The following is a 461,373-nucleotide window of genomic DNA, read 5'->3' on the forward strand; positions in this document are numbered from 1 at the left end:
CAATAGAATCCTTTACCTAAATCTTTGTTTTCGTTGTACAACAAAAATGCAAGCAGAATTCCATAGACAGGCTCAAGATTGTAAGTAAGGTTTGCTGTAAACGGCGAAATCTTTTTTAATGCATTCACTGATAATTGAAAAGCAAGGACAGTGCAGAACAACGCAAGCATCAGCAACCAGAACCAATCATTGAAGGAAGGAACAAATTTTTCTGCAGGAGAAAATTGCAGATACAACGGCAACAACAAACTCAACATCAACCATCCTCCACCCAACTCATATAATGTTAAGTTTGCAGCAGGAATATGTTGAATCAACCGTTTATTAAAAATGGGAAACAAAGCCGATAAAAATGCTGCAGCAACACCAAGCAAAATGCCTGTTTTATACTCTGTATCAAAATGAAAAATGAGATAGATACCGAACAATACTAATAAGCCCAGCAATACTTCAACAAGATCCAATTTTCGTTTATGCAAAAGCGGTTCGAGAAAAGCAGTGAATGATCCGGTGGCTGCAAAGCAGACCAAAGCAATGGATACGTTTGCATACTTCACACTGCCATAGAAGAAGACCCAATGCAAGGCGATGAGTGCACCAATACCAACACATTGCAGTACATACTTCCGTTCAATACGGATCGATTGTTTGCGGATGAAAAAAATAAGCAGTAACACTAAAGATGAAAGCAACATCCTGTACCAAACAAGCCAGCCTTCGTTCAACTCGATCAAACGGCCAAGTACGCCTGTAAAACCGGCTAAGAAAACAGCAGCATGTAATTGCAGAAAGGATTTGGTGGTGGAATGCATTTATGGAAGATCACAATTTGCTTTGCGCTATTACGTCATCCGATGAAAATTTAGACGCCGCTTCGCCTTTGCTTTTCATTCTTGCATGATAATCTTTGAATAAACTTTGCCAACGTAGTTTTAATACGCCGAGTATACCTTCTTTCACAATCCCTTTATTCATTTTACTTGCACCAAACTTGCGATCAACAAAGGTGATAGGAACTTCTTTTATCTTAAACTTCAGTTTCCAGGCAGCAAATTTCATTTCGATCTGGAACGCATAACCTACAAAATTAATTCCGTCTAAGTTTAATGCTTCGAGTGTTTCACGTTTGTAACAAACAAAACCAGCAGTAGGATCCATCACCGGCATCCAGGTGATCATGCGTGTATATAAAGATGCGCCTTTTGAAAGGAAGATGCGGTTTTGCGGCCAGTTAGCAACAGCACCACCTTTTACATAACGGCTACCAATTGCAAGATCAGCACCACCTGTTTTGCAGGCATCAACCAAACGTGAAAGATCAGCCGGGTTATGACTGAAATCGGCATCCATTTCGCAAATGAACTGGTATCCTTTTTCAATGGCCCATTTAAAACCGTGAATATATGCGGTACCCAATCCAAGCTTGCCTTTTCGTTCTTCAATAAATAATTGACCGGGTAAAGAAAGTTGTAGTTGTTTTACAATTTGTGCCGTACCATCGGGAGAACCATCATCGATCACCAGCACATGAAAACCTTCATGTAATGTAAAAACGGCACGGATAATATTTTCAATATTTTCCTTTTCGTTGTAAGTGGGTATGATGACGAGCTTTTCCAATCTGAATGTTTGCGTTGCAATTTAGTTGATTTCGAAAACCTTAAACAAATCTTCTTATGCTGCAAGAACGTTTAGTTCTTTTTTAACAGGGTGCGGTTTAATATTTCTGTGAGTTTTTGTTTGGTATGCAGAGGGAAATCTCCCTTCATCATCCAATCATAATATTGCGGTTCCTGTTTTAATACCAATGTTACAGGCTTGCCTTTATGTTTCCCAAAGTTGAACACTTCAATACCGTTTTCCATGACAAACCTGCGGGCAAAATCAACGATCTGATCTTCGCCGGTAAACTTTACAATTGCATCAACACTTGCACCCATTTGCGGATAACGCTTTACCTGCGCTTCCAATACTTCCCAGGTTGCTAATGCATCCACCTCGGCACTATGAGCACCATCTAATACTTTATCACAATAAAACTTATAAGCTGCACTAAGTGTGCGTTGCTCCATCATGTGAAACACACGTTGCACATCCAGCAAAGAGCGATCGTTCAATTCAATATCCAAACCGGCACGCAGAAATTCTTCAACCAGTAACGGTATATCAAAACGGTTGGAATTATAGCCTGCCAGATCGCAATTAGCCATGAACATTTTAATTTCATTAGCGGCCTGCTTAAATGTTGGCGCATCTTTCACCATTTCATTGCTGATGCCGTGTACTTCTGTTGCAGAAGGCGGAATGGGCATTTCAGGGTTAATGAGCTTCCGCTTTACCTGGCGGCTGCCATCGGGCATAATTTTTACGATGGCAATTTCAACGATCCTGTCGCTGCTGATATTTATACCGGTGGTCTCAAGATCTATAACGGCTAGCGGTCGGTTCAGTTGTAAACTCATATTATTGTTACCGGATTGGTTATTGGCGTCGAAACCCATCGAAATCTGTTGGCTCATGAGCAAAAATAACTAAAACAAAGGCACCATCAGATACTGAAATACACTTACTGAACGTTTAAATCAGGTAATTTCGATGAAATTCTCAAAAACATGGCTATTTTTGCGGAACCAAAATCCGTTTTATTTATGAAAAAAGTAATGATTTCCCTTCTAGTAGTTGCAATTGCAGCATTTGTTTTCACTTCTTGCGCCAGCAGTAAGCGTGGCATGGGTTGCCCCACAAGTTCAAGCAATAAACCTTTCAGAGCTTAAGCTGTTATTACAAGAAACTAGTTTACATGAATTGGATCCCTCTACGTTCCTTGGAAGACCTGGAACAGGTTATTCATTTGTCGCAAGAAAAGCCACAGGTTATTTTCAAACACAGCACCCGTTGTAATATCAGTTCGGTTGCCAAGAACCGTTTGGAAAGAGCCGGAGAAGGTGAACTTCAGTTTCATTATCTCGATCTGATCTCCTACCGTCCTTTATCAAATTCTGTTGCCGAACGATTTGCTGTTGAACATGAATCGCCACAAATTCTGGTGATCAAAAATGGCAAATGTGTTTACAACGAAAGCCACATGGGTATTGATATGGGTGAAATAAAAGATCAGCTTCAATTCAATTAATAAAGAAGGCCACCAATACGGTGGCCTTTTTCTTTAGGGTCATAATCAAACAAATGGTTTTACATAGCCATTATTTTCGGGGGAACTCTAATGCAGCATGTGCAGCCGCCAAACGGGCAATCGGCACACGGAACGGAGAACAACTCACATAGTTCATTCCAATTTTGTGACAGAAGACTACGCTTTCAGGATCACCGCCATGTTCACCACAAATACCAATTTTGAGATTTGGTTTGGTGATGCGACCTCTTTCAACGCCAATTTTAATAAGTTCACCTACTCCACTCTGATCAATGGTTTGGAATGGATCTGATTGAAGTAATTTCAGATCAAGATATTTGGGCAAGAAACCACCAATATCATCACGACTGAAACCAAAACTCATTTGCGTAAGATCATTGGTACCAAAGCTGAAGAAATCGGCTTCCATTGCAAGACTGTTTGCCTTTAATGCAGCACGGGGAATTTCAATCATTGAGCCATAGAGATAAGGAATCTTCTTCACTTTCATTTTTTCACAAGTCTGCTTGTACACCTCGTTCACTATTTCCCGTTGGTGACGCAATTCATGTTTACCACAAACTACGGGGATCATAATTTCCGGCATGGCTCTTTTGCCTTTGCGGATGAGCTCAACAGTTGCTTCAAAGATGGCTCGTATCTGCATCTCGGTAATTTCAGGATAACTGATTCCTAAACGTACACCACGGTGCCCCAGCATTGGGTTATTTTCATGCAACGCCAATACCCTTCTTTTCAATACACTCATTCGAATTCCCAGTTCTTTACTCAACTCCTGGAGTTTTTCTGCATCATGCGGAACAAATTCATGTAATGGCGGATCAAGCAAGCGAATGGTTACGGGGTGTCCATTCATGACAGCCAACGTGTCCTTAATATCTTTCTTCACAAACACGAACAATGCATTCAATGCTTCACGGCGTTCTTTTTCTGTTTTACTCACGATCATTTTACGTAACAGAAACAAAGGTTCTTCACTGCCTTCACCATAAAACATGTGTTCCGTGCGGAATAAACCAATACCTTCTGCACCAAATTTAAATGCAGTTGATGCATCTTCAGGTGTTTCAGCATTTGCACGCACGCCAATCTGTTTGGTTTTGTCAACCAGCTTCATCAGTTCTTTGTATGATTGATTTTTTTCGATGTCGATATCAACCAAAGCCATACTGCCTTCATATACCAACCCTTTTGTGCCGTTCAAACTGATCCAATCACCCTCTTTAATGATCACATCATTTTTGGCATGAAAGACTTTTGTGTTAGCATGAATTTCAATATCACCACAACCAACAATACAGCATTTACCCCATCCACGTGCAACAAGTGCAGCGTGCGATGTCATACCACCTTTTGTTGTAAGGATAGCTTGTGCTTTATGCATACCATCCACATCTTCCGGTGATGTTTCTTCACGAACCAAAATCACTTTCTCACCACGTGAAGCCCATTCAACTGCATCTTCAGATGTAAATACCACACGGCCTTTTGCGCCACCGGGGCCGGCTGGCAAACCTTTTGCAATAACAGGTTGTATCTGTTCCACTTTTGGATCCAGCATAGGCAATAACAACTCCACAAGTTGATTAGGACTTACACGAAGAATAGCTGTTCTTGCATCAATAAGTTTTGATTTATACATTTCCATTGCCATACGAACTGCAGCAATACCATTGCGTTTACCAACACGACACTGCAACATGTAAAGCTTACCGTTTTCAATTGTAAACTCAATATCCTGCATGTCTTTATAATGTTTCTCTAGTCGTTTTTGATAACCGTCTAATTCTTTATAAATAGAAGGCATCAGTTTTTCAAGTGTGGTAAAATGTTCGCTTTGTGCGTTTTTTGAATATTCATTAACAGGCGCTGGCGTTCTGATACCGGCAACCACGTCTTCACCTTGCGCATTCACTAAATATTCACCATAAAATTTGTCCTCACCATTACCGGGGTTGCGGGTAAATGCAACACCTGTTGCACTAGATTCGCCCATATTACCAAACACCATTGCCTGCACGTTTACAGCAGTACCCCATTCATCAGGAATTTTTTCAATTCGGCGATATTCAATGGCACGTTTGCCCATCCAGCTGCTGAACACAGCACCAACACTACCCCATAATTGTTCATATGGATCTTCAGGGAAAGGTTTACCTAATACTTTTACAACAGTGGCTTTAAAGTCTTTCACCAGTTTTTTTAGTTCATCTACTGTAAGATCAGTATCGAACTTATATCCTTTTGTATGTTTTACTGTCTCTAATTTTTCATCTAGTACTTTACGGATTCCTTTACCACCTTTTGGTTCAACAGCACCAGCTTTTTCCATCACCACATCTGCATACATCATAATTAAACGTCGGTAGGCATCATATGCAAAACGTGCATCGCCATTTTGCTCAATAATTCCTTTGATGGTGTCCTCATTCAACCCAACATTCAATACCGTTTCCATCATACCCGGCATACTACGGCGTGCACCGGAACGAACCGAAACAAGTAATGGATTTTTAATATCGCCAAATTTCTTATCGGTGAGTTTTTCCATTTTACTCAATGCTTCCTGCACCTGTTGCTCCAAAACTTTCGGATATGTTTTTTTATTACCATAATAGTAAGTACATACTTCTGTTGTTACAGTAAAACCCGGAGGCACCGGTAAACGAAGATTTGGATGCCCGGCCATTTCAGCCAGGTTTGCCCCTTTACCACCTAACAGATTTTTCATTGATTCATTACCATCGGCCTTACCACCACCGAAGAAATAAACATACTTGATTGGTTTTTTTACAGTTGCCATGATTGAAGATTTTTGAATGACAGGAAGAATAGCGGAAGAAACTTGCTTTGCTCCTTATTTTATTTGCTTTATTTCGGAGGTAAAAGTAGAAGGGTGCAATTGGTGAAAGAATGACTGTTCGCAAGAAAAAAACTTACCACCGTCAGTTGCGGGGTAACAAATTGTTACTATAAACTGACTTCGGGCAGCCAGCTTTTTTTGCAGTTTTTGCAATCGAACAGTAATTGCAGGTTGTAAGCAATTAAAAACAACATCCTGCTTATTGACAATTCCATTTTAATTGCCTAGCTTTCACTTACTTTAAATTAATTGCTTTTTTGCTACGCAGTACTTCGGCAAAAACAAGATCATCTTAAGAGAATACCTAATTCAATCATTTTTGTAATTAATTCTTATTCTTCCGCACAGTGTGAAAGCAAATTTTAGTCTTCCCCTTTCCTTTTTTCACATCTAAAACCAGAACAAACATGAAAAGATTTCTTGTTGGAATGCTATCATTCCTTTTGCTTGCAGGCTGCAACAATCCTAAACCGGAAGAAGCTGCTGAAACTACTCCTGCTACAACCGAAACCAAAGCCCAACCTGCGGAATTTGCTGATGCCAAGTTTACCGAGATCGGTAAAAGCGGATTAGCCAGCCTGTCATCAGGCGATATTGACGCTTGGTCTTCCAATTGGGCCGATAATATTGTATGGCAATGGAACAATGGTGATAGTGTAGTTGGAAAAGCTGCGGTAGTAAACTATTGGAAAGACAGAAGAACAAACGCCATTGATTCCATCAGCTTCATGGACCAAATATGGCTACCAGTTAAAGTAAATCAACCACAGGCTAACGAAGAAGCAGGCATCTGGCTGTTAGGCTGGTATGGTGTTAATGCAAAATACAAAACAGGCAAACGCATGATTCAATACATTCATACTGTTCAACACTTTGATGCAAATGACAAGATCGATCGTGTTGTTCAATACCTCGACCGTGCGCCCATTAATGCAGCGATGGCTAAATAAGTTTTCTCATGCTTGATAGTTAGAGTCCGGAGGCTTGCTTCCGGGCTTTTTATTTTGCCCCTGTTAAAAAATGACAAGCGGAAACCGTTCTGTTTAATTAGTTGCTTTCTTTGGGCCACAAAAACAATCATCAACATGCATAAGGTTTTTCTTATAGGCACTTTATTGTTTACAACCGCTTCAACTGCCCAGCAAAAAATTGATTTCGAAACTTACAATCCACCTTCTACCCTGGTGGTGCCCCAGCACCCAATAACAAAATCGAAATTCCCTTTTATTGATGTTCACAATCACCAGTTTCAGATGACAACAATGGATCTGAACAAACTCACTGTTGAAATGGATAAACTCAACATGCGTGTGATGGTGAACCTGAGTGGTGGTAGTGGCGATAATATTACAAAAGCAGTTGAAAATGCAAAGACCAATAAACCCGGCCGCTTTATTGTATTTGCTAATGTTGATTTTAAAGGCGTGGGCGAACCCGGCTGGGGAGAAAAAGCTGCAAAGCAATTAGAAGAAGATGTAAAGAATGGTGCAAATGGATTGAAGATCTATAAAAGTCTTGGATTTAGTGTAAAAGATATTAATGGCAATCGTGTTACTGTTGATGATGCAAGACTTGATGCTGTTTGGAAAAAGGCAGGCGAATTAAAAATTCCGGTAATCATTCATACGGCCGATCCAAAATCGTTTTGGGACCCGCTAGATAATACCAATGAACGCTGGCTTGAGTTGATCATTAACCCAAACAGAAAACGTGGAGCAGATAATCCTGTGCCGTTTGAAACTTTGATTTCAGAACAACATAACCTTTTCAAAAAACATAAAAATACCACTTTCATCGCCGCACATTTTGGCTGGTACCCCAATGATCTCCAAAAGCTGAGTGGCATTCTTGATGCAATGCCGAATGTTGTTGTTGAATTTGGTGCAGTGATTGCTGAAATCGGGCGGCAACCAAAAATGGCGAAAGCATTCTTCACCAAATACCAGGATCGAATTCTGTTTGGCAAAGACAGTTGGGTTCCTTCTGAATATGCAACTTATTTCCGTGTGCTAGAAACGGAAGATGAATATTTCCCTTACCATAAAAAATATCATGCTTTTTGGCCAATGTATGGCATGGGTTTACCGGATGCTATTTTAAAGAAAGTGTATTATAAAAATGCACTCCGCATAATTCCGAATATTGATAAAAGTGGGTGGCCGGAGTAAGCGTTGAAGAGTTGCAAGATAAATTCAATAAGCAACCATCAATTTAATGAAAACAACTAAGAAAAATTTCGTTTTAGAAATTGATTATTGCCTTATGGTTAAAAAGACCTCTATTAGATTATTAAAGAATTATTGTTTAATATTTCAATCACGCCAATGTCATTTGTTTGACGACATTGGTGTTCTATGCAGCATTAGTTAAACACTAAGTGTCTAAACTTTTACCGTTCATCCAATCTTGTTTTCTAAATAAAGCAAAGCGAATATATTGCAACAACTGCTTTCCATTTACTTAAGGACCTTATTGAATTCCACCTACTAATTATTAATTTTTTTAAACCAAAACAAGCATGAGAAAATTTGTACTGCTTATTTCTTTGCTATTATGTTCATTACACATGATGGCACAGGAAAAAACTGTTACCGGAAAAGTAACGGATGAGAAAGATGGAAGCACTCTTTCAGGTGTTTCAGTTATTGTAAAAGGCACATCCGTTGGTACAACAACAGGTGCCGACGGTACCTTTAAATTAAATGTGCCGACAAGCGCAAAAACATTGGTGATAACGCTTCTCGATTATGAGAATCTTGAAGTCGCCATTGGCAACCGCTCCACATTTAATCTAGCACTTACTTCAACTTCAAAATCTTTGTCTGAAGTAGTGGTAGTTGCGTATGGTACCACAAAGAAGGAAGCTTTTACTGGTTCAGTTGGTTCAATTAAAGCGGCAGATATTGAAAAGAGGCCTTTAGGCAACGTTGTCAAATCAATTGAAGGTGCAATTCCTGGAGTAGTAACAACGTCAGGATCAGGACAACCGGGTAACTCAAATGCTATTCGCATAAGAGGTTTCGGGTCAATCTCTGCAACACAGGATCCACTTTTTGTGATTGACGGTGTGCCATATGTTGGTGGTAGTTCAAACATCAATCCTGATGATGTAGAAAACATTACCGTTTTAAAGGATGCATCTGCAACCGCATTATATGGTTCCAGAGCAGGTAACGGAGTTGTTATGATAACAACAAAAAAAGGTAAAAAAGGCAAAAACAGTATTTCTGTGAAGATCGCACAAGGATTTTCACAACGTGGTTTGCAGGAATATGACAGGGTTGGGCCAAATGAATATTATCCTGTAATGTGGGAAGCATACCGTAATTCGCTTGTTTACCGTGCCAGTGGCGCAATTTCTTTAGACTCAGCAAACAGAGTTGCATCTGGCCTTACAAGCAGAAACGGGATATCAGATTTATTGGCTTACAATCCATTTAATGTTGCACGAAATCAGATAGTAGGTGTTGATGGTAAATTAAATGCTAATGCCCAGCTATTATATGCTGATGATTTGGATTGGACAAAAGAATTAATGCGTAACGGTGTGCGAAAAGATTACGGTATCAATTTTAGCGGTGGTACAGATAAAGCGGATTATTTTCTTTCTATGGGGTATTTAAAGGAAGATGGTTATACAATTCAAACAGATTTTGAAAGATATTCTATAAGATTAAACACAAACGTAAGACCATTAGAATGGTTAAAAACAGGTTTAAATGTTACGAGCAACTACTCAAAATTTAATACTTCTTCTGATGGTGGCGGTATAGTTAACCCGTTTACGTTTACAAGAAATCTTGGCCCTATTTATCCTTATTATGCTCACAACATGACCACTGGTCAGTATGTTTTAGATGCTGGTGGGAACAGAATATGGGACTTGGGGAATTTTCAGAATGAAGCCATTGGTATTCAAAATGGAATCCGAAACAGACCAGGTACAACATCCGGACGCCACGCACCTGCTGAATTAATCCTGAACGATTATTTATCTACACGGTGGGTTATTGGAGCAAGATCAAACACAGAAATTACTTTGTTTCGTGACTTCAAATTCACAAATAATGTAGCTGTGGATTTTCAAACAGACAACGATGGCACGTTTGAAAATACACTTGTTGGTGATGGTGCACCGGCTGGAAGACTTCAAAAAAGTTCAGGATCAACAGTTGGATTAACAGCAAATCAATTGCTTGGTTATGGCAGAAAGTTTGGTAACCACCGAGTAGATGCACTTGTTGGGCATGAAACTTTCAATCAATTCAGCACAGGCCTAAACGGTTTCAGACAAGGTCAATCACTTACCGGCATAAATGAATTTGGAAACTTTACAACGATCAATTCTTTAGGTTCTTCAACAGACAGGTACAGAATTGAAAGTTACTTTTCAAGAATTAATTATGATTTCGATGGCAGATATCTGTTAACGGCTAGTTTGCGCAGAGATGGGAACTCCCGTTTTGCAAGTGAATCACGTTGGGGTACTTTCTGGGCACTTGGCGGTGGCTGGAATGTAAGCAGGGAAAGTTTCATGTCAGGTATAAAATGGATTGATAATCTTAAGTTACGGGGTTCATACGGTCTTGTTGGCGTAGCAGATGGTATTGGTTTGTATGCATGGCAGGGTTTGTACGGTTTTGCAAATAATGCGAATGAATCAGGCATCGTTCAAAGTCAAACGCAAGTTGAAAACAGGGATCTTACCTGGGAGATCAATACGCAGGCAGACATTGGAGTAGAATTTTCACTCTTCAAGTCTAGGCTGAGCGGTACAATTGAATATTATGATCGCAGATCAAGTGATTTATTATTTGCGGTACCTACTCCATTGTCAAGCGGATTGTTATCTGCAACAAAAAATACAGCCACTATGTATAATAAAGGGCTTGAATTACAATTGAATGGTGATATTATCAGAACAAAAGATTTTACGTGGAGTCTTGGCGTTAATTTAACTACTGTAAAAAACAGGATTACAAAAATGCCGGAAAGTGTTAAGGAATTTGTTAGTGGCACAAAAAAATATCAAGTTGGAGCTTCACTGTTTGACTATTGGTTACGTTCGTACTATGGCGTTGACCCCTCTGATGGGTCAGTACTTTATTGGGCAGGCAATACAACAGCATCGAGCGGCATTCGCTTGATTGATAATAAAGACGGGGGAAAAGATACTGTTACAACTTTAGTTGCAAACGGAAAATTCGCTTATCATGAAGGTGTGATACCTGATCTATATGGAAGTTTTGCACCTGCATTCAGATATAAGGGCTTTACTTTACAAGCATTATTTACATTCCAGGTCGGTGGTAAAACTTACGATGCCAATTACCAAACACTTATGTCATCAGGTACATACGGAAGTGCCGTACATGTTGATATTTTAAAAAGATGGCAAAAACCCGGCGATATTACAAATGTACCTCGCATGGACAATGGCCAAACAGCAGATTTTAACGCAACTTCATCACGCTGGTTGATTGACGCTTCTTATTTAAATATCAGGACCTTGAACCTGTCTTACCAGTTCCCAAATGAACTTTTAAGCAGGGCGAAAATTTCAGGTGCACAGTGTTATATAAGCCTTGAAAATGTAGCGTTCTTTTCTAAACGTGTAGGTATGAATAATCAAAATGCGTTTTCTGGTATAACTGGTGGTGAATACCCTCCTGCAAGAATAATTACCGCAGGCATAACCTTTACACTTAACTAATAAATTCAGTAGCAATGAAATTAAAAATATTATCCCTCCTACTACTATCTTCAATAATCTTTTCTTCTTGTAAGAAGAGTTTTTTAGATACTTTCTCAACCACTGCTGTTGCCGCTGCTGACGCATTATCCAGTACAAAAAACGCATGGGCTGCTCTTAATGGCATTCATCGTATTATGTACACGCAATATGATGCACAACCACAAGGGGGAACATCTGCGATAATGGTTATAAGAGATTTAATGGGCGAAGATGTACTTTACACTTTGGCAAATGGCAGGCAAGATTTTGGCAACCATCTAAAATGGCTCAATCATCGAAATGTAAATTCCGGAGATACTCGATTTGTTTATCGCCTTTACTATCGAATTATTTCAAATGCTAATGTTCTAATTAACGGAATAGATGGAGTACCAGGTCCTCAAGCAGACAAGAATTATATAAAAGGCCAAGCGCTTGTTTATCGAGCTTGGGCACACTTTGAACTGGTTCAGTTTTGGGGTGAGCGCTTTGTTGCAGGAAATCCTAACAACGGATTAGGGGTGCCGCTTTTAACTACAAATACACTTGAAGGACAAAAGCGGGCAACTGTAGCCGAAGTTTATACACAAATTAATAAAGATCTAGATGAAGCTATTTCACTGCTTGATGGTTACGTTAGAACAGGCTCCGCTGCAAAATCGAATTTTAATAAAAATGTAGCTCAAGGAATTAAAGCACGTGTAGCGCTCACTCAGCAAAACTGGGATGTTGCGGCTACCATGGCAATTGCTGCAAGAAGTGGTTTTGCTTTAATGAGCAACGCAGACTATACGGCGGGGTTTAATAATACTGGTATTTCTGAATGGATGTGGGGTAGTGATCAAATAGCTGATCATAATACATTCTTTTGGTCATTTTTTGCTAACATGGGTTGCAACTTTAACGGCACAAATACAAGAACTCAACCCAAAGCAATCAATTCAGCCTTGTGGAATACATTACCTGCAACAGATATAAGAAAAAGTGTTTTTGACTTAACCGGTGCAGGCGTTCCTATTCCTCCGGGTGGTGCCAGAATACCTTACCAAAGCAAAAAATTTCTTGCATTTGATAATGCAACAAGTATTGGCGATGTGCCATACATGCGTGCTGCAGAAATGTATCTTATTGAAGCAGAAGCAAGAGCTCGTCAAGGTGGACGTGATGCTGATGCACAACAAGCGTTATTCACGTTAATTAAAAACAGAAATCCCAATTACGTGTTATCAACAAACACAGGAGTTGCACTTTTAGACGAAATTCTATTTCACAGGAGAGTTGAGCTTTGGGGTGAAGGATTTAGATGGTTTGATCTTAAGCGAATGAACGTTCCTCTTGACAGAACTGTTGTCCCGAACACTAATGCCACTATCTCTTTAACATTAAATGTTCCTGCCAACGACAAATTATGGCAATGGCTTTTCCCACAAGATGAGATGAATGCCAATCCTAATTTGGAACAAAACCCGTTATAAATAAATTATAACAGACAAAAAAGGTTGACTGAAATTCAGTCAACCTTTTTTTGGTCCATGTATTTTCTTGAATTTACCCATAGAACAATAATATATGAAGCTTTGACTGAGACACAACACAAGAAGCATTAACCATCCTTACAAAAAAAACCAGACTTGCCGTAAGGTATTAATTCCTTTAAACAAAATCATCTAACCGTGCCACATCTGATGGCATTAGGAAAAATTTTCTCATTAGGATAACCATACAACTTAGAGGAATAAAAGTTCGTTTACAGACTGGTCTGACGGGCCATTCTATTGATGGCTTTGGCTCTCCTCGAGCCCAGATTATTCTTATGGTTAAGCCCGGTTACCCGATGACAACCGATGGCGTCCATGATTGATCTGTAGATTTCATGAATACCTCCTTTTCTTTGATGAACATTAAATTTATGAAATTACATTGACGACAAAACAATTGTTTAAGGCTTTTATTTGAGCCTTCTTTTATCAAAATAAGAACAGACACATATTCATTGGATGTTCGACCGGCAACAACGTTCTTACAGAGGCAACAGCTTCTGAGCATATTGATAGGAAAAATCAAATATCCTTTACTGAGATTCTTATTTTTACAACATGCAACAACAACCCGGATTTATTGAAGACAAACAGTTTGAATGGCAAACGGCAGGCGAAGGTATCCGTCGCAAGATCATGGCATATGATCCATCAATCATGCTGGTAAAAGTAGATTTTGAGCAGGCTGCTGTTGGTATTTTACACAAACATGTGCATGTGCAAATAACACATATTGAAAGCGGGGTGTTTGAAGTAGAGATTGCCGGTGAAAAAAAAGTGCTTGATCCTGGCGATGCCTTTCATATACCATCTAATGTTGAGCATGGAGTTGTTTGTTTAGAAAAAGGTGTGCTCATTGATGTGTTTAGTCCTATGCGGGAAGACTTTGTGTAATAACGAATCAGTTGGGAAGAGTAAAATAAAAAAAGCAGAAATGGAAGGAACCATCCGCTCAAATATTAAACCCGGCATGCAGGTACTGATCATCTTAAAAAAAGATCAACGAACCGGTGTACTTACCGAAGGCATTGTAAAAGACCTGCTCACAAGCGCTCCCAAACATCATCGTGGTATTAAAGTTCGTTTGCAGGATGGACAAATTGGGCGAGTGCAGAAAATCATTGATGAAGAAGATGATTGAAAACAAGCATAAGCAATCATTTTTTTGGAGAACAACAAAAAAGCCACCAAATAAATTTGATGGCTTTGGCTCTCCTCGAGCCCAGATTATCTTTATGGAGAAGCCCGGTTACCCGATAATAACCGATGGCGTCCATGATTGATCTGTAGATTTCATGAATACCTCCTTTTCTTTGGTGAAGATTAAATTTAAGAAATTGTATTGAACAAAAACAAACTGTTCATATAATAATCACCAAAGATTCAGCAATAAAAAGAACACAGGCTTTACAAAATACAATACCTGTGTTCTTCTAAGTTTGTGATTTACTTTGTTTGTTATTGCAACACCAATTTCCCCCTAATCTCTCCTGATGGATATGCGGCCGATTGTACATTAATATAATAGGCTCCTGCTTTTAATTCAGCTGCTGCTGATGCATTCATTTGAATGCTGAATGAAAATGGAGAACCTACCACCGCACCAAGCGATGCAACAATTTCACCATTGGCAGATGCTGTTCCTTTTTGAACATACCATCCTGTTGGTGTAATACCGGTGTAAGTAAGCGTACCGGAAAATGTTCCTGTACTTGAATTATACTTACCAACAAAAGTTGCAGTAGCAGTAGATGAATTTGGAGGAGCTTGATTTGCACCTGTACAATTAGCCTTGTACTGTTCTTCGGTTGTGTTTGTTGATTCCTTTTTACAACTTATAAAACCCGCCGTTAATAAAAATACGGCAGCAACTGCTGCGAGCTTACTTACAATTTTCATAATGTAATGATTTAGATGAATAATACCCTGCATTTCCAATTACTGTGCCATTGTGCCGTGTATTATTTTCACCAAGCCGCTATTAGGTGAATATCAGGAGAAGAGGAATATTAACCTGGAATGTTAAAATTTAATTACCATAATACGTTTAGTATTTGATAGAGAAAAACAGACGCCTGCATTACCTAAGCTACTGGATCAGCGTAAAGTAATAAACAGATAACCTTTAACCGATTGTTTGAAACTGAATATACATACCGGATTGCTCTGCGTTACGAATTTCAACGATGCTTCCTCCATTGTACTCTACCCTGCACTCTATTGCTTTATATTCTTTTGTATCCGTTGAAAACTTTACAAGGTTTGTTGAAAGCAAACGGATCCCCACTTCGTGCTGCTGAAAAGTAAGGTCAATATAAACAGATACTTCCTGCTTATTGTTAATACTCATTTTAATAAAATTCTGTACGATCCTGAATATGGCGAGTTTTTGATCCGGCCCAATTTGTTCAATTGTTTTATCATAACAGATAAATTCAATTGTAAGCGGATAATGCAACGAAAAATTTTCACAAGTAAGTTCAATTGTTTTTTCAATACCAAATATATCCAGTTCAGAAGGCGTTAGTTCTTCACACAGAGAATTGATCTCATCAATAATATCGGTCATCAGTTTATTCACTGTTCTTTCAGATTCACTCAGGTTCTCTTTCTTTTCATCTAATAATATTTTGCAGGCGGCCAGCCGTTGATTAATATTCTCCCGAAGAATACTTGCAAGGCTGCGGCTTTCGTTTTCTTCTGTATCAATAATGTTTCGCAGAATTTCACGTTTCGATTGCATTAACTGCTGCTCGAGTTTCTTCACATATGTTATATCGGCCACGTGTACAAAAAAACCAATCACTTCTCCTGCTTTAATATCAGGTATATAAGTTGCAAGGGAATGACGGGTGCCTGTACCATTGGGAATGGGTATTTCCCTTTCGAACACTTGCTTTTCGCCAGTTAATACGGCTTTAATATAGGGCAAATTTTTTTCGTATAAAGGGCCCAACAATTCGCTGATGTGCATTTTATTGATCATTTCCTCCCTCGTTCGGCCAAACCATTCACGATAGGCATTATTGGCAAACCTACTGATGAGGTCTTTATCCCAATATGCAAGCATTGCAGTTACCTGATCTGAAACCAAAAGGCCAAGCTCATCTAATTTCCGCAGAGAAAAATCTTCTGAGTTCATGTTTAAATTTTGTAGACTTTGGATAACGAGTGTATTTATTTGGCGCTACCTCTTAAAATACGATACCCGTCAGGGCAAAATAACTGAAAATTAAAACGCTAAAAAAGATAATTGTTATTGTCATTTATCAAGGTAAATACTTGCAAAATTTGCGGTCTGAGTTATCGAGAATTCGAAAGAAGTATCATATTAATATCCTTGAGTGTTAGCAGACTTGCGAGATATACTGTAAAAAAAGATCTGGCGTAAACATGGTTCACGCCAGATCTCAAGAATCAACTGTAAAGCTTAGATTATCGCTTCTTCAACGCCTTGATCATTTCAGGTGTTGCTTCTTCAAAACTGATGGCATATCCCCCGCCCGGAGCAACCCATTGTTTCAATTTTGTTTTATTGGTAACCAGCATTTTCTTAATGGTATAAGCCTGTGGTTTTGTTTTGTAATGTGCATCAGGTGCATCGGCATACACAGTAGCAATATATTGTTTGCCATTTTCTAAAAAGTCAAATGCAATGTTTGAGGTACGGGCATCTTCACCTCCTACACTTCCTAAAAACCACTTCCCTGTTTTCTTTGCTTTACGTGCAACGGTTAAATATGCGCCTGGTTCTGCTTCGAGGTATTTACTATCGTCCCAATCAACTGCAACATCTTTGATGAATTGAAATGCATCAGGGAAACGCATATAGTTCTCTGGTAAGTCTGCAGCCATTTGCAACGGACTATACATGGTTACATACAATGCGAGTTGATTGGTAAGTGTACTGTTTACATGTGAGCTGTTGCCAGGATTTAGTTTACTGATGTCCATTTCAAACACACCGGGTGTGTAATCCATTGGCCCACCAATCAAACGTGTAAACGGCAACACAGCCACATGATTTGGTTTGGAACCACCAAATGCCTGGAACTCCGTACCACGTGCAGCTTCATTACCAATTAAGTTGGGCCATGTGCGTGCAATACCTGTTGGACGAACTGCTTCATGTGCATTCACCATGATCTGGTATTGTGCTGCTTTCTCAATAGCATATTGATAGTGATTAATGATCCACTGACTGTAGTGATGTTCACCTCTTGGTAAGATATTCCCTACATAACCACTCTTGACAGCATCGTATCCATTTGCTTTCATGAATTTGTAAGCTGTATCAATATGTCGTTCATAGTTACGAACCGATGAAGATGTTTCATGATGCATGATCATCTTCACTCCTTTTGATTTTGCATATTCACGAATACCCACTACATCAAAATCAGGATAAGGCGTTACAAAATCAAATACATAATCTTTTGACTGACCAAACCAATCTTCCCAACCAACATTCCAGCCTTCTACCAATACGCCATCAAAACCATGTTGTGCAGCAAAATCTATATATTCCTTTACATGTGCTGTGTTGGCACCATGTTTACCATGTGGTTTTGCTTTACTGAAATCGCTTACGCCTAACTGCACAGCAGGAAAATCATCGGTGTACGACCATGCACTTTTACCTGTGATCATTTCCCACCAAACACCCACATACTTCACCGGTTTAATCCACGATGTTTCTTTGATCTTACTTGGTTCATTTAAATTGTAGGTGATCTTCGATGCCAAAATATCTCTTGCATCATCACTTACAATCACGGTGCGCCAAGGCGATGTAGATGGTGTTTGCATGTAACCTTTATCACCCACTGCATCAGGTGTAAGCCAGCTTTCAAATACATTGGTCTTATCATCAAGATTGAGATGCATGCAGGAGTAGTTGATGAGTGCTGCTTCGTGCAGGTTAATGTACAATCCATCATCACTCTTCATCATCAACGCTGTTTGCACACCTGTTGGTGAAAACGGAGTTTGTGATGCATTACTGGTGATAGCTCCTTTCATCAAACCACGTATCTCCGATAAACGTGAACGGGTGTAATCGTATTCTTGTGTATCATAATCACCGGCGATCCACCAGGCAGTGTGATTGCCTGCCATTGCAAACTGGCTATGCTCTTCCTTTATTACGAAGTAGTTGAAATTCTTCTGCGAAGGAAACTCGTAACGGAAACCCAATCCATCATTAAACAAACGAAAACGAATAATGAGTTGGCGATTGGTTTCTTTTTGTTGTAACGTAACAGCAAGTTCATTATAGTTGTTTCGGATATTACTTACTTCGCCCCACACTGGTTGCCATGTTTCATCGACTGTATTTGTTTGGGTTGTTGTAATGGTGAAATCATTGAGTAATGATTTCTTATCGTTTTTTAATTCAAGTCCAAGTGTGCTGGGAAGAATAACTGTCTTTTCTTTGTAAACAAGTTGATACGTAGGTACGCCGCCAGCTACACTAAACATTAAGATTAAATTTTTATCTGGCGAACGAAGACTTTGCGCCTCTAAGCATAGGCAGAAAAGCAAAAAAATAACAATAGATAAAATCGTTTGTTTCATAATCAATAGTTGTTTAGAGTCGGCGGTAAAGTTAATTGTTTGCAGCTTTACCAAACAACAGAAACGACTGACAGCGGTAAAGTTTTGTGCTTCAGCAACTGATTCTCATCATAGAAAACGTTTGCGGTGTTTAGAAAAAAATGTAGGTATTATTATTGATTGCTTTTTCATCAGAACTGTGCAAGATATATTTCAGTTTCCATGATGGCGGCAAATCGGTTTTGCCAGACATCGCCTTTGAAGTAAGAAAGGTCGAGCCCAACTTGTATAAAACCCAATGTTGGCAGTAGTTGTTATTCCACAATATGCTTAAAGTCCACCAAATGTTTACTCAAAAAAGCTAGGTCGGGAAACCTTTCTGCATTTTTACTTTTTTCAATTCTAATTGACAATTCCTCCAAATCTTCCCACGAACCAAAACGTGTCCCAAAAAATTTTCCACTAAAGAAGTCTGTCAAAACTGGCTTGTGTGGCTCGTAAAAATCAATTACTGTGAGGTCGTAATACTTGTTGAATTTGTTTGAAGTTAAAACTCCCAAATATTTCCCATTGTTACATTCAATACTTAAACAGTCGCCTTGTCTATACTTAACAAGCTTGCCTTTTATTTTGTCTGATGAAGTCTGTTTGATTTTATTCATAAGGAGTCACACATTTATTTACTTAGAACCGCAAAGCTCGTTTACAATTCCTGCCAACGGACGAGGCTTTGTGCAGTTGGGGACTTGACCAACTGTCCGCTGGAACTTAACCTAAACTTATAAATAAAATCCAAGGTTAGAACTACTGCCCTGCAGAATTACGTTCTCCGAAACCAAAGCTTGGAAATGCACAACCGATCATTGATTCAACGTCCAGCCCAAATTGCACAAAGCCTGATGTTGTAGGTAGTTTTTATTTTTCGTATGTTATTAGAAAATATTTATTCCCACTTTTAAATGGGTTTGGTCTAAATAAAGAAATTTTATTTTTATCCGCTTTAAATTTGAAGCCTCCTTTTTTTGTCTGTAGAATACTTTCGTAAACTTCTTTATTCTTACCTTTTATCAGTTCAATTTGATAATTAAAATTATTATCAATTTTCAATCCAATTGTAATGTAACCATTCCTCGCAATCGTTATAGAGTCAATTTTGTCAGCTTCAAATTGCTTTATCAACGTTTTTTGGTTTAGTAGAATTTGTCGTCCAAATATTACATTTTTATTCTTGTCGTATAAAATTAATGATGCCAAATCTTTTGATGTATCGAAGGCATTTACTAGAAAGAATATTGCGTCCTCTTTTTTTCTTTCACTTGTAGAAAACCTGATGCTATGTATTTCAATATCCGGTTCAATAATGATTTTATTCCGTTTTATTTTATAAGTCCCACTTGCTTCGTATTCATCATAAAGACCTCCACAACAGAGTAGTCGAAAATAAACACTATCATTTTCAAAGCGTAAATACTCGTCTTTGTTTTTATATGTCCCAATAAAGGATTGTCCTATTGAGTGCAAAGAGATAATAATAAATACTAAGAAAAGGGAAATTGAGAGAAAAGCAAATTGGTGTATTTGGAATTTCTTGAGGCTCATTATTTTTAAGAATAGTGTCAGAAAGAAGTAATGTCAATTTGAACGGTCAGCAAATTACGCACAACACCTAAATATACGCACCTTCTTGTTTAAATAATCATCACCTTTGAATCAAATTTTCACCAAACGTATCAATCAAAAAATCGGGCATAAACTTTCGTTCATGCCCGACTCATTATTCATTTCTAATCATTCATCACTTCTTCCCCTTCACGTATTTCTCCAGCCACATATGTTCTTCCCACAACAGGTGAAGAATGTTTTCTTTACCACGGTAACCATGTGCTTCGTAAGGTAAGCTTACATAACGCACATTACCACCATTACCTTTCAATGCCTGGAACATACGCTCACTTTGAATGGGATAAGTTCCTGTATTATCATCTGTATCACCATGCACCAATAAGATCGGTGTTTTGATCTTTTGTGCATAGCTGAACGGACTCATATCAAAATATAATTGCGGAGCCTGCCAATACGTACGGTCTTCATTCTGGAAACTGAACGGCGTAAGTGTACGGTTATATGCACCGCTGCGTGCAATACCGCCTTTGAACCAATTGGTATGCGACAATAAATGCGCTGTCATAAACGCACCATAACTATGACCACCAACGCCCACACGTGTGCTATCGCCCACACCCATTGCCGCTAATTTATCAATAGCTGCTCTTGCATTTAATTTCAACTGATCAATAAAATCATCGTTTGGTTTTTTCTCCGGGTTTGTACTCACGATCGGCATCTCTGCAGCATCTAATACAGCATAACCTTGCGTTACCCAAAAGATTGGGCTTCCCCAACTGATTCTTGTAAATGTATTTTTTGAACCACGCACCTGCGCTGCATCACGTGCATTGGTGAACTCACGTGGATAAGCCCACATCAACACTGGCAAAGGACCATCTTTCTTTACATCATATCCTTTCGGTAAATAAAGATTACCGGTAAGATCAACACCATCGGCACGCTTGTAAGAGATCTTTTGCACACTCACACCTTCAAGTTGCGGATATGGATTTTTAAAATCGGTGATCTGCTTTCCACCTCCAGGTACAATTCCCTTTAATGTTTTCATGTGATAGTTAGGAACAACAGTTTGTGTTTCCTTACGTGTAAGAACAGTGAGACTGTTACGATCAAGCACTTCCATCACCATTTCATATTCATCTTCTTTGCAACGCCAGATGATCTCATTCTTTTTTGTTGCCAGATCGAAATAAGCAAGGAATGGAAGATCACCTTTTGGTGATGCACCTGTTGTATTATTCATCAAGAGCTTACCGTCCTTCGGGATCACCACATCACGACCATAACTGTTTTTTTCTGTTACAGGTGAACCGGGATTATTGTAGAGGTCAGTCATACTGCGTTCCATCAGCAATTCCATTTCACCTGTTGAAGGATTCCAACGACTCATACGACCGATCACTTTGCTGCGAAGCATTTCCTGTACAATAGCAAATGTGCTGTTGCCCCATGTAACACCACCGTAACGCATTTTTGTTTTAAACAATTCTTTTGGCTGTGCAGTAAATGGAGCTGCTAATGCATACACAGCATCACGAAACTCTGCTGTGTTTTTTATTAAACCACCATCCAGTGCTTTACACCAAACAATTGTTGCTGCTTCATCATCACGCCACTCAATACTGCGGGGAACATCAGCCACATTATCATTACCACCGGGTGCTGTTTCCGAGGAAGGAATCTTCGCCAGTTCTTTAATTAACTTACCGGCTGCATCATGAATAGTTACTGTTGTATTAAATCCATTTGCAGGAACTACATAAGAGAATGGTTTGTTGATGGTGCGAACCAATAAATATTTTTTATCGGGAGAAGCACTGATAAAACTATAGATCGCAGGTTGATTGATCTTTGTTTCAACGCCGTTTACATTCTTCACCAATTGTGAGGTAGCAAAGAATTCAAACAGCTGTTCATCATAAGGCGATTTGATCATATCCTGAAAAGTAGGTCGTGGTGATGCGCTGCCATAACTTTCTTGTACTGTAGGACCTTTTGGTGTAATGGGACGTTTCGGCATTGCAGCCGGAGATTTTGTTGCTGTTTTGTACAACAGTGTGTTATCATCTAACCAACTGAATGCAGCACCTAACACCACATTCAAAGCTGTCTTGTTTACTTTGGTTGCCTTTTGCGTTGCAATATCTACAACATACAAATCAACAATTGATCCAGTACTGTTGGTAAATGCAAACTTCTTTTCATTTGGACTCCACGATACCGAATTTGCCAACAGGTTGGCAGGTAAGCCCGCAATTTTGTATTCTTTACCCGAAGCAATATTCTTCAGTGTAAAGTTGTTGATGTAATTCTGGCGGCTTTGTGAAAAATTAGCCGGGTTAATACGTAAACCGGCAACTCTTACTTCAGGCTGGCCAAGTTCATCAACCAGTGGATACATATTTCGTTCGATCAACAACATCCATTGGCCTTTGCTATCAACACTCACCGTGGGTGTTGGTTTTGCCAACGCAAGGTCCATAATGTCTTTTGGAGGAAGTTGATAATTGACCGCATCCTGCGCAAACAGGTTAAACGAAATGAAAAATGCGAACAAAAGGGATAATTTTCTCATGCGTACAAGTATTTAGTGATTTACGTATTACAGTCACCTGTTTGGGTAGAAACATGATACAAATGACTGTTTGTTCAGGAGTGTCGAATGTACTGATAGCACATCATTCTGAGCAACCGTTCAACAAATTGTTTGTACTGTCAAGTGTTCTGTTGAACTACATGGAGGCACAATGCTAACACTCGTGAACAATAAGCATTTCAATAAAATATTTGTGCTTTCAGTTTCAGCCCTTATTTTTGCGCCATGATTTTAAACGCACATACACATCATCACCATACTTGCCCAAACAGGTAAGCCAGATGATGCGTTGTGTATAACGATAGTAGAGGGCTTACGGAAGTAGGCCTTTTTTTATTGCCTGAACTGAAACAAACGAACTAAAGTAAATATGATGCAGGAAAAAAAATACACCCCGCTCAGCGAAATAAGCGGAGGTAATGCAGAAAAACCATCGAAGCTCAAAATTGCGATTCAGAAGAGTGGACGATTGTATGATGATTCCGTAAAACTGTTGAACGAATGCGGTATTGAACTACGCAATGTAAAAGACCGTTTGAAAACAGAAAGCGATACATTCCCGATGGAAGTATTCTTTTTACGTGATGATGATATACCGCAATATGTAGAAGATGGTGTTGCTGATATTGGCATTGTGGGTGAAAATGTATTGTTTGAAAAAAACAAAAAAGCTGAGATCGTTGAGAAGCTTGGCTTTGGTAAATGCCGTTTGAGTCTGGCTATACCACGCAGCGAAACTTATCAAGGTGTGCAAAGTCTCGATGGCAAACGTATTGCCACCAGTTATCCTTTTTTGGTGAATGAGTTTTTAAAGAAGAACAATATCAGTGGTGAAGTACATGAGATCAGTGGCAGTGTGGAAATTGCACCGGGTATTGGCTTGGCTGATGTGGTGGTTGATCTGGTAAGCAGTGGTTCTACCCTTTTCATGAATGGGTTGAAAGAAGTAGAAACAATTTTACAATCGCAATCAGTGTTGATCAAAAACAACAAACTGAATAAAGAACAGGAAATCTTACTGGATAAATTATTGTTCCGCATTAAAGCTGTTAAGAAAGCGAAGCGTAACAAATATGTGTTGATGAATGCACCAAACGAAAAGTTGAATGAGATCATTGCGCTGCTTCCGGGTATGCGTAGCCCGACAGTATTGCCATTGGCAGAAGGCGGCTGGAGCAGCGTACACAGTGTATTGAGCGAAGATGAGTTCTGGGAAAAAATCGAACAATTGAAAGCGGCAGGTGCTGAAGGTATATTGGTGGTGCCGATTGAGAAGATGGTGATGTAAGGCAATTTGAAAATTTGATGATTGTGAAATTTGAAAATGAAAAAAGAGAATGCAGATCATAAAACATCCAAAGAAAAGTGAGTGGAGCAGGTTGCTCAAACGTCCGGCAATTGAATCGTTGTCGCTGGAAGCAAGCGTAACAAATATCCTTCACCAGGTAAAAGCAAGTGGTGATGAAGCATTGAAACGTTTCGCCACTATTTATGATAAAGTCTCAGTGACTGAATTATTGGTTTCAAAAGAAGAGATCGATGCAGCTGCTGCAACTATCAGTAATGAGTTGAAAGATGCTATTGCTCTTGCAAAAAAGAATATTGAAACGTTTCATGCGAAACAGGTAAGTGCTGTTGAGAAAGTGGAAACCATGCTCGGTGTTGTTTGCTGGCGTAAATCAGTAGCTATTGAAAAAGTGGGCTTGTATATTCCCGGTGGTACCGCTCCCCTGTTCTCTACAATTTTAATGTTAAGCATCCCTGCAAAAATTGCAGGATGCAAAGAAATTATTTTGTGTACACCTCCAGGTAAAGATGGAAAGATCAATGCTGCCATTTTATATACAGCGAAACTGGTTGGTATCACAAAAATATTCAAGACAGGTGGTGCACAGGCAATTGCTGCCATGGCTTATGGTACAGAATCCGTTCCACAGGTATATAAAATTTTCGGCCCGGGTAATCAATATGTAACCTGTGCCAAACAGTTAGTACAAAAAGATGGTGTTGCCATTGATATGCCTGCCGGACCAAGCGAAGTATGTGTGATGGCTGATGATACAGCCAATGCATCTTTTGTTGCTGCTGATCTGTTGTCGCAGGCAGAACATGGTGTTGATTCGCAGGTGTTGCTGGTGAGCACTTCAGAAGCAATGATCAACGAAGTATTGATCGAGACTGCAAAACAACTGGAACAATTACCACGTAAAGAATTTGCTGCAAAAGCATTGGAGAACAGTAAAGCAATCCTTCTACACAGCACAACAGAAATGATCGAATTAGTGAATGAATATGCTGCGGAACATCTCATCATCAGTTGTAAAGACGACGAAGCAATAGCAGAACAGATCATCAATGCAGGTTCTATCTTCCTTGGCAATTATTCACCTGAAAGTGTAGGTGATTATGCCAGCGGCACCAATCATACGTTGCCTACCAACGGATATGCAAAAGCATACAGCGGTGTAAGCGTTGACAGCTTTGTGAAGAAGATCACTTACCAAAAATTAAGCAAAGAAGGTTTACAGAATATTGGCAAGGCAGTTGAACTGATGGCGGAAGCGGAAGGATTAGAGGCGCATGCGAATGCAGTGAGAAAGAGAAGCCAATAGTTGATAGCCGATAGTTCATAGTGAATACAAAACACGCAACATTCACCATTGACCATTCACAATCCACCATAACATGTCATTCGATTTAAACAATTTACTCCGCTCCAACATCAAAGCCCTTGTTCCCTACTCTTCTGCACGTGATGAATTTCACGGCGAAGCGAAAGTGTATTTGGATGCAAATGAAAACAGTATTGGTTCACCATTAGTGAAATGGTACAACCGTTACCCCGATCCTCAGCAGCAAAAGATCAAACAAAAATTATCTGCGATAAAAGGCGTTTCACCCAAACAGATTTTTATTGGTAATGGCAGCGATGAATGTATTGATCTGCTATACCGTGCTTTCTGTAATCCAGGTGTTGATAATGTGATCATTTGTCCGCCAACCTATGGTATGTATGAAGTAAGTGCCAACATCAACGATGTGGAATTACGTAAAGCTCCATTGCTGGATGATTTCCAACTGAACCTTGCACACATGGAAACATTGGTGGATGAGCGCACCAAACTCATCTGGATCTGTTCACCCAACAATCCAACGGGTAACAGCATCAACCTTGCTGATATTGAAATGGTGCTGAATAATTTTGACGGTATTGTGGTGGTTGATGAAGCATACATCAACTTCTCCCGTCAGCGTTCATTGGTAACATTGCTGGCCGATTACCCGAACCTTGTGGTAATGCAAACACTCAGCAAAGCATGGGGATTGGCTGGTTTACGTTTAGGTATGGCATTTGCAAGTGAAGAGATCATCAACGTTTATAATAAGATCAAACCTCCTTATAACATCAGCGAAGCCGTGCAGGAACTGGTAGTGAAGGCACTCGACAATGTAGAAGATGTGAACGAAATGATAAAAGAACTTGTGAAAGAGCGCAAACGACTGGAAGCAGAATTACCAAAGCTCGCAGTAGTAGAAAAGGTTTATCCAAGTGATGCCAATTTCCTGTTGGTGAAAGTTGTAGATGCAAGAGGCATCTATGAATATTTGCTCGCCAACCAGATCGTTGTACGTGACCGAAGTAAAGTTCTTTTATGCGAAGGATCGCTACGTATTACCGTAGGAACTGCAAAGGAGAATGATGAATTACTGAATGCTTTGCAGAAGTTTATTGTTTAACGTTAACTTTAAAGCCGAAATAAATTATTCATGAAGAAGATTTCAATTGCATTGCTCATCGCCGTTTCTGCATTTGCGTTCACTACGCAGCAACCTGATCTGAAAGCATCAGTGCTGCGTGGGAAAAAAGTATATGAAAATAATTGCCTGTCCTGTCATCAACCCGATGGTAAAGGAATGCAGGGGATGAATCCTCCACTTACAAAAACAAAGCAGGTGCTGGGTAATAAAACACAACTCATCAATATTATATTGGTCGGGCTTGACGAAGAAATGGTGATCAACGGCGTAACCTATTTGAACCCCATGCCTTCGCAACCACACCTGAAAGACCAGGAAATTGCAGATGTGTTAACGTATGTGCGCAATAGTTTTGGCAACAAAGCAAGTTTGGTTACAACAGCAGAAGTAAAAGCAGCAAGAGCTAAAATGAAATAATAAAATGAAGCGAGTTCTATTTATCGACAGAGACGGCACACTTATTAATGAAGCCCCTCCTACTTATCAACTCGATTCGTTCGATAAGCTTACATTTTATCCTGATGTATTCTTTTATCTGCGCAAGATCGCTGCTGAACTTGATTATGAATTGGTGATGCCAACAAATCAAGATGGAATGGGCACTGATGCGTTTCCTGAAGACACGTTCTGGCCTGTACACAATTTTGTGGTAAAGAGTTTAGCGAATGAAGGTATTGTATTCAGTGAGGTACTGATCGACCGCACATTCCCGCATGAAAATGCTCCTACACGTAAGCCGGGCACTGGTATGTTTACCAAATACCTCAACAACCCCGATTATGATCTTGCCAATTCATTCGTCATTGGTGATCGTATTACCGATGTACAATTAGCAAAGAACCTTGGTTGCAAAGCCATCTGGATGAATATCGATGCCAATCTTGGTGCTGCTGAAATCCAGGATAAAGTAACGGAGCTGCGTCAATCAACCATTGTATTAGAAACACCAAACTGGAAAGATATCTATGAATTTCTCAAACTCGGTTTGCGTACGGTTACGCATGAACGTAATACCAACGAAACAAAGATCAGCGTTGAACTGAATGTTGATGGCAGCGGCAAAGCAAACATCCACACCGGTCTTGGATTCTTTGATCATATGCTTGACCAGATTGCACGACACGGCAAAATGGATCTCAACATCACCACGAATGGTGATCTGCATATTGATGAACATCATACCATTGAAGACACAGGTATTGCGTTAGGTGAAGCATTTGGTAAAGCCCTTGCTGATAAGCGTGGCATGGAGCGTTATGGTTTTGCCTTACCAATGGATGAAGCCGATGCAAAAGTGCTGATTGATTTCGGCGGTCGTAACTGGATCGTTTGGAATGCAACATTCAAGCGTGAGAAGATCGGCGAAATGCCAACGGAAATGTTCTTCCATTTCTTCAAATCGTTCAGCGATGCAGCAAAATGTAATCTCAACATCGAATGTCATGGCGACAATGAACATCATAAAATTGAAGCCATCTTCAAAGCATTTGCCAAAGCCATCCGCATGGCGGTAAAACGTGATCCATTGAGCAATTATTTACCTTCTACCAAAGGAGTATTGTAGAAAGAAGTCTAAACCATGATTTGGGGAGATTTATCTGATTAGGCAGGTGTTAATACATCTTTTCCCTTTTCACCGCAGAAAACATGAGATAAGGAGTTGAGCGCAGAGATAACTCTGCGAAAAACTCTGTGGCCTCCTTTCTCTGAGGCTAAACAGGCTGCATACATTTTTTTTCAGCCAGCTGAAATTCATCTCAAATTAAACATCCAACAATATGTATCAGTTGTTGTGATGACCTGCAGTTCAAGAGCGCCTGATACAGGTCATAGCAGGATCAAAAAAATCAAAATACATTTATGGTATAAAACACGGTTTATGAAAACGATCCTTGTTCCCATAGATTTCTCCTCTACCTCACTTAACGCTGCTTCATATGCTTTACAATATGCGAAACAGGTAGGCGGAAAGCTCATACTTATTCATGCATATCAACAGCCCTTACTTTATCCTTTATACCAAGGCGTTGAGGTTTCGCCTGAAGGAATGCGGGAGATCAAGAAAAAAGAACTGCAGTTAGTGGCTAATCAGCTTGCAGAATTACAACCGTTGATCAAAGTGGAACATATGATGTTTGATGGCGAAGTGGTTGATGTACTTACATCACTCACCGATGCAATGCAGGTGTCATTTATTGTGATGGGTATTACCGGCGCAGGTAAGCTGAAAGAAAAATACATTGGCAGTAATACACTGGCCGTAGCAAAAAGTTGCAAAGTTCCCGTGTTGATCGTTCCTGAAAATGCAGTGTTTAGCCGAATCAATGATATTGGTTTAACCACCGATTTCAGGGATGTGATTAATACAATACCTGATCACATTGTCAGTGAACTCATCAAATCAACCGGTGCAAGATTACATGTGCTGAATGTAGATTTTAAAAACAGGCAATGGACCAACGATACTCCTTTCCAAAGTGGATTAGTGGAAACTATGTTCCAGCAATATCATCCGCAATACCACTTTATTGACAAGCAAGATATGGTGGAAGGCTTGAATGAATATGCGAACAAATTCAGTATTGAAATATTATTGGTGATACCGCAAAAACATAATCTAATCGAAAAAATATTCTCAGGCAGCCATACAAAAGAATTGATCTTTCACAGCGATGTGCCTGTGATGGTGATGCATGAGTAAATTCTTAAACAGCGACATATGGAATGAGCAAAGGAAAAGGTAAATCTGGCGGGTCGGGCTAAATTAGCCGGATCCGTTTTTTATTATCGTAAAACTATTTCCAGAACTGCAGTTCCGGCTTTGTTTCCTTCAGCTTTTGTTTGGTTTGGGTGTATCCTCTTTCGATAAGTTGTTTCCAGTTGTTCCAATCTAAAAACTTAAACTCTTTCAGATCAAGATCGAGAAACACAGATACATTGGTTTTGCTGCTCTCCTGCCTGTGCCTGCTGTTAATGGTTATGCTGTTAACAAGTATAGATGAGATGCCCGGCAGTTGATGTGTTGTTGAGTTGGTGATCTTACTCCAGAACAATTCCCATGAGGTAGGTATTTCGTGCAAATCAAACATCGCTGTTTCTTCAGCCGATAATGAAACAGCAACAATATGGCGCACAGGTTTTTTATACATGGCTTCAACCGGAAGGTTATCAATTACTCCTCCGTCAATATGCAGATGTTTATTAATGATCACCGGAGGAAATACACCTGGTATGGCCATGCTTGCTGCTACCTGCAATTGTGTTAATCCTCTGTCATGCACTTTTAATGACGCACTTGAAAAATTGGTGGATACACAATAGGTGTACACCCAAAGATCTTCCAGGTGCGAATCACCAAACATGGTATCTAAAAACTTCCGGATCTTTTTGCCGGACATCAGTGATACAATTGGCAACGTCAGATCATTCGAGGTTAATTTACTATCAGCCGCAAGCTTACACATAACATCTGCCTTGTCAAAATCAAAATCAAGAAATGATAATCCGGCACCGTACACTGCCCCTGCACTGGTTCCACCAATAAAATCAAATTCAACACCAGCTTCAAGTAATGCTTTTGCTGCACCTACGTGCGCAAATCCTCTTGCACCTCCGCCACCCAATACCAAGCCCGTTGCCTGGTGTGTAACAATGCGGCAAAACCTGCGTGTATCAGCTGCCTTATTTTTTCGCATGTGTAAATGCATATCCACTTTTCGTTCGTGAAACCATCGTCTTGTGTTAGAAGGCAACGCAGCATTCTCTTCATGCAACAAGAGCAGGTAGATCTTTTTATTCATCACATTGTCTGAATACAGATGCAATACTTTTTCAATCTCGTATATATGACAGTCGGCATGAAAATCTGTTGCAATGATCACCAGATCACAATAGGCAATACATTGCCTGGCCCATTCTGGATTTTCCATATCGCACACAAGGAAATTAAGACCAGGTTGCTTCTCCATATCATCAAATGTGCTATGATCATCTTCGCCTTTATGCGAAGCATAATCATAAATACTGATACCAAAACCCATCTTGCCTAATTCTTCCTGAATAGCACCAGTATAAGCACTCACATCATTAGCCGCCTGAAGATTTACAACCGCAATATTTTTTGGCGCTGCATCCATTTTTGTTTGATGGTTGTTGCGACGCATGCGCTCAATGATAAATTTTGTAATGGCATTGGCGAAGGAAGGAAATTGCTGTACCAGTGTTTTATAATCATCATCTTCCAATTGGAGAATGAGCGATCTGCGTAAAGCAACTACTGATGCACTATGTGGCTCCTTTGTAAAAAGAGAAAATTCGCCAATGGGTTCACCGGTTGAAATATCACCTAGAATAAAGATATCGCTGTCGGTATGTTGTATGGCTCTGAAACGGCCTGATAAAACGATGTAGAACGAATGTCCTTTCTCACCTTGCTGGAAAAGGTATTCACCCGCTTCAAACGCAAGTATGTTGGTAAGGTTTAAAATATTCTCTACCTGCTCATCATTCATTTCTCCAAATAAACGCACCAATGACTGGTGTAATAGCAACTTGTGGTCGGCTGTTTGATTCATTGACTGGATCTGATACTCGTTAACAATATGGCTGGGTTATTTCAACGGGACGGAGATAGAACGTTCTTAATACAGAAAGATAGTTAAAAATTACAGTACCTCAATTTACTGTAATAATCACATTCCCCGTTTTCTGCCCGGTTTCAACATACCTGTATGCTTCAACAATTTCATCGAGTTTATAATGCCTGTCGATGACTGGTTTGAATTTACCTGTTTCAACCAATTCTTTTAGAAATAGAACATCAGCTTTACTGATGGTTGGTAAAGGGAATAAAACTTTTTTACCGCCAGTTAATGATGTGGTAAGTGCAAGAAAAACATTGGCGCTGTTCTTTCCTAATTCGGTAGAAATATAAATTCCTTTTTCATGCAGCAGCGGTTTGCATTTTGCAAAAGAACTTTTACCAACAGCATCAAATACAAAATGAAAACGATCATCAATCTTGGTAAAATCCTGTTGCGTATAATCAATGACCACATCAGCACCCAACGACTTTACCAGTTCTACATTTTTGGTATTGCAAACAGCAGTAACCTTTGCGCCGAAATATTTGAGCAGCTGCACCGCAGCAGAACCAATAGCACCTGTAGCACCATTCACCAATATGTTTTGTCCGGCCTGCACTTTTGCTGCACGTATGTCGCACAACGCATAATGACCGCCTTCTGTAATTGCCGCCGCTTCATTAAAGTCAACATTTTGCGGCATAGTTGCAATTGCTGCATCTTCTGCAATACAGATGTATTGTGCATGTGCGCCAAATGATGTGTCATTATAACCAAACACTTTGTCGCCAGTTGAAAATGATCGCACGTTTTTACCAACTGCTTCCACAACACCTGCAAACTCATTACCCAGTATTTTGAATTTTGGTTTGAACAAGCCACTGAAAAAACGGGAGATAAAATATTGTGCACTGCGAAAACCACAATCGGTTCTGTTTACTGTTGTTGCATTAACTTTAATCAGCACTTCGTTATCTTTTTGTACAGGTTTTTCTACCTCTATTACGTGTACAACTTCAGGTGGGCCGTAGATTGTGTGGATAGCTGCTTTCATTATTTGATAAGGTTTTGTATTTACCAGAGTTACCAACCCTGCGTACTAATTAAATCATCATTTCCCCACCTTCAATAACAATGCTACCAATGCTTCCACTGCAGACCATTGCGGATTATGATCTGCTTCCATTTGCATCACAGGCCAACCTTTCTTTTTTGCTCGATCTGCCTGCAATGCAAAATCATCGGTTGAAGCATCAACGCCTTTTGCAACGGTAAGAATATAAGTAACGGGTAAGCTTAACCGTTTTGTATTTGTAAGCGATATTGTATCAGTAAATGTTTTCAAAGGATGAGGCACATCTTTTGGCGGCTCTTGCCCCGGTTTTACCCAGGCAGGTATCAAGTAGCCATTGCTTGCCATTTTCATCACCCAATCGGCACGAGCACCTTGCATGCTTACCACACTCTCACCATGATCAGGTACAAATGCATCGAGGTAAATTAATTTGCCGATACGTTCGGGTACACGATCGGCAACACCGGTTATGACCATACCACCATAACTATGACCAACGAGAATTACATTATGCAAGTCTTCATACAAGATCATGTTCACCACATCGTTGATATGTGTATTCAATCCAACTTCAAGAGATGCAAGATGAACCCGTTCCCCTTGACCTGTTAATGAAGGACGATATACAATTGCACCTGTTGCCGTCATCAACGAATCAGCTTTCTTAAATGCCCAGCTACCACCCCATGCGCCATGCACAATTACATACACTGGTTTTGCTGGTGCTTGAGCAAGGATCAACTGCTGCACACTAAGTGCGATGAACATAAATAATAATATGACAGACCTCATCTGAATGTATTTTTAATCAAAGTAAGTTAATGTGATATTTGTCTTAATGATTATTTTTTCTTTTTTTCGAACTTCAACAGCTTAGCTCCCCTGATATCACCTACGTAAATATTTCCGTTCTTGTCTACTGCAATATCATGATACCAGGAAGCAGTTCGTTTGTTTTCTCCTGTGCTGCCAAATTGAAAAACAACATTTCCTGCTGTGTCGTATTGAAAAACCTTCGAACCCTTGTTACCAATATCAGTCGTAATGGTATAATCAAAATCGATGGCGTAAAGATGTTGTGCGCTGTCGATTGTTACAGATGGCAATTGAGGTACGGAATCTTTGTTCTTTAACACACGTAGAAATTTGCCATTTTTATCAAACACCTGGATGCGGTTATTTTGCCTGTCAGCCACATAAACATGTTCGTTTTTATCAAGCGTTATACCATGCGGTATATCAAATTCACCTTCATCGCTTCCTTTTGTACCCCATTGCAATAAATACTTTCCATCAGCGGAAAACTTCACCACCCTGCTGTTACCATAGCCATCACTCACATAAAATGAACCGTCATTTGCAACAATAACATCGGTGGGTAAATTAAAATGCGAAGAATCGTTGCCGGGAGTTTTTGCAATACCCAGCTTCATCAATAACTGTCCATTGTGACTGAACTTTAGTATTTGATGAAGCCCCACATCTGTTACCCAAACATTATCATTCTTATCAACCGTTAAACCATGCGGCATGATGAATTGATTGGCGCCCCATTCATTGATGATGGTTCCTGTTTCAGCATCAAGCTCAAGTATGGTGTTTTTATCAATAAATGATTCCGGAAAAGGATCGGTCCATTTTCTACCCGCCCTGTGAAAAACAAAGATGTGCTGCTTGCTGTCGATGCCGATACCGGTTGGCTGACCAAATGAATAACCTGCAGGCAACTGAGGCCATGCCTCATCCAACGCATAGTTTATTGGTTGATCATTCTTATTATTGTTTGGATTATCAGCACACCCAAACAAAACAACTATTGCAAGTAAAAGGAAGTTCTTTATTGTATACATGTTGTTTATGAAAATTAATATTTCATCCTTTGATCATGGTTTTCAAAAACGTTTGCACCGCTTCTGATTTTCCGATTGGTTCAAGCAAAAGAATGAACAGGTTTACCCCGAGCGCCAGGTAAGTAGCAGCATGTTTAAGCTTATCATATTTCCATGCAGCAAGCAACAACATGGTAATAATGATGGCCTGTGTAGGATACATCGGCGCCATAATATCAATATTTGGCCAATGCTTACTATTCATGCCTATGTAAACATTCTGTACACCCCTTCCAAGCGCAGGCATCATGATCAAAAATACGGTGGTAATAAGCCACCATGCATGTTGCTCAATTTGCTTACGATGAATAATACTTTTAATAACAGCAAAACCAAAAGCCGTCATCATTACAATTTCAACAGCTGCAACACCAAAAAAGAACCAGGGTTTAAACGGACCAAACCTTGTGGGATCCTTTGCGATGAGTTCTGTTGTTGCAATATCCCTGTGCATCATACCCAAAGCCGTTAAACAAACGCCCCCGGCCAAAAACATTCCTATGATACCGTTGGTGCGATGTAAGCTCAATTTGCCATGTGTTGCCCAATATGGTTGCAGAATAAGATAGAGATACCAGACAGTACCCGTCCAGTAATGAATATGAACCGACCACGCATTGTCAGTAAAATCACCCCAATAATCTCTGAAAATTCCAATTTGCATAAAGAACATGGGAATAAACATCCACTTGTACAAACTCTTGTAACGTTGCATGGGTAAACAGTTTTACAGTTTTGGTGATTGATAGAAAACTCATCGTACGATGAAAGATGAATCGTACGTTGGTATGGAAGAAAGATAAACTGTTCTTTTGAGTAATACAAGAAAGCATATCGGTCAACTATCCACACTGATGTTCTGCTGATGAACAGTTTAGTAATTTATCTCAACTATTTTTTTATTCTGCAGTTTCTGCATTTGCACGGGTACAATATTCAATATTTCTTCCTTGATTGTATTAATGAGCTTAGTTTTAATATGATCACGGTGTGTAACAAGACTCACTTCACGTGCAGGGCTTGGCCGCTTTAATTGCTTCACCAATTTCAGTTGCGATTTACTAAACTCCATGACAGCAAGCTCAGGTAAAATGGTAATGCCATCACTTTTATCAACCATGCGTTTGAGCGTTTCAATATTTCCTGTCTCGTATTTGAAATTAAAGTCGCTGCTTTTGCGGAGTTCGCATAAGTTTAATATCTGCGAACGAAAACAATGTCCTTCTTCCAATAACCAAAGTTGATTAGGATCCAGTTCACTGGCCAACACATATTTTTTATCACTCAAGACATTTTTGGCTGATACATACACAAACAGTTCTTCATAGAACAATACATATTCTTTTATCGATGGGTCTTTTAATGGAGTAACCACAATGCAACAATCGAGACGGTTGTTCTTCAATTCATGAATCACATCTTCTGTAATCGATTCCTTAATCACCAAATTCAACTGCGGATACTTCTCTCTTACAGCTTTGTAAAGCGAAGGCAACAGGTAAGGAGCAAGCGTTGGAATAATACCAATCCGCAGTTCACCGGAGAGTGTGTCTTTCTGATCGTTAATGATTTGTTTGATCATATTCGATTCACGCAGGGTAACACGTGCCTGCGTAATAATTTCAGTGCCCACTTCAGTAGGTATAACCGGTTGCTTTGTACGGTCGAATATCTTAACCCCGAGTTCTTCTTCCAGCTTTTGTATCTGCATACTAAGCGTTGGTTGCGTAACAAAACATTTCTCTGCCGCCACTGCAAAATGCCGGTGTGTATCTAATGCAACAATGTATTCGAGCTGAGTTAAGGTCATAGACAAATACTATATGATCATAAAAATAATCAATTTGTGTTATTACCTGCCCTGCCTTAGTTTTGGAGCCCAAAGAAAAACTTACTGTTCATCATCATTTATAACAAGTTCGCTTAATCATTAAAACATGGATAATAACACATCTCAAGCCAAGTGTCCTTTCTCTGGCGGAGCTTTGAAGCAAGCCGCCGGCGGTGGCACAAGAAACCGTGACTGGTGGCCAAACCAGTTAAGATTGAACATCCTTCGTCAGCACTCTACCCTTTCTAATCCTATGGGTGAGTCGTTTAATTATGCAGAGGAATTCAAGAGCCTCGATCTCGCTGCCGTTAAGAAAGATATTTTCGATGTCATGACCACCTCGCAAGATTGGTGGCCGGCAGATTATGGTCATTATGGTCCGTTTTTCATCCGTATGGCATGGCATAGTGCAGGAACTTACCGCATCAGCGATGGTCGTGGTGGCGGTGGCGCAGGTCAGCAACGTTTTGCACCACTTAACAGCTGGCCCGATAACGTAAACCTTGATAAAGCACGTTTGTTGCTTTGGCCGGTGAAGAAAAAATACGGCAAGAAACTTTCATGGGCCGATCTGATGATTCTTGCTGGTAACTGTGCCCTTGAATCAATGGGGTTCAAAACATTTGGTTTTGCAGGTGGTCGTGAAGATGTGTGGGAACCACAGGAAGATGTTTATTGGGGAAGTGAAAAAAAGTGGCTGGGTGGTGATATCCGTTATGCGGAAGGATCTCCAGGTGTACCAAAAGATGACGCTGTTCTTGTATCTGATGATAAAGCCGATGGAAAGATCCATACACGTAACCTCGAAAATCCGTTGGGAGCTGTGCAAATGGGATTGATCTATGTTAACCCTGAAGGACCAGATGGAAATCCTGATCCGCTTGCTGCAGCAAAAGATATTCGTGAAACATTTGGCCGCATGGCAATGAATGATGAAGAGACTGTTGCATTAATTGCAGGTGGTCATAGCTTTGGTAAAACACATGGAGCTGCACCATCAGATCATGTTGGTAAAGAACCTGAAGCGGCAAGTATTGAAGAGCAAGGTCTTGGTTGGAAAAACAGTTATGGTACAGGTAAAGGTGCACATACTATTACAAGTGGTCTTGAAGGTACATGGACAACCACGCCTACAAAGTGGAGCAATAACTTTTTTGAAAACCTTTTTGGTTACGAGTGGGAATTAACAAAAAGTCCAGCAGGCGCACATCAGTGGAAGCCAAAAGGCGATGCCGGTGCAGGTTTAGTACCCGATGCACATGATGCTTCAAAACGTCATGCACCATTTATGTTAACAACAGATCTTTCATTAAGAATAGATCCGGAGTATGAAAAAATCTCCAGACGTTTCCTGGAAAATCCTGATCAGTTTGCAGATGCGTTTGCACGTGCATGGTTTAAACTCACTCACCGTGATATGGGACCAAAAGCACGTTACCTTGGTCCTGAAGTACCTGGTGAAGAATTGATCTGGCAAGATCCTGTTCCTGCACTAGATCATAAACTCATCGATGAAAAAGATATTGCGGAATTGAAAGCAAAGGTGCTTGCATCTGGTCTTACCATTTCACAGCTTGTATCAACAGCATGGGCATCAGCATCAACTTTCCGTGGAAGCGACAAACGTGGTGGTGCAAATGGTGCACGCATTCGTTTGGCACCGCAAAAAGATTGGGCAGTAAACAACCCTGCACAACTTGCTGTTGTATTATCAAAACTTGAAAGCATACAGAAAGAATTCAATGATGCACAAAGCGGCGGTAAAAAAGTTTCGCTTGCAGATCTTATTGTGCTTGCAGGATGTGTGGCTGTTGCACAGGCAGCAAAGAATGCAGGTTATGAAGTGAAAGTTCCATTTACACCCGGACGAACAGATGCAACACAGGAGCAAACAGATATTGAATCATTTGCTGTGCTTGAACCTGCTGCAGATGGTTTCCGCAATTACCTGAATGTGAAACGCTGTTTTGCAACATCAGAAGAAATGCTGATCGATAAAGCACAACTGTTAACCTTAACTGCACCTGAACTAACGGTGTTGGTTGGTGGCATGCGTGTGCTCGATACCAATTACGATGGTTCGAGACATGGTGTGTTTACAAAAACTCCGGGTACACTTACCAATGATTTCTTTGCAAACCTCATTGATTTTAGTATTACCTGGAAAGCTGCCGATCCTGTGCAACAAGGTTTCTTTGGAACCGACCGTGTAACGGGTGATTTAAAATGGACAGCAACTCGTGCAGATCTTGTATTTGGTAGTAACTCCGAGCTTCGTGCACTTGCAGAAGTGTATGCTTGTGAAGATGCGAAAGAGAAATTTGTAAACGACTTTGTTGCAGCCTGGAACAAAGTGATGAACCTCGATCGTTTTGATTTAGCGTAATCGTAACTAAGCATAAGAATCAACGTGTAAAGCTGGCCTGGTAACAGGCCGGCTTTTTTATGCTTTTGTAATTACAGTAACTATTCTCCAGATAAAAAAATCGCAGACCTATAAAGCAGTTGTTCAAATTAAGTAACAGTTAACTTCATCTTATTTAACCCGGGCCTCAGGCAAATAAATATGAAACGTTGACCCGCTTTTGCCATCGCTTTCAGCCTTAATAAAACCCCGGTGATTTTGTACAATCTTTTTACAGATAGCAAGACCTATGCCTGTACCCGAATACTTTGTATTATCCTGCAACCTGGTGAACAAATCAAATATCCTTTCTGCAAATTGAGGATCAAAACCGATACCATTATCAGCGACACTTATTTTTAAATAATTCCCCGCAAGTACAGTATTGTCATTTCCCATCTCGTTGTGTTTAACTATAGAATAGCCAATCCAGATATCAGGTACAACTCCCTCTCGTCTGTATTTGATTGCATTGCCAATAAGATTTGTAAATACCTGCATGAATTGAAATGGCACAACCTGTATCACCGGCAATTTGGTATGCGTTATTCTTGCTCCCGTTTCCTCAATCAGGTGCATCAATGAATGTTTCACTTCCACAATTAAATTCACCAGGTCAACATCCTCCGCTAATTCATCGGTTGTTGTTGTTTGTGTGAACATCAGCAAATCTTTTATTAAAGTTTGCATGCGTTCAGATGACGAAATAATTTTTTCTACATATCCCTGAGACTTTGGAGACAATTTCAACTCATCAGTGTATAAACGTTTTGCAAAAATCTGGATCTTGCGTAATGGTTCCTGTAAATCGTGGCTTGCAGCATAATTAAAAGATTCCAATTCTTCATTCGTATGCTTTAGCTGTTGATTCTTTTGTTCCAGCAACATGGTTTTATTTTGCAGTTCGATCCACGTTTGCTTTTGTTCAGTAATGTCCCGTAAAAAAGCAATAAAAGACCGTTTGCCATCCTGGATAGTTTCGGAAATAGTTAAGGATATAAATAATTCTTCATTTCTTTTATTCATTGCAATTACTTCGGTGGAACGGTTGATGACACTACCCTCGCCCGTAGCAATATAATGTGTCAAACCACGGTTGTGCGCATCCCTGTAACGGACCGGAATAATAATATCAGTGAGATTTCTACCGATAACCTCTTCCGCTTTCCAACCAAAAATGCTTTCTGTTTTGGGGTTCCAGATATGAATGATATTTTGTTCATCAATAACAATGATTGCATCCGGCGCATTGTTAATAAGCAAAGCCAGGTATCGTTCCTTGTCAGTAAGGTTTTGGTTGAGCCGGTATTCTTTTGTAATATCCTCGCAGGTGCCATCCAGTCTTAAAGGCTTTCTATTCTTATCTAACAATAACTCGCCTCTGCCTTTTAAGATTTTTTCCTCGCCCGCAGGCGTAACAATTTTTAAAATATAGTCTTCTGCTTTGCCTGTTTCAAGTGAAAGTTGTATCTCCTGCATTCTTGCCTCACGGTGGTCGGGATGTACCAAAGACATAAAGCGTTCAAATGTTATTTGCTCCGACTGTGGCTCCAGTCCATAGATCCTGTACATTTCATCAGACCAGATAATTTCATTGGTTATAATATTCCACGACCAGTTACCAATATGTGTAAGCGCCTGCGCCTGCTTATGAAGCGTTTCACTTTCCTGTAATTTTTGTAACAGCTCACTTTGTGCCGTAATATCCATGATGGTACCCTTCATTCCAACGGGCTTACCATTTTCATATTGTACAATACCTTTTGATGAAATCCATTTATTCTTATTATTCCGCAAATACCGGTATTCACAATCATAAATGCCATTGTTGTGCACTGCATTGGCTATAGCATCTTTTAGTTTTTCCCTGTCATCAGGATGCACATCCTGCATAAAATCATCGAGGTTACTGGTTTTCTCCATTTCAAATATCTTGAAAACCATAGGCGTATAAACCGACCTTCCCTTGCCTTCAAGGTCCCAGTAAAAACTGCCCATTTGTGCAAGCTGTTGAGCTTCCAGCAATTCATTATGCTGCGCATTCAATTGCTGATTCATCGCATGTATCTTTTGCTGATGAATTTGAATGTAAGCGTTAAAAGCGGCAATATCAGTGGCCATTGTAAACCGATCGGCTTCTTCCATAACGTTCCGGAATACAACAGTATCGCTTGTATAATGATCAAGCATCAAACGAAACACCTGTCGTCTTACGAAAGATATCTGTGAAATGTCTTCAGCCACCACGTCATCCCGGTCAATTGTTGCCATCCTGTTGGCAACCCATTCCCCAATCGTAATTTCAATATGCTTTCTTGCTTTGTTCTGTGCCAGCCTGTTTAACAATTCAGCTCCGGAAACTTTACCCATCTCAATTAATTGTTCATCGCTGAAATGTCTCACCACTTTTAAAAGAGGAACATTTTCTGATTTAGATAGCTTCAGCATCAGCCGGGAAAACTCTTCCAGCATATTCTCCACTATCCATCCGGCAAAGGCGGGCAGATGGTTGAATTCCAGATCATCGGAAATAGCAGTAATTCTATTTTCCTTTTTTATATCTTTCATACGGCAGAGGTAAGGGTTAACACAAAATCCTTTTGCGATAAAGGCTGCATATGTTCCCAATCATAAGTGAACGTTTTCCTGATCATCCTGATCAATTCAGAAAAAGATGATGGCTTAAGCATGTATAGATTAGCACCTCCCTTATATGTATCATTAATATCGTTCCTGTTTGCTGATGTGGAATAGATCACCACAGGTATTTTTTTCCAGCGCTCATGTTCACGTATATCGGCAAGACATTCCTTACCGGTTTTACCCGGCATATTCAGGTCCAGAAAAATAATCTCAGGCAGGCTGCCATCTTTCATCTTTTCAACTAACTCCATGCCGTTTCTTGCCTGGTCAACTTGAATAAGCGGTTCGATTTTGAAGATAGCTTCTTCAAATAACATCCGGTCGTCTTCGTCATCATCCACAATCAATACGTTGAGCGTTCCGGACGCTGTTTCCTTGGCTGATGCATCAGTAAACTGTTTTATTTTTTCCAACATATCAGCAAAAAAAAGGATAAACTTTTTTTTACAACAATTCGATTTGTTGGTTCCGGGTATGAATTGATCTGTCGGTAATAAGGGAAAAGCTGTATTAACGTTCATCATGTTTAATTTTGCAATCCTCTCATCAATTTTACGTACAAATCTTTGAAGATACAATAAGTTATTTTTCTTCAACAGCACTCACTAAAATAATGATTGGCGCCACCAGTCGGGAAATTTTTTCTCATAAATGTCTTCCGAAAGCCACATTGCGTTTTGATCAATTCCTGTCTATTTTCTATTCCAAGCCGCATCATACTATCAACGAAGAAAACAATCTAAATAAATTCAACAGTAATATTAATCTCCTCTTCTCTTAATGCCTGAAAAGAGATAAATGGATTGATATACGGCTTAATGGTTTCAGCAGGTATAACAAGCACATTCCCTGTTGTATCATCCGGAACCTCTGATTGAAAAGTTCCGTGAAACCGGGTGCTTATTCTTATTGTGAAATAAGGTTTGTCATAAATAATCTTAATTGACTTTCCATATGGGAAAGAAATTTCATCAGACCACTTATTAGTAATTGTAAGTTTCATTTCAACAGGTTTATTTTCTCCATTAAGTTATTCAATGCTTTGCTAAAAGACACCTTAATCTGGCGGTTCTGAAAACCTGCTGTGATTTCTTTAACTGACAGCACGTCATTCATCTGCAAACCTCCTGTTAAGATATTTCAGTAAGAGCATCAGAAGAATCAAAAGGCACGGATTCTGATTATATAACATCATGAAAAACCTTTTACTATACCTCTTATTAATCATCGCTCCTGTTCTTGCAAAAGCACAGTACCGCAGCGAAATAACAAACGACTTCGCCACAGTTGAAGAAGCAGCAAAAATTGCGCAGCAAATCGTTAAAGCATCTGGCATGAAAATTAATTTTATGATTGCAGAAGGTCGTGTGCCCAATGCAGCAGCTGTGTTGGTGCGTGGTCAGCGTTTTATCCTTTACAATCCGGCATTTATGGATGCACTTAACAGGAAAGCGGGCACCGATTGGGCTGCAGTAAGTGTATTGGCACATGAAATTGGTCATCATTTATACGGAACAGGAACAGCAATGGCTTCAGAAACAAAAGCCGATGAATTTTCCGGTTTTGTATTGGAGAAAATGGGTGCATCGCTGGCAGAAGCACAGGCGGCATTGAGAGTATTGCCTGCCGGTGCAAGCAGTGTTTCACATCCCGAACCTTCCGATCGACTTGCTTTTGTAGCAGATGGATGGAACAAATCAGCAGGCAATGAACTGATGGCTAAAGACGAGCCAACGCACATGACAAAAGGTGAACTGATCCGTTCAGACAGCCGCAGTTTTCCCTACATCTGGAAAGGCAGCGATGGTAATTTATTATACGTTCATCTGTCGGGTACACTGGTAGATGAAAACGGCAAGGTTGTCGGGAAGCTCAAACGGAATCAATGATAAATTAAACCTCTTAGTGACGATTGCATTAGTGTTGCTTTCCTAAACATATTACTGCGTGCCCGGGGATTTGCAAACAAACCTTCACCTCAATCTTTCCCCGGCTTTATTATTCTTTAAGTTCGTTCGTACTTGCACGATACGGTGTTTTCTACCATTTTATAGGTATTGCTGTTCTGAAAACTTGCTATTAGTTTTATAGTCAACCTCTGATTTCCTCACGCTCGTGCCCAAGGCATTTTTATTCTTTAACCATTAATTTATTTTTTATGAAAAGAAAAGCCAATGCTTTAGCAGTCGTTGTATTAGTTCTTCTCATGATCGCTTCGTCCTGCAAAAAAGAAGTTCTTCCTTTGACTTCGGAAGATACTCTTTTGGATAAATCGATAGCAAAAGCAAAGTCAATGCAACCGGGAGCGCCAGCGTTGCTGGTTAGTGGCCTGATGGAGTTGCAGGGAAGTACCGTTGGACCAGACGGAGCGTTATATGTTACCGCACCGCTTGCCGGTTCTGTCTGGCGAATTAACCCGAAGACCGGCGCAAAGACGCTCTTCACTACCGGATTGCCTGAGCGCAACCCTGATCCGTTCTTCCAGGGTGCCGGCGTGATTGATGTGGCCTTCCACAACGGTATTGCATATGCATTGGTTACCGGCGTTGGGTCGGATCTTGGGGGTGAAGATATTGTAGGCATCTATCGGGTAGATGGCCCGGATAGCCATAGCATCATCGCCGATCTCGGTGCTTGGTCCATTGCCCATCCGCCTGTGCCCGATTTCTTTGTGCCTACGGGTTTCCAATACTCGTTCGAACCTTATCGTGACGGTTTCATTGTGAATGATGGACACCATAACCGCATACTTTATATTACCCTCGATGGCAATATCACAGAAATGATCGCCTTCGGAAATGTTGTGCCCACAGGGCTGGCACAGCGAGGCAATACCATCTATTTCACGTTGGCTGGTCCTATTCCTCACCTGCCTGAGGAATCCAAACTAATGGCCCTTTCCCAAAAGCCACTCACCGCAACCGAAATTGCTTCAGCAGCCGGGTTGAATGTTGGGTTGTTTGTTGATGTGGAATTTGGCAGCGGAAACACACTCTATACTTTAGCACAAGGAATTTGGGATGGACCTTATGAAGGAGCACCCGCCCTGCCAAACACCGGCGCACTACTGAAGCTCAAATCAGATGGCAGCTTCAGCGTTATTGCAAACGGACTGAACCAGCCAACCTCGTTGGAGTTTATCGGCAACAATGCCTACGTGGTTAGTCTTACCGGTGAGGTTTGGAAGATCGAAAATATTACGCCTGCTAATGTTCATTAACTGTGCATGATCAGAGTTTATTTCTCTCACTGTTTCATAACTATGTGCATTGCCGATATATTTGATCTGTGCATGGCTGTTACTTTTTCAGTAACAGTTTCCAGTGTGAATAAAGTGACAGTGGCAAATAACCCATAAACAAAACGGCGAGTCTCCAGAGAGAGACCCGCCGTTTTTTTACTTATTCAATGCAGTATTAATTTCCTTCTTTCTTTTGCCTGTTCTTTCCCATTTCTTCATAGTAAGTTTTTACCGCTTTTATTTGCTCCGGTGTTAACACCTCACTATACTTTTTTTCTTTCGCAGCTTTTATTTCTGCAAGCTTCTTTGTGCGGTCAGCTTCGTTAAGATCTTTTAGATCACGGGCAGCCTGCATGCGGGTTTCATAATTAATTTCAATGATCTTCTCCGCCTGCGCTTCGGTAAGGCCTGCCTTCTCCATCAACCCCGGTTTTTGTTGCTCTTTCATTTGCTGCAACACAGATGGTGGATCACCTGCCGGTTGCGCATTTGTTGTTGCAGAGAATAGTGCAGCTAAGATTAACGTCATAAATAAATACTTCTTCATAATAGAAAATTTAATTGTTGAAGTAAAAGTTAGATCATTTATTTATTTCGTTCAAGCAGCAATCGATAAGCGGCATTTACAGAATAAAAAACATGGCAGAAAATTACCTCTCACCCGCCTGCGAATAAAGCACGAAAAATATTGTGTGAAAATCCCACGGCTTCAAGCAATGGCTGCAACAGATTGTTCTTTGTCAGCAATTGATGGTTACTAGCTGCAACAGCAAAAAAAAGCTGCTATCATTATGCGATAGCAGCTTTTTGAATAATATTAAAACATTCTAATTGGTAGCTTTTAATGCTATGCCCAAATGTACTTCGTTACGTATAAGATCATCTGGTTTACCTGGATATACAATATTCCAGTCCTGGCGGTTGATGTTGAATTTTGCCACGGCATTTGCTGAATTGCCTGATATGGTTAGCTGCGCCGGAAACGTAATGTTTTTTGTAACTCCTTTTAATGTGAGGTTGCCACTAACCGTGTGTGTGGGATTAGTTACTTTGTATTTGCTGATGCTTTCCTGCCGTGGATCGGCGCTGTCTTTTGCAGTGCCTGAAAAAGGCGTTACCAATGTAATGGTAAACGTGGCATCAGGATTTGCTGATACATCAAAAAAATCAGCCGATTTTAAATGACCCAATAATTTTTCATTGGCTTTGGCATCGGAACCCGGAGGACCCGAAACAACAATGCTTGTCATATCAAGTACAAAGTTGCCACCTGTAACATTGCCATCCTGTACAATTAATTCCCCACTCTTTACATTTAGCGTGCCTGTATGGTAGGCAGTTACTTTTGTAGCTACCCATTCAACTTTGCTTGCTGCGGCATCTACCTTAAAACTTGTACCCGCAGTTGTAGTTACTTCCTGCGCCTCCGTTGTCTCCGCTTTATCCGATTTCGGTGCATCGGCGCAGGCTGTAAACAAAAACAGGACTGCTGCCGGTAAATAGGAAATTTTCATATGTTTTTATATATACAATATCAAACAACATACCCTTTTCCACTTTCATAGAAATTTCATGTAAATAATCAGCCGTTTGGTGGTCTATTGCGGATTGTGATTGTTTTTAATCTCTATTTCCACTTTATCATTTGGACAACAGGTTTTTAAAACAATGATTGTTGTACGTCCGTTGCTGTGATGCTGGTACTGCGTTGTTTCACCTCGTTGCAGGTTCGGGAAGTTTTCTTCCGATTGCTTCCAGCCCGGAAACAGGTTTTTCAAAATGGTGGCCCACTGCATGTAAACTCTGTATGAATTTGCTTGTGCGGAGGAATGAATGATCTCGGCATGGTAGGTATAATTGTCTACATTCTTCACCGAGTTATTTTTTTGTACCTGGTTGAAATTATTCTTTTGAATGTAAGCGTTCTTAAATCCAAGCTGCAGCAATGGGGCATAATATTCACTTTTGCTGCTTCCTAAATTATCATACATTGGTTTATTGTATGGTGTTATCAGCTTCCCTTTTATATCATAAAAACTTTCGTTGGCTCTAGCTACAAGTTTTAATAACAGCGGATTGATTTTTTGCGGATCGGTTGAAGGTTCCTGTGTTCCAAATGATCTTATGCGCATCATTGCGGCATTGTAGTAATCACGGGTATCCTGCCTGCTGTTGATTTTGCCATACCATCGTGTGGCTTCATCCAGATCTTGCTGAACACCGTTTGTCCCTTTTTCATACATATCGCCCAGTTCAAATTGTGCTGCTGCAAAACCTCCATTTGCAGATTTTTCAAGGTAATGCAATGAGCTGGTAAAATTTCCTTTTCCCCGTTCAAGCATGGCCAGGTAATAACTGGCTTCCCTGTTGCCCTTATCAATTGCCTTCAGGTATAATTCTTTTGCCTTTTGTTCATCTTTGGGCACTACCTTACCGTATTGGTGATAGTATCCCATGGCGAGCATGGCCGCAGCATCACCAAAGTCTGATGCTTTTTTTGTCCATGCAATTTGCTGAATGGAATCTTTTTTTACACCCAACCCTGTTTCAAAACAATAAGCAATGGTGCGCATGGCTTCTGTATTACCACGCTCTGCTGCTTTGTTCAGCCACTCTATTCCTTTCGCATAACTTTCAGCACTTCGTGCGGGATCAGAAAGATAACAGATTGCCAGGTTCAACTGTTGTTGCGGAGTAAGCTGATTACTATACTTCAAATAAATGCTTTTCGCTTCTTCATATTTTTTGCCATACTGGTATTTTGTATCTGCATCACGCAATTCTTTTAGTACAGATTCAGATTGGGAAAAACCACATTGAAAAGAAATAAAGAACAATAAACACAAGGTTAAGTGTTGCAAACCTTTTTTCATGAAACGAATAATTGAAACGTTATACAATTGGTTGATTGTTGTTGCCGAACTTTTGCAGCAGCTCCAGAGCTTTTGGCTTATGCTCACCTAAATCTGAAATGCGTATGAACAGATCAACATCATACATTTTTTTGTTCAAACGCAGCAGCGGACGTAACCAGCTGTTTGAATAAAACCTGTATTGCTCAGGGTTTTTCAGTTTTATGCCAATGGCTGTTTCTAACACAGGCCCGGGCAAATTACCCTGCGTTGTTTTTACTTCAACCGCCTTTATTTGTTCCACATTATCCCAACTGATAAAACCACTCGGCACACCGCCGGGATTGTAGGCAAACCCTTTTTCATTCATATCAAGAACATAGGGCTGCGTAATTAAAATACGTGCAATAAAAAACAGGACAATGGAGCCGATTCCCATTATAAAGGCTGTAATAATATAAGCCGGAAGATCAGGTTCCGGAGCCTCATCACGCAGATACAAAGCCCAGCAGCAAACGTACATGAGCAGCAATACCACAGCAGCAATAATTACATGTACAATTAATTTATGTTTTATACGAAGCTCATTCATGTCGGGTAATTTAAGTTGAGTAAAGTGCGGTTCACTTACCTGCTGTGATCGTTATTTAATTTCATATTGAAAACTGAACGGAACACGTATCTCTTTTCCAATAGAAGAATAAAATATAAATTCTCCCAGGGCGTTAACCACACCTTTTTTCCCGGCATCACGGAAGCTGAAGGAAATGGGTTTCATAAAAACAAAACTGATTGCCTGAAAAAATAAAAATATGCGGGCAATTTAAAATCCATAACATAAACAGCCAATACCCACAAAGGAGTATTTTTTCAGGTACAGGAATCTGCATGTATGCTTTTTTCAACCGGCAGAAAGTTTGCTAAGTTTAGCGCCTTTTGCTTTCAGCAACCGAAGCTTTTTCTGATTGCTTTTGTGCATGTGCCGTTGGTGAAAACACACAACGACGGCGGACTGTGATGATGCACTCAACTTTGTGCAACTGTCAACGATTTGCAACAGCAACAAGGGCAAGAGCCCCCACTATTCCCACTACGATGTTAGCGGTTCGGGTATTTGCTTTATTGGTCTGCTCATTCATCATTTAGTTGTCTTGTCAGCACTAACATATGTTTTGCCTGAATACTATTTTCATAAATCGGTTCAGCATAGTTGTTTGTAAAAAAGTGTCTTTTTATACCAGTTATTTCAAAGCCAAGTTTCTGATATAAATAAAGTTGTCCAACACTTGAATTTGCTGTCCCTATACAAATACTTCTTTGTTTGTTAAGCAAAGCAACCTGAACAGCATTTTCTATTAATAAACTACCAATTCCTTGTCCTTGAAATTCCGGTTTTACAGCAACGTTTTTGATTTCAACTGTTTCGGTTGTCAATGGGAGCAATACAATAACACCAATAGTCTCATCATTTTTTCTTGCGGTATAAATTTCTGACCGTTTCAGGTATTCATTAATTAAGTCCTTTGATGGGTCTGCAAGCAACAAAAGCTCGTAAGGTACTTGGTCGTCCTTGCCAAGTTTTTCAAAAGTTATCCGCTGGTCTTTATATTTCATTCTTTTTTTTGCGTTGATGTCGTTCGTTGCCTTACCGCTAACGGTTTGGGCTTGGCGAAGCAGGTATTAGAAATACAAATGTTTATATCAGAAAAAATGTACAATAGAATTGCAGATGCTCAATTTATTCCGTCAGCCATGCTTTTGCCAAATCCTTATTATGTCTTCGTTGTTCTTTCATTCTGTCGGCAAATAAAGTTTCATTGTTCCTTTTTTAAACAACACTTCGTCCAAATGTCCCATTTTTTGCAGGTCAGTTGTCATTAAGTGCATATGTAAAAAAGTGTCGTGATGCGTAAAAATTGCTTTATGTTCGGTTGAGAAGAAACCAATTATTTCTGTTTGCTCGTTTTTGAGTTTGTAATTTTTTTGTACTTGATGTACTTCGTCTGGCGAACTTACTTTTGAACCTTTCGGTAAATTCAAAATGTGTATTGTTGCTTGTTCAACTGCCCCAATGAGTTTGAACATAAAAGGTCGGGGTGAATTTTTAGTCGCTTTGTCGAGGTAGGTTTCAAGTTGTTGAATAGTCTGAATACTGTCAGGTAAAATTTGCTCAGTCCAATTTGAAATGTTTGCGTAACCGAAAAATGGAGCTTTAATGTTATAGGTTTCTTCAACTTTCATTGTCGAGTCAGACGTAACAGTTGATTTATAAGATTTGCCATCTATAATTAAAATTTCTCCCGCTAAATATTCAACGGGGCCAAGTCCGTACAGATTTGCCTTGTTGGAAATTGTGTCAAGGTTTATGTTCCCATAAAGTTTTCCTTTCCACATTACGTTTTTCATCTCTCCAACAATTTTCACTTCGTTAGTTGGCTGTTGTGCTTTGGTGGTGCAATTCATGAAGATCAAAATTGTCAGTCCTAGAAGTGTTGTTTTGAAATTCGCTTTTATCATTTATTTTCTGTTGTTTCGGTGTTGCTCTACAATGAGGCATAACGGGCAGGGCTTTGTGCAGGTTGGGAATTCGTATTTCGTCTGCCGATAACCGCTGTCATTGAAAACATGAAATTGAATGTAAGAACTAGTATTGAGATTAATCCTTTACGCCCGGGGTCTCACGCAGGGAACATTGGGACTTATATATTTTGAATTCCGGGGTCGGTTGCACCAGGCCCCGCCGGGCCAACGAAAGCCGTCGCAGGCCTTTTAGGTATTATTCCTGTAGATATCAATAAAAGCAACAGAACAATGAAACTCACAAAAAAAGTAACAGGTTGGTTAAGTGACCCTATAAATTCAGTTAGAGGTTGAATCAGGCCGTTCTTAATCAGGATCGAGTTAATAAAGTCGTTGATAATAAAAAACGAACTACATAACAATGTCGGCCATCCATATTTTCTGTCTTTCAGGAAAAAAAGAACGCCAACAAAGAATGTGATATACATTCCATACCCAAGTAGATGGGGAGCTACTGCCAGCAGCAAAAAGAAAATACTAATACCCAGCATTAATACAACGGTACTTATAAGAAACGCAGCATGTATTTTTCTTCTTTTTTTAAGGATAAATGCCATTAAAATGATTAGCGCTAATTCTATTGGTGCTAACACATTTTGTACAATCATAAAGTCACCTTCACCCGAAACCAGACCTCTGTGAGCCGAATGAATGGCTAATATTGCTACCTGGGCAACTAATAAAGGACCAAAAAATAAAATGGAGAGTCCAACACGTTTGTGTATTGCAGGTTGTTTATTCCCGATAAGGCTGAGCTGGTAAAGCATCAAAAACAACCAACTGAAATTAACTATTACGTGAAATGTTTGGTGGCCATTAGGTTTTGCTTCAGCCCCAAAAAAGATATTCCAAAAACCTGAAACCGTTAATAAGATGGTTGTTATTATAAGCAGATATTCGAAAACATATTTTTTAAAATTTTTCATTTCAGGCGATAAATCATTGGTTGGAAATGTGAGGTGAACTCTAAATTATACGCCACTTTTCATAAAACCAAATTTCCGTTGCCTTTGTTCGTGCCTTCACACACCATTCGTTTGCCCGGGAATTTCACACAATGGACCTCGGGATCTATATAGTTTCACTTCCGGGGTCGGTTACACCAGACCCCGGGCCGACAAAATTCTAACTGGGGGTCGATTTTTGCAAGTGCCGTTACAGGTAATCGCTAAAATGTTTGTTGAGCAGATCGTGAAGCATTTGTTTCGTAAGTGGTTTTGTTTCAAAGCCGGTTACTTCTTCAATTTCTTTTGCCTTTTTTATATGATCGGGATTGGCAGAGGTGGTTAATATCACCAGCACCACTCTGGCTTTCTGCTCTTTGTTGAGCTGTTTGTAATGTTCCAGGAACTCCCAGCCGTTCATCTTTGGCATGTTCAGATCAAGAAAAATAATTTCCGGCACCTCCAGGTTTTCATTCTTCAGGTAGGCCAATGCTTCCAAACCATTTAAGGCAATATCAATACGGTGGGCGATGTTCATTTCATCTAATATCACCTGGTGATACAAGTTATCATCATGGTCGTCATCAACCAGTAATATACAATTGAGTTTTTTCTTCATAAGAGGTCCGTTATGTGGTGGGTTATGTGGTTGGTAAACTAAAGTAAAACGTACTTCCTTTGCCCGGCTCCGATTCAATCCAGATTTTACCGCCGTGAAGTTCAACAATTTTTCTGCATTGAGCAAGCCCTATGCCGGTGCCGGGAAATTCTCTCCTGCTGTGTAAACGTTGAAAAATAATAAAGATGCGTTCTTGGTATTCCTGTTCTATACCAATACCATTATCGCTTATTGAAAAAAGCCAGTGGCTCCCTTTCTGCACTGCTGAAATGTTTACCACTGGAGTGGTGCCGGGCTTCTGAAATTTGATTGCATTGCTGATGAGATTTTGAAAAAGCGATTGTAAATAACCAAAGCCATTTACAACGGGCAATGCAGCAACATGTATTTGTGCCCCGCTCTCTTTTATTCTTGCCTGCAGTGATATGAGTACTTCATTCACCAATTGATTGCAATCGATCCTCTTTTTTTCAAGATCGTTCCCAAGGCGTGAATATTCAAGCAGATCAAAAATAAGTTGCGACATGCGCTGCACTCCGCCCATTACCAAACCCATATAATCGTGCACCTTTTGATCTGGATGCGTTTCAAGTTTGCGTTGAAGCAATGAGGTAAAATTGCTGATACTCCTCAGCGGCTCCTGCAAATCGTGCGAAGAAACATAGGCAAACTGTTCAATCTCTTTGTTCTTGCGCTCGAGTTCAATGGTATAGTCAAGTATCTTTTTCTCTGCCTTTTTTTGTTTGCTCACATCAAGGTAAGAAGTGATGGTATAGGGTTTGCCATCGATTTCTATGAGATCGTAATACAGTACGGCGTCAAATGTATTCCCGTCCTTTTTTGTGTATAGCACTTCAAGGCCGTTATTGCCCATGGCCGTTTTTAATTTGATCAGCAGTTTCACATTCTCCTCGGGCGGTAATGTCTGCAACTCCTCCACCGAACGGGTTTCGTTAAGATAAGATAGTAAAATAGGATATACTCTTGCCTGCTCCTGCGGCGAGAGTAATTTTAATTCATCTGATGTATGGCCAATTACTTCTTCTTTACTGTAGCCGAATAATTTCTGGAAAAGATCGTTTACAAATACAATTTTATTTGTGCCGATCTCCGAGAGGGTTGTGGCAATGGGATTCTCGTTAAAGATCTTAAAAAAGCGTTCGCTTGATACTTTCAGTTCCTGTTCAATCTTTTTGCGACGTTGAAATTCTTTTGCAATAATAATGGCCAAGATCAATGTAATGAGCAACGATAAAATTCCTTCAAATAGAAAAACAGTTCTTGCCCGTTCAATACTTTCGGCTGTACTTACCGTTCTGCCTTGAAAGCGGTTTAACTCTTCCTCCTGCATTCGCCTGTTCACCGTCCGTATATCATCCATGATATGTTTGCCTTCGTTCGAGCGCATTACGTTGGCAATTTCTTTTTCATTACCCCGGTTCTTTAAGGAGATGAGTTTTTCAATGTAAGCAAGTTTCAGAGTAATGAACTTTTCAAGCGCAGTAAGATTGGTTTGCTGCACCAGGTGGGCGCTTAACAGTGTGCGCAGCTGGTTGGTATTTGAATCAATTCGTTTAACCGTTTCATAATAAGGTTCCAGGTAACTTGAGTCGGCCGTAATGATGTAGCCACGTTCAGCCGTTTCTGCATCGAGCAGTAGCGAAAAATTATCTTTTAATGCAATTACAGCCGTGCGGGTTTGCACCTGTACTTCAAGATTGCTTTTTACTTTTTTAATGGTGGAGATTGACAGCAGCATGGTGCCAGCCAGCAGCAGCACAATTAAGACAATAATCAGCGTTATTCTTGTTTTAATGGAGGGTTCTCTCATGACCTGCCGGTTTTACAAAATGATCATCGTTGCTGGCTACTTGCTTACTGTTGCACCTGTGGCTGCATACAGGGAATGCAACAACACAAATGCGCTGCGATTATACGTAACAAGTTTCATACCGCAAAGCCTGTGTACCAGGATGGGAATGCGGAAGGTATTATTTTGCCGGTTCGTGTAGGTGTACAAGTTACCATTATGTACGTCCGGGTCTCACGCAGTGGACCTCGGGAGTTAAATATTCTAACTCCCGGGGTCTGTTACACCAGACCCCGGGCCGACGGAATTTAAAAGTTGTTAGGTGCAGCACATCTTTTCCAATATTCCATAATAACCGAAATTGTTTTTTCTAACTCTGCTATTGATGTTTGTTTTACAAAAAAGCCTTGAACAGACAAACTGTAAGCATCTATTACAGCTTTCTGGTTTAAAGCAGTTGAAAAAAACAAATAAGGAATACACTTGAGTGCCAATGCAGCATCAGTTTTTAATTTATCTCTTAAGGCAAAACCGTCCAGTTTAGGCATATTAATGTCAGACAGTATTAAAAATGGTAATCTGTCAGATTTGTTTAAAAAATCAAGAGCCGAAACACCATCGCTAAAGAAAATAAGTTCGTTTGTATAATTCAGGTTTTGAAAAACTTCCATAAATAACTCCTGATCATCGGCATCATCTTCAATTATTATAACAGGGCCATTCTTATTCATAATGTTGTTTTTTTAAGATTAATTATATTTTATTGCTCAGGTGGGTCTCCTCAAAGGAGCTCGCCCTGTATTATTCATTTGTTCCATTACGGAGATCTAACTATCCAATTTCTTCACGACTTCTTTCAATGCATGTAGTCACTCATTTGTATGCCCGGGGCTCACGCAGTGACACCGGGCCGTGTTTTATCTGAGAGTAATCTATTAAAGTTAGCTTCTTAACCGCATTCCTGTTGCCTTGGTTCCAGTCTTCACGAACTATTGAACAACTTTATTCCTGTGCGTGAAGACACGAACCGGGGCGTTAGAAATTGCAGCAAACCACGGGCCAACGGAGTGGCATCCTTTCGCACTTAATGAACTCGGAATTCATTCCACGTTAATCGCTGTTTCTTTATCAATTGTAGGTTTTTATCTAAAACGATGGTCTTTCTATTGAGTTGATAATTGATTTTCAGTTTAACTGTCACTTCTTTTTCATTGTCTAAGTTGTAAACTGTGCGAAGAAATACATACTTGTCTTCACTTGATGTGTCTGATTTCAATATAGTATAGTTTTCAATCGTCAGGTTATTTTCTTTACTTCCATCGTCCCAAAATAAATAACTATTTTCTCTTGTTAGTGGTTTGCCTTCATCGGATTGCATTTCAAATGAAAAGTTGTTAATGGTCAAATTATTACTGCTGTCTGATGACGTGAACCATGTGTCAATACATTGGTCGTTTTGAGGAAAGTAATCCGGGATTTCTACTTTTATAATTGCATTATTTATTTGTTGCAGAGTTATCCCATTTGAAAGTCTTTCATTAGTTCCTTTAACGTAATAGTTTGTCTCAATCCAGGGAATAATTGGCAGTCCTGCAAATAGTCCTACGATATAGATTACGATAAAAATAAATAGTGATAGAATTATCCACCTAAAATAGTTACGAGATTTTATCATGCCATTGCTGCTAACGGGCAGGGCTTTATGCAGTTTGGGAATTCGTATTCCGTCTGCCGATAACCGCTGCTGATTGAAAATATACTATTGAATGTAAGAACTAAAGTTGAGATTAATCCTGTACGTCAGGCGTCTCACGGAGTGGACCTCGGGCTTTATATTTCTTGAAATGGTTTCTGGCTTTGCGTTCGGGTGGGTCTCGGAGCACAAGTTTCAATTTATTCTTAAAATTCATTAGTAGCACTCAGCTCCACGTTTGCACGTCAGTCCGCCTGACATAAACCCGTGTTAAATACAGGCCTTAAGTCATTTGAATGCTTTCCTCGAAATTAGTTTTTAATCCATCCAATTCAAATTCCCCAACCATTTGAAATAACTGCTCAATATATTTGAATGTCATAGTTGTAAAATGATCGATTGTTGCATCACTTAGTATATTTATTGTATTAATATTCGGTGCGAAGGATGTATTTAGTAGATTTTTTTCTAATAAATATTTTAAAACACTATCATACTTATCTTGTCCTTCTACTACAATATTCCCATTTGCTTCAAAATAATTAATGTCAATTTCTACCCCATGAGTTAGCAAATTTCTAAAAGTAAATAAATACGAAATCGCCTTTAATATATCGCCATTAATCAAATCACTTGATTTTTTATTCGTAATCATTTCAAGTAATGAAACAGTTTCTCTCCATGAAGACTTAAGTACTTTTTCATCTAGATATCTTGTAATATTGTCGAGATACTGTTTATTCTTTTCGTCTTTAAAATCTCTTACCCAAATTATTTCGAGAATCATTTCAGAAACAATACCCTCGACGTAACTTGTCAAATCCGTCAATATTGAAGCGTTAATTGTATTGGTTAAATATGCTTTATCCTCAATTTTATTTCGCTCGGTCTTTTTCCAATTAATCATACAAGGTGTGTAATACCAAGTAGGAAAGGGATCATTTATTATATATTTCTTCATTCTAGGCTTGCATATAACGACCGAGTATTGCCGAAGGCGGGATATTTGTTGCTGTGTCCGCCTGGAACTACGGCCGAATAATGATTTAAAAAGTTGAAGTTAACAACTAATTGGTGATCAGAATTCCGTCACGCCTGGATGATGTACAATAGCGATTTGCTGATGATTGATATTCCGTCTGCCCCGCTTTTGGCAATACTTTTGTTAGGCGCAGTTTTGATTTATTGGGGAGTATATTTTCTGATAAACAAATTCACACCTTCAAGCATCAATTTAATTTTCTGTCTATCATTTACCTCGTCAAAATGTCCGTGTGCCGCATCATTTCGAGTTCCTCCCCATGCTGTGATGTCTTTGTAGTCCTGTTTGTTAATTAAATCTTTCTTTTTAAGTTCCTGTGCATATGAGTCTAAAGAATTTTTAATAGTAGTTAAGTCAACGCCTTCCTGCTCTAGCCAAGTTCTTAAGAATTCTTCTAACGAAGCTCCAATAAGTACAGCTGGTGCAGATGCATGTATTTTTGAATCTGATAAGAGTGAATTTGCTTGATCAAGAAAGTCGGAAACAGTTTCTATTTGTATTTCTCTTTCATAAGACAAATTACTCATTAGCCCATTTTCAGTGAACCTAACAAATGAAGCCATTACATTTTTTGCTCTTCTTTCAAACTCATTCCAATCTGTAATTGGATTGTTTAAAATTTTGTAGAAATCACTAGATTCTCCCACGAATCTTCGTATAAATTCTCTTGATTCAATTCTGAGACTAGATCTATCACCTAATGCTCCAATTCTTTTAGCTTCCTTTATCAGTTGTTCTTTTTCCATTTGAATTAGATTGCGCCTAACACTAATATTTATGCCATTATATGCAACAGCTTAAACATAAATGCAATTGATGATTAATATTTTAGTGTTATACTTTTTGTATTGTTGTTAGTACAATCCGTTTTTCCCTTATCCGTGTCCAAACGTTTATACACAACTGTTATATAAAAAAGACTTAAAAAAATCGTTGGAGTATCCCGGTGCATCGTTCTGTCTCTTCTCCAGTGCAGCAATCAAGATTTGTCCCGGGGGGAGCGTAGCGTATGCAGTTGTTCGCTCTGGCTGTGCCGGTGTTTTTCGGTTACACGTGCTGCATTGCTAAAATAAGGCAAATAAAATGAAAGGCTATCAACAGTAATCCACAAACGATATCAGGCAGGGCCATGCCTTGCATTATCTTATTCTCACCAGGCTGTATATGACCATACACTGCCCTTTTCCCCGGAGGAACTTTGCTTTTGCATATAATACGATCATCATTTCCTCAGAGGAAATTGCCTTTTGAATACAATACTGTCATCATTTCCCCCGAGGAAATTGCCTTTTGTATACAATACTATCTTCATTTCTTCCGGGGAATTTGCTTTTGCGTATAATACTGTGGTCATTTCCCCGGAGGAAATTGCCTTTTGCATACCATGAGGTGATAATTTCCCCTTGGGAAATGGGCGTTGGTTGATCATGAAACGGGCATTATTCCTGAAAAAAACTTTGTTTTCCCGTAAAAACAGGTAAACAAGCACAAGGGAGTTTTTCTCTTTTTCATTGTAGAAAACCACATTTTGTAAAAAAAGCGTGGTTTAAAAACCTGTTGTCTTCATTGTACTATAATTTTTCCTGAGATTTTCTATACCCGCTATGTAGTATAGCAAGGCAGGCGATTGATTTTTTGTTTTGTGGGGTTAAACCGTGAAAGACAGCTATACCGCTTTCCCGGAATTCATCTATTTAAATTCAATTTTTATGACCAGAACAATTCTGAGTTTCTCAAAGTTTACCGATGGTACACTGGAGAGCAAAACACACAGCATTATCAGCAGCATGACTGCCAATGCAAACTTCCCCACTCCTGTTCCTGCCATTGTTGATGTGCAGGCTGCTGCCACTGCTTTTTCGGCCGCTCTTGTAAAAGCGGGTACGGGTAACCGTGTGGATGTGGCCGACAAAAATGCAAAACGTGAAACGCTTACCGGTTTGCTGCGCACACTTGGTACGTATGTAAACCTTGTGGCCAATGGCGACCGTACACAATTGCTCAGTTCAGGGTTCGACATCAGTAAAGATCCTCAACCATTGGTGATCAGCAAACCTGAAAACCTGAAGGTTGAAAATGGTTTAAGCAGCGGCCAGTTGTTTGTTACTGTAAAAGCTGTGAAAGGTGCTTATGCTTATTTGCATGAATACACTACTGATGCATCACTTGCGCCGGGCAGCTGGGTAACTACCAACTCTACTGCCAGCCGTTATACATTTAATAATCTGCAACCGGGTACTGTTTATTACTGCCGTGTGGGTGCAATAGGCAGCAACAATCAATTGCTGTACAGCGATGCGGTGAGCCGCATGGTAATTTAAGTTGTTGAAGCATTCGATATAAATTTTAGTTGAAAAGAAACCATCTGAAAGGATGGTTTTTTTTACACCTGGAATTTTTCCCACAACCATCCTCTCCTGGCTTCGGCCACTTAATTAAATACTGACATGAATTAATTGCACCAATGCCCGGCATCATTGCCTGGCAGTTGTTCAGTTACCACATTTGTTGTCCTGATAATTGAACAACATCTTGAACAACTCAATTAATAAACTCGGTTATTGGTGCGGGTTGCTGGCCTTTGCTTCCACAGCAACTTATGTTATTGTGCAGCTACTGCAGCTGGCGGGTGTTTTTCATTTTCCTGTCGATGAAATTTTGATCTATGCAAGCTCTCTTTGCATTGTACTCCCTTTTATTCTTGAAATGCTTGCATTGCATTATGTAACGCCCGAACCAAAAAAAATCTGGACGCATGCGGCACTTCTCTTTACCGTTCTGTACGCCGTGTTTGTTACGGCAAACTATGTTGTTCAGTTGGCAACAGTTATCCCTGAGAAGTTAAAAGGTGCTGCCAACAAAATCAGCATACTTGAACAAACACCCCATTCTATGTTTTGGGATTTTGATGCGCTGGGCTATATTTTTATGGGCCTTGCTATGTTTACAGCGCTTCCTGCATTTGAAAAACATGGATTTCAAAAATGGGTGAGGTTATCTTTTTTAGCCAACGCCATAGTTACACCGCTCATTACATTCGTGTATTTCTATCCAACCTATTCAGAGAAGTTATTAGTTCTTGGTTTTCCCTGGGGCATTACAGCGCCAACAGCAATGCTGATGCTCGCACTCCTCTTCAAAAAAAATAAACAATAAAACAGATCATGCCTGCACATCTGAAAAGATGTTTTTTTATTTGCAGCACCCTCCCCGGCCTGCATGGCAAATAATGCAATCGTATAACGATGAATGAACGGGCAGAATGATTTTCTGCAAATAAAAGGCGGCTGTATAGAAGAAATCGATTTCCATAACCCTATACCCACAGTGTAGCTTTGTAGTATCAATTGCTGATCAATAAAACCTTAACACATGAAAAAGAGTACAACTGCTTTGCTGCTGCTGCTTTTGTTCACTGCCTGTAAAATAAAAAAAGAAGAGATGCAGCCTGTGCAAAAACCAGTGATCAATGGTCAGCTGTTTTCGTATGGCACAAATACGCCGGTTGCAGGTGCGGCCATACATTCAAAAAAATGCACGAAAGCCGACTTTGTAGCTTGTACTGATTGGGATCAGAAAACGACTACCTCTGCCGCCGACGGGAGTTTTACTGTGCAAAGGGATTATCTTGATAATATACGGATTCATGCACCCGGGTATTGGAGTTATGTTGATGAAGTTGATAATGGCTATGTATGGTTTGATGGTTCCGCTACACCCAGGGGCAGCATGCAATACATCGTTAACAACGGATCGCTTGAAAAAGTAATTATTAACCTGGTGCAGGAAGCAAAAGTGAATGTGCATATTAAGAACACCTCTTTTATCAACGATTCTATACCCCCTATACCTTTTTACCTTGTTGCCGAAGGGAACATTGGCTCACACAACATAATGAGCAACTACTTTCCTTTGCGCAAAGGAATTGATACAACGTTTGAATACACAGCTTTTGCAAACATGAACAACCGCCTTTCAATAAAAAGGGGCTATGGCTTTATTGTTTCATCAGATTCAACGTTTACTTCAAAAGAGGTTTTTCTGACAGCAGGAAATAACGCTTCGCTTGCGATTAACTTTTAAACACATTGCCTTGTATCGATTACTCATGCGATTTAATGCAGTATTTCCTGGGGTTGTTTACAACTCACCCGGGGAACACGGTGCTGCGGAGAGCTGTTATCACTCAACACTCCCCTTTCTTAATATGCAAAAACAGGTTGATGCCTTCGGGTTCTTTACCCACAGTTATTTGTTGTGGATGTGCACCGGCGGCAATGGCCAGTTCAGTAAGATGTTGGGCACTGCGATGGTTTAATATCCAATCGCCCACCATTTCCATATAAATTTGGCTGGGGTTTTCATCGCTGAAATTGCCGATGATGATTTCACCATTGTCTGTTGCACATTCAATGAGCTTTTTTAATACTGCTGTAAAACTGCGGTCGCAGAAATAATCGAACAAACCTGCCGACCATACAATATCGAACCGTTCTTCTGTTCGAAACTTAAAAATGTTTTGGTTGATGAATTTTATTTCACCACCATGCGAAGCATTGATGCTTGTTGCATGTTCAATGGCACGGCTGTCCATTTCAACACAGGTAACGTTCATACGCTGCGGCTGAATGATTTCGAACAGTTCTTTGAGATCTCTTGCCGGGCCGCTTGCCACATCAAGCAAACGTAATGGAGCTTGTGACTGTTCAATACGATTGGTCATTGTGTTTTTAAAATAATCTTTACGGTTACGCACTGCTTTAGCCGCCACATGTTCTAAAGAATACTGATCCCAATAGTAATGATTGGTTGAGGGTTGTGCCTCGTTCAAATAAATCCGCTCGATGATCATAAAATCACCTGCATAACCATAAGGTTTGTTACGGATATGCCCCATAATTGAATCACTTGTTTGTAAGAACTTACATTGCTTCAATAAGTTGCTGCCAACTTCTGCAGGCAGTTCACCTGTTTTTAATTTTTTACCGATTTCTTCAAACAGGTAATCGGCATAAGCATATTGATGTTGCCGTGGGCCGCCCTGTTCAATAAGCGTTTCAATTTCTGCTACAATAAAATCCTGTTGTGCAATTTGGGTTGAGATAGGTGTTGTGTTCTGCATTTTCTGTTTTGTTTGATCAATGAAAGGTTAATATACATGCGCATGAAGCATCAACTTCAATTACATATTGACCACACAAAATTGTATGCAGAAATATAATGCAACAATTAATAACAACTGAACTGTAGAATAATTGATTTGAACAGTTGATTAATTGATTTGAGCAAGTGGGAACCGGTTACTGAAACCTTATTTCTTTGTACGGAATTATTTTACTTTCCTGCAATCGAAAACCTGCCGAGTTCTTTCAACCTTTGAATATGCGAAGAAAAAGCTTGCCACAAACTTGGTTTTAAATTGTAAACAAAGCCAAACTCTTTGGCAGTGCGCTCTACTATGGGCGCTATTTTCCTGTAATGTATATGGCAGATATTAGGAAACAAATGATGTTCAATCTGGAAATTCAAACCACCAATATAATACTCAAGGAAAAGATTGTTTCTTGCAAAGTCTGAAGTTGTACGCAATTGATGAACCGCCCATTCTTCGCTTATTTCTCCTTTCTCATCGGGTAGCAATTGCTCGGCACCATCAACCACATGCGCCAACTGAAATACAGTGCTCATAATAAACCCTGCCATCCAATGCATAACAAAAAAACCAAGTAATACCTGCCACCAGGTAAATGAAGTAAACAAAAGAGGAAGACCAATAAAAACAAAAAGATAAACAAGTTTTACAATGGTCATTTTTGTATACTCAAATGCAGGGCTTATGTGGTACTTACCGGTAATTCCCGCTTTATTGAAATGGTTCAGTTGACTGTAATCTTTAATAAGCTTAGCAATAGTCATTAAACCATAAAAGAAGAACGCATGAATGTATTGATAGCGGTGAATTTTTTTCAACGGGCCATACTGCGAAAAACGAATGGGGCCTTTAGAGTTGATGTCATGGTCGTAACTGTCAATATTAGTGTAAGAATGATGGAGGTAATTGTGTTGTATTTTCCAGTTAAACACATTGCTGCCTAGCAAATACATGGTGCTGCCGAGCATTTTGTTGATCCATTCTCTGTTGGAGTAAGAGCCATGAACAGCATCATGCATTACACACATGCCAACGCCCGCCATTCCTGCACCCGACAGAGCCGCCAAAAGCAATGCAACCCAGCCGTTCATTGGAATGATAAACAGGAGTACAAATGGGAAAATATAAGCGGCCAGCATAACCATGGTTTGAATGGCCATTCGCAGATTACCTTTTATCGAGATATTATTGTCTCTGAAATAATCGTTTACGTTTTTTCGAACTGCCAATCCAAATTGTTTTTGGTTGGCATCATTACTAACAAATTTTATTGTTTTCATAATTCCAACATTGATCAATTAAAAATTAGCAAGAAACCGGAAATCATGAAATGATATAAGGCGGGATAAGTATGATAGTTATCAGTACTATAACCTTAAGCAACAACTGTATACACTACCGGAATTTGTAAACTTTATGGGATATATTCTGAGTACCTGTAATTATTACAGCAAACGCCGAGCCGAATAAATAGTTAAACCGTTTTCTTTGGAGGCAGATCAAATGCTATTGCATCATGTTCAAAATGACCCTTATGTGAACTATCGCAGAATGGTTTATTTTTCGACAACCCGCAACGGCATAGTGAAACAATTTCCCTACCCTGTAGATTATACACCCCTCCGTTCTTATCCACTATTTCAAAATCGCCTTCTATTTTCAATGATCCGTTGTTGTTAACCGTAATTTTTGTTTTTGACATTCTATGTTTATTTATTTAAAAGTACATACTAAATGAAAACGATCGTAAAATGAAATGCATCTTCATCTGTGTTCCTTTGTCTTTATCCCCTCCGGAATGAAATTAGTTCAGACTATCATCCTTTTAACCAACCCGTTATACTCATCCTTGGTTTATTGCTGAGTAATACTTCGTGTTCCAGTTCACTGCTTTTAAAGAAAACAGTTTTGCCGCTTGTGGGTGTTATGTTTTCAATATGATCGTGATGATGAATACACAATTCTCCCCCATCACCTTCTGTCCATTCACTGTTGAGATACATGATCATGGAATATTTGCGGCTGTCATCGTTCTTAAATTGATCGAGATGCTTTTTGTAGAAACTTCCCTGTTCGTACAAGGCATAATGAAATTCGTAACCTGTAATTCCGGTGTAGCAGGTTTCATTCAAAAAAAGAATGAACGAATCCATGAGATCGAAGAAGGTATTTTCATGCGCATTGTTATGCGTTCGGTCGAGCCAATAGATGATATCGCTCCGGAATAACTGATCGTAGTGAACGTTGCTGTTTCCACCCGTACCGGCCGATTGCATTTGCTGAGAAGTATAAAGCGTTTGCAAATTTGCTTTCAACTGTAATGAAAGCGTTTTACTTAAAAAGTTTTCTGCAATTCCTACTTTGTTATTGATGAAGCTGTTGACGAGTGTATTAAAAATCTTTTCCAATAAATGGTTTGAAGCGGTGAACTGCGGTGAAGGTAGCCTAATTAACCCCAACCAGCTATAAAGAACAACAGCCGCACGGTTGCTTCATAAAAAAGTGTGTTCTTTGCAGTAAGATCAAACACTGCACATGCAACAATCGAACGATCCCCTGCACGGTAAAACATTAGAAATGATTGTAACGGCTCTTGTTGACCATTTTGGCTGGAAAGAGTTGGGACAGATCATCCGCATCAATTGCTTTAACAGCAACCCCAGTATTAAATCGAGCCTTACGTTTTTACGCAAAACACCGTGGGCACGGAAGAAGGTGGAAGATTTGTATTTGAGTATTCTGAAAAACTAAACTCATTACACTCTAAGCGAACCACGGAAGCCCCTTGCTGCATAATAAGATTCCGCACCGTTGTGATACACAAATACTGTGTTGTAGCGACGATCACAAAACAATGCACCATTAAGTTTACGGATGGCGGCAGGTGTTACGATCCAGCTCGATGTTTTTAAATCGAACTCGCCCAGTTGCTGCAGCTCACGGTATTGTTCTTCTGTTAACAATTCAATGTCCATATCTTTTGCCATTTCAACAGCACTGTTTTCCGGTTTATGTTCCTTGCGTTTCTCCAGCGCTTCATGATCATAACAAACACTGCGTCGGCCTTTGGGGCTTTCAGCTGAGCAATCATAAAAAATATATTCACCACTCTTTTTATCAAATCCAACTACATCGGGTTCGCCATCCGTTATTTCCATTTCATTGAGTGACCAAAGTTTTGCAGGGCTTGCTTCCAGCTTCTTCTGCACATCAGTCCACTCAATACCTTTATGGCGTTTCACGTTTTTTTCGAAACGTGTTTTTAATATGCTGATCAGTTCATCACTCTGTGAAGCTGATAGTTTCTTCTTTGTGTTACTCATTGATGTTATTATTAATAATGTTACCTGTCTATTAACCAACATTAATCATCCAATCCTTTTCCATCGAGAATCTTCTGCAAATACTTTTCAACTCTTGCTTCTCTTGTTTTGGATTGTTTGGCCGAAGAAAAATGCAGCAAGTATCCTCTTTGTCGTCCCGGTGTTAATTTTTCAAACGCAGCTTTCAGTGTTTTACTTTTAGCTAGTTTCTTTTGAAACTCTTCCGGCATAGTGTATTCGGCAACTTTTTTTAATTTCACTTTCAACCCTGCTTTCTCCACTTCAATGGCTTCATAAATATAAGCCTTCAGTATTTTTTCCAACTTCACGATTTCCTTACTGTTGGTGAAGCGTACCTGTCTTGCAGACTGTACATTCTCTGACTGCTGAATAAGAATACCATGATCGTCTTTTAGCAAGGCGCCTTTGAAAAACAAAACAGCACAGTATTCTTTAAACACATGTATCAGCACAATGTTACGACCTTCGTGCAGGTAACAGGGACTGCCCCATTTCAATTCCTCTGTTAATCCACAATCGAGAATGATCTTTCTTAATTTGGTGATCTCTTTCTCCCATTGTTCGTTTTTACTGAAATACCAATCAACTTCAGGATTCATCTTGCTAAGCTTTATATTATTTGAATGATTAATTACTGATCAAAGATTTCAAAAGGAGCACAACTACTCCTGGTAAGCTTTATGTTTTGCTGCAGCAGCAATCATTTTATCCAACACTTTTACATCAACATCTTCCAGTTTGTTGATATAAAGACAACCCAGGCCGGTTTTGTGTTTGCCTAATTTTGCTAATGCATCTGCATGTAGTTTGAGATCGATCAGGTGTAAAGAGAAATTAGCTTTACGTGGAGAGAAGCCGATTTTAAACCAATCTACTTCTCTTCCCGTAGCTGCACTTTTGTAGCGCACTTTTCCAAACCCGATCATAGAACTGCCCCACATTTTAGGTTCTTCTTTTGTTGCTTTTTCCATCATCTTCAGTATAACCCGGCAATCGTTACGCTTTTGCTCATCGGCTATAGCATTAATAAAATCATCTACGCTGGAAGAATTTTGCTTCGTTTTAATTTCAGCTAACTTACCCATGGGAGATCTTTTGGAGTTGACAATAAGTATTCCAAATGTAGAAAACCTCCTGCAGATAAGTAACGATTTTTAATAGGAGAATTGCTCCGGTATGCTGTTGCCGGTATTTGAACCTATGAAGATAAAAGCACTGCTGCCTCTTTCTATTTCAGGAATAACCGGAAAACATCGCAATCAGTATCGGAGATATCGTTGCCGCCGGGAGTAAATTCAAAATTCCAGGTGTAGGAAGTGACGCTTGTTTTGGCCGTGGCATAAAACTTTCGTTTAGCATTTGATGGAAAACATACAGTGAACGTACCATCTTCATAACATTTGGGCGTATAGGTTGACGACACAATATATTTTTCCAGTTTACCAACGTAGTGATTGTCGACGTATATATCAATAACCACCTGGTCGTGCGTGTAAAAACTTTTTGCATAAAATTCTGTGGCCAGTAGCTCATCAAACATATCTTCGTCTGCAGCCGTCATTTGATAGGCCCCGCTTACATTTACATTCTTAAAGGTGAAGTTGTAGGTTTCGGTGCCTGTGCCACTTCCTTCCAGTATATCAATTACTTTAACGGAACGTGGCAGACGTGGAAAATCTATACGCAGAAACGTTGGTCCTCCCAAATTGTAAACAAAAAACTTACCATCGGCTTTTGTCGGTAGTCCCCATGTATTGCTGGCAGTATATGTCTTGCCGGTTGCCTTATCAACAATGCGGAGGTTATTAAGATACAAACCCGAAAAAGCAGTTGCTTTATTAGCACAGGTATAAGCAACGTACAAGGTTGTATTACTGTACGATTGCCTGATGTACGCAAGCTTTAATGTTCTATCGTAATTTAATTGATTGGGGGCAACATTATAATATTCAAGATCATCAGGGCTTGCCTGCTGTGATGCAGCACAGAACGAATGAATAACTAAAGTAAATACGAAAACAGTTTTCAGAAGAATTGAAGGATTGGGTACTGCTGGCATCAGGGTATCATTTTATCGGTCAAATTTAGCAAATCTGAATTAGCCACCAATACCCCCAAAGGAGTAGTCTTCAGCCCTTTTTCCTTATCCAAAACAAACGCTACTCTTCTGCCCTTGCTGACACAATAAGTGTTGACGGAATGCTTTGCAGCCAACGGCTTTTGTTCTCCACCATTTTCTTCCAGCTTTCAAAACTGATGAGTATGAGATCCTGCTGCTTCAGGAATTCTTTTTCAACGCCTGTTTGCGTAATGAGTAAGATATGATTCGGCGACACCTGTTGTGCTTCTCTTATTTTTTCCCGGATGTGGGGATTGTTTTTGATATGCCCTTCCGTATCGAGAATAACCACCTGTGTACCGTTGTTCTGAATAAACTTCTGTGCATAGCTGATGAGGAAAACATCTTTCTCATCATAAAACGGAATACAGATGTGATCTGTCTTTTCAAAATTCTTATCAATAAAAACACCCACAGGAATGGTAGATTTCGATAAGATCAATTTTGTGCCCTCGTCGAAAGTAGAATTGCCGAATAAATTTTCTTTACCTGTTACTGTATTCAATAATTTTTCAGGATTGATGATGCGTGTGGTAAAGCCAAGGAGCTTACCCAAAAAACTTCCTTCATAGATGGACTCTTCCAGTTCAATCAACAGCAGATCATAATCACCTTTGTTTGCCAGACTGGTTATTTCACTGTCAACATCAGCCGATGCTTTAAACAAAGTGCTGATTGGTTGATCGATCTTTACCGACTCTGCAACAACCGGTTCAAATATCTCTTTCTCGTATTCATCGATATCAAACTGGTGCAGTTCGCTTGTGGGCGAAATATGCATGGCCGTTAGTGCGGCGTTTTGCTTTCCCCTTTTTGTTAAGCTGTTGGCCAGCTTCAACAATGCTTTGCCCGATTCAGGTTTACCGAATGAAAAAAGTATTTTGAATTGCCGCATCACTTTTGTTTCAGTTACCGCTTCCTCTTCCGGTTTTGATTTAAACAACCAGTTAATGAGATTCAGTGCAGGCCCGGTCATAAATGTTGTTACCAATGCCATGATCACCATCATGGCAAATATTTCAGGTGTAAGCACACCAAGATCATAACCGATGTTCAATACAACTAACTCCATCAATCCCCTGGTGTTCATTAATGCACCAATGGTTAAACTGTCTTTCCAGCTTTGCCCTGTGTATTTTGCCGCCAATGCACTGCCTGCAAATTTTCCTACCACCGCAACAAGAATAATAAGCCCGGTTACTTTCCATAAATAAGGATCGTTCAACAACCCTATCTGCGTACGCAAACCTGTGAATACAAAAAACAACGGCAGCAACAACACCACAGCGATGTCTTCAATCTTTTCGATAAAGAGATTTCTGAATTTGATATTCTCCGGCATAATAGCACCTGCCATGAATGCACCAAACAATGCATGTATGCCGATCACCTCTGTTGCATACGATGAGACAATAAGGGTAAGAAAAAAGATAGCAACAATTGATTTACTTAAACTTTCTTTTGATGTATGGAGATCACCTACACGTTTTAAAAACGGTCGCACCACCTTTATCATCAGCAGTACATAAGTAACAGCAAGCAGTATTGTATAGAATGAGCTCACAATAGAACCTGCTTTTACAATGGCAATTACAGCAGCCAGGATGCACCATGCTGTTATATCATCAGCCGCAGCGCAGGTGATCACGATAGTACCGAGCCTGGTTTTATGAATGCCACGCTCCTGCACAATTCTTGCAAGTACAGGAAAAGCTGTAATGCTCATGGCAATGCCCATGAACAATCCGAATGAAATGAATTGGATACCCTCAGGCGCAAATGATTGGTAAATAAAATACGCTAACCAAAGCCCCAACGCAAATGGAAAAACAATACTTGCATGACTGATGACCACTGCATCTTTTGCTTTTGTTTGCAGCACTTTAAGATCAAGTTCCATCCCAATCACAAACATGAAAAGGATAAGACCTATCTGGCTAAGGAATTGCAGATTGCCTAGTGATTGAGGAGGAAACAATGTAGCGGAGAATTCGGGAAACACAGTACCAATCAATGACGGCCCTAAAACAATACCGGCAATAATTTCTCCGATGACAGTTGGTTGTCCGATCTTTTTGAATACCCAGCCAAAGAAACGTGCGGCAAAAATGATGGTCACAATTTGTGCCAGCAGAATGGCCAATGGATGCTGCAGATTATGAAGAAGAGAATCTGTAAAATCGTCCCACTTGGTTTTTTCAGAAACAGCTGCTTTGATTGCTCTGCCCTTCTCCAGTTTAATGCCCATGAGAATGATCCAGTACATTAAAACAGAAAAAGCTCCTATTGTTATAATATAAAAAAAGCCGTTCTTGAATTTTTTCATTATGCCGTTTTAATTAAAATGTTAGCTACAATGCAAAAACGGGACTACTTAATGGAGAAAAGCGAATTTACGGTTTCCTGCAATTAATTTCCCTGTGTGAAGGAGATTTTGCAGGAATGAAGGATGAAGAAATTGTTAGGAAAGACTGGAATGTTTTGACTGACAGATCTCTCCTTCGTCGGGATGACAGAGGGCGGAGCATCTGCATAACTGTTCATAATCACTTGTCATTTCGAAGAACGAGAAAACTGATGGGAATATTTATCATCATCTCATTTTCGTTTTCGAAACTGCTCATAAATATAATCATGAACATACAGCTGTTTGTAATGTCTCATTTTATATCTAATAACAATTCCATGGTCGAAGGTTTCAACAGTATTAAAATTATATTCTTTTCCATTATCCATGACAACTGTTACATCAAAAAATCCTTTATTAATTTTTAGTTCAAAGGTTCCGGCAAATGTTCTGTCATTTATCAATGCACAAAATTTATTCGTAGACTCTTTGTCGACTAAAATGATTGAACGGGGAATTGTGCGATCTCCTAATCGATTAACAATTTCGATTCGATCAATATGAGAGCAAGCAATCTGCTCAACATCATATGAAATGCATGCATAGGAAAAATAAGAAGAAAAGAGGATGAGCAGTATATTTTTTAACATCTCAAGCAAGGTGATTTTTTTTAATACGGTTCTGAAGTGGTAATAACATAACACTGTATATTCGGATACGAAGCCGGGCTTTGGTACATCGTACATCTTTACTTCGTACTTCACATCACTCAAACCTCAACGCCTTCACCGGGCTCATCTTTCTCACCAGCAACGAAGGAATAAACAGAATTAAAAAGCTCACCACAAAGGTTACCACATTGATCAACAGCACCTGCCACCACAACACACGAATAGGCGCAGTGGCAACATAGTAAGCGCTTTCATCCAATTTAATAAAACCGGTTGTTTGTTGCAGCCAGCAAATACCAAGACCAAGCAATGTGCCCAGTGTGAGCCCAACTACTGCAATAATTAAAGCCTGGTTCCAGAAGATCACCTGCACCTGGTTGTTAGTGGCGCCGGTAGCTTTGAGTAAGCCGATCATACGGGAGCGTTCAAGTACTAGAATGATCAAACAGGAAATTAAATTGATGACTGCCACAATGCACATGATAATCAAGATCACCGTTTTGTTGGTGCTTTGCAATGCCAGCCAATCGAAGATGTTGGGATAAATTTCACGCAACGGCGTACTGAACCAAACAACAGGCAACTGGTCGAGCAACTGGTTATTGGTTTTATAATCAGTACGATAATCTTTTAAGGTTACTTCATAGCCACCGATCTGTGTATGGGTCCATCCATTTAACCGGCGGATAAGATTCATGTCGATAATGGCAAATGTTTTATCGTATTCTTCAATCCCTGTTTTATAAATACCACACACCGTAACAGGCCGCACACGTGGAGCCGTGCTGTTGTTGTCAATAAAATAAATGAGAATACGGTCGCCCACTTTTGCATTGATCTGTTTAGCAGTATAAGTTGAAATAACGATCTGGTTATTCTGAACACTGTCATCAAACTCCAGCCACTTGCCTTGCTGCATAAATGGTTGCAACCGTTCTTTGGAGAATTGCTTGTCCACTCCTTTCAGTAAAACGCCTTCAATGGTTTCACTGGTTTTAAGCATGGCGGATTTAGTGGCGAATGCATCTACCAGTTTTACATTGGGGTGCGCTTTCAGTGTGTTATACACCGTATCATTTTTTTCGACAGGAAGTTCTTCTGCCAAACCTGAAACAGATGATTGCTGCTGCTGCACCCGCAGGTGTCCCCAAAAGCTGAACACTTTACTGCTGACTGTGTATTGAAAGCCTTCAACAAATGCAAATGCAAGAATCATCACCGCAACGCTGATGGCTGTGGCAGCCGCCGACAATCGGATGATGAACCGTGAAAAAGATTGGTTTCGTTGAAAAACCAACCGCCGTGCTATAAACGATGCAATGTTCAAATCTTTATCTTTGAAAGGTTGTAAAACTAATGGTTTCTGTTAATAAAGGTTACCAACCTTGTATGGGGGTGTAGATTTTTTCAGCATTTTACAATAAGGTTGGCAACCTTGCAACAAACGAAGCAACTATTTCCACCTGTTTTTAATCTCTGTAACAGCAGGTTTTAAATTAACGCATCATGCAACAGATAAAACGCCTTTTTGCTTTTCTTGTTTTGGGTTTGTTTTTCAGCAATACTGTGATGGCACAGGAAGCTGATAAAATTTACAAGAGCAATATCCGTTCGGTAAAGTTTCATGTAAAAGGCGATCAGCTCAGTTACCCGATTATACGTCTTAACAGTGGCGACCAGCTTGAACTGCATTTTGATGATATGGATGCTGATGTGAAATACTATTCTTACACCTTCACCCTTTGCAATGCCGATTGGACACAGGCCATGCTGAGCCAGTTCGATTATATGAAAGGCTTTTCAAATGTGCGTATCAATACTTACCGTAACTCTTCGCTTGTACTTACCCGTTACACACATTATACTGCCAACCTGCCCGACCGCAATACTACTCCAACACGTAGCGGCAATTATGTGTTGAAAGTATTTACCAATGGCGATACATCGCAGCTGGCTTTCACCAAACGTTTCCTGGTGATCGATCCAAAAGTTACTGCAGGTGCAAGCGTGGTGCAGCCATTTAATTCAACCGTGTTTAAAACACATCAGAAAACACAATTCAGTGTAAACGTGCAAAACATCAAACCCACAAATATTTTTCAACAGATAAAAGTGGTGATATTGCAGAACTACCGTTGGGACAACAGCATAAGCAATCTGCAGCCAACTTTTATCCGTCAGAATATTCTTGAATATAACACTGAAGCACAGGCATTGTTTCCAGCACAGAAAGAATGGCGCTGGGTTGATCTTACAAGTTTCCGTTTGCAAACCGATCGTGTAGAGAAAGGTGATTATACCAATACCAGTCAAACACTTTATATAAAACCTGAAGGCGAACGGAAAGATCTGCGTTACATGTATTACCGTGATTTCAATGGGTTTTACCAATTGATGAATATTGAGCAGAACAATCCTTACTGGCAGGGCGATTATGCAACGGTGTATTTCCGCTATTCAACTCCTGATCGTAAAGAAATACCCAACAAAGATCTATACTTGTTTGGTGAGCTTACCAATTACGAATTGACTAATGCCAACCGTTTACAATTTAATGCGGAGACAGGCATGTATGAAACCAAGCAGTTTTTGAAGCAGGCCCTGTACGATTATATTTACGTAACAAAAGATAAAACCACCAAACAGATCAGCACTGAAGTTACAGAAGGCAACTGGTGGGAAGCAGAAAATACTTACACGATCCTTGTTTATTACAAACCATTAGGCGGTCGTGCAGATGAATTGGTTGGCATGACCCAGGTGAACTCTTTAGCGAACCGACCAAACTTCAATAATAACCGGATATTGTAAAAATTGAATCGTTTTACATTATCAACCGCCGTCAGGTTTTACACTGTTGACGGAGTTTTGAACAAACTTTAAACTTTCAACTTTTCAACCTTCAACTTTTCTTTCATTCCCTTATCTTTGCGCCGGCAGGTCTTGCACGACCAGCTCCTGCTGAACTCCCCCAGGGTGGGAACGCAGCAAGGGTAAGCGGTTGTAGCGGTGCGATGTAAGTAACCTGCCATTTTTTTCTTTTCCTGTTTGAAGATGCCCCTAACAAACGAATATTTTTTCATCTTCAAAACAACCAAACTTTACGCATGAAATTTTTCATTGACACAGCAGACCTTTCACAAATTAAGGAAGCGAACGAATTAGGTATTCTTGATGGTGTTACTACCAACCCATCGTTAATGGCTAAAGTGGGCATTAAAGGAACCGATGCAATTACGCAACACTACAAAACCATTTGCGAAATGGTTGATGGTGATATCAGCGCAGAAGTGATCAGTACCGATTTTGCAGGCATAGTAGAAGAAGGGAAAAAACTGGCTGCTATTCACCCGAACATTGTGGTGAAAGTGCCAATGATCAAAGATGGTATCAAAGCCCTGAAATATTTTAGCGATAACGGTATTAAAACCAACTGTACGTTAGTATTCAGCGCAGGCCAGGCAATTCTTGCTGCTAAAGCAGGAGCTACTTATGTATCTCCGTTTATTGGTCGTATTGATGATGGCGGTTGGGATGGTATGGCATTGATTGGCCAGATCGCTAACATTTATTCATTACAAGGTTTTGAAACAGAAATTCTTGCTGCATCTATCCGCACACCGTTGCACATTATCCAGGCAGCTGAATTAGGTGCAAATGTTTGTACCTGTCCGTTAAGTTCAATACTGGGTTTGTTAAAACACCCGTTAACTGATATTGGCTTGGCGCAATTTTTAGAAGATGCAAAAAAGTTTCAATAAGTAAACTCATTATAAACAAAAAGCTCCTGTTACCGGGAGCTTTTTTTATGCATTTATATGAACGAATGAATACTACGCTGAAAGTTTTTCTACATCCAGCAATTCGTTATCCTTGTTTTCAATAAACTGTTTTCTGTAACGGGCAACCTGTGTCCAATAAATAATCCAACAGATCAACGCTCCCAACCCGAAGAAGAAACCAATCACGGGCATCAGGCTTGCAATAGCTAAGAGCGCATAAATATTACCGATATCTTTTGTTGGTGTTTGTTGACTATATGAAATATTTAACCTGTCGCACTCTTGCCTGATTGAATTGGCTAATTTATTAATGACCACAAACATCCAAATCAAATTAAAAAGAGGAATAAGTAATAACCAAACCTGTGCCGGTACTAACCGCCTGTTTTCAATTGAGATTTGTTCTGCAGTTCGATAAAGAGTCACTAGAAAGAAAATGTACGGGACAAGAAATGCCAGCAAAAAGGCCAACTGAATAAGACCACCCATCATAGTTTAATTTTAAAGGAAAGATAATAATCGTTCCCGTAATTCCCTCACTCCTTCTGTTGCCGGTTTTTCGATTGCCGTAATATTCTGCACCGCCGATGTGTAAGGAATCTTTTTATCAACAATGAATTTTGGAATTGCATCTGCTGCCACCGTAATTAACCCAGCTGCCGGGTAAACAACCAATGATGTGCCAACCACTGCAAAAAAATCGGCTTGCTGAACAACAGGAATAGCTTCTTCAATCATCGGCACTGCTTCTTCAAACCAAACAATATGCGGACGTAGTTGTGCGCCATCCTCCGCCTTATCGCCCACCATTATATCACCTTTAATATCATAGATCAAATGCTCATCACGTTCGCTACGCATTTTTAATATCTGTCCATGCAGGTGAAGAATATTGGTGGAGCCGCCACGCTCGTGCAGGTCATCGATGTTTTGGGTGATGATGGTTACATCAAAATCATTTTCCAATTCAGCTAAACCAATATGTGCTGCATTCGGTTGAGCATTCAAAACATCCTTTCTTCTGTAATTATAAAAATCAAGAACCAGTTGCGGATTCTTTCGCCATGCACGTGGTGTGGCTACATCTTCTATCTTGTAGCCTTTCCATAAACCATCACTGTCACGAAATGTACGTAAACCACTTTCGGCACTGATGCCTGCACCAGTGAGTACAACCAATTTCTTTTTCTGCATACTTCAAAAATAAAGAAAGAGTTTAATCGATGCGGGTGAGTTCTTTGCCGGGTTTTGCATAACTGTACCTTGCCAGCTTCTCCGTTGCATAATAACCATCAATGCCGAGTGAGGTGATGATGTTGGCTTTTTCTAAGTCGAGAAAGCCATCGGATGCCAAAATCTGATCATCAATGAACACTCCTGTAACAGCACCGATCACAAAAAATGTATTGTTGAATTTGATGGGAATGATCTCTTTTAATTCCATGGCATACTTCACCGGACTTTCAAACACAAATGGCGCTTTGCTGTGTTCCGTTAATTCTTCTGTTAAACCAACAGCGTTAAATTCACTCTCTGCATACTTTGCACTTGTTTGATGAGCCTTCTCAACCAGATTTGCAGGAATAAGATTGATGGTATACTGTCCTGTTGCTTCTATATTACTGAGTGTGTGCGGAGCAGCTTCTTTTGGCCGGTTGACAAAACCAATTAATGCAGGATCGGCACCGATATGTACAACATTGCTGAAGATGGCGAGATTACTTTTACCCTCTTTACTAACTGTGGCAATTAAACTGGCACTTTTAAAACCGCTTAGACTGTTAATGAAATTACCTCTGTAAAAACGTTCCCAACTCTGAATAGTTGAAAGACTGTAAAAAGCCATTGTTCTTTTTGAATGCTAAACATTCTGCATTGAAAATTGTTGTGTTTTTCTATGAGTTCTGTTTCGTTGATTTTTCCTCACCAATTGTTCAAGGCGCATCCTGCGCTGGAGAAAAACCGTCCAGTGTATCTGGCAGAAGAATGGTTGTTTTTCCGTCAATACAAATTTCATAAGCAGAAGCTGGTGCTGCACCGTGCATCGATGCAGTTTTATGCACAATGGTTGAAGGATAATGGATACGAGGTGAATTATATTGAAACAACACAGGCTGAAAATGATGTTCGTAAGCTGATCACTTCATTGGTCAAACAAAAGATCACTGAAATTCATATTGCTGATGTCTCTGACAACTGGTTGTTGAAACGCATCAAAGAAACATGTCTGCAGTACAAGATCAAACTCATCATTCATGCAACACCGGGCTTTTTGAATACAATGGATGAAGTAGCTGATTACTTCAGCAAAAAGAAAACTTATTTCCAAACCGATTTTTATACGCATCAACGCAAGCTGCGAAAGATATTATTAGAGAAAGATGGCAAACCACTCGGCGGCAAATGGACCTACGATGCAGAGAACCGGGAAAAATATCCGAAGAAACAAACGCCACCGGCTGTCAATTTTCCAAAACCAAACAAGTATATCAACGAAGCAACGGCCTATGTAGAAAAGCATTTTACTGATAACTATGGTTCTGTTGATGGGCCACATTTTTTTGTTTGCAGTTTTGAAGAAGCGGAGCAATGGCTCGATGACTTTATTGAACAACGTTTTAGGCAATTCGGCATTTATGAAGATGCGATTGTAACGAAAGAGTATATCCTGCATCACTCGGTATTAACGCCCATGCTTAACGTGGGCTTGCTAACACCACAACAGGTATTGGATAAAGTGTTGAACGAAGCAACGAAGCATAATATCCCACTCAACTCACTGGAAGGATTTGTACGACAGATCATGGGCTGGCGTGAGTTCATACGAATTGTGTACGAACGTGAAGGAACAAAACAACGCACTACCAACTACTGGCAGTTCAAACGAAAAATACCCGAGAGTTTCTGGAACGGCACTACGGGTAAATTACCCATAGATGAAACAATTAAGAAAGTATTGAAGACGGGTTACTGTCACCACATTGAACGTTTGATGGTGTTGGGCAATTTTATGTTGCTCTGCGAATTTGATCCCGATGAAGTGTATCGCTGGTTCATGGAACTGTTTATTGATGCCTATGATTGGGTGATGGTGCCGAATGTGTATGGCATGACGCAGTTTGCAGATGGCGGATTGATGACCACAAAACCTTACATCAGCGGCAGTAATTATTTAATGAAGATGAGTGATTATGAAAAAGGTGATTGGCAAGAGGTTTGGGATGGTTTGTTCTGGCGGTTTATGCATGTACACCGGGATTTCTTTTTACAGAACCCAAGATTAGGTATGTTGATCAAAACATTTGATAAGATGCCGGTTGAAAAACAGCAAACACATTTAAGAAACGCCGAAAAGTTTTTACAACAACTCGACCAATGAATTTTACAATAGAAGACAAAGACCGCATTATTGAAATGGCCTGGGAAGACCGCACTCCTTTTGAAGCCATTGAACTACAGTTTGGGTTAAAGGAAAAAGATGTCATTGCTTTTATGCGGGCCAACAGCAAACCATCGAGCTTTCGTATGTGGCGGAAACGCATGGCAGGTCGGTCTACAAAACACATAGCTTTACGGAGCGATGATGTGAACCGTTTTAAATGCAACCGTCAACGCAGCATCAGCATGAACAAAATCAGTAAAAGGTAAACTATGAATATCCTCCTTACAGGTGCCAATGGTTACATCGGCCAGCGACTCATCCAGTTGCTGTTGCAGGAGGATCACATCATCTATTGCTGTGTACGTAACAAAGAACGGTTTGATGCAGAGTATCGTCACCCGAAAATCCGCATTATCGAAATTGATTTTCTCAATCCGGGAGCAGTACAACTACCGGTCGAACTGGATGTAGCATTTTATCTCATTCATTCTTTAACATCAGCAGCCGGAACATTTGAAGCTGAAGAACAAACCTGTGCAGAAAACTTTAATCGACTTATCAAGCAAACCAATACGCAACAGATTATTTATCTCGGCGGTATTGTTAATGCCAAACATCTGTCCCAACATCTCTCCTCTCGTTTGCATGTAGAGAGTATTTTAAAAGCAACCAATATACCGTTAACTATTTTACGTGCAGGTATCATTGTGGGTTCGGGCAGTGCATCGTTTGAAATCATCCGTGATCTTACAGAGAAACTACCGGTCATGATCACCCCACAATGGCTCAATACAAAATGCCAGCCCATTGCAGTGCGGAATGTATTGCAGTACTTAATGGGTGTGATGTTGAAAGAATCTACTTATAATCATGATTTCGATATTGGAGGACGTGAAGTGCTTTCCTATAAACAAATGATCCTGCAGTTTGCTGAAGTTCGTGGATTGAAGCGATACATCTATACCTTACCCGTCATGACGCCACGCATTTCGTCTTATTGGTTGTACTTTCTTACGTCCACTTCTTATCCGCTTGCCGTGAACCTGGTAAACAGCATGAAAGTAGATGTGATTTGCAGACCGAATGATCTGGAAAAAGAACTCAACATAAAACCATTTACGTATAAAGAAGCGGTTTCACTTGCGTTTGAAAAAATTGAACAGAACATGGTGGTGAGCAGCTGGAAGGATGCATTCAGCAGCAGCAAAACATCCTTGCAGTTAATGCAATACATGCGGGTGCCTGAGTTTGGTTGTTACAGAGATGTAAAACAACGGGAGATCAAACCAGAGCAGGTTGATGCGGTACTGAATAAGATCTGGAGCATTGGTGGACAAACCGGTTGGTATTACGGTAATCATCTCTGGCTGCTACGTGGTTTTCTTGATAAGTTATTTGGAGGTGTTGGTCTTCGTCGTGGTCGTACCAATACAAACAAAATTGAAGCCGGTGATGCATTGGATTTCTGGCGGGTACTTGTTGCGGATAAAACACAAAAACGTTTGCTGTTGTATGCTGAAATGAAATTGCCCGGTGAAGCGTGGCTGGAGTTCCGCATTATGAAGTTGAAAAATAAACTACAGTTAAGGCAGGTTGCAACCTTTCGTCCAAAAGGGATCTGGGGTCGATTATATTGGTACAGCGTAGTACCGTTTCATTATTTTATTTTCAATGGAATGATCAATCAAATTGTAAAGGAAGAGCGTCAAAAAGTATGAGAACATATTTACCTAAAATCGCTGTTAATCTATTAGGCATTTTCTTTGTTCTCGGCGGCATCAATCATTTCATCAATCCTGATTTTTATTTGCCGTTGATACCCGATTACATTCCTTATCATGCACTGCTCAACTATGCAAGTGGCGCTGGTGAAGTTTTAGCAGGCATTGCTGTATTGATTCCATCAACAAGAAAACTTGGCTGCAATGCCATCCTGTTTTTACTGATCGCCTTTTTACCGTCACATATTTACTTTATTCAGAAAGGCGGATGCTTGAGCGATTCCTTGTGCGTACCTGCATGGGTAGCATGGGTTCGTTTGCTTGTTATACATCCTGTTTTAATCTATTGGGCGTACAAATGCCGTACAATTAAATAAGTTGAAGATGATTTCGTTTGCTACAGACTACTCCTCTATTCTCGAACGTATTGAAATCGTTGACCCCATCCGTTACGGAAAAACGAGAAATTTTATTGATGGTGATGTTACGTATCTGTCGCCCTACATTTCACGTGGTGTGATCAGTGTAAAGCAGGTGAAAGAGATAGTACTGCAGAAAGGTTACAAGCATTACCAGGTAGAAAAATTTCTGCAGGAACTTGCCTGGCGTGAATATTTTCAACGGGTATGGCAGGCAAAAGGAACAGCTGCAATTAACACCGCATTGAAACAAGAACAGCTTGATGTAAAGCATACACAAATGATCGGTGCTGTTGCAAACGCATCAACAGGTATTGAAGCGATTGATCAACCGATCAGTAAACTGTATGAAACAGGTTACATGCACAATCATGCACGTATGTACACAGCATCCGTTGTATGTAATGTTGGCAAAGCACATTGGCATCAACCCAGTAAATGGATGTATTATCATTTACTAGATGGCGATCTGGCAAGTAATAACTGCAGCTGGCAGTGGGTTGCAGCAGCCTTCTCTTCCAAAAAATATTATTGCAACCAGGAAAACATCAACAAGTATTGCAACAGTAATCAACGAAAAACATTTTTGGATAAGAGTTATGATGCATTACCGGAGATGGATATCCCGGATGCGTTGCAGCAAACAGTTGATTTATCATTAAACACTGAGTTACCAAACGCAACTGCGATCAACATCGATCCATCAAAACCTGTATTGGTCTACAACTCCTATAACCTCGATCCCAATTGGCGAAAAGAAGAAGATGTCAACAGAATACTATTGTTAGAGCCATCGCATTTTGTTAACTACCCGGTGAGTGAAAAGGTGCTGCAGTTCATCCTTGATCTGTCGAAAAATATTGAGCACATCCAGCTTTTCGTGGGCGAGTTTGATGAACTGATGCAGTTAACTGGCGATGCGGTCATCATCTCCAAAGAACATCCGGCCTTTGAACATTATACGGGAACTAAAGACAGGCGTGACTGGATGTTTCCGCAGGTAACAGGTTTCTTCAATTCATTTTTCAGCTATTGGAAAAAATGTGAACGTTATTTATAAACATCGCTCAACCAAAGCATTTCTTTTTTGTTGAAGCATAAACTCATTTCATGGAATCGGTAAAAAATAAAAACGTATTGATCGTTGGTGCAACAGGCGGTATTGGCAGCAGAGTGGCAAAATTATTGGCAGGCAGCGGAGCCAATTTATTTCTGGCAGGTCGTAACATCGAAAAACTGGCAGCGTTGGCACAGGAGTTAAATCCTCCTTCATCCAAAACATTGGCGCTCGACATCAGTAAACCATCTGAAGTTGCAGTGTTGAAAGAACAGTTCTTTGCAAACTACCCGACCATTGATGTATTGGTAAATGCAGCAGGGCTGGGTATTATCAAATCATCTGATACATTAACCGAAGAAGAGTTCATGCAGACGATTCATACAAACTTGTATGCACCTTTCCTATTGGTGAAAGCATTTCTACCTCACATGAAAGAAACAAAGAAAGGATTGATCATTAATATCCCCGGTATTCTTGGTAAAGTACCCATGTTGGGTGCAGCTGCTTACAGTGCATCGAAGTATGGACTGAACGGCATGATGCAAAGCATTCGTGAAGAAGTGAAGCGTACTGAAATACGTATTACCAATTTATTTCTTGGTGGCGTTGATACGCCATTCTGGGATACTATTGATCTGCGTGTACAACGTGATAAAATGGTGATGGCCGAAGAAGCAGCAAAAGCCATTTGGTTTTTATGCCAGCAACCAACCAGTGCAGTGGTAAGTGAAATGGTGGTGCAACCATTCAATCATCAGGCAATATAAACAAGAACGGCTGCCAATTGGCAGCCGTTCTTGTTTTATAGAAACGGTTTTTCGTTTATGCTGCTTTATGAAATTCCACACTGTTCGTTTGTGCTGTTGGCCATTTACCAAACATTTCTTCTACAACTTTGATCCTGTATTGAAAAATTTTCTTCAGCTGTGCTTTCACAAATAATGTATTAGCGATGTTGCCTAAAAAGCCAAGTGGGTTGCGGTAATGTACAATATCCGTCATCTCCACACCACCATCAATGATTTTAAAATGATGTTGATGATGCCACAGCTGGTAGGGACCAAAACGTTGTTCATCTACAAAAAACTCCATGTCCTTTACATGAGTGATCTCTGTCATCCAGTAAACAGGAATTCCAAGTACAGGCTTCACTTTGTATTCGATGATCTGTCCCGGATACATTTTTGCACCGTGATGTTTCGAAAGAATTTTGAAACCAAGATCATTTGGTGTGATCTTTTGCAGATTTGCCGGATTGGAAAAGAATTCCCAGGCCGTTTCTATATCAACAGGAATCTGTTGTACAGTTTTTAACGAGAACGTTGCCATTGATTAGTTGTAAAGATTATTTGCGATAACGATTTCGGGATATTCATTCGTTTCACTTGCCCATTGATACAGCAATTCGCTGCCGATAGGTTCATAAATATCTCTCTTTAACGGATCAGTAGGTAGTTCTTTCATTGGTACGAGTACGAGAAAATGTGGTTCCACATAATCGTAATGTTTATCTACCGTTAACCCTTTTACCTGAACAAACTTGTACCCTTTGCTTTGCAACTGATCCAATGCTTTTTTGTTGAATTCGATCGTGGCACTTCGGGCTTCTGCAATTCCTTTTCGCATGGTGATTGAATTATATAATGAATAATAAACGGGAGGCGAAATTGTTCGCTCAGCATGGGAGATTTAACGAATGTTGATCGAACGATCGGCTTTCAAAGTTACGAATTCAACAAACTATAACTTTCATAAAGTTGAACGAATGACGGGAACGATTGCGTAACCGGCAAAAAGATATTAGATGAAATCTACTTTTGAGTTTGTATTCGCTAAACCAAATGAACAAGCGTAGAAAAGTGAAAACAGGTGTGTAAAAGTAAGCCCGTCCTACGAGGGCGTTTGACGGGCAATAAAAAACCCGCCTTCAGTTGAAGTGCGGGTAAAAAAAATTGTGCGCACGAAAGGAATCCCCGCCTGACCGAGTCATTCGGGCAGGGAACCTTTACATCCTTGCGAATGGAAATAATTCGTCAACCAACGTTTACCTGCTGCTGATTTCAAGTACTTTTCCCTTAATCTCGCAGAAGCCCAATCAGGATGTGTTTCGATGTAAATAATTTTCCAGGGGCGATGTCCTTTTGTAAATCTGTTTTTCCCGGCATTGTGCTCAACTAATCTATGTTCAACATCTTTTGCCATGCCGGTATACCATGTATTATCAGTTAAACTTTCTATTACGTATACAACAATCATGTTGTAAAAATAAAAAACCCGCCTTCAAACGAAGAGCGGGTAAAAAAAATTGTGCCCACGAAAGGAATCGAACCTTCACATCCTTGCGAATGGCAGATTTTGAGTCTGCTGCGTCTACCAATTCCGCCACATGGGCATGTAATAACTATTTTTTAAGAACTCACCCGTCCGGCTCAAGCATTTTTGCCGTGGCGGCAAAAGGCTTTCCTTCGGGGCTGCAATATTACAGAATCTTTGCTTTCGTATGAAATTTTTTATGCGTACTACTTTTTCTTAAATCTTATATTGCAAGCCCTTAAACGATTGAAATGCTTACGATAGGACTTATCAGAGAAGGAAAAACACCAGCCGATAACCGTGTGGCTCTCACCCCTGCCCAATGCAAGTGGGTTCATAAAAATACAAGCGATGTAAAGATCGTGGTGCAATCATCGCCCCAACGCTGTTTTACCGACAAAGAATACCGCTCAGCCGGTGTTGAAATAACCGAAGACATGACCCATTGTGATGTATTATTCGGTATTAAGGAAGTGCCCGTGGAAGAACTGATTCCCAACAAAACCTATCTCTTCTTTTCTCATACCAAAAAAGCACAGTTACATAACCAAAAACTGATGCGTGCCATGGTTGAAAAAAAAATCACTCTCATCGATTACGAATGTTTAACGCATGATGACGGACAACGCATCATCGGCTTTGGTTTTTTTGCAGGTATAGTGGGAGCTCACAATGGCATGATGGCTTTTGGCAAACGTACAGGAGCCTTTAAGTTGGGTCGTGTAGGTGATGTGCGAGATTACCGTCAACTCATTCATACTTATTTTGGATTGAAGCTTCCGAAGATAAAAATTGCTATAACCGGCAGCGGTCGAGTGGCACATGGCTTACTGGAAATTATGAACCTGTTGGGTGTAAATGAAGTGGAACCGTTCGATTATTTACATCGCCAATATGAATACCCGGTGTATGTACATTTGAAGGGTCGTGATCTGTACGAACGAAAAGATGATGGCACTTACAACCGTGATAACTTTCACGAACATCCCGAAGAATATAAATGCAGCTTTTCTCCTTTTGTTAAGCAAACAGATATACTGTTGAACGGTGTTTATTGGGATAAAAGTATTCCTTCTTTGTTTTCACTGGATGAGTTTCGTAATGCGTCGTTCAAGATTCAGACCATTGCTGATATAACTAATGACACTGGTGGTTCTATTCCCATCAATATCGGAGATTCAACGATTGCTGATCCTGTTTACGGAGTTGATAAAATTACGCTGCAGAAAACAGCACCATACTTACCCACTTCTGTTGATGTGATGGCTGTTGGCAATTTGCCCAATGAATTACCAAGAGATGCTTCCCGTTATTTTGGCGAACAACTCATTAAGTATGTATTGGAAGATCTGGTAAAAGGCGGCTCTACAATATTAAATCGTGCAACGATGTTGAAAGCAGGTGTATTAACAGATGAGTATGATTACCTGAAAGAATATGCGGGTGTGAAATAATGTACGATGTAAGATGTACGAAATACGCTACCACGTCAACAGTTGCAAACCCTGACGGCGGTTAAACGAATTTATAAATACAAATAGTAATCTTTCAACAAGTTTACAAATCCATTTGTATATTGATTGTTTTCATCTTTGATCGCAAGTTCTTCGACAGTCGGTTCTGTTTTCGTTCTGCTGAACCATAACATCGAACGAAAATAACCGTGCTTTACAGATTGCTTTACCTTCACATGAGTTTGAAGATGAAGATTGGTTGCTTTCGCTAAATCTATCATTCTTTCTGAACGTCCATAAGGAAGTAAAACTGCGAAGCTTCCATCGTCGGCTAAATTCAAATCAACTACTTGCACTAATTCATCCAGTTTCAATCCCTCATCGTGCATGGCGACGTTACGATTTGCAGCACCTGATTTTAAATCGCCTTCATAAAAAGGCGGATTGGAAATAATAAGATCATACTTCTTCGTAAAACTGAATTGTTTTACATCTGCATGAAACAACTGCAATCGTTCTTTCCAGGGTGAAACTTCAATATTTTCTTTCGCCTGATCGTACGATGGTTCATCAATTTCAATTCCATCGATCAATACATCAGACTTTTGTACAATCATCAACATCAGTAATCCTGTTCCTGCACCAATGTCTAACGCACTTTTCACTTTCAACTTTTCACTTTCAACTTTGCTTGCTACCCACGCTCCAAACAAACAACTATCAGTACTTACTTTCAACGCAGCCTTTTCCTGCTGAACAATAAATTGTTTGAATTGAAAATAATTATTAGGCATGAAGAAAGAGTGATGAGTAATGAACGATGAGTTAAGACTACCTGCTAAACACTTACAAACTACCACTCCGCTCTTGCACTCGGCTGCACACTTAGTGAAGCAAAATCATTTGCCAGGAATTTATGATAAGCTGTAATAGCAATCATACCTGCATTATCAGTGCAATATTCAATCGAAGGGATAAACGTTTTCCAATGATACTTCTCGCCCATTTCTGTAAATGCTTTTCGTAGACCACTGTTGGCACTAACGCCACCAGCTAAACAAATTTGTGTAATGCCTGTTTGCTTGGATGCTTTCTTCAGTTTGTTGAGCAAGATCGAAACAATGCGTTGCTGAACTGATGCACAAATGTCATTCAGGTTATCAGCAATGAATTGTTTTTGCTCGGCTTCGCTTTTCAAAAACTCTTCTTTATAAACAAGGCTTGCTCCTGCATTACGAAGGAAATAGAGAATAGAAGTTTTCAATCCACTGAAACTGAAGTTGAGTTCAGGTATTTGCGGTTCAGGAAATTTAAACCGATCAGGATTACCAAGCTGTGCATATTTATCGATCAATGGGCCGCCCGGATAAGGAAGTCCCAGTAACTTTGCTGTTTTATCAAATGCTTCGCCCGCTGCATCATCAATTGTTTCGCCAAGCACTTTCATTTTCGTAGCGCTTTCGCATAACACAATTTGAGTATGCCCGCCACTTACTGTTAAACATAGAAAGGGAAAAGAAGGTTTTTCTTTGGGAATTAAGTTCGCCAACACATGCGCCTGCATATGATGCACTGCAATCAACGGAATATCCAATGCAAGTGATAACGATTTTGCAAACTGTGCGCCAACTAATAAAGAACCGATCAATCCCGGTGCTTGTGTAAATGCAACAGCATTCAGTTCTGTTTTCTCTATTCCTGCTTTCTTCAACGCCTCATCAACAACGGGTACAATGTTCTGCATATGTGCCCGGCTAGCAAGCTCTGGCACCACTCCACCATATTGTTCATGTACAACCTGCGTAGCAATTATATTGGAAAGGATAACCCCGTCACGGCAAACAGAAGCCGATGTTTCGTCGCAGGAAGATTCGATAGCGAGAATATTGATCAAAACAGGAATGAAGAATTAGGAATTAAAAATCAGAAATGCAAAAGTACAGCAACTGCCCTTTGTCATTTCTCATTATTCATTTTTTATTTACTACGTATCGCTACTACAGGATCCATTTTTGCAGCAATAAATGCAGGAATAATCCCTGCCAGTATCCCTGTAAGAATACAAACTGCGACAGCACCCAGAAATAAACCAATAGAGATAAATACTTTGAATTTAAATACAGCTGAAAGAAGAAATGTCAATCCGAATACCAGCGCTAACCCAATGATACCGCCCAGCACACAAAGGAACGCACTCTCCATCAGGAACTCTGCAAGAATAGTTCTGCGTTTGGCGCCAATAGCTTTCTTCAAACCAATAATGCTGGTACGTTCACGAACAGTTACGAACATGATATTGGCTACACCAAAAATTCCGACAATAAACGAAAGGATCGTAATCGCAATACCGCCAATTGTCATCCCGTTAAATATAGAAGTGATTTGGGTAGCACCGCTGCTCACATCATTCAACGCAAAATTATCTTCCTGTTTGGGATTGAGTTTCCGTACGCTGCGCATTACACCACGCAATTCATTCTTCATATCTTCAGTCGGCACATTTTCTCTTCCTTTCACAATCATAAAACCATCGCTGCGGCTTTCATTACCAATCTGGCTTGCAAAGCGGTAAGGAATTATGATCACGTTATCAAAATCCCAACCGCCCAAGAGGTTTTGACCTTGCTTTTTTAAAATACCCACCACATTTACTTTCCTGCCTTTGATATCTACATTCTTTCCCAAAGCATATTCTGCTTTATCAAACAATTTTTCAGCAACATTATATCCCATCACCACACTTGCCGTACCGTATTCAAATTCATTGGAAGAAAGATAACGTCCCCATCCTATTTCAACCGGTTGTATGATGCTGAATTCATCGGTTACTCCGTACCAACTCACAGTGGGGAGCGATACATCTTTATAATCAATAGAAGAGGAGTTAAAATAAGTATAGGCCACATTAGACGCCAGGGACATCCGCTGTTTTACAGGGGCCATTTCTTTGAACTTTGCATTAGGCCGGTTTACATATTTCCACCAGGGATATTCACCACCACCGCCCCATGGCCATTTCTGTACATAAATGGTGTTATTACCAAACGACTTGAATTCGCTTTTAATACTGCTTTCAAGACTGCCCACCGTTGCCATTACACTGATGATGCAAAAAATACCAAACGTAATACCCAACAGGCTTAAAAAAGTCCGCAGTTTGTTCTTCCGTAACTCCTGAGTGGCAAACAGGAGGCTGTTCCAGAAAATTTCGAAGGTTTTACGCATACCCAAATTTATACTGATTTGTCGATGCACAAAGAAAATTGTTACAAATGGAAGCGCTTGGCGGCTTACCTTTGCGGGCTTAAAAAGGCCGATAGTTCATAGTTAATAGTCTTAAACGACCCTATTACCCATGAACTATGAACCATGAACTTCGACATGAAATTTACAAACGAAATCAATCGCCGCCGCACATTCGCCATCATCTCTCACCCGGATGCCGGTAAAACAACGCTTACAGAGAAGTTGCTCTTGTTTGGTGGCGCTATCCAGGTGGCGGGTGCCGTAAAAAGCAATAAGATTAAGAAACACGCAACGAGTGATTTTATGGAAATCGAACGGCAGCGTGGTATCTCAGTGGCTACATCGGTAATGACCTTTGAATACAACGGCATTCTCATTAATCTCTTAGATACTCCCGGTCACAAGGACTTTGCAGAAGATACTTATCGTACGCTTACAGCTGTTGACAGTGTTATTCTTGTGATCGATAGTGTGAATGGTGTGGAAGATCAAACCCGTCGTTTGATGGAAGTGTGTCGCATGCGTGATACTCCGGTGATCGTATTTATCAACAAAATGGATCGTGATGGAAAGAACCGTTTTGATCTGCTGGAAGAAGTGGAGAAAGAACTGAATCTTCATCTTCACCCCATGACATGGCCAATCAACAGCGGTAAAGAATTTAAGGGCGTGTACGATCTCGATAAAAAATCATTGGTTCTTTTTACGCCCAACACAAAAGCAAGTGATGAAGATGTGGTAGAGATCAAAGATCTGTCTGCAACTATACTTGATGAAAAAGTGGGCGAGATCGATGCGAAGACATTACGGGAAGATGTGGAGCTGGTAGATGGCGTATATGGTGACCTTGATACAGCACAATACCTGAAAGGAAAGGTAGCACCTGTTTTCTTTGGTAGTGCTGTAAACAACTTTGGTGTGAAGGAAATGCTTGATACGTTCATCCGTATTGCTCCATTACCACAAAGCCGTGAAACTTCTACACGTCATTTAGATGTGCAGGAAGATAAATTCAGCGGATTTATATTTAAGATCCACGCCAACCTTGATCCGAAACACAGAGATCGCATTGCATTTCTCCGTGTATGCAGTGGCAAATTTGAGCGTAACAAATATTTTCATCATGTACGGATGGATAAGGATGTGCGTTTCAGCAATCCTTATTCGTTCATGGCAAGGCAGAAAGATGTCATTGAAGAAGCTTTTCCGGGCGATGTAGTTGGTTTATTTGATACGGGTAACTTTAAAATTGGTGATACCCTAACTGAAGGAGAAAATTTTTACTTCACTGGTATTCCTTCGTTCTCTCCGGAATTATTTAAAGAAGTAGTGAATAAAGATCCGATGAAGACAAAGCAGCTGGAGAAAGGTTTGATGCAGTTGACAGATGAAGGTGTTGCACAGTTATTCACACAGTTTGGCGGCAATAAAAAGATCATTGGTTGTGTGGGCGAACTTCAGTTTGAAGTAATTCAATATCGTTTGCTGCAGGAATATGGTGCCAGTGCTGAGTTCAGGGCAATGCCTTACTACAAAGCCTGCTGGATCACCAGCAAGGATCAAAAAAAGCTGGATGATTTCACCCGTTTTAAAACAAACAATATTGCAGCGGATAAAGACGGGCATTTAGTATACCTGGCGCAGAGTGAATGGTTCTTAAATACAGAGCGGCAGAATAATCCAGATATTGAGTTTCACTTTACGAGTGAGATACATAAAGAGAATTAAGTTGGTCGGTACTGTTGAAAACCGTCAGACCATTTAAGTATAACTGATTTTCATTTTACGTCTGACAGCCTCATGGCCGTGCCGACGAAATAAAATACGATGATCCTCTTCGAATCAGAACGTTTATACGTGCAACCTTATACAAAGGATGATGCGGATATTTTCTTTGTATTGAATGGCGATGCGGAGATCATGCAGTATATCCGTGAGCCAAAAACGAAAGAACAAAGTGATGCGTTTCTCGAAGAGAACCTGAAATTTTATAACGATCATCCCGGGCTTGGACGATTTGCTGTGTTTACAAAAGATGATAACAGTTTTGCCGGCTCCTTCTCACTCCTGTCAATCGACAACAGCGAAAATATTCATCTTGGTTATGCATTGCTGAAACCTTTTCATGGACAAGGATTAGCAACAGAGTTGGTAAAGGCTTCGTTTGATTATGTATTCAGCACAATTCCAAATGGTAAAGTGCAGGCATTGACAGTTGCTGAAAATATCGGTTCACAAAAAGTATTGTTGAAATGCGGGTTTACGTTTATGACCACAATGGATCACGAGGGTGATGAAGTAATGGTGTATGAGTTGGCAAGAAACAAGGCACAAGATTCAAGTAACAAGGCTTAGAACTCACCGTTAAAGGAAATCCTAAATCAGCTATCTAAAATCAACCCTGCGGTTAAACCTTCCCTATCTTCTCCATCATCTTCTCCACTAACTTATAAGTAGCAGGGCAATACTCTACATTTTGTTTGTACACATGCACCCACTCTGTAAAATTCTTTTTGGTGTGATGAGGAAACGTAGCACAATCAACAGGACGTATCTCGTAAATAGAGCACTTGTTATCGGTTAAGTTGAGGAACTGGCAAGGTTGTTTTTTATTCATCATATCACCTGTGCTGCGTTCTTTGTACAACCACTTTGCAGTAAACTCTTCCGGTGTTTGATCGAAGTGAGCAGAGATGCGTTTAATATCCTGCTTGGTAAAAGTAGGCGTCATGGTTTTGCAGCAATTTGCACATGAAAGGCAATCTGTTTCAGCCCACACTTCCTTATCCATTTCCTTTGCTATTTTATCAACGCCTTTTGGCTTTACTGTTTCCAAACGGGTAAGAAAATAACGGAAACGGCGACGGTTAGTATTCATTAAACGTTTGAAGAAAGGAAGATGCATGGGTTTCGACGATTGCATACCAGAATTGATTAGTAAGCAGCGAATATAATGAGCAATTGGCAATTGACAATAAGCAAAGGAGGAATAGGCAATTGCCACAAGTTAATTGGCAATCGAAAATCTAAAATCAAAAACTTCTTACCTTCCAAACTTCAATCGTGTTAGTATTATGTGGGATCCGTATAAGAAAGGATTTAAAGCTTACCTGCAACTTGAACGTTCGCTGAGTGAAAACTCGGTGGAAGCTTACCTGCATGATGTGGAGATGCTTACGCAGTACCTGCAATCAACAAGTGATCTAAAGAACCCATCTGAACTTTTGTTGAAAGATCTGCAGCAGTTCATTAAATGGATCGCTGAGTTGGGTATGAGTCCGGGCAGCCAGGCAAGGATCATCTCCGGACTTCGGCAATTCTATAAATACTGTTTGCTGGAACAGATCAGCACAACCGACCCCACAGCTTTACTTGAAGCACCGAAGCTGAAACGAAGTTTACCCGATACATTGAGTTATGAAGAGATCGAAAGCATGATCAACAAGATCGATCTCAGCAAACCTGAAGGTGGCCGCAACAAAGCCATTCTTGAAACCATGTACAGTTGTGGTTTACGTGTAAGTGAAGTAGTGAATCTGAAACTTTCCAATCTTCATCTTGATGTAGGTTTCATTCGTGTGATTGGTAAAGGTGATAAAGAACGCCTGGTGCCGATTGGCAGCAGCGCTATTAAGTACATAACCATCTATGTAAATAATATACGTGTACACGTGCAGCCGAAAAAAGGAAAAGACGATTTTGTTTTTCTCAACAGGTATGGCAGTGAGTTAACTAGAGTCATGATCTTCCTCATCATAAAACAACTGGCAGCTCAGGCAGGTATTACAAAAAACATTTCACCACATACCTTCCGTCATTCATTTGCCACACACCTTGTAGAAGGCGGTGCCGATCTGCGTGCAGTGCAGGAAATGCTGGGACACGAAAGTATTACCACCACTGAAATTTATACTCATCTCGACAGGGAATATCTTCGCAAAACGTTGGAGAAATATCATCCAGGATTTGGCAAAAAATAATCAACCGTTCAAATCTGTTTCTTTGGATTCCTGATGTGTTGTAATTATATTTAGCAATATGATACAACGTATTTGCAGAATACTCATGCTACTCTCAATGTCTATCACAATTTGTGTTGCACAAAATCAACGTGCTGCAAATATGGAAGTGATTGCCTATTACTCAGGAGGTAGCGATGCCATCGACAAATACAAAGTTGAAGAACTCACACAGATCATTTTTTCATTCGGACATTTGAAAGGAAACCGTTTGCATATCAGCAATGCAAGAGACACAGGCAGAATTCAAAAACTGGTATCGTTGAAACAACGCAACCCAAAACTAAAAGTACTTTTATCACTTGGTGGCTGGGGAGGTTGTGCACCTTGTTCTGATGTTTTTTCAACTGTTGAAGGAAGAAACGAATTTGCATTATCCGTAAAACAATTATTAGAGTTTTTTAAAGCTGATGGAATTGATCTTGATTGGGAATACCCTGCTATTGAAGGTCATCCCGGTCATGCTTATAAAAAAGAAGATAAAGCCAATTTCACTTCGCTGGTGCAGGCACTACGAAATACACTAGGCAAAAAAGCAATTATCAGTTTTGCAGCGGGCGGTTTTGATAAATTTTTAGAGGAATCGATCGACTGGAAAGAAGTAATGCCCGTGATCAATTATGTAAACCTGATGAGTTACGATCTTGTAAGTGGTTTCAGTACAGTCACCGGTCATCATACGCCACTCTATTCAAATAACACACAGAAGCAATCAGCTGATAATGCCGTCAGGTATTTTGAATCTATCAATGTACCCTTGCAAAAAATAATTGTCGGTGCTGCATTTTATGCACGCACCTGGGAAAATGTGAAAGATGTAAACAATGGTTTGTATCAACACGGAAATTTTAAACATTTCATTTCATTCAGCCAGTTTAATCAACGTTTAAATAAAGACAGTGGCTTTGTGTATTACAGGGATAGCATTGCGAATGCTCCGTATGCTTACAATAAACGCACAAATACATTTGCAACATTTGACGATGAAGAATCTGTTGCGGGAAAAGTGAAGTATGTAAAACAAAAGAAGCTGGGCGGAATCATGTTCTGGGAGCTATCGCTTGACAAACCCGTAAACGGCTTGCTTAGTATTATCAATAAAGAGAAAAACAAGTAATACCAACCGTTAAACCGGGAAGAACATCATTAAACTTTTCACCTGCTGCCTTAAACGTTCAACAGCTGTTGAGCGATGCTTAAATTCAATACCGTGTATTTCAGTCATTAATTTTTCAAACTTTGTTGCAGAACTATACAAATGCTTCATAGAATAAAGCTTACTGTTTTGTAAGGTGAACGGAATAGATATATCCAACCTGTTAGCATAGTAACGGCTTCCCAGTTGAAACTGCATCCTGTAACTGTTGGCGATAGTTCCCGGTTCAAAGATGAGGATCATATCATGCAACCTGTCGAAGCGCCATTGCCTTTCGTAAAAAAGAAAATTAAATACTTGTAATTGAGAGGAAGGATGAATAAAAATGGCATCTCTGCCTGCTGCCTGCAGGGATGCCAAACTGATCACTTCTTCTCCTAACTTGTCTTGCAGCGCTTTTGAAATTTCAGCGGTATTGAATAACAACATATTTATCATTAAGGGATATCAGAAAATCTTACCGGTACTGCATTTCGCCTTCGCCATTTACTATGGCGGCTTCTGCTGTAGCATGATTGAAATGACCGAATCTTGTTTCAATGTCTTTCATGGCCAGGATCATTTCTTTCGACAGCTGTTCACGTTCATCAAGTTTGTGTTGTAATAATTCAATTTGTAAAGAGAGTTCATCTCTTTCCCGAATGAATTCAGCGATTGTCTGTTCTTTTTCGTGTACTTGCTTATCTAATAGCCTAAGCGATGATTCAAACGCCTGTGATCTTTCTTTCCATTCTGTTTCCTTTTGCTCAAGTGAAGAGTGTACCGACCGGAATTGTTCTTCCAGGTCCTGCTTCTCCTTTGCTATTTGTTGTAGTTCTAAAATATCTTCTTCAACCATTCTCTTTTCCTGTTGCAGCCTGGTAATATTTTCATTTAACCGTTCATTGCTTGCAAGCAATTGTTCATACGAATAGGTATCACGAAGAATAGCAGTTAAATGATCTCTGAATTCCTCTACTTTTTCGGCTACCTGTGTTGCATGTATGCGGGTGGCAGTAATACCAGCCTTTTGCACAAGAATATCTTCACTTATATTTTTTGTTCCTTCAACGGCATTTAACTGTTGTTTCAAGCGTTCTATTTCATCTTCCAATGACTTTTCCCGTTCGGTTGTTTTAGCAAGCAACACCTGTTGCTGTAATTGTTCAACCTGCAATCTTGCTTCCGACAGTTCAATACCAAACTGCTTTTTTAGTTTTTCAGCTTCAGCCAGTTGTTCCTGCAGTTGTTCTTCAAACTTTATTTTATCGTGGTTAAACTGCTCCACCATCAACTCCTTTGAGCTGTGGTTCTCCCTTAATTGCTCGTAAGCTTCGTTTACATGAAGTTTTTCCTGCTCGGTATTACGTAATTGTTGTTCAAGTTCAAGTAAGCTACGCTCCTGCCTTGCAATTTTATCCTGAAGATTTTGTAATATTTGTTGGCCTGCTTCTGTTTCAACATCGTCTCCTTCAACGACATTGCCTTGCCGAAGCTGCTCAATATGAGTTAACGCTTTTGCGTACTGCACCTGCAGTTCCATATGTCTTTTTTCTGCTGCTTTCAATTCATCCTGCAACATCAATTCTGCCTCTTCTTTGCGTAATATTTCTGAACTAAATTTATTCTGCAATGTTTCTAATTCAAGCTGCAACTCCTCTGTTTCGTTTGAACCTGACTTTAAACTGTATTTATCGAACAATAGTTTCGACACATAACCAGTTGCCAATGCCAGAAGGATTGTTAAAAATAATTCAGGTGTGTTTAAGGAATAGATTGTTCCGGGTATCACATAAAAATTCATAATAAATTCTCCTTTATGTAAGTTTCATTGCTACAGATCATTTCAGGGGTAAACCGTTCAACAAAAAGGATTTGCGGGAATTATTCTCTAAAAAGCAAATATCAAACCAAACTTATTTTTTGTGGAAAAGAAAAAAGGCCGCTAAAGCGGCCCGTTTTATAAGTGTTCTTTCGTTGCTGTTTATTGAATTACAATTTTACTGCTATGAAGAAGTTTCTTTTGTTCATCTGTCACCTGAACAATGTATATACCCGGCAGAGTTCTGCCGTTTAAATGTATTTGCTCTGTTTCACCTCTTCCGCTGATCTGTTTTTGAAAACTGTAAAACAGTTGACCCGTAGCACTCAACAATCGTAGTTGATAAAGACCAGGTTTTACATTGGGGAATGAAACATTGATGGTACCTGATGCGGCAACAGGATTTGGATAAATTTTTACTTTAGAAGGAAGCAAGTTGTCAAGAATAGAGAATTTGCTACGTGTTATTATTGACATCATACCGGTCATCCCACCCATTCTTCTGGTTTGATATCCAACAACGATCACATCACCTAACAAACCTGTTGCACCTGGTTTCATTTTCACAACAACATCATTCGTCCTATTCAACGCACTGCCTTTTATTTCTTTCATTTCATAACCAATGCTGCTGTATTGCAACACCGCTTTTTTGGAAGGGAGATGAATTGTATAATTTCCATTTGCATCTGTAACAACTCCCTGGTTTGTTCCTCTGATCATGATAGAAACACCTGCCAGCGGTTCCTTTGTTATTTCATCAACTACACTTCCTCGTACAAATAAACTTTTTTGCTGCCATGATGGGCTATACCCCCCAAGTACAATAACCTGATCGCTCCCTATCACAGAAGTTGGTTTACAAATTTGGTTTGTGCTTTGTTTTGAAACCTGTTTTTGTAAATGTTCTTTAAACTGCCCCTTAGCTTTTGTTGCTAACAAAAATGCAGGCAACAACAAACCCGCTGCGTATTTCAAAAAAGCGGAAGCTGGTTTTAATTCTATTTGTTGGATTTGTCTGCCTAATTGATCATCTGTAAAACGACCACAAGCACTTCCGTTGTAGTTGTTAAAGAAGGAAATGATCTCTTCATCTGTTTGCGTTGTAAAATCCACCACATTCTTTTGACAGGAAGAACAGAACCGTCCCTGTTCAACCGGCGTCATCCTGTTCCAATCTTCATGACAGGGACCGGCAATGCTTAGGTATAATTTTTCGCTCATAGCAGTTTAGTTTGAAGTTGAAGAATTGGTTTATTGTTAGGGTCGGGCCGCTCAAAGCGGCCTGACCCGGTGATGCATTTAATCGATCACTACACTTTCATCACGCTTGGTATGTTTCTTTACCAGTGATTGTACATTCTGTACAAGCTTGATAAACTCAGTACGGTAGCCTTCTTTATCAGTACCAATTGCAGCATTTGCCTGGCGGATCACTTTATCATAGGTTGCATTGCCTTTAAATTCAGAGTTGCGCAGCAGCATACCAAACTGCGCAACAGCAGTGGCAAACCGGAAGTTTTCTGATGTTTTTTCAAATGGTATTTTTTCATCGAGCAAAGGATGAACGATGAGTTTACTTTCATTTCCATCAGGTTCTTTATAGCGGAACTTAATGGTCATGATCTCATTCTTCAAACCACTCTTTTTATTCTTTAAAGGTTGTTGGTATTTCAATTCATCCACATCTTCAATAAAATCACTTTCAACACCAACCGGAATAATTTCATACAAAGCCGTAACAGTATGACCACTTCCTAATTCACCTGCATCTTTTTTATCGTTGTTGAAATCTTCTTTGTTGAGTAAACGGTTTTCGTAACCAACCAAGCGATATGCCTGCACCAATGCCGGATTAAATTCAACCTGCAGTTTTACATCTTTTGCAATGGTGAACATGGTGCCGCCAAATTCATTCACCAATACTTTCTTTGCTTCATTCATTCCATCGATGTAAGCATGATTGCCATTGCCTTTATTGGCCAGCTTCTGCATTTTATTGTCTTTGTAATTACCCATGCCATAACCAAGCACCGTTAAAAACACACCGCTCTTTCGTTCTTCTTCAATCAAGCGTTCCATGGCATCATCGCTGCTCATACCCACATTAAAATCGCCATCGGTGCAAAGGATCACACGGTTGTTGCCGCCTTTTTTGATTTGTTCTTTCGCCACATTGTAAGCAAGTTTAATACCTGCGCCACCTGCAGTAGAACCACCAGCTTCCAATTTATCAATGGCAGCCATAATTTTTTCTTTATTCATTCCGCTTGTTGATGGCAATACCAAACCTGCAGCACCTGCATACACTACTATTGCCACATGATCCTGTTCACGCAACTGATCGACCAATAATTTCAACGAAGCTTTTACAAGTGGCAACCTGTTTTCACCACTCATTGATCCGCTTACATCAATCAGAAAAACAAGATTTGATGGAGGAAGATTTGTTGTAGCAATTTCTTTTCCCTGCAAACCAACCATCACCAGTTTATGATCTTTGTTCCATGGGCATACACTCATTTCAGTATTGATACTGAAGGGATCGTTACCTGTTGGCTGCGGATATTTATACTTGAAATAATTGATGAACTCTTCAACACGCACCGCACCTTCAACAGGCATTTGTCCGTAATTGATCATTCGACGAACATTGCTGTATGAAGCACCATCCACATCAATAGAGAAAGTAGAAAGCGGCTCATCTGTTACCTTACGAAAACGGTTTTCCGTAATGCCATCATAGTCTTCTGTATTGAAAGCTTCATCGCTATGAACAGATACCCCGGCTACTCTTCCCTGGATCGCATTGGAAGGGAGACTATAACCATATATTGCTGAAGGTGCATTCTGAGTTACCATCTTTTTCTTTTGTGTTCCATAACCAATCACCACCACTTCTTCCAGTTTTTGTATTGATGGTTTTAATTTAACACTTACAGTCTGCTGGTTATTCAATTTCACTTCCTCTGTTTCGTAGCCAACATACTGAAACAAGAGTGTGCTTTTTGCCGATGCCACTTTTATACTGAAACTTCCGTTGGCATCAGTAGCGGTTCCATTCTTTTGTCCTTTCTCTGTAACTGCAACACCAGCTAATGCAGCACCGGTGTCGTCTGTTACTTTACCGGTAACAAGTACAGGTTCATAAAATGCAGTGCTGAACATAGCAGCAATAAAAACGAGTGTGGTGAATATGTAACGCATAAGTTAAGATTTGGAAATAGGATGCAACCATTTTTAGAATTACACAACAACTCCAAAAAATATTTTTACCTAACTTCCCGCCTCAACCTGTTTGGCTTGGCATTTATAAAGGCAAAAGATGAAACCACATTAACTGACGCAGAGCTGGTACAACTGTACCGGACGAATGCTGATTTGAATGTGCTCAGTAATCTCTACCAGCGATATATGGACCTGATCTATGGTATTTGCCTCAAGTATCTGAAAGACCCGGAAGCGGCCAAAGATGCAGTGATCAACATATATGAAGAGCTGATTGCCAAACTGAAGCAGCATGAAGTGAGTAATTTTAAAAGCTGGTTATACACGCTCAGCCGCAACCATTGCCTCATGCAACTGCGCAAAGAAAAAGGTCATCACACGGTAGAAATTCCTGAAACGTTTATGCAAAGCGGCGAATTAATGCATCCAGAAGCCGTAGAGCAAAAGGAAGAACAGCTCACCAGCATGGAAAAATGCCTTGAGCAACTGCCGGCAGAACAAAAAACCTGTGTTTCTTTGTTTTACCTGCAAGGGAAATGTTATAACGAGATAACCGAGCAAACCGGCATTGAATGGAATAAAGTGAGAAGTTATATACAGAATGGGCGAAGAAATTTGAAACTTTGTATGGAGAAAAATGCAGCCGATACTATTTAATCAGCAGTAAAAAGTAAAAGATCAACTACAACGCACACGATATTGAACGCTACCTCAACAGGCAAATGAATGCTGCAGAAATGCACGCCTTTGAACGGGCCATGATGGATGATCCTATGCTGGCAGATGCAGTGGATGGTTATCAACCTGTACTTGGCAAAAGGGATATTGATGCTGATATTGCTGAGTTAAAAACAAAACTCAATCCTAAAAAAGAAAACGGGAAAGTGATCACCGGTTTCTTCCGTCCGTGGATGAGCGTGGCTGCAGGTGTTGTTATTGTGTTGACAACTGTATTGTTTTATCGAAATCAAAATCAAGCCCCAACTTCTGAAACAGTTGCTATAAAAGAACAAAAAACGGAAGACACCGTACCTGTGATAAAAGAAACGGTTGTTGATTCAACTACAGTTGCAATCAATGAATCCAAACCTATACAAGAAATTGCCACTACTCCAAAAGTTTTACCACTGAAGAAAAGAACGTCAACAAAAGACAATGTTGCTTTAGCAGAAGAACGAAGTGATGTTGCAATAACAGAGCCCGCAGCCGCTCCGCCGGTTTTAAGTGAAGTTGTTATTGCGCCAAGTTCTCCGAAACCTGCAGCTGCGCTTGAAAAAAAACAGCAGACTTTTGATTATGCAACCAATGAAACGAAAGCAAAAACAAAATTACCAACGCTCAATAAGTTTACCGGTGTAGTAGTTGATGAAAATAACAATCCCCTGCCCTTTGCAAATATTACAGAAGTAAAAAGCCGTGTTGGAACCTATGCTGATGCAAAGGGTAATTTCACTATGATAGCTGCCGATTCTGTTATATCCATTGAAACAAGATCGGTAGGTTACAGTAATGCAAATGTGTTGCTGCGCAATAACCAGCAACAAAAAATTGTATTGAAAGATGAAGCAGTTACAGCAGGCGCTCCTACCCGTGATCAATTGTTTGAACGCAGTCGCAACCGCAATTCGATCATGAAAGAAGAAGTAACAGAGATGGAAAGTGAACCAGCTGATGGATGGGACAAATATTCAACCTATGTACTCAATAATCTCCGCACGCCCGATATCAATGATAAGCGCAGGTTCAGCGAAACCCAATTACAAAAGGAAGTGGAGCTGTCATTTGATGTAAATCCTGATGGCAGTATTGCCAATGTAAAAGTGGAACGTTCCAACTGCAGCACCTGCAACACCGAGGCCATCCGCCTTATCAAAGAAGGGCCGAAATGGAAATCAAAAACAGGTAAGAAAGAACGGGCACGGTTTACCGTTCAATTTTGATTTTCGGCAATTTATCAATACTTCTTCCGGCTTTCGTGCAACTCCCTACCTTTGCGTCCTAAATATTATTGTTATATGAAATGAGCCATATATTTTTTTAATGAATAAATCTCATGGCGAATAACATGTGACCAAAACACAATAAAAAATTACACATGAAAAAGTTACTTCTCGTTGCCTTTTGTATGGGCGCACTTGTAATGGCAGAAGCACAGCAATTAAGAACACCACAACCTTCCACAACACAAACAGTTAAACAGGAACTCGGTTTGGGAACAGTTGAGCTATCCTATAGCCGTCCGAACATGAAAGGACGTAAAATTTTCGGCGATCTTGTTCCTTTTGATAAAGTATGGCGCACAGGGGCCAATAATGCCACAACCCTAACCTTTACTGATGAAGTAATCATTGGCGGCACAAAAGTTCCTGCCGGCAAATACGGTTTATTATCGATCCCTTCTGCAAACGAATGGACCATCATCATCACAAAACAAACTGATGTTACTTCACCGTCTGCTTACAAGCAGGATATGGATGTAGTGCGAGTAAAAGCGAAACCAATGCAACTCCCATGGAGCTTTGAAACATTTGGTATTTCGTTTGAAAACATCAAAGACAATGGTTGCGAATTAATGATGGCATGGGATAAAACATTAGTGTCTTTCCCAATCACAACTGATGTTGATGGCAAAGTAATGAAACAGATCGAAACCATTATGAAATCGGATAGTCGCCCATATTTTGCTGCCGCTTCTTATTATGCAAACAATGGCAAAGACCTGAACCAGGCAATTGTTTGGTTCGATAAAGCGATTGAGCAAAATCCAAAAGCATTCTGGGTTTATTACCAAAAAGCAAGCACATTAGCTAAGCTTGGTAAAAAAGCTGAAGCGATTGCTGTTTCAAACAAGTCGATTGAATTGGCGAAAGAAGCAAAGAATGATGATTATGTAGCTTTGAATGAAAAGCTTCAAAAAGATATGAAATAAGGTTTCTTCTTCTAAACAAAAAAACCTCACAGCATTCTGTGAGGTTTTTTTATGAGATAACATTTTTTATTTCACAATCGGGTAACTGTTCTGTGGTAACGCCAACGGAGGAGTAAGATCAGCTGCATTGAATTTGTTAAGCGAAAAATAACTCTTATCGCAACACTCAGTTTGTCTTGTATTATAACCAAAAAGAAGTGAATCGGTAATAGTATTGTTCAAAGAAAGGTAATAGATTGAAAAATCTTTATTCACAGAAAAACCGGTGATATAATTGGTATCAGCAATCACCTGGAATGAACGTTTGATGTTTTCAACTGCACCACTGCTTGTTCGCTTGGCAAGGATCTTTACATTGGCTGAATCATAACGTTTTTTCACACCACCAATAAGATCATTACCTGTACTTCCAACCAAACGGAAGGAGAATAAAGGCAGAATAGGATTTCCACAATCTGTTCTTGCACAATCTGCCCCACCACAGCGGCTGCCTAAAATTGAAAAAAAGAAAACCGATGCAACGATCAAAAACTTATTCTTCATGGCGCAAAAATAATGTCATTTAAGTAATCAGGCCTTTTCTCTACCTGTTAAAGTTTGAATGATAATCGACAGCAGCACAACAGCCACTGCACCAATTACATTCAGCCACAGGAAAGAAATAATATCGAGATAATACACACTTATAACAATCACTTCAGAGATAATTGCTGCAATGAATACCGCATTACCCTTTACCTGCTTCAGATAAAAAGCCACGAGGAAGATACCAAGTATCGTACCATAGAACCAACTGCCAAGAATATTTACAGCTTCAATTAAACTGTTGCCGAGGTTGTAAGCAAAAAAAGCGATGATCATGCAGAAGATTCCCCAGAGCAAAGTATAGATCTTACCCCAGCGATATTCTTCTCTTTCTGTTAATGGCTTCTTTGAAAACTTCTGGTGAAAATCGCACATGGTGCACGATGCAAGAGAATTCAACGCAGCTGCAATACTACCCCATGCTGCAAGAAAAATAATAGCAATGATCAGGCCCACTAATCCGGTTGGCAACACATCGCCAACAAAACGCAGAAAAATATAATTGGTATCGTTCGTATCGGCATTGGGATCAGCTCTTTTGATCAGGGTTTTCATTTCTGTCCTGATGACTTTCCCCTTTGTTTCAATTTCCTGTAGCTCCGTTCTTGCTAATTCAACTTCTGCCTCCTGGTTGGCCTTTCTTGCATTGGTCAACGCAATTGCAACTGTTTTTTTCTGTTCCTGCAACTGATCATAATAATTGCTGGCTTCTTTATATTCGTTGGCATAACTGCTTTTCAGCACCACCGCTTCCTGTGTTTTATTAAAAAAGGCAGGTGCTTTAAAAAATGAATAATATGCAAAGAGTAAACATCCGATGATCAATATCAAAAATTGCAACGGCACTTTTACGAAGCCATTCATCAACAATCCCAAACGGCTTTCACGTGTATCCTTTGCCGTTAAGTAACGACCAACCTGGCTTTGATCTGTTCCAAAATAACTCAACGCTAAAAAGAAACCTCCAATTACACCACTCCAGATATTGTAACGGTCTTTCCAATCGAAACCATCTTCGGTAACACCTGTTGTTATTACGTTGAGTTTACCTCCTTTGCCAGCCACATGCAATGCATCTGTAAATCCTAATCCTTCAGGTAATGAGGTGATAGCATAGTAACCTGCAATGAACATTGCTGCATATATAATAATGAACTGCACCTGCTGTGTGTAGGCCACAGCTTTAGCGCCGCCTGTTACCGTATAAACAATCAACAACCCGCCTGTTACAATATTAGTGACATAAATATCCCAGCCCAACATGCTGCTCAATACAAGTGATGGTGCAAATATGCTGATGCCGGTACTTAATCCTCTTGACAATAAAAAGAGAAATGAAGTGAAGGTTCTTGTTTTGAGATCAAATCTTTTTTCCAGGTACTCGTATGCAGTAAACAATTTGAGTTTATGGAATACGGGGACGAACACAATACACACCACGATCATGGCCAACGGCAAACCAAAATAATACTGCACAAAACGCATTCCATCAGTATAAGCCTGTCCCGGTGCAGTTAAGAAAGTAACAGCACTTGCCTGCGTGCCCATGATGCTCAGTAAGATCAACCACCACGGCATTTGCCTGTTGCTGAGAAAATAGCCCTCAAGTGTTTTAGAATGGCGGCTACGGTAAACGCCATATACGATGACACCCAAAAGAGTTACAATAAGAACGATCCAATCAGTGAGTTGAAAATTCATGCAAACTTTTGGGTGAAGAGATAAAAGAGAATGATCAATACAACGAGTACAACTGCTACTGCAATGTACCAGCTGTTCCAGCCCGATTCGTTTTTATTTGACAAGTTGTTCATTTATTCCTTTTCATCATTGCGTGGACGTAAATAATACATCATAAACAATGCAATACCAATACCCAGCAACAGACCATAAGCGATTCGTTTGCTGATGAAACCGATCAGCAAACCAAGCCCTAATCCTACTAATAATGTACGTTCGATTCCTGCTTGTTTCTTTGTACTCATTTATTTTACTTATCTACCTAATAATTGTTTTTAATTCTTTGGCTTCGCCAGCAAGTTAGCGATTAACCTGTATGAACCTGTCACGCCTGCGGGAAGTTGGCGAAAGAACGCCAATGCCGAATACACAAATCTTCCTTTGCCATAATCAGCAACGATCAAACTTCCGCTACGCTGTGGCTCATCCGCATCGTTCATGCCAAAAAGAGATGTAAACTTAGCATCAATATTATCTGCTTCGTACACGCTACGCTCCTGGACCCACCCATCAAAATCTTTTTCTGTGATCTTGTTTGGATAATTCATTACAACATGATTTGGCGCAAGGAAATTCACTTTTGCATTTTCCTCCGTTACACGATTCCTCGAAATAACAAACGGATACGGAGATATTTTCGAACGCAACTGCCCCAACTGATTGCTCGTGTTATACTGCACCATCAATACTCCACCTTCTTTCACATATTGCATCAAATCATCGTATGCATTACTTAACCATTCATGAATATTATATGCTCGGATACCTGTTACAACAGCATCGTATTGCTTCAGGTTGGCATACGTTACTTTATCTTCTGAAAGAATATCAACGGTGTAGCCTAATTGCTGCAAACTATATGGAAGAAAATCACCGGCTCCATTAATATAACCGATCTTCTTGCCTACTATCTTCACATCAGCTGTCACCACTTTTGTCACCGCATCGGGGAAATAAGTGATCACCGGAATATGATCGTATTGAATTTTACGTACACGTTGCTTGTTAATGAATGAAACACCTGATGAATAGTTTGGCTGCACAAATCCTGATAAGCCATTGCTGAATTTTTCTGGTCGTACTTTAATATTCAAAAGATAATCATTCCCTTTAACGAATTCAAACTTCCCATTGTCGGGATTTACTTTCCATCCATTACCACTGTTAATGGAAACAGTTCCTTTAGTGTTGATAGTTGCCTGTGGTATAAATGAAAAGCTGATTTGTTTTGATGCTGTGTCTTTAAATAACAGAAGTGAATTACCTGCCTTGATCAATGCAGGTGGATACACTATTAGTTTTTCATACAACTCGCCTTTTACAGGATCGGTATGTTTATACATCACCGGTTTGACAAAGGAAAAATCTTTGCCATAAACTGAAATATGAAATACAGCTGAATAGGATGAGGAGTTTTCTGCCAATCCAATGTTTCGTTGATCATCTACCGTAAAACTTCCGGTGCTCATGGGTTTTTCGATCCAGTATGGTTCGGTCACTTGTCGTTTCACCAGGATGCGTCGTGCAAAGTTTATATTTTGATTTGGCGTGAGTTGTTTGTCAAATGTTGAATCGACAAAGTAAGCTTGCTCAGTCATTTCCTTTTTTAATGCTTCATCATACCAACTCACTTTTGATTTCAAACTATCACGGCTGGCTAATAATAAACTACTATCGAGCTTAACACGCTTTAACAACACAGGAATATTTGTGCGATTGATCACATTAAAATTTACACGCAAACTATCGCCTGTTACAATATGCTCCTGGCTGGTACTTGCTTCCATCCATAAACCTGCACATGCTTCAATCAATGCTTTTACTTCGTTGAGTTTTTTTACTTTCCAGTCGCCATCATTAATTTTTTCAATGGCGTTGTACAATTCAACCAACGATTTAACAGATGCTGACGGATTCTGATATGAATAGTTCGCTACCATCTGATCGATCATTGTATTGATGGCTGCGCCGCCTTCAAACCTGCTCCAGTCGTTAATAATTCCTTCTGCAAGATCTTGTTGCACCGGTTCACCTGCACTGAGTGTAAAGAATTCTGTTGATGAACCACGCTGACTCGGCACTCCAAATCCCTGGCTCTTATGCATGCTCCTGCTTTCACTGGCAATTTCGCCATAGCCTTTACCCAGCAATGGATTAAAAGCGCCTACATCTAATTTCAATTGATCATTTGACGTAGTGTTGTTTCCGCCAAAATTGAATGTGTTCCAGAAAATGTGTTTTGTTTTCCATGGCTTCACACCATATTTGAATTGTTCAGGAAACCGGTTGGGATCAGCTGCTGCATCAAAGGCCTCACGGGCAAGTACAGCCGAAGCGGAATGATGACCATGTCCTGCCCTGTTATCAGGTGGGAAACGTGTAATGATCACATCGGGTTGAAACTTGCGTATCACCCACACCACATCACTTAATATTTTTTCTTTGTCCCAAATACTTAATGCTTCTTCTGTCGTTTTCGAAAAACCAAAATCGTAAGCACGAGTAAAAAATTGTTCAGCGCCATCAATACGTCGTGCAGCCAATAGTTCCTGCGTGCGGATAAGTCCAAGTTCAATTCCCTGCTCATCACCAATGAGGTTTTGCCCGCCATCACCTCTTGTCATACTTAAATAACCGGTGCGGTATAAACGTTCTTTGCTGAAATAAGCCAGGAGTCTTGTATTCTCATCGTCGGGGTGAGCGGCTACGTAGAGTACACTGCCAATGACTTTTAGCTTTTTAAGTGAAAGCAAAATTTCCGCACTGTTCATTGGTTGCGGAGTTTGTGCCTTAGCCGAAAACAGTATAACTAAAGAAAGAATAAAAACGATTCCTTTTCTCATGGAAGACAATTGTTGGCTGCGAAGATAAAGTTTGCACTTATCCGCTTTTTGCCGGTGGTGTAAAAGCTCAAGGATTAACATTTTTGCTGCAAACACAATACAAATCCTGTTTTGTTTCTTTTTATAATGATGATCCGAAAAATAAATAAGCCAGCAAGATAGATGTAATGATGCCCACAAGATCCGCCAGTAACATGGCTCCAACGGCATAACGTGTGTTCTTGATGGCAACTGAGCCAAAGTAAACAGCAATCACATAGAATGTTGTATCAGATGAACCTTGCAGAATACATGCAAGCCTTCCGGCAAATGAATCGGCTCCAAAGGTCTTCATCGTATCAATCATCATTCCTCTTGCTCCGCTTCCGCTCATTGGTTTAATTAAAGCAGTTGGTAGCCCATCAACAAACCGTGTATCGGAACCTAACGCTGCAAACAATGATTTCATTCCATTAATAATTACATCAAACGTTCCGCTGGTACGCAGCATGCTGATTGCCACAAGCATTCCAACGATATATGGAATAATGCGTACGCCTGTTTCAAAGCCGCCTTTTGCGCCATCAACAAACGCATCAAATACGTCAATCTTTTTATACAATGCTCCTACTACAATAGCTACAAAAAGAACAAGTATGATCCCATTGCTGAGTTTGCCCGAAAAAAGTTGAGCTGTCTTTGCATCTAAACTGGTAACATACAACACCAGTAATGCAATAACAGCCGATATGCCTACAATCCATGCAACAATCACCGGTTGAAATACATTGATCTTTTGTTTAAATGAAACGATAAACAAAGCAGCCATTGTTGCTGCAAACGTTGCAATCATGCAGGGAATAAAAATATCGGTAGGATTCTGTGCCCCCAGACCCGACCTGAATGCAATAATAGTTACAGGTATAAGCGTGAGGCCGGATGCATGCAAAGCCAAAAACATGATCTGAGAATTAGAAGCCACTGCTTTATTAGGGTTCAGTTCCTGCAAGCTCTCCATTGCTTTTAAACCAAAAGGCGTGGCTGCATTATCGAGATTAAGAAGGTTGGCTGAAAAGTTCATCATCATATGCCCCGTTGCCGGATGGCCTTTCGGTACTTCAGGGAATATTCTTGAAAAAAATGGCCAGATTATCCGTGATAACACCTGAATTCCGCCTGCTTTTTCAGCAATACTCAGGAACCCCATAAACAAGGCGAGAATACCAATAAGAGGAATGATTATGTCTACCACAGCATTCTTTGCTGTTTCAATAATGCCGTCAACTTTTCGCTGCAATTGCTTTTGAACTGATAAGTAAGTAAAAAGCTTTAATGATGGATTTACTGCTTTGATCGAGGTTGCTGAATCAGCCTGAAGGTTATCAGTAAGCAATACAGAAGCCTTCTGAACAGAATCAACTTTGAAATAGCCATACTCTTTTAAAAATCCGGCATATTCTGCCGAAAGCCTTTGATTAACAGGAGAACCGATAGCGAAATAAAAAACACTATCATATTTGTCAGATGATTTTCCAACTACCATCCTGTTAAAGATCTTTTCATCGCCTCCAACCATTTTTACGCCTGCAACAAGAAACGCTACAAGTATAAATGCACTCCAGATTCTGCTTAAAGCCATAAGTGATTCTGATTTAAAATTGAAGATTGCAGATTTTTACGAAACAGCCAAAACCATCTTTTCACAGGTTTCGCTGCTAAGTTGCGAAGGCTTATCTTTGCGCCTCGAAAAAAAGCAGATTAGAATTGTTGTTGTTGAAGTGTGCGACGCAAGGAACGGTGAATTGAAATAACAGCCGACAACAAGATCTGTAATCTAACTTCTAAAATCGTATATCGAATCATGGGTTTAAAAGCAGGTATTGTGGGTTTGCCAAACGTTGGAAAGTCGACCTTGTTCAACGCCGTAAGTAACAGCGCCAAGGCGCAGGCGAGTAATTATCGTTTTTGTACCATTGAACCCAATGTTGGTTTGGTGGATGTGCCGGATGTTCGTATCGATAAACTGGCGGAACTGGTTGTGCCCGATCGTACAGTGCCTACTCAGATCGAGATCGTTGATATTGCCGGATTGGTGAAAGGCGCAAGTAAAGGCGAAGGCTTGGGCAATAAATTCCTTGCAAACATCCGTGAAGTAGATGCCATTATTCATGTGATCCGTTGTTTTGAAGATGAGAATGTATTGCGTGAAGAAGGCGCCATTAACCCTGTGAGCGATAAAGAAATTATTGATACTGAATTACAGTTAAAAGATCTTGATACGGTTGAAAAGAAGATTCAGCGTATTGAAAAGCAGGCCCGTGTTGGTGATGCAAAGGCAAAAGCTGAACTGGAAGTATTATTAGCTTGCAAAGCACATTTGGAACAAGGTAAAAGCATTCGTGGTCTGGATCTTAATAGTGCTGAGCTTGATCTCATCCAGGACTCATTCTTCCTAACGCAGAAAAAAGTATTGTATGTAGCGAATGTGGATGAGGCCAGCATGCATACAGGAAATAAATATTCAGAGGCATTGATGACAGCTGTGAAAGATGAAGGTGCTGAGGTAATTGTGATGAATAACAGTATTGAAGCTCAGATCAGCGAAATGGAAGATCCGGACGACAAGCAATTGTTCATGGATGAATACAAGATGACGGAGCCTGCGTTGAATCGTTTGATACGCACTACTTACCACCTTCTGGACCTGCAGACTTATTTTACTGCCGGTGTACAGGAAGTTCGTGCATGGACCTTCCACAAAGGCTGGAAAGCGCCACAATGTGCAGGCGTTATTCATACAGATTTTGAAAAAGGTTTCATTAAAGCTGAGGTAATAGGCTATGATGATTATGTTACCTACAAAACAGAAGCTGCGGCACGTGAAGCAGGTAAATTAAGAATTGAAGGAAAGGAATACCTGGTGAAGGATGGCGATGTGATGCACTTCAGGTTCAATGTATAACACGACGTGAAATAGTATTACAAAAGCGGCTTAAAAGAGCCGCTTTTTATTTGCACATACTGGCTGGTAAAGGCATAAAAAAATCCCCCGGAAAACCGAGGGATAATTTATTTACTGAATGGCTCTTAAAGAAACTGTTCAGCTTATGCTTTCTTAGCGTATTTTTTCTTGAATTTATCGATACGACCAGCTGTATCCACGAGGATGTTCTGACCGGTAAAGAATGGGTGGCTCATGCTGGAAATCTCCAGTTTAATGAGGGGGTATTCATTACCATCTTCCCACTTAACTACTTCTTTTGAAGGAGCGGTAGAACGGGTTAAAAATGAATAGCCGTTACTCATGTCTTTAAACACTACAAAACGGTAATTAGCGGGATGAAGTTCTTTTTTCATAATTCCTGGGAGTTTTCAGCACGGATTTGGCCGTGCATTTTTTTTTAAACGAAAGCGCAAAAGTAAAGATTCTGTCTTACTGAGCCAAATGAAATTTTAGAGAAATAACGCCTCTCCAAAAATATTCTATGGGCTGAGTTTGATGAAGGAGGCTTTTCTTTTTGCACAAAGACCACACAAACTTAAATTGATTAGCCAATGAAATACCTGTTTAAAGCTGAAATTTATACTGAAGTGCGATTCACTACTAACCTCGTTCTTAAAAAATTATGGCCAAGTAACTATCTTCTAAATTTCGAAATAAACGCTATGAAAAGCATTTTTTTTATTGTTACTTTGTCCTCCCTGTGAAACCTTTGCAAGGTTCAATATCCAGCTTATTACATCTATAAACGAACATTATGTTGACTCACCTGCTGGTAATCGGAACGATCATTTTCTTATTTGTAAGCATTCAATGGCTCTCACGCCGCAGAAATATAAAACTCCGCCACGCCCCTCAACGAAATTTTCACCAAAAACAGGAAGTTGCAGCCTGATTTTATCGTAATTCCTATCCCCTATTTTCCTTGACTTAGAGGCATAAAAAAAGCACCGAATTGTTCTTTATAATTGCTTGCGCTTTTATACTTACTAACCCAGTGCTTCCGGAATCAGCAATTATCTTTTAACGGACTTTTGCTGCTCCACCACTTTCACTTTTATTGCTAAAATTTCCAGCGGCTTTGTATGTTAAAAGTAGTCTTTGATTACTATTTGTTCCAACTTTCAGAGTGCTTTGATATGCACCAGTTAACCACCTGTTTATCCACCGGAAACAGTCCAAAAACAGGAGTTCTGCACAGTTTATGAACGCATATTCTCGAATTGTAAAGGGATTCCGAGATCCCAGCCCTTTGATGCCTGAATCACTTCCTGCAGATCATCAATTTTTTTGCCCGTAACCCTAACAATATCGTCGTTTATGGATGCCTGCACTTTCAACCCGGAATCCTTTATATGCTTTACGATCTTTTTAGCATCTTCCTGTTTTAAGCCGTTCCGCACCAATACTTCCTTCTTCACGAGTTTACCGCTCTGGAACGATTCCTTGCTTTGATCAAATGCCTCGGGAGCTATCCCCTGCTTGTGTGCACGGCTGATGAGCACATCAATCAACTGCCCCATTTTCATTTCATCTTCCACCTCAATATTGATCTTAAACTCTTTCTTGTTCAGATCGATCTTCACATGACTCGCTTTAAAATCAAAACGATTGGTAATCTCTTTAGTGGTAACATTCACTGCATTGTCCAGCGCCTGTGTATCAACTTTACTTACAATATCAAAAGATGGCATATCAAAAAATTTGACGTGAGAAGTACAAAATACGAAGTGTTTCAATGCAAAAATAAATGTTGCGAAATAAATTACGGGTAAAAAAGAAACCCCGGTAGAAACCGGGGTCGTCAATCAACATGAGAAAATATATAGAGAGAATTAAAACTTACTCACTTGCTTTTACACGATTTTGTTCATCAGCTGCGCCGCTTGCTTTACGACGGGTATTACCATTGATTTTTCCTTTGCTGAAACGATAAGTAAACGTCATACCCACTGTTCTTGAATCTCTTCTTTGCTGAAAGTTTGCGTGAACCAAACCATACTTTATCTCGCCCTGACCTCTCTGTGTCCAGAGAATATCTCTTACACTTAAACGGAGTGTTCCTTTGCCTTTCAACACTGGCTTGCTTACGCCAAAGTTTAATTCACCTAACGGTCTGATATAAAACACGCCTTCATAACCTGCTGTTCTGTAAAAGCCACTGATCTCAGTTGTCCAGTCTTTTCCAAATTTGTAAGAATTCGAAGCACTTAAAACCATCGTAGTTCTACCCAATGTAACAAAGTCTCCATTCACCAATCCTTCAAACTTGTTATTATAAACATTCACATAAATATTACCGTTCCACTTTTTAATTTGTTTGAATGCACTAACTGCAATACCAAATTGTTGTTGCTTGGCAATGTTTGCACGTTTGACGTATGACTCATTCCTTTCTTCATTTTGTTCCAATACCTCCTGAATAATATTATTCGTGTTGGTATAATTCAACGTAGTCGTTAAGAAACCTTTATACGTATGTGAAAACTCGATATTATGGCTGAACTGAGGTCTTAAGTTTGGATTACCCTGTTCGTAGGTATAACGGTCAATAAATTCAACAAAAGGATTTAAACTTTCGTAATCAGGTCTGCGTATTCTTCTGCCATAGTTCATGCCCAATGAATGCTTTTCATTAACGGCATACTGAATGTATACAGTTGGAAACAGTTGTGTATAGTTTAAATTGAAAGTTGTATCAAAGTCAGAGAATTTTTCTTTGTCCTTGTCAAAAGCATAGCCTTTTGAATAGCCTTTTGCTGATGTGTTCTCTAAACGTAATCCAACTTGTGCACTTATTTTTTTGTTGAGTTGCTTACTGAAATTGATATAGCCTGCATTGATATTTTCTTTGTACACAAAATCATTACGGCGGGCAGAATCAAGCTGCATAGTATTGTTGATCAAACTATCATAACGTGCCACGTTATCAGTTTCAACAAAACTTGTTTTAATACCGGCTTCAAACTTCAATCCTTTTTTAAATGGTTGAACATAATCAACCTTTGCTGTGTAGATATAAATATTCTGTGGAAGATTGCCGTATAATGTATCAGGCGCTTTCGCTTGACTGCCATTTTCATATTTGTTAAACAGACTCTGTGTGTTAGTTGCACTATATCTTAAGTAATCCACATCTGCAGAAATCTCCTTTCCTGTTGTATCAAATACATGTCTGAAATTCAGGTTTGAACCAAAATGTCTCCAGGTTGATGAATTGTCTGCTTTACCCATTGTTTTGCTCAGCAATATATGATCCGGATTAAAAATATTAATGTCGCTTGTGCTGAGGAATTGACCCGGGCTGTAGAATCCATTTGCGGTAACACCTAACGTGGTTTTCTTACTTGCAAAAAAGTCCATCCCCACTTTACCGTTCAAACTTCTGTTCTTATGAATCATCCTTGTTTCCTGTTCGAATAAAGAAACCACTTCTTTAGTTACAGAATTTGAAAAACTACGTTGAATATCTAATTCCTGGAAAGAGTTTCTTGCATTGAAATTTCCGTTAGCAAAAAGATTCACTTTGTTCTTTCTGTAATTGAAAGTAAAGCTGTTTGTGTAACGTTGGTATCGTCCCTGTGTGTAGCCGGTTGTTACGCTTCCGTTATAACCAAATTGCAGTGTGCGTTTGGTTTTGATGTTGATAATACCACTGTTACCTGCTGCATCATATTTTGCAGGAGGGTTGGTCATGATCTCAATCTGATCAAGTTGCGGGCCTTGCAGATTACGCAAATAATTGGCGAGATCAGCCCCAGATAAATAAGCTGGTTTGCCATCAATAAACACCTGCACACCTGCTTTACCTTTCAGGCTGATGTTACCGTCTTTATCAACCGTAATACCAGGTGACTTTTCTAATACTTCCAGAGCGTTAGCTCCGGCATTTGTAGGAGACGCATCCACATTTACAACCAGCTTATCGGCCTTTTGCTCAAACATGGGCCTCTTTGCTGTTACGGTTACTTCTTTCAAACCTTTTGCCTCAGGTAACAAACTAAACGATGGAACAGTGATCTCCGCTCCCTCTTTTACTTCAATTAAGTTGCTGATCTTTTTCTGGTAACCCACACTGGTAATCCCAAGCAGGTAAGAACCATTTTTTACAGATTCAAATGAATAAGCACCGCTTTTATCGGTGATAGCCGCTTTTACAAGCGAACTGTCTTTGCCACGGAGCAACGACACGGTAACGCCGGAAACCGGCTTTTGGCTTTCGTCTTTTACATCGCCTTTTACACGTGAAGCATTTTGAGCAAAGGAGGAGAAGGTGCAGGTTAGCAAGGCCGCAGTTAGGAATGCAGAAATCTTTTTCATGATGATGATAAGTTTGATGACTCGGTTTAAAATGATAAGGCTTAACAGTTGACAGTACCTGTTCTTTTCTATTACATGTCAAAAGTAGGTTCTATGTTTTGCATAGTACATTGTTTTATGTCAAATGGCATTTTTAACTGATATTCGGCAAAACAACGACATACATGTGACGGCCAACCCTTAAACATGTTACAGAAAACCGTCACATTAGGGACGAGCGGAAGAATTTAAATATAGCTGGAAAAAAGAAAAGGCTTCCGGTTGGAAGCACTTAAAAAATATTAACTCGAAAATTATTTAGATTGTTGGGCCTTACGTTTTGCTACAAAATAGAGAACAATGCCTAAGATCACCAGGCTCAATGAAATCAATTCGGCTTGGGTTGGCTGAAACGGAAGATCTTCATACTTGGTGTTTACCCTGATTTTTTCAATAAAGAAACGCTCCAATCCATTCAAGACAAGGTAAAGACAGAACAGTCCTCCGGCCAGCTTTATCCGATCACGGACAAACATGAGAATACCAAAAAGCAGCAGACACATGACTGTTTCATAAAACGGGGTCGGGAAAACCGGCAAAGGAAGATAATTGCAATGCTCAGGCTGATCACATCCGGGAAGTTTTACTCCCATGCTGTTTACATTATGTGGATAGGTATAAGCCACCATCCAAACCGGAAGGAATGATGGCGCTTTGAAACTCGCCGATGGTACTTTTTCTACTTTAAAATCACGACCAAACTCCTGGTGGATATAAGCTGTATTATTTTGAACCGCCGTTTGAAATTCTCCCGGCTTGGCCAATTGAACGGTAGCCGTTGAATCAGTTACATAGGCAGCATTAGGCACACCCCAATCTCCATCACCGGCAACCTGGCAACCAATTCGGCCAATAGCATATGCCAACATTAATGTTGGCCCCATGGTATCTGCTAAATGACGGATGGATATCCCTTTTCTTTTTGCATATACAATAATGGCAATAGCTGCGCAGATCAAACCGCCATAAAACGTTAATCCGCTGAATGATACTAATGAACCAATAGGGTCGGCTACAAATTCATCCCAATTCTCAAGATTGTGAAATACTTTGGCACCGGCAAACCCGAAAATGGCGGCCATGACCGTGATATCTCCCACCCGCTCATGCGGCCAAACACGTACTTTTCTTTCTTCGGGCTTTGCAGCTTTTTGTTTATTCTTTTCGTACCACTTTAACCAGGCAAAAAGCAAAGCCAGAGCAATACCTGCACCCCAGCTGCCTTCTGAAGAAAAAATATAATCCTGTGGATTTACTCCTTCTCCAGCATTCATAAATGCACCAATGATCTTGTAGCCCATTAAAAAACCCAGCAAAGCATTCAACAGCAATTCAGTTGTTGTGGCGGGTTGACCGAACATGCGCTTTTCTTCCTTTGGAAATAAAAAGCCTTGTTTCTCTTTTCGTTGAAGACCTTTTGTTAAAACAATAGCACCAGCTATAAAAGCAAGTGCAACAAAGAAGCCAAATGAATTGAGAAACCTCGCCCCTTCCCATTCAACACCAAATACGTCTTTTAAGAAATAATATAGATTAGGATACATGCTGAATATTTGAGTTGCAATGATACTTGAAAAAATTGGATTGATCTTTACAGCCGGTTTTACCGGACTCAGCTACTGATTTGTTTATCAATACTGAAAATAAATTTCTGTTGCACCATACCCATACAACGGATGGTATTGGTTAACGAATGATTTTACTTCTGATTTAAGGCGAAGGATATCATGAATTTCATCTCTTAGCTTTCCTTCGCCCACACCATGTATTATGATGAGCGTTGGTTGCATGTGCAAGACAGCCAGCTCATAATATTTTTCGAATTCACGTAACTGTGCCGTAAGAATTTCAAAATTGCTGAGATGTTTCCAATCGCTACTGATCTTTTCAATATGCAGATCAACAACTGAACGTGAAGGCGGAATGTGTTGCCTGGCCTGGCCTGCATCATATACTTTAAAACCTGCCGCCGATAGTTTATGCAGATCTACTTTATCAGTATGCACTTTATCCGGATAGGTTTCCATCAGCAGGTAGCTGAAACTCGCTTCCTGTTTTTGCAGCATTTCTTCAATGCGTTGGAACAATTGTTTTGCTTTGACCTTAAGTGAAGCTTCAAAATGATCGGCTTTCTTTTTATCTGGTACAGCTAAAGAAAATTCAAAATCAAACCTGGGTGCATCGTTCAGTTTTTCAAACTCAACATCATGAATGTAAAAATCATTGAATGGAAGAATTTCATTCCGTAGATTAAATTCACTTTCACCGGTATAACGTAAATGATAATCGAACTTAAAGTGCGTATCAGTATTATTTACGAGATAAATACGGAAATATTCTACCACATCATCATCAAAAATATCTTTGTCAAACACCGGCAGAAAAGATATCCATACACCTTCAGCAACGTTATAACCTTTAATGGCACTAACCTTTTCTTTCTTTACATCATCAACATATTTCTTTTGTTTCGGTGGCGGAGCTTTCTTTTCAGTAAACCGTTTGAAATAGGGAAAATCGATCTGATCGATATACACGGGAAACTGTACACCTCCAACATCAACCGTCACCATTTTTTTATCGATAATGTCAACCACCTCTCCTTCTTCATTTGAATGCAGCAACAACACCTTATCTCCAATCTGAAATTTCATAAACTACTTTTAATTTGATCGTGTACACGAAGTAAACCCGAATGTTCGTATAAAGCTGCAAAAATAACCCCGATCAACAAATCCTGTTCAAACAATCGTTGTTAGAATTTATTGTCGGGGTAATCACACCACACTGGAACCATCAGCCCCACTTATGTCTGTGAGGCTTCTCATCAGGATTTTTCCGCATCCACTCATCAACACTCAGCTTTCCACTGCCTTCTACCACAAAAAACACCAGCAGAATGAGGATGAGCACAGATAACCATAACTCAGAATGTGGTTGAAAAATACCGCCCGATATGTTTACGAAAATAATAGCGCCTAATAGAACCGGTATCTGCACCAAACAAGCAAACCTAGTAAGTAAACCAAAGGCTACCATAAGGCCGCCCAGTAAATGAGCAAACACTACATAGTGTGCAAGAAGCCCTGCAGATAAAGATCCAAGAAAACCACTATCAGCTATCAGATCAACGAGTGGTTGCATGTTGTTGATGAACTGCACACCTTTTAAGGTAAGGATGATTCCCAAAACAATACGGATGAAATCGATCCATTTGGGGTGATGTGTATCGCCCCATTTCTCCATGCGTTGTACGAAATTCATAATGGCAAATTTTAAATGTGAAAGAAGCTATGCAAAAGTTACAACGGTTTTCCCGCTTTTGCAAGCCAAATTCTGCACATAAAACAGCTCTTTTACTTAATCTTACGCTTGAGATATTGACTATAATCTTCCAGCTGGATAGTATAATCATCGAGGATGAGAGGTGATGTAAAAATGAAATCGGCTGTGGCACGGTCGCAGGCCGTTGGAATATTCCAGGTAACTGCTAAACGAAGCAATGCCTTTACATCAGGATCATGTGGTTGAGCTTCCATTGGATCCCAAAAGAAAATGAGTACATCAATTTTACCTTCAGCAATCAGGGCGCCAATCTGTTGATCGCCACCCAACGGACCACTAAGAAGTTTTGTTACCGGCTGGTCGAGTTTTTCCTCCAGCAATTTGCCGGTGGTGCCAGTTGCGTACAGGTCGTGTTTTGATAATGCGGAACGATTGAAATAAGCCCAATCGATTAAATCGGTTTTCTTATAATCATGTGCCACTAACGCAATGCGTTTGCGGACTTTCATTTTTCTTGTTGGCATACTAAACTTGTTCGGCTGCTAATTTACTTTTTCGATAACCATAAATAAAATAGATCACTAACCCAATTCCCATCCACACAAAAAACCAAAACCAGCTGTTCACCGGAATTTCAATCATCAGGTATAAACAACTTAATGCACCTAATACAGGTATGAGCGAATATTTTCGAATAAAAGTAAATACAGATAATACAACAGCAATAATGATGAAGAGCAGGAATAATACTTCCTGGTGATCTTCATTGAACAGATTGGTAACTGAAGCAGCTACTCGTTCACGGAAAAGGAAAATAAATCCAGCAACGATCAACGGAAGAATAAACTGTGCATTGATATAAGGCAACTTAAATTTACCTGAACCTTCTGCACGAAGTTTAGGCAATAACAAAACGCCTAAACATACCAACACAAACGCAAACAAGGTTCCAATACTTGTAAGATCCGTCATGATTGATGAAGGAAGGAACAATGCAGGAATACCCACTAAAAAACCTGTAACAATTGTTGCGAATGCAGGCGTTTTATATTTCTTATGTACGTTTGAAAAACGTTTTGGTAATAACCCATCACGACTCATGGTCATCCAGATGCGTGGCTGGCCTAATTGAAATACCAGCAACACACTGGTGGTAGCTACTACCGCACTGATGCTGATGATATAACCAATCCATTTCAAACCCAACTTATCAAATACATAAGCAAGAGGATCATCAACTTTCAGTTCACTGTAATTCACCATACCGGTTAACACCAATGCAATGAGAATATAAAGCACCGTACAAATGAGTAATGCATACATCATACCTCTTGGAAGATCCCGTTGTGGGTTTTCACATTCTTCTGCCGTTGTACTGATGGCATCAAAACCAATATAGGCATAGAACACAGCACTCACACCCTGCAATACGCCTGTAAATCCGTTGGGCATAAACGGATTCCAGTTTGCTGTATCAACATAAAAGAACCCGATGATAATAACGAAAATGATTACGATGATTTTGAAGACCACCATTGCATTGGCGCTCTTTTTACTTTCTTTCATACCAATATATGCAAGAGCGGTAATTAGCGCCACGATCAAAAATGCAGGAAGATTCAGAAACAATTTTGTTCCACCTAAATCAGGTGCACTGTTAAATCCATTGATGATGGTTTGCATTTCAGTGGTTGCTGCAACACCTGTTGCTAATTGTGCGTTAACAGCAGCTAATGCTTCTTTTGCGGTTGTAAGATTGGTTGTTAACCAAAAAGGCAAATGAATATTTAATCCCTGCAAAAGATTATTAAAATAACTGCTCCAGCTGATGGCTACCACAATATTACCAATGGCATATTCAAGTATCAACGCCCAGCCAATGATCCATGCCACCAATTCACCAAAACTTACATAGGCATACGTATAAGCACTACCGCTAACGGGTACCCGACTTGCAAACTCAGCATAACACAACGCAGAAAATCCACAGGTAATGGCGGTAATCACAAACAATAAAGTAACACCGGGGCCGCCATGGAAAGCTGCTGAACCAATAGTAGAAAAGATGCCGGCACCAATCACCGCTGCAATACCAAAAAAAGTAAGATCACGCACATTCAATATCCGGTGCAGCTTACTTTCGTTCCCATGTATCTCACCCGTGTCGTCCGGAAGTATTGCATTGATCTTTTTTTTACGAAATAACTGGTTGGCCATATGAGTTGGTTTTGCAGCGTTCAAAATAGGGAAAAATGAGGAAACGACAAGAATACATGCACTTTAAGACCTGAAAAAAACACAACATTTATTTTGCTGAAAGATTATATATCTCTACCGCTCTCATAAAACGTTTTTTCTTAAATTCTTTTAAGGCTTTTGGATTATTAGCCACAAGCAGCTCAATTTTTTGTTCATTAAAAGGTTGAATTGAACCAAAATTCATCTGCATACCAAATATTTTAAGATTGGGATCACTCATTTGCGGCGAAAAGGCATACAATGTGATTGTTCCTCTTACAACTGGAAATAACCAACAACTATCCGTAACGATCCCCATAGCCGGAACTTTTAATCCAGCATTTTCAAAGGCAGTTACTCTTGCAGTTTCATCAACATAAATTTTTTGAACTCTGTTTGAATCTTTCTTAGAAAGCTTTCTATCAACTTTTTCAACATATGCCTTTCTCAATATTGTATCATAATAGAAAAAAGAATTAAAATTATGTCTTCTACCATCTTTCAATTCAACTGTTAAATTAAAATCTGTAGATTGATTTTTGTACATGGAGCTATTCATCCTCATCTGATTCTGCATAAAATTTGTCTGATTTTGTGACAACACCTTATTTACATCTGCCCGGTACTGAGCAGGCACTTGTGCACATACATTAAGACTAAAGAAAATCAATGCAGCAAAAATAGAATAGAACTTCATTTGTAACATTTTAAAAGAAATTAATGAACCACATTATCGGATAATTGTAACACTGCCGCTTCGTACAAAGCTCTCGCCTGTAGCATCGCAAGTGAGTTGTATGGAGTATGTAAAGCTGCCGATTGGTGCGGGATATCCTTTGTAATTTCCATCCCATTTCGCTTTGGGATCATCTACAGACAAATTAGAACGATCAAACACTTTGTTGCCCCAACGATCGTAGATCACAAATAATTTAATGAGCGATGCACCATTACCCAGCACAGAGAAGTAATCATTCTTTCCATCACCGTTTGGTGTAAACGAATTAGGGATGAAGATCTGGCTGCCGTTGCAAAGTATTTCGACAGTTACCGAATCAGAAGCGGAACAGTTTTTATCTGTCTTTGCTTCAACAATGTAAGTGATTGTTCTATTAGTTGAACTTACGGGTGATGGACATTGCACGCAACTCAAGAAATCGGGTGGCCGCCACATCCATGTACTGATGTTACTACTTCCTGTAGCATTTAACTGCACGGTGTTGCCGGGCAGCGACTGCACATCGGGCCCTGCATTTACAGTTGGTTTTGGATGAACCACAACATCTATATCGAGTGTATCAGTAAAACAATTCTCCGCATCATAGCCCACAACTGTATATGTTATTGTTGCAGTGGGTGACGCTGTTGTTGAAGCAGATGATATTGAACCAAGCCCTTGTGTATTGTTGATCCATTTATACGATGAAGCTCCTGAAACTGTTAACTGTGCTGACTGTCCCTCGCATATGGAATAATTTGTATTTCCTGTAATACTGATTGGCTGTACAACTCTTACCGTAACTGAATCTGCTTTCTTACAACCATATTGATCGGTGACAAGCACACGATAGTTGGTAGACACAGATGGTGATGCGAATGGAGATGCAGATGACGGATCTGAAAGTCCGGCAGAAGGCGACCATTGATAGGCTGTTCCTCCGGTTGCAGAAAGCTGAATACTATTACCCACGCAAACTTTTGGTTGTGCAGGTGATAGTTGAACAACAGGCAATGCATTCACAGTCAAGATATGGGTGGCTGTATCTAAACAACCTTTATTGTTAACCACGAGTGTAACGGGATAACTACCTGCAGTAGTATAAATTTGTGCTGCTGGATTTTGTATCGATGCTGTCTGTCCATTTTTAAAATCCCAGCTCCATTGTACGCCATTGGTATTTGTTGCATCAGAAGTGAATGTTGCAGTTTCACCTGCGCATATAGCAGCGGGTGCCGTAATTGTTCCTTTGGATGATTCTTTTACAACAACTATTTCTGATACATCTTTTACACAACCTGAACGTGCAGTAACACGTAAAGTAACGGTATAGCTTCCCGGCGAGTTATATTGAAAAACAGGATTCGCTGTATTTGCTGTATCGGCTGCATTACCGGTACCGAAATTCCATTTATAGGAAAGGAAGTTTTGATTCTGCGATGCACCAACACTATACACTTCAGCATTAAAATTGATCTTTACCTGGTTACATGCCTGTAATGGAATGCCTTTGATCTTAGCTGATAAACTATCAATGGTAATTTTTTCAGTTGATGGTGCCGCAACAGTGCAACCATCAGTGTTAGTAATCAAAAGAGATGGTTTGTAAACACCCGGCCCACGGTATGAATGCACAGCAGTGCTGTCCGTTGATGAAAACAATTGTCCATCACCAAAATCCCAAACATAATTTGTAACACCTGTTGCAGATGCATTAAAGTTAACCGGTTGTGAAGAACAGGTTTCTTTCGGATCGAATTTAATCGCAGCATCCAGACCTTTTACTTTTACCGAATCTTTATACGTGCCTGTTAACCCATTGTAACCATATACATACAAGGTAACAATGTAAGTGCCGGGTTTTGTATAAATATGCGATGGATAATTTACATTGTCTGCAGTGTTACCATCACCAAAATCCCATTTCACTCTAACGGCTCCTGCAGAGGTATTATTAAACCTTGCCATTACCGGGGGACAACTTGCATTACCTACAAATGATGTATTGAAATTAAATGCCGAATTAAAATCTCTTACTACAACAACTTGTGTTGCCTCCGAAGTGCAACCAGTCAATGGATCTTTTGCTATGAGTTTTACATTGTACGTACCGGCAATTGTAAATGTATAAGAAGGAGAATATTGCGTGCTTGTTACACCATTACCAAAATCCCAACTGTATTGCGTGTTATATGCATTGTAGTTGTTCGTGTTATTGTAGAAATACACATTTGTATTCAAAGGAACGTTGGAACCTGATGGATAAAAAGACGCTTTAGGACCCTTTACAGTTACATAGCCATCGTAATAAGCGCTCGTGGTTGTGCAACCTGCAGCGTCCCTTACTCTGAGTGTGACGTTATAGCTTCCAGGGTTAGAATAAATGTGTGTGACATCAGCGCCGGTAGTCTTTGTAATTATAGTGCCATCACCAAAGTTCCATTCCCATGATGTGATGGAATTATTTCCGGTAACACTTGATTTATCTTTAAACGTTACCGGCAATTGGTAGCATTGATTGCCTCCTTCAATAACAAAAGAAGGTTTTGCTCCCTTTACGGAATAGCTGATATAGTTCGTGGTATCGAAACAACCGGAAATTGAATTGTAAAGAATAAACCGCAGTTTATCCTGCAGTGGATCAACCGATCCCAAAGAGCCGGAAAATGGATTTGAATTGATGTAATAGTAACTATTGTAACCATTAAACGGAGAACCATCGCCATATTCAATGCGGTAAAATGAATAATTGTATCCACCTGCTGGCGACGCCTGCAATCCGGAAACACCATAGCCAAGATTTTCATTAGAACAAAGACTTGGATTGTTTACTGCCAGTTGAGGTTTTTGCCTTAACATCACGGTAACCATAACAGAATCACGAACAGTGCACGAGCCATTTGATGCGCTCAACCGAACTTTGTAAATTCCTGATGCGCTGTATTGGTGTGTAATATTTGGTTGATACGAAGTGTAAGTTGCCGTTTGCCCATCACCAAATTCCCATAACCAACCTGTTGCTTCTGTTGTCGCATCCGCAAATGTTACTTGCCCTCCACTTCCTTCACAGCCTTTTTGATATCCGTTTATTTTAACAAACGGTGGCTTTATTGTGATGTAGTCTACTTTAGTCATCGTATCATGACAAATACCATTTGTTGCAACAAACCTGATTGTGTACTTCCCTGCATTGGTGAACCTGTAATACAAATCAGTGCTGCTTAGATCAAAGGATTCTCCGTAGGTCCATGTTCCATTCACATACCAACTGCCACGAAACAATTCACCAGTCGACAGGTTATCAAAATGAACCAACGTATTGCCACAAATATCTGTGCCTTTTGTTGACACAAAATTTGCAACAGGTTTTGGATACAGGTTGATATTGCTGTAAACCGCAGTTGCGTTACAACCGGAAGCAGTTGTATAATTCAATGTTACCGAATGAGTGCCGGTTGTTGAAAAAGTAAATTCAGGAGTTGCATCTGTTGATGTGATACCGCCAGGAAAATTCCATTTGTAAGAAGTAATTGTTTCCTGTGTTTGTGCTTTGAACTTGACTGTAAACGGTGTGCATGAGTTGGTTCCGCCTGCTGTTGATGACGTGTACTCGATCGCAACATAAGGACGTGTAACTGTAACATATTTTGTTGTTACGGCACTACAGCCTTCAGCATTGGTAACTTTTAAACGTACATTGTAGGTAATGTTTGCAGGATAAGTAAATACCGGCTCCTGTACGGTTGAATTAACTATCGGGTTATAAAAATCATACATGAACGACCACTCCCAACCAACAGCACCCGCAGTAGTATCTTTGAATTTTATGCGTGCCGGTGCACCACATTTGTCGAGTAACGTATCAAGAAAACCACTTACAACCGGCGTAGGTTTTACTTTAACCGTTTTTGTAATCGAATCTTTACATGTACCAAAGCTGTTAACCAGTTTAATTGTATAGTCTCCTTTGTTGTAGTAGTAATAACTGAAATTATAACTGTAATAAGTTGTGCTACCATCACCCATTTGCCAGGTTGTTTGTGATGGCGATGGCGTGCTGAGCGTGGTGATCTGCGCCGACGTTCCTAAACATATTTCAGGACTCGCCAAACTAAAATCGGCTTTGTAGGATGCAACGTTTACATGATTGGAAAGTGTTTTTGTAACAACACAACCATCAGAACTTGTAGCGGTAAGTTTGATGGTGTAAATTCCTTTTTGTGTAAAGATGTGTTTGGGATCTTTTTCAGTTGAAGTAGTACCATCACCAAAATCCCATAAGTAACTTAATGTTCCCGGCCCGGCACTCTTGTTGGTAAATTTCACTTCATCACTGATCTTGCAAAGAATTGTTTGATCAACAGAAAAATCTGCAACAAGCGGATCAAGCACATCAATAATATCATTCTTCACAACGGTATTGTAGCAACCGTATTGATTTACGACCGTCAGACTTACCGATGCTTTTTGTTTGATCTGGTAGGTATGCGTAGTTGTGGGTGAGTATGTTTGTTGCGTTGAGCCATCACCAAAATCCCAGAAGTAAGAATTGATGACGCCATCACCTGCAGCTGATGTGCTGTTGAATGTAACTGTTAATGGAGAACACCCTTTTACACTTGAAAATGTAAAATCAGCTTGCGGCTTTTTATACACTTTCACTTCCCTTGTTTTGGTTGAAACCTGGTTACCTTCTTTAACCGTTAACGTAACCGTGTAAGAACCTTCAGTTAAATAAACTGCTGACGGATCTTTTAATGAAGACAGATTCCCATTTCCAAAATCCCAGCTATAAACTGTATTTGCAGAAACGCCTGTTGAAAGATTAGTGAAGGAAGATTTTAAAGGAACACAACCTTGCCCGTTTGCAATAGAGAATTCTGCATTCAGCTGTGCTTTTAATGTCAGCGAAATGAAAAGGAGAAAAGAAGTAAGGATGGTTCTGGTTACAAATACGGTCATGGTTAACGGGCGTAGCAATGTTAAGTCAAAATGCAGTGGTGGCGAAGTTTTGCCACACCTTTTTTACATTTTTAAGCGTATTCTTTAACCAGTTTCTATTGAGAGTTTCAGCCAATTATAATTCGATAAAAGTCGATACACAAATAAGTGCAACCTTTTCGCCAATGAGTGTGTCGTTTCGGCTTGTCAACGCAAATTTTATGACATCTAATAATCCCGCTGTACTAAAAACTGCGCTAACTGCTTTAATGGCTCTTTGCGTTTATTCAGCACCGCTATATCTTCTAAATGCTGCATCGCTTTTTCGAGGTACTGATTCTTTAGCTGCATTGCCCATTCATCAACTCCTGCTGATTTGAAAATAGCTACAACTTGTTCTACTTTATCAGCCGGATTATTTTGCATCAGTTCTTTCAACTGTTGCTGTTGTGCAGCTGATGCTGTTTCTAATGCATGGATCATCAGGAAGGTTTTCTTATTGGCTTTAATATCACCACCTACCTGTTTGCCAAACTTTGCCGGATCGCCAAAGCAATCAAGATAATCGTCCTGCACCTGGAAAGCAATACCAAGGTTTCGACCGAATTGATAAATATGATCTGTATTACCGATACTTGCCCCACCGATCATTGCACCAAGTTTTAAACTTGCCGCCAGGAGTACTGATGTTTTTAATTCAATCATTCGCACATACTCATCAAGATGAACGCTTTCCCGTTTTTCAAAATCCATATCCATCTGCTGACCTTCCGATACTTCCAACGCAGTTTTATTGAACAAAGCAAGAATCTGTTTCACATCGCCCTCAACCCTGCCGAGATAATCATAAGACATGGTTAATGCAACATCCCCTGCGAGTATTGCTGTGTTAACACCATGAATTGCATGTACTGTCTGCTTTCCTCTGCGCAAAGGTGCTTCATCCATTATATCGTCATGGATCAATGAAAAATTATGAAAGAGTTCAATAGCTGTTGCTACCTGCCAGGCATCGGGTTTAATATCATCAAACAACTCGTTACCCATTAACACGGCAACAGGACGCACCCGTTTACCACCTATGCTGAGGATATGTTGCGCTGCATCATACAACGATGCCGGTTCGTTGGGAAAATGACGCTTATTAAAATATTCTTCGAACTGTTTTAGTAATTGCTCAAACGACTGCATAACTTTTTGATGTATGATTTCTGATGGTGGATTTAGGATTTGTCAAAGAGGTCGCAAAATATTGAAGTATGATCAGAATTTTTGATGATAGTAAATCAAACATCCTAAATCCTACATCAGATATCATTGCTTTATTTCTTCCGCTTTTTTCTTTTCTCTTCACCAAATGATCGTGGACCTGATTTAAATGACTTGTCTGAAGCCGTTTCTGAACCAAGCAACTTTCCCTCCGTTGAATCAATATGCCCCAGCACCAATTCATAATCAAGCTGACGTTTTTCCAAATTCGCTGCCACTACTTTAATGGTTACTTTATCACCCATTCTGAAGCTTCTTCCGCTGCGTTTACCCACCAGGCAATAATCTTCTTCATTATGTCTGAAATCATCAAAATCGCTCAGCGAAAATAAACTAACAAGTCCTTCACATTTATGTTCAACAGTTTCTACCCAAAACCCGAACGACGCAACACCACTCACCACTCCTTCAAACTCTTCGCCAAGGAACTGGCTCATGTATTCCACCTGCTTGTATTTGTTGGCAGCCCGTTCACTTTCCATGGCCGAACGTTCACGCTCACTGCAATGTTTGCACTTGGCTTCCATCTTTTTATCGATCTGCGGTTCTTTGTCGAGACATTGCTGCAGTACTCGATGCACCAACACATCGGGGTAACGACGGATGGGCGAGGTGAAATGACAATAATGTTCAAAACCTAAACCATAGTGACCGATATTCTCAGCGGTATAGACTGCCTTTGCCATGGTGCGGATACCCAGTGCTTCCAATACATGCTGTTCCGGTTTACCATGAGCATCTTTCAGCATCTGGTTAAATGATTCAGCAATTCGTTTTGGTGATGACACATCAAACGTATGTCCATATTTTTTAGCAAACACCATGAACGGACCAAGCTTGGCTTCATCAGGCGTATCATGCACACGATACGGGAATGGAATTGGTTTATCTTTTATACTGATTTTGCCAATAAACTCCGCTACATGTTTATTCGCCAGCAACATAAACTCTTCAATGAGTTGATGCGCTTCTTTACTTTCTTTAATGGTAATACCGATGGGTTTTCGGTTTTCATCTAAAACAAAACGTACTTCCTGTGAAGAGAAATTGATGGCCCCTTTCTTGAAACGATCTCTACGCATTTTTTGTGCAAGCGTATTCAGCAGAATAATTTCATCGCCATACAAACCTTCACCACCTGCTTCAATTATTTCCTGCACTTCTTCATAACTAAAACGATGATTGGAATGAATAACCGTTCTACCTAACCATACGTTTTTGATCTCGCACTTCTCGGTCATTTGAAAAACGGCAGAAAAAGTATATTTATCTTCTTTTGGTCGAAGTGAACATAATTCATTGGAAATACGTTCGGGCAACATTGGCAATACACGATCAGGTAAGTAAACAGAGGTTGCTCGTGCATAAGCTTCATCATCTAATGCAGTGCCAGGCTCTACATAATAACTTACATCGGCAATGTGCACACCAATTTCGTACAGCCCATTTTCGAGTTTCTGAATAGAAAGCGCATCGTCAAAATCTTTTGCATCAACGGGATCGATGGTGAATGTCAGCACATCACGAAAATCCCTTCGGTTCTTTGCTTCTGCATCACTCACCCCATCGGGGAAACGCTCCGCTTGCTCCATCACTTCATCATCAAAGCTTAAATTGAAACCGGCAGCAAGCAATATCTGCTTCATGGCAATATCATTCTCCGCTTCCTGCTTCACGAGTTCAAGCACTTCTCCTTCAGGTATACGCTTGGCCTTATCCCATGCCGTTAGTTTCACCACAACTTTATCATTGTTTGTTGCGCCATTCAATTTATCTGTAGGGATGAACAGATCGGGCATTGGCCGGTCTGTTTCCGGAACAAAAAAACTGTAGTGCTTTTGTATGCTGATGCGGCCAATGAATTGCGTTTGCTTCCGTTCTATGATACGGGTGATCTCTCCTTCCACTCTTCCGCCACCACCACCACTCTTGGTGATCTGTACTTCAACCGTATCGCCATGCAGTGCTGTATTGAAATGCTGCGGACGAACAATAACATCACGCTCCATATCAACAATCGTTACATAGCCCATGCCGCTCCTGGTAATATCAATTACACCTTTATGACTCGCACCCGGATGTTTATGTTTACCTCCGGCAACTTTACCTGATTTATGTTTTGCAGCAGAACCTTTAGATTCTTTCTGTTTCGGCTCTTTATTAATTTTCTTTTTCTTCATAGTGTTTTGTTTTTTGCCACTGAATCACAACTTGTCTGTTAGTGTTTCTGTGACGTCTCTGTCTTATCAATTTTTATCGAGAACTGCTGAATAAACTCAATCACAGATTTTTTCAACTGTTCTTCCCGGTTAAACAAGATACGATGACGAATGGGTAAAACGAATATTGGAAGATCTTCCAGTTCTTCTTTAAATTTCACCAATCGTACTGCATCTTTCTCTGTTGTGATAATAATTTTTGTGTCATGATCCATTTTACTAAAACGCTTACGCACCTCTTTCAGATCATCGATACTAAAAATATGGTGATCACTAAATGTTATTCTTTCATACGTGTATGAATTGGAAAGAATATGATCTTTCAATGGCTCAATATTAGCAATACCTGTCAACAACAACACTTCCAGCTTTTTGTGCAGATGGTACTCCTGTTGTGGATGCATAATATGATAAGGCACGCCGTATTCAATAGTTGAAAAGAACAGTTGTTGATGCGGCAATGGATTGATCTCTTCCTCAATTTCTTTTCGCTCCTCTTCCGTTAATGCAGCCGGACATTTGGTTACAACAATGATCTCTGCACGTTTGTAACTGTTACGTTCATCACGCAGATCACCGGTGGGCAAAAAGAAATCACGGGTAAATAAATTGCTATAATCCGTTAAAAGGATATTCAATCCTGCCTTAATGGCTCTGTGCTGAAAACCATCATCCAGGATAATAGCCTGCGTTTTTGGCCGGTCGTGCAAAAGTTGAGGTATTGCTTCCAGTCTCGATTCACCCACAGCCACCACTACGTCAGGAAACTTTAAATGAAACTGCATGGGTTCATCACCAATTTCCAACGCATTGGTTGTTTCGCCGGCTAACACATACCCCTTTGTTTTGCGTTTATATCCTCTGCTGAGTGTTGCGATATTCACTTCATCTTTTAATAATCGTAGCAAATATTCTACCATTGGCGATTTACCTGTACCTCCCACACTCAGGTTCCCCACACAAATGATTGGCAAGTTCACTGATGTGGATTTTAATACCCCGTTATCGTATAATCTATTGCGCAGCCATACAACAGCACCGTACAGCAAAGCAAACGGCACCAATAAAAAACGGATGGATTGAAATGTGAGATTAGCCAAATTCATATATGCGCTGTGGCGTAATGCAATAGTTTAAAGGTATATCAAATTGTGCACGGTCGGTGATGGTATCAATAGCTTCAAAATAACTCAAACCTACTTTCAATACATCGGGTCTGCATTTGGCAAGGAACTTATCGTAAAAACCTTTGCCGTAACCAACACGGTAACCGTCGCTATCAAACGCTAAAAGTGGCACAAACACCAGGTCGATCTGTTCTTCATCAATGAGGTTTCCGTTCACCGGTTCATGAATGCCCCACTGGTTTTTCATCACATCCACCATTTCATCGTATTCAATATGCAGCAGTTCATTTTTTTCGTGATCCATTCGGGGAATCACAATCTTTAATTCCGGGTTGCGGAATTCGAGGTAATGCAGTAAATGATCGGTCTCTATTTCCTGTTGTTCTTTAATAGCGAGGTAGGTGTGAACGTAGAAAAGATCGGGTAAAGGCAGTTGCTGAAAATGGATGAGGATAAGATCATCGAACCGGTTCCTGTCTCCCACGGTGAGGCTTAACCGCTTTTCTTTAAATACTTTCCTTGCCTCTTTTTTCGTCATTCTTCTTTGGGTTTGTTCACGAAGATAGAAAAGATGGTGGTGCCATAGTTACGCTCCGCCCGGTAATACGGAAACTGTGTATAACTGTTGCGGGGGGTATGTTCTAATACAAACCAACCGCCTTCATTCAATAGTTCATGTTTAAAGATCATCTTAGGCAGCTCATCAATGGTGCCCAATGCATATGGCGGACCTGCAAAAATAAAATCAAATTTTTCGTTGCACTGCTCAATGTATTTGAATACATCCATCTTCACCACTTTCAGATTTGTACCGAGTTTGTTGTTGGTCTGCTGTATGAACGCAGCCATATTGGTATCTTTTTCTACAATGGTTTGATCGGTTGCCCCACGGCTTGCCAGTTCGTAACTGATGCTGCCTGTTCCGCCAAACAGATCCAATGTTTTGAGACTTTCAATATCGAGATTGTTTTCAATTACATTGAACAAACCGCCTTTTGCAAGATCGGTAGTCGGTCTTGTATAAGGCATTTTAGCCGGTGGCTGAAATGTTCTTCCGCCGAATTTTCCACTTATGATACGCATGATAAAACCTGGTCGAGTGAAGCTGATAAATGTACAGGGTGTTCTTCTGTTGTTTCAGGGAAACTAAACTGCAGTTCATCTTTCAACTGCAAATTTAAAATGTAGAGATGCAACACATCATACAACGCCGAATGCTGATCGATCATACCCTGCAAATAAACAGTGGTTTCTTCCTGTGTAAGATCAAGTTGTTGCATAGCGTTAAGTATATAATACAACACATCTTCCGGTGTGTGATAATTATACGATTGCAATAATAACCAATTACCGTTTTTCTCAACCGTTAATTGCACTTCATTAAAACGAATGGTTGCCGTTACCCTTGCTTCTCCCGCTGCTGTTTTTGTTAACAGCAACGATTGCACATGCCACCACTCTCCTTTCGGGAAACGTTTATTTAATAAGGATGCAAGATCTGCATCAACAGCATAATGATTCACGATGCTTTGCTGCAACACAATATCCTTCACCAACACACGGTTTGATTGCGGGCCATGAACAAGCTGTAATAATTGTTCTTTGCCGGCCTCGCTGTTTAGTACGGCAGGCACCAATACATTTAAGGGAGCGTATTGCAATAAGATCACTTTCTGATAATTGGTATGCACCCAAGGATAAGCCGCTGCAATGGCACTTAACTTTTCTTCTAATTGTGTAGCGTTGATGTGTTGATCAAGCTCAAACACTACCCAGCTGTTCACTTTCTTTTCTGTGGGCTGAAACGATGCAAAACCAATAAACCCTGTACCCGATTGCACCAGAAGGTTAGCACCTGCGGTATCAACATGTTTTGCTTCGTTCGATTCAATAAATACAGATGGGTGTAACACAGTTTTCATTGTTCAATTGCTGCAATAATATGAATAATACGGCTGATGCTGAAGAATCGTGCCAGATTTCAGGACAGAGTCACAGATAACACAGATCATTGCTGCTAAGTACGGATTTTGTTTCCCGTCAGTTCCAACTATTCCATCCGTCCCAATCCATGCTATCCGTGACTCTATCTTGCTTATTTTCGCCAAAAACGACACTGCTTGGAAACAGCTTTACCGAAGAATAACCTGCAACTGGAAATTACCAACCGACAAATTCTTTCCATTTCATTACCCATCAGTTTATCACTGCTGGTACCCTTTCTTAATTTCACGGCTAATAATTTTTTCCTGAGTGGACTGGGCGAGGCTGCCCTTGGCACAGCAGGTATAACAGGAGTATATTTCCTGGTGGTGGCGGTTGTGGGGAATGGGTTGAACAATGCCATTCAATCGCTCATTGCACGCAGGGCCGGTGAAAACAGGTTAGAAGAGATCGGGAAGATATTTTCACAGGGTGTGCGTATTGCTTTCATTTTTGCAGCCATTGGTATTGCACTCACCTACTTGTTTGCACCCATGATCTTCGATTATGCATTACGTTCACAAAATGTGGATGCCAGTGCAGTGAACTTTTTAAAGATCCGTGTGTGGGGACTTCCCTTTCTATATCTCTTCCAGATGGGAAATGCATTTTTGGTTGGGACGAACAACAGCCGATACCTCATGATCGGTACGCTGTTTGAAGCAGGTGCAAATATTTTTTTCGATTACGGGTTTATTTATGGTCATTTTGGTTTGCCAGAGCTTGGTTTTAATGGTGCTGCTTATGCATCGGTGTTAGCAGAGTTTATTGGTATGATCGTTGTTTTCGTGCTCATTTTTATAAAGCGATTGCACATACGTTTTCATTTATTCAATTACCTGCGTTACAGTAAAGAACTAACTAAACTGATCCTGAATATTTCCGCACCTCTCATCGGACAGTTTTCTATCAGTCTCATCAGTTGGTTGATCTTTTATATTTTGATTGAACATCATGGAGAACGGGCCCTCGCTATTTCAAACGTAATGCGCAATATTTTTTCACTTGCCGGTATATTCATCTGGGCATTTGCTTCCACCACCAATGCAATGGTGAGTAATATCATTGGTCAGGGTCGAAGTCATGATGTACACAAACTCATCAACCGTATAATGAAGCTGAGTTTTATTGCCGCCTTCTTCATGTTCATCCTGTTCAATGTATTTGCACATGAGTTGTTGTCGGTGTTTCAATTATCCAAAGAGTTTGTTGATGCAGCCGTACCGGTGTTGCGTATTGTAACAACGGGTATGTTGTTTATGTCTATCTCAGTTGTGTGGCTAAATGCTGTAACTGGCACAGGCAATACACGAATGAACCTGATTATTGAAGCCGTTACTATTGTTGCTTATCTCATTTACGTGTACCTGGTCTTAGAAGTGTACAAACTAAGCCTGCTTTGGGCATGGGCATCTGAATTGATTTACTGGAGCGTGATTTTTGTAATGGCCTTCAATTATTTGAAGAGTGGGAAGTGGAAGGGAAAGGTGATTTGACATTTGTTAGTGATATTAATTTAATTCAAATTATACTTCAAATCTTAGCAGCAAAGACCAATGAACATTTTATTTACTTAACAGAATCTGCAAAATGAGTAATTAAGAAAATCCCGGATAGTTGTCCGGGATTTTCTTAATCAGGTTGCTTATTGAGAGCTAAGATCTTTCCTCAATTTCATAAGATAAACTTCAGTTTTTATAACAGCACCTTCAAAGGTTTTTACCCTGGCATCCCAGGCATCGTATCCGTATTCTTTCGTATAACGATCCCGGAAGGTTAGAGTTCCTGCTGCTGGTGGCGTAGGCCTGCCATAAAATCCTGGTTCCAAAGCTTTAAATCCGTCTTTGAGGTTTCTGATGCTAACAACCACCTGATCGCTGCCATCCCATAGTTGTTCGAAATACGACCAGCTAAAATTCATCATCATAGGGTTTGCCATTTGCTTTTGTATTTTATAATTTCTGGCAACCTCCCTTCTATAATCTCCCTGATTAATACCTTGCTTTAAATGATCCACCGCCACAGAAAAACTTTCAGCTACAACATCTGCATTCCAGCTGCAGCTATCAATAAACCGGTAGGTGGCATTCGTAGTTTCTTCCAGGTAAGGGAAAAAATTCTTGTCAAGATCAACGCTGTGGGCAGTTTTATCTGATCTTTCAGTATCAAAATCTTCATAAGCCTTTGCACCGCTTACGATATGATAAGAACCGGCATTAGGTCCGGTTATTATCTCATAAACAGTTGTTTTATCAACCTTATGAAATTTTGCAACGTGAGTTTTGTACGCAGCTTCAAAAGCCATCTTTTGCCCCTTTTTAGGGGTTACTGAATTTACAGTGTACAAATTTTTAACAGGTGTTGTTGGTTGTCCATAAATGGTCAGGGTTGTTACAGTGAACAACAAGAGAATAATCTTCTTCATGTTTGTAGATTTTGGTTATAAAATAATGATCAATGCTGCAGCTTAAAAAAAACGGCATTTACACAGTTAATCAATAATCAAAACATCACAAATCAGGAATAGCTTGATAGAATTAAAAGGGGAGAATTAATTGAAAAGAAATGTAATTAAAATAATTCCAAATCAAAATGATTAACCATTTATTTTTTTTGATCATTTTAAAGCACAAGAAAACGCAAAATCAGGGAAGAAATGATTGCTTCTATTATTCTGTTTCTGTGCAACATTTGCCGGGTAGAATGACATGAGAGATGTGCGGCGTGCCTTAGGTATGCGTGGGCTATGTTAATGCAAGCCCCGGTTTTGTGAAAAGATTTATCTTACAGTCTAATCACCACTCAGCTCCGTTTGTATGAAACGAAACCTTAACATCTGGCAAAAATTATTCATTGCCGTACTCTGCTTCGGCATTGCCATCGTTGGTTTTATGCTCAAGCTTCCTGCAATGTTCCGTGGTATGGATAAAGAAATGCATGCCGCATTTTATTTCCTTGCTGCTGCATTCCTAAACATCCTGTTTGCTAAACGCAATTTCATCATTCACGCATTCATCTTTGGTTTCCTTTTTATGTTTGGTTATGCCATTGAACTGGCGCAGGAATATTCAAACAAATTCTTTAACAAACGTATTCATGGCCGCTTCGATCCGGAAGATGTTGCATCGAACCTGCAGGGCCTGATCTACTTTTCTGCAATTTGGGTTGTGTATGCTGCCATTAGCCTTCTTGTGAGGAAACCATCTGTTGTAACAGAACAACAGGCTAATGCAGAATAAGAAAAATTGTTGGCTTCTGATTTTTTCCTGCCGAATTCTTAATTTCATTGCATGCAACGAAGACTCTTTCTACAGAAGGTTGGTTTACTAAGTTCATCGCTCATGGCAGCGCCCTATCTCAGCTTTGGAGAAACAAAAAACTCAGCAACTCCAGGACTTAAGTTTATTACCGCATCGGATGGACATTGGGGCCAGCCCAATACCAATTTTGAAACATCGCATCGTAACCTCATCGAAGCAATAGGCAAAGAAGAACATGTTGACTTTGTAGTTTTCAATGGTGATCTCATTCATGATAGGCCCGAGCTAATGCCTGATGTAAAGAAAGTGTACGATACATTGAAAGTGCCTTATTATGTAGCAAGGGGTAACCACGACAGAGTAACTCCGGAAACCTGGCTGCAATTATGGAAACAGCCCGAAGATTTTGCTTTCGTTTCAAAAGATAAACATGGTATCATCTTACTCAACTGTTCCAATGAAGCCGGCAAATATCTTTGTGCAAATGTTGAGTACGCAAAATCAAAGCTGGAAGAATTTAAGAATTTACCACAGGTATTTCTCTTTGTTCATATCTCTCAAAATACCTGGACACAACATGGTGTTTCCTGTTCTGAATTGCTGAATACCATTGCTGCATATCCTAATGTAAAAGCTACTTTTCATGGACATGATCATGATGTAGATGGCATTATGCTTTACAAGAAAAAACCATTCTTATGGTCGGGGCATTTCGGTGGAAACTGGGGCAACCCCTTCCCTTCGTACCGAGTATGTGAAGTTGCTGAAGATGGCAAAACAGTTACCTTTCTCAAAACAGTTAAAGACGGCACTGTTTTAAACAAGCATAGTCTATAATTGAATGATTAACATCATTTCATTTCTTAACCACCTAACAGTGTTGGCTTTGCAGCTTTCAATTTCTTCAATCGTTCTTCTGTTGTTTTGATCCTGTTCTTATTAAAACACAACCGTGCTTTCCCAACAGGAGAAACGGCATTGATCCCTGCAAGTCCCTGCACCATCCATTTCCCATTCTGCCGGTCACGTGCATGCCAATTGTCTTTCTGAATTTTCCCGGCAGGAAAAATATATTGATCGGCTGATTTGATCAGATGATAACTATGTGGGTAAGCAGTTACAGCTGCTGCCCAATCGTAAAGTGTTTGTAATTGTTTGGAGGTTGCAGGATCGATCACATAAAAAGTTATTCTGTCGTTTTCTTTCACCTGCAGCAAGGCAGCCACATGATAATTCCACAACTGGTTTAACCCACCAATATGATTACGCAGAAAATAACCACTGAACACCCAGCCTTTGTAGTTGGGAACCGCCCACGCATCTAACAACACACAAACCGCATCAGCTCTTGCTTCGCAATTGTTATGCACATCATGCCATTTAAAGAGAGGATGGTGTTGAAAAAATGTAAACAGTTTCTCGGCTTCTTCTTTTGTTACGTATGCATCTGGATTTGTAGTATCAGATAAGAGATAATCAAAAAGTGTAGGAACTAAAACTTCATCCATTCCTATGAAGGTACGAATTTGAGTTAGGATAACGATTTAGTACTTATTGCTTTTGTAATCTGAACTCGATATTCACAGACCCCTGCATCTGCAATTCAACAGTTGAGCCTGTGAATTTGGTGACCTTAAACTTGCTCTTTGTTTCACCATTATAAGCATTTACAGAATTGATAAACTCTACACTGATCATTTGAGTGGCTTCATCAAAACTCCATGTGCCACTCCTTGTATAATCTCTTGTGGCTTCAGGTATGTATTGAATAGAAGAGCATTGCTGATTAATTACGTTGAGATACTTCGAATGGCGATAAGCTTCTTTCCAATCGAATGCAGCTTCTTTCAACTCCAGGCCATAGTCAATCAACTGATTCCATACGGTGTCACGCATAAAAATAGTTCGGGCACAATCGCCGCTTACAACACCCACTATTGAACCGGGTGATTCATAATAAGCACAGTTCACCTGCGACAGAAATGATTTACCCAAACTGCTGTTGTTGACGCAGTAAATTTCATTGATGGTAGTATACTTTGTATAATCTATACTTGTCCACAAGCCTTGGGCATTCGTAGAATCAGGACCAGCCTTTGTAGCTGTGATCTTCCATTTACCTTTAAGATCAGTAATGGTGGCAGGTGGCTGGTCCGGGTTGTCGCCGTTTTTCTGACATCCCAAAAAAAGGGCAACGAGCAAAAGCAATAAGAGATTATTTTTCATGAACGATGTATGGATTATCTACTAAAATACAAATTAAAATGATTTGCTAAAGACAGGTCAGCCACACAGTCTAGAGCTTTAACAATCCTGCCTTATACAATGTACTCACCGGTTTATTATCCCAGAACAGTTCAAAATCTTCAAGCCCCTGCTGTTCATAATCGTCTTTTATTTCCTGCATGCTAAGCAGTTTATCTTGTTGCACAGAAAGTTTTGGCAGGAGTTGCAGCAACCACTCTCCTTTTACGGTATCAGTATTGATGGTAATGTTTTCTTTTTTTGTTGCGAAGGTTATCTGTAACACTTCCCAACTGTTTCCTTTTTTTGATTTAGTGATCACCTCCGATTGAAGCACCGTTCCCTGGAATAAAGCTTTGGCAGCAGGTTTAAACAATGGAATTTCATCGTCGAGCAGCACATTCACAATATGATCAGCAGCAACAGTTGTCTTTGGCACTTTCACATCGAACCATTTTTGCAAAGGATCATCTAAACACAGACCCTGCATATAGTTGAACAATGATTTCTTCAAACCAAAACTGAAACTTTCATGATCGGCGCCTGTTTCATCAATATGCTCCACATCATTATCAGCAAATAAAATGGCCACTTCTTTTGCTTTCTTTACTTTGAAGTGTTCTGGGTTCATACCAACCGGACTATGAGCCGTCATTGCAAACTGGTGCCAGAAAGCAGATTGTAACACGCCTGTTTTAAACATTTGCCGCACCATCTCCAATGAATCAATGGTTTCCTGCGCTGTTTGCGTGGGGAAACCATACATAAGATAAGCATGAACCATAATACCAGCTTCGGTAAAATGCTTGTTCACTTTTGCTACCTGCGCAACAGTTACACCTTTATTGATAAGTGCAAGTAAGCGGTCACTTGCTACTTCCAGCCCGCCGCTTACTGCGATACATCCGCTTGCTTTTAACAGCAGACAAAGATCACGGGTGAAACTTTTTTCGAAACGCACATTCGTCCACCAGCTCACAACTAGTTTTCGTTTAATGATCTCTAAGGCAAGTGAACGCATCAATGCAGGAGGTGCTGCTTCATCAACAAAATGGAAACCATTATTGCCAGTTTGTGCAATGATCTCCTCCATGCGGTCGCATAAAAGTTTTGCAGCAATGGGTTCGTAGAGTTTAATATAATCGAGAGAAATATCGCAGAAAGTACATTTCCCCCAATAGCAGCCATGCGCCATGGTTAATTTATTCCAACGACCATCGCTCCACAAACTATGCATGGGGTTCACCACTTCAATAACTGAAATGTAATCGTGCAGTAACAGATCGGTATAATCAGGTGTGCCGACTTCAGTTTGTTTATAGTCTTTACAGGAACTATTGTTGATATAAGTAACTGATCCATCATGTAATAAAAATGTTCGTTTCAATTGTGTTGCATCAATTTCACCTGCAATGAATTTCAACAGTTGTTCGATGGGTGCTTCACCATCATCAAGTGTAATAAAATCGAAGAACTCAAATACACGTGCATCTTTTAGTGAACGCAGTTCTGTATTTGGGAACCCACCACCCATCGTTACCTTGATGTGCGAATGATTCGCTTTGATCCATTGTGCGCTTCTGAACGCTGCATACAAATTGCCGGGAAAAGGAACAGATATGGCAACGAATTTCGGTTGTACATTTTCGATATAATGTTGCAGTCGATCAATTAATAGCTCATCAACAAGCGTTAAAGGTTTGTGCAGCTCTGCATACAATTCGTCAAAGCTATTGGCACTTCGTCCCAAGCGTTCTGCATAGCGACTGAAACCAAAATGTTCATCCACACATTCTTTAATAAGATCGGCAAGGTCTTCGAGATAAAGAGTAGCAACATGTTTGGCTTTATCCTGCAAACCCATCGCACCAAAAGCCCAATGAAAATCAGTAAGCTCAGCAAACCTTCCTGCTTCAGGCAATAAGTTTCGTGAAGCAATCAGGTGCGCAATAGTTGGATTTTTTCCCTGCAGAAACAAAACTACATCATCAATACTTTTTATATACTCTTCTTTCAAAGCCAGCATACGTTTGGCGTTGGCAGAACAGTTTTGCACATCAGGAATGGATGCAAATATTTTTGATAACCCTTTCTTTGAAAACAGTTGCAGCGTCACTTCAATACCAAGATCACATTGAAAAGAAGATATACCTTTTGTATTGAGAAAACCTTTCAGGTAGGCCGTTGCAGGATACGGCGTATTTAGTTGTGTAAAAGGAGGCGTAAATAAAAAAACCGTTGCGTTCAAATGTGGCGATTAATCTGCAAACGTACAGGAAATTTTTCTTCCATAAACCCCGGATGCTTAGGCTTTCCAGGTAGAGAGCAATTGTTTTGCTTCTGATTTAATGGTTGGATCGTCTGCAGCAGTGTTGGGCAAACGCAACAGATGATTGAGCGTTTCAATGGCTTTTGCTTTTTTGTTGTTACGGTGATAAGCTTTTGCCAGTTCAAGATAGTTCAACACAAATTCGGGGCTCAACGCTTTTACTTTTTCGTAATAATATACTGCTGAGTCGAGTGAGTTTTTTTGCAATCCACCAAAGAATACTTTTACAGCAGCCTTCTCCATCCCGTTCAAATTACTTACTTCGTAATGCCAGCGGGCTATCACAAACAGTGCTTTAAAATTTTGTGGATTATAAGTAAGTGCCCTGTCTGCATAATTCTTGATCTCACGAACGTATTCTACTTTTTCCTTCCCGTTTTTGAGTAACGACATTCGTGCATAAGCGAACGACATGGCTACATTGGCATCACTGTCTTTTGGATTCACCCGCAATGCACGTTCAGCATAGATCTTTGCGGCCTTATAAAAATCCATTTGCTTTTCTTTCGTTGACTGACGACGGCCAATGCGACTGGCCAATTCGCTGCAACGTGTTAATCCATGCAAATGGGTTGGTTGTTGTTTGATCACTTCTTTAAACTTCTGGTAGGCTTCTTCTTCTTTTAATTGCCGCTCGAGCATATCGCCTTGCCTCACAAGTTCTTCAACCGACTGTGCAAATGAAACACCCATAAATATGAGCGCAGTAAAAAAAACAAAAATGACTTTCTTCATGTGATCCGGTTAAAATGTTTTGTGCAAGGTTATGCCGGTTTTACCCTGAAAGTTTTCAATGGGTGGCGAACACTTATCAATTTCCACCTTTATTTCCATAATAACGGGAAAACGGGTCTTAATCGTATCACAAATATCCTGCGCCACTGTTTCTATCAGACTGCTTTTCTGCATCATTCGTTGCTTTACTATCTCAAACAGAGCCACATAGTTAATGGTTTGCTCAAGCGAAATTATTTTTCCTTCGGGCTCATAATACACAGAAAGATTTACTTCAAAGGGCCCACCGGTTCTATCTTCTCCTGCATATAAACCATGATGTGCATGAAATTTCAACTCTTTTAAATGAACAGCTATCATATACCGAAAATAAAAAAGTCCCGCTGTATCAGCAGGACTATCTTTTAACAACAATAAAATTAAACAACTCCTTTTGCTGATAAATAACGTTCAGCATCCAACGCAGCCATACAACCACTACCTGCAGCAGTTACCGCCTGCCGATAAATTTTATCCTGCACATCACCACCGGCAAACACACCTTCAACATTTGTTTTAGATGTACCGGGAATCGTTTTGATATAACCGGCTTCATCCATATCAATAAATTCTTTGAAAATGGCTGAGTTAGGCTCGTGACCAATGGCCACAAAGAAACCTTGAACAGGTATTACCGATTCTTCATTGGTTTTATTGTTCAACACCTTCATGCCATCTACTTTATTATCACCAAGTATTTCAAGTGTTTCAGTGTTCCAGTAAACTTTAATGTTCGGCGTGTTCATTACACGATCCTGCATTACTTTACTTGCACGCATCGCATCTTTGCGAATCAGCATATGCACAGTAGAACAAAGTTTACTGAGGTATAATGCTTCTTCTGCTGCAGTATCACCAGCACCAACAATGGCTACTTCTTTTCCACGGAAAAAGAAACCATCACAAACAGCACATGCACTTACACCATAACCGTTGAGACGTTGTTCACTTTCAAGTCCCAACCATTTAGCACTTGCACCTGTGCAAATAATCACGCTGTCTGCTTCAATCAGTTTTTCATCATCAATCCAAACTTTATGTGGTGTGGAACTGAAATCAACTTTTGTTGCCAATCCGTAACGGATATCGGCACCCATTCGGGCTGCCTGCTTTTCAAAATCAACCATCATTTCAGGGCCTTGTACGCCTTCTGCATAACCCGGATAGTTTTCCACTTCTGTTGTAATAGTCAACTGTCCGCCGGGTTGAATTCCCTGGTATAAAACAGGCTTCAGGTTCGCCCTTGATGCATAAATAGCGGCTGTATAACCTGCAGGACCTGATCCAATAATCAAACAATGTACTTTTTCTGCTGCTTCCATATTCGTCTTCAAATTTTTAAGTCGACAAAAATAGTCCTATCCATCCAATTGAAATGTAACCGTGGTTACATGCGCAGCTGGTGTGGATAATTAACGGGGAATAATAACCGTAGTAAACTGGTTGGCATACCCGCCAAAATAACCCAATGCTCCATTACTGATATTGCCCAATATTTTGGTGGGAGAAGAAAAAGGATTGCCGATACTCTGGTAACTGAATTCTACAGTTCGCCAGAAATCGAATGTGGCTTTATCAATATTGCTGAATTTTACCGTAACTGTATCACCTTTTTTGAAAAATCCATACTCATCAAAATCAAGATCGGCATTACGATCGATGCCACGGTCAACATCAACCATGTAAGTTGTACCATTCACAAACGCATCATCAAATACTGAGTTAAATCCGGGCAAAAAAGGCTCGCTGTTTACTTTTGTGAAATAGCGTGCATAGTCGCCGAAAGGCTGCGGGTCTTTTACTTTTGCCCTTACCACTATCTTTTTACTTGTATCAGGCGTATTAGGCGCTTTCACCCACCATAATGAATCAATTGTTTTTCTTATCTGGGGAATATTGGTTGTTGCATTGTATTCTTTTTGTTGCCAGATAATACGAAGCTGGTACTGCTTGCCCAATTCTCCTTTTATGACCGTTAAAGGATTGGCAGGATCGCTGCTGTAAAAACTGAAGGGAATCGTAGTGCCAGGCACAACGCCATCGTACCTGCGGAGTTGATGGGTTGTACTGCCACAGGATATATATACCTCAGCATCTTTCACCAAAGAATTACTGATCACATCGGCTGAAACTTTTGAAAAATAGTTCAGGCTTTTCGTAAGGATCACAACCGGATCCCGCCCGTTTTCAATAGATGCGTCAACAGTGAGTAACTGAGCGGCGTCTTTCAGGTCAAAATCTACTTTCTTTTCACAACCCAGCAATAAAAGGAACAAACTGCTGAGCAATACAAGTCGTTGCATAATCAAATTTACGAGAGGATAAGATGTGATGCGCATGAAGGATATGCTAAATATACCTCAACTCCCTTCCGGCTTAAACAAAAACCCCGACACTAAGGCCGGGGTTTGATACTTAATACCCATTATAGTTAATTTCCGAGATAGCTCTTCAGCGCATTGCTGTAGCGGGCTTTCTGTAAACGTTTGATCGCTCTTTCTTTGATCTGGCGGATGCGTTCTTTGGTGAGATCGTATTTCTGACCGATCTGCTCAATGGTTACACCATTTTCGCCATCTAATCCAAAATAAGCATTTACGATCTCAGCTTCACGTGGGCTGAGTGACTTCAACACACGACGAATCTCGTTACGCAAAGAATCCTTCATTACATCCTCATCAGTATCATCGCTGCCTTCAAGCAAATCGCCCATTGCTACGTCTTCTGCTTCGTGTACAGGTGCATCTAAAGACGTATGACGGGTATTGCTTTGGAAGATATTGTTGATTTCTGTTTCGCTCATTTCAAGAATATCAGCCAGCTCTTCAGTTGAAGGCTCACGCTCATGTTCCTGTTCAAACGCCATATAGGCCTTGTTTGCTTTGTTGTAAGTACCGATCTTATTTTGTGGCAAACGCACCAAACGACCCTGCTCAGCCAATGCCTGCAGAATTGATTGACGAATCCACCAAACAGCGTAAGAAATGAATTTAAACCCTTTGGTTTCATCGAAACGTTGAGCGGCTTTGATCAAACCGAGGTTCCCCTCATTGATCAGATCACTTAACGATAAGCCCTGATGTTGATATTGCTTGGCAACTGATACCACGAAACGAAGATTCGATTGTACCAATTTATCCAAAGCTCGCTGATCACCCATTTTAATTCGCTGCGCAAGAGTTGTTTCCTCCTCGGGCGTAATCATGGGGATCTTTGATATTTCCTGTAAATACTTCTCAACCGCTTGTGAATCACGGTTGGTAATCTGAGTTGCAATTTTGAGCTGCCGCATATTAAATTCCTCTTAATTGTTTGAAACGTTACTAAGACAGGGAAAATCGACCGGGAGTTGGGAAAATCTCGTTAAGAATCCACTGTAACCGTCTGCAAAGTTAATCATCAATCGCCGTTTTTCATAGCCCATGTGCATAATTGCGGCTCATGTAGGCATCCTTGTATCGTTTGCGGCGGAAACTTAACATTGATAAACAACAATTTAAAGGCTCAGAAAGTTTATTTTCAGACAATAATTTTACATAAACGGTTAACTTGCAAATGCAATAATTAATTGATATGGAATGGATTGATTTAAGAAGTGATACAGTAACAAAACCCACAAGGCAGATGAAAGACGCCATGTGGCAAGCCGAGCTTGGCGATGATGTGTTTGGTGAGGATAGCACTGTTAATAAGTTGGAAGAAACGGCTGCAAAACTGTTTGGAATGGAGGCCGGATTGTTCTGTCCATCAGGCACAATGACCAACCAAATTGCCATAAAAATGCACACCCAGCCCGGCGATGAAGTGATCTGTGATGAACTGAGCCATGTTTATCAATACGAGGGCGGCGGAATAGCTTTCAACTCCGGGGCTTCCGTGCGTTTATTACAAGGCGATCGTGGGCGAATAAAAGCGAATCATGTTTTGGATGCTATAAATAACCGTGATGATGTGCATAAAGCCATTTCAAGCTTGGTGGTCCTGGAAAATACCAGCAATCGTGGCGGCGGCAGCTGTTATGAGCTTAATGATATCAAAGCTATAAAAGATGTGTGCAAGGCTAATAACCTTATTCTTCATCTTGATGGCGCCCGCCTTTTCAATGCTTTGGTGGCAAAACAACAATCGGCCAACGATTACGGCCAGCTGTTTGATTCAATTTCGATTTGTTTGAGTAAAGGACTTGGCTCGCCTGTTGGCAGTGTATTGCTGGGCACAAAAGAAAAGATCAAAAAAGCAAGACGTATCCGTAAAGTGTTTGGCGGTGGTATGAGACAGGCAGGGATCGTTGCTGCAGCTGGGTTATATGCTTTAGAACATCATGTGGATAGACTGGCAAAAGATCATCACCATGCAAAACTGATTGAAGAAACATTACTAAACAATTCCATTGTTGAAACGGTAATGCCGGTCGAAACCAATATTGTTATTTTCCGTGTAAAACAACATGTGAATGCCGATGAGCTCGTGGTAAAGCTGAAAGAAAAAGGCATTCTATGTTTTACAATGGGTAAACAGCAAATACGTTTTGTGTTACATCTTGAAGTAACAGAAAGCATGGTTCAACACACGATTGAATTACTTCAAAAAATTTAAAACCCCGGCGTGTGCCGGGGTTCACAATTTCGATCAATTTAAAATTATCATTTACCATCAGTACGGGCAGCTTGTTTATTCTGCGCAATAAAGTACTGCTGAATCATGTCGTTCATAATATTCACCGTTTCACCAAGGTGAATATCGTTTTTAAGCCTGTTGATAAACGCTTTATTACGTTCTTCTTTAGTAGTAACACCTTTAATAGCTGCAAGATCAGCCTCCAGGTTAGATACCTCTAGTGGCGCACTGAGTTTAATTAATGAATCTATTGTTTGAATAGTACTGCCAAGCGTTTTCTTTTCCTGGCGGAACTTATCGATCTTCAAAGAGAAATGCTTGTCATCATATTTCGATAACCAATCGCTTTTTTCTCCAATCAGTTTAAATGAAGGGCTTTGACTGACACGTTGTTTGCTTTGCTGAACAATGTAATTAAAATCAAAATCAGATTTCCATACTTTGTATTGCGCACTACCGATCTCATCCCATGTTAAAGCAAATGGCTCATCTTTTTCACGAAGCTTGAGATATTCGTACTGATCAGGAAGGACAATATCAGGCACTACACCTTTCAATTGTGTGCTTGCACCTGTAACACGATAGAATTTTTGAAGTGTCAATTTGATATTACCGAGTTCAGATGGGTTATTACTTGTCCAGCTTGCACGATCCAATTCAATGTTACGCTGCACTGTTCCTTTACCGTAAGTAGACGTGCTGCCTACAACCAATCCACGTTTGTAATCCTGGATTGCTCCGGCAAAAATTTCAGAAGCTGATGCACTGAATTCGTTTACCATTACTGTAAGCGGGCCATCCCACAACACATTCTTATTTCTGTCACGAAGAATGGTTGGTGATTCATCTCTGCTCTTTACTTGCACTACCGGACCTTCTTCAATAAACAAACCAACCATTTCAACAGTTTCCATTAACGATCCTCCACCGTTTGTACGAAGATCAATGATCAAACCGTTTACTCCTTCAGCTTTTAATTTAATGATTTCCTTCGCCACATCCTGCGCACAACGGTTGCCGTTTGCATCCTGGAAATCGGCATAGAACGCAGGAAGAAAAATATAACCGATCTTATGATTATCTGGCCCCTTGATGATCGTACTCTTTGCACGATTCTCTTCAAGATCGATTTTTTCACGGATCATAGTTACTACCTTAATAGCACCACTTGGTTTTTTGATCGTCAGTCTTACTTCAGTTCCTTTTTTACCACGGATCAAACGCACAGCATCAGGAACTTCAAAACCGGTAAGGTCTTGTGGCTCGGCAGCGCCTTGCGCAACTTTCAATACAATATCACCTACTTGTATTTCACCCGATTTTGCTGCTGCACCTGCGGGCACAATGGTTGTGATTTTGATATGACCATCTTCTTCTAACAAAGAAGCACCAATACCGAAGAATTCGCCACCGCTCATTTGCTCATCAAAAGCAATTTTTTCCAATGGTGGTAAATAGCTTGTGTGAGGATCCATCGTTTCGGTAATACTGTTTACAAGATAGTTGAAACGATCTTCATCTTTAAAACGGTTACGGAACCGATCGAACATACGATCGAAAGTTTTTAATACTTTTTCACGTGCTTCTTTTTCCATCTGCACATTTGTCTTTGCGACAAAACCTTCTTTGCCTTTATTTTTTTCTTGTTGTTCGATAAGATCAACATAACGGTCGAGTGTATAATATTTTAATTTCAGCCGCCATGCTTCTTTGCGCTCTGCTTCTGTTTTTGCGTAAGTACGTTTATCATCATCGTCCATGTACTTTTCTTCAACAGCAAAGTCGAATGGCTTTTGCAAGATCTCCTTGTAGAGCAACGCAACTTCTTCCATCCGTTTTTTGTACACTGCATTTACAGCATAAAAAGATTCAAGACGGGCACCATGTATTTCATCATCAACCTTGGTTTCGTATTTCTTGAATTCTTCAATATCTGATTTCAGGAAATATGTTTTGTCTCCATCAAGATCCTTCAGGAACTTGGTAAACACCGTTTTTGAAAATGTATCATCGATCTTCTTAGGGTTGTAGTGCCCTTCTTCCAGAAACTCACCGATCAACTGCAGGATACGTTCAAAACGATTGGTTGGTTCATTTCGGGTAGAGGATGATTGAACGGCATAAAAAATACTGCCCCCCAGCATGAGGACCAGTATGATCAGCAAACTCTTTTTAGTAAACATATATTGGATAAAATTTGACATAAAACAATTATCGTAAAAATAACGAGAAAAGACGAGCCATTCTTGGCCGTTTATACAATTACAAGCTTTTAACAAGCTATTTGGTCAAAAGTTGTGCCCGAAAATGTTATGATTCAGGCTTACAGCGTACGTACGCTTATGATTACATGTATGATAACAGGTTGATTGCTGATAATGTCCTTTTAATTAAGGAGAAATACTGAAGTTGCTATTTGGTAAAGATGAGTAACGACTTTCCCAAAAAATAAACAGAAGTCGGGATGACTGGATTCGAACCAGCGACCTCTTCGTCCCGAACGAAGCACGCTACCGGGCTGCGCTACATCCCGAATGGGATATAAAATTATTTATTTTTTGCTTGAATGATAAACACTCCGGGCACAGGTCGCTGCCCTTCTTTATCACTTGGCTTTATGGTCTCTTTACCGTTTACCAGCATGCAACTACTACCGCCACCATCGAGGTTTAATGCTTCCATGCAACCAAGATCGAGTAAGAGTTTTGCGAGCTTTGGTAACGATGCTCCTTCTGCAATACCGGGCATACGACCCTGTACAACAAGTATGATGAGTTTACCATCTGCAGTATACCCCATAGCTGTCCGTGGATGTTTATCATCTATGGCTTTGCCTGTGAACATCCTTTCTTCGTTGTTGCTTATAAAAATCTTTCCATTTTGAATTAGCGCCGGACCACCTGCAATCGCTGTTTGCATTTTCCATTTATGGAATCTTCGTTGGGATTTGTTAGTATGTAGCTGATACGTGTATTGAAAGGACTTGATTGGGTATGAAAAAAAAGGAAAAGAGTCTTTGATTGAAGTGAGTGGTTGCTGTGATGCGTATGAATACTTCGCAATACTATCGGTATACAACCATGCCACATCAGCTTTTCTTTTTTTATTGATGCCAATGGCTGAACGAAATGTATGCACGTACATCAACGTGTCCCTTCCCTTCAATGCTGCTGTGTGTACATTATACGAAACAAGTTTTCCATCTTTGATCACTGCATTCAAATTCCTGTTGCTCGCAAAATCAAAAAAAGTTCCGTTCACCACCAGCAATGGCTGTTTGTTCTTTTCATAAAACTGTTGTGGTGTAAAGCGTCGTTTGTAGGTTGTGTCAGTAGTAAAATTCAGTTTCCTGTCTTTCAAATCAGCAATTAGATAGTAAGCAATATTGGGCTTCCCTTCAATTGTATCATTTGTGGTATATACATGAACTGATGAAGGCAATGATCCAAAAAGAGAATCAACATTCTTCCAGTGAACCTGTGCCAAACAAAAAGGAGCAGTGATGATGTACAACACTGCTCCAAGGAATAATTTCTTCATAAAAGATCTATGCAATAAAGTTTGCTTTCTCTTCTTCCCATTTGGCTTTACCATAACCCGGAATCACATGCTTTTCGCTGTGATAGCTTGACCGTACCAACGGGCCACTTTCCACATAATCCAAACCAATGCTGTAACCAATTTCACGGTACTCTGCAAATTCATCGGGATGCACAAAACGTTGCACAGCCAAATGCTTTTTGGTTGGTTGCAGGTACTGACCGATCGTTACCACATCAACTCCGTTATTCTTAAGATCATTTAATGTCTGGATCACTTCTTCTTTTGTTTCACCCAAGCCTAGCATGATACCACTCTTCACCCGCATGCCATTTTCTTTCAGGTACCGCAATACATCCATACTTCTCCAGTATTTTGCCTGGATACGCACCTGCCGTGTTAATCGTTCAACTGTTTCAATGTTATGTGATACTACTTCGGGATGTGCTTCAACAATGCGTTGCACATTTTCCATCTGTCCTTTAAAATCAGGTATCAGAGTCTCCAATGTTGTATCCGGGTTCAATGTTTTTACAGCTCTGATGGTATTGTACCAGATTATACTGCCACCATCTTTAATCTCGTCACGGTCAACAGAAGTAATCACCGCATGTTTCACCTTCATTAAATGAATGGCTTCAGCTACCCTTTGCGGTTCATCCCAATCAACCGGATCGGGACGACCTGTTGCAACGGCACAAAAACCACAGCTGCGGGTACAGGTATTACCCAATATCATAAACGTGGCTGTACCTTCTCCCCAGCACTCGCCCATGTTTGGACAATTACCACTTTCGCAAATAGTATGAAGTTTGTTCTTATCAACAAGATTACGAACGTGGCGGTAACTTTCACCAATGGGTAAGCGTACTCTCAGCCAATCGGGCTTCTTTAATTTCTGCTCTGCGGCAGCATCATTCACTACAATTTCCTGCATAAGTTCGTCTAAATGAGGGGCAAAGTTAGGCTACTTTCGTTTACCAAACATGAGGGCTATGTACCCGTTAAAAAACACCTGCTTATCCGGGTTTAGGAGCATGATCTGCACTTTTCGGGAATATGCTTCGAGGTTCAAACCTATTTCAATCGCAGTCACTACTTCATTGAATCGTCCGTAATCAAAACGGAGGGCTGCTTTTGCATGAACACCTGGTACAAACTTCAATTCATTCCAGCCATAACGCAAACCGGTACCCATCACAATAGTTGGAGCGGGCGCAAGAAAAAGGCTGCTATCTGCAGATGTATACTTTATATTTCGTGTACCCTCGGGGCTATTATCCTGAACCCGTACATAATACGGACGTTCAAAACCAGCTGAAATACCACCGGCATAAATAGCATGTACTGCAACACCGTTTTTATTTGTTTTACCACCCAACATGCGTTGCTGGCCATAAGACAATTTTAATTGGTAAAAGCTATTACGTTTGCCATAAACAAAGGGATTGCCGATTTGAAGAAAGCCATTATTATCTAAAATCCGATTGATCTTTTGTTCTTTGGGATGTTTTTTTTCGTTAAGTTCAAGTGCAAAAAGATTGGTGATCTTTACAGTTTTCAAATAACCTTTTTCATAAACCAATCCCCAACCATCGGTATTAAGTCGTAACCCAAACACATTTTGTTTATTGAAGACAAGCGCACCTTCTTCCTGTTGACGGATTAGATTATCAATTTTCTCTCTGCGTGCTTCTTTCTTTGCATCACGCTCTGTTCGGCGGCTGTTTTTTTCCTGCGCCACAGTTGAACTAACTATCAGAAGAAGTACAAAGCTTAGGTAAATTATTTTCACAAGCCTGAAATTAATGTTTGAATGTAAATTTACAGATTAAAACGATAGATGCGGCATTGTGGTATATTGCCGCCCAATTCCTGAACCATAAATTTAACAACATGACCTCTGCAATTGTTTACAAAGGCGAATTAAGGACCGAAGCAGAACACCTCTACAGCCATAACATTATTGAAACTGATGCCCCGCTCGACAACCAGGGTAAAGCTGAGCGCTTCTCACCAAGCGACCTTGTGGCAACCGCTTTGGGTAGTTGCATGCTTACCATTATGGGTATTAAAGCAAGAGATATGCAAGTAAATCTTGAAGGAGTAAAAATTGACATTCAAAAGCACATGAAATCGGAGCCACGCCGAATTGGTGCTGTTGATGTAACATTTCATTTTCCGTCCGATCTTCAGCTGGATGACAAACAGAAAACTATTTTACAAAATGCGGCACTTACATGCCCCGTTGCCAAAAGTATTCACCCTGAAATTGAACAGAACGTGGTGTTTAACTGGTAATTTTCATTTTTAGAATACTGTTACCAACAGCACATTGCAGACAACGCTTTGCAGCGCAGTAATTCTTTTTGAGGTAAAGTAATGCCTGCGAATCGAATGCTGATTGATGAGTTGCGCCTGCACCCTCCCATTGCTGTGTAACACTGTTTTTTTCTTTGGGCATTTGTTGCAACCATTGTATAACTTTTTCTTTTGTGCGCTCATTATGTTGCTCATCGGCATACACAAACAACAAAGGAATAACAGTATTGATGAGCAGGTTATCGATCATTGTTCTACCCAACTGCTTTTTACGAAAAGTACTTTGTTCATTTAACAGATAATGATAATGCCAGTAATCATTTGCAGTTACTGAAAACATTTTTCTGATATCATCAAGGCTCTTTGCTTCCAACACTTTTGAAAACAAATGATTTGATTGATGGATAAGCATCGCCAGCTGTGCTAACCTGATGGTTGGAAAATTAGATGGACGCATCCGCAAAAAATGAATGGGATGAGAAACAACCTTTAACTGATGTTTCTGTTGCAAAAATTTATATTCCTTCTGCAGCATGATAGGATAATCTTCGGCAAATTTTCCAGTTAGCAATCCAGCTTGCCCTAGCAGCAATGCTTCAATTTGATGTATCTGGTTTTTGTGTTTGGCTAACAATGTAACCGGCAAACTTTGAGCAATTGCTTCAAATGCTTCAGCGTTCAATGGGCTGCCGAAATTCCTTGCAAGCAGTTGCCAAAAAGCTTCTTCCCAGTGACGATTGGTTTGTTGAAGGATGTTTTGAATATGTTCATTTTTCTGCTGCAACCGCTCGGCCACCATTCTTTCCTTCCAGCTATCCCACACAATACCGTTTACCTGCTGCAACTGGTTTTCACAGGCTACAAAACTGTTTTGCTCCATCAGTTGGCCATAGTGTTGTAAAAGTGAAGATGAAATACGATTCTTTAATTCAAGAACAGGAATTGCGCTTGCAGCATTTTCGTCTTGTTCATACACCACATGCAGGATCACATTGTTGTAATGCTCATCATTCGTGTGTCCATGTTTGTGCCAATCACTTGTTTTTAGATGAAGTTCAATTGTCCCCACCCATGTAACATTATTGATGAGCAATTTTGCATGGAGAAAATCAGGACCTTGGTTTGTATTAAGTAATCCTTGTGAAATGATTTGTACAGGCTCTTGCTGAACAGTAGAAAGTTGATCACGGTTAAAGTATAGGTGCTGCCAGATGAATTGCAGCAGGTGTTCGTTCATAAGCAGCAAATTGAAAAATTGACGATTGGTTAAGTTGAAAATTAAACAAAGTCTTTTGAATTATCAATACTGCTGATAATAAGATGAGCAACTGAATATTCAGTACCCCACTTTCAAATTCACGAATTTTCAAATTCCATAATCGCCTTCATCACCCTGCTCACGGGCAATCCCATCACGTTATAGAAATCTCCTTTTACACGTTTAATACCAACCACACCGATCCATTCCTGGATGGCATAAGCGCCGGCTTTATCGTAAGGCTTGTATTTGTTAACATAAAATTCGATCTGCTGTTGACTGAGCCTGTGAAATTCAACTTCTGTAATATCAGCAAAAGCCATTTCAGTATCATCACGCATCAACACCACACCCGTGATCACCTGGTGAACCTGGCCAGATAGTTCAGTTAATATCTGTATTGCATTTTCTTTGCTTGTAGGCTTACCGATCACTTTTCCATTCAATACCACAATGGTATCAGCAGCAAGGATCAAACGGTCGTGACTCAACTCTTCTTTTACCGCCAGTGCTTTGTTGCGTGCAATGTACACTGGCACTTTTTCAATACCTAATGAAGCCGGATACATTTCGTCAGTATCCTTCACCATTACATCAAAAGGAATTTCTGCCCATTCGAGCAACTGTTTTCGCCTTGGCGATTTTGAAGCAAGTATGATCCGTTCCATCAGGCAAAAAATTTAAACAACACCATGGAGACTATTCCGGTGAAGATCACAGCTTTTATCCATTTGCTTAATGCAGCAAAATCTTTTGTTTGTTTTGCATTAAACAACAGGTACAAACAATAGGCAGCAGGCAATATGATCAATACGAGATTGTATGCCGCTGCAATCCACATTTTAAATTGCAGTACGTAGAAAAAAACAATGAGTAACAACGTGAGCAAGATCACCAGCCAAATGCTGGTAAATACTTTCGAGAACGATACACCCCACACAATGGGCATGGTTTTACAACCGTATTTCGCATCACCGTCCATATCTTCAATATCCTTCACCACTTCACGTATAAGTGTAATAACAAATGCAAAACTTGAATACATAATAGCAAGCCTCAATAATTTTTGATGTGATCCCGGTTGTACAGGATGCATCAGGTGAAAACTTTGCTGCACCGTTAATAGATACACTACAAACACCACCCAGGCTGTAAGCAATGAAATAAGAATATTCCCGGTCAATAATTTCTTTTTAAACGTCGTGCTGTAAAACCAAAGTACAAATACACAACCCATATTGGCAAAACCAATGATCCAGTTGCCATTTTGCAAACCGATGTAAAAACCCATCAACACACCCGCAAAAGAAAAGAAGAGATGAAAGAAAATTGCCCAGCGCCTGCTGATGCTTCGATCAACCACCATACGACCGGGTTTATTTACCAGGTCAATGTTGAGATCAAAATAATCGTTGATAACATAACCGGCAGCTGCAATAAATACAGAAGATAGACAAAGGATCAAAAACAATTGATCATACTCCCTTGTCATGTAGAGGTTCCCAAAAAGTACAGGCTGTGCCACGCAATAGAAAAACAACAGCTGTGTTAACGCAATAAAAAGGAGATTGGGCCAGCGAATCAGTTTAAAAAAATCGGCGAGGGTCTGCATCAGTTAATTTGTACGGTGAAGATAAGTTGGAATTGGGGAATAAGTTAAGAGTTACAGGTTATGAGTGAAATGCAAGGCCACCAGTAACACATAACCCACACCTAATTTTACTATAGTGAACTTAATCCTGCTGCATCAACCGCCCATGCATCATTTAGCTTTAATACTTTTTCAATTACTTCACGCACACAACCTTTGCCGCCGTTGATGGTTGAAATAAATGTTGATACTGCTTTTATTTCCGGCACTGCATCAGCGGGGCAAGCCGAAAGCCCCACCAGCTTCATCACTTCCAGGTCAGGAATATCATCGCCCATAAACAGGGTTTCTTCCCATTTCAAATGATTCGATAATAGAAACTGCGCCAACACTTCTTCTTTATCCTTTACTTTCATAAACACATTGCGTACGCCGAGGTATTCCAGGCGCTCTGCGCAGGGCTTACTGACGCTGCCCGAGATCACTACAACGTTATAACCTTTCTTCACAGCTAACTGTAAGGCATAACCGTCTTTAATATTCATGGTGCGTACATATTCATTCCCTGGCAGGATCATCAATGATCCATCGGTGAGCACACCATCCATGTCAAATACAAAAGTTTTAATACTGGAAAAACGTTCGAGCAGGTTCATACGTAGTTGTTGCGGCCGAAGTTCTTACTTTTTTCGATACAGCCTTCTTATGCTTTCCGAAAGTTCGTGGTAAAGATCCTGAAGATGCTCATCGATCTCCAACAGCAACAAATGCTTTTTAATGGTTTCCTCATCGCCCCTGCGTGCCGGACCTGTTTGCATATCCACTGCACGACCCTGGGTTAAGCGGCAGGCAACTTCAATAATAAGTGGATGCAGCAATTTAAAATCAAGATGACGGTCTTTGCAATAATCCTCAGTCAAAGCATATAAATGATTGGTGAAGTTGCTCACCATCACTGCTGCCAGGTGCATCTTTAATCTTGTGTCATCATCGGCGGGTTGTACGTTATCGGAAAAGGAAGCAGCAAAATCGGCCAGTAACACATTTACTTCATCAGAATTTCCATCAACCAGAAAAGGAACAGGCGGTATAACGATCATTTCTTTACGCAGACTTTGCAAAGGATACAGCACGCCATAATTAGGGGAACTGTTTCGCAACACGTCTTTGTTTACACTGCCGGCAGTATGCACCAATATCTTCCGTTTCAAATGCAACTGTTTTGCCAGCTCAGGAATTGCAGTATCAGTTACCGCCATGATACAGATGTCTGCTTCTGCAGTAATATCTTCTAACGAACTAATGGCTTTTGCATTTACTTTGGCAGCAAGCACTTCAGCATGTGCAGCATTTCTACTCCACACCTGCGCAATTGTGTGATCTGCTTTTTTGATCATTTTAGCAAGCACAGTGGCGGTATTGCCCGAACCAAGAAGAACAATGTTCATACAATGCAACAGTTAATGAAACGGAAGAAGTAATTTGCAACAAAGTAAAACAGTATTACCGAAATATGAAACTCGCCCAGAAATTAGTGATCGGTTATTACAAGGCAAAGCTGAAACTGTTCGCCAAACTATCAAAACGCAAAGCAGCTGAAAAAGCATTCGAACTATTCTGCACACCTTATATATCGAATAAAAAGAAGGCCCCGGCGGTTTTTGATAAAGCAGAGAAACTGCATTTGAAATTTGAGAACTACCAGTTAGTGGGTTATCGTTGGAATCATCCGCAACCTAAAAAAGCTCTCATTCTGCATGGCTTCTCTTCTACTGTAAAAAAGTTCGATCACTTTGTAATGCCTTTGGTGAAGAAAGGTTATGAAGTAATTGCGTTTGATGCTCCGGCACATGGCGACAGCAGCGGCAAAACCATCAACGGTTTCCAGTACAGGGATTCGATTAAAGCTGTGTATGAAAAATTCGGCCCTATTCATTCATTTATTGCACATTCTTTCGGCGGATTGGCCCTTTCACTCTTTATGGAAGAACTGGAATACCAGGAAAATAAAAAGCTGGTATTGATTGCGCCTGCAACAGAAACCGAAAGTGCCATCAACAGCTTTGCTTCATTCTTAAAAATAGATGATGATGTAAAAGAAGAAATGCGGAGGATCATTTTTGAAAAAAGCGGAAGAACGACTGACAAAATATCCATTTTTCATGCGGCTAAAAATATCAAAGCAGAAGTGTTATGGATACATGATGAAGAAGATGATGTTACTCCTTGGACGGATGCTGAAAAAATTCAATTGGACAATCATCCCAACTTTCAATTCATGCTTACCAAAGGTTTGGGGCACCGACGAATCTATAGAGACAATAAAGTGAAGAGGGCGATTATGGAGTTTTTGTAAGTTGTCACTACTACTTTTACTTAAGCCAATGATGTTCGGTCACCCTTCAGTTGAGTGGACATCTTACTTGATTTTCAATCATTCATCACTCATCATTCAGCCCTCATTCTCCACTCTTTTCTTGCATTTATCAATCATTTTATAATATTGTGCTGCCGATGTCCTCAAAAAAACCGGCTAGTGGAACCAATTTATGGCTAAGAATTTACTGATAGTAGAGAGCCCTGCCAAAGCAAAAACGATTGAAAAGATCCTTGGAAAAGATTTCGAGGTGAAGAGTTGCTACGGCCATATCCGTGACCTGGAGAAAGATGAAATGGGTATTGATGTCAACAATAATTTCGAACCCCGTTACATCGTCCCCGATGAAAAAGAAAAGGTAGTAAAAGACCTGAGGGCACTGGCGAAAAAAAGCGACGAAGTATGGCTGGCAACGGATGAGGACCGTGAAGGAGAAGCCATCAGCTGGCATTTGTGTGAAGTATTGGGTCTCGATCCCTATAAGACAAAGCGTATCGTTTTCCACGAGATCACCAAACCTGCTATTCAAAAAGCAGTGCAGAATCCCCGCACCGTAAATATGGACCTTGTGTATGCTCAGCAGGCACGCCGAATCCTCGATCGCATTGTAGGTTTTGAACTCAGCCCCGTTCTCTGGCGCAAGATGAGTATGCGGAACAATCTCAGTGCAGGTCGTGTGCAGAGTGTGGCCGTTCGTTTAATTGCTGAGCGTGAACGTGAGATAAACGCATTCGCTCCCACTTCTTCCTTTAAAATAGAAGCACTGTTTACCGCCAAAGATCTGGGCGATCGCAATGTGACTTTTAAAGCCGAAGCGAAAAAGCAAAATGCAGCAGAGGATGCAGAGAAATTTTTGAACAGTTGCAAAGGCGCTACTTATAAAGTAAAAGATATCCAGGTGCGTCCCGGAAAAAAATCACCGGCACCTCCATTCACCACTTCAACCTTACAACAGGAAGCAAGCAGAAAGCTTGGTTATTCCGTAAGCCGCACTATGCAGCTTGCACAAAAATTGTATGAAAGCGGTAAGATCACATACATGCGTACCGACAGTGTGAGTTTGAGTGATACTGCTCTCGGCGATCTTACACGTACTATAAAAGGTATGTATGGCGATAAGTATCACCAGTTCCGCAAATTCAAAAACAAAAATGAAAGTGCACAGGAAGCGCACGAAGCCATCCGTCCCACTTACATGGAAAATACAACGGTTGAAGACCAGGATCTGAAACGCTTGTATGAACTCATTTGGAAACGTACCATGGCCAGTCAAATGGCCGATGCTGAACTGGAACGTACAACAGCCAATATTTCTATTTCAACCAACAATGAAGAATTAAAAGCCGAAGGTGAAGTGTTGAAGTTTGATGGCTTTTTAAAAGTATATCGTGAAGATCGAGATGATGATGATGTGAATGAAGATGAATTGCAGGAAGGCATGTTACCACCATTAGCAGTTGGGCAGCAATTACCATTTATTGAAATGAACGCCACAGAGCGTTTTACCCGTCCTGCACCAAGATATACCGAAGCATCGTTGGTAAAAAAACTCGAGGAGTTGGGTATTGGCCGTCCGTCGACTTATGCACCAACTATTTCAACTGTATTGAAAAGAGGTTATGTTGAGAAACGTGATAAAGAAGGTGTGCGCAGGGATTTCCGTGTATTGCAGTTGAAGAATGATGCTGTAAGTAAAAGCATGGAACAGGAAAACACCGGTGCAGAAAAATCGAAACTCTTCCCTACTGATCTTGGTTTGGTAGTAACCGATTTTTTGAAACAGCATTTCGAAAGCATCATGGATTATGGCTTCACCGCACATATTGAAGGTGAGTTTGATGATGTTGCTGAAGGAAAGTTGAAATGGAATGCCATGCTGGAAGAATTCTACAGTCCGTTTAAACGTGATGTAGATAACACCATCGAAAATGCTGAACGTATTAAAGGTGAACGTGAATTAGGGATAGATGCGGAAAGCGGTAAAAAGATCGTTGCACGTATGGGACGCTTTGGACCAATGGTGCAGATTGGCGATGTGAGTGATGAAGAAAAACCACGTTTTGCGGCCTTGCGTAAAAATCAAAGTATTGAAACCATCTCCTACGAAGAAGCAATGGATCTGTTCAAACTTCCATTGACGTTGGGTGAATATGAAGGTGAAGAAGTGAGTGTGAATGTTGGTCGCTTTGGACCGTATGTAAAATTTGGTGAGCAGTTTATTTCTATTCCACGTGGCGAAGAACCATTGGAAGTAACAATGGACAGAGCCATAGAACTCATTAAAGAAAAACAAACTGCCGATGCACCTGTTGCCATGTTTGAAAACAAACCGGTTACAAAAGGCAAAGGACGCTTTGGTCCATTTATTAAATGGGATGGTTTGTTTATTAATGTACCCAAGCGATATGATTTCGAAAATCTTTCTGCGAACGATATCAATGAATTGATCGAAGCAAAGGTTGAGAAAGAAGCGAATCGTTTTATTGTTCGTTGGCCCGATGAAAATATTGCTGTTGAGAACGGACGTTGGGGACCTTTCATCCGCTTTGGTAAAAAAATGCTGAAGATCGACAAGAAGAAAGATGGTGAGAAATATACCCCAGAAGAAGTAGCACAAATGCCGGTGGAAGACATTAAGAAAATGATCGAAGCACAGATGCCGGGAGCTTTCTCGAAACAAATTAAAGCAGCTGCAAAAAAAGCAGCAACGAAAAAGAAAGCGGCCACGAAGAAGGCCGCAACTAAGAAAGCAGCGAAGAAAAAATAAAAAAAGAATTACAACTTAAAGCCTGTTCAATAACCGAACAGGCTTTTTTATTCTCATTATTTTTAATTGTGATTATTACATTAAAAAAATCAAACGGTTGCGCAAACTACCATTTACAATAACACTCATTCATTAGCATTTTTCATTGACAAAAATCAGCCGTTTACACTTATACTACCTATATCTTTGCGACGATTATAAACTTAAAACGAATGAAACTGCTAAATCTCTCACTCACGAGTATTGCCCTCATGAGTCTCTTCAACAGTAATGCACAGGAACAGGAAAAAGAAAAAGAAATTGAGTTAGATCCTATTACTGTTACAGCTTCTTTAACGCCGGTAAGTGCTTCAAAGACCGGAAGAAATATTTTAATTATTAAAGGTGATGCACTGCAAAAACTTCCTGTACAGTCGATTGATGAATTGCTGCGTTATGTTCCAGGTGTGGAAGTACAAAGCCGTGGACCAATGGGTGCACAAGCTGATTTCACTATCCGTGGTGGTACATTTCAACAGGTGTTGGTGATACTTGATGGCATCCGTTTAAATGATCCGTTAACCGGTCACTTCAGTTCTTATATTCCCATCTCACCTGCTGAGATCGATCGTATTGAAGTATTGAAAGGAGCATCATCTGCAATTTATGGAACAGAAGCTGTGGGTGGTGTAATTCATATCATCAGCAAAACATTTGCTAATAGAAAACAACCCAATGGTCATAAGATCAATGTACAATTAACTGCCGGTGATTTTGGTTTATTCAATGCACAAGCCGGTGCATTTATTCATCAGAAGAATACAACGGCATCTGTTGGCGTAATTACCAACAATACAAAAGGACAGCAACTGCGTGGTACAAAAGGTTTTTTCAACCTTACGACTATTTCCGGTTCTGTTAAACAAAAGCTTGGTGAAAATACAAGTGTTGCCTATCGTTTTGGTTACGATGACCGTGATTTCAATGCACAGAATTTCTATACAACTTTCTTAAGTGACACAGCAACGGAATCTGTCATCAGCCGCTGGCATCATCTCAAATTCGTGCACAAAAAAAATAAACATAGCTTTTCTTTTGATGCAGGTTATAAGGAAGCAAATGATGTATATCGTTTTCGCAAAGCTGTTAGTGCAAACGTGAACAACTCTTCTTTGTTCCAGGCATTGGCATTGCACGATTATGCAATCAATGACAAATCAACAATTACCTCTGGCGTGCAATTCATCAGCCGAAAAATTGTTTCTAACGACAGAGGCAACCACGAAGTATCAAATGCCGGTGCTTTTGTTGTATTGAATCAAAAGATCGGCAAAGCATTGCAATTGAATCCTGCGCTTCGTGTTGATTGGAATGAACGTGCCGGTTGGGAATTGATACCACAATTGAATGCATCTTATCGTTACGAAGCATTTTTATTCCGTGGAAGTGTTGGTCGCACAACCAGAGATGCCGATTTCACTGAGCGTTTTAACAACTATCAGCGTAACCCTGTTCCATCAGGTCAACGTATCGGTAATCCAGACCTAATGTCAGAAGCATCCTTGAGTTATGAGGTGGGCGCTGATTATTATCTCAACTCTTCATTAAAAATTTCTACCACCTGGTTCGAACGCTTTCAGCAAAATCTGATCGATTACATCTTCACTCCTTATGCAAATATGCCTCGCCAGGTGAATCTTGTACCTGGCGGTAATTATTATCTGGCAAATAATATCAGCAAAGTAAACACTACTGGTGTTGAAACTGATGTACAGTACACACATCAGTTTAGTGATAAACATTCACTATCGGGTGGGCTTGGTTTTGTTTGGATGCGTAGCCGCAGCAGCGATACTATTCCTTCGCTGTATGTTTCTAACCATGCAAGAGAACTGATCAACTTTAATGTAATGTACCGCTACCAAAAGATTGCTGTAAGCACAAATGGTTTGTTCAAAGCAAGAAGACCACAACCAATTGCAGCGCCATTTGTTCCTATCAGTGCAGATTATTTTATTTTGAATACACGTGTAGATTTATTTCTATTGAAAGATAAACTGGGTGTGTTTGTACAGGCCGATAATATTTTCAACCGTCGCTACAGCGATCTGCTCGGCAGTATTATGCCCACACGTTGGGTAATGGGTGGTGTAAAAATCAACTTATAACAATTATACTGTTCATCCCCTCCCGGGAGGGGTTTCAGTGTGTTTCACACAAAAATGTTTGAAAGGGGTGGGTCAAAACTCACCCCTTCTTTTATACAAACTAATTTCTTGATATTTGCAGTCCATAAAAACGATTGATCGTATGCATGATTTTATTCAACAACTCGGCATCAAAAAACAGAACAATGGAGTTTCAACTGGCGTGAACTGGTTAACATCAACCGGTGAACTGATCAGTTCCTCCTCTCCTGTTGATGGAAAAGAAATTGCTTCTGTTACTTCAGCCGATAAAGCAACTTATGAAACAGTGATTGCAAAAGCACAGGAAGCATTTGCTGAATGGCGCACATGGCCTGCACCTAAACGTGGTGAAATTGTTCGCCAGATCGGCGAAGCATTACGTGCAAAGAAAGAACCGCTCGGTCGATTGGTTTCATATGAAATGGGCAAAAGTTTACAGGAAGGTTATGGTGAAGTACAGGAAATGATCGACATCTGCGATTTTGCTGTTGGCCTCTCCCGTCAATTGCATGGATTGACCATGCATAGCGAACGTCCATTGCATCGCATGTATGAGCAGTGGCATCCATTAGGTATCGTTGGCATTATATCAGCATTCAATTTTCCTGTTGCCGTTTGGAGCTGGAATACCATGCTTGCATGGATCTGTGGTGATGTGTGTATCTGGAAGCCATCAGAAAAAACACCGTTGTGCGGTATTGCCTGTCAACACATCGTTGCGGAGGTGTTTGCTAAAAACAATGTACCCGAAGGTGTGAGTTGTTTAATACAAGGTGGCAGAGAAATTGGTGAATGGATGAGTAACGATACACGTGTACCATTGGTTTCTGCAACAGGAAGTACTAGAATGGGTAAAGCAGTTGGTGCAGCAGTTGGTCAACGTTTAGGAAGAAGTTTATTGGAACTTGGTGGTAACAATGCCATTATCATCAGTGAACATGCCGATCTTAATATTGCCATACGTGGCGCAGTGTTTGGTGCCGTTGGTACAGCAGGACAACGTTGCACTACAACACGACGCTTGATTATTCATGAAACAATTTACGATACGGTAAAAGAAAAATTAGTTGCTGCATATAAACAGTTGAGCATTGGTGATCCATTGAATGAAAGCAATCATGTGGGTCCATTGATCGATACAGATGCCGTAAAAAATTATATGCATGCCATTGAACAATGCAAAGCTGAAGGTGGACATTTCATTGTTGAAGGTGGCGTATTATCAGGAGCCGGTTATGAAAGTGGCTGTTATGTAAAACCATGCATAGCTGAAGCAAAACCAACTTTCAAAATTGTGGAGCACGAAACCTTTGCTCCCATTCTCTATCTCTTGAAATACAAAACCATTGATGAAGCCATCGCCATTCAAAATGGCGTGCCGCAAGGTTTATCATCTTCCATCATGACGGTGAACATGCGTGAAGCCGAGCAGTTTTTATCTGTTGCCGGCAGCGATTGCGGTATTGCCAATGTAAATATCGGAACAAGCGGTGCTGAGATAGGCGGCGCCTTTGGTGGCGAAAAAGAAACCGGTGGCGGCCGTGAAAGTGGCAGCGATGCGTGGAAAAATTATATGCGCCGGCAAACCAACACCATCAATTACTCAACAAATCTGCCTCTGGCTCAGGGAATTAAGTTTGATATTTAAGCATCCGTTAACAGCCTTGACCAAGAGATTTAACGACTTATCTAACAGACGCCTTAAAAGCAATGAGGGCGGCTGTTTCAGTCAAAAAAATCTGCAAAATGTGGGTAAACGGTATAGTTATTTGCCCAACATGCTGCAACTTTACAGATCGTTTAAAAATAAGAAAGACATATGCAGTTAAACAAATTGTTGCTTGTAACATCCGTATTCGCCCTCTCTTCAATCTGTGCCTTCTCCCAGGCTTCTGTAAAAGAAGATCAGTTTAAAGGCTGGCATCTTAAAAACAAATCATCAGATGGGTTTTACGGCATCAGCCTGGACCAGGCATTTGAGTTTGTGAAAAACAGGAAAAGTACAACCGTAATCGTTGCGGTGATCGATAGTGGTATTGATACTTTGCACGAAGATCTGAAACCGGTATTGTGGCGAAACCCAAAAGAAATTCCGAACAATGGAATTGACGAAGATAAGAATGGCTATGTAGATGATTACTTTGGCTGGAATTTTCTTGGAGGCAAAGATGGCAAGAATGTAAAAGAAGATTCTTATGAAGCTGCCCGCCTTTATCATGCATTGAAACCAAAATATGGTGGAACAGTAGATGAAAGCAAATTATCTGCAATAGAAAAAGAAGAATACCGCATTTTCAAAAAAGCACAGGGCGACATTGAACATGGTTCAACTGAAGCACAAACCCAGGTGGTCTTCCTGCGTGGTTTATATAACAAATCCACTCTTGCTGATAGTTTATTGAAACTGAAATTTAAACCTGAATATACCGGTAATGATCTCGCATCATTTAAACCAGCTAATTCAAAAGAAGCTGATGCAAAATCAACCATGTTTGCGTTGTTCAAAGGTTTTGAGTTGATGGATGCCAACAACGAATTCATCATCAAAGAATTTACAAGTTATTATAAAGGACAGGAGAAAAAAGCAGAAGCTCCAACTATTGCACCGAAAGATTACCGTGGTGAAATTGTAAAAGATAACTACTACGATTTCAACGATCGTTTTTATGGCAACCCTGATGTAATGGCCAACACTCCTTTCCACGGTACGCATGTGGCTGGAATTATTGCAGCTGCTCGTAACAATGGCATTGGTGTTGATGGTGTGGCAAACGATGTACGCATCATGAGCATCCGTGCAGTACCTGATGGAGATGAGCACGATAAAGATATTGCACTCGCTATCCGTTATGCAGTTGATAATGGTGCGAAGGTGATCAACATGAGTTTTGGTAAAAGCTTTTCACCGCAAAAGAAATGGGTTGATGATGCAGTACGCTATGCACAAAGCAAAGGCGTATTGTTAGTTCATGCTGCAGGTAACGATGGAAAGAATGTTGACAGTTCTGAAAACTATCCTAACCCAAACATAGTTGAAACAAAAATGAAAGCTCCCAACTTTATTACCGTTGGTGCAAGTGGCGATCCTAAAACAGGTGGTCTTGCTGCTGATTTCAGCAATTATGGAAAAAAGGAAGTGGATGTATTTGCTCCGGGTGTAAAGATCTATTCAACCATTCCTGGTGGAAATACATATGGTTTTGCACAGGGTACCAGTATGGCAAGCCCCGTTGTAGCAGGTTTGGCTGCATTCATTCTCTCCTACTACCCTGATCTTACACCGGAGCAGGTAAAATATTGTATTGAGAAAGGTGCACAAAATCCAAACATGCAGGTTACAAAACCCGGCAGTGAGGAGAAGGAAGATTTTGCAAACTTCAGTCGCACAGGTGGGTTGTTGAACGCATACGAAGCAGTGAAAATTGCTGCTACTTTAAAAGGTGAACGTAAAGAAACAGTACAACCTTCGCCTAAGCCGCAACCAAAACCAAAAGTTAAGAAATCGAAAAAAGGATAACACTTTGAATATAAAACCCGCTTTTCGGCGGGTTTTCTTTTTATGTTTACAATATCTACGACAGTTTGCTGTTATGCATATTCCAAAACCTGATTATCATGTCACGACCAACCACTAACGACTACGCTCCTTTTTATCACAACTATGTAATGAATGTACAGGAAGATGATGTGAAGAAAGCTTTCGAAAATCAATTTGCAGTACTCGATTCTTTTCTTGCATCAATACCGGATTCAAAAGCCGATCATGCTTATGCAGAAGGTAAATGGACGGTGAAACAATTACTGCAACATATGATCGATGCAGAACGCATTTTCACACACCGTGCATTATGGTTTGCCCGCCAGAGTGCAGCTCCATTAAGCGGTTTCGATGAAAATGAATATGCCGCCATTGCTGATGTAAGCAAACGCACGATACAATCATTGGCCGATGAGTTCAGAGCCGTTCGTAAGAGCAGCGAGTTTCTGTTCAATAGTTTCTCCTGGAAAGAATTAAATACCAGTGGCATGGCCAATAACAACTCCATTACAGTGAATGCAATGGGGTTCGTAACACTGGGTCACTTCCTCCATCATAAACGGATATTAGAAGAACGATACTTATAAAAAAGGTCAGGCTTCCGTTGTAACGGAAGCCTGATGTTTTAAAATACTGTAAACCTGTAAGCCGGATTTTGTCGTGAGCTATCATTTATCTGTCCAACAACTTACGCTGAAGGATCAATCTGCCTACCCTCCGTCATCGAACGAGCCGTTCTCAAGCGACGGTATATGTGGCATTTCAGCACGTAAGGTTTACCCTGCTGTAACATTGCTGTTATAACCCGTAGGCTCTTACTCTACGTTTTCACCTTTTCCACACAAGTGTGGTAGTTATTTTCTGTGGCACTTTCTGTTGCTTCTTTCGAAACACCCGGCTCTTCACCGGTACGTTGCTCTGTGCTGTCCGGACTTTCCTATCCCGCCGAAACGGGAACGATAGCTTAGTTTACAGTAAAAGCAAAAATACAAAAGCTTAACCAGGTATGGCATACATAACACCAGAAAAAATCCCCCAACCGAAGTTGAGGGACAACACAATAAAAACTAAATAAGTTTATCAATTGCAATGCTCTTCGAATGCACTGATGAGGTTTTGTGCGATCATTTGAGCGGGACGTCCTTCAATGTTGTGACGTTCAATAAAATGAACCAACTGACCATCTTTGAACAAAGCAATTGCGGGTGAACTTGGAGGATATGGCAACAAATGTTCACGGATCTTTTTCACTGCATCAATATCAAAGCCAGCAAAACTGGTTAACAAATGATCAGGACGTTTTGTGCTGTTATTGACAGCCATCAACACACCTGGTCTTGCACTACCTGCTGCACAACCGCATACTGAATTAATAAAAACGAGACTCGTTCCTTTCTGCGTTAAGGCACTGTCAACCGACTCTGCTGATAACAATTCATCAAAACCACCTTCGGTCATTTCCCCTTTCATGGGTAATACTATTTCTGCTGGATACATAGTTGTAATTGTTTAAAATTTATGCAAAGCTACAGGAATTGAAAATTCAATCAGCAAAAAAAGAAATTTTGACAGAAAGCTTGCAGTTAAACAGACTTATTGTCGCTAACAATTGTTCTAAAACTGCTATGAAGTCTTAAAAAACCTGCTGGAACATCCTTTGATGATTCCATACCATTATTAAAAACAAATAAAACTTTAATACTATGACAATGGTAAAATTGCACAGCCCCGTTCAGAAAAACCTCAACAACTTCTTTGATGAGTTTTTCAATGAGTTACCTGCTTTTGGTAAAACAGTGAACAATCTTTTTTCACCTGCAGTAAACATCGTTGAAACTCCTGATGCTTATCATCTTGAGTTGAACGCACCTGGCCGCAACAAAGAAGACTTCCAGATCTCTGTAGACAAAGGTTTACTAACTATCAGCTACGAGAAAAAAGAAGAAGCAAAGAATGAAGATGTAAAAGTAGTTCGTCGTGAGTTTAGCTACCAAAGCTTTAAACGCAGCTTTACTGTTGATGAAAAGATCAATGCAGAAGCAATCCAGGCGAAATACGAAAATGGTTTGTTGAAATTGTTATTGCCTAAAAAAGCAGAACAGCAACAACCAGTGAAAAAAATCACTATTCAGTAATAGATTTCATATAGCTTGTTTTAGAGCAGTTGGTTTTGGTTACCCCGTTGTTTTTACAGCGGGGTTTTTGTTTCTCTTAACATGTGTTTCGGCAGACATGATTATCTTCGCTTCAATCGACATGAAAGCTCTATTAACCCTTCTTACCGGCTTGTTTATCCTGTTGAGCACAAAGGCACAGGATATTCCCGATACAGCTCATTCAATTCCGCTTCCAGTGGATACATCGTTGCGTATACGCAACCTGAACCCTTACTTTACGTTGCATGTAGATAGTTCGCTCAGTTATAAACTGGAGATCAATAAAGAAATCACGAACTATTATTGGTATTTAAAGAACTCACCTGTTGGTTTGCGCATTAATAAAGACAATGGCTTGCTGACATTCAAAGCAGACAAAGCTTATTTTCTTTCAGGAAGATTAAAGTATGATGTTGAATACAAAGTACAGCTGGGTGTTCAGAATTTAAATAACCCGGTGGAAAAAGCAGATACGGTGTTTACAATTGTATTCTTTAATACCGAGATCATTCAATCGAAAATAAGACCATCGGTTTCATCAACTGTTACTGTAGATGAAGGCGATACTGCACGTTTTGTGTTGAATTGTGAGAACGGAAACTTCCCGATCGAATACATCAATTTCGAAAGCAGCATTCCCATAAAACCGGAATACACGATCACCAAATGTAAAGATGAATTTGTTTGGTGGATTCCTTATGATTTTGTGAAAGATAATGATGCAGGAAAAGTAAAAGATTTTCGCCTTTTGTTTATTGGTGCTGATAAATTCAGGAATAAGGATACAGCTGTTGTACGCATTATTGTAAGGGATGCAATTAACTACCCACTAAAAAAACAGGAATACGATAAACTTGTTAGTGATTACAACAGGTATATTCAGCAACTGAAATTCACCTTCCGCACACTCGATAAAAAAATTAAACATACACGCAATAAAAGAGTGGCGTTTGATATGACATCTTCATCCTCCGCTTTAGCAGGCACCATCCTGAGTACATCTAAAAATGAAGATCAAAAGAACGTGGGACGTGTATTGCCGGCTGTTGGTGTAACACTGGTACCTGTAAAGGAAGCTGTTGCACCTAATAAAGTAAATGATCAGAATTCTGTTTCGTTGGTGCGAACAAGCATCAGGCGGTTGGAATATATTCTTCAGGAGAATGGACTGGTGAGCGAAAAAGATCCCGACATCATAACAAAAACAACAAAGCTGAAAACAGATCTTAAACAAATTCAGTTGCAGCTTATCGATGTACCGCTTGAAGAGATCAACTTTGAAGATCCGAAGAATGTTAACAAATACTTCGATGATCCGAAAGTGAACAGAAAGTATCGCAACAAAAAGAAATCATAAAAGAAGCCGGTGAATATTCACCGGCTTCTTTTATAATAATGATACTGCTGTTATTTACAATCTGTCTTTCTTCTTGTATCAATCAGGTATTGAATTTTCCAAACTCCATTTATCCGCACAAGCTGAAATGAGTTTACTCCACAATGACTGAAGGTTCCTTTTAAATAAAACTCATACGGTGTCCATACACTTGCTAAAGCTCCATCAATATGCACTGCACCAAAACTTATACGTTCATCTGCATCACCTTTATTTGATTTTCCAACAAAAGACGCAAATTGATTGATGTTATCTGTTCGTATCATTGTTGCCCCTTCCTTTGTACGGCTGATGGTTTGCAATACAGCCCACTCAGAGAACACATTTTTCAATGCAACTGAATCTGCGTTTTTCATTGCTGCAAATAAATTGTTAACAACCGCCTTCACAGAATCTTCTGTGCTTTGTGCAGAAGCGTTAACACCGATCAATATTGTTAAATAAAGCGTAAGAACGTGTTTCATACCTGTAGTTTTTGGCATTTGGCAAATAGTTTGAATTACAAGTATAAAACATACCGACTATGGCAAACTTAAAATTCTACAAATGGTCAATAGCCCTGATGATGGTAGTAGCAGCTAATTCAGCATCGGCACAGATATTTCCGAGAGGAGGAGATATTTTCGGCAACCGTACAAACCGCCCGGTTGTAAGACAGGATGGTAGCCGCCAATGGCCCGACGGAACAATTCAGTATCCCGATGGTACAACTCGTTACCCCGATGGCGCTGTTCGTTATCCTGATGGCCGTATGAGCTATCCACGTAACCAACGTAATGGAAGCTACAGCAATAATAATTGCAATCATGGCAACTTGCCTCCAGGTCAAGCCAAGAAGATTTATGGTGGTCATGCCAAGGATTATGCAAAAGGAAAGGGCAAAGGAAATAAAAAAGGCAATTGTAATCATCACCACGATGACGACAGGGATTGGGACGACAGAAATGTAAGAACATATCCTCAGCAATATCCGCAGTATCCGAGTTATCCGCAACAACGATACCCAAACAACACACCGCAAAACGGTGGCAAAAGACCAAGCCGTACCAGCAATCCTAACTTATAATTTGTAAGTAGTAGAAGTAGAAATAAAAAAAGCCTCCCGATCTATCGGGAGGCTTTTACTTTATATGTGCTGAGATTAATATCCCAGTATCTTCAGCATGCTCTGCGCTGTTTGTTCCTTGGCATAAACCCAATCGATGAGCTTGCCGTTCTTATCGTGCCCGACAATGATGTGTTTAGGTGAAGGTATCATACAGTGCTTAATACCACCGTAACCGCTGATCTGATCCTGGTAAGCACCTGTATGGAAGAAGCCAACATACAAAGGCTCTGTGCTGTCTCCGTTTAATTTTGGAAGGAACACTTCATTGATATGCTCTTCTGAATCATAATAATCATGACTGTCGCAGGTAATGCCACCGAGCACCACACGCTGATAATCGTTATCCCATTTGTTGATAGGTAACATCAGGAATTTTTCACCAATGCCCCATGTGTCTGGTAAGGTAGTGATGAATGATGAATCGATCATGTACCAATTCTCCCGGTCATTCTGTGTTTTTTGTGCAAGCACAGAATAAATATGCGCCATACTTTCACCTACTGTAAAACTTCCAAACTCTGTATAGATATTTGGCATTGGTACACCTGCTTTCTTACAGGTTTTTTTGATGGTCGCTACAATTTCATTGATCATGAACTGGTAGTCGTATTCAAACCCAAGTGAATGTTTTATTGGGAATCCCCCGCCGATATTGATTGAATCTAATTCAGGACATATCTTCTTCAACTGGCAATACAGGTTCACTACTTTGTTCAGCTCACTCCAGTAATAGATATCATCTTTAATTCCCTTGTTCAAAAAGATATGCAGCATCTTCAACTGGAAACGATCTTCGTTTCCCTCGATCTTGTCAACATAAAACTCAAGAATATCTCTTGCACGAATTCCAAGACGGGATGTATAGAATGGGAAATTCGGTTCTTCTTCTGCAGCCACACGAATACCTACTTTGAAAGGTACCTTTACGGTTTTTTTATATTGCTGTAATTCCTCTTTGTTATCAAGAATGGGTGTTACATTTTTGAAACCTGTATTCAACAATTTAGCGATACGTGTGATGTAGCTCTTTTGTTTATAACCGTTACAAATGATCTGTATATCCTTATTGATCTTTTTCTTTTGGTAAAGCTTGTTGATAATTTCAATATCGTAAGCAAAAGACGTTTCAAGATGAACTTCATTCTTCAATGTTTCTTCCACCACAAAAGAGAAGTGACTGCTCTTGGTGCAATAGCAATAAAAATATTTGCCTTCATACCTGTGCTTTTTAAAAGCAGTATCAAACATCTTCTTCGCCTTCTTGATCTGCATGCCGATCTTTGGCAGATAGGTCAGCTTCATCGGCGTACCATACTTATCGATCAGGGCCTTCAGGTCAAGTCCATTAAACTGCAGGTAATTATTGTGTAAATGAAAATCTTCTTGCGGGAAGTTGAATGTTTGATGCACCAGGTCGGTGTACGTTTGGTTGGTCAGTGTATAACTACGTGGGTCGTTTGTCACCTTTAAAATTTTGCACAAACTTATTGTAAAAACAAATGCAGGGGCATGAAGTTTTTTTGAGGGACGCAAAGACCGGAGAAGAAGCCGCTCTCCATCAGCCGATAGTAGTAAGTAAAACAAAAAAAGCCCCAACATATTTCTGTTGGGGCTTTGTATAAATCAGTTGATGATTATTTTACTGATGCAACCAGTTGCTTGAAGCTTTCTGGTTCGTTCATCGCTAAGTCTGCAAGGATCTTACGGTCAAGATCAATGTTTTTTGCTTTCAGCTTGTTGATGAATACAGAGTATGTTAATCCTTCTTCCCTTACTGCTGCGTTGATACGAGCGATCCAAAGCGCACGGTATTCACGCTTTTTCAGTTTACGACCAACATAACTGTAGGTCATACCTTTTTCAACTACGTTTTTGGCAACGGTATATACGTTTTTTCGTTTGCCATAAAAACCTTTGGCTTGTTTGAGAATTCTTTTGCGGCGTTGCTTCGATGCAACTGCGTTTACTGAACGTGGCATATCTTAATGTTTTTAAATTATAAATTTGGTTTACAGCTGCATCTTATTTAAGACGCAATAAACGTTTTACAAAGTGTACATGAGATTGTGCTACTTCTCCGTCCAGACGCATGTTACGCTTACGTTTTTTTGATTTCTTTGTGAGGATGTGACGTTTGAAACTCTTCTGATGCATGATCTTACCAGTGCCGGTTACTTTAAACCTTTTTTTGGCACTTGAGTTCGTTTTTACCTTTGGCATTTGAATGCTCTTTAAGAATGATACCCTGCTGGCGGCTCTGCACAGGCAGAACACTTAGGGGGCCGTTTGGGCAATACCGGCTGTTTTCAGCCTCCCGATTTGGGAGCGCAAATGTAGGCAATAACCACGAAAATACAGGGATCGAAGACAGATTTTTTATGAGCCCGTCCCCTCGTCTCATGAAATATCTCGTTCCCCGACACGACAAAAACCAATCAAACTAAAAAAACCGCCTCTTTCAAAGGCGGTTTCTGCTATTATTCAGCGTTTTCTTTCTTCTTTTTCGCCGTTCTTGGCGCAATAATCATCAACATCCGCTTTCCTTCCAATTTAGGAAATCCTTCAACCTGGCCGGAATCTTTCAGACGCTCCGCAAATTTCAGCAACACGAGTTCTCCCCTTTCTTTAAACTGGATGGCACGACCTTTAAACTGTACGTAAGCCTTCACTTTATTCCCTTCTTTCAGGAAGTTCTCAGCATGTTTTGCTTTGAAATCGAAGTCATGATCATCTGTATTCGGTGTAAAACGGATCTCTTTCAGTTCGGCCGATTTACTTTTCGACTTCATTTCCTTTTCCTTCTTCTTCTTCTCGTAAAGGAATTTATTGTAGTCAATTGCTTTACAAACAGGTGGAACCGCTTGTGGAGAGATCTCCACCAGGTCTAAACCGAGTTCCTGTGCAATTTGTAAGGCTTTTTGTGTAGGATAAACTCCCACCTCTACGTTATCACCAACCAGGCGTACTTCCGGTACACGGATCATGTGGTTGATGCGATGTTCTGGCTCTTTACGGGGAATAAAACGTCCCCTCGGAGGTCTTTGTGGAAATGCCATATTAATTCTGCTTCCATACCCCTTTCAGGAAGCAACTGTTCATTTGTGTTTATAATTCTCTTCAGGGGCAGAAGAGAAATTAATTATTCTGATTTTCTTTCTTTGATCTCAAGTGCTGCGGCAGCTATGAATTCATCTGCATCAAATACACCCGCATCACCTTTACCTTGTTTACGAACCGCTACTTTTCCTTCGTTCACTTCTTTCTCACCCACAACCAGCATATAAGGAACTCTTGCAAGCTCTGTATCCCTGATCTTCTTACCTATTTTTTCGCTGCGATCGTCAATCTCAGCACGAATATCTGCTTTTTTCAGTTTATTCAACAGGGTTTTTGCATAATCCATGAACTTATCACTTATGGGCAGAATTTTCACCTGCAAAGGTGCCAGCCATAACGGGAATTTGCCTGCATAATGCTCTAACAAGAAACCGATGAACCGTTCATGGGTACCCAGCGGTGCACGGTGAATGATCAACGGCACTTCCGGTTGGTTATTCTGATTCGTAAACGACAGTTTGAACTTGTTACCGCTGTTGAAATCAACCTGGTTGGTTGCAAGAGTAAACTCACGGCCAATAATACTCCATATCTGTACATCAATCTTCGGGCCGTAGAATGCCGCTTCATCCTGCACTTCAATGAATGGGATATTTGATTCGATGAGTACCCTGCGTACCATGGCTTCTGTTTCCTGCCACAGTTCCGGTTCGTTCACATATTTCTGACCAAGCTTGGCAGGATCATGCAAACTCAAACGCATCACATATTTATCAACACCGAATATTTTGAAATACTTCAGGTACATATCATTCACAGCACGGAATTCATCAGCAAACTGATCACGGTTGCAATAGATATGTGCATCGTTCATGTGCAGGCAACGTACACGCATCAAACCAAACAACTCCCCACTCTGCTCATAACGGTAACAGGTACCATATTCTGCAATACGATATGGAAGATCTTTATAGCTCTTTGGTTCAGCATCAAATATTTTATGATGATGCGGACAGTTCATCGCTTTGAGATAATATTTTTCTCCATCCATTTCCATTGGAGGAAACATACTATCTGCATAATACGGCAAGTGACCACTGGTGAGGTACATGCTTTCTTTTGCTATATGCGGAGTCACCACACGCTTGTATCCTGCTTCGCCTTCAGTTTCCTTTGCCAGCTTTTCAAGCTCTTCAATAATGATGGTACCGTTCGGCATCCATAAAGGCAAACCTTGACCAACATCATCATCCATTGTATAAATACCTAACTCTTTACCCAACTTCCGGTGATCTCTTTTCTTTGCCTCTTCCAGCATCGCCAGGTATTCATCCAACTCTTTTTGTGAAGGGAAGGTCACTCCATATACACGTGTCAGTTGTTTATTCTTTTCATCACCTTTCCAATAAGCACCGGCAATAGAAGTTAATTTAATTGCTTTGATAAAACCAGTATGCGGAATATGTGGCCCACGACAGAGATCAGTAAACTCACCTTGTGAATACAACGTAATGCCGCCATCTTCCAGGTTCTGTAACAGATCAAGTTTGTATTCATCACCTTTTTCTGAGAAATAAGCAACTGCATCCTGCTTGGATATTTCTTTGCGTTGGAAAGGATTGTTCTTTTTAGCCAATTCGTTCATCTTCTTTTCCAGTATCGCCAAATCTTCTTCACTCATTTTGCGATCGCCAAGATCCATATCGTAATAAAAGCCTTTCTCCAACGCCGGACCTACCCAGAATTTTACACCCGGGAATAAAGATTCCACAGCCTCTGCCATAAGATGAGCACTGCTATGCCAGAACGTGTTCTTTCCTTCAGCATCATCCCACGTCAACAGTTTCAAAGAAGAATCGTCGTTAATAGGGCGAGTGAGATCCCACACTTGTCCGTTAACATTTGCGGCCAACACTTTTCTTGCTAATCCTTCGCTGATTGATTTGGCGATGTCGAGGGCTGATGCTCCTTGCTCATACTCTCTTACTGCGCCATCGGGAAAACTGATCTTCATGAACTTCGTTTGATTTTTTAGGTGGACAAAGGTAACGAATCATTGCTGATGGAAAATTAACAAAGCCTTTCGCCAACCCTTTTTTTTCAAATGTGTAATTTGCAGGAGTATTGAACAGAACTTACATCATGAAGAAGACTCTTTTACTGGCTTTCCTTTTTTGTTCGTCCATAACCTTTGCCCAAAAGTATAGCGGACAATGGAGCGGCAGCTTTGATGCCAAAGGCGATCCCGGTGGCTCACGCACCGAATATTTCCTTGAGCTTGAAGTAAACGGCAACAAAGTGGAAGGCACTTCTACCACCTACTTTATAATTGAAGGCAAACGTTTTTATACCATCTGTGCCATTGAAGGCAACCTCGATCCACGCAGCAAAACCATTGTTGCCAAAGAAACCAAACGGGTGAAGGCGAATACACCCCAATGGTTCAAAGATTGTTTCCAGGTACATACGCTCACGTATTTTAAGAAAGGCGATACCGAAGAACTGGAAGGAAGCTGGAAAGGTGCACGTGAGGAAGATAAATGCGGCATGGGTACAACTGTTCTTTCACGCAAGCAGTTGGTAAAAAATATCATCACTACTCCACCGCCGCAAAATAATAATACCGTGCGTACCAATCCGAAGCCGGCTCCAACCCAACAAAAACCAACAACAAAACCAACCACTCCACCAAAAGAAAAACCGGATGTTGTAAAAACACAACCAAAGAAAGAAACGCCTGTAACAACAGGTCCGGCAATTACAAAAGTGGATAATCAAAATGAAACAAAAACAAACTCAGAAGTAAAAGCAAACATCCCTGCACCTAAACTGCCGAATGGTTTAGAAAAACGTGAAAGCAAAGTCTTTGAAACAATTCCTATTGAAGAAGAAGATATCACGGTGAATTTATATGATAATGCAGAGATCGATGGTGATATTATTACAGTGTTATTCAACGGCGAGGTAGTTGTTTCACAAAAAACACTGAGCGATAAACCGATTGTGGTAAAACTGAAAGCAATACGTGGAAGAGATAACACACTTACCATGTATGCAGAGAACCAGGGTCGAATACCACCCAACACAGCCATCATGCGTGTGCAGAACGGCGAACAATACCACAAAGTATTTTTAAGTGCTGATGATAAGAAGAATGGAAGTGTGGTGTTTCGGTTTAAGAGTTGATAGATGTCTGTTCTCCTGAAAGGTACTGCATCTCTTTATTGAGAAACAACGATATTATAATTAGAGAGCCTCTGCGAATGCAGAGGCTCTCTAATTATTCACACGCTTCTCAAGATTTGAAGAGAAGTAAAAAATTAGCTATTACTCCTCCTCCTTCACAAGAGGAACAGTTGAAGACTGTTCACTAAAATGCTCCCTCACCCTCATAATCATTTGCGGCTCGGTCATTTGTTCAGAACTGTCGATGGAAAATTCTTTCTGTTTAAACTGTGCATCGTCTTTCAGATGATTTTGAAATTGCTCCTGTGCATTGCCGGGTCCAAAAATGTAAATCTCTTCGTAGGCCATTAAGAGCGCCGCAACTGTTTTGTAATATTTCAAAAGATCCGTTTGCTTCGCCTGATTTCTGGAATCCTTATCACCGGATCGGTCGTGAATCTCTGCTTCTAATTTGTCCTGGATTATGTAATCGCCTTCTTCATAGTCCGGTGCCGGACGTATCACTACTGCTTTGGTACTGTCGAGATAAACTCCGGCCACTCTTTTTTGTTGCTGCTTCATGTAGTTATTTATTTTAAAATACTATCGTTAAGAATTGTGATAGCACATTGCGCCCTTGATGGAAAAAAAATCTACTTAATACTCTCCTCATTCTCAGGAAACGTTTCCTTTTGATTAACGCTGTGAGAAGTCAGGAAATCAAGTAAATGCTGATTGAATTCATCGGGTTGTTCAAGATTTGAAACATGACCTGCATTGTCGATTACATGCATTGTTGATCCTGCAATCATTTGATGCATAAAATCAGATTGAGCAAGTGGTGTTACTGTATCTTCCCTTCCGCAAATGATCATGGTTGGAATACCGATGGCGCCTAATGTAGAACAGGTTTCATTACGTTCAGCAAGAGCAATTAGTCCGGCTGTAATAATGTGCTGAGAATTTGCAAACACAACTATGCGAAGTTCTTCAACCAATTCCTTTTTATTGTTCAAGCTGTCTTTATGAAAAACATTTTCAATAAATCCAGCATTAAACTTCTTCGCACCGTTCGCAGAAATATCATCAATCGTTTTATAGCGCTTCTCTTTTACCGCATCCGTATCAGCAATACATTGTGTGTCGCACAGGATCAATGCTTCAAAGCGTTCAGGAAAACGTTTATTTGCATTGAGTGCAATGTAACCTCCCATCGATAACCCACAAACAATTGCTTTTTCAATTTTCAAACTGTCCATGAACTGCAACAGATCATTTGTGAACAGATCAATGCTGAGGACTGACGATTCATCTTTTGAATCGCCAAATCCACGAATATCACAAGCAATTACACGATTGGTTGCTTGCAGAAATTCGAGCTGCTTTTTCCACATCGCTTTACTGAATGGATAACCATGTAAGAAGATGACCGGTGTGGCACTTTCGCCCAGATCATCATACGATACATTAAAGTTGCTGACAGGAATACTCAGATCGTATCCCTTCATTTCTGTATGCATGGCTTACGTTTTAAACTATTTGGTATTACTTTCTGCTTGTCGCAAACAAAAGCGTATTCTTTTTATCGCTTTAAGCTTACCACCTGTAAACCTACCGATTGACAGCCCCTGATCTCTTACATGTTTAGTAGAAAGAGTTGTAGAATTCACACGTTGCCGGGATAATGGCTAATATTTCTTTTTGGCAGAGATGAATAATTTTTTGAATCACCAGATATAATATTGCCAGCGCTATGAGCCAGATAAACAGCAGAATCATAAACGAAACCATATTGTTCCGTTTATCCTTCATACTCTTCCACACGCTTTAGCCGAAGATTACTTACAGGCGCAACAATTAACGGAAACTTTTCAACCGTTACATTACTGGGGTCTAACCCAAACCCTCTTTCTTCTGAAAGCGAAATTTCTTTTAACCAGAAATGAAACTTCATAAGAATCCTTTCCCAGAAAGGCAATTCGTTATCCTGGCTCAAATATTTTTCCATAACGATGAATTGAAAATCACCGGCAATGTGATTGCGTTCAAGACTCACGTAACGGCTGGTTACATTCACCTCACGGTTGTTGACAAGATCTTTCACCACTTTGCGGAACATGCTGTCAATACGAGTCTGCACCCTGAAACCTAAACGGAACTCAATTCTGATAATATCGTTAGGAATGATATGCGTAACACTGTATTCCGTTGTATAAGGATCATCAACAGTATCAACATGAATAAACCAGTAGATGTCGGCCCGTTTCGGCTTTCTGTTCATAATGGAATAAATGATCTTATGTTCTATTTCCTTCGGGTTATCCGCACTTGTAAGGTAAATAAGATGCGTTGCATACTTCGGCACAGTAACATCGTTACTTAACTCCTGCAGTTTTGGTATATAATGCTCCAGACGAACAAATTCAATATACCGGTTCTTGATTTTTCTTGCCCTGAACCAATCGTACATTACAAAGAACAACAGGCCTCCCACCAACAATGTAACATAACCACCATGAGGAAATTTCTCAAGATTGGCATAGAAGAAACTGAATTCAATGGCAAAATAAACAGCCAGGTATAAATAGATGAATGCGGGTTTAGTTCGTCTGGTAACAAGATAATTTGCAAACAGTACCGATGTTGCGATCATGGTAACTGTAATAGCAAGACCATATGCCGCTTCCATATTCGAAGCTTTTTTAAAGTATAGTACAATACCAATACAACCTGTGAACAACAACAGATTCACAGCCGGTATATACAATTGACCTTTCGCCTCTGTAGGGTAATTAATTTTAAACTTCGGGAAAAGATTAAGCCGCATAGCTTCACTCACAAGTGTAAACGATCCGGATATCAATGCCTGGCTGGCGATGATGGTAGCAGCTGTGGCAATGGCAATACCGAAGTAAATAAACCAATGCGGCATAATACCGTAAAACGGATTAAACCCGTCTTCGATAAGGGATGAACTGATCACCTCACCGCTATGATTCAATAACAGCCATGCACCCTGCCCCAGGTAATTAATGATCAAACAGGTTTTTACAAAAATCCAGGAATAACGGATGTTCCATTTACCGCAATGTCCCAAGTCGGAATACAAAGCTTCTGCACCTGTGGTACATAAAAACACTCCACCTAAAATGTAAAACCCTTTCGGGTAAGCAAGCAACAGTTCAATACCATAATAAGGATTAAATGCTTTTAGTATCGAGAGGTCTTGCACTAACTGGGCCAACCCAAGAACTGCTAGCATAACAAACCACACTGCCATAACGGGCCCGAATGACCGACCAATAAACGCTGATCCAAACTGTTGCAAAAAGAAAAGTATTGAAAGGATACAAATGACGATAATGATCACCGTCCATTGGCTGATATCATGAAAAGCAGGAATTTGTTTCAAACCTTCAATGGCCGATGTTACAGATATGGGTGGTGTGATCATACCATCCGCAAGCAAGGCAGCCCCCCCAATCATGGCTGGTATCACCAACCATTTTCTTCTGCGGCGAACAAGCGCAAACAATGAAAATATACCTCCTTCTCCTTTGTTATCTGCACGCAACGTAAGAATAACATACTTCACCGTTGTTTGCAGCGTAAGTGTCCAGATGATCAATGAAAGTGCGCCGATGATCAATTCTTCTGTAATGGTCTTTCCACTTGTAATGGCGTTTAAAACATAAAGCGGAGAAGTACCGATATCACCAAAAATAATTCCCAATGCAATCAAAAGACCTGCAACACTAACACGATTATGCGAAGACATTTATCATTTAATTTTGAAGATCAAAAGTAGGTTGGGTAATCAGCGAAAAAGAAAACCGGCCGAAATCCTTATAAAATCTTTATACCGTTTAAATGCATTTTATCCTCAATAGAATAAACTGCATGTTACATTTGCTCCTAATCTGTTTAACATGAATAAGCTGCTCTTCAATACAATCACAAAAACGAAGCAATACCTGTTAAGCATTGCTGCTATTATTATTGTAGCAGCCATTTGTTTTTTGTTTTCTGATTTTATGGGTTACAGGGTGGCAGCATTGGTGTTGCTGGTCACAGTATCGTTGTTAGCCATGATCTTCGATGTGCTGCCTGTTTTATTCTCAGCGGCATTAAGTGCCCTCATCTGGGATTTCTTTTTTATACCACCACGCTTTACCATACATGTAAATACAACCGAGGACAGTATTCTGCTTGTAATGTATTTTGTGATAGCGTTGATCAACGCAGTGCTTACTTATAAAATAAGACAGATCGAAAAAGATGCACGGTTGAAAGAAGAAAAAGCAAACAGTGTGAAACTTTACAACACCATTCTCAACTCCTTATCGCATGAATTGAGAACGCCCATTGCTGCTATCATTGGCGCTACTGATAATTTGCAAACCAACCCCTACCTCAGTAAAGAAAACCATGAACAATTGATTGCCGAGATCGCAAAGGGAGCTTTCCGGTTAAATCAACAGGTAGAAAATTTATTGAACATTTCCCGTTTGGAATCGGGTCATATACAACCCAAATACGATTGGTGCGATGTGGAAGAATTAATTTACCAGGTTGTTCAATCAGTGGAAGAAAATAATAAGAAAAGAAAAATAGGCATCAGTATAAAACCCGGTCTCCCTTTTTGCAGTATTGATAAAGGTATGCTTGAGCAGATACTTTATAATCTCTTAAATAATGCAGCTATTCACACTCCTTCCAATTGCATCATTAATGTATCAGCCGTTTGCCATGCTGATATTTTACAACTGATAATTGAAGACAGTGGCAATACCTTTATTGATACGGAAGCAAAAGACATCCTCAACAAGTTTGATCGGAACAATAAAAGCAAAACGGCCGGCTCAGGTCTTGGCCTTTCAATTGTAAAAGGTTTTACGGAAGCACTTGCAGGAAATGTTGAATTAGAAAAATCGCCGTTGGGTGGTGCGAAATTTATTGTTTCATTACCGGTACGATCAAATCGCTTTGAAACCATTACAACATGAACAAATCAGAAATATTAATTATCGACGATGAACCTCAGATGAGGAAGCTGCTTGAAATTACGTTGCAGAGCAATGGTTATTTATCAAAAACTGCTGCTTCAGCAAAAGAAGGTTTGATCATGGCTGGAAACCATCCGCCGGAATTAATAGTACTCGATCTTGGTTTACCAGATGACAGCGGCCACAACGTATTGCAAAAACTCAGGCAATGGTACACCAACCCCATCATTATTCTTTCAGTGCAAAAAAACGAAGCAGATATTATCAAAGCATTGGATAATGGGGCAAATGATTATTTATCAAAACCCTTTCGCACTGGTGAATTGCTTGCCCGTATACGTTCTGCTTTGCGCAGCATCAATACCGATGAAGGAGAAACAACACTATCATTTGGCGATCTGAATGTTGATCTTTCAACAAGATCTGTATGGAAAAACAATCAATTGCTGAAACTCACTGCAACAGAATACAACCTGTTGGCACTCCTTATCCGCAACGAAGGCAAAGTGCTCACACATCAATACCTGCTGCGTGCTATCTGGGGGCCGGGTTATATCAATCAATCACAATACCTGCGTGTGTTTATTGCACAGATACGCAAGAAGATCGAAGATGATCCAAACAGGCCTCTGTATTTGTTGACCGAAGCAGGAGTAGGTTATCGATTTGTGAGCAGTATTAGTTGACCCCATCGAATTTTAGATAAAGCAATCTTTTCACTGGAATTTGCAGCAGGCATAGGAAATCAGGGCCGCAAATTTCGTTACATACTCCTTAAATCAATCACCGAAAAAATGGCGTTTTACCTGACATTTTTTAACCGGGAAAAGACAAATTTTCGTTTTCCAGGTTTGAAATTGCCCATGGCATACAGGTTGATGACTTCTTGACGAAATTTATTTTATAACCATTAAAAAGGAGGTACGTATGACACTCGTAAAAAGAAATGGGAATTTATTAAATCCATTTCCCATGCTTTTTGATGATTTCTTTAACCGGGATTTGTTTAATTGGAACAGCTCCAATTTTTCAAACACCAATACCACAATTCCGGCAGTAAACATTAAAGAAACGGCCGAAAATTATGAAGTTGAAGTGGCTGCACCCGGAATGGCTAAAACAGATTTCAAGGTTGAGCTTGATGGAAATGCATTGACCATTAGTTCGCAAAAAAGCAATCAAAACGAGGAAAGAGAAGAAGGAAAATATTTCCGTCGTGAATTTAGTTATCAATCTTTTCAACGGACGTTTACTTTACAGAAAGATGTAGTGGATATCGATAAGATTGAAGCGAAATATGAAAATGGTTTGCTGCATCTTTTAATCCCTAAAAAAGAAGAAGCAAAACAAAAGCCACCAAGGTTGATTCAAATCTCCTGATAGTTTGTTTTGCATTTACTGAAATGAATGCTGCCTCTAAAGTAAGAGGCAGCATTTTATATTCTGAAATATGATCCGAATTTTTCTTTATAGAAGTACCCGGCATTAACCATCACCCGGTTTTAAATTAATACTTGCAGAACTCAAATAAACTGACACCTTACTGTCAGTTTAAGGTGCTGGTATTAACCGACAAGGGACGTTGATCGTCTCTATGTTGAAGAAAACATTCTACAACCCAGCCTCCCTTGCTGCCGATGAGCGTGCCGATTGCAACTAAAACTGCTCATCAGCTACTTCCTGAGAACACCCAGTTTTAAAGCATTGTATTTTTCCATGCGTTTGATCAACCAAATAAAAATGATCAATGACAGTGTGCCAAAACAAAAACCTGCCAGCACATCACTTAAATAATGTACACGCAGGTATACCCTGCTTAAGCCCACCAGGATAATGGTGCAAAGCAGTAGAAAAATGAGCAACCATTTTTTCCAGGTTGTCTTTACTTCACGATAAACAATGCTGATCAATAAACCATAATAGATCGTTCCCATAAAAGCATGGCCACTTGGGAAACTTAAGCCGGGAATTTCATTTAATAATGGGATCAATGGTCGTGGTCGGTTAAAGAAAAATTTCAACCCCACCATTAAACCAAAATTACTCAGCGCAATGATAAATATATTGATGAATCGCCGCTTGTTCTTTCTCACAAATAGAAAATAGCCCATTAGAACAAACCAGGCGGTAACCATAAATAAATATGACCCCAAAAAAGTAATGACCAATGCAATGTGCGTATTGGTATCAGTTACCAATGAAGCAAATAAATCAAATGCGTTTTCATCAAAGTCAGTTGTTTTAACAATAAAAATCCGCCTGATGATCACAATCAACGTACTGATAGATACCAGTGAAGCAATGATCAAAAAAATAACCTCTGCTGTTATCAATGCAACAGCGCCTGGTATTTCTTTTATTTCTGTTGTTTCATTTTTTTTCATGACTTAATTCTTGCATAGGTTTACATTATATTTTGATCGAGAACAATTCAATACCCTCTGCTTTTCCTTTGAGATCAATAATGCCGAGACTTTCACCTTGCCAATCCGTTAAATCACTGTTCTCCATAAAATTTTTCGACATAATAAACTTCTGATTCAGTTCGGTGCAGGCGCTGCGTATGCGTGCAGTAGTGTTCATCGTATCGCCACTCATGGCCAGATCTTTTTTAATCACACCAATTTGCCCAACCGTTACTTCCCCCATATGCAATCCTACTCTGAATTCAGGTATGATATTGTATCGGCGGCGAAAATGCTCGCCGTTCTTCTGAAGATTTTTACGGGCATCAATGATCGAGTTCAGACATTTCTGTGCATTCCGTTTTGAAAAAAGCCAGGACACTACAATTTCATCTCCCACATATTGGTAAATTCTTCCATCATGTTCTATCAATGCCATTGACACATCAAATATAAAATCACGAATGAATTTGAAATTTTCAACATGCCCCAGTTTTTCAGCAATAGGTGTTGAATCTTTCAGATCCATGAACATGACGATACGCTTTTCAATTTTCGGCTGCATGTACTTTCCCCGGATAATATCAATAAAAACACCCGGCGAATATTTTTCATTGATCTCCATATACAATTGAGTGATGACCAATAGTACAACCCAATAGAGAATTCTCCGGAATAAAAGTTTTGGCTCCAACATATCATTGATCGAAAGCTGCATCGCTTCTGATGCCTCCTTGCCACGAAGGATAATACTATCGAGAACAGGAACAAGAAAACTAATAAGAAATGCGGCCAGTATAAGACTGAAACTTTTCAGGACAAAATTTAAAAAGGGCGATTGTTTGGGAAATGCGTTCCTGAGCGCAAATACAAACAAATAACCCATGAAACAGCTAATGATAAAAACTGCTGATTCCCTCACAACAAAAAAGCGAAATGTTATGTGAGCTTCGTCTCGCATTAAGAGAATAACAATGCTGTCAATTATTGTCCATGCAAGAGCAATGTAGAGAACATTACGCAGCTTATATTTTACAAAACCGGAAAATAAGGAATAAGATGATGCCCGGTTTTTCATGTGATGTTTTGCAGGTATTGATAGATGCTTTGTTGCGCATTGATGCTGGTTCCATTTTGCCCGTTGACAGGAATAGTTTGTTGATCTGGCAAGAATTGAACGGCTTTATCATTATCAGACCACTGGATATCAAAATAATCAAGGATCTGTTTTCGGCAACCCGCATCTTTTACCGGAACACAAACTTCTACCCGGTGATACAGGTTTCTAGTCATAAGGTCTGCAGATCCTATATACACCGTTGCATTTTCATCTGAACCAAAAATAAATAATCGTGTATGCTCGAGAAACCTGTCAACAATCCGCCGCACTGTAATATGCTCACTTATGTCGGCAATTCCGGGAGCAACACAACAAACGCTTCGCACAATCAGATCCACTTTTACTCCGGCCTTACTTGCTTTATACAACAACTTAATGATGCCCGGCTCTTCAAGGTTGTTTACTTTTATCCTGATGTGTGCCGGTTCCCCTTTCTTAGCTTTTTTTATTTCAAGCCCAACACGTTTTTCCAACTCGTCTACCATATTAAATTGTGATACAAGCAGATCATTAAACTTCAATCTTGTATCCCCTATTTCGTTACGTCCCTTTTCAAGGAATTTAAATAGTGAAACTAATTCCTTAATAATTGACATATCAGAAGTCATCAACACATGATCGGTATAAAAACGGGCTGTTGATTCATTAAAATTTCCTGTACTGAGAACGGCATACGATAATTCATGGCCATCCACTTTTTTCTTCACCAGAGCAATTTTTGAATGTACTTTTATCTGTGGCAGACTGTACACCAGTTTAATCCCTGCTGCCTGCATGATCCGGCTCCATTCAATATTATTTGCTTCGTCAAAACGTGCTTTCAATTCTATAAACACCACAACATTCTTTCCATTTTTTGCTGCCCCTATTAAGGCATTAACAATATGTGAATCGGATGCCAGCCTGTAAAGTGTAATATAAATATCCGTTACATCTGCATCAACTGCAGCCTGGTTAAAAAACGCCAACACGGGATTATATGATTGGTAAGGCAAATGCAATAACACATCCCGCTGTTCAAGTACATGAAAAATATCAGCACAATCGGTTATGCCCGTTGCTGTAAGTGGTTTTGCTTTTTCGAAATAAAGATTTTTCTGAAAAGATGGGAAAGCCGAAAGATCACTGAGGTGGTGATACCTGCCGCCCATAAACATATCCTCATACTTTACTTCAAAAGCTGCCATCAAAAACAATTGCAGGTTGCGTGGCATACCTTCCTCATACAAAAAACGGGAAGGCAACCCAATTTCCCTTTTCTTCAATTGTTTTTCAATTTTATTCAACAAATTGCCACTGTATTCATCTTTGAGATTAAGTTCAGCATCCCTGTTAAACTTTATACTATACACACTAAGTATCGTAAGTTTCGGAAACAGCAAACCCAGATTCTCCCGAATGATATCATCCAGGAAAATAACATATTCATCTCCTTCCAACGGAGTTAAAGAAAAAAAACGTTTTACTTTATCTGAAGGAATATTTACAATGGCCTGTTTTAATAAGCCGTGGCTCGGCTCTGTCAATGTTACCACAAAATAAAGTTGGTTGTTCTCCGGTAAAAATGACTGAAGACTTGATTCCAGAAATATGGGCTGAATAAATGCCAATACATCCGATAGGAAAATCTCTTTGATCTCTTTTTTGTGTTCTGCTCTTATTTCTGAGTTGTAATAAAAAACAATACCGTTGGTCTTTAATTCGGGAATGATTTCCTGGGTAAGAACATGGCCGAAATGCATCAGCTGACGGTTGATCTCATTCTTAATTTTTTCCGCTGTATCATCGGCCATTACAACGCTTGCTTTATTTCTTGTCTTCTCATTTATTTTAGAAAACGCAAAGACAGACGGATATCTTACTCTGAAAAACTCATCTAGGTTACTGGAGAAGATGGACAGGAATTTCATCCGTTCATACAGCGGAACGGTTTTGTCGGATGCTTCCTGCAATACTCTGAAGTTAAATCCTAACCAACTCATGTCTCTGTTATGTAACATACTTTAATATTAAAATGGCGAAACAGATTGAGGTGTTATATTACTACTCGCTGTTGAGTTGTTAATAAAGATCGCCAGACCAAAGGCCAGCACAGAAACTACAATGCCAATCATAAAAACATTATAAGCCAGCCTTACCAGTTTGTACTTTCTTCCCAACACTGTTCCTAATGTATAAATATCTTTGATGAGCGAACCATACAGGTAATCTGTATCTTTCATCATTTCACGCATCGCAACATTGTAATCCTCAAAAGAAGTTTTATAGAAATTTCCAAAGAACAGAAGATTTGTTTTTTTCTCAGCAACATCCTGGCTCGTAAACTTACCCTCTGTTACTTTGGGGCGTGTAGCGATAATGGAGATCACAATAGTTGCTACGGAAACCATTAAAAAAATAATTGTAGGTATTGTCAGATAAGGTGTTTCTTCAAGCCTGCGTAACAATACACTTAAAATAACAGATATAATGATCGCATTCACTGATATAAGAATATGCGCTTTACTATCGGCCATATCACTCAGGTGAAAATGATTGGTTGATGTAAGGCGAAGCATGGTTTGAATACCTTTTGACATTAACCCTCCATTATCTTTTTCTATCTTCGCAAGACTGAGTTCAGCTTCTGTTTTATCTGACGCTGCTTTCTCTGCTGCGGCTTTCTCTGCCGTTGTTTCGTCCGATTTTTTATGTAGCTTCTTCATATTTTTATTTTTTCGTTCGTCCAAAAGATCTTTACAATATTTCGTATAAAACTCATGCTTGGTTAGTAGGTTTATTGATTTAGCGATCCACTCGTGTTCAGTAAGATCTGGATTTTTCACTTTATACTCTTCCCATACAAGTTGATTGGTATTTTTGAAATCCTTGGTACCCAAGTGGTACGTATCTGCATCACAAATGATCTGAAACAATAAACTACTGTGGTTACGTGGAGGGCGGGTAGCCAGGATACATTGTTTTATTTTTTCAATCAACTGTTCATCGTTGGCATATTCTTTCATATATGCCTCCATGAGCTCTACGCTTTTTTCTTCATGATGTTCGGGTTCTGTAAAGAGGTAACCGGTATCATGAAACCATGCAGCAACATATACAGCCAGCATATCATTTTCGCTGAGATAATAGTGGCCCGCAATTTCCTTGGTGCGGTCAACCACATGAATGGTATGCGCCAGGTTATGGAAATGCAGATCAGGCATGGGATGTTCCTGGAACATTGTGGTTACATATTGTTCCGTTTTTTTATAAAAATCTGTTGAAATCATCGTCGTCATTAAAACACAAGTTTAAATTTTGAAGCAAGTGAAAAGTTGAACAGTTTATCCTCAGGCGAAAAACCCGCAGTTAACGAAAGCATTGTTATTCCATATGGAACAAAATATAAACCTCCTCCATATGCCCCATGCCATTTACGTGAACTTTCGCCTTTATACCAAACTCTTCCGATGTCGTAAAAACCCATGAGTCCCACATCACCTGGCAGAATATGTGTTTGCGATTTAAATAATTTCACTCTTAACTCTGTACTTGCATATAACGTTGATGATCCGGCAAACCTGTTTTTTCTATAACCTCTGAGAAAGTTGTGTGAGCCGAGACTCAATGCCTGGAAATAATCGAAGTTCTTTGTGAATATATGCCCGCCACCCAAACGAAAGATGGCACCAACTCTTGCATCATCTTTTAAACTGGCATAAATGCTTATGTCAGAAGTAAACCTCGTGAGATTACTTGCATATTTTTTCAGGCCATACATTGAAGCGAGTTCGGTATACCACGTCATTCCACGTGTAGGGAAAACGTCATTGTTCACATAATTAATATCGAATCTTGCTTTGGCGCCGAGGTATTGTTTGGTTCCGTAAACATCTGTAGAGTCGGTACCAATGTTTGCCGGTTCACCCAGTATGCGTTTGCTGTTATCTTTATACTTGCTCCAATATTGCGAGTAACTAGGCCCAATAGCCATTTGTATCATACTGCCCGATCTCTTTCGCATGAGAGCATCAATTTCAAAGAAGCTATAGCGTACCCTGTAAAAATCGGCTGACTTGTTTTTATCATAAACCGATCTGTTACCAAAGCCAAAGAAATTATTGATGGTTGGGTTCACAAATTCCGAGCGAACGACCAGGTCATTTCTAAAAAGCACTTTGTTAAATGTGCCGTTATAATTTATACGATAGGCATCTTTCATTGGCGCATATAATACAGACAGCCGTTGATCAGTTGAATAGGGATCTTTTCTGAAACCATAAGTTCTTAGTCCGATCCCTGCGCCAACTAAAAGAGCATCTTCCGTATTATGACCAAGCTCAAAGAAAGGCCGCAGGCGGTTATACCTGTAGTCGGTCATTCGATAAGCATTTACAGAAGGATCAGGTGAGAATTCTGTTTTACTTTTTACATGATTGATACTTGCATTGTTTTCATGCGAAATATCGTACACTTTGTTTTTTATATTTCCTTTCAGGTTAAAAGTATCATTGCCTTTACCCCCAATGATGCGCAACAGTATGTTTGATGTAACATCCGCATCTATTTCAAACTTATCGTTTCCATTCAATCCATATAAACGTATTTCTTTTGTTGTATTTTCATTGAACACCCTTGTATACATAACCGAAGCTGAATCGGTCGTATTCACTTTTTTATAAGCTGTTACCTGCAATCCGTCGGGATGTTTTTTTACATGAAAATATTCTGACTTGTTGCTGCCCGTTACGGTAACCACTTTCGAAATAAATTTATAATAGGTCATTGCTTCTTTGAGCAGCTGATCCCTGCGGCTCTTCAATTTATCAGCAACCGTTTTTCCATCAATTGCATAAATGGGTTGCGGAAATTTCTTCACTGCATTTTCAATAACAGAATCCACCATCCTGCTCTGAAACTCTTTGGTGATGGTTTCCCATGCTTTTTCATCAAGATGATTCATAAAAAACCTGTCGAAATCTCTTGCCTGGTAATTGAACTTGTTGATCTGTTCTACTTTAGATTCAAACCCTTGCAAAAAAGGCATTATTCGTTTTGATACTTTGTCGATCAAAAAGCCATCAGGGTTGGCAAATGCCTGGTTCCTGTCTCGTGGTATTGGAAAATATAATTTACCTACACCGGTATCAGTAGTTCCCCATTCCCATTGACCAGCATGCCTGTCCCAATCGCCAATGAGCATATCAAGTAATCGTGCGGTGAGCACTTTCTCCTGGTCAACATGATGCTCATTATCTTCCAGCATTGTATTAATGATATTACCCGTGCTTTTTGCATTTTCCCAACCTGCTCCGGGAGCCCGCATTTCAAGAAGTACAACAGTATTGGCAAAAGTTTTTCGGTATAAGCCCAATGCAGGATCATCTGGTACGTAAAAGAATTCAGGTACAGCAGCAGGCACTCCAGCCGCGGTTGCTAAACCCGGTACTACTAAAGGCGCATGTGGATGACTTGCTGAAACCATATCCTGCACCATCTCTTTTGATAAGGAGTTTCTTAATTCAGGAGGAACAATTTTCTCAACGTCTTTCTCAACTGACCTGATGGTCCATTCTTTCCCATTTTTATCTACCAGCTGCAACGACTTTGATTGTTTACCTCCACTTAAACCTTTAATTGTAAATCCACCTTTTTCCTTGCGGATATTAAATTCCTGCATTCTGATTGGTGTACTCCATTGTTGCCGATAATTCTGGCCCAGAAAAAATTTCTGAAACCCCGAGTTGGGCTTATATTTTTCACTGGCGGAAATAACCACGCTGTCTCTGAATTTATAAGCTACCTCCCTTGTATTTTCAGCAGGTTTCGCAGGAAGTTTTGAAAAATCAAGAATATGATTTGAATAATCCATTCGTGTAGAATCGTTTTCAACAACATACACGTTGGCCTGCACTTTTTTATTTTTTGAAATATCCAATGTTATATACCCCGCTAGCGGTGACGCATACAGGGTGTTTTTTCCTTTTGATACTCTTGAATTTTTAGCAGCACTACCGCTGGTGATATAATTATACCCGCTGTCCTGAATGATCTGCAAAGAATGATCGTGACCCGCAACAAAAATTACATTGTCGTGTCCTTTCACCACGCTTTCAATTTCAGACACCATTGCCTGGTAAGGAGGACTTTTTAAATCCTGCTCAACTCCAAACACGGCTCTTGTTAAAGGATAAATAGAACCTACAACCGGTAACGGGATGTATAGGTAGTCCCGCATATCAGTAAAAGGAAAAATATGTTGCTTCCATGTAAAATATCCTCCGTGCGGACTATAAGTTCTGAAGGTGTGATGAAATGCGATCAACACCAGCTTACCTGAATTTCGTGTAAGTATATCTTCTAACTGAACCAGCACTTCATCCTTTGTCTTATATGGACAGTCTGATTCAACGCCGGGTTTATCACCTAAATGCAGCCACCATTGCGTATCCATCATCACCAGTGAAACATCATTTGTAATTTTTGCTTCAACAGGACCGGGGCATCCATCCCGTGGAAACATTTTTACATTTTCATTTCCTAAATAATCAATATAAGATTGCTCTCTTAAGATAGATTCCCATCCATTCGAACTACCAACAGCCCAATCATGATTACCGGGAACAAAATAGACTTTTGCTTTGCTCTTGCCTGCAATATTGATCTGCGAATCAAGTGGCGCTTTTGCAATTTCAAAAGTTGGCAATGAATTATCAGGCAACCCAGTTTTATAAAGATTATCACCAAGATAGACGATCGTTGTTTTCTCATTCAGCGGAATGTTCTTTTTAACTGAATTTACTACCGGATGTTTTCCATTGGTCAACTGCCCAGCATCACCAATTAAAATGATCCTTGCCTGCAAGGTGTCCTGTGCATGAACAACGGTATGCAATAAAAAAAGAATACAGAAGCATAAACTGCTGATGATAATTTTTTGTCTGCTGTTTCGGTCTGTTTTCATATAATTAAAACACGAGTTTAAGTTTAGAGCCAAGCGAGAAATTAAACAAGCTTTCTTCAGGTGAAAAACCAACAGTAAATGACATCATAACCACACCATAGGGAACAAAATAAAATCCACCACCGTAAGCAGGATGCCATTTATTTGACTCTTCACCTTTGTGCCATACTCTACCCACCTCATAAAATCCCATTAACCCCACATCACCAGGAAGCACATATGATTTTGACTTAAATAACTTTAATCTCAATTCTGAACTTGCATAAGCAGTTGATGATCCTGAAAATCTGTTTTTCCTGTAACCTCTCAGGAAATTATGAGCGCCAATATTGAGTGCCTGAAAATATTCATAGTCCTTGCTGAAAATATGACCACCGCCTAACCGAAAGATTGCGCCTAATCTTCCCGGATCTCTAAAACTTGCATAGATGGTAACATCAGAGGTTAGCTTACTGAGGTTATGCGTGCCTTTTCTGAATCCATACATCGATGTAAATTCAGAAAACCACGTAATACCACGGGTAGGGAAAATTTCACTATTCACAAAATCGATATCGAACCTGGCTTTTGCCCCGAGATATTCTTTTACTCCATATATACTTGCAGAGTCCGTGCCAATTACATCGGGAGTTGCTAGTATTCGTTTGCTGTTATCTCTGAACTTGCTCCAGTATTGATAATAACTTGGACCAACAGAAATTGATACTATTTCATTGAATCTTTTACGAAGCAGCAGATCTGCTTCAAAATATCTGTAGCGTACCCTGTAAAATTCAATTGTCTTACTCTTCTCAAAAACAGTTTCATTACCAAGTCCAAAAAAGTTACTGATTGATGGGTTCACCAATTCGGCACGTATCAACAAATCATTTTTAAACAACACTTTATTAAACGTACCAACATATCTCAGTCGATACGCTCCCCTTGCTGGAGAAAAAAGCGTTGTGAGCTTTTGATCAGTTGCATAGGGATCTTTTCTGAAACCAAAAGTTCTTAATGCAAATCCTGCGCCAAGCAAAAGGCCATCTTCAGGATTAAAACCAATATCAATTTGAGGAAACCGTCTCCGGTTATACTGGAATTCAGTACCTCTGTATAAATTAATGGATGGGTCTGATGAAAACTCTCTGTTTGTTCTTTTTAAATTTATTGTGTGATTATCTTCTGTTTTAAGATCATATACAATGTTCTTTATGTTGCCTTTCAGATCAAATGTATCATTGCCCTTACCACCTATGATACGTAATTTAATTTTTGAGGAAACATCAGCATCTATTTCAAATTTGTCATCACCGTTCAACCCAAACAATCTTATTTCTTTTGTTACATCTTCTTTAAATATCCTGGTGAACATCACAGAAGCAGAATCGTTACCATCTTTTTTCTTATAGGCCGTAACCTGTAAACCTTCCGGATGATTTTTTACATGAAAAAATTCTGATTTACCACTGCCGGTTACAGTAACAACTTTTGAAATAAACCTGTAGTAAGTGATGGCATCATTAACAAGATGATCTCTTCGACTCTTTAATTTATCTGCAATGATCTTTCCATCCATTGCATAAATGGGTTCGGGAAAATTTTTAAGCGAATTGTCAATTACCTCATCTGTCATCTTTTGAGTGAAGTTTTCGCTGATCCTTCTCCAGGCCTTTTCGTCGAGGTTATTCATTAAAGTGCGGTCGAAATCTTTTGCCTGTGAATTAAACCCATTCACATTTTTGATAGTGCTTTTAAAACCTTGCAAAGCGGGGATCAACCTTTTTGATAATTTCCATAGCAGTACTCCATCCGAATTAAAAAAAGCCTGGTCTCTGTCTCTCGGAATAGGAAAGTACAGTTTGCCTTTGCCTGTATCAGAAGTACCAAATCTCCATTGGCGGCCATGCCTGTCAAAATCACCAATGAAAATGTCGAATAATCTAGCGTTCAATACTTTTTCCTGATCAACATGATGATCATTATCTTCCAGCATTTTATTGATCACTTTTGCGGTTGTCTTTACATCTTGTAACCCTGCGCCCGGGTTTCTGTTCTCAAGCATTACAACTGTATTAGCAAATAATTTTCTGTATCGTCCCAGTGCAGGATCATCGGGCACGTACAAAAATTCATATTCAGATGTAAGTACATCAACCGCTTTTCCCAGACCAGGCAACACCACCGGTCCATGAGGGTGACTTGCAGAAAGAACATCCTGTGCAATGAATTGGGCCAATGAATTTCTAAAATTGAAAGGCACTCCTTTTGTAAGATCTTTTTCTATTGATCTTATTACCCAGTTTGTTCCGTTTTTGTCTGTCATTTGAAGCGACCTGCTTTGGTTGCCTCCCCCTATGCCCTCTATCTTGAGTCCACCCTTTTCTTTTTGGATGTTAAATTCTCTCATCTTAATAGGCGTGTTCCATTCTTTACGATAGTTGTTACCCATGAACCATTTTCGGAAACCAGATGTTGTTTCGTATCGCTCACTCGCAGAAACCACCACGCTATCTTTATACTTATAATCAACCTCTCTGGTAATACTAGCTTCAAGTACAATTTTTTTGGAGAAATCAAGAATATGTTTTGAAAAATCAATCCTGGCAACATCATCTTCAACTACATACACATTTGCCTGCACATTCTTTTTATTTGAAACATCAAGCGTAATAAAACCCGGTTCTGAAGAGGCATATAAACTGTTACTTCCTTTTGATACCCGTGCATACTTATTACCACTTCCGCTGGTGATATAGTTATAACCGCTATCCTGTATGATCTGTAACGAAGGATCATGACCGCCTACATAAATTACATATGGATATGATTTTACAATTCGTTCGATCGATGTGATCATTGACTGATAAAGTGGATGGCGCAGATCTTGTTTTACACTAAGCACAGACTTTGTTATGGGATATAATGAACCTACAACCGGTAATGGGATGTACAAATTGGGCCGCACATCAGTTAAGGGAAACACATGTTGCTTCAATCTGAAATAAGCAGCTTTGGCACTTTTACTCCTGAACGTGTGATGTAATGCAAGCAGCACAACTTTGTTGCTATTGTCAGCAAGAATTTCATCCAGTTCAAGTAACACTTCAAATTGTGTTTTATAAGGGCAATCAGATTCAAGACCCGGTTTATCTTCATCATGCAACCACCATTGGCTATCCATAATTACCAATGTAACATCATCAGATACTTTTACTTCAACTGGTCCCGGGCAACCTTCACCGGGCAGCATTTTTATATTTTCATTTCCTGCTTTATCAATAACAGACTGCATTCTTAATACAGACTCGTAGCCTTCGGCGCCACCAAGCGACCATTCATTGTTACCGGGAATAAAAATAACTTTTGCTTTACTGTTTGCTGCGATCTGTATTTGTGAGTCAAGCGTTGCTTTAATACTTTCATAACCGGGTGAAGCATCATCTGGCAATCCGCCTTTTAAAAGATTATTCCCGAGATAAATGATGGTTGTTTTATCGTTGAACGGAATATTTTTTTTAACGGCATTGATCAATTGCCCGGCATTACCAATTAAAACGATCCTCGACTGTACACTATCCTGGGCTATAGCTGTTAACTGAAAAGCCAACGCACTTAAAAAAGCAAAGCTGATCTTTTTCATAACTTTCTCTTTTTATTCTTGATAACTAAAATGTTTGCACGGCCGTTGTCAACCAATTCGTTCGTAATGATCAGATCACCCCACGGTGTAAATGCAATACCTTCAGGTTGTGGATAAAGATCAGAGTCGAGTTCGTGTGTGGAAATAAGTTTTCCTTTCCTGTCGGCAACCAGTAATAACTTATTTATTGAAGCCAGAATATATAACTCATTTGTAACCGGATTAATGGCTGCCGCAGAAGGTCGTAACTTAATTTCCTTATCTGTATTTTCTGAAAAAGGCGGTATTAAATCAATTACTGAGTCCATCGGACTATATACGTTCGTGACAATATCATAGCCCCATATTGTTATCGGTTCATTAGCCTCTTTGTTACAGTCTTTGCACAACAGGATCAGCAGCTTCAAACTATCGTCATAATACATCGCCTCAAATTCGTTCTTCATTCCTTCGGGAAATGTTGAAACAGTTGTAAGGATAGAATCACTTGCTCCAAATTGAATGGTTTCAATATCTCCATTGCTGATCAACACATAAAATATACTGTCGTGTAAAACAAGATCTTCGTAATCCTTTTTCTTATCAAAACGCCAATCGGTGATCACATTTTTCTTATTAAGGAAAATTTTATAGAGTATCCCGGCTTCATCTTTAATTGCAAAAAGGGAACTGTCTTTTGGATAGAATACAATTCCCGAAACTTCGGCCAACGCATCCGGTAATTTTATTGTAACAGGATTTTCAAGATCGTAACGGGAGGAATCGGCTAAAGGCTTTTTATTTTTTTTTTTACCGGATTCGCAAGAGAATATTACAGGGGAAAAAATAAATGCAGCAATAAAAAGCCTGATTATTGACATATATAATAGTTGAAGCTGAATAGCAACCCAATCCTCCGGGAAAAATCCGAAAGAACAGGTTGCTAAAAGACTACTGCCAAAAAACGGGCCGTAGCTTACACAGAACCGTGAGTATGAAAAAAATCATCCCGATAATTCAATTTTCAACTCATTATGTGTGAGTGACATAACAGAGTTATTGCGAGGGAGACAACGTATGTGTGTCAGAAGCTAATATGAAGTTAACTGATTGTCGGTGATTTACCGCCGGCCGAACAATACAGCAAGTGGTTGGGCAATATTTTCCCCACTATATCTCTTTTAAAAAATAGCTGACGTTAAAATGCAATGAACAACAAAGGGCGTGGTATTTGCATTTCTAATTGTCTATTCTCAAACTTATGGTTCAAACAGCAAAAAAAAGTTTCAGGAAATCCCGGGCTGCCAGGATAATCCTGAAGTCAGTTCTATTTCTATTGCTGTTGATAGTGGCCGTGTTTCTGTTAATACTTACCCCACCGGCGCAACGACTTCTTACCACGAAAGTGGAGAACTATCTCGAGAAAAAATTGCTGACCACTGTTAAGATCGACAGAATATCATTTGACCTGGCAGGAAATATTTCGCTCAGAGATGTTTACCTGGAAGATCGCAGAAAAGATACATTGCTGAGTGGCGGAATGATAAAAGCTAAATTAAACTACGTGAAATTGTTCTCTAATGAGGTGAGAGTAAACAGCATTACCCTATCCGATGTTAACGGATCTTTTTACCGTGATGCAAAAGATTCAGCTTTCAATTTCCAATTCATCCTTAATGCATTTACATCAAAATCAAAATCAACCGATACAACGGCCGCACTTGTTGCTGATCTGGATATGATCCGTCTGTCGAACGTAAAGATCAATTACCGGGATGTTGTGGCCGGCAGTGCTATGTACATCAATGCAGGCGATTTGGAAACAGGGCTACATTCAAGAGATCTGTATAAGAATGATTTTGACATTCCCTTTGTTACCGGAAAAAACATTACTGTAGTTATTAAACAGATAAAAACCCTTGTTACACCAGAGCCATTAGGAAAAGATATTGCCGAAGCAGCTAAGACCATTCCAATGCACCTGCAAATTGGAAATGTTGATTTGCAAAATGTCAATTTCCGGTATGATAACGATGTGTCGGCTCTTCATTCCAATGTGGTTGTAGGAAAACTTCAGGCAAAACCTGAATTGATCGATCTGCAGCAACGCAAGATCTTTTTATCGGCATTTAATTTTGCTAATTCATCGGTGATTATTCGGTTGGATAAGAAAGAGCAGGCTGCTGTGCTGGTGCAGGAACTTGAACAGGAACTTGTAGCACAACAAAAGGCAGGCTGGAACATCCGTGCAGGCAAGATTGATCTGGATGAAAATAGTTTCCAGTTTGATAATAATACACAGGTTCGACAGGGTTATGGAATTGATTTTGCACACATGTTGAGCAAAGACCTGGTGCTAGGTATCAACGATTTTGTTTTCAACAACGATTCAATTGGCGGCACAATAACAAAAGGATCATTTTCCGATCAAAGCGGATTTGTACTGGATGAATTACATGGAACCATACTTTATGCACATAATGAGGCTTATGTAAATGGGCTGCTGATTAAAACACCCGGCAGCGAAATAAAACAGGGTGCTTCATTAAAATATACATCAAGAGATGAATTGGTTGATCATTTTAACCACACAGAAATGATTGCTGATATCGACAATAGCTATATTAAAGTAAAAGACATCTTATATTTTGCCCCGGCATTGCGAAAGGAAAAAGCTTTTGCTAACCCTGATGATACTTGGAGCATTCACCTGAAAGGCAAAGGAACACTCAACCGGATGATCGTAGATAATTTTCGTTTCAAGGGACTTTCAAATACACAGATCGATGCGAACGGAATACTAACAGGGCTAACCAGTCCAAAAATTTCCGGCGGAAATTTTACGATACGAAAACTTCACACGAATCAAACCGACATCAGCCTGTTCACCGGCAAACGTTTATCAACTGCAGAAATAAATATTCCGGAAGAATTTGATCTTAATGGAACGTTGTGGGGCAACGCAGGCGCTATACAAACAAATCTCAACATCAACAGTTCTGCAGGCGCTGCAAATGTAAATGGCCGGTTCACCAATATTGCAGATCCTGATCGTATGAGTTATAATGCACGGATACGAGCTACTGCATTAAATCTCGGATACATCTTGAAACAGCCGGAACAGTTAGGAACAATTACCGGCAATTTCAACGTTAAAGGACAAGGCACGAAAAAAGAAAATGCCAATGCTCAATTCTCAGCAATTATTAATTCGGCAGATTATAACAGATACCGGTACCGCAATGTACATCTCAATGGTACAATCGCAAATGCCGCATTTAATCTTCGTGCTGATATTGATGACCCAAATGCTGACCTTGATATTACAGTGAAAGGAAATATTTCCGGCAATTCATCTTATGAAATAACTGGAATGATTGACAGTGTGAAGACCCAGGCACTGCATCTCACACAAGGGCCGTTGATTGCCCGTGGTAAAATTGAAGGAACAATTTCGAATATAACATCGAATAATATTGATGCCGATCTGCTCATCAGTAAAGGATTATTTGTATCGGGCCCCCATCGTTTACCGCTTGATACAATACAAATTAAAAGTGGAAGTACTGATTCAGTAAACTACATATCCTTACGCAGCGATATTGCCAATGCCGATATTAGTGGTAAGTACCGGTTAAATGAATTGGGAGCTATCATAGAAAACAGCATTCACCCCTACTTCCGGATAGGCAATTCATCGAATGCAATGGCAACATCAGGGACGCATAATTTCAAATTTAATCTTGCGGTAAACTATTCGCCTGTATTTAATTCATTTATCCCGGGGCTTGAATCATTTAATAGTATAACCGCAGAAGGGAATTTTGTTGCAGGATCGGGGTTGAACGCTACCGCACAAATTCCTTTGTTGGTTTACCAGGGAAATGAATTTAATCAACTATACATCAAAGCCGCTTCTGTTGATACGGGTTTACAGATCAATGCCAACGCCGCCAGTATTAAAAACAAAACAGGGATGGCATTATACAATACACGTGTTGATGCAATTGCTTTGAATAATAATCTTCGCTTTATTGCTGCAACAGATGATCCTCTTGGCAAACCCAAATACCGTTTTGCCGGTGTAGTTACCTCCGCTCCTGGTGGTAATTACAGCATCAGTCTTAACCAGGATAATCTCTTGTTGAATTATGAAGTGTGGTCGGTTGCAGCGGGAAACCGAATAACGATCGGCCCCGATGTTATTACAGCAAATAATTTTGTATTGCGGAAAGATAACCAGCAATTAAGCATCAACAGTGCAGATATTAAAGCAGGTGCGCTTGATGTAAAATTTTCTCAATTCCGTTTATCTACCATTACCGCTTTTCTAAAAACAGATTCTTTACTTGCAGATGGTTTATTGAACGGAGACCTTGTTATAAGCAATCTCCTGCAAGTGCCTTCATTTACAGGTCGCTTAAAAGTTGAAAATTTCAGTATGCAAAAAGATACAATTGGAAATATCGATTTGCAAGTGACAACCGGGACAAATAACCGTCATAACACAAACGCCACCATCAGTGGTCGTGGAAATGATATAACCGTAACAGGATATTTCACACCTCGCAAAACCGATATCACAACAGATCTTACAGTGAACATCCGGCAACTGCAACTATCTACAATGGAAGGTGCGATGGCAAAAATTTTGGCAGACGCATCAGGGTCCGTTAATGGTACCGTGCAGATAAGAGGCAACCTCTATGATCCGGACATCACGGGAGATGTTGCATTTAACAACGCAAGTTTTATTCCCACATTACTTGGCACACGTTTTAAAATTAGTGATCAGAAATTAACGCTGGAAGGTGATGGCTTTGTGTTCGACAATTTCCTGATCCAGGATTCTTCCGGCAGCAGCCTGGTATTAAATGGAAAAGCACTCACCAATAACTTTATAAATTATGAACTTGACCTGCATGTAGCATCCACAAATTTCCAGGTACTGAATACAGTGAAAGGACCTGACAAACTTTACTACGGTAAATTAAATGTAACAACCGATATCCGCATTCTTGGTACTGAAGCCAAACCAAGAGCAGACGGACGAATAACAGTAAATGATGGCACAGCATTAAGTTTTGTAATACCACAGGTAGACCAGGGAACTGCACAACGAAACGGCATCGTTGAATTTGTTGATATGGATGCACCGGAAAATGATTCGCTTTTTCTTGCCTCGTATGATTCTCTCAATTACAGCAGTATTTTAGGATTTGATGTAACAACCACCATCGAAATAAAAAAAGAAGCCGTCTTCAATGTGATCATTGACGAAGCAAATGGTGATTTGTTGAATGTGCAGGGTGAAGCCCAGTTAAGTGCAGGAATTGATCCGAGTGGTAAAATAACATTGGCTGGCAACTATGTACTCGATAAAGGTTCGTACCAATTGGCATTTAATTTTTTGCGCCGTCGTTTTGATATTCAAAAGGGAAGCAATATTATATGGACGGGTGAACCAACAACAGCGCAACTTGACATCAATGCCATTTATGTTGCCAATACGGCTCCTCTTGATCTCGTTTCATCGCAACTAACATCAGAGGTAAACCGAAACATCTATTTGCAGAAATTGCCATTTGAGGTAAAACTTACGCTTACCGGTGAACTATTGAAACCTGTTATTGATTTTGATATTGATCTTCCGGAAAAAAACTACGGTGTATCCAACGATATTGTAACTGCTGTGCAGTCACGGCTTCGGATCATCCGCCAGGATGAGGGAGAAATCAACAAACAGGTTTTTTCTCTATTGCTATTAAACCGCTTTGTTGGTGAAAATCCTTTTGAATCAGAAAGTGATGCCTTCAGCTTTAATACCTATGCCCGGCAAAGTGTAAGCAAGTTACTTACCGAACAATTGAACCGGTTAGCAGCAGGATTGGTGGGTGGAGTTGATATCAACTTCGATGTTGTATCCACTGATGATTACACAACAGGCGCCCGCCAGGGACGAACAGATCTAAATATTGGATTGAGTAAACGACTCTTGAGTAACAGGCTTAAAATAACTGTTGGCAGCAACTTCCAGCTAGAAGGTCCACAAAACAGTAATCAGCAGAGCACTAATATAGCAGGTAATGTAGCAGCCGATTACCAGATCAGCCAGGATGGCCGTTATGCTTTACGTTTCTACCGGCAGAATGAATACCAGGGCATCGTTGACGGATATATTATTGAAACCGGCTTGAGTTTTATTTTTTCAGTGGATTATGAACGCTTCATGCAAATTCTACGCAGGAAAAAAAACCGGCAGGTTACGAATCCTCAAAATGCCAATAGATTATGATAAAACGGTCTTACTTATTTCTGGTTATATTTTGCTCCATCATTTTTTTAGTTGGATGCCGGGGCACCCGTCACCTACCCGATAATGATAAACTATATATTGGTGCAGATGTAACAGTGAATGGTCCATCATTAACTTCCCGACAAAAAAAATCATTGAAGAAAAGTTTAGAAGGTTTATCACGCCCCAAACCAAACAGTTCAATTTTAGGGCTGCGTCCAAAACTCAGCATCTATAACATGTTCCGCAATGCTAAAAAAGGAATATTTAAAAATATTCGTGAGAAACATGGTGAACCTCCTGTATTAGCAAGCGGATTAGATCTTTCTTCCAATATCAGATCACTGGAAAATTATATGGTGAATAAAGGTTGGTTTCATGGCAAAGTAACCGCCGATACCGTTGTAAGAAGAAAGACGATGAAAGCAATTTACAAAGCGGAAACCGGCGTGCAATACAAGATCAACCAGGTTGAGTTTCCTTCTGACAGTAGTAACGTTTCACAAGCAATTCGATTAACCGTACCAAACACATTATTACAACCAGGCCAACCATTTGATATTGATGTGATCAAAGCCGAGCGTCAACGTATTGATGCCTCTCTGAAAGAAAAGGGATTTTATTTTTTTAACGCTGACCATTTATTGATTCGTACAGACAGTACCATCGGCAATCATTTAGTGAATATGTATGTGGTTGTAAAAAGAGAAACTCCTGCTGCAGCACGTGATATCTACCGCATCAACAAAGTATATATCTACACTGGCTTCCGACTTGATGCCGATCGCCTTGATACATTGAAAACAATGGGTGAGTATTATAAGGGATATTATATAGTGGACCGTCGTAAAAAGTACCGGCCGTTTCTGTTTGAAGAAACAATGCAGTTTCAGCCCGGCGAAATTTACAGCCGCAGCGATCACAACCAAACATTGAACAGGCTTATCAATCTTAACCTTTTCAAATTTGTAAAGAACAGGTTTGAACCGGTACCGGGTATAGATTCACCAAAGCTTGATGCGTATTATTATCTTACCCCGCAACCTAAACAATCGTTGCGGGCTGAAGTTGCATTGATCAGCCGATCAAATAACCTTAATGGTTCGCAGATCAACCTCAGTTACTTTAACCGAAACATCAGAGGTAACGGCTCTCAGTTGCAAATCACCGGTTATATTGGATCGGATGTTCAGTTCAGTGGTACCTTCAGAGGTTACAACACATATCGTGTAGGTGGTGAAATTGCTTACGTTGTACCTCGTTTTTCTATTCCATTCATAAAGATCAAACATAGTGGACCATATGCACCACGTACCAATTTTAAATTAGGGTATGATATCCTTAACAGGCAAAAATTATACACACTCAATTCATATCGTGCCGAGTATGGCTTTACCTGGAAAAAAGATCTGCAACGTGTGCATGAGTTCTTCCCTATTTCCATTGCTTATGCAGAACCTTTAAATGTAACAGATGAGTACAAAGTATTGCAGGCAAGTATTCCGGGACTCGAAAGAGCAATTGAACCGCAATTCATTTTAGGAAGCCGTTATCAATTTATTTATAATCAACTTGCAAATAATGTGCAGCCAAAATCTGCCTGGTACTTTAGTGGTATAGCCGATCTTTCAGGAAACATAGCAGGACTTATTACTGGCGCAAATATTAAGAAAGGCGACACCGTGAGATTTGGAACAGTTCCTTTTTCGCAATATGTTCAGGTTGGTGCTGATGTGCGACATTACCTGCGTGTTGGATTAAAATCAACATGGGTGAATCGTGTTGATATTGGTATTGGCATACCTTACGGCAACTCCGTTCAGGTGCCATATGTAAAACAATTTTTCGTTGGAGGTAATAATAGCTTACGTGGTTTTAGAAGTCGTTCAGTAGGACCCGGTACTTATTTTCCTGTGAATGCAAATCAGGTTATTCCTGATCAGACAGGCGATATAAAACTCGAATTGAATTCAGAGTTTCGTCCACATATTGCCGGGCCTTTATATGGGGCGATATTTATTGATGCCGGAAATATCTGGCTTGTAAATGATTCAACACATACCGATAAACCTGGTTCGCAATTCAGCGGCAAATTCTTAAGTCAAATGGCTGTTGATGTGGGCTTAGGGTTGCGATTGGATATTACGTTGTTTGTAATAAGATTAGATGCAGGTTTCCCCATCCGGAAGCCATGGTTTATACCGCCTTCAGTAATAAACCAGGTGAATTTAACAAGCAGGGATTGGCGCAGGCAGAATCTGGTATTTAACCTGGCTATCGGGTATCCATTTTAAAACACAATCATTTTTTCATTCCGTTTCTCACATATGAAACTCACCTCCCTAACGGGGAGCAGTACCCTGCATTTCTTTTCGTTTACCTTTGTAACGTCATTTAATGTTTACTTGTAAACACATCCCAAAAGATGAGCACTGAACTATTCAGATCGCATTTAGAAAAATTTATTGAACTGAACGAAGCCGAATTCGTCGGCATTTCATCGTTTTTCAAAGTTGCCAATTTTAAAAAGAAAGAGAACCTGCTTGTTGAGGGGCAAATCTGCAAATCGCATTATTTTGTCTTGAAAGGTTGCCTGCGAAAATTTTTTATCAATGAAAAAGGTGTTGAACAAACAACTGAGTTTGCAATAGAAAACTGGTGGATGACCGATAACATGGCCTATGAACACAAACGGCCTACTGAATTTTATATACAGGCAGTAGAACATTCAGAAGTTCTGATGATCGATAGTTCTTCACAGGAAAAAATGTTAGCAGAGTATCCAAAAATGGAACGCTATTTCCGCTTTATCTACCAACGGGCTTTCGCCGCATCGCAAATGAGATTTAAATATCAGCATGAATTTTCAAAAGAAAATTCCTACCTGCATTTTTGCAAGGCCCACCCCCAATTTGTGCAACGTATCCCGCAATATTTGGTCGCTTCTTTCCTTGGCTTTACGCCTGAATATTTAAGTGAGCTTAGACATAAATTCCGTTCTTAAACCAGTTTAAGTTTTATCCGTTTTCTGTTTTGCAACTTTGTTTTCTAATTTAAAACAGAGACAAATGGAAAAAAGGGTAAACATTCATGAAGCAGAACCGCAGGCATACAAGGCTATGTTTGCACTGGAGGGTTATTTGGCATCAAGTCAACTTTCTAAAACACATAAGGAATTGATTAAGATCAGAGCTTCGCAGATCAATGGCTGTGCTTATTGTATCGACATGCACACAAAAGATGCACTGAAGAACGGTGAAACTATTCAACGTATTTTTTTATTGAGTACATGGCGTGAAACAAATTTGTTCACAGAAGAAGAAAAAGCTGTGTTGGCCATTACAGAAGAGGTTACATTGATCCACAATCAGGGCTTATCTGATAAAACCTATCAACAAGCCATAGCAGTTCTGGATAAAAACTACATTGCCCAAACGATTGTGGCAGTGGCAACCATTAATGCGTGGAACAGGATCGCCATCAGCACACAAATGGAACCGGGAAAATAAAATGATTTCATAATTCCGTTGTAGCAGTAAATTCATTCGTACAATCCAGCAAATAGAAAGAGCCAACAGTATTGGCTCTTTCTATCACAAATTTCTTCCGTACACTCCTTATTTACTTGTAAGCGAATTTTTATTCGCATGAACAATACTCGCCAGCAACCTACCCTGTGGCGCTTCCTTTGAACTGTAATAAAGATAGATGGTGCCATTGCCCAATTTTTCCTGTGAATCAAGTATTTCTTTTACGGCCACGGTAATGGCAAAGTTTTTTCCTTCGCTGTTATCAAACTCCCAACGCTTTACAGTTTTTTGATCTGAATTTTTCAGTTCGAGTATGCGGCTTTTACCCGCCATACCGCAATGATAATATTTCACTTTCAATTCGCTTTTGCTGTGGGCGGCTGTGAGCTGGATATTCTTCAACTGTTTCATCTCCTGGTTGAACTGCTGCAATACCAGTTTATTATCAATATAAATTTCGAACCCCTCCCCGCCCATTGGTGTTACGAACGAGTAAATAAAAGAGCTGGCTGCAACCAGGAATACCATTACAAATAACTGTTTCGCTTTCATAACTATTAATTTAAAAAATGATATAGATAAATGAACAGTGTAAAGTTGTGAAAGCTTTAATCGCTCTGCTAATTCGTTTGACCAATGGGCTGTGTTGCTTGATGTAATGCAGAACCTGACTTTTTTGGATGAATTACTTCGATCAAGTAGCTTTATCTAAATTCAACATTTGTTTCTCATGAATTGGTACAATATAAAAAATATCGATACGATTGATTCGCCTGCCTTGCTTCTGTACAAAGAACGTATTCAACAAAACATCGACCATGCAATTAACATGATCAAAGATGTTGAACTTCTTCGTCCGCATGTAAAGACAAATAAAACTTCTGAAGTATGTGCGATGATGATGGCGGCAGGTATTACAAAATTCAAATGCGCCACCATTGCCGAAGCAGAAATGCTGGCCATGCTGAATGCAAAAGATGTGCTGCTGGCTTATCAACCCGTTGGACCAAAAGCAAAACGGCTATTATCATTGGTGCAGCAATATCCGCAATCCATATTCGGTTGTGTTGTTGATAATATTGATACAACAAAGGCTTTATCAGACCTGTTTACTGCCAACAACATAACCATTAACATATTTATTGATCTCAACACAGGCATGAACAGAAGCGGCGTTAAACCGTCAAACGCTTTTGGGTTAGCTGAACAATTGATTTCATTATCCGGTATTCAGTTCAGAGGCCTGCATGCATACGATGGTCACTTGAGAGATACTGATCTTGAACTACGTCAACAAAAAAGCAATACAGCATTTGATGAAGTGCTTACACTGGCAACACAAATTGAAAAACTCACCAACAAGCCAACAACGATTATTGCGGGTGGCTCTCCTACTTTCCCAACTCACATTAAACGAAATATTGAGTGCAGCCCGGGCACATTTGTTTATTGGGACTGGGGTTACAAACACCAGGTGCCTGATGAGCCGTTTGATTATGCCGCACTTGTTTTAACAAGAGTAATTTCTATTATTGATGAGCAAACCATCACTACAGATCTTGGACATAAATCAGTTGCAGCAGAAAATCCATTACCAAGAGTTCATTTTTTGAATGCGCCTAATGCTATACCCTACTCGCAAAGCGAAGAACATTTGGTATTGAAGGTTGCAGATAGTAACACATTCAAAGTGGGCGATGTTTTGTACGGCGTGCCCGTTCATATATGTCCAACGGTTGCGTTGTATGACAAAGCGGTTGTTGTTGAAAACAATGAAGCCATAACAACATGGAAGGTTGTAGCAAGAGACCGTGCAATAAATGTATAGCAATTACATCAACTCGTTTACTGATTTGCAGACGATAGCAGTTTCTTATACTTACCTGAAACTACAAACAGGATAATGAGCAAAAGCAATGCTGTAAAAAAGATAACACTCAACATTACATTGTAATAAACGATCGCAACCAAACAAACTGTTGACAATATCAAAGCCATGATGGGAAAATAAGGATAAAGCGGTGCTTTAAATGGCCGTTCAAGCATTGGCTCTTTCTTCCGCAATACAAATAAACTTATCATGCTGGTGATATACATCACAATTGCACCAAGCACAGAAAAAATGATCAGCTCATTTGTCTTACCTGAAACAATAGCAATAATACCAATGATGGCACCAACAATCAATGCCCTGTGTGGTGTTTGAAAACGTGAATTCAGTTTTGCCAAACCTGAAGGCAGATAATTTTCTCTTGCCAATGAAAACAACTGTCTTGAATAAGTAAGAATGATGCTGTGAAACGAAGCGATCAATCCAAACAAACCAATACCGGCAAACAGTTTTGTGAGCTGGTTCTCCTTTCCCAATGCAATGCTAACTGATTCAGGCAACACATAATCGATGGTTGTTAATTTTTCCCAATCTGTAAGTCCACCAGTAAGGATCATTACACCCAATGCCAGCACTACCAGAGTTGCAATACCAGCCATATATCCTTTAGGAATCGTTCGTTTGGGATCTTTGGTTTCTTCAGCCACCATCGATACACCTTCAATAGCGAGATATAACCACATAGCAAAGGGCAATGCCGCAAATACACCTGCCCAACCAAATGGCATACTGTTGTGCATAAAATTTTTCAGTTGAAAATGCGGCGCAACAATACCCATAAAAAACAGTAATTCGATCACTGCCAACAAGGTTACCAGCAATGTAAACAAAGCCGATTCTTTTATACCCAGCATATTGATGGCAGTAAACAACACATAACAGCCAATGGCCGTGTACATCACATTCATCGATGGATATAAGAAATGGATATAACTACCCAGTGCATAAGCAATAGCAGGTGTTGCAAATAAAAACTCAATGAGTGTAGCATAACCGGCAATCAATCCGCCCAATGGACCAAGTGCTTTATAAGCATATGTAAACGGACCGCCTGCATTAGGAATAGCTGTAGTAAGTTCAGTAAAGCTGAAAATAAAGGTGACGTACAGCACCGTTACAGCAATTGTTGCAATGAGCATACCTACTGTTCCACCGGCTGCCCACCCGTAATTCCAGCCGAAATATTCACCGGAAATAACCAGGCCTACAGCAATAGCCCATAAATGAATTGCTGTAAGTGCTTTTTTTAACACGGGTTGTTTTGTTGCCATAGTTGTGTCATGGGTGTTTTCAAAAATAACTTTTCTTATCATTCATTGCAGGATAGTAACGAAGAACAATTTATTGAGTGAGCATAATCAGTGATGAACATAAGTTCTGATCGTATCTTTTGCCCGTGTATCTGTAACAACTTTTTTAATGCACTATAAAAAAAACTTATCGCAAAAGCTGGTAAGATTCTGGAAAAAGATCGGCCCAGGTTTAGTGACTGGCGCCAGCGACGATGATCCTTCGGGCATTGCAACCTATTCGCAGGCGGGCGCTGCTTATGGTTTGTCAACTTTGTGGACTTCCATTGTTGCATTTCCTCTCATGGCCATTATTCAGCAAATGTGTGCACGAATTGGTTTAGTTACCTCGAAGGGATTAACAGGAACCTTAAAGAAACATTACCCCAAACCTGTTTTGTACATAATGCTGTTGTTCAGCTTTCCCGCAATTGTTATGAACATTGGTGCCGATATTGCAGGTATGGGTGCAGTAGGCAACCTGTTATTCCCTTCAGTTGATGCAACGTATTTCAGCGTTTTGTTTACCGTGATCCTGCTGGGACTTATCATTTACCTGCCCTATCAAAAAATTGCCGCTGTTTTAAAATATCTGTGCATCGTAATGCTTGTATACTTCATTGTTCCTTTTTTATGCAAACAGGACTTTGCACTAATTCTAAAATCTACATTCATTCCTACCATCAAATTCAATAAAGATTTTATTGCCATACTTGTAGGTATACTCGGCACCACCATTTCACCTTATTTGTTTTTTTGGCAGGCTTCTGTAGAAGTAGAAGAAATGAAACACAAGAAAAAACGTTTGGTTGTTGATAAAAAACTGGTACATACTATGAATAAAGATGTAGACCTTGGTATGACCTTCTCCGGGCTTGTGATGTACTTTATTATACTTACCACAGGTACTGTTTTGTTTAAAGAAGGTATTCACCAGATAGATACAGTTGAACAGGCTGCCAGTGCATTAAAACCTTTGGCCGGAGATTTAGCCTACCTGCTTTTCTCGATTGGTGTTATTGGTACGGGGCTGATTGCTATTCCGGTGTTGAGTGGTTCTATCTCTTACATCATTACCGAAACATTTGGATGGGAAGAAGGACTCGATAAAAAATTTCACGAAGCGAAGGCTTTTTATATCATCATAGCTATTTCACTTATTCTTGGTTTATCGCTCAACTATGTTGGCATATCTCCCATCAAAGCGTTGATCTACACCGCCATTCTTTACGGCATTACGTCGCCGGTGCTTATTGCAATTATTCTGCACATTTCCAATAACAAAGAAATTATGGGCGATAATGTTAACAACCGCACAGAAAATATAGTTGGTTTTATTGCTTTGGCTATCATGACCATCAGTGCCGGCGTTTTATTATACCTGCAATTTGCCTGAAACTGAGTGCAGGCGCTGCTTTTCAGCCAACATGTTTCAAACCAATATTTGTTTTTCTTTTTTTTCAACATAACGTGAATAACAACTTCCGTTCATTCAGCCGATTGGGGTTTATTTTACAGTCCGTCTCGGTTGACAATACGCTTCAGCGCATTGCATTAAAAGGGAATCAGGTGTAAATCCTGAACTATCCCCGTAGCTGTTATCCCGTCGCCAATTGGCGAACTTTTGAACAACTACATCCACTGTCCCTCGATAAGAGGAATGGGAAGGACGTTCAAAAGGCGGGAAAGTCAGAAGACCTGCCGGTAGGAAAATTTAGTCACAACGCTTTCGGGAAGAAAAGCATTTGTACTGATTGTTTTCGCCACCTCTAAAGTGGCTCATGCTTTCAGCACTATACTTGTCCCCGGTAGCCAAAGTAAAAGAAGAAAATATGAAGCAAGAAGAAGAACTCCTGTTGAAGGAAAACAAAGACCGTTTTGTTATTCTACCCATCAACTATCCTGAAATATGGAAACATTATAAGCAGCACGAAGCCAGCTTTTGGACAGCTGAAGAAATTGATTTGAGCGGTGACCTGAAAGATTGGGAAAACCTCAACAGTGGCGAACGTCATTTTATTTCGCATGTACTCGCCTTTTTTGCAGCAAGCGATGGAATCGTGAACGAGAACCTGGCTGTGAATTTTATGAGCGAAGTGCAATTGCCGGAAGCAAGATGTTTTTATGGTTTCCAGATCATGATGGAAAACATTCACAGCGAAACATATGCCCTCCTCATCGATACCTATATTAAAGATCCGCAGGAAAAACATAAACTCTTTCACGCCATCGATACTGTTCCTGCTGTAAAGAAAAAAGCAGAATGGGCTTTACGTTGGATCGAGAACGGAAGTTTTGCTGAACGTCTCGTTGCATTTGCAGCAGTTGAAGGTATTTTCTTCAGCGGTAGTTTCTGCTCTATTTTCTGGATGAAGAAACGTGGTTTGATGCCGGGCTTAACATTCAGCAATGAGTTGATCAGTCGTGATGAAGGTTTGCATTGCGAATTTGCCTGCTTACTCTACAGCATGTTGCAAAACAAACTGAGCGAAGCAGAAGTAAGAGCCATCATTACCGATGCAGTAGAAATTGAAAAAGAATTTATCACTGAAGCATTGCCTGTTGCATTGATTGGTATGAATGCAAAACTGATGCAGCAATACATTGAGTTTGTTGCTGACCGTTGGTTGGCAGAATTAGGTTGTGCAAAAGTGTACAACGCCACCAACCCATTCGACTTTATGGAAATGATCTCCCTGCAAGGCAAAACAAACTTCTTTGAGAAGCGTGTAGGCGATTATCAGAAAGCCGGTGTGATGGGTAATAAAGAATCGCAGATGTTTTCAACAGAAGAAGACTTTTAAGATGTCGGATTTGTGATGTAGGATTTATGGTATGTCGCAAGTCCGAGCAAACAATTAAAGAACAGCACTATGACAAAGGAAGAGTTGAAAATCAGAACCAAAAAATTTCACATTGAAATAATAAAGGTCTGCGAACAACTCCCTAAAACTACAGCAGGTTTTGAATTAGCAAAGCAGCTCATCCGTTCAGGAGGTTCTGTAGGTGCAAATTATCGGGCTGCATGCAGAGCAAAGTCAACCGCTGATTTTATTTATAAACTGGAAATAGTAATAGAAGAAGCTGATGAGAGCATGTATTGGTTAGAAGTAATAACAGAAGCGAAATTAATTGCATCAAACATTACAGAGCCATTACTCAAAGAAGGAAACGAACTGGTGAGCATTTTTGTTGCTACGGTAAAGACAGTAAAGACGAACAATAACAAATCATAATTCATACATCACAAATCATACATCCCATTATGTTTGTAGTTAAACGGAACGGAAAAACAGAATCGGTAAAATTCGATAAGGTAACCGCAAGGATTGAGAAGCTGAGTTACAGCCTCAGTCCGATGGTGAACCCTATTGATGTTGCCAAGAAAACAATTGAAGGTATTTACGAAGGCGTTGCAACAACTGACCTCGATAACCTCGCAGCCGAAACGGCTGCATCATTAACAATCACACATCCTGATTATGCAATTCTTGCTTCACGCATTGCCGTGAGCAACCTGCATAAGAACACCATCAAGAGTTTTTCGCAGACAATGCGAAATCTTTACAACTATGTTGATAAAGCAACCGGTAAAAAATTACCGTTGATCGCTGATGATGTAATGAAGATCATTGAAGACAATGCGGAGTTGTTAGACAGCACCATCATTTACGATCGTGATTTCGCTTTTGATTATTTCGGTTTTAAAACGCTGGAAAAATCATATCTCTTAAAGATCGATGGAAAAATTGCTGAACGTCCGCAACACATGTACATGCGTGTGGCCGTTGGTATTCATAAAGAAGATATTGACAGCATCATCAAGACTTATCACTTAATGAGTGAACGTTGGATGACGCATGCCACTCCTACTCTCTTTAACGCAGGTACACCAAAACCACAAATGAGTTCATGTTTTCTTTTAACCATGAAGGAAGACAGCATTGATGGTATTTATGATACGCTGAAACAAACGGCGAAGATTTCGCAGAGCGCAGGTGGTATTGGTTTGGCTATTCATAATATCCGTGCAACAGGTAGTTATATCGGTGGCACCAATGGTACCAGCAACGGTATCATTCCAATGCTGAAAGTATTTAACGATACTGCACGCTATGTTGATCAAGGTGGTGGTAAACGTAAAGGTGCGTTTGCTATTTATCTCGAACCATGGCATGCAGATGTATTTGAATTCCTTGATCTGCGTAAGAACCATGGTAAAGAAGAAATGCGTGCAAGAGATCTCTTCTTTGCATTGTGGATCTGCGATCTGTTTATGAAACGTGTGGAAGCAAATGGTGAATGGAGTTTGTTCTGTCCAAATGAAGCACCGGGCTTAAGTGATTGCTGGGGCGAAGAATTTGAACAGCTTTATACGAAATACGAAGCAGAAGGAAGAGCAAGAAAAACAATCAAGGCACAAGACCTTTGGTTTGCTATTCTGCAATCGCAGATCGAAACAGGTACACCGTATATGTTGTATAAAGATGCTGCCAACAGCAAATCAAATCAACAGAACCTCGGTACCATCAAAAGTTCAAACCTGTGTACAGAGATCATGGAATACACAAGTCCTGATGAAGTAGCGGTTTGTAACCTTGCATCATTGGCGCTCCCCCGTTTTGTAATTGATGGAAAATTCGATCACCAGAAATTATATGATGTTACTTACCAGGTAACCAAAAATCTCAACAAAATCATTGACAACAATTATTATCCTGTTGAAGAAGCAAGAACATCGAACATGAAACACCGTCCTGTTGGATTAGGTGTACAGGGCTTGGCCGATGTATTCATCTTATTGCGTTTGCCGTTTGAAAGCGAGCTCGCAAAAATGCTGAACAAAAACATTTTTGAAACCATCTATTTTGCTGCAATGACTGCAAGTAAAGATTTGGCGAAAGAACAAGGTGCGTATGAAACCTTTGCTGGTTCACCTGTATCAAAAGGAATTTTCCAGTTCGATATGTGGGGCACTACACCAACCGACCGCTGGGATTGGGCAACACTGAAAGAAGAAGTAAAACAATACGGCGTGCGTAACTCTTTATTGGTTGCACCAATGCCTACTGCTTCCACTTCACAGATCTTTGGTAACAACGAATGTTTTGAACCATACACTTCCAACATTTACACACGTCGTGTATTAAGTGGTGAGTTTATTATTGTCAACAAGCATTTGCTGAAAGACTTGGTGAATCTTGGTTTGTGGAACAACAGCATGAAGAACAAGATCATTGCAGCCAATGGTTCTATCCAGAACATTGATGAGATACCTGCTGATGTGAAAGAACTGTACAAAACGGTTTGGGAGATCAAGCAACGGAACATCATTGATATGGCTGCTGATCGTGGAGCGTATATCTGTCAATCGCAATCGTTGAATTTGTTTGTGGATAATCCAACTGCATCTAAACTCACCTCTATGCATTTCCACGCATGGAAGAAAGGTTTGAAAACAGGGATGTATTACCTGCGTACACAAGCTGCAACACAAGCAGTGCAGTTTACCGTAGAGAAACAGGCGAGTGCAGATATCAGCCCGGTGATTCCTTCAACTGAAAAAACAAACAACGCAAAAACAACAACCGACATTGAGCCTACGCAAGTAGATGGCCCGACCTGCAGCATGGAAGATGGCTGTATCAGTTGCGGTTCGTAAAATGATAAAAAAGTAAAAATGGAATCCCCTTGTTGATGAAGCAAGGGGATTTTTTTGTGATATTGTATTATAGCATACATTAGTATGTTCCTTACTTTTTTAAAGAACACCAAAAAGATGAAGATTTTTGCACACATAATAATACTCTTTTCCATTTTCTCTGCTTGCGTTACATCGAATGAGAAGCCCAACCACGATGCTACTATAAAGAATACTGAAACTAAAACTGCGAAAGAATTCTTTGAATACGATCAAATAGACCATTATTTCATTGACTTTAATGACAAAGACTTACTGGAGTTAATTGAAAAGAAACCTTTGTCGCCGTTAGACTCACTAAAAAATATCACAATAATTGGAGAAGCTCCTCAGAACATTAAGGATACATTTTTTGTAGATAAACTTAAAAAAATCGGTTACACTAAAAGGACGCTAAGCAAAGTAAAACACTCAGAAGTTGATAATATCTTTAGGGAAAAACAGGTTAACGAAATCATCGCAACATCATGTGTATATATTTACCGTGACATCCTCATTTTTAAAAGAAATAACAAAAATGTAGGAATAGCAAAAATTTGCTTTGATTGTATGGCGAACAAAATAGTTGGGACAAATGCCAACACAGAATCCTTTGGGCAAAACGGCGACTACGAAAAATTAAAACAACTCCTGCAAAATTAACTTCGTTCGCAGGCGAGTCTGGTGAAACCGACTCGCCGTATAATGACGAAGAAATGTACTAATCACGGCCGTTCCTTGCAGGAGACTCGCCTACAAAAAAAGAAGAGTTAAGCAACACGATGCAAACAATCAAACAATACGACGTTTTTATTCTTAACAAAGACATTAATTCTGCAATAATCAGAGGTATGAAAGGTGTTATTCTTGAAATCCTGGATAAAGATTGCTATGAAGTTGAGTTTGTAAAACAGGATGGAATAAATTACGAATTTGAGGGACAATCGACGTTTACTGTTGACAAAAGTTATATAGGTGAGATAGTTTGGACAGGTTCTAATTAAATGTATAGCTTTCGTTCGCAGGCGAGTATGACAAAACCGACTCGCTGTATAATGGAAAAGAAATGTAGTAATCACGGCGAGTTTCTTTAAGGAGAGTCACCTGCAAGAAAGCAGATAAATTTGTATGTAATGAACAGTCTCAAAAATTATATAGTGTTACTTCCTTTTTTAATGCTTTGTTGCAATACAAAAAGTGATGAGAATTCAAACAATACTGCAGAAACACAAAAAAATAGTAATGAAAATGCAGAAAATCCGTTATTGACACTACTACCTATTTAAGAGTTTTTGTTGATCAAAATGAAGTAATAAAACTAAACGGAAACTTGATAAGCATAAAAGATCTGGATCTCCGTCTACAAAATTTAAAAGTAAAGGTGGCATTGTATTTTACTCTTCTTTTGGAATTACAGAAGACACTCCTAATGAAGGCCAAGTAATTGACTTAATAAAAAAATATCAGTTGGGCATTAAAACGTTTACTGATAGTACTTTTCCAAAATCATTTTTTTGACGGCTGATACGCTTAATTTTTTTTCTTTTCGGTTGGTGTCCCGAGGCTGACTAACAACACATGCACAACAGCAAAATCATTTCACCAATCGTACCTACAGCACGAACATTACTCAACAACATCATTCTAACCGGCAATTGTTCCTATGGAACAAAGAAAACGATAGCAGGCTTTGGTTTTACGCATTCAACCATGTAGTTTGTCCCGATCACACCCTGAAATTATTGAGGATGAGAATTAGGTTTGTACATATAAACACATCACATGGCAACATTATCAAGCTTTACTTTTCTTTCTCTTGATGGTTATTACAAAGGATTGAATGATGATATCAGCTGGCACCTCCACGGCGAAGAAGAAGGACAATTTTCTGCTGATAGTTTACAATCGGAAAACATTCTTTTGTTTGGACGGAAAACATTTGAGATAATGGCTTCGTTCTGGCCTACTGAAATGGCAGCACAACAATTTCCTGATGTGGCGAAGGGAATGAATAAAGCTAAAAAACTTGTGGTATCGAATACGGTTCAAAAAGTTGATTGGAGCAATACCGAGATCATCAGCGGCGATTTTATTGCACAACTAAAACAATTGAAGCAAAACTCAACAAAGGATATAACTATACTTGGAAGTGGACAGTTGTTAACAGCATTAGCAGCGGAAAATCTCGTTGATGAATACGGAATCATGATCGACCCCGTAGCTATTGGTGCAGGTAGTTCTTTGTTCAAAGGATTAACTACTCCCCTGCAATTACAACTTACTGACACACGAACATTTAAGAGTGGTGTGGTATTGCATAACTATAAATCAATGTGATCCTGTCCTGAAAATATTGATTTCCTCCTTGCTTTTTATTCTGAATAGCAGCAGTGATTATAATATAAGCAGAAAGCATCCCATATTATTGTGTAACTTCTCCCTGCATATTCAAATCACCATCATGCATAAACTCAGGCTTCTCTTATTATTTCTTTTCTTGTCTCAATTTTCTATTGCACAGAAAATAGAAACTATTTACCTAAATACGAAAGACAGCACATCGAACCTGTATATTGTTGTTCACCCACCTAAACTTCCCTATAAAGGATATGCTTTTTTAATTCCCGGGATGTTCCAAAAAGCAAATGATGTGTTGCTGCAAACAGAATTACCAAGGTATGCTGCACAGCAAGGAATTTTAGTCATCATTCCAACATTTAAGACAGGCATTTCTTCTTTTGGTTTTGATTCAGCAACGCAGGCTTCGTTTCTTGAATTATTAGGGCATGTAACAACTACTTATAAACTAAGTGGACTCAACTTTTATCTTGGCGGCTTTTCCATTGGAGGCACATGTGCCATAAAATATGCAGAGCTTGCATTCGCTAATAACTATTCTGTGAGACCCTCTGCAGTTTTTGCTATTGATGCACCGTTGGATTTTGAGAGAGTGTATAATGGCATCCTACGTGAAACCAAGCTTCCAAATAGTACTGAAGATGGGTTGGCAGAAAGTAATTATATTCTAAAACGTCTCATGAAAGAATTTGGTGGCAGTCCATCCGATAATTTATCCGAGTATCACCGGAAATCGCCTTATTCATTTAATGATACAACACAGCATGCTATTAAGCCTCTTGTTAATTTGCCTATTCGTTTATACACGGAACCGGATATTTTATGGTGGCTAAGTGAAGGAGTTGACTATTCTATCATGAATGCTTTTGATTTTGCAGCAATGACCAATGAATTAAAAAGACTTGGGAACAAGAAGATTGAATTGATGATCAGCAGAAATAAAGGGTATCGAAAACCTGATAATGCAAGACATCCTCATTCATGGAGTATTGTTGAGCCAAAGGACCTTGTACAATGGATGCTCGATCAAAAGTAAAACCCGTCTTCAATAAAGAACCAAAGCTAACACTGTTTAGTTATTCATTTAATTGCCCATAACAGCGTAAATTTGAGCCTTACAACAATTTAATCGAACAGTCTTCAACTAATGGGCTCTTTAAAAGAAAAGATAGAAAATAGAGAAAACGGGTTACTGCTTTACAGCTTTGCTCCTCCAAAGATCACCACTGAAAAAGAAAAACTACAGATCATTGCTAACAAGCAGATCGATCGTATCAATAATCTTGCTATTGATGGTTTGATCTTGTATGATATCCAGGATGAAAGTCACCGTACAAACGAACAACGCACATTTCCTTTTATTCAAACAGTTCCGCCGGAAGAATACTACCGGAATTATTTGAGCAGTATAAAAACGTCGAGCATTATTTACAAGAGTATTGCCAACCAAACAAGGGATACTTTTAATGAATGGCTGAATAATAACAGCGATCTTGAAAACTTTGTTTTTGTTGGAGCATCATCGAGCCAGCAAATTGCTGAAACAAATTTTGCTTTGACTGATGCCTATGATCTGAGAAGAGAGCAGCACAATCATCTGTTGCTTGGTGGTATTACTATCCCGGAACGTCATTCAAAAAAAGGCGATGAAAACAAACGCATCTTTGATAAAACACAAAAAGGATGCAGCTTCTTTGTATCGCAATGTGTGTACAATGTGTATGAATCGAAGAACCTCCTCTCCGACTATTACTACGATTCAATTGATAACAACTACGATCTGCAACCTATCTTTTTTACACTTAGTCCTTGCGGCTCCATCAAAACCTTAGAGTTTATGAAGTGGCTGGGTATTGAAGTGCCGAAGTGGTTGTACAATGATCTGAGAAATGCAAAAGACATTTTAGATACGTCCATTAAAACATCCATCCTCATCGCTGATGAGCTTATGGAGTTTGCTGCATTAAAACAAATACCCATTGGCTTTAATGTTGAAAGCATTTCGAACAAGAAAGATGAGATCGATGCAGCAACTGAAATACTGACTGCAATTTCAGATCGATTGAAGAACGTTCGGAAAAAAGATGATGTAGAAAGTATTGTGGCGGTTGGATAGAGCCGCAGATAACACTTATGAGCCGGATGAGGACAGATCAAATCCGTTTTGATCCATTTAAATCAGTGCCATCTGTGTTTCTATAACTTAAAATTCAACGTCACACTTGGTATAATAGGAAACAACGATACCTGTCTCGCTTCCACTTCCAATGTGCCCTGCAAAGGATTTCCTTTTTGATCGTAGTAAATAAAGTATGGATTTTGACGGCTGTATGCATTGTACACACTAAACACCCACTCCATTTTCAACTTGCGCACTTTCTTTGGCTGTGGTGTAAACGTTGCCGACATATCTAAGCGATGATAAGAAGGCAAACGATATTGATTGATGCGGCTGTACTGCTGCGTTAGTACACCATCAACTAAAAAGAAGCGTTCAGGCAACGTAAATGCATTACCGGTGCCGAATACAAACACTGCTGAGTATTTCCATTTTTTGTTTTGCTGATAGTTGGTAACAACGCTCAAATCATGACGGCGATCGTAACGGCCGGGATACTTATCACCATCATTTAATTGAGGGAAACGTCGCCATGTCCATGAAAGTGTATAACCTATCCAACCCGTAAACTTTCCTCTTGCTTTGTTTACATAAAACTCAGCACCGTAACTCCATCCTTTGCCAAATACAAAACTTTCTTCAGGATCACCAATGCCGGGCGTATATCCTTCTTTGTATTCGATCTGGTTCTGCATGGTTTTGTAATACACTTCAACCGATGTCTCCCACATGTTGTCTTTAAAATTCTTAAAAAAACCCGCAGCATATTGCCAGCCGATTTGTGGTTTTACTCTGTAAGTACTCGGCACCCAAATATCGGTAGGCAATGTTGTACCGGAGTTGCTAACCAAATGAATAAACTGCAGGTTACGTGTTACTGCACCCTTCAACGATGTTTCGTCATCTAACGCATAGCGAAACGTAACACGTGGTTCAAACCCACCGTAGGTTTTTATTTTATCGTTACTGTCATAAACTGTACTGTCGAGCTTATTACCATCTGCATCTTTTACAAACAGTTTGTACGGACCCACCTGTTGAAAACTGGTGTAACGGATACCGTAATTAATTTGCAAGGCATCATTCACTTCCCAATCGTCCATGATATACGCTGCCATTTCATGCGCAAACTTATTGTTCACGGTTTGTGGTTCAAATGTTACATCTCCACTTTTACCATTGGCTGTTTGTGGATTGAATTTGTGATAGGTATAGTTAATTCCGTATTTCAACTGGTGGCCACTGACAGGGTAATAATCAAAATCGATCTTGGCACTTACATCACGTATTGCTGAGTTGAGATTGATCTCGAAATTACTTTGCGTCCCACCGAATGCAAACTGGTAATCGTTCCACACTAATGATGTATTTGCAAAGAGTTTACTGTTGAATACATGGTTCCAACGAACTGTTCCTGTTGAATTACCCCAGGGAATGCGTGCACCAAAGCTTCGTTCTTTATTGTTGAACGTAAACACATCTCTACCGAAATAGCCACTTGCATACAAGCGGTCTTTCTCCGAAAATTTATAATTGAACTTTGTATTGAGATCGTAGAAATAATAACCGCTGCCGTAGAACGCACTTTCTTTTTTAATGAAGGGCTTCGCCAAAATATCTACATAAGTACGTCTTGCTGATACAATGAAAGATGCTTTTTCTTTTACAACTGGCCCCTGTATTGATACCCGTGAAGAGATCGTTCCGATTCCGCCTTCCACCTGGAACTTTTTATTGTTCCCTTCTTTCATGGCAATATCAACCACACTGCTGATACGTCCACCATAGTTAGCAGGCATACCACCTTTGATCAAGCTAACATTCTTCAACGCATCACTATTAAAAACAGAAAAGAAACCAAACAAGTGACCGGGATTGTACACCACTGCATCGTCCAGTAAAATTAAATTCTGATCAGGACCACCACCACGCACATACAAACCGCTGTTGCCTTCTCCGGCATTACGTACACCGGGTAATAACTGCAGCACTTTAATCGGATCAACTTCACCTGCCAAAGCCGGTACAGAGCGGATCTGGTTCATGCTCAATTCAAACTTACCCATCTGGGCAGCCTTTACATTCAGATCACGTTTTTTGGAATAGATAATTACTTCCTGTGCAATGGCAATACGTGGGGCAAGATCGAAGTTAAGTTGTGTATTACTGTTGAGATCGAGTTCAATTTCTTTCGCTACAAAACCAACATGCGATACTGTTAGCGTATGCACACCTTTCTCCAGTGTAATGGAATAAAAACCGTATTGATTGGAGCTGATGCCTTTGGTGCGACCCTTTACACTGATGGTGGCGCCAATAATGGTTTCATTACTGGTGCTGTCTTTTACATATCCGCTGATGGTGAATTTCTCCTGTGCGTTCAACGATTGAAGTAGCAAGAAACAGATCAGCAACCCGGCTACATGTTTTAAATAGTGCATGCGGAAATATCCCGTTTTAAAAGTCTCCTCTATTACAAGCGATCGGCAGCAATTGTTGTCGGAAATCGTGAATCGTCAGTCGTGAATAAAAACAGCTTGTAGGTTTCCACTCACGACTAACGATTTACCACTCACGTTTCTTAGAATTTCAACGTTTCCTTTACTTCGCCACAAGTCAACATTTTCTTCCCGAAGTAAGGATTCATAATGCTGTCAGCATTGCTGAGCCAATAAGCACCTTTATTATCGAAGGCCATCGGGCAGTATTGGTAATAGATCGTTGCACCTGTAGGTTTAATTACACGTACCATATCATAAAATGCGTTCGATACCATTTCAAACGATTCACGTTTTTTCGCCAGTTCTTTTTCACCTAACATACCACTGAGTTCTGCAGCAACATCACCCGCACGACCGTTGATGCTTGAGAATCCAAGCGTATCAAATTTCTGCACTTCATCCAGCTTTAAACTGTCGAGCAAGGTTTTTAATGCGGCACCGGCTGTATTCACTTTTACTGTATCACTCGCTACAAACGCATCTTTTAGGTTGTAATATGCATTCAATACATTGTTCATCGATTGATTGAATGTTTCACTGTACGCATAACCCGCCGCAGCTTTCGGTTCAGGAGTCGTGGTTGTTTCTTCTGTTTTATCTTCTTTGTTTTTGCAGGCTACTGCCGATAAGATAACGGAGAGGATAAGCAAAGTCTTTTTCATAAAAAAAATTTTGGCAAAGATAAGACCTGTGAGGTTTGCAGCACTTCCAAACCCCGTCAGCGGTTGTAAACCCATACGCTGGTTCCGGTTCGTACCTCATTACCTCGTACTTCTTACCTCTCACCCCGCACTTAAACCTTATCTTTGCGGCTCATTTTTAAGTAAGAATTATGTTAGCTGGTTTTCAGAATGTAACGTTTGAGTTTGGTGCAAGAGCTATTATTGAGGATTCTACCTGGCATATCCATCCCAATGAGCGCATTGGTTTGATTGGGTACAATGGTACGGGCAAGTCTACCCTCCTGAAATTGCTGGTGGGCGAATACCAACCATCCAAGGGTGAAGTGATCCGCAGCCGCAATACCAGTATTGGTTACCTGCACCAGGATCTGTTGAGTTTCGATACCAGTGAATCGATTTTACAAGTGGCGCTGGGTGCGTTTGAAAAAATATTGTTGCTCGAAAAAGAGATTGAAGAACTGGGTATTCAGCTGGAAAAGAATCATGAAGATGAAGCACTGCTTCACCTCTACAGCGATAAGCTCCACGAAATGGATACGCTGGATGGTTATAACATCCATCATAAAACAGAAGAAATTCTGCAGGGACTTGGTTTTGCCAATGCCGATCTGCAACGTCCGTATAAAGAATTCAGTGGCGGCTGGCGCATGCGTGTACTGCTGGCAAAAATGATCCTGCAACAGCCCGATCTGTTGTTATTGGATGAACCGACGAATCACCTGGATCTTCCCAGTATTGAATGGTTAGAAAAATATCTGTTGCATTATCAAGGTTCGGTTGTAATTGTATCGCATGACCGTTGGTTCCTTGATCGTATGGTCACCAAGATCGTAGAAGTGTTTCAGCAAGGTTTACATATTTACGGCGGCAACTATTCTTTTTACCAGCAAGAGAAAGAGATACGGATGGAGTTGCAGATGAAGGCCTTTGAAAATCAGCAGGATTTTATCCGTCAGCAGGAACGTTTTATTGAACGTTTCCGTGCCAAAGCAAGTAAAGCTGCTGCTGCACAAACGGCTATTAAGAAATTAGAAAAGCTGGATGTGATTGAAGCACCAACCAATGACCGTCCGAATATCCGCATCAACTTTGCGGTTGATAAAATGCCGGGTAAAGTATTGTGCGAATTAAAACATGTGAGCAAACATTACGGCGCTAATAAAATCGTCACGAATGCAAGTGCAGAAATTGAACGGGGCGATAAAATTGCGTTGATCGGTGCAAATGGTAAAGGTAAATCGACCTTACTGCGTATTATTGCCGGTGTTGAATCATTTGAAGGTGAACGGAAGTGGGGACATAATGTTGATGAAAGTTTTTATGCACAGCACCAGTTAGAATCGTTAGGTCTCAATCATACACTCCTTGACGAATTGAAGACCTGCAGCACGCAGAAAACTGACCAGGAATTACGCACCCTGCTTGGTTGCTTTTTATTTGGTGGCGATGATATCGATAAAAAGATCAAAGTATTAAGTGGTGGTGAAAAAGCAAGAATTGCGTTGGCAAAAACAATCATCAGCAAGGCCAACTTCCTGATGCTCGATGAACCGACGAACCATCTTGACATGCATTCGGTTGAATTGCTGATCGAAGCATTGAACAAATACCAGGGCAGCATTATTTTGGTGAGTCATGATCGTTTCTTTGTTTCGCAAACAGCCAATAAGATCTGGGAAATTGTAGATGAAGAGATCAAAGAATTTAAAGGCACCTACAACGAATACTTAGAGTGGAAGGAACGTATGGCAAAGAAAGCTGCCGATAATAAAGAGCTTGTTGCCAGTGAAAAAAAAACGGAAGTAAAAAAAATAGTTGAGGAAAAACCGGTAGTACAACAACAGTCACCTGTTGCAGATACCAAGCAGGTGATCAATAAAGAACTGAAGAAAGAGTTGCAGAAGCAACAACGCATGTTGCAGCAGTTGGAAGAAAAAATCAACACAACTACCATTGAAAAAAATAAAATGGAAGCCCAACTCTCCGACCCTTCTACTTATTCTGATAAAGATAAATTCAAGCAAACGGAGACTTCTTATCAAAAGCTGAGCAACGATCTTAAACAGTTGAATGCAGAATACGAAGCTGCCTTTGAAAAAGTTATGGAGCTGGAGAGTAAGGCGGGGTGATTTGTGAGTGGGTAATAGTGGATAGGTAATAATCAAACGTTGTTACTTTTTTAACAATCAAAGCAATATCTGCAATACATATCCGATATGCGTTTTCTGATAATATTACTTCTCTCTTTTTTTGTCAGTTGTAAATTTAAAATTGATACAAATGACGTTTTAGGTTCCTGGACAATAGAGCAGGATGAATTAAAATACCCAAAGACTGGATTTAGTGATAAAGCTACCTTTTTCCCCAACGATTCTCTTAGAGTAGAAATGTTTCGTGATGGGAAATTAGATCAATTTTTCGTTGGTACATACAAAATGGATAATGAAAGAAATACGATCACTACAAAACTTGATACATTAGAAGTTGAATTTGAAATAGTAACGCTTTCTGAGAAAAAACTTGTTTTAAAAGATCGTAAAAGAAAGACAATCACTAATTATAAACGACTTTAATTATGTTGGCAGTGAATGCGTCTCGTTCCTGTTCAACGAACTCTTCATTTAATTACGATATCGTCTAATAGGCAATATCCCATTAAAGTCATTATAGCAACGAATAATCTTTGCATCATAAATATTACCAAGAGACATTCGGATCTGGTAGTAACATGTGAATTTTTCCAAGGTCCGGTATCGATCCAGCTCCTTGATACTGTCATTCCTTTCATTACTACTGGTATAAACAACATCAATGAACGAGTAGTTCTCTTTGTGATTCATCATATTCATTGCCTTCCTTGCTTCTGTGATCGCATTCGTAATTACGATGCTTGTATCCCATGTGCAGATGCTTGCCCCGGGACCATACTTAAAAGAAACGGTGTACACACCATTTTTTGAATGATACCTAATCGCCTTTTTATCGTGCCAGATCGTAGCAGAAGACCGATGCATATATTTTATCTCAGACTCATTGCGGTAAGCAGATTTACCGCTGTTACATCCGAAAGAAACAATAACAGCTATTAGAAAAAATTGAACATGCAAATAGAGAATATTTCTAAAATCTCGCTGTAAAATATTCAGAGTTTTATAAGTAGCAGGCATTGGGATGGCTTAGGTCAACTAAAAATAATATTCCAATGATACTTATAGTTATTGTCCTACAGCTGTAACAACAATTTAACTCTATCGGTTGAAAATAAAAAAGCCATCCTTAAGAATAAGGACGGCGTATTTACCTATAAGAGAACCAACAGTTCGTTGAATATATTTAGAATGATTGCTCGCTTACAATTCTGTAAGTGCCATCATTGTTCATTTGTTTAATGCGGTAGAATGTTTTTGCAGTGGTAGACTTTTTTGCTTTGTACTTGTATGTGTAGTGTTGATCGTTAGCGAAGCCACCTAATACAATAGCAGAAGTTTTAAATTCTTTGCCATCAGCACTTGTTTCGATCTCGTAATAAATGTCTTTGGGTTCGTTATCTGCTTTCCATTGAAGTACAACAGATAAACCTTGCTGTTCAAACTGAACATCATAAACTTTCGGCCAAACTTGTTTGGAAAAAGTAGTTCCGGAGGTGGCTGTGTTTACACACAACAAGATCATGAAGGCAGCAATTACAGGTACAAATTTCGTTTTCATATACAAATTGATTATAAGACAACCTTGGGTATAGGACTGGAATCAATTTGGTTAATAGAGGAATCTTGGAAGGGGCTTCCGGATATGAGATATTAAAAAGGGAATTAAATCGGTGGAGAAAATTTGTTAGGGCCGGATCTAATTCTGACCGTAAAATTACTGTCTTCTTTTACATATGCAAGTTTTTCGAAGAATATTTTCTTTCTTTTTTATATGGCGGGTGAGCTCATCTTCTGAAACTCAATACAGGCAAGGCTTTGCTTTACTTATAATTAAATTTCATACCCACACAGGCAAAGAAATAATTAGGGATATAGTTTACTGAATAGTAAAAATTTCCTTTTTTGAATCGCTTTGTATTGTATTCGATACCTCCTATCCAGGAATTTGTGTTGAGTGATTTGTGGCTGTTCGATACTTGTTTGCGTACATATCCGCCATACATCCGAACCGCTTTTGATAATTTATAACCCACCTGAACATTCATTAATAACGGCTGTGCATTATCGATCAGAGCAAAATAACCAACACCGATTGTTGTCTTTTTCTTTAATGAATAACCTACCTGCAGATCGGCACCGGCATTACCATTTGTCGTCACACCTCCTCCGGCTTGTAAATAAACCTGTGAACGGACTGCTGTAAAACATAGCATAAAGAAGCAAAGACCTAAAACCTTTTTCATTCGTTTTCTCTTTTTATATAAGCAATTGGGATTACGGCCTTTCAAAGGTTTGTTTACGGATCTTCAGGAGAATTGGATATTCGTGTAATACATTATTACAACTAAATGAAAAGGTTGTTCGGTGAGACACCGGGTAGCGGATGTTTGTCGGAGGAAATTGGTACGGAGGGGTCTTAAGAAGTTAGCCAGCAATCGTTCAGGTATAAATATAGAGGTTAATTTAAGAAAGTGGTTGTAGAATTTTGTCGACAAGAAAAAAGCCTCATCAATGAGGCTTTTGTGATCCGGATTGATTCGCACAATACCCTCCCGATTGGAAATCGGGATGCTCTATCCAGCTGAGTTTATGAGCGATTCAATATACTTTCGGCTCATCTTCTTTTTAATTTCCAACTCCCTTCTTCTGGCCATAGCCAGTTCTTCAAAAGGTTCAGCATATACCAATTCCCACGGGATACCTGTACTGCTAAATTTCTCTTTACCTCTGTTGTGATCGTCCAAACGTCTTTCAAGATCGGATGTAGAACCAACATAGTATTTGTTAAGCTTTACACTAAAAAGTATGTAACAGTGTGACAGCATAAAAAAATCCCGTCGTTTAACGGGATTTGATGTTTTTTGTGATCCGGATTGGATTCGAACCAATGACCCTCAGCTTAGAAGGCTGATGCTCTATCCAGCTGAGCTACCGGACCAGCTGTTTACTTAATATGTAGTAGCGTCTTTGAACCTTTGACCCTCCCGATTTAGAAATCGGGATGCTCTATCCAGCTGAGCTACCGGACCAGCTTTTGATTAAGAGGCAGCAAAGGTAATTTTTTGTACCATTGCATCCAAACGTATTGTGCATGGATGTTCAGATAGAAGATAGTTGGAAAGAGGAACTGAAACAGGAGTTTAGCAAAGCCTATTTTCAGCAGATCGTGACCTTCCTTAAAACTGAAAAGATACAGGGCAAGACGATTTACCCACCCGGCTCCCTCATTTTTAATGCTTTTACACAGACACCCTTCAATAATGTAAAGGTGGTGATCATTGGTCAGGACCCCTACCATGGGCCTGGTCAGGCACACGGCCTTTGCTTTTCAGTACAGGATGGAATTAACCCTCCGCCCTCACTTATAAATATCTATAAGGAAATAGAAAAAGACATGGGCGTGGGTATGTCGGCAAAGCATGGTAATCTCATTAAATGGGCACAACAGGGTGTTTTGCTGCTCAATGCTTTTCTAACGGTTAGAGCAAATGAACCTGCCAGTCATTCAAAAATTGGCTGGGAGAATTTTACGAATGCAGTGATCAAAACTATTTCAGATCATAAACAAGGAGTTGTGTTTTTGCTTTGGGGAAAATTTGCGCAAGAAAAACAAAGCCTGATCGATGAAACCAAACATCATGTGTTGAAAGCGGCTCACCCCTCTCCTTTCAGCGCCGATAAAGGTTTTTTTGGTTGCAAACATTTTTCAAAGACAAACGAGTTGTTATTGCAAGAAGGACTTGAACCTATTGATTGGAAACTACCATGAACGTTTTAAAAAACATACTGGGACGAATCTTTGCAGCCTGGGCATTACTTACGTTTATTGCTACCATGCTTATTATCTTACTACCAACATGGGCAATGGGTCTTTTCCCTGAACCAAAACGTACACGCCTGTTTATTTCAATGTCGAGATTGTGGATGGGTGTTTGGTTGCCACTGGCGGGCATTCGATTAGTAATAAAGGGAAAAGAAAAATTTAAACAGGGTGAGAATTATGTAGTGGTGTGTAATCATAATTCCTTTATGGATGTACCTGTTACATCACCCGGTATCCCTGGCGCTAATAAAACAATTGCCAAAATTGAAATGGCGAAAATCCCGTTGTTTGGTATCATCTATCGCAGAGGAAGCGTGCTGGTTGATCGTAAGAGTGAAGAAAGCAGGTTGAAGAGTTATAGTTATATGAAGCGTGTACTTGACATGGGTTTGCATATGTGCATTTATCCGGAAGGAACACGAAACAAAACCAATCAGCCATTAAAAGAATTTAAAGATGGTGCGTTCCGTTTAGCCATTGAAACGAATAAAGCAATTGTTCCTGCTGTGTTATTCAACACAAAAAAAGTGTTACCACAAAACAAAGGCTTCTACTTCTGGCCCTCAAAAATTGAAATGCATTTTCTTGATCCTATTCCAACCAGTGATCTTGGAAAAGATGATGTAAAACAACTTCGTGAACATGTGTACGAGTTGATGTGGAATTATATTGAATCAAGAAAATAAAAACTACTGCGGTAAATTATAGAAGAACTTCGATCGGTTGATACGCAGATCACGCAACAAACCTGATTTTGGATTAATGCTGATGCTGAATGAACGATAAATACCAACCGGTGTAACGTTGATAGCAAGCTGCCAGCAATGCAAATCTCTCGAAATAGAAGTCGTTAAATACTGTAATGTTTTTGTTTGAATATCAAACGTACCATTTGCCTGCACTTTCCATTTCTCTGTTAAATTAAAGTCACCGTTGAAGTTCACTGATTGTGTGATCAGTGTTTCAAAGCCGGAGTAGTCCAGTTTTAATTGACGGTTAAGATTCAATGAATAGCTAAGGCTTAAACTCCACGGAATATTAAAATCAGCAAACTCACTGGGGTTGCGTTGTATTGCATTCAATTCACGGCTTTGCTCATCGTAGTCACCATTATTTCGCCTGTTGCGTTCTGTCTCTTGCTTTTCCTTTTCTTTCTTCTCGTCTTTTGGTTTGCTTTTGAATTGTGTACTTACTGACACAAACCCACTGGTGAAACGACCCAAAGAAAATTTATCGGCCTGCCATGCATATTCCCGTTTACGGAAACCTGTTTTAGGATCAACCTGGTAAGGGGAAACATTTGCACCCGCAGTTAAACTGATCTTTTCAAACAAATTACTACGCAGATAAAAATTAAAATCACTTAACGCAAACGAATCGGCAAGCATATTATAACTGGTGCTCACACCAAACCCATCGATCAATCGTATCTTTTTATCTGCTGCTTCTGAAGTATCTTTTTTATCACGCACTTTCATCTCCAGGTTATTATCGATCGAGAGATTGATAGATCCCGAACGGCCATCAGGAATATTAGCGGCCTGTGAGCCATTAAATTTATCGAACCACAATTCTCTTCCTGTTGAATCAACCTGTGCACGGTACCATTTACTTTTATTCATATCTGGCCTGTATCCTAATCCAAATGTTGGACGAATCACATGACGCAACGCTTTTACGTTTCCCTTTTTAAAATCAAGCTTACCAAACACAGCGGTGCTAAAGTTCAAACCAAAACTCATTTGACGTTCCTGGTAAAAACCTTTTTCACTTACTGTTTCAACTGATTTGGTTGCAGGGTTCCAACGACGCACAAAAGTGCGTGAGTGCCAGGTTTCATCGTAACTGATAGCAGGACCAACCTGCAATGGGCCCAATGCAGGCAAAGAAAGCTGAATTGGAATACTATGCCTTGCACTCCAGGTTGCAGTATCGAGTAAATGTTTGAGTGTAAATGTTGAATCAGTAAATGAGAACTGGTTACGGAACGTACCGTTATATGACACGCCTAATTTTTCGTACCACTTAGGTGTACCCACAAATTCTTTTTTCTGGAACGGGTAAAGTGTGTTTACCGTAAAACCAATGTCAGGCAAACTGATATTGTATTGCTTCTGGTTGGTATTTTGATTATGATTTGCAGTTACTGATAAATTAAAAGGTTTCCCCGCCCATGTGCGCTGATAAGCTATTGAAGATTGCAACGTGTTATTAAAGTTCTGCGATGCATTGTTGGGGAAATAGCGGTTAAACAAACTCGTTGCAACGTTTACACTTGCACTGAAAGTTTGTCCCGGTCTTGCCTTTCCATCAAGACTATGATTCCACTGAACAGAAAAGTTCCGGTTAGGTGGCACATAATCAGGATCGCCTTTGAAACCAATTTTTGTATTGAGGTAACTGATGTTGAATCCACCACTGTAGCGGTAACGCTTGCGATAAGTTGGTGAAAGAAATAAACTGTACGACCCGTAAGAATAAATGTTGGCCCTTATTGTGGCGTCCCAATATTCACCAACCGTTTTATAGTAACCCAATCCTTCCAAACCAAAACCTAACTGATCATTCGCTACCGGTTGCGGTGGCAACAATCCTGTTCTCCTTCCTTGTTTCATGGGGAATAAACCAAACGGCAAACCAAGAGGGATGGGAACATTTTCAAATTCCGGTCGAACTAAACCTGTAACGGCCACTTTATTGCTGATGAATTTTACTTTACGTGCTTTAAACGCAAAGTGCGGTGTATCATAATTACAGGAAGTAAATCTCGCTTTCTCTGCAAAGAAAACGGTTGGGCTGATACGCTTTACCTTCTCCCCGTAAATAAACATCTCCCCTTCCTGCGTATATGTGCCGATAGTTAAACCACGCTGAGTTTTAAAATTATAGCGAATGGTATCTGATGTAAATGCACTTTCTGCCTGTTTAAAGGCGGGTACACCTATTGGTTTTCCTGTACTGTCTTTTATAGAAAAAGCAGTGAGTATCTGGGTTGGCTGGTCAAGGCGTATAACAGCGGCATCGAGTGCTACATCTTTAAACTTAACCGATGCCTTATTATATAGGAAGATCTGTTTGCCCGGTATATCGATCACCATTGAATCTTCTGCTTCAAAGTCAACCGGCGCATCAATAGAATCTTTTGACAGTTTAAAATCAAACGTATCGATCTTTTGTACCAACGAATCCTTGCGTTGTAAAGAATCGACAAGATTGACTGTATCTTTTTTAGGCACCGTATCAATTAACATTCTGTTTTGCTGCGCTGCCGAACCTTCCCTCGTCTGTAATGCAGGTTTCTTGATTGCCTGTTTTGTTGGTTTAACCGGTGTTGTATCAATTACGGAAAATGTTAAAGCTTGCAGAAAATCTGATGTAGAATGAAATGCAGATCGACCACTTACCGTTAGGCCATAGAGCAGCAATGCTGCAACAGCGGTGATGAAAACAGATTTATGATTAACTTTACGGCGTTGGAACATATACGGTGGCGACAAAAATAGCCACAATTGCATTAACGAACTGTGAATGTTGCTTTTGAATTACTAACTCAAAACGAAATTCGAACTATGAACAAGAACTGGTTTCCCGGAATTGCCTGTTTGCTGATGGTGGGTGTGGTGGCTATCTCCTTCACCAGTAAGAAAAATAATACTGCAGCAGCAGGAAAGATCAGGACCATTGTTATTGATGCCGGCCATGGTTTTAAAGGAACAATTGGTGCACGTCATGGCTCATTTGGTACAGAAGTATCAGAAGATCAAATCTCATATGAGGTTGCCAAACGATTGGTAACTATCCTTCAGAAAGAAATGCCTGAAGTAAAAATTCTTGAATCGAGACCTACAGTTTACTTTGTAGAAAACAAGGCACGTGCTGAATTCGCCAATAATAATAAAGGCGATCTGTTTGTATCGATCCACTGCAACTATGTACCTAAGCTGAGAGAAGTAGTAAGGGAAGGTTCCCGCAAAGAAACCTACTATGTTACAACCGGAAAAGGCAAAAACAAAAAACGTGTAAAGAAAACAAGAACAGTTCCTGTATATAAAACATATTACCACGCCAATCCTGCACATGGCACAGAAACGTATGTGTTTGCCGCTCACAAGCAGGACGATAAAGAAGAATTCATTCTGGAAGACGGTAATATTTTCAGCAATGAGGAAGATGATGGCACTATTAACGCCAATATTAACGACCCCATCGTTAAACAACAGGTAGCACTCTGGACCAAACAGTTTTTTGGCAACAGTGTAAAGCTGGCTTCTATTGTTGAGGAAGAATTTGTAGGTATCGGCCGCTTTAGCCGTGGGGTAAAACAACGCCAGAAAGGTATTTGGGTATTGCAGGCCACTGCCATGCCAAGTATTTTGATCGAGCTGGGCTTTTTATCGCACAGGCCCGAGGAGGAATACCTGATCAGCGAAGAAGGCCAGCAACAAATGGTTGAAAGCATTGCCCGTTCCATCAAGCGCTACAAAGACCTGGTGGAAAAACCAGCGGTGCAAAATGCGGCTAATAATTCCCGTAAGTAATTAGTTTACACTTTTTAACAGCTGTTTCTGCCCTTCTAGATTGCGGCGGGTAAACATTTCTTATTTTTGACCCGAGCGAAGCAACAAAATGCTTTTCTTTCACCAACTCATGAAATGAGCCTCAACATTTTCGAGCTGCAATATTTACCGGCAACGAAGATTAAATGGCACATAACATGTGTGTAAAAGCAATCAACATAACACATGAAAGTTTCCAACGAAACCAAGGTAGGCGCCTTAACCGTAATAGCTGTTACCCTTTTGATCCTGGGTTTTAATTTTCTGAAAGGCAAAACCCTTCTCAAAAAATCAAATGTGCTCTATGCACGTTTCCCCGATGTAGGTGCACTCGAGCCGGCCAACCAGGTAAAAATTAAAGGTTACCGTATTGGTAATGTATATAAGATCGATAAACTTGATAAAGATGTAAGTGAAGTGGTTGTCACCATTAACCTGCTCGATGAAATTAACATCCCCAGCAATTCAGTTGCTGTCATTAACAGCAGCCTTACCGGCAATTCATCCATCAGCGTTTTACCGGGCAATTCAAAAACATTTCTTGCAAAAGGCGATACATTGTTAAGTGCCAGCAACCCTGATATCCTTTCAAAAATTACTACAAGCATAGACCCGGTAATGGCCAATGTAAAGCAGGCTGTTGATTCGCTGAAACTTTTATTGAGTAATGTCAACAGCATGTTTGATGAAAAGACAAAAGCCAACCTGAGACATACTATTGCGAATTTAAAGAGCACATCTGATGAATTAAACGTTATGCTCAATAGCAAGAATGGAGCACTTTCGAAGACATTGAACAATGTTGAAGCCTTTACCACCAACCTCAATACCAACAACGAGAAACTGAATACAACCATTGAGAACTTTAAGACAACTTCGCAAAAGTTATCAGAACTACAATTAAAGGAAACAGTTACCAATCTTAACAACAGCATCACACAATTACAGGGAATTTTGCAGAAAGCCAATAGTAAAGATGGTTCACTTGGTTTGTTGATTCATGATCCGAAACTTTATAATAATCTGCAGAACACAACCCGCAGTTTAAATATTTTGCTGGATGATTTTAAACTGCATCCTAAACGATATATAAATGTTTCTGTCTTTGGGGGCAAAAAAGATAAATCTGAACCATTGAAAGCACCATTGGCCGATAGCATTTATAACAATCAAAAATAATTGAACGTGTTTGTTCGCATTGGTTTACTGTGCTGTTTGCTTTTTTGTGTGAGTGTATTATCTGCCCAACAAAAAACACTTCCTCCCCGCCCCTCACAATCAAGTGATACGGTAAGGATCGTTGAGATCCTGAAGACCAATCGTTTTGATTTCAGAACAATTGATTCGGCTACTCAATTGCAGATTCTTGTTGGCAATGTACACATACGCCAGGGAAGAACGTTGTTTTGGGCTGACAGTGTTGTGTACAATGAAAAAACAAATTTCATGCAGGCTTATGGCAATGTACACATCAATGATGCGGATTCTGTCAACATCTATTCCCAGTACATGCAATACGACGGTACTAAGAAACTAGCCACCTTTCGTGATAAAGTAAAACTCAGCGATGGCAACAGTACATTGTACACCGATGAGATGGATTACGATATGAATGGCAAGGTTGGTACTTATCGTAATGGTGGCCGTATCGAAAGTAAACAAACAACACTTTATAGTAAGGAAGGGTTTTATTACGCCGATATAAAAGACATATATTTTGTAGGTAACGTAAAAATGAGTGATCCTGAAGTGGCGTTGGCAAGTGATTCCTTATTATATAATACCAGCAGCCAGGTTGCAACGTTTATTGCCCCAACAACTATCAAGAGCGGACAATCAATCATTAATACAAGAGAAGGTTATTATGATCTGAAATTGAAGAAAGCAAAGTTCGGCAGCCGTTCACGTATGCAGGATAGTACCTCCACCATGATTGCTGATGATTTTGCTTTTGATGATAAAACAGGTTTTGGTGAAGCAAAAGGAAATGTACAATACAAAGACACTTCGCAAGGTGCACTGCTTTTTGCCAACCGTGTTTTCTTTAATAAAGAGAAGAAGAATTTTCTTGCAACGGAAAAACCGGTGATGGTTGTGGTGCAGAATAAAGATTCCGTATTTATTGCTGCCGATACTATTTACTCAGGATTAATGAGAGACCTGGCCGGAATGAAGAATGGTTATATCAGTGCATTTGATACATTAAAAGGAAAGCAGATCATCCAGATTGATTCCATTTTAAAGAATGATTCAAGCAGCATCAGCAAAGATTCTTCTTTGGTTCTTGCTGACAGCATTGAGGTTAAAACAAAAGATACAATTGCAGTGGTGGTTGAAAAACCAATTGTGATTGCTCAAAAAGATTCCATCAGCAACAAACCTCCCCCACTTAAAGTAAAACCGGTATTGGTATTAGGTGATTCAACCAAACTACCAACGGCAGATAGCAATGCTGTTGCAATCGTTGATTCATCCACGATTAAAAAAATACGACCCAAAGAAGAAACAGATACACTACGTTTTATTACTGCTTTCAGGCATGTACGCATCTTTAATGATTCATTGCAGGCAGTAGCTGACAGTCTATTTTATTCAGGTGTAGATAGTGTATTTCAGCTTTTTCACGATCCTGTTGCTTGGAGCAAAGGCAGCCAGGTTAGCGGCGATACCATCTATATCTTCACCGAAAACAAGAAACCAAAACGCCTTTACGTATTTGAAAATGGCTTACTTGTGCAAAGCGTAAAAGAAAGTTCAAGTTTCTTCAACCAGATCAAGGGACGCACCATCAACGGATATTTCATCAATGGTGAACTTGATTTTGTAAAAGCAAAAGGTACTGCTGAAAGCATTTACTATGCACAGGACGATGATAGTGCTTTTGTGGGCATGAACCGGACTACTGCTGATATGATCGATATGTACTTCAAGGAACGTAGCCCGCAGAAAGTAAAATTCACCAGTTCGGTAAAAGGCACCACCTTCCCTATTCGCCAATTACCGGAAGACCAAAAGAAGTTACAAAACTTTCAATGGCTCGAAAACAAACGGCCTAAGAACAAACTGGAGTTGTTCCTTTAATAAAATAACAGGAAATTCAAAACAACAGTTTCTCTGTTTGTCATTCTCCATCTTGTAGTTATCTTCATGCATGCCGTTGAGTTTCCTTAAGCGTACATTTATTTCACCTTTACTGGAGTTTATTCAAGACAGTCGTGCCGTTGGCGTTACATTACTTGTCTGTACGGTTCTTTCATTGATCATCAGCAATAGTGGCTGGGGTAATAGCTATCTTTCGTTTTGGAATACGGAAGTTCATTTATCACATTACCTTCCTCATACAATCATTCATTGGATCAATGATGGATTGATGGCCATCTTCTTTTTCCAGGTGGGCATGGAAATTAAACGTGAATTAGTTGATGGTGAATTATCATCTTTAAAACAATCCATCCTGCCTGTTGCTGGTGCATTTGGCGGAATGCTCGTTCCTGCGCTCATCTTCACACTATTTAACAGTGGAACAGTTTATGCAAATGGTTGGGGCGTGCCCATGGCAACGGATATTGCTTTTTCACTCGGCATTGCATCCTTATTAGGAAATCGTGTACCAATTGCGCTGAAAATATTTTTAACAGCATTAGCCATCATTGATGATCTTGGCGCTATTGTGGCCATTGCTGTTTTTTATACCAGCACGATTCACCTGTTGTATTTGTTTATCGGAATATTAGTTTTTGCTGTTCTTCTTTTATGGACTAAGTTGAAACTACCTTTTGGCTTCTGGAATTTCCTGTTGGGTGCAGCAATGTGGTTCTGCTTTTTCAATTCAGGTGTGCATGCTACCATTGCCGGTGTGTTATTTGCATTCACCATCCCGGTGAAACGATTGACGGAAATAGAACATTCACTTCATAATTACGTTAACTTTCTCATCATACCCATTTTTGCATTGGCCAACACTGCTATTCATATTCCTGCAGGTTTCATACAGCATATCAGCAATTCATTAAGCCTCGGAATAATATTTGGGTTACTTGTTGGTAAGCCGGTTGGCATCGTCTTCTTTTGCTGGTTATTGGTGAAACTAAAACTCGGCCAATTAGCAGAAGGCATCAGCTGGAAACATATGATCGGTCTTGGTTTGCTTGCTGCAATTGGTTTTACAATGAGTATTTTCATTTCCATGCTCGCATTTAAGGATTCTTTCACACAGGATATTAGCAAGATGGCCGTTATGGTAGCGTCAGTCATCGCAATCATTCTTGGATATGCCTGGTTTAAATTTTTCATAAAAGAAAAACAATAAGATCATTGGCATTATTTTCGGTGATTGACTTCAATCTGAAAAATATGATGCCACTTCGTTTACTTACATTCATTGTCCTTCTTTTATTTATTGGTTTGTCTGCGTCTGCACAATACCGTCATCAAGCCGGTGTTCGTTTAGGCAGTGCCGACCAAGTTGTATCAACCGGTTTTACGTATCGGTATCATTTCAACAATGGCAAAGCAGTAGAGGCAATTTTAAATCTCAGGGATCCAATTTCATTAGGTGCATTGTATGAGATATTCAAACCGATCAATGCTGTTCCTAACCTGCAATGGTTTTATGGGGCCGGTGCGTATGTTGGCTTTAGCGGCTTCGATAATTTTGGCATAATGGGCATTGCTGGTGTCGATTACCAATTCAGCGAAGTTCCTATCAACCTTACACTTGACTGGAAGCCTGAATTGAATTTGATTGAAGGTGTTCAGTTTCGTGCATCAACGGTTGCTGTATCAGTTCGCTTCTCATTTCTTAAAAAATAATTTGGTTCTCTTGGTTTCTGAAAAAGGTCTGATCTTCATCAGGCCTTTTCTTTTTCATCTTTGCTATTGTAACTTTAGTATATGAAGATCTTCACTTCCGAACAGGTAAGAGCATGGGATGCTTACACCATAGCGCAAGAACCGGTGGCTTCCATTGATTTAATGGAACGTGCTGCTATTGCATGTACCAACTGGATATTGAAACATCAGTTCTCAAAAAAGAAGCTGCATATTTTCTGCGGCAAAGGAAATAATGGTGGTGATGGTCTTGCCATTGCACGACTGTTGTTACAGGAAGCTGTTACTGTAAAGGTTTATATTTTTGAAACCGGTGCTAAAGGCACCGATGATTTCCAACATAACCTTGAGCAGCTGCACAAAATCACCAAAGAAATTCATTTTATTCAATCAGCAGAATTCTTTCCTGTATTAACTGCTGATGATGTAGCCATTGATGCCTTACTTGGTACCGGCTTAAATAAACCAATCGAAGGTTTAATGCTGCAATTGGTGGAGCATATCAGCAACTCTCCCGCTGCAGTTATTTCCATTGATATTCCGACAGGCATGTTTGCCGATACAAGTTGTAAAGAACACACCTGCACAAGAGCTGATCATACATTGAGTTTCCAGGCGCATAAACTTTGTTTTATGATGCAGGAAAATGCTGAGTGTTTTGGTGAAATACACCTTCTCGATATTGGCTTGCATCAGGCTTACTATCACGAAACAATTGCTTATCATCAACTCATCGACCGGGAGATCATTCGTTCGATTTACAAAAAACGAAAAGCATTTTCACACAAAGGCGTGTTTGGTCATGCATTGATGATGGCGGGCAGTTATGGAAAAAACGGAGCAGCTGTTTTATCTGCAAAATCTGCATTGCGCAGCGGTGCAGGTTTGTTAACTGTGCATACACCTAAATGTGGCTATACTGTATTACAAACAACTGTACCGGAAGCGATGCTTGAAACAGATGTTGAAGAAAGGCATCTTTCTACGCTTCCAACAGATATGTCGAGATATACTGCAATTGGTATTGGACCGGGAATTGGTTTGCACGAACACACTGCAGAACTTTTAATGAACCTGCTGCATACAGCACATCAACCCGTTGTACTTGATGCAGATGCTTTAAACCTGTTATCGATCAAAAAAGATCTCACAAAACTTTTGCATGAAGAATGTATACTTACTCCTCACCCAAAAGAATTTGAACGTTTATTCGGTAAAACAAATAATGATTTCGAACGCAAAGAACTGGCGCTGCAAAAAGCGGAAGAGTTGAATTGTGTAATTGTACTGAAAGGTCATCATACATTTATTGCAAGTCCGAATGGTGATGCGTGGTTTAACAATACAGGGAATGCAGGCATGGCAACAGCCGGTAGCGGTGATGTATTGACAGGTATTTTAACGGGCTTGCTTGCACAAGGTTATAATGCAGAAGAAGCAGCTATACTTGGCGTTTATATTCATGGTGCAGCAGGTGATCTTGCTGCGCAACAGTTATCACAGGAAGCAATGATGTCTGGTGATATCAATCAATACATCGGCAATGTATTTCTTCAACTGTAACAAACTAAATGCATGCAGTTGAAGATCTTTCTGAAATCGTTTAGTTCTATCCTGCTGCACATATTTGTTTTGATCGAAGTTGCAGCACAAACAAATAATGATTCATCTGTCAACAAAAGTCATTTAATTGCTTTACCGGTTATTTCCCGATCCATTGAAACTGATTGGTCGTTTGGTGCAGGTGGCACTTATACATTTTATACAACAAGAAAAAAAGATTCTACTACCCGAACATCCTCTATTCGTTTTCTTGGAACTTATTCACTGCGAAAACAATTTTTGTTTACAGTAAATGGACCGGTATTTTTCCCTGGTGAAAAATATATTCTCAACAGTCATTTCTCCTTCAGCTCTTTTCCTGATCGCTTTTGGGGAGTGGGAAATCATACACCCAACAGCAATGAAGAAGAATATAATTTCAAACAATTCTACGTTCACCTGCATGGTGAACGTTTGCTGGGTCAAAAATTATTCGCAGGACTTATTTATGATTTTCAACGAGTGATCAATATTAATACTGAACCTGGAGGTTTGTTTGATCAGCAGAATGTTGCAGGTAAAAATCCTTACCAGGTATCAGGTTTGGGATTAAGTTTTTCGTGGGACACACGTAACAATACCTTCTGGCCAAACAAAGGACATTTATTTTCGTTGCAGGCCACACATTACACATCGCTGTTGTTTTCCGATCATCAGTTCAACAATATTGTAGCGGATGCAAGATGGTTCAGGCAGATCACACGTAAGCAGATACTTGCGTTGCAGGGATACGCTTTTTTAAATACGGGTGCCGATATACCTATCAGAAGCATTGCCTCACTTGGTGGTGCCGACAGGATGCGTGGTTTTTACAGTGGCCGTTACAGGGATGATCATTTGCTGAGTCTGCAAACAGAATATCGTATTCATTTGTATAAACGCATCAGCGCTGTTGGCTTTGCAGGTATGGGCGATGTAGCAGGACGTTTCAGTACACTTTCATTACAGCGTTTGAAATATTCGTATGGCGGTGGACTTCGGTTTGCTGTAAACAAAAATGAAAAACTGCATATCCGTTTCGATTATGGTTTTGGAAATGGCAAAGGCAACAATGGTTTTTACCTTCAGTTTGGAGAAGCATTTTAAAAATAAAAAAGGCAGTCCGTATAAACGGACCGCCTTTGAACTTAACCAAAAACCAACCTAACTAATCTTTATCTCCTGTTGTTTGGATTGCGCACCTGCAATAACAGGCAAGCTCACCTGCAACACACCATCTTCATACTTTGCTGTAATAGCAGAAGCATCAATGGTTTCATCTAACGTGAACGTACGTGCAAAACCACCACGACTGTATTCACGTAATACCCAATCGAATTTTGGAAAGCCTTCCGGTGGTGTGTAGGAAACAGTTAACTCGTTCCCTTTTACATTCACCGCAAAATGCTCCTTGATTCGTCCGGGTGCAAATACCAGCATTTCAAAACTGGTTTCGGTTTTGTAAATATTAACTGCGGCTCGTTGCATTGAACGGTAAAGCAGGTGCCGTTTGCTGCTTCCGTAGTGATCGCCTTTTGCGGCGTGTGACTGATGATACATAGTCATTTCTTTTTTGTTAGAAAAAATGTTTACTCTAAAACAGACGGACAATTAAAAAAAATACTTTAACCCTTTTTGTTAACTATACTGCACAAAAAACCCGGGCAATGCCCGGGTTAAAAATGATTGAATCCTTTATGTATAGTGCGTAATTTATTCAGCACCCTGTTTGTTCTCAACAGTTGTGGTTGTTACTTTTTCTTCCGGGTAACGACCGCAACGTTTCCACCACTCCTGTTTAAAACGGGCTTTCTCTTCATCGGTCATTGTGCTCCAGTTTTGTTTCCAGCCGGGGCCACCTCTGTGTTTTCCTTTTCCGCCAAAACCACTGAACAATATCTTACTCAATAAAAGTATTCCTATCGCTTGCCAGAAACTGATGGCATTCAAATTTGTTGCCGGCACCAATGCCGTGTTCCACAAAAACATCACCAGCCATCCAAACCCAAACACCGCTGCAATAATCAGCACGGGTATTAAGGCCATCCATTTTTTATTCCTGTTCCTCATCATCGTTAAAAATATTAATTGTTTAGAAAATCGTTGTACAATGTTTCAAGTCTTGTACGCAGGTGTAACACTGCATACCGCTTGCGTGAGATAATGGTTTTAATATTTTCATTTTCACGGTCGGCAATTTCCTGGAGCGTCATATCTTCCAGTTCATTCCACACAAATACGTTTCGTTGTTTTTCCGGAAGTTCCTGCAGGGCATCCATCAATTCATCCCAAAACAAACGTTGCATACTTTGTGTTTCGGCATTTTCATCGTCACTCCGGAGTATAGATGAAAAGAAACTTACACCATCATCATCTTCATAGGAATAATCATCCAGCAAGGCATCTTTCTTCTTTCTCGATTTATCAATAATACGGTTACGGGCTACCCGGAATAACCATCCGCCTATATTATTAATATCGTCCACAGCCGGTAAGTTGCTGAACTGGTACCACACATCCTGCAGAATGTCTTCGGCATCTTCGTTGGTCTTCACACGGCTACGTATAAAGCCAAACAACTGCCTGCTGTAGTTGCTTATGGTTGATATGATTGTTTGCTGTCGGGCCATTGCCTCCATGCCATCGTACATTTGTTTAAGAAAGAACGAAGGCTGATTGATTTTACTTTAAAGATGCAGAAAAAGGAACAAGGAGCAAGAAACAGGGCACAAGGAAGAAAAACCAAATTCCAAAAAACAAAAGCAAATACGGGACAGCACAAGGAGCAAGGAACAAGGGAAAACTCCAAAAAACAAGGTTCAATATCCAAAGGGCGTAAGCCGGGAAGTGGGGCAAACTTTGAACTCAAGAACGATAGAACTCCTAACCCGTAACCATGGCCAAAAATTCATCACTAAATAACTCGTTTTTCCCGCTTTTCCACAACCCTTAACGCCTTATACTATTTTACACCCATTCCCCTATCTTTGCCGCCCTTGATCACGCTGGCTTTTACGGGTGATCTTAATAAAAATCAACAACATAGAATTATTGTTTATGGAGAATTTGATTTATCTCGTTCCCGCTATGGCAGTCGTTGGCTTGCTGTACATGTTTGTGAAGTATAACTGGGTTTCAAAGCAGGAAGCCGGTAATGCACGGATGCAGGAAATCAGTAATTACATTGCTGAAGGTGCAATGGCCTTCTTAAAAGCTGAGTGGAAAGTGCTCGGTTATTTCGTAGTAATCGTTGCTATTCTTTTGGGCGTAATGTCAATGGCGAACCCCAACAGCCACTGGAGCATTGCCCTCGCTTTCATTGTGGGTGCAGTTTTTAGTGCAACTGCCGGTTATATTGGTATGAAGATCGCAACCAAAAGCAACGTACGTACGGCACAAGCCGCACGTACAAGTTTAAGCAAGGCATTGAATGTGTCGTTCACCGGTGGTTCTGTAATGGGACTTGGTGTAGCAGGTTTGGCTGTGCTTGGTTTGGGTGGTTTATTTATTATACTCAAAGCCATCTTTGTTCCTGCCGGTGCCGATGTCAATGGCGCAGAAATGCTCACGGCTATTGAAGTGCTTACGGGCTTTTCATTAGGTGCTGAGTCAATTGCCCTGTTTGCACGTGTAGGTGGTGGTATTTATACAAAAGCTGCCGACGTTGGTGCTGATCTGGTTGGTAAGGTAGAAGCAGGTATTCCTGAAGATGATCCACGTAACCCTGCAACTATTGCCGATAACGTAGGTGATAATGTAGGTGATGTGGCTGGTATGGGTGCCGATCTGTTCGGTTCTTATGTTGCAACAGTATTGGCAACAATGGTACTTGGCCAGGAAACCAAATCAATCGATGCATTTGGTGGTATGGCTCCTATCCTTTTACCAATGATGATCGCCGGTATTGGTATTCTCTTTTCTATTGTTGGTACCTGGATGGTTCGTGTGAGCGACAGTGCAGGCATCAGTACAGATAATGTGCAGAAAGCCTTGAACATGGGTAACTGGGGATCGATCGTTCTCACAGCTATTGCCTGTGTGGGTTTAGTTTATTTTATTCTTCCTGAAACAATGGTACTGCGTGGTGCTGAATTCACCAAATGGGGTGTATTGGGAGCTATCGCAGTTGGTTTGGTAGTGGGTGCCTTAATGAGCATCATTACTGAATACTATACGGCCATGGGCAAACGCCCTGTGCTGAGCATCATCCGCCAGTCTTCTACCGGTCATGCAACTAACGTAATTGGTGGTTTGGCTGTAGGTATGGAATCTACATTCTTACCAATTCTTGTATTGGCTGCCGGTATTTATGGTTCATTCTTGTGTGCAGGTTTATATGGTGTAGCCATTGCAGCTGCAGGTATGATGTCGACCACTGCTATGCAGTTGGCGATTGATGCCTTTGGACCTATTGCCGATAACGCCGGTGGTATTGCTGAAATGAGTGAATTACCAAAAGAGGTTCGTGAAAAAACAGACGTGTTGGATGCCGTTGGTAACACCACTGCAGCAACAGGTAAAGGTTTTGCCATTGCTTCTGCTGCCTTAACAGCGTTGGCTTTATTTGCTGCGTTCGTTGGTGTTGCCGGTATCAGTGGCATTGATATTTATAAAGCTGATGTATTGGCCTGTTTATTTGTTGGTGCGATGATCCCGTTCATCTTCTCTTCACTGGCGATTCGTGCAGTAGGTGAAGCAGCGATGGCAATGGTGGAAGAAGTGCGCAGGCAGTTCCGTACCATTCCTGGTATCATGGAAGGTACAGGCAAACCTGAGTACGATAAGTGTGTGGCGATTTCAACAGAAGCTTCTATTAAGAAAATGATGTTGCCGGGTGCTATCACTATTGCTTCGCCATTGATCATAGGTTTTGCAATGGGACCTGAAGCATTAGGTGGTTTCCTCGCAGGTGCTACTGTAAGCGGTGTGTTGATGGGAATGTTCCAGAACAATGCAGGTGGTGCATGGGATAATGCAAAGAAGAGTTTTGAAAAAGGCGTTGAGATCAACGGTGAAACGTTCTATAAAAAATCTGAGCCACATAAAGCATCTGTTACTGGTGATACTGTTGGTGATCCATTTAAAGATACTTCTGGTCCATCAATGAACATCCTTATTAAATTAATGTCGATCGTTTCATTGGTAATTGCTCCTACCCTTGCACAGATGTATGGCACAGGTGGTCATGCAAATAATGAGCAAAAAGTTGAAGTAAATATTAAACAAACTACTGCAACTACGGATACAAAATTTGAAAATCCTTTTGTAGCAGCGATTGTTGCCGATGGCTTGGTTGATGCAAAGAAATTCAGTATTGAATTGAAAGACGATCAACTTAGCATTAACGGTGCTGTACAGCCGAAAGAAGTATTGGAGAAATATCAATCTCTTTTAAATGGCAAAACAGAATTGAAGATCGATGTGAATTAATGATTCATATGATATATTTTAATGAATTGACCCCGGAATTTTTCCGGGGTTTTTCATATACCAACTAAAAAAAATCACCCTAAACTGTCTTTTTATTAAATCTGGAATGATGTTTGGATAGTATGCATCACGAATTGGATTCTTAATTAATAAAATTTACTTTATGAAACTGAAATTCAGTACAATTCTTTCCGGAATTGCGATCATGACTACAATGTTGCTGGCTGTTAGTTGCCAGAAGAACAAGAGCAACGGCGATAAGCCCCGTTTACAAGTTCGATTAACGGATGCACCGGATCCTAACGTAAAGGAAGTTTGGGTTGACATTAAAGGCATTGCCATTAAAATGGGCGACAGTGCCGAAATCACTCTTGCCAATTCTTATCCCGGTCTTTACAATCTGCTCAACTTTACCAATGGTAAGGATACCATTCTTGCAGATGCAGAAATTCCTGTAGGTCGTATTTCACAGATCCGGCTTTTACTCGGCGACAATAATTACATCATCACTAAAAGTGGTGAAAAAATCGCTCTCACAACACCAAGTGCACAACAGTCTGGTTTGAAAGTACAGATCCAGCAGGATGTTACTGGTGGTATACTGTATCGTCTTATCCTGGATTTTGACGCAGGTAAATCAATTGTAAAGGCAGGTAACAGCGGAAAATATATCCTGAAACCCGTTCTCCGCATTCTTTCGTTTGTTCCGTCTGGCGGTAGCGTAAAAGGTGTAGTTGCGCCTGATTCAATTGTAACAGCAATTTATGCAATCAAAGGACCTGACACCATCGCATCAACCTTTACACAAGTTGGTAACGGTAATTATATGATCAGGGATATCCCTGCAGGTAGCTACAGTTTGTCTTATGTACCTAACGATACTATTCATAAAACAGCAACTCGCACAGTGCCAGTAACACTCGGTCAAATCACCATTGTTGATACAGTGAAACTGGAGAAAAAATAATTGTTTCCTTTGATGTCCGTTTAAACCGCCCTTTCCGGGCGGTTTTTTTGTGCACACTGCTTTTGTTAACCATTTCTGAATTTTATGAACGGATTTGGTTTTTACGAACGAGGTCGTATATTTGATACGAAACAAGTCGTAAATAATGAGTATTAAGCAAATGAAACCTACGGAAAGTGAATTGGAGATCCTTCGTGTTTTATGGGAGCGTGGCGAAGCAACCGTAAGAGACGTACACGAAGAACTAAGCAAAACAAAGGATGCCGGTTATACCACTACCCTTAAGTTGATGCAGATCATGCATGAAAAAGGAATGGTGAAACGTGATGAGAGCAGCAAAACTCATAAATACACCCCTTTGATTTCCCGTGAAAAAACACAGAAGCAATTTGTAGGTAAGATGATCGATACTTTGTTCCAGGGTTCTTCTTCACAATTGGTGATGCAGGCCTTGGGCAATCACAAAGCTTCGAAAGAAGAGCTGGATGAAATTCAAAAACTAATTGATAACCTGAAACAGCAGTAACCGCATGCAGGATCTATTCCAATCTGCATTTTTACAGGCTTTGGGAAAAGCAATTGCCGACAGTATCTGGCAAATGGGTTTGTTGTTTTTGCTTTTTCAACTGCTTGTATTTTTATTCCGCATAAAACAGGCTACCGTTAAAAACTTCATCAGTACTGTTTTTGCGTTAGGCGGATTTGCATGGTTCATTGCAGGTATTGCCCTACGCTGGCAACAACAACTTCAACAGAAAACAGCACTCATCATTAGCGAAGGCAATTTGAATAATTCGCTGCTTAGCAGTTTTACAAAAGATAATCGCTGGGAATTATTCTTCAATTGGCTCGATTATAAAATACAGTTTGTTCTCCCCTATCTCTCCATTGCATACTTGTTTGTATTGCTTTGGTTTGGGGTGAAACTGGTTGTACAATTACAAGCTGCAAACTCATTACGCTATAAAGGTTTAAGTAACGTTAGTGATGATATGCATGAGTTCTTTGCATACTTGGTTGAAACAATGGGATTGCAACGTCCCGTTCAGCTTTTCATCAGCAAACAAATTGATATACCTGCTACACTTGGTTTCTTAAAACCAATTGTGTTATTACCTGCTACAGCCGTTACTCATTTAACAGCCGCCCAGTTAGAAGCAGTGTTACTGCACGAGCTCGCTCATATTAAACGCAATGATTATTTCTGGAACCTGTTGCTTTCTGTTTCAGAAACCATGTTATTCTTCAATCCCTTTGCATTATTGCTGATCGGTATTGCAAGAAGGGAAAGGGAAAACAGTTGCGATGATCATGTAATGAACTTTCAGCAGAATGCAGCCGTGTATGCTGAAGCATTATTGAATGTGGAGAAAGCAAGAATTCAAAACCCGCAACTGGTAATGGCGCTTGGTGATAACAAACATCACCTGATGGATCGTGTAAAACGTATCCTGAATATGCCTGCGGAGAAAAACAAGATCAGTACTCGATTACTGGCATTGCTCCTCTTCACGATTGTGTTTGCTTTGATGGGTTGGCTGATAAAAGAACGTAAGCCTCCAAAAGAAGAAATGAAACAGGCTGTTCTGAAAGAACAACCATTAAACGAAAAAATAAAGACCGTTTATTTTACAACTGATGCTGTTGTGAAACAGAAGGATGATGCTGTGCTGTTACGTGATGACAAACAAAAAATAAGACTCGAACTGAAGGATAAAATAAATGAAGAAGACATCCTTGTATGGAATGAAAGCGAAGAAAAAGAGATCAAATTTGATAAAGTGATCTTTGATGATATGCCTGCTGAGTGGTTTGAGCAATTGGTAAAACCAGGCGTGCGTGTTCGCTTGCCTGATGTAAAGCAAAGACCGGGCTTAATGTTACATCATGGCCCCGACTCTACTCTTATTACTGAAAGGGAAAGAGAAATGGAATTGTATGTTGAAAATATTGATCGTTTAAAACAATGGCGTGAACGTTTCTCTCAGCCCAAGATGCGCAACAAAGGTGGCACAACAATGATGCAGTACCCCAATGGCGCAAACTTTGATTCTCTCATGCATAAAATAAATGGCCAGTTTAATTTCACTTTTGAAGGAAATTACCCCGCTCCTGACGTTATGTTCCGTGAACATTTTAATACAGAAGGTTTTTATAATCACTCCAAAGGAACTTCACAACAACAGGCCGCAGATGCTGACAAGAAAGAACGCATCAAAACAAAATTCACGTTTAACCGTAAGCCAAGAAAAGATACGACTGACAATGCACAACTAAAAAGCAGGCTACGGAGCGCTGCACCTGTAATTGCATATTTATATGACGGGCAGGGATTACGTGAAGACATGCAACTGGCGCAACAACATGTGCAAATTATTTTAGAAGATAATCATCTACGGATGATGAATCAACCACCTTGTGGCTGCCCTGATTCATTGCTGGTAGAAGGACAAAGACCTCCACAAACTCAACCTAAGCCAAAAAGAGTTATCAGAAGATTAGAAGTAATTAAACTGTGACCATCACCAAACACGGCGTGGGCAAAGATCACCATACTTATTTCCCAACAAAAAGCCGATCACAATTTCATGTGTGCCTCTTTGTGCGTATTGCAACAGATATTTTGAATTATTTACATCGTATGAGTAGCCAACATTTACTACGTTTGAAATATTGAAGCCAGCCATTGCAGCAAAACCTTCTTTAATACGATAGTTCCCTCCTATCCAGAAACGATCCTGGTATTGTGCCTTTATATTTACATCAACATACAATGGCATGCTTGGAATATAACGCAACATCACTGATGGCATCACATTCACATCTTCGCCTGCAAGTACACGATAACCGGTAGTAACAAATACGTGTGGAACCAATGTTGACTTATACAAATTATCATCCACCAGGTTTATTTTCTGCGGAATGATCTGTTGCACCGATGCGCCAGCAAAAAACTTATCAGAATAAAGCCAAACACCTGCATTAAGTTCCGGTTTTATTTTTCGCAGTTCACTTGTAAAACCACCAATAGCCGGATCAACAGGATTTGCTAATTGTATTTTTGAAGCATCCACATTAACGCCTGAAATACCTGCTGCAAAACCTGCCGATAAATTAAGTTTTGGTGTTAGCCCTAAATGATACGCATACGATGCAGTTGCATAAAACCGATTGATGTAACCTGTTTTATAATTCACCACACTTGCCCCTACTCCATGATGTGCTTCAGCTGCGGTGTATTCTTCCCAATATTGCTTACCTCTTGGATTTTCGCCCGGCACTCCAAATGAAGTAGCACTTGTTCTGTAATCTTCTTTACCTATTGGTGTATGAATAGTTGCATACACTGTTTGTGGTGCTCCCGGAAAACCAACCCATTGATTGCGGTAACTCAGTTTGATATCCGTATAATTTTCTATTCCTGTTAATGCAGGGTTAAGTACATAAGGATTTAAAATGTATTGGGTATAATGCGGACGTTGCTGTGCGGCAGCCACTACTCCAATCATCACCATCAATCCAACAACTAATAATTTCTTTCTCATCATTAACATCGCTGCTTCATTATCGTAAAATAGTTACATAACCTGTTATCCGTTTGCGGCCATTCTTTGGATCGAGCACATAGTAATAAGTACCGGCCGGCAAGGGCGATCCTTTGTACTTACCATCCCACGGTGTAGAATAACCGACAGATCGATACATCATTGATCCTGCTGTATTGTACACTTCAATAACAGCACCCGGATAATCGTTCAGGAATTTAATTTCCCAGAAATCATTGATGCCATCACCGTTCGGTGTAAACGTATTTGGCGGTGTTGGCGATTTGAGAATTTTCACAAAGAGATCATCAGTTGCCTTACAGCCAAACCCATTTGTAACAGTGAGTAAATAAGTAATATCATCTTTTGGTTGCAGAATAGTTGGTGATTGCAAAGTAACGTTATCAAGATAAGTTGATGGCGACCATAAGAATTGTAAACCTGTGCCACTCGCCGTAACATTTGTGATCTTGCGTACACCATCTTCCAATACGGTAAGATCAGAACCTGCATTTACAATTGGTACAGGCCATACTTCAATTGTTTGATCGCTTGTTGCAACACAACCATTGCTCGCAGTAAATGTATAACGGATTGTATGCACACCTACTCCTGCACCTGAAGGATTAAAGAAACCTGTTGCATTTAGTCCAGGCCCGGTGTAAACACCTGTACCACTTAAACCACCCATTTCAGTTGCCTGACCTAAAGAGAATGGCACATCATTTAAACAAACAGCAACAAGTGCATTGAATTGTGTAAGCGGGCTTGCATTAACAGTTATCGTCTTTATTTCTTCATCTACACAAAGTATTCCTGAATAAGATTTATAACGAACCTGGTATGTTTTGGTGAGTGGCGATTGAAATGCAGGGTAAAGATGCTTATAAACTTTTCCTGCCGCAGGTTGATCATCAGTTTCAACAACTGTGGGTGCGTTTATATTATCCCAATAGATTTCTACTTTGGTTACAGTACCAAAATCTACAGTTGATCTGTCTTCTAATTCAATATCCTGGTTACTGCAAAGTGCATTTGCTGAACGTATTAAGAAGTCTGCTTTTGGAATAGAACCATTCACCGTAAACGGAATGGCAACAACAGAATCTTTACAACCATCTTTTGATGTTACCTCAAGCGACAGTAAATAATTATCTGCTTTATTAAACTTCACCGATGGGGTTTTGGATGTACTTGTTACAGGCGTTGGACCAGGAACAATTGCAGGAGTACCGGTATTAAACTTCCACAAATAAGTCAACTGTGATGCACTGTTATCAGAAATCGAAGAAGTATCGGTAAAGATGGCTTGCGCATCACTCAAACAAACTTCAGGTAATACAAAGCCAACTTTGGGTAAGGGATTAATGCGCATAGTGCGCACAAGCGTATCGCTGATACAACCTTTTGAATTCTCCGTTACAAAACGAATGGTATAATCGCCCCAGTTTGAATACACATAATTTGCTGAAGAAATATTTGTATTCGTGATTGTATTGCCATCGCCAAACTGCCAATGGCTTTTTACAATTGATCCTGTGTTTGCAGTTGAGGTATTTGTAAATGAGATGACGTTCTTTTCACAAACCAATGCGCTTGTGGTAAAGTTTGCTGTTGGCCATGGATTCACTATAACCGTTTTTACAACAGTGTCGCTCACACAATTCTGATCGGTATAAACCCAAAGTGTTGCCGTGTATGTGCCGGGGTTCGCAAAATTCTTTACCGGATCTTTTTGCGTTGAAGAAGTACCATCACTGAAACGCCACTCCCATTTTGTAACAGGGTGCGTAAATCCATTTGATGCATTGGTAAACGTTATTGGTGTTTGCCAGCATACTTCAACAGGTGCAGTAAAGTCGGCTTTAGGCTGCGGATAAATTTTATCTACAGCTTTCGTAATTGAATCAGCGCAACCGTAAGCAGTCGTTATTTTTAGCTTCGCATTAAACGGCCCAACTGATGGATATTGATGTGATGGATTTTGAATGATTGCATTATTCAATGCCCCACTTGCAGCATCACCAAAATTCCAGAGATAGTTAAATGCGCTTTGCGATCCATCAGCAATAGTTGATGTGCTGTTGAAATTGATTACAGGATTTGGCATACAACCATATGAAACAGTAAAATCAACCACAGGATTTGGCCTGATGGTAAACGGCAATGAATAAGCGGGGCTTACGCAACCAGTATTTGTTTTCAGTTGCAATGTTGCAGTATAATTTCCTGTTGCAGCAAAAGTTGAAATAACATTTGCTGCGGTTGTATTATTAACCGGCGAACCTGTGCCGGTATTCCATGTCCAGTTTGTGATTGAACCAAAACCTCCGGGTAACGATGATGAATCTTTGAACGTAAGCGTTTTGCCAACACACAAAGGATCAAGAATACCAAACTTAGCAACGGGTGTCTTTGTTAACTCAATTATTTTCTCAACTGTATCGCTCAAACATCCAACATCTGTCATTGCCATATATCTCACTTTAAACTGACCGGCATTCCCAAATGCTTTTTGAGGATTTAGTGAATTGCCAAATGTGCCATCGCCAAAATCCCAGAAATGTTTGATAATTGGTCTTCCGCTACTGGTACTAATACCTGTGAATGTGATCAATGAGTCTGCGCAACCAATTCCTGCAGTTGTGGATGCTAAGGTGAATGTGGCTGTAGGTGGATCCAAAACTTCCAAATCGAAGTTGATGATCTGTTCACCCAAACAACCATCAGGGGTTGGGTTGTTCACCGTAACCACCACAGGATATTTGCCAGATGTATTGTAGATGTAGTTGCCCGGCAGTTTAAATACATACAATGTTTTGCCATTCAGTACAAAGGTTGAATCGGCAACCGGCGCATTATCAATTACATCAGGATAACCTGTGAAATCCCACTTCATGCTGATGGGCAGATAAGGAAGTGTCAACGATAAAAAGAAGGGAGAACTTTTGCAGGTAACCGGACTTTTAATAACCGCATTGGCATTCTGTGTTGTAACGTATTGATACAGGTCGATCACATTCGTTCCGGCATTGTAACCATACGATTCAGCGTTACCAAATCCATAAGCAATGGCATTAAAACCGGAATCAGATTGAATGGTATATACACCGGAAGTTGGTAAACTTTGTTTGAGGTAAGAATAATTTGCATCGCCGGGGTGAACCGTGAATGCTCCTGTTGGCAATGTATTGCCACTTGCATCTTTTAATCTGAATGAGCTGATACCGGTTCCTTTATTCGGTATTACCACATTAATATAATGCTGAGTGATGGCAAAATTGGACGTGGCATTCCAGATAACTTTATTAATGTTTTGCTCAACCGGACTTAGATAGATCACTTCAGGGTCACCAGGCGAAGTGTTCCCACATGCTCCCTGCGAGGTGAAATATTGCGCAACAGTAATCGGGTTATCTGCCTCGATTAACATCGGTTGATTCGTCAATGGCAAATCATAGTAGAATCCACCAACTAACGAACCAGATGGAAGTGCAACACCGTTTACTTTTACGACTGTTGAAGAGCTAGACACACAAATTCTGTACAGGTTAAATGCCTGCGGACTTGAGGCTGTTGCGGTTAAATACTTTTTACCCCAGGCATTTTTTGGAAACGCCTGTGCCATATAGTTATCGGATGAGGAGGAAGTGCTGTTCGTTGGGCAAGTAATGCTGATACGACCGCTTCCGGAAAACACAGCTATTTTTTTACAACCACTACCGGTGTTGATTGAACGAATAAACGTTCCTGTAAGATCTACACCTGAATGGTTACCACCCGATGCAGCATTGGTAAACTGCCCCATAATATTGTATACCTGTCCCTGGGTCAGTTTTACCGTAAATGGGACGCCGGCTGGCCTGCCTAATGTTGGCTGACTCGGTATTATTTCGACACTTGTGGTACCTGTATCAGCAGCAATTACGTAAGCCCATGAATTTGCATTTACAGTATTCGATCTATTCTGAAAATTGATAGAATAATATTCACGCCCTAACGTGGTGGTTGGAAAAAGAATGGTAGCACCTGAAACGCTTTGGTTATAAATATGAGCATAAGCCACAATGGGTTGATCACTTGTAATATGAATTCCTTTGTTTTCGGGAGCCGAACTTTCATTCATTAAACGGGCATCTTGCGCACCTGATTTTGGTAACGGGCTGGAAGTATAAACGGTATTAGCCGGAACCGAATAAGTAGCTGAATAGCCTAAACCTGGAATAGTAACCGTTACATTGGTAGCTGTTTCGGTTGCAAAATACAGTACCATGTCCTGGCTGTTGCCTCCCGTCATCACCTGGTGGTAACCGTAAGCAACCCAAAAGTCTCTTCCTTTATTGGAGAAATCCTGGGCGAAGGAGTACAGATTAGTCAGCAGCATACAGGCTGACATCAACATCAATTTTCTCATTATGCAAGCATGTGGATGTGGACGTACAAGTTAAGTGTTTTCTCGTATAAGACACAATGCTGTTAAACCAAGTTCAAGAAATTTTTATCCTGCGGAGATATTCGGTGGCAAGTGGTCCTTCACAAAAAAGTAAATCCAGAATTCCGAGATTCGGTACAAACCCATGTCGCTCTGAAAATACCTGCTGGTAAACAGGGAAAATTTCAGCTGGAATTGGTTCAGCTTTTTTAGGTCGTTGTGGCGTCAAGTCCATCACCTCTTCTTCTCTATAAGCCAAAATGTCAACTTTCAGTTTCAACCGTTGAAGACAGTAATCCATGCTTTTCAGATTCAGATCCAGCAGATACTTTTCCTTCCGCAAAAACAGTTGCTCCAGTCCGGGAGCATAGTCTTCAAACCAGGGAGCCTTCCGGTAATTGTCGTGGATGCCTCGCCAATGGATCCGCTGCCAAGGTTCGGCATAGTTGATCTGCACATCCTTCCATTTTACTTTTTGATCACGACCACCTTCCAGCGGAACGGAAAGCGGGAGAGGTCCATTTGCACCCATCAGCTTCATCCGGTTCAAATGAAGCGCACGGAAGTAGTTTTCATATGCGGAAAAATACGCATTTGTTTGATTGATAAACTTTAAATAAGAGTTAATATCCCCAAAATAATGTAAATCAATAGTTTGATTGATTTTACTTTTCTGAACATTTAACTCTGAATCATTTTTCATTTTAGACAGCTTATTTCAATTTTCTAACCCTTATTAAGCAGATTATTAATAACAGAAAAAACCACTTAACTTATTTTAAAACAAATTTTTAAGATTAAATTTTGCAGCTACATTTTTGGGTTTTGATTTTCAACCTGCTGTAAACAAGAACCGGCTAACTATTTTAGCGCAAATTTAAGGCTTCTTTAAAAGCAAGCCGAAGAAATGTGAACGGCTTGGCTTAATTTGCAGCAAAACAATTTGAACGTGCACAGGCTTCCTTCCCTCCTTTTTCTGATCGCCTTTTTTACTGTTTCCTGCAACAGTTTTAAGATTCCTGAATACAAGGAATTTCAAAACCTGCGGCTTGAGTCGATCGGTCTGAACGAGACCACCGTGTACATGGAACTGGTTTACAACAACCCTAACCGGATCGGTTTTCGGGTGAGTCATACCGAATGCGATGTGTATGTGGATGATGTTTATTTGGGGAGGGCACTTAGCGATACCTTGATCAAGGTTGCCAGAAAGTCAGATTTTATTATTCCCCTCCGGATCAAAACTGATATGAAGAATGTGTTCAAAAATGCCTGGTCGGCATTGTCGAGTCGGGAGGTAACGGTGCGGGCTTCAGGTATAATTACAGCCGGGGTTGGAGGACTTTACAAAACCATTCCCTTGGCCTATGAAGGCAAACATGAGGTGGGGTTGTTTGAACCGAGGCCATAAAATTTTGTGTGTTTAACCGAATTCACAACTACAAAAGAGATAATCATTTCTTCGGAGTTTGTTCGCACCTTCTTCGGACCTTGCTCGTGTTTTGTTCGCATTTATCCGAAGAAACTCCGAAGAAGGTACGAAGCAAACACGGCAAAGACCCGAACGAATGCAGGCAAAAGTTCGGATAGAGATGAAGATAGAAGCATTACATTTCAACAAAAAAGAGTGCATAAAAAATCCCGGCAGAAACTGCCGGGATTTTTTATGCCTGAATTTATTAATTCTTCTTCGGTGGCCCTCCGCCATCTTCAACTCTCTTACAACAAATCGGCAAACGTTTATAAACTTCTTCATTTGCTTTTTCATCATCAGCATCGAAGCCAAGATTATTCATTGCTGCCCGGATATTTTCAATATTGGTGCGGTCGCTTAGGTAAGTAATGGTTGTTATTTTCTTGCGGATATCCACCACCACTTTTGCTACGCCTTCTTCCACTTTCATAAACTTTTCGATCTTGTCTTTACACTCGGCACATTGCGCTTGCGGTGTTTTGATTTGTACAACTATTGGTTTTTTGTACTGTGCCGAAAGGCTCACTGTTACGGATAGAAATAATACAGTTAAGAACGTCTTCATCGGTTTCTATTTTCACCCAATTTATTTAATTCCTGTCCAATTTGCTGGGTCGGCACTCCATTTTAACAAAACTTCCTGTTCGCTTGCCTCAACAATGTTCTTTTCAATGGCTAGTTTAATGAGCGTTGGGTAATTTGTGAGGGAGCGGTAGCCCAGATCATACTTTTCAAAAGCCTGTTTAGCTGCATCAAAACCATAATTGAAGATCGACACCATGCCGATAACTTCCACTCCCGCAGCTTTCAATACATCCACCACCTGCAGACTGCTTTTTCCCGTTGAAATAAGGTCTTCAATCACCACCACTTTTTGTCCGGGTTCGTATGAACCTTCTATCTGATTGCCCAGCCCATGTTCTTTAGGTTTTGGCCGAACATAGATGTACGGCAGCTTCAACTGATCTGCAGCCATGGCTCCCCATGCAATACCTGCTGTGGCAACACCTGCCAGCAACTCTGCTTCAGGAAAGTCCTCGAAAATAACATTGCACATCTCACTTTTTATGAATTCCCGCACATGTGGAAAGGATAATACCTTGCGATTGTCGCAATAGATGGGGCTTTTCCAACCGCTGGCCCAGGTAAAGGGCTCTTTCACATTTAACCGAATGGCCTTAACTTGTAATAGTTTCTCAGCAACAGCTTGTTCATTTGTCATGCGGCAAAATTAAGGGACAAGGAACAAGGGGAAAAACCAAAATCCAAATGACAATAACCACGGAACAAGGCACAAGGTACAAGAACTCATAACTTGCAACTCATAACCCCAACCTGATGTATATAAAAATTTACTTTGGAGATAAGCCTGTTTTTCTTTGCGATGAAATTGATGAAATGATCCATGAATACATGCATCATCCCGATGCTGTATTTATTGATGAGATATCAGGTCCCGCTATCAAATCACTACTCCACGAAATTGTGAAAGAAGAATTCCATGCAGGTATTTTATGGAATGAAGACTTGGAGAAATTGAAGAAAGCTTTCTTTAAACATTTCACCATTGTAACAGCTGCGGGCGGCCTGGTTGAAAATGAAAAAGGAGAATATTTATTGATTCATCGCAGAGGTAAATGGGATCTGCCAAAGGGAAAGTTAGATAAAGGTGAAACTATTGAACAATGTGCCGTGCGTGAAGTGGAAGAAGAAACCGGTTTGCAAAAACCTGAACTAAAAAAACCAATCACCATTACTTATCATACTTATGATGAGTTTGGTAAACATATCCTGAAAGACTCACATTGGTATAAGATGAAAGTGAAAGGTCCGCAATCCATCAAACCACAAACAGAAGAAGATATCAACGACATTAAGTGGGTGAAGAAAAAAGATCTTTCAACTTATATGCAAAATACATTTCCATCAATTAAAGATGTGTTGGCGTTGGTTTGATAATAATTTGCCAACCCTTTGGTTATCGCCTTTGTGTGAAAGGCACTACTACCCCTCAAGGATGGTATAATAATTCTGCTATTTCAAATTAGGTTCAATTAAATCCCAGAGATTACCATACAGATCTTCAAACACTGCAACTGTTCCATATTCTTCTTTTGAAGGGGGGCGAACAAACTTTATTCCTTTAGAAACATAGTATTCATAATCACGTTTAAAGTCATCCGTATATAAAAACAGGAACACTCTGCCACCTGTTTGATTTCCTACCCTGCTCAATTGTTCCTCATTCGCCGCTTTTGCCAGCAAAAGATAAGTGCTGCTGTTGCCCGGAGGTGCCATCACAACCCATCGTTTTGTTTCACTCATCGTGGTATCTTCCACTAATCTGAATTTTAATTTGTCCCTGTAAAATGCAATGGCTTCATCATAATCTTTGACAACCAATGCTAATTGTGCTATTCTTTGCTGCATAAGATCAAATAAGTGTTAAATATAAAGACGCCTTTGGAATCAAGTTAAAACGGGCTTGCGGGTGAAAATAAATCGACTGATGCGGTCAATAAAGCTTACCTTTACACGTCATTTGAGTAACTTCTGTAAGCGAATTATCATTTCCTCCTCGTATTTTTCTTTTACACCAGTATTCTGCTCAAGTTTTTAATATTTAAATTCTCCTTGGTATGAATATTTATGTTTCCAATTTAGGTTTTAACGTGCAGGATGCCGAATTAAAACAACTTTTCAATTCGTATGGCGAAGTTACTTCTGCCAAAGTGATCATGGATAAGTTCACTAACCAAAGCCGTGGTTTTGGTTTTGTGGAAATGCCTGATGATGCTGCTGCACAAAAAGCAATTGATGAGCTTAACGGTACGTCAACCGATGGCCGCTCATTGAAAGTTACTGAAGCAAGACCACGTGAGGAAAAACCACGTACCAACAGATGGTAATTGTTAATACCGTACAACTTATTTTATCACTTTAATCAGAATACAGTATGACGAATGATATGATTGAAAAGTTTATTGAAACGAAAAATCGTGAAAATTCTCAAGTAAACATTCACTTTAAGCAGAGAGATACTGTGAAAGGTGTTTTTATCCGCAACAATGATTATGATGAGCTGAAAAGCAAAAACTTCTGGCGCATTGTTTCAGAATCAAAACTGGAAGAATGGAAAAAAACAAAAGATAATACGCTTGCCCGCATTTTCAACGGTGCAGAATTCACACGTTTAAGCGAAATAAACTAAACTGATATCGGTATCAATAAAAACTCTGAATATGTTTACACAAACCTGGAAAAAATATTTACCAGTCATTTTAATCCTGATGAAAAAAGCTTCACAGGAAGATCAGGTATTAAAAGTGAACCAAACCGATTTTGAACGTGCTGCAGGCGGTCGTAAAATTAAATTCAGCTTTAGTAATGTAGAGTTGAAAAAAGCGAAATTAAATTCGCAAGCCAAGCATTCCCCTTTTGCAAAAGATTTTGCTACTGTCATGCAGGAAGATGATCTTACAAGAGGTTTTCTTTTACAACGCTGGTTTGAATTTTCAATGAGTACCGATTTTCAACTAACGATCAAAAATCATCCACTGGAAGCAGAACCATCACAGGATACTGCTGAACTTGAAAATAATGAAGTAGCATTAGCTGAATAAAGAATTGCAAAACACATTCAGCTGTCCTTAAACTAACAGCCTATACCGCTGTCTGCAACAATTGCAGACAGCTTTTTTCATTAAAGGATTATTTTATGCAACGTTCCGTAATTACAGGTACAGGCTCATACATACCTCCCGTTATTCAAACAAATACAGATTTTGCCAAGCACTTATTTTATTCAGAAGATCATGAACCACTACCTACGCCACCCGGCGAAGTTGTAGAAAAATTTAAACAGATCACCGGTATTGAAGAGCGCAGGTATACCTCTGATGACCTGAGTACTGCAGATATTGGCGCTGTTGCAGCAAAAAAAGCATTGGACGATAGCGGTGTTGATCCTGAAACCATCGATCAATTAATTGTTGCACATAATTTCGGCAATGTATTAAAACACACCATTCAAACAGATGCAGTGCCTTCGCTGGCCGCAAGCATCAAACATAAACTGGGTATTAAAAATCCTAACTGCGTTGCATATGATGTGCTGTTTGGTTGTCCAGGCTGGCTGCAGGGAGTAATACAAGCCGATGCTTTTTTTAAAGCTGGTATTGCTAATAAAGCCTTGATCGTTGGTGCCGAAACACTATCAAGAGTGATTGATGTGTATGATCGTGACAGCATGATCTTCAGCGATGGCGCAGGTGCAGCTGTATTGGAATATAAAGAAACGACTGAAGACGGTGCTGGCATTCTCAGCGCATCTGTGCAAACACATTCAATGGAAGAAGTTGATTATATCAACATGGGGCCATCCTTTTACCCGGACAGTGATCCACATGTACGTTACATTAAAATGAAGGGAAGAAAAGTGTATGAATATGCCATGAAGCATGTGCCTGCTGCCATGAAAGACTGTTTAGACAAAAGTGGTGTCGCTATTTCGGATCTTAAAAAAGTTTTCATTCACCAGGCCAATGAAAAAATGGATGAAGGCATCATCAGCCGCCTGTATAAACTATACAATATACCAACGCCTGCTGAACATGTAATGCCGATGAGTATTCATTGGCTGGGCAATAGTTCAGTTGCAACTATTCCAACATTGCTTGATCTTGTTCGCAAGGAAGAAATAAAAAATCACCGGCTTTCGACCGGTGATGTAATTATGTTTGCCTCTGTTGGGGCAGGCATGAATATTAATGCTGTCTGCTACCGTTACTGATTTTTATGCTCAACGTTGTGAAAACGTTTTTCCATAACGGCGACCACCACCCGCACTTCTGATAGTACTCACAGGTGCTGAACCGGTTGATGCTGCCACAGGTGAGTTATGCATAAAGCTGATATCAAACGGATGATCTTTTACAACATCAATTTGCTTCTTGATCAGTTTCTGAATATCGGTAAGGAATGTTTTCTCACTCCAATCACAAAACGAAATGGCAACGCCACTTGCTCCTGCCCTTCCTGTACGACCAATACGGTGTACATAAGTTTCAGGTACGTTTGGTAACTCGAAGTTGAATACATGCGTTAACTCATCAATATCAATACCACGTGCAGCAATATCTGTTGCAACAAGCACACGTGTTTTACGCTTCTTGAAATTGCTTAATGCATTTTGTCTTGCATTCTGCGATTTGTTTCCATGAATAGCTTCGGTACGAATACCTGCATTATTCAGGTTCTTCGCTAACTTATCAGCAGCATGTTTCATTTGCGTAAACACTAATACTGATTCAATTTTTTCATCTTTCAGCAATTGCACCATCAAGGGAAGTTTATTCTGCTTCTCAACATAATAAACCGATTGCTGAATGATTTCTACAGTAGACGACACCGGTGTTACTTCCACCTTTACAGGATTTGTAAGCAACATAGATGCTAACTGTTGAATTTCCGGAGGCATGGTTGCCGAGAAAAATAATGTTTGACGCTTTGCAGGTAATTTGGCAATGATGCGTTTTACATCATGCACAAAACCCATATCGAGCATACGATCAGCTTCATCCAATACAAAGTATTTGATGTTGTTTAGATTGATATGACCTTGCTGCATCAGATCGAGTAAACGACCTGGTGTAGCTACGATAATATCAACACCACGTCTGATATTCTGCACCTGGCTGTATTGCGGCACACCGCCAAAGATCACCTGGTGTTTAATGTTGAGAAAATGACCATATGCATGTACACTCTCACCGATCTGGATGGCCAGTTCTCTTGTGGGTGTAAGAACAAGCGTTTGCAATTGCGGTTGCTTTTTACCAGATTGCTGTTGCTCAAGATGCATGAGCTGTAAAACAGGAATGGTAAATGCGGCTGTTTTTCCGGTACCGGTTTGCGCACATCCCAACAAATCTCGTTGTTGTAAAATGGCGGGGATGGCTTTTTCCTGGATTGGTGTTGGGCTGCTGTAGCCTTCTTTGCTCAATGCCTGTAATACAGGCTCAATGAGCTGTAATTCGTTAAATAACACGTAAAAATTTTTTAGTTTAAAAATGTGATAAGGCTATCAAAAAAGGATTTGATACATTATCTGCCTTAGGTTAACATATCACATATTTGAGGAGGGTAACTACTACACAAACAGGGAGAGATAACAATAAGAAATGCAAATCTACCCTTTTTTTGGCCAACGTAGGCATTTATTTTAAAAGTGCTCAATCGCAGACTTTTTCCACAATTAGCATAAGTGAATGATGCAACACATAGTTTTCGCTGATTGATCGGCAGTAAAATCGTACCTTTAACCAGTCTTCAGAAATTACAATCCCTTTTTCTCAGAACTTTTTGGCAATTCCGGCAACGGGGATTCTTTTATTATTAAATCATTTACACGTATGGCTGATACTTGGAACAAAAAAGAAAGAGAAAAGAAAAAACAACAAACAAAAAAGGAAAAAGAAGAACGCAAACAAGAGCGTAAAGAAAATTCAAAAACAAAAACGCTTGATGATATGCTTGCGTATGTAGATGAGAATGGGAACATCTCAGCTACCCCTCCTGACTTAAGCCGTGTTAAAAAAGTAAAGCTTGAAGATATAGAGATTGGTGTGCCAAAGCAAGCTCCCGTTGATCCGGCAGATCTAATCAGAACAGGTATTGTTACCTTCTTTAATGAATCAAAAGGATATGGTTTTATTAAAGATCTTCAAACACAGGAAAGTGTATTTGTGCATGTGAATGGTTTGAAAGAAGCGATCAAAGAAAATAACAAAGTGAGTTTTGAAGTGGAGATGACACATAAAGGTGCAAGTGCAATCAATGTGAAACAGGTAGTATAATAAACTCCTTTATTAAAATATAAAAGGTATCGCATATGCGATACCTTTTTTGTTAGAAACAGTTCATAATATCAACTCAAATTAACCAACGATCCTGCAGATTGATATTAAAACTCAACACCTCTCCCCGTTGTGGTAAACGGTCGGTACTTAAAATAAAAAACTGTTGCTGTTGCAAACTTATTTGCAGTAACTGGTATGCTCCACGATAATGCACTGCTTCTACCGTTCCGCTAAATGAGCCAATTCCATTCTTACTAACTTGTAGCTGATGTGGACGCAGAAATAATTTTTGTTGTGTTGATGCATTGCTGATATGAAGCACAGAAGTATCAACCAAACTATAATCGCCTAATAAACCTGCCGCATATTCATTCACCGGTTGCAGATATACTTGTTGTGGATTACCCTGCTGAATGATCTTTCCATCTTTCATTAACAATAACGCATCGGCCCATGAAAGCAGATCAGCAGGTTCATGACTAACCATAATGCAACTAATACCAAGTTCATCCCCAAGATCATGAATCACTTCTTTCATGGTTTGTTTATGCAGAAAATCGAGATTGGAGAACGGTTCATCCAATATCAAAAGTTTTGGTGAACCGGTAAGTAGTCTTGCCAGTGCAATGCGTTGCTTTTCGCCACCTGAAAGTTGATGTGTTCTTCTCCTAAGTAAATGCTCAACCTGGCAAACAGTATAGATCTGCATGGCTTGCTCCGGCGTGAGCTTATTGGCCATCTCTAAAAAATCGCCCACCCAGTAATTATTCCGGAGTTCAAAATGTTGAGATAAATAACCAATGCCTTTGTGACCAGGAATAAGTTGCTCCCATGGGCCTAACACTTTTTCATCATTAAAATAAACTTCACCTGCATCGGGTTGAGCCAACCCTGCAATCATTTTCAGCAGTGTTGTTTTGCCCGATCCTGTTTCGCCCGCAATACCAATTTTTTGAAAAGCGGTTTGTGTAAAACTGATGCCATTCACTGCATCCGTATCTCCCTCCTTTTTATACAAAGCATTTACCTCCAGAAAAGCCATGCCCGAAAATAGAACATAAGCTTAATACAGCAAACTGTTTGAACGATCCTTACTGACTGTAACGTTGAGCCAGTGAATGTGAGATCACTTTAAATTCCTGTTCCTTCATTGCTAGTTGATAGCTGTTATCAATGGCTTTTATGTTGGGATTGGAAAGATGTCGCTCATTATAAGGCCTTATGAGATCTATTTCACGAACTACCTTGCCATTTTCATCAATGGTTTTTGCAAACACCCTGTATTGAAAATGCCATGGGTTCAATTGATCATCAACACCGTTAGAATTATAGGTATCGTTAAACCCTTCAAAGATCAGCTCGCTGCTGTATTCAGGATGTTCGTGCAGGAGATCAGTGATGTTGATGAATTGGTTGATCTCAGGATCACCATGCACAATACCACTGTCCCAAACCGTTTCGCCGTTCAGGAATATAACCAGCCTGTTATCAACGTGTTTTACGTTGATCCAATACTCTTTTTTCATATTACTTACATTAAATCGTTTAAGAATTGTGTGTTGAATAACAGGTATAAAAGTCCAAAATCTGAAATAGGCAGGTAATGACGAATGTTATTTTTTCAACTGATTAACATCCATTTTTAGCATTTGGAAAAGAGTACACTGGTTATACTTCGAAATAGAGGTGATTATGATTGCTGCACTTGGGGTTGAAGCTTGTACTGCAATCAGGGCATTGATAATTGCTGTGTTGATATTGGTTGATGGTCATTTCCTGCTGGCATACTCCGCAAAGAATAGCCTTGGTATCAAATTCATTTTTGTTCCATACTTCAGCTTTATGTCCGGCGGTTTCTTCATGGCAATAAAAGCAGGGATAGTAAGTATTACAGCATTTAAACTTAATGGCAATAACATCAAGCGGGGAATGATAATGTGTGCAGCGTGTTTGCCCATCAATTGTTTTTCCTTTTACTACAATCATTGCGTATCGTTTAACTTGCCACTAATTGTTGAAGGAGTTTCTCCACTGTTTTTTCTGCATCAATGCAGATACCGGGATGCACTGCCGATGTTTGCACAACAGTACTTCGCTTTGCTGTGAGCCAACGAAATCTTGCTGCATGATCGAGCAAGGCAATAGGGCCGGCGTCCTTATTTCCTTTGCTGATCTGCTCAAATGCCTGCAGGTGCTGACGTACATCTTCAAGATCAATTTTTGGATACAGTGCCAGTATCCTCTTTTCATCCAACACATATTTCATTTCAAGAAAGGCAGGTCGTTTGCAGAATACAATAACACCCACATTCAGGAATTCCTCCCGTTCCACACGTGGCACCACACGTATGATAGCATACTCAAATGTGAACTTTTCCTGCATTGATCGCTTCGTTTACAAAATTGGATGAATGTGCAATTCTTGTTGTTAGAAATTGATAATAAACATTTCTTATCTCATCAGCAGAAAGTTTTCCTTCTTCGTCCCTCAACCATGTGTCGGGCAATACGGAAACGATTGCCTGTATACGTTCAGGAACCAATATCTTTTTAAATAATGAATCTGTTTCTTCAATATTCGTTGCCTGTGGCAATAACACATGATCTTTGATCTGTACAAAAGGTCGTAATGCCTGTTCTTCCCAGTTAAAGCCTGAATGATGAAAATACAGTGAAGCACCATGATCGATCATCCACAATTCATTTCGCCAGGTAAGCATGTTTGTATTGCGTGCTGTACGATCAACATTGGTAAGCAATGCATCGAGCCAAACAATTTTTGATGCAGTGGCTGCATCAATTTTTGCAACAGCAGGATCATATGTAATAGCGCCTGATAAATAATGCAGACCAAGATTCAACCCTTCACTTGCACGTAAGAGATCTTGAATCTCTTCATCGGGTTCCATGCGGCCAAAGGCTTCATCCAGTTCAGCAAAAACCAGCTCAGGAACTTTCAAACCAATTGCCCTTGCAATTTCAGCACCAATCACATCAGCGATCAAAGCTTTTGTTCCCTGCCCTGCGCCACGAAATTTCAAGACATACAAAAATCCATCATCAGCTTCGGCAATGGCAGGCAATGAACCACCTTCTCGCAAGGGCGTAACATAGCGTGTTACCTGCACTGTTCTGATATCGGGTGGTTGAATGCTCATTATTGTATTGCTGATGGAATAAACGCTAAGCTAAACCAAGATTCCATCAAAACAAAAAGAGGATAAAGAAGTATTACTGAACGTGCTTCTATTGCATGTATTTCATGCTGAGCAATGGAAACGGTCTGCCCAACCCATCTGTTTCTTTTCGTTCAATAACGGTGAAACCCATGTGCTGATAAAATCCAACAGCTTGTTCATTTTGTTCATTCACATCCAACTCGTATGCACCGAGGATATACATAGAATAGTGCAACAGAATTTTACCAATGCCCTTTCCTCTTGCTTCGGGACGAAGAAAGAGCATTTCAATTTTACCATCAGCAACACCTGTAAACCCAAGAAGCTGTTTTGCATCATCTTCATAAACGTAGACAGGAACTGCTGGAAAGATTGCAGGCAGCATGAGTTTTATTTCCTGCAAATAATCTTCTGGCAAAAAATGATGCGTGGCTCTAACCGACTGTTCCCACAAATCAACTAAATGCGGGTAATCTTTTTCTGTAGCAACTCTGATCATCTTTCATTTGTTTTACAGAATTTACGAATAATACCTGCCAACACAGCAATGTTTACTTTTTCAATTGGATGGGCTGTTTGTTCGAGCAGTTGAAAATGACTGTTGGGTATTGCTTTTTGTACAGCTTCGGTTTCTTCTCTGGTCACCATTTTATCATTATCACCAAGTAATAAAAGTACTGGCTGTTCAATAGTTGTATAATCGTTTAATTGAAGTGGGTTTTCTTTTCCCATTTGCAGCAGCATAGCTTTTGTTTGTTCCAACACAAGTTTCCAATCGTTAGGTGCATGTCGTTGTTGTAACTGCTCAGCAAATACCGGTACTTTTTCTAGAATGATTTCTGTGTTCAACATACCAGCTTCTTTTGCGGCTACTGTTTCATCCCACTGAAATTTTGTAGCAAGTGTTACAATTTCACTGAGTAGTTGTGGCTGTTGCTTAGCAAGATACAAAGCTACATAACCGCCCATGCTGTAACCAAATACAGATGCCTGTTGTATTTTATGCGTTGAAAGATATTCTCCTACTTCATTTGCAAATGCTTCTATTGAAAAAGGTTCTTGAGCAAAGGGTTTGCTGCCATGTCCACTGAAGTTGAAAAGATGAACACTAAAATCATTCTTCAATAAATCAGCCAATGGTAGCAGTTGATCTTTCGAGCCGATAGCGCCATGCAATAACAGGAGATGTTTCATTCTATAAATAAACTCATTTTTCAGTAATACAACAACGGGTATTGATTTTTTTACGGAATTGAAAAATCCATTTACTTTACCATATGAACCGCATGGATCGCCTTTTAGGAATTGTTACACTGCTGCAATCGAAAAAATATGTTGCGGCAGAAAAGATAGCTGACAAATACAACATCAGCGTACGTACTGTTTACCGTGATGTAAAAGCATTGGTGGAGTTGGGCATACCGGTGAGCTTTGAACCGAACCGTGGTTACTTTGTGGTGCAGGGTTATTTTCTACCACCTGTTGCTTTCAGCAGTGAAGAAGCAAATGCATTGTTACTGACAGAATCGCTGGTATATGGTTTTGCAGATAAATCAATACAGAAGTACTACTCGTCTGCATTGAATAAAGTAAAGGCTGTTCTCCGATCCACACAAAAAGAAAAACTGGATTTTCTCGATAACAGCATTCGCATGCAAATGCACCCGAACCTTCAAATGAACTTTGAATACCTTTCGCAATTGCAGGCGGCCATCACCAATAAAACAATCATTCATCTCGATTATACAAATGCCAAAGAAGAGAGCAGTAAACGGAAGCTAGAACCCATTGGTCTCATTTATTATGCATTCAGTTGGCATCTGATCGGCTGGTGCTATTTAAGAAAAGATTACCGTGATTTTAAGTTGATGCGCATCAAAAGTCTGCAAGTATCTGACCAGCCTTTTCAGAAAAAAGACCATATCAGCATTTCTGAATTCATGAAGCAACTACCGGTGAATTATTAATTTTTTTGAGACCAGAAAACACACTGCCATAGGGTTGTCAGCGGGCGATTGTTGTTTTGTGTATCAAAATCAAAACATCATGACATTTACCGAATCATTTCTCAATGAATTGAAACAAGAAGCAGTAACAACCCGTAAAATGCTGGAGCGTGTACCAGCCGATCTTTTCCATTGGCAGCCGCACCAAAAAAGCATGACGTTGAAACAACTGGCCACACACGTAGCGGAGTTACCATCATGGGTGAATCTTGTATTAAACACAAAAGAATTGGATTTTGCAGTTAATCCTTACCAACCTGTAGCACTTACAAATGAACAGGATCTGATGGGCTATTTTCAACAATCGCTGACAGAAGGTGAAAACGCATTGGCACAAGCAACTGACGAACAGTTAACAGACCGTTGGGTATTACGCAGCGGCGAAACAATTTACAGCGACGAACTAAAACGTGATTTTTTGCGCCAGTGTTTTTGCCAGGTAGTACACCATCGTGCACAGCTGGGCGTATATCTCCGGCTACTTGACATCCCAATTCCCGGAAGCTATGGCCCGAGTGCTGATGAACAAAATTTTAATTAGTGCCAATTAACCGGGGCTTGCAAAAGCTCCGGTTATGTTATAATGTAAGTGCCCACTTCTTTACCTGCATCATCAAGCATTTGAACATTCAATTGTTGCTGATTGGCATTGATCTTCATTAATGTTCTTGTACCAGGCTTTGGCCCACCACCAATAATAATGGGGTAATCATGCTCACCTTTCACCGGTGGATGTACACCATGCACATGTGTGTGGCCGCAAACAACAAGATCAACTTTGTATTTATCAAAGAGTGGAGAAAATAATTTCCGGCTATGCATGCTTCCATGCGCATCGTTTGAGTAAAACGGCGGAATATGCATGAACACAACTTTATAACGTGCATTTCTGTAAGCTTCTGATTGCATTAACTTTTCCATCCACACTGCTTGCTTTTCCCTGAAAGCATCAAAGGCTGCAAGCCCTGCATATACTGGTTTATCATCTTCTTTATCTTCTCCCGTATCAAGTGCAATGGCGAATACAGGTCCGCATTGAAAATGAAAATAATATCCCTGCGGATAAGAAAAATAATCTTTCAGTTGATGTGCAAAGGGACCACGCACTTCATGGTTACCTCTTACAAATAACAATGGCTTCTGTATAGCAAACCCGTTTGTACAAGGCGTGATAAGATGATTGATGATCTGTGCTTCTCCTGTTTGATAGTTGAACATATCGCCATTGAGAAAAACAAGATCATAAGGATTGTTACCGTTCAGTTTTAGCAAATGCGGAAATGATGACGGTGTATCGTGCAGATCATTTAACACAAGAAGATTCACTTCACTTGCATCATCAGTAATTGTTTTGAAGCTGTATGTTTTACTAAAGATGGTTTCGCCAAACACCGCAATATCTTCATCCCAGCGCCTGATCTCTTTTGAAGCAACACGGTAGTTATAGGTTTTACCCGGAACAAGGTTTTCCAAAACAATTTCATGCACACGGTTATTTGAATTCACCAATCCATCTGCTACGGCATGAACTTTTTTATCAAGTGTAGCTGTTTCACCATACTCCACCCAACTGTAACAGTTGCGATTGCTGATCCAGCGGATATACATCTGCTTATTATTCAGCGTATGTAAATAAGGCTGAGTAAGAAATTCGTGTTGAATAATTGGAGGAGGAACAACTACCGCTTTATCATCGGTATTACAACCCCTGATGTAGATATAACCTGCAGCACCAACGCCTGCAATTTTTGCGGCATTGGTTAAAAATTTACGGCGGTTAAAGGATGGTTTTTGGTTTTCCATTTTAAGGATGGGCTTTTTTCATTTGCAGTGATCGAACAAGTCTATCTGCTGCAGCCCAATATTACAACCAACAGCCTGATTTTACAAATTGGGTTTAGCTGTTGGCTTTATAATATTCACAAACCTTTGTCATCAAACATTTCTCACAATTCGGTTTTGGCCGGCAGATTTCCCGTCCTAAAAAAGACATCGCCATACCTGCATCCCAATCTTTCTGCGGCAACACTTCCATGATCTGTTTTTCAATTTTCTTAGGATCGGTGCCGGTTGCAATAACAAGTCTTGGAGCAACACGCACCACATGCAGATCAACAATAACACCTTCAGCAGGTTTACCACTTTCACGGAGAATAACGCAGGCAGATTTACGGCCAATACCAGGCAACTCAACCAACTCATCAATCGTTTCAGGAATATTAGTGTTCTTTTTTATTTTACTTGCAATTCCAGTGAGCCATTTTGCTTTGTTGCCAAAATTCCGAACCTTGCTTATGAAAGGAAATAAGGTTTCTTCTGTTGCTTTTGTCAAAGCCTGCATGTTGGGATATGCTTCAAAGAGTTTTGGTGCAAGACTATTAATATTCCTGTCAGAATCCTGTGCAGATAGTACTACCATCACGACTAACTGGTAAGTATTTTTATACTCCAGCGGATGTTGTTTGCCTTTGTATTTCTTCAATAAAGGTTTAATGGCTTCTGGCCAATTGGTTTTTCTTGGCATGATGAATGGTTTTATAGCAATAAATCTACATGATTTAAAAACACGGTTAACTCAATTTTACTTGAGTGCCATGTAATGTGTTTTTTGTTTTTTACTCATTTTCTCAATTGAATTACGTAACATTACACGTGGCATAATGGACGCATGTTTATCAAGAAAACTGAGCAACCTTTTTTTGTCTTTATCCCCTGCAAATCGCAACATCCATCCTGCTGCTTTATGCACGAGGTCTTCTTTGTCTTTCAACAATTCTTCCGCAAGTTTGTAGGTATCATCAAGATCATTTTGCCTGATGAAATAACAGGTGCTTAAAATAGCTGTGCGTCGTTCCCACATATTTTTTGAACGAACCAATTTGTAAAGGATCTTTCTTGGCTTATCAAAAAGATAACTGCCCGTCATGTACAAGCAACCAAGATCAACCAGGTCCCAATTATTCACACGGTCGTGTTTGCCGATATAGAGTTCAAAAAAAGATTTCAAACGTTCGGGTGTTATTTTTTTACTGCGTGATTCTTTATCCATAATGCTGATCGCCCCTGCCCTTACTTCATGAATGGGACTATCAAGTAACTTTTCAATTTCAGTAATGGGCAAACCTGCAAATGAAATGGCGAGCTTAAAAAGATCACCCATCTTTACTCCTATAAACTGATCACCATAACCATAATCGCCTTCAGCACTTTTGAAATAGCGTTGTATCTTTTTCAACTCTACATCAGACTGCATTGCTTTTAATCGCTCTATAAACAGTTTTGCAGTAAATTTTTCTTCCTTTACAGGTGATGATTTTTTAACAGCCGCTTTTGCCATAATTATTTCTGTGATTATGCATTTTCCAGATCAGCAATAATGATCTTCTTCATCTGCATCATGGCCTGCATAACACGGCCCGCTTTCTCCCGATCAGGATCGCCTAGTAATTTACCAAGAATTGGTGGAACGATCTGCCAGCTTAAACCAAATTTATCTTTCAGCCAGCCGCACATGCTTTCTTCTCCACCATCGGCTGTAAGTTTTTCCCAATAATAATCTATCTCCTCTTGTGTATCCGACTTCACAAAAAACGAAACAGCTTCGTTGAACTTAAACATTGGCCCTGCATTCAATCCATGGAATTCCAATCCTTCCAGTTCAAATGTAACTCCCATTACAGAACCGCCAGGACCAGGCATGGTTGAAATTTTCTTTGAATTCTTGAAGACAGAAAAATAGAAATCCATGGCCTCTTCAGCATTACCATCGAACCATAAAAACGGAGTGATCTTTTGCATGATGATGTAGTTTTATTGATTTGCTTAACCACATCAAACATAAAGCCATTCTGCAATGAATAAAAGGTGGAATAACGACAATCTGCGGGGTTAATTACGCCATCCTCAAATAAGAAAAGGCAGGAATAAATCCTGCCCCGAATTAACCAGAAACCAGCAAAATTTTATTTATCACTTCCTGATTTACGACAGGTGAGTGTTGCCTGTTTTATATGACCTGATGTGGAAGAGCCCATTGTAAAACTCAGCAATAGAAAAGCCATTCCGTTTCTTGAAGAACGTCGTGCTTCTGATACATCAACATCTACAAAACCTCTTTGTACTCCTCCCTCTAAAAGAATACGGGGAGTTAAGCGGTAACCTGCAGTTAACAATGCACCTGCATCATAGTTTTTATATTTTTCAAAATTCAAACTCATCTGTTCAGTACTGTGTGATAGTAATGCTGCAATATATCCGCCGCCTCCTGCAAACAAACGTTTTGAGCGGCCGATATAAAAATGATATTGCACAGGAATATTCAGATAGCGTAGCATGAGAAGCCCGTCTTCAACACCCTTTGTTGTAACCTTTAAACCTCCCTCTTGATATTGTGCACTAACAATCAAGCGGCCAACACGAAAATCATCAGCTATAAATGAAACGCCGGCACGAAATGACAACTTAGGGCTGAGAGTTGTTCGTTCCGACACATCAGAGATCGACATGCTTGAAAAAGCTTCACCTGCTTCCACCTTCCAGCCATATTCAACATTTCCTTTACTCTTTCCTTTCCCGGAAGTGTCTGGTTGTATAGTGTGCGCCTGCATTTGTATTGTAACCAGCAAGCAAAAAACTGATCCATAAATTGCTTTCATTGTAAATAGTTTTAGTTTTTGGTTGAACTGAAATAAATACACTTTCGTACTTTGTTTCTTTATCTATGTAAAACTATTACGCTGGTAAATCTATATCAGCACCCAACTTAGTTACTGGCTATTGCTGTTGAGTTAACGGTTATTCCGTTTTAACAGATAGCGGCTTATTGCATTTGATCGAGTTCTTATCTTTGCCGAATGCAACATTTACGTTTACGTGTTTTTAGTTTACTGTTTCTTTTTATTGCCACGAACACCGCAGCCCAACAGTTGAACAATATTGTTCCGAAGCCTGTAAAGACAGAAGCATTCGCTTCAGGCACTGTGGCATTAAAAACAAATGCTACGATTGAATTTGATAGCAGATTTAAAGACCAGGCAAATTACCTGCAGCAGCAGTTATTGCAACAATGTGGATTGCAAACAAACCTTCAGCTATCTAAAACAGGTAAAACCAAAGCTTCTATAGTTTTGCAATACGATGCATCTGTTATTACAAAAGAAGAAATGTATGAACTGACGATTCAACAACAACAGGTAGTGATCAAAGCAATATCTGTTCGTGGTGTGATGAATGGCATGCAGACCTTGTTTCAATTATTACCACTGCAAAAAACAGCCGAAGTAAGTTTACCTGCCGGTCGCATTATTGACTATCCTCGTTTTGCTTATCGTGGCATGCACCTCGATGTAGTGCGTCATATGTTTCCGTTGGATTACATTAAGAAATATATTGACTATCTCACCTTTCACAAGTTCAATACATTTCATTGGCATTTAACAGATGACCAGGGCTGGCGCATTGAAATACTTTCTTATCCTAAACTGAACAGCGTTGGTTCATGGAGAGATTCTACACTCATTGGTCATTTTAAAGATACACCTGCACGTTACGAACATAAACGTTATGGTGGTTATTATACGAGAGCCGAAGTGAAAGAGATCATTGCTTATGCAACTGTGCGTGGCATTACCATCATACCTGAAATTGATATACCAGGACATAGTCGTGCAACTATCACTGCCTATCCCGAATTCAGTACAGATCCTAATAATAAATGGGGCGTTGCAGCAACATGGGGTATGTACAACCGGGTAAACAATGTGCTTGCACCTAACCCGGCAACATTTACTTTTTTACGTACTGTGTTTCATGAAATAGCTGATCTGTTTCCATCGCCCTATATTCATGTTGGCGGAGATGAGTGCAGTAAAATGTGGTGGAAGCAAAGTGCAGCCACACAACAATTCATCAAAGACAATAAGCTGAAAGATGAAGTAGCACTACAAACTTATTTTATTGAACAGGTGAGTAAATACCTGAAAGAAAAAAAGAAAAAGGTAATTGGCTGGCACGAGATCATGGAAGGAAAACTTGATACATCAACCATTGTGATGAATTGGGCGAACGATGCAAAAGCAATTGAAGCAGCAGGCAAAGGTTTCAATGTGATCATGACACCCGGCAAACCTTATTACTTCGATCATTTTCAAAGCAAAGATCCTAAAGACAGTTTAGCGATCCATGGTTACAATCCGTTACAGGCGGTGTATAATTATGATCTTGTTCCTGCATCCATCAAACAAAAGGGATTGGCGCATAAAATTCTTGGTGGACAAGCAAACGTTTGGACCGAGTATATGGAATGGAGTACAAAAGTTGATTATATGATATTCCCTCGTATGACCGCAGTAAGTGAAAGCTTATGGAGCCAACCGGCGCAAAAAAACTATACTGATTTTGTGCGTCGCTTAAAAGCTAACATCATTCCCCGTTATAAATACTGGAATAGTAGTTGGTTCAAAGGTTTTGAAACATGGACAGCGGACAAATAATCTGAAAGAAACTATGCATCCGCAAATAGCAACATTTTTAAAGTGTATTGATCTCGAAGAGAACGAGCAGGCAAACCGTTACCAGCTTGATCAAGTGCATACATTAAAACAACTGAAAGCCGAAGGCCTTGCCTTACATCCCATTATTGTTACACGCAGAAGCTTTGGCTATGCAGATTATCCTGAAATAAGTTTCAAATTAAGTTTCCCACCTGAAGCAAATATGTTCAGGGATGGAGCAGCAATTGAATGTTTTATTTCGGGTGAAGAACCGGTGAAAGGAGTTTTATTAAATCTTGAGGGAAAGAATGGCGAGTTCCGTTTGTTTGCTCCTGACTTTCCTGATTGGATTGAAGACAATGGTGTAGGTATCAAACTCGCTCCTGATACACGCACAACGAGTATCATGAAAAAAACATTGCAGGGTTTGGAGAATAATAAACCGCTCTATAGTTTATTTGAACAGCTGCATAACACTTCAACTGCTACCCATTCAACAATTCAACAACATACCGCTAACATTCAATTCAGGAATAAGAAGCTGAATGAAAGTCAGCAGCAGGCAATTGCAAACATTATTGCCAATGAACAGCTTTGTATTGTGCATGGCCCTCCCGGTACCGGCAAAACAACCACACTTATTGAAGCTATTGTACAATTGGTGCAGCAAGGTGAAAAAGTTTTGGTATCGGCACCAAGCAATACTGCTGTTGATCATTTAGCAAAAGGATTATTGCAGCAAGGCATTAACCTGTTACGAGTAGGCAATACAAGTAAAGTGGATGAGCTGATCTATAAACATACGCCTGAAGGCAAACTCAATAACAGCAGCGCATTAAAAGAGATCAAGCAACTAAAAATCCGTGCCGAAGAATTCAGGAAGATGGCACTGAAATACAAACGGAGTTTTGGAAAGTCTGAACGTGAACAACGAAGCCTGTTATTTAAAGAAGTAAAAAATATACGAACTGAAATAAAAAAACTGCAGCATTATAACGAAGAAAAATTATTTGCAGAAGCACAAGTGATTGCAGGAACGCCTATTGGATTGTATGATGCTGATCTGAAACAATCATTTCACACGCTGGTAATCGATGAAGCAGGGCAATGTATTGAGCCATTGGCCTGGTGCATTTTCCCAATGGCCGAAAAGATCGTATTGGCGGGTGATCATTGGCAGTTACCTCCTACTGTGTTGAGTAATGAAGCAGCAGTGCTTGGCTTCAATCGATCAGTTTTAGAAGCAGCTATTGAAAAGACAGCAGCAGTTTCGTTGCTGAATATTCAATACCGTATGCGCAAAGCCATTGCAGGTTTCAGCAGCAGTTATTTTTATAAGGACCTTTTGCATACTGCTGAGCATTTGCAAAACACCGGAGTACATTTAACATTCATTGATACCGCAGGTTCAGGTTATAATGAAACACATGGACCGGATGGTGTGAGTTTACAAAATGAAGGCGAGCTAAACATTGTTCGTCAATTATTGGAACAGGAACAGTTCGATCCCGTTCATACTGCTTTTATTTCACCTTATTCGGGTCAAGTGTTGGCTGCAAAAGAACAATTGCCAAATGGCATGCGCATCAGCACTATTGACAGCTTCCAGGGGCAGGAAAAAGAAAACATTATTGTATCATTAGTACGAAGTAATGAAGATGGCGTTATTGGCTTCTTAAAAGATTACCGTCGTATGAATGTGGCAATGACAAGAGCCAAGGAAAAACTCTTTGTGATTGGTGATAGTGCAACCATAGGTGCAGATACATTTTACGGAGCATTCTTAACTTATGTGGAGCAACACGGCACTTACAGAACAGTGTGGGAATTTGAAATACAGATCTGATCAGTTCCCCTCAAGCTTTTTCACTGCTTTTATATAATCGTATTGCAGATCTTCATGCATTGATGCAATGGCTTTATTGATCTTCTTCAATTGCGCTTTGTATATATTGCTGATGATAGTATTGCTGTTAATTGCAGTACCAAGCTCATTTATTCTGGTGCATAAATGAATCAGCACTTCGGCTTCTACTGTTTCATTGCCGCTGTAACGAATATATTTGGCAGCAGTCCTTGCGATTTTTCGTAGCGTCTTCTTTACAAAATACACGTTGCTTTTATTGATCTCTTCAAACATCTCATCTACTTCTTCATTCACATGTTTGATGTATAAAGCAGTATCATCAGCTTCAAATAAAAGATAAGTAAGTAATTCTTTGTTCTCTTTTTTGAAACGTGCCAGCCGCAAACAAAGCTCTGTTACTTTTGCTTGCGGCAGATTTACTAACTCCTGTTTAATTTCCTGTACTGTTGCTGCTTTCATAACTATAACTGCGGTTTTACGTCAACCACTTCAACTTCAAACACTAGCGGGCTATTGGGTGGAATTTTTGCAGCTCTTGTGCGAATGGAATATGCAAGACCTGATGGTATCACTATTTTGATCTTTCCCCCCACTTTGCAGTAAGGTACAGCCAGCTGCCAGCCACGGATCAAGCGGCTTAGAGGGAACGTTGCAGTCTTATCTTTTGTTTGATCGAATACTGAACCATCTTCAAGTAAATAACCTTTGTAGTAAACCACCACTGTGTCTGTCACTAAAACGTTACGCCCTGTGCCTTCTTTCATGATTGTGTAATAAACATCATTCCCCTTGAGTTTTGCATCTGTCTTACCTGATGTGATGGCCTGTTGAATAAGCTGTTCATCAATTGCTGCCTGCTGCACACTGTCAATACTGGAGAATGGTGCTAGTACTGGTGCTTTAGCAGCTGTTGCAGATAATTCAACGAATGAGCCATTGCCCCGTTGTACCCAAACCTGCGGAATACTCAAAGCTGTTGGTTGTTTTTTAGTATTTGAAATAAAAGTTAAGGCTGATTTTAAAGCACCCCATGTGCCATTTATTTTACAGGTACCGATCAGCTTCCATTTATTTTGTTTGGAATAATAAACATACCCTGAGTACAGTGTGAAGTTTGCAGCAGAGTCACTTGCCGTAGCAAGATATAGTTGTACAACTTCGTTTACCGGAAGATCATATTCCCATTCCAGTTCATCTTTATCGTCTTCTTCCACGTTAATTCCTTTTGCAACAACAATTGCGGTTTCAGGAAAACTCAATACGATCTCTTTTTCCTTCTTATTTGCTTCAATAAATAATTTCACATCACCACTCTGTACACCTGCTTTTACTTCTTTTCGTGTGTTGATCTGTTGTGCGTTCACTTGTACAAGCAAACCATTTGCCCTTAAACTATCAGCCAATGGAAATGTTTTATCCGCATTATTTTGCGCAGATACATTTGCGTTGAGAAAAATACTGATCGCAATAAATAAGAAGTATTTCATCTGTGCTTTGTTATTTTTTATTGTACCGATAGCTGTAACTCCAATAAATGAAATAATGCTTCAAACATACTAAAGCATCATCAATAAGAATAAAAAGAGATTGGCTGTGTGAAGAAATATCAACGGATGATGGTGAGCATACCTTTACGGTTATAAATTTTCCCATCAATACCTATACCGCTGAACTGCCATACATATGCCCCGGGATTCTGTGGAATGCCTTTATACGTTCCATCCCAGCCAAGACTACCAACAGGCCAGTCGAACAGTTCCATGCCCCAACGATTAAATACTTTAAACGAGTAGATCGTTTTGATACCGTCCGTTACGGGATAAAAACGATCGTTTAAATTATCATTATTAGGCGTAAACACATTGGGTACGTACACCGTTACTTCTTTAATTGTTTTCACAAGCTGAGTATCTATAGTAACGCATCCTACTCTTGTGATCATTCGTATTTGATATAACTGATCGCCAATGTTATCCCGCTCAAAAACCGGAGAGCTTGTGTCAGCATTATTCAGATAAATCGGCGGCAGCCATGCTACTTCTATACCAATCGGCCTCGATTGCAATGGAAGTGCTGTATTTTGAAACGTATATTGTATTGGATAGGTTTGCCCGGGCACGGGATCTTCAATTGTTACAGAAACACTCCGTGTATTTAATGCACATCCATCAGCATTTTTTACAACAGCATAATAGCTGCCCGATTTTGTTAAGCGCAATCGGTTTTGATTTGCACCTGATAATATAATACCATCTCTGAACCACTGCACATTCACATCCGGCGAAACAATCAATACTGCACTATCAGATGCCGACGTACTGCAAAACATTGTTGAACCGAGGAATTGCAAAGTGGTATCAGGCGAGGTAGAAGTAACAAAAACAGTATCCCTTTTAAAACATCCGCCACCTCCACTAAACACGGTAACTACATATTGCGTGGAAAATGCCGGCGTTGCAAATGGGTTGGCAATGTTTGGATTGGATAAACCCGTTGCCGGCGACCAACGGTAAGTCAAACCCGGTTTTGGATTTTCCCCTATAAGTATAGGGACAGAACCACAGTAAACCGTATCGGACCCTGCATTGGCTTTTAATGTAAGCGTATCAACCAATCTCGCATATAAAGTATCCTTACAGCCATATCCATTAAATGGTGTTACTTCAACAGCAAGTAATGAACCTGTCGGGAATGGCGGACGTAATACTAAATACTGGCTGCTACCTAACAATTGTGAAAAGTTACTGTTGAACCACTTGTAATCCTGGAAACCGAATGGCGCAACTACATTCACGAGTGTATCATTAGGGCAGTATGTAGCTCCTGTAAACTCGCCGGTACATTCTGTATTAACATCAATGTATGCATAACCAAAATGACGAACAAAAGTACAATCAGCTGTTTTGAAAAATAAGCGAATGGTTTTACCAGCCTGCCCATTTAAGTTGATGGTTACAGCCGTCCAGTCTTTAACCCAAACTGGTGTGTTTTCATTTGCTCTTACAGGTGCTTCAAAAAAACCTGGAAGTCCACTACCAAATGGAATAAATTCAAACGATGAACATTCGATCACTTTATTGTCCGATACATTCAAGACTTCAATTTCAAGACGTGGCTGTTCTTCTATGCGATGATTTGGTCCTTCAAATACTACTGCATAATGATAGGTAATTGAATAATTGTTCATGTTGGCAGGAATCGTAAACTCATAGGCGAGTCCTTCTGCCTGTGCGCCCCCCATTGTATTTCCTAATTTAACAGAGTAGCCGCTACCGTTAGGACATACAACCGGAAATCCTCCAAACATATCTCGATCTGTTGCATTAAGAGATCTGCTGAACATTTCATGCTGTCCACCACCCGGAAATCCGTTAGGCGATAATGTGATCGTATTGGTGCCACTTCCTGCAGATACTGAGCCAGTGTACGCAGTCCAGTTAGCAAAATCACCTCGTTCAAAATCTATATTCGGGGGACAAATTTGTGCGTTGGAAGATAAACATAGAAACAAGCCGGTAAGCACTGTTACCATATGTGTACGAATAGTTCCATGTTGATGAATCTTCATAATGTAAACCCAGGCAAACAACACTAACCCCGGCTTACTAATTTACCAAAAAAACAAACCCATAGTATATGAATTTTAAAATGTTGAATGTTTGGACAATGATTTTAACGAAAAAACCGACAAGACAAACAAAAGCCGGTCAATTAATATTGACCGCCTTTCAATTCTATGACAATTGTATGCTTATTTGCCGGGATCGCCACGCTCAATTTCACGGTTCATTTCTTCCATATCTACCGGCTGCGAATCATCGCCTAACAAGTAACGGCAGAAATAATCGCACATTTTCCAGAAGAAATATTCAGTCATTGTTCCATAACCATGACGCTGACCAGGCAATACAACAAGTTCGAAACGTTTATTCGCTTTGATCAATGCATTTGCCATGCGGATAGTATTAGCAGGGTGTACGTTATTATCAATATCACCATGACTCAACATCAAACGTCCTTTCAGGTTCTTCGCTAATTCGGGATTACGCTCAATTGAATAAACAAAGCTGGTATCACCTTTATCACTCACCTGTTCTTTTACACCGTGATGTTTCTCACTCCACCAACGGTTGTAAATATTATTCTCATGGTTACCTGCGCTGCTTACTGCCACCTTAAAGAAATCAGGATATACCAACATCGCTGCAGTACTCATAAAACCACCACCACTATGCCCATGAATACCCACTTTACTTGCATCAATAAATTTATGACGATAGCTTAGTTGTTCGATCGCTGCTTTTTTATCAGCCAAACCATAATCACGCAGGTTGCCATAGCCATAGTTATGATACCATTTACTGCGTGATGGATGACCACCACGATTACCAACTGTGATCACCACAAAACCTAATTGCGCCAGACGATCAACACGATCCATACCACGACCAAAGGCTTTGTTAACCGCTTCTGTTTGAGGACCCGGATAAACATATTCGATGATGGGATATGTTTTTGTGCTATCGAAATCAAATGGCTTGTACATGACACCATACAGATCAGTAATACCATCTGCTGCTTTCACTTTAAATGGTTCCGGGAATTTATATCCAGCTTCAAGCAAACCGCTCATATCTGTTTTTTCCAGTTCCATAATAGTTCGGCCGTTATTATCCTGCAACAACGAAACCGGCACAGTGTTCACACGTGAATAAGTATTTACAAAGTAGCGGATGTTGTCATCCATACTTGCATTGTTATCATAACCGGCACGTGTAAGTAATTTCAAACCTGTACCATCGAAATTGATACGATACAGATGCAGATAGTATGGATCTTCATTTGGTTCACGACCATTGGCCGTGAAATACAATACACGATTCTTTTCATCAATACTTTCGATATCCTCGCAATGGAAAGCACCACTGGTAATCTGGTTTTTGAGTTTGCCATTTTCATCATACAAATAAAAATGTGCCCAGCCATCACGCTCACTCCATTCAATTAATTCTTTACCCGCATTTATCAACCCAAGTCTGCGATTTTCAACATAAGTGTTCATGCGCTCTTCGATCAACGGAGTAACAGACCCGCTGCTTACATTTACAGCACATGCGTCAATACGTTTCAGATCACGACTTGTACGTGACATGTAAAACTTCTCGTTGGTGCCATGCCAGATAGTAGCACGGTTTTCTTCATCACGTTGACTTTGCTTTAAAGGAGAAGACCATACAGCGATCTCCTGGTCTTTAAATGCAGCCGCATTAATTTTCTTTGATGTTTTACTTTCAAAATTGAAAATATAAAGCTCACGTATAGGCGCTTCTTTTTCGCCGGGCATCTGGTACTTGTAGGTTTCAAGTGTAGGACGTGGTTCTGCAATGTTGTTGATTACCCAGAGATCTTTTACTTTTCGATTATCAGTACGTGTAAGTACAAAATGTTTACCATCCGGACTCCACATCACAAACACTGATTTGCGCTTATCCTTATTTTTTTCCTTGTCTACATTGGTTTCATTACCGAAACCACCACCATAACCGTAATCTTCAACACCATCAGTTGTTAACTGGTACTCAACAATGGTACTGTCTTCTTCTTTGATCTGTGCTTTACGGTAGTTTGCACTATCCATATAATACAGGTTATGTTTTTTAGAGAAGAGAACATATTTTTTATCGGGCGAGAACGAGGCCCACATTAATCGGTCTTTCGGTTTTTGATAATCCTTCAGTTCAGTTAATACCGCTGTGTTGAGATTGTATTCAAAATAGAATATTTTTTTCTCTGTTGCTGCAGGTGCTCCCGGACGGGCTCCACCTCTTCCACCTGTACGTGCTGCAGCAGTATCTTTCTTTACTTCATCAATGGTACTCTTGATTTCAAACGTAATACTGTTTTCATCTTTTGTGAATTTCAGTTTTTCAATTGGCAAGTGTTGTGCATCAAATGGATCTTTTACAATCTTCGTGATCTCTGCTGCAAGCTTTGCATGATCGAACATGGCACGTTTGCTACCCTTTGTTGCATCAACAATGTACCAGGTCTTTCCTTCACGTGTTTCGTACACATACCAGAAACGATCAGTGAGTTTCAGCCAATGCGGATCAACCGACGTGCTGAATAACATTTTATTAATTTTCTCTGGTGAAAAACGGGCAGCTAAAGCGTAATTGCCTTTTTTAGCAGCCGGCTGCTGTGCAAACAATGCAACAGACAGAAACATCATAATGATGCTGACAAAAATTCTCATGCGTGGATGGTTTGTATTGAATTGGTATGAAGGACATGAAGCCCGGAAAGCTTTAAAGATAAGGGGCGTCATTAAACCAAAGCATTTCGGAAATATTAATTACATGAACGGTTGAGAAAAGCTACCAGCTGCTGTATACGCAACTATGTAGTGAGAATCGGGATGATTCCATTGACTAATGACTCACAACTATCGGCTAACGGCTTTCTTTACAATCCTCGTGTCCAGATCTCATGAATGGGTTCACCACGGGAACTGAGGCCTGAGTGATGCCAGTTGTTACCTTCTACCTTTCCATCAAAACTTAACGACGCACCTACCCTTGTGCTGTCTCTTGAAAAGAATTCAATGTTCTCGGTATACTTGCCATTGACAAATGTGTAAGTGCCGCCGCCTGTTCCGAAGAATTCTTTGGTTTCTATATTAATGGCGATCCATTGAAAGCGTGTACCGGTCAGCAATTTAATTGTTCGTCTGGCCCCGGGTGTAATGGTTTGCATGTTACCATTGTTCATACGACCTGTAATGAGCCAATGGCCTGCTAATTGACTTTTACTGTCATCGACTCGTTTATAAGTTTCGGTTGCCCCATTAACAATAAGCCCCAATGTTTTTTGACTGACCGACATACTCATCGTTTCACTTGTACCTACAACATCTTTCTCTGCTGTATGAAAAAGGTATTTGATCGAAAGCTGGTTGCCCGCAACTGTATAGGAACCACCTTTTGTAAAACTGAAAACTTTGTGTGCTACATCATACTTTGTATAAGAATAATATCCATCCTGGAACAAGAGTGTAATTGTTGATAATCCATCCTGTCTGCTCCATGCACCTGTAATATTTGATTGTGCAGACATGCTAAAACTGTTCAGTAATGACAGTAGCAAAAGAAAAGCAATCGTTTTTATCTGTTTCATAACCTTCAATTAAATGAGTGAATGACTATGGATATAGCAAGTATTTCTTGCGCATTGTTTTATACTTCGATAAGCCCGGCTCCCATGATGCATAAATTTCAGCAGCTGATTTCCCTGCGATGATCTGTTCTTTAAATTCTGCATTACCCACAAGCTTATTAATATCACCCATCTGGTTACTCTGTGACCGATCAAAGAATTTTGGTTTATCAGGAAAGGCAGCGTACAATTCTTTCATCCATTGTACATTAATTCGTTTTGTTTTACGCAGTTGATTGATATCATACTTACGCAGATCAAGCCCAAAACATTCTTTGTTCATATGCAATGGTGTTTCTGCCATTCCCTTTATTCCAACAGGTGTAAAAGAGAATTCATATTTCCCTTTCAACAACGGACTACCCAATAATGTAAATGGAAAATAAGTACCACGACCATGATTGAGCGCCACACCTTCAAACAAACAAGTAGAAGGATATAGCATGATTGCCTGCTGCGTATTTAAGTTGGGCGATGGAGCAACAGGCAATGTATACTCCATATCGTGATTGTAATTCGCCACTTTTATGATCTTGAGTTTGCATTTCATTTTGTTGGGCAACCAACCTTCCCCATTGATCATTTGTGCAAATTCAGCAATGGTCATGCCATGCGCAATAGGTATAGGGAACATGCCAATGCCTGATTTATATTTCATGTCAAGAATTGGCCCATCAACCAAATATCCATTAGGATTTGGACGATCAAGTATCAACAACTCTTTGTTATTTTCAGCACATGCTTCCATGATATGGCTGAGTACATTAATGTATGTATAAAACCTGCAACCAACATCCTGTATGTCGAAGATCATCAGATCTACATTCGCCATATCCTCTTTTGATGGTTTACGTTTTGGACCGTATAAAGAAATAACAGGGACGCCTGTTGCAGGATCTTTTTCATCTTTCACTTTCACACCGGCACTCGCTTTGCCTCTGAACCCATGTTCGGGGCCAAATACTTTTACAATATTTACACCTAATGAAACAAGACTATCAACCAAATGACGTTGGCCGATGATAGTGGTAGGATTCGCCAACACCGCAATACGTTTTCCTTTTAAGTAAGGAAGATATTTTTCAGTTTGATCTGCACCCGTGATTAATTGTTTTTGTTGGACTGGCTTTGCTTTTTTACTGTTTACACTTTGCAATAAAACCAGGCAAATAAAACCGGCGATCAAAAAATAAAATGACTTTGTTCTCATGATCAATTTCATATTGCTAAACTATAGCATTTGTTCAAAGACACATTACCACTTAAAAAAGAAAACTCAGCTTTTTTTTGTAATTTAACACTAACCATAGCTAATGTTTAATGCTACGGAGATATGTGTTAATTTTTATGTAATGCATAAGTTATGAAGAATTGCCTCATAGTTATTTGCTTAATACTCATTTGTTCCTGTAAGAAGAACAGGACCGAACGCAAAATTTTCAATGAAAAAGAATCAGATTTCTTAAGCTACTCGCAAGGACAACAGATTAAATTGATTGATAGTAACAATACTGTCCACTCACTTAATCAAACACAATACTTACGGGATTTCGTTCCAATTCCCAGTATTTTTGGTAATAGCACTAAATTTTATGAAAAGTATGAGGTTACTTTTAATTCATCAATATCTCCTTCATTAATTGTTGTTGACATTCGATTGTATGGAAAATACGAACCATACTATCCCGGAACCATACTGATTAATGCCTGTAATTATGTTACTTATACCAGCGTAGATTCATTGAAACCAATTAATAGCTTGCTGGTAAATGGAAAAAATTATTCGAAAGTTTATCCTATAAAATGCAGTAAAAACGGAGTATTCAACAGTAATGATACGGCGATGATATTTTGGAATAAGGAATTTGGATTTATACAACTACTGTTTCCAACAGGAAAAGCTATTATTAGAACAGAATAGTTGTTTACTTTATATTAGGTTCACAGGGTTTACCTCTTCTGATTTTTTCATTACCGTCCTATTAATAAGGGCTAAAGCCAATTGGAAACAGCATTAGAAATTAACTCCGGTTTTAAACTCGGGGTTATGAAAGCTGCACCACCAAAAGCTTTAGCCCTGATTGCTTATTTTTCTAATTCTATTTACAGCTGCTCTGTATAGTTTTTAAAATTATCGAGTATTGCCTGCCAGCCCGCTTGTTGCATTTCAATTGAGTTTTCACTTTCAGCTTCAAAGCTCTCAACAACTTTTGTACCGTTACCCTCAGCAGTAAAATAAATGTTTACTTTTCGTCCATCGCCCATTGTGTAGGCAATATGTTCATTGGTTGTAACCACATCATAAACGCCGCCAAATTCAAAACCAAAACTTCCATCTTTCGCTTCCATGCGGGAAGAGAAATTACCTCCCACACGAAGATCGTTCTTCGCCCAGGGTGTATGCCAATCAGGTGAGGCAAAAGCCCACTTCGTGATATGCTCGGGGTTATTCCAGCTTTCCCATACTGTTGCAATTGGTGCGTTTACTGTTGTTTGTACAGTGATAACTGTTGCTGCTTGTGTTTCCATACAATTTGTTTTTATACTGATGATGATTGTTTAACAGTACAAACTTCCGAACTATTTTTTAAATTAACACTGGGCGAAAACGAAATAATAACGGGCTAAATGCGACATGTTTTCATCAGCTTGAAAAATGCAGCAATAACAGAAAACTGTATTTTTAGAAAAAGAATTTTATATGAAACAATACCTCCCTGTTTTATTCATCACTGCTCTTAGTTGCAATCAACCTGCAGAAAAACAAACGCTCTCCCAATTTCTTTCAAAAGGAAAATGGATAGACCTGAGCTACGATTTTTCCAGTGAAACGATCTACTGGCCAAATAACCCTGTTGGCTTTAAACTCGATACACAATTCAATGGCAAAACTGCCGGCGGATATTATTATTCTTCCAACGCATTCTTTTCGCCTGAACATGGCGGCACACACCTTGATGCACCAGTGCATTTTGCCGAAGGCAAATGGAGTGCAGACCAGATTCCATTGGAGCAACTGTTAGGAGAAGCAGTGGTAATTGATGTAACTGCAAAAACAATCAACAATGCCGACTACCAGATAACAGTGGAGGATGTTACTGCATGGGAAAAAGAAAACGGTTCGATACCCGATGGAGCAATAGTTTTATTCCGCACTGGCTGGGGAAAGTTTTATCCTGATGCCGCAAAATATTTAGGCACTGCTGAAAAGGGCGAAGCAGCCACAGCAAAACTGCATTTCCCTTCCATACATCCGGAGTTGGCTGCATGGCTCATCAAAAACAGGAAGATCAAAGCCGTTGGTGTTGATACAGCAAGCATTGATTACGGACAGTCGAAAGATTTCAGAACACATCAATTATTGTATGCAGAAAATATTCCCGGTTTTGAAAATGTTGCAAATTTAGATGCTCTTCCAATAAAAGGTGCTTACGTTTTTGCATTACCTATGAAGATAAAAGGTGGAAGTGGCGGACCCTTGCGCATGATCGCCTGGGTGGAGCAACCTTGATGTTTCTTTTTACGGATCAACGTAATGCAACAAATGAATACAACATTTTTAAAGATGTAGATGAAGTGTATCGATAATCCAAAAAACTCTAATCTCCCTTCTTTCTCTCAGAATTGGCAGGCACTTCAATCACTGTTTTAGCTTCCGGTTGTTGTTCTATAGATTTCTCAGACTCCACTTCTATTTCCTGTACCCACACTGCATATTTGTTCGGGTATATTTTTGAGCCTCTGTGTGCAGTATAAACATGTGTAAAGACAGCACCCAAATACAAGATCATAGCTGAATAGTAAACCCACAACAACAATACAATTGCCGACCCCGCTGTACCATAGGTTGTTGATAGTTGGCTTTGCCCCAAATAAAAACCGATCAGGAATTTACCTCCCATGAAAAGCAGGGCTGTTGTAATTGCACCTGCACGCACATGTTTCCATTCTATCCGTGCATCGGGCAACACTTTAAAGATCATTCCAAATAATAAAGAGGTAATCAAAAAGGTAACAATGAGATTAAACACATAAATCACCACCACTGTCATTTCAGGAAACAGCAAGGTTAACCTGTTACTAAGCAGATCCATCAATCCATTTATAACTAACGATACCAGCAAAATAAAACCAAGTGCTATCACAATTGAAAATGACAGCAACCTGTTGACAATTAAACGCAGGTAACTCTTTCCTTTGTACGGTTTCGCTTTTAATTTCCATATCTGGTTAATGGAATCCTGGATTTCAGTAAACACACTTGTGGCACCAATGATAAGTGTAACTAATCCCACCAATGTTGCAAACTTACTGTCGTGTGACAAAGCTGCATTGCGAATGATCTCTTGAATTTGTAAGGCGGCTTCTTTTCCTACAAATCCGGATATCTGGTTATACAATGTGCCTTCAATTGCATCACGGCCATAAAAAATATCACTTACAGAAATGATAATGATGAGCATTGCAGGCAGAGAGAAGATGGTGTAAAATGCAAGTGCTGCACTCAACTTCAAAACCTTATTATCAATAAAATCGAAGAATGATTGTTTAATGATCGACCACATGGTTGTAAATAAAAGTTTAATATTTTTCATTGCAGCAAAATTTTCAGCAACCACCTCAATCTTCTGTTCACCGCTGCCGGTTGATTGTGTGCTAAAGATAGCTGATCGTCCTGCAAACAGCAGTAATGCTTTAATCTGTCCAATTCAACTCCCCTTTCAGCCCCGTAAACAGGTTAAAAGTGGCAAATACTATACCTGATGACAAAAACGATTGCAGATGCTTGAAATAATTACCTTCGCCGCCTTAATCAAAAACGAAACGATGAAACTGGCAGATATCCTGCAACAAAGAAGCGAAAACAAATGCGAGTTATGTAAAGCGGAAACAGATCTTGCAGTGTATGAAGTTCCGCCACAAGATCAATCAAATACCGATAACAGCATTCTCATCTGCAGCAAATGTTTGGCACAGGTTGAAAAAAAGGAGGAACTTGACTGTAAGCATTGGAATTGTTTAACAGAGAGCATGTGGAGCGAGGTGCCGGGTGTTCAGGTTGTATCGTGGCGCATGCTTAACCGTTTACGCAATGAGAGCTGGGCGGCAGATAATTTAGATATGATGTATCTCGATGAAGATCGTTTGGCTTGGGCGAAGGCAACCGGTGATCATGAAAACGACGGCAGTGTTGATCTGCACAAAGATTGTAATGGCGCACAATTACTAACCGGCGATTCAGTTGTGTTGATCAAATCACTCGATGTAAAAGGCTCAACGCTTAATGCAAAGATGGGAACTGTGGTAAAGAATATCCGTTTGGTGCAAGAAAATACCGATCAAATTGAAGGAAAAATTGAAGGTCAAACTATTGTGATACTTACAAAATATGTACGCAAGCAGAATGCTTCTCAAAACGCATGAACAATCTCATAAAAACAAGGCACGGTAATACAGCCGTGCCTTGTTTATTAGAATCAACTTTCAAAATTATTATTCAACTTTTATAAGTTTCAGCAAAGAAACTTTATTGCCGCTTCTAATTTCAGCCATATAAATTCCAGCCCCTAATTTATCTCCAACCCGTATGATCTGTGAAGATGAATTTGTTGCTTCAACCATTCTTCCTGTCATATCAAACAATCTTACCGTAACATTTTCAGGTCTTGTACCCGGCTCAACACTCAAGGTGAAATAATTCTTTGATGGATTACTATACACAGAAACTGCAAGTGTACCCTCTCCTGTTCTGCCGCCATTTGCTCGTGATTTAACTGACATATCATGAGGCACCATGACCGTTGTTGTTGCCACACCCGTATTACCAGCCTGATCTGTGCATCTTATTGTGATCGTGTAAACTCTTCCTGTTCCTGCTCCTGAACGTTCCGCTCTTAATTTCACTGAATGATTATTTACAATTTCCCAATCAGGAGCTGTGTTTCCATCACCCGATCCATTCATTACTTCGTTACTTGTTACACTCAGTACACAGGTGACTGCTCCGGGACAATTGTCTGTACTATTGTAAGTAACCATAACATTTCTCATTTTATGATTTGCAGGCCACAGCACAGAAGGATCTACACTTACGTTGGTTATTACAGGAGCTTCAGTATCATTTACTGTTACCGTAAACGAACATGTGGCAAATCCACCTCCGTTAATAGCACTCACATTAACAGTTGTTGTGCCAACAGGAAATACATATGGTGATGTAATAACGGTACTGCCAACTCTATAAGTTACTACTGGTGCAGGCGAACCTGTAACAGATGCTGCAAATGAAACTAATGCTGAACATAAACCAGGATCGTTCGATACAGTAATATTAGCAGGACAAGTGAGCACCGGTGCAACGAATGGCGCATTTAAGAAAATCTGTGTTCTTATTTCACCTCCCGGTAATGCAGTTGTATGAATGTTTGAATACATTAAACCAGCCAACAGGTTTGTTTCCTGTGCAGCGGTAAAAACATCTGTCTTACTATATGTGCCGCTTGTAACACCTGTAGGAAAACCTGCATGACCAAGCGTAACACTTGCATTAAATCCAGGTGTTGCAGGTGCATGAAAGTGTGCGGCTACTGTGTTTGCAGAAAGTCCACCGAACTGAATGTTATAGAAGATGGTATTAGTAGCAGCGTTGTAAGCACCCATAATTGTTCCTGTGGCAGTTGAAGTGTTTGGCGGAAATTCATTTGCACCGCTATATGTTCTGGTGAATGTGTAAATTTCAGATGATGCAGCACCAAGTGTGATCTGTGCCCTTATTTCACCACCAGGCAATGCTGATGTGTGAATGTTTGAATACATTAAACCAGCTTTCAGATTTGTTTCCTGTGCATCGGTAAACACATCGATCTTGCTGTAATTGCCGGCCATGACTCCTGCCGGAAAACCGGCATGACCAAGCGTAACACCAGCGTTTACACCAGGCGCAGCGGGTGCATGAAAATGGGCAGCAGTTGTATTGGCCGATAAACCACTGAATACAATGTTGTAATAAATGGTGTTGGTCGCATCGTTATAAACGCCAACAATTGTTCCTGTTGCTGTGGATGCATTGGCAGGCACTTCATTTGCTCCCGAATAAGTGGCACTAAACGGAAACAAATCAGCTTTTGCTTTCAGGAAACTAAAACCTACAAATAAACACAGAAGGAAGGCGACCCTTAAGCAGGGACGTAAGTAGAATTTTTTCATACCGTAATTTTTTTTTAGAATGAATAGTTACGGTTGCTCATAAGAAGTTGAATAGTGAGAGATTAATGGACAAGCAGTAAGTAGTTCTTTAAAGTTACAACATTCAATGAGCTATCCTATTATTTCTGCGTAAAGTTTTAATGACATTAGTTTGATGTAAACACCTTCACAAAATCAACATACATGCTTCCAGTTGTTATTTGTGATGTGTTTAGGTTTGAGAAGAAATTACCTCCAACAGCAAGATTGAGTACTATTCGCTCTGTTTTACCAAATAAATTTGGAATGTAACCTCCCGTTTTGGTTTCTATCACCTTCCCATCGAGTAAAGAAGTTAAGCTGTTTTGCGACCAGATCATTTCATATACATGATAACAGGTTGTAAGATCTACACTGGATGTAATAAACCCAACCTGGTTCTTTACCAGATTTCGGTTAGCTGCCCGTCCGTAAAAATAATTGGTTTGATATTTAAATGGGTCCTGACCTCTTGCTTCAATAATATCTATTTCACCCTGCGTAGGCCAAGGGTCGCCATAACTCCAGAAGGCAGGCCACATACCATAGCCAGATGCAAGCTTTACACGGGCTACTATCCTTACTTTTGGTGTAGCGGTTGAAGCAGAAATGTTGGTTTTGCATTCAATACGTCCGGAAGTATAGTTGAATGTTTTGGGTGTTGCATCAAATGGATTTGTTGCTCCTGTTACCGTTTCTTTTCTTGCAGTAATCACAAGGTTACCGTTTTGTATTTCCATATTATCTGCCTTGTAATATTGCAGCTCGTTATTAAACGCTCCTCCTGTCCACACGTTCCATTTGCTGAGGTCGGTATCAAAATTATCTTCAAATTGTTTGGTATAACCCTCGGCTAATACAGCTGCTTCATTGAATGGATGATCGCAGATTCCTGTTGCATTTACATACACATTACGAAAAGCTACAGACCGGCTTTCAACTGTTGTTTGTGCAGAAGTTTTGTTGATTTGTTTTTTGCAGGCAGAAAAACCAACTATGATAATAACTGATGTAACAAGCAAATGATCGGCAAGAATCACCTTTTTCATATTCAGCATTTTTGGATGAGGAAAATATCGATACTGAATATACAATAAAAAAAAATGAATGGGAATAAACAGCGAACCAGACTTAATCTGGCTTTGTAATTTAGGACGAACGGAAATAACCGTTCAGCATATTATTGCGAAAACAAAATAAGCTGCAATTACAATAGCAATTGCAGCTTATTACACCGTTACCAGATGGATTTGTTATTGAGAATTTCAGGGCAATTTCACATACTTAAAAGAACCACTTAACGTAAGGTTGCATTGGTTAATGGGATCAATTGGCGATCCAACAGATTGTACTGTTGGATCATTGATAAGATTTTTTGCTTTTATTTCGTAGTGACCACTTATGAGCTTACGTTTTGAATCGTAACCCGTAATAACCAGCTCCCCTTCGAACACAACGCCGAATCTTGAATCGGTAATGCTCGACCAAATGTCGCCGCTTGATTGCCTGCTTGAATATACATAACGGGCATGTAACGACGTTGGTGCTGCCTGATTGAAACTGTAGGTTTTTACCAATCCTGTTGCAAGGTTAGAAGCATTAATGCTAAGTAATAATGCATCACCTGTGCTGTTATTTACAGATGGTGCCGCATCAAAAAAGAAGAACAGTTGATCAGCCTCAATCCCGGCTCTGAGTTTTAACTGATCTGTATTGATGTAAAGCGCCTGCTTTACAAAGTTGCTCTGATTTGGCAACAGTATTACACGTGATAAACTTGATTCGGTAACAGGATCAGTTATTTCTTCAACAGGTTTTCGGCAGGAAGAAACAGCAACTAAGCAGATTAATACAAGGAAAAGAATAATTCGGTTCATGACGATAAGGTTTACTAAAACAAGCCTTTAAAACAGTAGCTCATTTGTTGCAAACCTAAGAAACACTTTTTTGCCGCTTGCCACATAAACATGTGAATCCTTGAATCTCACTATAACAACAGGTATTGAAATAATGCTAAAAACTACAGCAATGCTTTAACAATTGTTTTCCACTCTTCCTGTAAGGATACAGCAGGTCTTATTTTATCGGCCCTATGATACCAGTAATCAGCATTGGCAATATCCCCTTCTTTGCGATGAAGATACGCATGCACCCAACATGCAGTCGGGTCGTGCATGTGATCGACCAATGAGTGAGCCTTATGCCAATCTCCTTTTGCATCGTACCACATTGATTGCAAATACACACTGCTATTTGGCGGCGGAGCTGATGTGGAAATACTTTGAACAAAGCTTTCGAATTGCATGGATGATTTTATTTTAAGAACACGAAACAATAAAAGAAATTGAAATTTATGCCTGCAAACTTGTGTGTAATTCATTCCATACTGATTCTGCCGAAGTTGAAAAAACAAGATCAGCTGGTGCATTGGTTAATTGCCAGCTGCCTTCGGCAATTTCCTCTTCCAGCTCTTTTACATCCCAGCCACAATACCCGATGTAAAGTCTTACATCAGCAACGGGCAATTGTCCATTGTTCAACAGCAGCACAGCTTTTTTAAAATCGCCACCCATGTATACATTGCCATTAACCTTTTGTCCCTCTGAAATAAGATCGGGTCTGCAATGCATAAAATAAAGCATATCGGTTTGAACCTGCCCTCCTGCATATAAGGGAACAGGATTAGAGTGTTTAAATTCTTCCAGCTCATTAAAGTTTCTTGGAAACAATTGATTGAACACGTAGCCGATCGTTCCTTTTTCGTTATGTTCAGTTATAATGATTGCTACTTTTTCAAACTCAGTGTCGTTAAGTAAATCGGTACTGATAATGATATTGCCTGCTTGTAAATTCATGATCATGTTTTAAGCAACAACAAGGTAAGCAAGAAATCAAACGAAAAGCAATGACGTGGAACAGTTAATCTTTATACAGTATTTCCGAAATACCTTGCGCAATAATGCCGGCATTTGTATGATCTGAATTTGTAAGAATGATAAACGCAGTTTTATCAGCAGGGAAACGATAATAGATACTGCGGAAGCCCGGCAATGATCCTCCATGGTTGACAAGCAAACGGTTTTTAAACGTTGTTACACGCCAGCCATACCCATAATAATCGATCTTGGGAACAACTACATCTGTTCTTACTGTATCTGTCCACATTTGTTGCCAGCTTTGCTTTGATAATACTTGAGCATCCTGCATCAGCATTTCCCATTTCAACATATCGGTAATGCTCGACATGAAAGCACCACTTGGGCGAAAAGCAACATAGTCGGTTGCATTATACAACGTATCCTTACCTGCCAGCACATAACCATCAGCTCTTTCAGGCACAATCATCTTGGTTGATGTTGGCTGTATGTTTAATCCCTGTTTTGAAAAAATATCTTCCTGCATAAATTGAGAAAACGTTTTACCACTCACCTGCCTGATGATATCAGCCAACATGAAATAACCAAGATTGCAATATTGCCATTTTGTTCCTGTTGCAAATACCAATGGCATTTTGTAGGCTGCCTTTATCAAAACAGTATCGTGTTGCAACAGCATTGGCTGAAAGGCCGGCGATTCTCTTACAAGGCCGGACGTATGATTCAAGAGATGACGGATAGTAATGTTACCCCATGTTGCAGGGGCGTCTTTAAAATATTTTGTAACGGTATCGGTCAGCTTTATTTTTCCTGATTGGATCATTGTCATAATACCAGCAGCCACCACCTGTTTACTCAGCGATCCTATTTTGTACACCGTGTTTTGCGAAGCAGGTATTTTATGTTCAACGTTTGCCAACCCATAACCTTTTGTCATCACTATTCTTCCATTTACAATAATACCGATACTCAGGCCCGTGATCTTTTGATCTTGAACTTGTTTGGAAACAAACTTGTCGATCTCATCAAGTTGTTGGGCATTTGTAACCAGCGAAACAACGAGAAGAATAAAGAAAATAATCGATCTCATGAAAAGTAAAATTTTAGTGAGCCGATGTTGGCAGCGGTACTAAAATTGAAGATACAGATATCCCGGGTAGAACAACCACCGATACATGTCAAAGCAGGCAGGCAAGCTACTGGCGGAAAGACGAAGCGTTAAAACATTGTAGAAAAAGCGGGAATGAAACCCACGCAAAAAGGCACAAGTATTAAAAATCAAGTAATCATTTAGTGGAGCTGGGCAAGTATTTAGTTTCGGAATAAGTGTAAAACAGTATATACAAAAATGAGCTTCCAGCAACTCTGGAAATTGATTTAATCTTGCATTGTAAAACCCGAAATAAATCCAAAATCCATTCAACTATGAAAAAATTTTTCTTTTCTATTGGTTTTTCCTTTTCATTACTCCTTCTCAATGCACAGGCCTCCAGTATTCCTTATACAGGTTTGTTGATTGCCAGTGGGACAGCAGGCCCGGCAGGCGATGATGTTGTTTTAGATGCCAATATCCCTTTTACGTTTAGTTTTTATGGAACAGGTTATACCACCGCCCGTATCAGCACTAACGGTTTCATTTGGTTATCTGATGCAGGTAGCGAGGGCTGTTGTAATGGTTTTTCAATTCCTGCTGATCCGGATATAACAAATGCCTTTATAGCACTTACGCAAACCGATTGGCTTCCGGATGCACCGGCCAATGGCACAATTTTTTATGCCGTAACAGGCACCGCACCCAACCGAGTATTTGTGGTACACTATGAAAATATAAAACATATTTCATCAGCCGACAGAATGACCGGAGAAATTCAACTGTATGAAACCACGAATGAGATCAGGTTTGTGATGAGTAGCCTCACAGGTATTGCAGGAGGCTATACTGCAACGATGGGTATTGCTGCTGGCGATGGAGTAAATGGTTATGCTGTTGGCACCCGGAACCAAAGTACCAGCTATTCAATTACAAACGAAGCCTGGTCTTTGGTTACACCGAGTTCTACCTTACCTGTTAAACTAACTGGTTATGACGCAAGAAAAGTTTCCGGCACATCTGTCGTAGCGTGGAGTACAGACTTTGAAGAGAACAATAGTCATTTTGCAATTGAGCGTAGCGCAACAGGTCGTAATTTCAAACAAATTGCAAAGATCAATTCAAAAGGTAATACTACAGCAGGTCACCAATACAGTTATACAGACGTTAACCCATTAAACGGAAAGAACTACTATCGTTTGGTGCAATATGATCTTGACGGTAAATCTGTTTACTACGGTATCAAGTTGGTGAATTTCGAATCAGCATCGCAAATAAAAATAATGCCCAACCCTATTGCTGACAACTTCAGCATATCTATTCAAAGCAAGCATGCTGCCGCAGTACGAGTAACAGTGTTTGATACACATGGCAGAAAAATAACAGAACAAACTGTCGATATCAGAACCGGCACAAACCTAATTCCTGTTGATTCAAAGCAATGGGCTACTGGTTTTTATACTATTAAAATTGACCAGGGTGGTGTTATAACAAACCATAGAATAATTAAGCAGGCGAACTAACAAAATGACTTTATCTATTATGTAACGAAACCATTATTTTAGCGGCTACATTAAGTCAGTATGGTAAAAACAGTTATACTTAAAAGCTACCGACCCTATTTCTATACATTTTTATTTGCAGCTTGTGCCACCACTCTTGGTTCTTATCTTGCTGTAACTGCCGGATTTTTTATTGAGTGGGAGCCGGCACAATCAAGACTACTAAAAAACATTCTTGTTGTGTTAATTATAGCTTCTTCGTTTGGTTATAGTTATTACCTGAAAAAGCAAAGAGAACGTTTACAAAGCATTGAAGATTTTGATGCCAAACTCAACTTTCACACAACTGTTTATCGCAAACGGATCTTATGGGGCTTCATCAATTGTCTATTCGCCTGTATACTTTATCCTGTTGTTGCATACACAACTTTTCTATATTTCGCAGTGTTTGACATTATCATGATCCTCACACAATTTCCAAACAGGATCATCTTTAGCAAAGAACTCAATGATGATGAGATCGAATTTATTTAATCAAAACCCCGTAGTAAAGGTTGGGGTATCTCAAAACGGGTGTGCAGTTTGGTGATTAACAAATAAGGTACAAAAAAGTATTGCTACTGAGGCAGAGATCAATCTGCGTCTTCTTCGCCTCTGAATGTATAAATCGCAACAGCTCCACCACTGCCATACATCATGTTTCCACCGAACGGGCCCTTAATGATCTTGATCATTGCAATATCTGCAGTGGAAAGCATATTGACAGTTGAAGGTTGAACAGGCATTTCATCAAGGAATACAGTTGCATACTGGTTACGAAAAACAGGAACAGCAACTCCTGAACGTGAAGTATAGATGTTTAATCCGGCCACACGCCCTTGCAACCAGTAAAGGATATTAGTAAAGCCTTGGGCTGCGATATCATCAGTAAAATCGAAGATGGTACCATAGGCAGTTTTAAACATTGGAGAACAATATTCTTCATTCAATTGCTCCTCCCTGCTGATCGGTCTTTTATTGCTGTACATCTGCGCCTCGGCAGCAAAACAAAGTGCTGACAGGAACAGCAAAAGGATATACTTTTTCATAGTTCTCGTTTTAAGTACTATAAGTTACGAAAAACTGCTGTTAGCATTGCGTTAAAGGAACTAGTATAGCCCCTTTGAGGGATAATATGACAGTAGCCGTACACAAAGCGTTGCGATATGACTATTGCTAACAGGTTCTGTTAAGGATGAAACTGTTCCCCAATTTTACGAAACCAACTTTTGGATAATACTCCATTGCTGTTGGAACTGATAACAGCAAAACCATTGACTGCTCTCCTACTTTTTCTTTTGTTAAAAGAATCAATTGTTTACCAATCCCTTCTTTTTGATAATCTTGTCTAACTGCAAGATCGGCCAGGTAGCAACTCCAAACCCAATCTGTTATGCAACGGGAAACTCCCACTAACACTTCGTTGTGCCACGCAGTAACAATCAGATTTGAGTTATCGAACATTTTTTGAATCCTGTCTTTATCTTTTGTAGGACGAGGCAACCCGGCACTGTCGTAAAGTTCAATAACCTGTTCGGCGTTTGGTCGCCTGTCAAAACTATAAATGATGTCCATTACTTAAAGTGTTTAGAAGCGTTATAGCAAAATTGGAAATTACTGAATCAAAAGCAAAAGACAATAAGTAACCATTGTGTATATTTATACATGCTGCAATTCAACAACATCTAACAAATGAAATACTGGTATCAAAAACCAAATCAGTTATTATCAGACTATGTAAGAACAGTGTTGATACTCGAAGGTTTTTCGCAAGCAGAAAAAGAACAACTTCCTCTTGTTACCAATGGAATACCTGCCTTTCTTTGTCGCACTGAAAAAACTAAAGCAGACAATGAACATATTTCACAGCTATCACTGTTTGGAAAATCAAGCACTGAAGATTCATGGACCATCAATAACACTACAACCATTATTGCATATTTCTTTAAGCCATTTGCATTATCAACGGTATTTAATGTGCCGGCAAAAACAATAATGGATGCCGCTCTTGATCTTAGCATCTGGAGCCCGCATAAAACAAATGCACTTAAAACACAATTGGCTTATGCATCATCAACAGAAAAGAAAACAGAAGTGCTTGATCATTTATTGATTGAGCAACTGCAACAAAATAAAAAAGAATGCGAAATCATTAAATACGCCACTGACGAGATCATGTGTAACCCCGACACAGAAATACTATCAGCGATATTGACCAAATTAAATATCAACGAGCGAACCTTTCAACGAACTTTTAAAAAGTATGTGGGCGTTACAGCTAATCAATACAGACGCATTTGCCAGTTCCAGGTTTCATTTGATCAATTGAGAGGAAAAGAATTTACCAAGCTTACGGATATTGCTTATGATAATGGTTTTGCAGACCAGAGTCATTTTATCCGTTCCTTCAAAGAGTTTACACAAACCACTCCGAATGACTATTTAAAATCGGGTTTGAAAGAAAAAGAGCAATAGTGTCGTTTTTATTCTATTCCCTGCTTTTATGCTTTTATAGGTTTGCATGATTAAATCATTTAAAAAATAAACAGATGAAAGAAACTATCACTCCTTGTCTTTGGTATAATGGCCAGGCAAAAGAAGCTGCCGCATTATACTGCTCTGTATTTGCTGATGCAAAGATCACAGCGCAATCGCCTATTGTAACATCTATTTCAATTGGCGGACAAAGCTTCACTCTGTTAGATGGCGGGCCAATGTACAAACCCACTCCTTCCATTTCATTTTATTATATCTGCGAAAAGGAAGAGGAATTAAATACAATCTGGAATGCTTTCAGCAAAGAAGGCCAGGTATTGATGCCGTTAGATAAATATCCATGGGGTGAAAAGTATGGGTGGATCAATGATAAGTTTGGTATTTCCTGGCAACTGGCATTGGGCAACATAAGTGATGTGGGTCAACGCATAACGCCTTGCCTGATGTTCACCGGTAAACAATATGGCAGAGCCGATGAAGCCATCGCACATTACGATTCTGTTTTCAACGATCTGAAAGTTGATGGCATACTTCGCTATGGCGCCAATGAATCGCCTGATGTGGAAGGGAAAATAAAACATGCACTGTTTGCCATGAACGATCAGAAATTTATGATCATGGAGAATGCAGGAGCACACAACTTTGGTTTTACTGAAGGTGTATCACTAACTGTACATTGCGAAACGCAGGAAGAAATAGATCATTACTGGAACAGGCTTACAGAAAGCGGTGGAGAAGAGAGTATGTGTGGATGGCTGAAGGATAAGTTTGGCGTATCGTGGCAGATCGTTCCAAATGTGTTGAATAAGATCATGAGCGATCCTGCTAAAGCGGGCAAAGCTGCTCAGGCATTTATGAGTATGCGGAAATTAAATATTGAACAGATTGTGCAGGCTTCTATTGCTTAACAATTATGCATTGAAAATAAAAAGCATGTTGAGTGAGAAGTCAACATGCTTTTTTATATCGTCCTGAAAAATATTATTGCAGCTTCCGTTGTTTCAAAATTGCTTCCACTGCTTTTAACCGCTTGCTTCTTGGGTCGTTCACTAACTTATAAATAATGTACAACGGAATGAGCATTAAAAATCCAAAGCTGTTGTTAAAAACACTGTACACAACAATGCCGAAAAGAAAACCAATGAACAAAGCGTTTGTTATTGAAAACGATCGCAGTTTTTTTGCTTCTGCCAACAATTCTTCATCTGATAAAGTCGAAAAATCTATTTGTTCCATTCGTATTTACAATTAAGTTTTTGAGCAGCTCTTTCCATGCAAAATAGCTGCTGTTTGTTACAAAAACAAACAGAGATCCTTGCATATGGCATGCAACTCTTCAATCCCAACAAATTTATTCAATTGTAAATGCGATCATCTCAGCTTGTGCTATTCGCTGCATCAAATTCAACCATCCATTCAATACCATATTTATCCCTGAACATACCAAAATAAGAACCCCAGGGACTGGTATCAATTGGCATTTCAATTTCGCCACCTGCTGAAAGACCATTAAACAATTGATCGGCCTCCTCTTTACTGGCAGCATTTATTACAATTTTACTTCTGTTTTCACGCTCGTTGGTAGGCCCCATAAATTCAGGCACATCATTACCCATTAAGGTACTGCTGCCAATAGGCAATGCAATGTGCATGATTTTATCAGCTTCCTTTTCAGGTATCTCAAAACCCGGGGCGGACATGTCTTTAAACCGAACAACCCTTTTAAATGCGCCACCGAATACAGATTGATAAAACAAAAAAGCTTCTTCGGCATTGCCGTTAAAGTTGATGTGTGGGTTGATGTGTGCCATGTTTGTTTTTTGTTTGATGTTGTTTCAAAGCTAGCATTTATCAATATTACTCCACAGGCGAACTGCGACAAAATACAGGTTGATTGCGGCAATGGTTTGTTGTAGTTTCTGGCGCAAGTGTTTCGTAGGATTATTTGTTGCAATTTATTTCTGTTCCGATGACATCGGAAACTTCAAACGCTTTACAGTCACGGTAAAGTACAAGGCCGACCATTCTTACAAATACTTTGCTTTTGTTTTTCAAATTTCCCGATACAATCGGTGCCAAATCAGTTGGCTTCAAGTGATCCTCTCAGGTGGAACACTTGCGCCAGTGCAGGACTAACCTTGATTAAATTTCGATTTACTCGTATAGGCATACCTTTGTTTAGTTACATCTTGGCTGTACGGTTGCCGCTTTTGACAAGACAACCTGTAAGAAAGGGAAGAAATACTATGCAGCCATAAGTAAGTAATTCACTAATCTTAAATTTAAATTTATGTCGAAAAAGAAAGTTGAACCCAGAAAGAATAAGCCTACTCAAAAGAAAAGCTCAGCACAGAAAAAAGCGGATCCAAAGAAAAAAGCACGTAGGTAAAAAATGCAGAGAGCCCGGTTTACAGAGCCGGGTTTCTTTTTACGCCCTTTATTCTCCGGCCTGTCTCCTGAAATGGACACGCCGTTGTTAGTTCATTGTTTCATTATGGCAAATCGGTTTAACCAGACTCGCCTGCGAAGAAAATTCACCGATACTATCGGGGCTAAATCAGTTGACATAAAGTGGTCCACTTAGGTGGAACACTTGCGCCTATGGGTGGTGTTTTGCCGTCTTTGCCGTCTTTGCCATCTCCACATCCTTTAATACTTCTGTCCGCAGATCGGTCCAATGGAAGGTTCTGTAAAAATTCTCCGGGGTTTCCTTACCACCCTGCTGGCTCAGGTGCACCAGCGGCATCCGTTCATATAAAGGCGCAGTAATGCGTATAACATCATCCCAATAAATAAGTGCCTGTTGTAAATATTGGATAGCCTGCTGTTTGTATTGCTCACCACCACTTGTACGGTATCGTTGCAGCGCAAGGCCGCCTCTTATTTTAGCAGCAAAATGCAAACCGAGATAAGACCAGGTTTGTATATCGGCAACTTCATAAACCAGTTGTTTGTTACCGTTAGCTTTGGTATCGATAGTACGCACCAGTTCCAATGCATTACGTCCATCCTTTTCCAACAGGTTGGCCAGTTGTAACGGTGTCAGCTTGTTTTTACTTATAACCGTATCGTTATTGATGGCCCGTACATAATCTTTAATAGAAATGTAACTTGTATCCATAGGTGGCTGGTTAATAAGTTTATCAACAGATATATAACCTACCGACTGTGTTACAGGATCTCTCGCCATCATACCTTCGGTATACAACGTAAAATCCCAACCGCAATCATAATCGGATGCAATTCGCAAAGCAGCTTTACCTGCTAATGCAGATGCCTGCAACAGATCCTTACCCTGTTTGCCGTAACGATATATAAATTCATTATGAAACAATTGATCGCTGCTTGTAGGGTTGTACAATAATCTTCCCCATAATTTATAAAACAACCATTGCCGTTCAAAAGCAAATTGCCGTGGCGTATTTAATGTTCCCTTGGTAAAATAATCTTTGGCAGGTATGTATGTCTCGGAGCCAATAATAAAACCACCACCCCACGAATGAGTGTTCTTTGTAACGAGATCTCTTACAAAAAAAGGAACACCCCAACGCAAACAAAAGAAATCTTCGTTCCGTGCCGTCCACACAATTTTGTAAATGTCAGACTCCGGTTTGAAATACGTATCATACAATTTACCACCATGTACTTTTATAAGTGTGGAAGTGGAATGTGCATGCGACCAATTGAATTTAAGATCGGCCCAGATGGGTCCTTCTAAAAAACCCATTGCAGCTTCTTCTTCCATTTTGCGGCGTGTGAGTTTTTCTGTTTCAATACTTGTTACGCCTAACGATCCTGTGGTACTGGAGAAAGGAATACGGTGTATGAGTTTTGTTTTACGATTGGCCTGTCGCATACCTGCTATGATGGTTTCATGCATCCAGTCTTCCCGCTGTTGTGGTGTCATCCCTCCCATTCCTTCGCCCAATGTAATTCCCATACCTGTAATCTCCGGGTATTCATTCAGCATTTGTGTTACACACTCACGGGTATAACGCTTAATAATCTCCGAGGTATCGCCATCTACAAAATAATCATGCTGCAGGTTATCCATTGCTACATTATGCGCTTTGGCAAACTCCGGCGTTACAAAAATGTTGAAGGGAATAATGTACACATCAATTGCTCTTTCACCTGCCATGCGCATAATGCTGTGAAAAAGTGTTTGCCATTGTTTCATTTCTGCTGCTGTCCAGGGACTGGCTTCAGGAAAATTGGTGGGCTTTATTAAAAAAGTATATGGATGCAGATTCCATAACGTAAGACTGTTAAACCTGTTCTCCACCATCATATCAAGAAAAGATTTCCAGTACAAGGTATCTCTGCAGGTAGTATCGTGCAACTGAAGTGCATAGCTGTGGCGATAGCTGTCCCATGGTAAATCATACTTGATGGCACGCAAAGGCACAAAGGCTTTTTCTTCTCTTGGTTTGATAGTATTTAAGGCGCTACCATTACGTACTTCTTCTGCAATTGAAAGTGCCGCATAAATCAACGCTCTGTTACTGCCGCCGGTAATGCGGATGTGATTGCCGGTACGACTGATGGCAAAGTTTTCTTTACCATGTGCAATGCTATCCGTTACAAACGAAAAACGGAATTGCTTAGCGGTTACAAGTTTACGTAGTTGTGCAGACAGTTTTTGTACGGCATACACCTGCTGTGGCGATCGTTTATCATATTCAAATGATTGGGCAAGGCTTTGCTGCACAATTAAACCGCACAGTATCATCACGAATAGTACTCTTATCATATGGTCTTATGCTGATTGATAAAAAATTGATCAATCAACCAAATGAAGATAATAACAATTGAAGAAAGGATGATTAAATAAGAAGATGCAGGATGATTGCAAACAGCAATGTAACCTACGAAGCGTCTTTACGAGGATGTGAGTTCTGTGGTAAGTTTTGTACCAAAGCAATCTTTTGTTTGCAATTGTTATTCAATCTAAGAGATGAAAATTCCCCGTTTCCATCGGGATCGAATCAGTTGGCATCAAGTGGGATTATTCTAAATGTGGCTATACACTATGTTTAAGTCACAATCTAATTTTTGCTTGAAGTCGTTTATGAAACTTTCCGTAAAACCTGGCCAATTCCAAAACCTAAAACCGAAATCACTAAAGCCCCATTCGGGTGAAAATTTAAATTGATGAATATCTGTCCCAATATTGCATAAAGGACAAGTCAAATTATTGCTTTTATTGTCGCCCCACTCGCTTAAAAAATCCCAATCTTCGTTTGCAATATCTTGTTTACAATGTGGGCAAAGAAGTACTTCTATTCCATTTTGTCCCGTATCAAAAACCTGTCGGTCAGTAATTATTTCTAATCCATTTACACCTAATTCAAATGGTAAATATTCTGGTTCTGCCGTTATAAGTTTTGCCCCTTCGGAAATTGCATAGCCATCGGTTGAGCCAAGAACACAATCTGACAGTGTTGGCTTAACTATGTCAAAAGAAACAAGCCATTGTAAAATTTCTTTCGCTTTAATTTCTTTGCCAGGATATTCTGATTGTCTTGGTACGATTGAAATGCTATTATCGCTCATATTTTATAATCAGATTTAAGTTATGTGGTGTGCCAATGCTCAGTTTTTTTTCTCAAATTCCTTGATACAATCAGGGACGAATCAGTTGGCATCAAGTGATCCACTGAGGTGGAACACTTGCGTCAGTAGAGTGGCGACTTCATCACATCTTTTTGCCAAACCACATAGAAAACTGATTCTTACTAATGTCCATTTCCAAAGAATGATAAAACTCCCGTTTAATAACAATTTGAATCTTCTTTGTGTCTATTCCAAGGGAGACTAAAATCAACGCTCTCATAAATATCCGGACAACCTTATTTATTTCATATAGCTGAAAAATAGTCCACACAAATGACTTCTCATCATAGTGAGTGTAATAATTTCGTGAATCAAGTAAATAACTAAGAAATTCCTTTTTCTCTAACGGCAGATCAATCTTCAACCCTTCGCTCTCAAGAATACTAAAAAAATGAAAGTAACGCATCATATTAGTCCATTCTTTTCTTTTATTATTCTGCAAACCAAATTCCACATCCACCTCGCTCTTTATTCTATCACGAAGTTCCACGTCATCTTCATAAAAATACTTGTGAAGAACTTCAATAGATTGAGTTAGATATAGAAATATTATTTCCGGGTTATTTGACTTCAATCCAGTCTCCCACAGAGAAACGACTTGATCAAACTTCTCTCTTTGTGAAAAATATTTTTGAACTACTACACTAAAATTTTCCACCTCATTATATTGAAGCAAAACATGAAATCTACTCTCTTCGAAATCAACTTCACTAAGAATTAAGTTTACGAATTGCACACCTCTTTCAAAGACGAGTTTTTTTGTATTAGGTACAACTGTCAAAAAAAGGGTGTAAAAATTAAGCAGCGAATAATAAGCAGCGAATAATCTATTTCTCGACGTCGGATTGGCTGCATAAACCGTCATAGAAACATCTTCAAAAAATCTAACCTCACCCGACTTTAAACTAAAATGCGGCCTCAATAAAAACTTCAAAAAATATTCTTCAGATAAAAAGTATTCGATCGAAACCTCATTGCCAATACTAACTGAAATTAATTTCTCTCCTCCTTTTTCATGGGAAATATCAATAAGCTTTGGAGGTATCCAGTTAGACATATTTGTTACCTCTGCGTTTAAACTTGTATAGGCTTTGCTATCAAATAAATCATCCACGATATTATCATAAAGTTCATTTATTATGTAAGAAACCTTATTGCCATTACTTTTCGAAAAGATGCTCTGAATAAGCGTAAAGTTTTGCTTTGGGGAATAGCAAAACATTATAGGGATTGTATCAAATGACATTCTCCCATAAGGATGTTCCGAAAATTCAATCACTTTTTGTTTTGAGGAAATAATTAAAACACCTAACATTTCCTTTCCTTCTAAATCTGGTATGATTACTTTAACATGCAATGTGTTGTTTTCATCCATAATCAAAACTCAGTTTTTATTAACAATAGATAGCTTGACATTTACTGCATCCACTACCAAGAGAAATTCGCTTTAGGCATCCTACTTCCAAATCGCTCCCACTCCTGCTTCACTCAACTTTTTATTCAATGCATTCAAACGCAGTTCCAGTGCATCTGCTCTTTGTTTTAATGCAGTCCATTGTGTATCGTATTCTTTTTTCAAATCAAGGCTTGGTTGGTTCACACGAGGTATATCGCTTTCTGTTTGATTGATTAGGAAAAGGTAGTTGGCGGTAAACTTATTGGGGAAATTTTCTACATCATCATAAGCTTTGCTTTTGCGCTGCACCATGTCATCATCCCATGCTTTCATGTCTTTACTTAACGAATCAGCTTCTTTTTTAAGCGCTGCGAATTTCGCATCGGTTAAGTTTTTGATGAGATCATTCAACTGCAAACGTTTACCATTGAGTTTATTGATGAGGTTATGCATGGCCGTTACATCTGCTTCCATAGTACTCATCAACGCATCATATGCAGCATACTCAGCAGGCGTTGTTGAATACAAGGGATTAGCAGCAATCACAGCCGTAGTGATTGTTTGCTGCGTTCCTGCTTTAATGGTAACGTTATAAGTACCGGGGATGGCTTTATGTCCTGCATAACTGCTTTCGATATACACATTCGGTATGCCGGGCATGGTTGCATGACGCATATCCCACACAAAACGATTCAATCCTTTTTGTTTATTGAGTGTAGGGTTTGGAGATGGTGCGCCATCATAGTACGCTACATTATCTGCCACCGAACTAAAACTGCGGATGAGTTTTCCTTTTGCATCAGTGATCGTCATCGTTACCGTATCGGTTGCTTTCAACTCCGGTAAGTTGTAATACAGCACTACGCCATTAGCAGGATTAACACCCACACCACGTGCCGTACCGGTTGGACTGGCTGTATTCATGGCACTGAAACCATTGGCGATATACGCCTCTTCGGGTTGATATACCTGCAAACCGCTTTGTTCTTTTTTGTATTGACGTAAAACATGCAGATCATCTAACACCCAAAAGCTTCTGCCCGATGTTGCTGCAATCAAATCGCCTTTGTGTACACGCAGATCGGTAATGGGTGTAACAGGTAAATTCAATTGAAACGGTTGCCATTGCTTACCGCCGTCAAATGAAACAAATACACCTAACTCTGTACCTGCATACAGCAGGTCTTTGCGCATATCATCTTCACGCACTACACGTGTAAATGCATTGTTGGGCAAACCGTTTACAAGCTTGGTCCATGTTTTACCATAGTCGGTTGTTTTGTAAATGGCCGGCGCATGATCGTTAAACTTATAACGTGTGGTAGCAATGTAAGCCGTTGCTTTATCGTGTGGGGATACTTCAATGGCATTGATGAGACATTCCTGCAAACCTGCTGGCGTAATGTTTGTCCATGTTGCACAACCATCTTTTGTTACATATACATAACCATCATCACTACCCGTATAGATCACACCTTTTTCGTGTGGTGATTCTATGACGTAAGCCAGTGTTCCATAGTTCTCCGCTCCCACGGCTTCATTGGTATACGGCACACCGCCTTTGCCTTGTTTTTCTTTTTCGTTGCGTGTAAGATCAGGTGATACTTCTTTCCAGCTACGTCCCATATCGGTTGTCTTCAACAATAACTGTGAACCATGATAATAAGTATTCGGTTCATGTTTGCTCCAGATGATAGGCGCATTCCAGTTGTAACGGTACTTAATATCTTTTGCATCCTTGCCAAGATACTGAATAGGTGCAGGCATGATGTTGGTGCTTGCTTTTGCTTTGGTATCGAGCACTTCAATAGTGCCCTGGTAACTGCCGCCCAACACATAACGTGGATCGTTCGGGTCGAATGCAAGGAAGGCACTTTCGCCACCTGCTGATGCTTCCCAATCACTTGCAGTGATACTGCTTCCGCCAAATGAACGATGGGGAATAGACACCGATGTATTATCCTGCTGACCTGCATAGATGCGATACGGAAATTGATTATCTACATTGATGCGGTAGAACTGTGCCGTGGGCATTTGATTCTGTGGACTCCATGTTTTTGCAAAGTTCACTGACACAGAACAACCGCCATCGTTACTGATGATCATGTTGTTTGAATTTTTTGGATTGATCCAGAGATCATGATAATCGCCATGTGTACCGCTTAAGTTCTCCCATGTTTTGCCACCATCTCTTGAACGCAAAGCCGGTGCACTCAACACATAAATGGTTTGATCGTTATTAGGATCGATAAACAATTCGATGTAATACCATGCACGTTGAATCAAGCGATGATCATCTGTAATGCGGCTCCAGCTGGCACCTGCATTGTTGCTTACGAATAAACCACCAGCTTCTTTTTCACTGTCACTTTCAATCAACGCATATACTTTCTCGGGATTGGAACGACTAACGGCAATGGACATCTTACCCATTTCTGTTGGCAATCCTGTTGTTAACTTCTGCCATGTATCACCACCATCCACACTTTTATACAAACCACTTCCTGCACCACCACTGATCACCTGCCAGGGTTTGCGGCCATGCTCCCACATGGATGCATAGATGATACGTGGATTGTTCATGTCCATGCTCAATTCATTGCAACCTGTATTTTCATTTACAAATAATACATTTTTCCAGGTGGCACCACCATCCGTTGATTTATAGATACCACGTTCTTTACTCTTGCTGTACAATGCACCTTGTGCTGCTACAAGCAAAGTGTTGGGGTCTTTTGGATGCACTACAATGCGTGCAATATGTTGTGTGGCTTCGAGGCCGAGGTGTTTCCATGTTTTGCCTGCATCAGTACTCTTGTATACACCATCACCATGATGCGTCATTACACCACGCACTGCATGTTCACCCATGCCAACATAAACTACGTTTGCATCACTTTCAGGAACAGTCAACGCACCCACACTTCCTGTTTTAAAATAACCATCAGAGATATTGTTCCAGTTTAAACCAAGATCATCTGTCTTCCACAAACCACCACCTGTTGTACCCATGTAATAGGTATTGATATCGCCGGGAACACCTGTGCCGCAGTTGGATCGTCCTCCACGGAAGGGGCCAATACTGCGCCACTTAACTGCCGAGAATTGTTTGTTGAGATCGGTTTTGCTTGTGTCTGTTTTTGTTTGAGCGTTGATAGTTATTGCTGAGAGAAGAAGTGCAAGGAGGAAATATTTCTGCATGCTTATTGTTTTGGAATGGGAATATAAAACAAGTTTGCCAGAGATGAGTAAGCAGATATATAGATGGATGTGATCTGGGAAGAAGTTCACGCAAGGTAAGCAGAGGAACGGAGACGAAAAGTTGTTTGGCCACGGATGGAACAAATAAGGAGAGATGAACTTGTTGAAACGGGTATCTTATTTTCGGTATCTTGGTTACATGAAAAAGTATGTACTTCTATTGCTGAGTATAGCAACCTTACATGGTTCTGCACAGCAGGTAAAAATTTCAAAGAACATTCAACAGGCTATGAACAGGATCGATACCAATACGATCCGTTCGCATATTGCGTACCTGGCCGATGATAAATTAAAAGGCCGCTTACCCGGCACCGAAGGTTATCAATTGGCTGTTGACTATGTGGTTGAACAATATAAAAAAATGGGTGTTGCCCCCGGTGGTGATAATGGAGGCTATACACAAAAATTAATTCTGCGTCGTTCGTTGCTGAATAATAAATCTTCTGTTGCAGTTTTGAAAGACAAACAAGGTAATATTGATTCCTTACAATTTGCAATTGATTATACCGCTGCCCCACATCCCATGCTTGCCAATGCTGCAGCAGAAGCAGAATTGGTATTTGCCGGCTATGGTGTAGAAATTCCAGGACAGTATTCTGATTACACTGGCATCGATGTAAAAGGAAAAATTGTTGTTCTTATTGCAGGCGCACCAGATGGATTGATCTCAACACTAACAGCGCATTTCTCTAATGCAGGAAATAAAATGACGACTGCATTTACAAAAGGGGCCGTTGGAGCTGTACTGATCAATTTAACAACAAGATTGTCGGGAAATGCTACGGCTGCCATACAATCGAATGTGGCAGTTAACCCAACTAAAACAGAAGCCTATGGCCGTGGTTTTACAGGCAATCTGAAAGTAGTACTCAACGGCGGCAAAGCATTGCTCAGCCGTTTTTTTATGCACTCCGGTAAAAACATGGAGCAGGTGTTGATTGATATTAAAAAAGGAAAAGCATCGTCCTTTGCATTGCCGTACAGTATAGCTGCATCGTACAGCACAGCACATACCGATTTTGAAAGTTATAATGTGGTTGGATTAATTCCGGGTAGTGATAACGTATTGAAAAATGAATATGTGGTGCATTCTGCACATCTCGATCATGTGGGCATTGGTCGTGCAGTCAATGGTGATTCGATTTATAATGGTGCACATGATAATGCATCGGGTGTTGCTTCATTACTTGAGATTGCACGTATCTACAAAACGTCAAATGCAAAACCAAAACGTTCAGTATTGATCGTGATGGTAACAGCTGAAGAAATGGGATTGGTTGGTTCCTCTTATTTTGCTGCAAACCCTACTGTACCAAAAGCATCAATTGTTGCTGATGTAAATACGGATATGCCGACCGTGATCGCTCCGCTGCTTTCCGTTGTGCCGTTAGGTGCCGAACATTCAAGCATTATGAACAATGTAAAATTTGCAGCTTCCTATTTAAAACTGGATGTAGAAAAAGATCCGGAGCCTGAACAAAACCGTTTTGTTCGTAGTGATCAATACAGTTTCGTGATGAATGGAATTCCCGCCCTGCATATCAAGTATGGCAACAAAACAAATATCCCCGGTTTTGACCTGGATGCATTTATCAAACAATGGCGTGCGAAATACTATCACCAAAGTGCAGATGGTTTAGATGGCATTTTCAATTTTACAGCAGCAAAAACCTATGTGCAGTTGAATTTCCTCATCAGTTATTCCATTGCGCAAACAACTGAACGTCCCATGTGGAATAAGGGTGATTTGTTTGGAACGGTGCAGCAATAAACAAACGTTTTAAAAAAGCCCGATACCGGCCGATCTGTCCCTCGGTTATTACTGCTCACCCCAAACAAAAAGTCTGCTTAATGTTTTGCAGCCGGATGAAGCATGATAATAATCAGTTTTCTAAAGAGTCTATCCCATTTTTAGGCCTTTAAGACTGTAATAAATTTGCACAAACAAAATAAAACTGCCGGTAAAAGGCTGTTTATTTCATTTGTTCATTTTTATTTGCTTTTTGGGCAAATAGTATATCCACAAAATTATTATCGCTGTGGTTATAAATTAGCTCGATAATTTTTATGGATATTTCCTGTATTCAACTAATTTTTACTTTATGAATCGGTCGGTTTACATCATCACACCATCTAACCAAAGCGGAAAATCCATCATCAGCCTGGGGCTTATGCAAATGTTGCAGCGCACCACTCCACGGGTTGCTTTTTTTAAACCTGTGATTGAAGACAAAGAAGAAAAGGATAATCACATCGATGCTGTTCTTTCACACTTTAAAATTCCGATGGAATATGAAGAAGCCTATGCTTTTTCACGAAGTGAACTGAATGAGCTCCGCAACCAGGGACGCATTAACTATGTGTATGATGAGATCATTGAAAAATACAAGAAGCTGGAAGAGCGGTTTGATTTTGTATTGGTGGAAGGCAGCGATTTTAATGAAGAAACTTCTGTATTTGAAGTAGACTTTAATGCATCACTGGCTACATCGCTTGGTATGCCGGCATTACTTGTTATCAAAGATAATTTTGATTCTGTTGATGAACTGGTAGAACATGTGCAGTTACAACTGCATTCCTTCGTTGCAAAAAATATCAAGATCATTGGCGTGTTTGTGAGCCGCTGCACCAAAGATGTAACGGTGGCGGAAAAGGCGCTGAAAGCAAGATTGCCGAAAGAGTTAATCGTGGCGCTTATTCCCAACAGTGAGGAGTTAGGACATCCTACCATGAAAGAAATTGCCGATGAATTGAAAGCGCATGTGTTGTTTGGCAGTGATAAGCTGGATGCAATTGCACGTAATTCAATCATTGGTGGTATGCAGCTGGCAAATTATCTCAACCGCATTTCACCGGATTGTGTAGCTGTAATGCCTGGCGACAGATCGGATCTTGTTATTGGTACCATGCTGGCAAACATGTCGCCTAATTATCCCCGTGTTGCAGGCATTGTTCTTACAGGTGGTTTTTTACCCGAACGTTCTGTTGTAAATCTCATGGATGGAACACAACAAACACTTCCTGTATTGGCAGTTAGTACAGGCACATTTGAAACTGCTTCACGTATTGCCAACATACAACCGAAAATTTATGCTGGCAACGAATACAAAATAAGACTGGCCATTGATGTTTTTGAATCGGCTGTTGACACAGATGCGTTGAGTGAAAAAATCAACTCTGTAAAATCGGAAGCCATTACACCCATTATGTTCCAGCACAATTTACTGGCAAAGGCGAAAAAAGCACAAACGCATATTGTGTTACCGGAAAGCGAAGATGAACGGATTTTAAAAGCCGCATCACGTTTGGCAAAAGATAAAATTGGTTACCTCACGTTATTGGGTAAAGCAGATGAAGTAAAAGCGAGAGTAAAGGATCTTGGTTTGTATTGGGATGATGAACGCATTCAGATCGTTGACCCGATGACGAGTAACAAGTATGAAGATTATTATACAACCCTGTACGAACTGCGTAAGGCAAAGGGTATGGAAATAACTTCTGCTGCAGATCTCATGACAGATCCATCCTATTACGGAACAATGATGGTGTATAAAGGTGATGCCGATGGTATGGTTTCAGGTGCAGCACATACAACAGCACATACCATTAAACCGGCCTTGCAGTTTGTGAAAACAAGAAAAGGTTTTAATACCGTGTCATCTGTTTTCTTTATGTTATTGCCCGACAGAGTTGTGTTGTATGGCGATTGTGCGATTGTTCCAAATCCTACTGCGGAACAGTTGGCAGAGATCGCTATATCATCAGCCGATTCAGCCACAACATTTGGTATTGAAACAGCAAGAGTGGCGATGCTATCCTATTCATCAGGCACATCGGGCACCGGTGAAGAAGTTGAGAAAGTGCGTTCAGCAACAGCTATTGTAAAACAACGTCGTCCGGATATTCTGGTGGAAGGACCAATTCAATACGATGCAGCAGTTGATCCTGTCGTGGGCCGTAGTAAAATGCCCGGATCGGAAGTGGCAGGACAAGCCAACGTACTCATCTTCCCCGATCTCAACACAGGTAACAATACCTACAAAGCAGTGCAACGTGAAACAGGCGCATTGGCCGTTGGACCAATGTTACAGGGTTTAAACAAACCGATCAACGACTTAAGCCGTGGTGCTACCATTGACGACATTTATAACACAGTAGTGATTACAGCTATTCAATCAACGAACAAATAAGCTATGCAGATATTAGTGATCAATGCCGGTAGTTCATCTATGAAATACCAGCTGATAGAAACAGAGGATAAAACCGTTTTAGCCAAAGGACTTGCAGAACGGATTGGTATTGCAGGGAGCAGGGTAAAACATCAGTTCACTAAAAACGGAACAACTGGTGAAAAAGTTGTTGAGCAAGATCTTCCCGACCATAACGTTGCGTTTGAAATAATTACACAACTGTTGACCGATAAGGAGGATGCAGTTATTCCATCACCTGAAACAATTAAAGCTGTCGGGCATCGCATTGTACATGGTGGTGAAAAATTTTCCGACACACAAGTGATCACTGAAGAAGTAAAAGACACCATTCGTGCATTGATCCCATTGGCACCTTTACACAACCCTGCCAATTTAATTGGCGTGGAAGCTGCTGAAAAATTCTTTCCGAAAGCTGTGCAGGTGGCAGTGTTCGATACAGCTTTTCATCAAACACTTCCTGAGCATGCATTCCGTTATGCCATTCCTGAAAAATTTTATATAGAAGATAAAATACGGGTGTATGGTTTTCATGGTACCAGCCATAAGTATGTGTACAACGAAGCGAAAAAGTTTTTACACAATGATAAGTTGAAAGCTATTACCATTCATCTCGGCAATGGCAGCAGCATGGCGGCTATTGATGAGAACGGGCATAGTGTTGATACAAGTCTTGGCTTTGGTCCACTGTGTGGTCTTGTAATGGGCACACGTAGCGGCGATATTGATCCATCAGTCATTTTCCATATGATCGAGCAATTGAACATGCCTTTGGAAAAAATAAAAAATGTGCTGAATAAAGAAAGCGGAATGCTCGGACTTGCAGGCAGCAGCGATGCACGGGATGTCGCTGCAAAATATAATACCGGCGACGGTAATGCTAAACTCACGTTTGAGCTGTATGGTTATCGCATCCGCAAATACATCGGTGCCTACATGGCCGCACTCAACGGTGTAGATGCATTGATCTTTACTGCAGGGCTTGGTGAAAACTCTGTACTCACACGCAGCTATGCATGTAAAAACCTTCAAAACTTAGGCATCGAGTTGGATGACCAATTAAATGTTGAAAACAACCATGCATCTACACCGGTTGAAATACAAACTGCCGCAAGCAAAGTGAAAATATTGATCGTGCCTACCAATGAAGAATGGCAGATAGCAAAAGAAGTATCAGAGTTAGTGACGAGGTCTTAGACGTTGACAATCGTTTACATAACACCCTATACTTTCCAGCTTTCTTCAAAAATGTCTATTTCCTGCTGCCTTTCAGAATATCTTCAATCTTACCCGGCATATATAAGGCAAAATAATCAACATAGATATAGAGAAACATCAAACCCGCCCACAGTGCAGCAAGCTTCAGTTTCAAATTTGCTTTCATGACTTCCGGTGAATTTTGTAGCATGTTTTGTGTAGACATAAATAATCAGCTAAAAATTAAATCCGAAGTGAAATCCCGGTTCTCCGAAAACTAACTTTGACCACTTATCATCCAACTGCTTAAATCCTTCAGGTAATTTTGTATGATAAGCACGATGGGTAATTGCAATGGATGGTTGAATAAAAAACCGGTCTTTAAAAAGTTTGATGTGATAACCGGCCCGGTAAGTATTGAAAACCTGAAACCCATTGTCAATTTTTTTGCCCGCATCATTCATAAACGTTTGCCAGGTAGGCATTACATTCAGTTCGGCATATAAACCTTTCCAAAAAAACCGTTGGTAAGCTACAGACACGCCATACTCACGAACATAGCCCGGAAACTTTTCTTCCGCCTTTCCATATGATTTGTTGAAGAATGGATGAATGCCGTTGGGCCATGCATATTTCCAGGTTTTTGGCTCTATTGTAATTACATCTTTACCTGTAATACGATAACCAAAATTAAGTTGAACGAAGTTTGGAGGATTTGTAGAAGATAAATTTCCCAATAGAAATAATGTGCTGCCAACAAACCACTTTTTGTAGGTGCTGTCTGTTTCTGCATATTGTGCTTTGAGTTGTGGAGTACTGATCATCATCAACACGAAACCAATGAATAAAACTTTCTTTTGCATATCTTTTTATTGATGTTAAACGATACTGCAAAGAAAGTTTGGCAATACATTTCTAAACGTTCACTTAAGTTAAGAAATGGATGTCAGCTCTTTTTTTCAAGAATTCTTGCTCTCAGCCTGCTTAATGATTGTGGCTTAATGCCTAAATAACTCGCTAACTGGTGTTGTGGAACACGCTGAATAAGGTCTGGTTTTTTTTGCAATAAGTTCAGGTAGCGTTCTTCAGGAGAAGAAGTCTTAAACTCGTCAAAGTCTATACGTTGTTTAGCTAACAATTCTTCCGACATTAATCTGCACATGATTTCAAACTTTGGAAATTTACTGTTTATTTCCAGTTCCATATCAGAATTTGAAACGGTAAGAATAGTGTCTTCTATACAACTTACATAATATTCCGACGGCGTTTTGTTTATCACACAAGGTGGTGTAAACGCTTCCATTTCTGTGTAGAAAGCGGTTGTTTTTTCTTCGCCGTCTATGATGTAATACGTGCGGATACAGCCTTTTAAAACAAAGTAACTTTCTTTCGAATGCTGTCCTTCTTTGAGTAAAACAGTCCCTTTCTTTACTGAGTGAAACAGGTCTAACGATAGCAATGCGTTTTTTTCATCCTCTGTCAGGGTTACGTAGTTTGAGATAAAGTCAAATAGTATATTTTCCATTGTTTTTGTTGTTACTGTCGGTTACACTTGCTTATTATAACAGAAGCCGATTAAAAAAGAAGCTGAAGTTAACAACTAAACGCCAAATGGAATCCGGTCAAACCTGATGTTAATTGCAAGTAGTACAACCGCTGATTGCTTTTCCGTTTACAGGCCTTACGGCAAATCTTTCCTGGCAGCAGTTTTTCAAATTATTCTACAATAAGTTTTTGTTGCTCCACTATAAAATCGAATGAAAGTTCTTCCAGTTTTTTTCCATTTACAACAGCATCCCATGGCCCGTGTCCTCTGTTTACAAGCGTGTGTAATTTATACGCAGCTCCTGTTGATGTGTATATATCCCGCAATTCAATTGCATTGGTATATTTTACTGTAGAATCTGCTGTACCATGGGCAATCATAATAGGAGCATCTGAACGGTCAAAACGCTGATAGCCATAAATACTATTTACTGCAGTAACTGCAACACCGCTGCCCCAGAAATCTAATATCGTTTTTACGGTGTAAGTCTTATTCAAATTGGTAGTTGTCAAGGTCGGGTCTATATTTAAAGATATTTCGTTTGTAAAATCTGTTGTATTTGTTATTCCCAGCGTTGTAGCGATAACTGCACCAGCCGAACCTCCTCCCACTGTGATGTAATTTGTATCAATATTGTAATTGTCTGCATTTGCTATCAGCCACCTGACCGCAGCCTTTGCATCCCGATGTGCCGGATACATAGCTATGAATTGCGATTGGTCAACAGCTGCTACACTACTTTGTGCATATTGAATCCATTGTGCAGGTACGGTACCTTTATCTCCCAGTAACCGATAGTTTATCGAAAAAGCTACCCAACCTCTGGCGGCAAAGTAATTCGCAAGATTTACAATGTTAACATCAGTTTTATTCCCGCCAACAAATCCTCCTCCGTGAATCAATAATATGGCCGGTTTCTTTTTTGTATTGTTTGCAGGTTTATAAACGTCTAATGTTAGATCCATCGTTGAATAAGACGGACTGTTTAATGTTTGATGGCTGAGTCCCTGACAATACTTGACGTTTTGTTCAACGATTACAGTATATGTTGCTGATGATTTAACGGATACAGGATTCGAAACCTGCGTGTCTGGACGTTTTTCTTTTTTACAAGACGATATAACAGTCAGTAACAGTAATACTCTTATCAAATGGTTCATGCTCTTTACTTTGAAGTAGTTAGACCTTTTGAATGACAAAAGGTTTAACAAATTACTGTAACCCAGATATATCTGCTGTGATACCCAACATCTTTTAAAACGCAAAGACTGAGCACAACTTTCATAAAAAACAAGGTAAGCAACAGTTTTTAGTCCCACCAAAAGTATAGACGTTTTGTTCTTTTCATTTCGTCTGCAAGAGCCTGAACAGTCTCTGTTCCCTGGTCAACAACGTCTGGGCATACTTTATAAACTTCTTTAGCAAACTGTGTCCAGTTTTTGGGTTCATTATGAATAATAAACTCACACCAGTCGCCTGATGCACCAATGAGTTCAATAGAATATTTTTTGTCAAAGGTCTTAATGATTGAAATTAAGCTGTCATTTGTAATGTCCCAGTTAATACCATCTGTTGCAAGTTGTTTGAGAACCGTGTACTTATCTGTTGTTTTAAGAATACCAATATTGTCGGGCTTATTGCCTATGTTAAAATTGTTCTCTAAAAGAAAAACACTGTATCCCTTTTCTTTAAACCTGTCCTTTAACGAGAATACTAAGTCATAAGATTTTGAATTTGTTTCTTTAACAACAAGCCCTTGTAAAAATATTGGGTCTGTTTCAATTTCTCCGTCCTTAGTGATCAATTTTCCCAAAGAATAATGAAACGGTTCAATTTTGTTCGTATTAAATTGCCGGAGGTCTTTAATGATAGTTGTGTCTAACTGTAAAGTGTCACAAATAGTTTTTTCGTCAGTTGTCAACAAGTAGCTTTTTTCGACCGGTTGTGATTTGCAGGCAATAGTAATTGTCAAAACGATCGCAAGGAAAAAATAGGAAACTTTTGGAGTCATTAAGGTTTTTTTAAAAATTGTAGCTAACGTTCAGGCATTTGTGCTGTTGGGGACTTCATCTATTCGTCGCCCCCGGCGACGGCTGCCGAACATTGATATTAAAGATAAAATTTTATTTTGTTGCTTAATAGTAAATGTCAAGCCGGGACAAAAAGCTGAACAGTGTTACTGCTGTTGAACGACGCTTTGCGTCGCACCCCAATAGCACAAATGCAGCTGTTGGGCGTAAGTGCTACTAAACATCATTATTTAAAATCAAATTGGATAAAACTAAATTCTGGATCACTGAGCTTGTAAGAATTATTGTCTTCAGAATATTCAAATTCTTTCTCTTTATTTTTTGTCAACCATTTTGGATGTCGAGTTTTTATTATTTCAATGTCAGGGTTTGTTGATTTGAAAGCAAAAGCTGTTGATTCGTCATATGGTTCGTTATGAATTATTGGTGCTCCGAACAGGGCTTCTAATTCACTTAATTTGATTTTTAAGTCAAAAACAATTGCATTAATTTTCTCGGGCTTATCATAAACGATTTCAAAACTCTCAAATCTACGGTCGGTTGATTTTATTTTTCTACGGTACAAGTATGGCTTTTCAGTGTGATAATTATCGTCGCTCGAAAAATGCTTTGTCAAAGATTCTAAAGTTGTATTCTTTTGAATTTATTTTTCAAAGTTTTTCAAATATTCACTTGTTGAAAGTCTGTTGTTCGTAATTGTATGGTTTAGCAAAAAGTCAGTCATCAAAAATGATTCGTTTCAAATTAAGGTGCTCAACTCAGAGGTTCTCAAGCATTACGCCCAACGCTTGTATTTGCGCTATTATACGCAACATCTCCCAATAAACAAAGCTTGTGAATCAATTATTTAGTGTTCGCCTTTTTGTATTGTAGTTGCGCAATTGCATTTTTCATACAACCGTGTGCAAACGTTTCATAAGCGTTTGCTCATAGTTATAAATGTGCTGTCATTCTTTTCCTGCTTTAGCAATGTTCAACTATTCCCTCACACCCATCTTGCATCCACTACCCCTGCCGGTAAAAACGCAGCCCTCTTCTCCGGCACTCCATCAGCCAGTGTATAGCGCATAGCCGCTGCCGTTACCACTAAGCTGCCTGCTGTTAACGGGAGTTCTAACAACATCTGCTGTGCGGGCTGCAACACATGGGTATAAGGCAATTGCAGTTGTGCCAATACCCCACCCCTGTATTCCCGTTGCGCAAGACCGCAGGCTGCAGCAGCAAACAGGAGTTCCACACTTACTGTTGCAGAAGGTGCGGTAATATTTTGCGTGGGTACAAAGGCAGGCATATCCAGCACAAGCCCGTTGCTGTTTGCTGTAACGGCAAGGGGTATGCGCAAACGTTCGGCCAGTGTTGTTTCGGTGCTGAAACAAAACCCGTTAATAAAGGGCAGGTTTTCCTGCGGCGGCAAATCCTGTACCACTGCCTGCCCCAGCCATTTGGCAATGACACCTGAAAAACGGCTCTGCATGTGTTTATCTTTCGGGTTGGGCAGCAGCTCCTGCCAGTAACTGCGCAGAATGCGGCCCGCTGCAGCGGCCACACCAAAATTGCGGCTGCGGCTTTGCATGGCTTCTGTTTGATGCACCTGTGCAGGCAGTCTCCGGGCAACATAACTGTCGCCCAGCTGGTAAAACAGCACATTGTTCAAACGTCCTTTCAGAAATGCAGCGATCTGTTTGGCCATAGGCGCTTGTTCAGGCGTTGGTGGTTCTGTTGTTGGGTACTGCTTCGCAGCAACTGCGTTGTTTCTGCGTCAACTGACGTAGAAACAACGCAGAAACCACGGGCATGGTAAGACAAAGTAAAGAGGCAGGGACATAGCGGGCAACCGTGTTTTAACGGGTTTTTAAAAAAGTGAGGCCGGTATTTCATCCGGTTGCATCAAATGAACAGGTTAAACAGCCTATGTTGAGGTAAAGACAATACATGCTGGAAAACACCTACACAAAGCAATTGCAAAGGGAAAGAAAACTGAGTATGTGTACTTGCAAATAACCTTTGCATGTAGTAGTTTTAACGGTCATACACATTGTAACAGCAACCCTATTCTGCTTATGATACTACACCCAGGCGCCTGTATAAAGTCGGGCTTGCTTACAGCAAAACGTCTTTTCATTTTTTTCATTTCGGTGCTGGTTTTTATTGAAACAAAGGCCCAACCAATCATTTCTTCTTTCTCCCCTGTATCGGGACCGGCAGGAACAATTGTTACGATCAACGGCAATAACTTCAGTACAAACACGGCTGAAAATATTGTTTACTTTGGTTTGGTTCGTGGAGCAGTAATCAGTGCAAACAGTACAAGTATACAGGCAGTTGTTCCTTTGAATGCATCGGGGCATTTGTTAACCGTTACCACTAATTCCAAAACAGCATCTGCCAGTCGTCCTTTCCTGATCACTTACAATGGCAGCGGACACAGCATCAGCAAAGAAGCTTATAAAGCAGAAATAAAAATTCCCTTGTACAGGCGCAATAAAGATGGACAGGGTGACTATTTCAATTTTTATAATATGCTTACTGCCGACTTTGATGCAGATGGAAAAATTGACATCGTGAGCGTTGGCGGTAATGATGATTCATTGGTTGTGGCACGAAATACAACAACAAACAGAAATTTTTCATTCGACAGCAGCTTTATAAAAACAACCACACCTGTATCAGAATTACTTTTAACCGAAGACTTTAATGCAGATGGTTATGCCGATATTCTCTACTACCATTATCAAGACACAGGTATTTATATTCTTTCGAATAAAAGCAGTGCAGGACAAATTTCATTTGAAACTACCGGAAAGATCACGAAGCATAATCCCACTTTTTTTAATCAGTTTACAACCGGCGATTTTAACCAGGATGGCCTGATCGATCTTGTTTTTTGGCACGTTGATTCTGCTGCCGCTTTCTTTTATAAAAACATCAGTGCAAATGGCACTATTTCATTTGCTGCAAAACAGAAATTCTTTACTTACCAGGATCCGAACTTTGTAGTGTCCAGCTTTGAACCCGGCGCTTCCTCCGGTGACCTGAACAACGATGGCAAAAAAGACCTGATCATCTATCTTACTCCTGCGGTAGCCGGTGGTGGAGATTATAATGGAGAAACAATTATACTGCAAAATAAAGGTACAGCAGGGCAGCTTCTGTTTGAAAAGGCAAGCTCCTTTCGTACGAACAGAGCCCTGGTACCAATCGAAATATTTACAGCAGATATGAACGGTGACGGATACAACGACCTGTTACAAACGATCAATTTAGATTTTCATGAACTTGAAATTTATCTTAATACCGGATCAAATCAAACCATTGGCATTAATCCAATGAGTACCAGTTATTATGGATACAGTAACCACATCAAAACCATTCCTCAACCGATTCCTTATGATCTGAATGGTGATACAAAAATTGACATCTTCCTTTCCACGCAGTATCATGACTATGATTCACTGGCCTGTTATATTTATCTTTTTGAAAATAAAAGTTCAAATGGCAGTCTTCATTTTGGTGCAGGAACAGAAATGATGAAAAACGGCGTACATGATATGTCTGTAGCTGACCTTAACAACGATAGCAAGCCGGAAATTTTTTATATCCGCCATAATTATTATAACGGCAGCGATACACTGATCATCCTGGAGAATCAACCACAGCTGACCACATCAGTAAATGAACCGGGCAGTGATGGCTTTTTATTTTCGTTTTATCCCAATCCGGCAGAGCATCAATTAGTGATTCAGTTACCGGCAGTAAACAGTCCGTCTGTTATTATAATCAGTAACCAGTTGGGGCAGGAGGTAAAGCGTTTTCAGCTAAACAGAAACAGTTCTGCAATGCAAACTCTTGATGTGAGTAGTTTAATGCCGGGCATGTACCTGGTAACATGGACAGATGGAAAAAGAAAACAATCCAAACAACTTTTCATTCAATAGCGTTTTGTACTCCCTCCTCTTATCAGACAACTTAGTGTTGTGTGTTCATTGAAGCGGGCAGACAGATTCCTCTTCAGGAACAAATCTATTTAACATTTACTTGTTTACTTTTACAGCCAATACATCATCCTTCATGAAACAACCACCGTATATGAAACGCTCTGCATTGTTTGTTCTTGTTTGCTTTGTTCTTTCGGTAACAACAAAGGCACAGGATATTGTTATCAATAAAGACACTACCATCAACAACACCTGGACAATTCCCAAAGGTGCAATTCTGAAATTCGGCAGTAAAGGAAAGATCAATGGCACAGGCACTATCAAAGGCGGCATTATTGATGCAGCACTTACACAATGGATCTTTGATACCACACTCACCGTTTCACCTGAAGGAACTTATACCAATGTGTTCAGCGCAAAATGGTTTGGTGCAGGAGATGTAAAAGATAATGCGGGAGTGTTACAAAAAGGGATCAATACAGTTTTAGCAAACAGTGGTACGCTGCGAAAGTTTTTTATTCCACGTGGTGTATATCCTTTCAGTAAATCATTAACGGTTGCAAGTATCTATAAAGAGCAATACAGCGGTTGTACCATTCATATCTATGGTGAATCATTGTTCTGGGATAGCGGCACCGGTACAACATTACAATACACCGCCACGGATGGTTTTGCATTGGGCCTGCAACTCAACAAAGGAAGTGAGATCAACAACCTTACTATACTCGGCATGTTTAAAGCACCTGCTGCTGTTGATTCTGTTTATTACAATATTCCCTTCGATCAATTCAATGATGCCAATGGAAAATGTACGCCGCAATATGCAGGACTGGTAATTGATTATGATGGAAGCCGCAATAACAGCGGCTCAACAGGTATTAAAGTACACGACATGAACGTTGGCAACTTCACCATCAATTATTCCATCAGTCCCAATGGAAAAACAGTGAATGCAGATATCCTGTTGTTTGAAAATATCCGTTGCGGTAATGGCAAAGTTGGTTTTGCTACGGGGCAGGCACAGGAAAAAGGAAATGTGATTCGTGGTATTTACAGCTGGGGCAGCATACATACATTATACGTTGCAGGTAAATACGGAAAAGCACAGGCAGGGAGTTATACCATTGATGGCGGCAATATTGCCGGACGATGTATTCGCCTGTTTGATATTTCACAGGCGGGTTGGTACAGCACCAACATCAGTAATATTTTTGCTGAGAGCTTAGGAAGTATCGGCACCATCAATACACAAATACCAATGAACATCAGCAACAGCACGTTTCATTTTGTATACCCAAATAAAATAGGCAGACAAACGTTGCTGAGCAGCAACAATGAAAAAGTGGCCTTTTCCAATTGCATTTTCCGTTACTATGGAAAAAACGATCCAATGAAGTTTATTGGCCGGGCAACGTTCAACAATTGTCAATTCAGCGGACCGCAGGTGAAAGAATAAGGTGGAGCTAACTGTTCTATTGCTTTAAATGATACTCATCTGTTTCAACAAAATAGCCATTGCTCATCAGTTGAATAATGTCAGCAGCAGTCCATGTTGCATTGAAATAAAAAGTATGATCCTGGTATAAATAAATAAGAGAAGGCAATTCTTTTGTTTTACGGCTGCATTCCCAGGTTGAAAATATATTATCAGCTTTTTTTTCGATGATATATACTTGCCACCAGTTGGTTCGTTCGCCTGTTATACTGCCACGAATGTTTACAGCATAGATTCGATCATTCAATTGACGGAGTATTGCGTTTTTTCCAAGATCAAAAAACAGGGTATCAATCGATTTCATGATAAAAGTATCCTTCTCCTGCCAATAGCTTCTTCCTGTTGACATGGTACCTTCAGGATCAATATCATACATTTTTGCATGACGAAAAATATATTGATCAACTGTATCAACCGGTTGACGCAGACTATCGTAAACGATCAGCTGCTCAAATTCATAAATTTCTCCCGGCGGATAAACAAACTCCCTTTCTGCATTAAGTTTTGGCCATGCACCTTTTGCAATTTTTTCAGTACGATTGACAATGATTGCAAAAAGATTTTCTTCAATTATCAGCGAAAGACTGTCATCAGAAGAATTGATCGGCAAACGTTCTTTTCCTTTTCTGTTCCATTGAAACGGCATTGAATTTATTCCTGATGATGCTGTTCCGGAATCGGGAAGATTGATCATATATACACCTGTATCAGGTAAGGATTGCCAGCTACCAATTAAATGCGTTGGAAACTCATTGCCGTTTGTGCGGTCAACAGGCATGGGTTGCTCAAAATAAAACGTGGTGCAGGAACTTACCAGTACCGGCAATAGGCAAATACTCATCCACTTAATCACATTGTTCAGGCATGTACACATTTCTACCTGTTTTGGCAGAAGATACAACACTCATTTGTTGATTTCCAATGATACTTATCATTCACCGGGTTGATCATTAATGGCCCGCTTCGTATATTCAGGGGTAATAAGTAAGAAAACAGGTAACTGTGCCCGTTATGAAATAGAGGGCACAGTTATTGACATAGGTTACTATAGCCATCATATGATCTGTATTGCCACAGAGGCACACAGAACTGATTATTCACATTTAAATTGATTTTATGAAACAGGTACTCACGCTTACTCTTTCATTTTTGTTCATCGGCTCATTTGCTGTTGCACAGGAAACAGATGTACGGAAAGAAAAGAAACGGATCAAACAGGAACAACGGCAGGTAAAAGACTTAAACCTCGACCGTAACCAGGGGCAACAAATTAAGAGTATCAATAACCGTTATAAAGATGAGCATAAAGCCATCATGCAAAACGATGCACTGAGTCAACAACAACAGCAGGACCAGATCCAGGCGCTGAATAAACGACGGGTGCAGGATATTCATAATCTGATAGGTCAGGATAAAGTAAAAGACTATGACCGCATCGAGGAAAATGAAAGACAAAAAATGAAAGACAAGTCAAAGGAGGAAGAAAATAGAGTAAAAGACAAGCAGAAAGAGAAAAAGGTGAAAGAGGAAAAAGTAAAGAAAGAAAAAAAAGATAAGAAGAACGGTAAAGGATAAACGAACACAAAAGTCCGGCAGATTATCTGCCGGACTTTTGTTTTTAATAATCTGAATATTCAGTTGGCCGGAGAAACATGATATCAATATGCGACACGTTGTTTTTATACTCCGGCATTGCCGATAATTTTTTCCACGCAGGATCACTGCCAAAGCTTTTCCAATGCGCATCTCTGTCGGCCATGTTTTCAAAACTTGTCATATACATCAGGTTGGGCATTTTACTGCCGGCAACAACTTCTGCATAAAAAATGGCGTTGAAGTTTAAGCGTTTAAATAAACCCACCTCATCGCCTTCATTGAACATATGCACTTTATTCTTAAAGATTTTTTCCGTTGCACTTTCGTAACTGCGCAGCTCATACACCCGTTCATTCTTTGGAGATTTTAATTGTGGCAGCTGCATTACAGGTGCTAAAGAAAAAGCATGCAGCAATATTGTTTCCATTCGTGAATAAGGAGCAGCATTGTAAACTGCATTCAGATAAGCATCAGCTTTTGATTGATACTCTTTGTCTGATGATAATTTAACCGCCATGTCTGTAACTGCATTCAATGATTTCAGCGGGATCAACACATACAATTTTTTTACCGCAGCTGTATCATTCGCAATTGCTTTAAATACTCCAACCGATTTGATCTTCAGTCGATGCAAGGCAGGCAACAAGGCCTGTTGCAGATAGGTATCCAGCGACTGCTCCTGTACAGTAGTGGTATAATGATAAACAGTTAGCTGGTAAAACTCACGTGGAGGCGCTGCAACAGCTTTCTCACTTAATAACACCAAAGACATCACAAAAAATACAATGAACAATAACCTATTTATCTTTTTTTTCATATGACAATACTTGAGCCCCGAAGGTAAACAAAAGAAAGGATTGTGATCAATACCTAAGCATCTGCTTGCATTTCGTACTGTTTTGTCATACTTTACCAATAAAAATTTTCTATGCCCATATACATGGATCTCCATATAGTGCCGGGAGTAACAGCTAAGGATGTTGCAGAAGCACACAAATTAGATGTGTACCTGGAAAAAGATCACAGCTGCAAATGCATGACCTATTGGGTTGATGAAGTAAGAGGTCATGTGTTCTGCCTCATCGACGCACCTACAAAAGAAACAGTAACCGAATTACATAACAAAGCTCATGGTTTAATACCGCATAAGATCATTGAAGTGCAACCAAATCTGGTTGAGTCTTTTCTTGGGAGAATAAGCGATCCGGAAGAAGCTGAGACAACACCGGAAGGATTGAAGCTAATCAACGAATCATCTTTCAGAAGTCTATTGGTTACAAAAATGACTGACCCTGTTTTGTTGCAACATCAACTTGGAAAGGAAAAGGCGAATGAACTTGTGAATCGCCTGAATAACCTGATCAGGAACCAGCTAAAAAACCATAATGGCGTAGAAACAGAACATGCAGGTGCAGATTTCATTGCATCTTTTTCATCTGCAGTAAATGCAATTAACTGTGCATTTTCACTTCAAGATGAAATGACTGCGGAAGAAATGAAATCAACAGGTTTACGCATCAGCATTCATGCAGGCGAACCTGTTGCAAAAAATGAGCATTTATTTGGAGATACTATTCAGTTGGCCGAGCGTCTTTGTTTTATTGGCAAACAAAATCAGGTGAACATTACATCTACAGTAAAAAAACTGATTGCAAAAAACATTGCCGGCAAAGAAAATGATCTGTTCGTTTTGTCGCCGCAGGATGAGACGCTGCTCAAGCTTCTGTTTACCACACTTGAAGACAATTACCAGGATCCAGATTTTAATATGGATGAATATTGCAGTACAGTTGCTATGAGTAAATCGCAACTCTACAGGAAAACGATGGCTCTTTGTGATATGTCTCCAAATACATTATTGAAAGAATACCGTCTTGAAAAAGCAACAGCATTAATGAAACGAAAACAACCAAGTATATCAGACATAACCTTCGATTCCGGTTTCAACAGCCCCTCCTACTTTACAAAATGCTTCAAAAAGAAATATGGCATACTGCCAATGGCATATCTTGACCTGCTGAAATAATAACAAAATAGTGTTTGACAGAATTTTACCATTTATTGGGTGATTTGTGATAGTAAATACGCTTTGCATGAAACTATCTTTGATTCATCTATCACCAATAAACTGTTTGTTATGAAATCAATCACTAACTCCCGCTATTTTATACTTGTTGTATTATTATTCTCTGCTTTTATCGCATCAGCTCAATCAACAACAGACAACACAAATAAGAAAGAACCTGTTATGAAAACTTATCTTATTGAAAGAGATATACCAGGTGCAGGTCAGTTAACTCCGGTTGATCTGAAAGCTATTTCACAAAAATCCTGCAGCGTATTAACAGAGATGAGACCAAAAATTAAATGGCTGCACAGTTATGTAACGGGCAATAAAATTTATTGTGTATATATGGCCGAAAACGAAACTCTGTTACGTGAACATGGAAAGAAAGGTGGTTTTCCTGTAACTAATATTACAGAAATCGAAACAACGATCAGCCCGGCAACTGCGAAAGAATAAACAGAATCATCCAGAATATTACACGGTGTTTCGCAGATAAATATTCCTGTACTACGGAACACCGTTTCTCTACTCTTTTGAAGCTAACCACCCTGCAAAAGGACACTCGCATCTTCAACTGAAATTTAAAGATCTGGCAACTCTTGAAAAGTTTGTGAAAAACAAACAAGAAGAAGCTATGCCCGCAGGTGAATAAACAATCCGATCCTCTTTAACTGTCAATCATCATTTTTTTAATAACCAAAAAACAAAGGAGGAAAACATGAACCGTCTTTTTAACCTTGCAACAACCGGGAAAAGCAAAACGCTTCTCTTATCAGTTCTATTAATTTCAACGCTGTTTATGAACAGTTGCAGCAAAGAAGCTTCCATAAAATCGGAGACTTCTGCCACGCAATCAATCATGAATAAAACAAACATGCTTATTCCAGGTGACATGCTCAACAATTACACTGGATTAACCGCCACCACCTTATGGGAACTTCAACAGGCCCGTGCTGCCACTGCACGTTACCGTGATATTAAGAATGCTGTAAAGGATGGCTATGTTGATATTGATGTCGTGCGACAAAACATGGGTTATCATTTTCTGAAAATGGATAACCTTGATGCAACATTTGATTTCAAAAAACCGGAAATACTGGTGTATAACAAAATGGAAAACGGCAGCATGCAACTGGTAGCAGTTGAATATGCAGTACCTATTTCTCTTTCACCAAACAATGCACCTGCGGGTTTTACCGGGGATAATGATGTATGGAAATATGATACTGATTTTAACCTGTGGCTGTTGCATGCATGGGTATGGTATCATAATCCTGAAGGTGTATTTAATCCAACCAACTCTTTGGTGCATCTGCATTAAGCTGCAACTAAAAAAAAACGGCAGTAACAAAAACAGGTCGGGTAAACCCGACCTGTTTTATACATCAGCCATGTCATTACTTCGGAAGAACTACTCCATCAATCACATGCACAATACCATTCCCTGCTTTAAGATCAGTAGCAACAACAGTTGCTGTGCCACCATTCTCATCTGTCAAAATCACTTTTCCGTTTACAAGAGAGGCTGTTAATTTACCACCGCTTACTGTAGGTAACACAGCTTTGCCGTTACCATCTGTTATGGCTTTTACCACTGCAGCAGCGTCAATGTTTCCTGCAAATACATGGTAGGTGAGTACTTTTGTTAACGTTGCTTTGTTTTCAGGCTTTAATAATGTTGCAACTGTACCGGCAGGTAATTTATCAAACGCTGCGTTTACAGGAGCAAATACAGTGAACGGGCCTGCACTTTGTAAAGTAGCTACCAGGTCTGCTGCTTTCACAGCTGCTACCAACGTAGTATGATTTTCAGAACCAACAGCAATATCAACTACTGTTTTTTGTGCAGATACAACTGACGTGAATGCAATTGCCATTGCTGACAACATGAGAAACTTTTTCATAATGATGTGTGTTTTTATGGCGATTATTACACGATCAAATGAAAAAGGTTTAGTACGATCATGAAAAAATTATGATTTAACAAAGATGTCTAAAGAAGCTCCCGATAAATACACAAAGCTGTAAACAAAAGCTGCCTGAACAGCAAAATTCAGGAAGCTGCAACTGATTTCACTGCAGCAACAAACCGTCTTACATCATCCGCTGAATTATACACCGATGGCGTTACACGCACACAACCATCTTTACCTAATGTGCGGGCCACTGTAAATATCTTATGCTGCTTAAATAAATAATCTGCAACTTCAACTGCTGTTTTATTCTTTATGCGAAAGGATGCTATACCGCATGAAAAATCAGCAGGTACAACTACTTCAACATTCGGATGCTGCATTAATTCATTTACCCAGATACTTTTGAGATAATGCAGCCTTGCTGAAATACGTTCAATACCTAACTGCTTTTGAAATGCAAGACTTGTTGGTATGGTCATGATCACTGCAAATGGTGTTGTGCCAAAGTGCGCCAGTTTGTTAATACTTGTTTCTGCAGCACTCGTATCACCAAAGAACGCCTTCAGTTCCTTTATGCGTTCTTTTTTCACATAAAGAATTCCGGCGCCAACAGGATTACCGATCCACTTATGCAGATTCATTCCAACAAAATCCGAATTCAATTCTTTTAAGCTGAAATTTATTTGGCCCAGTGCATGTGCGGAGTCAGTCATTACATCCACTCCCCTTTCTTTGGCCATTGCTGCAATTTTTGCAACAGGCACTATCAATCCATTAATGTTTGAGACATGCGTGAGCAATATCACTCTTGTTTTAGGGGTAATGAGTTTACGATAGATATCAACGATCTCATCTTCGCTTCCTGGTAACAAAGGCATTTCAAACTCCTTTACACTGATCGCTCCTCTTTTCTCCAGCATTTTGAAAGTTTCGATCATGCTGAAATAATCAAGTTGATTCAGGATTACTTCATCTCCCTGTTTAAACGGATAGCCCTGTATGGCGATGTTCAAAGCTTCTGTCGCATTGCGTGTAATAATGATCTCGTCATCAGAAACTCCTAAGAATGCAGCTACTTCTTTCTTTGCAGCAGCAGCAATTGCCGGGTAATCCTTCCGGGCAAACCTTGCAGCCTGTTTGTTTGCAACGGCAACATTTTTCTGAAAAGCTTCTAATACTGGTTTGGGTTGAATACCATAAAAACCATTTTCAAGATTTACATGATCATCCGCTATTTCATAATATTTTTTAGCAATCTTCTTCCAGAATTTTTCATCTGTTGCTTCGCCTTCATCAATGAAATCACTTTCATCGATCAACGCATCATTGCCGGCAGCAGCAACGGCTGGTAAACTTGCAGCAACTAATCCTGTCCCTAATGTTCGTAAAAAATATTTACGGTCTTGTTTCATGATAAAGGTTTACTTATTTCGTTGGTGGCATACTTGGTCTCACTTCAATTTTACTTGGCAATGTTCGTGGATTCATTTGAAGGATATTAATCACCAATTCACCAATGTCTTCAGGTTGTATCTTCCATGCATCTGCATCGTCAGGTGTATGATTATTAAAATATGTAGCAACCGAACCGGGCATGATGGTGGTTACTTTAATACCATGCTTGCGCAAATCAAGCATCACTGCCTGTGTAAATCCAACCAATCCAAATTTACTTGCATTATACGCTGAAGCTTTTTCAAAAAAGTTGGTGCCTGCAAGACTTGCAATGGTAATGATGTATCCTTTTGTTTGTTTCAAGGGATCGATACCTGCTTTCACTGTATTAAACACGCCTGTCAAATTTGTATCGATCGTTTCTTTCCATAACTCTGCTGACAGATCCTCGATAGATGCAAAATGACCAACCCCTGCATTTGCAACAACCACATCCAGTTGCCCAAAATGAGCGATCGTCGCTTCCACTGCTTTCTTCTCCGACGCTAACGAACTCACATCCGATTCCAATGCTAATATCCTTGAAGGATCTGCGCTTAATGCCTCCGCTGCTTTTACTGCAGCCGGCAAAGAACGCCCGGTAATTGCCACTTTCATCCCTTTCTCCAATAACGATTTAGCAATACCATATCCAATTCCCTTTGTGCCACCAGTTATATAGGCTACTTTCCCGTCTATCACATTCATTTTTGACTAGTTTAGTTTTGCCTTGAAATTACAAAATAAAAACTCCATAAATGGGCATGCAAATTGATTCACCTGTCTTAGTGTGAGTTTCTTTACATTTACCCCTCATTTTAAATTATTACGTATGAAGGCGAAACTAATTTTTTATACTACAGCATTACTCCTTACCGGTTACACAGCCGCTTGTACAGAAAAGAATACACCGAACTCAAATCGAAACAATGACGATACAACAAAGTTGCCGCCTGTAGAAACAAAAGCTGCCAATACAAATTATAAACCTGCCTTCCCGGGACAAACCAGAATTGGCGGAGTTAAAACAACAACAGCATATAAAGTTGAAAAGCTTGCAGAACGTATTGGACGTCCGTGGGCTATTACACCAATGCCTGATGGCCGCTTTCTTATAACAGACAAACGGGGTGGCTTCCTGCAAATTTTTGATGCCAACGGTGTATTGGTGAAAAAAATTGAAGGTCTTCCTGCTGTTGATGCAGGTGGACAAGGTGGTTTGCTTGATGTGGCACTCGATCCATCATTCAGTACAAATAACATGATCTACTGGTCGTTTTCTGAAAAATATGATATTGGTAATTTAACTGCCGTTGCTAAAGGCAAGTTGAATGAAGCAGCAGGAATGGTTGAAAATGTTACAGTGATCTTTCGTGCAACACCTGCCCTGGCTAATAATACACACCACTATGGTTCACGTATAGTGTTTGATAAAGATGGAACCATGTTTGTAAGTTCTGGTGAGCGTTCTGCTCTTGAAGGGCGTGTCCAGGCACAAAAATTATCATCAGGTCTTGGAAAAATTTTCAAGATCACAACTGATGGCAAACCGGCACCCGGTAATCCATTTATTAATCAAAGTGGTGTAATGCCTGAAATATATGCATATGGTAACCGTAATGTACAAAGCCTGGATCTGCATCCTGTAACAGGCGAGTTATGGGAAGCAGAGTTTGGCCCACGTGGTGGTGATGAATTAAACATCATTAAACCAGGAAAGAACTATGGCTGGCCTGTTATCACCTACGGTATTGAATACGGTGGTGATAAAATTGGTGATGCTATACAGCAAAAAGAAGGTATGGAACAACCTGTTTATTATTGGGATCCGGTTCTTTCTCCTGGTGGTATGACATTTTACAGGGGTAATGCTATTCCTGAATGGGAAAACAATCTTTTTATCGGAGGATTAAGCAGTTCACATATTGTGCGCCTTGTAATAAAGGATAATAAAGTTGTTGGTGAAGAACGCTTACTGGCAGATAAAGGTGAACGTTTTCGTGATGTGGCATTCTTCAATGGTATGCTTTATGCTATCACAGATGGAGGAAGTATTTACAAGATCAGCAAACAATAAATCTTAAAGTTCATTCGATCAAACAAAGACCCGTGCTTGAGGCACGGGTCTTTGTTTTTAATGATGCAGAAAGAGTTTTATCAGGCACTGTTGTCGGTTTATCTTTTTCACTCACCAACAAACGGCAAATAGAGCCGCCTGTATTTTTTATCCGTCTGTTTTCTTGTTGATGGATTATTTTGATAAGAAAACATGAAAAAGTTATCCCTTATCATCGCCCTTCTTTTTTCTGTAACTGTATTGTTTGCCCAAAACAAAGTAAACCCTGTAATTAAATCTTACGGAACAGTTTTCGAAATACCATCCGCTGATCATAAACCCGATCCGGCTACAGACTATAAGATCATTGTAGAACTTACAGAGAATACGCCCAAAGCCGATTCACTGAATATCTATCTTGAAGCCATCGCAACACTCATTAATCTGCATGCAGCTGAAGGCGTACCACAAAAAAATATTAAACTGGTAGTTGTGCTTCGTAAAGGAGCTACCTATGCTGTGTTTGGCGATGAGCTGTATAAAAAATATTTTAAAGTTGAAAACCCCAACAGCCAACTCATTAAAGAATTAACCGATGCAGGTGTTGAGTTTTATGTTTGCGGACAAACCATGATTAAACGAAATACAAAGGAAGAAGAATTAATGCCGGGCACAAAAATTGCAAGTTCAGGTTTAACAGCTATCAGTACTTATCAGCTGAAAGGTTATACCATGATCAAGTTCTGATGGGTGTAAAAATTAAAGACGGTTCTGTAACTACAGCAACTATCTTTAGCAACGGATGTTAATTGATAGCAAAACATACAACAACACAGCGCAACAGCAACTGAAGACATGGCAGCGACAGATGTTGAGTAAACCTTCTTTGCTGAACAGTTTATCAAAACGGATGCAAACAAAGATCAACACCTGGATTCCTGAAAAAATTCACCTGGCCATTACAGCAACAATTAAGCAGTTGATACGGGGCGTGTTGTTTGGGGCCAAACATACCACTGCAGAACCTTTAGCAAATGCGAGTCTGCAGGAAAGGGAGATTGCCATCGAAAAGAAAATAGAGAACTATAAAAAAACTGCAGCGGTTGAAGGTGGTATTGCGGGTGCTGGCGGTATACTATTAGGTTTGGCTGATTTTCCTGTGTTGATTGGCATCAAATTAAAGTTACTCTTTGATATTGCCAGTTTGTATGGTTTTGATGTAAATGACTATAAAGAACGGGTATACCTGTTACATATTTTTGAACTGGCTTTTTCAAGTCATGCACACCGTAAAACCGTTTATTTGAAAATGACCGACTGGGAAGCAAAGAAACAACTATTGCCAGACGATATCAATCAATTCGACTGGCGCAACTTTCAACAGGAATACAGAGACTATATTGATCTTGCAAAAATGGCACAGCTGATTCCATTGATCGGTGCACCTGTGGGATTGATCGTTAATTACCGCTTACTCAAAAAACTTGGCGAAACTGCAATGAATGCCTATCGCATGCGGCTCTTGCAATGATCACAAGAAAAATTTACTCACGCTTCTTACCAACGAAAGCTTTCCAATTAACCATCGAGGAAAATTCAACTTGATCCGCCGGTATGTAAGCGAACGCCATAACCATTCCAACGGGCCGAACTTGAAATATTTGAGCCAGAGCGGGCTGTAGATCAGTTGCAATACCCATATTGCAGCTACTACGTAATACAATTGATAGAGTTCCAGCCGGTCGTAATACCCCAACCCATATCCAAAGAAGAATAAACTGCAAAGAATGGTTTGAACAATATAATTGGTTAGTGCCATTTGTCCTACTGCCTTTAAACGGTTACAGATGGCCATTAGATAACCCGATTTAACCAATAACATTAGTGCTGAGCAGTGTGCCATTACCATGAAAATACGTTGCACAGGATATAACAGGTTCTTCCAGGGAACAGGTGTTTGTTCTAATTTCAAAAATATCGCTGATGCTGAGGAAGTAAATTCTGCAGCATACCAAAGTTCATACAATGTTACTGGAACTGCAACTATATAGCCTATTGCCATCGTTAATCGATATTGCCGGTTTGTCCATTTACCTGTGAAGAAACCCCATGCCAACAACGCCATACCCAGCAACATCAATGCAATATTATCTCCCAATTCAACCAATAAATAACTTGTTTCAGCTTTAAATGCTTTTGGCCGGATCTCTGATGCGACTACCTGATAACTCCCTCTCATTCTTTCAGCAGTTGCCTGTGCATCTGTTTCATTGGGAAGCATTGATTTTTCTATAGTACGCCAATTAACCATTGCCTGCTTTTGCAAAGCAGTTAATGGTTGTCCTGCTTTCTGGGCCTGCTCCGCCATTGAGAAAGCAATCCGTTTTTCTCTTGCATCACGATAAAAAAAAGTTCCTACAACAAACCAGATAATAGTAACAACCGGAACTGCCATTACCATATAACGTGGTTTCATTTTACGTAACAGAAATACCAGCATTCCAAATAAACCATAAAAGAAAAGAATATCACCCACCCACAATAAAAGATGTGCATTGATCAGTCCAAAGAGAACGAGCCAACTCATACGCAGATAAAATAACATTGCAACCCGTTTAGGATCGGTATTCTCTTTATTGATGCTGAATAGTAGTATGCCGGCACCGAACAACATGCAAAACAAAGCACGCATCTTTCCTTCAAATAAAATATAAACAACCGCATAGCTGAAGAAATTTGCACTACTTGTATCGGAAAATATTTGATTACCGAAATTGCCACCGGTAGCAAGACCAAATCCTACAATATTAATGAGCAAAATGCCAAGCACAGCAATACCACGAAAAAGATCAATGGATACGAGACGGCTCTCCCGATCAAGTGGTGACGGTTCGAATGAAGATAATTGCGGCTTCATTAACAGTTGATTGGTTGATTGTGGAGGCAGCGGGTGCAGGTAGGTTTTTATGAGGCTATAACGTAAATGTATTTCTAATACCCACATAATGTTGCCGCAGGCAGAAGTAACTGCACGAAATAAAGAATAACACTTAGTGTGTGTTCGTGAAATGTGATTAAATAAGAAGCAGTTCTTCTATTGCTGTACAAAATGCCAGCATACACCGGCGAGGTCAATAATATTCACTTCCCGTCCATAAGGTTGATTGGATACTTCGCCGATTCGGATACCATATTTCTGCGGTAATTCTTTTTCGAGTACATAAGCACGGAATGCATCTGCATTTTCCACACCAACACTCAACATGAAATTTTCAGCAAATGCTTTATCATCATACTTCTGCAAAATAAAACGGAAGCCATTGTTTTCAAACCCGGCATAATCGTCCACATCCCAGGAGAGGTTAAAACCAAGCTCGGTAAAAAAAGCTTTTGATTCACTGAATTTACTTCCCGAAGGAACAAATGGCTGGAGGGAAAGGAATTTCATGTCACAAAGTTTAACTAAAGATAATGCTTTAAGGTCTGATGACTTGTAACCGTACCGACCAATGTTCTCTCATTTCTTATTCATATTTTTAACAGGTGCAGCAGCTATTACAACACATCAAACTTTATGCGCCTTTAAGTACGGAAGCCGAACAGGCTTTGTATGATTGTTTTGAGCAGGTGGTTTTTTCAAAAAATCAACACCTGCTTACTGAAGGAAAAATTTGCAGGAATTTATATTTCCTGGAGAAAGGTGCATTACGTGGATATTATAATCTCGATGGAAAAGAGGTTACGCACTGGTTTGGCTTTGATAACGATTTTGTTACTTCTTTTCACAGCTTTATTACGCAGGAGCCATCAGTTGAAAATCTCCAGCTGCTGGAAGGAAGTATTCTGTGGAGTATTTCAAAAGACAAGCTCACGGAACTGCTTAACCGCTTTCATGATATTGAACGTCTGGTGCGTATTGCCTATGAGAACTATTATATCCGTTTAGAAGAACGATATGTAAACGCACAGTTTAAAACAGCAACCGAACGTTATGAACAATTGCTGAAAGATTCTCCGCATATTCTCGATCGGGTTTCGCTGGGACATATCGCTTCCTATCTCGGCATCAGCCAGGAAACGTTGAGTCGTATCCGCAGCCGTCTTTAACATTTGCTGTTTTGAATTTTGACAATTGTCAAAAAGCTTGCGAAAGTCAACCGATAGTTTTACAGCAAACAACAAAACTATCATGGAACAGAAACAAACTCTAGCCCCATCTCCGGCTTTTATTGCTGCATCATGGGCGGCACTTCTCATTGGCGTCACTGCCTTCATTATTGGCTTATGGAATGCTGATATGGAACTGAATGAAAAAGGATATTACTTCACTGTTTTATTGTTTGGATTATTTTCAGCCATCTCCGTGCAAAAAGCCGTGCGAGATCAAATTGAAGGAATACCTGTTACCAATCTTTACTACGGCATTTCGTGGTTCTGCACCATTGCTTCCATCATTTTATTAGTGGTTGGTTTATGGAATGCAGAAATGCTGCGAAGCGAAAAAGGATTTTACGGTATGAGTTTTACATTAAGTTTGTTTGCATCCATTGCCGTACAAAAAAACACAAGAGACAGTCGGTTAAGCGAAGTTTTGCAAAAGGACGATCATCAATAAAAAACAGCCCATGCTTTTTGCATGGGCTGTTTCAGTTCTCATTAAAAAGTTATTTCAGTAATAACATCTGACCAAGATGATTGGCCATGTGACCGGTGCGGCTTATCAATACATTTAATTTGTTGCGATGAGGTTCCTTAGCAAAGTCTTCGGCCGATACTGCAGTATGCCTGTGAAGCCATTCCTCAGCCGATAATGTTTGAAAGTGCGTATTTAATTTCGCATTCACGGCTTCAAGTCGTTGCTTTAATTCGGTTACACTTGGTTTTGAAAGCCCCGACTTGTCGGGATTTTTTATGAATACCTCCTCCATCTCCGGGTATAAACGATCACTGAAACCAAGTAATGGTAATAACGCATCGCTTACTGCAATTAAATGGCCTAACAAGTAAACGCCGGTGTTTCTGCCCGGCGCAATTTCCTTAGCCATTTGTTCATCAGTAAGAGCATCGATGAGTTTGATGAGTTGTTTGTTCTGCGATTCCCATGCTTTAAGCGTCATGTCTGTAACGAGGTTCAATTGTATTGTTGCTGTGTCCATTCTCAATAATTTAAGTTCAAATTTAGGAAGCTTTGTACTAAAGACCAGCACAAACCAGTTTCAACGTTTTTCGCACACCCGCAAAATCTGCTTGCATTTACCGAATCAAATTTCTAAGTTTATCTATTCCCTCATTTCAACCACCCAAAATCTGTATATGTCGAACAATTTTGTTGACATGAAACAGGACAGTTCTGTTCCTTCTCAAGGTAGCACCAATCCCATTTTAGAAAGGCGGTTTTCCATCGATGTAATAAACGATATTGCTTTGCTGCGACTGAAATGTTTATAATGGTTGTCTCAGGCTTTTAGCCACAGGCCGACAGGTATTCCCGAACTAATACCCTGATTTTACCAACAGTTTTTGGCATGGCATGATGATTGTTTAAGTCATACTGGCATTTAATTTAACCTTAAACTCCTATATATGAAAACAAAATATTTTGACTTTGCAGCAATGCTGCTTATCGTATTGCTATTATCAGCATTTGCATTTCAAAATGGCGGCTCCATAAAAGGAAGTGTAGTACCAATAGAGAACGCTTTCAGAGCCTTTGCTATTCTCGACAAGGATACCATCAAAAGCAATATTGTTGGGGGCAATTTTATACTTGGTGATCTTAAACCTGGCACTTATCAACTGATCATTGAAGCTATTCCGCCATACCAGCATAAGTTCCTCACCAGCATTCTTGTAAAACAGGGAGAATCTACCAATGTAGGTGAAATTCAACTGTTGTTAAAATAATATAACAGGCCGTAAGTTCTTTGTGGCATAACCTTTGCCAAACAGGGATACACAATCAAATCATAACGGCAATGAGCATGCGTTACACCCATATTGTTTTCATCCTGTTTGCAGCTTTTACATTTCTACAATGCGATCAGCTAACTGAAATTAAAGTTGCACCCAAGAAAAAAAGATCATGGGTTAAGCCTGAGCGACTGAGTTATCATGTTGAAAACCCAATCGACTGGTTACAAAAAAATGTAACAGCTGTACAAAAGAAGATTGTATTGGCTGTTAACCGTACTGATAGTAGCCATCTTAAAAAAATGGATTCGATTCTTGTTCCTGATGATCTTAGTGGGGATCTTGAATTGTATCTACCCTTCCCACCGAGCGTCTCTTACTTAAATGATATTGAGAAAATAATTTTCTTCTCCTATCCTTCGCAAACATTTGGAGCGTATGAACATGGAGAACTTGTATATGCAGGCCCAACAAATATGGGACGCAAAGCAGACCCCACTCCTACAGGTTTGTTCTATACAAACTGGAAAGCAGAAAAAACAACAAGCACATTTAACGATGAGTGGGACTTGCTGTGGAATTTTAATATTGAAAACAAACTGGGTGTAGGTTTTCATCAATACGAGTTACCAGGCTATCCTGCTTCACATTCCTGTTTGCGTTTATTAGAAACCGATGCTAAGTTGTTGTATGAATGGGCTGACCAATGGATCCTCAACAAAAAAGAAGAACTGCTTGCAAAGGGAACTCCGGTTATTGTATTTGGCAATTATCCCTTTGATGGAACAAAACCATGGTTACAATTAATCAGCGACCCACGTGCACTGGATGTAAGAGACGAAACTATTCAACAGGTAACAGCTCCTTTTATAAATGACATTAAGAAACAACAGGAAAAAAGAGTAAAAGTTATTTCCAATTTATGATCTCTATTTCAATTGGGTTTTTACGAACCAATAAACATGATGTTGTTTAAAAAAATACTTCTATTGAGATTTCTACTTCAATACGTTCCCACCGTCAGATAAAATAAATACCTGTTGTATCGTTGCACAAAAAACACAAACATAGTGTATTAGCTCTTTCAAAATAATAGTGATCACGCATGTTTACTCATATTCGTAAAACTCCCTGACATTATTGCTGTGGAAAACTTAGCACTGTGTTTGTCAGCGCATTAAGCTGTCAGCGTAGTTTTACTAACCCTGTTTACTATGATTCGCCGAAAATGCATTCTACTTTTGTTCTCGCATCGCTTACAATGATGCATGCAGTTACAACCGTACTTTAAATAACCCGTAACCCGATTACTGTTTTGTAACTGCAGTTCCCTCCAATACTTTATCGAAAAACTGTTTTTTAGAAATCCATTTCCCATGAGCATTTCTTTACTAAAAACAGTACAATGAAAACGACTCTATGGAAACAGGCAGGTTTATCCATCATCTTATTACCTCTGTGTAATACCATGTATGCAAAATCGCCACAACAGAAACATGAATCTTTATTATCGCATTTGTATGCAACAAATGCTGTATTACACGATTCTTTGATCGCTAAAACATCTGCAACAAAAAACCTTATCGTCCCAACGATTCAGTTGCAGTCTTCCGTTCGTGGTTTTGTTGATCAGTATCTTGAAGAACACGCTGAGATGCTGGATAATATTAAAGAAAGAAACAGTGGTACATTTAAAACTTTACAGAAGATATTAGTGAAGCGTGGTATTCCCGCTGAGTTAATGTACCTCGCTGTAGTTGAATCAAAATTAAAAAATAGTGCTACCTCAGGTGTTGGTGCTGTTGGTGTTTGGCAACTAATGCCTGTTACCGCAAGATATCTTGGCCTGCGTGTGGAAGGTAAAACAGATGAACGCAGGTATCTCTATAAAAGTTCTGCGGCTGCTGCAGACTACCTTGTAGAATTATACAAGCAGTTTGATGATTGGTTATTGGTTGTAGCTGCTTATAACTGCGGATCAGGAAATGTTTACAAAGCCATCAAACAATCGGGCAGTCGTGAGTTCTGGAAACTGCAACGTTTTTTACCAACTGAAACAAGAAATCATGTAAAGCGTTTTATTGCTACCCATTATTATTATGAAGGTGAAGGCAGTTTAGCTACACTTACCAAAACTGAACGCAACAATTATCTTGCATCACTAATTAATATTGAAGAAGAAAGCAATGAATCAGATAGTATACCTCCATCGTCTACTCAACCTTTGAATTGGGTAATGATTGCGCAGCTTGAAGGAGAATTAACTTTTGTTCTGAGAAAATAAAACCTTCGAAACGTTCTATTCTGAAAGAGTGGTTGCGGTAATGCAACTGCTCTTTTTTTTGGGGCTACACGAGGACTCAAATATTTAATTCAAGTACTATTTACTTAATAACCCTACCCACCCTGTCGCTAATTATACTCTCTTCATAAAATAGAAATTCATTGTTCGGGAAACTTTAAATCCCAAACGTTCATAAACAGCAATAGCCCTGTCGTTGTCATCACGTACATGCAGGAATGGCTGTTGGGCATTGTTTAAAATAATCTGTAGTTGTTGCTTCATTAATACAGATGCATAACCTTTACCCAAATGGTCAGGATGTGTACATACTGCACTAAGTTCAGTATAGTTTCCAACGTGCAGACGTTGGCCTGTCATAGCTACTAATTTACCATGAACGAAAATTCCGTGGTAAGAACCAAAACTGATTGTTCTTTTTCCAAAGGGACCGGGCTTGGTGAGCTTCACGAGGTCGATCATTTCATCCACATGCTGTTCAGTTAACGGAACAACATTGGAGAACTCACCAACAATACTTTGGGTGCCTACATAAACAAACTGCAATCCTTTGATCTCGTGTTGCAGTTGCCAGCCTTTCGGCTCCTTTATGCGGGAAGGAATAGCATACAATATTCTGCGGCCTTGTGGAAGCAGATCATAAAGTTCTGCAAAACCATATTTATTATCTTCAGCAAAGCCAGCAAATGGCGATACTTCTTCATCAAAGTATTTCACTTGCTCATTACCAAAACTTAAATGTCTGTCGCCGGTGAGCAAGGCGTTGTAAACGGGGTTTTCTAAAAAATGATTCACCTTGCAAAAATACCTGTTTTGAAAACCCGTTGTGCTCCCACGATGTGGTCATTTGTTATTGCTGTTCTTTGCTTGTTTTCGGTTGTTGCTTCGGTGCAGGTTGTTTCGTTTTGGGTGTTTCTTTTTGTATGCGGATGATCTTACGAATAATCTCTGCCACTGGGGCGCCTATTCCCAAACGTTGCGCATTTGAGTTTGCAGGAGCAGCCATCCTGTTTACCGGATCGAACAACAAGTAATTCCCATCTTTCATCCCGGATGAATCAAGCGTGCCGGCCGGAACATACAATTGTATTTTCACCTGCTGGTAACCGTTAGGGAAATAACGAAGATAATAGCCACCCTCCTGTTTGTACCATTGTTCCTTTTTATAATCTGCACGATGTACAACCGATTTTTCACGCAGTACAGCAACACGTTCAAATGCCTCATAAGTGTTGCTTCCTGTTTCAAACAACTGCTTCATGTTGATATGCGCTCCTGTAAATTTTGTTTCGGGCAATGCCTTCGCTACCGTCTTTACTACACCCATTACACCGCCCTTTAATTCAAATATCTGTTTTCGTGTGAGCAATTCCTGTGCTGTTAATTGCACAGGCCATGACAGCTTATTATAGTCAGACCCGCTTACGACTGACCATAACAGGAGTTGAATATTTTTTTGATTGAGATGTGGCTTTTGTAATGAAGTACGTAACACTGTCTGCACAATATCCTTTCGATAAGTTTGCAGAGGAGTTTGTAAATATGCATCTCTATCTGAGGGATCGGGAGTGCCGGGCTGCAGACAATAACTTTTATAAACTGCTTCATAATAACCTTCTGCCAGTACGATCTCGCCTTCTTCGGTTTGTTGCAAATCGGTTAATGGCTGCGGTTGAACACCAACAAGCAGTGTATCAATTAACAAAGATGTTGACGTTGCAGCTTTTGCAACTGGCACTTGTTTACGATTACTGCTGAGATGATCTTGTGAAACGGATGCGCAGGCTGTTAAAAATAAAAACAACCATACATGTTTGAGTAGAGTTTTAGGCATACGGTACGATTTAGATGAGTGTTGATGAAGGAACGATTTCCAGATCAACTATAAATGCAACAACAAAATAGAAAACGATTCTCAGATTTGAAAGTTGTGCCAGGCAAAACATTGTTAAGATTGGAAAGGTCGAAGGCAACAGAAAAATGACCGGTACCTGTAGCACTATTAACAGCTAAATGCTACTTTCGCAGTCTTAAAAAAATATAATGAGCGAAATAAAATTAACAACCGGCGAAATACATACAGCCAAAGGCATCATGAAATTTGAATTATATGATGATGATGCACCTATTGCAGCAGGCAATTTTAAAAAACTCGTAAGCGAAGGATTTTATAACGGATTGAAATTTCACCGGGTAATTCCAGACTTTATGATCCAGGGCGGATGCCCAGACGGAACAGGTGCTGGCGGGCCAGGATATACTATTCCCTGCGAGTTAACAGGCAGCAAGCAAATTCACGACCGTGGTGTTATGTCGATGGCACACCGTGGACGAAATACCGGTGGCAGCCAGTTTTTCATTTGTCATAACCGCAACGGTGTAAAACATCTTGATCGTAATCATACCTGCTTTGGACGCATTACTGAAGGAGTAGAAATTATTGATGAAATTCGTGCCGGTGATGTAATGCAGAAAGTAATACTTACTTAATTCTTCAACTCCTCTGTATTCTAAAGTCTCCGGTATTTTACCGGAGACTTTTTTATTTACAGAAGAGTTGTCGTTAGCTATTTCGTTATCTCGCCTATCCAACGCATGATCTCTGCACCTTCTTCAGCTGAGCAAGGATTGGATGCACGACCCGAAAAATAGTTCACTACTTCAGCGATCATTGGTTGCTGTACATGTTGCAACCGATCAAAATCGAAAACAGTGGTTTGGCCATTACTCTCCAGTGTAATACTGTTGCCGGTAAAAAAACTAAAACGCAATGAACCGTTGCTGCCAATGATTTCACATACATCATTTGGTTCAGCAGTTGTGAAACACCAAGACCCTGTAAATACAATTCCGTTTGTAAAATGAACAATACCTGTAACCAGATCCGGGGCTTTATAAAAATCTCCCTGGTTAGTGGCAAGACCAGTAACAGTTGATGCGCTTCCGAATAAATAAAAAAGAATATCTAATTGGTGAGGAGCAAGATCATGAAAGAGTCCGCCGCCTGAAACAGCCGGATCAAAACGCCAAACATATTTTTCATCGCTTAATTGAGCAGCAGTTGGTGGTTGTTGATCTAATTGTAAACGCACCAATCGTACGTCACCAATTACTTTTTGTTGGAGTAATGATCTTAGTTGTTGAATCAGGGGCCATTGTCTGCGATAATGTGCAACCGTTAATTTTACATTCGCAGCATCAGCTGCCTGCGCCATATTTTGTGCAGCGGCATAATTTACCGTCATTGGTTTTTCTACATACACAGGTTTGCCTGCTTTTATAGCCGCCAGTGCATATGCTTCGTGTGAAGATGGAGGTGTGGCAATATAAACAGCATTTACTTCGGGATCATGTATCAGTTCATCAGCATCAGTATACCACTTTGGTACGTTATGCCGCTTAGCATAGTCTTCTGCTTTTGCTGCATTGCGACGCATCACAGCTACAAGCTTTGAGCCGGGCACTTTATTAAATGCAGGCCCGCTTTTTACTTCGGTTACATCGCCGCAACCGATAATACCCCAGTTGATCATAAATACTTTGTTCGTTTAATCCAAATAAAAAAGGGAAGGTATTGTATTCTTCAAATCTTCTTTGACTTTATCGTTTCTTTTATTACAAGCTCATTAACTAATTAAATTCATTTTAAAGGCAGCATATAACGCTATCAGCTTACCTCTAACCAAAAAACCGACTGATGAAACAGGTTGGGCAAAAAACTCCCCGCTTTTGCCAACCGTTCATATGCGGGGCATTGACAGTTGGTGGGAAACCCATTTACACTTATCCAATCTCCCTCCTCTACCTTCTTTATTGGAGGGGCATAGCTTTTGTATAAAGAAAACTATGAAAAAAATCATGTTGTTTATTGCAGCGTGCAACCTGTTATTGAGTTGCAGCAACTCCTCTTCACCCGAAGAAAGGGAAGAGCAAGAAAAGAAAAATGTAACAAAGAGAGATCTTACTATAACCGCTGCCAATTCATACAGCACACTTTTTATGGATAGCGTTGTAGTAGAAAAATTTATTACTGACCAGAAAGTGGCCGACAGTTTGGCCCGCCGCATGAGAAGTTTTTACAATGCCCGCAATTACCAGTTTGCATGGTTTAGTGAAGATGGACTAACTGAACAGGCCCGTGGGTTCTGGAATTTGCATGAATATGTTACAAGCTATGATGGCGATACTTCGTTGAACCATAAAGGTCTACAAAAAACAATGGACAGATTAACAGCAGCAGAAGAGCTTTCGGTGTCAGCTTCCAAAACCTTTATTAATACAGAACTGTTGCTCACAAAACATTTCATTCAGTACATGCTCAATAATTATGAGAAGGGATATGTAAAGAGAAAAGAAATGGAACGGTTTATTCCGGCCCGTAAACAAAGTGCCGTGTACCTTGCAGATTCACTCATTAATAAAAAGCATAAAGACGATAAATATTTTGAAGATGTAAATGCATCTTACCGAGGTTTAAAAATGCATTTAAAAACCTATCATGATATTGTAAAAAACGGAGGATGGCCTGTCGTGAGTTTTTCAAAGGGTATGTATAAAAAAGGAGTTGCTTCACCAGCTGTTGCAACACTCAAAAAAAGATTATCAATATCAGGTGATATGCCCGGAACAGATACAACACTGAACTTTAACGACACACTTGAAACAGGTATCAAGAATTTCCAGCTACGTCATGGTTTTACTCCCGATGGAATTGTAACCGAAGCATTGGTGAAAGAAATGAATATATCAGCCGTTACACGTTTACAGCAGGTATTGATGAATATGGATCGTATGCGCTGGCTGGCTGCAGAACCAAAGGGCCAACTGATCGTTGTAAATATTCCTGAATTTGTTTTGCATATGTATGAAGGAGGTAAGAAAGTATTTGACATGGTTGTAGTGGTAGGAAAAGAAGGACATAATACCATGATGTTTAATGGCGATTTGAACCAGGTAGTGTTTAGTCCTCACTGGAATGTTCCGCCAAGCATTGTAAAAAATGAAATATTACCTGCGATGAATGAGAACAGCAATTATCTTGAATCGCAGAATATGGAGATCGTAAACAATGATGGTGAACTACCCGAGATCCGTCAACGACCCGGCGGCGAAAATGCATTGGGGAAAGTAAAGTTCCTGTTCCCTAACAGTTTCAATATTTATTTTCATGATACTCCTTCAAAAAGTTTGTTTGAAAAAGACAAACGAGCCTTTAGCCATGGATGTATTCGTTTGAAAGAACCCGAGAAAATGGCGAACTATATTTTGCGCAATCAACCTGAATGGACTCCGGAAAAAATCTCCGAAGCCATGAATGCCGGTGTAGAAAAATTTGTGAAAGTAAAAGATCCCATACCGGTGATCATAACGTATTATACTGCCTGGGCCGGTGAAAACGGCAAGCTTAATTTCAGGGAAGATATTTATGCCCACGACAGCAAACTGGCGAGAAAAATGTTTAATTGATTTTTGAATAGACCGTGGCCCTTGTTGTGTGGTTTCACCATGAAGGGATTTTTTTCTGAAGCAATGAATAAAGAAAGAGCAGTTGTGTTTTCACCATTGCTCTTTCTTTTCCTTTGGTGGACATGCCGAGCTCAGACAAGCATCCCTATTCCCCATACGTCAACAACGCATGTTGACTCGCTGTGAAAATATCTCTGAACACACGGTTGAGTTCAGACTGTTGTGATGTGGCCGCCAATCCGCAATACGGATAAACAACTGCTGCATGGCCTCTGCAAAGCTTTACCAACTGCCTGCTTACATTACTGATCTGCTTTGTAGTTTTTTGTGAGAGCCTTTTTCTCGTCAGCAATTCATTCCACGATTGTTCTACGTTATTATAAAATGTAAGACTCAGTTTGCTGATCTCCTGCTTTGCTGTTTGTACTGCTTCATCTGCTGTTTTAAATTGAAGGCTGTTCAATTTCTTTTGCTTGAGTGCAACTGTTGCTTCATCCAGCAAATGATTCATCATACCCAATGTATTTACAGCAAGTGTTGTTTCTGCAAAAGGCATAAACGGATAACTGTACACAGGATGTTCCAGTGTTACATGTGCATGATCGATAACAAAACTCCGCTCCTCTTTTACTTTCAACTTCTTTACACTAAAACTTCGGCTTGCTGTTGCTTTTAACCCCATTGCCTGCCAGTCGTTGTAAATTGTTACTTCACTTTTCTTAAAATAAAATGAACGGATCAATGCGGTACCATCTTCCTGTAAAACCGGTTTTCCATTTTTTTCAATCACGCAGTTCGCTGTGAAGTGTGTTAAATGTGGTGCACCTGTTGCATACTTCCATCGACCCGTTACTGTATATCCATCTTTTGTTTTCGTGGCAATACCTGTTGCAGCTCCACTTCCACCCAGGCAAACATTCATTGCATGAAACAGTTTACCTGTTTTTTTCTGCTCCATAAATCCTGCAAAGAAATTAGCACCGGCGCAAAGTGTAACTGTCCAGCCAAGGCTGCCATCAATGTAAGCAAGTTGTTCTTCCAGCTTTAATGCATCGGGTAAACTCATTGCAAGTCCACCCTGTTGTTTTGGAATAAATAACTTGAACCATTTCTTTTTGTAAATGATGTTTAACAACGCTGGCGTTAACTGTGCCTTTTGTTCTGAGATAGCACAAAGACGTTTTAATTCAGCAATCTCTTTTTTATTCAACTGCAACATTTGTTTTTTGTTTGAGGTTTTTATTCCAATCGAAATAACCAAGTATGGCAATTACAAATAAGAACAAAGTAAGTGCAGCATACAACGGAAGTTCTTTGTAAAGCAACAACGGAACGGCAAACGCATTACTGATGTTGAGCAATATCCAGTTCTCTATTTTTCGCTTCGCTAATAACCACATGCCAGCCCATGCTGTGGCGCTCACCCATGCATCAGCAAGCGGCACTGTAGAATCGGTAAAGTTTACAAGCACGGTGTATAGTAACACGAATGCCGTAACAACAATCGCCAGTGTTATTGTCCAATCACGTTTTGTACTGCGACTGATAGCTGGTGCTGTATGATGTTTTCGATTTACCCAAAACCACCAGCCATACACACTCATGATGAAGTAGTAAAGATTCAATGCACTTTCGGCATACAAGCCTGCATTAAAAAAGATGTAAGTGGAAATAACAACGGCAACAATACCGCAGGGATAGAGTGCAATTTTATTTGCTCTTGCCAACAGCACTTCGGCAACACCAAAACCCACTCCAATCCATTCGAGCAAGGGAACTGCTTTCAGTTGCACTGCAAATGCTTCTGCCCATTCGTGAAGATTCATAACTGATTGTCTTATTCACTCAGGGGCATGCACATGCAACTTGCTTTTTCCCTACGCCGGCATTACCCGGATCAGGTTATAGAAACCGAAGTTTCTTTGTGGGTATGATCTCAGCCCTTGTTAGTGTGGCACCCCATGAGTGGCGCAAAGATAGGGATAGCAAAGTACAAGAGGCAAGGCCAAGAAAATCCAAAACCCAATATCTAAAGTCCAAGCTTAAGAAAAACCAAGTAACTGGAAACAAATCATCCTATGTGTTGCAGTATGATTAATAGATGAGGTGTGCTTTGCCGCTCAATAGAACGTCATCCCGATTTTGGAAGTCTCTGTTGGTTATCCGGGCAGCGCCTTATACGTCCATAGCTATTTCAGGACGAGACCATGTTGGAGAAAGTATATACGAAATTCCAATTATAAAAAGAAAGAGAGATATTAACTCAAGGTTTCATACCTTTTGTTTTAACCTAAAATACTATCTTATGACAAAGGTTCATTTGCTACTTTCGGGTGTGTTAATTCTTTGTATATCACTCCGGCCTTTTCATGGAGATTATCATACTGTCAATTCGGGGAACAACAAGTCTGAACCAATGTATCAACTGGCTTTTGCCAGTTTTGGTCCGTTGAACGATGATATTTTTATTGCGGATGCAAATGGAAATCATGCGAGGCCGCTACTCCCCGATCCGGCGAATGATTATAATGCTTCTTTTTCGCATGATGGCAAATGGATAGTATTTACTTCAGAACGAAATGGCTCAGCAGATATTTATCGTGTACATGCCGATGGATCAGGATTGGAACAATTAACTGATGATCCTTCCTTTGATGACCAGGCTGTTTTTTCACCCGATGGAAAAAAAATTGCATTTGTTTCGAGTAGAAACGGACAAGCTGATATTTATATATTCGAGATAGCAACAAAGAAATTAACGAATATCACTAACCATCCTGCCGGCGATTTTCGTCCTGCATGGTCTCCTGACGGGGAATGGATTGCATTCTCTACAGACCGTGATTCCAAAAGGCCCATGCCGGTATTCACTTTATGGCATTCTACTGAGATTTATACCATTCGTATTGATGGCTCAAACATAAAAAGAAGGACGCAACTGGATTCATATGCCGGCAGCCCTTGCTGGTCGTTTGATGGTAAACAAATAGTATTTTATGAAGCGGCTTTACAACAAGTGCGGAATATGAATACTGTTATGAAAACAAATGCAACAACACAGCTTTCTGTCATTAATGTTTCCGACAATACAAAGCAAACCATTACAAAAGATACGGGCGAAAAGATTTACCCGAGATGGTTTGCCGATGGCACCATAGCTTATGTAACCTGGGGCGAAACTCCCGGTATCGTATTTACAAATGGTAAAGCAAGATTGAATGGTAATTTTGAAAACCCTTCGTGGTCATCTGATGGCCAACAGATGCTTTTTCATCGTGAAGTAAATGCCGGCTGGCCGCCATATTATAAGTTGTTTAGCCGTGATCCGCAATTTCAATTGATTCGCTCCGGTGTGTTTCCCAGCTACTCACCTTCGGGCACCTATCTTATCTGCAATGATAAAACCGCCGGTATTCATCATAACCAGATCATGCGTATGAATGCAGACGGCACTAACCGCTCTATCTTGTTTGGCGATTCAATAAAAAGTGCGTTAGCACCTGTATGGTCTCCACAAGAAGATAAAATTGCTTTTGGCTTTGGCCGTTTTTTCCAAAGTCTGCAGGGGCCGGCTATTGGTGATATAGCGATTATTGATAGTGATGGAAGTCATTTAGAAGTCCTAACTGACGGGAAGGGTAATTATGGTTTTCCATCATGGTCACCCGATGGGAAAAAAATTGTTTACCGTGGAGCAACCGATAGCATCAAGGGCTTGTTTATTGTTGATGTGGAAACAAAAAAAATTACAAGACTTACAACCAACAGCCACGATAATTTCCCAGGCTGGTCGCCAAATGGCGACCTGATAGCATTTACCGGTAAACGGGATGGCAACTATGATATTTATACCATTAAGCCCGATGGAAGCGCTTTAAAAAGGTTGACCACAGATCCTGGAAATGAAGCTCACAGTATTTGGTCGCCCGATGGCAAATGGATTGCTTTCAGCAGCGGCAGAACCGGTTTCAAAGATGAATCTGCATTGCATCCTTATAATCCCCAACCATACGGTGAAATATGTGTGATGCGTGCCGATGGTTCGGATGTTCGGGTATTAACCGATAACCAGTATGAAGAAGCAACACCTGCCTGGATGTCTTTGAAAAAAAGGAAATAACAAAAGCATTGTATTTGATAGATTGTATTAGCAGGTAAAGACAGGAACATTGGTTTAAGCTGCAATTATATCAAACCAAGTATGCCTTCAGCAAACAATCTACTTTTTAATATTCTTAATAATTGTTTCTATTGTAGCCACATCATTATCAAATCCTCCATGTGAAGTGCTTTTTGAATACAGACCCGGACTGTGATACGATTTGATTGTTGCACGTTGGTAGTTACTTTCCTTTTCAAAATATTTCTGCATGCCTAAGATGGGCGTTTTTCTGCCGGGCTCAAACGAGTTGGAAACAAGATAGAGCAACGATTTGGAATAGATGGAGCAATTATCTTTCAGTTCAACATCATCACTCAAATGATACTGATAATAGTTGTTTATTTTTTTATTCTGAATGGCCTTGAGAATAGTGGTATCAAACAATTCATTGGTGACGGCAGGTGCCATAAACTGAACTGTTTTGAAACTCCAGCCGAGGCTTATTAATTTCTCCACCAAATGACTGTGCACAATACTGCCTGCCGAGTGGCCGATAAGATGAATATTGACATGACTCTTTAATTCGCTCTTGGCTGATGTTGCATATTTATACAATAACTGACCACCGCTGTTTTTTTCATAACTGATGGCCTTTGCATTTTCCTTCATCTCCTTCCATACCTTACTGCCAATAGGCGCTGCCAACCGTTCAAGCCGTTCATCTTTCCAATTAACGATCCAGTCAACAATGCCACCCGTCATACGTGGTTCCTTACCCAGCAAGGTATCTTCCAACATACTTTTAACTGTACTTAAAATATCAGTCTCCCACATCAGCATAATGGGAAATATCTGCGCATCATATAATTTTTTACACCAAACAGCATAGCTATCGGCTGCCGACTTTTCACCCACCAAACCACCGTGTGCATAAATAGCAACATCCATCGGTTTGTTTTTTAATCCCCATCGTTCTCTTGCAATGCCTGCATGTTGTGTTACCAATGCTTCAATATCCAATTCGGTTGTGCGGTATTCGCCGGAGTTACTCAACCGGCCATTGTTTTCCATATCAATAATAAACGGATCGAGTTCTCTTTTCTTCAGTATTGGATCAGCTGCAATGGCCACTTTGTTTTTTTTATCTAACCTGAGTGTGGCCGAATTGGCAATGGCCAAATGAAGATCGGTGGTAACACCCATTTGCGCTACCCAGCAATCCATTGCATTCACCTGCCAGTCTTCATACGTTAATACGGCAAGACCGTTTGTTCCCCATTCCTTGCCCCATGAATTCTGAATGATAAAACCTGTTTGATTATAGCCAATGATCACAAACGCATGACCTCCATCCGTCTCTTTTACTTTTGTATTGGGAATTTCTAAGTACTTGTGATGTGTTGATTTTTTTGGAACGTCCCAGCCTGCATGACAAACAGCGCTTGCATACAAAATACCAAGATCATTAATGGCACAATGCATGTCTTCAATACTTTTCGGCTCTACCCTGTAGTAAGCACCTAACGGATAGTTTACTGAATTGAGCCACCAATCGCCTTCCTCACCTTTAATATCAGGCTTGGGCATTTGCAGTGTTTTCCAGAACCGGTTTTCGCAGGCACCATGTTTATGCCAGCCTTTAATGGCACCTCTTAAACTGGAACCTTCATCTTTTATATAGCCCGGAAATTCATCGTAACGACGGGCCATTGAATACAGCATGAAAGGTGATGCGGTAAAGCCTTGATTATTGACGGGATCAATTTTACGTGCGAGATAATTTACAACTGTGGCCAATGCAAAGCCGGTGCAGGCGCTGGTTTCTTTTTGGTGCAGTATGGGAAGTTTTGTTTCCTGGATGAACGCTTTGCGGGGAGCTGTTGTAACGGCGGGTTGATACATTCTGTCCCTGATATCAATTTTATCAGGCACAACATTGTTTTTCCTGTTTTTCATATGCAGTGTTTGGGAACAATGTAAAAATTATAGTGGAATTGTGCAATGGTGAAAACACGGTGAAAATATTTTCACCCGTTTTGCTTTAATGACAATGCAAGTGGCGTTGCTGATAACAAGCAACGGTGGCGGACATTCGAATTATTATTGAGCATGAAAGACCGGCTGAGGCTGAAGCCACATGCATAATATTGGCACTTAGTTGGCTTGCACTTCCCTGTTGATGGTGCGGTGGCCTGAATATTTTTTTGTGAATTGGTATTATTCCCCTTTGTAATTGTCTATAGTATGTACAATAATCTGTTTCGGGCGCTATGATATTGAACTATGTTGACGGATGACTTTTTCAGGAAGAATAATAACTAAAGCTGCAATTAAGTAAAGTTGAACACGGGCTTAAAATAAATTTAATACTATGGTAAGAAAACTGAAAGGAATAATGAAACAAATGTTTTTAGCATTCGTGTGTTTTTTAATATTAATCTGTTCATGTAAGAAAAAACCAGCCGGAAATACGGGTGGAGGAACGACTCCTCCAACTGCTGAATCTGCGCCATTAAAATCAGTTGCCACTTTTCCTATTGGTGCTGCAGGCAGTAATTTCTCTTTTATGAATACCGCACTTTCATCGGCCATACTAAAAAGGGATTTTAATGCAATTACTTTTGAAAATGAAATGAAGAACAATGCAATCGTCAATTCTTCAGGCGCCTATAATTTTACTACCGCTGATGCCATGGTAGCTGCTGCACAGGCGGCTAATTTACAGGTACACGGGCATGTGCTGGCATGGCATGCACAAACACAAGGTGCTTATTACAGGAGTATCTTATCGGCAGCAACGCCGGGCACAGTGAACCTATTGCAAAATCCCGGTTTCGAAAATGGCGATGCAACAAGTTTTACCGCATACACAGTTTTGAACTCAGGTAATCCTGCGGGTACAGCAACTATAACCGTTGGTGCAGGTGCGTCGGAAGTGCGAACAGGTACACGTTCATTAAAAGTTGTAAACCCCACCGCTTATGGTAACGAACATTGGCGGGTGCAGGTAGCTTCTGATGCTGTTACACTTGAATTGGGTAAACAATACCAAATAAGTTATTGGGTAAAGGCGTTAACTGTAAATGGTTCTATCCGTTTATCAACACAACCCTCTCCTTTATACCAGGCCGATCAAACAATTGGTACCAACTGGCAGCAGGTTACATGGCTTATTACCGCCAATACCGCACAAACACGTATCGTGTTTGATTTAGGAAACAGCAGCAATACGTACTTCATAGATGATGTAAGTGTTAATGAAATGATTGGTGGCGGCAGTTCGGGCACTAATTATGCAAAGGTTGATAGTTTGCTTAAAACAACGATCTATACAATTGCCGGTCATTTTAAAGGAAAGGTCAGAGGCTGGGATGTAATTAATGAAATGTTTGCTGATGGTCCGGCGGGTGCAATACGAAATAATACCAATACCGCTAATGCAACCAACAATGATGTGTTTGTGTGGAGTGAATACCTGGGCAGAGATTTTGGAGTAAAAGCATTTAAGTATGCAGCAGAAGCAGATCCGCAAGCCAAACTTTTTATTAATGATTACAATCTTGAGTTCTCCACTGCCAAGCTCGATTCGCTCATTGCATACGTTAATGAAATAAGAACAAGAGGTGCCAAGGTTGATGGTATCGGCACGCAAATGCATGTAAGCATCAACACCAGTAAAACACAAATCGATAATCACTTTATTAAGCTTGCTGCAACGGGGTTACTGGTGCATATATCAGAACTTGATATTGGTGTAAATACCAATAACGCAACCAGTGTTGTTTTTTCTGCCGACCTCGAAAATGCACAAGCCGATATGTACAACTATATTGTAACTTCTTATATGCGGTATGTGCCGAAAGCGCAACGCTATGGAGTAACCATTTGGGGTACACTCGACAACCAAAGCTGGCGCTACAAAAGCGGTGCAGATTATCCGTTGCTTTACACAGCAACAGGTGTAAAAAAACGGGCCTACGAATTTGTGTTGCGGGCATTACAATCGGGTTTGTAAACAACTTTCAGGCAGGTTCTTTTAAAACTTTCTACCAGGTTATTATACCAATACATGTATTGGTTAATCGCTGATGTTTGTTTTGCTGCCCAACAAATTTTTCATCCCTAGGTTACGAGGGAAATGTTGTGCATGTGTAAAAGGCAGGCTACCCTGTCGTGTTTATACGCCTGATACGCTTTATGTACGCTTTATCTACGGAGTATCGTGGGAGTATCCTGGCTTATGTATCGACCTCTCAGCTTCACAAACTTCACCAGCTTTATACGATCGCTGTTTAAATGCAATTCAATATTCCCGGTTCCTGTTTTTACCAGGTTGATGGAATAATTATTCATCAACAGTTTATCAGGCGTTACCAAAACAGCAGTGCTGCTGTCTTTCCCTGCTAAAACGACCGCATAGTTTCTGCCGGATGTGCCGGTGATTTCAAGTAAAGTATTTGTTTCATTGTTGCGGTAAGTGCCGTTCAATGCAGCGTAGTTAAACCTGTTCCAGTTAGCGGTGGCACGGACAAGCGTGTAAGGCGCATGTGTTGTGTAGTAAGCAGTAACCTGCATTTCCCCTTTTGCATTCTTCACAAATTCCTGCTTAAATGCAGGATCGTTCTTTTGATGAAATACATTATGCGATTCACGTTCCAGTTCTATATCGTTGCGTCCGTTGCGTTTTAAATACAACTTACCGTTGCGTATTTCAAATTCAAAAGCAAAATCATTACCGGTGAGGTATATGCCGGTCAACTCCTTTTCATCCACATAACTGCCAGCCCTTGCAGGTGCCGTTAACCAGGATTGTGTTTCGGTATTCAACTTAAAAAACAAATCGGCCATTTGACGTGTCTGCATTGCAGGAATTGATTTACCGGTATTGGTTAAGGTGATCATGGCTACCTTCTTTTCCGGGAAACGAAGTACAGTTGCTTTCCATGCACCTGTTGCGCCTTCATGAAATGTGTATGCAAGACCTTTGTAGTTTCCAAATTCAAGACCATACCCATAATTTGTTACAGCAGACTGTTCAACCAGCTGCTGGCTTTTCTGAATGGTTGCGGTACTTACAGGTGTAACTACTTTGCCCTGCACAATTCTTTCCCATTGCAGCTGATCGTTGAGCGTGGAGAACAAATTACCATCGCCACATACATTCCATATCCAGTTGTAAGTTGTCCATGTATTAAAGTTGAAATAGGCCCTGGCAACGGGCCCACGGATGTTGTTGTAATTGTCTTCAAAGGAAGTGGCATACATACCCAGCATACGAAACAGATTGTTCGTGTAGGTTGTAAAGGACTGACCCGATAATTTTTCAACCAGCAATGCCAGTAAAATATAATTACTGTTGCTGTAGAGGTATTTGCTGCCGGGAGCAAAATTCAGTTCTTCCTGTTTCGTAAGCAATGCCAGTACATCGTTGTTGTTAAACGATTGCTTCCACCATGTAAAACCTTGCAACGACCACAGATCGTACACATCCCGTATGCCACTGCTGTGCGTTAACAAATGCCTGATGGATATCTTTTCTTTTATGCGGGGAAAAAGCTTTGGGAAGAATGTACGGATATCATCAGAGAGCTTCAGTTTACCTGCATCCATTAACGTGAGAATGGCCAGTGCCGTAAACTGTTTTCCATTGGAAGCGATATTGAATCGTGTGTCGGCTGTGATCAACGAACTGTCGGCAAAGTCGGCAATGCCCGCCCATTTTTGATAAACCACTTCGCCGTTTTGTATGATGGCAGTGGCGATGCCCGGTGCATCAGACGGCACATCCTGTGTGGCAACCGAATCGAGTTTTTGCAGCAGTACCGGAGATAAAGGTGTAACTGTTTGTGCAAACAGGACCTGCAATGGAAGAAGAATAAAATAACTGATAAACGGAACTGATTTCATGCGATGCAAATTTGTGCAATGGTCGGTTGCGGCCGTTGAAAAAACGGTTCATATCCTGATTTGACACCAGCTTACCAGCTGTTTTTTTGAATATAAGCATTGGGCGACAAACCTGTATGCCGTTTGAATGCCCGGTTAAAGGTTGATTTTGAATTGAACCCACAATCGTACGCAATGGCGAGCAGTGTTTGTAAACTATGCTCGCCTTCCTGTAGTTTGGCGATCACTGCTTTCACCCGATGCTGGTTGATGTAGTCGTTAAAATTTACAGCAAAGCCCCGGTTGATGATCTGTGATACTTTTTTTGGTGCGATGCTTAGCGGCTGTGCAATATCAGCGACAGACAGCTCCGGGTTTTCGTATAACTTTTTATCGAGCACCAGTTGTTCAATCCTGCTTTTCCAGTTGTCGATGTCGGGCAGTTCTGTTTTTACTTCCGCATCTTGTTGGGGTTCATGTTCAGCCGTGTCAACATTTTCCACTGCATCATTTGCTGAAGAAGCCCCCGGTTCGTTAAAGGAAGTAACTGAGCGGACGGTATTGACATAGCCACTGATGGATATGTAATAAAACAGCAATGAGAACGATAAATAGTACCAGAATTTGCGACCGAACTCATCCCACTCCGGGTTGATGATAAAGAACAAAGCCCTTAGTATCAACAACAACAGGAAGGCGAGCAAAAAACGTTGCGCCCATATAAAGGTTAAGGAATCGGCATAGCTTACAGTATTGTAGGTAATCTGTTTGTAGGTTCGGTAGTTGCGTAAACTCAAGAGCAGGTACACAAGCAGGGAACCAAAACCTGCGGCCTGGTACCAAAAGGCAAAATCTTTATCCCTTTGGTCTGCATAAAAATAATATTCACCAAGTACCAGCTGATCGGTTACCACAACCACACAACTGTACAGGAGATACAACGCAGCAGGCAAAAAATGAAGCAGTTGTTTGCGGGTAAACACAAAGGAACGGTCGAACAGGCTGCGGCAATAAAAGTATAACAGCGGCGGCAGTACCAGCAGTTGTTGAAACGGTATATAAAATAAAATATTCCGGTACGGCTGTTGGCTGTACCAGCCGGCATAGCCCAGCATAAAGGGTGAAATATACAGTACGCACAGCAGGGTGAATGCACTGAGCCAGAGAGCGGGTTTGTTATTGGTTTGTTTGCCTTTGATGAAGAGCAGCACAGCGAACACGAGCCCGTGAAAAAAGAACATCAATAAAAAAGAGCTCTTTAAGCTGAAATCAAAAAGCATGTACCTGAGAAATTTCTTTGCAGAAAAGATAACAAGTTTACAGGGAGATTGTTGCGTTGATGAAAAGAACTGTTGTGGAATGTGGCATTACCGATAATTGAAACAGATGAAAAACTGCATAAGGATGTACAAGAGCACAAAATAATTACCATTTCCCTTGTTGTATGTTTTCTGTAACAAGGCGGTACTTGGGTTTACGTTTATACAGCCAATTCTGTTTCAACCCCACTTTCGATCCATAAAAATTTTTCGTTCAAGCCTGATACTCTGATTTCTTTTTTCAACGACTCAACAGATTGCTTAAAATGCCACCACCCTTTGTAATGAATTGGAATTACTAAAGCAGGATTTAAAAGTTTAGTAGTTTGAATCGCTTCTTCTCCATTCATGGTAACTCTTAAATTCCTTTTTAAATATGGAAATGCCCCTGCTCCTAAGTGCAAGATAGCAATGCCTACTTTTTTCTTTTTTTCTAATTCATAAATTCCTTCAAAGAGCACCGTATCGCCAGAAATATAAATACAACCATTTTCCTGTCCTTGCCATTCAATTGTGAAACCCAACACCTTGCCCATCACTTTATTTAACCGTTTGATATTTGTATGTTGAGCAGGTATAGCCGTTATTTTTAGTTGTTTTATCTTTTCCGTTTCAACAGAATATTCCTGCCAATCGTCAAGACCGATTGTGTTGTCATTTTTTAACCGTCGTTGAGCATCTTTTGTGGAAAGCACCAATGGAACTGTTTGAATATAAGCTCTGCCATTTTTATCCAGATTGTCGCTGTGATGATCGTGACTTAATAACACCAAATCAACTTTCCCGATCTCTTCAACAGACAAAGCAGGATCAATATACTTTTTTGAAAATGCCAACGGGCGGCTCACATATTGCGGAAGCAATCCATCTTTTTTATCTAACGTAGGATCCGTTAAAATTTTAAATCCATTGATATTAATTAAAACACAGGCAGTGTCGATATGTGTAATTGTAATGCGCATTTGTATTTCATTTTACTTTTTAAAATAAGAATACAAACTTATGCTGCTCAACTGTGAGAGAAATTGACTTTGGTCAAGAAATACGTTTCCTGATTCTGCTTAACGTTTCGGGTACAACACCAATATAGGATGCAAGATATTTCAATGGAATCTGTTGAATATATTTTGGCTGTTCGGCCAGCAATTTTTCATATCGTTCCCGGGGTGTTTTTGTCAACAGATTTAATTCCCGTTTTACTTTCTTTTCCAATAAATATTCAGTGGAGATTTGACCAAGCTTTTTGGCCGTTTCACATTTATGATAAAGATTCTGTAAATCTTCATACGATATAGAATACAACTCACAATCCGTTAAAGCCTGGACATATACTTCTGTTTTCGTTCGGCTGTAAAATGAATCATAAGCGCAGTAAAATGAATTTTTGAACGCAAAATCAAACGTAATTTCTTTGTCTTTTACAGCTGCATAATACCGGATAGTACCCGTATCAATAAACGACAGATAGTTCTCTAATTGACCTTTCGACAAAATCAATTCATCCGCAGCAAATGTTCGTGTTTTAATACAACTTAAAAATGCAGACAGGTCATTTTCTTTAAACCCTTTCGTTGTAAAATATGTAATTAATGATTTCACTTCTACTTATTGATATGTTGCTGCATAACACTCTCCACTAAATTAAAGGCCACTCTTTATACTACCAAATTTTGCGGGTGGTTACATATCTGGTAACGTCAGTAACCGGTTCAGGCGCAAGTGTTCAGCAAGATCACTTGTGGCATTTAGTGCAGCCCGATTGTATCGGGCATTTGAAATGCTGATGCTGAATGATGTTTAAATAGCTTAGCACAAAACAGGAGTTGCAACCGCCGGCAGCCCATCACTGAATGACACTAGTTTACAGATCAATTTAGTGCCGGCTCCTTTGCTTTTATTTTCCTTGCTCCCGAAGCAGGTCTTTTCCTCTCTTTGTAAAAAATCAGAATCACTTCCGTAATAAAATATATACTTGCCAGGAACAGCATTGCCATCAGTATATAATTCTTAATGAGCAAGCGCTTATTCGATAAAATGGAGGCCGGTGTCCATACATTCGCAATATTATTGATACCTGCTTTTTCATAAATACCCCCGGCATTATCAATAAGTTCCTGATCGGTTGGAATTCTTCCATTGTCTTTTATGAACCTTTGCAGAAATTCGGCAGCACTTTGCTGTAATCCTTTGTCTGTTCCCTTAATGAAATTTGTTTTAACAGTATCTATATCTGTGTATTCAAATGTTGCATCGCCATATATCCCATCGTACCGAAAAAAACTAAATACAAGACCCACAAACAAAATAACTGCAATCAGCTTCAGGATCATTTTTATATAAGCTTTCTTCGATACTCTCAGCAATAAATTAATGAGCAGTATCAATACGAGACCAAGTAAACCTGCGATCGACATATAACGCAAGCTTAATTCCTTTATACCGATAAAGCTTGTTAAAGCACCTCCAAAAAGGCCAAAGATGGCGGTAACAATCAACGCCTGTGCATTGATAAATTTAATAGCGGCTCCATTTTCAGTTGACATGCTGAATTATTTTTAGCGTGGCATAAATGCAGTACACTCTTCATTGTCTGGAAAAAAAATGATCCGAAACTTCCTGCTGTTTCCTGTGCCGGGGTTTGACTGTACCTGTTCAAAAAGTTCTTTTGAAATACAGCGGAAATAGATCCTGTTCGATTCCCTGTCCCGGAAACGGAAAACATAATTTGAAGGAATGATGTTGGCGCCGTTTGCAGATACAAGCCCGTTTTGCTCAGTGAAGCCGTCGCATTTTCCTGTCTTGCATTTGTATTGTGCCTGTACAGCCGTTTCATACGAAAAAAAGTACCGCACATCAATATCGACTTCCTTTGCGATATTGCCGTTTGTGGTAACTGTTTTTGCATAGATAGCGCATATCTTGCTCTTGATATCTGCTTCTCCGATAAAACCTGTTATGTAATGAGCAGTTGAATAAAAAAGCTCTTCGTTTTCAACCGTCTCAGTAGGCCCACTGTCAGCTACCATTAAACTTCGTTGCTTGGATTGTTTCCCGATTGGATAAACACTGCTCATTTTAAGCGAATGATAGTTCATGTTATCTCTTACTGCCTGCACAATCCTTTGCTGTAACTGGCTAATGCTTCCGCTCCTGTTTACATCTGCCAGCACCTGGTTTAAAATAGCAACCTGGTTGGTAAGGAAAACGGTAATACCCATTGGCATCCGTTTTGATCTTATTGATGCCAGCTCTGATTGTATTTCACTGATGGTATTGACAAGCCTGTTCCTTGCATCTGATCGTACTCTTCCATTTGTAAATTGTGAAGAGGCCGCATCCAGTTCATTCAGCTTTATCAGAAATGTCTTTGAAGCAATTGAATTGTATTTGTCGGATCGTTTACTTTCCTTTTTCAAACGTTTTCGATCCGTTTTTTTTAAACGTTTAAAAGCAGGCATCTTCAGCTCGGCATAATAATTAATTTCTTCCAGGTTCCTGATGTTGGGATTCAATGCTTTTATAAACCTGATGGCATCATCATTGGGAAGTACACGCCGGTCGACAAGGTATTTGCTGACATAGGCATTTGTTTCCATGGGGTGTTGACGGTAATAATTGTTCAGGCTGTCTTTTCTCTTCTTCTCATCCTGGATATTTTTCGCCAGCGACTCCAGAAAGGATGAACCTGCTTTTTTTGTGGTATCCTTTGGACGGTTCGTACTCTGGCGCCTGTTTGATGTGTCTTGTGCATACTGAACATTTGCGAGCAGCAGCAGCGTAAAGATGCAAACGAAAACTTTCATGACGGCTTTTTTAAATGTGAAGTAGGGAGCCGGTCAAAAGATTTATTCCACGAGGTTTGAATTAACAGGGAAAACCAACCTGCTATAACAGGTTGCCATCTTAAAAATAATAAATAACTGAAAAAAAACATAGGTGAAAACACGGTTCAAAAACCCTGTCTTTACCTCTGTTAGGGCCTTTCACTGAATGATGCAAGCATAGGGCAATTGCCTGAGTAAAGCTTCTTGTGCCTTGCCGAACAACTGATCAATAAGTTTATGCAGAATAATATTCAGGCACAAGAAGCCAAAACCCAAAGGTGCGCCTCATTCTTGCATCAGCATTACTATACTTGGACCAGATGAGGTGCATATATTATCAGTGGAACGAAATAAAGATGGTTGAACATCTTGCAAAAGCTCCGCAGGTTCCTGCGGTGCTTTTGTATTTTAATGGCTGCAGCATTGATCAACAGGTTTATGCAGTGTGCTATTCAGGCATTACTTGTAACGCTTTGCGGGAAGAAGCCAATACACAAAACCTGCGACTCATTCTTGCGCCAACGTTACTATACTTGGACCGGACGGGGGGAAGAGGCAAATATTAGGACATAATGCCAAGAATAATAAATTTAGCGGCCATTTCAGTTATATTTAATCTCAAATCAAAAGACCGCAACTAAAGCTAAAATAAGCACTAAATGGTAAAGGACTTTTTAGAGTTATTTAAAGTATATGCCAAAATTATTGGACTAGAGGAAGACCAGACAAATAGAATCGTATTCCTGCTCCTACTAATAATAGTATTAATGGGAGTTGTAAGCACAATATATGTTACGCTAAAAAGAATAGTTTCATATTATTGGAATAGAAGAAACAACAAAGACTTACACCCCTTCTTCTCTTATACAGATGTAAAAAAAGCAACAAAGTTTTACATTTCCACCAAGTATCAAAATATATCGCCTTCTGAAGACGAAGAACCAACCAGACGTTACATTGCCTCTGCTAAAGACAAATTGATGCCTCTTTTTTTAAAAAAAGTTTTCCCTTATGGCAAAACTGACAATAAATACTATTTGTTACTTGCTGACTCCGGAATGGGAAAAACAACTTTCTTAATAAATCTATATATCGAATATAAAAATAGATTCCGTTGGCTGTTTTCAAAAAAAGCATTTGACATAAAGTTGATACCAATATGGCATCATGATGCCACCAAATACATTGAAAAAGTGAAAGACCCTGAAAATACAATTCTCTTACTTGACGCTTTTGATGAGTCTACGGCCGCACAAAAAAACTATTTCCTTACACTAAAAAATATTCTCTTAAAAGTATCATCTTTTAGGTTGATTATAATCACATGTCGAACTCAGTTCTTTCCCTCACAAAAAGAAGAACCACACGAAACAGGATACTTTACTGCTGGCGAGAAAGGCGAATATTATTTTCAAAAATTATACATTTCGCCATTTGATGATAAGGATGTGAATAAATATCTAAAAAACCGTTTCCCTTATATCTGGCAACGGAATAAATACCTTAAAGCCAAAGACATTGCACGAAGATGCCCTAACTTGCTTATCAGACCTATGCTTCTTAACCATATAGAAGAGATTATGGAAGATAAGATTGAGTTTGAGTTCACATTTCAAATATATGATGCACTTATTAGTAGTTGGATTAGAAGAGAATCTAAAAAAACTGGCATTAAAGAAAAATATAAATCTGAGAAAAATTTCATCCGTCTTCTTATAGATTTTTCGGAAAAATTCTCCATTAATCTGTATCAGAAAAGTAATGAAAGAGATGGCTATTATTTGCCACAATCTGAAAATTTTGCGGAAGGAGAATTAAGATTAGAAGAGTTCGATGATACTTCAAATTCTCAGATGGAAGATATTGACAAAAAAAGCAAATCACTATTAACAAGAAATGCGAACGGAGATTATCGATTTTCGCATAAATCTATACTTGAATACTTTTTAGCTAAGGCCATTTTTGATAAGCATTTATCCTACCATGAATTCAATTTTACTGCAATGGACATGGTTAAGCTATTTCATAAAGAAATGCTTATTCATAAACTTAGCGGCATGCAAGGCAATATTGCATACCATAAAACATATCTGACAAAACAGCAGCAAACAAATTTAGAAAGCTTAAACATTAAAAGAATTACAGATGTTAAAACACTTACAGTCAAAGATGTTGGAAGTATTCAACTAGAGCAGTTTTCTATTTTCAATAAATTAGAGAAACTACTATTACTTGATGAAGTGATAATGAAAGATGTTTATCAAATTTACGTTAGGTCGCACTTATACTTTTTGCATTTAAATGAGCAGATAGAGCAGCAAATTCTTCCAAAAGGCCGTAAAGAAATTTGGGAAAATAGTTTTAATATTTTAGAAGAAAATCAATTAATTGCCCTTAAGCGTCATCTACAACATTTTGGCTTGAATAAAACTAAGAAACTATTAAAAGAGTTAAACATCACAATTACTGATGAAATGAAGAACACATACAACTTAAATGAATCCAAAATACTGGAGAACGTAGATATAACTAAATTAAAAAAGGCAAATAAATTTATAGAGGAAGCATACAACTTAATGGAAAGGCTTCCCAATACTGAAATTATTTTCTGACACTTATTGACACTTCACCAACTATTTACCCCATTTCAAATGCTGCATAGATTCCCAACCATACAAGAGTGCGACGCAACAACAGCTTAATAGAAGCACTTGCTTCCGCTACAAAAACATTTGTATTTGGGTTTGGCAACGGAGTTTCTTCGTTGCGGCTTGGTTGAGATGAGTTCATGAATTCGGCAGGTCCCTCCTGCGTCGGGAGGACCTATGTTGGGCAGACAGCAATATTGAGCAGTTGAATATTACTTCAACCGCTCTCTAAAATCAAGATCGTTTTCTTTTAGTGTTTCTTTCGCTATGTCGTAGCCAGCATCCGCATGTCGTATCACTCCCATTCCCGGATCGTTGCGGAGTACACGTTTCAATCGTTGTTCAGCATCATCGGTACCATCGGCCACAATCACCATACCGGCGTGGATGCTGTAACCCATACCTACGCCACCACCATGATGCAGGCTTACCCAACTGGCGCCGCCTGCGGTGTTTACGAGTGCGTTTAGGATGGGCCAATCGGCCACGGCATCGCTGCCATCGAGCATGCTTTCGGTTTCACGGTTGGGGCTGGCTACAGAGCCGGTATCGAGATGATCACGACCAATAACAATGGGCGCTTTTACTTTGCCGGTGCGTACGAGTTCGTTAAAGGCGAGTCCTGCTTTCTCCCGTTCGCCCTGGCCGAGCCAGCAGATGCGTGCCGGTAATCCCTGGAAAGCAATTTTTTCCTGCGCCATCTTCATCCATCGCAACATGCCCTTGTTATGGGGGAACATGTTCATGATGAGTTCGTCGGTTACGGCAATATCATTTGCATCGCCACTGAGTGCTGCCCAACGGAAGGGACCTTTGCCTTCGCAAAAGAGCGGACGGATGTAAGCGGGGACGAAGCCGGGGAAAGCAAAGCATCTTCCGATTGGAAATTCGTGAATGGTGAGTGGTGAATGGTGAGTGCGCTCCGTAGCGGAAGCTTTTTCACTATTGACCATTGACAATTGACCATTGACTATTTTGTCTTCCTGTTCTTTCGCTCTTGCACGAATATTATTTCCATAATCAAACGTAATAGCTCCCTGGTCCATGAGTTGCAACATGAGTTGCACATGGAGGTACATGCTTTCGTAACTGAGTTGCAGGTAACGTTCGGGATTGGTTGTACGCAGTTCGTTTGCTTCGGCGTTGCTGAGTGTATGTGGTATGTAACCAATGAGCGGATCGTGTGCACTTGTTTGATCGGTGAGTGTATCAGGAATAATATCACGTGAGATCAAATGATCGAGCAGGTGAATGGCATTGCATACCACACCAATGCTGCGGGCAATGCCTTCCTTACGGTAATGCACAGCCGCATTAATGGCTTCGTCGATGCTGGTATATTTTTCGTCGAGGTATTTTGTTTCGATGCGTTTATCGATGCGCCACTCTTCCACTTCGGCAATGAGTGCCACACCTTCGTTCATGGTTATTGCTAAAGGTTGTGCGCCACCCATGCCGCCGAGTCCGGCAGTAACGTTCAATGTTCCTTTCAATGTTCCGCCGAAATGTTTATCGGCAATGGCCGCATATGTTTCATAGGTGCCTTGCACAATGCCTTGTGAGCCGATGTAGATCCAGGAGCCGGCGGTCATTTGTCCGTACATCATGAGTCCTTTTTTCTCCAGCTCATCAAAGTGTTTCCAGTTGGCCCAGTTGGGTACTAACTGACTGTTGCTGATGAGTACACGTGGTGCATCTTTGTGTGTTTTTAGTATGCCGACGGGTTTACCACTTTGGATGAGTAGTGATTCATCGTTCTCCAATACTTTTAATGCAGCAATGATATTATCGAGTGCTTCGAAGTTGCGGGCTGCTTTGCCTCGGCCACCGTAGACGATGAGATCGTCGGAGCGTTCGGCTACATCGGGGTTGAGGTTGTTGAGGAGCATGCGCAAAGCGGCTTCTTGAATCCAGCCTTTGCAACTTAGCTGTGAGCCAGTTGGAGTTTTATACTTAACAGTGTCGTAGTGTTGTGTTGTTGTTGACATAGCAATCTTTTTAATTTCTTTCTGTTCTTTTTGCTCCCGAAGATGCTTCGCTCATCGGGACAGGTTGTCCAAAAAGAACCAAAAAAGACCCCGAAAACCAATGTACAGCCTGGTTTTCGGTTTACGCTTTGATGTGGCGTTGTTACTACTGTGGTGAATTACTTTTTATTTTCTACTGTACACTTTCTGTGTAACAGTAGAATTTATTTTATGCTGCTTGTTATTCCAAATTCCCAATTACTAATTCCTCTATACTTTCTTCTACTGTGGTGAATTACTTTTATTTCTCTACTGTACACTTTCTGTGCAGCAGTATGATTAATGGTATGCTGCCTGTTTTACTATCTTCTATCTTCTATCTCCTATCTTCTACCTTCTATCAACTACCGGCTAATGAACTCCACTGCTTTCATCATATCCTCATGCAACACACGGTCTTTATCAACAAAGCTTACTTGCTTTCTGAACGCACTCATCACCTCTTCCACTTTTGCTGAACTCTTTAATGGTCTGCGGAAATCCAATGCTTGTGCTGCACTGAGCAGTTCTATCGCCAATACTTTTTCTACATTCTTCATTACACGATAGGCTTTGGTGGCTGCATTGGCACCCATGCTTACATGATCTTCCTGGTTGTTGCTCGATGAAATGCTGTCAACACTTGCCGGTGTGCAGAGTTGTTTGTTTTCACTTACAATGCCAGCGGCTGTGTATTGCGGAATCATAAAGCCACTGTTGAGTCCGGCTTCTTTTACAAGGAACATTGGCAGGTTACGTTGTCCACTGATGAGTTGATAGGTTCTTCGTTCGCTAATGTTAGCAAGTTCACTCATAGCGATTGCATAATAATCCAATGCTAACGCCAACGGCTGACCGTGAAAGTTACCACCGCTTACAATGAGATCTTCTTCTGGAAATACATTGGGATTATCAGTAACTGAATTGATCTCTGTTAAGAATACATTCTTTACATGTGCAATGGCATCTTTGGTTGCTCCATGCACTTGTGGTATACAACGGAAACTATAAGGATCCTGTACCTGTTGTTTTTTCTGCTGACCAATTTCACTTCCGCTCAAAATGTTTCTTAATTGTTGAGCCGTGTGTATTTGTCCGCTGTGTGGACGGATGGTTTGAATTTTTTCGTGAAAGGGTTGATCGATACAATCAAATGCATCAAACGAAATAGCAGCAATGAGATCGGCCCATTGCATTAATCGTTCGGCTTGCACTAAACAGTACATGCCATAGGCACTCATGAATTGTGTACCGTTGATGAGCGCCAACCCTTCTTTGCTTTTTAAAGCGATCGGTTGCCAGTTGAGTTTGTTGAGTACTTCCTGTGCCTTGTGTCTTGTTCCTTCATAGTTCACTTCTCCCATACCAATTAATGGCAAACTCAAATGACTGAGTGGTGCCAGGTCGCCACTAGCGCCCAATGATCCTTGCTGATAAATGACTGGCAGCACATTGTTGTTGTGCATGTCCATTAACCGCTTCACTGTATCAACCTGCACGGCGCTGTATCCATAGCTAAGCGATTTTATTTTTAAGGCGAGCATGAGCTTTACAATTTCCTCCGGCACTTCTTCGCCCATACCACATGCATGGCTCATCAACAGATTATTCTGCAGTTGCTCTAACTGATCATCGGCAATGATCACGTTTTGCAGAAAACCAAAACCGGTGTTGATGCCGTAGAACGGCGTATCGCTTTCAGCTACTTTTTTATCGAGGTATTGCCGGCATGTTTCGATCTTATGGTGTGCACGAAAGGTGATGGAGACAAATTGCTTGAACTGCAGGTAATTCTTCACTTCATCGAAGGTGAGTTGCTGTTCGTCGAGGGGGAGATAGTTGTATTCGGTCATAGTTTTTGCAATCGGGACGAATGTAGGAAATTATGGAGAGAATGCGAACTGCTGTTAGCTGAAACCCCGTTGGCGGCTGGAAGCCCCGACGGCGGTTGTACCGCAACTCTTTCTGTTCTTTTGTCTTGACACAAAAGAACCAAAAAGTCAAGACGGAACATATTACCCCCATGTTCCGTCGAACGCCTTGATTAAGCTTGGGTACTACTGTTATGAATTACAGTTGTAGTTAAATCAACATCCTATGTTTATCACTCTGTTTTTATAGGCATGATTTATGCAAAACTTTACTCGCTTTTGAAAAATGGTTAATACTTACATTTGAAAAATATGAAACAGCTTTCACTTTGCTTACTCTTTGCAGCGTTTGGTTTTCAGTTATCTGCTCAAACTATTCAATTACTTGACAGTGGTAAAACAAATTCCATTCGTGGGTTGAGTGTGGTGAATGATAATATTGTTTGGGCGAGTGGAGCAAATGGGATGGTTGGTCGTTCGATTGATGGTGGTGCAACATTCAAATGGACGAAAGTTGATGGCTTTGCAAAAACTGATTTCAGGGATATCGAAGCATTTGATGCCAATACTGCGATCATCATGGGTATTGATACGCCAGCTGTGATCTTGAAAACAATTGATGGCGGCATCAACTGGAAGATCGTTTTTAAAGATAACCGTCCGGGTATGTTTTTAGATGCGATGGAATTCTTTAATGAAAAGAGTGGTGTGGTATTAGGCGACCCTATCAATGGAAAAATATTTATGGCCGTAACAGTTGATGGTGGTACTACGTGGCGGCCAATGCCGGAAAGTCTTTCCCCTGCTGCTGAGAAGGGCGAAGCAATGTTTGCAAGTAGTGGCACTAATGTGCGTACGGTTGGCAAACAGGAATTATTGTTTATTACAGGTGGTACTTATTCACGCATCTTTATTCGTAACGATAAAATTGTATTGCCGATCATACAGGGAAAAGAAACAACCGGTGCTAATTCATTAGCAGTATGGGATAAAAAAACATTTGCCATTGTTGGTGGCGATTTTAATCATGCAACATCAAGCGAAAAGAATTGTGTGCTCAGTAAAAATGGTGGTAAAACTTTTTTAACACCCACTACCCCACCATTTGGTTACAGAAGTTGTGTGGAGTATTTATCGAAATCAAAATTGATCACATGCGGTATCACCGGCGTTGATGTAAGTGAAGATGGTGGCATGAACTGGCGCAACATTTCTGCTGAAGGTTTTCATGTGGTGCGTAAAGCAAAGAAAGGAAAGGCTGTTTATTTAGCCGGTGGAAAAGGAAGAGTGGCGAAGTTGGTTTGGTGATGAGTATTGCTGTCATCCCGAGGCACGAGGGATGACAGGTAACATCAGCAAAATTATCTGACAACAATCATCGCTTCTTTTGATGGCTGACATTGGGTTTTGAAAAAAGGGCTTCTACCTTCACTTTCAAATTACAACCTATGCATATTCAATTGCACGATAACATTACACTCAAAGAAATAAAAAACGTTTTTTCTGATCACTATCCCTACCTGAAACTGGAGTTTTATTCAAAACCACATCTCTTGTATGAATCATCAGACGAGCGTGATGTGTTGCCTGATGAAAAGATGTTGAAAGAGATCAAGGAAATTCATATTGACGGCATCATCGATATTCAACCAACGGAAAAAGTAGCTGATCTTGAATTCGATTTTCAACGACGTTTCGGATTACCGGTGCAGGTGCTGCGACTGGAACATGGACTATGGTGCCAAACAACGGGTATGGATGCTTTTACATTGAAAGATGTAAACCAGTTCAGCAAAAATGATTCTGATGACGACCTGGTGGAAGATTATGACGAAGGATTTGAAGAATTAAAGGCCTGATAATTTGCCTGTTTATTATAGCTGCTTCCAATGTTTTTAAACCAGGAATGTTGTTTGTGCAACCTGTTTATTTTTTAAACATGAAATAAACTGCACCCAAGAGAAAAAGAAAACTTACAATATATTTCCAGTGAAAGGGTTCCTTTAAATACACAACTGCAAACACGCCAAACACAACCAGTGTAATTACTTCCTGTATCATTTTCAACTCAAATGCATTCACTCCGCTTTGGTAACCGATGCGGTTGGCAGGCACCATCAAACAATATTCAAAAAAAGCAATGCCCCAGCTGATGAGTACTACTTTCCACAACGGTACGTTTTGATGACGCAGATGTCCGTACCACGCAATGGTCATGAAAATATTTGAGAAGAGCAATAACAGGATTGCACGGATCATTGCAGTTAATTTTCTGAACGTTTGCCGGCTAATAAATACAAGGCAGCCATGCGCACCGCTACTCCATTCTCTACCTGTTGAAGAATGATGGATTGTTTACTATCGGCTACATCACTGTCCAATTCCACACCACGATTGATAGGACCCGGATGCATGATCACAATTTCTTTATTTAATGAATCGAGTAGTTTACGGTTGATCCCATATGCAAGATTGTATTCCCTTAAAGAAGAAAACAGTGGTTGATTTTGTCGTTCGAGTTGAATACGCAATACATTCGCCACATCGCACCACTTCAATGTTTCTTCAATGTTGTACGATACATTTACACCAAACGATTGCTGTAAATATTTTGGAATAAGTGTGGGCGGACCAGCCACTGTAACTTCAGCACCCATCTTCTTCAATAAATAAATATTACTGAGCGCCACACGACTGTGCATGATATCACCAAGGATAGCGATCTTCTTTCCTTCAAGTGTCCCTAATTTTTCTCTGATTGAAAATGCATCGAGCAATGCCTGTGTTGGATGTTCATTAATTCCATCGCCTGCATTTACAATTGCTGCCGGAATATGCTTGGCTAAGAAGTGAGGAGCACCACTTGCACTATGTCGCATTACCACCAGGTCAACTTTCATGCTCAGGATATTGTTCACCGTATCGAGCAGGGTTTCGCCTTTTGCAGCTGAGGAACCTGATGCGGTGAAGTTGATGGTATCGGCACTAAGTCTTTTTTCCGCAAGTTCAAACGAAATACGTGTACGGGTGGAGTTCTCATAAAAAAGGTTCACAATGGTTACATCACGCAACGATGGAACTTTTTTAATGGGTCTTTGTAAAACTTCTTTGAATTGGGCGGCCGTATCAAGGATCAATTGAATATCCTGTGCCGTGAGATCTTTAATGCCGAGCAGATGACGAGTGGATAGTTGCATTAAAAAGCAAAGCTAAGGTTCCAAGAGGAAACCCCAAAATCCAAATACCAAAACACAAATTCCAAAAATCCAATGGCCAAATTCCAAGGCAGTTTAAATACCCGGATTAAATGAAACATGTTATTTATCGCCTAGTTTTATGAGTATGGCTGAAAATATTTTACGGAGTTGATCTGCCTCATCAATTAACCTTGTCCGTTCCGGTTCCAACTCTGTCTTTTTGCTTTCGATATGTAATAACCTTAGCCACCGGATTGACTCTTTCGCCTCTTTTCTTGAGATTTTTATCCGCATCCGTAAATCTGCCTGACCAAGATTTTCATTGGCTTCAATATAATTGGCTCCGACTGATCCGCTGGATCGAATGACCTGTTTGATGTCTTCCAGATTGATAACATCCCAAGTGAGCTTTCTGCAAAAGACTCTTACATCATTTGCAAAACGAAAGGTTCTTTCTTCCAGTTCAGCAGACATAAGCAGGTGTTTCTTATGGTTAAAAAATCATTACTCTGAAATACGGACCTGAATTTTCAATTTGAAACCTGTCTTTCTTTGGATTCTGGAATTTGTTTTTTGGTTTTTTTTCACAGTAACACAACTTCCGGCTTCTCCCAATCCACTGTTACTTTCTGGCTCAGAATAGAATCGATGGCCTTTCCTGTATAATCGGGCTGTATGGGTAACTGGCGGTTGAACCTGCGATCGACCAATACCAGCAGCTCCACTTTTGCAGGGCGGCCAAAATCGACCAGGGCATCCATGGCTGCACGGATGGTACGGCCGGTGTAGAGCACATCATCGATGAGGATCACATTTTTATTTTCAATATTGAAGTTGATGGTGGTTTGATTAGCTATATGCAGTTCTTTGTGCACATCATCACGATAAAAAGTAATATCTAATTTGCCGTATTGTAATTTCTCATCGGGATAAATGCTTTGAATGATCTGCACGATGCGATCGGCAAGGTAAATGCCTCTTGGCTGCAGACCAACAAATACTGCATCGTTAAACGGATGATGGTTCTCAATTAACTGGTGACTGAGACGCTGTATGGTGAGTTGTAACTGTTCGTTTGATAAGATGGTCTTCACTGCTGAAATTTTGATAAAAATAAACACTTCGTGGTAAAATACTTAAATTGGTTTTGATGCAATTGCTGAAACGCTTTGCCCGGCTTCTCCTGTTTACAGTACAGCTACTTGCTGATCTGCTGGTGCTGTATGGCTGCTTTGTGCTGATCGGATGTTTCTGGCCGAGAAATAAAGATGAGATCAAACACAGCAATGGTATTCCCCTCCTTATTCATGGCGATGGATTTCATACTGAATTGTATTTACCTGTTGAAGATTCCCTGCATATCATTAACTGGATGGATTGGTTTGATGATGATACGATGCGCAATAAACATTCAGATCGCAGGCTTATCAGCTTTGCATGGGCTGATGAGGACTGGATGACGGAAGTTGCGCAAGACAGATCACACCGCTTCTCTACCATTGCTGAAATTATTGCGAAGCCCGGCAACAGCAGTGTGATGCATATACAATGGCGTGATACGGTATGGCCGCTGAAACTACCGGTTACGGTGAAGCGCTTTTTGTCTGTTGAACAGTATTTGCAACTGATCAGCTATATCCAATCTGGATTTAGAATTGAAAACAGGAAACCAGTTATACAATCTTACCGGGGATTTTATGGTTACGATTATTTTTATCGATCAACATTCAACTATCATCTTTTTGCCACCTGTAATCAATGGACGAGCAATGCACTGAATGCATGCGGTATACGTACTGCCACTTTTGCTCCAATGGGTTGGAGCTTGTTCTATCAATTAAAAAAATAAGCTGCATGCACAAGTGCATACAGCTCTTCGTTCTTCATGGGTCGATTAATACTTATGTCTGAAGACATAAAATAAACCCACCTGGAACCCTCTGTTATATAAGTTTGTTCCGTCGTTTTCATTGATGCGGGTGATACCATGGTTATAACGACCATCAATACCAAGGCCCGATTCACCAACATAACTTGCACCAATTGTCCAGCCGAATTCTGCAGTTTTGAACGATTCTTTTACATCTGTTTTTGAATCGCCTTGTTTAACACTTGCTGTTGCCAACAGACCCAACTGTGGTCCTGTTTGAATTCTGAAGCCTTTATCAAACATGTACTGTAGTTGCAAAGGCACATTTACATAGTTAAGTCTCACTTTTGCATCATTGCTTGTTTGAGCGCCTTGTGCTGAGTACATGATCTCTGGTTGCAATGCCCATGATTTACTCAAGTGAATATGTGCAAGACCGCCTGCATTAAATCCAACTTTCGTTTCGTAATTAACATCAGGAGAACTTGCAAGATTTGTAATGTTTAACCCTCCTTTCAATCCGAAATGCACATCGCTCTTATGCTGTGCCTGTGCAAAGCCTGCTAATAATAATGCTCCTGAAATGAATAATAGTTTCATCTGATTATTTTTTTAAAGTGTTATTGCCAGATGTTATTCGCCGAAAAATATTTCATTCATGATTTTTATAAGAATGAACATTTTTTCAACTCATATCATTGTAAATGATTTTAATTAAACAATCCCGTGCACGGAGACAACCCATCACTTTAAAAAACCGTGCCAAAACAACTCCCCAACAAAAAGATTTAGCCTTAAGTAATTATTATCAAATGAATTAGGCTAAAAAAAATGAATGTTGATTTGGCTGGAATTACCACAGTAAAAGCATTTGAATTGGCGGTTTAATACATCCTTTATTCGCCAGATTTTGTTACTCAGTTTTACATAAGTAAAAAATACTAATCTCATAACCTTGCATGTAAATGCTTTGATTTCTTATAAACAGTTATTATTTTTAATTACCAATAGTTCTTACTTTATCGATTGCAGATTGATTTTTTCTGTGCCTTATAATTTTTAACCCAAAATTTAAAACAATGAAAAAATCAGTTCTCGCAGCATGTATGCTGCTTCTCTTTGCCAACATCACCAATTCACAAATCACGAAAGGAAACCTGCTTCTGGGTGGTTCAACTTCATTTTCTTCTGACAAATGGGGAGAATCAAAAAGTACATCATTCAGCTTTGCACCCAACATCGGTTACTTTTTTGTCAACAACTTTGCTGGAGGCCTTAGAATTCAAATCGATTCTTACAAAGAAGATGGCGAAGATGATGCCTATGTGATAACCAGTTTCGCACCATTTGTGAGGTATTATTTTATCCCGGCGTCAAAAGAACAAAAAGTAAATGTATTTGCTGATGCCGCATATGGCTTTGGATCAGAAGGAAGTGGCGACAACAAAAGCAATGTGAATGGATATTCATTCATGGCCGGCCCCGCCATTTTTCTAAACCCTCACACTGCACTTGAATTTACGCTCGGGTATTCTTCTATGAAATTTGAAGACGACCCTGACCGGTATAATACATTCAAAATAAACATTGGTTTCCAGATTCATTTAAACACAGGTAAAAAACAATAAAAAACAAAGAGGCCGGATTAAATCCGGCCTCTTTGTTTTTATTCTTCACCCAAAAACGGATAACGATAATCTGTTGGCGGGTTAAATGTTTCTTTAATTGTTCTTGCACTCAACCAACGATACAGATTTAAAATACTTCCTGCCTTATCATTGGTGCCACTTGCTCTTGCGCCACCAAATGGCTGCTGACCAACCACTGCACCTGTAGGTTTATCGTTGATATAAAAATTACCTGCACAATTACGAAGTTTTGCTGTAGCCAATTCAACTGCATCACGATCCTGTGAAATCACCGCTCCTGTTAATGCATAAGGTGAAGTTGTATCAACAAGTTCTAATGCTTTTTCAAAACTGTTTGCAGGGTATACGTACACCGTTAGCACCGGTCCGAAGATCTCTTCGCACATGGTCACGTATTTCGGATTTTTTGCTTCGATCACTGTTGGTTGTACAAAGTAACCTTCTTTTTTATCGCATTTACCCCCTACCCATATTTCTGCCTTCTCATCTTTCTTTGCATTGTCGATGTAGCGTTTGATATTATCAAAACTCTTTTCATCGATCACCGCATTAATAAAGTTGGAGAAGTTCTCTACTGTTCCCATTTTGAAACTCTTCACCCCGGCAATCAGTTTCTTCTTCACTTCTTCAGCAATGTTGCTAGGAATATAAGCTCTTGATGCGGCTGAACATTTTTGTCCCTGGTATTCAAATGCACCACGCAACAATGCTGTTACTACCACATCCGGATCTGCACTCTTATGTGCCAATACAAAATCCTTTCCACCAGTTTCACCAACAATACGTGGATAGCTGCGGTACATACCCATGTTCTTTCCAATGGTTTCCCACATGTTGTTGAACACACCTGTTGAACCCGTGAAATGTACACCTGCAAAATCTTTGTGATTGAAACATACTTTACCAACTGTTGGGCCATCAACATAAATTAAATTGATCACACCATCAGGCAATCCTGCTTCTTTCAACACACGCATGATCATTTGCGCACTGTACACTTCTGTGTTAGCAGGTTTCCACACAACAACGTTACCACACATGGCAGCACTTGTTGGCAGGTTACCTGCAATAGCCGTAAAGTTGAACGGTGTTACTGCCAACACGAAACCTTCAAGCGGACGATATTCCATACGGTTATGCATACCTGCACCACTGATGGGTTGCTGACGATAAATATCACTTAAGAAATGAACATTGAAACGGAGGAAGTCGATAATCTCACATGCACTGTCGATCTCTGCCTGGTACACATTCTTACTTTGTCCCAGCATGGTTGTGCCATTCATGTAGGGACGATACTTTGTGGCGATAAGATCAGCAGCACGGAGGAAAATATTTGCACGGCTTTCCCAACTCATGTTGGCCCAGCTTTCTTTCGCTGCTAATGCAGCATCAATTGCCTGCAGCACATGCTTCTCTTCACCTTCATGAAAATAACCGAGCACATGCTTGTGTTCATGCGGCGGACGCATGGCATGTTTTTTATTGGTACGTACTTCTTTGTTACCGATGTACATAGGCACATCGATCTCTGTACTTTTTAATTCAGCTAATACTTCTTTTAACCGTTTCTTTTCTGCTGAACCGGGAGCGTAGTTTAATACCGGTTCATTCACCGGTAAAGGATAGTTGAAATAACCGAGATTCATAATGTAGTTTTTTCCTTATTGCTTTTTACGATAGAAGAGTATGATTACTTACTGTTAAACGTAAGAACAGGTCTTCTTTTAATGGCCTGCAAGGTACAAACTATCGCTCATATGTTTTGTGCTCCCGTTTGCGCAAAAAAAGCCCCGCTTTTTGGGCGGGGCATTATAATAAACTTATCCGTTGTTACTTCGCTTCTGCTTCTTTCTCACTCATCAGGTAAGCTTTGATAAAGCCATCGAGTTCTCCATCCATCACAGGGCCAACATTGCCTACTTCATAATCAGTACGGTGATCTTTGATCATCTTGTAAGGATGGAATACATAGCTGCGTATCTGGCTGCCCCACTCGATCTTTTTCTTCTTTGCATTGGTGGCATCCTTCAACTCATTCCGTTTTTGCAATTCCATTTCATACAACCGGCTCTTCAACATCTGCATGGCCAGTTCACGGTTACCAAGCTGGCTTCTATCCTGCTGACAAACCACCACAATACCTGTTGGGATATGCGTTAACTGTACTTTCGTTTCTACTTTGTTTACGTTTTGTCCACCGGCACCACCACTTCGTGATGTTTCCATTTTTACATCAGCCGGATTGATCTCAATGGTAATTGTATCATCCACTAACGGGTAAACATACACGCTTACAAAAGAAGTATGTCGTCTTGCATTACTATCAAAAGGTGAAATACGCACCAAACGATGCACACCGCTTTCAGCTTTCAGAAAACCATATGCAAAAGGACCATCAAACTGGTAGGTACAGGTCTTAATACCGGCACCATCACCATCCTGCCAATCCATTTCGGTTACTTTCCAGCCTTGCTTCTCACCATACATGCGATACATACGTGCAAGCATTTCGGCCCAATCCTGGCTTTCCGTTCCACCGGCACCTGAGTTGATCTGTAAAACTGCTGGTAACTCGTCTTCAGGCTGATTGAGCGTACTCTTAAATTCAGCATCTTCAATTGCATTCACTGCTTTATCGTATGCTTCCTTTGTTTCTTCTTCTGTAGCATCACCTGCTTTCCAGAATTCAAACAGCACAGCAAAGTCTTCAACGGCAGAATTGGTATCCTCATAGAGTTTTACCCAATACTCGTTGTTCTTTGTCTCCTTTAAAATTTCGGTTGCCCGCTTATTATCGTCCCAGAAACCGGGACTTAGAGAGAGTTGCTTGTCTTCTGCGATTTTATATAGTCGGTTCTCGACGTCAAAGAAACCTCCTCAGGACAAGTATGCGTTCCCTTATATCGTTTAATTTTTCTAATGTCATAACGGGTGCAAATGTAAGGAGATTACTATTAACGACCGCATTAACAATAACCGAAACCAAAGCAATTGCAATCCCTTTAGCCATTTCGCTTATTCAACATTACAACTTCCTTGAAGGATTACTACTTTCCAACTGTAAGTATAAAATGAAAAATATATAAATAGAAACTTGCCCGGGTAAAAAAAACAATGTATTTTCTTTAAATCAACTGAGTTCGATTTTGCGCTATCAATGAAGAAATAAAAAATTAATGCTATGCTTAAAAAAACACTGACTATTAATGGAACCAAACTTTGCTACCTTGAAAAAAATGAAAGCAAATCAAGCGTTCTTTTCTTTATTCATGGCAATTCATCATCCTCTTATATATGGGATAAACAGCTTCAAAGCCCTTTGTTTAACAATCATCATATGATCGCTATTGACTTACCCGGTCATGGTGATTCCGATGTATATGCAGATTACAATCCAATTGATTTAGCAAAAATACTGGCAAAAGCAATCGGCGAATTGACAGCAACAAAACCGTATATCTTGATTGGATTTTCTTATGGAGCAAATCTGATAGCCGAAGTGCTAACCTACAGATTACAACCAGTTGGTATGGTCTTTTCTGGAGCCTGCATTGTGGGTGGTAATTTTGACCCTTTAAAGATACTTCTTGATATTCCTGCTAATATATACCTGCAGGAACAAGTAAGTTCTGAAACTGCCAGGCTTTTTTTTGATAAACATCTCGCAACATCAGAGCAAATTGATAAAGAGCAATATTTGACTGACTTTTTCAGAACCCAAACAGGTGTTCGACAATCAATAATTGAAAGTGCTGTTAACGGAAACTACACAGATGAATTTTTATCCTTAGCCTCGCAAAAAACTCAGTTACTGTTTTTGTTTGGCACCAAAGACAAATTGGTAGATATCAATTACCTTGATAATGCTGCTTTACCTTTTTGGCGTAAAACTGTTGTTAAAATTGAAGGCGCCGGTCACTTTATACAAACAGACATGCCGGAGTCATTTAATCAAATACTATCAGAATATGCTTCCGAACAGTTTAAAGCAACCCATTCTTCAACCCAAAATGAATGAGGCTGGTAACGTTATTTGTAAATGTTTTTTGAAGCATATTTTTCCGATGATTAATGACCGTATTTACGCTGATATGAAGTTCCGCTGCAATTTCTTTACTGCTTTGTCCGTTATGCAACATTTGTAATATTTCCATTTCTCTTTTACTTAATAGATTATTTTCTTTTTGGGGGTAATAGACCGCTTTATAAACAGGCTCTTTTGATAAAACAGAAAACCCCCTATTAATCCGTTCAATCGTATGAATCATGCTGGTTTCTTCTTTAAAATGTGTAATATCAATAATGAATCCAACAGATGCTAACGGCTTTCCTTCCGTAGGGTGCAAGAAATAAGTTCCCCTTTGCAGCACTGTAAGCCATTGTCCTGATTTTATTTTTACCCGGTAATTATAGGAACACGAAAAATTCAGGCGATCTGTATGCGGTTGTTTTTGCAGAAACCTGATGGTTTCAGGAAATATAAGCCGGTTAAAAATGCTGTAATCATCTGGATGAATTAACGAGTTGTAAAATGAATGTCCCGCATCTGCAATGTATTCTCTTGTGAAACCGAACAATAATTCACAAGAAGGATCGAGATATAAATATTTCCCCTGTGTATAGTCACCAGCATAAAAAATAGGTGCCTGAGCGTTCAGAGATGAAGCTTTAAAACCCATGTTTTGTAAAAGGAAATCAGAAGTAGGTTTTGGAAAACTGTCGAAGTTTTTGGCTACCTCAAAGAGTTCCTGGAATGAATTAGGTATAAGTGCTTTCATGTTTGATAAATTAAGAAAAATAGTCAAAAATGGCTATTGCAGCAAGCTGAAAATAGAGAGAATTTTGTTTTCAAACAACAATATGCAATTGCAGTAATAGCATAATCTCATTGTTTCATCAGACATACAAAAAATAATCATGAGTAAAAGATTCAACATCTTCTCATTGTGTACATGGTTAGTGGCCTGTTTTGTTATATGTGTATGGAATTATGACTTAAATAAAACAGCGATTGCAAAAACAATAATGCCTCCTCCAGGTGGTAAATTCGAGCATGAAGATAGTTTCCGTATCATGCGGGAAAAATATTGGGCCGCTTTGCATACAACAGCGCCAGGTACTAATTGGAAAGAAATTGAAAATAAAAACCGTGAACAGATTATAAAAAAACAAGACGAAAGGCGTTCCGAAGTATTCAGACCTTCACAGATACAGTCAGAAGTATTTGCCAATGGCAAAATAACGGGTACCTGGTACGAAAGAGGAAGTAATAATCTTTCCGGGAGATTTACTGAATTGGTTTATGATAAAGAAGAAGACATGTTATATGGTATTTCCGCCGGACGTGATTTTTGGAAGGGAAAACCGGATGGCAGTAACTGGCAGGTGTTAAATGAACGTGTACCGCTTCACGGTTATGGCGAAATACTTACACTTTTTAAAACAGCAACTGTTAAGCGGTTTCTGACTGTATCTCCAACAACAAATCGCCCTATTTACAGTAGCAACAATGGCAGCTCATGGTCTGGTTCGGCCTTTAACAGCGCCTGGTCGGGATATGTAGACAAATTGATTATGGTTGACAATTCCGCACAAACTATTTTCATGACTGCCGGTTACATCTTTGGCCCCCAGTATTTGTTTTATTCAAACGACGGTGGGATTAATTTCAACAAAGTAAACCTTACTGCAGATTTTATTGCAGGTCAAACTTATTTATCCATAGCAAAAGCTCCGGCAGTAAACGAAGTTTTTTTGTTTGATGCCAATAAAGCTTCATACAGTGTTAATGAAACAGGTGTGCTAACAAAACGAGGCAATATCACAGGGTTGCCAGCTTCAACAAACGTCACTACTACAACATTTACTACCAGGAACTACGAATTTCGTATTAGCCGAGATGCTACCAGTAATCTTGTATTCTATGCATTGATCGATAAGCGTAAGCTATATAAATCTGCAGATGGATTAACCTGGCAGGCGATTAGTAATTTACCAACCGAAAGCGGATGTTTTAAGGTGTTTAATGTGGCCCCACACAATCCTAATTGGCTTGTTTACGGAGAAGTGGATCAGTTTTACAGCATCAATGGCGGAGTTTCATGGGTTCGTTGTAATAGTTGGGGGGAGTATTATTCGAACCCAAATAAGTTCCATGCCGATATTATGACTTTTCAATATTTCCAGCATGCAAACGGCGAATGGTTTTGTATCAGCAGTAACGACGGAGGCGTTTACAGAAGCATAGATAATTTTGCTACAAATACGAACATTGCCTTATCAGGTTTAAACATCAGCCAGTACTACGATATTGGAACAGACCCAGTAGATCCAAAATATTTATGGGCTGGCTCTCAAGACCAGGGATATCAATATTCTTCAAATACTGCAACTACACAAACAATTCCTTTTACCCAAGTTGTTTCAGGCGACTATACAGAAATCGATTTTAGTCCGGATACAAAAGATGTTTTAACCCAGTATGTCGGCGGCAATCTTTATTATGTTCGTAATGCAAGGGGTGCGTATTCGGGAACATCCTTTTATCAAATACCCGGAGCAGATAAAGGAAATTATGCGTGGAGAATTCCTGTGTCGGCAATCAAAGAAAGTCCGGACAACGCATTTTGGGTCGGTGGCGGCAATATGAATAATGCTCCGGGTTCTTTTCTGATTAGGGTGGCGAGGAATGCATCGAATACAACCTTTACCTATACTCAGTTGAATTATGATTTTAAAGCAAATTCAAGAAATGGCAACTCTCCTCTTACGTCATGCGAAGTATCGTTCGTTGATACCAATTATCTTTTTGCTGCAACAGGCGACGGATCTTTTTTTTATAGTACTAACAGAGGTATGAATTGGAATAAAACCATTTCGTTTAATGGACCAACTCCTCCATTTTTATACCCATCCAGTATATTAGTTTCAAAACTGGATAAGAACAAAGTATGTTTTGCCGGGAGTGGTTATTCTAATCCTGCCTTTTGGAGATCAACAAATCACGGCCAATCATTTACATCTGCAATAACAGGCCTCCCTGCCACCACTATTTATGATTTAGCTTATAATGCTGATGAAACAATGATTTTTGCTGCTACAGAAGCCGGGCCATATGTATTTATAACAGAAGAAAATAAATGGCACTCATTGTTAGGAGCTTACTGTCCGCTTTCAGCAAATTATACCTGTGTTGAATTTGTTCCCGCACTTAATACCGTTCGATATGGTACTTACGGAAGAGGCATCTGGGATTTTAAAATTGAAAGCATCATTACTCCAGTAAGTAATCTTTCCTTATCACTAAGCCTCATTAAAGTTTATCCTAACCCCGCGGGACCAGTTTGTTATGTGAAGAACGATTTTAATCATGCGGTTCAATTATCCATCATTGGTATTAATGGTTCAGTTCTTAAAACAATTCCAGTACCTGCAAAGCAAAACAACATGCAGGTTAAGCTCAATGAATTTGCAAAAGGATATTACCTGTTCAGATTTAGTTATAAGAATAAGTTGCTGGCAACAGTTCCTGTTGAAAAGAATCATTAAGGCTAATACTTTTTCTTTATTGATTGTTCGAGTTTGATGTTTGAGTAAAAGAGTAAAATGTAAATAGCACAAAAACTAAATAGTCAGGTCGAAATTCATTGTAATCAATGCCAAAAAAACACGCAAAGAACAAGTAAAATCAAATACCGTATTTTTCCCGTTGCGAATGATATGGCAACTCGGTAGTTTTATTTATCCATCCCTCTGAAGAAATTCCCTACTCAAATAATGAAGCAAGAAAAAACATTGTCTATAGCGATGGTGGAAACGTATTGTCTAAACCAATCATAAATTTTAAACCAATTAAAACTAATGTTATGCGAAAGAACATCCTGCCAATCATCATTTTGACTGTTATACTGACGAGCTCATTTTTAGCTAATTCAGAAACAAACAAAACAGTTGAAAATACATCACATACCGATACGTTGAATTGGATTGGTTTATTGGAAACAGGAACTGAATGTGAAATTTACTATACACTTACTCAATGTGGGGAAGACAAAAAACTACTTTTAAAATATTATAACGAAATGCCATTAAATCAAAAAATACGGTTTAAAGTAACGGTTAAATATCTGGGATATGCAGTGACAGAAGAAAAAACAAAAAATGTAGCACCCAATCAAACTATATCAGCTGAATGCAGTTCCTCAGACTCCACTCTTTTTATTAAACTCTTACCGCCAAATTGGGACTTTAATAAGACGACTGTGACAGCTGAACTGATGGAAGCAACTAATTAACTATTACTAAATCTACTGTTATGAGACCCCTTTTCACAATCTTCTACATATTGCTATTACCATTTTATATTTCTGCACAATGTGTGGCCCCTGTTGTTACTAGTTTTTCACCAGTCTCTGCGTCCACCGGCATGACTGTCACAATAAATGGTAACAATTTCAATACTACCCCCGGTAATAATATTATTTATTTTGGAGCATCAAAAGCAACCGCAGTAACAGCAAGCGCAACTCAGCTGACTGTTGTAGTTCCTTTAGGGGCTACATTTAATTATATATCTGTTACTGATGCATTATGTAAATTAACAGGATACTCAACACAATTCTTCAATCCTATAAGTGTTTGTCCGGCCACATTCAGCCCATCGACTGTTGATACAAGGGTCGATTACAATTCACCCAGTCCTTCATATGGGCCATATGGTATCTGGTTTGGTGATTTTGACCTGGATGGTAAAACTGATGTCCTGTACCCAACAGGACTTCAAAACGCATTAGCTTTAGTTATTGCACGAAATCAAAGTGTTCCAGGTGTAGTTGATCTTTCTTCAGCAATAACCATTTCATCGGGGGCCGGCACACAAGAAGCAAGAAATTGTACTGTATCAGATATTGATGGTGATGGCAAACTGGATATTGTTTTTGCTGTAAATTCGACAAACCAAATTCGGATACTTCGAAACACGTCATCTGGACCAGGAAATTTTTCATTTGCAGCACCCATTAGTTTCAATGTAAATGCTTCACCTTATCAGGTGGCGGCAAATGATATTGACCAAGATGGCAAACCTGATATTGCCGTTGGCCATTTCAGCAGCACTTTAGCAGCAGTTTTTAGAAACACTTCTACCCCCGGGGTTATTTCCTTTGCCTCTAAACAAGATTTCAATATGGGAGGTGGATATTCGGTCGCCCTTTCGGATCTTGACGGAGATAATAAAATAGATCTTATAATGGGAGGAAGTGGATTAAGAGTTTGTCGTAATACTTCCACATCAGGTTTGATAAATTTTGCAGCAGTCGTAACATTTGCAGGTAATGGAGGATATAGAATTGCAGTTGGTGACTTAAATGCTGATGGAAAAAATGAAGTAGTTTTTGCAGATGCCAATGTTGGAATTTTTCGCAACACAAGTGTTATAGGAACTTTTGCTTTTGTTTATTCAAATATAAATACTGGTTCAATAGGCTATCATCGGGTTGCTATCAGTGATCTAAATGCTGATGGAAAACCAGATATAATGGCTTGCTATAGCGGTGGCTCCCAGGTGGCATGTTCATTAAATACAACAGCCGCAAGTGGCGGCGCAATTACATTTGGAGCGACACCTGTGCTACTTACAGGTACAGGATGTCAATATGCATTAGGTACAGCAGATATTGATGGAGACGGCAATAATGACGTATTAACAGGTGACTGGTGCTCGAGCAGACGTCTCAATGTATTTCGTAATAATGCTTTGGGTTCTATTCCAGTAACAAACTCCGTTTCCCCAACAAGCGGTTTGACATGTAACAGTTCAGTTACCATAACCTATACAGCTCCGTGTAATGGTGCCAATCCAGGCAATGTATTTACAGCACAACTAAGTGATGCTACAGGAAGTTTTGCAGTACCAATAAATATTGGATCAGTTGCTTCCATCACTTCGGGAACTATAACCGGAACAATTCCTTCTTGTATTGCTACCGGCAGTGGCTACCGTGTTCGTGTTGTTAGCTCCGACCCTTCCACAACAGGATCGGTCTTCAGTACACCTCTTAACATAGTTTGTCAAACCATTACTCCAGCCTCAATTTCAACATCGACAATTAACCCTACTACCTATTGTGGTGGAGCATCTGTAACTATTCCTTATACGGCTACAGGGTCATTCGGAGTTTGTGCCCCCAATACATTTACTGCACAATTAAGTGATGCAAGCGGAAGTTTCGCAAGCCCCGTTAATATTGGTTCACTAGTATCAAATACATCAGGATCAATTGCTGCTACTATACCTGCTAATACCCCAGCAGGAAATTCTTACCGCATAAGAGTGGTTAGCACCCAACCATTAATCGTAGGTGCAAACAATGGAGCTAATATCACAATCAATGGAGGAGACGCTTCAATTGATTGCCCTGATGATATTTTTGTAAGTGCAGATGCCGGATTATGTACAGCTGTTGTAAACTTTACAGCAACCGGTAATGGAACTATTACTTACTCACATCCACCGGGCAGCAGTTTCCCTCTTGGCCAAACTGTTGTTACAGCTACGGCCACTACAAGTTGCAATAGTGTGAGCTGTACCTTTACAATAACAGTTAATGGTGGCATTGATACAGATAACGACGGCACACCTGACGCATGTGATGCTGACGATGATAATGATGGAATATCAGATGCTATGGATTGTGCACCACTTAATCCATCACAGTTGCAGGCATTGTCAAATGTGAGCTATAACACTGCACCCGCAAGCGTCAGCTTTAACTCCCCTGCTGATTATACCTTTTCATCCGGGGGATCACTTGCCGGTAACACGGGAGGCCGTACCTGGTTTTTTAACAACATAAACGATGCTGCATATTCGGGTTTATGGTGGACATTAAATCCAATCGCAAATCCACGTCATTCAAGCCAAAATGCAACAGGTAGTATGGTTTTCAGCAGTTATAATTCTGCCACTGGCATTATCACATTTATTTCAACTGCCAATATGGTATGGATTGGCAACAGTGGTACTGAAAACATACAAACACGTTTACGTGTGCAATTACAACCGTACAGCGGCCTCCATAGTAATACTCCATTGAACAGTGGCTGGATTGATCCTGTAACAGCCGGTTTAATCAATTTGAATAGTCTTTCAGGCAGCTATCCGTTAATTGACATAAAATCCATTGCCGGGTTGAAGAAATTCCAGGCATGGTTTATTCTGGAAGAAGTGAGCAGCGGTTTGCCGTTGAATGTTTACTACAATACATTCCCACACACAAGTACTGTGGGAGGTAACATTGTTACTTCCATTGCCGGCAGTTTCTTTGGGTCAACAGCAGGTTCAGTTTGCAATGGTGGTAATGGCACTGTTTTAATTTCAGGCTCCGGTGGCACTGCACCCTACTCAGGAACAGGAAGCTTTGTAGTACCACCGGGAACCTACAACTATACAATTACTGATGCAGCAGGTTGCAGCAGTACAACAACGGTTAATGTTCTACCACAGGTAGATGATATCGATCCCGAGATTTCATGTCCTTCAAACATTGAAGTAAATACACTTTCAAATACCTGTACGGCAACAGTAACTTTTGCAGCTACTGCTACTGATAATTGTTCTGCTTCAATTAAATATTATCTAAATTATAATACACCTGATCAGGTTGAAATTACCACGCCCCGGGCTTTTCCTGCAGGATTACACAGTGTTGCAGCAGTAGCAACAGACCCTTCCGGAAACAGTGTTAATTGTTCTTTCACCATCAAAGTAAATGATGTTACGGAACCAACTTTCACCTGCCCTGTTGCACAAAATGTAAGTCTCAATGCAACCTGTCAGTTAGTTGTTCCTGATTTGGTTACCAATTTAATTGGTAGTGATAATTGTGGTACTGTTACGTTTACACAAAGCCCGGTTGCAGGAACTGCCTTGTCTTCGTCACACAATCAAACGCATAACGTGGTGATTACTGCTGATGATGGTAATGGAAATACGACACAGTGCACTGTAGTGGTAACAGGCAAAGATGTTACATCACCAACATTCACCTGCCCGGTTGCACAAAATATCAATCTCAATACAACCTGTCAGTTGGTTGTTCCGGATTTGATTACTGGTTTAACAGGCAATGACAATTGCGGAACAGTAACGTTTACACAAAGCCCTCTTGCAGGAACAGCATTATCATCATCACACAATCAAAATCATAATGTGGTGATTACTGCTGATGATGGTAATGGCAATACAACACAATGCACTGTTGTGGTAACAGGCAAAGATGTTACAGATCCAACCTTCACATGCCCTGCTCCCCAAAACATAAATCTTAATGCAACCTGTCAGTTGGTTGTTCCGGATTTGGTTACCGATTTAACAGGTAATGATAATTGCGGCACAGTAACGTTTACCCAAAGTCCTGTTGCTGGTTCAGCTTTATCATCATCACACAATCAAAATCATAATGTAGTGATTACTGCTGATGATGGTAATGGTAATACAACACAATGTACAGTCGCACTTACAGGTAAAGATGTTACACAGCCAACTTTTACTTCCTGCCCGTCTGATATTACTGTTACTAATGCTGCGGGTCTATGCAGCCAGGTTGTAAATTTTAGTATTACGGCAACTGATAATTGCTCCGGATCTGGTAGTGCAAGTGTAACAACTATTACAGGAGATATAACCAACAGCGATTTTAATAACGCAACATCAAGTTTGTTCAGCCCCGCTGTAACTGCCAGTAAGCTTACATTTACAACCAGTGGATATGCTCATTCGCACGGAGGCGCATTGAGTATTTATGTTGATATTCATAATGTAAGTACAAATACATGGATACAGGTTTTTGAAAAGCCATTAGCAAGTGGTGCACAGTTTTCTTTCTCTGGTTTTGAGATAAGTTTCCCAACTCAGCTGGTTGACCGTGTGCGTTTAAGATCCAGCATTGGGCAAAACCAAACCTTCCATGGATGGAATGCAGTAACACTTACATTAAGCGGTACAGGAGTTTCCATTGTGTCCAGTCATCCTTCAGGATTTAATTTCCCTGTAGGAACAACGACAGTAACCAATACAGCAACAGATGCAGCAGGTAACACATCAACCTGCACATTCAATGTAATTGTTGAAGATAAAGAAGCACCTGCTGTAACAGCTCCATCAACTGTTGATCTTGAATGCAGCGGAGATCTTCCTGCAGCAGCAACAACAATAACAGAGTTCCTTGCATTAACCGGTGCAACAGCAACAGATAATTGTACAGGGCAAGCCAACCTGTTGGTAAGTTCTGCTGATGGAGCATTAGTTGCCAATAATTGTAGCGGTAGCATCACAAGAACATACACAATTACCGATGCGGCAGGTAATACCAAAACCGTTGATCATGTGTTTACAGTTACGGATAACACAATTCCTGTAATCACTACCTGCCCCGGCAACGGCACTACCTTCATCAAAAACACTAATAATGGTTTATGTACCTATAAGATTTCGGGTACTGAGTTCGATGCTGGAGGTAGTGATAATTGTTCTGGCGTAACAATGAGCTATAGTATTATCAATGAACACAGCAGCACAACCGTAACAGGAACAGGATCACTTGCGGGAGTTGAATTAAGCTTTGGCTTAAATACCATTACATGGATAGCTACGGATGCATGTGGCAACCCATCTGCAAGTTGTGTTGTAAATGTTGATGTTGATAAAATAACAACTACTACTACTTTAACTGTAACTCCATCCAGTCAGCAGTACAGCGATAAGGTTACACTTACAGCAACCGTTACCCCCTACAATTGTGCTGGTGCAGGAGATATTGGTGGCACAGTTACATTTAAGATCGGTACGTTTGTACTCGGTACAGCAAATGTGGTGAATGGTACAGCTACTTTAACAACTGCATTACTGGAAGATCAGTTGTATGATGCTAATCTGAACGACCCGTTAAATGCAACAAACGGCCCGTTGAAACCAGGCGCTAAAGTTGTAACGGCGCATTTTAGCGGAACCGATCCTGATTATATTGTTACAAACCCAACCGCACCATTATCTGTAACCTGTGAAGATGCTGATATCACTTACAACGGGCAAACCTACTTTACAGTAAGTCCAAACACGAATAGTGGTACAGTAGTATTATCCAATTATGTTGTGGACAGAAATGATGCTCCAACCGGCGCAAGAGGTGATATACGAAATGCAACAGCAACATTCTGGAATAACTCAATCAATGGTTCAGTTTTAGGTACTGCAAACATTCCTGTGGGGCTTGTAAATCCTGATAATAAACAGGAAGGTTTTGTAACCACCAGTTTTAATGATGTATTATCAAATACGGATATTACCAATGGAGGCAAAGTGTATGAAGTGTGGTCGGGGCTTAATAATTACTATTGTGGTAATAGCGACACCTATACTCCTGTAACATTAGGATTGCCCGGACAGGATTTTGTTACGGGCGGCGGTTACATTGTATTCGGTAATAACTCAGCAGGAACCTATGCCGGAACAATTGGCAAACGAATGAACTTCGGATTTGTGATGCGTTGGAATTCCAGTGGCAAAAATCTCCAGGGTCGTGTTAATGTGGTGTACAGAAAAATGGTTAATGGTGTACAACGGATTTACCAGATCAAGAGCAATGCGATCAACTCACTGGTGGTTGAAAATGTAAATGATGCCGGAAGCTCTGCAACCGGAACAAACATCAAATTCAGGAGAGCAACGATCGGCACCAAAGCAAATCTCAAAGATATTACTGACCCTTTAAATCCAATTGATCTGGGAGGTAATTACAGTCTTACATTGATTGGATGGGAATCGACAACTGTAACAACAGGTGCATTGGACCGCATCAGTGTTCAACTTTCAGGTTCCGGAAGTATTGGATTATTATTCTCAAGCAATTGGTCATCGGGAAAAACAGTACATCAAACGCTAAATGGTGGTAAAATACAGGTTCGGAATCCGGCAAGCCCTGCTCCCGGTCAGAGAATCGCTCCCGAAGTTACAGCAAATGTAATCCTACGACCATTTGCAGTGAAGGCCCTTCCAAATCCATCAACCAGTCACTTTAATTTGCTTGTAGAAGGAAATAACAAAGAAGAGGTTTACATTAAGGTTTACAACGGTAATGGCGCCCTCATTGAACACACAAAAGGAATGGCTAACCAAAATTACATACTTGGTAGCAGTTGGATCAGTGGTATTTATATTGTACAGATTCAACAGGGGAAAGATCTGAAATCAGTTAAGCTGGTAAAACTTTAATCACTCCCATAATCCAAACTAAAAGGCCATCTTTTAAAAGATGGCTTTTTAGTTCCTGTTAGTTTACTGAGGAACAGGTTTTTGTTGATTGAAACCCAAAAGTTGTAATTTGCCTCCGTTGATTTCACAAGATACCATACAACAGATCTTAAGCCGCATTGATATTGTGGAAATAGTGGGCGGTTTCGTGAAACTAAAGAAGCGTGGCGCCAATTATCTCGGCCTCTGCCCCTTTCATAATGAGAAGAGCCCTTCGTTTACGGTTTCTCCCGCCAAAGAACTATATAAATGCTTTGGTTGCGGCAAGAGTGGTAATGCCGTGAGCTTTTTAATGGAGCATGAGAAGTACAGTTATGTTGATGCATTAAAATTTCTTGCAGCTAAGTACAACGTAACGGTTGAAGAAACTTATTCCTCTCCTGAAGTAAAAGAACAACGCCAAACAGCAGACAGCCTTTACATCATCAACTCTTTTGCGCAACAGTTTTTCAGTAAGCAGTTGTTTGATACAGAAGAAGGACAAGCTGTTGCATTGAGTTATTTGAAAGAACGTGGTTTCAGGGAAGATATCATTCAGAAATTTCAACTCGGTTATTCTCCACGCCAACGTGATGCATTTACAAGCGAAGCATTGAAACAACAATACAATGCAGAGCTGCTCACCAAAACAGGTATTGTTGCCGAACGCAATGGTGAGTTGATGGATAATTACCGTGAGCGGATCATTTTTCCTGTTCACAACAACACCGGAAAGATCATTGGCTTTGGTGCACGTATCATTGGTAAAAAAGAAAATGCGCCGAAGTACATTAACACCCCGGAGAATGAAGTTTATATCAAGAGTAAAATACTTTACGGTACTTATTTTGCACGGCAGTCGATTGATAAGAACGATGAATGTTTATTGGTTGAAGGTTATACTGATGTGATCTCGCTTCACCAGGCAGGTATTGAAAATGTTGTGGCAAGTGGTGGTACTTCATTAACGCCTGATCAATTACGATTGATCAAAAAATACAGTAACAATCTTACGATCTTATATGATGGAGATGCTGCCGGTGTAAAAGCAGCCATGCGTGGTTTGGATCTTGCATTGGAAGAAGGATTGAACGTTCATCTTGTATTGATCCCCGATAAAGAAGATCCTGACAGTTATGTCAATAAAGTTGGTGCTTCAGGTTTTATTGACTTCATCAAACAGAATAAAAAAGATGTTATTCTCTTTCAGCTGGAAGTGATGCTGAAAGATGCAGGAAATGATACAACAAAGAAAGCAGCAGCCGTAAATACCATTGCAGAAAGTATCAGCAGGATTAATAAGGTTGAAGATTTTACCCGTCAGCAGGATTATATTCATAAAAGTGCAGAGCTATTACGTATCGATGAAGCAGGTTTGCATTCATTGGTAAATAAGTTCATTCGTGAACGGATGACAAAGCTGGAAGCGAAAAACATCCGTGATGAAGAGCAGCTTCCTGACTTTCCATCAACTGATAATTATGAAGATCCAACACTTCAACTGTTCAATACCGATGAAGTGCATGAACGTGCATTGGTGCGTTGCCTGCTTGAGTTTGGTTTATTGCCGTGGGATGAAGAAACAACTTTGGCAGCGCATACATTGGCTGAAATTGATGAATGGGGTATGGTAGAACATCCCGATTTGCTGAACCTGGTTGAATTGTACCGGCAGTTATACAATGCCGGTAGTGAACCAACCATGAAAGGTTTTCTGTTTCATGAAGATCAAACGGTGAGTAAGCATGTGGTGTCGTTGGCTGATTTTACAGAAGAGTTAAGTCCAAACTGGATTCGCATTTATGAAAAACCATTTCCTACGAAAGATGAGTTGTACCTGCAAGAAATGCAATCGATCCTCACTTACTTAAAGTTGCGTAAGATCAAAAAGATGATGGATGAAAACCAGCGTGACATGGAACGGGAGCATACTTCTGATGAATTAGTAACACTCATTAAAACACATCAGCATCTGAAACAACTTGAAATGGAACTCACCAAAGTAATGGGTACAGTGATCTTCCGTTAATCCCATTCTTTCTTTCGCAGCAGCCAACATAAAAAATACGAGCTGATAAATCCTAAAGCTGCACCTGCCAATACATCTTCGGCAAAATGCGCACCTACATAAATACGGGAATAGCCAACAAGCACTGCTACTGCAAAAAAGAAAAGTTGTACAACTTTATTTCGTGAAGCAAAAGCGAGTAAACTGAAAGTTGCAAAAGCAGTTGTTGTATGGCCGCTTGGGAAACTATTATTTCCTTTCAGCAATTTATCATCTACACGATGGATACGTTCGGGTTGTTTGAAATAGGCACCGGGTCTCGGTCTTTGTTCAATACGTTTAATTGTTTGTGCCAGTAACCCACTTATTAAGAAAGACAATACAAGAAGCAATCCCAATTTTCGCTTACCAACAAGAAATAAAATAACAGCAAGCGCAACCATAAAAATACCATCGCCTATGTAAGTGAAGTATTTCAACATAACATCAGCCACATCTGTATGGCGGTTGTTGAGCGTCAAAAAAATCTGTTCTTTATTCCAATAGAATAAAGCAGCCCCGCCAACAATCAGCAGCAAGAGTGTTGCATATGTAAAAAGATTGCGTACGGGATGATTGTATTTCCAGTTCATACCTATTACAAAACTAAGACTGATTCATCAACAGATCACTGTAAGAATGCGTTAAAAGATCATCCTCTCCTATTTCAAATTGCTGCAAATAAAAATAGCATTGTTCTTTTATTCTCTCAAGACCAAGACTGCCGTCCTTATCAATGGCTTCAATTTCTACAAAACTGCCAAGCCCTTCCACTTCATCAATATGAAATTTCACATTGTCGATAAAATAGATCTCACGTTTCTTCTTCACTACTACTTTTACGCCGTGAGCTTTTGTTAATATCTGTTTCAGGAGATCAGCATTGTTATCAAGCGGTAATAATTTCACCTCGCTCAATTTAGGTCCGGCCTTGTTTTCACGATTGTAGTAAATGAGTGCGTTTTCTATAGGCCCTTGCCTCATTTTCAATCGTCCATTGGCTGTATTAAAATAAGTGTCTGATTGATTATCCACACCTATAAACCTTGCATTTTGCTGTTGCAGGTAATTACGAATTGAAGTAGCGTTGGAGCAGCGTGCTTTTATTTCGATATTCTGATGACTCATGTAAACTAAAAAGCCGCCTTTGCAGACGGCTAGTGTAATTAGTTGGTGAACCGGATTTAAGCTTCAGCTGGAGTTAACCTTGAAGTTCTGTTTGTTCTGGTTGGTTTTGGAGCTAACGCAATTGCGTGTTCAAAACGCATTGCTGTCCAAACATGATCCAACACTACTTCTTCTGAAGTTTCAAATCCGCACTGGCAAACAAACTGCCAGCTTCCGTCACGGTTTAAATCGCTCACAATTTTAGAAGCAGATTTAGGATAAGCTACCCAAAATTTGGCATTAGGAGCCAACGCAGGTAACACTTCCTTTAAGATTCCGTTTAATTGATTCTGATTTACCGCAAAGATCAGGGCGAAATCGATCTTCTTACTACGCAGCAACGGAGTAACATTCTTGGCGAATGATAACTTAACAAATTGCTTTTCGATTGAAGAGGGTAACCCCTGGATTAATAAGTTCTTTTCTTCGTTCAATTGGAGTTTTTCCAAGAGAGAAATAGACATGCCAATGTAAATTTTGATGAGAACTAAAGTGGAGGGCAAAGGTAAACCTTTTTTACCATTTCTAAGGGTCGTTAGCTAAAATTTTTAAAAGGAGGGCATTTAAAAAGCCTGACTATAAGGTCAGGCTTTTTAAATCAATAACTTATAAATCAATTATTTACCTATTGGTTTGTAATAAGGCATGGCTTCTTTTACATATTGCTGCATTTTAGTAATACGTGTTTCATCTGAAGGGTGAGTACTTAAGATCTCAGGCGGTTTCTGTCCACCACCTGCCCTTGCCATACGTTGCCAGAAAGGAATTGCCTCTTGTGGGTTGTAACCGGCCATGGCTGCAAAACGCAATCCAAACTGATCAGCTTCCAACTCCTGTTTACGTGAGAATGGCAATGTACCCCCTACAGTTGAACCAATACCATATGCCGTCATAAAAAGGTTTTGCGTTTCAGCCGGCTTGTTTGCAACTGCAACCTGTAACGCAACACCGCCCAACTGTTGTACCAAGCCCTGGCTCATACGCTCATTACCATGCAAAGCAATAGCATGCGCAATTTCGTGACCCATTACCACGGCCAAAGCCGCCTCATTTTGTGTAACAGGCAACAACCCTGTATACGCTACCACTTTACCACCGGGCATACACCATGCGTTTACTTCCTTATTGTCGATGAGGTTAAACTCCCATTTATAGCCATCCAGAATGTCTGCTTTGCCCTGATCTTGTAAATACCTTGTAATTGCTGATGCTATACGTGTACCAACACGACGCACCATTTCGGCATCTTTGTTTACACTTACCGGCACTACCTTACTTTGAGCTAGAAATTGTTGGTACTGCTGGGTTGCCATTGCCTGCAGATCACTCTCAGGTAATAACTTTAGTTGATTACGACCTGTGATCTGGTTTTTGGCACAACCAACCATCAGGGCCGCTACTACGATAAATGAGCTTAATATCTTTTTCATCTTGTGCTTATTTTTCTTATTGATTTCAATTTACGTACCAAGTTTAAAACTGATAGTTTGCAAAGAACGTTAAGATTATTTCTTCTTACGCAACCCTTTGAATTTGTTTTCAGTCCCGGCAATTAACCGTTTAATATTCGAACGATGCATTACAATTACAAGAAACGCTGCAATCACTGAAAACCAACGCATATATATATTCGTTTCTTTTACTGCAAACCACACGCAGGCTGCAAACACTAAAACGGCAATGATAGAGCCAAGTGAAATATACTTTGTTAAAAACACAACCAATACAAATGCACCAATGCTAATAAGTGCCGTCCAAGGCTGTATTGCTAATACCACGCCAAACAAAGTTGCAACCCCCTTACCACCCCTGAAGCCTGCAAATACGGGGAATATATGCCCCGCTACTGCAACCAGGCCGAATATCAATTTCCAGAATGTGTGTTCACTACTTAACCAATCAGACGGGTTAACAGCATGTGCAAGTTGCACAGCTGCTATACCTTTTCCCATATCGATCGCCAATACAATAATACCCCAAACAGAACCAAGCACACGAAATGTATTAGATGCACCCATGTTCCTACTGCCATGTTCACGGATGTCGATATTAAAAAAAAGTTTACCGATCCAGTAAGCAGTAGGAATTGATCCGATGAGATAAGCTGATATGATGAGCACGAATAAATTCATCTTAGCTTACTTTCTGAAATAACAAAGCACTCCAGTTATTGCGATCGGATGATGTAATCAAATTCAAGTGATGAGCATTTGCAGCATCAATGAGTAATTGATTTTCTTCTTTATAAAATCCACTGATGATGATAAGACCTCCGTTGCTGAGTGATGCAGCCATGGTGCCCATGTACTGTAATAAAATATGACGATTGATGTTAGCCAGTATAATATCGAATTGTTGTGTTGATGGAACATCAGCTTTTTGTACGGTAATGTTTTTGCAAAGATTGGTTTCAACGTTTTCAATTGAGTTTTCAATGCACCAATCATCGTTATCAACGGCAAGCACCGATGATGCGCCTAATTTTTCTGCAAGGATAGCCAGCACGGCTGTACCGGATCCAAAATCAAAAACAGATTTGTTGCTGAAATCAATCGCCTGCATCAGTTTCATCACCTGCCAGGTTGTTGCATGATGGCCCGTACCAAAACTCATCTTTGGTGTGATCACAATTTGATGTTGCACTGTTGTAACAGGTTGGTGAAAGTGTGCACGCACAGCAACAAACTCATCAACAATAACAGGCTCATAGCTACTCTCCCATTCTGCATTCCAGTTTTTGGGGGCAATCAGCTCCTTCGTATACTCCACCCCGTAAGGTTGTAACAAGTCATTCAATTGTTTCTCGTCGTAAATATCTTCATTGATGTATGCGTTCAGTTCGTTTCCAGTTTCTTCAAAACCATCATATCCTTCTTCGCTTAACAGTGCAAGCAGGATTTCCTGTTGTTCTTCGTTTGCAACAGACAGTGTTATCTTGATATAATTATTCATAATAAAATGCGGTGCAGGTATGGTATACCTTGTAATAAAAAAAGTCCCGCTTTTCAGCGGGACTGTAAAGGTCATTTATTTAAATGAAATTAAAGACGCTCTTCGCCATTACTCTCATCCTGCTTTGGCTGAACCTGCGGGCGTGGTGCTGCATCTGGTTTTGGCATCAACGCTTTGCGGCTAAGTTTAAACTTACCGGTACGAGGATCTAAACCAATCAATTTTACTTTCACAACATCACCAACATTCAGTACACCCTCCATACTGTCTAAACGTTTCCAGCTTATTTCACTGATGTGTAATAAACCTTCTTTCTTAGGCAGGAATTCTACAAAGGCGCCGAACTCTTTAATTCCTTTTACGGTTGCTTCATATACAGCACCTACTTCAGGAACCATTACAATACCTTTCACCCAAGCCACAGCTTTATCCAAACCTGTTTTCTCTTGTGAGAAGATACTTACTTCACCGTAGTTTCCTACTTCTTCAATTGTAATTGTCGTTCCTGTTTCACGCTGAATTTCCTGGATCACTTTACCACCGGGTCCGATAACTGCACCAATAAATTCTTTATCGATGATCAGTTTCTCCATACGTGGTGCATGTGGTTTCACCTCAGGACGGGCTTCGGCTATGCATTCATACATCGCATCAAGAATGTGTAAGCGACCTGCTTTTGCCTGGTTCAATGCTTCACGCATTACATCCATGCTTAAACCATCTACTTTAATATCCATCTGCACACCGCAAATACCTTCACGTGTACCGGTTACTTTAAAATCCATATCTCCGAGATGATCTTCATCACCAAGGATATCAGTTAAAATTGCATACTTACCATCGCCACGTGTAATCAATCCCATTGCAACACCACTCACGTGTTTTTGCACTGGCACACCTGCATCCATCAACGCCAATGAACCCGCACAAACAGTTGCCATAGAAGATGAACCGTTTGATTCAAGAATATCACTCACTACACGAACTGTGTATGGATATTCGCTACCCGGCATCATTTGTTTTAATGAACGTTGTGCAAGCATACCGTGACCAATTTCACGACGACCGGCACCACGCATCATTTTCACTTCACCTGTTGAGAATGGAGGGAAATTATAATGCAGGAAAAATTTTGAATAGTTACTGTTAGCAGCACTCTCCACCAACAATTCATCAAGCTTAGTGCCTAACGTTACTGTTGTTAAGGATTGTGTTTCACCACGTGTAAACAAAGCAGAACCGTGTGGAGTTGGTAATGGTTCAATTTCCATTGCAAGCGGACGCACCTGATCTAACTTACGACCATCCAAACGTACACGATCTTCAAGGATCATGTCACGCACCACTTCCCACTTCAGATCTTCATAATATTTCTTGGCTAATTTTTTCTCAAGATCTGTTGCTTCTTCACCAAGACTGGCAACTAATTCTTCTTTCAGTTTGCTGTAGGCCTCACTGCGTTCATTCTTAGCACTACCAGCCTTTGAAATAGCATATATCTTTTCTTTTGCAAAAGCGATCACCTTCTGGTTAATTTCTTCATTACCTTCAGGTTTTTTGTACTCACGCTTACCGGTAACACCTTTTGCATCTCTTAATTCAGCCTGTGCTTTAATCTGAATGCGGATAGCATCATGTGCCATTTGCAATGCGTTAACGAGATCTTCTTCACTGCATTCTTTTGCTTCACCTTCCACCATCATCAGGTTCTTTTCTGTAGCTGCAATGATGAATTCAGAAGTTGCTCTTGCTAATTGTGAACGTGTTGGGTTGATGACCATTTCTCCATCAACATTTGCAATGCGTACTTCAGAAATAATTTCTTTGATAGGAATATCTGAAACAGCCAATGCTGCAGATGCAGCCAAACAAGCTAACGCATCAGGCATAACCTCTGCATCAGATGAAACAAGGCTTATCAACACCTGTACATCGCATAAATAATCTTCGGGAAATAACGGACGTAAAGCACGGTCGATCAAACGACTGGTAAGAACTTCATAATCGTTTAATCTTGCTTCACGCTTAAAAAATGAACCGGGTATACGACCGGCAGAAGCGAATTTTTCCTGGTAGTCTACTGACAATGGGAAGAAATCCTGGCCTTCTCTCGGTTCTTTATTGGCTACAACTGTTGCAAGGATAATACAGTTGCCTTGGCGAACAGTTACAGCACCATCGGCCTGGCGGGCAAGCTTACCGGTTTCAATGGTAACAATTCGGCCACCACCCAGATCGAATGACTTACTGATAGGTTGTGATAACATAGAACATGTTGTTTGTGAATTGACAAGCAGGCAGGCGGGAAGAAAGCCGTACAGGCAATTCTGTGATAAATTTAATTGAAGGGAGAAACCTGTAAGAAAAACAAAATTCCCAACCGCATTAAATGTGTTGGGAATAATGATTTATTTACATATCCGTAATTATTTACGGAGTCCGAGTTTCTCAATAAGTGCACGGTAACCCTGGAGGTTTGTTTTGCTCAGGTAACTGAGTAAGCTTTTGCGCTCACCTACCAGTTTCATCAAACCACGGTTAGTAGAGAAATCTTTTTTGTTCTCTTTCTGGTGAGTGGCGATGTGGTTAATACGCTCAGTAAGAAGAGCGATCTGTCCTTCAATAGAACCAGTGTTTTTTTCTGATCCACCGTACTTTGCAAAAATGCTTGCTTTTTTTTCTTTTGTAATTGCTGACATCTCAGATTTTTTTAATTGACATCCAAATTTTTCATCTATAAATTGGCGGCAAAGGTAGGGGAAAAGTCTGTAAAATTGGTAAATCTCAAGCTGAAAAATTCCTAGAAAGGTAGCGAGTGAGGCCTTCCCGGGCAGTTTTTTGTACTTTTTTCCTGAAAAATGAGGTGCCCCCCAGCAATTTCCCTTTTAAGCCCATGGCCTGACCAGCCCATTTATGCAGATCGAAACTGTCTGTATGGCGGTAGATCTTTCCATCTTTAAACTGAAATTCAGCGTGAATACGGTTGATGACCCTCCGGCCCGTGGTTGAAAAAATGTACATAGCCACCCAATCTGCACTACCTGTTTGCTCATTTGCCTGCGCATGACTGTAGGTAATTTCCATCTCCCCCTTGCTTCTTTCAATAAGCATCTGCCACATGGCAGGCACTTCTTTTCCCTTCAGGCCTACAAATACCTCGTCGGTAAACTCGGCTTCGGGATGGTAACAGGCTGCCATCGTTTGTCCATCACCACGGCCAAAAGCTGAGTAAAATGTTTCGATAATATTCATCCATTCAAGGTAGAAATTCAATTGCAAAATTTCGCTATTCTTTCTTTATTTATCTTTCACGCAAAAAAAAACCGATGCACCACTTCTACAGTTTACTACTCTTACTCATCTGCTTTGAAGCCGCATCTCAGGAAAATCGTAATACCGGCAAACTTGCAACAGTAACCATCATTTCGCCCGGCATTAGTTATGAGCATCCTGTATCAAATAAGTTTACTATAAAAGGGAGAGCTGCATTTATAATTGGCTGGTCTTTCTCAACGTCTTCATCATTTGGTTCATCATATTCGTTAGCACCAACTGGTTTAGTGGCAAGTCAGCTTCGCTACTATTACAATTTCGCTTTGCGTGAGCAAAAAGAAAAAAATACTGCACGTAATTCTGCCAACTATATTTCATTTGTTGCCAAATATGAATATTCAGGTATTACTTATAGATATGGCGACTCATTTATGGAATCACTAGGCGGCCCGAGAAATTATTCAATCAAACGAGCTTTACATATGCCCAATCTTGGAATTGTTTGGGGAATACAACGCAATTACAAAAATCGTTTCAGTATTGATTGCAGTGTTGGACCAAGCCTATATACGCCGTTTGCAAACAATGAATTCACATTGATCGGCGACATTTCTATCGGGTTATGGCTTGGCAGGAAATCTAAATAATGATTGAACATTCTATTTCATTAATTTGCGCCAAACCAAAGACCGCTTGGCAAGCATTACTTGTACAGTAACCAATGACCTTACCTACGATCAACGGATGATCCGTATCTGCACAACGCTTGCACGACAAGGACATACGGTAACCCTTGTTGGCCGTAAATTGAAACAATCTGCAGCAATACAACAACAGCCATTTATCCAACAAAGACTTTATTGCTTTTTTACTAAAGGACCTTTATTTTATGCGGAATACAATCTTCGGTTGTTTTTCTGGTTGCTGTTTAAAAAAGCCGATTGCATTTGTGCGAACGATCTTGATACTATCCTCCCCTGTTTATTTGCATCACATCTGAAAGGAAGTAAACGGGTGTATGATGCGCATGAATTGTTTTGCGAGATGAAGGAAATCGTTACACGCCCCTCCCGCTATAAAATGTGGAAATGGATCGAACGGTATGCTGTTCCGAAATTTACGCATGGTTATACTGTGTGTGAACCAATTGCACGGGAATTTGAAAAGATGTATGGGGTGAAATATGAGGTTGTGCGGAATGTTCCGTTTAAAACAAATTCCAAAAACCAAAATTCAGAAGACAATGAACAAGGATCAAGGGAAAAGGAACAAGAAACTTCAAACTACAAACCACAAACTTTCTTCCTCTATCAAGGTGCAGTAAACGAAGGCCGCAGTTTCGAAACTTTGATCCCTGCTATGAAACATGTTGATGTGCCATTGCATATTTATGGTGATGGCAACTTTATGGATCAAACGAAAAGTTTAACTGCAGCAAATGATTTGCAGAATAAAGTGCTGTTGAAGGGAAAAATAAAACCTGCCGAGTTGAGAGAAATTACTGCAACTGCTTATGCAGGCATAACGCTGTTTGAAAATAATGGCCTGAGTAATTATCTTTCACTGGCCAATCGTTTTTTTGATTACATACAGGCCGGCATTCCGCAATTATGTATGGATTATCCTGCATACAGGCAGATCAATGATCGATTTGCAGTTGCTTTGCTTATACCTGATACCAGGGAAGAAAGCATTGCAAAAGGATTAAACCTTTTACTGTCTGATGCTGTTCTATATGCACAACTGAAAGAAAACTGTAAACATGCTGCTGCAAGTTTGAACTGGCAGGAAGAAGAAAAAATATTAATTCAATTTTATAAAGGGTTACTTGGATAAACACTTACATATCGTTTCGTTTGATGTTCCATATCCTGCCGATTATGGCGGCATTGTTGATGTGTTTTATAAGATAAAAGCATTACATGAATTGGGAGTTAAAGTTTACTTGCATTGTTTTGAATATGGACGTGGCGCACAACCAGAACTCGATAAATATTGTGAGGAAGTGCATTATTATGCACGCCAGGAAGGCCATAAAGGTTTTTCATTGCAACTACCTTATATAGTTGCGTCACGGAACGATGAAGAATTATGGAAACGTTTAAATGCAGATGATCATCCTGTTTTATTTGAAGGTGTTCATTGCACCTATGGCATTTCAAACGGAGCGATAACAAAAAAGAATATTGCGATACGGTTGCATAATACTGAGTTTCAGTATTATAAGCAATTAGGTAAATGGGAATCTTCTTTAGTACGTAAAGCATACATGAATCATGAAAGCCGTTTACTGAAACGTTATGAAGAAAAATTAAAAGATCACCTAATTCTTTCTTTGTCACAGGAAGATTGCACAACCTATCGCAAACTATTTAAAGCAACTGATATTCATTACCTGCCTGCATTTATACCAACCTGTATGGTAACGAGTAAAACCGGCAAAGGCAATTTCATTCTCTATCACGGTAACCTTTCTGTAGCTGAAAATGAAAAAACAGCAATGTGGTTACTTGAAAAAATTTTCAGAGACCTCGACATACCGTTTGTAATTGCTGGGAAAAATCCATCAGATAAATTAGTTGAGCTATCACATAAATGGCCACATACCTGCATTGTTGCAAATCCGAGTGAAGTGGAGCTGAATGATCTTATTCAAAAAGCACAGCTGCATATTCTTCCATCGTTCACACAATCAGGCATTAAATTAAAATTACTGAACGCTTTATTCAAAGGCAGGCATGTATTAGCGAATGACGCCATGATCAATGGAACAGGACTTGAACAGGCTTGTCAAAAAGCAAACAACACGACTGAATTCAAGTATCATGCTTTCCGTTTATTTCACAAAGAATTTACGGATGATGATATACAGTTAAGAGAAGGGCTGTTACAGCAACAGTTCAACAATAAAAAAAATGCAATGGAGCTTATGCGTGTTCTACAGTAGCATTATCCCACACTTTTCCGGCTTCTGTTTTCACCATACGTGCAGGGAATTTTTTGATCACCATAAAATCATGTGTTGCCATTATAACCGTTGTGTTATAATCCTTGGCTACCTGTATCAGCAGGTTCATGATCTCATCGCTTGTTTCGGGATCGAGGTTACCCGTAGGCTCATCGGCCAATATTAGTTTAGGTGAGTTGAGCAAAGCACGTGCAATATCAACACGTTGCTGTTCGCCACCACTCATTTCAAATGTCATTTTAAATCCTTTCGACTTCAACCCCACTTTATCCAACACATCATTGATCTTTTCTTCCATCAGGTTTTCATCTTTCCAGCCTGTTGCCTTCAGGACAAACTTTAAGTTCTCATGCACATTGCGGTCAGTGAGTAGTTGAAAATCCTGGAATACCACTCCAAGGCTACGACGAAGAAAAGGAACTTTCTTCCAATCCATTTCACGTAAATTAAATCCAGCCACTGTTGCGTCGCCTTCCGTTAAAGGCAATTCACCATACAATGTTTTTAACAACGATGATTTACCAGTGCCTGTTTTACCAACGAGGTAAACAAACTCGCCTTGATTCACGGTAAGATTCACATCATGGAGAATAAGGTTTCCGCTCTGATATATGTTAACGTTCTTTATTTCTACTATTGGAGGCATTCTTTTTAGCTTTTGGCAAAAGTATGTAAATTAGAATCAAATAAAAGCTTCCGGCAAATCATGAAAAACATATTAACGCTGCTTTTGCTGATTTCGATCAACCATGTATTTGCACAATCTACCAGTTCCGGCACAGCCTCGCAAACAATAAAAGACCCTGTAGCATCAGTTGCCGGATCATCGGGTGGAAAAATAGCAGCAACAATTTTTAAAGCGGCAAAAAAGATAGACGTGACAGGCCCTGATACTTCTGCCGTGGTTACATCTTTCACTATTTATTTTCAAGGCAAAGGTTTTGAAACAGCACCGGGTATGTTAGAAAACATCAAGGGCAATCTCTTTACGAAAGATGTTATCCGTTTACTTGAAAGATCTGCTCCCGGCACAACCGTTACAATTGACGAAATAAAGGTTTGGTACAATAATGTAAACAAGAAAGTGCCCTCACTTATTTTTATTTTGTACTAAAATACCAATTCCTCATCCCTCAACTTAATCACCAACTCTTTCTTCTCACTCGCCTCTACCCTGCCAATCACCTGTGCATCTACACCAAATGATTTTGAGATGTTGATCAATGTATCAGCATCTTTTTCGTTTGTATAGATCTCCAGCCGTGTGCCCATGTTGAATACCTGGTACATTTCACGTGCATCAGCACCCGAAGCATCCTTGATCAAATCAAAAATGATTGGCGGGGTAAAGAGATTGTCCTTCACGATCTTCATCGGGCCTGGTAAATATTTCAGGCATTTGGTTTGTCCGCCACCACTGCAATGGATCAAGCCATGCACTGCATCAAAATGATGTTGCAGTATTTCTTTAAGTACAGGTGCAAATGTTCTTGTTGGAGAAAGAAGTAAACGACCGATCAAGGAAGTTTCACCATTTGGCAATTGCACTTCATCGGCCAACCGATGTTTACCTATATACACGACATCATCACTCAACTTCGATTCAAATGTTTCAGGGAAATGATGCGCATAATATTTTTCCAGCACATCATGTCTTGCACTTGTTAATCCATTACTTCCCAAACCGCTGTTGTAAGATGTTTCATAATTCGCCTGTCCAAATCCTGCCAATCCAACGATCACATCACCAGCTTTGATCTTATCATTACTGATCACTTTATTCTTTGGCCAGCGTGCTGTCATGGTGCCGTTCACAGCAATGGTGCGCACCACATCACCCACATCAGCAGTTTCGCCACCGAGATAATGAATGTTTACGCCATACTCTTTCAACTGTGCAAACAACTCTGCAGAACCATTAATGATCTGCTCCAGCACTTCACCCGGAATAAGTGTTTTGTTACGATCAACCGTTGAGGAAAATAAAATATTATCGTAGATACCAACGCAAAGCAGGTCATCCAGGTTCATTACAATTGCATCCTGTGCAATGCCTTTCCAAACAGATGCGTTACCGGTTTCTTTCCAATACAAATAGGCAAGAATACTTTTGGTTCCGGCACCATCAGCATGCGTTACATTCACCCAATCAGCATCACCACCTAAATAATCGGGATAGAGTTTGCAAAATGCGTTAGGATATAATCCCTGATCGAGATGTTCTACTGCCTTGTGTACTTCTTCCTTTTGTGCCGAAACGCCCCGTTTATTGTATAATGACATGCCGCTTTGTTTATGAGCGGCAAAACTAACACTTCCACACTTCAAATGTGTTACTTTTGTGCCTTCAAATTATGAAGGTTTACAGAAGTTTGCAGCAGTTGCCCGTTTTTACGAATGCCGTTGTTACAATCGGCACTTTCGATGGTGTGCATCTTGGTCACCAGCAAATCATCCGGCAATTGTGTGCCGAAGCAAAGGAAAATGGAGGCGAATCGGTCCTCATCAGCTTTTACCCACACCCCCGCAAAATTGTTCAGCCCGATCGGTATGTTGCCGAACTCACCACACTTGAAGAGCGTATTGAATTATTGAAACAGCAGGGGTTAGATAACCTTGTTGTGGTTCCCTTCAACAAAGAATTTTCGGAACAAACGGCGCAGCAATACATTAAAAACTTCCTGGTCGACAGGTTTCATCCATCACTTATTATTATTGGTTACGATCATAAGTTTGGCAATAAACGTGAAGGCGACTATCGATTGCTGGAGCAAATGGGTGAACAATATAATTACTTGGTAAAAGAAATACCGCAGCAGCTAAGGAACGAAGTAATTGTAAGCTCAACCAAAATACGGGAGGCCATCGGTAAAGGAGAAATAGAGAAAGCCAATCAATTGTTAGGTTATACTTATTTCTTTCGTGGATATGTGGTTGAGGGAAATAAGCTTGGCCGCAAGTTGGGCTACCCTACTGCTAATTTGCAGATACAGGATGCCGATAAATTAGTACCTGCCAACGGCGTATATGCAGTACAGGCACAAGTAGAAGGTGAACCAAGAATTTTAATGGGAATGATGAATATTGGCACAAGACCTACAGTTGATGGTTCACAAAAAACAATTGAAGTAAACCTGTTTGATTTTGCTGAAGACATTTATAACCGTCATTTGAAAGTGTTTGTAAAATATCATTTGCGTGATGAAGTGAAGTTTGACGGACTTGATAAACTGATCGAACAATTGCACAAAGACAAAGAGGTAACATTGAGTAAATTAGCCGACGGCTGATTAATCAACAAACATAACATACGATAAAATTTAACTAACATGCTCTCATCGATTAACCCAACTACAACCAACGCCTGGCAACAATTGACTGCTCATGCCGCACAAATGAAAAAAGTGCATATGCGTGATTTGTTTAAAGCGGATGCCGATCGTTTTAAAAAATTCAGCACTTGTGAAAATGAACTGGTGTTTGATTATTCAAAGAATATCATCACTGAAGAAACCGTGCAGTTGCTGTTACAGTTAGCTGATGAATGCAAAGTGAAAGAAGCCATTGATAAAATGTTTGGTGGCGATGTGATCAATCATACTGAAAAGAGAGCTGTACTTCATACTGCACTTCGCAATTTTTCAACTAAAGAAGTGTTGGTTGATGGCAAGAATGTAATGCCCGACATTAAACGTGTGTTGGAACAGATGAAAAATTTCTGCGGCAACATACACAGCGGCGAGTGGAAAGGTTATACGGGTAAGAAAATAAAATACATCGTCAATATTGGTATTGGTGGCAGTGATCTTGGCCCGGTAATGATCACCGAAGCGCTAAAGCCTTATTGGGTGGATGGAATTGAAACGTATTTTGTAAGCAATGTTGATGGAACACATATTGCTGAAACCTTGAAGAAGGTTACACCTGATGAAACGTTATTCCTGGTTGCATCGAAAACATTTACCACACAGGAAACCATGACCAATGCGCACAGCGCAAGAAACTGGTTCCTGCAACATGCAAAAGATGAAGCACATGTGGCCAAACATTTTGCTGCTTTATCTACCAATGAAAAAGATGTGGTGAAGTTTGGTATTGATAAGGCCAACATGTTTGAATTCTGGGATTGGGTTGGTGGTCGTTACAGCTTGTGGAGTGCTATTGGTCTATCTATCGCTTTAACCATCGGCTATAATAATTTTGAAGAATTACTGAAAGGTGCTTTCCAGGCCGATGAACATTTCAAAACAGAAAGCTTCGATAAAAATATTCCGGTGATCATGGCATTGCTGGGCATATGGTATGTAAACTTCTTTGATGCAAAGAGCGAAGCTATTCTCCCCTACGATCAATACCTGCATCGCTTCGCTGCTTATTTTCAACAAGGCAACATGGAAAGTAATGGTAAGTATGTTGATCGTAGTGGCAACAAAGTAGGATATAGCACCGGGCCGATTATTTGGGGTGAGCCTGGCACCAACGGTCAGCACTCATTTTATCAATTAATTCACCAGGGTACACATTTAATCCCTGCAGATTTTATTGCACCTGCGATCAGTCATAATCCGCTGAGCGATCATCATCCAAAACTCATGAGTAATTTCTTTGCACAAACAGAAGCACTCATGAATGGTAAATCAAAAGAAGAAGTAATTGCTGAAGGAGTAAAAGAAGAATTGATTCCTTATAAAGTGTTTGAAGGCAATCGCCCCACCAACTCTATTCTGCTAAAGAAGATAACGCCATTTACCTTGGGTGAATTAGTAGCACTGTATGAACACAAGATCTTTGTGCAAGGTGTTATCTGGAATGTTTACAGCTTCGATCAATGGGGTGTGGAACTGGGCAAGCAACTGGCAAATAAAATTCTGCCAGAATTAACAGATGACGCTGCCGTCTCATCGCATGATGCATCTACTAACGCACTCATCAATTTGTATAAGAACTTCCGCAAATAAGAAAAGCCTCCCGCTAAAAACGGGAGGCTTTCTTTATCAATTTGGTTACTTGATTAATACAAGTAACCTAATGCAGTAATATCATTAGCGTTAAACGGACGGTTTACACCATTTCCGATACAAGCAAGCATCCAGCTGTTTGGATCAGCTGCTGTTGGTGTACCGGGAATATGCACTGCACCAACTGTGCTTGCACCTTCATTATACTTTCTGCCACCGCAGCTATATTGACGGTTCATATAATCTGTGTGACGGAAGCCAATACAATGACCAATTTCATGCGCAAGAATCGATACAACAGTATTTGTATTCCATGTGTCTAAATAAGAACGGTTCACTAAAACTGAGTTGTGAGGATTACCGGCTGAAGTTGGGAAACCTGCTGAAGCCAAGTAACCTGCACCTGTTGGTGCAGCGGAAATAACAATATCTCCTCCTGATGTAACCCGTTGGAAGGTGAGCGTTAATCCTAATGCATTGTAACGTGCAATAGCTGCATCAGTGTTGGTTACATAAGCAGAAGGCAGACTGCTGCTAACAGATACAGTTATAGTACGAGGCAAAGATGTTACAAGATTTGTTGTTCGGTACTGTTCTTCGTTGGCAACAACAAGATTCGGGCTGGTTGATACTTTGCCAAGATCGGCACGTGGAATGAAAATATCGCCTTCCACAATAAAACCATCAGATTCAACCATAACACCATCAGTTGAAAAACCCATGGAAGCGATCTGGTTTAATTCTTCCTGTGAAACTTCAGTTTTGGTTGTCTTTACATCTTTTTGACAGGAAACAAAAAGTACGGACATCGAAATTGCGGCAACAAATGCCATTTTCATTTTCTTCATGCTTGTTAATTGTTTAGGTTTTAAAAACGAAGATTGAATATAAAGAAAAATCCGACAATTCATGAGTGCCGATTTACTCTTTTTTAAACATGAAAATTCATTAAAGCAGTGGTATAAAAAAACACTCTCAAATTTGAGAGTGTTCAAATTCATTTTTAAGCCCTGTAGTTAATAAAGGTAATTTAAAGCTGTTTTATCATTATTATTGAAGGGACGATTGGTTGAAGCGCTTAAACAAGCCAACATCCATGAACCAGGATCAGCGCCAGTTGGTGTATTTGGAATATGAATTGCTCCAACAGAGCCAGCGCCTTCGTTTACATTTGAACCACAGCTTGAACGGGTGGCATAATCAGTGTGACGGAAACCGATGCAATGGCCCATTTCATGTGCAACAACAGTTGTTACAAATCCAATACTATAACCTGAAGTGTACGTACGAGCATATTTAATTGTTCCGTATGGATTTCCACCGCTTGGAAATCCTGCAGAAGCTATATATTGGCCAGTGTTTACAACACTGATATTAATGTTACCACCACCGCTTGTTCCTGTGTATTGAAATGTTAAACCAAGATTTTCGGCATTGTAACGGGCGATTGCTCCTTGAACGCCATCAATAAGTAACTGGCTAATATTTCGGCCGCTAAGACTAACAGTAATCGTTCTTGGGCTACCGGTAACAAGATTAGTTGTGTGATACTGTTCTTCGTTTGGAACAAACAGACTTTGAGTTACTTTCTTAGTAGAAAGATCCGAAGGTGAAAGGAATATATCTCCTTCAACAATATAACCTCCCTCGTCGGCAATAACACCCGAAGTTGAAAATCCAAGATCAGCGATCTTACTCAATACATCCTGTGATACTTCTGTATTTACTGCATCCTCTTTCGCTTTGGAACAGGCCACAATAAATAATGCTGCAAATGCAGCAACAGCAACGATCGAAAATAGTTTTCTCATGTCTTAAATGTTTAGGTTTAGAATAGACTCTTAAATTAAACAAAATAATTGAAGTTTCAAGGGAATACAGGTATCGTAAAACTACGTACCGCTATATTTCCTGTAAGATAAAGGCACTCTGCATGTGCAGAATGCCTTTACCTATTTAATAGAACTCAATTAATAAACGTAATTCAATGCTGTTTGATCAGCACTTGTAAACGGACGGTTGAATGAAGAAGATGTACTTCCGCAAGCGAGCATCCATGAACCGGCACTAGGACCGGTTGGAGTACCCGGAATATGAATGGCGCCAACGCCTGCAGACCCTTCATTAACTGCAGAACCGCCACAACTGTAAGAGCGGTTCATATAATCTGTATGGCGAAACCCGATGCAATGCCCCATTTCATGTGCAATGGTAGTTGCCAATGCATTCACTGCAATACTTGGTGTGTACCAATATGTATTCATTTGGATCTGACTGTATGGATTACCCGAACTTGTTGGAAAACCGGCCGAACCTAATGTATTACTTACCTGGTAATAGGTAACGATATTAATGTTTGCTGAAGTTGATCCCGTTACCCGTTGAAAACGCACACGCAGGTTCAATGCATTGTAACGACGGATGGCCTCATCTGTAGCCGATACAAAATTTGCCTGTGTTGTATTCAGCTTTACTGTTAGCGTTCTTGGCAAACCAGTTACGAGATTCGTAGTGCGATAATGTTCTTCATTAGCATAGATGAGTTCGTTTGAAGTTGGCGTATGCCGGAGGTTTTCGTTGGTAAGAAGAATATCTCCTTCAACAAGGTAGCCACCATTCGTTTGTACAACGCCTTCCGTTGAAAAACCCTGGGCAGCAATTTGATTTAAAACATCCTGTGACACTTCAGTATCAGAAGTTTCTTTGGCAGCTTTCTTACAGGCTACGATAAACAACGCTGAAAATGCAACAGCGGTGAATACAAAAACAATTTTTCTCATGTTAACTTGTGTTTAGGTTGAAAAATGATTGACGCTTTAAATTATTTATTTTTATCAAGTATTAATCATCCATCATTGCAGCAATGTTGCAAACCAAAATCATGTTTTATAAAAAAGTAAAAACACTAAGAAAGATTACACAGAAAAATAAATGAATGCTGATTTGATTTTTTTTAATGAGATTTATAACTGATGAGAATATATTCAAACTATTTATTTCTTTTCCGAACAGGTCTGCAAACAATCAGAGTTTGTGCTATATTTTTTTTATTGTTCAACAACGTTTTTGCCCAGGTCGGCGATAAAAAAAATGTGGATAAATTATTACCATCACTTCGTCTTCAATTAGCCAAATCGCATACTGATGCAGTGAATTTGTACACTGTTTCAGTAGATGATCTTAAACAATTCGAAACTGTTCTTGTAAAAAACAAATCCATCAAACTCATTTCTGTTTATCAACCTGCAAATATTGCTGTGGTCGAATGCAAATGGAGTGAACTTGAAAAAATCATCAGCGATCCATCGATCCGTTCTGCAGATGTTCGCAAACAACCTAAAGAAGAATTGCTGTTTGGTTTTGTTGATTATGCGGTGAACCGCATTTCCACTATTCAACATCGTTACCCATTATTCAATGCTAACGGCATCCATCTCTCCGTAAAAGAACAAAAGTTTGATACAACCGATATTGATCTGAAAGGACGTATCCTTCCTTCTTCCTTTGCTTCAACTACCGGAAGCAATCATGCAAGCATTATGGCCACCATGATGGCGGGCGGAAGTAATACCTGGTATAACACAAAAGGGGCATCATGGGGAGCGAATCTCAGCTCAGCAAATTTTCAAAACCTGTTACCTGAACCAGATAGTTATTATAATGGTTCATCAGTGTTGTTACAAAATCATTCTTACGGAACTGTTGTTGAAAGTTATTATGGCGCAGAAGCTGCAGGTTATGATGCATCAGTGATAAACAATCCTTCTTTGCTGCATATTTTTTCAGCAGGTAATTCAGGTTCGCAAGCTGCGCCAACAGGCACGTACATAAATTTATCCGGCTATTCGAATCTCACCGGAAATTTCAAACATGCAAAAAACATCATCACCGTTGGACATATTGATTCATTTGGCACTGTGTTGATACCAAGTTCAAAAGGTCCTGCATTTGATGGCAGAGTAAAACCTGAACTGGTTGCGTTTGGAGAAGATGGAAGTTCTGGTGCGGCAGCATTGGTGTCAGGCATTAGTGGAGTATTACACCATATTTATAAACAACAGCATAACAATTCATCCGCACCTGCATCGTTGATCAAAGCTGTATTATTAAACAGTGCAGATGATATAGAAACAAAAGGTATTGATTTTAAATCGGGGTATGGAAGTGTAAATGGATTACATTCTGTTGAAACAATTTCTAATGGTCAATTCTTTGTTGGTTCAGTTACTGCAAATACACAACAACAGTTTACAATTGCAATTCCTGCTAATATCAAACAACTGAAATTGACCTTGGTATGGACCGATCCGCAAGCTGCACCAAACACCTCAAAAGCATTGATCAATGATCTCGATCTTGAATTAACACATTCAGCAAGCAATACCAGTTGGTTGCCCTGGGTACTCAATAGTTCACCAAGTATTGTGGCACTACAACAATTGCCAACACGAAAGCGTGACAGTTTAAATGTGGTTGAGCAAATTACGGTTGATAATCCTGCAAGTGGTGACTACACAGTAACAGTTAGAGGGTATTCTATTTCTGCTGGGTCGCAAAGTTATTCTCTCGCCTACCAGATGGACACGGTTGATACTTTCAGCTGGCACTTCCCTACTTCATCTGATCATTTATTTCCTAACCAGGCAAACGTGTTGCGTTTTCAATCAAACTTTTCAAACACAACAGGTTATCTTGAATTGAGTACTGACAATGGAACGAGTTGGCAACCCATCTCCTCTTCTGTTGATCTCACGAAAGGATATTATAAACTAATAACGCCAAATAGCATTACAAAAGCATTGCTTAGGTTATCAGTTGCCAGTAAAACATTTACATCTGATACGTTTACCATTTCGCAGCGTTTAGCAACCTCTGTTGGCTTTAACTGTCCTGATTCTTTTCTGATAGCATGGCCACCTGTAACAGGAGCAACTGGCTACCGCATTTCTAAACTTGGAGAAAAGTACATGGAGCCGTTATTGGTAACTGCTGATACATTTGTTGTGCTTTCAAAGCAATTAAATCCTTCGTTGCATTATTCAGTTACGCCTTTGTTATCAGGAAAGGCAGCGGTAAGAAGTTATACATTCAACTATGAGCAGCAGGGATCTGCTTGTTATACGAGGAGTTTTATTGCAGATCTTACACAAGATAATAAAGGAGCGTTATCACTTTTGTTAAGTACGACCTACAATGTAAGATCGATCAGTTTTGAAAAATACTTAGCAACCGGTTTTTCGTTACTGGCAACTCAACCCTCAACAAATACAACTCAATACCAGTTCACTGATCAAAAACTGATTGCAGGTACTAATTTATACCGTGCAGTAATTGAGTTGAGCGATGGACGAAAGATTGTTTCTGATACAGCAAGTCTTTTCTTTACAGCAAACAAAGCCGCTATTATTTATCCCAACCCTGCATTAGTAAATGGTTCTTTGACGATACTTACAGAACAGGACGATGATGTGATCTTTCAGATTATTGATAATTACGGTCGTATTGTATTGCAAAAACAGATCACAGATTATCCTGAACAGGTATCACTCCCAGGATTACAAAAAGGAATACATTATTACCGTCTGTTGAAGAAAAACAAGAAGGTACAAACAGGAATTTTAATCATTCAATAAAAAAGCTGCCCCGCTTTACAACAGCAGGGCAGCTCATCTATTATTAATTTACTTTTCACTTAACTCCACAACGAAGAAGGATATTCACCGGCAGCAACAAGATCATCCACACTTTTCTGCACTCCCGGCGCATCTTCTTTATATGTAACGCCAAACCATTGTGATGATGTTGGAATTACTTTCACAACACCAAGACCTTGTTTTATATACGTGTCAGCAACAATCGGAATAAAGAATTCTGATTTTTCTTCCTGGCCATGTTCTTTCAGAAAAATTGCGAACAGTTCTTCCGTTAATTTAAAAATGGATGCATCAAAACACCAGAAGTTCATACTTACACTGGAGCTATAAGGTACTTCATGTTTTCCCGCAGCATCTTCGTAAACGATCTTTTCGCCCTCCGCATAGATCTTGGTGCGTTCCGAAATACTTACAAGATTATTTTCCACATCCACATCGCACACACCTCTGCTTACAGTTCCGTTTGCACTTAATGTTTTTGCCAATTCATAACCAATGATCGACTGTTGTTTGGGACTACATGCAGTGGTTAAAAACGTATATGCTTTTTCAAATGCATCACGACCATAAAAATCATCTGCATTAATCACCGCAAAAGGCTCGTTAATAACATCCTTTGCACAAAGAATGGCATGAGCTGTTCCCCAGGGTTTTGTTCTTGATGCAGGAACAGGATATCCGTCTGTTAATGAATCGAGTTGTTGATATACATAATCAATTTCAATTCGGCCTTTCAGCTTTGGTTCAAACACTGCTTTGAAATTATCAGCAAAATCTTTGCGAATGATAAACACTACTTTTCCAAAACCAGCACGAATAGCATCATAAATGGAATAATCCATAATCGTTTCACCAGCCGGGCCAAAGCCCTCCATCTGTTTCATACTGCCATAGCGGCTGGCCATACCTGCCGCAAGAATCAATAATGTAGGTTGCATTTATTCATTTATTTTTGAGCGGTGCGAAGATAGGAAACAATTGTTGCGCTCCATCATGCAAACGATACCACGAATAATTTCATACAATACAGTAGAATGGCAACTTAAAAATGGTAAACCTTTTTGTTTTACTGTTGCAAGGCTTGATCTTTTGCACCCGTTTATTTCCGGTAACAAATATTTCAAACTGAAGTATAACCTTTTAGAGACCATCCGACAGCAAAAAAAGGGCATCATTACCATGGGCGGTGCTTACTCCAATCATCTTGCGGCAACTGCTTTTGCATGTGCCGAACAAGGACTTTCTTCTGTTGCCATTATACGTGGCGAAGTAATAGAACCATTGAATCCTACCCTTTCGTTTTGCAGAAAACAAAACATGACATTAATTCCTGTAAGCCGTGAAGATTATGCATCAGCCAGTGAAGTAGTTCAGCAAACCATTCTGCAGCATCCGCATTTATTCTTTGTTCCAGAAGGTGGCAATAATGAAATGGGTTTGAAAGGCTGCAGTGAAATTCTGAATCATATAACGGGAGCAGACGACTTCACACATATTATTTGCTCCATGGGAACCGGCACTACATTTAAAGGAATTGCATCAGCCACAAACTCATCACAAACGGTGATTGGTTTACCCGCACTCAAAATAAGAGATGATGAAAAGGAACAATTCATTTCACAACATGCTGCTGTTTCATCTCCCGCAAAACAAACTGTTCTTTTTGATTTTGCAGGGAAAGGCTATGCCCGAACCAATGAACAATTATTCAACTTTATGAATTCATTTTATACTAAAACATCTATTCCCACCGATATTGTGTATACCGGCAAGTTGATGCAGGCTGTTATTTCCTTAGCAGAAGACAACTATTTTTCAGCAGACGGAAAACTATTGGTTATTCATTCTGGCGGTTTGCAAGGGAACAACAGTTTGCCATACGGAACGTTATTATTCTGAACGGCACTATATTTGTGCAATCAGAGAACAATCAACAGAACGCACGTCAATTCCATGAATAAACTGATCTTACCCATTCTATTCCTCTTTATTGCTTTATCTGCTACGGCACAACAGGACACGCTTCCAAAATTTAATGCAGTAAAAAAACTGAACGGTGAAATAGTACTCAGCTGGATCAGCACTTTTAAAAATGTATCGCAGATCAATATTCAACGTTCAAAAGACAGTTTACGGAATTTCAGTACCATTCATTCAGTACCCAACACTAACAGCAAATCGTATAGCTATGTTGATAAAACAGCAAAAAACGATAGTGGGTATTACCGCATCTTCATTTTATTTGAAGGTTCAAACTATGTATTCACTCCTTCAAGAAGATTAACGATCGATACTTCTTCCACAACAGCAGTTGTAAAGGAACAAACAAACAAACCTGGTCAACCACAAAAAGAAGTTGAAAAAGAAGACCGGCCAACAGTTGCACCTAAGCCGGTTTGGGTTCCCTCAGTATATATTTTCACCGGAGATGACGGGAATCCTGTCATTCGCTTACCCGACGCACTATCAAAAAAATACAGCGTCAGATTTTTAAAAGAAAACGGCGCACAGTTGTTTGTTATTCCGAAAATAACCAATACTTATCTTACCCTCGACAAGGTCAACTTTATGAAATCGGGTTGGTATCATTTCGAATTATTGGAAGATGGCAAGTTGAAAGAGAAGAATAAGTTCCTGATTACAAGGGATTATTAAAATCTTTAATGGGTTATTTGAAGAATGGCCTTGTTTTTGTATTTTGCTTTGTCATGCAGATTGCTTCCCCTGCATACCCACTCATGAAACAATTCTACTACCCCTTTCTCCTGGCTATATTGCTACTGGCTCCTGAATTTTTATTGGCTCAACGTGTTGGCAGAAGGGGCGTTAACCCGGTAAATACAACAGCATCAAAAAAAGGTCCGGTATACAACTTTACATTAGCACAATTACAAGGCAGATGGCAGGAAATAAAGCGCACGAGTGCTGATAAAGCTGCACTTCCTATTGGTGATACTATTTATTTACATTTTACCGAAGCTGATAAAGTAGAAACAAGAGATGGCACAAAAACCATCATGCGTGGTGTTGCATTTATTGATGATCCGGGAAATATATTAGTTGCTGCTGCAGATGTGTACACAATTGGTGCAATTTCAGAAACCGAGTTATTGTTACTGGATGATGATGGCACTGTGCACACATTAGCTAAGAAAGAGATCTTCTGGCGTGAAACACTTGGCAAAAACCCCGTAACCGATCCCGTGCTCGATACTCCTCTGGATCCTAATCTTGCAGATCTTGCTGGTATTAACTGGACGGTGTATCGTCGCAGAGCAAAGCCCGGAGCAGTGAGTAATGAATCAGTATTGATACGTTATGTCAAATCAATAAAAGATAATGGGGATAAAACGGCAACAGCTGAACTTACGTTTTATTCAAAAGATAAAACAGAAGTATTGCCGTGTACCATTACCGTGGTGAACAACCAGATCGAAATAAAATCGGGTGGTCATTCATGGCTTATGTATGTTTATAAAGTAGAGAAAGACGAATGGATATTTGGGGATCATAAAACATTGCTTTACTTCGCCAAGCCATTATAATTTCACGTCAAATACTTTTTCAAAATTTCGTTTCACACTTTCTTTCGCTTCTTCAAAATCAACTTTCTGTCCTAACTCTTTTTCCAGAGAAGTTACCTGCTTATTTTCAATACCGCAGGGTATGATGTAGTTGAAATAATTGAGATCAGTATTTACATTAAACGCAAAGCCATGCATGGTGATCCATCGGCTGCACCGTACTCCCATTGCGCAGATCTTCCGCTCTTTTCCTTTTACATCAGGATCAAGCCACACACCTGTTTCGCCTTTGCTACGTTCGCCTTTCAAACCATAATCAGCCATTGTCAGAATAATTACCTCTTCAAGTTTGCGTAAGTATTTACCAATATCGGTCTCAAATTTTTCCAGGTCAAGAATTGGATATCCAACGATCTGTTGCGGACCATGAAATGTAATATCGCCGCCACGATTGGTAGGATAATATTCAATTCCCTTTGCTGCACGTTCTTCTTCACTGATCAGGATATTTTCGATGTGGCCACTTTTGCCTAAGGTGTAAACTGGAGGATGTTCTACAAAGAGGAGATGATGACTGGTGTCTGGAATTTGAAATTTGGAATTTGGAATTTCCTCACTACCTGCTATCTCCCCAAGACTAATGGCTACAGTACGTAAAGCGGCTTTCACATCAAGATTCTTCTTTAACAAACTCTCCTGGTAATCCCAGGCTTGTTTGTAGGGCATGTTGCCCAAATCTTCAAACTGCACCAATTGTGTCATAGCCTGCAAATTTACTTGATTTGAATGGATGCCGAACAGGACTTACTTTTGCGGATTATGATCGACGAAGAATTGTTAGATGAAGAAAGTGAGTTGGAGAATGGCGACGGCTCGGAAGAGCTTTTCGAGAAGAAGCGTTTTGTGGTAACGAAAGGACAGGAACCTTTGCGCATTGATAAATACCTGATGACGAAGATCGAAGGCGCAACCCGTAACAAAGTGCAACGTGGAATTGAGACGGGAATGGTGCTGGTGAACAACAACACGGTTAAAGCGAACTATAAAGTAAAACCGGGTGATGATATTGTTACGTTTACAGATACAGCACCTGAAGACAGCAATCTAAAAGCAGAAGAACTACCACTCAACATTGCTTACGAAGATGATTCTGTAATGCTGGTAAATAAGGAGCCCGGCATGGTGATGCATCCCGGCTGTGGTAATTATTCCGGCACATTGGTGAATGGTGCGTTGTGGCATTTTCAACAGCAACAACCGAATATCACCGAAGACGAATTACCACGCTTTGGCATGGTGCATCGGATTGATAAGAACACAAGCGGGTTGGTGATCATGGCGAAAACTGAACAGGCCAGTGTTCATCTAGCCAAACAATTCTTCAATCATACAGTAGAACGTAAATACGTTGCATTGGTATGGGGTGATATAAAAGAAGATAGTGGAACCATTACGGGTCATGTTGGTCGTCATCAGCGTTTCCGAAAGATCATGGATGTATATCCCGATGGTGAGTATGGGAAAGAAGCTATTACACATTATACCGTACTTGAACGTTTCGGCTACACTACACTGGTAGAATGCAGGTTGGAAACAGGACGTACGCACCAGATACGTGTGCACATGCAGCACATCGGGCATCCGTTATTCAATGATGATACCTATGGTGGTGATCGGATTGTAAAAGGAACGGTTTACACCAAGTACAAACAGTTTGTAGATAATTGTTTTGCCATTTGTCCACGACATGCATTGCATGCACAAACATTGGGCTTCACACATCCAAAAACACAAGAGCGGATGTTATTTGAAAGTGAACTGGCAAAAGATATGCAGCAGGTAATTGAAAAGTGGAGAGTGTATACAAAAGCAAAGAATTTAACTGGAGATGATGAATAAAATAGATCCCCGATATCAAATGATATCGGGGATTTTTCATTAGTATCATTTAATCATTTTTTCTGCGGTCTATTTAGGGAACAGCATTTTATAATCCACATTAACCTTTCCTCTTGAAATATCATCGAGTTTTCCTTTGAGCATTTTTCGTTTCAATGGTTTCAGGTAATCGATAAAGAGCTTCCCTTCAATATGATCATATTCGTGCAGGATCACACGGGCAGTTATTCCATCAAATGTTTTTACATGCTCCTTGAAATTTTCATCCATGTAACGGATGGTTACTTCTTCCGCACGATACACATCTTCACGTATTTTGGGAATGCTTAAACAACCTTCATTGTACAACCAATCATCACCCAACAACTCTTCTACATGTGCGTTGATGAATACCTGCTTAATACCTGGTTTATCAGGATACAACAGGGTTTCTTCCTCATCCATATTGGCAAACATCTGGGCACTATCCACCACAAACAAACGAATATCACGGTTGATCTGCGGAGCAGCCAAACCAACACCGTTGGAAGAATACATGGTTTCCCACATATCAGCAATCAGCTTCTCAAGCCCGGGGTAATCAGGCGTAATATCTTTTGCTGTTTTACGAAGCACATCAAAGCCGTAGGCGACAATGGGAAGAATCATGCGATTTATGATTTATGATGGTGGATTTATGATTACAAACCATCTTCAACAAAAAAATTAGCTGCAAATATAAGCAAAGCCAATCAAGCGTTCGCAATTCATCGAGTAAGTAAGCAACTATCGGGATTCCTACATCATAAATCAGACATCCTACGTCCTCGCCAGGTATTCCTGCAGCATAATCGTAGCTGCTATCTCATCCACCAGCTTTTTATCCCGGCGCTGACTTTTCTTAAGGCCCATTTCGAGCATCGCATCTTTGGCCATTTTGGACGTATAGCGCTCATCCACCGTTTCAATAGGAATGTTGGGGAAATTTTTCTTCAGTTGTTCAATGGCACGTTTCACTAACGGCGTGGCATGAGTGTCACTATCGTCCCAGTTGGTGGGCATACCAATAAGAATCAACTCCACCTGTTCTTTGCTGAAATAATCTTTGAGGAAAGGGATGAAGTTTTTTGTTTCGATAGTGGTTAAACCGGTTGCAATGATCTGCAACGGATCGGTCACTGCCAATCCTGTACGTTTGCCGCCGTAATCGATGCACATTATACGAGCCATAAACCCCTCCCGTCCTCCCCTGAAAGGGAGGTAATTTGCTCAAGTAATACTGTTGATCTGTTTATTCTTTTGTTCATCATTTGTAGTGAAGCAACAAGTCTCCCTTCAGGGAGATTTAGAGGGTTTAAATAAAGATATCAGCAATCACAAACACCGCAAACACAACACTCGCAATACCATTCGCCGTCATAAACGCAATGTTCACTCTGCGTAAATCATCGGGCTTTACAATGGAGTGTTGATAGATCAACATGCCAATAAATACAGCTACGCCTATCCAATACAACACACCAAAATTTCCGTAGTAACCTGCTGCAGTTACACAAAATGCAGAAAGTACATGTAAGAATTCTGATACACGCAATGCTTTAGATTTCCCCAACCACGCAGGTATCGATTTCAATTCATATTTCTTATCAAACTCTTCATCCTGCAAAGCATAAATAATATCGAAACCACTCACCCAAAACAACACCGTAAATGAAAATAAAACAGGCAATACAGCAAAAGCTCCTGCTACTGCCAAATATGCTCCAATAGGTGCCAATGATAAACCAAGACCTAATACCAAATGACAAAGTGGTGTAAAACGTTTCGTGTAACTATAACCTAACACAACAAATAAAGCAACTGGTGATAACGCAAGGCAAAGTGAATTGATAAAGAATGTTGCAACCACAAACAACACACTGTTGATGATCGTAAACATTAGTGCACTGTTGGCTGAAATAATTCCTGCTGGTATTTCACGAATAGCAGTGCGTGGATTTTTTGCATCGAAACTTCTATCGAGATAACGATTAAAAGCCATGGCGGCACTACGGGCAAAGATCATGCAGAGAAGAACTAGAATGAATATAATTATCAGTCTAGACATTCCAATTTCACCTGAAACTCGGTAGTTGAAAAAAACATCCTCTTCAAGCTGAGGCATCACTATACTTTTAGCTAAAAAGAATCCAATCAATGCAAAAGGCAATGCAAAAATGGTGTGCGAAAATTTTATAAGTGATAGATAGTTTTTTACTGTGCTCATGTTGTTCGATCCTGATTATTGGTTCAATATACCTTTTCTTGCCATTTCCCACAGTACCACTCCTGCTGCTACCGAAATATTCAGCGAATGTTTCATCCCAAACTGTGGTATTTCAATACAGCCTACACACTGCAACAGGGTTTCCTGTTCCACTCCTTCGGCTTCGTTGCCAAAGATGAGGGCAATTTTTTCTTCTTTCGCTTTTTCAAAGTCCTGGAGTAAAATGCTGCCTTCGGTCTGTTCAATCCCAAACAGCTTGTAGCCGTTTGCTTTTAACTCAGCAATTGCCTCGCTGGTTTCGGCAAAATATTTCCAGTTCACGGTTTCTGTTGCACCCAAGGCTGTTTTATGAATATCCCGATGAGGAGGTTGAGGCGTGTAGCCAATGAGATAAATAGCTTCCACCAAAAAAGCATCGGCTGTGCGGAACACACTGCCCACATTCTGCATGCTGCGGATATTTTCCAGCACAACAATCACCTTGTTCTTCTCCGCTTCTTTAAATTCATCAACCGATTTGCGGTTGAGCTCATCCATGCCCAGTTTTCGCATGGCGCAAAGATAAGCCGATAGCCATTAGCAGCTAGTGTTTAGCCTGTTACATACGTTTTGCTGCAATCAGCATTGCTATTGACTGCAGACCAGCCACTAGCTACTCAAATGCATCTCATCCCCCAATAAAACCTTACCTTTGCCGCTTATTATAACAGAAAATACAGAATGAACACATTTGAAGCGCTTGGACTGGATGAAAGATTGATGAAAGCGATTAGTGAACTCGGTTTTACAACTCCCACTCCTATTCAGGAAAAAGCAATCCCCGTTCTTTTGAGCGGAACAACGGATTTGATCGGCCTTGCCCAAACGGGTACCGGCAAAACAGCAGCCTTTGGTTTACCATTGCTGCAATTATTAGACGAAAGCAAAAAACACCCACAGGCACTGATCGTTTGTCCTACACGTGAACTTTGCCTGCAGATCGTTAAAGAGATAGAAATTTTCAAGAAACACATGAAGGGAATGCAGGTGGTTGCTGTTTACGGCGGCACCTCCATCGGCATGCAGATCCGTGATATCAAACGTGGTATCCAGATCGTAGTAGCTACTCCCGGTCGTTTGATTGATTTAATTGAACGCAAGGCCATCAACCTTGGTGAAATTAAGTATGTGGTGCTTGATGAAGCAGATGAAATGCTGAACATGGGTTTCCAGGATGATATTGAATTCATCTTACAGAATACTCCCAAGAAAGAAAGTACCTGGTTATTCAGTGCTACCATGCCACCTGAAATTCGTAAGGTGAGCCGCAAGTACATGAAAGAGCCGGTAGAAGTTACGGTTGGTAAAATGAATACCGCCAACGTAAACATCGATCATCAGTATTTTGTGGTGTCATCACAACACCGCTACGAAGCATTGAAGCGTTTGATCGATTTTAACCCCGGTATTTATGGTATCATTTTCACACGTACAAAAATTGATGCACAAAACATTTCCGAGAAGTTAACCCGTGAAGGATATGATATTGATGCTTTGCATGGTGATCTTACCCAACAACAACGTGATGCGGTAATGGGCCAGTTCCGTGACAGAACATTGCAATTGCTGATTGCAACCGATGTGGCTGCACGTGGTATAGATGTGAAAGATATTACGCATGTGATCAACTATGAGTTACCCGACGATATTGAAGTGTACACACACCGTAGTGGTCGTACAGGTCGTGCAGGTAAAACAGGTATTTGTATGAGTATTGTACACAGTCGTGAAATCGGCAAGGTTCGCCAGATCGAACGTATTGTGCAGTCACGATTTAATAAACTTGAAATACCAACCGGTAAAGATGTTTGCCGCAAACAGTTTTTCTCGTTTATGGATAAGCTCATTAACATGGATGTAAGCAGCGAAGAATATGAAACTTATGTACCGATGCTGCAGGAAAAATTTGCAGACATCAGCAAAGAAGAAATTCTGAAGCGTGTTGCATCAATGGAGTTCGATCGATTCCTCAAATATTACGAAAACGCAGAAGACCTCAACATTCGTGAACGTGGTCGTGAGTTTGATAAATTCAAACGTGATGGTGGTAGTCGTGGTATTGAAAGAGAAAGACCAGGATCAGGACGCACACGTGAACGTGAACGCCAACCCTACCGTGATACACAAGGTCGTGAATTCAATGGCGGAGGTTCAGGCAATTACACCCGTTTGTTTGTGAACCTTGGAACGAAAGATGGTTTTTACAAAGCAAGTTTTCTCCAGTTCATTTTAGATATGAGTGATCTGAAAAAAGATTCGCTGGGTAAAATTGATATGCGTGAAATGAACAGCTGGGTTGAAGTTGATAGTAAAGCAGCAACACAAATGATCCGTTCTATTGATGGAAAGAAGTTTAAAGGACGAAACATCAGGATGAATGATGCCAATAGCAGGTAAACTGTTGTTAATTATATTAGAAAGGAGTTGCAAATTGCAGCTCCTTTTTTGTTATATCAGTTTTAATACTACTTGCAGAAAGCAAATTGCTTAATAATTTTTACAACACTTCTGGTTGTGAATAAGCTGGTGATAAAATTAACAAATGTATAATGCTTACCTAATCTTCAAAAACCGGTAACGGAGTTTGTTTTAATTACATGCGTTACACTTGTTAAACCAGTTGTTTACTGAATGATTTTTTTTCGTGTAACTGCAGACATCAAAATTGATACCTACAAAAGTTTTTGTTTAATGTGTAGTATAAAGAGTGATTTTCATGTCCTCAAAAGCCTTTCACTTATTTTGAACATAAAAACAAAATACCTTTGCCATCGATATAAAATTACGACGAGCGATTGCATGGTGAGTGGCATAATTATTGTTTAATACCCGTAGAATTAAAGGCATAGTAAACAGGATAAAATTTTGAGGCAGAGCGGAATTGATTTGTTTAATTAAGGACCCACGAGAACAAATATCCGAATCATAGAAGAACCATTCCCCAACAGAAAGTACCAGATACAATTTCCCACAAGATTTATCAAAAACAAGATGCGCATGTAAATGCTTTGCATTTGCACATAGCAAAGCTGCATCAACTGTCAGGCATTTGAAAAGCAACTATACCTGAATGCAATACCTATGGGCGTCACCGCCAAACATTTTTTATTACTTATAAAAACCAACAGCAGATTAAATGAAAAGATTTACAATGCCGAAAGGCTTGTTAGGGTTATTGATTGTATCCGTTCTGTGGACAGCTTGTTCTAAAGAAAAATCAACAGTAGTACCCGAAAGTGAAACGGAATTTTCTCAAGAGAAAGTTTCAGGAGTTGTTGATGACAATCCTGCGTTACAGGCAAAAGTACCTTTGATAGTGTCCTCTGGATTTTTATCAAAGGCCCCGGAAGCAGGTGTAGAAGTTTTGAACTTATCTATGGTAGCAGCAAGAGGTAAACGTGATGCTATTGCACCAACTATCAGTATTATTTCCCCAACATCAGGCTCTTTTGTTACCGGCACATCTACTGTACAGGTGAGCGCAAGTGATAACGTTGGCGTTTCATCTGTTAGTCTTGATGTTGATGGTGTGGCAGTCAGCAGCAGTAGTGTTGCTCCTTTCACAAACACATGGAATTCTGCTACAGCATCGAACGGCACTCACACACTAACAGTAACTGCAAGGGATGCTGCAAATAACAGAACAAGCAGTTCAGTTACAGTATCGGTAAATAATGTTACGGTTGGTGATGTTACTGCCCCAATTGTAAACATCAGTTCTCCGGTTAATGGTGCTTCATACAACACTGGTACCACCATTAACATCAGCGCATCGGCAAGTGATAATACTGGTGTAACTTCTTTAAGTATCAGTATTAATGGTGTTGTAGTTGGTAGTTCTTCATCATCCAGCTACACGTACCCATGGAACACAACAAATGCAGCGAGTGGCATTCACACAATTGTTGCAACCGCAAGAGATGCGGCTGGCAACCAGTCTGTGAGATCAATTACCATAACACTCAACACAACAGTTGTTGAACCACCTTCAACTTCCGGCTTCAGATTAACTATGCCTCCAGTGGGCAACCAGGGAAGTGAAGGCTCATGTGTTGCTTTCTCAGTAGGTTATGCAGCACGTTCGGCTGAACAGTATTACAGAAGCGGTGCAACATCATATAGCAATGCTGCAACTATTTTCAGTCCTGAATTTTTATACAACCAGATAAAATTCAACAGCGACTGTAATTCCGGTTCTGCAATGCAAACAGCTCTTGATTTTATTAAGTTGAATGGTATCTGTACGTTTCAAACAATGCCTTACAGCAGCAGCAATGGCTGTTCAACATTACCAACTTCATCACAATCGTCAGAAGCGCAGAATTACAAGATCAGCTCATATGCGAAATTATTTACTACTGATAGAGCAGCCATCAAATCAATGGTTACACAAAAACATCCTGTGATCATAAGCATACTTGCCGATAATTCATTCATCAGCGCCAAGGCCGGGTTTATATGGAAAACATATTCAGGTTCTGGTTCACTTCCACATTCAGTTGTTATTTGTGGTTATGATGATGCGAAAAATGCATACCTCATTATGAACTCATGGGGTACAGCCTGGGGCGATGCAGGATATAGCTGGATCGATTATGATTTCTTCCTTACAAAAACAGGCACATATTGCTACGCAATTAACTAATGCCCTTTGTTTTAAATGATAATAAAAAATCCCGGTTCAACTGACCGGGATTTTTTATTAACTGGTGATTGTTCCTGTTACTCTTTAATGTTCATAAGCCTGCCTGTTATCTGCTTGCCATTGATCATGAATTTATAGATCAATACTCCGTTTGAAATTGTTCCTGTTCTGAATTGAACGATTTGATTCCTGCCTGCTGCCATAAATCCATCATATACAGTTTGTAATTTCTGACCGAACAGGTTGTACACTTCCAGTGTTGCTCGGCCTGATTCCGGTGATACCATTACAAAATTCACATGATCTCTAAACGGATTTGGATAAGCTGATATACTAACTCCCGCTGTTACTATATTATTATTGCCAATCACTCCTGAAGCGGTGATATCAATTCTGCTTGATACTACTGTTCCGCAAGGAGTTTCATTCCAGCCAATGAATATTCTGCATTCATCAAATCCTTCATTAATTGCAGAAACTGCATTATTAATGTCAGAAAGACTTGCACCACATTCTGTACCAATTGTACCATCTGCATTTGCCAATGCATCGTTTGCCAACTGATACAATCCACCTACGTTAAGCGGATATGTTTTGCAATTCAGTGCATCGATCACACTTTGAGAAATTGACTTGAATACATATTCATTTTCAACCACCCATTTCATCAACACGATATCATAATAACAAATGCGCACTTTTGGAATTGTTGAACCACAATCGCCATCACGTTTTGCAGTAGCAAATGTACCAGCCTGTAATGCAAAGCCACTCAACCCTGAACTTAACCGAGAGTTCAACCCCAATGCAATTGTTTGTGATAACAATACATTGTTGATCTTACCTTGTTTAGTAATATATGTTGCCAGTGTATTTGTTCCGGCTGTCCAGCATGCTGGTAAACCGCCGGCGTTATCAACTGTACAATTACCAAACAATTCTCTTGCAGTACTACCTCCTGGCATTGATGCATTTAATAATGCTGCAGCTGTTGCTGTCGCCGGAATTGTTATCCTTGGTTTTGAAATTCCATCACCACCAATATAAAGTGGATTTGCAATACCGTTTACACCCAACAGAGCTTTGATCATATCCAGCACTGTTGCATAAGTAATCGGAGTACCATTTGTGCCATCTGCATCGCATGCAGGACTGGTATTGCCAAACTTGCCTTGTGTATAGGTACAATTACCTCCACACAAAGTGACTGTAACAGGATAACTACATTCTGTAGGCGATAACTCTGTATTAGCGTAGGTAATGGTGAGCTTTAATGTAAAGTTCTGATTGCCCGCAGTAACTGAAACAGATTGTTGCCCATTCGGTGCATTTATTGATGCTCCGTTATCTGCACTCCATACCCATGTTTCATTTGCAGCAGGAGCCCTGCTTGCATGATAGTTGTTTGTTGTACCATTACATACTGAAGATGTAACAACTTCCGGACAACTACCGGCAGAGTTCACTGTCAATGAACATTGTGATTCATTTGAACATCTTGTCGCAATATGTGTAACTGTAACAGTAAACGAAATTGCCTGACCGGCATCATTTACACTTGCAGTGTAAACGGGATTTTTAATGTTACTGAAATTAAATGAACCTGCGCCATCTTCTGTCCAAACATAACTGTAATGTGTTGGATCGGTATCGGCATTGCCGCTCAAATCCACATCGAGTTGTGAATTGTGTGCTGCTGATGTAATATCAATAAGCACCGGAGTTGCACTGCATGAAATAACCGGATTAGGATTTACAGTTAGTTCGGCATTGTCAACAGCTGTTCCACAATTTGCATTGGTAATTGTATACCGAATAGTAACAGTACCAACACCGCTTACACTTGCTGTAGTTGCAGCATCATTCACATTACCAAAAATTACATCGGATGTGCCTGTTGATGCGAACTTGCTCCATACGCCTACACCATTAGTTCCACTACCACTGATATTAAATACAGTAGGACCGCTTGGTTTTGTTTGACACAAAGCCTGATCATCACCTGCATTTGCTGTTGGATTTGCATTCACAGTTAACACTACATCGTTATCAGCTGTACCGCAACTTGGAGTTGCATTGCTTGTTGATGTTAAGCGTAGTGTAACAGTGCCAATTCCTGTAACAGTGATACTTCCGTTCAGTGCAGTGTTGACTGCAATGTTCGAGTTCGCTGTTCCGGTTGATCCAACTTGTGCCCATGAATGTGTACCATTGGTTACACTTCCTGCTAACGTAAAGGATGTGTTTCCTCCTGCACCTTGACACTTGGTTTGATCAGGACCTGCATTTGCTGTTGGATTTGCATTTACTGTTAATACCACATCGTTATCAGCTGTACCACAACTCGGTATTGCATTGCTTGTTGATGTTAAGCGTAATGTAACTGTACCAATTCCCGTAACAGTTATATTTCCATTCAATGCAGTGTTCGCTGCTATATTTGAATTTGCTGTTCCGGTTGAACCAACCTGCGCCCATGAATGTGTACCATTTGTTACACTTCCTGCTAATGTAAAGGATGTGTTTCCTCCCTCGCCCTGACACTTGGTTTGATCCGGACCTGCATCAGCTGTTGGATTTGCATTCACTGCTAATACAACATCATTGGTTGCTGTTCCGCAACTTGGTGTAGCATTACTGGTGGATGTTAAGCGTAAAGTAACTGTACCAATTCCCGTAATAGTGATGTTTCCATTCAAAGCAGTGTTTGCTGCAATGTTAGAGTTTGCTGTGCCGGTTGATCCAACCTGTGCCCATGAATGTGTACCATTGGTTACACTTCCTGCCAAGGTAAAGGATGTGTTTCCTCCCTCGCCCTGACACTTGGTTTCATCCGGACCTGCATTAGAAGTTGGATTTGCATTTACTGTTAACACTACATCATTCTCAGCAGTACCACAACTTGGCGTTGCATTGCTGGTTGATGTTAAGCGTAGTGTAACAGTACCAATTCCGGTAACAGTTATACTTCCATTCAATGCAGTGTTTGCTGCAATGTTAGAGTTTGCTGTGCCGGTTGATCCAACCTGCGCCCATGAATGTGTACCATTGGTTACACTTCCTGCCAAGGTAAAGGATGTATTTCCACCCTCGCCTTGACACTTAGTTTGATCTGGACCTGCATTAGCAGTTGGATTTGCATTTACAACCAATGTGGCTGTACAGTTATCAGTTGATTGCACACCGTTCTGTGTTGTAACCAAAGTAAGCGTGTATGTACCGGGAGTATTGGATGTTACAGTTACACATTGTGTATTGGTAGCACTTAATGTTGCACCTGCCGGTGCAATACTCCAACTGTATACTGCCATACCGGCTGGTCCACAAAACTGTTGCGATGTACCGCCTGCGCAAATTGATTGTGATTGCGGAGCAATTACACATGGTGGTGGCGGAATAAGGATGTCTGCACCTTTTAATTGGTTATCTCTGTCGCCCAAAGAAATTGTGTGTTGTGAATCATAAGGTGCATTACCTAAATAGAGATCGCTTACTTTAAAGTGGTAAGGTCCACCATTAATGTTAGATGCACCTTTGCCTATACCATAGAATAACTGATCGGCGATATGTCCACCAATTTTCACCAGAACAGAAAAACTACCTGGAGCAGTTGGACCTGTCCATGATAATTCATAGTGAGCATACACATCACCGTTATCGTCGCCATACCCTGTCATCACAAGATTAGCCGCACTAACTGTTGCGTTAGACTGGATGGTTATTCTTCTTCCATCTGACCCTGTGGGTGAAAAATTATTATCCCAATCCTCAATTCTTGCTTTTACATTCGAATTGGAAGATACATTGGGTGTACCAGGTGATGGTACTGCATATGAACTTGAAGGAACCGCATTTGAATATACAAGTGGTGCAGCATCAAGTGTTCCGCAGATCAAAAAAACGGGATCATTATTCTGTCCTGTCTGGCTACAATTATCAATATTCAAATAACAGTTCGGATCAATTGCATTTGACGTGCTTATAGCTTTACCACCTAAAGCACCAGCGGCATTATTCCAACCTGTAACAAAATCGTAAGCATTAATAGACCCTTTTGTTGCGAGATGCTTAAAAGTGAGTTTGTATTTCCCGGTAGGATCTGTTGGAATATCCAAAAGGAAAAGTCGTTGCAGCGTACTTTGCCCTTCGTAAAAAGTAGAATTGCTTGATTGAACAATTGAACCGATCCACACTACCGTTCCCTGTGTGTTATTCTTATTAGATGATTGAGACCAGTGAACGGTTTGGCTTTTTACCATTGTTGTTATAGGTAGCAACAAGAAAGAAAGCAGTAAGATTTTAATTGCAGCCGCATATCTTTTAACCCGGGAAACGGGGGAATTAAAACAAGCGCTGCAAAGGCTTAAAGAACTACTCATAAAAATCAGTTTAATAGTTAAAGAATAATTAATCCTGATTTTTCCTGAAAGGATATGGGCGTTGGAACTTTTCACGCACAGCACGTCTTAAATAATCATGAGCTAAAACAGCCGACTGTTTAAAGCAAATGAATTAACCAAACTGTAAAGGATATTAGAAAGGAGGAGGAATTGGAAATAAAGACAGGGATTTTTGTAACCACTGTTACAACCGGCTTTACAAGAATAAAGGATCTGAAATAAACAGTTTTGGTTAACAGAGAGGCTGTGTAAAGACACAATACATCCCCTCATCACCGATGATAGTTAAATTCGGTTGATGCATATAACATCACAAAATAGAATTGAGAATAAACGTAACTATCGTGTTTACTTTTCCATTGGAATAAGCATTATAAACTTATAAGAAAACGACAACTGGTTTCCGGACACTGGAAATGATGTACCTGAATAAGCAGGCTTTTAGAATAAAGAGGTTTAGAAAGGTAGGGTTAACAGCGAGGGAGGATTAAGGTTTGGTGTTTAGGAGGAATGCGGAGTAAATTGAAAATGTTCCAACGCATATTGAAATTAAAAAACTGTTCAACCAAATGCAAGTAAAATGACAAATATTTTAATCAATCATCTGTCAATTGCATCACTAACTGAAAAAGTTTAAAATAAAAATCAAAATACCGTCAACATAAAACGCTCCGAATATCGGAGCGTTTTATTCGTTACTGAAGAATTATTTTTTGCCACCAACTCTTCCCCTTCTGTTGCAGCTGAATGTAATAAACGCCTGAAGAAAGCTTGTTCAACTGAACAGGAATATTATTTGTTTCGGAAATCGTATTTCTGGTAATTGTTTGTTGAGATATAATACTTCCGCTGTTATCAATGATCCTCAGTTCAAATTTCCCTTTTAACTTACCTGTGATGATGAGGTTTGAATAACCATTGCTTGGGTTAGGACCAAATTGCAATTTCATTTCATCGTTCTGAATTTCACGTACTGCTGTTATTACTTCATTTGTTATTGTAATGTCAGCACTGTTCGTAACGATTGGCAAATTGTAATCGAAATAAATACTTGCTTTATTTTTAATTACATCATTCGTTACTACCGTATTTCTCGGTTTGATACGGAAGGCAATAAAGCCGATACTTCGTGTAAGGTTTGTTGTACTGTCGGGCAGTTTAATATCATTGAATACCCATTGAAGTTTATTTCCTTCTTTTATTGTAAGGCTGTATTTATGACTGCTGCCGATCATTTCAAATGAACTCCAATCAAGTTTATTTTCCAATGTATCCATCAACCGAACAGTGAATGCCGTATCGTTACCGGTATTTTGAAAACGAATGACGTAATTAATATACCCACCATCCTGAATAGTTTTTAACGGCATGCGTCCTGCAAAACTTTCCTGTTTATCATTCGGATCATAAGAACCTTGCACAAGTTGCCTTAAACTACTTGTATCATTTAAAGGAGTGAGATCACCTGCAACCGGCAATATGATGGCTTTAAACTTTAGTGTATCAGAGTTGTTAAGAGCAGGCGGTGCTGCCAGTTGCAATTCAATACCAATAGCTATTGAATCAAGTGGTTTCAAGTTGGTATAATTCCATGTAATAGTATCTGCAACAACGGAAGCAGGTAATGGTAAACTAAATGAATAAGCTGAGCGACTGTCTTTGATCAATTTCACTGTTCCGTTTGCAATGGTTGTAGTGCCGATGTTTTTATAATTCAACACATACTGTGCTTTAAAACCAGGACGTGCCGGTGATACGGGAAGAAGATGAACAATCAAATCCTGATAGTTTGCAAGCGGCTGAACTGCAAAGCCGAATGAATCTGTATTGAGATAAGAATTAAAAGTACTGTTACGGGAAGAAGGTACAACTGTATAATAGGGATTATAAAGCTGCACAGTTGTAACATAATTACCTGTATCAACAGGAATTTCAAATAAGCCGTTGTAAGGTAAAGCCGACATAATTTCTACATCCTGCTTTTTAGTTTTGATTAAAGCATTATTGAATACTTTTTCCGTTGCATCTTTAACACCGTTAGAATTTTCGTCTAAAAATAAATTCCCTTTAATATAGTTTGCAGCGCCAAGTTTAATTAACATGCCCTGGTACTGAACAGAAGATGCTACGAGAACAAACTCTTCATCCTTGGTTTGGAAAAATGAAAAACCCCCTTCAAATTCATTGCTTTGAAAAATTTTCTTTGCAAGCATATTTCCATCACTTGAGACGTTAAGGATAAAAGTTCGAACATAAGCGCCGGCAATTCCTCCAAAATCTCCATCTCTTGATGAAGTATGACCAGTAATTAGAATTGAACCTGTAAGCGACCTGCTTATATCAAGGGCTTCTTCAAAACCTGGACCTCCATATACTTTTGACCAAATCAGCTCGCCCGACGGTTTTACTTTTATCAACCATATATTCGAAGTGATCCATGTACTATCTAAGCCTAATTTGTTGCTTTCTTCAAACCCTGTAGCATAAATGTTACCAGAGCCATCTAATGTAAGGCTATTAAATCTTGCAATCATTCCATTCCCGATAGAACTATAGCCACCATAATTTTTTTGCCAGATTATATTTCCACTACTATCTGTTTTAAATAACCAACCGCCTCTTACACCACCATTAGTTGCTAAATCTCCATCAGTTGATTGCGATGAACCACAAAAAACAAACTCGTGATTTAAGGTTTCGATAACAGAGCGACCAATCTCAATACTTGAACCACCAAAACATTTCTGCCAAAGGAGGTTACCAGATTCATCTATTCGCATCACCAGTAAATCATAAGATCCGTGGTTACCCGTTACATTCCCATCATTCGAAGTTGTTGTTCCAGTTACTAAATAACCTCCTGAATTACATTTGATAATTGTATAACCTAAGTCTTCCCCAGATCCACCATATTCTTTTTGCCATAATACCGATCCGCTACTTGAAAGTTTTACAATAAGAACTTGTTTATTCCCATCTGATGGAGATCCTGTAAATCCAGCCGCAATATATCCACCATCACCTGCTTGCACAACCGAACAAAAAGCTTTTGGAACGGTCGGGTTTGGTAACACCGTTTTCCAAATAATATTACCACCACTATCCGTTTTTATAAGCATAGCGTTTCCACTAATACGTTTATAATTTATATCATAGTCAAAATAAAATCTACCCTCCATTGAATCTAAACCTGCCAAAATAAATCCACCATCTTTGGTTGGTTTCCCTTCATAAAACAAAGTGGATCCTGTTGAAGTAAAGTGCTTGTTCAAGCTAATACCGGGAAATTGAGCGTTGCAGATAAGACTGAGTAAAATAAAAGACGTTGTTAGCAGGGTTTTGATTTTCATACGTTGATAAAGTGTTTTCGCTAAAATAATCATAAAAGCCAATAACATTCCACAAAAAAATCCCTCCGCATGCGGAGGGATTTCTATTTCAATCAACTTAATGTAATTAAGCACTCACTTTTCCTTTCACCTTCGCAATTACCTCTTCGGCAACGTTGTTTGGTGCAGGTGCATAGTGACTGAACTCCATAGTTGAAGTTGCACGACCGCTGGATAATGAACGTAACTGTGTTACATAACCAAACATTTCACTTAAAGGAACTTTGGCTCTGATCACCTGTGCATTACCTTTTGTATCCATACCTTCCAGCATACCACGACGACGGTTCAAATCACCCGTAACGTCACCCATGTACTGATCAGGTGTTACAACTTCTACTTTCATGATTGGTTCAAGCAAGGTTGGTTTTGCTTTGCGTCCTGCTTCACGGAAACCGCTTTTCGCACACAATTCAAAACTCATTGCATCAGAATCCACATCATGGTAGCTACCATCGAACACACGCACTTTCATATCTACCATTGGGTAGTTAGCCAATACACCATTGCTCATTGAAGTTTCAAAACCTTTGATGATGGCAGGAACAAATTCTTTTGGAATTGATCCACCAAACAAATCATTTACAAACTGGTATGATTTGCCCGGGTTTTCTTTCAACCACTCTTCATCAGCAGGTCCGATTTCAAAAATGATATCGGCGAACTTACCACGACCACCCGATTGTTTCTTCAACACTTCACGGTGTTCAACTTTTTGTTTGAACGCTTCTTTATAAGCCACCATCGGTGCACCCTGGTTTACTTCTACTTTAAACTCACGACGCATACGATCAACGATGATCTCAAGGTGCAATTCACCCATACCGCTCAATACAGTCTGACCAGTTTCTTCGTCAGTCTTTACACGCAGTGTTGGATCTTCTTCCACCAATTTAGAAATCGCTAAGCCCATTTTATCAACGTCGGCTTGTGCTTTTGGTTCAACCGCCAAAGAGATCACAGGCTCAGGAATGAACATGTTCTCTAATGTGATCGGATGATTTTCATCGCACAATGTATCACCGGTTTTGATCTCTTTAAAACCTACCGCTGCACCAATATCACCTGCTTCAATAAAATCAACAGGGTTTTGTTTGTTTGCAAACATTTTCATGATACGGCTGATACGCTCTTTCTTACCGCTTCTTACGTTCAACACATAAGAACCGGCATCAAGATGACCAGAGTAAACCCGGAAGAACGCTAAACGACCTACGAAAGGATCGGTCATGATCTTAAATGCCAACGCAGCAAATGGTTGTTTCGCATCTGGCTGACGGGTCATTTCTTCACCTGTATCAGGATCAGTTCCTTTAATTGCTTCCACATCTAAAGGAGAAGGCAGGTAACGGCAAACAGCATCCAATGCAGTTTGTACACCTTTATTCTTAAATGAAGAACCGCACATCATTGGTACAATTGAAAGGTCAATTGTTGCCTTGCGTACAGCTTCGTGAATTTCATCTTCCGTAATGCTGTCTGGATTGTCGAAGAATTTCTCCATCAACTTATCATCATATTCAGCAACTGCTTCTACAAGCTGAGCTCTCCAGTCTTTTGCTTCTTCCAACATATCAGCAGGAATTTCGATCTCATCGAAAGTCATTCCTTCTGTTTCCATATGCCAGATGATACCTTTCATCTTGATAAGATCCACCACACCTTTAAAATCATCTTCTGCACCAATTGGCAACTGAAGAGGAACGGCTTTTGATCCCAACATTTCACGCACCTGCTTAACAACGTTTAAGAAGTCAGCACCACTGCGATCCATTTTATTTACGAAACCGATACGTGGTACGTTGTAACGGTTAGCCTGGCGCCATACAGTTTCAGATTGTGGTTCCACACCATCAACCGCACTGAACAAAGCGATCAAACCATCCAATACACGCATTGAACGTTCTACCTCTACAGTAAAATCCACGTGACCGGGAGTATCGATAATGTTGAAAGAATACTTTTTAGTATCTGGAGTTTGCTTACCTAACACTGTAGGGAAGTTCCACTGGCAGCTTACAGCAGCTGAAGTGATGGTGATACCTCTTTCTTTTTCCTGCTCCATCCAATCGGTTGTAGCTGCACCATCGTGCACCTCACCAATACGGTGAATCATACCGGTATAGCGAAGGATACGCTCAGTAGTTGTGGTCTTGCCGGCATCAATATGAGCCGCAATACCAAAGTTTCTCTGAAATTTTAAGTCTGCCATGACTGTTTTAATTTGAATGTTTATCGTTTAAAAAATCTTGAATAATGTTTGTGATCGTCTTCGTAATTCTGTGCATCCACATCGGCGTCGCACTCTTTTACTCTATGAATTCTATTGAACTGTTATCTCCTGTTTGGAGATAGGCTGCCCGCAGGTAACATCCTTTTCAGGATGGGGGCTGATATGTAATAATTATACTCTCATACGATGCCAATCAATTTCGAACCTCCTATCCTCTGTTCAATTGCACCTTTGGTTGGAAACTTTGGCGGCCGCAAAAGTAAGGATTTTTCCTTTTCGAAATGCATTTAGCCGTAAAAGCCGCACATGCTGGGTTTTCAGCATTCAGGTGCATTTTCAGCTTAGCGCCTTGCCTCCTGGAACCCTTTGCATGAAACCTGAAAACCCCGGCAACTACCTTTTCCATAAACGGTCAAAATCATGCAAACGATTGCCCCGGTCTTTACATCTCAAATGCAGTTTACTTTGTACGAAACAATTCAAAACCAATGAATAAAGTTAGAATCCTGATCGCATTACTCGGCTTTTCAGGTGCAGTAGCAGCGCAAAGCTCAAGAGACACAATGCGCCCCGTACGCACAGAAATGATCTCTCCTATTCACAAAACCAGCTTCAACAACAATGGCCAATGCCCCGAACGCAAGCAAGGCGGCAACCCCCGCATGATAAATGGCTACCTGGCATTTGATGGTTCAATGGATGGCAACCGCCAGGTAGATCCGCAAATTGCAGTTGGCGGCGGTTATGTGTTGCACGGTACCAACAACGGATTGGTTATCTACAATAAAAAAGGTGAATACCAGCAAGGCATCTCGCAGAAATGCTTCAATAATGGAATTGACCCTAAGCTTTTCTTCGATGCACATAACCAGGTATTTGGTTTCGATCTTTGGGTGTATTGGGATTCGGCCAAAATAAAACCGGTAAACGTTTCTGTTTCTGAAACCAGCGACCCCCGTGCTGCCTGGAACACTTACCCTGTTCCAGCACCTAAAGGTGTTGATGGCGGTGGAATTGGTTACAGCCGCAAATGGATCGGCTATTCATTTCCCGGTGGTGAAGAGCGGACTTTTGTTTTGAAAATGGCTGATGCAAAATCGGGAAGGCCAGCAACTGTGTATCATTTCAATGGTAGTCTTGGCCATCCGGTTTACGGACAAGATGCAACAGATGATATCTATTTCTTCGAAATTGATCGTGATAAGTTTGTGATCCGTCGAGTAACTGAAGCTGCTGATGGCACACCTATCTGTATTTTGGTCAGCAATAAACCACATAATCTGAAATATGTTGGTGGCCCACCACAATCACCACAATTCAATACACAACAAAAAGTTTCTTCAGGCGATCGCAATCCAAAAAATCTTGTGTTGCAAAGTGGCAGCATTTGGTTTTCACAAGCTGTTAATTGCGAAGGACGTTCTGCTGTGCAGTGGCACCAGGTAAATGCAGCTGACGGAAGTATTCAGCAAACAGGTTTAATTAAAAGTGATACCACAAACTATATTCAAACAACACTTGCAGTAAATAAAAACAAAGATGTACTCATTGGTTTCCAGGAAGCAAATGCAAATATGTTTGTGAGTCCACGTTTTGCTTATCGCAAAGCAACTGATGCAGCAGGCAGCATTCGTGAAATAATTCGTGTGGGCGAAGGAACAGGTGCAGCCGATGGTGTTGCCTGGGGCGATTACAGTGGCAGTGTTGTTGATGGCGATAACCAACTCGATCTGTGGACCATACAAAGCAGGGCAAATGAAAAAGGCCGTGGTGAAACAGTTATTGTTCAATTGCCCGCAAAGAAGATCAGGCAAAAAGCAAAAAAGAACAAGAAGAAATAAGTGATGAAGTGATAGCGACGCTTTAAATATTTTCCGCTCGTCTCAAAGAAAGTGCTGATATAAAAATTGCGCAATGATCGCTAAACATTAGCGATCATTGCGCAATACCTTTAAGAACTAAAACAGGTTCTATTTCTTAACTTATTTTTTCTTCAACAATAATTTTGCATTTGTCCACTCACTGGATGCGTTTACAAAAGCCAGGATCTTTTCAAAGTTTTGCAGTGGTTCATAACTACTCAGGTAATGCTTCATGATTTTTACAGAAACAGTTTGTCCGTTGCTGGTTGCTTCTGTAATAAAATATCCCGTTTCATTTTGAACTTTTGAATTAAGAGCGGCAACCCCTTCAGCAGTATACCCTTCCGGAATTGCAATCTCTAAATGATATTCAATACTTCTCGCAAATGGCATGTATACATCAAGCGCCCGTTTCTTCTGCTCTTCTTTAATTACAAGAGGTGTTCCCTGTATCTTCCCGATCTCAACAATAATATTATTCCCGGCCTTTTTAACCAACCCACCTAACTGAAAATTTGAACTGTACACAAAATCAGGCGCTGTATGGCGTATGCCCGGATTGTCAATTCGATAGTCCTGTAACTCTGTTACCTCCTGCTCAAACCAATCTTTTGCTTCTTTTAAAAAAGCATCTTTTTGTTTTTTCTTCGCCTCTGCAAAAGCGTTTCTAAGTTCATTAATATACTTTTTTCCACTTTTTGAATTTGCTATTTCATCGAGCAAAAGTTGTTTCTGCTTAAATACTTTACTCTCGTAATCCATGATATCCTCATAAGTTACAAGTTTGGTTTGCTCGTCAAGTTTATAATGTCCTTTTAATGTGGTATTTCTCTTTACACTTAATGATGTTTGTCCTGCTGTGAATGATATTTGTAGTTTTTCAATTCGGGCATTATCTGCCGACTTACTTGTTGCTACGTTTGGTCCGGGTGCAACTTCTGTAAGATTGGCCACTTTTGCAGGACCTACCATAGCCGGGTGGTCGAATGTGAAACTTTTCGTGTTTTTTGCACCCTCTGCACTTGCTGGTGCGGTAAACGGGACTTCAAAAATCGAGGTCATTGAAAAATACTTATTCGTTCCCGGCAAATATGCAATCGCTCCCAAGTCACTTCCGTTCATTGCTTCATTCATTCGAAATCCAGTGCGATCTTCATAGATCATGATAGCAGGATCAAGATCCGCTGCCTTCAGTAAGGCGAACATCGAAAATGGGAAACCATCGAACCGCTTTGAGCCAAGATTCATTTTAGATTCCAAATCATCAATATGAAACCGCATAAACCAATAAAACCGGGCTGTATAATACAAATGAGCAGCCTTTTCATCCCTGCTCATTGTTTTATAATCAATACCCATTTGCTTGGCATAAATTTTCGCCAATCCCTCCATTGAAGTGTATTCCATTTTATTAGCTCGTATCCAGTAGCCATTATAGTATTGCATTGAAAACTCACGTGACTTTTCTTCTAATGCGTTTTGACTATTGACAATCTTTGTTATTTCGCCGGGCCTGCTTATACCCAATGATGCACTCCCGATTCCTTTATACCCCTGTGAAATATTCATCCGTATAAATGGCAATTGTCTTGTTGCCGAAACCCAAAGGCTTGTTTCAAAAGGGGGCATGTCATCCTTTTGCACATCGATTACGATATCACTTTCTGCGCTTTTTTTAATTGCAATCTCAGGTGCCCCATTATAGCTACGGTATTCAACGGCAAATTTTTTCCCAAGCTGACTATGGAAAGAGTAGCTTAAAACAGGTGCATTATCAAACAAAAGCAATGTGTAAACTTTCGTTGCAAAATCATTAGTTGTGTTTTGAGCAGTAGCAAAGAAGTAATCGAGAATATCGCCGGGTTGCAGATCAGGGATGGCAAGCTTTGCCTGCTTTTCATTGGCTGCATCTTTTGTAAGCACCACTTCGTCAGCATTAATTTCCTTTACGGTACCATCCGCTTTAATAATACGCACACCTAAATAAGTGCTTGTTTTATCAGAAGTATAGAAGCCGCTTCGTTTTTCAAACTGGGTAAAGCTGAGTTCGGAATATTCTGTTACTGCATTTTTATCATTCAGTTTTACAATTTCCCTCACGATTTCTGTAAGACTTTGTTTATGTTTTGTACCAAACCCTAATCCGTAAAACGCAACAGACGATTTACTGTCTGCAGTTAATTCTGTGTGATGTGCAATGATAATTTTTGATGCATTCGCATACTTCTGCGGGATATCTCTCACTTTAAACTTGGGGTTTTCCCACGCCCAAACTGATTTACGCATATCTTCTGATTCTTTTCGATAGGCGATTGTTTCTTTCGACTGAGCGAAAGATGAAAAATAAGCAAAACACAATACTGCTGAGAAAATAAATTGTTTCACGATGGTTATTTTTTAGAGGTAAGTACTACTTGCTGGTCATAAAAATCTGTCAGCTGCTTAATGTCTTTGTTCCACTGCATAAAATTATCGGGAACAATTTCCGTATTGTTAATGATGATCTCATTACGATAGTTGAGCTTCCCTGCTTCGCTTGTATAAGCAGCATAAAAACTATAACCAGGCTGCTTAATATTTATCTTTTGAGGTAACTCTGAGACAACCTTGTCTGAAGGGAGTACTAACTCAATTTCAAATATTAGATTATTCTTAAACTGCAACCAGTAAGGCAACGTGCGTTTATCTGTATCAATTTTAAAGTCTTTAAAGTTTACCCTGTTATCAATGCTCAGGTAAGCATCTTTATCAAATACCGATACTGCATTTTTCCACAATACATCATATTCAATTTTGAGATCATTGTTGTAGTCAGTAAGGTTTGTGATCTTCAAATTACTTATTTCGAAACCGCTCTCACCCTCCGCCAGGAACTGCTTCAACGCATTTTCCTGTTTATCCTGTTTAATGTCTGTAAGAGCATTTAATAACCATTCTTTATTCTCACCTTTCCAAATGTGTGTTATATGACCTTTCAGGTTATTGCCATCAATTACCAGCTTTCTGTTTTCTGTTGAAGTATTCTGTAAGTGACTGGCAACGGGTACCTTCTCTAACAAATATTGATTACCATTCTCAATAAGTGTTTGACGGCCTTGAATCCGTTCCGCCGTTTCTCCAAAACCAATATACTTTTCTGTTGCATCTAAAAAAACCGGTTTGCCGTTTTTCATCCATGCACAGATCATATGATTATCTACCGAAAGAGAAGGTGTGCTGTAATCGTAAGCAATATGCTTTGTGCCTATCCAGCACCTACGTGCATCTAATTTTAGTGATCGCAACATAACCGTAAGTAAATTAGCCATGCCTTTACAATCACCATATTTTTTTCGTAACACTTCTTGTGCTTTTTCAGGTTTAAACCCTGCTATCCCATTTTCAAAAGCGATGTAACGGATATTGTCCTGCACCCATTGAAATATCTTTTTTACTTTCTCTTCGTCATTACTGATTCCTTTTACGATCTCTTCTGCTTTTTCTTTTACGATTTTTTCGTCATCACCAATTGTCTTTACAAGATTTTGATACCAATCGTACTGTTCTTTTACTGTTTTAAAATAAGTGTAAGAAACATCTTTCGGTTGAGCCGATTTAGAAAGCACAAGGATATGAGGAGCATAATAAGTTAAGCCGGGTGCAGATAACTCCTGTTTGAATTTCGGAATATCATTCATAGAAAAAGTATAAACAGTTTCACCGCCTTCCTGCGATACAGATTTGCGGATGTTGTACTTACCGAAATGATATTCTTTTATATCAAGACTAACCCAGGCAGGTACATACAGTTTAATTTCCTGCTCATTAATGACATGACCTTCCGTAAAAAAAATATTCGTAAAATACCTCGGGTCCTTGATTGTCTTTTTGATCGTTACTTCCGATTTGCTGCCAATCTTGGAAACAGGTAATGTAAAGTAACAAACCTGTTCATCGGAGTAGAAGATACCATCACGATTGTAATACTCATAACCTGGCACAATACCATGTCGTTTCGATCCATCAACACGTATATCAACATCATCCATTGTTTCTATACTATTGAAGAGCTCAACAACCGGCACATCAGTTCGGTATTTATTGCAAGTGAAAGTGCGGCTATGCTCCTCTTTTACAACTACAGGGTTTTCGGCTGTGCCTTTCACAAATCTGAATGAGCGTACCGATTTTACAATGGAAATATTCTCGTCGTCTTTTTCCTGAGCTGCAACAGATAGTTGAATCAAAAGAAATGCCGTTAGGCACAAAATGGCGTTTTTCATATTATAAGGAGTAATGAGTGAAATTTGGAAAAATGTTTTGATTTGGGTATTACGGCATATTTAAACTGCTGTAAAATACATGGATCAGGGGTTATTGTGGTTTAAAATTCACGTTGGTTTCATTACAAATATATTCCCGGAAGACAAATAAAAAAAGAGAGTGTGAAAATTGAGTGGTTCCACTTAGCGCTGTTATTGGGGTAGTTGCGGTTACACCACAAAAAAATCCCTCCGTAAAACGAAGGGATTCCTGAATATGATCTTGTTGAAGATTAAGCTCTAAAGTGAGCGAAAGCCTTGTTGGCTTCAGCCATACGGTGTGTATCTTCTTTCTTTTTGAAAGCACCACCTTCACCTTTGCTTGCACTTACAATTTCGTTTGCTAATTTATCAGCCATACTGCGACCGTTACGCTCACGGCTATAACGAACCAGCCATTTGATACTGAGAGAAATCTTTCTGTCAGCACGAACCTCTGCAGGGATCTGGAATGTAGCACCACCAATACGACGGCTACGTACTTCAACAGCAGGAGTTACATTAGCAACTGCCTTCTTCCAGATTTCATAACCGTCTTCTCCGGTTGTTTTTGCAACTTTATCAATTGCATCGTAGAAGATAGTAAAAGCAGTGCTTTTCTTACCTTGCCACATTAAATTATTTACAAAACGGGTCACCAATGTGTCGTTAAACCTTGGATCTGGTGCCAGCGCTATTTTTTTAGGTTTCGTCTTCCTCATTGTATATAAGAATTACTTAGTCAGATTATTTTTTAGCTTTTTCCTTCTTCGTACCGTACTTAGAACGGCTCTTCTTGCGGTCTTTTACACCGGCAGTATCGAGCGAACCACGAACGATATGGTAACGTACACCTGGCAAATCCTTCACACGACCGCCACGCACCAATACAATTGAGTGCTCCTGCAGGTTGTGACCTTCACCGGGGATGTAGGCAATCACCTCAATTTTATTGGTTAAACGCACTTTCGCAACCTTACGCAAAGCCGAGTTTGGCTTTTTAGGCGTGGTTGTGTACACACGTGTACATACACCTCTGCGAAACGGGCAGCTATCCAGCGCACGGGATTTGCTTTTCGCCCTAATGATTTCTCTTCCTTTTCTTACTAATTGTTGAATTGTAGGCATTCCTTACCTTATTATTTTTCGGACGGCAAAGGTAGGTGTCCTCATTTAAAGTACAAAAAACTTTCACAGATTTCTATTCACATATGTGTAAAAAACTAAAATTCCCTGAAAGGCATTATTCCCCTTAGTTTTTGCGTTAATAGTAAAAACCAAAGAATCTGAGCGAAATTCCAGCCCTGTTTTCTATAAAATACTGAAAATGAAAGCTATATTTGTTAATAGCACGGCTATAACAACCAATATCTCGTTTTTCGTTCAGAAAAGACTGACTTAATATGACAAAACTGAGTGCTGACACAACACCACCACTATTAAGAAAAACCTGCAAAGTCCTGACCCTGACTGTAATTGCATGTTTTTTTTCGACTTCGTTATGGAGTCAACTCTCCACAGCTTTTAAGGCAGCCCCTACCAGTGGCTGCGCCCCCTTACTAGTAAATTTTACGGATGAATCAACCGGCGGAGCAACAGGCTGGCGCTGGGACCTCGGCAACGGAACTATTTCAACCCAGCAAAATCCATCTACCACTTACTTAACTCCAGGCCTCTATACAGTAAAACTTATAATCACCAATGCTACCGGTAAAGACTCGCTGGTAAAAACAAACTACATCAATGTTTTGCAGCCTCCCCAGGTTGCATTTACCACTTCCACGAGTTCAGTAGGCTGTTTTCCGCTTAGAGTTCAATTTGTAGACAATTCAGTTTCTACATCTGGCGGAACCATTACCTCCTGGGAATGGGACTTCGGCGATGGTACTACAAGTACAGCCCAGAACCCGTACCATGTTTATTACAACACAGGTAATTATAACGTAGCATTGAAAGTGACCAATAGCAGTGGCTGTTTTACATTATTGGTGAAGCCTTCGTTCATAAGAGCATCAAATGGTGTAAAAGCTGACTTTAGTGCCAGTGCTCCTGTAAATTGTAAACCACCTGAAGCAATCACGTTTACAAATCTCACTACAGGTCCGGGAACAGTTACCTATAAATGGGACTTTGGCGATGGTGGTAATTCAACAGTTACCAATCCTTTACATACTTATACAACAGCCGGCACCTATAATGTCCGGTTAATTGCAGAAAGTGATCAGGGCTGTATCGACACCATTACAAAAAACAATCAGTTGAGTATTGGCAACTTTAATTCTAATTTCAGTTTCAGAGATAGCGTGTGTATCGGCGATACCGTGAAGTTTACCAATCAATCGATACCAGTTCCAAATTCAGCGACCTGGTATTTTGGCGATGGCACATCGTCCATTACGGCCAACCCGATCAAGATCTTCAGTACAACCGGTGCCTATACCGTTAAGCTGGTTAATAATTATGGGGCCTGCGTTGACTCTTCAACGAAAACGATCAACGTTATCAGCAACCCTGTTCCAAACATAGTTGTCAACGATTCCATTTCCTGTCGTGCACCTTTTACTGTGAATTTTTCGAACACTACTCCCGGTGCAAAACAATGGCTTTGGGATTTTGGAGATGGCGCCATTTCCACACAACAAAACCCCTCTCACACTTATTCTACAGAAGGAAATTATACAGTTAAACTGACCGTGCAACTTTCTGCCGGTTGTACAGGTTCAATTACAAAAACAAATTTCATCAGGGTTCAGAAACCTATTGTATCAATCGTTGGAATGCCAACAGGTGGTTGTTTCCCGTATATCTTTAGTCCTATTCCCTCTGTAATATCAGCCGACTCTGTTGCAACTTGGTTGTGGGATTTTGGCGATGGCGGTACATCAACACAGCAATTCCCAAGTCATACTTATCCGGGTCAAGGCAGTTACACCATTCGCCTAACTGTAACAACAAGAAGAGGCTGTACTGAAACGATCACTTATGTTGACGGTGTAAAGACGGGAACAAAGCCAACAGCCAATTTTTCTGCTTTACCGCTTATAAGTTGTGCAGGACAGCCCATCAATTTTACTGATCTTAGCACCGGTATGCCTGATGCCTGGCGGTGGGATTTTGGCGATAATAAAACAAGTACCAATCAAAATCCAACTCATGCTTATGACACAGCAGGCTTCATCACTGTGCGATTGATTGCTTTTAAAAATGGTTGCCCTGATTCTGTAACTAAAACAAGTTACCTGCAAATACTTCCACCTGTTTCCAAATTTGGAATAGTGTATGATTGTAACACCACATCTACTGTTGCGTTTTCTGACAGTTCAGTAGGAGCAGTAACACGTCTCTGGAGTTTCGGGGACGGTAATACATCAACAGCAATTAACCCAACTTATACTTATGCTGCACCCGGCGTGTACACTGTTACATTAAGTGTTTCCAACGGAAGTTGTACCGATACATCGCAACGGGTAGTTAATTTTCTGAACTTCAATCCAACGATTGTAACAGATCAGAACGCAAAATGTAAATTCCAATCATTTAGTTTTTCTGCAGGCAATGTAACACCGGCTAACATCACATCATGGTCGTGGGACCTAGGTGATGGAACAACAAGCAACTCAGCATCCTTCAATCATTTCTACACTGCTGTAGGTAGTTACACAGTTAAACTTGTTATTACGGATATAAACGGTTGTAAAGACAGCACAACAAAAGTGTTGAATGTGTATGGAGCAACTCCATCCTTCACAGCACTTCCAAATCCGCAATGCGTAGGTCAATCAGTAACGTTTACAAGTACGTCTGTGACCGACGGAATACATCCCATCACAAATTACTTATGGAAATTTGGCGACGGCAACAGTTTGAATGGGAACAATGCAACAGTGCAACACAGTTTTACTACAGCATCAACTTATTTTCCAAAGCTGATTGTAACAGATTCTTATGGTTGTACCGACAGTACCTTAACAAGTACAATACTCGACATCTTTGAATCGAAACTTGGTTTTTACGCTGTTGATTCGTTGTCGTGTCCCAATGGCAATGTTCAATTTGTAAATACTTCAACCGGTAGCAACTTAAGTTACACCTGGGATTTTGGTGATGGTAATACCTCAACTGCTGCAAATCCTGCACATAGTTATGCCGCAACAGGTACCTATACGGTAAAGCTGATAGGACGTGAAGCAATCGGTTGTGTCGATTCCGTTATCAAAACAAATTATATTACTGTTGACGTTCCTCAAGCAAACTTCATTGCAAGCGATACATTCACAATTTGTCCTCCACTCCAAGTGCAGTTTACGAACACATCAACATTTTATAAAACAGCTCTCTGGGATTTTGGTGATGGCAATACATCAACTGCAGCAAATCCATCTTACTCTTACGCTATACCCAATGATTACATTGTAACATTAACAGTAACTTCAGCAGGTGGTTGTACAAGTACAAAGCAAATGACCATTCGTGTATTATCAAATACAATTGGTAACCTGAGTTACAATCCAATAACAGGTTGTTTCCCGATGCAGGTAAATTTTGCTGTTACCGCAAATAATAATGTAAAATATTTATGGGATTTTGGTGATGGCAATACACTGTTTACAACCGATTCAACTGTCGGTTTCAATTACCAATATCCCGGCTTTTATGTTCCGAAAGTAATTCTGCAGGACACACAGGGTTGTTTAACACCATTGATCGGTACTGACACCATAAAGATATTCGGATCGAAACCTGATTTTGGTTTTGACAAAAAAGTTTTGTGCGATAATGGTACTGTTCAGTTCCGTGATTCATCTGTTACAGCAGACATTGTCAGCAGCTATGTATGGAATTTTGGTGATGGAAATACAAGTGGCTTGCGTAACCCATCGCATGGATATACAAACACAGGTGTGTATGATGTAACACTCACGATCAACACTGTAAATGGTTGCAGTAACAGCATTACCAAACCTCAACTGATAAAGGTTGTACCAACCCCGCAATTGAGTATCACTGGAACTACTGTTTATTGTAGCCCCGCAACTGTCAATCTAAACGGCAATCTCATTAATCCTGATACATCATCTATACAATGGACCTGGAAAGTTGATAACCGAATTGTGAACACAAAGAATCTTTCAAGCTTCTCTATTCCTGCTGCAGGAACCTATACAGCATGGCTCATTGCAACAAACAGCAGTGGCTGTACAGACAGTACATCAACAACCATCACCGTTAATCAAACGCCAACCATCGATGCAGGTAAAGACACCACTGTTTGTATTGGCAGCAGCTTTGTGTTAACACCATCCGGTGCAACATCTTATTTATGGTCTCCCGGAACTGATCTGAATTGTACCAATTGTACCAATCCTGTTTCTACTCCGCAAAATAATATCCGTTATTATGTAACTGGCACTTCCGCTGGTTGCAGTACCACCGATTCTGTTTTCATTCGTGTGAAAAAACCATTTGCCGTTACCGTTAGTGCAAATGATACATTGTGTTTAGGTGAAAGCATTCGCCTGCAGGCAAGCGGCGCAGAATTATATAACTGGTCACCTGCAACAGGTTTAAGCAGCAGTACCGTAAACAATCCTTTGGCAACACCAACGACAACTACCACTTATACTGTAATTGGTTCCGACAGTAGTGGCTGCTTTACGGATACAAAATCTGTTACTGTTTATGTCTACAACTATCCAACCATCAATGCAGGTAACGATACAGTGATCATGGCAGGAACAACAGCACAATTATTGGCAATAGGTTCACCGGATGTCATTTCGTACAGCTGGTCACCTTCAAGCACTCTGACTTGTACAACTTGTACAAACCCGGTTGCAAATCCAAAAAACAATACAACATACAAAGTTGAAGTAAGCAATATTGCAGGTTGTACATCCTTTGATGAAGTAACTGTTCTGGTTGGATGTTTAGCAGGTCGTATTTACATTCCGAATGCTTTCACACCAAATAATGATGGAAAGAATGATCGCTTCTTTGTGATTGGTGATGGTGTTGACAAGATCAAACGCATCATTGTGTACGACCGTTGGGGTAAGCCAGTCTATTCAAAAGAAAACATACAGGGTAATAATCCTGCGTTTGGTTGGGATGGAATGCTCAATGGTTATGAACAACAACCGGGCATGTACAGCTATATTGCAGAAGTGGTTTGTGGTGATGGTGCTGTATTTAAAATGCAGGGAACCATTACACTCATTCGATAATATTTTTTTTTGATAAATTATATTGATAGTTGTGGTTAACACAGCTATTTTTTTATTGCATAAGAAGAACGAAAACTCTAATTTGGAGGAAAGCAAAAAAGCATGAAAAGCAAATGGTTTGTTGCAGCAACATTTTTACTTCTGTTAAATAATTATTCTGCTGCACAGCAAAAACCGAATATCATTTACATTATGACAGATGATCTGGGTTATGCAGATCTCAGTTGTTATGGACGCAAGGATTATCAAACTCCACATCTCGATAAACTTGCTGCACAGGGAATGAAGTTTACACAAGCTTATGCAGCGGCTCCTGTTTGCACGCCCACCCGCACAGCATTTATGACAGGTCGTTATCCTGCACGCACTTCTATTGGTTTGCTGGAACCCTGGGTGCCTTCAACACGTGACAACAGCATTGGTTTAAACGCAGCAGATCATTCAGTGGCGGCATTGGTAAAAAAAGCTGGTTATGAAACAGCACTCATTGGTAAATGGCATTTGGGTGTTGGGCCATCTTTTTCTCCGCTTGATAATGGGTTTGATTATTTCTACGGCATCTACACGGGTGCAGCTGATTATATTTCGCACAAAGGCGATGGAGGAAAAAATGATCTATACGAGAACAGAACTCCTGTTTATACAAAAGGATATACAACTGAATTACTTGGCGCAAAAACAATTTCATTCTTAAAACAATCGCACAATAAACCATTCTTTCTAAGTCTGCAGTTTACGGCGCCGCATTGGCCATGGCAGGGACCAAACGATCCTGCGTTGCCTGATACCGTTCCCATGAGTGCAAAACTTATGCAATCAATGGGAACGCCTGAAGTATATAAAGCGATGATGAAAAGTTTGGATGACCAGGTTGGAGTAATCATGAAAACATTGGAAGAAACAGGATTATCTACAAATACAATTGTGATCTTCACCAGTGATAACGGTGGTGAAAAATTTTCTGATATGGGACCCTATGCAAAAATGAAAATGACTGTATGGGAAGGTGGTGTGCGGGTTCCTGCATTTGTGCGCTGGCCCGGAAAAATTAAAGCGAATACTGTATCGCATCAACAGGTGATCACCATGGATTGGACAGCGACCATTCTTGCTGCTGCCGGTGCAAAAGCAAATGAAAAATATACACTTGATGGTATTGATCTTCTTCCGTTTCTTACAGGAAAGCAACAAGTGTTACCAAGAACATTTTACTGGCGCATCTTTCAACGTCGCAACCAACACGCCATACTTGATCATAATTGGAAATACATTGTTGATGAAACCGGTGAACATCTGTTTGATCTGTCGGTTGATGAAGGAGAACGCAACAATCTTGTTACAACCAAACCTGTAAAAGCAGAAGAGCTAAAGAAAAAATATAAAAGTTGGGAGCAATCGGTGTTAACTCCGCTACCATTGCAATGATTTTTTTTCAGTTGGTGAAAACTCATAACCGAAGGACGCTTCTTTCATTTGTATACCAACAATGGTAAAAAACTCGGCAGCAAATAAAGTTTAACTGAGCCATTGATAAAATAATGAGAATACAATTGTCCCCATTGCTATAACATAAGAACCATTACATATTTTCTTTTCTGCTTGAAATTCTTTTTCGACAGATTCGCCATATAAAAACAGATATTCTATTGGTTGCATATGAGCTGGGGCAAATCCCTTAAATCTTTTGTGCTTCAAGTCAAGATGCATATGTGTTCCAATCTTAACCAAAAGCGAAACGATAATTGTTAGTTTTAGTACTATCTCCATTACATTGTTCTACTTTTCACGTTTACGAAATATATTGCAATTTCAGTTTACGGTATTGTATAAAATATGATCAAACGATTGCACAAAAAGAATCAACAGAATGCAAGCTGAAAAATACGGATACAACCAGTACGCCGTTGATACACTTCTTTTAATTAAACATATTTTTTTAATGAACTAAAGCTAAACTTGTTTCTTGATTTTAAAATTCATGTTATAGCACGATGTAAAATAAAAAAGCGGCTCTTCTCAAAGCCGCTCTACTGTTTTCATTGCAGGTTTATATTTTGAATAACCATTCGTGTATGTCTGCTGCTCTTCCTTCACGGATATCTGTTAAACGACGTTTCACTTCAGGAGAGATCGTCCATTTATCTGTATCAAACTTCATTACATTGTCTTTGTAACACAATTCTTTGATCATAGAAATAGTTGCTGCGGTACCTGTACCAAACACTTCTTTTAATGTGCCGTTGTTGTAAGCATCCACTACTTCATGAATACTGATGGGCCTTTCTTCAACAGTTAAACCCATGTCTTTCAGAATTGCGATCACACTGTCTCTTGTAACACCGGCTAGAATGGTGCCTTCATCAAGATTTGGAGTAATGGCTGTATTACCAATGATCACAAAACCATTCATCATACCAAATTCCTGCAGGTATTTGTGTTCAACAGCATCGGTCCACAATACCTGGTCGTATCCTTTTTTCTTTGCTTCATTTGTTGGGTACATCGATGAACCATAGTTACCGGCTGCTTTTGCAAAGCCAACACCACCGGGTACTGCACGAACAAATTGTTCTTCCACATAGATCTTCATCGGCACTGCATAGTAAGGACCGGTTGGACAAAGAATGATCACGAACTTATACTTATCACTCGGCTTCACACCAATTACATCATCATTTGCAAACATGAATGGACGGATGTACAATGAATGATCTTTCTTCATCGGTATCCAATCCTTATCCACTTCAATGAGCTTACGCATGCCTTCTATAAAAATTTCTTCGGGCACAGCAGGCATCTGCATACGTTCTGCTGATTTATTGAAACGATTATAATTATCGTACGGACGGAAAATATAAGCTTCACCATTTTCATGACGAAAAGCTTTGATTCCTTCGAAAATACTTTGACCGTAATGCATGGCTGCATTAGCAGGAGAAATGGTAATCGGCTGATAAGGTTTGATCTCTACATTCTTCCACTCACCATCTTCATAATCGGCAACCAGCATATGATCAGTAAAATGTTTACCAAAAGGAACATTACCCAGATCGAGGCTGCTCAGTTTACTTGTTTCAGATTTTGTAATTAATATTTCCATAGCACCAATCATAACTCGTTATTTTTGTGATGCAAAGAAACGAAAAAAATAAACAAGGGTTTTACTGCTTATCAACTATGTCGTTTGAAAACATTCAACTTACTGACGATCAATTAGCCGAACTCTACGGCAAACAACTCGTAATTGTTGAAAAAGGAGACAATACAATAAAACCTGAAACCAAAACAGCCAAACCTGCTGTGGCCGCTGAGCCAGTTGCAACAACGGCTGCTTTGCAAGGCATTACAGGTAAAAACAAAAAGCAGTTTGTGTGGCTGGTTGAAGAACATTATTTCCCTTATCTCAATGATGCCGACTTCCAATTCCTGGGCGATGTATTGACCGCCTGCAAAATGAATATGGAAGATATTGCCTTGGTGAATGTGGCCAATAACCGTAACCATTTCGATGAACTGGTGCAACAATTGCGGCCAAAGTTCATCATTGCGTCGGGTGTGCAGGTTGATGCCTTGCCCATTCAATCAGCCGATTATCGTGTGCAGGAACAACAGGGTTATTTGTTATGTTGCACTGAAACATTGGAAGCCATTCGTACCGATAAAAGCAAAAAATCAAAACTATGGCTGGCATTGAAACAAATGCTGGGCCTTTAAACCTTTTATGCAACAACTCATTTTCGCCAGCGGTAACAGGCACAAAGCCGAAGAAATTGAAGCCGCTCTTCCTGAAGGTTTCCGCATTCTCACCATGAAAGATGCAGGGGTTGATGAAGAAATTCCTGAGCCATTTGATACTCTTGAAGAAAATTCAAAACACAAAGCACAGTTCTTAGCAGAGCGTTTGCAACAGGATTGTTTTGCCGAAGACACGGGGCTTGAAGTGGAAGCGCTCAATGGTGAACCGGGCGTACGTTCGGCCCGTTATGCAGGCGAAAGAAAAGATTTTTCTGCCAATACTGATAAGCTTCTGGCTAAAATGCAGGGCAAGGAAAATCGCAAAGCCCGTTTCCGTACTGTTTTTTCGCTTATCCTTGATGGTAAGCTTTACCAGTTTGAAGGAATCTGTAACGGCACGATTTTAGAAAATAAAGCAGGAACAGGGGGATTTGGATACGACCCTGTATTTTTACCCGACGGAAGCAGCAAAGCTTTCGCCGAAATGACGATGGAGGAAAAGAACAAATACAGTCACCGTAAAAAAGGGCTCGACCTGATGATCGATTTCCTCAAAAAAAGTTAAGGAGAAACCAAGATGCAAAGCAACCAAATGATTCCTGATACCGACTTAATTAGTGGATGCATTTCCGGCGACCGTCGCATGCAGAAAGCTCTGTACGATAAATATGCCGGTAAAATGTACGCCGTTTGCCTCCGCTACATGGGCAATGCCGATGATGCACAGGATATATTACAGGAAGGATTTGTGAAGATCTTTAAAAACCTGGAACGTTTCAGAGGCGAAGGATCATTTGAAGGATGGGTACGACGCATTTTTGTAAATACCGCTATTGAACAGATCCGTAAAAAGAAAACAGACTTATCATTAACAGAGAAAGAAGAAAGTATTGAATACAAATCCGTTTCGGCGATTGAAAACATCAACGAAAAGGATTTGCTCAGGATCATTAAAGACTTATCACCCGGCTACAGAAGCGTGTTTAACCTTTATGTAGTGGAAGGATACAGTCACAAAGAAATAGGCGAACTGTTGGGCATCAGCGAAGGCACCAGCAAATCGCAATTGGCAAGAGCAAGAATGATCTTGCAAGATAAAATTAAACGCTGAGCTGAATAAATCATGAACGACTCCACTCTTCAACAATTACTTCTGCAAACAGAAGTTGCCCCGCCGGAAATGGTTTGGGAGAAGATTGCTGTTGATCTTGATGAACTGGAAGCAGATAAACCATTGCAACAACAGGTGCTGCAATTGGAAGAGGAAGCCCCTTCATTTATTTGGGAACAATTACAACCTGCATTAGATGATCTCTCGATCCAACAAAAAATAAACTCCGTTGAAGAAATTGTTCCTGCAAGTGCATGGGAGCAAATTGAACTACAGTTGAACATTGAACAGAACGATGCATACATCGCTGCAACGTTGCAATCAACTGAAGTAACTCCTCCTGCAACTGCATGGAGCTTCATTGAACAATCATTGGAAGAAAGCGGAGCGAAAGTAATTTCAATCAATAGAAATTCTCCAAAACGTTTTTATCGCATGGCTGCAGCTGCAGCTGTTGTTGGTATTCTTGCATGGGGTGGTTACCGTTTGCTGAATAATAATTCAACTGACCCCACAGCGCCAATAAGTATAGCCGCAAACCCTGTGGATGATACTCCAGCTACAACTCCTTCAACTGTTTCACCTGATACAAATATTACAACTGCTGAAGAACCTGCAGTTGCAACAACAAGCCGTAAGCAGATCAAAGAACGCATCAAACAGAAATTAGCGTCTCCTGATGCATTGGCATATACCGAAACCCCTGATCACAGTCTTGAAAATAATGTTGCTTACCAGGGCATACATCATAAACAAGCTGAAACAAAAAAGGAGACAAGTGGTTTTTCTGAAAGTCAATACTTCATGGTGTTGAATGATAATGGTGAGTTGGTTCGTGTGTCGAAAAAGATCAGTAACCTTAAATGTGCAGGTACAGCAACTGTTGATGCAGCTACAGCTTTTCAATCGAAAGATTGTAATGAACAGATCAAAGTATGGCGTGAAAAAATGGCGATGGCTGCTGCTATCTCTGCTTCTGCCGGCGATATTGATCTGAATGCATTAATCAACAGTACGGATCAGCAATAAACATGTATCAAGCTTTCATGTCACGCATCAAACTAACTTTACCGGAACAGTTTACGTTCACCGCCACTATTCCCATTCGAATTACCGATCTCAACTATGGCAACCATGTTGGTAATGATGCGGTACTTTCCATTATACACGAAGCAAGAATGCAGTTCCTCTCCCATCATGGATTTGCGGAACTGAATTGTGGCGGTGTTGGTTTAATTATGAGTGATGTGGGAATTGAATTCAAAAACGAAATCTTCTACGGTGATATTTTATCGGTGAATATTGCTGCTGTAAATTTTACGTCCGTTGGCTTCGATCTCTACTACCAAATTCTGAATAAAGAAAAACTGATAACTGCACTTGCAAAAACCGGGATGGTTTGTTACGATTACGATAAGAAAAAGATTGCACATGTGCCTGTTGAAGTCAGGGAGAAATTGGGGAATAGTTAATAAGCAACAGGCAAAAACGAAGCTTCACAGTTTTACTTCATCAACTTTATTTCATTGAGCAGCAAAGCAGCATAGTTACTGTTTAATTGCACCAGCTCATTATACTTCTGCACAGCATCCTGCTTTTTATTTTGCTTTACATGGCAAAGTCCGATGTAGTAGATAGTCGTTTCAAAACCTGGCTTCAGTGTATTAGCTTTATTAAGATGACCCATTGCTTCTTCGTACTTGTTCAATGAAAAAAGTGAGAAGCCTAATTCAGAATATGAAAGATAATTCTGCTCTTCAAAGCCGATTGCTTTCTGCAGGTAAGGAACAGCTTCACTGAATTTTCCAAGATCGTTATAACACCAGCCAATGCGGTAATGAATTTTCTTTTCAGTGCTATCTAATGAAAGTGCTTTCAGAAAATCTGCCAATGCAGCAGCGGTATTCTTCTTTGCATCTTTATACAAATCGCCTCTTGCAATGTAAACCTTCTCGTAATTGGCATTGAGCTTTATTACCTGGTTAAAATCAACCAACGCTTCTTCTACCCTGCCTAATTTGTACTTCGCAAATCCAACTTCATAGAGTGAACGAAAACCCGTTGGTTCTAATTTTACAGCCTGTTGAAGAATTGGTAAAGCAATATTATATTGTCCCAGCTCATTGTAACACCAGCCCAACTCATAATGAGCAGCTGCTAAGGATGGCTTTTGTTCAATTGCTTTTTTGAAAAGTGGAATGGCCTCTGTGCATTTTCCATCACGACGAAGCTGACGACCGGCCTGGTAATTCTCCTCGGCATTATCTGCCTGTGCAGAAGCCGCCATGAAGCCAACTAAAGTAATGATGAGTATAAAGAGTTTCCTGCACATTGGTTCTGTATTCAATCACAATAATAACGGAAGCAGCCGAAAGATCGATCAACTGTTCCAGATCTTCCAGCTTTCTTCGGCCTGTATCACCAACATATCTCCCCCGTTTTTGATCGTTGCTCCACGCTCTTCGGCTGATTGCAGAAAAGCTGTTTTTGCAGGGTTGTAAACCAGATCGTAACAGAGATGATGATTGGTAATGTATTGATACGGTAATGATGGTTTATCATGCACATTCGGTTGCATACCAAGGGGTGTAGTGTTGATAACTAACTGGTATTGCTGCATAACTGCTTCATCAAGGTCTTCGTAACGGAACATATCATCAGCATTCTTTCGGGAAACATACTTGTAACCGATACCGAGTTGCTTCAATACCCATACTACTGCTTTAGCTGCACCACCTGTTCCCAACACCAATGCCTGTTGATGATGTGGTCGTAAGAACGGTTCAATTGATTGTCTGAAACCCAGCACATCAGTATTATAACCGGTGAGTTCCCCATCTTTTATTTTGATACAATTACAGGCACCAATCTCCTTCACTGCTGCTGATTGATGATGCAGAAAAGGCAATACCTCTTCTTTGTATGGAATGGTGACATTGATACCTTCCAGTCCGACCACATCCTTCAACAACTGTGAAAACTGATCTATCGAAGAGATGGGATACAATTCATAATTGCAATTGCTGATTCCTTCTTCTGCAAACTTCTCCGTGAAATATTTTTTTGAAAACGAATGACTCAACGGGTATCCTATCAAACCAAACTGACGCATTATGCTTTCTGTTTATCGAGGAACATATGGAAGGTGTCACCACGTAAACCTAGTCTCATTGTTTCAAGAGGAATTACTTCTGACGGAGCAATATTCCCCAGGTTCACATTATGACCAACCAATTCAATAAAGTACAATTGTTGTGCTTTTTGGGGCGCTTCCCAAATAATCTTTTCTTCGGGTATCTGTGTAAGAATTTCCTGCACCAGCCCTTCACGCACTTCACCGCTGCCACGATAGATACCCACATTACCTGCTTCACGTGCTTCCGCAATTACATAAGTAGAACCGGCTTCCAGTTCGGCTCGCATCAGTTCAATCCATTTATAAGGTGGAATGATGTGAGCTGCATCTTTACTACCCACTTCGCTCAACACAGTTCCGTGCTTGGTGAGTTTTTCAATATAACCGCATTTTTCTGCGTGTGGAATTTCAATGGAGCCATCACTCACTTCCATGTATGTAACGCCATATTCTTTACAAACACTGATATAATCGTCAAACTGGTTACGGATCAGGAAAGCTTCAAATAAAGTACCACCAAAGTAAACGGGTATATTATGTGAGGCGTAAACATCAAGCTTTGCACGCAGGTTAGGTGTAACGAATGAGGTGCCAAAACCAAGTTTCACAATATCTACATGTGGCTCAGCAATACTCATAAAGTTCTTAGCTTCTTCAACACTCAGCCCCTTATCCATCACCATAGTAATGCCGTGGTTGCGGGGTTTCTTATTACGCTCAGGAATCTGTGTAAGGTTAAAATTCATCGACATACTTTTTTTGATCGACGGCAAAAATAGGGAAGCAGCAGCAACCTGCAATTACAGATTTACTGACAGTGGTCAAGTCAATGATTGACTTTAAATTGAACGGGAACGTTTGTAACGGGCAATTATGTCTACAACCTGTGGATGTTGCATCAGTTTAGGTTGTATTTCGATGAGTTTTTTAATAAGCTTCGGAGACTTGGCCATGGCATATTCGAGCTGTGTGATCGCTTGCTTGGTTTTGCCCTGTGCAAAGAATATAGCTGCCCGGTAAAAGATAAATACCGGTTTGCTGCCGGTTGCTTCGTAAGCAGCAAGGGCATACTCATCGGCTGTATCAAGCAGATCAGCTTTGAGCATGCATTCAAGTATGGCGCTCCAGCCTTTTACATTTTTTGGTCTTGATTTGATGACATTGGCATAATGCTCAATGGCGGTTTTATATTCTCCTATTTCAACCAACGCCATACCCATTGCAAGATTATACTCGGGTTGAGTACGATGGATACGTAATGCCTGTTGCAATTGTTTGATGCCGCTTTCGTATTGGGCTTCGTTAATGTAAGTGCAGGCAATTTTATAGTAAAGCTTACTATCCTCAGGATTCATGTGTGAAGCCTTGCGGTAGTGGAACCTTGCCTGTGCGTATTGGCCCATACGGTCGTAGCAATAACCAATTGCTTCATGAATCACTTCTTCAGGCCTGCTGAGTTCAAGTACTTTCTCCAGCATTTCAATGGCATCCTTGTATTTGCGCAGGCGGATATATGCATCGCCGATATTGCGATAAGCATAATCGAACTTCTCATCAATGGTGATACAATACATGTATGCATCAATGGATTTCTCGTATAATTTCAATCCTTGGTAAGCAGCGCCGAGGTTAAACCAAGCCAGCTCACTATAAGGATTGTCGTTGATGATATTTAGGTGAAGTTTGATGGATTCTTCATTTCGACCGGTGAAATCAGTCCAGAAGCATATCTTATAAAGTGCTTCTTCATTGGTGGGCTCCTCTTCAAGGATCAATTTCAGGCAATCGAACACCTTTTCAAATTCCTCATAGTCGTCGTACACATCCGCAAGTTCAAATAAGAGTTCCAGTCGTTCTTCCCCGTTAAATAGGAGCAAGCCCTCTTCAAGTAACTCTACAGCCTTCTCTTGCTGATCCAATGCCAGGTAAGCATCGGTGCGAAGAATAAAGAGGTTGATGTCATTATGATCTAGCAGTTCAGCCTGGTCAAGTACTTCAAGAGCTGCCTTGTATTGGCGGGTAGCCAGAAGTAAATCAGCTTTTTTCACCAGCAGCACCGAAGAATAAGGATAGATCTCAATGCCGAGTTCGGCTGCCTGTAATGCTTGGGGATAGTCTTCCTTATCATCAAAATGATCCACTAGTTTTTCAAAACTTTCTTCTTCCAGGAATGATTGTGAACGCCCGTTTTTCAGATTCTCAAAAAGACGGAGCAATTCCCTGATCTCTTCTTTGTCGTTTCTGGAGGGGTTTTGTTTCATGTAGTTGCGGGGTGGGTTACTGTAATTTACCTTCTATTTCATAAAATTTACACTAGCCATGTAACATTTAGTTATCAACACACGTTAATATAATTGTAATTTTGTGATAAGTGGCTTGACAGTTCCCTTTAATAATCTTTAAATTTGTAAGCAAATGACAACCAAAACAACATATCGCCAAAACTTTCTGCGGAACAGTTTACTGATTATGAGCTGTTTTGCTGTTTTCTATTCTGCTTCTTCTGCCACATTTTACAGTGGTGGTGGAAAGAAAAAGGATAACAAATCAACGCTTACCTCGCTTAATCTGAAAAACAACCCGCTCAGCCTTCAAAACGGATTCCGTTTCAAAAGTGGCTTCAATTTCTCAACCAGCAATAACAACAACCTCACAATGAGAGGTAACAGCATTACCTTCCAGAAAGGAAATAACCTGTATGTGTTGCCGGTAAAACAGAAAGTGGTCTTCAGCAAGTTTAAAGCTCCGCAAAAGGAAATCAAATAAATTAAAAACCCCGATGATGAATCGGGGTTTTCTTTTATCCTTAATTCTTCCGAATATCTTTGATCTCTTTATAGGTCATTTCACGATACCCTGTTTTTGGAGTGTCGAACATTGCAGCAGGCACCGGATCAAAACTCACTTTATCTGCAATACAGGTTACTTTCATTTTACCTAACTCAGATTCATACTCCAATGGGAAGCCCGGCAGGTTCTTAAACTGTGCACCATAATCCTTATTCTGGAACACAAGATCAGTTGTGTAATAAACTCTGAACGTACTGCCATCTTTCAACTTGGCAATTGCCAATTTACAGTTGTAACCAAGGATCTTCTTTGTTTCAGACATATATTCGAACTGGATGCCGGCATATTTTCCATTACGGTCTTCGTAATCGTCTTTGGTCATGCGGATCAATATCTTCTGCTCGCCATATTCGTTCATCACCACTGCATTGCCTTGTCTTGAATCGTGCAGGGTGATTGTTTTTCCCAATACGCTCGATAACTCTGTGCGGGTATTGATACCCTTAAAATAGATCTTCTGTGTAGCACCATCTAACAGGTCTGCAGCTTTTGTTTCGTTGTTACCGGTATTCACTACAATATTGTAGGTTACAGTTCCCTCACCATACACCTGCTGAGCACGTAAAGCAGCGAATGGAGCCATCAACAATAAGAATAGAGCCGTTCCAAGTAAATTCTTCATTTTTTGTGTTTGTTCGATACAGGTTAAAGATATAAAAATAGTATACCAAGTTGCACGTCTGGAAAACAAAAAACCCCGACGCTTCGGCCGGGGTTCTATAGCTTTTGTTAAGATTATTTTTTGCCACCAGGCTTTTTCATATCCTGCACTTTCTGGTTGGTTTGCTGTATCTGCTCAAGTCGCTCCTGCCATTTCGATTTACTTACAGGTTTCTTCTTATTCTCCTGCAATTTGGCATGTATCTTCTCTTCATTGATAATAAACTTCTGGATCACAAACTGCAAGCCCAGTGTTACTATGTTTGATACAGTATAATACCATGTTAACGCCGAAGGAAGACTGTTAAAGATGAACAACAACATGATTGGAAAGAAATAGATCATGTACTTCATCACCGGGTTGTCCTGTGTTGGTGTCATCTGCATATTGTACACAGAGATCAATAAACTCGTGATGGTTGCCGTAATAGTAAACAAGCTCACATGATCACCATAGAACGGTATGTTGAATGGTAATGTGGCAATCGTATCATAAGACGAAAGATCTTTCGCCCAGAGGAAGCTTTCCCCACGCAAACCAATATTGGCATTAAAGAAGCTGTACAATGCAAAGAAGATAGGAATCTGCAACAATGCGGGAATACATCCACCTAATGGATTTACGCCGGCCTGACGGAACAATTTCATTTGCTCCATACTCATAGCCTGTTGATCACTGCCATGTTTCTTTTTCAACTCATCAATTTCCGGACGCAACACTTTCATTTTTGCACCACTTAAATAACTTGAATAAGTAAGCGGAGAAATGATCAAACGAATAAAGAAGGTGAGCAAAAGAATTACAATACCCATGCTGGCGATATTCCTGTCGAAGAAATCGAACACAGGCATTACCACAAAACGGTTGATATACTTTACAAACGCAAAGATGCCGTAACCAAGCTGCACATGACTTTCGAGTTTATTACCAATTGCTTTGAGTGTATGAAAATCGTTCGGTCCATAATACAACTGCATTGGAACAGTTCCTTGTGATGCACCTGCAAGATTAAAACGTAATACTGATTTCACATCCATCACCTTTTGCAATGAATCATCTTTTTCTTCAGGCACGGCCCAAGTTGATTCACCATAAGCAAATGTTGAACCTGCAATGATCGATGTATTAAAGAACTGTTGTTTTACACCAATCCATTTTGTTTTATCGCCAAACTTTTTTGTATCGCCTGTACCAGCCGCTTCAAAATCATAGTCACCTTCCTCGTTATAACCAAGATTACTTTGTCCTTTTTCATATTTGAGATCTTTCTCCTGTTGCTTGGCGGTGATATCCCAGTTAAGATTAAGAATGCCTTGTGTTAAGAGTTTATCAGCGCCATTCAATTTCACATTCCAATCAATGAGGTAATTGTTATTCTTAATTGTATAAACGTGTTCAATTGATTTTCCTGCAGAGTCAGCTACACGAAACGTGATGGTTTGCCCATCAGCAGTTTTAGTGATACCTGCATTTGTAAAGTTCAATTGAGAAGTGAGCGCTGCTTTGTTATCGCCGGTATTCACAGAATAGATCAATTGGTGAGCTTCGCCACCCAATACCACCTGTTTACCATCGTAACGTTTGAAGTTCTTTAATTCAACTGTTTTAGGATAACCGCCTTTGTTGGTAAAGCTCACCTTCATCAATTCATTTTCTACAACTGTCAGTTGCTCTGAAAGTGCTGGTTGAAATTCACCCGCTGCCTGGGCAGTTTGTGCAGAATCAAATTTCGATGTCGCCGTTTTCAGGGTAGTTGTATCAACCAACTTGCGCTTAGCTGCTTCCACTTTCGCTAAAGAATCAGCTGTTTTTTGTTTTTCGGCTTCAAGGGCACCTTGCTGACGTTGGGTAAAGAAGATATAACCAAACAACAGCACCATCATCGCAGCAAAGCCAATAATCGTATTCCGGTCAAAATTCATCTGAGTATTTATTTTGGAGCGGCAAAGGTAGGCATTTGAGGGCAAGTACGAGGGACGAAGTGAGAAGTGCGAAAAGAAGAATCAAGGCACAAGGTTCAAGCTGTAAAATCCAATATCCAGGCTCCCAAATCCAAATAGTTCCATACACATGGTTAGGTTCTTCCCTGGGCCTTGGATTTTGTGAATTGGATTTTCTTTCCCCCTCTTTACCATTTCTTTTACAATAACTACATTTACCGCTCGTTTCTATTTTGCTTTAATCACGTTGCTGTTCCCGCTTTAACCAACCAAACTTTAAAAACCATTTAATTATGAGTCAACAGGCTACGCCCATGTACGCCGGGGAAGCATATGTGCCCACCCAAACAGATGAACTGCTTTGGTGGTTAGCTACCGCAGAGAAAGAACTGATCAAAGATTGTGTGGTTGACCGCAACCGCTATCGCATTGTTGGTATGAGCGTTCTTGCCACCTGGATTTTTGCCACACTTGCCTGGACCTATTTCTTTTCAACCGTTATCGACAATGTGTTTCTGTATGTCGGAAGTGGTGTGTTCATGGGTTTTGTGATCCTTAGTATCGACCGGGCTTTGATCAAGGGCATCAATCAATTCAATAAACGAAAGATCACTCCTCTCCTTTTTCGTGGGTTACTGGCATTAACCATCGGCACCTTTATGGCACAACCTGCCATTCTTTACATGTTTGATAAAGAAATAAAAATGCAGGTATCGCTTGATAATGAAAAACGAAAACTCACCAAGCGAACAGAACTTGATCTATTATACAAAAACCGTAAGGATGAATTGCAAAAGGAAAAGACAGGTTTACAAAAAGATCTGGCCGTAAAGTATGCCGAGGTAAATAATGCCCGTGAAAAATTTATAGCTGAAACGGATGGTAGCGGTGGCAGCGGGAAAGTAGGTATACAGGATATTGCCATTGCCAAGCGTAACGAATACCAAAAACTGGATGAAGAATACAAAGCGTTGCAAACACAACAGCAGCAACGCATTGGTGCCATTGATGAAGAACTGAATGGTATGGAAACAACGATAAAAAAACAGGAAGCAGATTTCTTGAATTACCTCAACACCGGTTTCTTAACCCGCATTGAAGCAATGAATAATCTGCTGAAAGAAAACGATGCTTTACAGTTTCGTTATTATCTTATTCTCATTATCCTGATGTTGATTGAATTGATGCCGGTGATTGCAAAAACTTTATTGCCGGTTGGCGTGTACGATGAAAAAGTAAAACAACGTGAAGCATTGGAAAAACAAATGGCCGAAGAAAGCGTGGATTATGAACGTGATATGAAACGTCTTTATAATAAGCTATCCATGCAACAGGATACGGAAACAATGGAAGAATTTTTCCGCATGCAGAAAGATGAACAGAAAACAAAACTCAATCATTTTGGTAAAGACTGGAAACGGAACGATGAAAATGTACAGGGGTTCTGGGAAAAGATAAAACAGCAGATGATTGGCAGACCGGAGAATTAATATTTAGCCGGCAGTAATTAGTTATAAGTAAAAAAGTGAAGACTGATTGGTCTTCACTTTTTATTTTTCAGTTTAAATTTTCGATTTGCAGTTATATCATTTCACTTTCCAGCAATGGATTCTTAATGGACTGTTGCTTCTCAGAATAATCTTTTGCTGCTTTAATAAAGTGTACGAATAAAGGGGCAGGGCTTTCAACCGTGCTTTTTAATTCAGGATGATATTGCACACCAATAAAGAATGGGTGCTTGGGATTTTCTATGATCTCCACTAAACCTGTTTCCGGGTTTTTACCGCTAGGGATCATACCCGCCTGTTCAAATGCTTCCATGTATTTATTGTTGAACTCGTAGCGATGCCGATGACGTTCGTTAATATGTAAACTTCCGTAAATTTTTTCAGCTAAAGAGCCTTCTTTAATATCGCATGGATAAGATCCCAAACGCATAGTACCACCTTTGCTGGTGATCTTCTTCTGTTCTTCCATCATATCAATTACCGGGTCAGGCGTTTCAGCATTCATTTCAAACGAATGTGCATCTTTTAAGCCTAATACGTTTCTTGCAAATTCAACACAAGCCATTTGCATACCTAAACAAATACCAAAGAAAGGCAATCCGTTTTCACGTGCATATTTAATTGCAGTGATCTTTCCTTCTATACCACGGTTACCAAAACCAGGGGCAACCAACAAACCATCAAGACCTGTTAACTTCTCGGCAACATTTTGGTCAGTGATGAATTCACTGTGCACATTCACCACATTCACTTTACATTCATTCATGGCACCTGCATGAATAAAGCTTTCAAGGATTGATTTGTATGCATCCTGCAGTTCAATATATTTCCCAATCAAGCCAATGTTTACCTGGCTCTTTGGATACTTTAATTTATCAAGAAACTTCTTCCAGTTTTCTAAATCCGGTTCAGGGAAAATAGTTACGCCAAGTTTACGCAAACAGATCACATCTAATTTTTCCTTCAACATAAACAGCGGAACTTCATAAATGGTAGAAGCATCGCTTGCTTCAATTACCGCTTCCGGTTTTACATTACAGAACAAAGCGATCTTACGACGGATTTCTGTACTCAACGGTCGCTCCGTACGGCAAACAATAATATCAGGATGCACACCTTCCTGGCTCAGCATACGAACACTGTGCTGGGTAGGTTTTGTTTTTAATTCTTTTGCTGCTTTTAAATAAGGAATGAGTGTTAAATGAATCACGAGACAATCTTCTTCCGGCAATTCCCATTGAATTTGACGAACAGCTTCCACAAAAGGTAATGATTCAATGTCACCCACCGTTCCACCAATTTCAGTGATCACAATATCATACTTGGAATCTTTACCCAGCAATAACATGCGGCGTTTGATCTCATCTGTTATATGCGGAACTACCTGTACGGTTTTTCCGAGATAAGCACCTTCACGTTCTTTATTGATGACTGTTTGATAAATACGCCCGGTTGTAACGTTATTCGCCTGTGTAGTATGAATATTTAAATAACGCTCATAGTGCCCAAGATCGAGATCAGTTTCTGCACCATCTTCTGTTACAAAACATTCGCCATGTTCGTAAGGGTTAAGTGTGCCGGGATCTACGTTGATGTAAGGGTCGAATTTCTGGATGGTTACTTTGAACCCACGGGACTGTAACAATTTGGCCAACGATGCGGCAATAATTCCTTTACCCAATGATGATGTAACGCCACCGGTTACAAAAATGAACTTGGCCATAAAATTAATTTACGAGTTTAGAGACCTACCGTAATGTAAAATGGAAATAAATAAATAGTGGAGGTCATGCAAACCTACGATGATTTTTTTGATTGAAAAAATCGGTTGGCTGGGTGTGGAAAAACTATTTGAAAAAACAAAACCTGCAACTTATTTCAGCTTATCTGAGGACGGGAAAAACTGATTTTGTATATTAGCTTGATACATTGATATGAAAGCTACCCTCCTTTCCCTATTTCTATTGACGATTGCTCTTTCTCTTTCAGCGCAAAGGAATATCCAAAAAGCCTTTAATCCTGAAGAATTTTCAACAGCGATCATTAAACTTACTGTTCCAAAATCACCAAAGTTAGTGTCACTGTCATTTTCAGGCATGGATGTGTATGATAAACGTAATGATTCTTCATTTGCGGGATTTTATAAAACGAAACATTCACGCACCAAGTCATTTGTCACTATTCTGAAAACAGAAGAAGCTACATCTACCTCTGTTTACTCATTTCTTGAACCGCAAATATCATTTGATCGTCAATCGAATTACCGACTGGTGCTTTTAATACGAAAACTTTGGTTATCAAAGGAGATAGAGAACACCGAAGCAAGAGATCATAATATTATGATGCAAAAAGCATTGCTACCCGGTATAATTACATGTTTTGAATTTTATGCAA

General features: G+C 40.0%; 400 protein-coding genes, 3 tRNA genes, 2 other RNA genes and 1 riboswitch (2 of these 406 only partly in view). Of the genes, 159 read left to right on the forward strand and 246 right to left on the reverse strand.

From position 1 onward, the window contains the following. From WG954_RS17975 to WG954_RS17990, 4 genes are all read right to left on the reverse strand, one after another. Positions 1–812, reverse strand: the 5' portion of a protein-coding gene (locus tag WG954_RS17975; RefSeq protein WP_340438198.1) for a DMT family transporter. The gene continues 76 nt to the left of window position 1, outside the view; only the first 812 of its 888 coding nucleotides appear in the window; the start codon lies at positions 810–812; the stop codon falls past the left edge of the window. Between the two features lie 10 nt (positions 813–822). Then, a complete protein-coding gene (locus tag WG954_RS17980) occupies positions 823–1,620 on the reverse strand; it encodes a polyprenol monophosphomannose synthase (protein ID WP_340438199.1) in 798 nt (265 codons plus the stop codon). A gap of 71 nt (positions 1,621–1,691) precedes the next feature. Further along, positions 1,692–2,519 (reverse strand): exonuclease domain-containing protein, encoded by an 828-nt coding sequence (locus WG954_RS17985; RefSeq protein WP_340438200.1) that lies wholly within the window; start codon positions 2,517–2,519, stop codon positions 1,692–1,694. 47 nt (positions 2,520–2,566) lie between these two features. Then, positions 2,567–2,731 (reverse strand): hypothetical protein, encoded by a 165-nt coding sequence (locus tag WG954_RS17990; RefSeq protein WP_340438201.1) that lies wholly within the window; start codon positions 2,729–2,731, stop codon positions 2,567–2,569. Positions 2,732–2,800: 69 nt separating this feature from the next. On the opposite strand from WG954_RS17990, the gene ytxJ reads away from it, so the two are divergent. Beyond that, a complete protein-coding gene (gene ytxJ, locus WG954_RS17995; protein WP_340438202.1) occupies positions 2,801–3,133 on the forward strand; it encodes a bacillithiol system redox-active protein YtxJ in 333 nt (110 codons plus the stop codon). A 70-nt stretch (positions 3,134–3,203) separates the two neighbouring features. Here ytxJ and ppdK read toward each other — a convergent pair whose 3' ends face one another. Beyond that, complete coding sequence (gene ppdK, locus WG954_RS18000) at positions 3,204–5,957, reverse strand: pyruvate, phosphate dikinase (protein WP_340438204.1); 2,754 nt, start codon at positions 5,955–5,957, stop codon at positions 3,204–3,206. A 467-nt stretch (positions 5,958–6,424) separates the two neighbouring features. Between ppdK and WG954_RS18005 the strand changes: the two genes are divergently transcribed. The 6 genes from WG954_RS18005 (at position 6,425) to WG954_RS18030 (ending at position 14,430) form a co-directional block, all read left to right on the forward strand. After that, a complete protein-coding gene (locus WG954_RS18005) occupies positions 6,425–6,967 on the forward strand; it encodes a nuclear transport factor 2 family protein (protein WP_340438205.1) in 543 nt (180 codons plus the stop codon). Positions 6,968–7,102: 135 nt separating this feature from the next. Beyond that, a complete protein-coding gene (locus WG954_RS18010) occupies positions 7,103–8,185 on the forward strand; it encodes an amidohydrolase family protein (RefSeq protein WP_340438206.1) in 1,083 nt (360 codons plus the stop codon). Between the two features lie 350 nt (positions 8,186–8,535). Continuing rightward, entirely contained in the window at positions 8,536–11,730 is a 3,195-nt protein-coding gene (locus WG954_RS18015) for a SusC/RagA family TonB-linked outer membrane protein (protein WP_340438207.1), read from the forward strand. 14 nt (positions 11,731–11,744) lie between these two features. Next, positions 11,745–13,226 carry a RagB/SusD family nutrient uptake outer membrane protein gene (locus WG954_RS18020; RefSeq protein WP_340438209.1) on the forward strand — a complete coding sequence of 494 codons (1,482 nt, stop codon included), beginning with the start codon at positions 11,745–11,747 and terminating at the stop codon, positions 13,224–13,226. A gap of 621 nt (positions 13,227–13,847) precedes the next feature. Then, positions 13,848–14,183, forward strand: coding sequence for a cupin domain-containing protein (locus WG954_RS18025; protein ID WP_340438210.1), 336 nt, complete (start codon positions 13,848–13,850; stop codon positions 14,181–14,183). A 40-nt stretch (positions 14,184–14,223) separates the two neighbouring features. Next, positions 14,224–14,430, forward strand: coding sequence for a YwbE family protein (locus tag WG954_RS18030; protein ID WP_340438211.1), 207 nt, complete (start codon positions 14,224–14,226; stop codon positions 14,428–14,430). A gap of 317 nt (positions 14,431–14,747) precedes the next feature. Here the strand turns inward: WG954_RS18030 and WG954_RS18035 are convergent, their stop codons facing one another. The 6 genes from WG954_RS18035 to WG954_RS18060 all read right to left on the reverse strand — a co-directional run bounded on the left by WG954_RS18035 (position 14,748) and on the right by WG954_RS18060 (position 23,049). Next, positions 14,748–15,188 carry a CHRD domain-containing protein gene (locus WG954_RS18035; RefSeq protein WP_340438212.1) on the reverse strand — a complete coding sequence of 147 codons (441 nt, stop codon included), beginning with the start codon at positions 15,186–15,188 and terminating at the stop codon, positions 14,748–14,750. A gap of 226 nt (positions 15,189–15,414) precedes the next feature. Then, positions 15,415–16,431: a PAS domain-containing protein gene (locus WG954_RS18040; protein ID WP_340438213.1), complete on the reverse strand. Its 1,017-nt coding sequence runs from the start codon at positions 16,429–16,431 to the stop codon at positions 15,415–15,417. A 293-nt stretch (positions 16,432–16,724) separates the two neighbouring features. Next, positions 16,725–18,866 (reverse strand): glycoside hydrolase family 97 protein, encoded by a 2,142-nt coding sequence (locus WG954_RS18045; RefSeq protein WP_340438214.1) that lies wholly within the window; start codon positions 18,864–18,866, stop codon positions 16,725–16,727. Between the two features lie 293 nt (positions 18,867–19,159). After that, positions 19,160–19,507, reverse strand: coding sequence for a hypothetical protein (locus WG954_RS18050; protein ID WP_340438215.1), 348 nt, complete (start codon positions 19,505–19,507; stop codon positions 19,160–19,162). A 253-nt stretch (positions 19,508–19,760) separates the two neighbouring features. Then, the gene (locus WG954_RS18055) at positions 19,761–20,444 is read right to left on the reverse strand and encodes a hypothetical protein (RefSeq protein ID WP_340438216.1); all 684 of its coding nucleotides are present in this window, start codon (positions 20,442–20,444) and stop codon (positions 19,761–19,763) included. A 196-nt stretch (positions 20,445–20,640) separates the two neighbouring features. Continuing rightward, positions 20,641–23,049, reverse strand: a complete 2,409-nt coding sequence (locus WG954_RS18060) for an alpha/beta hydrolase family protein (RefSeq protein ID WP_340438217.1) — start codon at positions 23,047–23,049, stop codon at positions 20,641–20,643. 391 nt (positions 23,050–23,440) lie between these two features. On the opposite strand from WG954_RS18060, the gene hisG reads away from it, so the two are divergent. The 6 genes from hisG (at position 23,441) to WG954_RS18090 (ending at position 29,530) form a co-directional block, all read left to right on the forward strand. Beyond that, positions 23,441–24,358: an ATP phosphoribosyltransferase gene (gene hisG / locus WG954_RS18065; RefSeq protein ID WP_340438219.1), complete on the forward strand. Its 918-nt coding sequence runs from the start codon at positions 23,441–23,443 to the stop codon at positions 24,356–24,358. 49 nt (positions 24,359–24,407) lie between these two features. Further along, complete coding sequence (gene hisD, locus WG954_RS18070) at positions 24,408–25,682, forward strand: histidinol dehydrogenase (protein ID WP_340438220.1); 1,275 nt, start codon at positions 24,408–24,410, stop codon at positions 25,680–25,682. 73 nt (positions 25,683–25,755) lie between these two features. Further along, complete coding sequence (hisC, locus tag WG954_RS18075) at positions 25,756–26,808, forward strand: histidinol-phosphate transaminase (RefSeq protein WP_340438221.1); 1,053 nt, start codon at positions 25,756–25,758, stop codon at positions 26,806–26,808. Between the two features lie 30 nt (positions 26,809–26,838). Beyond that, positions 26,839–27,246, forward strand: a complete 408-nt coding sequence (locus WG954_RS18080) for a c-type cytochrome (protein WP_340438222.1) — start codon at positions 26,839–26,841, stop codon at positions 27,244–27,246. A gap of 4 nt (positions 27,247–27,250) precedes the next feature. Beyond that, the gene (gene hisB, locus WG954_RS18085) at positions 27,251–28,393 is read left to right on the forward strand and encodes a bifunctional histidinol-phosphatase/imidazoleglycerol-phosphate dehydratase HisB (protein ID WP_340438223.1); all 1,143 of its coding nucleotides are present in this window, start codon (positions 27,251–27,253) and stop codon (positions 28,391–28,393) included. A gap of 315 nt (positions 28,394–28,708) precedes the next feature. Beyond that, positions 28,709–29,530, forward strand: a complete 822-nt coding sequence (locus WG954_RS18090) for a universal stress protein (RefSeq protein WP_340438224.1) — start codon at positions 28,709–28,711, stop codon at positions 29,528–29,530. A gap of 94 nt (positions 29,531–29,624) precedes the next feature. Here WG954_RS18090 and WG954_RS18095 read toward each other — a convergent pair whose 3' ends face one another. The 6 genes from WG954_RS18095 to WG954_RS18120 all read right to left on the reverse strand — a co-directional run bounded on the left by WG954_RS18095 (position 29,625) and on the right by WG954_RS18120 (position 36,186). Next, positions 29,625–31,403: a patatin-like phospholipase family protein gene (locus tag WG954_RS18095; RefSeq protein ID WP_340438225.1), complete on the reverse strand. Its 1,779-nt coding sequence runs from the start codon at positions 31,401–31,403 to the stop codon at positions 29,625–29,627. Between the two features lie 100 nt (positions 31,404–31,503). Continuing rightward, the gene (locus WG954_RS18100) at positions 31,504–32,466 is read right to left on the reverse strand and encodes an NAD(P)-dependent alcohol dehydrogenase (RefSeq protein ID WP_340438227.1); all 963 of its coding nucleotides are present in this window, start codon (positions 32,464–32,466) and stop codon (positions 31,504–31,506) included. A 57-nt stretch (positions 32,467–32,523) separates the two neighbouring features. Further along, the gene (locus WG954_RS18105) at positions 32,524–33,279 is read right to left on the reverse strand and encodes an alpha/beta fold hydrolase (protein WP_340438228.1); all 756 of its coding nucleotides are present in this window, start codon (positions 33,277–33,279) and stop codon (positions 32,524–32,526) included. 50 nt (positions 33,280–33,329) lie between these two features. Next, complete coding sequence (locus WG954_RS18110) at positions 33,330–34,337, reverse strand: peptidyl-alpha-hydroxyglycine alpha-amidating lyase family protein (RefSeq protein WP_340438229.1); 1,008 nt, start codon at positions 34,335–34,337, stop codon at positions 33,330–33,332. A gap of 22 nt (positions 34,338–34,359) precedes the next feature. Then, positions 34,360–35,091, reverse strand: a complete 732-nt coding sequence (locus tag WG954_RS18115) for a hypothetical protein (protein WP_340438231.1) — start codon at positions 35,089–35,091, stop codon at positions 34,360–34,362. Positions 35,092–35,250: 159 nt separating this feature from the next. Beyond that, complete coding sequence (locus WG954_RS18120) at positions 35,251–36,186, reverse strand: hydrogen peroxide-inducible genes activator (protein WP_340438233.1); 936 nt, start codon at positions 36,184–36,186, stop codon at positions 35,251–35,253. Between the two features lie 127 nt (positions 36,187–36,313). Here WG954_RS18120 and katG point away from each other — a divergent pair, with 127 nt between their 5' ends. Next, positions 36,314–38,593: a catalase/peroxidase HPI gene (gene katG, locus WG954_RS18125; RefSeq protein WP_340438234.1), complete on the forward strand. Its 2,280-nt coding sequence runs from the start codon at positions 36,314–36,316 to the stop codon at positions 38,591–38,593. A gap of 150 nt (positions 38,594–38,743) precedes the next feature. Here the strand turns inward: katG and WG954_RS18130 are convergent, their stop codons facing one another. The 3 genes from WG954_RS18130 to WG954_RS18140 all read right to left on the reverse strand — a co-directional run bounded on the left by WG954_RS18130 (position 38,744) and on the right by WG954_RS18140 (position 42,257). Further along, positions 38,744–41,179, reverse strand: a complete 2,436-nt coding sequence (locus WG954_RS18130) for a PAS domain-containing sensor histidine kinase (RefSeq protein WP_340438236.1) — start codon at positions 41,177–41,179, stop codon at positions 38,744–38,746. Then, a complete protein-coding gene (locus WG954_RS18135) occupies positions 41,176–41,778 on the reverse strand; it encodes a response regulator (protein WP_340438238.1) in 603 nt (200 codons plus the stop codon). The genes WG954_RS18130 and WG954_RS18135 overlap by 4 nt, the downstream gene beginning before the upstream one ends. A 215-nt stretch (positions 41,779–41,993) precedes the next feature. Next, a complete protein-coding gene (locus WG954_RS18140) occupies positions 41,994–42,257 on the reverse strand; it encodes a hypothetical protein (protein ID WP_340438239.1) in 264 nt (87 codons plus the stop codon). A gap of 190 nt (positions 42,258–42,447) precedes the next feature. Between WG954_RS18140 and WG954_RS18145 the strand changes: the two genes are divergently transcribed. Together WG954_RS18145 and WG954_RS18150 are read left to right on the forward strand one after the other, a co-directional pair. After that, entirely contained in the window at positions 42,448–43,143 is a 696-nt protein-coding gene (locus WG954_RS18145) for a hypothetical protein (protein ID WP_340438240.1), read from the forward strand. Positions 43,144–43,412: 269 nt separating this feature from the next. Further along, positions 43,413–44,474, forward strand: a complete 1,062-nt coding sequence (locus WG954_RS18150) for a hypothetical protein (protein WP_340438241.1) — start codon at positions 43,413–43,415, stop codon at positions 44,472–44,474. Positions 44,475–44,670: 196 nt separating this feature from the next. On the opposite strand, the gene WG954_RS18155 is transcribed toward WG954_RS18150, so the two are convergent. The 14 genes from WG954_RS18155 to WG954_RS18220 form a co-directional block, all read right to left on the reverse strand. Then, the gene (locus WG954_RS18155; protein ID WP_340438242.1) at positions 44,671–45,042 is read right to left on the reverse strand and encodes a hypothetical protein; all 372 of its coding nucleotides are present in this window, start codon (positions 45,040–45,042) and stop codon (positions 44,671–44,673) included. Between the two features lie 280 nt (positions 45,043–45,322). Beyond that, positions 45,323–46,009, reverse strand: a complete 687-nt coding sequence (locus WG954_RS18160; protein WP_340438243.1) for a YceI family protein — start codon at positions 46,007–46,009, stop codon at positions 45,323–45,325. Between the two features lie 84 nt (positions 46,010–46,093). After that, positions 46,094–47,368, reverse strand: a complete 1,275-nt coding sequence (locus tag WG954_RS18165) for a tetratricopeptide repeat protein (RefSeq protein WP_340438245.1) — start codon at positions 47,366–47,368, stop codon at positions 46,094–46,096. Positions 47,369–47,387: 19 nt separating this feature from the next. After that, the gene (locus WG954_RS18170; protein WP_340438247.1) at positions 47,388–47,939 is read right to left on the reverse strand and encodes an STM3941 family protein; all 552 of its coding nucleotides are present in this window, start codon (positions 47,937–47,939) and stop codon (positions 47,388–47,390) included. A 51-nt stretch (positions 47,940–47,990) separates the two neighbouring features. After that, positions 47,991–48,125 (reverse strand): hypothetical protein, encoded by a 135-nt coding sequence (locus WG954_RS18175; RefSeq protein ID WP_340438248.1) that lies wholly within the window; start codon positions 48,123–48,125, stop codon positions 47,991–47,993. 353 nt (positions 48,126–48,478) lie between these two features. Next, the gene (locus WG954_RS18180; protein ID WP_340438249.1) at positions 48,479–48,961 is read right to left on the reverse strand and encodes a GNAT family N-acetyltransferase; all 483 of its coding nucleotides are present in this window, start codon (positions 48,959–48,961) and stop codon (positions 48,479–48,481) included. Positions 48,962–49,138: 177 nt separating this feature from the next. Next, a complete protein-coding gene (locus WG954_RS18185) occupies positions 49,139–49,864 on the reverse strand; it encodes an acetolactate decarboxylase (RefSeq protein ID WP_340438250.1) in 726 nt (241 codons plus the stop codon). 182 nt (positions 49,865–50,046) lie between these two features. Beyond that, positions 50,047–50,853 carry a hypothetical protein gene (locus WG954_RS18190; protein WP_340438251.1) on the reverse strand — a complete coding sequence of 269 codons (807 nt, stop codon included), beginning with the start codon at positions 50,851–50,853 and terminating at the stop codon, positions 50,047–50,049. Positions 50,854–51,082: 229 nt separating this feature from the next. Beyond that, positions 51,083–51,490 (reverse strand): response regulator, encoded by a 408-nt coding sequence (locus WG954_RS18195; RefSeq protein ID WP_340438252.1) that lies wholly within the window; start codon positions 51,488–51,490, stop codon positions 51,083–51,085. A 22-nt stretch (positions 51,491–51,512) separates the two neighbouring features. After that, positions 51,513–53,321, reverse strand: a complete 1,809-nt coding sequence (locus WG954_RS18200; protein ID WP_340438253.1) for a sensor histidine kinase — start codon at positions 53,319–53,321, stop codon at positions 51,513–51,515. A 287-nt stretch (positions 53,322–53,608) separates the two neighbouring features. Further along, positions 53,609–54,031, reverse strand: coding sequence for a response regulator (locus WG954_RS18205; RefSeq protein WP_340438254.1), 423 nt, complete (start codon positions 54,029–54,031; stop codon positions 53,609–53,611). Between the two features lie 353 nt (positions 54,032–54,384). After that, positions 54,385–54,975, reverse strand: a complete 591-nt coding sequence (locus WG954_RS18210; protein WP_340438255.1) for a hypothetical protein — start codon at positions 54,973–54,975, stop codon at positions 54,385–54,387. Between the two features lie 301 nt (positions 54,976–55,276). Continuing rightward, on the reverse strand, positions 55,277–55,954 hold the full coding sequence (locus WG954_RS18215; protein WP_340438256.1) for a hypothetical protein: 678 nt from the start codon (positions 55,952–55,954) through the stop codon (positions 55,277–55,279). Positions 55,955–56,175: 221 nt separating this feature from the next. Next, positions 56,176–56,781 carry a hypothetical protein gene (locus WG954_RS18220; RefSeq protein ID WP_340438257.1) on the reverse strand — a complete coding sequence of 202 codons (606 nt, stop codon included), beginning with the start codon at positions 56,779–56,781 and terminating at the stop codon, positions 56,176–56,178. 963 nt (positions 56,782–57,744) lie between these two features. Here WG954_RS18220 and WG954_RS18225 point away from each other — a divergent pair. The 3 genes from WG954_RS18225 to WG954_RS18235 all read left to right on the forward strand — a co-directional run bounded on the left by WG954_RS18225 (position 57,745) and on the right by WG954_RS18235 (position 60,118). Beyond that, positions 57,745–58,356 (forward strand): fibronectin type III domain-containing protein, encoded by a 612-nt coding sequence (locus WG954_RS18225; RefSeq protein ID WP_340438258.1) that lies wholly within the window; start codon positions 57,745–57,747, stop codon positions 58,354–58,356. A gap of 211 nt (positions 58,357–58,567) precedes the next feature. After that, positions 58,568–59,191 carry a hypothetical protein gene (locus WG954_RS18230; RefSeq protein ID WP_340438259.1) on the forward strand — a complete coding sequence of 208 codons (624 nt, stop codon included), beginning with the start codon at positions 58,568–58,570 and terminating at the stop codon, positions 59,189–59,191. A gap of 216 nt (positions 59,192–59,407) precedes the next feature. After that, positions 59,408–60,118, forward strand: a complete 711-nt coding sequence (locus WG954_RS18235) for a hypothetical protein (protein ID WP_340438260.1) — start codon at positions 59,408–59,410, stop codon at positions 60,116–60,118. A gap of 103 nt (positions 60,119–60,221) precedes the next feature. On the opposite strand, the gene WG954_RS18240 is transcribed toward WG954_RS18235, so the two are convergent. The 4 genes from WG954_RS18240 to WG954_RS18255 all read right to left on the reverse strand — a co-directional run bounded on the left by WG954_RS18240 (position 60,222) and on the right by WG954_RS18255 (position 63,595). After that, positions 60,222–61,157, reverse strand: coding sequence for a class I SAM-dependent methyltransferase (locus tag WG954_RS18240; RefSeq protein ID WP_340438261.1), 936 nt, complete (start codon positions 61,155–61,157; stop codon positions 60,222–60,224). 212 nt (positions 61,158–61,369) lie between these two features. Continuing rightward, positions 61,370–62,467, reverse strand: a complete 1,098-nt coding sequence (locus WG954_RS18245; protein WP_340438262.1) for a fatty acid desaturase family protein — start codon at positions 62,465–62,467, stop codon at positions 61,370–61,372. 194 nt (positions 62,468–62,661) lie between these two features. Then, complete coding sequence (locus WG954_RS18250; protein ID WP_340438263.1) at positions 62,662–62,889, reverse strand: CDGSH iron-sulfur domain-containing protein; 228 nt, start codon at positions 62,887–62,889, stop codon at positions 62,662–62,664. 115 nt (positions 62,890–63,004) lie between these two features. After that, on the reverse strand, positions 63,005–63,595 hold the full coding sequence (locus tag WG954_RS18255) for a 2OG-Fe(II) oxygenase (RefSeq protein ID WP_340438265.1): 591 nt from the start codon (positions 63,593–63,595) through the stop codon (positions 63,005–63,007). Positions 63,596–63,722: 127 nt separating this feature from the next. Here WG954_RS18255 and WG954_RS18260 point away from each other — a divergent pair, with 127 nt between their 5' ends. Further along, positions 63,723–63,938, forward strand: coding sequence for a VF530 family protein (locus WG954_RS18260; RefSeq protein WP_340438267.1), 216 nt, complete (start codon positions 63,723–63,725; stop codon positions 63,936–63,938). Positions 63,939–63,943: 5 nt separating this feature from the next. On the opposite strand, the gene WG954_RS18265 is transcribed toward WG954_RS18260, so the two are convergent. The 7 genes from WG954_RS18265 to WG954_RS18295 form a co-directional block, all read right to left on the reverse strand. Then, positions 63,944–64,510, reverse strand: coding sequence for a DUF4256 domain-containing protein (locus WG954_RS18265; RefSeq protein ID WP_340438268.1), 567 nt, complete (start codon positions 64,508–64,510; stop codon positions 63,944–63,946). Positions 64,511–64,551: 41 nt separating this feature from the next. After that, the gene (locus WG954_RS18270; RefSeq protein WP_340438269.1) at positions 64,552–65,130 is read right to left on the reverse strand and encodes a YdeI/OmpD-associated family protein; all 579 of its coding nucleotides are present in this window, start codon (positions 65,128–65,130) and stop codon (positions 64,552–64,554) included. A 63-nt stretch (positions 65,131–65,193) separates the two neighbouring features. After that, complete coding sequence (locus WG954_RS18275; RefSeq protein WP_340438270.1) at positions 65,194–65,616, reverse strand: DUF1801 domain-containing protein; 423 nt, start codon at positions 65,614–65,616, stop codon at positions 65,194–65,196. A gap of 143 nt (positions 65,617–65,759) precedes the next feature. Further along, entirely contained in the window at positions 65,760–66,590 is an 831-nt protein-coding gene (locus WG954_RS18280) for a hypothetical protein (RefSeq protein ID WP_340438271.1), read from the reverse strand. A gap of 100 nt (positions 66,591–66,690) precedes the next feature. Next, entirely contained in the window at positions 66,691–68,976 is a 2,286-nt protein-coding gene (locus WG954_RS18285) for a cation:proton antiporter (RefSeq protein WP_340438272.1), read from the reverse strand. A 272-nt stretch (positions 68,977–69,248) separates the two neighbouring features. Then, positions 69,249–69,647 carry a hypothetical protein gene (locus WG954_RS18290; RefSeq protein ID WP_340438274.1) on the reverse strand — a complete coding sequence of 133 codons (399 nt, stop codon included), beginning with the start codon at positions 69,645–69,647 and terminating at the stop codon, positions 69,249–69,251. A gap of 115 nt (positions 69,648–69,762) precedes the next feature. Next, positions 69,763–70,995: an ABC transporter permease gene (locus WG954_RS18295; RefSeq protein WP_340438276.1), complete on the reverse strand. Its 1,233-nt coding sequence runs from the start codon at positions 70,993–70,995 to the stop codon at positions 69,763–69,765. A gap of 179 nt (positions 70,996–71,174) precedes the next feature. Between WG954_RS18295 and WG954_RS18300 the strand changes: the two genes are divergently transcribed. From WG954_RS18300 to fsa, 3 genes are all read left to right on the forward strand, one after another. Beyond that, positions 71,175–72,479, forward strand: a complete 1,305-nt coding sequence (locus tag WG954_RS18300) for a type IX secretion system plug protein (RefSeq protein WP_340438277.1) — start codon at positions 71,175–71,177, stop codon at positions 72,477–72,479. A 123-nt stretch (positions 72,480–72,602) separates the two neighbouring features. Continuing rightward, positions 72,603–72,702, forward strand: an RNA gene (ffs, locus tag WG954_RS18305) — signal recognition particle sRNA small type. 73 nt (positions 72,703–72,775) lie between these two features. After that, positions 72,776–73,429 (forward strand): fructose-6-phosphate aldolase, encoded by a 654-nt coding sequence (gene fsa, locus WG954_RS18310; protein WP_324232171.1) that lies wholly within the window; start codon positions 72,776–72,778, stop codon positions 73,427–73,429. 72 nt (positions 73,430–73,501) lie between these two features. Here the strand turns inward: fsa and WG954_RS18315 are convergent, their stop codons facing one another. From WG954_RS18315 to WG954_RS18325, 3 genes are all read right to left on the reverse strand, one after another. Beyond that, entirely contained in the window at positions 73,502–73,774 is a 273-nt protein-coding gene (locus tag WG954_RS18315; protein WP_340438278.1) for a hypothetical protein, read from the reverse strand. Between the two features lie 177 nt (positions 73,775–73,951). After that, entirely contained in the window at positions 73,952–74,644 is a 693-nt protein-coding gene (locus tag WG954_RS18320; protein ID WP_340438280.1) for an SIR2 family NAD-dependent protein deacylase, read from the reverse strand. Between the two features lie 22 nt (positions 74,645–74,666). Beyond that, positions 74,667–75,296, reverse strand: coding sequence for a flavin reductase family protein (locus tag WG954_RS18325; protein WP_340438282.1), 630 nt, complete (start codon positions 75,294–75,296; stop codon positions 74,667–74,669). 51 nt (positions 75,297–75,347) lie between these two features. On the opposite strand from WG954_RS18325, the gene WG954_RS18330 reads away from it, so the two are divergent. From WG954_RS18330 to WG954_RS18355, 6 genes are read left to right on the forward strand one after another with little or no spacing between them, the layout of a single operon-like run. Next, the gene (locus WG954_RS18330; RefSeq protein WP_340438283.1) at positions 75,348–76,829 is read left to right on the forward strand and encodes a cryptochrome/photolyase family protein; all 1,482 of its coding nucleotides are present in this window, start codon (positions 75,348–75,350) and stop codon (positions 76,827–76,829) included. Then, positions 76,826–77,098, forward strand: coding sequence for a TIGR03643 family protein (locus WG954_RS18335; protein WP_340438284.1), 273 nt, complete (start codon positions 76,826–76,828; stop codon positions 77,096–77,098). Before WG954_RS18330 ends, WG954_RS18335 begins: the two co-directional genes overlap by 4 nt. A gap of 3 nt (positions 77,099–77,101) precedes the next feature. Continuing rightward, the gene (locus WG954_RS18340) at positions 77,102–78,550 is read left to right on the forward strand and encodes an SDR family oxidoreductase (protein ID WP_340438285.1); all 1,449 of its coding nucleotides are present in this window, start codon (positions 77,102–77,104) and stop codon (positions 78,548–78,550) included. Then, complete coding sequence (locus tag WG954_RS18345; RefSeq protein WP_340438286.1) at positions 78,547–78,930, forward strand: DoxX family protein; 384 nt, start codon at positions 78,547–78,549, stop codon at positions 78,928–78,930. Before WG954_RS18340 ends, WG954_RS18345 begins: the two co-directional genes overlap by 4 nt. Positions 78,931–78,937: 7 nt before the next feature. After that, positions 78,938–80,032: an FAD-binding domain-containing protein gene (locus WG954_RS18350; protein ID WP_340438287.1), complete on the forward strand. Its 1,095-nt coding sequence runs from the start codon at positions 78,938–78,940 to the stop codon at positions 80,030–80,032. A 50-nt stretch (positions 80,033–80,082) separates the two neighbouring features. After that, the gene (locus WG954_RS18355) at positions 80,083–80,799 is read left to right on the forward strand and encodes an SDR family oxidoreductase (protein ID WP_340438288.1); all 717 of its coding nucleotides are present in this window, start codon (positions 80,083–80,085) and stop codon (positions 80,797–80,799) included. Positions 80,800–80,854: 55 nt separating this feature from the next. Here the strand turns inward: WG954_RS18355 and WG954_RS18360 are convergent, their stop codons facing one another. From WG954_RS18360 to WG954_RS18375, 4 genes are all read right to left on the reverse strand, one after another. Further along, the gene (locus WG954_RS18360) at positions 80,855–81,361 is read right to left on the reverse strand and encodes an SRPBCC family protein (protein WP_340438290.1); all 507 of its coding nucleotides are present in this window, start codon (positions 81,359–81,361) and stop codon (positions 80,855–80,857) included. A 3-nt stretch (positions 81,362–81,364) separates the two neighbouring features. Next, positions 81,365–81,658, reverse strand: a complete 294-nt coding sequence (locus WG954_RS18365) for a hypothetical protein (RefSeq protein WP_340438292.1) — start codon at positions 81,656–81,658, stop codon at positions 81,365–81,367. Between the two features lie 360 nt (positions 81,659–82,018). Next, the gene (locus tag WG954_RS18370) at positions 82,019–82,288 is read right to left on the reverse strand and encodes a GIY-YIG nuclease family protein (RefSeq protein ID WP_340438293.1); all 270 of its coding nucleotides are present in this window, start codon (positions 82,286–82,288) and stop codon (positions 82,019–82,021) included. A 52-nt stretch (positions 82,289–82,340) separates the two neighbouring features. Next, positions 82,341–82,424: transfer RNA gene (locus WG954_RS18375), tRNA-Leu, on the reverse strand. A 172-nt stretch (positions 82,425–82,596) separates the two neighbouring features. Here WG954_RS18375 and WG954_RS18380 point away from each other — a divergent pair. Continuing rightward, the gene (locus tag WG954_RS18380) at positions 82,597–83,799 is read left to right on the forward strand and encodes an NAD(P)-dependent oxidoreductase (protein WP_340438294.1); all 1,203 of its coding nucleotides are present in this window, start codon (positions 82,597–82,599) and stop codon (positions 83,797–83,799) included. Between the two features lie 71 nt (positions 83,800–83,870). On the opposite strand, the gene WG954_RS18385 is transcribed toward WG954_RS18380, so the two are convergent. The 3 genes from WG954_RS18385 to WG954_RS18395 form a co-directional block, all read right to left on the reverse strand. Continuing rightward, positions 83,871–84,593: a tRNA1(Val) (adenine(37)-N6)-methyltransferase gene (locus WG954_RS18385; protein WP_340438295.1), complete on the reverse strand. Its 723-nt coding sequence runs from the start codon at positions 84,591–84,593 to the stop codon at positions 83,871–83,873. A 59-nt stretch (positions 84,594–84,652) separates the two neighbouring features. Further along, complete coding sequence (gene tsaD / locus WG954_RS18390; protein ID WP_340438296.1) at positions 84,653–85,693, reverse strand: tRNA (adenosine(37)-N6)-threonylcarbamoyltransferase complex transferase subunit TsaD; 1,041 nt, start codon at positions 85,691–85,693, stop codon at positions 84,653–84,655. An 83-nt stretch (positions 85,694–85,776) separates the two neighbouring features. Beyond that, a complete protein-coding gene (locus WG954_RS18395) occupies positions 85,777–87,024 on the reverse strand; it encodes an ABC transporter permease (protein ID WP_340438298.1) in 1,248 nt (415 codons plus the stop codon). Positions 87,025–87,180: 156 nt separating this feature from the next. On the opposite strand from WG954_RS18395, the gene WG954_RS18400 reads away from it, so the two are divergent. Both WG954_RS18400 and WG954_RS18405 read left to right on the forward strand, forming a co-directional pair. After that, positions 87,181–88,773 (forward strand): peptide chain release factor 3, encoded by a 1,593-nt coding sequence (locus WG954_RS18400; RefSeq protein WP_340438299.1) that lies wholly within the window; start codon positions 87,181–87,183, stop codon positions 88,771–88,773. 99 nt (positions 88,774–88,872) lie between these two features. After that, positions 88,873–89,400 carry a GNAT family N-acetyltransferase gene (locus WG954_RS18405; protein ID WP_340438300.1) on the forward strand — a complete coding sequence of 176 codons (528 nt, stop codon included), beginning with the start codon at positions 88,873–88,875 and terminating at the stop codon, positions 89,398–89,400. 52 nt (positions 89,401–89,452) lie between these two features. On the opposite strand, the gene WG954_RS18410 is transcribed toward WG954_RS18405, so the two are convergent. Then, positions 89,453–89,968 (reverse strand): YkgJ family cysteine cluster protein, encoded by a 516-nt coding sequence (locus WG954_RS18410; RefSeq protein WP_340438301.1) that lies wholly within the window; start codon positions 89,966–89,968, stop codon positions 89,453–89,455. Positions 89,969–90,119: 151 nt separating this feature from the next. Here WG954_RS18410 and xerD point away from each other — a divergent pair, with 151 nt between their 5' ends. Together xerD and WG954_RS18420 are read left to right on the forward strand one after the other, a co-directional pair. Next, positions 90,120–91,025, forward strand: coding sequence for a site-specific tyrosine recombinase XerD (gene xerD / locus WG954_RS18415; RefSeq protein WP_340438302.1), 906 nt, complete (start codon positions 90,120–90,122; stop codon positions 91,023–91,025). A 97-nt stretch (positions 91,026–91,122) separates the two neighbouring features. Further along, complete coding sequence (locus WG954_RS18420) at positions 91,123–92,181, forward strand: glycoside hydrolase family 18 protein (RefSeq protein WP_340438303.1); 1,059 nt, start codon at positions 91,123–91,125, stop codon at positions 92,179–92,181. A 9-nt stretch (positions 92,182–92,190) separates the two neighbouring features. On the opposite strand, the gene WG954_RS18425 is transcribed toward WG954_RS18420, so the two are convergent. From WG954_RS18425 to WG954_RS18440, 4 genes are all read right to left on the reverse strand, one after another. After that, positions 92,191–92,649, reverse strand: coding sequence for an NADH-quinone oxidoreductase subunit C (locus tag WG954_RS18425; RefSeq protein ID WP_340438304.1), 459 nt, complete (start codon positions 92,647–92,649; stop codon positions 92,191–92,193). Positions 92,650–92,677: 28 nt separating this feature from the next. Then, positions 92,678–94,003: a coiled-coil domain-containing protein gene (locus WG954_RS18430; RefSeq protein WP_340438305.1), complete on the reverse strand. Its 1,326-nt coding sequence runs from the start codon at positions 94,001–94,003 to the stop codon at positions 92,678–92,680. 180 nt (positions 94,004–94,183) lie between these two features. Continuing rightward, a complete protein-coding gene (locus tag WG954_RS18435) occupies positions 94,184–95,245 on the reverse strand; it encodes a carboxypeptidase-like regulatory domain-containing protein (protein ID WP_340438306.1) in 1,062 nt (353 codons plus the stop codon). A gap of 78 nt (positions 95,246–95,323) precedes the next feature. Further along, positions 95,324–97,228, reverse strand: coding sequence for a vWA domain-containing protein (locus WG954_RS18440; RefSeq protein WP_340438307.1), 1,905 nt, complete (start codon positions 97,226–97,228; stop codon positions 95,324–95,326). A gap of 96 nt (positions 97,229–97,324) precedes the next feature. Here WG954_RS18440 and WG954_RS18445 point away from each other — a divergent pair, with 96 nt between their 5' ends. The 3 genes from WG954_RS18445 to WG954_RS18455 all read left to right on the forward strand — a co-directional run bounded on the left by WG954_RS18445 (position 97,325) and on the right by WG954_RS18455 (position 100,178). Then, positions 97,325–97,906 (forward strand): RNA polymerase sigma factor, encoded by a 582-nt coding sequence (locus WG954_RS18445; protein WP_340438308.1) that lies wholly within the window; start codon positions 97,325–97,327, stop codon positions 97,904–97,906. A gap of 65 nt (positions 97,907–97,971) precedes the next feature. Further along, positions 97,972–99,189, forward strand: coding sequence for a carboxypeptidase-like regulatory domain-containing protein (locus WG954_RS18450; RefSeq protein ID WP_340438309.1), 1,218 nt, complete (start codon positions 97,972–97,974; stop codon positions 99,187–99,189). A gap of 155 nt (positions 99,190–99,344) precedes the next feature. Then, a complete protein-coding gene (locus WG954_RS18455; RefSeq protein ID WP_340438310.1) occupies positions 99,345–100,178 on the forward strand; it encodes a DUF2911 domain-containing protein in 834 nt (277 codons plus the stop codon). A gap of 66 nt (positions 100,179–100,244) precedes the next feature. Here WG954_RS18455 and WG954_RS18460 read toward each other — a convergent pair whose 3' ends face one another. The 5 genes from WG954_RS18460 to WG954_RS18480 all read right to left on the reverse strand — a co-directional run bounded on the left by WG954_RS18460 (position 100,245) and on the right by WG954_RS18480 (position 106,964). After that, positions 100,245–100,721, reverse strand: coding sequence for a hypothetical protein (locus WG954_RS18460; RefSeq protein ID WP_340438311.1), 477 nt, complete (start codon positions 100,719–100,721; stop codon positions 100,245–100,247). Between the two features lie 27 nt (positions 100,722–100,748). Further along, entirely contained in the window at positions 100,749–102,464 is a 1,716-nt protein-coding gene (locus WG954_RS18465; RefSeq protein ID WP_340438312.1) for a sodium:solute symporter family protein, read from the reverse strand. 113 nt (positions 102,465–102,577) lie between these two features. Further along, complete coding sequence (locus WG954_RS18470) at positions 102,578–102,748, reverse strand: hypothetical protein (protein ID WP_182801257.1); 171 nt, start codon at positions 102,746–102,748, stop codon at positions 102,578–102,580. Positions 102,749–102,778: 30 nt separating this feature from the next. Further along, entirely contained in the window at positions 102,779–105,346 is a 2,568-nt protein-coding gene (locus WG954_RS18475; RefSeq protein ID WP_340438313.1) for a PIG-L family deacetylase, read from the reverse strand. A 121-nt stretch (positions 105,347–105,467) separates the two neighbouring features. After that, positions 105,468–106,964, reverse strand: coding sequence for a spore maturation protein (locus WG954_RS18480; RefSeq protein ID WP_340438314.1), 1,497 nt, complete (start codon positions 106,962–106,964; stop codon positions 105,468–105,470). Positions 106,965–107,186: 222 nt separating this feature from the next. On the opposite strand from WG954_RS18480, the gene ychF reads away from it, so the two are divergent. After that, positions 107,187–108,287, forward strand: coding sequence for a redox-regulated ATPase YchF (gene ychF, locus WG954_RS18485; RefSeq protein ID WP_340438315.1), 1,101 nt, complete (start codon positions 107,187–107,189; stop codon positions 108,285–108,287). Between the two features lie 143 nt (positions 108,288–108,430). On the opposite strand, the gene WG954_RS18490 is transcribed toward ychF, so the two are convergent. From WG954_RS18490 to WG954_RS18565, 16 genes are all read right to left on the reverse strand, one after another. Then, on the reverse strand, positions 108,431–108,682 hold the full coding sequence (locus WG954_RS18490) for a type B 50S ribosomal protein L31 (protein WP_340431390.1): 252 nt from the start codon (positions 108,680–108,682) through the stop codon (positions 108,431–108,433). Between the two features lie 846 nt (positions 108,683–109,528). Beyond that, on the reverse strand, positions 109,529–110,020 hold the full coding sequence (locus tag WG954_RS18495; RefSeq protein WP_340438316.1) for a YajQ family cyclic di-GMP-binding protein: 492 nt from the start codon (positions 110,018–110,020) through the stop codon (positions 109,529–109,531). 148 nt (positions 110,021–110,168) lie between these two features. Then, entirely contained in the window at positions 110,169–112,646 is a 2,478-nt protein-coding gene (locus WG954_RS18500) for a TonB-dependent receptor domain-containing protein (protein ID WP_340438317.1), read from the reverse strand. Positions 112,647–112,939: 293 nt separating this feature from the next. Next, complete coding sequence (locus WG954_RS18505; RefSeq protein WP_340438318.1) at positions 112,940–114,229, reverse strand: prolipoprotein diacylglyceryl transferase; 1,290 nt, start codon at positions 114,227–114,229, stop codon at positions 112,940–112,942. 87 nt (positions 114,230–114,316) lie between these two features. Beyond that, the gene (locus WG954_RS18510; RefSeq protein WP_340438319.1) at positions 114,317–115,339 is read right to left on the reverse strand and encodes a Smr/MutS family protein; all 1,023 of its coding nucleotides are present in this window, start codon (positions 115,337–115,339) and stop codon (positions 114,317–114,319) included. A gap of 142 nt (positions 115,340–115,481) precedes the next feature. Next, positions 115,482–115,949, reverse strand: a complete 468-nt coding sequence (locus tag WG954_RS18515) for a DoxX family protein (RefSeq protein ID WP_340438320.1) — start codon at positions 115,947–115,949, stop codon at positions 115,482–115,484. A gap of 92 nt (positions 115,950–116,041) precedes the next feature. Next, the gene (locus WG954_RS18520) at positions 116,042–116,494 is read right to left on the reverse strand and encodes a methylglyoxal synthase (protein ID WP_340438321.1); all 453 of its coding nucleotides are present in this window, start codon (positions 116,492–116,494) and stop codon (positions 116,042–116,044) included. Position 116,495: 1 nt separating this feature from the next. Next, entirely contained in the window at positions 116,496–118,187 is a 1,692-nt protein-coding gene (locus tag WG954_RS18525; RefSeq protein WP_340438322.1) for an amino acid permease, read from the reverse strand. 88 nt (positions 118,188–118,275) lie between these two features. Continuing rightward, positions 118,276–118,905, reverse strand: a complete 630-nt coding sequence (locus tag WG954_RS18530; protein WP_340438323.1) for a hypothetical protein — start codon at positions 118,903–118,905, stop codon at positions 118,276–118,278. A 33-nt stretch (positions 118,906–118,938) separates the two neighbouring features. Further along, positions 118,939–123,888: a PKD domain-containing protein gene (locus WG954_RS18535; RefSeq protein WP_340438324.1), complete on the reverse strand. Its 4,950-nt coding sequence runs from the start codon at positions 123,886–123,888 to the stop codon at positions 118,939–118,941. A 207-nt stretch (positions 123,889–124,095) separates the two neighbouring features. Continuing rightward, positions 124,096–125,058 (reverse strand): polyprenyl synthetase family protein, encoded by a 963-nt coding sequence (locus WG954_RS18540; RefSeq protein WP_340438325.1) that lies wholly within the window; start codon positions 125,056–125,058, stop codon positions 124,096–124,098. A gap of 131 nt (positions 125,059–125,189) precedes the next feature. Continuing rightward, a complete protein-coding gene (gene rnr, locus WG954_RS18545; RefSeq protein WP_340438326.1) occupies positions 125,190–127,316 on the reverse strand; it encodes a ribonuclease R in 2,127 nt (708 codons plus the stop codon). Positions 127,317–127,354: 38 nt separating this feature from the next. Then, positions 127,355–128,461 carry a tetraacyldisaccharide 4'-kinase gene (gene lpxK, locus WG954_RS18550; RefSeq protein WP_340438327.1) on the reverse strand — a complete coding sequence of 369 codons (1,107 nt, stop codon included), beginning with the start codon at positions 128,459–128,461 and terminating at the stop codon, positions 127,355–127,357. After that, entirely contained in the window at positions 128,448–129,020 is a 573-nt protein-coding gene (locus tag WG954_RS18555) for a 5-formyltetrahydrofolate cyclo-ligase (protein WP_340438328.1), read from the reverse strand. Before WG954_RS18555 ends, lpxK begins: the two co-directional genes overlap by 14 nt. Further along, positions 129,017–129,565 (reverse strand): RsmD family RNA methyltransferase, encoded by a 549-nt coding sequence (locus tag WG954_RS18560; RefSeq protein ID WP_340438329.1) that lies wholly within the window; start codon positions 129,563–129,565, stop codon positions 129,017–129,019. The genes WG954_RS18555 and WG954_RS18560 overlap by 4 nt, the downstream gene beginning before the upstream one ends. After that, entirely contained in the window at positions 129,553–130,404 is an 852-nt protein-coding gene (locus WG954_RS18565) for a DUF3822 family protein (protein WP_340438330.1), read from the reverse strand. Before WG954_RS18565 ends, WG954_RS18560 begins: the two co-directional genes overlap by 13 nt. Positions 130,405–130,602: 198 nt before the next feature. Here WG954_RS18565 and WG954_RS18570 point away from each other — a divergent pair, with 198 nt between their 5' ends. Then, positions 130,603–131,961, forward strand: a complete 1,359-nt coding sequence (locus WG954_RS18570; RefSeq protein WP_340438331.1) for an MATE family efflux transporter — start codon at positions 130,603–130,605, stop codon at positions 131,959–131,961. 149 nt (positions 131,962–132,110) lie between these two features. Here WG954_RS18570 and WG954_RS18575 read toward each other — a convergent pair whose 3' ends face one another. Further along, on the reverse strand, positions 132,111–132,890 hold the full coding sequence (locus tag WG954_RS18575; protein WP_340438332.1) for a hypothetical protein: 780 nt from the start codon (positions 132,888–132,890) through the stop codon (positions 132,111–132,113). A 391-nt stretch (positions 132,891–133,281) separates the two neighbouring features. Between WG954_RS18575 and WG954_RS18580 the strand changes: the two genes are divergently transcribed. Both WG954_RS18580 and WG954_RS18585 read left to right on the forward strand, forming a co-directional pair. Beyond that, a complete protein-coding gene (locus tag WG954_RS18580; RefSeq protein ID WP_340438333.1) occupies positions 133,282–133,704 on the forward strand; it encodes a hypothetical protein in 423 nt (140 codons plus the stop codon). 51 nt (positions 133,705–133,755) lie between these two features. Next, the gene (locus tag WG954_RS18585; protein WP_340438334.1) at positions 133,756–134,562 is read left to right on the forward strand and encodes a metallophosphoesterase family protein; all 807 of its coding nucleotides are present in this window, start codon (positions 133,756–133,758) and stop codon (positions 134,560–134,562) included. Positions 134,563–134,588: 26 nt separating this feature from the next. Here WG954_RS18585 and WG954_RS18590 read toward each other — a convergent pair whose 3' ends face one another. The 8 genes from WG954_RS18590 to WG954_RS18625 form a co-directional block, all read right to left on the reverse strand. After that, the gene (locus tag WG954_RS18590; protein WP_340438335.1) at positions 134,589–135,233 is read right to left on the reverse strand and encodes a protein-glutamine glutaminase family protein; all 645 of its coding nucleotides are present in this window, start codon (positions 135,231–135,233) and stop codon (positions 134,589–134,591) included. 43 nt (positions 135,234–135,276) lie between these two features. Continuing rightward, positions 135,277–135,951, reverse strand: coding sequence for a hypothetical protein (locus WG954_RS18595; protein WP_340438336.1), 675 nt, complete (start codon positions 135,949–135,951; stop codon positions 135,277–135,279). A 70-nt stretch (positions 135,952–136,021) separates the two neighbouring features. Continuing rightward, a complete protein-coding gene (locus WG954_RS18600) occupies positions 136,022–138,217 on the reverse strand; it encodes a B12-binding domain-containing radical SAM protein (protein WP_340438337.1) in 2,196 nt (731 codons plus the stop codon). 57 nt (positions 138,218–138,274) lie between these two features. Further along, positions 138,275–139,033, reverse strand: a complete 759-nt coding sequence (locus tag WG954_RS18605; RefSeq protein WP_340438338.1) for a tetratricopeptide repeat protein — start codon at positions 139,031–139,033, stop codon at positions 138,275–138,277. A 9-nt stretch (positions 139,034–139,042) separates the two neighbouring features. Continuing rightward, positions 139,043–139,393: a dihydroneopterin aldolase gene (gene folB / locus WG954_RS18610; RefSeq protein WP_340438339.1), complete on the reverse strand. Its 351-nt coding sequence runs from the start codon at positions 139,391–139,393 to the stop codon at positions 139,043–139,045. Positions 139,394–139,452: 59 nt separating this feature from the next. Beyond that, positions 139,453–140,394 (reverse strand): thioredoxin-disulfide reductase, encoded by a 942-nt coding sequence (gene trxB, locus WG954_RS18615; protein WP_340438340.1) that lies wholly within the window; start codon positions 140,392–140,394, stop codon positions 139,453–139,455. Positions 140,395–140,484: 90 nt separating this feature from the next. Further along, on the reverse strand, positions 140,485–141,375 hold the full coding sequence (locus WG954_RS18620; protein ID WP_340438341.1) for a DUF4249 domain-containing protein: 891 nt from the start codon (positions 141,373–141,375) through the stop codon (positions 140,485–140,487). Positions 141,376–141,503: 128 nt separating this feature from the next. Beyond that, positions 141,504–142,364, reverse strand: a complete 861-nt coding sequence (locus WG954_RS18625) for a sigma-70 family RNA polymerase sigma factor (RefSeq protein WP_129132464.1) — start codon at positions 142,362–142,364, stop codon at positions 141,504–141,506. A gap of 281 nt (positions 142,365–142,645) precedes the next feature. Here WG954_RS18625 and WG954_RS18630 point away from each other — a divergent pair, with 281 nt between their 5' ends. After that, positions 142,646–143,668 (forward strand): threonine aldolase family protein, encoded by a 1,023-nt coding sequence (locus WG954_RS18630; RefSeq protein ID WP_340438342.1) that lies wholly within the window; start codon positions 142,646–142,648, stop codon positions 143,666–143,668. Between the two features lie 47 nt (positions 143,669–143,715). Here WG954_RS18630 and WG954_RS18635 read toward each other — a convergent pair whose 3' ends face one another. From WG954_RS18635 to WG954_RS18655, 5 genes are all read right to left on the reverse strand, one after another. Next, a complete protein-coding gene (locus tag WG954_RS18635; RefSeq protein WP_340438343.1) occupies positions 143,716–145,872 on the reverse strand; it encodes a carboxy terminal-processing peptidase in 2,157 nt (718 codons plus the stop codon). A 276-nt stretch (positions 145,873–146,148) separates the two neighbouring features. Next, positions 146,149–146,222, reverse strand: a tRNA-Pro gene (locus tag WG954_RS18640). 14 nt (positions 146,223–146,236) lie between these two features. After that, positions 146,237–147,229, reverse strand: a complete 993-nt coding sequence (locus WG954_RS18645) for a phosphodiester glycosidase family protein (RefSeq protein ID WP_340438344.1) — start codon at positions 147,227–147,229, stop codon at positions 146,237–146,239. A gap of 7 nt (positions 147,230–147,236) precedes the next feature. Continuing rightward, the gene (gene lipA / locus WG954_RS18650) at positions 147,237–148,166 is read right to left on the reverse strand and encodes a lipoyl synthase (protein ID WP_340438345.1); all 930 of its coding nucleotides are present in this window, start codon (positions 148,164–148,166) and stop codon (positions 147,237–147,239) included. A 30-nt stretch (positions 148,167–148,196) separates the two neighbouring features. Beyond that, the gene (locus WG954_RS18655; RefSeq protein WP_340438346.1) at positions 148,197–148,973 is read right to left on the reverse strand and encodes a hypothetical protein; all 777 of its coding nucleotides are present in this window, start codon (positions 148,971–148,973) and stop codon (positions 148,197–148,199) included. Positions 148,974–149,125: 152 nt separating this feature from the next. On the opposite strand from WG954_RS18655, the gene WG954_RS18660 reads away from it, so the two are divergent. Then, positions 149,126–149,530, forward strand: coding sequence for an OsmC family protein (locus WG954_RS18660; RefSeq protein ID WP_340438347.1), 405 nt, complete (start codon positions 149,126–149,128; stop codon positions 149,528–149,530). On the opposite strand, the gene WG954_RS18665 is transcribed toward WG954_RS18660, so the two are convergent. The 5 genes from WG954_RS18665 to WG954_RS18685 form a co-directional block, all read right to left on the reverse strand. Then, entirely contained in the window at positions 149,520–150,788 is a 1,269-nt protein-coding gene (locus WG954_RS18665; protein WP_340438348.1) for a DUF2851 family protein, read from the reverse strand. The genes WG954_RS18660 and WG954_RS18665 overlap by 11 nt on opposite strands. Before the next feature lie 119 nt (positions 150,789–150,907). Further along, entirely contained in the window at positions 150,908–151,477 is a 570-nt protein-coding gene (locus WG954_RS18670; protein WP_340438349.1) for a Maf family nucleotide pyrophosphatase, read from the reverse strand. Continuing rightward, the gene (locus WG954_RS18675; protein WP_340438350.1) at positions 151,477–152,421 is read right to left on the reverse strand and encodes a geranylgeranylglycerol-phosphate geranylgeranyltransferase; all 945 of its coding nucleotides are present in this window, start codon (positions 152,419–152,421) and stop codon (positions 151,477–151,479) included. Before WG954_RS18675 ends, WG954_RS18670 begins: the two co-directional genes overlap by 1 nt. Before the next feature lie 110 nt (positions 152,422–152,531). Continuing rightward, entirely contained in the window at positions 152,532–153,056 is a 525-nt protein-coding gene (locus tag WG954_RS18680) for a KdsC family phosphatase (protein WP_340438351.1), read from the reverse strand. A 24-nt stretch (positions 153,057–153,080) separates the two neighbouring features. Further along, positions 153,081–153,848 carry a Rossmann-like and DUF2520 domain-containing protein gene (locus WG954_RS18685; RefSeq protein ID WP_340438352.1) on the reverse strand — a complete coding sequence of 256 codons (768 nt, stop codon included), beginning with the start codon at positions 153,846–153,848 and terminating at the stop codon, positions 153,081–153,083. A 65-nt stretch (positions 153,849–153,913) separates the two neighbouring features. Here WG954_RS18685 and WG954_RS18690 point away from each other — a divergent pair, with 65 nt between their 5' ends. The 6 genes from WG954_RS18690 (at position 153,914) to WG954_RS18715 (ending at position 163,837) form a co-directional block, all read left to right on the forward strand. Then, on the forward strand, positions 153,914–154,756 hold the full coding sequence (locus WG954_RS18690) for an alpha/beta hydrolase (protein WP_340438354.1): 843 nt from the start codon (positions 153,914–153,916) through the stop codon (positions 154,754–154,756). A gap of 193 nt (positions 154,757–154,949) precedes the next feature. After that, positions 154,950–157,544, forward strand: a complete 2,595-nt coding sequence (topA, locus tag WG954_RS18695) for a type I DNA topoisomerase (protein WP_340438355.1) — start codon at positions 154,950–154,952, stop codon at positions 157,542–157,544. 212 nt (positions 157,545–157,756) lie between these two features. Next, a complete protein-coding gene (locus WG954_RS18700; RefSeq protein ID WP_340438356.1) occupies positions 157,757–159,691 on the forward strand; it encodes a TonB-dependent receptor plug domain-containing protein in 1,935 nt (644 codons plus the stop codon). 115 nt (positions 159,692–159,806) lie between these two features. Then, positions 159,807–161,360: an L-piperidine-6-carboxylate dehydrogenase gene (gene amaB / locus WG954_RS18705; RefSeq protein ID WP_340438357.1), complete on the forward strand. Its 1,554-nt coding sequence runs from the start codon at positions 159,807–159,809 to the stop codon at positions 161,358–161,360. A 171-nt stretch (positions 161,361–161,531) separates the two neighbouring features. Then, the gene (locus tag WG954_RS18710; RefSeq protein WP_340438358.1) at positions 161,532–163,229 is read left to right on the forward strand and encodes a S8 family peptidase; all 1,698 of its coding nucleotides are present in this window, start codon (positions 161,532–161,534) and stop codon (positions 163,227–163,229) included. Between the two features lie 98 nt (positions 163,230–163,327). Beyond that, entirely contained in the window at positions 163,328–163,837 is a 510-nt protein-coding gene (locus WG954_RS18715; RefSeq protein ID WP_340438359.1) for a DinB family protein, read from the forward strand. Between the two features lie 41 nt (positions 163,838–163,878). Here WG954_RS18715 and rnpB read toward each other — a convergent pair. Then, positions 163,879–164,226: RNase P RNA component class A (gene rnpB / locus WG954_RS18720), an RNA gene on the reverse strand. A 104-nt stretch (positions 164,227–164,330) separates the two neighbouring features. Next, positions 164,331–164,747, reverse strand: coding sequence for a BrxA/BrxB family bacilliredoxin (locus tag WG954_RS18725; protein ID WP_324231371.1), 417 nt, complete (start codon positions 164,745–164,747; stop codon positions 164,331–164,333). Between the two features lie 206 nt (positions 164,748–164,953). On the opposite strand from WG954_RS18725, the gene WG954_RS18730 reads away from it, so the two are divergent. Together WG954_RS18730 and WG954_RS18735 are read left to right on the forward strand one after the other, a co-directional pair. After that, on the forward strand, positions 164,954–165,385 hold the full coding sequence (locus WG954_RS18730) for an Hsp20/alpha crystallin family protein (RefSeq protein ID WP_340438360.1): 432 nt from the start codon (positions 164,954–164,956) through the stop codon (positions 165,383–165,385). A gap of 121 nt (positions 165,386–165,506) precedes the next feature. Further along, positions 165,507–166,763, forward strand: a complete 1,257-nt coding sequence (locus WG954_RS18735) for a hypothetical protein (RefSeq protein WP_340438361.1) — start codon at positions 165,507–165,509, stop codon at positions 166,761–166,763. 50 nt (positions 166,764–166,813) lie between these two features. On the opposite strand, the gene WG954_RS18740 is transcribed toward WG954_RS18735, so the two are convergent. Then, a complete protein-coding gene (locus tag WG954_RS18740) occupies positions 166,814–167,266 on the reverse strand; it encodes a hypothetical protein (protein WP_340438364.1) in 453 nt (150 codons plus the stop codon). 59 nt (positions 167,267–167,325) lie between these two features. Here WG954_RS18740 and WG954_RS18745 point away from each other — a divergent pair, with 59 nt between their 5' ends. Then, positions 167,326–167,868, forward strand: a complete 543-nt coding sequence (locus tag WG954_RS18745; protein ID WP_340438365.1) for a hypothetical protein — start codon at positions 167,326–167,328, stop codon at positions 167,866–167,868. A gap of 75 nt (positions 167,869–167,943) precedes the next feature. Here WG954_RS18745 and WG954_RS18750 read toward each other — a convergent pair whose 3' ends face one another. The 5 genes from WG954_RS18750 to thrS form a co-directional block, all read right to left on the reverse strand. Beyond that, on the reverse strand, positions 167,944–169,374 hold the full coding sequence (locus WG954_RS18750) for a type III PLP-dependent enzyme domain-containing protein (RefSeq protein ID WP_340438367.1): 1,431 nt from the start codon (positions 169,372–169,374) through the stop codon (positions 167,944–167,946). Positions 169,375–169,544: 170 nt separating this feature from the next. Beyond that, positions 169,545–169,889, reverse strand: coding sequence for a 50S ribosomal protein L20 (gene rplT, locus WG954_RS18755; RefSeq protein ID WP_182801309.1), 345 nt, complete (start codon positions 169,887–169,889; stop codon positions 169,545–169,547). A gap of 43 nt (positions 169,890–169,932) precedes the next feature. Then, positions 169,933–170,130, reverse strand: coding sequence for a 50S ribosomal protein L35 (rpmI, locus tag WG954_RS18760; RefSeq protein WP_324232609.1), 198 nt, complete (start codon positions 170,128–170,130; stop codon positions 169,933–169,935). A 257-nt stretch (positions 170,131–170,387) separates the two neighbouring features. Then, positions 170,388–170,966 (reverse strand): translation initiation factor IF-3, encoded by a 579-nt coding sequence (gene infC, locus WG954_RS18765; protein ID WP_340438369.1) that lies wholly within the window; start codon positions 170,964–170,966, stop codon positions 170,388–170,390. Between the two features lie 83 nt (positions 170,967–171,049). After that, positions 171,050–172,981, reverse strand: coding sequence for a threonine--tRNA ligase (gene thrS / locus WG954_RS18770; protein ID WP_340438371.1), 1,932 nt, complete (start codon positions 172,979–172,981; stop codon positions 171,050–171,052). A gap of 128 nt (positions 172,982–173,109) precedes the next feature. Here thrS and WG954_RS18775 point away from each other — a divergent pair, with 128 nt between their 5' ends. Beyond that, positions 173,110–174,153 (forward strand): hypothetical protein, encoded by a 1,044-nt coding sequence (locus WG954_RS18775; protein WP_340438372.1) that lies wholly within the window; start codon positions 173,110–173,112, stop codon positions 174,151–174,153. A 141-nt stretch (positions 174,154–174,294) separates the two neighbouring features. Here the strand turns inward: WG954_RS18775 and WG954_RS18780 are convergent, their stop codons facing one another. The 3 genes from WG954_RS18780 to WG954_RS18790 all read right to left on the reverse strand — a co-directional run bounded on the left by WG954_RS18780 (position 174,295) and on the right by WG954_RS18790 (position 177,910). Beyond that, on the reverse strand, positions 174,295–174,714 hold the full coding sequence (locus tag WG954_RS18780; protein ID WP_340438373.1) for a hypothetical protein: 420 nt from the start codon (positions 174,712–174,714) through the stop codon (positions 174,295–174,297). Positions 174,715–174,785: 71 nt separating this feature from the next. Beyond that, positions 174,786–175,652, reverse strand: a complete 867-nt coding sequence (locus tag WG954_RS18785) for an alpha/beta fold hydrolase (RefSeq protein ID WP_340438374.1) — start codon at positions 175,650–175,652, stop codon at positions 174,786–174,788. A gap of 281 nt (positions 175,653–175,933) precedes the next feature. Continuing rightward, the gene (locus WG954_RS18790; protein ID WP_340438375.1) at positions 175,934–177,910 is read right to left on the reverse strand and encodes a KUP/HAK/KT family potassium transporter; all 1,977 of its coding nucleotides are present in this window, start codon (positions 177,908–177,910) and stop codon (positions 175,934–175,936) included. A gap of 151 nt (positions 177,911–178,061) precedes the next feature. Here WG954_RS18790 and WG954_RS18795 point away from each other — a divergent pair, with 151 nt between their 5' ends. The 3 genes from WG954_RS18795 to WG954_RS18805 all read left to right on the forward strand — a co-directional run bounded on the left by WG954_RS18795 (position 178,062) and on the right by WG954_RS18805 (position 180,518). Beyond that, complete coding sequence (locus tag WG954_RS18795) at positions 178,062–179,138, forward strand: sensor histidine kinase (RefSeq protein ID WP_340438377.1); 1,077 nt, start codon at positions 178,062–178,064, stop codon at positions 179,136–179,138. Beyond that, positions 179,135–179,824 carry a response regulator gene (locus tag WG954_RS18800; RefSeq protein ID WP_340438378.1) on the forward strand — a complete coding sequence of 230 codons (690 nt, stop codon included), beginning with the start codon at positions 179,135–179,137 and terminating at the stop codon, positions 179,822–179,824. The genes WG954_RS18795 and WG954_RS18800 overlap by 4 nt, the downstream gene beginning before the upstream one ends. Positions 179,825–180,065: 241 nt before the next feature. After that, a complete protein-coding gene (locus WG954_RS18805; RefSeq protein ID WP_340438379.1) occupies positions 180,066–180,518 on the forward strand; it encodes an Hsp20/alpha crystallin family protein in 453 nt (150 codons plus the stop codon). A 293-nt stretch (positions 180,519–180,811) separates the two neighbouring features. Here WG954_RS18805 and WG954_RS18810 read toward each other — a convergent pair whose 3' ends face one another. Genes WG954_RS18810 through WG954_RS18840 form a run of 7 tightly spaced genes read right to left on the reverse strand, consistent with a single transcriptional unit; the run spans position 180,812 to position 194,088 of the window. Continuing rightward, positions 180,812–181,522, reverse strand: a complete 711-nt coding sequence (locus WG954_RS18810; RefSeq protein ID WP_340438380.1) for a phosphatase PAP2 family protein — start codon at positions 181,520–181,522, stop codon at positions 180,812–180,814. A gap of 25 nt (positions 181,523–181,547) precedes the next feature. Continuing rightward, a complete protein-coding gene (locus tag WG954_RS18815; protein WP_340438381.1) occupies positions 181,548–182,621 on the reverse strand; it encodes an adenylate/guanylate cyclase domain-containing protein in 1,074 nt (357 codons plus the stop codon). Beyond that, entirely contained in the window at positions 182,618–184,663 is a 2,046-nt protein-coding gene (gene ppk1, locus WG954_RS18820) for a polyphosphate kinase 1 (RefSeq protein WP_340438382.1), read from the reverse strand. The genes WG954_RS18815 and ppk1 overlap by 4 nt, the downstream gene beginning before the upstream one ends. Positions 184,664–184,672: 9 nt before the next feature. Beyond that, positions 184,673–185,941: a Pycsar system effector family protein gene (locus tag WG954_RS18825; protein WP_340438384.1), complete on the reverse strand. Its 1,269-nt coding sequence runs from the start codon at positions 185,939–185,941 to the stop codon at positions 184,673–184,675. After that, positions 185,941–189,606 (reverse strand): metallophosphoesterase, encoded by a 3,666-nt coding sequence (locus WG954_RS18830; RefSeq protein ID WP_340438385.1) that lies wholly within the window; start codon positions 189,604–189,606, stop codon positions 185,941–185,943. The genes WG954_RS18825 and WG954_RS18830 overlap by 1 nt, the downstream gene beginning before the upstream one ends. Before the next feature lie 4 nt (positions 189,607–189,610). Next, positions 189,611–193,228 carry a BamA/TamA family outer membrane protein gene (locus WG954_RS18835; RefSeq protein ID WP_340438386.1) on the reverse strand — a complete coding sequence of 1,206 codons (3,618 nt, stop codon included), beginning with the start codon at positions 193,226–193,228 and terminating at the stop codon, positions 189,611–189,613. Further along, positions 193,225–194,088: an SdiA-regulated domain-containing protein gene (locus tag WG954_RS18840; protein ID WP_340438387.1), complete on the reverse strand. Its 864-nt coding sequence runs from the start codon at positions 194,086–194,088 to the stop codon at positions 193,225–193,227. The genes WG954_RS18835 and WG954_RS18840 overlap by 4 nt, the downstream gene beginning before the upstream one ends. Before the next feature lie 380 nt (positions 194,089–194,468). Here WG954_RS18840 and WG954_RS18845 point away from each other — a divergent pair, with 380 nt between their 5' ends. From WG954_RS18845 to WG954_RS18860, 4 genes are all read left to right on the forward strand, one after another. Beyond that, positions 194,469–199,502 (forward strand): translocation/assembly module TamB domain-containing protein, encoded by a 5,034-nt coding sequence (locus WG954_RS18845; protein WP_445298462.1) that lies wholly within the window; start codon positions 194,469–194,471, stop codon positions 199,500–199,502. After that, on the forward strand, positions 199,499–201,796 hold the full coding sequence (gene tamL, locus WG954_RS18850; protein ID WP_340438389.1) for a translocation and assembly module lipoprotein TamL: 2,298 nt from the start codon (positions 199,499–199,501) through the stop codon (positions 201,794–201,796). The genes WG954_RS18845 and tamL overlap by 4 nt, the downstream gene beginning before the upstream one ends. 131 nt (positions 201,797–201,927) lie before the next feature. Beyond that, on the forward strand, positions 201,928–202,506 hold the full coding sequence (locus WG954_RS18855) for a Crp/Fnr family transcriptional regulator (protein WP_340438391.1): 579 nt from the start codon (positions 201,928–201,930) through the stop codon (positions 202,504–202,506). Positions 202,507–202,570: 64 nt separating this feature from the next. Beyond that, positions 202,571–203,011 carry a carboxymuconolactone decarboxylase family protein gene (locus tag WG954_RS18860; protein WP_340438393.1) on the forward strand — a complete coding sequence of 147 codons (441 nt, stop codon included), beginning with the start codon at positions 202,571–202,573 and terminating at the stop codon, positions 203,009–203,011. A gap of 108 nt (positions 203,012–203,119) precedes the next feature. Here WG954_RS18860 and WG954_RS18865 read toward each other — a convergent pair whose 3' ends face one another. After that, a complete protein-coding gene (locus WG954_RS18865) occupies positions 203,120–203,584 on the reverse strand; it encodes a hypothetical protein (protein ID WP_340438394.1) in 465 nt (154 codons plus the stop codon). Between the two features lie 178 nt (positions 203,585–203,762). On the opposite strand from WG954_RS18865, the gene WG954_RS18870 reads away from it, so the two are divergent. Beyond that, on the forward strand, positions 203,763–204,860 hold the full coding sequence (locus WG954_RS18870; RefSeq protein WP_340438395.1) for a D-TA family PLP-dependent enzyme: 1,098 nt from the start codon (positions 203,763–203,765) through the stop codon (positions 204,858–204,860). A 17-nt stretch (positions 204,861–204,877) separates the two neighbouring features. On the opposite strand, the gene eat is transcribed toward WG954_RS18870, so the two are convergent. After that, positions 204,878–206,194, reverse strand: coding sequence for an ethanolamine permease (eat, locus tag WG954_RS18875; RefSeq protein ID WP_340438396.1), 1,317 nt, complete (start codon positions 206,192–206,194; stop codon positions 204,878–204,880). Between the two features lie 148 nt (positions 206,195–206,342). On the opposite strand from eat, the gene WG954_RS18880 reads away from it, so the two are divergent. From WG954_RS18880 to WG954_RS18920, 9 genes are all read left to right on the forward strand, one after another. Further along, positions 206,343–207,608 carry an NRAMP family divalent metal transporter gene (locus tag WG954_RS18880; protein ID WP_340438398.1) on the forward strand — a complete coding sequence of 422 codons (1,266 nt, stop codon included), beginning with the start codon at positions 206,343–206,345 and terminating at the stop codon, positions 207,606–207,608. 112 nt (positions 207,609–207,720) lie between these two features. Beyond that, positions 207,721–207,932: riboswitch (cobalamin riboswitch) on the forward strand. Between the two features lie 112 nt (positions 207,933–208,044). Further along, positions 208,045–209,016 carry a ribonucleoside-diphosphate reductase small subunit gene (locus tag WG954_RS18885; RefSeq protein ID WP_340438401.1) on the forward strand — a complete coding sequence of 324 codons (972 nt, stop codon included), beginning with the start codon at positions 208,045–208,047 and terminating at the stop codon, positions 209,014–209,016. A 69-nt stretch (positions 209,017–209,085) separates the two neighbouring features. Continuing rightward, positions 209,086–209,448: a four helix bundle protein gene (locus tag WG954_RS18890; RefSeq protein ID WP_340438402.1), complete on the forward strand. Its 363-nt coding sequence runs from the start codon at positions 209,086–209,088 to the stop codon at positions 209,446–209,448. 29 nt (positions 209,449–209,477) lie between these two features. Then, entirely contained in the window at positions 209,478–211,874 is a 2,397-nt protein-coding gene (locus WG954_RS18895; protein WP_340438403.1) for a ribonucleoside-diphosphate reductase subunit alpha, read from the forward strand. Between the two features lie 117 nt (positions 211,875–211,991). After that, positions 211,992–212,555, forward strand: a complete 564-nt coding sequence (locus WG954_RS18900; RefSeq protein ID WP_340438406.1) for a hypothetical protein — start codon at positions 211,992–211,994, stop codon at positions 212,553–212,555. 119 nt (positions 212,556–212,674) lie between these two features. Beyond that, positions 212,675–212,896 carry a DUF4926 domain-containing protein gene (locus WG954_RS18905; RefSeq protein ID WP_340438408.1) on the forward strand — a complete coding sequence of 74 codons (222 nt, stop codon included), beginning with the start codon at positions 212,675–212,677 and terminating at the stop codon, positions 212,894–212,896. Positions 212,897–213,674: 778 nt separating this feature from the next. Then, the gene (locus tag WG954_RS18910; protein WP_340438410.1) at positions 213,675–214,229 is read left to right on the forward strand and encodes a dihydrofolate reductase family protein; all 555 of its coding nucleotides are present in this window, start codon (positions 213,675–213,677) and stop codon (positions 214,227–214,229) included. A gap of 124 nt (positions 214,230–214,353) precedes the next feature. After that, complete coding sequence (locus WG954_RS18915; RefSeq protein ID WP_340438412.1) at positions 214,354–215,286, forward strand: alpha/beta hydrolase; 933 nt, start codon at positions 214,354–214,356, stop codon at positions 215,284–215,286. Between the two features lie 111 nt (positions 215,287–215,397). Then, on the forward strand, positions 215,398–216,366 hold the full coding sequence (locus WG954_RS18920) for a 5,10-methylenetetrahydrofolate reductase (RefSeq protein ID WP_340438414.1): 969 nt from the start codon (positions 215,398–215,400) through the stop codon (positions 216,364–216,366). A gap of 80 nt (positions 216,367–216,446) precedes the next feature. On the opposite strand, the gene WG954_RS18925 is transcribed toward WG954_RS18920, so the two are convergent. Further along, positions 216,447–218,810 carry a TonB-dependent receptor gene (locus tag WG954_RS18925; protein WP_340438416.1) on the reverse strand — a complete coding sequence of 788 codons (2,364 nt, stop codon included), beginning with the start codon at positions 218,808–218,810 and terminating at the stop codon, positions 216,447–216,449. Positions 218,811–218,950: 140 nt separating this feature from the next. After that, positions 218,951–219,532, reverse strand: a complete 582-nt coding sequence (locus tag WG954_RS18930) for a DUF3347 domain-containing protein (protein WP_340438419.1) — start codon at positions 219,530–219,532, stop codon at positions 218,951–218,953. 170 nt (positions 219,533–219,702) lie between these two features. Here WG954_RS18930 and WG954_RS18935 point away from each other — a divergent pair, with 170 nt between their 5' ends. Both WG954_RS18935 and WG954_RS18940 read left to right on the forward strand, forming a co-directional pair. Further along, a complete protein-coding gene (locus WG954_RS18935; protein WP_340438422.1) occupies positions 219,703–221,682 on the forward strand; it encodes an ABC-F family ATP-binding cassette domain-containing protein in 1,980 nt (659 codons plus the stop codon). A gap of 87 nt (positions 221,683–221,769) precedes the next feature. Continuing rightward, positions 221,770–222,126: a lipocalin family protein gene (locus tag WG954_RS18940; RefSeq protein ID WP_340438423.1), complete on the forward strand. Its 357-nt coding sequence runs from the start codon at positions 221,770–221,772 to the stop codon at positions 222,124–222,126. 48 nt (positions 222,127–222,174) lie between these two features. Here the strand turns inward: WG954_RS18940 and WG954_RS18945 are convergent, their stop codons facing one another. From WG954_RS18945 to WG954_RS18965, 5 genes are all read right to left on the reverse strand, one after another. Beyond that, positions 222,175–222,567, reverse strand: coding sequence for a hypothetical protein (locus WG954_RS18945; protein ID WP_340438424.1), 393 nt, complete (start codon positions 222,565–222,567; stop codon positions 222,175–222,177). Positions 222,568–222,886: 319 nt separating this feature from the next. Beyond that, positions 222,887–223,261, reverse strand: coding sequence for a hypothetical protein (locus tag WG954_RS18950; RefSeq protein ID WP_340438425.1), 375 nt, complete (start codon positions 223,259–223,261; stop codon positions 222,887–222,889). A gap of 262 nt (positions 223,262–223,523) precedes the next feature. Then, on the reverse strand, positions 223,524–223,946 hold the full coding sequence (locus WG954_RS18955) for a hypothetical protein (protein ID WP_340438426.1): 423 nt from the start codon (positions 223,944–223,946) through the stop codon (positions 223,524–223,526). Positions 223,947–224,276: 330 nt separating this feature from the next. After that, on the reverse strand, positions 224,277–224,528 hold the full coding sequence (locus WG954_RS18960) for a GIY-YIG nuclease family protein (protein WP_340438428.1): 252 nt from the start codon (positions 224,526–224,528) through the stop codon (positions 224,277–224,279). A gap of 39 nt (positions 224,529–224,567) precedes the next feature. Continuing rightward, a tRNA-Arg gene (locus tag WG954_RS18965) sits at positions 224,568–224,641 on the reverse strand. A 153-nt stretch (positions 224,642–224,794) separates the two neighbouring features. Between WG954_RS18965 and ung the strand changes: the two genes are divergently transcribed. After that, the gene (gene ung, locus WG954_RS18970; protein ID WP_340438430.1) at positions 224,795–225,472 is read left to right on the forward strand and encodes a uracil-DNA glycosylase; all 678 of its coding nucleotides are present in this window, start codon (positions 224,795–224,797) and stop codon (positions 225,470–225,472) included. Next, the gene (locus WG954_RS18975; protein WP_340438432.1) at positions 225,469–226,212 is read left to right on the forward strand and encodes a lysophospholipid acyltransferase family protein; all 744 of its coding nucleotides are present in this window, start codon (positions 225,469–225,471) and stop codon (positions 226,210–226,212) included. The genes ung and WG954_RS18975 overlap by 4 nt, the downstream gene beginning before the upstream one ends. Positions 226,213–226,215: 3 nt before the next feature. Here WG954_RS18975 and WG954_RS18980 read toward each other — a convergent pair whose 3' ends face one another. After that, positions 226,216–229,041, reverse strand: a complete 2,826-nt coding sequence (locus WG954_RS18980; RefSeq protein ID WP_340438434.1) for a putative LPS assembly protein LptD — start codon at positions 229,039–229,041, stop codon at positions 226,216–226,218. A gap of 54 nt (positions 229,042–229,095) precedes the next feature. On the opposite strand from WG954_RS18980, the gene WG954_RS18985 reads away from it, so the two are divergent. From WG954_RS18985 to WG954_RS19015, 7 genes are all read left to right on the forward strand, one after another. Further along, positions 229,096–230,064 carry an N-acetylmuramoyl-L-alanine amidase family protein gene (locus tag WG954_RS18985; protein WP_340438436.1) on the forward strand — a complete coding sequence of 323 codons (969 nt, stop codon included), beginning with the start codon at positions 229,096–229,098 and terminating at the stop codon, positions 230,062–230,064. Between the two features lie 204 nt (positions 230,065–230,268). Beyond that, positions 230,269–231,261, forward strand: a complete 993-nt coding sequence (locus WG954_RS18990) for an MlaD family protein (RefSeq protein ID WP_340438438.1) — start codon at positions 230,269–230,271, stop codon at positions 231,259–231,261. Positions 231,262–231,267: 6 nt separating this feature from the next. After that, on the forward strand, positions 231,268–233,163 hold the full coding sequence (locus tag WG954_RS18995) for an OstA-like protein (protein ID WP_340438439.1): 1,896 nt from the start codon (positions 231,268–231,270) through the stop codon (positions 233,161–233,163). 70 nt (positions 233,164–233,233) lie between these two features. Further along, positions 233,234–234,391, forward strand: a complete 1,158-nt coding sequence (gene nhaA / locus WG954_RS19000) for a Na+/H+ antiporter NhaA (protein ID WP_340438441.1) — start codon at positions 233,234–233,236, stop codon at positions 234,389–234,391. A 5-nt stretch (positions 234,392–234,396) separates the two neighbouring features. Continuing rightward, a complete protein-coding gene (locus WG954_RS19005) occupies positions 234,397–234,894 on the forward strand; it encodes a hypothetical protein (RefSeq protein ID WP_340438443.1) in 498 nt (165 codons plus the stop codon). A gap of 81 nt (positions 234,895–234,975) precedes the next feature. Then, entirely contained in the window at positions 234,976–236,475 is a 1,500-nt protein-coding gene (locus WG954_RS19010) for an NAD(P)H-hydrate dehydratase (RefSeq protein ID WP_340438444.1), read from the forward strand. A gap of 12 nt (positions 236,476–236,487) precedes the next feature. Further along, the gene (locus tag WG954_RS19015) at positions 236,488–237,600 is read left to right on the forward strand and encodes a BamA/TamA family outer membrane protein (RefSeq protein WP_340438445.1); all 1,113 of its coding nucleotides are present in this window, start codon (positions 236,488–236,490) and stop codon (positions 237,598–237,600) included. Positions 237,601–237,657: 57 nt separating this feature from the next. Here the strand turns inward: WG954_RS19015 and WG954_RS19020 are convergent, their stop codons facing one another. The 3 genes from WG954_RS19020 to WG954_RS19030 form a co-directional block, all read right to left on the reverse strand. Next, a complete protein-coding gene (locus WG954_RS19020) occupies positions 237,658–238,053 on the reverse strand; it encodes an Hsp20/alpha crystallin family protein (RefSeq protein ID WP_340438447.1) in 396 nt (131 codons plus the stop codon). A gap of 153 nt (positions 238,054–238,206) precedes the next feature. Then, positions 238,207–238,566 (reverse strand): hypothetical protein, encoded by a 360-nt coding sequence (locus WG954_RS19025; protein ID WP_340438449.1) that lies wholly within the window; start codon positions 238,564–238,566, stop codon positions 238,207–238,209. Positions 238,567–238,577: 11 nt separating this feature from the next. Next, positions 238,578–239,132, reverse strand: coding sequence for an RNA polymerase sigma factor (locus WG954_RS19030; protein ID WP_340438451.1), 555 nt, complete (start codon positions 239,130–239,132; stop codon positions 238,578–238,580). Between the two features lie 12 nt (positions 239,133–239,144). Between WG954_RS19030 and WG954_RS19035 the strand changes: the two genes are divergently transcribed. The 5 genes from WG954_RS19035 to WG954_RS19055 all read left to right on the forward strand — a co-directional run bounded on the left by WG954_RS19035 (position 239,145) and on the right by WG954_RS19055 (position 245,409). Further along, positions 239,145–239,387, forward strand: a complete 243-nt coding sequence (locus WG954_RS19035; RefSeq protein WP_340438453.1) for a hypothetical protein — start codon at positions 239,145–239,147, stop codon at positions 239,385–239,387. A gap of 163 nt (positions 239,388–239,550) precedes the next feature. After that, the gene (locus tag WG954_RS19040; protein ID WP_340438455.1) at positions 239,551–241,923 is read left to right on the forward strand and encodes a sodium-translocating pyrophosphatase; all 2,373 of its coding nucleotides are present in this window, start codon (positions 239,551–239,553) and stop codon (positions 241,921–241,923) included. A gap of 163 nt (positions 241,924–242,086) precedes the next feature. Continuing rightward, positions 242,087–242,890 carry a DUF4382 domain-containing protein gene (locus tag WG954_RS19045; protein WP_340438457.1) on the forward strand — a complete coding sequence of 268 codons (804 nt, stop codon included), beginning with the start codon at positions 242,087–242,089 and terminating at the stop codon, positions 242,888–242,890. 145 nt (positions 242,891–243,035) lie between these two features. Beyond that, positions 243,036–243,416: a BlaI/MecI/CopY family transcriptional regulator gene (locus WG954_RS19050; RefSeq protein WP_340438459.1), complete on the forward strand. Its 381-nt coding sequence runs from the start codon at positions 243,036–243,038 to the stop codon at positions 243,414–243,416. 4 nt (positions 243,417–243,420) lie between these two features. Further along, positions 243,421–245,409, forward strand: coding sequence for a M56 family metallopeptidase (locus tag WG954_RS19055; protein WP_340438460.1), 1,989 nt, complete (start codon positions 243,421–243,423; stop codon positions 245,407–245,409). 3 nt (positions 245,410–245,412) lie between these two features. Here WG954_RS19055 and WG954_RS19060 read toward each other — a convergent pair whose 3' ends face one another. From WG954_RS19060 to WG954_RS19070, 3 genes are all read right to left on the reverse strand, one after another. Beyond that, a complete protein-coding gene (locus WG954_RS19060; protein WP_340438461.1) occupies positions 245,413–246,438 on the reverse strand; it encodes a PorP/SprF family type IX secretion system membrane protein in 1,026 nt (341 codons plus the stop codon). Between the two features lie 16 nt (positions 246,439–246,454). Beyond that, positions 246,455–250,831 carry a gliding motility-associated C-terminal domain-containing protein gene (locus WG954_RS19065; protein ID WP_340438463.1) on the reverse strand — a complete coding sequence of 1,459 codons (4,377 nt, stop codon included), beginning with the start codon at positions 250,829–250,831 and terminating at the stop codon, positions 246,455–246,457. 91 nt (positions 250,832–250,922) lie between these two features. Further along, positions 250,923–251,570 (reverse strand): WbqC family protein, encoded by a 648-nt coding sequence (locus WG954_RS19070; protein ID WP_340438464.1) that lies wholly within the window; start codon positions 251,568–251,570, stop codon positions 250,923–250,925. A 246-nt stretch (positions 251,571–251,816) separates the two neighbouring features. Between WG954_RS19070 and WG954_RS19075 the strand changes: the two genes are divergently transcribed. Further along, positions 251,817–252,278, forward strand: a complete 462-nt coding sequence (locus WG954_RS19075; protein ID WP_340438465.1) for an LEA/WHy family protein — start codon at positions 251,817–251,819, stop codon at positions 252,276–252,278. Between the two features lie 268 nt (positions 252,279–252,546). On the opposite strand, the gene WG954_RS19080 is transcribed toward WG954_RS19075, so the two are convergent. Further along, complete coding sequence (locus WG954_RS19080; protein WP_340438466.1) at positions 252,547–252,906, reverse strand: heavy-metal-associated domain-containing protein; 360 nt, start codon at positions 252,904–252,906, stop codon at positions 252,547–252,549. A gap of 21 nt (positions 252,907–252,927) precedes the next feature. Next, positions 252,928–253,563: an orotate phosphoribosyltransferase gene (gene pyrE / locus WG954_RS19085; protein WP_340438468.1), complete on the reverse strand. Its 636-nt coding sequence runs from the start codon at positions 253,561–253,563 to the stop codon at positions 252,928–252,930. 116 nt (positions 253,564–253,679) lie between these two features. Between pyrE and WG954_RS19090 the strand changes: the two genes are divergently transcribed. Continuing rightward, on the forward strand, positions 253,680–254,297 hold the full coding sequence (locus WG954_RS19090) for an NUDIX hydrolase (protein ID WP_340438470.1): 618 nt from the start codon (positions 253,680–253,682) through the stop codon (positions 254,295–254,297). A gap of 78 nt (positions 254,298–254,375) precedes the next feature. Here WG954_RS19090 and WG954_RS19095 read toward each other — a convergent pair whose 3' ends face one another. Further along, positions 254,376–254,771: a VOC family protein gene (locus tag WG954_RS19095; protein ID WP_340438471.1), complete on the reverse strand. Its 396-nt coding sequence runs from the start codon at positions 254,769–254,771 to the stop codon at positions 254,376–254,378. A 209-nt stretch (positions 254,772–254,980) separates the two neighbouring features. Between WG954_RS19095 and rbp the strand changes: the two genes are divergently transcribed. The 4 genes from rbp to WG954_RS19115 all read left to right on the forward strand — a co-directional run bounded on the left by rbp (position 254,981) and on the right by WG954_RS19115 (position 257,133). Continuing rightward, positions 254,981–255,250, forward strand: a complete 270-nt coding sequence (gene rbp / locus WG954_RS19100) for an RNA-binding regulator (protein ID WP_182801365.1) — start codon at positions 254,981–254,983, stop codon at positions 255,248–255,250. Between the two features lie 47 nt (positions 255,251–255,297). Further along, positions 255,298–255,552, forward strand: a complete 255-nt coding sequence (locus tag WG954_RS19105) for a short-chain dehydrogenase (RefSeq protein ID WP_182801366.1) — start codon at positions 255,298–255,300, stop codon at positions 255,550–255,552. A gap of 31 nt (positions 255,553–255,583) precedes the next feature. Beyond that, positions 255,584–255,964: a hypothetical protein gene (locus tag WG954_RS19110; RefSeq protein WP_340438473.1), complete on the forward strand. Its 381-nt coding sequence runs from the start codon at positions 255,584–255,586 to the stop codon at positions 255,962–255,964. Positions 255,965–256,059: 95 nt separating this feature from the next. Continuing rightward, complete coding sequence (locus WG954_RS19115; RefSeq protein WP_340438474.1) at positions 256,060–257,133, forward strand: 3-oxoacyl-ACP synthase III family protein; 1,074 nt, start codon at positions 256,060–256,062, stop codon at positions 257,131–257,133. A 9-nt stretch (positions 257,134–257,142) separates the two neighbouring features. On the opposite strand, the gene WG954_RS19120 is transcribed toward WG954_RS19115, so the two are convergent. After that, positions 257,143–258,390, reverse strand: a complete 1,248-nt coding sequence (locus tag WG954_RS19120; protein WP_340438475.1) for a DEAD/DEAH box helicase — start codon at positions 258,388–258,390, stop codon at positions 257,143–257,145. A gap of 364 nt (positions 258,391–258,754) precedes the next feature. Here WG954_RS19120 and WG954_RS19125 point away from each other — a divergent pair, with 364 nt between their 5' ends. After that, positions 258,755–259,198 carry a cold-shock protein gene (locus tag WG954_RS19125; RefSeq protein WP_340438476.1) on the forward strand — a complete coding sequence of 148 codons (444 nt, stop codon included), beginning with the start codon at positions 258,755–258,757 and terminating at the stop codon, positions 259,196–259,198. A 76-nt stretch (positions 259,199–259,274) separates the two neighbouring features. On the opposite strand, the gene WG954_RS19130 is transcribed toward WG954_RS19125, so the two are convergent. The 7 genes from WG954_RS19130 to WG954_RS19160 all read right to left on the reverse strand — a co-directional run bounded on the left by WG954_RS19130 (position 259,275) and on the right by WG954_RS19160 (position 263,574). Further along, a complete protein-coding gene (locus tag WG954_RS19130; protein ID WP_340438477.1) occupies positions 259,275–260,243 on the reverse strand; it encodes an ABC transporter ATP-binding protein in 969 nt (322 codons plus the stop codon). A 49-nt stretch (positions 260,244–260,292) separates the two neighbouring features. Continuing rightward, a complete protein-coding gene (locus WG954_RS19135; RefSeq protein WP_340438479.1) occupies positions 260,293–260,727 on the reverse strand; it encodes a hypothetical protein in 435 nt (144 codons plus the stop codon). Positions 260,728–260,869: 142 nt separating this feature from the next. Beyond that, positions 260,870–261,187, reverse strand: a complete 318-nt coding sequence (locus tag WG954_RS19140; protein ID WP_340438480.1) for a CHY zinc finger protein — start codon at positions 261,185–261,187, stop codon at positions 260,870–260,872. A 10-nt stretch (positions 261,188–261,197) separates the two neighbouring features. Continuing rightward, positions 261,198–261,584, reverse strand: a complete 387-nt coding sequence (locus tag WG954_RS19145; RefSeq protein ID WP_340438481.1) for a DUF3037 domain-containing protein — start codon at positions 261,582–261,584, stop codon at positions 261,198–261,200. Beyond that, on the reverse strand, positions 261,562–262,359 hold the full coding sequence (locus WG954_RS19150) for a HipA family kinase (protein WP_340438482.1): 798 nt from the start codon (positions 262,357–262,359) through the stop codon (positions 261,562–261,564). Before WG954_RS19150 ends, WG954_RS19145 begins: the two co-directional genes overlap by 23 nt. An 88-nt stretch (positions 262,360–262,447) precedes the next feature. After that, positions 262,448–262,879 (reverse strand): acetyltransferase, encoded by a 432-nt coding sequence (locus WG954_RS19155; RefSeq protein WP_340438483.1) that lies wholly within the window; start codon positions 262,877–262,879, stop codon positions 262,448–262,450. After that, positions 262,876–263,574 (reverse strand): alpha/beta fold hydrolase, encoded by a 699-nt coding sequence (locus WG954_RS19160; protein WP_340438484.1) that lies wholly within the window; start codon positions 263,572–263,574, stop codon positions 262,876–262,878. Before WG954_RS19160 ends, WG954_RS19155 begins: the two co-directional genes overlap by 4 nt. Positions 263,575–263,666: 92 nt before the next feature. Between WG954_RS19160 and WG954_RS19165 the strand changes: the two genes are divergently transcribed. Together WG954_RS19165 and WG954_RS19170 are read left to right on the forward strand one after the other, a co-directional pair. Beyond that, positions 263,667–264,347: a helix-turn-helix transcriptional regulator gene (locus WG954_RS19165; RefSeq protein WP_340438486.1), complete on the forward strand. Its 681-nt coding sequence runs from the start codon at positions 263,667–263,669 to the stop codon at positions 264,345–264,347. Positions 264,348–264,426: 79 nt separating this feature from the next. Next, on the forward strand, positions 264,427–264,927 hold the full coding sequence (locus tag WG954_RS19170; RefSeq protein ID WP_340438488.1) for a DinB family protein: 501 nt from the start codon (positions 264,427–264,429) through the stop codon (positions 264,925–264,927). Between the two features lie 32 nt (positions 264,928–264,959). On the opposite strand, the gene WG954_RS19175 is transcribed toward WG954_RS19170, so the two are convergent. The 5 genes from WG954_RS19175 to WG954_RS19195 form a co-directional block, all read right to left on the reverse strand. Further along, positions 264,960–266,189 carry a metallophosphoesterase family protein gene (locus WG954_RS19175; protein WP_340438490.1) on the reverse strand — a complete coding sequence of 410 codons (1,230 nt, stop codon included), beginning with the start codon at positions 266,187–266,189 and terminating at the stop codon, positions 264,960–264,962. Positions 266,190–266,283: 94 nt separating this feature from the next. Further along, positions 266,284–266,910, reverse strand: coding sequence for an endonuclease III domain-containing protein (locus WG954_RS19180; protein ID WP_340438492.1), 627 nt, complete (start codon positions 266,908–266,910; stop codon positions 266,284–266,286). Between the two features lie 57 nt (positions 266,911–266,967). Continuing rightward, positions 266,968–267,723, reverse strand: coding sequence for a DNA alkylation repair protein (locus tag WG954_RS19185; RefSeq protein ID WP_340438494.1), 756 nt, complete (start codon positions 267,721–267,723; stop codon positions 266,968–266,970). A 14-nt stretch (positions 267,724–267,737) separates the two neighbouring features. Then, complete coding sequence (locus WG954_RS19190; protein WP_340438495.1) at positions 267,738–268,184, reverse strand: VOC family protein; 447 nt, start codon at positions 268,182–268,184, stop codon at positions 267,738–267,740. Between the two features lie 164 nt (positions 268,185–268,348). Then, positions 268,349–269,041, reverse strand: coding sequence for an outer membrane beta-barrel protein (locus tag WG954_RS19195; protein WP_340438496.1), 693 nt, complete (start codon positions 269,039–269,041; stop codon positions 268,349–268,351). A gap of 198 nt (positions 269,042–269,239) precedes the next feature. On the opposite strand from WG954_RS19195, the gene WG954_RS19200 reads away from it, so the two are divergent. Both WG954_RS19200 and WG954_RS19205 read left to right on the forward strand, forming a co-directional pair. Then, positions 269,240–270,877: a beta-N-acetylhexosaminidase gene (locus WG954_RS19200; protein WP_340438497.1), complete on the forward strand. Its 1,638-nt coding sequence runs from the start codon at positions 269,240–269,242 to the stop codon at positions 270,875–270,877. A 13-nt stretch (positions 270,878–270,890) separates the two neighbouring features. Then, a complete protein-coding gene (locus tag WG954_RS19205; RefSeq protein ID WP_340438499.1) occupies positions 270,891–272,723 on the forward strand; it encodes an AAA domain-containing protein in 1,833 nt (610 codons plus the stop codon). Here WG954_RS19205 and WG954_RS19210 read toward each other — a convergent pair whose 3' ends face one another. The 7 genes from WG954_RS19210 to WG954_RS19240 form a co-directional block, all read right to left on the reverse strand. Then, a complete protein-coding gene (locus tag WG954_RS19210) occupies positions 272,724–273,203 on the reverse strand; it encodes a hypothetical protein (protein WP_340438500.1) in 480 nt (159 codons plus the stop codon). Positions 273,204–273,205: 2 nt separating this feature from the next. Beyond that, positions 273,206–274,231 (reverse strand): FKBP-type peptidyl-prolyl cis-trans isomerase, encoded by a 1,026-nt coding sequence (locus tag WG954_RS19215; protein WP_340438501.1) that lies wholly within the window; start codon positions 274,229–274,231, stop codon positions 273,206–273,208. Positions 274,232–274,350: 119 nt separating this feature from the next. Beyond that, positions 274,351–276,312 (reverse strand): T9SS type B sorting domain-containing protein, encoded by a 1,962-nt coding sequence (locus WG954_RS19220; RefSeq protein ID WP_340438503.1) that lies wholly within the window; start codon positions 276,310–276,312, stop codon positions 274,351–274,353. A 183-nt stretch (positions 276,313–276,495) separates the two neighbouring features. Continuing rightward, positions 276,496–279,000, reverse strand: a complete 2,505-nt coding sequence (locus tag WG954_RS19225; RefSeq protein ID WP_340438506.1) for a S9 family peptidase — start codon at positions 278,998–279,000, stop codon at positions 276,496–276,498. 209 nt (positions 279,001–279,209) lie between these two features. Next, positions 279,210–279,920, reverse strand: a complete 711-nt coding sequence (locus tag WG954_RS19230; protein ID WP_340438509.1) for a hypothetical protein — start codon at positions 279,918–279,920, stop codon at positions 279,210–279,212. Positions 279,921–279,945: 25 nt separating this feature from the next. Further along, complete coding sequence (locus WG954_RS19235) at positions 279,946–281,169, reverse strand: exo-beta-N-acetylmuramidase NamZ family protein (protein ID WP_340438511.1); 1,224 nt, start codon at positions 281,167–281,169, stop codon at positions 279,946–279,948. 893 nt (positions 281,170–282,062) lie between these two features. Beyond that, positions 282,063–282,488: an SRPBCC family protein gene (locus WG954_RS19240; protein WP_340438513.1), complete on the reverse strand. Its 426-nt coding sequence runs from the start codon at positions 282,486–282,488 to the stop codon at positions 282,063–282,065. Between the two features lie 172 nt (positions 282,489–282,660). Here WG954_RS19240 and WG954_RS19245 point away from each other — a divergent pair, with 172 nt between their 5' ends. Continuing rightward, entirely contained in the window at positions 282,661–283,470 is an 810-nt protein-coding gene (locus WG954_RS19245; protein ID WP_340438516.1) for a cyclase family protein, read from the forward strand. A gap of 88 nt (positions 283,471–283,558) precedes the next feature. On the opposite strand, the gene WG954_RS19250 is transcribed toward WG954_RS19245, so the two are convergent. After that, complete coding sequence (locus tag WG954_RS19250) at positions 283,559–284,554, reverse strand: YihY/virulence factor BrkB family protein (protein ID WP_340438517.1); 996 nt, start codon at positions 284,552–284,554, stop codon at positions 283,559–283,561. Positions 284,555–284,786: 232 nt separating this feature from the next. Here WG954_RS19250 and WG954_RS19255 point away from each other — a divergent pair, with 232 nt between their 5' ends. Further along, complete coding sequence (locus WG954_RS19255; protein WP_340438518.1) at positions 284,787–285,383, forward strand: PhnA domain-containing protein; 597 nt, start codon at positions 284,787–284,789, stop codon at positions 285,381–285,383. A gap of 69 nt (positions 285,384–285,452) precedes the next feature. Here WG954_RS19255 and WG954_RS19260 read toward each other — a convergent pair whose 3' ends face one another. The 6 genes from WG954_RS19260 to WG954_RS19285 form a co-directional block, all read right to left on the reverse strand. After that, complete coding sequence (locus WG954_RS19260) at positions 285,453–287,165, reverse strand: CHRD domain-containing protein (protein WP_340438519.1); 1,713 nt, start codon at positions 287,163–287,165, stop codon at positions 285,453–285,455. Positions 287,166–287,311: 146 nt separating this feature from the next. Beyond that, entirely contained in the window at positions 287,312–288,232 is a 921-nt protein-coding gene (locus WG954_RS19265; protein ID WP_340438521.1) for a glycoside hydrolase family 16 protein, read from the reverse strand. A gap of 216 nt (positions 288,233–288,448) precedes the next feature. After that, positions 288,449–289,060 (reverse strand): hypothetical protein, encoded by a 612-nt coding sequence (locus tag WG954_RS19270; RefSeq protein ID WP_340438523.1) that lies wholly within the window; start codon positions 289,058–289,060, stop codon positions 288,449–288,451. 143 nt (positions 289,061–289,203) lie between these two features. After that, positions 289,204–289,488 carry a hypothetical protein gene (locus tag WG954_RS19275; protein ID WP_340438525.1) on the reverse strand — a complete coding sequence of 95 codons (285 nt, stop codon included), beginning with the start codon at positions 289,486–289,488 and terminating at the stop codon, positions 289,204–289,206. 46 nt (positions 289,489–289,534) lie between these two features. Further along, a complete protein-coding gene (locus WG954_RS19280) occupies positions 289,535–290,038 on the reverse strand; it encodes a YqgE/AlgH family protein (RefSeq protein WP_340438527.1) in 504 nt (167 codons plus the stop codon). 64 nt (positions 290,039–290,102) lie between these two features. Then, complete coding sequence (locus WG954_RS19285) at positions 290,103–291,149, reverse strand: serine hydrolase domain-containing protein (protein WP_340438529.1); 1,047 nt, start codon at positions 291,147–291,149, stop codon at positions 290,103–290,105. 335 nt (positions 291,150–291,484) lie between these two features. Here WG954_RS19285 and WG954_RS19290 point away from each other — a divergent pair, with 335 nt between their 5' ends. Both WG954_RS19290 and WG954_RS19295 read left to right on the forward strand, forming a co-directional pair. Beyond that, positions 291,485–292,672 (forward strand): NIDO-like domain-containing protein, encoded by a 1,188-nt coding sequence (locus WG954_RS19290; protein ID WP_340438531.1) that lies wholly within the window; start codon positions 291,485–291,487, stop codon positions 292,670–292,672. Between the two features lie 60 nt (positions 292,673–292,732). Next, positions 292,733–293,185: a hypothetical protein gene (locus WG954_RS19295; protein ID WP_340438533.1), complete on the forward strand. Its 453-nt coding sequence runs from the start codon at positions 292,733–292,735 to the stop codon at positions 293,183–293,185. A 98-nt stretch (positions 293,186–293,283) separates the two neighbouring features. On the opposite strand, the gene WG954_RS19300 is transcribed toward WG954_RS19295, so the two are convergent. Both WG954_RS19300 and WG954_RS19305 read right to left on the reverse strand, forming a co-directional pair. Beyond that, a complete protein-coding gene (locus WG954_RS19300) occupies positions 293,284–293,739 on the reverse strand; it encodes a TonB-dependent receptor plug domain-containing protein (protein WP_340438535.1) in 456 nt (151 codons plus the stop codon). Positions 293,740–293,866: 127 nt separating this feature from the next. Further along, entirely contained in the window at positions 293,867–294,265 is a 399-nt protein-coding gene (locus WG954_RS19305) for a GNAT family N-acetyltransferase (protein WP_340438536.1), read from the reverse strand. A gap of 117 nt (positions 294,266–294,382) precedes the next feature. Between WG954_RS19305 and WG954_RS19310 the strand changes: the two genes are divergently transcribed. Continuing rightward, entirely contained in the window at positions 294,383–295,165 is a 783-nt protein-coding gene (locus WG954_RS19310) for a helix-turn-helix domain-containing protein (protein WP_340438537.1), read from the forward strand. 74 nt (positions 295,166–295,239) lie between these two features. After that, positions 295,240–296,094, forward strand: coding sequence for a VOC family protein (locus WG954_RS19315; RefSeq protein WP_340438538.1), 855 nt, complete (start codon positions 295,240–295,242; stop codon positions 296,092–296,094). 73 nt (positions 296,095–296,167) lie between these two features. Here WG954_RS19315 and WG954_RS19320 read toward each other — a convergent pair whose 3' ends face one another. From WG954_RS19320 to WG954_RS19345, 6 genes are all read right to left on the reverse strand, one after another. Beyond that, a complete protein-coding gene (locus WG954_RS19320; RefSeq protein WP_340438539.1) occupies positions 296,168–296,422 on the reverse strand; it encodes a hypothetical protein in 255 nt (84 codons plus the stop codon). A gap of 140 nt (positions 296,423–296,562) precedes the next feature. Further along, positions 296,563–296,997 carry a VOC family protein gene (locus WG954_RS19325; RefSeq protein ID WP_340438540.1) on the reverse strand — a complete coding sequence of 145 codons (435 nt, stop codon included), beginning with the start codon at positions 296,995–296,997 and terminating at the stop codon, positions 296,563–296,565. A 788-nt stretch (positions 296,998–297,785) separates the two neighbouring features. Continuing rightward, the gene (locus tag WG954_RS19330) at positions 297,786–299,939 is read right to left on the reverse strand and encodes a hypothetical protein (RefSeq protein WP_340438541.1); all 2,154 of its coding nucleotides are present in this window, start codon (positions 299,937–299,939) and stop codon (positions 297,786–297,788) included. Positions 299,940–300,199: 260 nt separating this feature from the next. Beyond that, positions 300,200–300,742: a hypothetical protein gene (locus WG954_RS19335; protein WP_340438542.1), complete on the reverse strand. Its 543-nt coding sequence runs from the start codon at positions 300,740–300,742 to the stop codon at positions 300,200–300,202. Positions 300,743–300,884: 142 nt separating this feature from the next. Beyond that, positions 300,885–302,177: a HEPN domain-containing protein gene (locus WG954_RS19340; RefSeq protein WP_340438544.1), complete on the reverse strand. Its 1,293-nt coding sequence runs from the start codon at positions 302,175–302,177 to the stop codon at positions 300,885–300,887. Positions 302,178–302,258: 81 nt separating this feature from the next. Then, positions 302,259–305,399 carry a VPS10 domain-containing protein gene (locus WG954_RS19345; protein ID WP_340438546.1) on the reverse strand — a complete coding sequence of 1,047 codons (3,141 nt, stop codon included), beginning with the start codon at positions 305,397–305,399 and terminating at the stop codon, positions 302,259–302,261. Between the two features lie 199 nt (positions 305,400–305,598). On the opposite strand from WG954_RS19345, the gene WG954_RS19350 reads away from it, so the two are divergent. The 3 genes from WG954_RS19350 to WG954_RS19360 all read left to right on the forward strand — a co-directional run bounded on the left by WG954_RS19350 (position 305,599) and on the right by WG954_RS19360 (position 310,864). Beyond that, complete coding sequence (locus tag WG954_RS19350) at positions 305,599–307,230, forward strand: M28 family peptidase (RefSeq protein WP_340438547.1); 1,632 nt, start codon at positions 305,599–305,601, stop codon at positions 307,228–307,230. Positions 307,231–307,561: 331 nt separating this feature from the next. Beyond that, complete coding sequence (gene pta / locus WG954_RS19355) at positions 307,562–309,649, forward strand: phosphate acetyltransferase (protein WP_340438548.1); 2,088 nt, start codon at positions 307,562–307,564, stop codon at positions 309,647–309,649. Between the two features lie 3 nt (positions 309,650–309,652). Then, positions 309,653–310,864: an acetate/propionate family kinase gene (locus tag WG954_RS19360; protein ID WP_340438550.1), complete on the forward strand. Its 1,212-nt coding sequence runs from the start codon at positions 309,653–309,655 to the stop codon at positions 310,862–310,864. 55 nt (positions 310,865–310,919) lie between these two features. Here WG954_RS19360 and WG954_RS19365 read toward each other — a convergent pair whose 3' ends face one another. The 7 genes from WG954_RS19365 to WG954_RS19395 form a co-directional block, all read right to left on the reverse strand. Next, complete coding sequence (locus WG954_RS19365) at positions 310,920–311,051, reverse strand: hypothetical protein (protein WP_340438551.1); 132 nt, start codon at positions 311,049–311,051, stop codon at positions 310,920–310,922. A 49-nt stretch (positions 311,052–311,100) separates the two neighbouring features. Continuing rightward, positions 311,101–311,727: a hypothetical protein gene (locus WG954_RS19370; RefSeq protein ID WP_340438552.1), complete on the reverse strand. Its 627-nt coding sequence runs from the start codon at positions 311,725–311,727 to the stop codon at positions 311,101–311,103. An 83-nt stretch (positions 311,728–311,810) separates the two neighbouring features. Continuing rightward, a complete protein-coding gene (locus WG954_RS19375) occupies positions 311,811–312,389 on the reverse strand; it encodes a Crp/Fnr family transcriptional regulator (protein WP_340438553.1) in 579 nt (192 codons plus the stop codon). Positions 312,390–312,580: 191 nt separating this feature from the next. Next, complete coding sequence (locus WG954_RS19380; protein ID WP_340438925.1) at positions 312,581–313,729, reverse strand: carboxylesterase family protein; 1,149 nt, start codon at positions 313,727–313,729, stop codon at positions 312,581–312,583. Then, entirely contained in the window at positions 313,720–314,421 is a 702-nt protein-coding gene (locus WG954_RS19385) for a DUF4253 domain-containing protein (protein WP_340438554.1), read from the reverse strand. The genes WG954_RS19380 and WG954_RS19385 overlap by 10 nt, the downstream gene beginning before the upstream one ends. A 245-nt stretch (positions 314,422–314,666) precedes the next feature. Next, positions 314,667–315,005, reverse strand: coding sequence for a hypothetical protein (locus tag WG954_RS19390; protein ID WP_340438555.1), 339 nt, complete (start codon positions 315,003–315,005; stop codon positions 314,667–314,669). A 420-nt stretch (positions 315,006–315,425) separates the two neighbouring features. Beyond that, positions 315,426–316,130: a hypothetical protein gene (locus WG954_RS19395; RefSeq protein WP_340438557.1), complete on the reverse strand. Its 705-nt coding sequence runs from the start codon at positions 316,128–316,130 to the stop codon at positions 315,426–315,428. Positions 316,131–316,500: 370 nt separating this feature from the next. Here WG954_RS19395 and WG954_RS19400 point away from each other — a divergent pair, with 370 nt between their 5' ends. Beyond that, complete coding sequence (locus WG954_RS19400) at positions 316,501–318,375, forward strand: FG-GAP-like repeat-containing protein (protein WP_340438560.1); 1,875 nt, start codon at positions 316,501–316,503, stop codon at positions 318,373–318,375. Between the two features lie 151 nt (positions 318,376–318,526). Next, entirely contained in the window at positions 318,527–319,831 is a 1,305-nt protein-coding gene (locus WG954_RS19405; RefSeq protein WP_340438563.1) for an uS5 family small ribosomal subunit protein, read from the forward strand. Between the two features lie 16 nt (positions 319,832–319,847). Here the strand turns inward: WG954_RS19405 and WG954_RS19410 are convergent, their stop codons facing one another. Then, the gene (locus tag WG954_RS19410; protein WP_340438565.1) at positions 319,848–320,744 is read right to left on the reverse strand and encodes a hypothetical protein; all 897 of its coding nucleotides are present in this window, start codon (positions 320,742–320,744) and stop codon (positions 319,848–319,850) included. A 242-nt stretch (positions 320,745–320,986) separates the two neighbouring features. Between WG954_RS19410 and WG954_RS19415 the strand changes: the two genes are divergently transcribed. Next, entirely contained in the window at positions 320,987–321,445 is a 459-nt protein-coding gene (locus WG954_RS19415; RefSeq protein WP_340438567.1) for a hypothetical protein, read from the forward strand. A gap of 43 nt (positions 321,446–321,488) precedes the next feature. Here the strand turns inward: WG954_RS19415 and WG954_RS19420 are convergent, their stop codons facing one another. Further along, positions 321,489–322,283, reverse strand: a complete 795-nt coding sequence (locus WG954_RS19420) for an NIPSNAP family protein (protein WP_340438569.1) — start codon at positions 322,281–322,283, stop codon at positions 321,489–321,491. A 111-nt stretch (positions 322,284–322,394) separates the two neighbouring features. Between WG954_RS19420 and WG954_RS19425 the strand changes: the two genes are divergently transcribed. The 3 genes from WG954_RS19425 (at position 322,395) to WG954_RS19435 (ending at position 324,855) form a co-directional block, all read left to right on the forward strand. Further along, positions 322,395–323,492: a nickel-binding protein gene (locus WG954_RS19425; protein WP_340438572.1), complete on the forward strand. Its 1,098-nt coding sequence runs from the start codon at positions 322,395–322,397 to the stop codon at positions 323,490–323,492. 111 nt (positions 323,493–323,603) lie between these two features. Next, complete coding sequence (locus tag WG954_RS19430) at positions 323,604–323,990, forward strand: DUF4242 domain-containing protein (RefSeq protein ID WP_340438574.1); 387 nt, start codon at positions 323,604–323,606, stop codon at positions 323,988–323,990. Positions 323,991–324,252: 262 nt separating this feature from the next. Next, positions 324,253–324,855, forward strand: coding sequence for a hypothetical protein (locus WG954_RS19435; protein ID WP_340438576.1), 603 nt, complete (start codon positions 324,253–324,255; stop codon positions 324,853–324,855). Positions 324,856–324,931: 76 nt separating this feature from the next. Here WG954_RS19435 and WG954_RS19440 read toward each other — a convergent pair whose 3' ends face one another. The 3 genes from WG954_RS19440 to WG954_RS19450 form a co-directional block, all read right to left on the reverse strand. Next, on the reverse strand, positions 324,932–325,438 hold the full coding sequence (locus WG954_RS19440; RefSeq protein WP_340438578.1) for a fasciclin domain-containing protein: 507 nt from the start codon (positions 325,436–325,438) through the stop codon (positions 324,932–324,934). 149 nt (positions 325,439–325,587) lie between these two features. After that, a complete protein-coding gene (locus tag WG954_RS19445; RefSeq protein ID WP_340438579.1) occupies positions 325,588–326,862 on the reverse strand; it encodes an aminotransferase class V-fold PLP-dependent enzyme in 1,275 nt (424 codons plus the stop codon). 13 nt (positions 326,863–326,875) lie between these two features. Further along, the gene (locus WG954_RS19450) at positions 326,876–327,592 is read right to left on the reverse strand and encodes an SDR family oxidoreductase (protein WP_340438581.1); all 717 of its coding nucleotides are present in this window, start codon (positions 327,590–327,592) and stop codon (positions 326,876–326,878) included. 124 nt (positions 327,593–327,716) lie between these two features. Between WG954_RS19450 and WG954_RS19455 the strand changes: the two genes are divergently transcribed. From WG954_RS19455 to WG954_RS19465, 3 genes are all read left to right on the forward strand, one after another. Beyond that, positions 327,717–328,961 carry a PQQ-dependent sugar dehydrogenase gene (locus tag WG954_RS19455; protein ID WP_340438583.1) on the forward strand — a complete coding sequence of 415 codons (1,245 nt, stop codon included), beginning with the start codon at positions 327,717–327,719 and terminating at the stop codon, positions 328,959–328,961. Between the two features lie 192 nt (positions 328,962–329,153). Next, on the forward strand, positions 329,154–329,687 hold the full coding sequence (locus WG954_RS19460) for a DsrE family protein (protein WP_340438584.1): 534 nt from the start codon (positions 329,154–329,156) through the stop codon (positions 329,685–329,687). A gap of 55 nt (positions 329,688–329,742) precedes the next feature. Further along, a complete protein-coding gene (locus WG954_RS19465; protein ID WP_340438586.1) occupies positions 329,743–330,471 on the forward strand; it encodes an EcsC family protein in 729 nt (242 codons plus the stop codon). Here WG954_RS19465 and WG954_RS19470 read toward each other — a convergent pair whose 3' ends face one another. Both WG954_RS19470 and WG954_RS19475 read right to left on the reverse strand, forming a co-directional pair. Next, a complete protein-coding gene (locus WG954_RS19470; protein ID WP_340438588.1) occupies positions 330,472–331,857 on the reverse strand; it encodes a DUF418 domain-containing protein in 1,386 nt (461 codons plus the stop codon). A gap of 177 nt (positions 331,858–332,034) precedes the next feature. Further along, complete coding sequence (locus WG954_RS19475) at positions 332,035–332,388, reverse strand: VOC family protein (protein ID WP_340438590.1); 354 nt, start codon at positions 332,386–332,388, stop codon at positions 332,035–332,037. Positions 332,389–332,483: 95 nt separating this feature from the next. On the opposite strand from WG954_RS19475, the gene WG954_RS19480 reads away from it, so the two are divergent. Both WG954_RS19480 and yiaA read left to right on the forward strand, forming a co-directional pair. Beyond that, entirely contained in the window at positions 332,484–333,047 is a 564-nt protein-coding gene (locus tag WG954_RS19480) for a Crp/Fnr family transcriptional regulator (protein WP_340438592.1), read from the forward strand. An 82-nt stretch (positions 333,048–333,129) separates the two neighbouring features. Further along, positions 333,130–333,555, forward strand: coding sequence for an inner membrane protein YiaA (gene yiaA / locus WG954_RS19485; RefSeq protein ID WP_340438594.1), 426 nt, complete (start codon positions 333,130–333,132; stop codon positions 333,553–333,555). Positions 333,556–333,604: 49 nt separating this feature from the next. Here yiaA and WG954_RS19490 read toward each other — a convergent pair whose 3' ends face one another. Then, positions 333,605–334,096 carry a DinB family protein gene (locus tag WG954_RS19490; RefSeq protein ID WP_340438596.1) on the reverse strand — a complete coding sequence of 164 codons (492 nt, stop codon included), beginning with the start codon at positions 334,094–334,096 and terminating at the stop codon, positions 333,605–333,607. Between the two features lie 427 nt (positions 334,097–334,523). Here WG954_RS19490 and WG954_RS19495 point away from each other — a divergent pair, with 427 nt between their 5' ends. The 3 genes from WG954_RS19495 (at position 334,524) to WG954_RS19505 (ending at position 337,134) form a co-directional block, all read left to right on the forward strand. After that, positions 334,524–334,844: a hypothetical protein gene (locus tag WG954_RS19495; protein ID WP_340438598.1), complete on the forward strand. Its 321-nt coding sequence runs from the start codon at positions 334,524–334,526 to the stop codon at positions 334,842–334,844. A 77-nt stretch (positions 334,845–334,921) separates the two neighbouring features. Then, complete coding sequence (locus WG954_RS19500) at positions 334,922–335,776, forward strand: L,D-transpeptidase (RefSeq protein WP_340438600.1); 855 nt, start codon at positions 334,922–334,924, stop codon at positions 335,774–335,776. A gap of 479 nt (positions 335,777–336,255) precedes the next feature. Continuing rightward, positions 336,256–337,134, forward strand: a complete 879-nt coding sequence (locus tag WG954_RS19505) for a lytic transglycosylase domain-containing protein (protein ID WP_340438601.1) — start codon at positions 336,256–336,258, stop codon at positions 337,132–337,134. A 132-nt stretch (positions 337,135–337,266) separates the two neighbouring features. Here WG954_RS19505 and WG954_RS19510 read toward each other — a convergent pair whose 3' ends face one another. Beyond that, positions 337,267–337,947 carry a GNAT family N-acetyltransferase gene (locus tag WG954_RS19510; protein WP_340438603.1) on the reverse strand — a complete coding sequence of 227 codons (681 nt, stop codon included), beginning with the start codon at positions 337,945–337,947 and terminating at the stop codon, positions 337,267–337,269. A gap of 55 nt (positions 337,948–338,002) precedes the next feature. Then, positions 338,003–338,986, reverse strand: coding sequence for a hypothetical protein (locus WG954_RS19515; RefSeq protein WP_340438604.1), 984 nt, complete (start codon positions 338,984–338,986; stop codon positions 338,003–338,005). 209 nt (positions 338,987–339,195) lie between these two features. Here WG954_RS19515 and WG954_RS19520 point away from each other — a divergent pair, with 209 nt between their 5' ends. Continuing rightward, entirely contained in the window at positions 339,196–339,642 is a 447-nt protein-coding gene (locus tag WG954_RS19520) for a peptidylprolyl isomerase (RefSeq protein WP_340438606.1), read from the forward strand. A 77-nt stretch (positions 339,643–339,719) separates the two neighbouring features. Here WG954_RS19520 and WG954_RS19525 read toward each other — a convergent pair whose 3' ends face one another. Further along, on the reverse strand, positions 339,720–340,685 hold the full coding sequence (locus WG954_RS19525; RefSeq protein WP_340438607.1) for a Gfo/Idh/MocA family protein: 966 nt from the start codon (positions 340,683–340,685) through the stop codon (positions 339,720–339,722). A 313-nt stretch (positions 340,686–340,998) separates the two neighbouring features. Between WG954_RS19525 and WG954_RS19530 the strand changes: the two genes are divergently transcribed. Then, the gene (locus WG954_RS19530) at positions 340,999–342,618 is read left to right on the forward strand and encodes a L,D-transpeptidase family protein (RefSeq protein ID WP_340438608.1); all 1,620 of its coding nucleotides are present in this window, start codon (positions 340,999–341,001) and stop codon (positions 342,616–342,618) included. 145 nt (positions 342,619–342,763) lie between these two features. Here the strand turns inward: WG954_RS19530 and WG954_RS19535 are convergent, their stop codons facing one another. Both WG954_RS19535 and pnuC read right to left on the reverse strand, forming a co-directional pair. Then, a complete protein-coding gene (locus WG954_RS19535) occupies positions 342,764–343,837 on the reverse strand; it encodes an acyl-CoA dehydrogenase family protein (protein WP_340438609.1) in 1,074 nt (357 codons plus the stop codon). Then, entirely contained in the window at positions 343,821–344,444 is a 624-nt protein-coding gene (pnuC, locus tag WG954_RS19540; protein ID WP_340438610.1) for a nicotinamide riboside transporter PnuC, read from the reverse strand. Before pnuC ends, WG954_RS19535 begins: the two co-directional genes overlap by 17 nt. A gap of 479 nt (positions 344,445–344,923) precedes the next feature. Here pnuC and WG954_RS19545 point away from each other — a divergent pair, with 479 nt between their 5' ends. After that, positions 344,924–346,738 (forward strand): hypothetical protein, encoded by a 1,815-nt coding sequence (locus WG954_RS19545; protein WP_340438611.1) that lies wholly within the window; start codon positions 344,924–344,926, stop codon positions 346,736–346,738. A 99-nt stretch (positions 346,739–346,837) separates the two neighbouring features. Here the strand turns inward: WG954_RS19545 and WG954_RS19550 are convergent, their stop codons facing one another. Beyond that, the gene (locus WG954_RS19550) at positions 346,838–348,676 is read right to left on the reverse strand and encodes a C1 family peptidase (RefSeq protein ID WP_340438612.1); all 1,839 of its coding nucleotides are present in this window, start codon (positions 348,674–348,676) and stop codon (positions 346,838–346,840) included. A 415-nt stretch (positions 348,677–349,091) separates the two neighbouring features. Between WG954_RS19550 and WG954_RS19555 the strand changes: the two genes are divergently transcribed. Continuing rightward, the gene (locus WG954_RS19555) at positions 349,092–350,735 is read left to right on the forward strand and encodes an endo-1,4-beta-xylanase (protein WP_340438613.1); all 1,644 of its coding nucleotides are present in this window, start codon (positions 349,092–349,094) and stop codon (positions 350,733–350,735) included. 191 nt (positions 350,736–350,926) lie between these two features. Here the strand turns inward: WG954_RS19555 and WG954_RS19560 are convergent, their stop codons facing one another. The 6 genes from WG954_RS19560 to WG954_RS19585 form a co-directional block, all read right to left on the reverse strand. Continuing rightward, positions 350,927–352,627: a serine hydrolase domain-containing protein gene (locus tag WG954_RS19560; protein ID WP_340438615.1), complete on the reverse strand. Its 1,701-nt coding sequence runs from the start codon at positions 352,625–352,627 to the stop codon at positions 350,927–350,929. A 71-nt stretch (positions 352,628–352,698) separates the two neighbouring features. After that, positions 352,699–353,886 (reverse strand): helix-turn-helix domain-containing protein, encoded by a 1,188-nt coding sequence (locus tag WG954_RS19565; protein WP_340438617.1) that lies wholly within the window; start codon positions 353,884–353,886, stop codon positions 352,699–352,701. 200 nt (positions 353,887–354,086) lie between these two features. Next, positions 354,087–354,887 (reverse strand): MBL fold metallo-hydrolase, encoded by an 801-nt coding sequence (locus WG954_RS19570; RefSeq protein WP_340438619.1) that lies wholly within the window; start codon positions 354,885–354,887, stop codon positions 354,087–354,089. A gap of 73 nt (positions 354,888–354,960) precedes the next feature. Next, on the reverse strand, positions 354,961–355,524 hold the full coding sequence (locus tag WG954_RS19575) for a Crp/Fnr family transcriptional regulator (RefSeq protein ID WP_340438621.1): 564 nt from the start codon (positions 355,522–355,524) through the stop codon (positions 354,961–354,963). A 269-nt stretch (positions 355,525–355,793) separates the two neighbouring features. After that, a complete protein-coding gene (locus WG954_RS19580) occupies positions 355,794–356,468 on the reverse strand; it encodes a hypothetical protein (protein ID WP_340438623.1) in 675 nt (224 codons plus the stop codon). 12 nt (positions 356,469–356,480) lie between these two features. Further along, entirely contained in the window at positions 356,481–357,728 is a 1,248-nt protein-coding gene (locus WG954_RS19585) for a hypothetical protein (protein ID WP_340438624.1), read from the reverse strand. Between the two features lie 341 nt (positions 357,729–358,069). Here WG954_RS19585 and WG954_RS19590 point away from each other — a divergent pair, with 341 nt between their 5' ends. Together WG954_RS19590 and WG954_RS19595 are read left to right on the forward strand one after the other, a co-directional pair. Next, positions 358,070–358,315, forward strand: coding sequence for a hypothetical protein (locus WG954_RS19590; RefSeq protein ID WP_340438625.1), 246 nt, complete (start codon positions 358,070–358,072; stop codon positions 358,313–358,315). Between the two features lie 93 nt (positions 358,316–358,408). Next, the gene (locus WG954_RS19595; RefSeq protein WP_340438627.1) at positions 358,409–360,361 is read left to right on the forward strand and encodes an NACHT domain-containing protein; all 1,953 of its coding nucleotides are present in this window, start codon (positions 358,409–358,411) and stop codon (positions 360,359–360,361) included. Between the two features lie 25 nt (positions 360,362–360,386). Here the strand turns inward: WG954_RS19595 and WG954_RS19600 are convergent, their stop codons facing one another. The 3 genes from WG954_RS19600 to hutH form a co-directional block, all read right to left on the reverse strand. After that, positions 360,387–360,539 carry a hypothetical protein gene (locus tag WG954_RS19600; protein WP_340438629.1) on the reverse strand — a complete coding sequence of 51 codons (153 nt, stop codon included), beginning with the start codon at positions 360,537–360,539 and terminating at the stop codon, positions 360,387–360,389. A 70-nt stretch (positions 360,540–360,609) separates the two neighbouring features. Further along, positions 360,610–362,385, reverse strand: a complete 1,776-nt coding sequence (gene hutU / locus WG954_RS19605; RefSeq protein WP_340438630.1) for a urocanate hydratase — start codon at positions 362,383–362,385, stop codon at positions 360,610–360,612. Positions 362,386–362,768: 383 nt separating this feature from the next. Then, positions 362,769–364,256 (reverse strand): histidine ammonia-lyase, encoded by a 1,488-nt coding sequence (gene hutH, locus WG954_RS19610; RefSeq protein WP_340438632.1) that lies wholly within the window; start codon positions 364,254–364,256, stop codon positions 362,769–362,771. Between the two features lie 330 nt (positions 364,257–364,586). Here hutH and WG954_RS19615 point away from each other — a divergent pair, with 330 nt between their 5' ends. Next, the gene (locus WG954_RS19615) at positions 364,587–365,582 is read left to right on the forward strand and encodes a WD40/YVTN/BNR-like repeat-containing protein (RefSeq protein WP_340438635.1); all 996 of its coding nucleotides are present in this window, start codon (positions 364,587–364,589) and stop codon (positions 365,580–365,582) included. A 140-nt stretch (positions 365,583–365,722) separates the two neighbouring features. Continuing rightward, entirely contained in the window at positions 365,723–366,133 is a 411-nt protein-coding gene (locus WG954_RS19620) for a hypothetical protein (protein ID WP_340438637.1), read from the forward strand. Positions 366,134–366,200: 67 nt separating this feature from the next. On the opposite strand, the gene WG954_RS19625 is transcribed toward WG954_RS19620, so the two are convergent. The 4 genes from WG954_RS19625 to pyrR all read right to left on the reverse strand — a co-directional run bounded on the left by WG954_RS19625 (position 366,201) and on the right by pyrR (position 368,565). Further along, positions 366,201–366,533, reverse strand: coding sequence for a DMT family protein (locus WG954_RS19625; RefSeq protein WP_255460198.1), 333 nt, complete (start codon positions 366,531–366,533; stop codon positions 366,201–366,203). Positions 366,534–366,538: 5 nt separating this feature from the next. Next, a complete protein-coding gene (locus WG954_RS19630) occupies positions 366,539–367,471 on the reverse strand; it encodes an aspartate carbamoyltransferase catalytic subunit (protein WP_340438640.1) in 933 nt (310 codons plus the stop codon). A 120-nt stretch (positions 367,472–367,591) separates the two neighbouring features. After that, positions 367,592–367,945: a four helix bundle protein gene (locus WG954_RS19635; RefSeq protein WP_340438642.1), complete on the reverse strand. Its 354-nt coding sequence runs from the start codon at positions 367,943–367,945 to the stop codon at positions 367,592–367,594. Positions 367,946–368,055: 110 nt separating this feature from the next. Next, the gene (gene pyrR / locus WG954_RS19640) at positions 368,056–368,565 is read right to left on the reverse strand and encodes a bifunctional pyr operon transcriptional regulator/uracil phosphoribosyltransferase PyrR (protein ID WP_340438644.1); all 510 of its coding nucleotides are present in this window, start codon (positions 368,563–368,565) and stop codon (positions 368,056–368,058) included. A gap of 56 nt (positions 368,566–368,621) precedes the next feature. Here pyrR and WG954_RS19645 point away from each other — a divergent pair, with 56 nt between their 5' ends. Beyond that, the gene (locus WG954_RS19645) at positions 368,622–369,320 is read left to right on the forward strand and encodes a DUF2459 domain-containing protein (protein ID WP_340438646.1); all 699 of its coding nucleotides are present in this window, start codon (positions 368,622–368,624) and stop codon (positions 369,318–369,320) included. A gap of 45 nt (positions 369,321–369,365) precedes the next feature. On the opposite strand, the gene WG954_RS19650 is transcribed toward WG954_RS19645, so the two are convergent. Then, the gene (locus WG954_RS19650; RefSeq protein ID WP_340438647.1) at positions 369,366–369,941 is read right to left on the reverse strand and encodes a porin family protein; all 576 of its coding nucleotides are present in this window, start codon (positions 369,939–369,941) and stop codon (positions 369,366–369,368) included. A gap of 479 nt (positions 369,942–370,420) precedes the next feature. On the opposite strand from WG954_RS19650, the gene WG954_RS19655 reads away from it, so the two are divergent. After that, a complete protein-coding gene (locus tag WG954_RS19655; protein ID WP_340438649.1) occupies positions 370,421–370,969 on the forward strand; it encodes an outer membrane beta-barrel protein in 549 nt (182 codons plus the stop codon). Positions 370,970–371,007: 38 nt separating this feature from the next. Here WG954_RS19655 and pruA read toward each other — a convergent pair whose 3' ends face one another. Together pruA and prfB are read right to left on the reverse strand one after the other, a co-directional pair. Beyond that, a complete protein-coding gene (pruA, locus tag WG954_RS19660; protein WP_340438651.1) occupies positions 371,008–372,639 on the reverse strand; it encodes an L-glutamate gamma-semialdehyde dehydrogenase in 1,632 nt (543 codons plus the stop codon). Between the two features lie 184 nt (positions 372,640–372,823). After that, positions 372,824–373,919, reverse strand: a protein-coding gene (gene prfB / locus WG954_RS19665) for a peptide chain release factor 2 (RefSeq protein ID WP_414672832.1) whose coding sequence is annotated in 2 segments (ribosomal slippage) — positions 372,824–373,870 and positions 373,872–373,919 — 1,095 coding nt in all. Because the reading frame shifts where the segments join, the coding sequence is not laid out codon by codon here. A gap of 255 nt (positions 373,920–374,174) precedes the next feature. Between prfB and WG954_RS19670 the strand changes: the two genes are divergently transcribed. Continuing rightward, complete coding sequence (locus WG954_RS19670; protein ID WP_340438654.1) at positions 374,175–375,011, forward strand: alpha/beta fold hydrolase; 837 nt, start codon at positions 374,175–374,177, stop codon at positions 375,009–375,011. Here the strand turns inward: WG954_RS19670 and WG954_RS19675 are convergent. Next, positions 374,977–375,771 (reverse strand): LuxR C-terminal-related transcriptional regulator, encoded by a 795-nt coding sequence (locus tag WG954_RS19675; RefSeq protein WP_340438655.1) that lies wholly within the window; start codon positions 375,769–375,771, stop codon positions 374,977–374,979. The genes WG954_RS19670 and WG954_RS19675 overlap by 35 nt on opposite strands. Positions 375,772–375,910: 139 nt before the next feature. Between WG954_RS19675 and WG954_RS19680 the strand changes: the two genes are divergently transcribed. The 4 genes from WG954_RS19680 (at position 375,911) to dnaG (ending at position 388,308) form a co-directional block, all read left to right on the forward strand. Continuing rightward, positions 375,911–378,541, forward strand: coding sequence for a sialidase family protein (locus tag WG954_RS19680; RefSeq protein WP_340438656.1), 2,631 nt, complete (start codon positions 375,911–375,913; stop codon positions 378,539–378,541). Positions 378,542–378,858: 317 nt separating this feature from the next. Next, positions 378,859–379,287: a hypothetical protein gene (locus WG954_RS19685; RefSeq protein ID WP_340438658.1), complete on the forward strand. Its 429-nt coding sequence runs from the start codon at positions 378,859–378,861 to the stop codon at positions 379,285–379,287. 20 nt (positions 379,288–379,307) lie between these two features. Next, entirely contained in the window at positions 379,308–386,261 is a 6,954-nt protein-coding gene (locus tag WG954_RS19690) for an FG-GAP-like repeat-containing protein (protein WP_340438660.1), read from the forward strand. A gap of 109 nt (positions 386,262–386,370) precedes the next feature. Beyond that, a complete protein-coding gene (gene dnaG / locus WG954_RS19695) occupies positions 386,371–388,308 on the forward strand; it encodes a DNA primase (protein WP_340438662.1) in 1,938 nt (645 codons plus the stop codon). On the opposite strand, the gene WG954_RS19700 is transcribed toward dnaG, so the two are convergent. From WG954_RS19700 to WG954_RS19740, 9 genes are all read right to left on the reverse strand, one after another. Next, the gene (locus WG954_RS19700) at positions 388,305–388,919 is read right to left on the reverse strand and encodes a phosphatase PAP2 family protein (RefSeq protein WP_340438664.1); all 615 of its coding nucleotides are present in this window, start codon (positions 388,917–388,919) and stop codon (positions 388,305–388,307) included. The two genes, dnaG and WG954_RS19700, sit on opposite strands and share 4 nt — an antisense overlap. Positions 388,920–388,932: 13 nt before the next feature. Next, positions 388,933–389,454 carry a class IV adenylate cyclase gene (gene cyaB / locus WG954_RS19705; protein WP_340438665.1) on the reverse strand — a complete coding sequence of 174 codons (522 nt, stop codon included), beginning with the start codon at positions 389,452–389,454 and terminating at the stop codon, positions 388,933–388,935. A gap of 56 nt (positions 389,455–389,510) precedes the next feature. Continuing rightward, the gene (locus WG954_RS19710) at positions 389,511–389,957 is read right to left on the reverse strand and encodes a hypothetical protein (RefSeq protein WP_182801480.1); all 447 of its coding nucleotides are present in this window, start codon (positions 389,955–389,957) and stop codon (positions 389,511–389,513) included. A gap of 153 nt (positions 389,958–390,110) precedes the next feature. Then, a complete protein-coding gene (locus WG954_RS19715) occupies positions 390,111–390,923 on the reverse strand; it encodes a M48 family metallopeptidase (protein WP_340438667.1) in 813 nt (270 codons plus the stop codon). A 75-nt stretch (positions 390,924–390,998) separates the two neighbouring features. Then, positions 390,999–391,625, reverse strand: a complete 627-nt coding sequence (plsY, locus tag WG954_RS19720; protein WP_340438669.1) for a glycerol-3-phosphate 1-O-acyltransferase PlsY — start codon at positions 391,623–391,625, stop codon at positions 390,999–391,001. Between the two features lies 1 nt (position 391,626). Then, positions 391,627–392,445 carry a 50S ribosomal protein L11 methyltransferase gene (gene prmA / locus WG954_RS19725; protein ID WP_340438670.1) on the reverse strand — a complete coding sequence of 273 codons (819 nt, stop codon included), beginning with the start codon at positions 392,443–392,445 and terminating at the stop codon, positions 391,627–391,629. Positions 392,446–392,534: 89 nt separating this feature from the next. After that, on the reverse strand, positions 392,535–394,712 hold the full coding sequence (gene pnp, locus WG954_RS19730; protein WP_340438671.1) for a polyribonucleotide nucleotidyltransferase: 2,178 nt from the start codon (positions 394,710–394,712) through the stop codon (positions 392,535–392,537). 159 nt (positions 394,713–394,871) lie between these two features. Further along, positions 394,872–395,144 carry a 30S ribosomal protein S15 gene (rpsO, locus tag WG954_RS19735; protein ID WP_340438673.1) on the reverse strand — a complete coding sequence of 91 codons (273 nt, stop codon included), beginning with the start codon at positions 395,142–395,144 and terminating at the stop codon, positions 394,872–394,874. Positions 395,145–395,229: 85 nt separating this feature from the next. After that, positions 395,230–395,697 carry a nuclear transport factor 2 family protein gene (locus tag WG954_RS19740; RefSeq protein ID WP_340438675.1) on the reverse strand — a complete coding sequence of 156 codons (468 nt, stop codon included), beginning with the start codon at positions 395,695–395,697 and terminating at the stop codon, positions 395,230–395,232. A 74-nt stretch (positions 395,698–395,771) separates the two neighbouring features. Here WG954_RS19740 and WG954_RS19745 point away from each other — a divergent pair, with 74 nt between their 5' ends. The 3 genes from WG954_RS19745 to WG954_RS19755 are packed head-to-tail and all read left to right on the forward strand — an operon-like array spanning position 395,772 to position 398,665. After that, on the forward strand, positions 395,772–396,365 hold the full coding sequence (locus WG954_RS19745) for a hypothetical protein (protein WP_340438676.1): 594 nt from the start codon (positions 395,772–395,774) through the stop codon (positions 396,363–396,365). A 46-nt stretch (positions 396,366–396,411) separates the two neighbouring features. Next, a complete protein-coding gene (locus WG954_RS19750; protein WP_340438677.1) occupies positions 396,412–397,554 on the forward strand; it encodes a glycosyltransferase in 1,143 nt (380 codons plus the stop codon). Next, positions 397,547–398,665, forward strand: a complete 1,119-nt coding sequence (locus tag WG954_RS19755) for a glycosyltransferase family 4 protein (protein WP_340438678.1) — start codon at positions 397,547–397,549, stop codon at positions 398,663–398,665. Before WG954_RS19750 ends, WG954_RS19755 begins: the two co-directional genes overlap by 8 nt. Here the strand turns inward: WG954_RS19755 and WG954_RS19760 are convergent. Continuing rightward, positions 398,646–399,332, reverse strand: a complete 687-nt coding sequence (locus WG954_RS19760; RefSeq protein WP_340438679.1) for a cell division ATP-binding protein FtsE — start codon at positions 399,330–399,332, stop codon at positions 398,646–398,648. The genes WG954_RS19755 and WG954_RS19760 overlap by 20 nt on opposite strands. Positions 399,333–399,392: 60 nt before the next feature. On the opposite strand from WG954_RS19760, the gene WG954_RS19765 reads away from it, so the two are divergent. Next, positions 399,393–399,800, forward strand: coding sequence for a GldM family protein (locus tag WG954_RS19765; RefSeq protein WP_340438681.1), 408 nt, complete (start codon positions 399,393–399,395; stop codon positions 399,798–399,800). Here WG954_RS19765 and WG954_RS19770 read toward each other — a convergent pair. After that, a complete protein-coding gene (locus WG954_RS19770; RefSeq protein WP_340438683.1) occupies positions 399,797–400,969 on the reverse strand; it encodes an AIR synthase related protein in 1,173 nt (390 codons plus the stop codon). The genes WG954_RS19765 and WG954_RS19770 overlap by 4 nt on opposite strands. A gap of 71 nt (positions 400,970–401,040) precedes the next feature. Between WG954_RS19770 and WG954_RS19775 the strand changes: the two genes are divergently transcribed. Next, positions 401,041–401,976: a bifunctional riboflavin kinase/FAD synthetase gene (locus WG954_RS19775; RefSeq protein WP_340438685.1), complete on the forward strand. Its 936-nt coding sequence runs from the start codon at positions 401,041–401,043 to the stop codon at positions 401,974–401,976. A gap of 39 nt (positions 401,977–402,015) precedes the next feature. Beyond that, the gene (pgi, locus tag WG954_RS19780; protein WP_340438686.1) at positions 402,016–403,644 is read left to right on the forward strand and encodes a glucose-6-phosphate isomerase; all 1,629 of its coding nucleotides are present in this window, start codon (positions 402,016–402,018) and stop codon (positions 403,642–403,644) included. 53 nt (positions 403,645–403,697) lie between these two features. Here the strand turns inward: pgi and WG954_RS19785 are convergent, their stop codons facing one another. The 3 genes from WG954_RS19785 to WG954_RS19795 all read right to left on the reverse strand — a co-directional run bounded on the left by WG954_RS19785 (position 403,698) and on the right by WG954_RS19795 (position 406,424). Then, entirely contained in the window at positions 403,698–404,492 is a 795-nt protein-coding gene (locus tag WG954_RS19785) for a M57 family metalloprotease (protein WP_340438688.1), read from the reverse strand. A 168-nt stretch (positions 404,493–404,660) separates the two neighbouring features. Next, positions 404,661–405,455 (reverse strand): M57 family metalloprotease, encoded by a 795-nt coding sequence (locus tag WG954_RS19790; protein ID WP_340438690.1) that lies wholly within the window; start codon positions 405,453–405,455, stop codon positions 404,661–404,663. A 159-nt stretch (positions 405,456–405,614) separates the two neighbouring features. Beyond that, positions 405,615–406,424: a M57 family metalloprotease gene (locus tag WG954_RS19795; RefSeq protein WP_340438691.1), complete on the reverse strand. Its 810-nt coding sequence runs from the start codon at positions 406,422–406,424 to the stop codon at positions 405,615–405,617. Positions 406,425–406,736: 312 nt separating this feature from the next. Between WG954_RS19795 and WG954_RS19800 the strand changes: the two genes are divergently transcribed. After that, positions 406,737–409,277 (forward strand): S8 family peptidase, encoded by a 2,541-nt coding sequence (locus WG954_RS19800; protein WP_340438692.1) that lies wholly within the window; start codon positions 406,737–406,739, stop codon positions 409,275–409,277. Between the two features lie 59 nt (positions 409,278–409,336). On the opposite strand, the gene WG954_RS19805 is transcribed toward WG954_RS19800, so the two are convergent. Beyond that, the gene (locus tag WG954_RS19805; RefSeq protein ID WP_340438693.1) at positions 409,337–410,236 is read right to left on the reverse strand and encodes a sugar phosphate nucleotidyltransferase; all 900 of its coding nucleotides are present in this window, start codon (positions 410,234–410,236) and stop codon (positions 409,337–409,339) included. Positions 410,237–410,291: 55 nt separating this feature from the next. Between WG954_RS19805 and WG954_RS19810 the strand changes: the two genes are divergently transcribed. The 3 genes from WG954_RS19810 to WG954_RS19820 all read left to right on the forward strand — a co-directional run bounded on the left by WG954_RS19810 (position 410,292) and on the right by WG954_RS19820 (position 412,843). After that, positions 410,292–411,197, forward strand: a complete 906-nt coding sequence (locus WG954_RS19810) for a 1-aminocyclopropane-1-carboxylate deaminase/D-cysteine desulfhydrase (protein ID WP_340438694.1) — start codon at positions 410,292–410,294, stop codon at positions 411,195–411,197. A 54-nt stretch (positions 411,198–411,251) separates the two neighbouring features. Next, positions 411,252–411,953, forward strand: coding sequence for a hypothetical protein (locus WG954_RS19815; protein ID WP_340438695.1), 702 nt, complete (start codon positions 411,252–411,254; stop codon positions 411,951–411,953). An 83-nt stretch (positions 411,954–412,036) separates the two neighbouring features. Continuing rightward, positions 412,037–412,843 carry a hypothetical protein gene (locus WG954_RS19820; protein ID WP_340438696.1) on the forward strand — a complete coding sequence of 269 codons (807 nt, stop codon included), beginning with the start codon at positions 412,037–412,039 and terminating at the stop codon, positions 412,841–412,843. Here the strand turns inward: WG954_RS19820 and lipB are convergent. Further along, on the reverse strand, positions 412,838–413,584 hold the full coding sequence (gene lipB, locus WG954_RS19825; protein ID WP_340438697.1) for a lipoyl(octanoyl) transferase LipB: 747 nt from the start codon (positions 413,582–413,584) through the stop codon (positions 412,838–412,840). The genes WG954_RS19820 and lipB overlap by 6 nt on opposite strands. A 24-nt stretch (positions 413,585–413,608) precedes the next feature. Between lipB and WG954_RS19830 the strand changes: the two genes are divergently transcribed. Next, positions 413,609–414,721, forward strand: a complete 1,113-nt coding sequence (locus WG954_RS19830; protein WP_340438698.1) for an RluA family pseudouridine synthase — start codon at positions 413,609–413,611, stop codon at positions 414,719–414,721. A 69-nt stretch (positions 414,722–414,790) separates the two neighbouring features. Here WG954_RS19830 and def read toward each other — a convergent pair whose 3' ends face one another. From def to WG954_RS19850, 4 genes are all read right to left on the reverse strand, one after another. Further along, positions 414,791–415,369, reverse strand: coding sequence for a peptide deformylase (gene def / locus WG954_RS19835; RefSeq protein ID WP_340438699.1), 579 nt, complete (start codon positions 415,367–415,369; stop codon positions 414,791–414,793). A 150-nt stretch (positions 415,370–415,519) separates the two neighbouring features. Beyond that, positions 415,520–415,918, reverse strand: coding sequence for a Holliday junction resolvase RuvX (gene ruvX / locus WG954_RS19840; RefSeq protein ID WP_340438700.1), 399 nt, complete (start codon positions 415,916–415,918; stop codon positions 415,520–415,522). A gap of 136 nt (positions 415,919–416,054) precedes the next feature. Beyond that, the gene (locus WG954_RS19845; RefSeq protein WP_340438701.1) at positions 416,055–416,966 is read right to left on the reverse strand and encodes a UbiA-like polyprenyltransferase; all 912 of its coding nucleotides are present in this window, start codon (positions 416,964–416,966) and stop codon (positions 416,055–416,057) included. A 15-nt stretch (positions 416,967–416,981) separates the two neighbouring features. Next, positions 416,982–417,518 carry an RNA methyltransferase gene (locus WG954_RS19850; RefSeq protein WP_340438703.1) on the reverse strand — a complete coding sequence of 179 codons (537 nt, stop codon included), beginning with the start codon at positions 417,516–417,518 and terminating at the stop codon, positions 416,982–416,984. 168 nt (positions 417,519–417,686) lie between these two features. Between WG954_RS19850 and WG954_RS19855 the strand changes: the two genes are divergently transcribed. Together WG954_RS19855 and WG954_RS19860 are read left to right on the forward strand one after the other, a co-directional pair. Beyond that, positions 417,687–419,402: a DEAD/DEAH box helicase gene (locus WG954_RS19855; RefSeq protein ID WP_340438705.1), complete on the forward strand. Its 1,716-nt coding sequence runs from the start codon at positions 417,687–417,689 to the stop codon at positions 419,400–419,402. A 739-nt stretch (positions 419,403–420,141) separates the two neighbouring features. Beyond that, positions 420,142–421,650: an Ig-like domain-containing protein gene (locus tag WG954_RS19860; protein ID WP_340438707.1), complete on the forward strand. Its 1,509-nt coding sequence runs from the start codon at positions 420,142–420,144 to the stop codon at positions 421,648–421,650. Between the two features lie 77 nt (positions 421,651–421,727). On the opposite strand, the gene WG954_RS19865 is transcribed toward WG954_RS19860, so the two are convergent. The 3 genes from WG954_RS19865 to fusA form a co-directional block, all read right to left on the reverse strand. After that, positions 421,728–425,909, reverse strand: a complete 4,182-nt coding sequence (locus WG954_RS19865; protein WP_340438709.1) for a T9SS type A sorting domain-containing protein — start codon at positions 425,907–425,909, stop codon at positions 421,728–421,730. Positions 425,910–426,745: 836 nt separating this feature from the next. After that, positions 426,746–429,400, reverse strand: a complete 2,655-nt coding sequence (locus tag WG954_RS19870; protein ID WP_340438711.1) for a DUF7619 domain-containing protein — start codon at positions 429,398–429,400, stop codon at positions 426,746–426,748. 106 nt (positions 429,401–429,506) lie between these two features. Further along, complete coding sequence (gene fusA, locus WG954_RS19875) at positions 429,507–431,651, reverse strand: elongation factor G (RefSeq protein WP_340438713.1); 2,145 nt, start codon at positions 431,649–431,651, stop codon at positions 429,507–429,509. A 509-nt stretch (positions 431,652–432,160) separates the two neighbouring features. Between fusA and WG954_RS19880 the strand changes: the two genes are divergently transcribed. Further along, the gene (locus WG954_RS19880) at positions 432,161–433,513 is read left to right on the forward strand and encodes a hypothetical protein (RefSeq protein ID WP_340438716.1); all 1,353 of its coding nucleotides are present in this window, start codon (positions 432,161–432,163) and stop codon (positions 433,511–433,513) included. A gap of 141 nt (positions 433,514–433,654) precedes the next feature. Here WG954_RS19880 and WG954_RS19885 read toward each other — a convergent pair whose 3' ends face one another. The 4 genes from WG954_RS19885 to rpsL all read right to left on the reverse strand — a co-directional run bounded on the left by WG954_RS19885 (position 433,655) and on the right by rpsL (position 438,942). Next, complete coding sequence (locus tag WG954_RS19885; protein ID WP_340438718.1) at positions 433,655–435,919, reverse strand: DUF3857 domain-containing protein; 2,265 nt, start codon at positions 435,917–435,919, stop codon at positions 433,655–433,657. Between the two features lie 5 nt (positions 435,920–435,924). Beyond that, on the reverse strand, positions 435,925–437,796 hold the full coding sequence (locus tag WG954_RS19890) for a transglutaminase-like domain-containing protein (protein ID WP_340438719.1): 1,872 nt from the start codon (positions 437,794–437,796) through the stop codon (positions 435,925–435,927). Positions 437,797–438,068: 272 nt separating this feature from the next. After that, positions 438,069–438,536, reverse strand: a complete 468-nt coding sequence (gene rpsG / locus WG954_RS19895; RefSeq protein ID WP_182801520.1) for a 30S ribosomal protein S7 — start codon at positions 438,534–438,536, stop codon at positions 438,069–438,071. Positions 438,537–438,561: 25 nt separating this feature from the next. Next, positions 438,562–438,942 carry a 30S ribosomal protein S12 gene (rpsL, locus tag WG954_RS19900; RefSeq protein ID WP_182801521.1) on the reverse strand — a complete coding sequence of 127 codons (381 nt, stop codon included), beginning with the start codon at positions 438,940–438,942 and terminating at the stop codon, positions 438,562–438,564. A 275-nt stretch (positions 438,943–439,217) separates the two neighbouring features. Between rpsL and WG954_RS19905 the strand changes: the two genes are divergently transcribed. Further along, positions 439,218–444,038, forward strand: a complete 4,821-nt coding sequence (locus WG954_RS19905; protein WP_340438723.1) for a PKD domain-containing protein — start codon at positions 439,218–439,220, stop codon at positions 444,036–444,038. Positions 444,039–444,140: 102 nt separating this feature from the next. After that, positions 444,141–445,463 (forward strand): sulfatase-like hydrolase/transferase, encoded by a 1,323-nt coding sequence (locus WG954_RS19910; RefSeq protein WP_340438724.1) that lies wholly within the window; start codon positions 444,141–444,143, stop codon positions 445,461–445,463. Between the two features lie 90 nt (positions 445,464–445,553). Here the strand turns inward: WG954_RS19910 and WG954_RS19915 are convergent, their stop codons facing one another. Further along, positions 445,554–445,805 (reverse strand): hypothetical protein, encoded by a 252-nt coding sequence (locus WG954_RS19915; protein ID WP_340438726.1) that lies wholly within the window; start codon positions 445,803–445,805, stop codon positions 445,554–445,556. Positions 445,806–446,085: 280 nt separating this feature from the next. Further along, positions 446,086–447,150, reverse strand: a complete 1,065-nt coding sequence (locus WG954_RS19920; RefSeq protein ID WP_340438727.1) for a branched-chain amino acid aminotransferase — start codon at positions 447,148–447,150, stop codon at positions 446,086–446,088. A gap of 65 nt (positions 447,151–447,215) precedes the next feature. On the opposite strand from WG954_RS19920, the gene WG954_RS19925 reads away from it, so the two are divergent. Genes WG954_RS19925 through WG954_RS19945 form a run of 5 tightly spaced genes read left to right on the forward strand, consistent with a single transcriptional unit; the run spans position 447,216 to position 450,356 of the window. Further along, positions 447,216–447,752, forward strand: a complete 537-nt coding sequence (locus WG954_RS19925) for a hypothetical protein (RefSeq protein WP_340438728.1) — start codon at positions 447,216–447,218, stop codon at positions 447,750–447,752. A 7-nt stretch (positions 447,753–447,759) separates the two neighbouring features. Continuing rightward, a complete protein-coding gene (gene rdgB / locus WG954_RS19930) occupies positions 447,760–448,338 on the forward strand; it encodes an RdgB/HAM1 family non-canonical purine NTP pyrophosphatase (protein ID WP_340438730.1) in 579 nt (192 codons plus the stop codon). Between the two features lie 27 nt (positions 448,339–448,365). Then, positions 448,366–448,884: an RNA polymerase sigma factor gene (locus tag WG954_RS19935; RefSeq protein WP_340431989.1), complete on the forward strand. Its 519-nt coding sequence runs from the start codon at positions 448,366–448,368 to the stop codon at positions 448,882–448,884. A gap of 12 nt (positions 448,885–448,896) precedes the next feature. Continuing rightward, complete coding sequence (locus WG954_RS19940; protein ID WP_340438731.1) at positions 448,897–449,913, forward strand: hypothetical protein; 1,017 nt, start codon at positions 448,897–448,899, stop codon at positions 449,911–449,913. 17 nt (positions 449,914–449,930) lie between these two features. Continuing rightward, a complete protein-coding gene (locus WG954_RS19945; protein ID WP_340438732.1) occupies positions 449,931–450,356 on the forward strand; it encodes an acyl-CoA thioesterase in 426 nt (141 codons plus the stop codon). A 32-nt stretch (positions 450,357–450,388) separates the two neighbouring features. On the opposite strand, the gene WG954_RS19950 is transcribed toward WG954_RS19945, so the two are convergent. From WG954_RS19950 to WG954_RS19965, 4 genes are all read right to left on the reverse strand, one after another. Then, complete coding sequence (locus WG954_RS19950) at positions 450,389–451,216, reverse strand: tetratricopeptide repeat protein (protein WP_340438733.1); 828 nt, start codon at positions 451,214–451,216, stop codon at positions 450,389–450,391. Positions 451,217–451,264: 48 nt separating this feature from the next. Further along, positions 451,265–451,996 (reverse strand): shikimate dehydrogenase family protein, encoded by a 732-nt coding sequence (locus WG954_RS19955; RefSeq protein WP_340438739.1) that lies wholly within the window; start codon positions 451,994–451,996, stop codon positions 451,265–451,267. Continuing rightward, positions 451,996–452,766, reverse strand: coding sequence for a phosphosulfolactate synthase (locus WG954_RS19960; protein ID WP_340438741.1), 771 nt, complete (start codon positions 452,764–452,766; stop codon positions 451,996–451,998). The genes WG954_RS19955 and WG954_RS19960 overlap by 1 nt, the downstream gene beginning before the upstream one ends. A 93-nt stretch (positions 452,767–452,859) precedes the next feature. Beyond that, a complete protein-coding gene (locus tag WG954_RS19965; protein ID WP_340438743.1) occupies positions 452,860–454,281 on the reverse strand; it encodes a tetratricopeptide repeat protein in 1,422 nt (473 codons plus the stop codon). A 154-nt stretch (positions 454,282–454,435) separates the two neighbouring features. Between WG954_RS19965 and WG954_RS19970 the strand changes: the two genes are divergently transcribed. Further along, complete coding sequence (locus WG954_RS19970; protein ID WP_340438745.1) at positions 454,436–454,786, forward strand: hypothetical protein; 351 nt, start codon at positions 454,436–454,438, stop codon at positions 454,784–454,786. A gap of 40 nt (positions 454,787–454,826) precedes the next feature. On the opposite strand, the gene WG954_RS19975 is transcribed toward WG954_RS19970, so the two are convergent. After that, positions 454,827–455,492: a hypothetical protein gene (locus tag WG954_RS19975; protein WP_340438747.1), complete on the reverse strand. Its 666-nt coding sequence runs from the start codon at positions 455,490–455,492 to the stop codon at positions 454,827–454,829. Between the two features lie 113 nt (positions 455,493–455,605). Continuing rightward, positions 455,606–457,453 carry a membrane protein insertase YidC gene (gene yidC, locus WG954_RS19980; protein ID WP_340438750.1) on the reverse strand — a complete coding sequence of 616 codons (1,848 nt, stop codon included), beginning with the start codon at positions 457,451–457,453 and terminating at the stop codon, positions 455,606–455,608. Positions 457,454–457,764: 311 nt separating this feature from the next. Between yidC and WG954_RS19985 the strand changes: the two genes are divergently transcribed. Continuing rightward, on the forward strand, positions 457,765–458,961 hold the full coding sequence (locus tag WG954_RS19985; RefSeq protein ID WP_340438752.1) for a DUF4407 domain-containing protein: 1,197 nt from the start codon (positions 457,765–457,767) through the stop codon (positions 458,959–458,961). Positions 458,962–459,052: 91 nt separating this feature from the next. Here WG954_RS19985 and pyrG read toward each other — a convergent pair whose 3' ends face one another. Next, entirely contained in the window at positions 459,053–460,702 is a 1,650-nt protein-coding gene (pyrG, locus tag WG954_RS19990; RefSeq protein ID WP_340438754.1) for a CTP synthase, read from the reverse strand. Between the two features lie 211 nt (positions 460,703–460,913). Here pyrG and WG954_RS19995 point away from each other — a divergent pair, with 211 nt between their 5' ends. Then, positions 460,914–461,373, forward strand: the beginning of a protein-coding gene (locus WG954_RS19995) for a hypothetical protein (RefSeq protein ID WP_340438756.1). The gene runs 641 nt beyond the window's last position; the window shows 460 of its 1,101 coding nt (coding positions 1–460); the start codon lies at positions 460,914–460,916; its stop codon lies beyond the right edge, outside the window.

The organism is Lacibacter sp. H375, assembly GCF_037892425.1.
GTDB lineage: Bacteria > Bacteroidota > Bacteroidia > Chitinophagales > Chitinophagaceae > Lacibacter.

What these genes read in the sequence shown, in the direction of transcription:
- WG954_RS19600 (WP_340438629.1), bottom strand. Translation starts at nt 360,539, where the DNA reads ATGAACTCATCTCAACCAAGCCGCAACGAAGAAACTCCGTTGCCAAAC.
- WG954_RS19515 (WP_340438604.1), bottom strand. Translation starts at nt 338,986, where the DNA reads ATGCCTAAAACTCTACTCAAACATGTATGGTTGTTTTTATTTTTAACA.
- WG954_RS19260 (WP_340438519.1), bottom strand. Translation starts at nt 287,165, where the DNA reads ATGAAAAAATTCTACTTACGTCCCTGCTTAAGGGTCGCCTTCCTTCTG.
- WG954_RS18690 (WP_340438354.1), top strand. Translation starts at nt 153,914, where the DNA reads ATGAAACTCGCCCAGAAATTAGTGATCGGTTATTACAAGGCAAAGCTG.
- WG954_RS18715 (WP_340438359.1), top strand. Translation starts at nt 163,328, where the DNA reads ATGTCACGACCAACCACTAACGACTACGCTCCTTTTTATCACAACTAT.
- pruA (WP_340438651.1), bottom strand. Translation starts at nt 372,639, where the DNA reads ATGAATCTCGGTTATTTCAACTATCCTTTACCGGTGAATGAACCGGTA.
- WG954_RS19220 (WP_340438503.1), bottom strand. Translation starts at nt 276,312, where the DNA reads ATGAAGATTCATCAACATGGAACTATTCGTACACATATGGTAACAGTG.
- WG954_RS18180 (WP_340438249.1), bottom strand. Translation starts at nt 48,961, where the DNA reads ATGAAATATAAAGACCAGCGGATAACTTTTGAAAAACTTGGCAAGGAC.
- WG954_RS19440 (WP_340438578.1), bottom strand. Translation starts at nt 325,438, where the DNA reads ATGAAAAAGTTTCTCATGTTGTCAGCAATGGCAATTGCATTCACGTCA.
- WG954_RS19020 (WP_340438447.1), bottom strand. Translation starts at nt 238,053, where the DNA reads ATGTATCATCAGTCACACGCCGCAAAAGGCGATCACTACGGAAGCAGC.
- WG954_RS19190 (WP_340438495.1), bottom strand. Translation starts at nt 268,184, where the DNA reads ATGCAAAAGATCACTCCGTTTTTATGGTTCGATGGTAATGCTGAAGAG.
- WG954_RS19245 (WP_340438516.1), top strand. Translation starts at nt 282,661, where the DNA reads ATGAAACAATACCTCCCTGTTTTATTCATCACTGCTCTTAGTTGCAAT.
- WG954_RS18845 (WP_445298462.1), top strand. Translation starts at nt 194,469, where the DNA reads ATGGTTCAAACAGCAAAAAAAAGTTTCAGGAAATCCCGGGCTGCCAGG.
- WG954_RS19475 (WP_340438590.1), bottom strand. Translation starts at nt 332,388, where the DNA reads ATGAAATTCCTTTCCCTCCAGCCATTTGTTCCTTCGGGAAGTAAATTC.
- WG954_RS19955 (WP_340438739.1), bottom strand. Translation starts at nt 451,996, where the DNA reads ATGCGTCAGTTTGGTTTGATAGGATACCCGTTGAGTCATTCGTTTTCA.
- WG954_RS19105 (WP_182801366.1), top strand. Translation starts at nt 255,298, where the DNA reads ATGACGAATGATATGATTGAAAAGTTTATTGAAACGAAAAATCGTGAA.
- WG954_RS18505 (WP_340438318.1), bottom strand. Translation starts at nt 114,229, where the DNA reads ATGTATCCTAATCTATATTATTTCTTAAAAGACGTATTTGGTGTTGAA.
- WG954_RS19425 (WP_340438572.1), top strand. Translation starts at nt 322,395, where the DNA reads ATGCCCATATACATGGATCTCCATATAGTGCCGGGAGTAACAGCTAAG.
- WG954_RS18790 (WP_340438375.1), bottom strand. Translation starts at nt 177,910, where the DNA reads ATGTCTTCGCATAATCGTGTTAGTGTTGCAGGTCTTTTGATTGCATTG.
- rpsO (WP_340438673.1), bottom strand. Translation starts at nt 395,144, where the DNA reads ATGTCAGCAATTACAAAAGAAAAAAAAGCAAGCATTTTTGCAAAGTAC.
- WG954_RS19940 (WP_340438731.1), top strand. Translation starts at nt 448,897, where the DNA reads ATGAACGACTCCACTCTTCAACAATTACTTCTGCAAACAGAAGTTGCC.
- WG954_RS19320 (WP_340438539.1), bottom strand. Translation starts at nt 296,422, where the DNA reads ATGGAACAAATAGATTTTTCGACTTTATCAGATGAAGAATTGTTGGCA.
- rnr (WP_340438326.1), bottom strand. Translation starts at nt 127,316, where the DNA reads ATGAAGAAAAAGAAAATTAATAAAGAGCCGAAACAGAAAGAATCTAAA.
- WG954_RS19505 (WP_340438601.1), top strand. Translation starts at nt 336,256, where the DNA reads ATGAAAACGACTCTATGGAAACAGGCAGGTTTATCCATCATCTTATTA.
- WG954_RS19450 (WP_340438581.1), bottom strand. Translation starts at nt 327,592, where the DNA reads ATGAATGTGATAGACGGGAAAGTAGCCTATATAACTGGTGGCACAAAG.
- lipA (WP_340438345.1), bottom strand. Translation starts at nt 148,166, where the DNA reads ATGCAGGAAATTGTAGTGAATGATGCTGCCGCAGAGCAGAAATTAAAG.
- WG954_RS18090 (WP_340438224.1), top strand. Translation starts at nt 28,709, where the DNA reads ATGAAAACGATCCTTGTTCCCATAGATTTCTCCTCTACCTCACTTAAC.
- WG954_RS19495 (WP_340438598.1), top strand. Translation starts at nt 334,524, where the DNA reads ATGAAAACAAAATATTTTGACTTTGCAGCAATGCTGCTTATCGTATTG.
- WG954_RS19405 (WP_340438563.1), top strand. Translation starts at nt 318,527, where the DNA reads ATGAAACGCTCTGCATTGTTTGTTCTTGTTTGCTTTGTTCTTTCGGTA.
- WG954_RS18105 (WP_340438228.1), bottom strand. Translation starts at nt 33,279, where the DNA reads ATGAGGTCTGTCATATTATTATTTATGTTCATCGCACTTAGTGTGCAG.
- WG954_RS19650 (WP_340438647.1), bottom strand. Translation starts at nt 369,941, where the DNA reads ATGAAACTATTATTCATTTCAGGAGCATTATTATTAGCAGGCTTTGCA.
- WG954_RS19700 (WP_340438664.1), bottom strand. Translation starts at nt 388,919, where the DNA reads ATGAACTGGAAATACAATCATCCCGTACGCAATCTTTTTACATATGCA.
- WG954_RS18575 (WP_340438332.1), bottom strand. Translation starts at nt 132,890, where the DNA reads ATGAAGAAGATTATTCTCTTGTTGTTCACTGTAACAACCCTGACCATT.
- WG954_RS19620 (WP_340438637.1), top strand. Translation starts at nt 365,723, where the DNA reads ATGCATATTCAATTGCACGATAACATTACACTCAAAGAAATAAAAAAC.
- WG954_RS18985 (WP_340438436.1), top strand. Translation starts at nt 229,096, where the DNA reads ATGAACAAGAACTGGTTTCCCGGAATTGCCTGTTTGCTGATGGTGGGT.
- WG954_RS19775 (WP_340438685.1), top strand. Translation starts at nt 401,041, where the DNA reads ATGAAGGTTTACAGAAGTTTGCAGCAGTTGCCCGTTTTTACGAATGCC.
- WG954_RS19165 (WP_340438486.1), top strand. Translation starts at nt 263,667, where the DNA reads ATGGATCGCCTTTTAGGAATTGTTACACTGCTGCAATCGAAAAAATAT.
- WG954_RS19205 (WP_340438499.1), top strand. Translation starts at nt 270,891, where the DNA reads ATGCATCCGCAAATAGCAACATTTTTAAAGTGTATTGATCTCGAAGAG.
- WG954_RS19430 (WP_340438574.1), top strand. Translation starts at nt 323,604, where the DNA reads ATGAAATCAATCACTAACTCCCGCTATTTTATACTTGTTGTATTATTA.
- WG954_RS19985 (WP_340438752.1), top strand. Translation starts at nt 457,765, where the DNA reads ATGAGTCAACAGGCTACGCCCATGTACGCCGGGGAAGCATATGTGCCC.
- WG954_RS18525 (WP_340438322.1), bottom strand. Translation starts at nt 118,187, where the DNA reads ATGGCCAACCAGTTATTTCGTAAAAAAAAGATCAATGCAATACTTCCG.
- WG954_RS19185 (WP_340438494.1), bottom strand. Translation starts at nt 267,723, where the DNA reads ATGGCAAAAGCGGCTGTTAAAAAATCATCACCTGTAAAGGAAGAAAAA.
- pgi (WP_340438686.1), top strand. Translation starts at nt 402,016, where the DNA reads ATGCTCTCATCGATTAACCCAACTACAACCAACGCCTGGCAACAATTG.
- WG954_RS18355 (WP_340438288.1), top strand. Translation starts at nt 80,083, where the DNA reads ATGGAATCGGTAAAAAATAAAAACGTATTGATCGTTGGTGCAACAGGC.
- WG954_RS19130 (WP_340438477.1), bottom strand. Translation starts at nt 260,243, where the DNA reads ATGGCTTTTCTGGAGGTAAATGCTTTGTATAAAAAGGAGGGAGATACG.
- WG954_RS19270 (WP_340438523.1), bottom strand. Translation starts at nt 289,060, where the DNA reads ATGAACCGAATTATTCTTTTCCTTGTATTAATCTGCTTAGTTGCTGTT.
- WG954_RS19385 (WP_340438554.1), bottom strand. Translation starts at nt 314,421, where the DNA reads ATGACTCCAAAAGTTTCCTATTTTTTCCTTGCGATCGTTTTGACAATT.
- WG954_RS19690 (WP_340438660.1), top strand. Translation starts at nt 379,308, where the DNA reads ATGAGACCCCTTTTCACAATCTTCTACATATTGCTATTACCATTTTAT.
- WG954_RS18880 (WP_340438398.1), top strand. Translation starts at nt 206,343, where the DNA reads ATGCACTATAAAAAAAACTTATCGCAAAAGCTGGTAAGATTCTGGAAA.
- WG954_RS18275 (WP_340438270.1), bottom strand. Translation starts at nt 65,616, where the DNA reads ATGGGTAAGTTAGCTGAAATTAAAACGAAGCAAAATTCTTCCAGCGTA.
- WG954_RS18585 (WP_340438334.1), top strand. Translation starts at nt 133,756, where the DNA reads ATGCAACGAAGACTCTTTCTACAGAAGGTTGGTTTACTAAGTTCATCG.
- ung (WP_340438430.1), top strand. Translation starts at nt 224,795, where the DNA reads ATGGATGTTCAGATAGAAGATAGTTGGAAAGAGGAACTGAAACAGGAG.
- WG954_RS19970 (WP_340438745.1), top strand. Translation starts at nt 454,436, where the DNA reads ATGACAACCAAAACAACATATCGCCAAAACTTTCTGCGGAACAGTTTA.
- WG954_RS19225 (WP_340438506.1), bottom strand. Translation starts at nt 279,000, where the DNA reads ATGAGAATTTTTGTCAGCATCATTATGATGTTTCTGTCTGTTGCATTG.
- WG954_RS18920 (WP_340438414.1), top strand. Translation starts at nt 215,398, where the DNA reads ATGGGCTCTTTAAAAGAAAAGATAGAAAATAGAGAAAACGGGTTACTG.
- WG954_RS18050 (WP_340438215.1), bottom strand. Translation starts at nt 19,507, where the DNA reads ATGAATAAAATCAAACAGACTTCATCAGACAAAATAAAAGGCAAGCTT.
- WG954_RS18320 (WP_340438280.1), bottom strand. Translation starts at nt 74,644, where the DNA reads ATGCAGAAAAAGAAATTGGTTGTACTCACTGGTGCAGGCATCAGTGCC.
- folB (WP_340438339.1), bottom strand. Translation starts at nt 139,393, where the DNA reads ATGATAGCTGTTCATTTAAAAGAGTTGAAATTTCATGCACATCATGGT.
- WG954_RS19595 (WP_340438627.1), top strand. Translation starts at nt 358,409, where the DNA reads ATGGTAAAGGACTTTTTAGAGTTATTTAAAGTATATGCCAAAATTATT.
- fsa (WP_324232171.1), top strand. Translation starts at nt 72,776, where the DNA reads ATGAAATTTTTCATTGACACAGCAGACCTTTCACAAATTAAGGAAGCG.
- WG954_RS19905 (WP_340438723.1), top strand. Translation starts at nt 439,218, where the DNA reads ATGACAAAACTGAGTGCTGACACAACACCACCACTATTAAGAAAAACC.
- WG954_RS19070 (WP_340438464.1), bottom strand. Translation starts at nt 251,570, where the DNA reads ATGAAAAATGATTCAGAGTTAAATGTTCAGAAAAGTAAAATCAATCAA.
- WG954_RS19630 (WP_340438640.1), bottom strand. Translation starts at nt 367,471, where the DNA reads ATGCAACTATCCACTCGTCATCTGCTCGGCATTAAAGATCTCACGGCA.
- WG954_RS18915 (WP_340438412.1), top strand. Translation starts at nt 214,354, where the DNA reads ATGCATAAACTCAGGCTTCTCTTATTATTTCTTTTCTTGTCTCAATTT.
- WG954_RS18010 (WP_340438206.1), top strand. Translation starts at nt 7,103, where the DNA reads ATGCATAAGGTTTTTCTTATAGGCACTTTATTGTTTACAACCGCTTCA.
- WG954_RS19770 (WP_340438683.1), bottom strand. Translation starts at nt 400,969, where the DNA reads ATGTCATTATACAATAAACGGGGCGTTTCGGCACAAAAGGAAGAAGTA.
- WG954_RS19240 (WP_340438513.1), bottom strand. Translation starts at nt 282,488, where the DNA reads ATGGAAACACAAGCAGCAACAGTTATCACTGTACAAACAACAGTAAAC.
- pnp (WP_340438671.1), bottom strand. Translation starts at nt 394,712, where the DNA reads ATGTTATCACAACCTATCAGTAAGTCATTCGATCTGGGTGGTGGCCGA.
- WG954_RS18170 (WP_340438247.1), bottom strand. Translation starts at nt 47,939, where the DNA reads ATGAATGAGCTTCGTATAAAACATAAATTAATTGTACATGTAATTATT.
- WG954_RS19670 (WP_340438654.1), top strand. Translation starts at nt 374,175, where the DNA reads ATGCTTAAAAAAACACTGACTATTAATGGAACCAAACTTTGCTACCTT.
- WG954_RS19160 (WP_340438484.1), bottom strand. Translation starts at nt 263,574, where the DNA reads ATGAAACATCTCCTGTTATTGCATGGCGCTATCGGCTCGAAAGATCAA.
- fusA (WP_340438713.1), bottom strand. Translation starts at nt 431,651, where the DNA reads ATGGCAGACTTAAAATTTCAGAGAAACTTTGGTATTGCGGCTCATATT.
- WG954_RS18535 (WP_340438324.1), bottom strand. Translation starts at nt 123,888, where the DNA reads ATGACCGTATTTGTAACCAGAACCATCCTTACTTCTTTTCTCCTTTTC.
- WG954_RS18500 (WP_340438317.1), bottom strand. Translation starts at nt 112,646, where the DNA reads ATGAAAAAGATTTCTGCATTCCTAACTGCGGCCTTGCTAACCTGCACC.
- WG954_RS19810 (WP_340438694.1), top strand. Translation starts at nt 410,292, where the DNA reads ATGCAAACGATACCACGAATAATTTCATACAATACAGTAGAATGGCAA.
- WG954_RS19445 (WP_340438579.1), bottom strand. Translation starts at nt 326,862, where the DNA reads ATGAAACAAGACCGTAAATATTTTTTACGAACATTAGGGACAGGATTA.
- WG954_RS19310 (WP_340438537.1), top strand. Translation starts at nt 294,383, where the DNA reads ATGAAATACTGGTATCAAAAACCAAATCAGTTATTATCAGACTATGTA.
- WG954_RS19740 (WP_340438675.1), bottom strand. Translation starts at nt 395,697, where the DNA reads ATGAATATTATCGAAACATTTTACTCAGCTTTTGGCCGTGGTGATGGA.
- WG954_RS18490 (WP_340431390.1), bottom strand. Translation starts at nt 108,682, where the DNA reads ATGAAAAAAGAACTTCATCCCGCTAATTACCGTTTTGTAGTGTTTAAA.
- infC (WP_340438369.1), bottom strand. Translation starts at nt 170,966, where the DNA reads ATGGCATTTCCACAAAGACCTCCGAGGGGACGTTTTATTCCCCGTAAA.
- WG954_RS19655 (WP_340438649.1), top strand. Translation starts at nt 370,421, where the DNA reads ATGAAAAAATCAGTTCTCGCAGCATGTATGCTGCTTCTCTTTGCCAAC.
- WG954_RS19820 (WP_340438696.1), top strand. Translation starts at nt 412,037, where the DNA reads ATGAAACAATTCTACTACCCCTTTCTCCTGGCTATATTGCTACTGGCT.
- WG954_RS18955 (WP_340438426.1), bottom strand. Translation starts at nt 223,946, where the DNA reads ATGAAAAAGGTTTTAGGTCTTTGCTTCTTTATGCTATGTTTTACAGCA.
- WG954_RS18265 (WP_340438268.1), bottom strand. Translation starts at nt 64,510, where the DNA reads ATGAGTAACACAAAGAAGAAACTATCAGCTTCACAGAGTGATGAACTG.
- eat (WP_340438396.1), bottom strand. Translation starts at nt 206,194, where the DNA reads ATGGCAACAAAACAACCCGTGTTAAAAAAAGCACTTACAGCAATTCAT.
- WG954_RS18560 (WP_340438329.1), bottom strand. Translation starts at nt 129,565, where the DNA reads ATGCGTATCATAAGTGGAAAATTCGGCGGAAGAACATTTCAGCCACCG.
- WG954_RS19235 (WP_340438511.1), bottom strand. Translation starts at nt 281,169, where the DNA reads ATGAGAACAAAGTCATTTTATTTTTTGATCGCCGGTTTTATTTGCCTG.
- WG954_RS19490 (WP_340438596.1), bottom strand. Translation starts at nt 334,096, where the DNA reads ATGGACACAGCAACAATACAATTGAACCTCGTTACAGACATGACGCTT.
- katG (WP_340438234.1), top strand. Translation starts at nt 36,314, where the DNA reads ATGGATAATAACACATCTCAAGCCAAGTGTCCTTTCTCTGGCGGAGCT.
- prmA (WP_340438670.1), bottom strand. Translation starts at nt 392,445, where the DNA reads ATGAATAATTATATCAAGATAACACTGTCTGTTGCAAACGAAGAACAA.
- WG954_RS18045 (WP_340438214.1), bottom strand. Translation starts at nt 18,866, where the DNA reads ATGAAACAAACGATTTTATCTATTGTTATTTTTTTGCTTTTCTGCCTA.
- WG954_RS18100 (WP_340438227.1), bottom strand. Translation starts at nt 32,466, where the DNA reads ATGAAAGCAGCTATCCACACAATCTACGGCCCACCTGAAGTTGTACAC.
- WG954_RS18110 (WP_340438229.1), bottom strand. Translation starts at nt 34,337, where the DNA reads ATGTATACAATAAAGAACTTCCTTTTACTTGCAATAGTTGTTTTGTTT.
- WG954_RS18345 (WP_340438286.1), top strand. Translation starts at nt 78,547, where the DNA reads ATGAGAACATATTTACCTAAAATCGCTGTTAATCTATTAGGCATTTTC.
- WG954_RS18515 (WP_340438320.1), bottom strand. Translation starts at nt 115,949, where the DNA reads ATGAATTTCGTACAACGCATGGAGAAATGGGGCGATACACATCACCCC.
- WG954_RS19335 (WP_340438542.1), bottom strand. Translation starts at nt 300,742, where the DNA reads ATGAGCGATAATAGCATTTCAATCGTACCAAGACAATCAGAATATCCT.
- WG954_RS18155 (WP_340438242.1), bottom strand. Translation starts at nt 45,042, where the DNA reads ATGAAGAAGTATTTATTTATGACGTTAATCTTAGCTGCACTATTCTCT.
- WG954_RS18795 (WP_340438377.1), top strand. Translation starts at nt 178,062, where the DNA reads ATGAATAAGCTGCTCTTCAATACAATCACAAAAACGAAGCAATACCTG.
- WG954_RS19050 (WP_340438459.1), top strand. Translation starts at nt 243,036, where the DNA reads ATGAGTATTAAGCAAATGAAACCTACGGAAAGTGAATTGGAGATCCTT.
- WG954_RS19850 (WP_340438703.1), bottom strand. Translation starts at nt 417,518, where the DNA reads ATGCGAAAACTGGGCATGGATGAGCTCAACCGCAAATCGGTTGATGAA.
- WG954_RS18455 (WP_340438310.1), top strand. Translation starts at nt 99,345, where the DNA reads ATGAAAAAGTTACTTCTCGTTGCCTTTTGTATGGGCGCACTTGTAATG.
- WG954_RS18710 (WP_340438358.1), top strand. Translation starts at nt 161,532, where the DNA reads ATGCAGTTAAACAAATTGTTGCTTGTAACATCCGTATTCGCCCTCTCT.
- WG954_RS18340 (WP_340438285.1), top strand. Translation starts at nt 77,102, where the DNA reads ATGAATATCCTCCTTACAGGTGCCAATGGTTACATCGGCCAGCGACTC.
- WG954_RS18325 (WP_340438282.1), bottom strand. Translation starts at nt 75,296, where the DNA reads ATGGCTTTTTACAGTCTTTCAACTATTCAGAGTTGGGAACGTTTTTAC.
- WG954_RS18370 (WP_340438293.1), bottom strand. Translation starts at nt 82,288, where the DNA reads ATGATTGTTGTATACGTAATAGAAAGTTTAACTGATAATACATGGTAT.
- WG954_RS18800 (WP_340438378.1), top strand. Translation starts at nt 179,135, where the DNA reads ATGAACAAATCAGAAATATTAATTATCGACGATGAACCTCAGATGAGG.
- WG954_RS18435 (WP_340438306.1), bottom strand. Translation starts at nt 95,245, where the DNA reads ATGAGCGAAAAATTATACCTAAGCATTGCCGGTCCCTGTCATGAAGAT.
- WG954_RS18215 (WP_340438256.1), bottom strand. Translation starts at nt 55,954, where the DNA reads ATGAAGAAATATATAATAAATGATCCCTTTCCTACTTGGTATTACACA.
- WG954_RS19870 (WP_340438711.1), bottom strand. Translation starts at nt 429,400, where the DNA reads ATGAAAATCAAAACCCTGCTAACAACGTCTTTTATTTTACTCAGTCTT.
- WG954_RS19365 (WP_340438551.1), bottom strand. Translation starts at nt 311,051, where the DNA reads ATGAAAGCAAATTTGAAACTGAAGCTTGCTGCACTGTGGGCGGGTTTG.
- WG954_RS19125 (WP_340438476.1), top strand. Translation starts at nt 258,755, where the DNA reads ATGGCTGATACTTGGAACAAAAAAGAAAGAGAAAAGAAAAAACAACAA.
- WG954_RS18540 (WP_340438325.1), bottom strand. Translation starts at nt 125,058, where the DNA reads ATGCAGTCGTTTGAGCAATTACTAAAACAGTTCGAAGAATATTTTAAT.
- WG954_RS19275 (WP_340438525.1), bottom strand. Translation starts at nt 289,488, where the DNA reads ATGCAATTCGAAAGCTTTGTTCAAAGTATTTCCACATCAGCTCCGCCG.
- WG954_RS19285 (WP_340438529.1), bottom strand. Translation starts at nt 291,149, where the DNA reads ATGAGATCGATTATTTTCTTTATTCTTCTCGTTGTTTCGCTGGTTACA.
- hutH (WP_340438632.1), bottom strand. Translation starts at nt 364,256, where the DNA reads ATGACCGAATACAACTATCTCCCCCTCGACGAACAGCAACTCACCTTC.
- WG954_RS18960 (WP_340438428.1), bottom strand. Translation starts at nt 224,528, where the DNA reads ATGCTGTCACACTGTTACATACTTTTTAGTGTAAAGCTTAACAAATAC.
- ytxJ (WP_340438202.1), top strand. Translation starts at nt 2,801, where the DNA reads ATGAATTGGATCCCTCTACGTTCCTTGGAAGACCTGGAACAGGTTATT.
- WG954_RS19960 (WP_340438741.1), bottom strand. Translation starts at nt 452,766, where the DNA reads ATGAATTTTAACCTTACACAGATTCCTGAGCGTAATAAGAAACCCCGC.
- WG954_RS18115 (WP_340438231.1), bottom strand. Translation starts at nt 35,091, where the DNA reads ATGCAACGTTACAAGAGTTTGTACAAGTGGATGTTTATTCCCATGTTC.
- WG954_RS18940 (WP_340438423.1), top strand. Translation starts at nt 221,770, where the DNA reads ATGCGTTTTCTGATAATATTACTTCTCTCTTTTTTTGTCAGTTGTAAA.
- lipB (WP_340438697.1), bottom strand. Translation starts at nt 413,584, where the DNA reads ATGACACAATTGGTGCAGTTTGAAGATTTGGGCAACATGCCCTACAAA.
- WG954_RS18185 (WP_340438250.1), bottom strand. Translation starts at nt 49,864, where the DNA reads ATGATAAAAGCGAATTTCAAAACAACACTTCTAGGACTGACAATTTTG.
- WG954_RS19345 (WP_340438546.1), bottom strand. Translation starts at nt 305,399, where the DNA reads ATGCAGAAATATTTCCTCCTTGCACTTCTTCTCTCAGCAATAACTATC.
- WG954_RS18835 (WP_340438386.1), bottom strand. Translation starts at nt 193,228, where the DNA reads ATGAAAAAGATCAGCTTTGCTTTTTTAAGTGCGTTGGCTTTTCAGTTA.
- WG954_RS18020 (WP_340438209.1), top strand. Translation starts at nt 11,745, where the DNA reads ATGAAATTAAAAATATTATCCCTCCTACTACTATCTTCAATAATCTTT.
- cyaB (WP_340438665.1), bottom strand. Translation starts at nt 389,454, where the DNA reads ATGAGTCATCAGAATATCGAAATAAAAGCACGCTGCTCCAACGCTACT.
- WG954_RS18240 (WP_340438261.1), bottom strand. Translation starts at nt 61,157, where the DNA reads ATGCAGAACACAACACCTATCTCAACCCAAATTGCACAACAGGATTTT.
- WG954_RS18475 (WP_340438313.1), bottom strand. Translation starts at nt 105,346, where the DNA reads ATGAGAAAAGGAATCGTTTTTATTCTTTCTTTAGTTATACTGTTTTCG.
- WG954_RS18740 (WP_340438364.1), bottom strand. Translation starts at nt 167,266, where the DNA reads ATGAAACACGTTCTTACGCTTTATTTAACAATATTGATCGGTGTTAAC.
- WG954_RS19170 (WP_340438488.1), top strand. Translation starts at nt 264,427, where the DNA reads ATGACATTTACCGAATCATTTCTCAATGAATTGAAACAAGAAGCAGTA.
- WG954_RS18885 (WP_340438401.1), top strand. Translation starts at nt 208,045, where the DNA reads ATGAAGCAAGAAGAAGAACTCCTGTTGAAGGAAAACAAAGACCGTTTT.
- WG954_RS19545 (WP_340438611.1), top strand. Translation starts at nt 344,924, where the DNA reads ATGACAAAGGTTCATTTGCTACTTTCGGGTGTGTTAATTCTTTGTATA.
- WG954_RS18315 (WP_340438278.1), bottom strand. Translation starts at nt 73,774, where the DNA reads ATGTTTGTGGTCATTAATAAATTAGCCAATTCAATCAGGCAAGAGTGC.
- WG954_RS19155 (WP_340438483.1), bottom strand. Translation starts at nt 262,879, where the DNA reads ATGATCAGAGTTGCTACAGAAAAAGATTACCCGCATTTAGTTGATTTG.
- WG954_RS18205 (WP_340438254.1), bottom strand. Translation starts at nt 54,031, where the DNA reads ATGAATAAGAATGGCCCTGTTATAATAATTGAAGATGATGCCGATGAT.
- WG954_RS18860 (WP_340438393.1), top strand. Translation starts at nt 202,571, where the DNA reads ATGGAAAAAAGGGTAAACATTCATGAAGCAGAACCGCAGGCATACAAG.
- rpmI (WP_324232609.1), bottom strand. Translation starts at nt 170,130, where the DNA reads ATGCCAAAGGTAAAAACGAACTCAAGTGCCAAAAAAAGGTTTAAAGTA.
- WG954_RS19095 (WP_340438471.1), bottom strand. Translation starts at nt 254,771, where the DNA reads ATGCAGCAAAGAATAGCACAATTAGCATTGGTTGTCAAAGATTATGAT.
- WG954_RS19790 (WP_340438690.1), bottom strand. Translation starts at nt 405,455, where the DNA reads ATGAGAAAACTATTTTCGATCGTTGCTGTTGCTGCATTTGCAGCATTA.
- WG954_RS18440 (WP_340438307.1), bottom strand. Translation starts at nt 97,228, where the DNA reads ATGCGTTACATATTCACCACACTCGTTTTTATTGCTGCTATGTTCAGC.
- WG954_RS18225 (WP_340438258.1), top strand. Translation starts at nt 57,745, where the DNA reads ATGACCAGAACAATTCTGAGTTTCTCAAAGTTTACCGATGGTACACTG.
- rbp (WP_182801365.1), top strand. Translation starts at nt 254,981, where the DNA reads ATGAATATTTATGTTTCCAATTTAGGTTTTAACGTGCAGGATGCCGAA.
- WG954_RS19195 (WP_340438496.1), bottom strand. Translation starts at nt 269,041, where the DNA reads ATGAAAGCAATTTATGGATCAGTTTTTTGCTTGCTGGTTACAATACAA.
- WG954_RS18510 (WP_340438319.1), bottom strand. Translation starts at nt 115,339, where the DNA reads ATGAAATTTCAGATTGGAGATAAGGTGTTGTTGCTGCATTCAAATGAA.
- WG954_RS18465 (WP_340438312.1), bottom strand. Translation starts at nt 102,464, where the DNA reads ATGAATTTTCAACTCACTGATTGGATCGTTCTTATTGTAACTCTTTTG.
- WG954_RS19945 (WP_340438732.1), top strand. Translation starts at nt 449,931, where the DNA reads ATGTCACGCATCAAACTAACTTTACCGGAACAGTTTACGTTCACCGCC.
- WG954_RS19315 (WP_340438538.1), top strand. Translation starts at nt 295,240, where the DNA reads ATGAAAGAAACTATCACTCCTTGTCTTTGGTATAATGGCCAGGCAAAA.
- WG954_RS18685 (WP_340438352.1), bottom strand. Translation starts at nt 153,848, where the DNA reads ATGAACATTGTTCTTCTTGGTTCGGGCAATACCGCCACTGTGCTTGCT.
- WG954_RS17985 (WP_340438200.1), bottom strand. Translation starts at nt 2,519, where the DNA reads ATGAGCCAACAGATTTCGATGGGTTTCGACGCCAATAACCAATCCGGT.
- WG954_RS18290 (WP_340438274.1), bottom strand. Translation starts at nt 69,647, where the DNA reads ATGTTAAAAAATATACTGCTCATCCTCTTTTCTTCTTATTTTTCCTAT.
- WG954_RS18405 (WP_340438300.1), top strand. Translation starts at nt 88,873, where the DNA reads ATGATCCTCTTCGAATCAGAACGTTTATACGTGCAACCTTATACAAAG.
- WG954_RS18460 (WP_340438311.1), bottom strand. Translation starts at nt 100,721, where the DNA reads ATGAAGAATAAGTTTTTGATCGTTGCATCGGTTTTCTTTTTTTCAATT.
- WG954_RS18620 (WP_340438341.1), bottom strand. Translation starts at nt 141,375, where the DNA reads ATGCAACGACTTGTATTGCTCAGCAGTTTGTTCCTTTTATTGCTGGGT.
- WG954_RS19965 (WP_340438743.1), bottom strand. Translation starts at nt 454,281, where the DNA reads ATGAAACAAAACCCCTCCAGAAACGACAAAGAAGAGATCAGGGAATTG.
- yiaA (WP_340438594.1), top strand. Translation starts at nt 333,130, where the DNA reads ATGGAACAGAAACAAACTCTAGCCCCATCTCCGGCTTTTATTGCTGCA.
- WG954_RS19680 (WP_340438656.1), top strand. Translation starts at nt 375,911, where the DNA reads ATGAGTAAAAGATTCAACATCTTCTCATTGTGTACATGGTTAGTGGCC.
- ychF (WP_340438315.1), top strand. Translation starts at nt 107,187, where the DNA reads ATGGGTTTAAAAGCAGGTATTGTGGGTTTGCCAAACGTTGGAAAGTCG.
- WG954_RS18925 (WP_340438416.1), bottom strand. Translation starts at nt 218,810, where the DNA reads ATGCACTATTTAAAACATGTAGCCGGGTTGCTGATCTGTTTCTTGCTA.
- WG954_RS18470 (WP_182801257.1), bottom strand. Translation starts at nt 102,748, where the DNA reads ATGAGTACAAAGAAACAAGCAGGAATCGAACGTACATTATTAGTAGGA.
- WG954_RS19175 (WP_340438490.1), bottom strand. Translation starts at nt 266,189, where the DNA reads ATGGAAAACCAAAAACCATCCTTTAACCGCCGTAAATTTTTAACCAAT.
- WG954_RS18330 (WP_340438283.1), top strand. Translation starts at nt 75,348, where the DNA reads ATGAGTTCTGTTTCGTTGATTTTTCCTCACCAATTGTTCAAGGCGCAT.
- WG954_RS18220 (WP_340438257.1), bottom strand. Translation starts at nt 56,781, where the DNA reads ATGGAAAAAGAACAACTGATAAAGGAAGCTAAAAGAATTGGAGCATTA.
- WG954_RS18980 (WP_340438434.1), bottom strand. Translation starts at nt 229,041, where the DNA reads ATGCAATTGTGGCTATTTTTGTCGCCACCGTATATGTTCCAACGCCGT.
- WG954_RS18005 (WP_340438205.1), top strand. Translation starts at nt 6,425, where the DNA reads ATGAAAAGATTTCTTGTTGGAATGCTATCATTCCTTTTGCTTGCAGGC.
- WG954_RS18200 (WP_340438253.1), bottom strand. Translation starts at nt 53,321, where the DNA reads ATGAGAGAACCCTCCATTAAAACAAGAATAACGCTGATTATTGTCTTA.
- WG954_RS18175 (WP_340438248.1), bottom strand. Translation starts at nt 48,125, where the DNA reads ATGAAACCCATTTCCTTCAGCTTCCGTGATGCCGGGAAAAAAGGTGTG.
- WG954_RS19760 (WP_340438679.1), bottom strand. Translation starts at nt 399,332, where the DNA reads ATGCCTCCAATAGTAGAAATAAAGAACGTTAACATATATCAGAGCGGA.
- WG954_RS18335 (WP_340438284.1), top strand. Translation starts at nt 76,826, where the DNA reads ATGAATTTTACAATAGAAGACAAAGACCGCATTATTGAAATGGCCTGG.
- WG954_RS19710 (WP_182801480.1), bottom strand. Translation starts at nt 389,957, where the DNA reads ATGTCTATTTCTCTCTTGGAAAAACTCCAATTGAACGAAGAAAAGAAC.
- trxB (WP_340438340.1), bottom strand. Translation starts at nt 140,394, where the DNA reads ATGGAAGCAGCAGAAAAAGTACATTGTTTGATTATTGGATCAGGTCCT.
- WG954_RS19590 (WP_340438625.1), top strand. Translation starts at nt 358,070, where the DNA reads ATGAGGTGCATATATTATCAGTGGAACGAAATAAAGATGGTTGAACAT.
- WG954_RS19830 (WP_340438698.1), top strand. Translation starts at nt 413,609, where the DNA reads ATGGATGCCGAACAGGACTTACTTTTGCGGATTATGATCGACGAAGAA.
- WG954_RS18480 (WP_340438314.1), bottom strand. Translation starts at nt 106,964, where the DNA reads ATGGCTTTAAGCAGAATCTGGAGTGCATTTATACTTGTAGCGTTTCTT.
- WG954_RS19625 (WP_255460198.1), bottom strand. Translation starts at nt 366,533, where the DNA reads ATGATCCGTGCAATCCTGTTATTGCTCTTCTCAAATATTTTCATGACC.
- WG954_RS19580 (WP_340438623.1), bottom strand. Translation starts at nt 356,468, where the DNA reads ATGTCAACTGAAAATGGAGCCGCTATTAAATTTATCAATGCACAGGCG.
- WG954_RS18625 (WP_129132464.1), bottom strand. Translation starts at nt 142,364, where the DNA reads ATGCGGCAGCTCAAAATTGCAACTCAGATTACCAACCGTGATTCACAA.
- WG954_RS19975 (WP_340438747.1), bottom strand. Translation starts at nt 455,492, where the DNA reads ATGAAGAATTTACTTGGAACGGCTCTATTCTTATTGTTGATGGCTCCA.
- WG954_RS18025 (WP_340438210.1), top strand. Translation starts at nt 13,848, where the DNA reads ATGCAACAACAACCCGGATTTATTGAAGACAAACAGTTTGAATGGCAA.
- WG954_RS19530 (WP_340438608.1), top strand. Translation starts at nt 340,999, where the DNA reads ATGAAAAAAATCATGTTGTTTATTGCAGCGTGCAACCTGTTATTGAGT.
- WG954_RS18060 (WP_340438217.1), bottom strand. Translation starts at nt 23,049, where the DNA reads ATGAGAAAATTATCCCTTTTGTTCGCATTTTTCATTTCGTTTAACCTG.
- topA (WP_340438355.1), top strand. Translation starts at nt 154,950, where the DNA reads ATGGCTAAGAATTTACTGATAGTAGAGAGCCCTGCCAAAGCAAAAACG.
- WG954_RS18530 (WP_340438323.1), bottom strand. Translation starts at nt 118,905, where the DNA reads ATGAAGTTCTATTCTATTTTTGCTGCATTGATTTTCTTTAGTCTTAAT.
- WG954_RS18380 (WP_340438294.1), top strand. Translation starts at nt 82,597, where the DNA reads ATGCTTACGATAGGACTTATCAGAGAAGGAAAAACACCAGCCGATAAC.
- WG954_RS19140 (WP_340438480.1), bottom strand. Translation starts at nt 261,187, where the DNA reads ATGATTGTAGTAAAAGGAAAAACAATTGATGGGCAAACACGCTGCACA.
- WG954_RS19455 (WP_340438583.1), top strand. Translation starts at nt 327,717, where the DNA reads ATGAAGGCGAAACTAATTTTTTATACTACAGCATTACTCCTTACCGGT.
- WG954_RS18840 (WP_340438387.1), bottom strand. Translation starts at nt 194,088, where the DNA reads ATGTCAATAATCAGGCTTTTTATTGCTGCATTTATTTTTTCCCCTGTA.
- WG954_RS18145 (WP_340438240.1), top strand. Translation starts at nt 42,448, where the DNA reads ATGAAAAACCTTTTACTATACCTCTTATTAATCATCGCTCCTGTTCTT.
- WG954_RS19290 (WP_340438531.1), top strand. Translation starts at nt 291,485, where the DNA reads ATGAAAAAATTTTTCTTTTCTATTGGTTTTTCCTTTTCATTACTCCTT.
- WG954_RS19055 (WP_340438460.1), top strand. Translation starts at nt 243,421, where the DNA reads ATGCAGGATCTATTCCAATCTGCATTTTTACAGGCTTTGGGAAAAGCA.
- WG954_RS19230 (WP_340438509.1), bottom strand. Translation starts at nt 279,920, where the DNA reads ATGAAACAGATAAAAACGATTGCTTTTCTTTTGCTACTGTCATTACTG.
- WG954_RS19015 (WP_340438445.1), top strand. Translation starts at nt 236,488, where the DNA reads ATGCAGTTGAAGATCTTTCTGAAATCGTTTAGTTCTATCCTGCTGCAC.
- WG954_RS18590 (WP_340438335.1), bottom strand. Translation starts at nt 135,233, where the DNA reads ATGGATGAAGTTTTAGTTCCTACACTTTTTGATTATCTCTTATCTGAT.
- WG954_RS19635 (WP_340438642.1), bottom strand. Translation starts at nt 367,945, where the DNA reads ATGTCTGCTGAACTGGAAGAAAGAACCTTTCGTTTTGCAAATGATGTA.
- WG954_RS18190 (WP_340438251.1), bottom strand. Translation starts at nt 50,853, where the DNA reads ATGAAAAATTTTAAAAAATATGTTTTCGAATATCTGCTTATAATAACA.
- rpsG (WP_182801520.1), bottom strand. Translation starts at nt 438,536, where the DNA reads ATGAGGAAGACGAAACCTAAAAAAATAGCGCTGGCACCAGATCCAAGG.
- WG954_RS18945 (WP_340438424.1), bottom strand. Translation starts at nt 222,567, where the DNA reads ATGCATCGGTCTTCTGCTACGATCTGGCACGATAAAAAGGCGATTAGG.
- WG954_RS18365 (WP_340438292.1), bottom strand. Translation starts at nt 81,658, where the DNA reads ATGCGAAAAGGAATTGCAGAAGCCCGAAGTGCCACGATCGAATTCAAC.
- WG954_RS19465 (WP_340438586.1), top strand. Translation starts at nt 329,743, where the DNA reads ATGTTAATTGATAGCAAAACATACAACAACACAGCGCAACAGCAACTG.
- WG954_RS19080 (WP_340438466.1), bottom strand. Translation starts at nt 252,906, where the DNA reads ATGAAGACGTTCTTAACTGTATTATTTCTATCCGTAACAGTGAGCCTT.
- WG954_RS18360 (WP_340438290.1), bottom strand. Translation starts at nt 81,361, where the DNA reads ATGGCAACGTTCTCGTTAAAAACTGTACAACAGATTCCTGTTGATATA.
- WG954_RS18660 (WP_340438347.1), top strand. Translation starts at nt 149,126, where the DNA reads ATGACCTCTGCAATTGTTTACAAAGGCGAATTAAGGACCGAAGCAGAA.
- WG954_RS19065 (WP_340438463.1), bottom strand. Translation starts at nt 250,831, where the DNA reads ATGTCAGCCTGTATGCTGCTGACTAATCTGTACTCCTTCGCCCAGGAT.
- WG954_RS18210 (WP_340438255.1), bottom strand. Translation starts at nt 54,975, where the DNA reads ATGATAAAATCTCGTAACTATTTTAGGTGGATAATTCTATCACTATTT.
- WG954_RS19255 (WP_340438518.1), top strand. Translation starts at nt 284,787, where the DNA reads ATGAAACTGGCAGATATCCTGCAACAAAGAAGCGAAAACAAATGCGAG.
- tamL (WP_340438389.1), top strand. Translation starts at nt 199,499, where the DNA reads ATGATAAAACGGTCTTACTTATTTCTGGTTATATTTTGCTCCATCATT.
- WG954_RS18855 (WP_340438391.1), top strand. Translation starts at nt 201,928, where the DNA reads ATGAGCACTGAACTATTCAGATCGCATTTAGAAAAATTTATTGAACTG.
- WG954_RS18665 (WP_340438348.1), bottom strand. Translation starts at nt 150,788, where the DNA reads ATGAACGAACACCTGCTGCAATTCATCTGGCAGCACCTATACTTTAAC.
- WG954_RS18055 (WP_340438216.1), bottom strand. Translation starts at nt 20,444, where the DNA reads ATGAGCCTCAAGAAATTCCAAATACACCAATTTGCTTTTCTCTCAATT.
- WG954_RS19470 (WP_340438588.1), bottom strand. Translation starts at nt 331,857, where the DNA reads ATGAAGCCGCAATTATCTTCATTCGAACCGTCACCACTTGATCGGGAG.
- WG954_RS19030 (WP_340438451.1), bottom strand. Translation starts at nt 239,132, where the DNA reads ATGGAGGCAATGGCCCGACAGCAAACAATCATATCAACCATAAGCAAC.
- WG954_RS18250 (WP_340438263.1), bottom strand. Translation starts at nt 62,889, where the DNA reads ATGTCAAAAACAAAAATTACGGTTAACAACAACGGATCATTGAAAATA.
- WG954_RS19420 (WP_340438569.1), bottom strand. Translation starts at nt 322,283, where the DNA reads ATGAAAAAAAAGATAAATAGGTTATTGTTCATTGTATTTTTTGTGATG.
- WG954_RS19115 (WP_340438474.1), top strand. Translation starts at nt 256,060, where the DNA reads ATGCAACGTTCCGTAATTACAGGTACAGGCTCATACATACCTCCCGTT.
- WG954_RS18745 (WP_340438365.1), top strand. Translation starts at nt 167,326, where the DNA reads ATGGCAAACTTAAAATTCTACAAATGGTCAATAGCCCTGATGATGGTA.
- WG954_RS18120 (WP_340438233.1), bottom strand. Translation starts at nt 36,186, where the DNA reads ATGACCTTAACTCAGCTCGAATACATTGTTGCATTAGATACACACCGG.
- WG954_RS18350 (WP_340438287.1), top strand. Translation starts at nt 78,938, where the DNA reads ATGATTTCGTTTGCTACAGACTACTCCTCTATTCTCGAACGTATTGAA.
- WG954_RS19460 (WP_340438584.1), top strand. Translation starts at nt 329,154, where the DNA reads ATGAAAAAGTTATCCCTTATCATCGCCCTTCTTTTTTCTGTAACTGTA.
- WG954_RS18605 (WP_340438338.1), bottom strand. Translation starts at nt 139,033, where the DNA reads ATGAAGAAAGTCATTTTTGTTTTTTTTACTGCGCTCATATTTATGGGT.
- WG954_RS18130 (WP_340438236.1), bottom strand. Translation starts at nt 41,179, where the DNA reads ATGAAAGATATAAAAAAGGAAAATAGAATTACTGCTATTTCCGATGAT.
- WG954_RS19525 (WP_340438607.1), bottom strand. Translation starts at nt 340,685, where the DNA reads ATGATCAACTGGGGTATTATCGGTTGCGGCGATGTAACCGAAGTAAAA.
- WG954_RS19855 (WP_340438705.1), top strand. Translation starts at nt 417,687, where the DNA reads ATGAACACATTTGAAGCGCTTGGACTGGATGAAAGATTGATGAAAGCG.
- WG954_RS19300 (WP_340438535.1), bottom strand. Translation starts at nt 293,739, where the DNA reads ATGAAAAAGTATATCCTTTTGCTGTTCCTGTCAGCACTTTGTTTTGCT.
- WG954_RS18300 (WP_340438277.1), top strand. Translation starts at nt 71,175, where the DNA reads ATGCAACAGATAAAACGCCTTTTTGCTTTTCTTGTTTTGGGTTTGTTT.
- WG954_RS18285 (WP_340438272.1), bottom strand. Translation starts at nt 68,976, where the DNA reads ATGAAAAAATTCAAGAACGGCTTTTTTTATATTATAACAATAGGAGCT.
- rpsL (WP_182801521.1), bottom strand. Translation starts at nt 438,942, where the DNA reads ATGCCTACAATTCAACAATTAGTAAGAAAAGGAAGAGAAATCATTAGG.
- WG954_RS18870 (WP_340438395.1), top strand. Translation starts at nt 203,763, where the DNA reads ATGAATTGGTACAATATAAAAAATATCGATACGATTGATTCGCCTGCC.
- WG954_RS18080 (WP_340438222.1), top strand. Translation starts at nt 26,839, where the DNA reads ATGAAGAAGATTTCAATTGCATTGCTCATCGCCGTTTCTGCATTTGCG.
- plsY (WP_340438669.1), bottom strand. Translation starts at nt 391,625, where the DNA reads ATGAATTTATTCGTGCTCATCATATCAGCTTATCTCATCGGATCAATT.
- WG954_RS18235 (WP_340438260.1), top strand. Translation starts at nt 59,408, where the DNA reads ATGAAAAAGAGTACAACTGCTTTGCTGCTGCTGCTTTTGTTCACTGCC.
- WG954_RS18430 (WP_340438305.1), bottom strand. Translation starts at nt 94,003, where the DNA reads ATGAATTTTTATGTGATACCCGGAACAATCTATTCCTTAAACACACCT.
- WG954_RS19280 (WP_340438527.1), bottom strand. Translation starts at nt 290,038, where the DNA reads ATGAATTTACAAGCAGGCAATATCATTATCAGTACCGATTTACTTAAC.
- WG954_RS19815 (WP_340438695.1), top strand. Translation starts at nt 411,252, where the DNA reads ATGAATAAACTGATCTTACCCATTCTATTCCTCTTTATTGCTTTATCT.
- WG954_RS19645 (WP_340438646.1), top strand. Translation starts at nt 368,622, where the DNA reads ATGCAATTGCTGAAACGCTTTGCCCGGCTTCTCCTGTTTACAGTACAG.
- hutU (WP_340438630.1), bottom strand. Translation starts at nt 362,385, where the DNA reads ATGTCAACAACAACACAACACTACGACACTGTTAAGTATAAAACTCCA.
- WG954_RS19535 (WP_340438609.1), bottom strand. Translation starts at nt 343,837, where the DNA reads ATGTTGCAGTTGAATAAAAAAGAGATTGCTGAATTAAAACGTCTTTGT.
- WG954_RS18450 (WP_340438309.1), top strand. Translation starts at nt 97,972, where the DNA reads ATGAATGCTGCAGAAATGCACGCCTTTGAACGGGCCATGATGGATGAT.
- WG954_RS18040 (WP_340438213.1), bottom strand. Translation starts at nt 16,431, where the DNA reads ATGAACTCAGAAGATTTTTCTCTGCGGAAATTAGATGAGCTTGGCCTT.
- WG954_RS19145 (WP_340438481.1), bottom strand. Translation starts at nt 261,584, where the DNA reads ATGCAGGAAAAGTTCACATTTGAGTATGCTATCATACGTGTGGTGCCA.
- WG954_RS18030 (WP_340438211.1), top strand. Translation starts at nt 14,224, where the DNA reads ATGGAAGGAACCATCCGCTCAAATATTAAACCCGGCATGCAGGTACTG.
- WG954_RS19350 (WP_340438547.1), top strand. Translation starts at nt 305,599, where the DNA reads ATGAAAAAGTATGTACTTCTATTGCTGAGTATAGCAACCTTACATGGT.
- hisD (WP_340438220.1), top strand. Translation starts at nt 24,408, where the DNA reads ATGCAGATCATAAAACATCCAAAGAAAAGTGAGTGGAGCAGGTTGCTC.
- WG954_RS18015 (WP_340438207.1), top strand. Translation starts at nt 8,536, where the DNA reads ATGAGAAAATTTGTACTGCTTATTTCTTTGCTATTATGTTCATTACAC.
- hisB (WP_340438223.1), top strand. Translation starts at nt 27,251, where the DNA reads ATGAAGCGAGTTCTATTTATCGACAGAGACGGCACACTTATTAATGAA.
- WG954_RS18150 (WP_340438241.1), top strand. Translation starts at nt 43,413, where the DNA reads ATGAAAAGAAAAGCCAATGCTTTAGCAGTCGTTGTATTAGTTCTTCTC.
- WG954_RS18035 (WP_340438212.1), bottom strand. Translation starts at nt 15,188, where the DNA reads ATGAAAATTGTAAGTAAGCTCGCAGCAGTTGCTGCCGTATTTTTATTA.
- WG954_RS19395 (WP_340438557.1), bottom strand. Translation starts at nt 316,130, where the DNA reads ATGGCCAAACAGATCGCTGCATTTCTGAAAGGACGTTTGAACAATGTG.
- hisG (WP_340438219.1), top strand. Translation starts at nt 23,441, where the DNA reads ATGATGCAGGAAAAAAAATACACCCCGCTCAGCGAAATAAGCGGAGGT.
- WG954_RS19370 (WP_340438552.1), bottom strand. Translation starts at nt 311,727, where the DNA reads ATGCAAAAGAAAGTTTTATTCATTGGTTTCGTGTTGATGATGATCAGT.
- WG954_RS19210 (WP_340438500.1), bottom strand. Translation starts at nt 273,203, where the DNA reads ATGAAAGCAGCAACAGTACAGGAAATTAAACAGGAGTTAGTAAATCTG.
- WG954_RS19565 (WP_340438617.1), bottom strand. Translation starts at nt 353,886, where the DNA reads ATGCTTTTTGATTTCAGCTTAAAGAGCTCTTTTTTATTGATGTTCTTT.
- WG954_RS19950 (WP_340438733.1), bottom strand. Translation starts at nt 451,216, where the DNA reads ATGTGCAGGAAACTCTTTATACTCATCATTACTTTAGTTGGCTTCATG.
- WG954_RS18565 (WP_340438330.1), bottom strand. Translation starts at nt 130,404, where the DNA reads ATGAAAACTGTGTTACACCCATCTGTATTTATTGAATCGAACGAAGCA.
- WG954_RS18990 (WP_340438438.1), top strand. Translation starts at nt 230,269, where the DNA reads ATGAAAGTTTCCAACGAAACCAAGGTAGGCGCCTTAACCGTAATAGCT.
- rdgB (WP_340438730.1), top strand. Translation starts at nt 447,760, where the DNA reads ATGCAACAACTCATTTTCGCCAGCGGTAACAGGCACAAAGCCGAAGAA.
- WG954_RS18555 (WP_340438328.1), bottom strand. Translation starts at nt 129,020, where the DNA reads ATGACGAAAAAAGAGGCAAGGAAAGTATTTAAAGAAAAGCGGTTAAGC.
- yidC (WP_340438750.1), bottom strand. Translation starts at nt 457,453, where the DNA reads ATGAATTTTGACCGGAATACGATTATTGGCTTTGCTGCGATGATGGTG.
- WG954_RS19550 (WP_340438612.1), bottom strand. Translation starts at nt 348,676, where the DNA reads ATGAAAAACAGGAAAAACAATGTTGTGCCTGATAAAATTGATATCAGG.
- WG954_RS19090 (WP_340438470.1), top strand. Translation starts at nt 253,680, where the DNA reads ATGTATATAAAAATTTACTTTGGAGATAAGCCTGTTTTTCTTTGCGAT.
- WG954_RS19805 (WP_340438693.1), bottom strand. Translation starts at nt 410,236, where the DNA reads ATGCAACCTACATTATTGATTCTTGCGGCAGGTATGGCCAGCCGCTAT.
- WG954_RS19265 (WP_340438521.1), bottom strand. Translation starts at nt 288,232, where the DNA reads ATGAAAAAGGTGATTCTTGCCGATCATTTGCTTGTTACATCAGTTATT.
- WG954_RS19845 (WP_340438701.1), bottom strand. Translation starts at nt 416,966, where the DNA reads ATGAGCACAGTAAAAAACTATCTATCACTTATAAAATTTTCGCACACC.
- WG954_RS18645 (WP_340438344.1), bottom strand. Translation starts at nt 147,229, where the DNA reads ATGAAGAAATTATTCCTTGGAGCAGTGTTGTACATCATCACTGCTCCT.
- WG954_RS19615 (WP_340438635.1), top strand. Translation starts at nt 364,587, where the DNA reads ATGAAACAGCTTTCACTTTGCTTACTCTTTGCAGCGTTTGGTTTTCAG.
- WG954_RS18680 (WP_340438351.1), bottom strand. Translation starts at nt 153,056, where the DNA reads ATGAACCTGCTCGAACGTTTTTCCAGTATTAAAACTTTTGTATTTGAC.
- WG954_RS18260 (WP_340438267.1), top strand. Translation starts at nt 63,723, where the DNA reads ATGCAACAATCGAACGATCCCCTGCACGGTAAAACATTAGAAATGATT.
- WG954_RS19745 (WP_340438676.1), top strand. Translation starts at nt 395,772, where the DNA reads ATGCACCACTTCTACAGTTTACTACTCTTACTCATCTGCTTTGAAGCC.
- xerD (WP_340438302.1), top strand. Translation starts at nt 90,120, where the DNA reads ATGTGGGATCCGTATAAGAAAGGATTTAAAGCTTACCTGCAACTTGAA.
- WG954_RS19375 (WP_340438553.1), bottom strand. Translation starts at nt 312,389, where the DNA reads ATGGAAAATATACTATTTGACTTTATCTCAAACTACGTAACCCTGACA.
- WG954_RS19765 (WP_340438681.1), top strand. Translation starts at nt 399,393, where the DNA reads ATGAAAAACATATTAACGCTGCTTTTGCTGATTTCGATCAACCATGTA.
- pnuC (WP_340438610.1), bottom strand. Translation starts at nt 344,444, where the DNA reads ATGAATCTTCACGAATGGGCAGAAGCATTTGCAGTGCAACTGAAAGCA.
- WG954_RS19200 (WP_340438497.1), top strand. Translation starts at nt 269,240, where the DNA reads ATGCAACATTTACGTTTACGTGTTTTTAGTTTACTGTTTCTTTTTATT.
- ruvX (WP_340438700.1), bottom strand. Translation starts at nt 415,918, where the DNA reads ATGTGCATCGATTACGGCGGCAAACGTACAGGATTGGCAGTGACCGAT.
- WG954_RS18420 (WP_340438303.1), top strand. Translation starts at nt 91,123, where the DNA reads ATGTCTATCACAATTTGTGTTGCACAAAATCAACGTGCTGCAAATATG.
- WG954_RS19410 (WP_340438565.1), bottom strand. Translation starts at nt 320,744, where the DNA reads ATGTGTACATGCCTGAACAATGTGATTAAGTGGATGAGTATTTGCCTA.
- WG954_RS18635 (WP_340438343.1), bottom strand. Translation starts at nt 145,872, where the DNA reads ATGTTTACTAAAAAGAGTTTGCTGATCATACTGGTCCTCATGCTGGGG.
- WG954_RS18785 (WP_340438374.1), bottom strand. Translation starts at nt 175,652, where the DNA reads ATGCATACAGAAATGAAGGGATACGATCTGAGTATTCCTGTCAGCAAC.
- ppdK (WP_340438204.1), bottom strand. Translation starts at nt 5,957, where the DNA reads ATGGCAACTGTAAAAAAACCAATCAAGTATGTTTATTTCTTCGGTGGT.
- WG954_RS18895 (WP_340438403.1), top strand. Translation starts at nt 209,478, where the DNA reads ATGTTTGTAGTTAAACGGAACGGAAAAACAGAATCGGTAAAATTCGAT.
- WG954_RS18865 (WP_340438394.1), bottom strand. Translation starts at nt 203,584, where the DNA reads ATGAAAGCGAAACAGTTATTTGTAATGGTATTCCTGGTTGCAGCCAGC.
- WG954_RS19215 (WP_340438501.1), bottom strand. Translation starts at nt 274,231, where the DNA reads ATGAAATACTTCTTATTTATTGCGATCAGTATTTTTCTCAACGCAAAT.
- WG954_RS19585 (WP_340438624.1), bottom strand. Translation starts at nt 357,728, where the DNA reads ATGAAAGTTTTCGTTTGCATCTTTACGCTGCTGCTGCTCGCAAATGTT.
- WG954_RS18280 (WP_340438271.1), bottom strand. Translation starts at nt 66,590, where the DNA reads ATGCCAGCAGTACCCAATCCTTCAATTCTTCTGAAAACTGTTTTCGTA.
- WG954_RS19045 (WP_340438457.1), top strand. Translation starts at nt 242,087, where the DNA reads ATGAAACTGAAATTCAGTACAATTCTTTCCGGAATTGCGATCATGACT.
- WG954_RS18395 (WP_340438298.1), bottom strand. Translation starts at nt 87,024, where the DNA reads ATGCGTAAAACCTTCGAAATTTTCTGGAACAGCCTCCTGTTTGCCACT.
- WG954_RS19555 (WP_340438613.1), top strand. Translation starts at nt 349,092, where the DNA reads ATGGTAAGAAAACTGAAAGGAATAATGAAACAAATGTTTTTAGCATTC.
- WG954_RS18890 (WP_340438402.1), top strand. Translation starts at nt 209,086, where the DNA reads ATGACAAAGGAAGAGTTGAAAATCAGAACCAAAAAATTTCACATTGAA.
- pta (WP_340438548.1), top strand. Translation starts at nt 307,562, where the DNA reads ATGAATCGGTCGGTTTACATCATCACACCATCTAACCAAAGCGGAAAA.
- pyrG (WP_340438754.1), bottom strand. Translation starts at nt 460,702, where the DNA reads ATGGCCAAGTTCATTTTTGTAACCGGTGGCGTTACATCATCATTGGGT.
- ppk1 (WP_340438382.1), bottom strand. Translation starts at nt 184,663, where the DNA reads ATGTTACATAACAGAGACATGAGTTGGTTAGGATTTAACTTCAGAGTA.
- WG954_RS18630 (WP_340438342.1), top strand. Translation starts at nt 142,646, where the DNA reads ATGGAATGGATTGATTTAAGAAGTGATACAGTAACAAAACCCACAAGG.
- WG954_RS18495 (WP_340438316.1), bottom strand. Translation starts at nt 110,020, where the DNA reads ATGCCATCTTTTGATATTGTAAGTAAAGTTGATACACAGGCGCTGGAC.
- rplT (WP_182801309.1), bottom strand. Translation starts at nt 169,889, where the DNA reads ATGCCACGTTCAGTAAACGCAGTTGCATCGAAGCAACGCCGCAAAAGA.
- hisC (WP_340438221.1), top strand. Translation starts at nt 25,756, where the DNA reads ATGTCATTCGATTTAAACAATTTACTCCGCTCCAACATCAAAGCCCTT.
- WG954_RS19715 (WP_340438667.1), bottom strand. Translation starts at nt 390,923, where the DNA reads ATGAAAAAGATATTAAGCTCATTTATCGTAGTAGCGGCCCTGATGGTT.
- WG954_RS18675 (WP_340438350.1), bottom strand. Translation starts at nt 152,421, where the DNA reads ATGCAGACCCTCGCCGATTTTTTTAAACTGATTCGCTGGCCCAATCTC.
- WG954_RS19360 (WP_340438550.1), top strand. Translation starts at nt 309,653, where the DNA reads ATGCAGATATTAGTGATCAATGCCGGTAGTTCATCTATGAAATACCAG.
- WG954_RS18245 (WP_340438262.1), bottom strand. Translation starts at nt 62,467, where the DNA reads ATGAAAACAATAAAATTTGTTAGTAATGATGCCAACCAAAAACAATTT.
- WG954_RS18595 (WP_340438336.1), bottom strand. Translation starts at nt 135,951, where the DNA reads ATGAAAAATAATCTCTTATTGCTTTTGCTCGTTGCCCTTTTTTTGGGA.
- WG954_RS19025 (WP_340438449.1), bottom strand. Translation starts at nt 238,566, where the DNA reads ATGATGAGGAACAGGAATAAAAAATGGATGGCCTTAATACCCGTGCTG.
- WG954_RS18950 (WP_340438425.1), bottom strand. Translation starts at nt 223,261, where the DNA reads ATGAAAACGAAATTTGTACCTGTAATTGCTGCCTTCATGATCTTGTTG.
- WG954_RS18195 (WP_340438252.1), bottom strand. Translation starts at nt 51,490, where the DNA reads ATGAAGAAAAAACTCAATTGTATATTACTGGTTGATGACGACCATGAT.
- WG954_RS19785 (WP_340438688.1), bottom strand. Translation starts at nt 404,492, where the DNA reads ATGAAGAAAATGAAAATGGCATTTGTTGCCGCAATTTCGATGTCCGTA.
- WG954_RS19415 (WP_340438567.1), top strand. Translation starts at nt 320,987, where the DNA reads ATGAAACAGGTACTCACGCTTACTCTTTCATTTTTGTTCATCGGCTCA.
- lpxK (WP_340438327.1), bottom strand. Translation starts at nt 128,461, where the DNA reads ATGAATTTGGCTAATCTCACATTTCAATCCATCCGTTTTTTATTGGTG.
- WG954_RS18975 (WP_340438432.1), top strand. Translation starts at nt 225,469, where the DNA reads ATGAACGTTTTAAAAAACATACTGGGACGAATCTTTGCAGCCTGGGCA.
- WG954_RS18910 (WP_340438410.1), top strand. Translation starts at nt 213,675, where the DNA reads ATGGCAACATTATCAAGCTTTACTTTTCTTTCTCTTGATGGTTATTAC.
- WG954_RS19795 (WP_340438691.1), bottom strand. Translation starts at nt 406,424, where the DNA reads ATGAGAAAAATTGTTTTTGTATTCACCGCTGTTGCATTTTCAGCGTTG.
- WG954_RS18400 (WP_340438299.1), top strand. Translation starts at nt 87,181, where the DNA reads ATGAAATTTACAAACGAAATCAATCGCCGCCGCACATTCGCCATCATC.
- WG954_RS18095 (WP_340438225.1), bottom strand. Translation starts at nt 31,403, where the DNA reads ATGAATCAAACAGCCGACCACAAGTTGCTATTACACCAGTCATTGGTG.
- def (WP_340438699.1), bottom strand. Translation starts at nt 415,369, where the DNA reads ATGATTCTTCCCATTGTCGCCTACGGCTTTGATGTGCTTCGTAAAACA.
- WG954_RS18730 (WP_340438360.1), top strand. Translation starts at nt 164,954, where the DNA reads ATGACAATGGTAAAATTGCACAGCCCCGTTCAGAAAAACCTCAACAAC.
- WG954_RS19925 (WP_340438728.1), top strand. Translation starts at nt 447,216, where the DNA reads ATGTCGTTTGAAAACATTCAACTTACTGACGATCAATTAGCCGAACTC.
- WG954_RS18815 (WP_340438381.1), bottom strand. Translation starts at nt 182,621, where the DNA reads ATGAAAAACCGGGCATCATCTTATTCCTTATTTTCCGGTTTTGTAAAA.
- WG954_RS18580 (WP_340438333.1), top strand. Translation starts at nt 133,282, where the DNA reads ATGAAACGAAACCTTAACATCTGGCAAAAATTATTCATTGCCGTACTC.
- WG954_RS19400 (WP_340438560.1), top strand. Translation starts at nt 316,501, where the DNA reads ATGATACTACACCCAGGCGCCTGTATAAAGTCGGGCTTGCTTACAGCA.
- WG954_RS18725 (WP_324231371.1), bottom strand. Translation starts at nt 164,747, where the DNA reads ATGTATCCAGCAGAAATAGTATTACCCATGAAAGGGGAAATGACCGAA.
- WG954_RS19250 (WP_340438517.1), bottom strand. Translation starts at nt 284,554, where the DNA reads ATGAAAAATATTAAACTTTTATTTACAACCATGTGGTCGATCATTAAA.
- WG954_RS18410 (WP_340438301.1), bottom strand. Translation starts at nt 89,968, where the DNA reads ATGCAATCGTCGAAACCCATGCATCTTCCTTTCTTCAAACGTTTAATG.
- WG954_RS18385 (WP_340438295.1), bottom strand. Translation starts at nt 84,593, where the DNA reads ATGCCTAATAATTATTTTCAATTCAAACAATTTATTGTTCAGCAGGAA.
- WG954_RS18830 (WP_340438385.1), bottom strand. Translation starts at nt 189,606, where the DNA reads ATGAAAACAGACCGAAACAGCAGACAAAAAATTATCATCAGCAGTTTA.
- WG954_RS18270 (WP_340438269.1), bottom strand. Translation starts at nt 65,130, where the DNA reads ATGAATCCTGAAGTTGATTGGTATTTCAGTAAAAACGAACAATGGGAG.
- WG954_RS19150 (WP_340438482.1), bottom strand. Translation starts at nt 262,359, where the DNA reads ATGAGCATTCAACCACCCGATATCAGAACAGTGCAGGTAACACGCTAT.
- WG954_RS18135 (WP_340438238.1), bottom strand. Translation starts at nt 41,778, where the DNA reads ATGATGAACGTTAATACAGCTTTTCCCTTATTACCGACAGATCAATTC.
- WG954_RS18140 (WP_340438239.1), bottom strand. Translation starts at nt 42,257, where the DNA reads ATGAAACTTACAATTACTAATAAGTGGTCTGATGAAATTTCTTTCCCA.
- WG954_RS18825 (WP_340438384.1), bottom strand. Translation starts at nt 185,941, where the DNA reads ATGACGACGATGATTTCAACAGATTTTTATAAAAAAACGGAACAATAT.
- WG954_RS18735 (WP_340438361.1), top strand. Translation starts at nt 165,507, where the DNA reads ATGAAAGCTCTATTAACCCTTCTTACCGGCTTGTTTATCCTGTTGAGC.
- WG954_RS18905 (WP_340438408.1), top strand. Translation starts at nt 212,675, where the DNA reads ATGCAAACAATCAAACAATACGACGTTTTTATTCTTAACAAAGACATT.
- WG954_RS19860 (WP_340438707.1), top strand. Translation starts at nt 420,142, where the DNA reads ATGAAAAGATTTACAATGCCGAAAGGCTTGTTAGGGTTATTGATTGTA.
- WG954_RS19560 (WP_340438615.1), bottom strand. Translation starts at nt 352,627, where the DNA reads ATGAAATCAGTTCCGTTTATCAGTTATTTTATTCTTCTTCCATTGCAG.
- WG954_RS19520 (WP_340438606.1), top strand. Translation starts at nt 339,196, where the DNA reads ATGAGCGAAATAAAATTAACAACCGGCGAAATACATACAGCCAAAGGC.
- WG954_RS18935 (WP_340438422.1), top strand. Translation starts at nt 219,703, where the DNA reads ATGTTAGCTGGTTTTCAGAATGTAACGTTTGAGTTTGGTGCAAGAGCT.
- WG954_RS18780 (WP_340438373.1), bottom strand. Translation starts at nt 174,714, where the DNA reads ATGAAGCAGCAACAAAAAAGAGTGGCCGGAGTTTATCTCGACAGTACC.
- WG954_RS19305 (WP_340438536.1), bottom strand. Translation starts at nt 294,265, where the DNA reads ATGGACATCATTTATAGTTTTGACAGGCGACCAAACGCCGAACAGGTT.
- WG954_RS19500 (WP_340438600.1), top strand. Translation starts at nt 334,922, where the DNA reads ATGCGTTACACCCATATTGTTTTCATCCTGTTTGCAGCTTTTACATTT.
- WG954_RS17990 (WP_340438201.1), bottom strand. Translation starts at nt 2,731, where the DNA reads ATGCCACGCTTACTGCTGGCGCAAGAAGTGAAAACAAATGCTGCAATT.
- WG954_RS19295 (WP_340438533.1), top strand. Translation starts at nt 292,733, where the DNA reads ATGGTAAAAACAGTTATACTTAAAAGCTACCGACCCTATTTCTATACA.
- WG954_RS19675 (WP_340438655.1), bottom strand. Translation starts at nt 375,771, where the DNA reads ATGAAAGCACTTATACCTAATTCATTCCAGGAACTCTTTGAGGTAGCC.
- WG954_RS19880 (WP_340438716.1), top strand. Translation starts at nt 432,161, where the DNA reads ATGAATAAAGTTAGAATCCTGATCGCATTACTCGGCTTTTCAGGTGCA.
- WG954_RS19010 (WP_340438444.1), top strand. Translation starts at nt 234,976, where the DNA reads ATGAAGATCTTCACTTCCGAACAGGTAAGAGCATGGGATGCTTACACC.
- WG954_RS18930 (WP_340438419.1), bottom strand. Translation starts at nt 219,532, where the DNA reads ATGAAAAAGACTTTGCTTATCCTCTCCGTTATCTTATCGGCAGTAGCC.
- WG954_RS19040 (WP_340438455.1), top strand. Translation starts at nt 239,551, where the DNA reads ATGGAGAATTTGATTTATCTCGTTCCCGCTATGGCAGTCGTTGGCTTG.
- WG954_RS18670 (WP_340438349.1), bottom strand. Translation starts at nt 151,477, where the DNA reads ATGGAACGGATCATACTTGCTTCAAAATCGCCAAGGCGAAAACAGTTG.
- WG954_RS19110 (WP_340438473.1), top strand. Translation starts at nt 255,584, where the DNA reads ATGTTTACACAAACCTGGAAAAAATATTTACCAGTCATTTTAATCCTG.
- pyrE (WP_340438468.1), bottom strand. Translation starts at nt 253,563, where the DNA reads ATGACAAATGAACAAGCTGTTGCTGAGAAACTATTACAAGTTAAGGCC.
- WG954_RS18810 (WP_340438380.1), bottom strand. Translation starts at nt 181,522, where the DNA reads ATGAAAAAAAATGAAACAACAGAAATAAAAGAAATACCAGGCGCTGTT.
- WG954_RS19865 (WP_340438709.1), bottom strand. Translation starts at nt 425,909, where the DNA reads ATGGTAAAAAGCCAAACCGTTCACTGGTCTCAATCATCTAATAAGAAT.
- WG954_RS19330 (WP_340438541.1), bottom strand. Translation starts at nt 299,939, where the DNA reads ATGATAAGAGTACTATTCGTGATGATACTGTGCGGTTTAATTGTGCAG.
- WG954_RS18165 (WP_340438245.1), bottom strand. Translation starts at nt 47,368, where the DNA reads ATGAAAAAAGGTTTGCAACACTTAACCTTGTGTTTATTGTTCTTTATT.
- WG954_RS18520 (WP_340438321.1), bottom strand. Translation starts at nt 116,494, where the DNA reads ATGCCAACAAGAAAAATGAAAGTCCGCAAACGCATTGCGTTAGTGGCA.
- WG954_RS19325 (WP_340438540.1), bottom strand. Translation starts at nt 296,997, where the DNA reads ATGGCACACATCAACCCACACATCAACTTTAACGGCAATGCCGAAGAA.
- nhaA (WP_340438441.1), top strand. Translation starts at nt 233,234, where the DNA reads ATGCCGTTGAGTTTCCTTAAGCGTACATTTATTTCACCTTTACTGGAG.
- WG954_RS19340 (WP_340438544.1), bottom strand. Translation starts at nt 302,177, where the DNA reads ATGGATGAAAACAACACATTGCATGTTAAAGTAATCATACCAGATTTA.
- thrS (WP_340438371.1), bottom strand. Translation starts at nt 172,981, where the DNA reads ATGAAGATCAGTTTTCCCGATGGCGCAGTAAGAGAGTATGAGCAAGGA.
- WG954_RS18160 (WP_340438243.1), bottom strand. Translation starts at nt 46,009, where the DNA reads ATGAAAATTTCCTATTTACCGGCAGCAGTCCTGTTTTTGTTTACAGCC.
- WG954_RS19915 (WP_340438726.1), bottom strand. Translation starts at nt 445,805, where the DNA reads ATGGAGATAGTACTAAAACTAACAATTATCGTTTCGCTTTTGGTTAAG.
- WG954_RS19180 (WP_340438492.1), bottom strand. Translation starts at nt 266,910, where the DNA reads ATGCCAAGAAAAACCAATTGGCCAGAAGCCATTAAACCTTTATTGAAG.
- WG954_RS19685 (WP_340438658.1), top strand. Translation starts at nt 378,859, where the DNA reads ATGCGAAAGAACATCCTGCCAATCATCATTTTGACTGTTATACTGACG.
- WG954_RS19910 (WP_340438724.1), top strand. Translation starts at nt 444,141, where the DNA reads ATGAAAAGCAAATGGTTTGTTGCAGCAACATTTTTACTTCTGTTAAAT.
- WG954_RS18700 (WP_340438356.1), top strand. Translation starts at nt 157,757, where the DNA reads ATGAAACTGCTAAATCTCTCACTCACGAGTATTGCCCTCATGAGTCTC.
- WG954_RS19435 (WP_340438576.1), top strand. Translation starts at nt 324,253, where the DNA reads ATGAACCGTCTTTTTAACCTTGCAACAACCGGGAAAAGCAAAACGCTT.
- WG954_RS18805 (WP_340438379.1), top strand. Translation starts at nt 180,066, where the DNA reads ATGACACTCGTAAAAAGAAATGGGAATTTATTAAATCCATTTCCCATG.
- WG954_RS19570 (WP_340438619.1), bottom strand. Translation starts at nt 354,887, where the DNA reads ATGCGCATTACAATTACACATATCGACACTGCCTGTGTTTTAATTAAT.
- WG954_RS18425 (WP_340438304.1), bottom strand. Translation starts at nt 92,649, where the DNA reads ATGTTGTTATTCAATACCGCTGAAATTTCAAAAGCGCTGCAAGACAAG.
- WG954_RS19935 (WP_340431989.1), top strand. Translation starts at nt 448,366, where the DNA reads ATGATTCCTGATACCGACTTAATTAGTGGATGCATTTCCGGCGACCGT.
- WG954_RS19135 (WP_340438479.1), bottom strand. Translation starts at nt 260,727, where the DNA reads ATGAAAAAAGAGTATTGGATCAACGTAAAACACGTTGATAACAGGCTG.
- WG954_RS18900 (WP_340438406.1), top strand. Translation starts at nt 211,992, where the DNA reads ATGAAGATTTTTGCACACATAATAATACTCTTTTCCATTTTCTCTGCT.
- WG954_RS19890 (WP_340438719.1), bottom strand. Translation starts at nt 437,796, where the DNA reads ATGAAAAACGCCATTTTGTGCCTAACGGCATTTCTTTTGATTCAACTA.
- WG954_RS19920 (WP_340438727.1), bottom strand. Translation starts at nt 447,150, where the DNA reads ATGATTGGTGCTATGGAAATATTAATTACAAAATCTGAAACAAGTAAA.
- WG954_RS18775 (WP_340438372.1), top strand. Translation starts at nt 173,110, where the DNA reads ATGAAGAAGACTCTTTTACTGGCTTTCCTTTTTTGTTCGTCCATAACC.
- WG954_RS19060 (WP_340438461.1), bottom strand. Translation starts at nt 246,438, where the DNA reads ATGATGAGAAAGAAATTATTAGTTGTTGGATTGATGGTGATGATTGGA.